The 458,926-nt window shown below is 63.0% G+C and carries 381 protein-coding genes, 47 pseudogenes and 1 riboswitch (2 of these 429 running past the window's edge); of the genes and pseudogenes, 186 read left to right on the top strand and 242 right to left on the bottom strand.

Annotated elements, in window-relative coordinates:
* Positions 1-402 carry the 5' portion of an acyl-CoA dehydrogenase family protein gene (locus tag ACVWW1_RS04185; protein WP_207831013.1) on the bottom strand. It extends 726 nt beyond the left edge of the window, so only the first 402 of its 1,128 coding nucleotides appear in the window; its start codon is at positions 400-402; its stop codon lies beyond the left edge, outside the window.
* Positions 403-437: 35 nt separating this feature from the next.
* Positions 438-980, bottom strand: a complete 543-nt coding sequence (locus tag ACVWW1_RS04180; protein WP_050402025.1) for an OsmC family protein — start codon at positions 978-980, stop codon at positions 438-440.
* A 267-nt stretch (positions 981-1,247) separates the two neighbouring features.
* Between ACVWW1_RS04180 and ACVWW1_RS04175 the strand changes: the two genes are divergently transcribed.
* Complete coding sequence (locus ACVWW1_RS04175) at positions 1,248-1,907, top strand: TetR/AcrR family transcriptional regulator (RefSeq protein WP_456654957.1); 660 nt, start codon at positions 1,248-1,250, stop codon at positions 1,905-1,907.
* Between the two features lie 124 nt (positions 1,908-2,031).
* Here the strand turns inward: ACVWW1_RS04175 and ACVWW1_RS04170 are convergent.
* Together ACVWW1_RS04170 and ACVWW1_RS04165 are read right to left on the bottom strand one after the other, a co-directional pair.
* Positions 2,032-2,762 (bottom strand): annotated as a pseudogene (locus ACVWW1_RS04170) (SDR family oxidoreductase).
* A gap of 102 nt (positions 2,763-2,864) precedes the next feature.
* Positions 2,865-3,755 carry a LysR family transcriptional regulator gene (locus tag ACVWW1_RS04165; RefSeq protein ID WP_456654956.1) on the bottom strand — a complete coding sequence of 297 codons (891 nt, stop codon included), beginning with the start codon at positions 3,753-3,755 and terminating at the stop codon, positions 2,865-2,867.
* Positions 3,756-3,840: 85 nt separating this feature from the next.
* Between ACVWW1_RS04165 and ACVWW1_RS04160 the strand changes: the two genes are divergently transcribed.
* From ACVWW1_RS04160 to ACVWW1_RS04145, 4 genes are all read left to right on the top strand, one after another.
* Positions 3,841-4,302, top strand: a complete 462-nt coding sequence (locus tag ACVWW1_RS04160) for a PACE efflux transporter (RefSeq protein ID WP_176530298.1) — start codon at positions 3,841-3,843, stop codon at positions 4,300-4,302.
* 219 nt (positions 4,303-4,521) lie between these two features.
* On the top strand, positions 4,522-5,748 hold the full coding sequence (locus ACVWW1_RS04155) for an ABC transporter substrate-binding protein (protein ID WP_456654955.1): 1,227 nt from the start codon (positions 4,522-4,524) through the stop codon (positions 5,746-5,748).
* Between the two features lie 120 nt (positions 5,749-5,868).
* The gene (locus ACVWW1_RS04150; protein WP_456654954.1) at positions 5,869-7,533 is read left to right on the top strand and encodes a thiamine pyrophosphate-binding protein; all 1,665 of its coding nucleotides are present in this window, start codon (positions 5,869-5,871) and stop codon (positions 7,531-7,533) included.
* An 11-nt stretch (positions 7,534-7,544) separates the two neighbouring features.
* Positions 7,545-8,315 carry an SDR family NAD(P)-dependent oxidoreductase gene (locus ACVWW1_RS04145; RefSeq protein ID WP_456654953.1) on the top strand — a complete coding sequence of 257 codons (771 nt, stop codon included), beginning with the start codon at positions 7,545-7,547 and terminating at the stop codon, positions 8,313-8,315.
* 35 nt (positions 8,316-8,350) lie between these two features.
* Here ACVWW1_RS04145 and ACVWW1_RS04140 read toward each other — a convergent pair whose 3' ends face one another.
* Together ACVWW1_RS04140 and ACVWW1_RS04135 are read right to left on the bottom strand one after the other, a co-directional pair.
* Entirely contained in the window at positions 8,351-9,196 is an 846-nt protein-coding gene (locus ACVWW1_RS04140) for a c-type cytochrome (RefSeq protein ID WP_456654952.1), read from the bottom strand.
* Between the two features lie 452 nt (positions 9,197-9,648).
* Positions 9,649-10,848, bottom strand: a complete 1,200-nt coding sequence (locus tag ACVWW1_RS04135; RefSeq protein WP_456654951.1) for a TrmJ/YjtD family RNA methyltransferase — start codon at positions 10,846-10,848, stop codon at positions 9,649-9,651.
* Positions 10,849-11,161: 313 nt separating this feature from the next.
* Between ACVWW1_RS04135 and ACVWW1_RS04130 the strand changes: the two genes are divergently transcribed.
* On the top strand, positions 11,162-11,749 hold the full coding sequence (locus tag ACVWW1_RS04130; RefSeq protein WP_456654950.1) for an alpha/beta hydrolase family protein: 588 nt from the start codon (positions 11,162-11,164) through the stop codon (positions 11,747-11,749).
* Between the two features lie 176 nt (positions 11,750-11,925).
* On the opposite strand, the gene ACVWW1_RS04125 is transcribed toward ACVWW1_RS04130, so the two are convergent.
* Positions 11,926-12,126, bottom strand: a complete 201-nt coding sequence (locus ACVWW1_RS04125; protein ID WP_456654949.1) for a hypothetical protein — start codon at positions 12,124-12,126, stop codon at positions 11,926-11,928.
* Between the two features lie 275 nt (positions 12,127-12,401).
* On the opposite strand from ACVWW1_RS04125, the gene ACVWW1_RS04120 reads away from it, so the two are divergent.
* The 3 genes from ACVWW1_RS04120 to ACVWW1_RS04110 all read left to right on the top strand — a co-directional run bounded on the left by ACVWW1_RS04120 (position 12,402) and on the right by ACVWW1_RS04110 (position 14,806).
* Positions 12,402-12,890 (top strand): hypothetical protein, encoded by a 489-nt coding sequence (locus tag ACVWW1_RS04120; protein WP_456654948.1) that lies wholly within the window; start codon positions 12,402-12,404, stop codon positions 12,888-12,890.
* Positions 12,891-13,053: 163 nt separating this feature from the next.
* The gene (locus ACVWW1_RS04115) at positions 13,054-14,268 is read left to right on the top strand and encodes an NADP-dependent isocitrate dehydrogenase (RefSeq protein WP_092115336.1); all 1,215 of its coding nucleotides are present in this window, start codon (positions 13,054-13,056) and stop codon (positions 14,266-14,268) included.
* A gap of 37 nt (positions 14,269-14,305) precedes the next feature.
* Entirely contained in the window at positions 14,306-14,806 is a 501-nt protein-coding gene (locus ACVWW1_RS04110; RefSeq protein WP_456654947.1) for a DUF3455 domain-containing protein, read from the top strand.
* A gap of 2 nt (positions 14,807-14,808) precedes the next feature.
* Here ACVWW1_RS04110 and ACVWW1_RS04105 read toward each other — a convergent pair whose 3' ends face one another.
* Both ACVWW1_RS04105 and alaS read right to left on the bottom strand, forming a co-directional pair.
* Complete coding sequence (locus ACVWW1_RS04105; protein WP_456656616.1) at positions 14,809-16,029, bottom strand: cyclic nucleotide-gated ion channel; 1,221 nt, start codon at positions 16,027-16,029, stop codon at positions 14,809-14,811.
* A 41-nt stretch (positions 16,030-16,070) separates the two neighbouring features.
* The gene (gene alaS / locus ACVWW1_RS04100; RefSeq protein WP_456654946.1) at positions 16,071-18,758 is read right to left on the bottom strand and encodes an alanine--tRNA ligase; all 2,688 of its coding nucleotides are present in this window, start codon (positions 18,756-18,758) and stop codon (positions 16,071-16,073) included.
* 202 nt (positions 18,759-18,960) lie between these two features.
* Positions 18,961-19,049, top strand: a riboswitch (glycine riboswitch).
* A gap of 141 nt (positions 19,050-19,190) precedes the next feature.
* Here alaS and gcvT point away from each other — a divergent pair.
* The 4 genes from gcvT to ACVWW1_RS04080 all read left to right on the top strand — a co-directional run bounded on the left by gcvT (position 19,191) and on the right by ACVWW1_RS04080 (position 24,167).
* A complete protein-coding gene (gene gcvT, locus ACVWW1_RS04095; protein WP_456654945.1) occupies positions 19,191-20,336 on the top strand; it encodes a glycine cleavage system aminomethyltransferase GcvT in 1,146 nt (381 codons plus the stop codon).
* 20 nt (positions 20,337-20,356) lie between these two features.
* Positions 20,357-20,722: a glycine cleavage system protein GcvH gene (gcvH, locus tag ACVWW1_RS04090; RefSeq protein ID WP_146988090.1), complete on the top strand. Its 366-nt coding sequence runs from the start codon at positions 20,357-20,359 to the stop codon at positions 20,720-20,722.
* A gap of 22 nt (positions 20,723-20,744) precedes the next feature.
* Positions 20,745-23,618, top strand: coding sequence for an aminomethyl-transferring glycine dehydrogenase (gene gcvP / locus ACVWW1_RS04085; RefSeq protein WP_456654944.1), 2,874 nt, complete (start codon positions 20,745-20,747; stop codon positions 23,616-23,618).
* 117 nt (positions 23,619-23,735) lie between these two features.
* Positions 23,736-24,167, top strand: a complete 432-nt coding sequence (locus tag ACVWW1_RS04080; protein ID WP_456654943.1) for an acyl-CoA thioesterase — start codon at positions 23,736-23,738, stop codon at positions 24,165-24,167.
* 300 nt (positions 24,168-24,467) lie between these two features.
* On the opposite strand, the gene ACVWW1_RS04075 is transcribed toward ACVWW1_RS04080, so the two are convergent.
* Together ACVWW1_RS04075 and recA are read right to left on the bottom strand one after the other, a co-directional pair.
* Positions 24,468-24,989, bottom strand: a complete 522-nt coding sequence (locus tag ACVWW1_RS04075) for a hypothetical protein (protein ID WP_456654942.1) — start codon at positions 24,987-24,989, stop codon at positions 24,468-24,470.
* Positions 24,990-25,097: 108 nt separating this feature from the next.
* Positions 25,098-26,192, bottom strand: coding sequence for a recombinase RecA (gene recA, locus ACVWW1_RS04070; protein ID WP_176530286.1), 1,095 nt, complete (start codon positions 26,190-26,192; stop codon positions 25,098-25,100).
* Positions 26,193-30,407: 4,215 nt separating this feature from the next.
* On the opposite strand from recA, the gene ACVWW1_RS04065 reads away from it, so the two are divergent.
* Positions 30,408-30,614, top strand: coding sequence for a hypothetical protein (locus tag ACVWW1_RS04065; RefSeq protein ID WP_092115349.1), 207 nt, complete (start codon positions 30,408-30,410; stop codon positions 30,612-30,614).
* Between the two features lie 22 nt (positions 30,615-30,636).
* Here ACVWW1_RS04065 and ACVWW1_RS04060 read toward each other — a convergent pair whose 3' ends face one another.
* From ACVWW1_RS04060 to ACVWW1_RS04050, 3 genes are all read right to left on the bottom strand, one after another.
* On the bottom strand, positions 30,637-30,867 hold the full coding sequence (locus tag ACVWW1_RS04060) for a hypothetical protein (protein ID WP_097676056.1): 231 nt from the start codon (positions 30,865-30,867) through the stop codon (positions 30,637-30,639).
* A 99-nt stretch (positions 30,868-30,966) separates the two neighbouring features.
* Positions 30,967-31,269, bottom strand: a complete 303-nt coding sequence (locus ACVWW1_RS04055; RefSeq protein ID WP_456654941.1) for a hypothetical protein — start codon at positions 31,267-31,269, stop codon at positions 30,967-30,969.
* A 74-nt stretch (positions 31,270-31,343) separates the two neighbouring features.
* Entirely contained in the window at positions 31,344-31,475 is a 132-nt protein-coding gene (locus tag ACVWW1_RS04050; protein WP_171947645.1) for a peptidylprolyl isomerase, read from the bottom strand.
* A 188-nt stretch (positions 31,476-31,663) separates the two neighbouring features.
* Here ACVWW1_RS04050 and ACVWW1_RS04045 point away from each other — a divergent pair, with 188 nt between their 5' ends.
* Positions 31,664-33,139 carry an amidase gene (locus tag ACVWW1_RS04045; protein WP_456654940.1) on the top strand — a complete coding sequence of 492 codons (1,476 nt, stop codon included), beginning with the start codon at positions 31,664-31,666 and terminating at the stop codon, positions 33,137-33,139.
* 45 nt (positions 33,140-33,184) lie between these two features.
* A complete protein-coding gene (locus ACVWW1_RS04040; protein WP_456654939.1) occupies positions 33,185-33,646 on the top strand; it encodes a PaaI family thioesterase in 462 nt (153 codons plus the stop codon).
* 86 nt (positions 33,647-33,732) lie between these two features.
* On the opposite strand, the gene ACVWW1_RS04035 is transcribed toward ACVWW1_RS04040, so the two are convergent.
* The 4 genes from ACVWW1_RS04035 to ACVWW1_RS04020 form a co-directional block, all read right to left on the bottom strand.
* Positions 33,733-34,026 (bottom strand): HdeA/HdeB family chaperone, encoded by a 294-nt coding sequence (locus ACVWW1_RS04035; RefSeq protein ID WP_092125797.1) that lies wholly within the window; start codon positions 34,024-34,026, stop codon positions 33,733-33,735.
* A gap of 181 nt (positions 34,027-34,207) precedes the next feature.
* The gene (locus ACVWW1_RS04030) at positions 34,208-36,232 is read right to left on the bottom strand and encodes a pyrroloquinoline quinone-dependent dehydrogenase (RefSeq protein WP_456654938.1); all 2,025 of its coding nucleotides are present in this window, start codon (positions 36,230-36,232) and stop codon (positions 34,208-34,210) included.
* 72 nt (positions 36,233-36,304) lie between these two features.
* Positions 36,305-37,735, bottom strand: coding sequence for a caspase family protein (locus ACVWW1_RS04025; RefSeq protein ID WP_456654937.1), 1,431 nt, complete (start codon positions 37,733-37,735; stop codon positions 36,305-36,307).
* A 124-nt stretch (positions 37,736-37,859) separates the two neighbouring features.
* Positions 37,860-38,087, bottom strand: coding sequence for a hypothetical protein (locus ACVWW1_RS04020; protein ID WP_456654936.1), 228 nt, complete (start codon positions 38,085-38,087; stop codon positions 37,860-37,862).
* A gap of 181 nt (positions 38,088-38,268) precedes the next feature.
* On the opposite strand from ACVWW1_RS04020, the gene ACVWW1_RS04015 reads away from it, so the two are divergent.
* Both ACVWW1_RS04015 and ACVWW1_RS04010 read left to right on the top strand, forming a co-directional pair.
* The gene (locus ACVWW1_RS04015; RefSeq protein ID WP_456654935.1) at positions 38,269-38,697 is read left to right on the top strand and encodes a hypothetical protein; all 429 of its coding nucleotides are present in this window, start codon (positions 38,269-38,271) and stop codon (positions 38,695-38,697) included.
* 219 nt (positions 38,698-38,916) lie between these two features.
* A complete protein-coding gene (locus tag ACVWW1_RS04010) occupies positions 38,917-40,083 on the top strand; it encodes a GNAT family N-acetyltransferase (protein ID WP_456654934.1) in 1,167 nt (388 codons plus the stop codon).
* A 257-nt stretch (positions 40,084-40,340) separates the two neighbouring features.
* On the opposite strand, the gene ACVWW1_RS04005 is transcribed toward ACVWW1_RS04010, so the two are convergent.
* The 3 genes from ACVWW1_RS04005 to ACVWW1_RS03995 form a co-directional block, all read right to left on the bottom strand.
* Positions 40,341-40,979, bottom strand: a complete 639-nt coding sequence (locus ACVWW1_RS04005) for an NIPSNAP family protein (protein ID WP_456654933.1) — start codon at positions 40,977-40,979, stop codon at positions 40,341-40,343.
* 85 nt (positions 40,980-41,064) lie between these two features.
* Complete coding sequence (locus tag ACVWW1_RS04000) at positions 41,065-41,730, bottom strand: DsbA family oxidoreductase (protein ID WP_456654932.1); 666 nt, start codon at positions 41,728-41,730, stop codon at positions 41,065-41,067.
* Between the two features lie 62 nt (positions 41,731-41,792).
* Positions 41,793-42,617: a helix-turn-helix domain-containing protein gene (locus ACVWW1_RS03995; protein WP_173637522.1), complete on the bottom strand. Its 825-nt coding sequence runs from the start codon at positions 42,615-42,617 to the stop codon at positions 41,793-41,795.
* Positions 42,618-42,711: 94 nt separating this feature from the next.
* On the opposite strand from ACVWW1_RS03995, the gene ACVWW1_RS03990 reads away from it, so the two are divergent.
* Both ACVWW1_RS03990 and ACVWW1_RS03985 read left to right on the top strand, forming a co-directional pair.
* Positions 42,712-42,936, top strand: coding sequence for a hypothetical protein (locus tag ACVWW1_RS03990; RefSeq protein WP_456654931.1), 225 nt, complete (start codon positions 42,712-42,714; stop codon positions 42,934-42,936).
* Between the two features lie 30 nt (positions 42,937-42,966).
* On the top strand, positions 42,967-43,365 hold the full coding sequence (locus tag ACVWW1_RS03985) for a hypothetical protein (protein WP_456654930.1): 399 nt from the start codon (positions 42,967-42,969) through the stop codon (positions 43,363-43,365).
* 116 nt (positions 43,366-43,481) lie between these two features.
* On the opposite strand, the gene ACVWW1_RS03980 is transcribed toward ACVWW1_RS03985, so the two are convergent.
* The gene (locus ACVWW1_RS03980) at positions 43,482-43,943 is read right to left on the bottom strand and encodes a group III truncated hemoglobin (protein ID WP_456654929.1); all 462 of its coding nucleotides are present in this window, start codon (positions 43,941-43,943) and stop codon (positions 43,482-43,484) included.
* Between the two features lie 83 nt (positions 43,944-44,026).
* Between ACVWW1_RS03980 and ACVWW1_RS03975 the strand changes: the two genes are divergently transcribed.
* Positions 44,027-44,461, top strand: coding sequence for an RrF2 family transcriptional regulator (locus ACVWW1_RS03975; protein ID WP_456654928.1), 435 nt, complete (start codon positions 44,027-44,029; stop codon positions 44,459-44,461).
* 28 nt (positions 44,462-44,489) lie between these two features.
* On the opposite strand, the gene ACVWW1_RS03970 is transcribed toward ACVWW1_RS03975, so the two are convergent.
* Entirely contained in the window at positions 44,490-45,257 is a 768-nt protein-coding gene (locus ACVWW1_RS03970; RefSeq protein WP_456654927.1) for an SET domain-containing protein, read from the bottom strand.
* A 195-nt stretch (positions 45,258-45,452) separates the two neighbouring features.
* On the opposite strand from ACVWW1_RS03970, the gene ACVWW1_RS03965 reads away from it, so the two are divergent.
* The gene (locus tag ACVWW1_RS03965) at positions 45,453-46,025 is read left to right on the top strand and encodes a hypothetical protein (protein ID WP_456654926.1); all 573 of its coding nucleotides are present in this window, start codon (positions 45,453-45,455) and stop codon (positions 46,023-46,025) included.
* Between the two features lie 4 nt (positions 46,026-46,029).
* Here ACVWW1_RS03965 and ACVWW1_RS03960 read toward each other — a convergent pair whose 3' ends face one another.
* Complete coding sequence (locus ACVWW1_RS03960; RefSeq protein ID WP_456654925.1) at positions 46,030-46,746, bottom strand: TetR/AcrR family transcriptional regulator; 717 nt, start codon at positions 46,744-46,746, stop codon at positions 46,030-46,032.
* A gap of 113 nt (positions 46,747-46,859) precedes the next feature.
* On the opposite strand from ACVWW1_RS03960, the gene ACVWW1_RS03955 reads away from it, so the two are divergent.
* The 4 genes and pseudogenes from ACVWW1_RS03955 to ACVWW1_RS03940 all read left to right on the top strand — a co-directional run bounded on the left by ACVWW1_RS03955 (position 46,860) and on the right by ACVWW1_RS03940 (position 50,124).
* The gene (locus ACVWW1_RS03955) at positions 46,860-48,263 is read left to right on the top strand and encodes a carotenoid oxygenase family protein (protein ID WP_456654924.1); all 1,404 of its coding nucleotides are present in this window, start codon (positions 46,860-46,862) and stop codon (positions 48,261-48,263) included.
* A gap of 300 nt (positions 48,264-48,563) precedes the next feature.
* Positions 48,564-49,139, top strand: coding sequence for a hypothetical protein (locus ACVWW1_RS03950; RefSeq protein WP_456654923.1), 576 nt, complete (start codon positions 48,564-48,566; stop codon positions 49,137-49,139).
* A gap of 53 nt (positions 49,140-49,192) precedes the next feature.
* The gene (locus ACVWW1_RS03945) at positions 49,193-49,747 is read left to right on the top strand and encodes an inner membrane-spanning protein YciB (RefSeq protein WP_456656615.1); all 555 of its coding nucleotides are present in this window, start codon (positions 49,193-49,195) and stop codon (positions 49,745-49,747) included.
* 79 nt (positions 49,748-49,826) lie between these two features.
* A pseudogene (locus ACVWW1_RS03940) lies at positions 49,827-50,124 on the top strand (hypothetical protein).
* Positions 50,125-50,192: 68 nt separating this feature from the next.
* Here the strand turns inward: ACVWW1_RS03940 and ACVWW1_RS03935 are convergent.
* Both ACVWW1_RS03935 and ACVWW1_RS03930 read right to left on the bottom strand, forming a co-directional pair.
* Positions 50,193-50,867, bottom strand: a complete 675-nt coding sequence (locus ACVWW1_RS03935) for a DUF429 domain-containing protein (protein ID WP_456654922.1) — start codon at positions 50,865-50,867, stop codon at positions 50,193-50,195.
* Positions 50,864-52,520: pseudogene (locus ACVWW1_RS03930) on the bottom strand (fumarate hydratase). The gene ACVWW1_RS03935 and the pseudogene ACVWW1_RS03930 overlap by 4 nt, the downstream one beginning before the upstream one ends.
* 233 nt (positions 52,521-52,753) lie before the next feature.
* Here ACVWW1_RS03930 and ACVWW1_RS03925 point away from each other — a divergent pair.
* Both ACVWW1_RS03925 and ACVWW1_RS03920 read left to right on the top strand, forming a co-directional pair.
* On the top strand, positions 52,754-53,071 hold the full coding sequence (locus ACVWW1_RS03925) for a Kazal-type serine protease inhibitor family protein (RefSeq protein ID WP_176530261.1): 318 nt from the start codon (positions 52,754-52,756) through the stop codon (positions 53,069-53,071).
* Between the two features lie 123 nt (positions 53,072-53,194).
* Positions 53,195-53,638: a hypothetical protein gene (locus ACVWW1_RS03920; protein ID WP_456656614.1), complete on the top strand. Its 444-nt coding sequence runs from the start codon at positions 53,195-53,197 to the stop codon at positions 53,636-53,638.
* Positions 53,639-53,642: 4 nt separating this feature from the next.
* On the opposite strand, the gene ACVWW1_RS03915 is transcribed toward ACVWW1_RS03920, so the two are convergent.
* Together ACVWW1_RS03915 and ACVWW1_RS03910 are read right to left on the bottom strand one after the other, a co-directional pair.
* Entirely contained in the window at positions 53,643-54,083 is a 441-nt protein-coding gene (locus ACVWW1_RS03915; protein ID WP_456654921.1) for an SRPBCC family protein, read from the bottom strand.
* Positions 54,083-54,409 carry an ArsR/SmtB family transcription factor gene (locus ACVWW1_RS03910; RefSeq protein ID WP_456654920.1) on the bottom strand — a complete coding sequence of 109 codons (327 nt, stop codon included), beginning with the start codon at positions 54,407-54,409 and terminating at the stop codon, positions 54,083-54,085. The genes ACVWW1_RS03915 and ACVWW1_RS03910 overlap by 1 nt, the downstream gene beginning before the upstream one ends.
* A 157-nt stretch (positions 54,410-54,566) precedes the next feature.
* Between ACVWW1_RS03910 and ACVWW1_RS03905 the strand changes: the two genes are divergently transcribed.
* Both ACVWW1_RS03905 and ACVWW1_RS03900 read left to right on the top strand, forming a co-directional pair.
* Complete coding sequence (locus tag ACVWW1_RS03905; protein ID WP_456654919.1) at positions 54,567-55,241, top strand: methyltransferase family protein; 675 nt, start codon at positions 54,567-54,569, stop codon at positions 55,239-55,241.
* A 9-nt stretch (positions 55,242-55,250) separates the two neighbouring features.
* Positions 55,251-55,610, top strand: coding sequence for a GFA family protein (locus ACVWW1_RS03900; RefSeq protein ID WP_456654918.1), 360 nt, complete (start codon positions 55,251-55,253; stop codon positions 55,608-55,610).
* Between the two features lie 150 nt (positions 55,611-55,760).
* Here the strand turns inward: ACVWW1_RS03900 and ACVWW1_RS03895 are convergent, their stop codons facing one another.
* Positions 55,761-56,468, bottom strand: coding sequence for a glutathione S-transferase (locus tag ACVWW1_RS03895; RefSeq protein WP_456654917.1), 708 nt, complete (start codon positions 56,466-56,468; stop codon positions 55,761-55,763).
* 153 nt (positions 56,469-56,621) lie between these two features.
* On the opposite strand from ACVWW1_RS03895, the gene ACVWW1_RS03890 reads away from it, so the two are divergent.
* Positions 56,622-57,014, top strand: a complete 393-nt coding sequence (locus ACVWW1_RS03890) for a DUF3606 domain-containing protein (RefSeq protein WP_456656613.1) — start codon at positions 56,622-56,624, stop codon at positions 57,012-57,014.
* A 133-nt stretch (positions 57,015-57,147) separates the two neighbouring features.
* On the opposite strand, the gene ACVWW1_RS03885 is transcribed toward ACVWW1_RS03890, so the two are convergent.
* From ACVWW1_RS03885 to flgB, 9 genes and pseudogenes are all read right to left on the bottom strand, one after another.
* Positions 57,148-57,774 carry a lectin gene (locus ACVWW1_RS03885; RefSeq protein ID WP_456656612.1) on the bottom strand — a complete coding sequence of 209 codons (627 nt, stop codon included), beginning with the start codon at positions 57,772-57,774 and terminating at the stop codon, positions 57,148-57,150.
* A 201-nt stretch (positions 57,775-57,975) separates the two neighbouring features.
* Positions 57,976-58,935 (bottom strand): Tim44 domain-containing protein, encoded by a 960-nt coding sequence (locus tag ACVWW1_RS03880; RefSeq protein ID WP_456654916.1) that lies wholly within the window; start codon positions 58,933-58,935, stop codon positions 57,976-57,978.
* A 248-nt stretch (positions 58,936-59,183) separates the two neighbouring features.
* Positions 59,184-61,764 (bottom strand): annotated as a pseudogene (cckA, locus tag ACVWW1_RS03875) (cell cycle histidine kinase CckA).
* A 142-nt stretch (positions 61,765-61,906) separates the two neighbouring features.
* Positions 61,907-62,980 carry a flagellar biosynthesis protein FlhB gene (gene flhB, locus ACVWW1_RS03870; RefSeq protein ID WP_456654915.1) on the bottom strand — a complete coding sequence of 358 codons (1,074 nt, stop codon included), beginning with the start codon at positions 62,978-62,980 and terminating at the stop codon, positions 61,907-61,909.
* Positions 62,981-62,992: 12 nt separating this feature from the next.
* The gene (fliR, locus tag ACVWW1_RS03865) at positions 62,993-63,763 is read right to left on the bottom strand and encodes a flagellar biosynthetic protein FliR (RefSeq protein WP_092115392.1); all 771 of its coding nucleotides are present in this window, start codon (positions 63,761-63,763) and stop codon (positions 62,993-62,995) included.
* 18 nt (positions 63,764-63,781) lie between these two features.
* On the bottom strand, positions 63,782-64,045 hold the full coding sequence (gene fliQ / locus ACVWW1_RS03860) for a flagellar biosynthesis protein FliQ (protein ID WP_050401183.1): 264 nt from the start codon (positions 64,043-64,045) through the stop codon (positions 63,782-63,784).
* 62 nt (positions 64,046-64,107) lie between these two features.
* The gene (gene fliE / locus ACVWW1_RS03855; protein WP_173637542.1) at positions 64,108-64,419 is read right to left on the bottom strand and encodes a flagellar hook-basal body complex protein FliE; all 312 of its coding nucleotides are present in this window, start codon (positions 64,417-64,419) and stop codon (positions 64,108-64,110) included.
* Between the two features lie 26 nt (positions 64,420-64,445).
* Positions 64,446-64,871 carry a flagellar basal body rod protein FlgC gene (gene flgC / locus ACVWW1_RS03850; protein WP_097675999.1) on the bottom strand — a complete coding sequence of 142 codons (426 nt, stop codon included), beginning with the start codon at positions 64,869-64,871 and terminating at the stop codon, positions 64,446-64,448.
* A 27-nt stretch (positions 64,872-64,898) separates the two neighbouring features.
* On the bottom strand, positions 64,899-65,309 hold the full coding sequence (flgB, locus tag ACVWW1_RS03845) for a flagellar basal body rod protein FlgB (protein WP_456654914.1): 411 nt from the start codon (positions 65,307-65,309) through the stop codon (positions 64,899-64,901).
* Between the two features lie 370 nt (positions 65,310-65,679).
* On the opposite strand from flgB, the pseudogene ACVWW1_RS03840 reads away from it, so the two are divergent.
* The 4 genes and pseudogenes from ACVWW1_RS03840 to ACVWW1_RS03825 all read left to right on the top strand — a co-directional run bounded on the left by ACVWW1_RS03840 (position 65,680) and on the right by ACVWW1_RS03825 (position 69,542).
* Positions 65,680-66,616 (top strand): annotated as a pseudogene (locus ACVWW1_RS03840) (flagellar biosynthetic protein FliO).
* Complete coding sequence (gene fliP / locus ACVWW1_RS03835) at positions 66,613-67,365, top strand: flagellar type III secretion system pore protein FliP (RefSeq protein WP_050631029.1); 753 nt, start codon at positions 66,613-66,615, stop codon at positions 67,363-67,365. Before ACVWW1_RS03840 ends, fliP begins: the two are co-directional and overlap by 4 nt.
* A gap of 87 nt (positions 67,366-67,452) precedes the next feature.
* A complete protein-coding gene (locus ACVWW1_RS03830; protein WP_456654913.1) occupies positions 67,453-68,340 on the top strand; it encodes a hypothetical protein in 888 nt (295 codons plus the stop codon).
* A 53-nt stretch (positions 68,341-68,393) separates the two neighbouring features.
* Positions 68,394-69,542 carry an aminotransferase class V-fold PLP-dependent enzyme gene (locus tag ACVWW1_RS03825; protein WP_456654912.1) on the top strand — a complete coding sequence of 383 codons (1,149 nt, stop codon included), beginning with the start codon at positions 68,394-68,396 and terminating at the stop codon, positions 69,540-69,542.
* Here ACVWW1_RS03825 and ACVWW1_RS03820 read toward each other — a convergent pair.
* From ACVWW1_RS03820 to ACVWW1_RS03800, 5 genes and pseudogenes are all read right to left on the bottom strand, one after another.
* Positions 69,539-70,780 carry a YbfB/YjiJ family MFS transporter gene (locus ACVWW1_RS03820; RefSeq protein WP_456654911.1) on the bottom strand — a complete coding sequence of 414 codons (1,242 nt, stop codon included), beginning with the start codon at positions 70,778-70,780 and terminating at the stop codon, positions 69,539-69,541. The genes ACVWW1_RS03825 and ACVWW1_RS03820 overlap by 4 nt on opposite strands.
* Positions 70,781-70,902: 122 nt before the next feature.
* Positions 70,903-71,154, bottom strand: coding sequence for a tautomerase family protein (locus tag ACVWW1_RS03815; protein WP_176530245.1), 252 nt, complete (start codon positions 71,152-71,154; stop codon positions 70,903-70,905).
* 16 nt (positions 71,155-71,170) lie between these two features.
* Positions 71,171-71,881: an SDR family NAD(P)-dependent oxidoreductase gene (locus ACVWW1_RS03810; protein WP_456654910.1), complete on the bottom strand. Its 711-nt coding sequence runs from the start codon at positions 71,879-71,881 to the stop codon at positions 71,171-71,173.
* Between the two features lie 88 nt (positions 71,882-71,969).
* Positions 71,970-72,931: pseudogene (locus ACVWW1_RS03805) on the bottom strand (LysR family transcriptional regulator).
* A gap of 126 nt (positions 72,932-73,057) precedes the next feature.
* On the bottom strand, positions 73,058-73,294 hold the full coding sequence (locus ACVWW1_RS03800) for a hypothetical protein (protein WP_176530242.1): 237 nt from the start codon (positions 73,292-73,294) through the stop codon (positions 73,058-73,060).
* Positions 73,295-73,564: 270 nt separating this feature from the next.
* On the opposite strand from ACVWW1_RS03800, the gene ACVWW1_RS03795 reads away from it, so the two are divergent.
* A complete protein-coding gene (locus ACVWW1_RS03795; RefSeq protein WP_456654909.1) occupies positions 73,565-74,410 on the top strand; it encodes a glyoxalase superfamily protein in 846 nt (281 codons plus the stop codon).
* A 115-nt stretch (positions 74,411-74,525) separates the two neighbouring features.
* Here ACVWW1_RS03795 and ACVWW1_RS03790 read toward each other — a convergent pair whose 3' ends face one another.
* Entirely contained in the window at positions 74,526-78,344 is a 3,819-nt protein-coding gene (locus ACVWW1_RS03790) for a tetratricopeptide repeat protein (RefSeq protein ID WP_456654908.1), read from the bottom strand.
* Between the two features lie 316 nt (positions 78,345-78,660).
* A complete protein-coding gene (locus tag ACVWW1_RS03785) occupies positions 78,661-79,884 on the bottom strand; it encodes a glycosyltransferase family 87 protein (protein ID WP_456654907.1) in 1,224 nt (407 codons plus the stop codon).
* 531 nt (positions 79,885-80,415) lie between these two features.
* Between ACVWW1_RS03785 and ACVWW1_RS03780 the strand changes: the two genes are divergently transcribed.
* Positions 80,416-81,618 carry a glycosyltransferase family 87 protein gene (locus ACVWW1_RS03780; RefSeq protein WP_456654906.1) on the top strand — a complete coding sequence of 401 codons (1,203 nt, stop codon included), beginning with the start codon at positions 80,416-80,418 and terminating at the stop codon, positions 81,616-81,618.
* Between the two features lie 40 nt (positions 81,619-81,658).
* Here ACVWW1_RS03780 and ACVWW1_RS03775 read toward each other — a convergent pair whose 3' ends face one another.
* Genes ACVWW1_RS03775 through fliL form a run of 4 tightly spaced genes read right to left on the bottom strand, consistent with a single transcriptional unit; the run spans position 81,659 to position 84,647 of the window.
* Positions 81,659-82,471: a MotE family protein gene (locus ACVWW1_RS03775; RefSeq protein WP_456654905.1), complete on the bottom strand. Its 813-nt coding sequence runs from the start codon at positions 82,469-82,471 to the stop codon at positions 81,659-81,661.
* Entirely contained in the window at positions 82,468-82,941 is a 474-nt protein-coding gene (locus ACVWW1_RS03770) for a DUF6468 domain-containing protein (RefSeq protein ID WP_176530236.1), read from the bottom strand. The genes ACVWW1_RS03775 and ACVWW1_RS03770 overlap by 4 nt, the downstream gene beginning before the upstream one ends.
* Entirely contained in the window at positions 82,938-84,140 is a 1,203-nt protein-coding gene (gene fliM / locus ACVWW1_RS03765) for a flagellar motor switch protein FliM (protein ID WP_092115408.1), read from the bottom strand. The genes ACVWW1_RS03770 and fliM overlap by 4 nt, the downstream gene beginning before the upstream one ends.
* Positions 84,141-84,158: 18 nt before the next feature.
* Positions 84,159-84,647 carry a flagellar basal body-associated protein FliL gene (gene fliL, locus ACVWW1_RS03760; RefSeq protein ID WP_176530235.1) on the bottom strand — a complete coding sequence of 163 codons (489 nt, stop codon included), beginning with the start codon at positions 84,645-84,647 and terminating at the stop codon, positions 84,159-84,161.
* Positions 84,648-85,030: 383 nt separating this feature from the next.
* Here fliL and flgF point away from each other — a divergent pair, with 383 nt between their 5' ends.
* From flgF to flgH, 4 genes and pseudogenes are all read left to right on the top strand, one after another.
* The gene (gene flgF, locus ACVWW1_RS03755) at positions 85,031-85,795 is read left to right on the top strand and encodes a flagellar basal-body rod protein FlgF (protein WP_092115410.1); all 765 of its coding nucleotides are present in this window, start codon (positions 85,031-85,033) and stop codon (positions 85,793-85,795) included.
* Positions 85,796-85,811: 16 nt separating this feature from the next.
* Positions 85,812-86,601 (top strand): annotated as a pseudogene (gene flgG, locus ACVWW1_RS03750) (flagellar basal-body rod protein FlgG).
* A 2-nt stretch (positions 86,602-86,603) separates the two neighbouring features.
* Positions 86,604-87,659 (top strand): flagellar basal body P-ring formation chaperone FlgA, encoded by a 1,056-nt coding sequence (gene flgA / locus ACVWW1_RS03745; protein ID WP_456654904.1) that lies wholly within the window; start codon positions 86,604-86,606, stop codon positions 87,657-87,659.
* Positions 87,660-87,664: 5 nt separating this feature from the next.
* Positions 87,665-88,419, top strand: a pseudogene (flgH, locus tag ACVWW1_RS03740) (flagellar basal body L-ring protein FlgH).
* Positions 88,420-88,650: 231 nt separating this feature from the next.
* On the opposite strand, the pseudogene ACVWW1_RS03735 reads toward flgH, so the two are convergent.
* Positions 88,651-89,053: pseudogene (locus ACVWW1_RS03735) on the bottom strand (transposase); the annotation flags it as partial.
* A gap of 21 nt (positions 89,054-89,074) precedes the next feature.
* On the opposite strand from ACVWW1_RS03735, the gene ACVWW1_RS03730 reads away from it, so the two are divergent.
* The gene (locus tag ACVWW1_RS03730; RefSeq protein ID WP_456656698.1) at positions 89,075-89,338 is read left to right on the top strand and encodes a hypothetical protein; all 264 of its coding nucleotides are present in this window, start codon (positions 89,075-89,077) and stop codon (positions 89,336-89,338) included.
* A gap of 792 nt (positions 89,339-90,130) precedes the next feature.
* On the opposite strand, the gene ACVWW1_RS03725 is transcribed toward ACVWW1_RS03730, so the two are convergent.
* Together ACVWW1_RS03725 and ACVWW1_RS03720 are read right to left on the bottom strand one after the other, a co-directional pair.
* The gene (locus ACVWW1_RS03725; RefSeq protein WP_456654903.1) at positions 90,131-90,442 is read right to left on the bottom strand and encodes a hypothetical protein; all 312 of its coding nucleotides are present in this window, start codon (positions 90,440-90,442) and stop codon (positions 90,131-90,133) included.
* A complete protein-coding gene (locus ACVWW1_RS03720) occupies positions 90,399-90,674 on the bottom strand; it encodes a hypothetical protein (protein WP_456654902.1) in 276 nt (91 codons plus the stop codon). The genes ACVWW1_RS03725 and ACVWW1_RS03720 overlap by 44 nt, the downstream gene beginning before the upstream one ends.
* 135 nt (positions 90,675-90,809) lie before the next feature.
* Here ACVWW1_RS03720 and ACVWW1_RS03715 point away from each other — a divergent pair, with 135 nt between their 5' ends.
* The 3 genes from ACVWW1_RS03715 to ACVWW1_RS03705 all read left to right on the top strand — a co-directional run bounded on the left by ACVWW1_RS03715 (position 90,810) and on the right by ACVWW1_RS03705 (position 92,570).
* Positions 90,810-91,685: a tyrosine-type recombinase/integrase gene (locus ACVWW1_RS03715; RefSeq protein WP_456654901.1), complete on the top strand. Its 876-nt coding sequence runs from the start codon at positions 90,810-90,812 to the stop codon at positions 91,683-91,685.
* Between the two features lie 60 nt (positions 91,686-91,745).
* On the top strand, positions 91,746-92,180 hold the full coding sequence (locus ACVWW1_RS03710) for a hypothetical protein (RefSeq protein WP_456654900.1): 435 nt from the start codon (positions 91,746-91,748) through the stop codon (positions 92,178-92,180).
* 96 nt (positions 92,181-92,276) lie between these two features.
* Complete coding sequence (locus ACVWW1_RS03705; protein ID WP_456654899.1) at positions 92,277-92,570, top strand: antibiotic biosynthesis monooxygenase; 294 nt, start codon at positions 92,277-92,279, stop codon at positions 92,568-92,570.
* 21 nt (positions 92,571-92,591) lie between these two features.
* Here the strand turns inward: ACVWW1_RS03705 and ACVWW1_RS03700 are convergent, their stop codons facing one another.
* From ACVWW1_RS03700 to ACVWW1_RS03670, 7 genes are all read right to left on the bottom strand, one after another.
* A complete protein-coding gene (locus ACVWW1_RS03700; protein ID WP_456654898.1) occupies positions 92,592-92,717 on the bottom strand; it encodes a hypothetical protein in 126 nt (41 codons plus the stop codon).
* Between the two features lie 11 nt (positions 92,718-92,728).
* Positions 92,729-93,178 carry a hypothetical protein gene (locus ACVWW1_RS03695; protein WP_456654897.1) on the bottom strand — a complete coding sequence of 150 codons (450 nt, stop codon included), beginning with the start codon at positions 93,176-93,178 and terminating at the stop codon, positions 92,729-92,731.
* 50 nt (positions 93,179-93,228) lie between these two features.
* A complete protein-coding gene (locus ACVWW1_RS03690) occupies positions 93,229-93,729 on the bottom strand; it encodes a GNAT family N-acetyltransferase (protein ID WP_207831125.1) in 501 nt (166 codons plus the stop codon).
* Between the two features lie 40 nt (positions 93,730-93,769).
* Complete coding sequence (locus ACVWW1_RS03685; RefSeq protein WP_456654896.1) at positions 93,770-94,198, bottom strand: DUF1801 domain-containing protein; 429 nt, start codon at positions 94,196-94,198, stop codon at positions 93,770-93,772.
* Positions 94,199-94,253: 55 nt separating this feature from the next.
* On the bottom strand, positions 94,254-94,487 hold the full coding sequence (locus ACVWW1_RS03680; RefSeq protein ID WP_176530227.1) for a hypothetical protein: 234 nt from the start codon (positions 94,485-94,487) through the stop codon (positions 94,254-94,256).
* A 138-nt stretch (positions 94,488-94,625) separates the two neighbouring features.
* The gene (locus tag ACVWW1_RS03675) at positions 94,626-95,057 is read right to left on the bottom strand and encodes an SRPBCC family protein (protein WP_456654895.1); all 432 of its coding nucleotides are present in this window, start codon (positions 95,055-95,057) and stop codon (positions 94,626-94,628) included.
* A complete protein-coding gene (locus tag ACVWW1_RS03670; protein ID WP_050403489.1) occupies positions 95,054-95,377 on the bottom strand; it encodes an ArsR/SmtB family transcription factor in 324 nt (107 codons plus the stop codon). Before ACVWW1_RS03670 ends, ACVWW1_RS03675 begins: the two co-directional genes overlap by 4 nt.
* 539 nt (positions 95,378-95,916) lie before the next feature.
* On the opposite strand from ACVWW1_RS03670, the gene ACVWW1_RS03665 reads away from it, so the two are divergent.
* Positions 95,917-96,669, top strand: a complete 753-nt coding sequence (locus ACVWW1_RS03665) for a carbonic anhydrase (protein ID WP_456654894.1) — start codon at positions 95,917-95,919, stop codon at positions 96,667-96,669.
* Between the two features lie 3 nt (positions 96,670-96,672).
* Here ACVWW1_RS03665 and ACVWW1_RS03660 read toward each other — a convergent pair whose 3' ends face one another.
* Together ACVWW1_RS03660 and ACVWW1_RS03655 are read right to left on the bottom strand one after the other, a co-directional pair.
* Complete coding sequence (locus ACVWW1_RS03660; protein ID WP_456654893.1) at positions 96,673-97,458, bottom strand: 2-keto-4-pentenoate hydratase; 786 nt, start codon at positions 97,456-97,458, stop codon at positions 96,673-96,675.
* Positions 97,459-97,566: 108 nt separating this feature from the next.
* Positions 97,567-98,595, bottom strand: coding sequence for an SDR family oxidoreductase (locus ACVWW1_RS03655; RefSeq protein ID WP_456654892.1), 1,029 nt, complete (start codon positions 98,593-98,595; stop codon positions 97,567-97,569).
* A gap of 98 nt (positions 98,596-98,693) precedes the next feature.
* Between ACVWW1_RS03655 and ACVWW1_RS03650 the strand changes: the two genes are divergently transcribed.
* The gene (locus ACVWW1_RS03650) at positions 98,694-99,122 is read left to right on the top strand and encodes a winged helix-turn-helix transcriptional regulator (protein ID WP_456654891.1); all 429 of its coding nucleotides are present in this window, start codon (positions 98,694-98,696) and stop codon (positions 99,120-99,122) included.
* 30 nt (positions 99,123-99,152) lie between these two features.
* Here the strand turns inward: ACVWW1_RS03650 and ACVWW1_RS03645 are convergent, their stop codons facing one another.
* The 3 genes and pseudogenes from ACVWW1_RS03645 to ACVWW1_RS03635 all read right to left on the bottom strand — a co-directional run bounded on the left by ACVWW1_RS03645 (position 99,153) and on the right by ACVWW1_RS03635 (position 101,397).
* A complete protein-coding gene (locus ACVWW1_RS03645; protein ID WP_456654890.1) occupies positions 99,153-99,959 on the bottom strand; it encodes a phytanoyl-CoA dioxygenase in 807 nt (268 codons plus the stop codon).
* A 237-nt stretch (positions 99,960-100,196) separates the two neighbouring features.
* Positions 100,197-100,563: pseudogene (gene dksA, locus ACVWW1_RS03640) on the bottom strand (RNA polymerase-binding protein DksA).
* Between the two features lie 222 nt (positions 100,564-100,785).
* Positions 100,786-101,397 (bottom strand): NAD(P)-dependent oxidoreductase, encoded by a 612-nt coding sequence (locus ACVWW1_RS03635; protein WP_456654889.1) that lies wholly within the window; start codon positions 101,395-101,397, stop codon positions 100,786-100,788.
* Positions 101,398-101,499: 102 nt separating this feature from the next.
* Between ACVWW1_RS03635 and ACVWW1_RS03630 the strand changes: the two genes are divergently transcribed.
* Positions 101,500-101,886, top strand: a complete 387-nt coding sequence (locus tag ACVWW1_RS03630) for a winged helix-turn-helix transcriptional regulator (RefSeq protein WP_456654888.1) — start codon at positions 101,500-101,502, stop codon at positions 101,884-101,886.
* A 21-nt stretch (positions 101,887-101,907) separates the two neighbouring features.
* Here the strand turns inward: ACVWW1_RS03630 and ACVWW1_RS03625 are convergent, their stop codons facing one another.
* Together ACVWW1_RS03625 and ACVWW1_RS03620 are read right to left on the bottom strand one after the other, a co-directional pair.
* The gene (locus ACVWW1_RS03625; RefSeq protein WP_176530218.1) at positions 101,908-102,321 is read right to left on the bottom strand and encodes a flagellar assembly protein FliX; all 414 of its coding nucleotides are present in this window, start codon (positions 102,319-102,321) and stop codon (positions 101,908-101,910) included.
* 2 nt (positions 102,322-102,323) lie between these two features.
* Positions 102,324-102,584 (bottom strand): hypothetical protein, encoded by a 261-nt coding sequence (locus ACVWW1_RS03620; protein ID WP_456654887.1) that lies wholly within the window; start codon positions 102,582-102,584, stop codon positions 102,324-102,326.
* 3 nt (positions 102,585-102,587) lie between these two features.
* Here ACVWW1_RS03620 and ACVWW1_RS03615 point away from each other — a divergent pair, with 3 nt between their 5' ends.
* The 4 genes from ACVWW1_RS03615 (at position 102,588) to ACVWW1_RS03600 (ending at position 105,138) form a co-directional block, all read left to right on the top strand.
* Positions 102,588-103,712 carry a flagellar basal body P-ring protein FlgI gene (locus tag ACVWW1_RS03615; protein ID WP_176530217.1) on the top strand — a complete coding sequence of 375 codons (1,125 nt, stop codon included), beginning with the start codon at positions 102,588-102,590 and terminating at the stop codon, positions 103,710-103,712.
* Complete coding sequence (flgJ, locus tag ACVWW1_RS03610) at positions 103,712-104,068, top strand: flagellar assembly peptidoglycan hydrolase FlgJ (RefSeq protein WP_176530216.1); 357 nt, start codon at positions 103,712-103,714, stop codon at positions 104,066-104,068. Before ACVWW1_RS03615 ends, flgJ begins: the two co-directional genes overlap by 1 nt.
* 23 nt (positions 104,069-104,091) lie before the next feature.
* Complete coding sequence (locus ACVWW1_RS03605; RefSeq protein ID WP_176530215.1) at positions 104,092-104,589, top strand: hypothetical protein; 498 nt, start codon at positions 104,092-104,094, stop codon at positions 104,587-104,589.
* 162 nt (positions 104,590-104,751) lie between these two features.
* The gene (locus tag ACVWW1_RS03600; RefSeq protein WP_176530214.1) at positions 104,752-105,138 is read left to right on the top strand and encodes a hypothetical protein; all 387 of its coding nucleotides are present in this window, start codon (positions 104,752-104,754) and stop codon (positions 105,136-105,138) included.
* A gap of 18 nt (positions 105,139-105,156) precedes the next feature.
* Here the strand turns inward: ACVWW1_RS03600 and ACVWW1_RS03595 are convergent, their stop codons facing one another.
* The 3 genes from ACVWW1_RS03595 to ACVWW1_RS03585 all read right to left on the bottom strand — a co-directional run bounded on the left by ACVWW1_RS03595 (position 105,157) and on the right by ACVWW1_RS03585 (position 107,289).
* Positions 105,157-105,519 (bottom strand): hypothetical protein, encoded by a 363-nt coding sequence (locus ACVWW1_RS03595; protein ID WP_456654886.1) that lies wholly within the window; start codon positions 105,517-105,519, stop codon positions 105,157-105,159.
* Positions 105,520-105,547: 28 nt separating this feature from the next.
* Positions 105,548-105,913, bottom strand: coding sequence for a flagellar biosynthesis regulator FlaF (gene flaF, locus ACVWW1_RS03590; RefSeq protein ID WP_456654885.1), 366 nt, complete (start codon positions 105,911-105,913; stop codon positions 105,548-105,550).
* A 206-nt stretch (positions 105,914-106,119) separates the two neighbouring features.
* Positions 106,120-107,289, bottom strand: a complete 1,170-nt coding sequence (locus ACVWW1_RS03585) for a flagellin N-terminal helical domain-containing protein (protein WP_207831170.1) — start codon at positions 107,287-107,289, stop codon at positions 106,120-106,122.
* On the opposite strand from ACVWW1_RS03585, the gene ACVWW1_RS03580 reads away from it, so the two are divergent.
* Positions 107,276-107,428 (top strand): hypothetical protein, encoded by a 153-nt coding sequence (locus ACVWW1_RS03580; protein WP_207831171.1) that lies wholly within the window; start codon positions 107,276-107,278, stop codon positions 107,426-107,428. The two genes, ACVWW1_RS03585 and ACVWW1_RS03580, sit on opposite strands and share 14 nt — an antisense overlap.
* Before the next feature lie 230 nt (positions 107,429-107,658).
* The gene (gene flbT / locus ACVWW1_RS03575; RefSeq protein WP_176530212.1) at positions 107,659-108,090 is read left to right on the top strand and encodes a flagellar biosynthesis repressor FlbT; all 432 of its coding nucleotides are present in this window, start codon (positions 107,659-107,661) and stop codon (positions 108,088-108,090) included.
* A gap of 132 nt (positions 108,091-108,222) precedes the next feature.
* Here the strand turns inward: flbT and ACVWW1_RS03570 are convergent, their stop codons facing one another.
* The 5 genes and pseudogenes from ACVWW1_RS03570 to ACVWW1_RS03550 all read right to left on the bottom strand — a co-directional run bounded on the left by ACVWW1_RS03570 (position 108,223) and on the right by ACVWW1_RS03550 (position 116,221).
* Positions 108,223-110,103 (bottom strand): flagellar protein, encoded by a 1,881-nt coding sequence (locus tag ACVWW1_RS03570; RefSeq protein ID WP_456654884.1) that lies wholly within the window; start codon positions 110,101-110,103, stop codon positions 108,223-108,225.
* A 7-nt stretch (positions 110,104-110,110) separates the two neighbouring features.
* Positions 110,111-111,989: pseudogene (gene flgK, locus ACVWW1_RS03565) on the bottom strand (flagellar hook-associated protein FlgK).
* Between the two features lie 46 nt (positions 111,990-112,035).
* Positions 112,036-113,868, bottom strand: a complete 1,833-nt coding sequence (locus tag ACVWW1_RS03560; protein WP_456654883.1) for a flagellar hook-basal body complex protein — start codon at positions 113,866-113,868, stop codon at positions 112,036-112,038.
* A gap of 268 nt (positions 113,869-114,136) precedes the next feature.
* Positions 114,137-114,637 (bottom strand): peptide-methionine (R)-S-oxide reductase MsrB, encoded by a 501-nt coding sequence (gene msrB / locus ACVWW1_RS03555; protein WP_092115436.1) that lies wholly within the window; start codon positions 114,635-114,637, stop codon positions 114,137-114,139.
* Between the two features lie 87 nt (positions 114,638-114,724).
* Positions 114,725-116,221 (bottom strand): NAD(P)/FAD-dependent oxidoreductase, encoded by a 1,497-nt coding sequence (locus tag ACVWW1_RS03550; protein WP_456654882.1) that lies wholly within the window; start codon positions 116,219-116,221, stop codon positions 114,725-114,727.
* 95 nt (positions 116,222-116,316) lie between these two features.
* Here ACVWW1_RS03550 and ACVWW1_RS03545 point away from each other — a divergent pair, with 95 nt between their 5' ends.
* From ACVWW1_RS03545 to ACVWW1_RS03510, 8 genes are all read left to right on the top strand, one after another.
* Positions 116,317-116,859 carry a SixA phosphatase family protein gene (locus tag ACVWW1_RS03545; RefSeq protein WP_456654881.1) on the top strand — a complete coding sequence of 181 codons (543 nt, stop codon included), beginning with the start codon at positions 116,317-116,319 and terminating at the stop codon, positions 116,857-116,859.
* A 157-nt stretch (positions 116,860-117,016) separates the two neighbouring features.
* On the top strand, positions 117,017-117,442 hold the full coding sequence (locus ACVWW1_RS03540; RefSeq protein WP_038385508.1) for a universal stress protein: 426 nt from the start codon (positions 117,017-117,019) through the stop codon (positions 117,440-117,442).
* 301 nt (positions 117,443-117,743) lie between these two features.
* Positions 117,744-118,397 carry an HdeD family acid-resistance protein gene (locus ACVWW1_RS03535; RefSeq protein WP_456654880.1) on the top strand — a complete coding sequence of 218 codons (654 nt, stop codon included), beginning with the start codon at positions 117,744-117,746 and terminating at the stop codon, positions 118,395-118,397.
* Between the two features lie 125 nt (positions 118,398-118,522).
* Positions 118,523-118,978, top strand: a complete 456-nt coding sequence (locus ACVWW1_RS03530; protein ID WP_456654879.1) for an ion channel — start codon at positions 118,523-118,525, stop codon at positions 118,976-118,978.
* A gap of 147 nt (positions 118,979-119,125) precedes the next feature.
* Complete coding sequence (locus ACVWW1_RS03525) at positions 119,126-121,597, top strand: arylsulfatase (RefSeq protein ID WP_456654878.1); 2,472 nt, start codon at positions 119,126-119,128, stop codon at positions 121,595-121,597.
* A gap of 351 nt (positions 121,598-121,948) precedes the next feature.
* Entirely contained in the window at positions 121,949-122,920 is a 972-nt protein-coding gene (locus tag ACVWW1_RS03520) for an MBL fold metallo-hydrolase (RefSeq protein ID WP_456654877.1), read from the top strand.
* A gap of 165 nt (positions 122,921-123,085) precedes the next feature.
* On the top strand, positions 123,086-124,117 hold the full coding sequence (locus ACVWW1_RS03515; protein WP_456654876.1) for an IS110 family RNA-guided transposase: 1,032 nt from the start codon (positions 123,086-123,088) through the stop codon (positions 124,115-124,117).
* Positions 124,118-124,781: 664 nt separating this feature from the next.
* Positions 124,782-125,297, top strand: a complete 516-nt coding sequence (locus ACVWW1_RS03510) for a Cache 3/Cache 2 fusion domain-containing protein (protein WP_456654875.1) — start codon at positions 124,782-124,784, stop codon at positions 125,295-125,297.
* Positions 125,298-125,989: 692 nt separating this feature from the next.
* On the opposite strand, the gene ACVWW1_RS03505 is transcribed toward ACVWW1_RS03510, so the two are convergent.
* The gene (locus ACVWW1_RS03505; protein WP_456654874.1) at positions 125,990-127,042 is read right to left on the bottom strand and encodes an IS110 family RNA-guided transposase; all 1,053 of its coding nucleotides are present in this window, start codon (positions 127,040-127,042) and stop codon (positions 125,990-125,992) included.
* Positions 127,043-127,403: 361 nt separating this feature from the next.
* Here ACVWW1_RS03505 and ACVWW1_RS03500 point away from each other — a divergent pair, with 361 nt between their 5' ends.
* Positions 127,404-128,024, top strand: coding sequence for a GrlR family regulatory protein (locus tag ACVWW1_RS03500; protein ID WP_456654873.1), 621 nt, complete (start codon positions 127,404-127,406; stop codon positions 128,022-128,024).
* A 257-nt stretch (positions 128,025-128,281) separates the two neighbouring features.
* Positions 128,282-129,280 carry a DUF1214 domain-containing protein gene (locus tag ACVWW1_RS03495; RefSeq protein ID WP_456654872.1) on the top strand — a complete coding sequence of 333 codons (999 nt, stop codon included), beginning with the start codon at positions 128,282-128,284 and terminating at the stop codon, positions 129,278-129,280.
* A 259-nt stretch (positions 129,281-129,539) separates the two neighbouring features.
* On the opposite strand, the gene ACVWW1_RS03490 is transcribed toward ACVWW1_RS03495, so the two are convergent.
* The 3 genes from ACVWW1_RS03490 to ACVWW1_RS03480 all read right to left on the bottom strand — a co-directional run bounded on the left by ACVWW1_RS03490 (position 129,540) and on the right by ACVWW1_RS03480 (position 131,168).
* Complete coding sequence (locus ACVWW1_RS03490) at positions 129,540-130,262, bottom strand: LrgB family protein (protein WP_092117789.1); 723 nt, start codon at positions 130,260-130,262, stop codon at positions 129,540-129,542.
* On the bottom strand, positions 130,244-130,714 hold the full coding sequence (locus ACVWW1_RS03485; protein ID WP_456654871.1) for a CidA/LrgA family protein: 471 nt from the start codon (positions 130,712-130,714) through the stop codon (positions 130,244-130,246). Before ACVWW1_RS03485 ends, ACVWW1_RS03490 begins: the two co-directional genes overlap by 19 nt.
* A 265-nt stretch (positions 130,715-130,979) precedes the next feature.
* Positions 130,980-131,168 carry a hypothetical protein gene (locus ACVWW1_RS03480; protein ID WP_456654870.1) on the bottom strand — a complete coding sequence of 63 codons (189 nt, stop codon included), beginning with the start codon at positions 131,166-131,168 and terminating at the stop codon, positions 130,980-130,982.
* Positions 131,169-131,384: 216 nt separating this feature from the next.
* Here ACVWW1_RS03480 and ACVWW1_RS03475 point away from each other — a divergent pair, with 216 nt between their 5' ends.
* From ACVWW1_RS03475 to ACVWW1_RS03465, 3 genes are all read left to right on the top strand, one after another.
* Positions 131,385-131,657, top strand: a complete 273-nt coding sequence (locus ACVWW1_RS03475; RefSeq protein ID WP_456654869.1) for a hypothetical protein — start codon at positions 131,385-131,387, stop codon at positions 131,655-131,657.
* A gap of 196 nt (positions 131,658-131,853) precedes the next feature.
* On the top strand, positions 131,854-132,609 hold the full coding sequence (locus tag ACVWW1_RS03470) for a substrate-binding domain-containing protein (protein WP_456654868.1): 756 nt from the start codon (positions 131,854-131,856) through the stop codon (positions 132,607-132,609).
* A 266-nt stretch (positions 132,610-132,875) separates the two neighbouring features.
* Entirely contained in the window at positions 132,876-135,332 is a 2,457-nt protein-coding gene (locus ACVWW1_RS03465) for an arylsulfatase (protein WP_456656611.1), read from the top strand.
* 559 nt (positions 135,333-135,891) lie between these two features.
* Here the strand turns inward: ACVWW1_RS03465 and ACVWW1_RS03460 are convergent.
* Both ACVWW1_RS03460 and ACVWW1_RS03455 read right to left on the bottom strand, forming a co-directional pair.
* Positions 135,892-138,333: an EAL domain-containing protein gene (locus ACVWW1_RS03460; RefSeq protein ID WP_456654867.1), complete on the bottom strand. Its 2,442-nt coding sequence runs from the start codon at positions 138,331-138,333 to the stop codon at positions 135,892-135,894.
* Positions 138,334-138,712: 379 nt separating this feature from the next.
* The gene (locus tag ACVWW1_RS03455; RefSeq protein WP_456654866.1) at positions 138,713-138,949 is read right to left on the bottom strand and encodes a DUF1127 domain-containing protein; all 237 of its coding nucleotides are present in this window, start codon (positions 138,947-138,949) and stop codon (positions 138,713-138,715) included.
* 181 nt (positions 138,950-139,130) lie between these two features.
* Here ACVWW1_RS03455 and ACVWW1_RS03450 point away from each other — a divergent pair.
* Positions 139,131-140,475: pseudogene (locus tag ACVWW1_RS03450) on the top strand (aminotransferase-like domain-containing protein).
* A gap of 38 nt (positions 140,476-140,513) precedes the next feature.
* Here ACVWW1_RS03450 and ACVWW1_RS03445 read toward each other — a convergent pair.
* Positions 140,514-141,140, bottom strand: coding sequence for a hypothetical protein (locus tag ACVWW1_RS03445; protein WP_456654865.1), 627 nt, complete (start codon positions 141,138-141,140; stop codon positions 140,514-140,516).
* Positions 141,141-141,211: 71 nt separating this feature from the next.
* Here ACVWW1_RS03445 and ACVWW1_RS03440 point away from each other — a divergent pair, with 71 nt between their 5' ends.
* The gene (locus ACVWW1_RS03440) at positions 141,212-141,646 is read left to right on the top strand and encodes a hypothetical protein (protein ID WP_176530199.1); all 435 of its coding nucleotides are present in this window, start codon (positions 141,212-141,214) and stop codon (positions 141,644-141,646) included.
* Between the two features lie 61 nt (positions 141,647-141,707).
* Positions 141,708-143,057 carry an IS701 family transposase gene (locus ACVWW1_RS03435; RefSeq protein ID WP_456654864.1) on the top strand — a complete coding sequence of 450 codons (1,350 nt, stop codon included), beginning with the start codon at positions 141,708-141,710 and terminating at the stop codon, positions 143,055-143,057.
* A gap of 175 nt (positions 143,058-143,232) precedes the next feature.
* Here the strand turns inward: ACVWW1_RS03435 and ACVWW1_RS03430 are convergent, their stop codons facing one another.
* Positions 143,233-144,042: an IclR family transcriptional regulator domain-containing protein gene (locus ACVWW1_RS03430; protein ID WP_456654863.1), complete on the bottom strand. Its 810-nt coding sequence runs from the start codon at positions 144,040-144,042 to the stop codon at positions 143,233-143,235.
* 155 nt (positions 144,043-144,197) lie between these two features.
* On the opposite strand from ACVWW1_RS03430, the gene ACVWW1_RS03425 reads away from it, so the two are divergent.
* Both ACVWW1_RS03425 and ACVWW1_RS03420 read left to right on the top strand, forming a co-directional pair.
* Positions 144,198-145,181 carry a Bug family tripartite tricarboxylate transporter substrate binding protein gene (locus ACVWW1_RS03425; RefSeq protein ID WP_456654862.1) on the top strand — a complete coding sequence of 328 codons (984 nt, stop codon included), beginning with the start codon at positions 144,198-144,200 and terminating at the stop codon, positions 145,179-145,181.
* 17 nt (positions 145,182-145,198) lie between these two features.
* Entirely contained in the window at positions 145,199-146,128 is a 930-nt protein-coding gene (locus ACVWW1_RS03420; protein WP_456654861.1) for an MBL fold metallo-hydrolase, read from the top strand.
* A gap of 204 nt (positions 146,129-146,332) precedes the next feature.
* Here the strand turns inward: ACVWW1_RS03420 and ACVWW1_RS03415 are convergent, their stop codons facing one another.
* Positions 146,333-147,751 carry an MFS transporter gene (locus ACVWW1_RS03415; RefSeq protein WP_456654860.1) on the bottom strand — a complete coding sequence of 473 codons (1,419 nt, stop codon included), beginning with the start codon at positions 147,749-147,751 and terminating at the stop codon, positions 146,333-146,335.
* Between the two features lie 609 nt (positions 147,752-148,360).
* Here ACVWW1_RS03415 and ACVWW1_RS03410 point away from each other — a divergent pair.
* Together ACVWW1_RS03410 and ACVWW1_RS03405 are read left to right on the top strand one after the other, a co-directional pair.
* Entirely contained in the window at positions 148,361-149,437 is a 1,077-nt protein-coding gene (locus ACVWW1_RS03410; protein WP_456654859.1) for a lysylphosphatidylglycerol synthase transmembrane domain-containing protein, read from the top strand.
* Positions 149,438-149,542: 105 nt separating this feature from the next.
* Positions 149,543-151,501, top strand: a complete 1,959-nt coding sequence (locus tag ACVWW1_RS03405) for a hypothetical protein (protein WP_456654858.1) — start codon at positions 149,543-149,545, stop codon at positions 151,499-151,501.
* A gap of 166 nt (positions 151,502-151,667) precedes the next feature.
* On the opposite strand, the gene ACVWW1_RS03400 is transcribed toward ACVWW1_RS03405, so the two are convergent.
* Positions 151,668-152,243: a DUF2147 domain-containing protein gene (locus ACVWW1_RS03400; RefSeq protein WP_176530193.1), complete on the bottom strand. Its 576-nt coding sequence runs from the start codon at positions 152,241-152,243 to the stop codon at positions 151,668-151,670.
* Between the two features lie 127 nt (positions 152,244-152,370).
* Entirely contained in the window at positions 152,371-153,399 is a 1,029-nt protein-coding gene (locus tag ACVWW1_RS03395) for an NAD(P)/FAD-dependent oxidoreductase (protein ID WP_456654857.1), read from the bottom strand.
* Positions 153,400-153,562: 163 nt separating this feature from the next.
* Between ACVWW1_RS03395 and ACVWW1_RS03390 the strand changes: the two genes are divergently transcribed.
* Entirely contained in the window at positions 153,563-154,024 is a 462-nt protein-coding gene (locus ACVWW1_RS03390) for an acyl-CoA thioesterase (RefSeq protein ID WP_028337718.1), read from the top strand.
* Between the two features lie 6 nt (positions 154,025-154,030).
* On the opposite strand, the gene ACVWW1_RS03385 is transcribed toward ACVWW1_RS03390, so the two are convergent.
* Both ACVWW1_RS03385 and ACVWW1_RS03380 read right to left on the bottom strand, forming a co-directional pair.
* On the bottom strand, positions 154,031-154,351 hold the full coding sequence (locus ACVWW1_RS03385) for a 2Fe-2S iron-sulfur cluster-binding protein (RefSeq protein WP_092115454.1): 321 nt from the start codon (positions 154,349-154,351) through the stop codon (positions 154,031-154,033).
* Between the two features lie 160 nt (positions 154,352-154,511).
* Complete coding sequence (locus ACVWW1_RS03380) at positions 154,512-154,889, bottom strand: Hpt domain-containing protein (RefSeq protein WP_456654856.1); 378 nt, start codon at positions 154,887-154,889, stop codon at positions 154,512-154,514.
* Between the two features lie 380 nt (positions 154,890-155,269).
* Between ACVWW1_RS03380 and ACVWW1_RS03375 the strand changes: the two are divergent.
* Together ACVWW1_RS03375 and ACVWW1_RS03370 are read left to right on the top strand one after the other, a co-directional pair.
* Positions 155,270-161,344: pseudogene (locus tag ACVWW1_RS03375) on the top strand (apolipoprotein A-IV repeat region-like domain-containing protein).
* 105 nt (positions 161,345-161,449) lie between these two features.
* The gene (locus ACVWW1_RS03370; protein ID WP_456654855.1) at positions 161,450-161,812 is read left to right on the top strand and encodes a hypothetical protein; all 363 of its coding nucleotides are present in this window, start codon (positions 161,450-161,452) and stop codon (positions 161,810-161,812) included.
* Between the two features lie 39 nt (positions 161,813-161,851).
* Here the strand turns inward: ACVWW1_RS03370 and ACVWW1_RS03365 are convergent.
* From ACVWW1_RS03365 to ACVWW1_RS03355, 3 genes and pseudogenes are all read right to left on the bottom strand, one after another.
* Positions 161,852-162,728, bottom strand: a pseudogene (locus ACVWW1_RS03365) (MlaD family protein).
* 121 nt (positions 162,729-162,849) lie between these two features.
* Positions 162,850-163,620 (bottom strand): ABC transporter ATP-binding protein, encoded by a 771-nt coding sequence (locus ACVWW1_RS03360; protein WP_456654854.1) that lies wholly within the window; start codon positions 163,618-163,620, stop codon positions 162,850-162,852.
* A 2-nt stretch (positions 163,621-163,622) separates the two neighbouring features.
* Positions 163,623-164,756: an MlaE family ABC transporter permease gene (locus ACVWW1_RS03355; protein WP_456654853.1), complete on the bottom strand. Its 1,134-nt coding sequence runs from the start codon at positions 164,754-164,756 to the stop codon at positions 163,623-163,625.
* A 134-nt stretch (positions 164,757-164,890) separates the two neighbouring features.
* Between ACVWW1_RS03355 and dgcA the strand changes: the two genes are divergently transcribed.
* A complete protein-coding gene (gene dgcA, locus ACVWW1_RS03350; protein WP_456654852.1) occupies positions 164,891-165,892 on the top strand; it encodes an N-acetyl-D-Glu racemase DgcA in 1,002 nt (333 codons plus the stop codon).
* On the opposite strand, the gene ACVWW1_RS03345 is transcribed toward dgcA, so the two are convergent.
* Positions 165,862-167,061, bottom strand: a complete 1,200-nt coding sequence (locus ACVWW1_RS03345) for an MFS transporter (protein ID WP_456654851.1) — start codon at positions 167,059-167,061, stop codon at positions 165,862-165,864. The genes dgcA and ACVWW1_RS03345 overlap by 31 nt on opposite strands.
* Before the next feature lie 75 nt (positions 167,062-167,136).
* Here ACVWW1_RS03345 and ACVWW1_RS03340 point away from each other — a divergent pair, with 75 nt between their 5' ends.
* Together ACVWW1_RS03340 and ACVWW1_RS03335 are read left to right on the top strand one after the other, a co-directional pair.
* On the top strand, positions 167,137-168,495 hold the full coding sequence (locus tag ACVWW1_RS03340; protein WP_456654850.1) for a hypothetical protein: 1,359 nt from the start codon (positions 167,137-167,139) through the stop codon (positions 168,493-168,495).
* 200 nt (positions 168,496-168,695) lie between these two features.
* Positions 168,696-170,254 (top strand): annotated as a pseudogene (locus ACVWW1_RS03335) (caspase family protein).
* Between the two features lie 74 nt (positions 170,255-170,328).
* On the opposite strand, the gene ACVWW1_RS03330 reads toward ACVWW1_RS03335, so the two are convergent.
* The 4 genes from ACVWW1_RS03330 to thiD form a co-directional block, all read right to left on the bottom strand.
* Positions 170,329-171,318, bottom strand: coding sequence for a threonine/serine dehydratase (locus tag ACVWW1_RS03330; RefSeq protein ID WP_092115464.1), 990 nt, complete (start codon positions 171,316-171,318; stop codon positions 170,329-170,331).
* Between the two features lie 42 nt (positions 171,319-171,360).
* Positions 171,361-172,446 (bottom strand): glycosyltransferase family 4 protein, encoded by a 1,086-nt coding sequence (locus tag ACVWW1_RS03325; RefSeq protein WP_456654849.1) that lies wholly within the window; start codon positions 172,444-172,446, stop codon positions 171,361-171,363.
* Entirely contained in the window at positions 172,443-173,255 is an 813-nt protein-coding gene (locus ACVWW1_RS03320) for a UDP-2,3-diacylglucosamine diphosphatase (RefSeq protein ID WP_456654848.1), read from the bottom strand. The genes ACVWW1_RS03325 and ACVWW1_RS03320 overlap by 4 nt, the downstream gene beginning before the upstream one ends.
* Positions 173,256-173,559: 304 nt before the next feature.
* Complete coding sequence (gene thiD / locus ACVWW1_RS03315) at positions 173,560-174,357, bottom strand: bifunctional hydroxymethylpyrimidine kinase/phosphomethylpyrimidine kinase (protein ID WP_456654847.1); 798 nt, start codon at positions 174,355-174,357, stop codon at positions 173,560-173,562.
* A gap of 193 nt (positions 174,358-174,550) precedes the next feature.
* Between thiD and ACVWW1_RS03310 the strand changes: the two genes are divergently transcribed.
* Positions 174,551-174,796, top strand: coding sequence for an Lrp/AsnC ligand binding domain-containing protein (locus tag ACVWW1_RS03310; RefSeq protein ID WP_016845986.1), 246 nt, complete (start codon positions 174,551-174,553; stop codon positions 174,794-174,796).
* An 11-nt stretch (positions 174,797-174,807) separates the two neighbouring features.
* Here the strand turns inward: ACVWW1_RS03310 and ACVWW1_RS03305 are convergent, their stop codons facing one another.
* Positions 174,808-175,737 carry a c-type cytochrome gene (locus ACVWW1_RS03305; RefSeq protein WP_456654846.1) on the bottom strand — a complete coding sequence of 310 codons (930 nt, stop codon included), beginning with the start codon at positions 175,735-175,737 and terminating at the stop codon, positions 174,808-174,810.
* 166 nt (positions 175,738-175,903) lie between these two features.
* Between ACVWW1_RS03305 and ACVWW1_RS03300 the strand changes: the two genes are divergently transcribed.
* Positions 175,904-176,326: a CHRD domain-containing protein gene (locus ACVWW1_RS03300; RefSeq protein ID WP_207831232.1), complete on the top strand. Its 423-nt coding sequence runs from the start codon at positions 175,904-175,906 to the stop codon at positions 176,324-176,326.
* Between the two features lie 105 nt (positions 176,327-176,431).
* Here the strand turns inward: ACVWW1_RS03300 and ACVWW1_RS03295 are convergent, their stop codons facing one another.
* From ACVWW1_RS03295 to ACVWW1_RS03265, 7 genes and pseudogenes are all read right to left on the bottom strand, one after another.
* A complete protein-coding gene (locus tag ACVWW1_RS03295) occupies positions 176,432-176,878 on the bottom strand; it encodes a c-type cytochrome (RefSeq protein WP_456654845.1) in 447 nt (148 codons plus the stop codon).
* Between the two features lie 104 nt (positions 176,879-176,982).
* Positions 176,983-179,294: pseudogene (locus tag ACVWW1_RS03290) on the bottom strand (xanthine dehydrogenase family protein molybdopterin-binding subunit).
* 108 nt (positions 179,295-179,402) lie between these two features.
* Positions 179,403-180,338, bottom strand: coding sequence for a DUF1152 domain-containing protein (locus ACVWW1_RS03285; RefSeq protein WP_456654844.1), 936 nt, complete (start codon positions 180,336-180,338; stop codon positions 179,403-179,405).
* A gap of 83 nt (positions 180,339-180,421) precedes the next feature.
* Positions 180,422-181,951: a murein biosynthesis integral membrane protein MurJ gene (gene murJ, locus ACVWW1_RS03280; RefSeq protein ID WP_456654843.1), complete on the bottom strand. Its 1,530-nt coding sequence runs from the start codon at positions 181,949-181,951 to the stop codon at positions 180,422-180,424.
* A gap of 44 nt (positions 181,952-181,995) precedes the next feature.
* A complete protein-coding gene (locus ACVWW1_RS03275; RefSeq protein ID WP_456654842.1) occupies positions 181,996-183,147 on the bottom strand; it encodes a DegT/DnrJ/EryC1/StrS family aminotransferase in 1,152 nt (383 codons plus the stop codon).
* A 29-nt stretch (positions 183,148-183,176) separates the two neighbouring features.
* A complete protein-coding gene (locus ACVWW1_RS03270; protein ID WP_456654841.1) occupies positions 183,177-184,193 on the bottom strand; it encodes a Gfo/Idh/MocA family protein in 1,017 nt (338 codons plus the stop codon).
* 249 nt (positions 184,194-184,442) lie between these two features.
* Positions 184,443-185,855 (bottom strand): mannose-1-phosphate guanylyltransferase/mannose-6-phosphate isomerase, encoded by a 1,413-nt coding sequence (locus ACVWW1_RS03265; protein ID WP_456654840.1) that lies wholly within the window; start codon positions 185,853-185,855, stop codon positions 184,443-184,445.
* A 333-nt stretch (positions 185,856-186,188) separates the two neighbouring features.
* On the opposite strand from ACVWW1_RS03265, the gene ACVWW1_RS03260 reads away from it, so the two are divergent.
* Complete coding sequence (locus tag ACVWW1_RS03260; RefSeq protein ID WP_456654839.1) at positions 186,189-187,154, top strand: lysylphosphatidylglycerol synthase transmembrane domain-containing protein; 966 nt, start codon at positions 186,189-186,191, stop codon at positions 187,152-187,154.
* Between the two features lie 10 nt (positions 187,155-187,164).
* A complete protein-coding gene (locus ACVWW1_RS03255) occupies positions 187,165-188,175 on the top strand; it encodes a glycosyl transferase (RefSeq protein WP_456654838.1) in 1,011 nt (336 codons plus the stop codon).
* 10 nt (positions 188,176-188,185) lie between these two features.
* Here the strand turns inward: ACVWW1_RS03255 and ACVWW1_RS03250 are convergent, their stop codons facing one another.
* The 6 genes and pseudogenes from ACVWW1_RS03250 to rfaD all read right to left on the bottom strand — a co-directional run bounded on the left by ACVWW1_RS03250 (position 188,186) and on the right by rfaD (position 196,146).
* A complete protein-coding gene (locus ACVWW1_RS03250) occupies positions 188,186-189,127 on the bottom strand; it encodes an NAD-dependent epimerase/dehydratase family protein (RefSeq protein WP_456654837.1) in 942 nt (313 codons plus the stop codon).
* Complete coding sequence (locus tag ACVWW1_RS03245; protein WP_456654836.1) at positions 189,124-190,338, bottom strand: glycosyltransferase family 4 protein; 1,215 nt, start codon at positions 190,336-190,338, stop codon at positions 189,124-189,126. Before ACVWW1_RS03245 ends, ACVWW1_RS03250 begins: the two co-directional genes overlap by 4 nt.
* A gap of 48 nt (positions 190,339-190,386) precedes the next feature.
* Positions 190,387-192,301: pseudogene (locus tag ACVWW1_RS03240) on the bottom strand (SDR family NAD(P)-dependent oxidoreductase).
* A gap of 84 nt (positions 192,302-192,385) precedes the next feature.
* Positions 192,386-193,666: an O-antigen ligase family protein gene (locus tag ACVWW1_RS03235; RefSeq protein WP_456654835.1), complete on the bottom strand. Its 1,281-nt coding sequence runs from the start codon at positions 193,664-193,666 to the stop codon at positions 192,386-192,388.
* Positions 193,667-193,674: 8 nt separating this feature from the next.
* A complete protein-coding gene (gene rfaE1, locus ACVWW1_RS03230) occupies positions 193,675-195,147 on the bottom strand; it encodes a D-glycero-beta-D-manno-heptose-7-phosphate kinase (RefSeq protein WP_456654834.1) in 1,473 nt (490 codons plus the stop codon).
* Between the two features lie 18 nt (positions 195,148-195,165).
* Positions 195,166-196,146 carry an ADP-glyceromanno-heptose 6-epimerase gene (rfaD, locus tag ACVWW1_RS03225; protein WP_456654833.1) on the bottom strand — a complete coding sequence of 327 codons (981 nt, stop codon included), beginning with the start codon at positions 196,144-196,146 and terminating at the stop codon, positions 195,166-195,168.
* A 135-nt stretch (positions 196,147-196,281) separates the two neighbouring features.
* On the opposite strand from rfaD, the gene waaF reads away from it, so the two are divergent.
* Positions 196,282-197,346, top strand: coding sequence for a lipopolysaccharide heptosyltransferase II (gene waaF / locus ACVWW1_RS03220; RefSeq protein ID WP_456654832.1), 1,065 nt, complete (start codon positions 196,282-196,284; stop codon positions 197,344-197,346).
* Here the strand turns inward: waaF and ACVWW1_RS03215 are convergent.
* On the bottom strand, positions 197,328-198,368 hold the full coding sequence (locus ACVWW1_RS03215) for a glycosyltransferase family 4 protein (protein WP_456656610.1): 1,041 nt from the start codon (positions 198,366-198,368) through the stop codon (positions 197,328-197,330). The genes waaF and ACVWW1_RS03215 overlap by 19 nt on opposite strands.
* A gap of 137 nt (positions 198,369-198,505) precedes the next feature.
* Here ACVWW1_RS03215 and galE point away from each other — a divergent pair, with 137 nt between their 5' ends.
* From galE to ACVWW1_RS03200, 3 genes are all read left to right on the top strand, one after another.
* Positions 198,506-199,519: a UDP-glucose 4-epimerase GalE gene (gene galE / locus ACVWW1_RS03210; RefSeq protein ID WP_456654831.1), complete on the top strand. Its 1,014-nt coding sequence runs from the start codon at positions 198,506-198,508 to the stop codon at positions 199,517-199,519.
* 108 nt (positions 199,520-199,627) lie between these two features.
* Entirely contained in the window at positions 199,628-201,442 is a 1,815-nt protein-coding gene (locus tag ACVWW1_RS03205; RefSeq protein ID WP_456654830.1) for an ABC transporter ATP-binding protein, read from the top strand.
* Positions 201,443-201,478: 36 nt separating this feature from the next.
* The gene (locus ACVWW1_RS03200; RefSeq protein WP_456654829.1) at positions 201,479-202,180 is read left to right on the top strand and encodes a fumarylacetoacetate hydrolase family protein; all 702 of its coding nucleotides are present in this window, start codon (positions 201,479-201,481) and stop codon (positions 202,178-202,180) included.
* 131 nt (positions 202,181-202,311) lie between these two features.
* Here the strand turns inward: ACVWW1_RS03200 and ACVWW1_RS03195 are convergent, their stop codons facing one another.
* Positions 202,312-202,578, bottom strand: a complete 267-nt coding sequence (locus tag ACVWW1_RS03195; RefSeq protein WP_456654828.1) for a hypothetical protein — start codon at positions 202,576-202,578, stop codon at positions 202,312-202,314.
* A 32-nt stretch (positions 202,579-202,610) separates the two neighbouring features.
* Between ACVWW1_RS03195 and ACVWW1_RS03190 the strand changes: the two genes are divergently transcribed.
* Positions 202,611-202,934, top strand: a complete 324-nt coding sequence (locus ACVWW1_RS03190; protein WP_456654827.1) for a hypothetical protein — start codon at positions 202,611-202,613, stop codon at positions 202,932-202,934.
* A 263-nt stretch (positions 202,935-203,197) separates the two neighbouring features.
* Positions 203,198-203,470, top strand: a complete 273-nt coding sequence (locus ACVWW1_RS03185) for a hypothetical protein (protein WP_456654826.1) — start codon at positions 203,198-203,200, stop codon at positions 203,468-203,470.
* 7 nt (positions 203,471-203,477) lie between these two features.
* Here ACVWW1_RS03185 and ACVWW1_RS03180 read toward each other — a convergent pair whose 3' ends face one another.
* The 3 genes from ACVWW1_RS03180 to ACVWW1_RS03170 all read right to left on the bottom strand — a co-directional run bounded on the left by ACVWW1_RS03180 (position 203,478) and on the right by ACVWW1_RS03170 (position 206,879).
* Positions 203,478-203,855, bottom strand: a complete 378-nt coding sequence (locus tag ACVWW1_RS03180) for an SPW repeat protein (RefSeq protein ID WP_456654825.1) — start codon at positions 203,853-203,855, stop codon at positions 203,478-203,480.
* An 18-nt stretch (positions 203,856-203,873) separates the two neighbouring features.
* The gene (locus ACVWW1_RS03175; protein WP_456654824.1) at positions 203,874-205,214 is read right to left on the bottom strand and encodes an MFS transporter; all 1,341 of its coding nucleotides are present in this window, start codon (positions 205,212-205,214) and stop codon (positions 203,874-203,876) included.
* A 198-nt stretch (positions 205,215-205,412) separates the two neighbouring features.
* A complete protein-coding gene (locus tag ACVWW1_RS03170; protein ID WP_456656609.1) occupies positions 205,413-206,879 on the bottom strand; it encodes an NAD-dependent malic enzyme in 1,467 nt (488 codons plus the stop codon).
* A 680-nt stretch (positions 206,880-207,559) separates the two neighbouring features.
* Here ACVWW1_RS03170 and ACVWW1_RS03165 point away from each other — a divergent pair.
* A complete protein-coding gene (locus ACVWW1_RS03165) occupies positions 207,560-207,715 on the top strand; it encodes a hypothetical protein (RefSeq protein ID WP_173637640.1) in 156 nt (51 codons plus the stop codon).
* An 88-nt stretch (positions 207,716-207,803) separates the two neighbouring features.
* Here ACVWW1_RS03165 and ACVWW1_RS03160 read toward each other — a convergent pair whose 3' ends face one another.
* Complete coding sequence (locus ACVWW1_RS03160; RefSeq protein ID WP_456654823.1) at positions 207,804-208,733, bottom strand: aspartyl/asparaginyl beta-hydroxylase domain-containing protein; 930 nt, start codon at positions 208,731-208,733, stop codon at positions 207,804-207,806.
* A gap of 354 nt (positions 208,734-209,087) precedes the next feature.
* On the opposite strand from ACVWW1_RS03160, the gene ACVWW1_RS03155 reads away from it, so the two are divergent.
* The 3 genes from ACVWW1_RS03155 to ACVWW1_RS03145 all read left to right on the top strand — a co-directional run bounded on the left by ACVWW1_RS03155 (position 209,088) and on the right by ACVWW1_RS03145 (position 213,027).
* On the top strand, positions 209,088-210,290 hold the full coding sequence (locus ACVWW1_RS03155; RefSeq protein ID WP_456654822.1) for an ABC transporter substrate-binding protein: 1,203 nt from the start codon (positions 209,088-209,090) through the stop codon (positions 210,288-210,290).
* A 10-nt stretch (positions 210,291-210,300) separates the two neighbouring features.
* Entirely contained in the window at positions 210,301-212,004 is a 1,704-nt protein-coding gene (locus ACVWW1_RS03150) for an FAD-dependent oxidoreductase (protein ID WP_456654821.1), read from the top strand.
* 228 nt (positions 212,005-212,232) lie between these two features.
* A complete protein-coding gene (locus ACVWW1_RS03145; RefSeq protein ID WP_456654820.1) occupies positions 212,233-213,027 on the top strand; it encodes an IclR family transcriptional regulator in 795 nt (264 codons plus the stop codon).
* 373 nt (positions 213,028-213,400) lie between these two features.
* On the opposite strand, the gene ACVWW1_RS03140 is transcribed toward ACVWW1_RS03145, so the two are convergent.
* The 7 genes and pseudogenes from ACVWW1_RS03140 to ACVWW1_RS03110 form a co-directional block, all read right to left on the bottom strand.
* A complete protein-coding gene (locus ACVWW1_RS03140) occupies positions 213,401-213,553 on the bottom strand; it encodes a hypothetical protein (RefSeq protein WP_212015752.1) in 153 nt (50 codons plus the stop codon).
* A 195-nt stretch (positions 213,554-213,748) separates the two neighbouring features.
* A pseudogene (locus tag ACVWW1_RS03135) lies at positions 213,749-213,893 on the bottom strand (adenosylhomocysteinase); the annotation flags it as partial.
* A 162-nt stretch (positions 213,894-214,055) separates the two neighbouring features.
* Positions 214,056-214,730 (bottom strand): hypothetical protein, encoded by a 675-nt coding sequence (locus ACVWW1_RS03130; protein WP_456654819.1) that lies wholly within the window; start codon positions 214,728-214,730, stop codon positions 214,056-214,058.
* A 436-nt stretch (positions 214,731-215,166) separates the two neighbouring features.
* On the bottom strand, positions 215,167-216,321 hold the full coding sequence (locus ACVWW1_RS03125; protein WP_456654818.1) for a hypothetical protein: 1,155 nt from the start codon (positions 216,319-216,321) through the stop codon (positions 215,167-215,169).
* A gap of 319 nt (positions 216,322-216,640) precedes the next feature.
* Positions 216,641-218,068 (bottom strand): adenosylhomocysteinase, encoded by a 1,428-nt coding sequence (gene ahcY / locus ACVWW1_RS03120; RefSeq protein ID WP_092115494.1) that lies wholly within the window; start codon positions 218,066-218,068, stop codon positions 216,641-216,643.
* Positions 218,069-218,325: 257 nt separating this feature from the next.
* The gene (gene metK, locus ACVWW1_RS03115) at positions 218,326-219,522 is read right to left on the bottom strand and encodes a methionine adenosyltransferase (protein ID WP_092115495.1); all 1,197 of its coding nucleotides are present in this window, start codon (positions 219,520-219,522) and stop codon (positions 218,326-218,328) included.
* Positions 219,523-219,582: 60 nt separating this feature from the next.
* A complete protein-coding gene (locus ACVWW1_RS03110; RefSeq protein ID WP_092115496.1) occupies positions 219,583-220,938 on the bottom strand; it encodes a hypothetical protein in 1,356 nt (451 codons plus the stop codon).
* A gap of 184 nt (positions 220,939-221,122) precedes the next feature.
* Here ACVWW1_RS03110 and ACVWW1_RS03105 point away from each other — a divergent pair, with 184 nt between their 5' ends.
* Positions 221,123-222,850: a caspase family protein gene (locus tag ACVWW1_RS03105; protein WP_456654817.1), complete on the top strand. Its 1,728-nt coding sequence runs from the start codon at positions 221,123-221,125 to the stop codon at positions 222,848-222,850.
* A gap of 113 nt (positions 222,851-222,963) precedes the next feature.
* On the opposite strand, the gene ACVWW1_RS03100 is transcribed toward ACVWW1_RS03105, so the two are convergent.
* The 6 genes from ACVWW1_RS03100 to ACVWW1_RS03075 form a co-directional block, all read right to left on the bottom strand.
* Positions 222,964-224,082 (bottom strand): cobalamin-independent methionine synthase II family protein, encoded by a 1,119-nt coding sequence (locus ACVWW1_RS03100; protein WP_456654816.1) that lies wholly within the window; start codon positions 224,080-224,082, stop codon positions 222,964-222,966.
* 19 nt (positions 224,083-224,101) lie between these two features.
* On the bottom strand, positions 224,102-224,818 hold the full coding sequence (locus ACVWW1_RS03095; protein ID WP_456654815.1) for an ABC transporter ATP-binding protein: 717 nt from the start codon (positions 224,816-224,818) through the stop codon (positions 224,102-224,104).
* A complete protein-coding gene (locus ACVWW1_RS03090) occupies positions 224,811-225,563 on the bottom strand; it encodes an ABC transporter ATP-binding protein (protein WP_207831283.1) in 753 nt (250 codons plus the stop codon). Before ACVWW1_RS03090 ends, ACVWW1_RS03095 begins: the two co-directional genes overlap by 8 nt.
* On the bottom strand, positions 225,560-226,588 hold the full coding sequence (locus tag ACVWW1_RS03085; RefSeq protein WP_456654814.1) for a branched-chain amino acid ABC transporter permease: 1,029 nt from the start codon (positions 226,586-226,588) through the stop codon (positions 225,560-225,562). Before ACVWW1_RS03085 ends, ACVWW1_RS03090 begins: the two co-directional genes overlap by 4 nt.
* A 7-nt stretch (positions 226,589-226,595) precedes the next feature.
* A complete protein-coding gene (locus tag ACVWW1_RS03080) occupies positions 226,596-227,465 on the bottom strand; it encodes a branched-chain amino acid ABC transporter permease (protein ID WP_173637654.1) in 870 nt (289 codons plus the stop codon).
* Positions 227,466-227,603: 138 nt separating this feature from the next.
* Complete coding sequence (locus tag ACVWW1_RS03075; protein WP_456654813.1) at positions 227,604-228,782, bottom strand: ABC transporter substrate-binding protein; 1,179 nt, start codon at positions 228,780-228,782, stop codon at positions 227,604-227,606.
* A gap of 378 nt (positions 228,783-229,160) precedes the next feature.
* On the opposite strand from ACVWW1_RS03075, the pseudogene ACVWW1_RS03070 reads away from it, so the two are divergent.
* Both ACVWW1_RS03070 and ACVWW1_RS03065 read left to right on the top strand, forming a co-directional pair.
* Positions 229,161-229,391 (top strand): annotated as a pseudogene (locus tag ACVWW1_RS03070) (hypothetical protein); the annotation flags it as partial.
* A 197-nt stretch (positions 229,392-229,588) separates the two neighbouring features.
* Entirely contained in the window at positions 229,589-229,813 is a 225-nt protein-coding gene (locus tag ACVWW1_RS03065; RefSeq protein ID WP_456654812.1) for a hypothetical protein, read from the top strand.
* Positions 229,814-229,825: 12 nt separating this feature from the next.
* Here ACVWW1_RS03065 and ACVWW1_RS03060 read toward each other — a convergent pair whose 3' ends face one another.
* Entirely contained in the window at positions 229,826-230,164 is a 339-nt protein-coding gene (locus ACVWW1_RS03060; RefSeq protein WP_456654811.1) for a metallophosphoesterase, read from the bottom strand.
* A gap of 116 nt (positions 230,165-230,280) precedes the next feature.
* Positions 230,281-231,145, bottom strand: a pseudogene (gene purU / locus ACVWW1_RS03055) (formyltetrahydrofolate deformylase).
* A 135-nt stretch (positions 231,146-231,280) separates the two neighbouring features.
* Here purU and ACVWW1_RS03050 point away from each other — a divergent pair.
* A complete protein-coding gene (locus ACVWW1_RS03050; RefSeq protein ID WP_456654810.1) occupies positions 231,281-232,123 on the top strand; it encodes a uroporphyrinogen-III synthase in 843 nt (280 codons plus the stop codon).
* 114 nt (positions 232,124-232,237) lie between these two features.
* On the opposite strand, the gene fcl is transcribed toward ACVWW1_RS03050, so the two are convergent.
* From fcl to ACVWW1_RS03035, 3 genes are all read right to left on the bottom strand, one after another.
* Positions 232,238-233,203 (bottom strand): GDP-L-fucose synthase, encoded by a 966-nt coding sequence (gene fcl, locus ACVWW1_RS03045; RefSeq protein WP_456654809.1) that lies wholly within the window; start codon positions 233,201-233,203, stop codon positions 232,238-232,240.
* Positions 233,175-234,260: a GDP-mannose 4,6-dehydratase gene (gmd, locus tag ACVWW1_RS03040; RefSeq protein WP_456654808.1), complete on the bottom strand. Its 1,086-nt coding sequence runs from the start codon at positions 234,258-234,260 to the stop codon at positions 233,175-233,177. The genes fcl and gmd overlap by 29 nt, the downstream gene beginning before the upstream one ends.
* A gap of 140 nt (positions 234,261-234,400) precedes the next feature.
* Positions 234,401-235,075: a Crp/Fnr family transcriptional regulator gene (locus tag ACVWW1_RS03035; RefSeq protein ID WP_456654807.1), complete on the bottom strand. Its 675-nt coding sequence runs from the start codon at positions 235,073-235,075 to the stop codon at positions 234,401-234,403.
* A 403-nt stretch (positions 235,076-235,478) separates the two neighbouring features.
* Between ACVWW1_RS03035 and ACVWW1_RS03030 the strand changes: the two genes are divergently transcribed.
* From ACVWW1_RS03030 to ACVWW1_RS03005, 6 genes and pseudogenes are all read left to right on the top strand, one after another.
* Positions 235,479-236,300, top strand: a complete 822-nt coding sequence (locus ACVWW1_RS03030) for an ABC transporter ATP-binding protein (protein ID WP_106328397.1) — start codon at positions 235,479-235,481, stop codon at positions 236,298-236,300.
* The gene (locus tag ACVWW1_RS03025; protein ID WP_456654806.1) at positions 236,297-238,225 is read left to right on the top strand and encodes an AMP-binding protein; all 1,929 of its coding nucleotides are present in this window, start codon (positions 236,297-236,299) and stop codon (positions 238,223-238,225) included. The genes ACVWW1_RS03030 and ACVWW1_RS03025 overlap by 4 nt, the downstream gene beginning before the upstream one ends.
* Before the next feature lie 142 nt (positions 238,226-238,367).
* Positions 238,368-239,272: pseudogene (locus ACVWW1_RS03020) on the top strand (branched-chain amino acid ABC transporter permease).
* A gap of 3 nt (positions 239,273-239,275) precedes the next feature.
* Complete coding sequence (locus tag ACVWW1_RS03015; RefSeq protein WP_456654805.1) at positions 239,276-240,349, top strand: branched-chain amino acid ABC transporter permease; 1,074 nt, start codon at positions 239,276-239,278, stop codon at positions 240,347-240,349.
* Between the two features lie 53 nt (positions 240,350-240,402).
* Entirely contained in the window at positions 240,403-241,686 is a 1,284-nt protein-coding gene (locus ACVWW1_RS03010; protein WP_456654804.1) for an ABC transporter substrate-binding protein, read from the top strand.
* Between the two features lie 180 nt (positions 241,687-241,866).
* Entirely contained in the window at positions 241,867-242,706 is an 840-nt protein-coding gene (locus ACVWW1_RS03005; protein ID WP_176530131.1) for an ABC transporter ATP-binding protein, read from the top strand.
* A gap of 64 nt (positions 242,707-242,770) precedes the next feature.
* On the opposite strand, the pseudogene ACVWW1_RS03000 reads toward ACVWW1_RS03005, so the two are convergent.
* Positions 242,771-243,920, bottom strand: a pseudogene (locus ACVWW1_RS03000) (AGE family epimerase/isomerase).
* Between the two features lie 95 nt (positions 243,921-244,015).
* Here ACVWW1_RS03000 and ACVWW1_RS02995 point away from each other — a divergent pair.
* Positions 244,016-245,239 carry a phenylacetate--CoA ligase family protein gene (locus tag ACVWW1_RS02995; protein WP_456654803.1) on the top strand — a complete coding sequence of 408 codons (1,224 nt, stop codon included), beginning with the start codon at positions 244,016-244,018 and terminating at the stop codon, positions 245,237-245,239.
* Between the two features lie 123 nt (positions 245,240-245,362).
* Positions 245,363-245,893, top strand: coding sequence for an HAD-IIIA family hydrolase (locus ACVWW1_RS02990; protein WP_456654802.1), 531 nt, complete (start codon positions 245,363-245,365; stop codon positions 245,891-245,893).
* Positions 245,894-245,925: 32 nt separating this feature from the next.
* On the opposite strand, the gene ACVWW1_RS02985 is transcribed toward ACVWW1_RS02990, so the two are convergent.
* The 5 genes and pseudogenes from ACVWW1_RS02985 to ACVWW1_RS02965 form a co-directional block, all read right to left on the bottom strand.
* A complete protein-coding gene (locus ACVWW1_RS02985; RefSeq protein ID WP_456654801.1) occupies positions 245,926-247,023 on the bottom strand; it encodes a DegT/DnrJ/EryC1/StrS family aminotransferase in 1,098 nt (365 codons plus the stop codon).
* A gap of 10 nt (positions 247,024-247,033) precedes the next feature.
* Positions 247,034-247,501, bottom strand: a complete 468-nt coding sequence (locus tag ACVWW1_RS02980; RefSeq protein WP_456654800.1) for an acyltransferase — start codon at positions 247,499-247,501, stop codon at positions 247,034-247,036.
* Positions 247,498-248,436 (bottom strand): Gfo/Idh/MocA family protein, encoded by a 939-nt coding sequence (locus ACVWW1_RS02975; RefSeq protein WP_456654799.1) that lies wholly within the window; start codon positions 248,434-248,436, stop codon positions 247,498-247,500. Before ACVWW1_RS02975 ends, ACVWW1_RS02980 begins: the two co-directional genes overlap by 4 nt.
* 350 nt (positions 248,437-248,786) lie before the next feature.
* Entirely contained in the window at positions 248,787-249,803 is a 1,017-nt protein-coding gene (locus ACVWW1_RS02970) for an NAD-dependent epimerase (RefSeq protein ID WP_456656608.1), read from the bottom strand.
* 19 nt (positions 249,804-249,822) lie between these two features.
* Positions 249,823-251,107 (bottom strand): annotated as a pseudogene (locus tag ACVWW1_RS02965) (nucleotide sugar dehydrogenase).
* 443 nt (positions 251,108-251,550) lie between these two features.
* On the opposite strand from ACVWW1_RS02965, the pseudogene asnB (ACVWW1_RS02960) reads away from it, so the two are divergent.
* Positions 251,551-253,488: pseudogene (asnB, locus tag ACVWW1_RS02960) on the top strand (asparagine synthase (glutamine-hydrolyzing)).
* Position 253,489: 1 nt separating this feature from the next.
* Here the strand turns inward: asnB (ACVWW1_RS02960) and ACVWW1_RS02955 are convergent.
* The 10 genes from ACVWW1_RS02955 to ACVWW1_RS02910 form a co-directional block, all read right to left on the bottom strand.
* Complete coding sequence (locus ACVWW1_RS02955; RefSeq protein WP_456654798.1) at positions 253,490-254,689, bottom strand: glycosyltransferase; 1,200 nt, start codon at positions 254,687-254,689, stop codon at positions 253,490-253,492.
* Positions 254,690-254,773: 84 nt separating this feature from the next.
* Positions 254,774-255,580: a class I SAM-dependent methyltransferase gene (locus ACVWW1_RS02950; protein ID WP_456654797.1), complete on the bottom strand. Its 807-nt coding sequence runs from the start codon at positions 255,578-255,580 to the stop codon at positions 254,774-254,776.
* 22 nt (positions 255,581-255,602) lie between these two features.
* Positions 255,603-256,874: a glycosyltransferase gene (locus tag ACVWW1_RS02945; RefSeq protein ID WP_456654796.1), complete on the bottom strand. Its 1,272-nt coding sequence runs from the start codon at positions 256,872-256,874 to the stop codon at positions 255,603-255,605.
* A gap of 431 nt (positions 256,875-257,305) precedes the next feature.
* Entirely contained in the window at positions 257,306-259,477 is a 2,172-nt protein-coding gene (locus ACVWW1_RS02940; RefSeq protein ID WP_456654795.1) for a methyltransferase domain-containing protein, read from the bottom strand.
* Between the two features lie 37 nt (positions 259,478-259,514).
* On the bottom strand, positions 259,515-260,399 hold the full coding sequence (locus ACVWW1_RS02935; protein ID WP_456654794.1) for a TylF/MycF/NovP-related O-methyltransferase: 885 nt from the start codon (positions 260,397-260,399) through the stop codon (positions 259,515-259,517).
* A gap of 8 nt (positions 260,400-260,407) precedes the next feature.
* Positions 260,408-260,863, bottom strand: a complete 456-nt coding sequence (locus ACVWW1_RS02930) for a Wzt carbohydrate-binding domain-containing protein (protein WP_456654793.1) — start codon at positions 260,861-260,863, stop codon at positions 260,408-260,410.
* A gap of 7 nt (positions 260,864-260,870) precedes the next feature.
* Positions 260,871-261,752, bottom strand: coding sequence for an ABC transporter ATP-binding protein (locus ACVWW1_RS02925; RefSeq protein WP_456654792.1), 882 nt, complete (start codon positions 261,750-261,752; stop codon positions 260,871-260,873).
* Entirely contained in the window at positions 261,749-262,498 is a 750-nt protein-coding gene (locus ACVWW1_RS02920; protein WP_456654791.1) for an ABC transporter permease, read from the bottom strand. Before ACVWW1_RS02920 ends, ACVWW1_RS02925 begins: the two co-directional genes overlap by 4 nt.
* A gap of 47 nt (positions 262,499-262,545) precedes the next feature.
* Entirely contained in the window at positions 262,546-264,489 is a 1,944-nt protein-coding gene (asnB, locus tag ACVWW1_RS02915; RefSeq protein WP_456654790.1) for an asparagine synthase (glutamine-hydrolyzing), read from the bottom strand.
* Positions 264,489-265,340, bottom strand: coding sequence for a winged helix-turn-helix transcriptional regulator (locus ACVWW1_RS02910; protein ID WP_456654789.1), 852 nt, complete (start codon positions 265,338-265,340; stop codon positions 264,489-264,491). Before ACVWW1_RS02910 ends, asnB (ACVWW1_RS02915) begins: the two co-directional genes overlap by 1 nt.
* 736 nt (positions 265,341-266,076) lie before the next feature.
* Here ACVWW1_RS02910 and ACVWW1_RS02905 point away from each other — a divergent pair.
* The 4 genes from ACVWW1_RS02905 to ACVWW1_RS02890 all read left to right on the top strand — a co-directional run bounded on the left by ACVWW1_RS02905 (position 266,077) and on the right by ACVWW1_RS02890 (position 269,328).
* Positions 266,077-267,261 carry a glycosyltransferase family 4 protein gene (locus ACVWW1_RS02905; protein WP_456654788.1) on the top strand — a complete coding sequence of 395 codons (1,185 nt, stop codon included), beginning with the start codon at positions 266,077-266,079 and terminating at the stop codon, positions 267,259-267,261.
* 522 nt (positions 267,262-267,783) lie between these two features.
* Entirely contained in the window at positions 267,784-267,948 is a 165-nt protein-coding gene (locus tag ACVWW1_RS02900) for a hypothetical protein (protein WP_456654787.1), read from the top strand.
* Between the two features lie 20 nt (positions 267,949-267,968).
* Entirely contained in the window at positions 267,969-268,454 is a 486-nt protein-coding gene (locus ACVWW1_RS02895) for a hypothetical protein (protein ID WP_456654786.1), read from the top strand.
* A gap of 7 nt (positions 268,455-268,461) precedes the next feature.
* A complete protein-coding gene (locus ACVWW1_RS02890) occupies positions 268,462-269,328 on the top strand; it encodes a hypothetical protein (RefSeq protein WP_456654785.1) in 867 nt (288 codons plus the stop codon).
* Positions 269,329-271,204: 1,876 nt separating this feature from the next.
* On the opposite strand, the gene ACVWW1_RS02885 is transcribed toward ACVWW1_RS02890, so the two are convergent.
* From ACVWW1_RS02885 to ACVWW1_RS02850, 8 genes are all read right to left on the bottom strand, one after another.
* Positions 271,205-272,239 (bottom strand): glycosyltransferase family 4 protein, encoded by a 1,035-nt coding sequence (locus ACVWW1_RS02885; protein ID WP_456654784.1) that lies wholly within the window; start codon positions 272,237-272,239, stop codon positions 271,205-271,207.
* A gap of 122 nt (positions 272,240-272,361) precedes the next feature.
* Positions 272,362-273,291, bottom strand: a complete 930-nt coding sequence (locus tag ACVWW1_RS02880) for an NAD-dependent epimerase/dehydratase family protein (RefSeq protein ID WP_456654783.1) — start codon at positions 273,289-273,291, stop codon at positions 272,362-272,364.
* Positions 273,292-273,294: 3 nt separating this feature from the next.
* Positions 273,295-274,146: a class I SAM-dependent methyltransferase gene (locus ACVWW1_RS02875; protein WP_456654782.1), complete on the bottom strand. Its 852-nt coding sequence runs from the start codon at positions 274,144-274,146 to the stop codon at positions 273,295-273,297.
* Positions 274,136-274,276 (bottom strand): hypothetical protein, encoded by a 141-nt coding sequence (locus ACVWW1_RS02870; protein WP_456654781.1) that lies wholly within the window; start codon positions 274,274-274,276, stop codon positions 274,136-274,138. The genes ACVWW1_RS02875 and ACVWW1_RS02870 overlap by 11 nt, the downstream gene beginning before the upstream one ends.
* 49 nt (positions 274,277-274,325) lie before the next feature.
* On the bottom strand, positions 274,326-274,706 hold the full coding sequence (locus ACVWW1_RS02865) for an acyltransferase (protein ID WP_456654780.1): 381 nt from the start codon (positions 274,704-274,706) through the stop codon (positions 274,326-274,328).
* A gap of 231 nt (positions 274,707-274,937) precedes the next feature.
* Entirely contained in the window at positions 274,938-276,035 is a 1,098-nt protein-coding gene (locus ACVWW1_RS02860) for a glycosyltransferase family protein (protein WP_456654779.1), read from the bottom strand.
* Between the two features lie 3 nt (positions 276,036-276,038).
* Entirely contained in the window at positions 276,039-277,877 is a 1,839-nt protein-coding gene (gene asnB / locus ACVWW1_RS02855; protein ID WP_456654778.1) for an asparagine synthase (glutamine-hydrolyzing), read from the bottom strand.
* Positions 277,878-277,879: 2 nt separating this feature from the next.
* Complete coding sequence (locus tag ACVWW1_RS02850) at positions 277,880-279,433, bottom strand: lipopolysaccharide biosynthesis protein (protein WP_456654777.1); 1,554 nt, start codon at positions 279,431-279,433, stop codon at positions 277,880-277,882.
* A gap of 304 nt (positions 279,434-279,737) precedes the next feature.
* On the opposite strand from ACVWW1_RS02850, the gene ACVWW1_RS02845 reads away from it, so the two are divergent.
* The gene (locus ACVWW1_RS02845; protein ID WP_456654776.1) at positions 279,738-280,931 is read left to right on the top strand and encodes a CaiB/BaiF CoA transferase family protein; all 1,194 of its coding nucleotides are present in this window, start codon (positions 279,738-279,740) and stop codon (positions 280,929-280,931) included.
* A gap of 4 nt (positions 280,932-280,935) precedes the next feature.
* Here ACVWW1_RS02845 and ACVWW1_RS02840 read toward each other — a convergent pair whose 3' ends face one another.
* The 5 genes from ACVWW1_RS02840 to ACVWW1_RS02820 form a co-directional block, all read right to left on the bottom strand.
* Positions 280,936-282,447, bottom strand: coding sequence for a tripartite tricarboxylate transporter permease (locus ACVWW1_RS02840; RefSeq protein WP_456654775.1), 1,512 nt, complete (start codon positions 282,445-282,447; stop codon positions 280,936-280,938).
* A gap of 24 nt (positions 282,448-282,471) precedes the next feature.
* Positions 282,472-283,014, bottom strand: a complete 543-nt coding sequence (locus ACVWW1_RS02835) for a tripartite tricarboxylate transporter TctB family protein (protein ID WP_456654774.1) — start codon at positions 283,012-283,014, stop codon at positions 282,472-282,474.
* 76 nt (positions 283,015-283,090) lie between these two features.
* On the bottom strand, positions 283,091-284,191 hold the full coding sequence (gene mtnA / locus ACVWW1_RS02830) for an S-methyl-5-thioribose-1-phosphate isomerase (protein ID WP_456654773.1): 1,101 nt from the start codon (positions 284,189-284,191) through the stop codon (positions 283,091-283,093).
* Positions 284,188-285,063 carry an S-methyl-5'-thioadenosine phosphorylase gene (locus ACVWW1_RS02825; protein WP_456654772.1) on the bottom strand — a complete coding sequence of 292 codons (876 nt, stop codon included), beginning with the start codon at positions 285,061-285,063 and terminating at the stop codon, positions 284,188-284,190. The genes mtnA and ACVWW1_RS02825 overlap by 4 nt, the downstream gene beginning before the upstream one ends.
* Before the next feature lie 249 nt (positions 285,064-285,312).
* A complete protein-coding gene (locus tag ACVWW1_RS02820) occupies positions 285,313-286,287 on the bottom strand; it encodes a Bug family tripartite tricarboxylate transporter substrate binding protein (RefSeq protein ID WP_456656607.1) in 975 nt (324 codons plus the stop codon).
* Positions 286,288-287,035: 748 nt separating this feature from the next.
* Here ACVWW1_RS02820 and ACVWW1_RS02815 point away from each other — a divergent pair.
* Positions 287,036-288,154, top strand: a complete 1,119-nt coding sequence (locus ACVWW1_RS02815) for an IS630 family transposase (protein WP_456656606.1) — start codon at positions 287,036-287,038, stop codon at positions 288,152-288,154.
* Positions 288,155-288,526: 372 nt separating this feature from the next.
* Here ACVWW1_RS02815 and ACVWW1_RS02810 read toward each other — a convergent pair whose 3' ends face one another.
* A complete protein-coding gene (locus tag ACVWW1_RS02810) occupies positions 288,527-288,913 on the bottom strand; it encodes a hypothetical protein (protein WP_456654771.1) in 387 nt (128 codons plus the stop codon).
* Positions 288,914-289,407: 494 nt separating this feature from the next.
* Here ACVWW1_RS02810 and ACVWW1_RS02805 point away from each other — a divergent pair, with 494 nt between their 5' ends.
* The 5 genes and pseudogenes from ACVWW1_RS02805 (at position 289,408) to ACVWW1_RS02785 (ending at position 293,793) form a co-directional block, all read left to right on the top strand.
* Positions 289,408-289,632, top strand: a complete 225-nt coding sequence (locus ACVWW1_RS02805; RefSeq protein ID WP_456654770.1) for a hypothetical protein — start codon at positions 289,408-289,410, stop codon at positions 289,630-289,632.
* A gap of 88 nt (positions 289,633-289,720) precedes the next feature.
* Positions 289,721-290,104, top strand: a complete 384-nt coding sequence (locus ACVWW1_RS02800; RefSeq protein WP_456654769.1) for a hypothetical protein — start codon at positions 289,721-289,723, stop codon at positions 290,102-290,104.
* A gap of 147 nt (positions 290,105-290,251) precedes the next feature.
* Positions 290,252-290,755, top strand: coding sequence for a hypothetical protein (locus tag ACVWW1_RS02795; protein WP_456654768.1), 504 nt, complete (start codon positions 290,252-290,254; stop codon positions 290,753-290,755).
* Positions 290,756-290,824: 69 nt separating this feature from the next.
* On the top strand, positions 290,825-292,168 hold the full coding sequence (locus ACVWW1_RS02790; RefSeq protein ID WP_176528776.1) for an IS1380 family transposase: 1,344 nt from the start codon (positions 290,825-290,827) through the stop codon (positions 292,166-292,168).
* Positions 292,169-292,450: 282 nt separating this feature from the next.
* Positions 292,451-293,793: pseudogene (locus ACVWW1_RS02785) on the top strand (IS1380 family transposase).
* Positions 293,794-293,969: 176 nt separating this feature from the next.
* Here the strand turns inward: ACVWW1_RS02785 and ACVWW1_RS02780 are convergent.
* The 3 genes and pseudogenes from ACVWW1_RS02780 to ACVWW1_RS02770 all read right to left on the bottom strand — a co-directional run bounded on the left by ACVWW1_RS02780 (position 293,970) and on the right by ACVWW1_RS02770 (position 295,734).
* A pseudogene (locus ACVWW1_RS02780) lies at positions 293,970-294,685 on the bottom strand (IS5 family transposase).
* A gap of 689 nt (positions 294,686-295,374) precedes the next feature.
* On the bottom strand, positions 295,375-295,548 hold the full coding sequence (locus ACVWW1_RS02775) for a hypothetical protein (protein ID WP_456654767.1): 174 nt from the start codon (positions 295,546-295,548) through the stop codon (positions 295,375-295,377).
* Between the two features lie 3 nt (positions 295,549-295,551).
* On the bottom strand, positions 295,552-295,734 hold the full coding sequence (locus tag ACVWW1_RS02770; RefSeq protein WP_456654766.1) for a hypothetical protein: 183 nt from the start codon (positions 295,732-295,734) through the stop codon (positions 295,552-295,554).
* 15 nt (positions 295,735-295,749) lie between these two features.
* Here ACVWW1_RS02770 and ACVWW1_RS02765 point away from each other — a divergent pair, with 15 nt between their 5' ends.
* Positions 295,750-295,917 (top strand): hypothetical protein, encoded by a 168-nt coding sequence (locus ACVWW1_RS02765; RefSeq protein ID WP_456654765.1) that lies wholly within the window; start codon positions 295,750-295,752, stop codon positions 295,915-295,917.
* A gap of 110 nt (positions 295,918-296,027) precedes the next feature.
* Here ACVWW1_RS02765 and ACVWW1_RS02760 read toward each other — a convergent pair whose 3' ends face one another.
* Entirely contained in the window at positions 296,028-296,261 is a 234-nt protein-coding gene (locus ACVWW1_RS02760) for a hypothetical protein (RefSeq protein ID WP_456654764.1), read from the bottom strand.
* Between the two features lie 261 nt (positions 296,262-296,522).
* Between ACVWW1_RS02760 and tnpA the strand changes: the two genes are divergently transcribed.
* Together tnpA and tnpB (ACVWW1_RS02750) are read left to right on the top strand one after the other, a co-directional pair.
* Positions 296,523-296,924 (top strand): IS66-like element accessory protein TnpA, encoded by a 402-nt coding sequence (gene tnpA / locus ACVWW1_RS02755; RefSeq protein WP_456654763.1) that lies wholly within the window; start codon positions 296,523-296,525, stop codon positions 296,922-296,924.
* Positions 296,921-297,115, top strand: a complete 195-nt coding sequence (tnpB, locus tag ACVWW1_RS02750; RefSeq protein ID WP_456654762.1) for an IS66 family insertion sequence element accessory protein TnpB — start codon at positions 296,921-296,923, stop codon at positions 297,113-297,115. The genes tnpA and tnpB (ACVWW1_RS02750) overlap by 4 nt, the downstream gene beginning before the upstream one ends.
* Here the strand turns inward: tnpB (ACVWW1_RS02750) and ACVWW1_RS02745 are convergent.
* Positions 297,101-299,191: a recombinase family protein gene (locus ACVWW1_RS02745; protein ID WP_456654761.1), complete on the bottom strand. Its 2,091-nt coding sequence runs from the start codon at positions 299,189-299,191 to the stop codon at positions 297,101-297,103. The genes tnpB (ACVWW1_RS02750) and ACVWW1_RS02745 overlap by 15 nt on opposite strands.
* Between ACVWW1_RS02745 and ACVWW1_RS02740 the strand changes: the two genes are divergently transcribed.
* The 3 genes and pseudogenes from ACVWW1_RS02740 (at position 299,175) to tnpC (ending at position 301,564) form a co-directional block, all read left to right on the top strand.
* Positions 299,175-299,465: a hypothetical protein gene (locus tag ACVWW1_RS02740; RefSeq protein WP_456654760.1), complete on the top strand. Its 291-nt coding sequence runs from the start codon at positions 299,175-299,177 to the stop codon at positions 299,463-299,465. The genes ACVWW1_RS02745 and ACVWW1_RS02740 overlap by 17 nt on opposite strands.
* Before the next feature lie 174 nt (positions 299,466-299,639).
* A complete protein-coding gene (gene tnpB, locus ACVWW1_RS02735) occupies positions 299,640-299,882 on the top strand; it encodes an IS66 family insertion sequence element accessory protein TnpB (RefSeq protein WP_456654759.1) in 243 nt (80 codons plus the stop codon).
* A gap of 100 nt (positions 299,883-299,982) precedes the next feature.
* Positions 299,983-301,564 (top strand): annotated as a pseudogene (gene tnpC, locus ACVWW1_RS02730) (IS66 family transposase).
* Here tnpC and ACVWW1_RS02725 read toward each other — a convergent pair.
* Positions 301,565-302,002 (bottom strand): hypothetical protein, encoded by a 438-nt coding sequence (locus tag ACVWW1_RS02725; protein WP_018268855.1) that lies wholly within the window; start codon positions 302,000-302,002, stop codon positions 301,565-301,567.
* 379 nt (positions 302,003-302,381) lie between these two features.
* Between ACVWW1_RS02725 and ACVWW1_RS02720 the strand changes: the two genes are divergently transcribed.
* A complete protein-coding gene (locus tag ACVWW1_RS02720) occupies positions 302,382-304,346 on the top strand; it encodes an acyltransferase family protein (protein WP_456654758.1) in 1,965 nt (654 codons plus the stop codon).
* Here ACVWW1_RS02720 and ACVWW1_RS02715 read toward each other — a convergent pair.
* Positions 304,343-304,594 carry a hypothetical protein gene (locus ACVWW1_RS02715; RefSeq protein ID WP_456654757.1) on the bottom strand — a complete coding sequence of 84 codons (252 nt, stop codon included), beginning with the start codon at positions 304,592-304,594 and terminating at the stop codon, positions 304,343-304,345. The two genes, ACVWW1_RS02720 and ACVWW1_RS02715, sit on opposite strands and share 4 nt — an antisense overlap.
* A 314-nt stretch (positions 304,595-304,908) precedes the next feature.
* Between ACVWW1_RS02715 and ACVWW1_RS02710 the strand changes: the two are divergent.
* Positions 304,909-305,210, top strand: a pseudogene (locus tag ACVWW1_RS02710) (hypothetical protein); the annotation flags it as partial.
* A 138-nt stretch (positions 305,211-305,348) separates the two neighbouring features.
* Here ACVWW1_RS02710 and ACVWW1_RS02705 read toward each other — a convergent pair.
* Positions 305,349-306,692, bottom strand: a complete 1,344-nt coding sequence (locus tag ACVWW1_RS02705; RefSeq protein ID WP_456654756.1) for an IS1380 family transposase — start codon at positions 306,690-306,692, stop codon at positions 305,349-305,351.
* A 1,005-nt stretch (positions 306,693-307,697) separates the two neighbouring features.
* On the opposite strand from ACVWW1_RS02705, the gene istA reads away from it, so the two are divergent.
* The gene (gene istA / locus ACVWW1_RS02700) at positions 307,698-308,375 is read left to right on the top strand and encodes an IS21 family transposase (protein WP_456654755.1); all 678 of its coding nucleotides are present in this window, start codon (positions 307,698-307,700) and stop codon (positions 308,373-308,375) included.
* 125 nt (positions 308,376-308,500) lie between these two features.
* On the opposite strand, the gene ACVWW1_RS02695 is transcribed toward istA, so the two are convergent.
* On the bottom strand, positions 308,501-308,689 hold the full coding sequence (locus ACVWW1_RS02695; RefSeq protein WP_456654754.1) for a hypothetical protein: 189 nt from the start codon (positions 308,687-308,689) through the stop codon (positions 308,501-308,503).
* 895 nt (positions 308,690-309,584) lie between these two features.
* Between ACVWW1_RS02695 and ACVWW1_RS02690 the strand changes: the two genes are divergently transcribed.
* Together ACVWW1_RS02690 and ACVWW1_RS02685 are read left to right on the top strand one after the other, a co-directional pair.
* A complete protein-coding gene (locus tag ACVWW1_RS02690) occupies positions 309,585-309,860 on the top strand; it encodes a hypothetical protein (RefSeq protein WP_456654753.1) in 276 nt (91 codons plus the stop codon).
* A 1,287-nt stretch (positions 309,861-311,147) separates the two neighbouring features.
* Positions 311,148-311,827 (top strand): annotated as a pseudogene (locus tag ACVWW1_RS02685) (IS66 family transposase); the annotation flags it as partial.
* A gap of 288 nt (positions 311,828-312,115) precedes the next feature.
* Here the strand turns inward: ACVWW1_RS02685 and ACVWW1_RS02680 are convergent.
* The 6 genes and pseudogenes from ACVWW1_RS02680 to ACVWW1_RS02655 all read right to left on the bottom strand — a co-directional run bounded on the left by ACVWW1_RS02680 (position 312,116) and on the right by ACVWW1_RS02655 (position 318,457).
* Positions 312,116-312,550: a hypothetical protein gene (locus ACVWW1_RS02680; protein ID WP_456654752.1), complete on the bottom strand. Its 435-nt coding sequence runs from the start codon at positions 312,548-312,550 to the stop codon at positions 312,116-312,118.
* 269 nt (positions 312,551-312,819) lie between these two features.
* Positions 312,820-313,639, bottom strand: a pseudogene (locus ACVWW1_RS02675) (IS256 family transposase); the annotation flags it as partial.
* Between the two features lie 111 nt (positions 313,640-313,750).
* Positions 313,751-314,548, bottom strand: a complete 798-nt coding sequence (locus tag ACVWW1_RS02670; RefSeq protein WP_456654751.1) for an enoyl-CoA hydratase/isomerase family protein — start codon at positions 314,546-314,548, stop codon at positions 313,751-313,753.
* A gap of 32 nt (positions 314,549-314,580) precedes the next feature.
* Positions 314,581-315,777, bottom strand: coding sequence for a pyridoxal-phosphate-dependent aminotransferase family protein (locus ACVWW1_RS02665; protein WP_456654750.1), 1,197 nt, complete (start codon positions 315,775-315,777; stop codon positions 314,581-314,583).
* A 129-nt stretch (positions 315,778-315,906) separates the two neighbouring features.
* Positions 315,907-317,190 carry an MFS transporter gene (locus ACVWW1_RS02660; RefSeq protein WP_456654749.1) on the bottom strand — a complete coding sequence of 428 codons (1,284 nt, stop codon included), beginning with the start codon at positions 317,188-317,190 and terminating at the stop codon, positions 315,907-315,909.
* Between the two features lie 67 nt (positions 317,191-317,257).
* Complete coding sequence (locus tag ACVWW1_RS02655) at positions 317,258-318,457, bottom strand: pyridoxal-phosphate-dependent aminotransferase family protein (protein WP_456654748.1); 1,200 nt, start codon at positions 318,455-318,457, stop codon at positions 317,258-317,260.
* Between the two features lie 132 nt (positions 318,458-318,589).
* Between ACVWW1_RS02655 and ACVWW1_RS02650 the strand changes: the two genes are divergently transcribed.
* The 5 genes from ACVWW1_RS02650 to ACVWW1_RS02630 all read left to right on the top strand — a co-directional run bounded on the left by ACVWW1_RS02650 (position 318,590) and on the right by ACVWW1_RS02630 (position 324,115).
* On the top strand, positions 318,590-319,342 hold the full coding sequence (locus tag ACVWW1_RS02650) for a GntR family transcriptional regulator (RefSeq protein WP_456654747.1): 753 nt from the start codon (positions 318,590-318,592) through the stop codon (positions 319,340-319,342).
* A 95-nt stretch (positions 319,343-319,437) separates the two neighbouring features.
* On the top strand, positions 319,438-322,416 hold the full coding sequence (locus tag ACVWW1_RS02645; protein WP_456654746.1) for an FAD-binding and (Fe-S)-binding domain-containing protein: 2,979 nt from the start codon (positions 319,438-319,440) through the stop codon (positions 322,414-322,416).
* Positions 322,409-322,837: a GlcG/HbpS family heme-binding protein gene (locus ACVWW1_RS02640; RefSeq protein ID WP_456654745.1), complete on the top strand. Its 429-nt coding sequence runs from the start codon at positions 322,409-322,411 to the stop codon at positions 322,835-322,837. Before ACVWW1_RS02645 ends, ACVWW1_RS02640 begins: the two co-directional genes overlap by 8 nt.
* Before the next feature lie 149 nt (positions 322,838-322,986).
* Positions 322,987-323,268, top strand: coding sequence for a hypothetical protein (locus ACVWW1_RS02635; RefSeq protein ID WP_456654744.1), 282 nt, complete (start codon positions 322,987-322,989; stop codon positions 323,266-323,268).
* 634 nt (positions 323,269-323,902) lie between these two features.
* Positions 323,903-324,115: a hypothetical protein gene (locus ACVWW1_RS02630; protein WP_456654743.1), complete on the top strand. Its 213-nt coding sequence runs from the start codon at positions 323,903-323,905 to the stop codon at positions 324,113-324,115.
* Between the two features lie 654 nt (positions 324,116-324,769).
* Here ACVWW1_RS02630 and ACVWW1_RS02625 read toward each other — a convergent pair.
* Positions 324,770-325,000 carry a hypothetical protein gene (locus tag ACVWW1_RS02625; RefSeq protein WP_456654742.1) on the bottom strand — a complete coding sequence of 77 codons (231 nt, stop codon included), beginning with the start codon at positions 324,998-325,000 and terminating at the stop codon, positions 324,770-324,772.
* A 261-nt stretch (positions 325,001-325,261) separates the two neighbouring features.
* Between ACVWW1_RS02625 and ACVWW1_RS02620 the strand changes: the two genes are divergently transcribed.
* Positions 325,262-325,759: a hypothetical protein gene (locus ACVWW1_RS02620; RefSeq protein ID WP_456654741.1), complete on the top strand. Its 498-nt coding sequence runs from the start codon at positions 325,262-325,264 to the stop codon at positions 325,757-325,759.
* A gap of 710 nt (positions 325,760-326,469) precedes the next feature.
* Here ACVWW1_RS02620 and ACVWW1_RS02615 read toward each other — a convergent pair.
* The gene (locus ACVWW1_RS02615) at positions 326,470-328,278 is read right to left on the bottom strand and encodes an acyltransferase family protein (RefSeq protein WP_456654740.1); all 1,809 of its coding nucleotides are present in this window, start codon (positions 328,276-328,278) and stop codon (positions 326,470-326,472) included.
* Positions 328,279-328,410: 132 nt separating this feature from the next.
* Here ACVWW1_RS02615 and ACVWW1_RS02610 point away from each other — a divergent pair, with 132 nt between their 5' ends.
* From ACVWW1_RS02610 to ACVWW1_RS02585, 6 genes are all read left to right on the top strand, one after another.
* Positions 328,411-328,626 (top strand): hypothetical protein, encoded by a 216-nt coding sequence (locus ACVWW1_RS02610; RefSeq protein WP_456654739.1) that lies wholly within the window; start codon positions 328,411-328,413, stop codon positions 328,624-328,626.
* A gap of 69 nt (positions 328,627-328,695) precedes the next feature.
* Positions 328,696-328,872: a hypothetical protein gene (locus ACVWW1_RS02605; protein WP_456654738.1), complete on the top strand. Its 177-nt coding sequence runs from the start codon at positions 328,696-328,698 to the stop codon at positions 328,870-328,872.
* Positions 328,872-329,177, top strand: a complete 306-nt coding sequence (locus ACVWW1_RS02600; protein ID WP_456654737.1) for a hypothetical protein — start codon at positions 328,872-328,874, stop codon at positions 329,175-329,177. The genes ACVWW1_RS02605 and ACVWW1_RS02600 overlap by 1 nt, the downstream gene beginning before the upstream one ends.
* A 60-nt stretch (positions 329,178-329,237) precedes the next feature.
* Positions 329,238-331,196 (top strand): acyltransferase family protein, encoded by a 1,959-nt coding sequence (locus ACVWW1_RS02595; protein ID WP_456654736.1) that lies wholly within the window; start codon positions 329,238-329,240, stop codon positions 331,194-331,196.
* A 971-nt stretch (positions 331,197-332,167) separates the two neighbouring features.
* Positions 332,168-332,581 (top strand): hypothetical protein, encoded by a 414-nt coding sequence (locus ACVWW1_RS02590; protein ID WP_456654735.1) that lies wholly within the window; start codon positions 332,168-332,170, stop codon positions 332,579-332,581.
* Positions 332,582-333,270: 689 nt separating this feature from the next.
* Positions 333,271-333,459, top strand: coding sequence for a hypothetical protein (locus tag ACVWW1_RS02585; protein WP_456654734.1), 189 nt, complete (start codon positions 333,271-333,273; stop codon positions 333,457-333,459).
* A 230-nt stretch (positions 333,460-333,689) separates the two neighbouring features.
* Here the strand turns inward: ACVWW1_RS02585 and ACVWW1_RS02580 are convergent, their stop codons facing one another.
* Positions 333,690-335,417, bottom strand: a complete 1,728-nt coding sequence (locus tag ACVWW1_RS02580; RefSeq protein ID WP_456654733.1) for a carbohydrate porin — start codon at positions 335,415-335,417, stop codon at positions 333,690-333,692.
* Positions 335,323-335,898, bottom strand: a complete 576-nt coding sequence (locus tag ACVWW1_RS02575; RefSeq protein WP_456654732.1) for a hypothetical protein — start codon at positions 335,896-335,898, stop codon at positions 335,323-335,325. Before ACVWW1_RS02575 ends, ACVWW1_RS02580 begins: the two co-directional genes overlap by 95 nt.
* Positions 335,899-336,267: 369 nt before the next feature.
* On the opposite strand from ACVWW1_RS02575, the pseudogene ACVWW1_RS02570 reads away from it, so the two are divergent.
* A pseudogene (locus tag ACVWW1_RS02570) lies at positions 336,268-337,194 on the top strand (type II toxin-antitoxin system HipA family toxin); the annotation flags it as partial.
* A 367-nt stretch (positions 337,195-337,561) separates the two neighbouring features.
* Here the strand turns inward: ACVWW1_RS02570 and ACVWW1_RS02565 are convergent.
* The 4 genes and pseudogenes from ACVWW1_RS02565 to ACVWW1_RS02550 form a co-directional block, all read right to left on the bottom strand.
* Positions 337,562-337,882 (bottom strand): DUF736 domain-containing protein, encoded by a 321-nt coding sequence (locus ACVWW1_RS02565; protein ID WP_456654731.1) that lies wholly within the window; start codon positions 337,880-337,882, stop codon positions 337,562-337,564.
* Positions 337,883-338,791: 909 nt separating this feature from the next.
* Positions 338,792-339,725 (bottom strand): annotated as a pseudogene (locus tag ACVWW1_RS02560) (DUF2493 domain-containing protein).
* Between the two features lie 338 nt (positions 339,726-340,063).
* Entirely contained in the window at positions 340,064-341,086 is a 1,023-nt protein-coding gene (locus tag ACVWW1_RS02555) for a DUF7146 domain-containing protein (protein WP_456654730.1), read from the bottom strand.
* A gap of 136 nt (positions 341,087-341,222) precedes the next feature.
* Positions 341,223-342,236: an ArdC family protein gene (locus ACVWW1_RS02550; protein WP_456654729.1), complete on the bottom strand. Its 1,014-nt coding sequence runs from the start codon at positions 342,234-342,236 to the stop codon at positions 341,223-341,225.
* Between the two features lie 1,263 nt (positions 342,237-343,499).
* On the opposite strand from ACVWW1_RS02550, the gene ACVWW1_RS02545 reads away from it, so the two are divergent.
* Positions 343,500-344,585 (top strand): hypothetical protein, encoded by a 1,086-nt coding sequence (locus ACVWW1_RS02545; protein WP_456654728.1) that lies wholly within the window; start codon positions 343,500-343,502, stop codon positions 344,583-344,585.
* Positions 344,586-344,627: 42 nt separating this feature from the next.
* On the opposite strand, the pseudogene ACVWW1_RS02540 reads toward ACVWW1_RS02545, so the two are convergent.
* The 3 genes and pseudogenes from ACVWW1_RS02540 to ACVWW1_RS02530 form a co-directional block, all read right to left on the bottom strand.
* Positions 344,628-345,408 (bottom strand): annotated as a pseudogene (locus tag ACVWW1_RS02540) (enoyl-CoA hydratase/isomerase family protein).
* 79 nt (positions 345,409-345,487) lie between these two features.
* Positions 345,488-347,587: a molybdopterin oxidoreductase family protein gene (locus tag ACVWW1_RS02535; protein WP_456654727.1), complete on the bottom strand. Its 2,100-nt coding sequence runs from the start codon at positions 347,585-347,587 to the stop codon at positions 345,488-345,490.
* Positions 347,588-347,710: 123 nt separating this feature from the next.
* The gene (locus tag ACVWW1_RS02530) at positions 347,711-348,781 is read right to left on the bottom strand and encodes an ABC transporter substrate-binding protein (RefSeq protein WP_456654726.1); all 1,071 of its coding nucleotides are present in this window, start codon (positions 348,779-348,781) and stop codon (positions 347,711-347,713) included.
* A 175-nt stretch (positions 348,782-348,956) separates the two neighbouring features.
* On the opposite strand from ACVWW1_RS02530, the gene ACVWW1_RS02525 reads away from it, so the two are divergent.
* Both ACVWW1_RS02525 and ACVWW1_RS02520 read left to right on the top strand, forming a co-directional pair.
* On the top strand, positions 348,957-349,907 hold the full coding sequence (locus ACVWW1_RS02525) for a Bug family tripartite tricarboxylate transporter substrate binding protein (RefSeq protein ID WP_456656605.1): 951 nt from the start codon (positions 348,957-348,959) through the stop codon (positions 349,905-349,907).
* A 39-nt stretch (positions 349,908-349,946) separates the two neighbouring features.
* Positions 349,947-350,657 (top strand): molybdate ABC transporter substrate-binding protein, encoded by a 711-nt coding sequence (locus tag ACVWW1_RS02520; protein ID WP_456654725.1) that lies wholly within the window; start codon positions 349,947-349,949, stop codon positions 350,655-350,657.
* Between the two features lie 10 nt (positions 350,658-350,667).
* Here the strand turns inward: ACVWW1_RS02520 and ACVWW1_RS02515 are convergent, their stop codons facing one another.
* Entirely contained in the window at positions 350,668-351,474 is an 807-nt protein-coding gene (locus ACVWW1_RS02515; RefSeq protein ID WP_456654724.1) for an SDR family NAD(P)-dependent oxidoreductase, read from the bottom strand.
* 74 nt (positions 351,475-351,548) lie between these two features.
* Between ACVWW1_RS02515 and ACVWW1_RS02510 the strand changes: the two genes are divergently transcribed.
* The 5 genes and pseudogenes from ACVWW1_RS02510 to ACVWW1_RS02490 all read left to right on the top strand — a co-directional run bounded on the left by ACVWW1_RS02510 (position 351,549) and on the right by ACVWW1_RS02490 (position 356,508).
* Positions 351,549-352,292 (top strand): GntR family transcriptional regulator, encoded by a 744-nt coding sequence (locus tag ACVWW1_RS02510; protein WP_456654723.1) that lies wholly within the window; start codon positions 351,549-351,551, stop codon positions 352,290-352,292.
* 40 nt (positions 352,293-352,332) lie between these two features.
* Positions 352,333-353,364 (top strand): TRAP transporter substrate-binding protein, encoded by a 1,032-nt coding sequence (locus ACVWW1_RS02505; RefSeq protein ID WP_456654722.1) that lies wholly within the window; start codon positions 352,333-352,335, stop codon positions 353,362-353,364.
* Positions 353,365-353,406: 42 nt separating this feature from the next.
* Positions 353,407-353,856: pseudogene (locus tag ACVWW1_RS02500) on the top strand (TRAP transporter small permease); the annotation flags it as partial.
* Between the two features lie 79 nt (positions 353,857-353,935).
* Entirely contained in the window at positions 353,936-355,231 is a 1,296-nt protein-coding gene (locus ACVWW1_RS02495) for a TRAP transporter large permease (RefSeq protein WP_456654721.1), read from the top strand.
* A 185-nt stretch (positions 355,232-355,416) separates the two neighbouring features.
* Positions 355,417-356,508 carry an amidohydrolase family protein gene (locus tag ACVWW1_RS02490; protein ID WP_456656604.1) on the top strand — a complete coding sequence of 364 codons (1,092 nt, stop codon included), beginning with the start codon at positions 355,417-355,419 and terminating at the stop codon, positions 356,506-356,508.
* Between the two features lie 15 nt (positions 356,509-356,523).
* Here the strand turns inward: ACVWW1_RS02490 and ACVWW1_RS02485 are convergent, their stop codons facing one another.
* The 8 genes from ACVWW1_RS02485 to ACVWW1_RS02450 form a co-directional block, all read right to left on the bottom strand.
* A complete protein-coding gene (locus ACVWW1_RS02485; protein ID WP_456654720.1) occupies positions 356,524-356,793 on the bottom strand; it encodes a hypothetical protein in 270 nt (89 codons plus the stop codon).
* 139 nt (positions 356,794-356,932) lie between these two features.
* On the bottom strand, positions 356,933-357,670 hold the full coding sequence (locus tag ACVWW1_RS02480; RefSeq protein ID WP_456654719.1) for a Crp/Fnr family transcriptional regulator: 738 nt from the start codon (positions 357,668-357,670) through the stop codon (positions 356,933-356,935).
* Positions 357,671-357,965: 295 nt separating this feature from the next.
* Positions 357,966-358,805, bottom strand: a complete 840-nt coding sequence (locus ACVWW1_RS02475) for a phosphodiesterase (protein WP_456654718.1) — start codon at positions 358,803-358,805, stop codon at positions 357,966-357,968.
* 9 nt (positions 358,806-358,814) lie between these two features.
* A complete protein-coding gene (locus ACVWW1_RS02470; RefSeq protein ID WP_456654717.1) occupies positions 358,815-359,873 on the bottom strand; it encodes an ABC transporter ATP-binding protein in 1,059 nt (352 codons plus the stop codon).
* On the bottom strand, positions 359,870-360,655 hold the full coding sequence (locus ACVWW1_RS02465) for an ABC transporter permease (protein ID WP_176530062.1): 786 nt from the start codon (positions 360,653-360,655) through the stop codon (positions 359,870-359,872). Before ACVWW1_RS02465 ends, ACVWW1_RS02470 begins: the two co-directional genes overlap by 4 nt.
* Before the next feature lie 5 nt (positions 360,656-360,660).
* A complete protein-coding gene (locus tag ACVWW1_RS02460; RefSeq protein WP_456654716.1) occupies positions 360,661-361,476 on the bottom strand; it encodes an ABC transporter permease in 816 nt (271 codons plus the stop codon).
* 38 nt (positions 361,477-361,514) lie between these two features.
* Positions 361,515-362,522 (bottom strand): ABC transporter substrate-binding protein, encoded by a 1,008-nt coding sequence (locus tag ACVWW1_RS02455; RefSeq protein WP_456654715.1) that lies wholly within the window; start codon positions 362,520-362,522, stop codon positions 361,515-361,517.
* A gap of 164 nt (positions 362,523-362,686) precedes the next feature.
* Entirely contained in the window at positions 362,687-362,905 is a 219-nt protein-coding gene (locus tag ACVWW1_RS02450; RefSeq protein ID WP_456654714.1) for a hypothetical protein, read from the bottom strand.
* On the opposite strand from ACVWW1_RS02450, the gene ACVWW1_RS02445 reads away from it, so the two are divergent.
* A complete protein-coding gene (locus ACVWW1_RS02445; RefSeq protein ID WP_456654713.1) occupies positions 362,904-363,869 on the top strand; it encodes a zinc-dependent alcohol dehydrogenase in 966 nt (321 codons plus the stop codon). The two genes, ACVWW1_RS02450 and ACVWW1_RS02445, sit on opposite strands and share 2 nt — an antisense overlap.
* 44 nt (positions 363,870-363,913) lie before the next feature.
* Here ACVWW1_RS02445 and ACVWW1_RS02440 read toward each other — a convergent pair whose 3' ends face one another.
* The 8 genes and pseudogenes from ACVWW1_RS02440 to ACVWW1_RS02405 all read right to left on the bottom strand — a co-directional run bounded on the left by ACVWW1_RS02440 (position 363,914) and on the right by ACVWW1_RS02405 (position 372,398).
* Positions 363,914-364,618, bottom strand: coding sequence for an ABC transporter ATP-binding protein (locus ACVWW1_RS02440; RefSeq protein WP_456654712.1), 705 nt, complete (start codon positions 364,616-364,618; stop codon positions 363,914-363,916).
* A 4-nt stretch (positions 364,619-364,622) separates the two neighbouring features.
* Positions 364,623-365,393, bottom strand: coding sequence for an ABC transporter ATP-binding protein (locus tag ACVWW1_RS02435; RefSeq protein WP_207831425.1), 771 nt, complete (start codon positions 365,391-365,393; stop codon positions 364,623-364,625).
* Positions 365,390-366,378 (bottom strand): annotated as a pseudogene (locus ACVWW1_RS02430) (branched-chain amino acid ABC transporter permease). Before ACVWW1_RS02430 ends, ACVWW1_RS02435 begins: the two are co-directional and overlap by 4 nt.
* A 7-nt stretch (positions 366,379-366,385) precedes the next feature.
* Positions 366,386-367,270 (bottom strand): branched-chain amino acid ABC transporter permease, encoded by an 885-nt coding sequence (locus ACVWW1_RS02425; RefSeq protein WP_298363053.1) that lies wholly within the window; start codon positions 367,268-367,270, stop codon positions 366,386-366,388.
* 54 nt (positions 367,271-367,324) lie between these two features.
* Positions 367,325-368,579: pseudogene (locus tag ACVWW1_RS02420) on the bottom strand (ABC transporter substrate-binding protein).
* Positions 368,580-368,647: 68 nt separating this feature from the next.
* Positions 368,648-371,038: a xanthine dehydrogenase family protein molybdopterin-binding subunit gene (locus ACVWW1_RS02415; RefSeq protein ID WP_456654711.1), complete on the bottom strand. Its 2,391-nt coding sequence runs from the start codon at positions 371,036-371,038 to the stop codon at positions 368,648-368,650.
* Positions 371,035-371,520 carry a (2Fe-2S)-binding protein gene (locus tag ACVWW1_RS02410; protein ID WP_456654710.1) on the bottom strand — a complete coding sequence of 162 codons (486 nt, stop codon included), beginning with the start codon at positions 371,518-371,520 and terminating at the stop codon, positions 371,035-371,037. The genes ACVWW1_RS02415 and ACVWW1_RS02410 overlap by 4 nt, the downstream gene beginning before the upstream one ends.
* The gene (locus ACVWW1_RS02405; RefSeq protein ID WP_456656603.1) at positions 371,517-372,398 is read right to left on the bottom strand and encodes an FAD binding domain-containing protein; all 882 of its coding nucleotides are present in this window, start codon (positions 372,396-372,398) and stop codon (positions 371,517-371,519) included. Before ACVWW1_RS02405 ends, ACVWW1_RS02410 begins: the two co-directional genes overlap by 4 nt.
* A 168-nt stretch (positions 372,399-372,566) precedes the next feature.
* On the opposite strand from ACVWW1_RS02405, the gene ACVWW1_RS02400 reads away from it, so the two are divergent.
* Together ACVWW1_RS02400 and ACVWW1_RS02395 are read left to right on the top strand one after the other, a co-directional pair.
* Complete coding sequence (locus ACVWW1_RS02400) at positions 372,567-373,661, top strand: LLM class flavin-dependent oxidoreductase (protein ID WP_456654709.1); 1,095 nt, start codon at positions 372,567-372,569, stop codon at positions 373,659-373,661.
* A gap of 16 nt (positions 373,662-373,677) precedes the next feature.
* The gene (locus ACVWW1_RS02395) at positions 373,678-374,553 is read left to right on the top strand and encodes a polysaccharide deacetylase family protein (RefSeq protein ID WP_207831435.1); all 876 of its coding nucleotides are present in this window, start codon (positions 373,678-373,680) and stop codon (positions 374,551-374,553) included.
* 6 nt (positions 374,554-374,559) lie between these two features.
* On the opposite strand, the gene ACVWW1_RS02390 is transcribed toward ACVWW1_RS02395, so the two are convergent.
* From ACVWW1_RS02390 to ACVWW1_RS02380, 3 genes are read right to left on the bottom strand one after another with little or no spacing between them, the layout of a single operon-like run.
* Complete coding sequence (locus ACVWW1_RS02390; protein ID WP_456654708.1) at positions 374,560-375,246, bottom strand: TetR/AcrR family transcriptional regulator; 687 nt, start codon at positions 375,244-375,246, stop codon at positions 374,560-374,562.
* On the bottom strand, positions 375,243-375,797 hold the full coding sequence (locus ACVWW1_RS02385; protein ID WP_456654707.1) for a flavin reductase family protein: 555 nt from the start codon (positions 375,795-375,797) through the stop codon (positions 375,243-375,245). The genes ACVWW1_RS02390 and ACVWW1_RS02385 overlap by 4 nt, the downstream gene beginning before the upstream one ends.
* A 10-nt stretch (positions 375,798-375,807) precedes the next feature.
* The gene (locus ACVWW1_RS02380; RefSeq protein WP_456654706.1) at positions 375,808-377,034 is read right to left on the bottom strand and encodes an acyl-CoA dehydrogenase family protein; all 1,227 of its coding nucleotides are present in this window, start codon (positions 377,032-377,034) and stop codon (positions 375,808-375,810) included.
* Between the two features lie 849 nt (positions 377,035-377,883).
* On the opposite strand from ACVWW1_RS02380, the gene ACVWW1_RS02375 reads away from it, so the two are divergent.
* Complete coding sequence (locus ACVWW1_RS02375) at positions 377,884-378,069, top strand: hypothetical protein (protein WP_173637755.1); 186 nt, start codon at positions 377,884-377,886, stop codon at positions 378,067-378,069.
* A 95-nt stretch (positions 378,070-378,164) separates the two neighbouring features.
* Here ACVWW1_RS02375 and ACVWW1_RS02370 read toward each other — a convergent pair whose 3' ends face one another.
* On the bottom strand, positions 378,165-378,467 hold the full coding sequence (locus tag ACVWW1_RS02370; protein ID WP_456656602.1) for a hypothetical protein: 303 nt from the start codon (positions 378,465-378,467) through the stop codon (positions 378,165-378,167).
* 197 nt (positions 378,468-378,664) lie between these two features.
* Here ACVWW1_RS02370 and ACVWW1_RS02365 point away from each other — a divergent pair, with 197 nt between their 5' ends.
* On the top strand, positions 378,665-378,925 hold the full coding sequence (locus ACVWW1_RS02365; protein ID WP_176530039.1) for a hypothetical protein: 261 nt from the start codon (positions 378,665-378,667) through the stop codon (positions 378,923-378,925).
* A gap of 29 nt (positions 378,926-378,954) precedes the next feature.
* Here the strand turns inward: ACVWW1_RS02365 and ACVWW1_RS02360 are convergent, their stop codons facing one another.
* Entirely contained in the window at positions 378,955-379,308 is a 354-nt protein-coding gene (locus tag ACVWW1_RS02360) for a phasin (RefSeq protein ID WP_456654705.1), read from the bottom strand.
* A 227-nt stretch (positions 379,309-379,535) separates the two neighbouring features.
* Here ACVWW1_RS02360 and ACVWW1_RS02355 point away from each other — a divergent pair, with 227 nt between their 5' ends.
* Complete coding sequence (locus ACVWW1_RS02355; protein ID WP_050419149.1) at positions 379,536-379,721, top strand: hypothetical protein; 186 nt, start codon at positions 379,536-379,538, stop codon at positions 379,719-379,721.
* A gap of 13 nt (positions 379,722-379,734) precedes the next feature.
* On the opposite strand, the gene ACVWW1_RS02350 is transcribed toward ACVWW1_RS02355, so the two are convergent.
* The 3 genes and pseudogenes from ACVWW1_RS02350 to ACVWW1_RS02340 all read right to left on the bottom strand — a co-directional run bounded on the left by ACVWW1_RS02350 (position 379,735) and on the right by ACVWW1_RS02340 (position 382,406).
* Positions 379,735-379,938, bottom strand: coding sequence for a hypothetical protein (locus tag ACVWW1_RS02350; RefSeq protein ID WP_456654704.1), 204 nt, complete (start codon positions 379,936-379,938; stop codon positions 379,735-379,737).
* A gap of 148 nt (positions 379,939-380,086) precedes the next feature.
* Positions 380,087-381,222: pseudogene (locus ACVWW1_RS02345) on the bottom strand (alpha-hydroxy acid oxidase).
* Positions 381,223-381,385: 163 nt separating this feature from the next.
* Positions 381,386-382,406, bottom strand: a pseudogene (locus ACVWW1_RS02340) (GlxA family transcriptional regulator).
* 63 nt (positions 382,407-382,469) lie between these two features.
* On the opposite strand from ACVWW1_RS02340, the gene ACVWW1_RS02335 reads away from it, so the two are divergent.
* The 4 genes from ACVWW1_RS02335 to ACVWW1_RS02320 are packed head-to-tail and all read left to right on the top strand — an operon-like array spanning position 382,470 to position 385,573.
* Positions 382,470-383,183 (top strand): hypothetical protein, encoded by a 714-nt coding sequence (locus ACVWW1_RS02335; RefSeq protein WP_456654703.1) that lies wholly within the window; start codon positions 382,470-382,472, stop codon positions 383,181-383,183.
* On the top strand, positions 383,183-384,475 hold the full coding sequence (locus ACVWW1_RS02330) for an MFS transporter (RefSeq protein WP_456654702.1): 1,293 nt from the start codon (positions 383,183-383,185) through the stop codon (positions 384,473-384,475). Before ACVWW1_RS02335 ends, ACVWW1_RS02330 begins: the two co-directional genes overlap by 1 nt.
* A 40-nt stretch (positions 384,476-384,515) precedes the next feature.
* Positions 384,516-385,256: a YqcI/YcgG family protein gene (locus tag ACVWW1_RS02325; RefSeq protein WP_224943406.1), complete on the top strand. Its 741-nt coding sequence runs from the start codon at positions 384,516-384,518 to the stop codon at positions 385,254-385,256.
* Complete coding sequence (locus tag ACVWW1_RS02320) at positions 385,253-385,573, top strand: cupin domain-containing protein (protein WP_456654701.1); 321 nt, start codon at positions 385,253-385,255, stop codon at positions 385,571-385,573. The genes ACVWW1_RS02325 and ACVWW1_RS02320 overlap by 4 nt, the downstream gene beginning before the upstream one ends.
* A 23-nt stretch (positions 385,574-385,596) precedes the next feature.
* Here ACVWW1_RS02320 and ACVWW1_RS02315 read toward each other — a convergent pair whose 3' ends face one another.
* From ACVWW1_RS02315 to ACVWW1_RS02250, 14 genes are all read right to left on the bottom strand, one after another.
* Positions 385,597-385,779, bottom strand: a complete 183-nt coding sequence (locus ACVWW1_RS02315; protein WP_456656601.1) for a hypothetical protein — start codon at positions 385,777-385,779, stop codon at positions 385,597-385,599.
* 361 nt (positions 385,780-386,140) lie between these two features.
* A complete protein-coding gene (locus ACVWW1_RS02310) occupies positions 386,141-387,403 on the bottom strand; it encodes a CaiB/BaiF CoA transferase family protein (RefSeq protein WP_456656600.1) in 1,263 nt (420 codons plus the stop codon).
* Between the two features lie 299 nt (positions 387,404-387,702).
* Positions 387,703-388,125 (bottom strand): GFA family protein, encoded by a 423-nt coding sequence (locus tag ACVWW1_RS02305; RefSeq protein WP_456654700.1) that lies wholly within the window; start codon positions 388,123-388,125, stop codon positions 387,703-387,705.
* Between the two features lie 971 nt (positions 388,126-389,096).
* Complete coding sequence (locus tag ACVWW1_RS02300) at positions 389,097-389,309, bottom strand: hypothetical protein (RefSeq protein ID WP_456654699.1); 213 nt, start codon at positions 389,307-389,309, stop codon at positions 389,097-389,099.
* A 296-nt stretch (positions 389,310-389,605) separates the two neighbouring features.
* A complete protein-coding gene (locus tag ACVWW1_RS02295) occupies positions 389,606-389,875 on the bottom strand; it encodes a cold-shock protein (RefSeq protein ID WP_456654698.1) in 270 nt (89 codons plus the stop codon).
* A 69-nt stretch (positions 389,876-389,944) separates the two neighbouring features.
* Positions 389,945-392,884 carry an efflux RND transporter periplasmic adaptor subunit gene (locus ACVWW1_RS02290; RefSeq protein ID WP_456654697.1) on the bottom strand — a complete coding sequence of 980 codons (2,940 nt, stop codon included), beginning with the start codon at positions 392,882-392,884 and terminating at the stop codon, positions 389,945-389,947.
* Between the two features lie 7 nt (positions 392,885-392,891).
* Positions 392,892-393,536, bottom strand: coding sequence for a hypothetical protein (locus ACVWW1_RS02285; RefSeq protein WP_456654696.1), 645 nt, complete (start codon positions 393,534-393,536; stop codon positions 392,892-392,894).
* Positions 393,537-393,544: 8 nt separating this feature from the next.
* A complete protein-coding gene (locus ACVWW1_RS02280; RefSeq protein WP_456654695.1) occupies positions 393,545-394,873 on the bottom strand; it encodes a hypothetical protein in 1,329 nt (442 codons plus the stop codon).
* 182 nt (positions 394,874-395,055) lie between these two features.
* Positions 395,056-396,900 (bottom strand): efflux RND transporter periplasmic adaptor subunit, encoded by a 1,845-nt coding sequence (locus tag ACVWW1_RS02275; RefSeq protein ID WP_456654694.1) that lies wholly within the window; start codon positions 396,898-396,900, stop codon positions 395,056-395,058.
* A gap of 123 nt (positions 396,901-397,023) precedes the next feature.
* Complete coding sequence (locus ACVWW1_RS02270) at positions 397,024-397,824, bottom strand: SapC family protein (protein WP_456654693.1); 801 nt, start codon at positions 397,822-397,824, stop codon at positions 397,024-397,026.
* Positions 397,825-397,854: 30 nt separating this feature from the next.
* Complete coding sequence (locus ACVWW1_RS02265) at positions 397,855-399,747, bottom strand: hypothetical protein (RefSeq protein WP_456654692.1); 1,893 nt, start codon at positions 399,745-399,747, stop codon at positions 397,855-397,857.
* A 107-nt stretch (positions 399,748-399,854) separates the two neighbouring features.
* Positions 399,855-405,362 carry a hypothetical protein gene (locus tag ACVWW1_RS02260; protein ID WP_456654691.1) on the bottom strand — a complete coding sequence of 1,836 codons (5,508 nt, stop codon included), beginning with the start codon at positions 405,360-405,362 and terminating at the stop codon, positions 399,855-399,857.
* On the bottom strand, positions 405,256-406,866 hold the full coding sequence (locus ACVWW1_RS02255) for a hypothetical protein (RefSeq protein WP_456654690.1): 1,611 nt from the start codon (positions 406,864-406,866) through the stop codon (positions 405,256-405,258). Before ACVWW1_RS02255 ends, ACVWW1_RS02260 begins: the two co-directional genes overlap by 107 nt.
* A 5,054-nt stretch (positions 406,867-411,920) precedes the next feature.
* On the bottom strand, positions 411,921-423,350 hold the full coding sequence (locus tag ACVWW1_RS02250; protein ID WP_456654689.1) for a hypothetical protein: 11,430 nt from the start codon (positions 423,348-423,350) through the stop codon (positions 411,921-411,923).
* A 3,993-nt stretch (positions 423,351-427,343) separates the two neighbouring features.
* Between ACVWW1_RS02250 and ACVWW1_RS02245 the strand changes: the two genes are divergently transcribed.
* Complete coding sequence (locus ACVWW1_RS02245; RefSeq protein WP_456656697.1) at positions 427,344-427,574, top strand: hypothetical protein; 231 nt, start codon at positions 427,344-427,346, stop codon at positions 427,572-427,574.
* Between the two features lie 204 nt (positions 427,575-427,778).
* Positions 427,779-428,072, top strand: coding sequence for a hypothetical protein (locus ACVWW1_RS02240; protein ID WP_456656696.1), 294 nt, complete (start codon positions 427,779-427,781; stop codon positions 428,070-428,072).
* Between the two features lie 9 nt (positions 428,073-428,081).
* On the opposite strand, the pseudogene ACVWW1_RS02235 reads toward ACVWW1_RS02240, so the two are convergent.
* A pseudogene (locus tag ACVWW1_RS02235) lies at positions 428,082-428,279 on the bottom strand (LEPR-XLL domain-containing protein); the annotation flags it as partial.
* A 1,415-nt stretch (positions 428,280-429,694) separates the two neighbouring features.
* Between ACVWW1_RS02235 and ACVWW1_RS02230 the strand changes: the two are divergent.
* Positions 429,695-430,458 (top strand): annotated as a pseudogene (locus ACVWW1_RS02230) (IS110 family RNA-guided transposase); the annotation flags it as partial.
* A 509-nt stretch (positions 430,459-430,967) separates the two neighbouring features.
* Here ACVWW1_RS02230 and ACVWW1_RS02225 read toward each other — a convergent pair.
* The 3 genes and pseudogenes from ACVWW1_RS02225 to ACVWW1_RS02215 form a co-directional block, all read right to left on the bottom strand.
* A complete protein-coding gene (locus tag ACVWW1_RS02225) occupies positions 430,968-431,171 on the bottom strand; it encodes a cold-shock protein (protein ID WP_456654688.1) in 204 nt (67 codons plus the stop codon).
* A gap of 990 nt (positions 431,172-432,161) precedes the next feature.
* On the bottom strand, positions 432,162-432,407 hold the full coding sequence (locus ACVWW1_RS02220; protein WP_456654687.1) for a hypothetical protein: 246 nt from the start codon (positions 432,405-432,407) through the stop codon (positions 432,162-432,164).
* Positions 432,408-432,677: 270 nt separating this feature from the next.
* Positions 432,678-433,215 (bottom strand): annotated as a pseudogene (locus tag ACVWW1_RS02215) (HNH endonuclease).
* 236 nt (positions 433,216-433,451) lie between these two features.
* Here ACVWW1_RS02215 and ACVWW1_RS02210 point away from each other — a divergent pair.
* The 3 genes from ACVWW1_RS02210 to ACVWW1_RS02200 all read left to right on the top strand — a co-directional run bounded on the left by ACVWW1_RS02210 (position 433,452) and on the right by ACVWW1_RS02200 (position 437,347).
* Complete coding sequence (locus tag ACVWW1_RS02210; RefSeq protein ID WP_456654686.1) at positions 433,452-433,850, top strand: hypothetical protein; 399 nt, start codon at positions 433,452-433,454, stop codon at positions 433,848-433,850.
* A gap of 179 nt (positions 433,851-434,029) precedes the next feature.
* Positions 434,030-434,257: a hypothetical protein gene (locus ACVWW1_RS02205; RefSeq protein WP_456654685.1), complete on the top strand. Its 228-nt coding sequence runs from the start codon at positions 434,030-434,032 to the stop codon at positions 434,255-434,257.
* 1,686 nt (positions 434,258-435,943) lie between these two features.
* On the top strand, positions 435,944-437,347 hold the full coding sequence (locus ACVWW1_RS02200; RefSeq protein WP_456654684.1) for a TAXI family TRAP transporter solute-binding subunit: 1,404 nt from the start codon (positions 435,944-435,946) through the stop codon (positions 437,345-437,347).
* A 42-nt stretch (positions 437,348-437,389) separates the two neighbouring features.
* Here the strand turns inward: ACVWW1_RS02200 and ACVWW1_RS02195 are convergent, their stop codons facing one another.
* The 3 genes and pseudogenes from ACVWW1_RS02195 to ACVWW1_RS02185 all read right to left on the bottom strand — a co-directional run bounded on the left by ACVWW1_RS02195 (position 437,390) and on the right by ACVWW1_RS02185 (position 438,969).
* The gene (locus tag ACVWW1_RS02195; RefSeq protein ID WP_456656599.1) at positions 437,390-437,572 is read right to left on the bottom strand and encodes an ATP dependent DNA ligase; all 183 of its coding nucleotides are present in this window, start codon (positions 437,570-437,572) and stop codon (positions 437,390-437,392) included.
* Positions 437,569-437,700 (bottom strand): hypothetical protein, encoded by a 132-nt coding sequence (locus tag ACVWW1_RS02190; protein WP_456654683.1) that lies wholly within the window; start codon positions 437,698-437,700, stop codon positions 437,569-437,571. Before ACVWW1_RS02190 ends, ACVWW1_RS02195 begins: the two co-directional genes overlap by 4 nt.
* A 389-nt stretch (positions 437,701-438,089) precedes the next feature.
* Positions 438,090-438,969, bottom strand: a pseudogene (locus ACVWW1_RS02185) (SMP-30/gluconolactonase/LRE family protein).
* Between the two features lie 827 nt (positions 438,970-439,796).
* On the opposite strand from ACVWW1_RS02185, the gene ACVWW1_RS02180 reads away from it, so the two are divergent.
* Genes ACVWW1_RS02180 through ACVWW1_RS02170 form a run of 3 tightly spaced genes read left to right on the top strand, consistent with a single transcriptional unit; the run spans position 439,797 to position 442,651 of the window.
* Positions 439,797-441,485 carry a PQQ-dependent dehydrogenase, methanol/ethanol family gene (locus ACVWW1_RS02180; protein ID WP_456656598.1) on the top strand — a complete coding sequence of 563 codons (1,689 nt, stop codon included), beginning with the start codon at positions 439,797-439,799 and terminating at the stop codon, positions 441,483-441,485.
* A gap of 51 nt (positions 441,486-441,536) precedes the next feature.
* Positions 441,537-441,878, top strand: coding sequence for a c-type cytochrome (locus tag ACVWW1_RS02175; RefSeq protein ID WP_456654682.1), 342 nt, complete (start codon positions 441,537-441,539; stop codon positions 441,876-441,878).
* Entirely contained in the window at positions 441,875-442,651 is a 777-nt protein-coding gene (locus ACVWW1_RS02170; protein WP_456654681.1) for a substrate-binding periplasmic protein, read from the top strand. Before ACVWW1_RS02175 ends, ACVWW1_RS02170 begins: the two co-directional genes overlap by 4 nt.
* 182 nt (positions 442,652-442,833) lie before the next feature.
* On the opposite strand, the pseudogene ACVWW1_RS02165 reads toward ACVWW1_RS02170, so the two are convergent.
* A pseudogene (locus ACVWW1_RS02165) lies at positions 442,834-443,196 on the bottom strand (transposase); the annotation flags it as partial.
* A 70-nt stretch (positions 443,197-443,266) separates the two neighbouring features.
* On the opposite strand from ACVWW1_RS02165, the gene ACVWW1_RS02160 reads away from it, so the two are divergent.
* From ACVWW1_RS02160 to ACVWW1_RS02130, 7 genes and pseudogenes are all read left to right on the top strand, one after another.
* A complete protein-coding gene (locus ACVWW1_RS02160) occupies positions 443,267-443,719 on the top strand; it encodes a hypothetical protein (RefSeq protein WP_456656695.1) in 453 nt (150 codons plus the stop codon).
* 206 nt (positions 443,720-443,925) lie between these two features.
* The gene (locus ACVWW1_RS02155; RefSeq protein ID WP_456654680.1) at positions 443,926-445,251 is read left to right on the top strand and encodes a pilus assembly protein TadG-related protein; all 1,326 of its coding nucleotides are present in this window, start codon (positions 443,926-443,928) and stop codon (positions 445,249-445,251) included.
* Between the two features lie 86 nt (positions 445,252-445,337).
* Complete coding sequence (locus tag ACVWW1_RS02150) at positions 445,338-445,766, top strand: TadE/TadG family type IV pilus assembly protein (protein WP_456654679.1); 429 nt, start codon at positions 445,338-445,340, stop codon at positions 445,764-445,766.
* Positions 445,763-446,005 carry a TadE/TadG family type IV pilus assembly protein gene (locus tag ACVWW1_RS02145; RefSeq protein WP_456654678.1) on the top strand — a complete coding sequence of 81 codons (243 nt, stop codon included), beginning with the start codon at positions 445,763-445,765 and terminating at the stop codon, positions 446,003-446,005. The genes ACVWW1_RS02150 and ACVWW1_RS02145 overlap by 4 nt, the downstream gene beginning before the upstream one ends.
* Positions 446,006-447,335: 1,330 nt before the next feature.
* Positions 447,336-447,974 (top strand): LexA family transcriptional regulator, encoded by a 639-nt coding sequence (locus tag ACVWW1_RS02140; protein WP_342727859.1) that lies wholly within the window; start codon positions 447,336-447,338, stop codon positions 447,972-447,974.
* A gap of 130 nt (positions 447,975-448,104) precedes the next feature.
* Positions 448,105-448,380 carry a hypothetical protein gene (locus tag ACVWW1_RS02135; protein ID WP_456654677.1) on the top strand — a complete coding sequence of 92 codons (276 nt, stop codon included), beginning with the start codon at positions 448,105-448,107 and terminating at the stop codon, positions 448,378-448,380.
* A gap of 164 nt (positions 448,381-448,544) precedes the next feature.
* A pseudogene (locus ACVWW1_RS02130) lies at positions 448,545-449,700 on the top strand (OpgC domain-containing protein).
* 10 nt (positions 449,701-449,710) lie between these two features.
* On the opposite strand, the gene ACVWW1_RS02125 reads toward ACVWW1_RS02130, so the two are convergent.
* The gene (locus ACVWW1_RS02125) at positions 449,711-450,373 is read right to left on the bottom strand and encodes a glycoside hydrolase family 3 N-terminal domain-containing protein (protein ID WP_456656597.1); all 663 of its coding nucleotides are present in this window, start codon (positions 450,371-450,373) and stop codon (positions 449,711-449,713) included.
* Entirely contained in the window at positions 450,349-450,759 is a 411-nt protein-coding gene (locus ACVWW1_RS02120) for a hypothetical protein (RefSeq protein ID WP_456654676.1), read from the bottom strand. Before ACVWW1_RS02120 ends, ACVWW1_RS02125 begins: the two co-directional genes overlap by 25 nt.
* Here ACVWW1_RS02120 and ACVWW1_RS02115 point away from each other — a divergent pair.
* The 3 genes and pseudogenes from ACVWW1_RS02115 to ACVWW1_RS02105 form a co-directional block, all read left to right on the top strand.
* Positions 450,683-450,898 (top strand): annotated as a pseudogene (locus ACVWW1_RS02115) (HAMP domain-containing protein); the annotation flags it as partial. The gene ACVWW1_RS02120 and the pseudogene ACVWW1_RS02115 sit on opposite strands and share 77 nt — an antisense overlap.
* Positions 450,899-451,019: 121 nt before the next feature.
* Positions 451,020-451,127 (top strand): annotated as a pseudogene (locus tag ACVWW1_RS02110) (hypothetical protein); the annotation flags it as partial.
* Positions 451,128-451,148: 21 nt separating this feature from the next.
* Positions 451,149-451,613 carry a sensor histidine kinase gene (locus tag ACVWW1_RS02105; RefSeq protein ID WP_456654675.1) on the top strand — a complete coding sequence of 155 codons (465 nt, stop codon included), beginning with the start codon at positions 451,149-451,151 and terminating at the stop codon, positions 451,611-451,613.
* Positions 451,614-451,619: 6 nt separating this feature from the next.
* Here the strand turns inward: ACVWW1_RS02105 and ACVWW1_RS02100 are convergent, their stop codons facing one another.
* Entirely contained in the window at positions 451,620-451,766 is a 147-nt protein-coding gene (locus ACVWW1_RS02100; RefSeq protein ID WP_456654674.1) for a hypothetical protein, read from the bottom strand.
* Positions 451,767-451,960: 194 nt separating this feature from the next.
* Between ACVWW1_RS02100 and ACVWW1_RS02095 the strand changes: the two genes are divergently transcribed.
* The 7 genes and pseudogenes from ACVWW1_RS02095 to ACVWW1_RS02065 all read left to right on the top strand — a co-directional run.
* Entirely contained in the window at positions 451,961-452,458 is a 498-nt protein-coding gene (locus tag ACVWW1_RS02095) for a hypothetical protein (RefSeq protein ID WP_456654673.1), read from the top strand.
* Entirely contained in the window at positions 452,400-452,993 is a 594-nt protein-coding gene (gene dctP, locus ACVWW1_RS02090; RefSeq protein ID WP_456654672.1) for a TRAP transporter substrate-binding protein DctP, read from the top strand. The genes ACVWW1_RS02095 and dctP overlap by 59 nt, the downstream gene beginning before the upstream one ends.
* Positions 452,994-453,020: 27 nt before the next feature.
* Positions 453,021-453,569 carry a TRAP transporter small permease gene (locus ACVWW1_RS02085; protein ID WP_456654671.1) on the top strand — a complete coding sequence of 183 codons (549 nt, stop codon included), beginning with the start codon at positions 453,021-453,023 and terminating at the stop codon, positions 453,567-453,569.
* Positions 453,566-454,855, top strand: a complete 1,290-nt coding sequence (locus ACVWW1_RS02080) for a TRAP transporter large permease (protein ID WP_456654670.1) — start codon at positions 453,566-453,568, stop codon at positions 454,853-454,855. The genes ACVWW1_RS02085 and ACVWW1_RS02080 overlap by 4 nt, the downstream gene beginning before the upstream one ends.
* 24 nt (positions 454,856-454,879) lie before the next feature.
* Positions 454,880-455,491, top strand: a complete 612-nt coding sequence (locus ACVWW1_RS02075; protein ID WP_456654669.1) for a hypothetical protein — start codon at positions 454,880-454,882, stop codon at positions 455,489-455,491.
* Complete coding sequence (locus ACVWW1_RS02070) at positions 455,427-455,918, top strand: hypothetical protein (RefSeq protein ID WP_456654668.1); 492 nt, start codon at positions 455,427-455,429, stop codon at positions 455,916-455,918. The genes ACVWW1_RS02075 and ACVWW1_RS02070 overlap by 65 nt, the downstream gene beginning before the upstream one ends.
* 80 nt (positions 455,919-455,998) lie before the next feature.
* Positions 455,999-456,835 (top strand): annotated as a pseudogene (locus ACVWW1_RS02065) (CaiB/BaiF CoA transferase family protein); the annotation flags it as partial.
* Positions 456,836-457,151: 316 nt separating this feature from the next.
* Here the strand turns inward: ACVWW1_RS02065 and ACVWW1_RS02060 are convergent.
* The 3 genes in view from ACVWW1_RS02060 to ACVWW1_RS02050 are tightly spaced (at most 3 nt apart) and all read right to left on the bottom strand, a layout consistent with a single transcriptional unit that may run on beyond the window.
* Positions 457,152-458,006: an HpcH/HpaI aldolase/citrate lyase family protein gene (locus ACVWW1_RS02060; protein ID WP_456654667.1), complete on the bottom strand. Its 855-nt coding sequence runs from the start codon at positions 458,004-458,006 to the stop codon at positions 457,152-457,154.
* 3 nt (positions 458,007-458,009) lie between these two features.
* On the bottom strand, positions 458,010-458,465 hold the full coding sequence (locus ACVWW1_RS02055; RefSeq protein ID WP_176530014.1) for a MaoC family dehydratase: 456 nt from the start codon (positions 458,463-458,465) through the stop codon (positions 458,010-458,012).
* A protein-coding gene (locus tag ACVWW1_RS02050) for an enoyl-CoA hydratase/isomerase family protein (protein ID WP_456654666.1) crosses the window boundary here: on the bottom strand, positions 458,466-458,926 show its 3' portion. Its footprint extends 316 nt past the window's final position; the window shows 461 of its 777 coding nt (coding positions 317-777); its start codon lies beyond the right edge, outside the window — the gene reads right to left on this strand; it ends in the stop codon at positions 458,466-458,468.

The following is a 458,926-nucleotide window of genomic DNA, read 5'->3' as shown; positions in this document are numbered from 1 at the left end:
GAAGCTCTTCATCGGGTTGGAGAGCCCGGTGCCGCCGAGCGCACGCCCGCTGGAGAAGCAATTGCCGAAGCGCGCGGCGAGCTTCATGTTGGTGGAATTGGCGACGTACCAGACCAGCGTGTTCTGGCACCACGCCATGAAGGCGGTGGCGCCGCAGACCTCGCCGAGCGCGGCCATCGACTGGATCGCCCAACGCAGGTCGGCAGGCCCCTCCTGCGGCACGTGGCTGCTCCACGCGCCGACCTTGCCGAGCCGGCGCAGGAATTCGCCGGGATAGACCGAGCCGGCATCGATCGCGGATGCGAGCGGTGCCAGCTCCTGACGCGCCAGACGCGCGACCTCGTCCGTAATGGTCGGTGCGGGATCTTGAGCTGCGACCCGCGATAAAGCCAGTGAACCCATGGTTGGTCTCCGCACCTTGAATTGCCGGTCGAGCCTTACGCGCTGACCTCGAGATTGACGGGGCGGGTGAAGGTGTTGGCGACCGGCGACCACTTCTTCACGTGCGCCACCAGCGCGTCGATCTCGTCCTGCGCGACGCCCTCGCATTCCATGTCGACCTTGACGCGGACATCGGTGAAGCCGACCGGCTTCTCGCTGACGTCGCCGGTGCCCCACACCGCGGTGATGTTGAGGTCGCCCTCCAATTCCAATTCGAGCTTGTTGACGATCCAGCCGCGATGCACCGCGTTGGCGTGCAGGCCGACCGCAAGGCAGGAGCCGAGCGCGGCGAGCGAGGCCTCGGACGGATTGGGCGCGGTGTCGTCACCGAGCAGGCCCGGCGGCTCGTCGACGATGTAGGGCGCGAGGTTGCGGATGTAGTTCGCATGACGGAACTTGCCCTCGGCCACCGTCCTGCACTTCAAGGTCTTGATGACCTTCGGGTTGGCCTTGCCGTTGGCAATCAGCTGCTCGAGCCCGCCTCTGTCGATCGGCGCGAGGCAGCCGGTCAGTGCGGTTTTTTGAGCGACAGCGGTCATCAGTTTTCTCCCTGGGAGCGATGGATTGGGTCAGGATACCGAACGGTCTGTTTCCTGCACGAAGCGTGCCAGTCCTCCGCCAAATCAAAAGGCGAAATCCGGCAGACGCTTAGCTGTGCCTGCCTGCGGATTGATCAGGGCGCGACTGCTCAAACGCGGTGCATCTGCCGCGCCGCCGCGATTATTTTGAGCGCAGGACGGCGCACATGCCCGCCCCCGTGAAGATGCGGCTTGATGATTTCGCCGCGCTCCGATTTACTGCCGCGCATGGTCAAATCGCTTGCGAAAAAAAAACCTGCCGCGGCGTTCGCCGCCGGCGACGATGAATCGGCGCGCGGGCGCCTGCTGAATGCGGCGACGCATCTGTTCTGCAAGAACGGCATCAACGCCACCGGCATCGATGCGATCATCGACGAGGCCGGAACCGCCAAGACCACGCTCTACAAGCTGTTCGGCTCGAAGACCAACCTTGTGCATGCCGTGCTGGAGAGCGAAGGCAAGCAGTGGCGCGAATGGTTCATCGGCGCGATCGAGGCCGGCGGCGGCGATCCGCAGACCAAGCTGGCGCGGATCTTCCCTGCCCTGAAGAGCTGGTTCGCCGAGGAACGCTTCTACGGCTGCCCCTTCATCAACGCGGTCGCCGAGCACGACAAGGATGCCAAGCAGTTCCGCAGCATCGCGCTGAAGCACAAGAAGGTGGTGCTGGCGCATATCGAGAAGCTCGCCGGCGAGATGGGCGCGAGCGAACCGGCGGTGCTTGCGCATCAGCTCGCGCTGTTGATCGACGGCGCCATCGTCGCCGCCATGGTGTCGTGCGATCCCGGTGTCGCCGACACCGCCGGCCTCGCCGCCAGCAATCTGTTCGCGCCGGCGAAGCTGAAGAAGACGAAGCGCGCAGGACGCTCGGACGAGTTGCTCGCGGTCTAACGCGGCGCATCACGGCGACCTCCCGCGATCATCGCTGATCCGACGATCAACTGCAGCATTGCTTGAGTCGGCGCTGCGCGCAGCCGATATCAACCCTGGCCTTCGTCGGATTTCCCGTGAGATCCTACAGGTCGAAGTTCGTCGGCAGCATCACGACGTCGCGGATGGTCATGCCGCGCGGCCGGGTCAGCATGAACATCACGACCTCGGCAACCTCGCTCGCCTCCAGCAGGCTGCCCGCTGCCTTGGCCTCCTCAAGCTTCTCCGCCGGCCAGTCCGCGAGCAGCGCGCTGATCACGGGCCCGGGCGAGATCGAGCCGACGCGAATACCGTGCTTGAACACCTGGCGCCGCACCGTCTGCACGAAGCAGTTGATTGCCCATTTCGACGACGCATAGACCGGCTCCCACGGCGTCGGGAAATGCGCGGCGAGCGAGCTCGTCACGATGATGTCGCCGGTCCCGCGCGCGATCATGTGCGGCAGCACATCACGTGCACGTTCTTCATCACGACGTTGACGTTGAGGTTCAGCATCCGGTCGATCGCGTCGGTATCGGCATCGACGAGATCGCCGCCGACATAGATCCCCGCATTGGCGTGCAGGATGTCGAGCTGGCCGGCCCTCTCGAGGATCGCGGGCAACAGCGTCGCGCAGGCCTTCGGATCGAGCAGGTCGATGACCAGCGGGATCACCGCATCGCCGTGCCTGCCGGCGAGCGCTTGCAGCGCGGCCGCGTCACGGTCGACCATCACCACACGCGCGCCCGCGGCCAGCATCGCCTCGCTGCTCGCAAGTCCAATGCCCGACGCCGCCCCGGTCACCGCCGCGACCTTGCCTTCCAATTGCTTCGCCATCGTCTCCACCCTGTCCGGTCAGTGCGGCGCGCATGGCAACACATCGCGGTCGCGATGTCAGCTCCCATGCGACAAACGACGTTGCCTGACGCGCATGTCCCGTCACATGCGGAGCATCGGCGGCCGCGTGGCGAAACGGCGACGCAGCCATTTTGCCGCCGGCCCCGCCGGCCGCTGCTTGTGCCAGACCACTTCGAGCGCAACGGGATGCGCGCCCTCGTCGAATTCCAGCTCGGGAATTGCCAGTTCGTCGGCAACCTGCGAGCTCGCCATGATGTGCGCCGGGATCAGCGCCCAGCCGACGCCCTGCTTGAGTATCTGCAGGATCACCCAGTGGCTCTCGACCCACCACACCTCCGCTGCGACACGAAGCCGGTGCCGCTCGGTTCCTTCGTTGCGCACGGTGACCATGATCTGGCGATGCCGCTTCAGCTCCTCCCAGTCCACCCGGCCATGCGCCAGCGGATGGTTCTTGCCGCACACGAGCTGCAGCGGCACCCAGCCCATGGTCTTGAAGCCGAGCTCGGGCGACAGATGCTCCTGCCGCCACATCACGCCGACATCGGCCTTACCGTCGAGCACGAGGCGGCTGACGTCCTCCATGATCGGAAACAGCAGCTCCACTTCGACATGAGGAAAGCGCTTGGCGAATTCCGCAAACAGCTCCCCGACCGCGCTCTCCGGATAGAGCTCGTCGATCGCCACCACCAACCGCTTCTCGACATGCGCCTCGAAACTGCTCGCGACGCCGATCAGATGCTCACGGCGATCGAGGATCAATCTTGCTTCCGGCAACAGCCGCGCACCGGCTTCGGTCAGCACCGGGTTGCGACCGGCTCGGTCGAACAGCGCGATCCCGAGGTCTGTTTCCAAATTGGCGACGTGCGTGCTGACCGCCGATTGCGCTTTCTTCAGAAGCCGTGCCGCACCGGAGAACGAGCCCTGCTCGGCCGCCGCCACGAAGGATTCGAGCTGGTCCATGGAAACGGCCATCTATCTCTTTTCCAGATACTACATAACTTTATAATCCCATAATATCAGATAGAAACCCGGTCACAACGACAGAAAGGGTTTCAAAATGTCTATGCGTTCCTTCTCCGACCGGGTCAGGCACGCAGTCCTGTTCGAACTGATCGGTATCGCCATCTTCACGCCGGCAGCCGCGTGGCTGTTCAATCAGCCGGTCGCCCATATGGGCGTCATCGGCGTCGTCTCGGCGACGGTGGCAACGATCTGGAACTTGCTGTTCAATCTCGGCTTCGACCACGCGCTGGTCCGCGTCACCGGCCGTGTCATCAAGACGATGCCGATCCGTGTCGCTCACGCGATGCTGTTCGAGGCCGGCTTGATCGTGCTGCTGATCCCGTTCGTCGCCTGGTATCTCGGCATCTCGCTGTGGGCCGCGCTGATGATGGATATCTCCATCGTCGCGTTCTATCTGGTCTACGCGTTCGTATTCAACATCGCTTACGATCGCGTCTTCCCGGTCCGCGAGCTCAGCGCGCACGGTCGCAGGGCAAGCCGGGCCCTGCCGGCCTGATCGGCCCTCAGAACTCGGCGCCTCCGATCATGTGATCTGCGGCGCCGCGCCGGACCCTGACACCGCAGCAATATTCCTAATGGTAGCGACTGCGCACAAGTTCCGCTGCGCAGCGCTCATAGACTGGTTTGATCCGGCTTGAGCGCTGTGGAATGCTTCAGGCCGACGTGCCCGTCAGAGGCTGCCAAAACGGCCAACAAGAAGAAGCGGAGGACTACAATGCCAGGGAACCGTTCACCCCACCTCACCCGCCGTCATCTCATCAAAGGCGCTGCCGCCACGTCGGCCACGCTGCTGCTCGGCAAGCCCGCCATTGCCAAGGGCAAGACCGAGATCGTGATCGGCAACATCGACGCCTATTCGGGACCGGCTGCGGTCTATTCGTCGATCGGCCGCACGCCTGGCGGCTATTTCAAGATGATCAACGAGCAAGGCGGCATCAACGGCCGCATGATCAGGTACATCACCTATGACGACGCCTACAGCCCGGCCAAGACCGTCGAGCAGGCGCGCAAGCTGGTCGAAGGCGACGAGATCGATGTGCTTTTTGCGCCGCTCGGTGCGCCCACCAATGCCGCGATCATGAAATACATGAACCAGAAGAAGGTCCCGCACCTCTTCATCGCCTCGGGCGCCACCAAGTTCGGCGACTACCAGAACTTCCCCTACACGATGGGTTTCCAGCCCTGCTACCAGATCGAGGGCCGGGCCTTCGCGCAACACGTCCTGTCGACACAGAATGATCCCAAGATCGGCATCGTCTACCAGAACGACGATTTCGGACGCGACGTGCTGAAGGGTTTCAAGGACGGGCTTGGCGGCAAGACCTCCGCAATCGTCGCCGAGCTGTCCTATGAGACCGCCGACCCGACCATCGACAGCCAGGTGGTTCGCTGCAAATCCGCCGGTGCCAACGTGTTTATGAGCATGACCACGCCGAAATTCGCCGCGCAAGGCATCAAGAAGATCGCCGAGCTCGGCTGGCAGCCGGCGCATTACATCGGCAACAACGCCTCCTCCGCCGGCTCGACCCTGAAGGCCGCGGGCTTCGACGTGTCCAAGGGGATCATTTCGAGCGCCTATTTGAAAGATCCGGTCGACGCCGCCTGGGACAGCGATCCCGCCATTCAGAAATGGCGCGCCTTCCTCGACAAATACGATCCGGCGGCGGCCAAGAACGACATCTACGCGGTCACCGGCTATCTCACCAGCCAGATCCTGGTTCAGGTGCTCAAGCAATGCGGCGACGACGTCTCGCCCGAAAACATCATCAAACAGGCGGCGAACCTCAGGGACGTCGAATCCGACATGCTGCTGCCGGGCATCAAGATCAACACCTCGCCGACCGACTATTATCCGCTCGAGCAACTGCAACTGACGCGCTTCAGCGGCGAACGCTACGAGCCGATGGGTCCCGTGATCGACGGCGGCATCTCGAAGGCGTGATCGTCCACGGCGTTCCGCGAAAACCAGCGCGGCGCGGACGCGAACCGCCTCGCAGTTGCCATCGGCCCCTCATCGGCCGATGATGCGCGAAACGGATCCGAACCGAACGGGAGGACGTGAATGCGTGGACGCCGTGTGCTGATGGAGTCGTTCGTGTCGCACGGCGTGCGTCACATCTTCGGCAATCCCGGCACGACGGAAACGCCGCTGCTCGACAGCCTGCCGGCATTTCCGCAACTCGAATATATCATGGCGCTGCATGAAGGCGTCGCAGTCAGCGCCGCCAGCTTCTATGCGCAGGCATCCGGACGCGTCACCGTTGCCAACCTGCACGTCGCTCCCGGCCTCGGCAACGGTATCGGTTCGCTCTATGGCGCGCTGAAAGCAAATTCGCCCCTGGTCGTGACGGCGGGTCAGCAGGACACGCGAATGCGGCTCAACAATCCGCTCCTCGGCCACGACCTCGTTGCAATGGCGGCCCCGGTGACGAAGTGGAGCGTTCAGATCGAGCGCGCCGACGAGATCGCACCAATCATGCGACGCGCGTTCAAGGTGGCGACCGATGCGCCACAAGGGCCGGTGTTCGTATCGCTCCCGATCGACGTCTTGGAACAGGAGACCGCGGTCGATGCATCGACGCCGGACAGTTTGTGGCGGTCGACACGCCCCGATCCGGCAGGGATCGAGGCGATGCTTGCGCTGCTTCTCAAGTCACACAATCCGGCCATCATCGCCGGCGACGACGTCGCGAGATCGGGCGGCGAGCAGGCGCTGGTCGCGCTTGCGGAAACGATCGGCGCTACCGTGTGGTTCGAGGGGTTGCGGCATCACGCGTCCTTTCCGACCAATCACCCGAGCTATCGCCAGTCGCTCCCTGGCGACGCCCGGCAGGTACGCAAGGTGCTCGGCGATACCGATCTTGTGCTGCTCATCGGCGGTCCGTTCTTCGAGGACATCTGGTTTGCGCCTGATAACCACATTCCCCACGGCGCGCCCGTGCTCCAGATCGAGGCCTCGGCCGAGCGTCTCGCGCTCAACAACAGGCTCGACGCCGGCATTGTCGGCGACATCACCATCAGCCTCGGCGCATTGACGGACGCGCTGCAAGCAAAGGCGAGCGCGGACTTCAGGCAGGCTGCGCAAAACCGCAACGCTGCGCTGGCCGAACTGCAGGCGAAAGAGAAGGAAGCCTATCGCGCGCGCGTCGAGAAGAGCTGGAACCGTGAGCCGAGCTCCATGCCGCGCGTCACCGCGGAACTTCGTCGCGGCCTGCCTGATGATGTGGTCATCGTCGATGAGAGCATCACGGCGAGCCTGGATCTCGCGCGCGCCTTCGACTATCGCGGCTTCGGCGATTATTTCGGCGGACGTGGCGGCGGCATCGGCCAGGGTCTTGCCGGCGCCATCGGCGTCAAGGTCGCCATGCCGGACCGTCCCGTTGTCGCGATCTCCGGCGACGGCTCGGCGATGTATGCGATCCAGGCGCTGTGGACTGCCGCGCACCACAAGCTTGCGATCGTGTTCGTGGTGCTCGCGAACCGCGAGTACCGCATTCTCAAGCACAATGTGGACGTCTGGCGACAGAACTTCGAAGCCGGCACCCAGCATCCCTATCAGAACATGGATATCACCGGTCCCGCGCTCGACTTCGTGCATCTCGCGGCCGGCATGGGCGTCGAGGCGGTCAGGGTTGAGAAGGCGGACGACATCGCTGGCGCAGTCGCAAAGGCTGCCGCGGCGCAGCGTCCGTACCTCGTCGAGATCGCGATCGAAGGAAAGCGCTAGAGGAGCTTCTGATGGCAGGCATTCTGGACGGCAAGGCTGCGTTGGTGACTGGCGGCGGCTCGGGCATCGGTCGGGCAACAGCGATTGCCATGGCGCGCGAAGGCGCGCGCGTCGCGGTGTCCGACCTGTCAAAGGACGGAATCGAACAGACAGTCGCGCTCATCAACGCCGCAGGCGGCCAGTCGATCGCGATCCAGGGCGACGTCACCGACGAGGCTGACGTCGCCAACATGGTGGCACGCACGGTGTCGGCGTTTGGGCGCATCGATTGCGCGTTCAACAATGCCGGCGTGGCCGGGCGCTCCGTCGGCCCGCCCGGCCAACGCATCCATGAGCTCACGCAGCCTTCGGTGGCGAAGATGTTTTCGATGAATCTGATGGGCGTGTTCCTGTGCCTGAAATACGAGGTCGCGCAGATGCTCAAGCAGGGCGGCGGCGGCGCGATCGTCAACACCGCCTCGATCGCCGGGCTGGTCGGCCTTGCCACGTCGGGCCACTACGTCGCGGCCAAGCATGGTGTCGTCGGCCTGACCAAGTCTGCGGCGATCGAATACGCCCAGGACGGCATCCGCGTGAATTGCGTCAATCCCGGATACATCAAGACGCCGATGACCAAGGAGACGATGGACGAACGTTACGACGAGATCATCGCAAAGGTGCCCGCTCGTCGCCTGGGCGTGCCCGAGGAAATCGCGGAGGCCGTGGTCTGGATGTGCTCGGACAAGGCGTCCTTCATGACAGGCGCATCGCAGGTGGTCGACGGTGGCTACAGCGCCGCCTGAGGTGCGCTTCAGCGGGGCGCGTCGCGGCTTTCAGGCTATTCCTTTGGCGGCACCGTGCGCAAATAGGTGACGATGGCGTCGAGGTCGGCGGCTGACACGGTGGCGTAGTAATGGAAGCCCATCGGCGGATTGAGCTTGCTGCCATCCTTGCTGACGCCCTGAGTGATCGCGCGCTTGATCTCGTCATCGGTCCAGCTGCCAATGCCTTTCGTCTTGCTAGAGCTGATGTTCCGCGAAACCGAGACGCCCCAGGGTCCCGCAAACTTGCCGCCGCCGGCGCCCATGCTGGTCGCAAATTCTCGCCCTTGCTGCCCCATCGGGGTGTGGCACTCCATGCAGTGCGCAATCGTGGCGAGGTAGAATCCCTGCTGCGCCTTGTCACTCAACATCGCTTCGGTGTACGGGCTTTCACCGCCCGGGGGAACAGGATGCCCCTGTGATATTTTGTAGATTGGCTCCGGTACCGCATTCCTGATCGGCTTGATCGTGCGCAGATATGCGATCACGGCTTTGAGATCGCGATCGGTCATGATCTCGTAGAAGCCACTTGGCATGATCATGGCGACCCGCGTGCCGTTGCGTTTAATGCCTTTGCGCAGCAGTTGCTTGAGTTCGGCGTCGGTGTAATTGCCGATGCCGGTTTCCTTGTCTTGCGTGATGTTCGAGGCCGTGACCTTGAACGGTGGCTCATCCCATGACGTGCCGCCCGAAAAGGCCTTATCCCTGATCTCGCCTGACGGTCCCTTCGGGGTATGACAATTGCCGCAGGTCAAGACGCCGTTGACCAGGTAATCACCGCGCTCGACCAATTCCGATTGTGCGCTGACCGGGCTGCTCAATACCGCACCGATAACGAGCGCTAGCGATCCGATACGGATCATGACGACGCCTCCAATCAATTAAATATGGCGATTGAACTCTGATCAATTTCTGGCTTCAAAAACGTAGGTCAGCAAAATGTGCACACCGGTGTTCAACGGCGCGAAGGTCATGTGCAATATTACGTAGCTGGCGCGCAAGAAATGCCGCGCGCGGATCGATGGTACGATCGCCGACCCTCTTTTCACACATCCGATTGCCGGAGGGCTGACCAGACAAAATCTAGCAGATTCCACGCGCTTGAGAAGGCAGCCTGACCACGCAATTGCGCACGGGGGGGCCGGACCCCTAACCGAAGGTGATTGTTGCGCGACGGCGGGGCCACAGCTCTCTTTAACAACACACCCCTGTGGTTATGAGTCCACATTCAGTGTCGTCCTGGCTTTCGCCAGGACGACGTGTGGAGAGGCCCGCGATCGATCTCGACGCCATCAGATTCTCAGCCGGCGAAAGCTCACCGCCCCTGCTGCAAACTCCCCTCCAGCCGCGCCAGCTCGCCGTCGAGGTCGCGCTCGACATCGGCCACCTGCATGTCGACCACCCGATAGTCGCGCGCTTCGAGCCAGGCGCGGCGCTTGGCGCGGTCGGTGCCGATGGCCTCGCTCTCGTTCGGATTGACCAGCTCGATCGCGAGCCGGTGCACGAAGGAGACGAAGTCGGGGATGTGCCGGCCGACCGGGGTCTGGCGCTTGAACTGGCCGGCGAAGCGCCGATCCCGCGTCAGCGCCTGCCACAGGATCCGCTCGGCGTCGGTCGGGTTGCGGCGGAGCAGCCGGGCGAGGCCGCGCACCGTGCTGGAGTTGTCGGCGGCGGCGCCGCCCTGTCCCTGCTCGGCGAGCAGCGCCCGCAGCCGGGTCGCCTGGGCGCCGTCGAGCACGCCGCCCTTGGCCGGGCCCTTGCGGCCCTCGGCGATCGCCATCACGACTCCATGGAGCGTGTGCATGTCCTGCTTGGTTGGATCCATCCGGGTGAAGATGTTGCGCAGGTTCACCAGCATGGTGTCGCGCTTCTCCGCCGGCCGCAGGAACTCGACCTTGTCGAGCTCGGCAACGAGGTTGTCGAAGAACGCCTGCATCTGGTGCTGGGAGGCCGGCTCGGACCGCTCCGGCATCGCGAACGGCAGCGCGCCGGCGGTCGAGAGCTTGAACCATTCGTACCCCATCAGCAGCACCGCCTGCGCCAGGTTGAGCGAGGCGAAGCCCGGATTAACCGGGAAGGTGATGATGCGGTTGGCGAGCGCGACCTCCTCATTGGTCAGGCCGGAGCGCTCCCGCCCGAACAGGATGCCGGCCCCGCCGCCGGAGGCGACGTGGCTGACGATCTCGCCCGCCGCGCCTTCCGGCCCGACCACCGGCTTGGCCTGGTCGTGGGCGCGCGCGGTGGTCGCGAACACCAGCGTGAGATCGGCGATCGCCTGCTCGACGGTGTCGAACAGCTCGACGGAACCGATGATTTGGTCGGCGCCGGCGGCGGCGCGTTGCGCGGCGACATTCGGCCAGCCGTCACGCGGATTGACGATGCGCATCCGGGTCAGCGCGAAGTTGCCCATCGCGCGCGCGGCCATGCCGATGTTCTCGCCAAGCTGCGGCTCAACCAGGATGACGACGGGACCGGCAAGGTCGTGCCCTGCCTTGGTCTTGTCGGTGCCGGACATCTCACTTCACTTTCTGATTCAACGTCTGAAGATTTTGAATCAACTTCCGAAGCGGCTGATTCAAACTCTCATGCAGGGCGGCGCAACGAGCTTGGCACCGGTTTTGCGCGGGACCATTTTCTCCAAGGAGATAACAGGGTTAGCGGCGTTTGCGAATCCTTAATCGGAATCCCAATCGCACGGAGCGAAGACTGCCGCTTGCGCGCTTCGCCTTCGGATAGGCTATCAACCACAACCAAAGCGAAGCTGTAAAGGCACGCTTGAGACGCGCTTGAACGGCGAGGCACTTGGGTCGAAGCACTTGGGGGCGATGATGCGGGGCAGATGGACGCTGGCGATTGTGGGCGTGGTCTTGATCGTGGCGGGGGGCCTGCTCGCCCACCTCACGCAGACCGCAGGCGGCATCCGGATCGAGGATGTCAGGTTCGAGGGCGCCAAGGGCAACACCATGAGCGCCCTGCTCTACATCCCGCCGAACGCGACGCCGCAGATCCCCGCGCCCGGCATCCTCGCCGTGCACGGCTACATCAATTCGCGCGAGACCCAGGACGGCTTCGCCATCGAGTTCGCCCGCCGCGGCTATGTGGTGCTGGCGCTCGATCAGACCGGCCATGGCTACAGCGACCCGCCCTCCTTCGCCAACGGCTTTGGCGGACCTGACGGGCTTGCCTATCTCCGCAGCCTGCCATTCGTCGACAAGGAGAACATCGGGCTGGAGGGCCATTCGATGGGTGGCTGGACCGTGCTGGCGGCCGCCACCGCGATGCCCAACGACTATAAATCGATGGTGCTGGAGGGCTCGTCCACCGGCAAGCCGTTGGCCGCCGAGGGCACCGCGAGCTGGCCGCGAAACACCGCGCTGGTGTTTGCCCAGTACGAGGAGTTCTCCACCCTGATGTGAGGCGTCGACCTCGCCCGCGACGTCACCAAGAGCCCGAAACTCTGGGCGCTGTTCGGCACGCAAGGCACGGTCGAGCCGGGCAAGGTCTATGGCGATCCGGCCAACGGCACCGCCCGGGTGCTGTACACCCCGGCGATGACCCATCCGGCCGAGCACATCTCGCATGAAGCGATCGGCTACAGCCTCGACTGGTTCGCCAAGACGTTGAAGGGCGGCACGCCTCGTCCGGTCGACGACCAGATCTGGTTCCGCAAGGAGATCGGCACCCTGATCGCGCTGATCGGCTTCGTGGCGCTCATGATCGGGACGTTCGACGCGCTGCTGGAGGCGCCGATGTTCTCCTGCCTGCGGCTGCCGGCGGTTGGCGATGGCACCATGCCGGCGCATCAGGCCGCCAGCGGCCGGCGCTGGACCACGGCGTTCATCCTGTCGGCCTTCATCCCCGCCCTGACCTACTACCCGGCCTTTGCACTGGGCGGCACATTCGTCAGCCCGAGCGCGTTCCTGCCGCAGGGCATCACCAACCAGATCCTGGTTTGGGCCATCATCAACGGCCTGATCACGCTGGCGCTGATGTGGTTCGTCCCGAAGCGCGCCAGCTGGGCCGGCCTCGTCGGTCAATCCGTCGTGATCGCGGTGGCCTCGGGTTGCGGTGGGCTACGCTGCGCTCTGGCTCGCCGACCTCGCCTTCAAGATCGACTTCAGATTTTGGATCGTCGCACTCAAATTGATGAGCGCGAAGCGATTTCTCATCTTCCTGATCTATCTGATTCCGTTCACGGCGTTTTTCGTGGTGGCCCTACACGTGCTGCACCGGAATTTCTCGACCATGGGCGCCCCGCGCGGAGCGCTCTATCTGACCAACATCCTGGCGCTGACGCTCGGTTTCATCGTGTTGCTGGTGCTGCAATACGGCACGCTGTGGCTGACCGGAAAGCTGTTCAACCCGATCCCGGACCCCAGCTTCGTGCCGCTCTCGACCATCGTCGCGATTCAGTTCGTACCGCTCCTGGCAATCGTCGCCGTGATCGCGACCTTCACCTGGCGGCGAACCGGATCGAGCCTGCCGGGGGCCCTGATCGCGGGCCTGTTCGTGACCTGGTACATCGTGGCCGGGACCGCCACGCAGGTCCCGTTTTAGAGGGCCGCGCGCGCGCCGCCGTCAGAATGGCGGTTCTCGGCGAAAAGATGGGCTGAAAGTGCATAACCGGTGCGCTTCCGCCCGTCCCCGGGCGGTGCTATAGCGCAGGCGTATTCCACCCCCGCCGTCAAAAGCGCGCCGTTCCCAAGAGGGCCTCCCCGTCATGGCAAAAATCAAGGTATCCAACCCCGTCGTCGAGCTCGATGGCGACGAGATGACCCGGATCATCTGGCAGTACATCAAGGACAAGCTGATCAACCCGTTCCTGGATGTCGAACTGCTCTATTTCGATCTGGGCATGGAATACCGCGATGAGACCAATGACCAGGTGACCATCGACGCCGCCGAAGCCATCAAGAAGGTCGGCGTCGGCGTCAAATGCGCCACCATCACCCCCGACGAGGCCCGGGTGAAGGAGTTCGGCCTGAAGCAGATGTGGAAGTCGCCGAACGGCACCATCCGCAACATCCTCGGCGGCGTGATCTTCCGCGAGCCGATCATCTGCAAGAACGTGCCGCGCCTGGTTCCCGGTTGGACCAAGCCGATCATCATCGGCCGCCACGCCTATGGCGACCAGTACCGTGCCACCGACATCAAGTTCCCCGGCAAGGGCACGCTGTCGCTGAAGTTCGTCGGCGAGGACGGCACCGTGATCGAGCGGGAAGTGTTCAAGGCGCCGGGCGCCGGCGTCGCGATGGAGATGTACAATCTCGACGACTCCATCATCGATTTCGCCCGCGCCTCGCTGAACTACGGCCTGCTGCGCAACTACCCGGTCTACCTCTCGACCAAGAACACCATCCTCAAGGTCTATGACGGCCGCTTCAAGGACATCTTCCAGGACATCTACGACCGCGAGTTCAAGAAGGAATTCGAGGCCAAGGGCCTGACCTACGAGCACCGCCTGATCGACGACATGGTCGCCTCGGCGCTGAAATGGTCCGGCGGCTATGTCTGGGCCTGCAAGAACTATGACGGCGACGTGCAGTCCGACACCGTGGCCCAGGGCTACGGCTCGCTCGGCCTGATGACCTCGGTGCTGCTCACCCCGGACGGCAAGACGGTGGAAGCCGAAGCCGCCCACGGCACCGTGACCCGCCACTACCGCGAGCACCAGAAAGGCAAGGAGACCTCGACCAACTCGATCGCGTCGATCTTTGCCTGGACCCGTGGCCTGGCCCACCGCGCCAAGCTCGACAACAACCCGGAACTGGCGAAGTTCGCCACCACCCTGGAGAAGGTCTGCGTCGCGACCGTCGAAGAAGGCTACATGACCAAGGACCTCGCGCTCCTGGTCGGCGCCGACCAGCGCTGGCTCTCCACCACCGGCTTCCTCGACAAGGTCGCCGAGAATCTCGGAAAGGCGATGGCGGCCTAACGGCTGCCTGTTGCCGAACACAGCAGCGAGCGTGACCATGACCTTTCCCGGCCGGGTGACGCTCGCATCCTTGCTGCTGACCGGATCGGCGGCACTCGCTGCCGATCCGCTGCCCGCCCCCGTTGCGGCGCCCGACGAGACCGCGGTCCTCACCGTCCACGCCGAGGGCGCGCAGGTCTATGAGTGCAAGCTGGTCATCGACGGCAAGCTCGCCTGGTCGTTCCGCGAACCGGTCGCCACCCTGATCGCCGATGGCCGCACCGTCGGCCGGCACTATGCCGGACCGAACTGGGAGCATGTCGACGGCAGCGCCGTGACCGCCCGCACCGCCGGCAGCGCGCCCGGCGCAACGCCAGCGGACATTCCCTGGCTGAAGCTCGAGGTGATCTCCCACCGCGGCAACGGCCTGCTCTCCAGCGTCGCCACGGTGCAGCGGATCAACACCTCGGGCGGCGAACTCAGCGGCGCCTGCGACAAATCAGGCGCACTGAAGAGCGCGGCGTATTCGGCGGATTACGTGTTTCTGCGGAGAGACTAAGCCTAATCGCGAATGCCGCCGTCGGTCTCGTGCGGTACCTGGGCGATCTCGCCGGCGGCAAGGTCGCCACCGGCCGCAAGCGGGTCGGCAAGCCGCGCCTCCGCCGTCTCCCTGACATGGGCGCCGAGCGCCGGGATCCGCTCGGTCAGGGCATGGAAGTCCTGCGCATCGAGCAGCAGCAGCTTGGTCTTCCGCGTCGCCGTCACCGTGCCGGAGCGGCTGGTCCGCCTGAGCAGCGCGATCTCGCCGAAGAACGAGCCGTCGGCAAGCCGCACGCGTTGGCTCGGCAGGTCGATCTCGACCTCGCCGGCGGTGATGAAATACATCGACGACGCCGGATCGCCGCGCCGCACCAGCACCTCGCCGGCCTCGATGGTCTGCGACCGCAGCAGGCGCATGATGTCGGCGATCTCGGCAGCGCCGAGATGTGAGAACAGCGGCACTCGCGCCAGCATGCCCCAGGTCACGACGAAGTCGCGGCGCCGGACCTCGTCGGCGAACGCGGTCGAGACGATCGCGACCGGCAGCGCGATCATCGCAAAGCCGACCACGATCGCAACCACCGTGACCATCCGGCCGAGCACCGTCACCGGGACGACGTCGCCGTAACCGACGGTCCCGAGCGTCACGATCGCCCACCACATCGCCTGCGGCATGGTGCCGAACTTGTCCGGCTGCACCTTGTGCTCGATGGCATAGAGCAGCGAGGCGAACAGCAGCACCGCGCCGGTCAGGATCACGACGCAGCCGAACAGCGTGCGCCGCTCGGCATGCAGCGCCGCCAGCAGCGAGCGCATCGCGGTCGAATAGCGCACCAGCTTGAGGAACGGCAGCATGCCGAACAGCACCAGCGCGGTCTTGTCACCGATCGCGAGCGCGATGGCCGACGGCAGGAAGGCGAGCAGGTCGATCACGCCGAGCGCCGAGCAGGCGTATTCCAGCCGCGCCTGCAGCGGCGTCATGTCGCGCAGCGAGCGGCCGACCACGCTCCAGAGCCGCGCGGCATATTCCAGCGCGAAGGCGGTCACCGCGGTGATCTCGATCGCCGTGAACAGCCACCAGAACTGGGCATCGACCTCCGGCACCGACGCCAGGATCGCCGCCAGCACATCGACGGTGATGATCGCGACGACGAGCCGGACAAATCGCGCGCCGACTGAATATGGCAGGTGGTCCTGCTCGAGCAGCTCGTAGAGACGCCCCCGCAGTCCGGGATCGCTCATCGTGGGCTTGCCTGGAGCCGTCGCCACGATCAGCCTCTCCGTCAGGCGCCGGCCGATGCCTGTTGAGTCATGGCCTGCTCGATCGCCGACAGCGCGGCGTCGGCCTTGGCACCGTCGGGCCCGCCGGCCTGCGCCATGTCGGGCCGGCCACCGCCCCCCTTGCCGCCGAGCACCTCGGAGCCCTTGCGCACCAGCTCGACCGCGTTGAAGCGCGAGGTCAGGTCGGCGGTGACGCCGACCACGATGCCGGCCTTGCCGTCCTCGGTGACGCCGACGATCGCGACCACGCCGGAGCCGATCTGCTTCTTGCCGTCGTCGACGAGGCTCTTCAGGTCCTTGGTCTCGACGCCTTCGACCGCGCGCGCGAGCAGCTTGACGTTGCCGACCTCGCGCACGCCGGAGGCGGCACCATTCGACGACGCTCCGCCGCCCATCGCGAGCTTCTTGCGGGCATCCGACAGGTCGCGCTCGAGCTTCTTGCGCTCCTCCATCAGGACCGCGATGCGCGCCGGCACATCCTCGATCGTGGTGCGCAACTCGGCCGCCGCGGTCTTCGCCAGCGTCATGGTGTCGTTGGCGTGCCTGCGCGCATGATGTCCGGTCAGCGCCTCGATGCGGCGGACGCCGGACGCGACCGCGCTCTCGCTGGTCACCGAAATCAGGCCGATGTCGCCGGTGCGGCGAACATGGGTGCCGCCGCAGAGCTCGACCGACCAGCCAAGCGCGTTCTGGCCGTGCTCGCGGGCGCTCTTGCCCATCGAGACGACGCGAACCTCGTCGCCATACTTCTCGCCGAACAGTGCGCGCGCACCGGCCTCGCGGGCGTCGTCGACACCCATGACGCGGGTCGTCACCTCGTCATTCTCGAGCACGACATCATTGGCGATGTCCTCGACCCGGGCGAGCTCCTCCGGCGTAATCGGCTTCGGATGCACGAAATCGAAGCGCAGGCGATCGGGCGCGACCAGCGAGCCGCGTTGCGCGATGTGATCGCCGAGCACCTGGCGCAGCGCCTCGTGCAGCAGATGCGTCGCCGAGTGGTTGGCGCGGATCGACGAACGCCTGGCGTGGTCGACCTCGAGCTGCAGCGCGGTGCCGACGTTCAGGGTGCCCTGCTCCACCGTGCCGACATGCACGAACAGATCGCCGGCCTTCTTCTGCATATCGGTGACGCGGAATTTGACCCCCTCGCCGGTCAGGATGCCGACATCGCCGACCTGACCACCGGACTCGGCATAGAACGGCGTCTGGTTCAGCACGATCGCGCCGCTCTCGCCGGCCTTGAGGCCGTCGACCTCGGCGCCGTCCTTGACCAGAGCCGTCACCACGCCTTCCGCGCTCTCGGTCTCATAGCCGAGGAATTCGGTTGCGCCGAGCTTCTCGCGCAGCGGGAACCAGATGGTCTCGGTAGCCGCCTCGCCAGAGCCTGCCCAGGAGGCGCGCGCCTTCTCGCGCTGGCGGTTCATCGCATCGGTGAACGATGCCTGGTCGACGCTGATGCCGCGCGACTTCAGCGCGTCCTGCGTCAGGTCCAGCGGGAATCCGTAGGTGTCGTACAGCGTGAACGCGGTGTCGCCGTCGAACATGTCGCCCTTCTTGAGGCCGGCGCTTTTCTCATCGAGGATCGAGAGGCCGCGCACCAGCGTCTTGCGGAAGCGAGTCTCTTCCAGCTGCAGCGTCTCCTCGATCAGCTTCTCCGCGCGCACCAGGTCGGGATAGGCCTGGCCCATCTCGCGGACCAGCGCCCAGACCAGGCGATGCATCAGCGGCTCGCTCGCGCCGAGCAGCTGCGCGTGGCGCATTGCGCGGCGCATGATCCGGCGCAGCACATAGCCGCGGCCCTCGTTCGACGGCAGCACGCCGTCGGCAATCAGGAACGCCGAGGAGCGCAGATGGTCAGCGATCACCCGGTACGACGCCACGTTCTGTGGGTTCGGCCCATGGCCGAGGGCCGATGCGGCCGCATCGATCAGGTGGCGGAACAGATCGGTCTCGAACACGCTCTCGACGCCCTGCAGGATGCAGGCCATGCGCTCCAGCCCCATGCCGGTGTCGATCGAGGGACGCGGCAGCGCCACGCGCTCCTCCTTCGTCACCTGCTCGTATTGCATGAACACCAGGTTCCAGAATTCGAGGAAACGATCACCGTCCTCTTCCGGGCTCCCCGGAGGTCCGCCCCAGATATGCTCGCCGCGATCGATGAAGATTTCGGAGCACGGACCGCACGGGCCGGTATCGCCCATCGCCCAGAAATTGTCCGAGGTCGCGATGCGGATGATGCGATCGTCCGAGAAGCCCGCGATCTTCTTCCAGTAGCCGGCCGCCTCGTCGTCGGTGTGGTAGACGGTGACGAGCAGCTTGTCCTTTTTCAGCCCGAAATCCTTGGTGATCAGATTCCAGGCGAGCTCGATCGCGCGCTCCTTGAAGTAGTCGCCGAACGAGAAGTTGCCGAGCATCTCGAAGAAGGTGAGATGGCGCGCGGTGTAGCCGACATTGTCGAGGTCGTTATGCTTGCCGCCGGCGCGGACGCACTTCTGCGACGTCGTGGCACGATGATAGCCGCGCTTCTCGACGCCGGTGAAGACGTTCTTGAACTGCACCATGCCGGCATTGGTGAACATCAGGGTCGGGTCGTTGCGCGGAACCAGCGGCGACGACGCCACGATCTCGTGGCCGTTCTCCTTGAAGAAGTTCAGAAATGTCGACCTGATGTCGTTGACGCTGCTCATGTTCATCCAATCGGAAAAAGGGGCCGGCCAGCCGCAAAAAGGCGTCATTTTCCGGCCGAACGCTTTTAGACATTGCCAGCTGCGGTGTCCAGAAACTGTGCAGGCGGATCATGGACTTGCCGCGGCAGCACAAAGCCCATTGGATAGCAGCGAGAGCCGCGTTGACAGTCTTGGTGGCGCCGTGTTTTCTACCTACCTGTTATTAGTCACGTCGGGAGAGACCGGCCTTACCGCCGGCGCCGAAGGAGCAACCGCCCCGGAAACTCTCAGGCAAAAGGACCGCGTGACGTCTAACATCTGGAAAGAGGCGCTGGGGTTCTCCCCGATGCGTCCGCCGACGGGATAATACTCTCAGGCACAGCGACAGATGGGGCTTTCTGCAGGTTTCTCAAGGGGAAATAGGTCCCCGGCGGGAACCGCGAGGGCCCCGTGATGCTTGCGCGCGAAACCTCCCCGCTGAAACAGACCCCGCTGCACGCGCTGCATCTGGTGCGCGGAGCCAAGATGGTGCCGTTCGCCGGCTACGACATGCCGGTGCAATACACCGCCGGCGTGCTGAAGGAGCACCTGCACACCCGCAAGGAAGCCGGCCTGTTCGACGTGTCCCACATGGGCCAGCTCGTGCTGAGGGCGAAGTCGGGCAAGGTCGCGGACGCCGCGCTCGCGCTCGAAAAGCTGGTGCCGCAGGACATCGTCGGCATCGCGCCGGGACGGCAGCGCTACGCGCAATTCACCAACGACGACGGCGGCCTGCTCGACGACCTGATGGTCGCGAATTTCGGCGATCACCTATTCCTGGTGGTCAACGCCGCCTGCAAGGCCGAGGACGAGGCGCATCTGCGCGCGCATCTCTCCGAAGCCTGCGAAATCGTGTCGCTGGCCGATCGCGCGCTGATCGCGCTGCAGGGGCCGAAGGCCGAATCGGCGTTGGCGAAACTTTGTGCAGATGTCAGTTCGATGAAATTCATGGACGCCGGTCCGCGCCGCGTCGGCGATATCGACTGCTTCGTCTCACGCTCCGGCTATACCGGCGAGGACGGTTTTGAGATTTCCATGCCCGCAGACAAGGCGGAAGCCTTGGTCACCGCATTGCTGGACAATCCCGATGTACTTCCGATCGGGCTCGGCGCGCGCGACAGCCTGCGGCTCGAGGCCGGGCTCTGCCTCTATGGTCATGACATCGACACCACGACGACGCCGGTCGAAGGCGCGCTGGAGTGGTCGGTGCAGAAGGTCCGCCGCAGCGGCGGCGCCCGAGCCGGCGGTTTTCCGGGTGCCGACAAGATTCTCGCACAGTTCGCCGACGGCGCCGCTCGCCGCCGTGTCGGCCTGAGGCCCGACGGCCGCGCGCCGGTGCGCGAAGGCGCCGGCCTGTTCGCCGATCCGACCTCGACCGAGCCAATCGGCAACGTGACCTCGGGCGGCTTCGGCCCGAGCCTCAATGCGCCGGTTGCGATGGGCTATCTGCCGACATCCCTTTCCGCGCTAGGCACCACGGTTTTCGCCGAAGTGCGCGGCCAACGGCTGCCGCTCAAGGTCGCCGCCACGCCCTTCGTCCCCAATACCTACAAACGCTAAACGCCAAAGGATCGATCCCCATGACGACGCTGTACACGTCCGACCACGAATGGCTCCGCATCGAGGGCGACGTCGCCACGATCGGGATCACCGACTACGCGCAGTCGCAACTCGGCGACGTCGTGTTCGTCGAACTGCCCAAGGTCGGCCGCAGCCTGAAGAAAGCCGAGGCCGCCGCGGTCGTCGAATCCGTCAAGGCCGCCTCCGACGTCTACGCGCCGATCACCGGCGAAGTGATCGAGGTCAACGAGGCGCTCGCCGCCGAGCCCGCGCTGGTCAATTCGGATGCCGGCGGCAAGGCTTGGTTCTTCAAGCTCAGGATTGCAGACAAGGGCGAACTCGGCGGCCTGATGGACGAGGCCGCCTACGCCGCACACACCGCCTGAGGATCAGTTTAAGGATCAAGCCATGAACGCGCCCTTCAAGCCGATCAACGAAGCCGCCACCGATTTCGTCCGCCGCCACATCGGACCGTCACCGCGCGACATCAACGCGATGCTGGAAACGGTCGGCGCCGCGAGCCTGCAGGCGCTGATGAATGAGACGCTGCCGGCATCGATCCTTCAGAAGGCGCCGCTCGATCTGGGCCGGGCGCTGAGCGAGACCGAGGCGCTCGCGCATATGAGCGAGCTCGCCGCGCAGAACCGGACCTTCACCTCGCTGATCGGCCAGGGCTATTCCGGCACCATCCTGCCCGCGGTGATCCAGCGCAACATCCTTGAGAACCCGGCCTGGTACACCGCCTATACGCCGTACCAGCCGGAGATCAGCCAGGGGCGGCTCGAAGCCCTGTTCAATTTCCAGACCATGATCTGTGACCTCACCGGGCTCGACGTCGCCAACGCCTCGCTGCTCGACGAGGCGACCGCGGCCGCCGAAGCGATGGCGCTCGCCGAGCGCCACTCGCAGGTCAAGGCAAAGGTGTTCTTCGTCGACAAGGAGGTGCATCCGCAGACGCTGGCGGTGATGCGCACGCGCGCCGCGCCACTCGGCTGGGCGCTGGTGGTCGGCGATCCCCTGACCGAGCTCGACAAGGCCGACGTGCTCGGCGCGCTGCTGCAATATCCCGGCACGACAGGCGCGGTGCGCGACCTCCGGCCGGCGATCGCATCGCTGCACGCCAAGGGTGCGCTTGCGATCGTGGCCGCGGACCTGCTGTCGCTGGCTTTGCTGACCTCGCCCGGTGAGCTCGGCGCCGACATTGCAATCGGTTCGGCGCAGCGGTTCGGCGTGCCGATGGGTTATGGCGGACCGCACGCTGCCTACATGGCGGTGCGTGACACGCTGAAGCGCTCGCTGCCCGGCCGCATCGTTGGCCTCTCGGTGGATTCGCGCGGTGCACCGGCCTATCGGCTGGCGCTGCAGACCCGCGAGCAGCATATCCGCCGAGAGAAGGCGACCTCCAACATCTGTACTGCGCAGGTGCTGCTCGCCGTGATCGCTTCGATGTATGCGGTGTATCACGGCCCGGAAGGCCTGACGCACATCGCGCGCAGCGTGCATCGCCGCGCCACCGTGCTCGCCGCCGGCCTGCGCAAGCTCGGCTTTGCGCCGACCAGCGAGGCATTCTTCGACACCGTGACGGTCGAGGTCGGCGCGAAGCAGATCGAGATTGTCTCTCGCGCGCAGGCGGAGCGGATCAATCTGCGCATCGGCGCAACCACGCTCGGCATTGCGCTCGACGAGACCACGACGCCGGAGACGGTCGAAGCGGTGTGGCGCGTGTTCGGCGGCAAGCTCACCTTCGCCGAGATCGAGGCGGCCGCGCGCGAGGCGCTGCCGAAGGAGCTGCGGCGCACCAGCGCCTTCCTCATCCACCCGGTGTTCAACACCCACCGCTCGGAGACCGAGCTGCTGCGCTACATGCGCAAGCTCAGCGATCGCGACCTCGCGCTCGACCGTGCGATGATCCCGCTCGGCTCCTGCACGATGAAGCTCAACGCCACCACCGAGATGATCCCGCTGACCTGGCCGGCGTTCGGCAACCTGCATCCGTTCGCGCCTGCGGATCAGGCCAAGGGTTATCACGCGCTGTTCAAGCGGCTGGAGCAGTGGCTGTGCGACATCACCGGCTATGACGCTATCTCGCTGCAGCCGAACTCCGGTGCGCAGGGCGAATATGCCGGGCTGTTGGCGATCCGTGGCTATCACCTCGCGCGCGGCGAGCCGCACCGCAAGGTGTGCCTGATCCCCTCCTCCGCGCACGGCACCAATCCGGCCTCGGCCGCGATGGTCGGCATGGACGTGGTGGTGGTGGCCTGCGACGCCCGCGGCGACGTCGACGTCAACGATCTCCGCGCCAAGGCGGAGAAGCATTCGGCCAATCTCGCCGCTGTGATGATCACCTATCCGTCGACCCACGGCGTGTTCGAGGAGCATATCAGCGAGATCTGCGACATCGTGCATGCGCATGGCGGCCAGGTCTATCTCGACGGCGCCAACATGAACGCGCAGGTCGGGCTGTCGCGGCCCGGCGATTACGGTGCCGATGTCAGCCATCTCAATCTGCACAAGACCTTCTGCATCCCGCATGGTGGCGGCGGCCCCGGCATGGGCCCGATCGGCGTGAAGGCGCATCTTGCGCCCTATCTGCCCGGCCATCCCGCAACCGACGGGGCGACCGCACACGCCATCGGCCCGGTGTCGGCCGCGCCGTTCGGCTCGGCGTCGATCCTGACCATCTCCTATATCTACATCCTGATGATGGGCGGCGAAGGGCTCACGCGCGCCACCGAAATTGCGATCCTCAATGCCAACTACATCGCAGCGCGGCTGCAGCCGCACTTCCCGGTGCTGTATCGCAACGAGCGCGGCCGCGTCGCGCATGAATGCATCGTCGACCCGCGGGCGCTGAAGACGACCAGCGGCGTCACCGTCGACGACATCGCCAAGCGGCTGATCGACTACGGCTTCCACGCGCCGACCATGAGCTTCCCGGTGGCGGGCACGCTGATGATCGAACCGACGGAATCGGAATCGAAGTTCGAGATCGACCGCTTCTGCGACGCGATGATCGCGATCCGGGGCGAGATCGCGGAGATCGAGAAGGGCCGCTGGAAGGTCGAGGCGTCGCCGCTGCGCCACGCACCGCACACCGTCCACGACATCGCCGACGACGCCTGGAACCGGGCCTACGCCCGCGCCGAGGGTTGCTTCCCGGCCGGCGTGTCGCGGTCCGACAAATACTGGAGCCCAGTCGGCCGCGTCGACAATGTCTACGGCGACCGCAATCTGGTGTGCTCGTGCCCGCCGACCGAGGATTACGCGCATGCGGCGGAGTAACGGGCCATGTTGCAGGATGGGTAGAGCGCAGCGAAACCCATCCTACGGTCCGGCAATCATAAGGCCCGACGAGACCGCGGGCGAACGACGGCGAGCAATACCGCCGCAGGAGGAAACATGCGCGAGGAATTCTGGTTTCATTTCCCGTTTCGCGTCCGCTATTCCGAAGTCGACGCGCAGGCCGTGGTGTTCAACGCGCACTACCTGACCTACTTCGATACCGCGATAACAGAATATTTCCGCGCGCTCGGCTACGACTATCTCGGCGAGGTCGCGCGGACCGGCATCGACTTTCACACCGTGAAATCGGTGGTCGAGTACAAGGCGCCGATCCGGTTCGACGAGGACATCGAGGTCTGCGTGCGGGTCGCGAAGATCGGCCGTTCCTCGATCGTGCTCACACTCGCGATCTTCGCCAAGGGCTCCGACGACCTGCGCGCGACCGGCGAGATCATCTGGGTCGCCACAGATCAAAAGACCCACCAATCGGTCGCCGTGACGGAAGACCTGCGTGCGCTGATTGCGAGCCGGGAAACGGTGCTGGCGTAACACGCCGCCTGCCCAGGCGACCTCTCGCATTGTCCGGGTCGATAGAGCGCAAGCCATCGTCGAGCCCGGCGATCGCCGGCTGCGGTCCATGCACAAGCCCCTCGAGCAGCCTGCCGATTTCCATGTCGTTGAAGACGCCGCGCTGGCGAAAGCCGCGGAGGTAGAATAGCGCGTTGGTCCTCATGAATCCCGCCGCGATCAGCTCGAGCAACCGCATCTCGGTCGCGCCAAGTCCCGATCCGCTCCATGGCAGCTCACGAAGCAGATCCAGCAGAGCCGGCCTCAGCAAGGGAAACGCACTCAGGTCGCGGTGCACCATATCGAAACACGTCTGCGGAGTTGTCGCCCGATACGCCTGCCAGCACATGCTTGCGGTCTCGATATCCACAGTCGGATGTTAGCCAGCGGGACCTCGTTCCAACCGCGCCATGCCGGGTCCATCGTTAGCAGGCTGAAGCCGACGAGACGCAATTTCAGCTTCGCTAACATGTCCGGCTGAGCATGAAACTGATCGAGCACCCAGATCAACTGCAGCTGATCGTTTGGGGCAGGGTCAAACCACAATTCGATGATGTCGAACGACTGGCAATAATCGTTGAACGCGAGGTCCTTCCAAGTCGCGCGCTTCGCGGACGGGGAAATCCAATCCGACCAATGATTCCCCGGCTTCTGGCCCGCTCGCACGCTGAAATAGGCCGCCAGCTCTTGTGGCGAAGGCAGCACGCCCCAGGTGAAGCGAAATGAAAGCGGAAGCACCGCGTCGCCCAGACCTGCGCGTTTCAGGTCGAGCCCAGATGGATTACCCAAGATCAGGCGCTTCACCGCTTCAACTCACTGAACACCGGCTACAAAACCAAACGGGCGCCGAAGACGTCGGCAACTCAACGTCCTCAGCGCCCGCTTGTAGCGAAATCGTGCCAGCCTTGAAGCTTATTCCTCAGCGGCCGCCGGCTCTTCCCCGTCGGCATCGCGCTCGGGCGTACCGGCAAGGATCTGCTCGGCGATCAGGCCGGAGTTCTGGCGGATCGCAGCTTCGATCTTGGCGGTGATGTCGGGATTCGCCTTCAGGAACGCCTTGGAGTTCTCGCGGCCCTGGCCGAGCCGCTGGCTGTCATACGAGAACCAGGCGCCGGACTTCTCGACAATGCCGGCCTTGACGCCGAGGTCGAGGATCTCGCCCATCTTGGAGACGCCCTCGCCGTACATGATGTCGAACTCGACCTGCTTGAAGGGCGGTGCCAGCTTGTTCTTCACCACCTTGACGCGGGTGGTGTTGCCGACCACCTCGTCGCGCTCCTTGATCGCGCCGATGCGGCGGATGTCGAGGCGGACCGAGGCATAGAATTTCAGCGCGTTGCCGCCGGTCGTGGTCTCCGGCGAGCCGTACATCACGCCGATCTTCATGCGGATCTGGTTGATGAAGATCACCATGGTGTGGGACTTGTTGATCGAGGCGGTGAGCTTGCGCAGCGCCTGGCTCATCAGGCGCGCCTGCAGGCCTGGCAGCGCGTCGCCCATCTCGCCCTCGAGCTCGGCCTTCGGCACCAGTGCCGCGACCGAATCGATCACCAGCACGTCGACCGCGCCGGAGCGCACCAGCGTGTCGCAAATCTCCAGCGCCTGCTCGCCGGTGTCCGGCTGCGAGATCAGGAGCTCGTCGATGTTGACGCCGAGCTTGCGCGCATAGACCGGATCGAGCGCGTGTTCGGCGTCGATGAAGGCGCAGATGCCGCCCTTCTTCTGGCCTTCCGCCACGGTGTGCAGCGCCAGCGTGGTCTTGCCCGAGGATTCCGGCCCGTAGATCTCGACGACACGTCCCTTCGGCAGACCGCCGACGCCGAGCGCGATATCGAGTCCCAGTGACCCCGACGACACCGTCTCGACATCCATCGAACGGTCGTTCTTGCCGAGCTTCATCACCGAGCCCTTGCCGAACTGGCGCTCGATCTGGGAGAGCGCGGCTGAGAGGGCCTTGGACTTGTCCATGGAGGATCCTTCGACGATACGCAGTGCAGTAGCGGACATTTGGGATGTGCTCCTTATGGCGGGGATTCGCTAGCGGGAAAGATGGGCGATGCGATCAGGCGGAATGCGTTGCTGATAGGAACCCCGTACCACGTTTGTTCTATGTTCGCAATATGTTCTTTCTGGCGTGCGGGTGCTGGCCTGTTTTATCCCCTAGTGGCCTAAGTTGAATTTGGAAGTGGCCTGTTTTGAATTAACCGAGCGGTAACCGAGGCTTGGCCGCTGTTCTCGGTAAGACTACTGAGTCGGCAATCCAATGTTCTGCCGATAGCAATTCTTATTGTCCGATAACTGTTCTTCTCCACAGGGGAGAAGTGTTACCGGAGTTCTCCGTGGGCGAACGGAGTTCCGGTAGGCCGCAGTTGCCCCTAGCCAGGATTTGAGGACGACCCGTTTTGAGTCAAAGAGCGGCGGTACCTGATGTACGACGCTATAGGCGCAGCAAACGTCAGAAACAGTACGGGTAGACCGATTGCCACCCAAGCGAAAACCGCCGGGTTGGTCGTACCGAACAGCCACATAACGCCGATGACCAACTCGATTGCGGCTAGGCCGATCAAACGGCCCTTGATTGATCTGTTCATTTCGCCTGCTTAGGGCCGCCTCAGTTGGCGGCCTCTTCTTGAGATGGCGATCTTGAAACCACTTGAAGTGACGTGCGAAAAGTGCAACGGCCCGGGTAATCCCCGATTCTATCCCCACTTGGCAAATGCGAATGCCAGCGCCAATCCCAAAGAAACCGCCCAGCGAGTGGCACCAGGCATTGCTGCGCAAACCTCACGGGGATCAGTGGCGCGTCGAAGAGGGAGCCGAGCCGATGATATTCCACTCTCTCCAATGGGTCGGATGAACCACAACGGGCCGATTTGAATCGGCATTGACCCATCCGCCGAGAACTCGGCAACAGGGGAATACGAGCGCGTGGAGGCCATCCGAGTCGATTACGGCCAACTCCAAAACGCGGTTGAATGGCGCGGTTTCAATTTGGTGCCAAATCATGAAGAGAGAATAGGCCGCCGTTTGCATCGGCCGTTGACGACAATCAACCGACTCATGCGTGTCCTAATTTCATTTTGCGAGTGTCCTAATTAGGACAGCACCGGCGTGCGGACTGGCCCTGTTTTATCCCCCAGTGGCCTAAGCTGAATCTGGAAGTGGCCTGTTTTGAATTAACCGAGCGGTAACCGAGGCTTAGCCGTTGTTCTCGGTAGGACTACTGAGTCGCGCGGTGGATGTTCTGCACACAGAATCACTTGAAGAGCGTCTCAACATCAAGGCACAGCGGCTCCTGAAGGAGGCTTGGGGGCACTCCACCGGCGTCGAGCGCTCCCGCCTTGTCCGCAAGGCGCGCCTTGCCGAAACCGCCTCACAGTTGAGCGACTGGCTGCGGTCGCCGGCTTCACGAGCGCTGACGTGAGGGGTCGATACCATTTCCATGCGCAAAGCGGCGCAAGCAGGATAGTCAATTTTCGTAGGCGCTGGGCAAGCAAGAGCGATACGGCAATCAAGGCGGTCCTGAATTACTTCTGGCTCCGCAAGTAAAAGGTCATCGCACTCGAAAGTGCAATATCCGGGATTTTGTTCCTACCCTCTCGGACTGGAAGGGCTACGCCGCCTGTAAGAGTTTCAAACGGGCGGCGTAGCTTTGTCTGGGCCGCCTTAGTCCCTGATCTTGCCCTTGCCTTCGCAGGCCGTGCATTTGACCGCGATAGATTCTGTGACCCGGCTGCACCGCCTGCGCAATTGGCTGGACGCCCATTCCATTGCAGTTTGGGCAGATACGCTCTTTGATCTTCGGCTGCATGTTTGAGCCTTTCTGGCCGCCTCATTTGGGCGAATCGAAAGGGGCCGCTCCACGCGCGGCCCCTTGCCGGTTTAGTTTCGAAAATCTGTTCGGGATGAAAATCTAGCCCCGGCAAGTCTTACGTTAGAGTTTTCAACAGACCTTTAGGATTCCGATAAACTACGGTGTTTCGCTATCGGAACCAGGAACCTGACATTAGACGCTCGCGTTAACTGACCGCTTGCCTCTCAACGAAAGGGACAAAGAGGAGGTTGGCATGATGGAGCATCCCAATCTCGATTCGTATGTAGTTCGAGCGCGCATCTGTCTTGGTATTGCGATCATTGGCGCGGTGCTGTTCGCCACGGTGATGCTCACTGGCATACGATAAGGCCGCCTCAGTTGGCGGCGGCCTCTTTCTTTTTTTAATCTCGATCTCAGCTTCGTTTCCGTATGTCCTCGGTTAGGACTTCCAGATCGTCGCTGCTGCGCGTCCTAATTCCAGGTTGCGAGTGCCCAAATTAGGACAGCACCGGCGTGTCGGTACCCGCCTGTTTCCATTCCCAGTGGTCTACTTTGAAATTTCGAGTGGCCTAGTTTGGGTTTAACCGCGTCGCAACCATGCGTTGCCCGTTGTTCTCAACACGACTACCGAGCAGTCCTATTCACGACACCATCCGTTCCAGGTCCACAGAACAGAGGACTACCGGGATCTCTCCGTGGGTGAACCGAGTTCGTAAATCGCGATCTTTGCAATGTTCACTTTGGAACTGAGCACCGGCCATTTGCATATTAGGATTCGTGGAACTCAAACCCAACGGTTAGGACCCGAAGGCGAGGTAGAGGTGTCATGAAGCGACGACGACGCCGGGTAGTTCAGATTATCCCCCTTGAAGAACGTCTCACCCAGGAAGCCAGAGAGCTGCGCCAACGAGCTAGAAGACTTGCCCCGTGTCGAGAGCGGGAAGCATTGCTAAGAAAGGCGCGTCACAATGAGACCACCGCTCATTTGACCGAGTGGCTGATGTCTCCCGGGCCACGCGCTCCAATTTAGGAGCGCGACGGTGTCAGCGAACCGGAATCAATTCGATGGCGTCGAGACCGCCTTTGTCTGCGCTGTGCTGGGGTCGCTCATTCAGAGGCCGCCTCGGCTGGTGTCGGGCCATGCCCCCCATAATCGGCTGGAGTTCAGTTCTCGCGATAGCGCTCATATGCGGCCACTGCACCGCCAAGCACGCTGCCAAGCGTGGCCGCTCTAAACCGGCATGGTTCATCTCGGCGGCGCGCGCGCCGCACCCGTTGCTTGCCCGCAACTAACCTTTCAGAGGTATTAAACTTTTTAATGCGCCATGCAGACATACCCTTGCCAGGATTTTGCAAATCCTTCCTGGGGCTAGAGCCGACGCCGTCCGCATGCATTTTAAGCGGGCGGGCGTTCGTACATTTGAGCGTATGTCGTAAACAGCAAGAAGCCCCGACGGGGGCTAGCGCGTCAGGGCCTCTTTCCGGATGCGATTCTCCCCGGAGCGCAAACTCAGCGCGCGGTCCAGCTGAGAGCGCCGTGAAGTGTACCGGGGAACGTCGGCAATATAGAACGCTCTCCCGGACTACCTCGACTTGACAAGTGTCCTAACTCCCATCTGACCGTGTCCGAATTAGGACAGTACCGGCGTGTCGGTGCTGGCCTGTTTCCATCCCTGTGGCTTTGATTTTCTGCGTGGCCTGGTTTGCCATTTACCCGTCGCAATCGTTCGCGTGACGTCGTCTGCCCCATCGGTGAAGGCCGAGCCGTCCCGACCGATCCCCGTGATAGCCAATTTGGGACATGTGCTGTGGCACAAATTGTATAGGCTCCCAGCTATCAGGATTTTGCACACCTTCCTGGGGCTAGGGCCAGCGCCGTCCGCAAGCATTTCGAGCGGGCGGCGTTGTGCTGTCAGGCATCAGCCGGAGTGAAACCGGGCCGATCCGGGCACGCCGACGGGAGCCGTTGTCGAAGCGTTTGGGCTGCGGCGCGGCGCGATCCGTAGTTCTCCGGGGCAGAACAAAGTTCCGCGAGCAGGCGGCTCGACCTTCGTCTCGACTGCATCGGACAATCAACGAGTTGCCGAAAGATTTGGCGAAGCCGGATCACGATTGGCACAATCTGCATACGACCTTGGTACCCCTCCTGACGCCCAAAAAAACTACGTAGCGTTCAAGGGAAGACTCGGGTTCCGGCAGTGTTCGTAACATTTGACTTGTCCGGCCGACGCACCGATTGCGCATCGCGAGGCAAGGCGATGCCGTCGGCGAACGGATCCACTCCGGGATCCGCAACGACGCCCAAACGGGCGCCCCGCTTCACTCAATCGTTTGACGGGTGTTAGTTGTTGCTACAACCTTTGATTTAAATATCGACGACCGCCATTCATTCGCGGGAACCGTTCCAGATGATTCACAAGGGCGTCGAATTCAGCGTCACGCAGCTCATGCCCGGCGTCTGGAAATGGCGTTTCCAGATCGGCGATCGGGTCTTCACGGGCAAGACCGAAGCAAAGCTCGACCTGTTGGCGATCCGCCGCGTGCAGCTGCGGATCGACCGCGAGCTGAACAATCTCGGGCTCGGCCGGACCCGCGGACACCGCGATCAGGACTGAGACGCAGTCCGTCCGGCAAGCTTCAGTCCGCGCTTGCCAGCCGCCGCATCGTGAACTCGATGTCGCCGCCCGGCAGTTCGCGCCAGCTCTCGACCGCGCTCATATAGGCGGCCTTCGGATAGCGCTTGAGAAAGTCGCGCGCCCGCAGGCGGGCCTGATCGCGCGGCAGGCTGAAGGTCTCGCGCAGATAGCCGTCATCCGGCTTGCGCCGCGCGGCCATCCGGCTGGCAAGATCGCGCGGACGAAACACCATTGCCGCAACTCCGGACCAACTGACGACGCCCCCAATATAGGGGCGGCGCCGGCAAAATCCGAGTCTGCGGGAAGTGGAGGAAGCCGCCCCGAGCGGGCGTTACTGGCTGCGCTGCGCCGAGCCTCCGGGCTGCGTGGAGCTCCCGGTCTTGGTCTTCGGCTTGGCCGGATGGGCCGCCGCCTTCGGCGCATCGCTACGCACCGCGCCCCAGGGATCGGACGATCCCTTGGCATCCGGAATCTTGCTCAACGAGTCCTTGTAGGCCTTGTCGTTGATCGCGTCCCGTTCCTTCTCCTCCTGGGTCTTGGTCTTGACCTCAGGCATCAGATTGACGTTCGGCATTTGCGCATAGGCCGGCGCCGACAGCAGCACCGCAACCGCAACTGCGCTCAAAACTCTCATAAGAACGCTCCTTGCATTTTCGTCAGCGGTATATCACCCCAAGAAAGCCGCCGCCAAGCGCGCCCATCCCTGCCCTAGAGGTGGTCTGACTTGCAGGATTTCGGCGACTGCATCCAGTCGTCCCAGATCGGACCGCATCGCGTGCAGCCGGCGAGCGCAAGCCCGATCGCGATCACGCCGCCCAGCAATACCAACCTGCGGAACATGGACGCCCCCACCACTGACAAGGGGTAATTGGGCGCCAAAACTGGGGCATTTTCAAGCCGGGCACGGTGCTTGCTACGCAGCGCCCGCGCGCCCCCGAGCACAGCGCCGGCGCTGCGTCCGCGCGATGGTTTGACCGGACGGCCCCCCAAACTACACTGCGCAACAAAGCAGAAAAGGAATCGACGACATGACTTTGGCGATGAGCTGGGACGAATGGACGCGGCATGACGGGACGGCGCTCGCCGAGCGCGTCCGGAACGGCGAGCTGACGCCACGGGAGCTGGCGGCGCAGGCTGCCGCCGCCACAGCCAAGGTCGATCCCGCGCTCTCCGGCGTGGTCGAACTGTTCGACGACGTGATCGCCGATCCCGCGCGCGACGGCGCCGATCTCAAGGGCCCGTTCGCCGGGCTGCCCTTCCTGATGAAGGATCTCGGTCCCACGCTGAAGGGCCGGCTGCAGGAAATGGGTTCGCTGATGATGCGCGGCAACCGCGCCGCGGCCGACACCTTCCTGACCACGAAGCTGCGCAAGGCCGGTCTCAATTTGATCGGTCGCACCACCACGCCGGAGTTCGGGGTCTGCAGCTCGGCCGAGAACCCCGCGGTCTATGTCACGCGCAATCCCTGGAACACCGACTACACCACCTGCGGCTCGTCGGCCGGCAGCGCGGCGATGGTTGCCGCCGGCGCTGTCCCGATCGCGCATGCGACCGACGGCGGCGGCTCGATCCGGATTCCCGCCGGCGTCAACGGCAATATCGGGCTGAAAGTGTCGCGCGGCGTGTTCTCGCTCGCACCGCATCTGTCCGATCTCACAGGCCTCGTCTCGATCCAGGGCTGCCAGTCGCGCTCGGTGCGCGACACTGCAGCCTTCGTCGATAGCTGCCGTGGCCCGGCGCCCGGCGAGTTCATGCCGTTCTGGACACCGCCGGAGCCCTATACAGCGATGATCGCGCGCGACCCCGCCCGGCTCAAGATCGCGCTGTCGCACACATGGGGCGACTATCGCGCGACGCCGCACATCGCAGCCGAGCTCGAGCGGGTCGGCCGCTTCCTCGAGGGCCTCGGCCATCAGGTCGATTACGCGCTGCCATCGATCGACTATCGCGAAGCCTTCGCGGCGCAGACCACCTGCTACATCAGCAATTTCGCCGTCGTGATCGGCAACATGCTCGCGGCGCGCGGACTTGAGCGGCCCCCAGCGGACCTGATCGAGCCGATCAACATCCGCATTTGGGAGCATGGCCGCGACTTTAGCTTCGCCGACCGCGCCCGCATGCAGGCTGTCTTCAACACGACGGCGCGCGGCTTCGGCGCTTTCTTCGAGGACTGGGACATCATCCTGACGCCGGTCACCGCGTTGCCGACGCCGAAGATCGGCACCACGGAATATCTCACCATCAGCGACAACCCGTCGGTGCTGGACTGGTTCGGCAACCTCTGGCGCAACTTCGCCTTCACGCCGCTCGCCAACCTCTGCGGCATCCCGGCGATCTCGTTGCCGCTCGCAACCAACGAGCACGGCCTGCCGCTCGGCATTCAGGCGATCGGAAAGCAGGCCGATGACGGGCTGCTGCTGCAGCTCGCCGCCCAGATCGAACGGGCGATCGACGGCAAGTGGAATGACGGCAAGCGGCCTGGCGTGCATGTCACGCGCAACTAGGCAATATACAGCAAGCAAGAACATCAGCGGAGGGAACGGAACGTCATGCAGCAGGCCGGTGAATTCGGGATCGACGACGCCAAGCTGATGCTCGGCGATGTCTTTGCGCCCTGGGTCCAGGACCTCAACCTGTCGGTCGAGCGGTTCGACTTTGCGCCTCCGCCGGACGGCGCCGCTGACTGGCAGCCCGGAGCAATCCTGCGCATGCCGTTTTCCGAACGGCTGTGCCGTACCGGCGGCATCGTCTGCGGCCAGGCGCTGATGGCGTTCGCCGACACCGCGATGGTGCTGGCCAATCTCGCCGCCAACAAGGGCTATCGCCCGATGACGACGGTCGACCAGACCACGCATTTCATGCGCGCGGCGACCGCCTCCGACGTGCTGGCCGACGCGCGTGTGGTCCGACTCGGCCGCACCATGAGCTTCGGCCGCGTCACGCTGCTCTCCGCCACCGACAACAAGCCGGTGGCGATGGTATCGAGCGCGTTCGCGATGCTGCCGGGATAGAGCATGATCCCGAAAAGTGTGAAGCGGTTTTCCCTCGCGACAAACGCGAACGCGTTTGCGCGGGGATCATGCTCAAACCAGAAACGTTACTTGCCGAGCACCGCCTCGGCGGCGTTGACGATGCTGATGGTCGGGTTCTTTCCGCAATAGGTGCCGAACTTCTTGGCGTTCTCGACGAACACCTCGGTGTCGATGATCGCCTCGTCGGAATCGCCCTTGTACCAGCCGTCCATCCAGATCAGCACCATCTTGATGGTGTCGTCGCCGCCTTCAACGAACTGCTTGCAGGTCATGGTCGAGAGATCGAGGACGGTGGCATTGGCCGGCGCGGACGACAGCGCGAGCGCGGCGGCAAGCATGATCGAGGCAGTGATCTTCATCGCAATCTCCTTGGGCAATGATCTGAAATGAACAGGCGCCGGAAACCCAGCGCGTTCGCGACCTCGTAAGCGAAGCGTCGCGGCGAACGCAAGCATGACATCGCGCGCGTTTGTCCGCACGTCGTTTCGGTGCACGGATTGAGAATCGATGTCATGCAGCGGCGCGGCGCGCGCCGCCGAACTACGCCGCCTTGACGCGACGCCTCCTGCGCCAACGCCAGAGCAGTGCGACGAGCACGATCAGCGCCACACCGGCTGCGAGTGCCTTGACAGCAAACCGTCCGCCGGGACGATCGATCAGGCGCGTGAGAAGCGACACGCCCTCGCCTTGGCGCGGCAGGCGAAATGCCACCACGCTGTCGCCGATCGATGTGCCGCCCTCGGAATGGCCGCCGGCGCCGATGACGACATACTGCTCGCCCTTCCAGAGATAGGTCATCGGATTGGCGACGCCGGGCACCGGAAGCCGGCCGAGCCACAACTGCCGGCCCGACTTGACGTCGAACGCGCGCAGATAGGCATCCATCGCGCCGGTGAACACCACTCCGCCCGCGGTGATCGCGACGCCGCTGAGCAACGGCGTGCCGGTATTGAGCGCGATGCCGAGCGGCGCGAGATCCTCGCTGGTGCCGACCGTCGCATGCCAGAGGATCTTGCCGGCCTTGAGATCGACCGCCACCGTCTCGCCCCATGGCGGCTTGTTGCACGGCGACCCAACCCCCGTACTCGCCAGCGCCCGCGACATCGCAAACGGCGCACCCTGCTGCTGGCCGAAATCATGGCCGGGTGGCGGATTGAAGCCCTTGGCCTGGTCGCGTGGAATCAGCGTGATGACATGCGCCGCATGGCTGACATTGGCGAACAGGATCTGGTTGACCGGATCAAACGCCGCACTGCCCCAGTTCACACCGCCGCCGGTCATCGGATAGACGATCGTGCCCTGCGTCGACGGCGGCGTGTAAAGCCCCTCATTGCGGGATTGCGCGAGCAGCTTCTCGCAGGCCGCGCTCCCGACGCCCGGCAGCAGGCCGCCGACATCATCGGCCGTCATCCGCTGCGTCAACAGCGGCGGCACATGGGTCGGGAACGGCTGTGTCGGCGACAGTTTCTCACCCTCGGCGCCGTTCTGCGGCACCGCGCGCTCCTCGACCGGCCACACCGGCTTGCCGGTGTCGCGATCGAGCACGAACACAAAGCCCTGCTTGGTCGGCTGGATCACGACGTCGCGCATGCCGTTGCCAGTGTCGATCCGCGCCAGCGTCGGCTGTGCAGGCAAATCATAGTCCCAGACGTCGTGATGTACGGTCTGGAATGCCCATGCGTGCTCCCCGCTCTCGATGCGCAGCGCGACGACGGAATTGGCGTGCTCGTCATTGCCGGGACGCTTGCCGCCCCAGAAATCGGGGCTGGGCGATGTCGTCGGCAGGAACACCAGGCCCCGCTCCTCGTCCACCGACATCGGCGCCCAGACGTTGCTGTGGCCAGCCTCGACGCCGTCATGCACGAGCGGATCGAAGGTCCAGCGCGGCCGGCCGGTCCGCGCATCGAAGGCGCGCACCGCGCCGACCGGCGCATCGACCCGCCGGTTGTCGCCGATCGCGGATCCGACCACGACCACGCCGCGCCCCGTCACCGGCGCCGACGTGATCTGAAACTCGCCCGGCCACTCCAGCTTCATTCCGGCGTCGATCTTGATCTCGCCATTGTTGCCGAAATCGGCGCAGGGCTTGCCGGTCCTGGCATCGAGCGCGATCAGGCGCGTGTCATTGGTGCCGGTGAAGATGCGTGACTTGCAGGCCGCACCATCAGCGGCACGATCATCGGTCCAGTGCGCGACGCCACGGCAAACAAAGCGGTTGGCCGGCCGCTGCGCCATGCTGATCTTCGGATCGAACCGCCATTTCTGCGCACCGGTGCCGGGATCGAGCGCGATCACCTCGTTGAACGGCGTGCAGAAGATCAGGCTGTCTTCGACGAACAACGGCGTCACTTCGAACTTGGTGCGCTTCATGACCTCGGGCGGACGCGTGTCGAGATCGCCGGTGCGGAATTCCCAGCCGCGCACCAGCGTGCCGACATTGTCCGATGTGATCTGCGTGAGCGGCGAGAAGCGCTGTCCCCCGCGGTCGCCGCCCCAATACTCCCAGGCGAGCGCCGGCTGTACGCACAGCACCAGCGCGGCAAGCAGGCGAAACAGCGACCGCATTGCGTCCTCCCGCGAAATGCGATCATCAAACGCCGCATCTCATGCGGGGAAAGCCTTTACGCGATTGGCGCGTCAGTATCCACCCCTGCGAAAGCCGCCGCCATAACCGCCGCGATAGCCACCGCCGCCGATGCCAATCCCGATTCCGATCGGCGGCCCGACCGGCTCGTAGACCACGGCCGGAGGCGGCCGCCGCACGACCACGACGTCGTCCTCGACCACGACGCGCGGCGGGCGCTTGCCGGCGCGCCGCGGCGGATCGGGATCGGCACGTTTCTTCACGGGCGCTGCGGCTCTCTGCTGCTCCTGCGGCGGCGCGGCGTTGCAGGGACAGGTCGGCGCCGCCAGCGCGACGTTGGTCGCGGGCACACTGAGCGCTAAGGCCGGCGTCAGATCGCGACGGTAGCGCAACCGTTCGATCATCTTGCGCGCGGTCGTTGTCAGATCGCTGTCGGGGTACAGCACGAGGAAGCTGCGATAGGCCGCCGCCGTGTTGGCGAGAATGGCGTTGTTCCAAGCCACCATGCGGCGATGCCGGTCGAGCCAGTCGCGCGCCTGCAGGCCGCGTGGCGTGCCGGCGAAGATCGCGGCGAAGGCTTCATAGGCTTCATCGGTGCCGTCGACCACCATCAGTTCGTTTGCAGCCTCGATCGGCTTGCCCTGCAATTCGCGCTTCCATTCGTCGACGGTGCGCTTGGCCGCGGCCGGCTCCGGCGTGGCCGCGGGCGACGCTGACGTACCTGCCATGAATCGGAAATCGTCGGTGAGCGACGAGGAGTCCCACGGCGTCTGACGGCCGTCGGTCGCCTTGTTCACCGCGAGGCGGACGCGCTTGAAGGTGTCCTCGATCGGAATTCCCGGCTCCTTCGCCGAGGCCAGCAGTGCAGTGGTGTAAGGGCTGTTGGCGCCGCTGCCATCCTCGGCTTCGGCGCCCGGTGACGTCGAGAACGAGACAAAGGTGCCGGGCGCGCCGATCTTGGCATCAACGATGGCCAGCCCATGCCCGGCGGTCTTGCTGAGTTCCGGGAAAGGATTGTTGCGGCAGGCATCGAGCAGCACGATGCGCATCCGGCTCGGCACCGAGGTCAGCGTGTTCAGGATGTCGTTGAGGCGAACCGCCTGGATCGGGATGTCGGCCTCGCGCTTCGGATCGACATCGACCGGCACCAGATAGTTCTCGCCATCGATCTGCAGGCCATGCCCGGCATAGAACACCAGCGCCACGGTGTCGGCGCCCTTCGCAGCGACCTGGCCGGCGAAGTCGCTGATCCTTGCGCGCATCTCGTCCTGCGACAGATCCGATGCCGTGGTCACGGCAAAGCCGGCATCGGTCAGCATCTGTGACATGGCCCTGGCGTCGTTGGCCGGATTGGGCAGCGCGGGCACCGACTTGTAGGCGGACTGCCCGATCACCAGCGCCAGACGGCTTTCCGCCAATGCCGGCACGGCACCGAACAGGATCGCTGCCGGAACGATCAGGCTGAGGACGGAACGGCGAAGCATGGCGGCCTCCGACAATGACATCGGAGATGGGTCGATAGCCGTCAGGTGAAGGTTCATGCCGTGCGGCAATCTGCTGCCGCCGACACCGGTTCTCACGCCGTAATTGTCGCAGGGATGGGCCCGGCTATTTCGGCTTCTTGGCTGGATCGGCGGGCGGCTTGGTGACGCCCCAGGGATCGTATTTCTCCTTGGGCTCGGGGATACGATCGAGTGCGGCCTTATAGGCCTTCTCGTCGATCTGGGGTTTCTTCTCCGTCTTCTTGTCGTCGCCCCCGCCGCCTCGCCGGCCCTGGGCCAGGGTCGGTGTCGCAATCAGCGCCAGAATGACGGCAGCAACCGTGAAGCTTTTCATGTCAGTCTCTCTCCCCCCGCAGCCGTAGAAACATCCGGCAACACCTCTACCCCAAGATAGCTAGTCGCTCGACATTTGTTGATTGACAAAGCGCCGCGCGATGCGAATTCAGCGCCACCAGGGGGGCGCAATATGGGCGGCGGCACATTAAATTAACTCAATGGGACAGGGACAAGTACAAGTGGCGGCGCTGCTGGCCGGCGTCGCCTTGATGTTGAGCGGCTGCGGGCTGGCGGACAGCCACGCGGTATGGCCTGACATGTTGAAGGTCAAGGCCACCGAGCCGGCGCCGCTCGAGACGCCTCCGGACGTCAAGCGGCTGGTGGCCGGCAAGCTGGATTCGGTGTTCACCGCCGGCTCGCAGCCGACCCATGTGCGGGTCTCCGCTCCGCTGCACGACCCCCGCGGCACCGGCTGGACCGCCTGCGTGCGCGCCGAACTGACTTCGGTGATCGGCAAGCCGCTCGGGACGCAGACCTATCGCGTCTTCATCAATGACGGCGCGATCTTCGATCGCCGGCAGGTGGAGGCCGACGACAACTGCGTGACCGAGACTTACGAACCGGTCGAAAGCTCGGTTCAGGAAGCGCAGCGAAGTCTCAAGCCGTAGCATTTGACGCACTGTCCCGGCGTGAGCCCGCACAGCGCGAGCGCCGCGCTCGTGACGGCGGTATGCTGAACGCCCCGTTAATATGACCGCTCAAATTGCCGGATGACCTCAACGGCATTTTCCATTTCTTTCCGCTAGCGTTGTCCGTGATGAACGTAAGGCTAATCAGCTTGCCGACCGGGGAAACATGGGACGTGGCCCGATATTGCTGACCAGGCAATGATCCGCCGAGCATCGCGCACGGATGCCACGGATGATCGCGCGTTGCCGCCGCTGTCGGCTGCCTCGGTCGGCGCATGGCGGGCGCTTGCCGAGCGCGCGATCGAGGCTAATGGCTACTACCAGCCCGACTGGGAATTGGCGGTCGATGCCTCCGCGCGCGGCCGCACCGGCGCATCCCTGCTCAGCGCCACCGGCGATGCCGGGCAATTGATCGGGCTGCTGCCGGTCGTGCCTTTGCGGCGAATCTACCGGATCCCCCTGCCCGCGCTGGTCGGCTCCGAACCCTACGGCACGCTGTGCACACCGCTGCTCGACCGCAATGCCGCCGAGCAGGCCGCCGGCAAGATCCTGCAGCAGGCACGCAATGCGGGTGCGCACGCACTGATCCTGCGCACCATGTCGCTCGAGGGCCCGGTCATGGCGGCGATCCGCGCGGTGCTCGCGCGCGACGGCTTGCAGCCGCGCGTGCTGAGCGCGCTCGCGTATCAGCGCGCGCAACTCGATGCGACGCGCGATGCCGATGAATTGCTGCGCGACGCGCTCGGGCCCAAGAAGCTGAAGGAGTTGCGCCGGCAGCGCCATCGCCTGTCCGACCACGGCGCGGTGCGCTTCGACGTCGCCCGCACACCGCGCGACGTTGCGGCGGCGCTCGAGACTTTCCTTGCGCTCGAAGCCGGCGGCTGGAAGGGCCAGCGCGGCACCGCGCTCAGCCAGCATGCCGGCGACGCAACCTTCATCCGCCGCGCGACCTCGGCGCTGGCCGAGACCGGCCGCTGCGAGATCGTCACGCTGCATGCGGGCGGCACGGCGGTCGCCGGCGGCATCGTGGTGCGCCATCAGGACCGCGCCTTTTTCTTCAAGATCGGCATCGACGAACGCTTTGCGAAGCATTCGCCGGGCGCACAATTGACGCAGGAACTGACGCGCCATCTCTGCGCCGATCCCGCGATCAATTCGGCCGACTCCACCGCGGCGCCCGGCCATCCCATGATCGACCCGATCTGGCGCGGCCGCTTCGCGATCGGCGACGTGCTGCTGCCGCTGCGGCGGCGCGATCCGCTGGTCGCCGCCGTTCATGCCGCGCTGACCCTGAACAATCTCGGCTACGAGGCCGCGCGCAATGCCGTCCGCTTCATCCGCGACCGGCGCGGCAAGCCCGGATAACACAGCCTCTTGCACGAGCCCGCGCGAACCGAGGCGGCCTCCTTCACCGCGGCCCATGGTTTACCTTTTCGTAGCCATGCAGACACATCAAGAAACAATAAGTTCCCGCCGTCAGGTCGGTGTCAGCTGGCCCTTCTAGCTTTGCGGCGCGCTGTTTCTCAGGCAGCGCACGCCCTTGCCTGGAAAGCTTCATCTGATGGAAACATCGGGTGAGGCTTTCTGCCGGCTTTACGCCCCGTGCCCGACCATCCTCTGTGTCACTGCAGCGGCGAATGCGGGGCCGGCAGCATGATGGTCGAGTGCATCTCCTCGAGCAGCTGCGTCCCCTTGCCCAGGAATTCCAGCCAGGCCGGATCCTTCATCGCCCCGCCGCGCGCCGCGGCGCGGGCGTTGAGATCGGGATAGGCCCAGATGTGGCAGACCTCGTTGGGCTGCCCGGAATCGGTATGCCAGAGGCCGACGATTTTGGAATATTTCTCGCGCTCCGGCAGCACGCCCGTGATCAGATCGAGCCATTGCTTGACGCCGCCGAGCGGCTTGGCGCGATAGTTGCGGAATTCGTAGATGTTGCCCTTGGTGGCAGGCGCCACCGGCGGAATGATCGCATTCAGCAGCCGGACCTCCTGGCGCACCAAGAGCGGACGGATCGCCGGAATGTACTCGCCGGTCCAGCGCGAATTCTTCGCAAGCTCGGCACGCAGCCGGGCCCGCTCGTTGAGATCGGCGTAGCTCCACATGTGCATGACCTGATTGAGCGGCCCGATCTCGGTGATCCAGTAGCCTTCCAGCTTGCCGAAATTGTCGGCGCGGATGTCGCGCGAGATCGTGCTCGCCGCCTTCACCATCTCGCCGACGGCTCCCGGACGTACCGTGTAGGTGCGCAGCTCATAGATCATAATGGTCTCCCTGGTTGTTTCCGATGGATCGTGTGGGCAAACGAAAAAGCCCGGCATGAGCCGGGCTTTCGTGAACGATTGCGGACTACTCGGCCGCCTGCGCGTTGATCTCGGCCGAGACCTCGCGGATGGCGCGGGCGAGTTGCTCGGCCGGCTGGGCGCCGGACACCGCGTATTTCTGCGCGAATACGAAGGTCGGCACGCCCGAAATTCCCTTCTCGGAGGCTTCCTGCGCTTGCGCGGACACCAGTGCCACATCCTCATCGGTGGCAAGGCGCTTGCGCACGTCGTCGGCATCGAGCCCGACATCGGCTGCCGCCTGCACCAGCACATTGGTATCGGTGAGATCGCCGCCGTCGCGGAAATACAGCTCCATCAGCCGCTGCTTCATCTCGGCCGCCTTGCCCCTGGCCTCGGCCCAGTGGATCAGGCGATGGGAGTCGATCGTGTTGGGCTGCCGCTTGACGAGCTCGGGATGGTAGGTCAGCCCCTCCTCATTGGCGGCGGCGACCACGCGGCCGGCAATGCCCTTGTAGGCATCGACCGAGCCGAACTTGGCGGTGAGATATTCCTCGCGGCTGATGCCCTCGCGCGGCACCCAATTGTTGAGGAAGAACGGCCGCCAGTGCACTTCGACCGGCACGTCGGGCACCAGCTTGAGCGCATCCTCGATGCGATGCTTGCCGATGTAGCACCAGGGGCAAACGACGTCGGAGACGATATCGAGGCGAAGCGGTTTCAGATCGCTCATGGCAGGGTTCCCGGCGGAATTGGAACCCCAAAAGTAGGCCGAAAGCGCCCCGAGACAAGCCGCTATTTCATACTGGCTGCCATCTGCCGCATCCGCTCGGCGGTCAGCTCGTCGGCCGGGAAGAAGGTCTCCAGCGCCAGTTCCTGCAGCGTGATGTCGACTGGGGTGCCGAACACCATGGTGGTCGAGATGAAGCTCAATATCTCGCCATTGAGGCGGAGCTTGAACGGGAGCGCGACGTTGTTGTCGGGGGTGATCGGGGCGGCCCGCGCCGGGATCGGATAGGACTTCAAGTCCTGGTAGAGCTTGAGCAGCTCCGGATCTGCCGTTGCCTCGCACTGCCGATGCAGCCGCTCCAACAGATGCGCTGCCCATTCCGCCAGGTTCACGGTGCGCGGCGCCAGGCCCTCCGGGTGGAACGCCAGCCGCAGGATGTTGAAGGGCTGGCCGAGCAGCCGCTGCGGCACGCCCTCGAGCAGCGGCGCCACCATCCGGTTGGCGGAGACCAGATTCCAGTGCCGGTCATAGGCCAGCGCCGGATTGGGCTCATGCGCCTTCAGCACCAGATTGATCGCCTCGCGCGCCGATTTCAGCGCGGGATCCTCCAGCGAGCGTTGCGGGAATGCGGGTGCGAAACCCGCGGCGACCAGCAGCACGTTGCGTTCGCGTAGGGGCACGTCGAGGCGCTCCGCCAGTTTGAGGACCATGTCGCGCGACGGCGCCGAACGGCCGGTCTCGACGAAGCTCAAATGCCGCGCCGAGATCTCGGCATCGACGGCAAGGTCGAGCTGGCTGAGATGGCGGCGCTGCCGCCACTCGCGCAGGTGCTCGCCGATCAGGACGGGTTTCGCGGGCTCGGCCCGCGCCATGGATGCGTGTGCGTTCATGGTGCAAAACCTACCATGCGAAATTCGCGCGTTCCATTACGCCTGAGGTAATCGAATTGGCGCGCGGGCCGGCTCATCTTCCACGACACAGGAGATGACCATGCTGATGCTGTCCCTTATCCGCGCCTTTGCCGTCCTGATCCCGTGGCTGGTCCATCCGGCCACCTGGCTGGTCGCGCGCTCGCTCAACATGCCCCAGCCGATCGTGCACGACACCGGCATGTTCGTGTTCGCGCAGGTCTATGCGGTGGAGATGAGGGTCGGCAAGGCGCTCTGCCCGTTCCGCCTGTGGCGTCAGCTGCAGTCCCTGATGCGCTGAAAACCCATCCCAACCCGAGGAGACACTGCCATGATCCATTCGTCCCAACTGCTGCGCCGCGCCCTGCTTGCCGATGCGGTGTTCAGCGGCATATCCGCCATCGCGATGGTGCTCGACACCGGCGCGCTGGCCTCGCTGCTCGGCCTGCCGGACGCGCTGCTGCGCGAGACCGGGCTGTTCCTGATCGCCTATACCGCGCTGGTCGGCTGGCTCGGCGCGCGAACCTCGCTGCCGAAGGGACCCGTGATCCTCGTGGTCGCCGGCAACGCGGCCTGGACGCTTGCCAGCATCGCGCTGCTGCTCTCGGGCGCGGTGTCGCCGAACCTCGTCGGGACCATCGTGATCCTCGCCCAGGCGATCGCCACCGGCGTGTTCGCCGAGCTGCAATACATGGGCTTGCGGAAGAGCGAGGGTGTGGTGGCGGCGTAACGGCTGCTGCCTGCTGTGATTGCGGGCGAAGCGAAGCGATCCATCGAGCCGCATGTGCGGAAGCATGGATTGCTTCGTCGCTTCGCTCCTCGCAATGACGGGGTCGGAGTGCGACCTTACTGCACCGCCCCAGCCTCGCTTCGCCGAAATCTCTCGCCAACACCGAGCATCACGCCCTGCCCGCTGGCGACGCCCATCTCGAGGCTCGAGGCGATGCGCCGCGCGCGCTCGATGAAATGAAGCGCTGCGACCGGCGGGCACAGTTCATGCGCCGTCGCCTCGAACAGTTCGAGCCAGCGGTCGAAATGCGCGGCATCGACCGGCAGCGGCATGTGCTTGACCATCGGCGTGCCGTGATAGCGCCCGGTCATCAGCGCGACCGACGACCAGAACGCGCACATCTGGGCCAGATGCGGCTCCCAATTCGTAATCCTGGCCTCGAACACCGGCCCGATCATCGGGTCCTTGCGGACCTTGGCGTAGAAGGCGTGCACCAGGCGCTCGATCATGGCCTCGGTGATCCCGGTCCGCGCGACAATCTCGGCAGTGATCTGCTCGCGGCGCTCTGCTCCTGTCATGCCTCACATCCTAAATAGGTATTTTAAATGCCTATTTAGATTGCTATAGCGGATCCGCCAAGTGCTGATTTCGAAGGGCTTCCATGCGCCTGACATCATTCACGGATTTTGCGCTGCGCGCGCTGATGCGGCTGGCCGGCGAGCCGGACCGCACATTCGCGACCAGCGAGATCGCGGCCGAGTTTGGCATTTCCCGCAATCACCTCGCCAAGGTGGTACGCGACCTCGCCGAGGCCGGCTTCATCGCGACCCAGCGCGGCGCCGGCGGCGGATTTTCGCTGGCGCGCGCCCCGCAGGCGATCACGCTCGGCGAGGTGGTGCGCGCGCTCGAAGGCGGCAGCGCGCTGGTGGAATGTTTCAGGGATGATGGCGGCGATTGCGTGCTGCTGCCACGCTGCCGCCTGAAGGCGAGGCTCGCGGCGGCCCGCGAGGCCTTCATGCGCGAACTCGACGGAACCACGCTCGCCGAATGCGCCTATCTGCCGCGTCCCGCGCGCCATCAGGCACGCGCGTCATGACGATCGTCAACAGGATCGGTTTCGGAACTCAGGCATGCACCATCCGCGCGGCGCCGCGCTTTGAAGGGACCGCCCGCTTGCCGGCAGCGGCCGTCAGGCTGTGACCGTTGAGGTGCTTGCCGTTCAAGGCCTTGCCATTCAGAGCCTTGCCATTCAGAGCCTTGCCATTCAGAGCCTTGCCGTTCGGGGCCTTGCTATTCAGCGCCGTGCCATTCAGCATCTTGCCGTTGCCGAGCTTGCCGTTGGCTTTGGCAGCTTTCTTCGCGCTGGACTTCCTCTGCCTGGCCCGCATTTCAGCGAGCTTCTCGGCCTCGCGCTTGGCTTTCCGCTCGGCCCTTTCCTTCAGCCGCAGCCGCTCCGCCCTCGCCTCGGCGCGCTTCTTCTTGCGCTTCTTCTCGCAGGCATCGCACTTGCAGCCGATCGGCTTCAGATAGGCTTTGAAATAGTCGGTTCCGTAATCGTAGTTGATCTCGTCGCCCGGCTCGATGTCCTTGATGGCGCGGATGAACACCTTGCGCTTGCGTGGCTTGACGTCAGATTCCGCGTTCGGCCGGCAGGCGTGGTTGATGTAGCGGGCGACGTTCTGGCGGATCGAGCCGTCGATGGTCCATCGATTGGTGAGCTCGAACAGATATTTGTTCTCGATCGCGTCCTCATCCTTCTTCTTCGAGTCGAGCAACGGCCCGAAATAACGGATGATCTTGGTGCCTTTCTTGATCGGCTTGGTGGCGAAAAGGCCAAGGCCAGTACGGGAACGGCCGACGCGATAGGGCTTTTGCGATGATGATGCGGGCATGACGATCGAAGCTAAGGCACGCAAGGTGCACGCGACAGAAGTTGCGAAGCCGCCCTTCTAGGACGATTCCGCGCGCCTGTCAGGTGTTTCCCGCGTGTCTGTTGAACCTTCCCCAGATTGCATAAGTCAGACACAAAGTAACGTCCGGATCGCAGGTTTCCCCCGATGAAATACCTTGCTTTTGCAACAGCTGTGATGGCGCTCGCCAGCGCAAATCCTGGTCAGGCCGGCGCCCAAACGATCAGCAGCAGCTATACGTCGACCGCGCCGAAGGCCTGCCGGATGATCGGCAGGCCCAACGAGGAGGACGGCAGCACCACGAGGGTTTGCCCGGGAAGATCCGGCCTTGTGGTGCTGATCAACGAGGGCGATCTGCGCGAAGTGGTGTCGGTCGGCCGAAACCGCGCGGCGGCAGCCAGGGAACCGGCGGCGCAGGCCTGGTTCGGTCCGTTCAGCTCGACCGGCGACACGGTCGAATGGCGTGCCGCAGGCAGCAAGCCCTTCGCGATCATTCAGCGCTGGCAGATCGCCGACAGCAGCGAGCAGGACAAGCGCGGCGGCCCGGTCTCACGGGCAATGCTCGTCGTGACGCGGCTACCGCCAGGCGAGGTCTGTCACGTCGCCTATGTCGACGTTGCCGCCAATCCCAATGCCAATGAGCTGGCGCGGCAGGCCGCCGACGATTTCGCCCGCGATTTCAAATGCGGCGCGGACACGGTGAAGACGATCGGACAGAGCGGCCGCTCGACGTTGCTTGTGCAGCGCTAGCCATTCAACACTGCTTCGCATTGCCTTTCAGCATCGCCTCGAACAGCATGTCGAGCGTGCTGCCCTGTGGCATCCGGTTGAGCACGTCGGTCAGGCGTCCATCCAGCAGCAGCATCGTGAAGCCATGGACCAGCGACCACGCGCGCACGATCGCCGCGGCCTGATCGAGCGACAGCGCTCTCTCCTGGATCTGCTCGTGACGGCTCTCGCCGATCGAACCGGCGAGCCCGGCGAACGAAATATTGGCCGCCTCATGCAGCGAAGGCCTCGACATATCGAGCCGCTCGGTGCGGAACATCAGCCCGTACATGCCGGGATGCGCCTGCGCATAGGCGACATAGGCCTTGGCGCGCGCCAGCCCCTTCTCGATCGCGGTGGCGCCGCTGGCGCCGGCCGCAATCATCGCCGCGTTGAACTGGCGAAAGCCGATCGCCGCAAGCTCGCTGACGAGGCCGGTGAGATCGCCGAAATGATGCGTGGGCGCGGCGTGCGACACCCCGGCCTCGCGCGCTACCGCTCGCAGTGTCAGCCCCGCGAGCCCGTCACGCTCGAGCACGCGCTCGGCGGCCTTGAGCAGCGCCTCGTGCAGATCGCCATGATGATACGGCGTGTCATTGGCCCGGCCCCGCGGTGCCGGACGATCGGCGGCGGCACGCGCAATCCGCCGCCCCGGAGCCCGTGCCGGGCGAGCCGCCTTGTTTTCTTTGGATAATCTTGCCATGCGGCCCTTATATGTCGCAATTTTTACACTGTAAAGATTTTGCTTGACGATCGATGGCCTCATCCCTACTGATATCTTTACGATGTAAAGATGATCATGCAGGCAGATGCGGAATGCTCGACCAGGTCACCTCCAACACGGCGCGGACCAATCTGGCGCCGATCCCGTTTGAAGCCGATGCGCCATTCCTGAAGGTCACAGGCGAATTGCCGCGCGAGCTGAACGGCACCCTGTACCGCAACGGTCCCAATCCGCAGTTCGAGGCGCCGGGCGCGCACTGGTTCGTCGGTGACGGCATGCTGCACGCCTTCCATCTAGAGAACGGCCGCGCCAGCTACCGCAACCGCTGGGTCCGCACCCCGAAATGGCAGGCCGAGCACGACGCCGGCCGCGCGCTGTTCGGCGGCTTCGGCCGCAAGCTGCCGGACGCCCCTGCCGACATCACGACCGACGGCGGCGTCGCCAACACCAACATCATCTTCCATGGCGGCCGCCTGCTCGCGCTCGAGGAAGGCCATCTGCCGACCGAGATCGAGCCCGGCACGCTCAATCGCCTTGGCTATTGCGACTACAAGGGCGCGATATCGGGCCCCTTCACCGCGCATCCCAAGATCGATCCGGTGACCGGCGAGATGGTGTTCTTCGGCTACAACGCCGCGGGCCCGCTGACGCCGGCGCTGTCGTTCGGCGCGGTGAGCTCGTCCGGCGTGGTGACGCGGTTCGAACGCTTCGAGGCGCCCTATGCCAGCATGGTGCATGACTTCATCGTCACCGAGAACCATGTGCTGTTTCCGATCCTGCCGATCACCGGCAGCATGCAGCGCGCGATGCGCGGACAGGCGCCCTACGCCTGGGAGCCCGAGAAGGGCGCCTATGTCGGTGTGATGAAGCGCAGCGGCGCGTCAAAGGACATCGTCTGGTTCCGCGCCGAGACCTGCTACGTTTTCCATGTCATGAACGCGTGGGAGGATGGCAACCGCATCATCGCCGACGTGATGCAGTTCGAGGAAGCGCCGCTGTTCAACCATCCTGACGGCTCGCAGACCGACCCGAAAAAGAATCGCGCGCGCTATTGCCGCTGGACGTTCGACCTTTCCGGCAATACCGACCGCTTCACGCAGACCTATCTCGACGACCTCACCGGCGAATTCCCCCGCGTCGACGATCGCCGCGCGGGATTTGCGAGCAATCACGGCTGGTACGCCTGCGCCAACCCCGATCTGCCGATGTTCGGTGCGCTGTCGGGCATCGTGCATGTCGACGGCCGCGGCAAGCGCCTCGGCCACTACCTCCTGCCCGCCGGCGACACCATCTCCGAGCCTGTGTTTGTCGAGCGCGGTGCCGACGCCGCGGAAGGCGATGGCTGGCTGCTCGCGGTGGTCTGGCGTGCCCACGAGAACCGCAGCGACCTCGCCGTCTTCAACGCCACCGACGTCGAGGCTGGCCCGACCGCGCTGGTTCATCTCGGCCACCGCGTGCCCGATGGCTTCCACGGCAATTGGGTGGGGGCGGAGTAGCGGCGCGTCACTTCAGGCGTGTGAATACCCAGTCTCTCCACTCGTCATGCCCGGGCTTGTCCCGGGCATCCACGTCTCGGTCACCATTCGCGCAAAAGACGTGGATGGCCGGGACAAGCCCGGGCATGACGACTGCGAGCAACCCCAGCGAGCCATCACCACCGACGCAACAGATCGAAATGACTAGTTTTTTTTGAGACGATAATCTCGATTTTGACAGTGTAAAGATTTCGCTTGACGTCCCCTCTGCCTGCCTCTAGGTTATCTTTACGATGTAAAGATCAGCCTTCGAGGCTCCCAATGACGATCTTCCTGATCCTCGCCCCTTACGGCGCCTACGCCACGCTGATGCTGGTGACCTCGGCCACGGTGAGTTTGCTCGCTGCCGCGCTGATCTGCCTTGCCGTCATCGCGTTCGATATTGCGCGCGGCCGCAGTATCAAGATCCTCGGCGTCGGTTCGGTGATCGTGTTCACCGCAGTCGGCAGCTACCTCACCTTCGTCGATGCGACGCCAAGCACCATCGCGGTGAAGATCGCCGTCGATGCCGGCATCCTGCTGGTGTCGTTCGCATCGATCCTGATCGGCCATCCGTTCACGCGGCAATATGCGCTCGAACAGGTCGATGCCGAGACCGCGAAGCAGCCGGGCTTCATCACAGCCAACTACCTGATCACCGGAGCCTGGACCGCTGCGACGCTGCTGATGATGATCGGCAACATTGCGGTGCTCTATGTGCCGGCCCTGCCGCTGTGGACCGGCCTCTTGATCGCCTTCGCTGCGCGCAACGCCGCGGTGTGCTTCACGCGCTGGTATCCGCAATATCGCGCGGCCAAGGATGGGGCGCCGCCGGCCGGCGCGCTGCCGTCACGCTGAACGCCACATATCAAGATCACAACGATCATCTCGAGGAAACGGAAAGCATGACGATGAAGAGCGTATTTGCCAGGCTCGCGAGCGACTTCCTGTCCACCATCGTATTCCTCGTGGTCTATCTCGCCACCGACAATGTCCTGATCGCTACCGCTGTTGCGATCGTGGGTGCGATTGCGCAAGTGGTGTATGCGCGCGTCAAGGGACAGGCGCTCGGCTACATGACCTGGGCGAGCCTTGGGCTGGTGATCGTGCTCGGCGGCGCGACGCTGCTCACCAACGATCCGCGCTTCGTGCTGGCGAAGCCTGCGATCGGCCACATCGCGATCGGCGCGATCATGCTCAAGCGCGGCTGGATGCTGCGCTATCTGCCGCCGATCGTGACCGAGACCATTCCGGAATACGCCACCCTCGCCGGCTACGCGTGGGCCGTGCTGATGTTCGTCCTCGCCGCCGGCACCATCGCAATCGCAGCGACCGGCGACATGAAGCTGTGGGCGTTCTACGTGTCGGTGGTGCTGGTCGGCGCCAAGATCGCGGCCTTCGCGATCCAGTACGTCGCTTTCCGTTTCCTGGTCGGCAACCGGCTGCGCGCCGCCGCCCGCGCCTGATCGCCGCAGCCGCGAACTAGGCGTGCGCGGCAAGATAGGCTATACCTGCGCACGCTTTTTAACCGGAGGGGAGACATCAATGGCGGTGGACGGAAACTGGAATCTCACGATGACCACGCCGATGGGCGAGCGCAAGGCGACGCTGTCGCTGGCGGAGCTCGGGCGGCACGCTCACCGGTACGCAAGGTGCCGAGGGCAACTCCACCGAAATCTTCGACGGCACCGTGAACGGCGACAGCGTCGCCTGGAAGGTCTCCATCACCAATCCGATGCCGCTGACGCTCGAATTCTCCGGCACGGTCTCCGGCGACGGCATCTCCGGCGAGATGGGCATCGGCCCGATGGGCAGCTTCCCCTTCACCGGCACGCGGGCGTAACCGCTCTGGCTTTTTGTCTTGACGCGTTTTCTTCAAGCGAACCGGTGTCCACTTCGCTCGAAAACGCCTTAGAACCAGATCTGCATCGGCAGATCATGTCCATCCAGCGGCTGCGGTCTCTCGGGAACGCAGCCGCTTGGTTGATGAGCGGCCAAAGCCACCGCGCAGGCATCCAGCACGTCGTCACGCTTCGCGCCGGTGCCGATCCGCGTCTCGGTAAGCCAGCGGTCGATCTCGCGAAAGCCTGATCGCTTCAGCAGCCCGCGGCGGAGCGCATCGCCCTCCTCCGACTTCTTGCGCGGCAATGGCATGCTACCGTTCAGCCGCAGGAACACCAGTTCGGGATGCACCTCGCGGAGGTCGCGTGCGGGGTTCGCGCGCACGAACGCGTCGACCTCCATGATCTTGTTACCGAGATGCCAGAGTTGGCGCGAGACGCGGGTCTGGCCGCGGCGCAGTGCTTCACGGTTCGCAGCGTCGGGATCGCGAAACTCCTGCCACAGCCAGCGCCGTGCCCCGGTGAAGACGCGCGAGGTGTGCGGGCGCAGCTGCTCGCGCGCGAGACGATCACAATCGCGCTCGCCGTCCTCGGTCATGCCGATCGGGATATCGATTCCGGCGCGATCGAACGGACGCGCCAGCGCATCCGCGATATCGCCGTGAAAGGAAATCGTGCGCTGGTCGCCGTCGATGGTGACGGCGACCCAGCCTCTGGAAAATCCGTCGAGGCCGATTGCCCTCAACCCAGATTCAATTCCTTGAAGAAGTCATTGCCCTTGTCATCGATGATGATGAAGGCCGGGAAGTCGACCACCTCGATGCGCCAGATCGCTTCCATGCCGAGCTCGGGATACTCGACCACCTCGACCTTCTTGATGCAGTGCTCGGCGAGATTCGCTGCCGCGCCGCCGATCGAGCCGAGATAGAAGCCGCCGTGCTTCTTGCAGGCCTCGCGCACCGCGACCGCGCGGTTGCCCTTGGCGACCATCACCATCGATCCGCCCGCGGCCTGGAACTGGTCGACGAAGGAATCCATGCGGCCGGCGGTGGTCGGGCCGAACGCGCCGGAGGCGTAGCCATCGGGCGTCTTGGCGGGGCCGGCATAATACACCGGGTGGTTCTTGAAATAGTCCGGCAGCGGCTCGCCCTTCTCCAGCCGCTCGCGCAGCTTGGCGTGGGCGGAGTCGCGCGCCACGATCATGGTGCCGGTCATCGAGACGCGGGTCTTGATCGGATATTGCGACAGCGTCGCGAGGATATCCTTCATCGGCTTGTTGATGGTCGATCTTGACGACCTCGCCGCCGAGCGACTGCTCGACCGCGGGCAGATACTGCGCCGGATTGTGCTCGAGCTCCTCGAGATAGACGCCATCCTTGGTGATCTTGCCGAGCACCTGGCGGTCCGCCGAGCAGGAGACGCCGAGCCCGATCGGCAGGGAGGCGCCGTGGCGCGGCATCCGGATCACGCGCACGTCGTGACAGAAATACTTGCCGCCGAACTGCGCGCCGACGCCGAGCGACTGCGTCATCTTGAGGATTTCCTGCTCCATCTCGAGATCGCGGAATGCGTTGCCGTCGGCCGAGCCGTGGGTCGGCAGCGCGTCGAGATAGCGCGCCGAGGCAAGCTTCACGGTCTTCATGCAGAGCTCGGCCGAGGTGCCGCCGATCACGATCGCCAGGTGATAGGGCGGACAGGCCGCGGTGCCGAGCGTCAGCACCTTCTCCTTCAGGAAGGCGAGCAGGCGGTCCCTGGTCAGCACCGAGGGCGTCGCCTGGAACAGGAAGCTCTTGTTGGCGGAGCCGCCGCCCTTGGCCATGAACATGAACTTGTAGGCGTCGTCGCCCTCGGCGTAGATCTCGCACTGCGCCGGCATGTTGTTGGCGGTGTTCTTCTCCTCATACATCGACAGCGGCGCGACCTGCGAATAGCGCAGGTTGCGCCGCAGATAGGCGTCGCGCGCGCCTTCGGAGAGCGCAGCCTCGTCGTCACCGTCGGTGATGACGTTGCAGCCCTTCTTACCCATGATGATCGCAGTGCCGGTGTCCTGGCACATCGGCAGCACGCCGCCGGCCGCGATATTGGCGTTCTTCAGGAAATCAAATGCGACGAACTTGTCGTTGTCGCTGGCTTCCTTGTCCTCGAGGATCGAACGCAGCTGCTTCAAATGGCCCGGCCGCAGATAGTGGTTGATGTCGCCGAAGGCGGCCTCGGACAGCGCCCGCAGCGCCTCCCGCGACACCACCAGCATGTCCTTGCCCAGCACCTTCTCGACCCGGACGCCCTCGCTCGTCACCTTCTTGTAGGGTGTGGTGTCGGCACCCAGCGGGAACAGCGGGGTGTGCTTGTAGGGCGGAACGGGCTTCTGCTGGTCGGGGAAGGCGGAGGGGGCGTTCATGAGCTGCTCTTTGGGCTTGCAGGTCGGGTTCGAAAGTCCGGTCCGGCCGCGGGGCCGCCGGAATGTAGAGCCGTTCTAAGCCTTTTTCGGACAAAGGAAAGGGAAGCCGGCCGCCTTCCAGCCATGCACGGGACCGGCAATCCGCGTGCTATGTTTCATTCCTCCGTAATCTCTGGTTGCCACAACGCTTCAGCAATCCGCGAAACGGCCAAGGAAGCGATCAGGAGACCATCATGAAGACAGCGCTTTTGATCTGGTTCGCGGCGCTGGCCTTGTTGATCGCGGTCCCGACCGGCGTCGATGCGGCCCGCCTCGGCAAGCCATGCGGCGGCCTTGCCGGCGTTCAATGCAGCCGTGTCGGTCAGTTCTGCCAGTTCAAGCCGGGACAATGTGGCCGCTTCGACCAGACCGGCACCTGCGCATTCCGGCCGACGATCTGCAACAAGATCTTCAAGCCGGTGTGCGGCTGCGACGGCAAGACCTATGGCAATGATTGCGAGCGCCGCGCCGCGGGAGCCTCCAAGGCGCAGGACGGCAAGTGCGCATCCTGACGGATCGGCCGTATTGACGCGCTGCGCGGGAGCCTGCATGTAACTTCGCGTATTTTCATACCGCGGGGGTATTTCGTGACAGCACCGTTGCGCCGACGCTTTGCCTTGAGCATCCGCTCCTTCATGCCGGCCGCGCTGATCGCGCTGGCGACAGCCTTCGCCGCAGCGCCTGCGCATGCCGATCCCTGCGAGGACATTGCCAAGCAGCTCGCCGGCCAGATCGACGGGCTGAAGGTCAACTTCAGCGCCGCCAACATCACCTACCTCACACATCCGGCGGCGAAGGAATTGTCGCTCGGCTGCCGCGGCAAGGACTATTCGATCGAGCTCTTTGCCAAGACCGATCGCAAGCTGAAGCCCGAGTTCTTCAACCTGGTCGGCTCCGCCACCGCGCTGGTCTTCACCGTGCCGAAGGACGACGCCGCCACCGGCACCTCGCGCTGCCTGAAGCGCATGGGCATCCTGCGCGGCAACACCATCACGATGCGCTATCGCCGCCTCAACCTCGAATGCACGCGCAACCGGACCGACGCCTCGATCACGGTCCGGCGCGGAAAGAACGAGTGATCCGTCAGGCTTCCGCGGCGACCCGTCCGATCGCATCGACGATCTTGCCCCAGCCCGGGCTCATCATGTCGAAGGCGTAGCGGTTGCCGGGGAAGACGAAGCCGTCATGCACCATGCGGACCTGCGTGCCGCCCTCGACGGGCGTCAGCGTCCAGATGACGACCGAGTCGAGCTTCGAGCCGAATTCCGGATTGGTGTCGGCGCCCCCCTTCCAGGAATAGCGCAGCAGGCGCGGCGGATCGCAGTCCAGCACCTCGCAATGCACGACACCGTCCCAGTCGCCGATCGGCCGCGTGCGGAAATTGAAGCGGTGTCCGACGCTCGGCTGAAAATCGTTCGGCATCAGCCATTTCATCAGCAAGTCGCTCGTGGTCAGCGTCCGCCAGATCTTGTCGGCGGCATAAGGCAGCACCTTCTCGACCGTGATCGCGTGCGTCTCACCCATCACTCACTCTCCTTCAACAACCGTTCCAGATTTGCGAAGCGCTCGGCCCAGAACGTCTCGTAATGGCCGAGCCAGTCGATCAGCGGGCTGAGCCCCTTCGGCGCGACGCGATAACGGATGTGCCGGCCCTCGCGCCGCTCGGCGACGAGGCCGGCATCGCGCAGCGCGCGCAGATGCTGCGACACCGCCGGCTGCGACACCTTGGAGCCCTGCACCAGCCCGGTCGCGGCGATCTCCCCTTCCCGGATGATCCGCTCGAACACCGCCCGCCGCGTCGGGTCCGCGAGGGTCTTGAGCACATTGGTCAGCTGCATGGCGGCGGTCATGTCAATATATAAGCAATTGCTTATATGACTGTCAATGCAGAGACGATGCAAGGACGCCGAAGGAACAGCTTCGCCTGCTCCGAAAGTTGATGACTGCGGTCGCATGTTTGCCGGAAAAAGGGTGCGATAATCGCGGCTGGAATCACGGAGCCCGCCCATGATCGCAAAGCTCCTCCTGCAGAACACCTTCTTCGTCATTGCCATGGCCGCGCTGCTGTTTGCCTTCTCCGGCACGCTGCACTGGCCCGGCGCATGGGCCTATCTGATCGCCTCGGCGCTGATCGGCCCGGCCTGCGGGCTGTGGCTTGCCAAGGTCGATCCCGGCCTGCTGGCCGAGCGCATGCGGCTCACCGCGCGCGAAGGCCAGCCCGCCGAGGACAAGCGCTTCATGCTCGTGTTCCTGGTCGTTGCCGTAATGTGGTTCGTCGCGATGGGCCTCGATCGCCGCTTTGGCGGCGCCAATGCCGGCGTGCTGCTGATCGTACTCGGCCTTGTGCTGTATCTGATCTCGACCGTGCTCATCCTGTGGGTATTCCGCACCAATTCGTTCGCCGCGCCGGTCGTGAAGGTGCAAACCGAGCGCGACCATCACGTGATCTCGACCGGGCCCTACGCGCTGGTGCGCCATCCGATGTATACGAGCGTGATGCTGTTCTTCATCGGCGTGCCGCTGACGCTCGGCTCCTGGTGGGGCCTTGCCTTCGTGCCGGTGTTCTTCGTGATGTTCGCGATCCGCACCGGGATCGAGGAGCGCACGCTGGTGGCGGGATTGTCAGGCTATGCCGACTATGCGGCACGGGTGCGCTATCGCCTCGTGCCTGGACTGTGGTGAGGGACCATCATGGCAGAGAGCAAGACCTACACCGGCGGCTGCCATTGCGGCCAGGTGCGCTTCGAATGCACCACCGACATGGCGATGGTGACCGCTTGCAACTGCTCGATCTGCACCAAGAAGGGCCTGCACTTCGTGTTCATGCCGCCATCGAGCTTCCAGCTCCGCGCCGGCGCCGAGAACCTGAAGGAATATCTGTTCAACCGCCACGCGATCCGCCACCAGCTCTGCGTCGATTGCGGCGTCGACGTGTTCGCGCGCGGCAAGAAACCGGACGGCACCGACATCGTCGCGCTCAATGTCAGCTGCATCGACGGCATCGATCTGTCGAAGATCAAGATGACGCCGGTGGACGGGCGGAATCGATAGAACTCACCGCCCACATCCGTCATGCCCGGGCTTGACCCGGGCATCTACCATCTGGAGACAAAGACGTAGATGGCCGGGTCATCTAGCGCGAAGACGCGCTTCGCGCCTCTGCCCGGCCATGACGAGAGCAGCAGGACTGCGCACAAGCGATCACAGATCCAGCGCCTTGTAGCGCCGGAAAATCCCCTCCTCGTTGAACGGAATCCGCCGCGCGCTTGCGAGATACGCCTTGATGTTCGGCCGCTCGGCGACGCGATCGCGCAGCGCGATCAGGCGCGGCACCTTCTTCTCGAACGCGGCCATCCGCTTCGGAAACGCGTAGCGCAGGCCTTCCACGATCTGGAACAACGACAGATCGGCGTAGGTCAGCCGGCGTCCGGTGACGAAGCCGCCGCCATTGGCCCGCACAAGATCCTCGAAATAGCCGAGATATTTCGGCACCCGCGATTTCCAGAACTCTTCCGTGCGCTTCTTCGCCGGCGCCTTCTGGTCCTCGTAATACAGCGACGGACCGAGCGGGTGATGGGTGTCGTGGATTTCCAGCACCAGGTCCGCAATCGTCAACTGCAGCTCGTGCACCCAGAGCTTCCCACCTTCCGCCTTCGGCGCGAGGCCATGGCGCGCGCCGAGATAGAGCAGGATGTTGGCGGTCTGCCCGATCACAAGCTGGCCGGCCTTGAGGAACGGCGGCGCAAAGGGCGGCGTACCCTTGTGCGCGTCCATGATCCTCATCATGGCACCGGTGCCGCCCTTGCCGCGCGCGACATCGGTATATTCAGCACCCGCATCCTCGAGCGCGAGGCGGACATATTCGCCGCGGCCCTGGATCATCGGCCAGTAGTAAAGTTGATAGTGCATGCACTTACCTCCACAAACTTCACCGCATCGCTTTGCTTCACGGTGATCGTAGCCGTGCCACGGTCAGATCGTCCACCGCGCACGGGCCGCCTGTCCGAACTGCGCTGAGACTGCTAAGGTTCCAGCGTCGAATCTTCGATGAAGGATCAACTTATGGCGGACGACAAGAAGAAGCGGGGCGCGCAAGATCGCGCTCTGATCGCGTTGAGCGAGTCCTACGAAGTTGCGTACTGGTCCAAGAAGTTCAAGGTCACTCCGGCAAAGCTCAAGGCCGCCGTCAAGAAGGTCGGGCATTCCGCCAAGAAGGTGGAAGCCCATTTCAAGGAGCAGCGGCACATGGCCGCCGACCGCGCGCGGATCGCGATCAGCGAGCCCTACGAGGTCCGCTACTGGTCGAAGAAGTTCAAGGTGACCCCTGCCCGCCTCAAGGCCGCGGTGGCCGAGGTCGGACATTCCTCGAAGAAGGTCGCGGCCCATTTCGCGGCAAAGAAGAAAACCGCGAAGAAGAAAACCGCCAAGAAGGCCGCTAAGCGCAAGAAGAGTTGAGCGCGGTCGCCGGGAGGCACTAGTCTCGCCTCGTCATTGCGAACGAAGCGAAGCAATCCATCGCGCCCCGTGCGCTAAAATATGGATTGCTTCGTCGCTATCGCTCCTCGCAATGACGAGCCAATATATCCCCTCAATTCGCCGCGAAGCAGTACAGCAGACCGTCGCCGCCGGTGCTCTTCAGATCAGCTTGCGAGCAGCCGCCGTCAGGGCCGCGCGAGGGATGCGACGTGTTCCAGGATCTTGACGGCTCGTCATCGCGCAGGCCCCTGCGGTCGAAATGCCCGAGCATGGCGGCGCCTTGTGTGCTGCTTGTCCAGTTCTTGCAGGTGCGGTCCTCGCCCGCCGCAAACGCCGTACCATCTGTCTGCGATCCCGTCAGCACGTCGTGACGGTTCGGCGTGTCACCGGCACCGTTGATGACTTCGCCCTTCTCGGACAGGGCGGTCTGCTTGGAGAGATTGTTGCCGGCGCTGTGCAGATCGGCGACGTCCTTGGCGACCACGACGCCCTTCACATTCTTCCAGGGGCCCTTGCCGATGCGATCGCGCGCATTCACCGCGACCTGGCCGTCGGCCGCCTGGGTCGAGAGATAGGCGCGCCAGGTCTTCGGCGCACCGAAGCCCGCGGCCTGCGCCAGGGTCTGGCAATGATTGTCGGCGCCGGCGAGGCCGCCGAGATTGCCGCCATTGCCGATGCCGTTGCTGGTCACGAAGAAGCTGGTGTCGGCGGTCTGCGCCGCTGCCGGCGGCGCGGCCATGACGACGAACGCAAGACAGGCGGGAACCGCGATTTGCGCAATGTTCTTCATCTCTTCCTCCCGATGGTCGGTTATGGTCCGCTCACATCAACCCGCTGCTCGTCCAGATATTCCGGCGCAGCGACACGCGAATGAAGCGCACAAAACGAAAGCGCCGCGGTTGATGCCGCGGCGCCTTGTATTGTCATGTCAGGCAATCGATCAGTTGGTCTGCTGGATCGCCGAAAGCTCCCAATTGCCGCCGCGCTGGCGCACGAAGGTCCAGACCTCGGTGATCTCCTCCGGCTGCCCGCCGCTGACCTGGCGGCCGGTGCCACGCTCCAGCATGGTGTCGACCAGCGAGTACCGCATCGCGACCGTCGCATATTCGCTGTCGCCTTCACGCCAGGCTTCCGCGAGATCGCCTTGCAAGAGCTTCACGTTGGACGTCTTGTTGGTGACGTTGCGCGCCTTGTTCTCCTCGAGATCCTTCGAGAAGTACGACACCATTTCCGGCGTCGCGAGCGTGTGCAGCTTCGCGATGTCCTCGTTCGACCACGCGGCCTGGATGTCGCCGAGCAACCGCTCGAACGTCTCGTAGTCACCGGGTGTGATCTCGACCGGCGCGTTCGATCCGCCGCCGAGGCCAAAGCCGAAACCCGAACGGGCATTGGCCTGCGGACCAGGGCCGACGTCGGGTCCGCCAGCGTAAGCGGCGGCCGGCGTATTGCGCCGCTGCCACCACGACATCGCGAGCCGGACCACGAGCACGATCAGACCGATCTGCAGCAGCAGGCCGAGCATCGACGACAGGCCGCCGAGGCCCGAGAACAAGCCGCCGCCGAACAGCATGCCGAACAGGCCGGCGCCAAGGAAGCCCGCGGCCAGGCCGCCGAGCAGGCCGCGACCCATTCCGCCGCGGCCGAACAGGCCGCCGGAATTCGCCGCCGCCGGCGAGCCCATGCTCGGGCCACCAGGCTGGCTGAAGGTACGGTTCATCGGCGCAACCGAGCCCGGCGCGGTGCTGGTCGAGGGCGGCGCGGAGAATGTCCGCGAGCCGCGCGAGCCGCCGCCGCCAACGCGGGCGTCGGCCGCCGAAACGGTCATCATCACGGGCAGCGCCAGCGCCATCGCGACGGCGATCGCCCGGACAATTCCACGCGTGCGTTGCGAGAAATTCATGTTGGTTTCCTCAAAGGATTCCCCGGCATGGGGAAACGCCCCTAACATGGGCAGAGCCGGTCAAAAGTGAAGCGGGAAACGGGAACCGCGGCTGCGGCCCTCGGTCGCGGCGATGTGACACTATGGTCCTTGTGGATGCGACAGCGCGTCCTAGCGCGAGATGGGGCTCAGGTTCAACAGCGACCGCACTGCAACATCGCCCGCTGCCCTGCGGGAAGCGAAGGGGTATCGTGGCTCGTCACCCGGGCCTAGTTCGCCGTCATGGTTTCCTTCACCGCGGCAACCAGCTGCGTCAGCGTGAACGGCTTCGGCAGGAACGCGAACTGCTGGTTCTCCGGCAGGCTCTTCTCGAAGGCGTCCTCGGCATAGCCGGAGACGAAGATGATCTTCAGCTCCGCATTGCGGCTGCGCATTTCCTTCAGCAGCGTCGGCCCGTCCATCTCCGGCATCACGACGTCGGAGGACGACGAGATCGACCTTGCCGTTGTTCTCCTCGAACGCCTCCAGCGCCTCGACGCCGTTGGCCGCCTCGATCACGCTGTAGCCGCGCGAACGCAGGCCGCGCGCATTCAGCGAGCGCAGGCCGTCCTCGTCCTCGACCAGCAGGATAGTGCCCTGCCCGGTGAGATCCGGCTTCGGCTTGGCGGCATCCGCGACGGCGGCTTCCTTCGCCGCGCCGTTGCCGGCATGCGCCTCCGGTGCGACCTCCTGCTCCTGGCGATGCCGCGGCAGATAGATCCGGAACGTGGTGCCACCGCCCGGCACGGAATCGACATAGACGAAGCCGCCGGTCTGCTTGACGATGCCGTAGACCGTCGACAGGCCGAGGCCGGTGCCCTTGCCGACTTCCTTGGTCGAGAAGAACGGCTCGAAGATCTTGTCGATGATTTCGTGCGGAATGCCGGTGCCGGTGTCCGAAATCTCGATCTTCACGTAGTCGGCTGCCGGCATGCCTTTGTTGGCGAGCTGGGCGGCTTCCTCGGTCGGCACGTTGGCGGTGCGGATGATCAGCTTGCCGCCGTCGGGCATCGCGTCGCGCGCGTTCACCGCGAGATTGACCACCACCTGCTCGAATTGCGAGACGTCGACCTTGACCGGCCACAGATCGCGGCCATGCACGAGGTCGAGCTTGACCTTCTCGCCGATCAGCCGGCGCAGCAGCATGGTGAGGTCGGAGAGCGCATCGCCGAGATCGAGCACCTGCGGCCGCAGCGTCTGGCGGCGCGAGAATGCAAGCAGCTGCCGCACCAGCGTCGCGGCGCGGGTGGCGTTCTGCTTGATCTGCATGATGTCCTGGAACGACGGGTCGGTCGGCTTGTGCGCGTTCAGCAGGAAGTCGTTCGCCATCATGATGGCCGACAGCACGTTGTTGAAGTCGTGCGCGATGCCACCGGCGAGCTGGCCGACCATCTCCATCTTCTGCGACTGGTTGATCTGGTTTTCCAGCGCGCGCCGCTCGGTGGTCTCGAGTATATAGACGATCGCGGTCTCGGCGTCGCGCTCGTCCTTCTCGACGGTGGTGACGAAGAACTGGGCGGAGCGCTCCTTAGGCCCGTCGAGCATCACCTCGACCGGCGCGATATCGCCCTGGCCTTCGGCAGCTTGGTTGATCGCGGCGATCAGCAGGCCGCGGTCGCGTGGATTGACCGCGCGGAAGATCGACTTGGCCGCGCCGCCGTCGCCGTTCAGCCCCTGCGCCAGCTTGGCATAGCGCGCATTGGCGCCGACCACATTGCCGCCGCGATCGACGGTCGCGATCGCCATCGGCGTATGGTCGAAGAAGCGCATGAAGCGCACCTCGGCGGCACGCTCCGGATCGGAATGCTCGTCGCGGGCGCGGCTGATCACCAGCGTGCGCGAGGCGCCCGCCGCGCCGTCGGCGCCGAAGGCGAGCTTGTGATAGAGCCGCACCGGCACGGTCTTGCCGCCGCGCATCCGCAGGTCGATGTCGAACACCTCGGTCTTGACCTCGCCGGGCACCGCCGCGATCGAGGTCAGCAGCGCCGCGCCGTCGCCCGAGACGATGTCGGTCAGCTTCAGGCCGCCCGAGCCGATCTCGGCCAGATCGTAGTCCAGCCAGTTGGCCAGCGTGGCGTTGATATAGGCGATCTCGCCGGCCGGATTGACCGAGAAGAAGCCGCACGGCGCATGATCGAGATATTCGATCGCGTGCCGCAGCTCCTGGAACACGTCTTCCTGGCGCTCGCGGTCGCGGGTGACGTCGGCAATCGACCACACCGCATATTTCGCGTCGCGCTTGCCCTCGCCGAGCGGACGTACCCTGAGCCGCAGCCAGCGGCCTTGTCCACCACCTTGCCCGGCCTCGTGGCCGGCAACACGGACCTCCTCCTGCTGCCGCTTGCCCTCGCGCGCCGCCTTCAAGAGGCGGAACACCGCCTCGGAGACGTCGGGGTTGCCGATGAAGACGCGTTCGACGGGACGGACGTCCCGCGGACCGGCCGCGCCGGTCAGCGTGAGATAGGCGGCGTTGGAATAGACCACGTGGCCGCGGGAATCGGTGACGACGAGCCCTTCATGGGCGTGGTCGGCGATCCGCCCCATCACCGGGTCGTCGCTCGTGCGGTCGGAGAAGCGGATGATGCCGGCGGCAAGGGCGAACAGGTTGAACAGCCCGACGGTGGCGAGCAGCGCCAGCACAAACAGGATATAGGGCTGCGCCTGGGTCCGGCCGATGGTCATGAGCCAGACGGCCACCGCGACGATGCCGGTGGCGATCAGGAGCACCAGCAGGATGCTGCCGCTCCGCCGCGCTGGCCCGTGAGCCACGAACGGCTCGGTCGCGGGAGGATCGTTGCTATCGGCGGTCATCTGGAGAGACATGGCTCGTCTGCATCACGAAGGCGACCGGCCGGCCACCTCGCCCCTGAGTGCCTGAATCGGACCCGAAAACGCAAGTCCATCAGGCGGCGATTTCGCAAGTTACGCGCATTTCAAGCGGTTTTTCCGCCCCTTATTGGCGCAGGCCGGACAGGCCGCGCCTCAGCCGCATCACGTAGCCGATGATTTCGGCAACCGCATGGTAGTGCTCGACCGGGATTTCCTTGTCGATTTCGACGGTCGCATAGAGCGCCCGGGCCAGCGCCACGTTCTCCACAATGGGAATGTTGTGCTCCTTGGCGATCTCCCGGATCTTGAAGGCGAGGTTGTCGACGCCCTTGGCGACGCAGATCGGCGCCGACATGCTGCGGTCATAGGCCAGCGCCACCGAATAGTGGGTCGGGTTGGTGATGATCACCGAGGCCTTCGGAACCTGGGCCATCATGCGCTTCTTGGCGCGCTGGACCCGCAACTGCTTGATCCTGCCCTTGATGTGCGGGTCGCCCTCCGACTGCTTGAACTCCTCCTTCATCTCCTGCAGCGACATCTTGTGACGCTCGTACCAGGTCCGGTACTGGAAGAAGTAGTCGGCAATCGCCACTACGGCGAGGAGGGCGACCACCGCCGCCAGCAAGTGCACCGTCATGCCGGTGATGGCGGGCAGCAGCTCGGCCGGATCAACCCGCAGGAACGATTCCATCCGCAGCCGATCGGGCCACAGCACCATGACCATCACGACGCCGAGCGCGATCAGCTTGAACAGGCCTTTCAGGAAGTTCGCCACCGCCTGCTTGCCGAACAGCCGCTTGAAGCCGGCCGCCGGTGAGATCTTGGAGAATTTCGGCTTGAGCTGCTCGCCCGACCACACCAGCTGATGCTGGATCATGTTGCCTGCGATCGCCGCCAGCGCCAGCATCAGGAACGGCACGCCGATCGCGGCAACCACGGCGTAGCCAAGCGTCTGGGTCAGTTGCAGCAGGCCAGCACCGTCGGCGCGGATCATCCATGAATTGGCGATCAAATTGCGCAGCGGCATCAAGATGCCACCGCCGATCGAGCCCGAGAAGGTCGACAGCACCAGCGTGGCGCCGGCGATGATAAACCAGGTGTTGACCTCCTGGCTCTTGACGACGTCGCCTTTCTCAAGAGCGTCATCGAGACGTTTTTGCGTAGGGTCTTCTGTTTTGTCTTCGGTATCGTCGGCCATCTCTTCTCCTGGTCAATTCATGGGAGCGAGTTGGCGCATGACGCCGTTGAAGTAGTCGAAATAGGTATTCATCATCGCCGCCAGCACGACGCCGAAGATCAGGAAGCCGACCACGATCGAGAGCGGCACGCCGACGAAGTAGACCTGCATCTGCGGCATCAGCCGCGCCAGCACGCCGAGCCCGATGTTGAAGACGAGGCCGAACACCAGGAACGGCGCCGACAGCTGCAGGCCGATCTTGAAGGCGGCGGAGAACGCGGAGGTCGCAAGCGCGGCGACGTCGCCGGTCGGCATGATCTCGCCCGGAGAGAAGATGCGGTAGCTTTCGCTCAGCGCCGCGATGACGAGATAGTGGCTGTCGGTGGCGAACAGCAGCGTCAGGCCGAGGATGGTGAGGAAGTTGCCGACGATCTGGCCCTGCTGCCCCTGGGTCGGGTCGACCGCGGTGACGAAGCCGAGCCCGAGCTGCTGCGCAATCACGGAGCCCGCGACGTTGAGCGCCGACAGCGTCACCCGCGCGGTCGCGCCGAGCACGATGCCGATGATCAGCTCGTGCACCATCAGGACGCCGAGCGAGGAGATCGACGTCAGGTCGACATGATAGGCGTTGCGATGCAGGGGAAGGATGATCAGCGTCAGCAGCAGCGCGATCGACAGCTTGACCCGTGCCGGGATGTTGCTCTCGCCGAAACCGGGCAGCAGCATCACCATCGCGCCCACGCGCGCGAAGACCAGCACGAAGATTGCGGCCAGCGCCGGAAGCAGGGAGACATCGATGCGCATGACCGCGGCATTAGTGCATCAACCGCCGATGATTCGCGACGAAATCCGCATCATGTGGCTGGAGAGCGCGTCCGCCATGAAGGGCAGCGCCAGCAGCAATGTGACGAAGATCGCGAGAATCTTCGGCACGAAGACCAGCGTCTGTTCCTGGATCTGGGTCAGCGCCTGGAACAACGACACCACGACGCCGACCACGAGGCCGACCACCATCAGGGGCGACGACACCAGCACGATGGTCCAGATCGCATCGCGCGCCACATCGAGAGTTTCAGGGCCGGTCATTGTTGTGTTCTCGCTTTTGCAATCTTGCTTCGCATCGCCCCGGGATGACGTCCTGACGGACGTCAGATCGGCATCTTCATGATGTCTTCATAGGCCTGGATCACGCGGTCGCGCACCGAGACCAGCGTCGACACCGCAACGTCGGTGTCGGCGACCGCCGTCACCACGTCCATCACATTCGCCTTGCCGGAGGCCATCGCCATGGTCTGCGCGTCGGACTTCTTGCCCGCTTCCAGCACGCTGCCGACGGAGTCCTTCAGCAGCGCGCTGAAGGACGGGCCGGCGACGGCCTGCCCGGCCTTCTCGACACCGCCGCGCTCCATCAATTTCGCGAGGCTGGCGTAGGCGTTGGCGGCGACTGTCGGTGTAGCCATGATTTACGTTCCCTGTTCTTGTTGCGTCAGGACTTGAGGATGTCGAGCGTGCGCTGGATCATCCGCCGCGTCGCGCTGATGATGTTGAGGTTCGCCTCGTAGGAGCGCTGGGCGTCGCGCATGTCGGTCATTTCGACCATCGAATTGACGTTCGGATATTTGACGTTGCCGGAGGCGTCCGCCGCCGGATTGCCCGGCTCGTGCTTGATGCGGAATGACGACTGGTCGGGGCGGATCCGGCCGAGCGTCACGACCTGGGCGTCGAGCGAACGATCGAGCGCCGAGGAGAAGGTCGGCACCTTGCGGCGGTAGGGATCGCCGCCTGCGGTCTGCGCCGTCGAATCGGCGTTGGCGATATTTTCCGAGATCACCCGCATCCGCCCCGCCTGCGCGCGCAGGCCTGAGGTCGCGATGCTCATCGAGCGGGTGAAATCGCTTGTTCCATCTGCCATGGGATCCTCCCGCCGCCGTCAGGCGGCCTAGCCCTTGCCAATCGCGGTCTTCAGCAGATGCAGGCTCTTGCTGTAGAGCGAGGTGACGGCCGCGTAGTCCATCTGGTTGGCCGACACTTTCAGCATCTGGTCCTCAAGATTGACTGCGTTGCCGGCCGGGCGGGTCTGGAACCCGCTCTTGCCGCGATCATTGTCGAACGTGTCGGGTGCGCCGGACGCTGCCATGTGGGTGGCGCTGGTCTGCATCATCGGCAGCGACCCCATGCCGCCGCCGACCGTGGTGCCGGCCCGGTCGAACTTCGGCTCGACCAGGTCGCGCGGCCGGAAGTTCGGCGTGTCGGAATTGGAGATGTTCTCGGCGAGCACCCGCTGGCGTTCCTGGTGCCACTGCATCTTGCTGCGCAACGCCGACAGGATCGGCAGATCGTTCATGGACATCGCCGCGGCTCCGTTAACCTCTTGGACGCCCGTTGGGCCTTGCGAGGTAGGCAGAATTTGCCCGGTGTATGGTTAACGGGTGGTTAAAATGTCGGACGGAGCCGTGGAGAACGCCGCAACTGCGGCCGGCGAGCGCATTTTCGCCACGAATGCTGCGTTAACCAGCACAAACCAAGACAGCGTGGGGCGCTGAGAAGTCGTTTTGGGACAAGCGATTCTTGGTTTATTAATAGAACAGTCGGCTGCAAGCCGCTGGGAATTAAGAAATAAGGCGAATCTCGGGCGCGATTCGCTGCGCAAACCGCACCTATCAATCCGCGCTCGTTGATGGCGGAAGCTGAGGAAGGCCACCATGGCCGGGGACTCCAATATGCAGGTCATTACTTTCGTCTTGGCATTCGTTGTCGTGCTGGCGCTGATCGGCGTCACCGCATGGCTCGTCCGCCGCTTCGCCGGAAACCGCCTCGGGGCCAACGCCAACCGCGGACGCATGCCCCGGCTGGCGGTGATCGACGCCGCTGCCGTCGATGGCCGCCGCCGGCTGGTGCTGGTCCGCCGCGACAACATCGAGCATCTGCTGATGATCGGTGGGCCCGACCGACATCGTCGTCGAGCCGAATATCGTCCGGGCGACGCCGGGGCGCGATCAGATGTCGACCCGGCCCGCGGTCGCCGCGGATGCCGCGCCGCCGCGCGTGGCGCCGCTTCCGGATGCCGCCTGGAACGAGAGCGAAGCCGCCCGCTCCGACAATTTCGAACTTCCCGAGCCGGAGCTGCCGCCGCGCCAGGCGCGACCCTCCTTTGCCGACGAGTTGCGCCGACCTCCGCCGCCGATCGCCGAGCGTCGCAACGATCCGCTCGCGGGCTTCACTGCCGAGCGCAACGAACCGCGCCCCGATCCGATGCCGCCGCGGCTGCCGCCGCGCTCCGAACCCGTCATCCCGCGTGCGCCGCGCGCTGCGGAGCCGCCGAAGGCCCCGCCGCGGGCGCCCGAGCGTGCCGTCACGCCGCCGCCACCGCCTCCCCCTGCTCCGCCGCCGGTCGCAACCCAGGCGCCTCCGCCGGTGCCGCCGGCATCGAACGCCGATGCAAATTTGGCCGAGATGGCGCAGCGGCTTGAGGCGGCGCTGCGCCGCCCGACCGGCGCCGGCGAGACCGTCGCGCCGCCGGTTGCGCCCGAGGCGCCGCCGGTTCGCGCGCCGCGTAGCGAGCCGCCTGCCCCGCCCGCTGGCGGACAGAAGAGCGGCTTCGAGAATCTCGAGGACGAGATGGCATCGCTGCTCGGCCGACCGAAGAATCCTTCGTGAGGTTCGGGGCAGTCCCGCGTAGAGTTTTTTTCATCGCTGTCCTGATCGCCGCCGGATCCTTCGCCGATCCGGCGATGGCGCAGGATATCAGCATCAATCTCGGCGGCGGCAATGGCGGCGTGACCGAGCGCGCGATCCAGCTGATCGCGCTGCTCACGGTGCTGTCGATCGCGCCGTCGATCCTCGTCATGATGACGTCGTTCACGCGCATCGTGGTCGTGCTCTCGCTGCTGCGCACCGCGCTCGGCACCGCGACCGCGCCGCCGAACTCGGTGATGATTGCGCTCGCGATGTTCCTCACCGCCTTCGTGATGGGGCCGGTGCTGCAGAAATCCTATGACGACGGCATCAAGCCGCTGGTCGCCAACCAGATCGGCGTCGAGGAAGCGCTGCAGCGCGCCTCGGTCCCCTTGCGCGGCTTCATGCAGAAGAACGTCCGCGAGAAGGATCTGAAGCTGTTCATGGACCTCTCCGGCGAGCCGCCGCCGGCGACGCCGGAGGAGATGTCGCTACGCATCCTGGTGCCGGCCTTCATGATCTCCGAGCTGAAGCGCGCCTTCGAGATCGGCTTCCTCTTGTTCCTGCCGTTCCTGATCATCGACCTCGTGGTCGCCTCGGTCCTGATGTCGATGGGCATGATGATGCTGCCGCCGGTGGTGGTCTCGCTGCCGTTCAAGCTGATCTTCTTCGTGCTGGTCGACGGCTGGGCGCTGGTGGCCGGCAGCCTGGTGCAGAGTTACGGGGGGTAGCCCCGCGAAACATTCATGGCCCGTCAGCTGGATCGCGGCCGTGCCGTTGCACTATCATGCACGGCATCGCATCCAGGGAGCCGCGCCGTGCAGCAGCCATTCGACCGCGCCGCAGAAGACCTCGGCAACGCCATCCATCTCGAGCATGTCAATGTGCAGGTGCCGGACCAGCGCCTCGCCACGCTGTTCTACATCGCCGGAATCGGGCTGACCCGCGATCCCTATCTGATGGTCTCCGACAGCAACATGTGGGTGAATGCCGGCCGCAGCCAGTTTCATCTGCCGAGCGGACGGCCGCAGGTGCTGCGCGGCCACACCGCGATCGTGATCGCCGGACGGCAGGCCCTGCTGCAGCGGCTTGCCGCGGTCGCGCCCAAGCTCGAAGGCACCGCGTTTAGCTATCGCGAGCACAACGATCACGTCGAGGCAATTTGCCCGTGGGGCAACCGGCTGCGCTGCTTTGAACCGGACGCCGAGCGGTTCGGGCGCATCGCGCTCGGCATGCCCTATGTCGAGTTCGACGTGCCGCGCGGCACCGCTGAAGCGATCAGCCGGTTCTATCCCGAAATCATGGGCATCCCCGCCAGCGTCGTGAACGGCGACGGTGTCGTCGCGCGCGCCAAGGTCGGCAAGGATCAGTATCTGCAATTCCGCGAAACCGACCAAGCGCAGGGCGAGTTCGACGGCCATCACGTCCAGATCTACATCACGGACTTCTCCGGCCCCTACAAGCGGCTGCGCGAGCGCAACCTGGTATCCCGCGAGGACAATCAATACCAGTACCGCTTCTGCGACATCGTCGATCCCGCCAATGGCCGGCACCTGTTCACCGTCGAGCATGAGGTGCGCAGTGCCACCCATCCGATGTATCTGCGGCCGCTGATCAACCGCAATCCGGCGCAGAGCAACCGCACCTTCGCCAACGGCTTCGACCAAGCGCCGTGGGCGATGGGGCCGGACCAGTATGACGGATGAGCGCGCGCTCATCCGCATCGCGACATCATCCGCAATCCCAGCCACGAGACGACATGCTTCCCTCCCAGCGCCATCTGTTCGAGATCCCACGCGACGTCTGCTACCTGAACTCGGCGTCCTACAGCCCGCTGCCGCTCAAGACGCTCGACGCCGGTCGCGCCGCGGTCGGACGCAAGGGCCAGCCCTGGACGATCGACGCCGGTTTCGCCGGCCGCCAGCATGAACGCGCCCGCGCCGCGGCGGCGCGCCTGATCAATGCCGATGCGAATGACATCGCACTGATCCCGGCGATCAGCTACGGCATAGCTACGGTGGCGAAGGCGCTGACCATTCCGCGCGGTACCCGCGTCATCGTGCTGGAGAACGATCACTCCTCGCCGGTGCTGGAATGGCACGCCCGCGCCGAGGCGCAGGGTTTTGTCGTCGACACCGTGCGCCAGCCCGCCGACGGCGACTGGACGTCGGCGGTGCTTGCAACGATCGACCGCTCAGGCGCGCCGCCGGTCGGCCTTGCCTCGATCTCGTCAGTGCACTGGTCCGACGGCGGCATCATCGAGGTCGACAAGGTGCAGGCCGCACTGCGGCGGCAGGGCGCCATGTTCGTGATCGACGCGACGCAGAGCGCCGGTGTCGTCGCGCTGGATGTGACACGGCTCGATCCGGACGCCGTGATCTTCCCGACCTACAAATGGCTGATCGGCCCCTACGGCCGCGCCTTCCTCTACGTTGCAAAGCGCCACCAGAACGGCGTGCCGCTGGAGCAGACCTCCGCCGGCCGCCGCAATGTGAACTCCGAGAACCCGGTCTATTTCGGCGACCTCGCCTATCTCGACAATGCCCGGCGTTATGACATGGGCGAGCGCGATCATTTCATCACGCTGGAGATGGCCTCGATCGGCATGGAGATGATGGCGGAATGGGGCGCTGCTGCCGTCAGCGCGCGGCTCGCGATGCTGAACGGGCGGATCGCCGACGGGGTGCGCGATCTCGGGCTCAATCTGCTGGCGCGCGGCCTGCGCGCGCCGCACATCCTGAGCCTCGGCATGGCCGGCGGAATTCCGCAGGAGCTGATCGCGCGGCTCGCCGCCGAGAACATCCATGTCGCGCTGCGGCTCGGCCGGATGCGGATCTCGCCGCACGTCTTCAACGACGTGGCGGATGTCGACCGCCTCATCGCCGTCTTGACGAAAGCGCGCGGCTAGCCGCGCTTTCGTCCCAATGCAACTACGCTGAACAATTCAATCGCCAGCGCGACAGCGACGCCCGCCGCGCCGATCACGAACAGCAGCGCATAATCGCCGCCGCTCTGCGCGAACAGGTAGGACAGGCCGTAGGCGCCCGCCGCCTGGAACAGCGCGAAGGTCGTGGTCGCCTGCGCCCAGGCCGAGCGCTGGCTCGCCGCGGAATGCGGGATCAGCTCGTGGATGCGGCCGATCACCAGCGGCACGATGCCGGGCGTGAAGCCGCCGACGATGAGGCTCGACACGATCAGCGCGGCGGGCGAGTTCGTCACGGCGGGCAGCGCGACCGCGACCGCCTCGATCAGGAACGCAGCGCGCAGCGCCGCAGCGAAGCCGGCGCGATCGGCGAGATGACCCGTGAGCAGCGGGCCGATCACGGCGCCGATGCCGTACAGCACCCAGTAATACGATCCCGCCGCGATCCCCTGCCCGAGGCCACGGGCGACATAATCGACCAGGAACACCATATGCGGCACCAGCGCCAGCGCGTTGAGGCCATATTCCACGCACAGCGCGATCACCAGCGGCGAGCGCACACTATGCGCAGCAACAGGCTGCTCGGCCGCAGCATGCGCGGCAGGCACTTCCGCCGGCCATGCCTTCCAGCTGATCAATGTCAGCACCGCCGACAGCACGCCAAGGCCGTACCAGGCCTGCTTGACGCCCTGCTGCAGCAAAAGCGGCACCAGCGTGCCGGACGCGGCGACCCCCAATCCGACACCGGCGAAGATCACGCCGCCGATCAAACCGCGCTTGCTCGGCGCGGTGTGCGGCAGGATCGCGGTCGCCGCCAGCACCATGATCACGCCGCCGCTGATGCCGGCGAGAAAGCGGAAGCCGAAGAACCAGATGAAGGAGATCGGCACCGCGCAGGCAAAGCAGGTCACGGCCGCCAGCACCATCATGCCGCGCAGCGCCCACACCGAGCCGACACGCGCGCCGAGATCGCGGGCGATCAGCGCGCCGGCGAGATAGCCGGCAAGGTTCGCGGCACCGAGATAGACCGCTTCCGCCGGCGTGAACCACTTTGCCGCTATCAGCGCTGGAATCAGCGGCGTGTAAGCGAAGCGCGCCAGCCCGAGCCCGACCAGCGAGGCGCAAAGTCCCGCGGCGGCGGACAGCCACAGCGGCCCGCCGGCATCACGCTGCGGCTCGGCGTGATGGCGCCGGTGATGATCGACATTGGCTGACATGGACATCGCAGTAGGCCCTCCGGCCGTTCGGGAAAAATGATTAGTTCCGATCGCAGCAATCGCTCGGAGCGATCACAGCTCACCTCTCCCGATCGGGAGAGGCGCCAAGTTCGATGTGGCAAGGGCCGTCAGCGGGAAGATTTCGACGCCGCAGCGGCGGCGCGCTTCTTGCGATATTCCAGCGCGGGCAGTCCGCCCCAGCCCCAATTGTCGGTATCGACTTCCTCGATGATGACGAAGGTCGATTCCATCGGCTTGCCGAGTACGTCGCGGAGCAACTCGCTGGCGCCCTTGATCAGCGCCGCCTTCTGCTCCGGCGTGGTGGACGACGCACCCGGCGTCGTCCCCTCACGCGTGACCTGGATGGTCACAACAGGCATCACACGCTCCCGCTCGTCAGTGACCGGCGCTCTGGCCGCCGTCAACGTGCAGGATCTCGCCGGTGACGAAGCCCGCGCCTTCCAGGAACAGCACGGCGTCGACGATGTCCTTCATCTCGCCCATGCGGCCGACCGGATGCAGCTTGGCGAGGAAGTCGTGGGTCTCGGGGGCGTGCATCGGCGTCTTGATCACGCCGGGCGCCACTGCGTTTACGCGGATGCCCTTGGCGGCATATTCGATCGCAAGCGACTTGGTCGCCGCGCTGAGCCCGCCCTTGGTCAGCGAGGCCAGCACCGAAGGCACGTTGCTGTTGGCATGGTCGACGAGGCCCGTCGTGATCTGCACGATATGCCCCGACCCCTGCTTCACCATCTCCTTCGCCACGCGGCGGGTGATGTAGAAGAAGCCGTTGAGGTTGGTTGCGAGCACCGACGCGTAATCCTGATCGGTGTGGTCGGTGAACGGCTTGGCGACGAAGATGCCGGCATTGTTGACCAGCGTGTCGACGCGGCCAAAGCGCGCCAGCGCCTGCTTGACGATGCGATCGGCTACCTCGGGATCGCCGATATCGCCCGGGACCGCGAGCACATCAGCATCGGTCGACGGCTTTATGCTGCGGGAATTGGCGACGACGCGATAGTTCCGGTTACGATAGCCCTTGACGAGTGCCTCGCCGATCCCCTGCGACGCACCGGTGATGATGGCAACCTTCTGCTCTGCACCCATGATCTCTCTCCATCTATTGCTGAAGCGGCATCAGCACCGCCTCGATGGAGAGTAAGCTAGATACATCCGCATTTCGTGCGAATGCACGCTATTCGGCAGACACTCTTCCGCGGCGCGAACGACTGGCCCGGCTGGCCTCGCGCGACAGCCGCTCGAAATAGCGTTTCAGCCGCGGCGCCGCGAAATCGACGAAGGCGCGCACCTTGGGCACGTCGAAGCGCCCCTGCGGCGCCAACAGATGCACCGGCAACGGCGGAGGCTCGTCGCCGGCGAGCAGGATCTGCAGCCGTCCGTCACGGATTTCCTCGGCGATATGATACGAGAACAACCGGGTGACGCCGTGCCCTTCGCTGGCCGAAGCGACCGCCGCCCGCACCGTGTTGACGACCAGCCGCGGCGCGAACTGGACCGCGCGCGCCACCTTCGACTTCGCGGCCGGCGGGAAGCTCCAGGAGTCGAGCCCGAAATGCGTCATCGCGATGATCTGGTGCTTTGCGAGATCAGCCGGCTCGCCGATCACGGGATGCTGCGCGATATAGCCGGGCGACGCCGCGACTACGCGACGCACCTCGCCGAGCTTGATCGCGATGAAGTTGGAATCGGCGAGATGGGCAATGCGCAGCGCAACGTCGATGCCTTCATCGATCAGGTTGACGGTGCGATCGAGCATCACGAGCCGCACCGTCACCGCCGGATACTCCGTCATGAAGGCGTCGAGCAGCGGCCGCAGCACGTCCTCGCCGACGACGACAGGTGCGGTGATGGTCAGCGCGCCGCGCGGCGCCGACCGCTCGCCGCCGGCCGAGATGTCGGCCTCCTCGAGCTCGCTGAGGATCCGCCGGCACGCCGCCGCGTAACGCTGGCCGGCGTCGCTCAGCTTCAGCGACCGTGTGGTGCGATGAAGCAGTTCGGCGCCGACATGATGTTCGAGGAACGCGATCGCCCGGCTGACCGCCGCCGGCGAGCGCCGCAGCCGACGCCCCGCACCGGCAAGGCTACCCTCGTCGACCGCCGCGACGAAAAGACCTTCATGGCGTCGATGCGGTCCATCGCTCTCCCCGGTTCGCGGCCGCCGCTAAAGCACGATGAGATTGGGTTGAATTCTCATCGCGCTCTAGCTCATTGTTTGAGCATGATCTTTTCGGAAAACCGCTTCGCACTTTTCCGGATCATGCTTTAGCTCTCTACGTCATACTGCTTGCTGAGGTGATCACCGATCTGCACCAGCATCGCGACGCATTCGGGATAGCCGGGCCTTGCCACCGTGGCTTCGTTGGCGCTGGCGCGGAATTCCCAGCTGTCGCCGTCGCGCAGCACGGAGATGTCGATGCCGTCGGGGCAGTCGGCGTGGACTTTCAACTCGGCCCGCGCCATCGCGACGAGTTCAGCTTCGGTCTTGATCGGCTTGCTCATGTGACGACGTCCCTCCGGCTGGCGACATCAGCCATGGTTGCCGATTTGGCAGCTAAATGTCGAGAGGACGCACCCGATCACGGGCTGTTGCAATTGACAAATTGCAGGTCCCCGGCGAACATTGGGCTGGGTCGATACCACCCGCCGCTTGCACCCCGTCCGGGGACGGTGAACGTATCAAGCCAGGTTTCAGGCTTCCTTTGCCCGCACGAACGGGTCAGCAACGCAAGCCCCTGACGCTTTCCGTTCGTCGATGCAAAGGTTGATCCCATGCGCGACTTTCGTGATGCCAAGGCCATGGCGCAGACGCTGCGCGAAGCGCTTGCCGCCAAATCGATCCCCCTCACCCACAGCGACAGCCTGGAGCTGATCGCCAACGTCCTCGGTCTGCGTGACTGGAACACGCTGTCCGCCCGGATTCACTCCGCCGGACCGCCGTGCACGCCGGCACAGGCTGCAGACTCCACCGCAGAATCACCGCCGATCGTCACGCGGCAGGAGACCGCCGTGGATTCAGCCACGCTCGATCGTTATGCCGGGTTCTATCAGCTCAACGACCGCGCCGTGTTCACGGTGACACCTGACGAACATCATCTGGTGATGCAACTGACCGGACAGCGCTCGGTGCGGTTCTTTGCGGAGAGCGAGACCGAATTCTTCGCCAGGATCGTCGACGCGCAGGTCAGCTTCGTTGTCGGACCGGACGGACGTGCCAGCTCGCTGATTCTGCATCAGAACGGCAGCGATATCGCGATGGTGCGCATCGAGGCCGCAACGGCACGGAAGATCGCCGATCAGACGGCGGAGCGCGTCAAGAACCAGTCGGCAAATCCTGGAACCGAGGCTGCGCTTCACCGCCTGATCGATGGGATCGCCTCGGGGACTCCCAACTACAATGAGATGAGCCCGCCGCTGGCGGCGGCGACCCGCAAGCAGATGGCGTGGCTTCAGCCCCTCGCGGACCTCGGCACGATCCAGTCGATCCGCTTTCTCGGTGTCGGCGAGCAAGGCGAAGACGTCTATAGCGTGAGACAGGCGAACGGCGCTGCGCACTGGCGCATCGCGCTCGACGACAAGGGAATCATTTCGACCGCGTGGGTGACTCCCGGCCCGTGAGAGCCGGCGCCGCTCGAGCGTTTTCAAGCGAAGTGGACACCGGTTCGCGTGAAGAAAACGCGTCAAGACAAAAATCTAGAGCTTCGGTTCTGATTCAATCAGAACCGAAAATGCTCTACGGCGTCGCGCCGGCGCGGCGCTCGCCCTTGATGACCGGCAGCGTGCTGACCGGCGCGGCCTTCGGCTTCTCCGGCAGCGATCCGGTCGTGACTGGATCGGGCAGCGGCGCGCGGGCGGTGGCGTCGGGGAAGCGGGTCTTCATCTCGCGGATGAAGCCGTCGAGCGTGTCGACGCTGGCGGCCATCCGCGCGATCTGGGCGAACTCGGCGCTTGAGGTCGCGACCGGCTTGCTGGCCGCGTCGAATGCCTGTCTGTCGGCATCGCCGGACATCAGCGGCGAGTATTTTTCGCGGAACCGGGACAGGCCGATGGTGTCCTCGGCGAGCGCGTAGCCGACCACGGCGCGGATGATGTCGGCCTTCTCGCTCGGGTTGAGCGGCGTGAAATCGCGCCAGCGGTCGCCGTAATAGAGCTCGATCTGCTCGGACGCTTCGCGCCAGTGCCGCGACGCCCAATAGATGTCCGAACGCAGCCGGATCGCCTCGCGGCCGGTGATGTTCGAGATGATGTCGAGCGCGAGGTCGTGCCGGCCGACGTCGCTCTGCGCGCGCGCCTCGAACAGCAGCCGCTGCTGGCGAAGTTCGCCGGAGAGATCCGCAATGCGGGTCGAGCGCAGCGCCCCAATGGCGCGGTCGGGCTTGCGGTTCATCAGATAGACCATCGCAAGGCGTGCGGCGACCTGGGCGCGCGCCGCGCCTTCGAGCCGCTTGTCGACCTGGTACTGCAGGAGGTCGGCGGCCTGATCGAGCAGATCGACGCCGACGAGACGGTCGGCGAGACGGCGGATCATCTCGTCGCCGCGGCGGCCGATCGGCGTCAGCTCGCGATAATCGTAGAAGGTGCCGAGCGCATCGATCGGCGCCATCTCGTCGCCCTTCGGGCCGAGGTAGAGCTGCACGAACAACGCCGAGGCGGCATCCTGCGCCTGGCGCGATTCCGGCGCGTTCGGCTGCAGCCGGGTCGCCGCACGTGTCACCGCGAAGGCATCGGCATAGCGCGCGGTCTCGGCATAGATCTTCGACAGCACGTACAGCGTCTTCAGCTCGATATTGTCGCCGCGCCACAGCATCGACAAGAGCTCGAGCTCCTTCAGCACATCGTCGCGGCCGATCTCGCCGCGCTTCTGCCGCAGCAGCGTCTCGAGCAGCCTGCCTTCGGCGGCCGCCTGCCGGTCGGCCGAACCGGCCGCGAAGCGGTAGGCGTCGAGCGCATCCTTCTCCTGGCCGAGCGCTTCGGCGAGCCGGCCGCGCAGCACCGCAACCGCGGGCTTGAGCGCGTCGGGAACGCCGACCACGTCGAGATCGCTCTTGCGCCGCGCGGCGCCGGCATAGTCCTTGACCTCGAGCGAGGCCTTCATCGAATCCATGGTGACGATGCGCTGCAGATCGGGCGGCAGAGTCGCGACCGCGAATTCGGCGTTCTTGAACTTTTCGCGCGCCTCAGGCCATTTGCCCTCGCGGGCGAAGGCCAGCCCCTTCCACAATTGGGAATCGTAACCGTTTCCGATCACGGGATTGGCGAGATCCTTGAGCCCCTGTGCCGGGTGCCCGATCAGGATGCTGGCAACCGCGTGCACCATCACCACGGACGCCGTCTCGCTGCCGCGCTTGCTCTCGGACAGGATCAGATTGGCGACACCATGGGCTTCCTGGTACATGCCGCGCGCCATGTAGAAATCGGCGAGATCGAGGCGCGCCTGCGGCAGCTGCTCGGCATTGGCCGTCGAAGCCGCCACAATCAACCCGTCGAGCTGCTTGAGGAAATTCTCTGACTGGTTCTTGCGCCACTCGTCCGGATCAAACAGCGGCTTCACCGCCGCGGTCGCGCGCTCGGCGGCGACGTCGGCCGACGACAGCGTCAGGCCGCCGGGCCGGCCCAGCATCACCCTGTCGGCGCCGACCTCCGCCTTGACGTCGTCGGCATTCGGATGAACCACGACGCCGTGAATCGATTCCAGCAGCGAGAGCTCGACAAAGTCCTGCCGCTTGATGATGCCGCGGGTCGGCGGCGGCGCGGTCACGACCCAGAGCGTATCGCCCGCATCGGGATCGAGCAGTCTGTGGAGCTGGCCGGGATTGGCGAGCGGCACGCTGACATTGGCGAGCGAGGGCTCGCTGATGTTGCGCACCACGCTGAGCGGCAGCGGCGGCTTCTGCACCCGGTCGGCGAAGGTCAATGTCCAGCTCACGCCGCGCGAGCGATCGTCGCTCTCGAGTGACGGCATCTGCGGCCGGTTGAGGCGGAAGCGCACCGCCTGCCCCTTCTCCAGCGCGATCCGGCTGACGTCTGATATCAGCGAGCCGGCTTTGACGCGGATCGGATCGACGTCGATCGCCTCCGGCGTGTCGAACACCATCCAGACCGTGTCGGCGCGTCGGAACAGTGCCGCCGGCGTCGCGCCGGGGAATGAGAACGTCACCCGCAGCCCGTCGCTGTCGCGCTGGGCTTCGACCGCGGACGGGGCGCTGGCGCGGGCCTCTGCAGGGGGCGATGGCGCCGCCGCTGGCTTCGGCGCCTCCATGGCCGGCGCGGCTGGCGCAGGCTTTGGCGCGTCGCTCTGTTCCGTCGCAGCGCTGCCCTCGCGCGGCGCGGCCGGTGCAGCGGCCTTCTCGATCTCGGCCGCCGGCGCCGCGGCGATCTTCGGCAGCTCCGAATTGGGCAGCTCGGATCTCGGCTGTTCCGATTTGGCGGGCACGGGCGCCGGTTGTTCGGTCGTGGCCTGTTCGAGCTTGACCGGCTCGGACTGCACCTGTTCGGACTTTGCCTGTTCCGACTTTACCTCTTCCGATTTGGCCGGCTCCGCCTTGGACTGCTCAGATTTGGGTTGCTCGGACTTGATCTCGATCTTGGCCTGCTGCGCGATGCTCTCCGAGGTCACCGGCGCGATCGCAGCGGCACCCCTCGGCTTGCCGCGCGGCGTCGGCAACAACGAGCTCAGCGAGGGCTTCGCCGCCGGCTGCTGGTCGCTCTGCTGGAAGGCGACATCGACAATGTAGTTCTTCTCGTCGCGGAACGAATGCACGTCGACATCGCCAATCAGCGTCACGTCGACCGCCGAGGTATCCGTGTCGGCGCGCGAGCTGATCGACGCGACGTTCGGGGGAGCGGCAACCTTGGCATCGGCCAGGTCGAAGCTCAGGACCGAGTTGAAGGACAGCGTCAGCTTCTGCTCGTTCAGCACCGAGGAGACGCTGACCCCGTCGGGAACCTCGAACACGAAACGGACGAAGGTGGGCTGCACCAGTGCGCGAACCCGGATCGGCGGCTTCTTCTTGGCGGCATCGGCGGCGCGCTGGATGCGCAACAGACGCTCGGCGGCACGGGCGCGCTCCGCCAACTCGCGGATCACTTCCTGCGGCAGCGACGGCGGCGGGCCGGTCCAGCCGTCGGGCAGGAAGTCGACGAAGATGCGCTCGCCGGCGGTCATGGTGTTGATGGTGACGCGGCGCGCCAGCGACAGGCGGATCGCCGAACCGTCGGGATCGCGGCGCGCGGCGCCGACATAATCGGGCACCGCATCGGAGAGTTTCTCGACAGGGATATCGACCGGACGCTTGAAGCGGATCACGATGATCGAGCCGGCGGTCGTGACCTCCGACTCGACATCTTCCTTCAGCTTCAGCACTAGCCGGGCGTAGCCGTTCGCGGCCGAGAATGTCGCCTCGCCCGGCACCGGCGGCGGGTCTTGGGCCCGCACTGTGGCTGGATATGTGAGGGTTGTAAGGGCAAGGCCGGTGGCAAGCAGGCACAGACGCGCAGTCCGCGCCCAGGCGCGGCCTAGCGACCATGTTTCAGCGGCAGCCGTTCGCGCCATCTCGAAACGTCTTCTCAGGACCTCAGCCATACCAGCGCGAAGCGCCCTCGCCCACGCGTCCCGATCTTGGATCGGGCGGCGTTAAGGAGCTGTTAACGTAAACCGAACCCCTTTGATTTCGTTCAGGGCGATGTCGGGTTCGGCGGTCAATAGCGCCCGGTTCCGGGTTTGATCGCCGCAAATTGGGCTGGTCCGTGCGTCCCGGTGCTACCGAGGAGTTCCGTCCGACCGCCATCGCCGGTGAAGGCGTGGATGCCCCCACAAGGCCCGGAACTGGACACTTCCCGCGATGTTACGGAGGTCTGAGTAAGCGTGCTCAAACTCGGACCGCCGAGACCTCTGGCTCGCCATGCGCCGCTTGCCGCGTCTGCGTGCTCTCCCGGACCAGCAACCAGCAGAACAGGATGATGACCGGAGCACCAAACGGCAGCGGCTTCACCACCGACAGTTGATAGAGGACCGGCAGGTAGAAGACCATCGGCGCGAGAAACGTCACGCCAACGACCAATTTCGACCAGGCCGGAAAGCCGACCTTCAACCATTCGCGCACCATCCACGCCAGCGGCAACGCCATGATGAGCATGTCGTAGAACAGGGAGAACGGCGTAATCAGGAGGCAGGCGAGCACGATGATCGAGCGTTCAGCGGCAGCGCTAATGTTCCGACGCAACATCCAGACCATCACACACACCATGCCCAATGCCGCAAGGCCGTGAATGACAAAGGCCGTGCTGACGCCGGCGCCAAGAATGCGCGCCATCGCGAACACGCTCTGCAACAACGAAAACCCGACGTCGCCGTTCTTCAGGGTCTCGCCCGCCGAGTGAGAGACGTCGAGAAAGCTGAACCACGTATCCAGGCCGAACAGCAGCGCGGACAGCACGACGAGCGAAATCGACGAAAGACCTGCCGAGATCAGTGTACGCCAGCGACCCGTGACGATCAGTGCGATCGGCACGGCCAGCGCCAGGTGTGGCTTGATCACCATCAGCCCGAGAATCGCGCCGGCAAGCTTTGGCTTCCGGTCCATGATGCCGAGACCGCACCCAAGGATCGAAGCCGTCAGAAAAGCATTCTGCCCTGCCACGGCATTAAGATAGACCGGCGCATAGGCGCAGATCGCAACCAGGCACCAAGGCGATCGCAGGATACGCCAGATCACCGCGACGAACGACGCCGCCGTCATACTGATGAACACGAACAACGAGACGAAATAGGGCGCGAGCGAGAGCGGCAGGCACAGGATCAGCATCGGCGGCGGATAGAAGAACGCCTCGTAGCCATCTCGCAGGTATGGAGCTTCCGCGAGCAGATGCAATTCGGGCACATAAACCTCGGCGGGATGCCCGGCCAAAACCTGAAGCGAGGCTGCCCAGAACGTCAGGAAGTCCGAGCCGAGCAGAAAATCATTCGCGCCATAGCCGCCATCGCGGTAAAACAGAAAAAGCGACCTCGCAAAGGTCAGCACCAGCACAATTGCGGTGCCACTTGCGTATAACCGGGCGCGCCGCGCGGTCAGCCAGGGCATGTCTTTCAGCATCGGCAATTCCTAAAGCAACCACCTTGAGACATAGCGACTTCAATTCCAAAATGACAAATCGGTTACAACTTAACGCTACCATTTAACGCTACCATAACCTCGGTGCTCCGTGGCGATCGTGTCCATCGGGCACCGCGCAAAAGATCCCGCATCTGTCTTGGGAGATGCGGTGGCGACCGGAGACTTCTCGGCGTCGATACGAATTTGGCTTCGCTGAGGCCCCGTCGAGCCCTACACCACCGAAGTCGGGCGAACATCCGCTTCAGCCAGCCGGCACCTGGCACTGCACCGCCTCCGACCGCGTCTCTGTCGTACTTGGTGACGATGGCCTTGAAGCGGATGGCCTCGGCTTCCGCCATTGTATCGAGAAGATCAACGACCCGATCCACCGGGCACGCGCGGAACTCCTGGCGATTAACCTCAGCCTGCACGGAGGCGGGCCACTTGCTTGCGCCGCGGCCAGTGGCGGTATAAAACGGCTTACATTTCAAATATTTTTTAGCTTCTGGCAGTTTCATGAATGGAATTGGAATGGCGCGCGGTACGGAGCGCAGCGGATACGACCGTGCGTTGGCCATTGCCAGCCTCATCGTGTTGAGTTTCACCCTATACTGCGTGGTGCCGAAAGTTGTTGACGGTACCGGCGCGACCGGGCTCGACTTTTCATGTTTTTGGAGTGCGGGGAAAATGGCTCTCGATGGCCATGCCGCCACCGCCTACGATTGGCCGCAGTTGCGGCAACTGATCCTTCAGATTCATCCTAGCTTGAACCTGGCTCCGTATCCCGTTTACGAGGTGCCTATACCGTTCTTCTACCCGCCGGTGTTTTTCTTTCTGGCGGGACTGCTGGCTTTGCTGCCGTATCCGACCGCGTTCTGGATCTGGAGCTCCGCAAAGCTGCTGTGCTGGGCGCTCGTTGTTTCCGCCATCCGGCCGCGCTTCGCCGCGCTGCTGGTGGCATTCGCCGCGCCGGCCGTCCTATACGATTTCATTGTCGGCCAAAGCTCCCTGCTCGCGGCATCGCTGCTCGGCGTCATCCTGCTGACGCTGGACAGGCGTCCGATCGTCAGCGGCTTCCTGATCGCGCTGTTGATCTTCAAGCCGCAATATGGCGTCCTGCTTCCTCTCGTTCTGATAGCCACTGGACGCTGGGTCGTCGTCATCACGGCCAGTTTGGTGATACCGGTCCTCATGCTGCTCGCCGGGTTTACTTTCGGCTGGGATACCTTTGAGGGATTCCGTGAGGCGGCAGTCGTCGCGACGACGCAGTTCCATCTCACCGGCACACTGGCTTGGTACAAGCTGCAGAGCGTCTACGGTGTGCTTCGGTTTGCCGGCTTTGGCTACGGATCGGCCATGGCATTGCACATCGCTGTCGCTGCGGCAGCCGCGATGTGGGTCGTGATCATATGGCGCCGCAACGTCAGCTTCGCCGTCAAGGCCGCGAGCCTGCTCGTCGCAACCCTGCTTGTCTCTCCTTACTTCGCGATCTACGACACGGCGATACTGGCTCTCGCGCTCATTTTTCTCATGAACGAGCCAATGGCCGAACATGGCTCCCTTCTCTCGAATCGCTCCGAACTGCGGATCGGCTTCGGCGTGCTTGTCCTGGCGGGGTTTACCTACCCGGTCGCACTCGTGCCCGTCGGTCCGTTCATGTGCGCGACCGTCATTGCGATGATCTGGATCAGATGCAGGCAACCCGGTGTTAAGTCGGATCTGGCTTACGGCTGAGGACGCCACTGCCATTTGACGGATTTCCCGATAGCGTCCGTCAATTCGTCTTCGGCGTGAGCATCTTGCCTTCGATCTTGGGAAGATCGTCTGTTGATACGGACTTGTCGCCGCCGGCGCGGCGGGCGAGTTCGACCGTGAGGCGTTCGGCGGCCTCGGGCTGCATCAGGCCGAGGATGTCCGACATCTTGCGCGGCTGGATCTGCGAGGCGATCTGGTAGAGCACGGTCATCTCCAACCGATCGAACACTTTTGCGGCGTCCTTCGGCTTCATGTTCTCGTACATGGTGACGATGCCCTTGAAGCGGGCGGCGTCGGCTTCTGCCTTGGCCGCCGCATCGGCATTCGCCTTGGCGTCATTGGCCTTGGCCTCCTCGACCTTGGCCTCGATGCGCTTCTCGGCGGCCTTCAGCAGGCTTTCGCGGATCTCGACCTCGCGGGCGCGCGTCTCGAGCTCCTGGCGGCGCGACTGCAGCCGCTCCAGGATCGCGCGTTCGGACGCCGACACCGGCGGCGGCGCATCCAGATTGACCACCACGCCGTCGGGCTTGGGCGCCTCCGCGGCCGGTGCGGCCGGTTTGGGTGCCTCGTCCTTCTTCGCGTCCTTGCCCTCGACCGATCCCGTGATGTCGCCGGGATCGGCCTTGATCTTGCTGTCGGCAACCGCCTTGGGAGCGCCGGGGAAGTTGAAATTCTGCTGCGCCCAAGATGGACCGGCCGGGCCGGCCGGCGGCCCGTCTTCGGCAAACACGTAACCGCCATCGAGCACGAGGCCCGCGACCTTCAGCACCATCAGGCCGAAGATCGCGACCAGCACCACGGGCATCACTCTGATGTCACGAAGCAACTTCATGCAGCGAGGCCGCCGGCCCTCCTGCGCTCGGTGAAGGCTTCAGCCGCCGCGGCAACCGCGCGTGCGGCCGAAACCCTGGGCGCCGGCGCCACCGGTGCGGCGGGCGCCGCCGCCTGTGCTGGTGCATGCGCGGGCTCCGGCGGCCGCGCGGCCATCGCGATCTTGGACAGGCGGCGCACCACACCATCACCTTCCGCCAGCTGGTTCTTCAGCTGCGCCGACATCTGCACCGCTGCATCGAGCTGGTTGCCGAGGTTCTCGTTGACGTCGCGCACCGCGTGCTTCAACCCGCCGATCGCCCGCTCGGCGATCTCGGTCGCGGTGATCAATTCGGCGATCGTCGCCTTCAGCGAATGCTCGTCCGCCTTCAGCCGCTGCAGCCGCTTGTTCAGCAGCCAGCAATAGCCGATCGTCAGCATCAGCAGCACGGCCACCAGACTCTCGATTGCTAGTCCAAGCACATGACTCATGGTGCCTCCATCATCTTGGTCCGCTCGTCCGCCTTCTCGAACATTGCGAAGGTGGTTTGGGGTTTACGCAAATTCTTGGTGACGCGGATCGCGACGCGGTCGCCGACGCGGCCCATGCGGCCCTCCGTCAGGGTGACATTGCCGCAACGGACCGAGACCAGCGCGTCGGAACGGATATCCAGCGGCAGCGTGTCGCCGACCTTGAGCTTCATCAGCTCCTTGAGCGGGATATCGGCCTCGTACAGCACCGCATCGACCGCAATCTCGGCCTGCGCCACCTCGGTGGCGAAATGGCCTTCCCAGATCGGATCGCGGCCGAACTTTTCGCCCATGAACATCTGCAACAGCACGTTGCGGATCGGTTCGATGGTGGCGTAGGGCAACAGCAATTCGACATTGCCACCGCGGTCTTCCATGTCGATGCGCAGGCGCACCAGGATCGCGGCATTGGCCGGACGGCTGATCGCGGCAAAGCGCGGGTTGGTCTCGAGCCGGTCGATCGTGAAGGTCACCGGCGACAGCGGCCGGAACGCCTGCTCCGCATCCGACAGCACCACCTCGACCAGCCGCTTCACGAGGTTGGTCTCGATCGTGGTGTAGGGCCGGCCCTCGATCTTCAGCTGGGTCTGGCCGCGGCGGCCGCCGAGCAGAACGTCGATCATCGAATAGATCAGGTTGGAGTCGACCATGGCGAGGCCGAAATTCTCCCACTCCTCCGCCTTGAACACCGAGAGCACCGCCGGCAGCGGGATCGAGTTCATGTAGTCGCCGAAGCGCACCGAGGTGATGCGGTCGAGCGAGACTTCGACGTTGTCGGAGGTGAAATTGCGCAAGCTGGTCGTCATCAACCGCACCAGGCGGTCGAACACGATTTCGAGCATCGGCAGACGCTCGTAGGACACCATCGCGGAATCGATGATGGCGCGGATGCCGGAATGATCGTCGAGGCTGACGTCGCCGACTGTGAAGCCGAGGAGATTGTCGATCTCCTCCTGCGACAGCACGCGCTCGCCATTGGTGTTCTTGCCGCCGAAGTCGCGGCTGCCGTCCTCGACCATGGCGGCCCATTGCAGCGCCATGTTCTCGGTGAGCTCGTTCTTGGCAGCTTCCGCCGCGGCCGCCGCGGGATCCTCGGAATCGAGCGAGGCTTCCCACTGGGCCGCAATGGCGTCCTGGTCCATCTGGTCGTTGCCGGCCATGGCTTTACATCCGCCCCGTCACTGGATCACGACTTCCTTGAACAGCACCGCGTTCACCTGGTTGGGCGCCAGCGCGAGGTTGACGCGCTTGGTCAGCTCTTCCTTGAGACGGAACAGGCCGGCCGAGCCGTTGAGGTCGCTCGGGCGCAGCTCGCGCATATAGGTCTGGAACAGGTCGGTAACGCGGGGCAGCGCCGGCTTGATCGCCTCGACCTGCTTCTCTTCCTTGATCTCGAGCACGAGCTTCAGCTTGAGATATTGCACCCGCTCGCCGGGCGCGCCGACCAGATTGACCAGCATGTCGGGCACGTCGACGAAGCTCGGCGGCTTCGGCGGCGGCGCTTCGGCGTGCTGCTCCTCGCCGTGACCGCGCATGAAGAAGAACCATCCGCCCGCGCCCGCGCCGAGCACGACGAGGAAGCCGACGACGGCAATGATCAGCTTGAGCTTGCCCTTTTTCGGAGCGGCCGCGCCCTCGCCGCCATCCGTCTTTTCCTCATCCGCCATCGTCCGCTCGCTTCAACCCGAAGGATGCGAACGCGATTTGCCCCAGCTTTGGCTTGAAGACGCGATACAAAGGCCGCCGGCGCACACGCGCCCCAATGCCGGCAACACTGGGGTCATAATGGTTAACGGAAGATTAGGATTTAGCTTCCACTAGGAAAAAACTGCCGGGCAAACATGGTCAACAAGACCTTTCTGCCGCCCGGAACGGCGCCCTGCAAAATAACTAACCCATTCAAACATCTGCCTATTTCAAGTTGGCACGGGTTTCGCTGAGAGGACGACGTGACTGGTGGGTTTGGGAGAACCCAATGGTTACCGACGGTCCGGCGTGAAGGTTTGGGAGAACCATTCGCATCGGATCACCTCACAGGGGAGAACCACCGATGCAGAATACGCTTCTGGTCGGACTATCGAAGCAGATGGTGCTGGAACGGCAGATGGATGTCGTTTCCAACAACATCGCGAACATGAACACCAACGGCTACAAGGCCGACCGGTCGCTGTTCCAGGAATATCTGTCCTCGAACGCGCATGAGGACAATTTCGCGTCCTCCGACCGCCGCGTCTCCTTCGTGCAGGACCGCGCGACCTTCCACGATTTCTCGCAGGGCCCGACCGAAGAGACCAAGAACCCGCTCGACGTTGCGATCGACGGTAACGCCTTCCTGGTCGTGCAGACGCCGGGCGGCGAGCGTTACACCCGCGACGGCAACCTTCAGATCAACAATCGCGGCCAGCTCGTCACCGCCTCGGGCTATCAGGTGCTCGGCACCGCCGGCCCGATCACGTTCCAGCAGACCGATCACGACGTCAACATCGCCCCCGACGGCAACGTCAGCGTGCTCGAGGGCACGTCCCGGCTCGACTCGATCCGCGGCAAGCTGCGCCTGGTCTCGTTCGCGCAGGCCCAGCGCCTGCTGAAGGAAGGCTCCAACCTCTATGTGCCGGGCGAAGGCGCGGTGCCGCAGCCGGACACCAAGGCGCAGATCCGCCAGGGCTTCATCGAGAAGTCGAACGTCAATTCGGTCGTCGAGATGAGCCGCATGATCGAGATCACGCGGACCTACACCCAAATCGCCTCGCTGCTCCAGCAGCAGAGCGACCTGCACAAATCGGCGATCGAGAAGCTCGCCGACGTGCCGAACTGATCCGGGGGATTGACAGATGCGCGCACTTTATACCGCGGCGACCGGAATGGCGGCACAGGAACTCAGCGTTCAGGTGATCTCCAACAACATCGCAAACCTGCGTACCACCGGCTACAAGAAGCAGCGCGCCGCGTTCCAGGACCTGATCTACGACCACGTGCGCCGGGTCGGCGCGCAGGCCTCAGACCAGAACACCATCATGCCGATGGGCATCGATCTCGGCGGCGGCGTCAAGACCGTCGGCACGCCGCGGATGATGACCCAGGGCACGCTGTCGCCGACCGGCAACGATCTCGACATCGCGATCCGCGGCGAAGGCTTCTTCAAGATCCTGATGCCGGACGGCACCTTCACCTACACCCGCGACGGCTCGTTCCAGATGGACAATCAGGGCCGCATCGTCAACGCGCAGGGCAATCTGGTGCAGCCGACGATCACGATCCCGCAGAACGCCTCCGGCCTCACCATCAATGCGCAGGGTCAGGTCTCGGTGACGCTGCCGGGCCAGACCGCGTCGACCACGATCGGCCAGATCGGCCTGACCCGCTTCATCAACAAGGCGGGCCTGATGCCGATCGGCGACAATCTGTTCCAGGAAACGCCGGCCCTCCGGCCAGCCGCAGGATGGCATCGCCAACACCGACGGCTACGGCGACATGCAGCAGAGCAATCTCGAACAGGCCAACGTCGAGGTGGTTTCGGAAATCTCCGACCTGATCGCCGCGCAGCGCGCCTATGAGATGAACTCGAAGGTGGTCTCCGCGGCCGACCAGATGATGCAGTCGACCTCCAACCTGTTCCGCTGAGGATGATGTCGATGATCGCCCGCTCACTCCTGATCGCAGCCGCACTGCTCGCGGTGACCGCGCTACCAGCCAGAGCGCAAGTCCGCGGCGAGACCATCGCGGTGCCGACGCTGCGCGCCAGCGTCACGGTCGCGGACGACATCGTGCGGGTCGGCGACCTCATCGACAACGCCGGCAGCGCCGGCAGCATTGCGATCTACCGCGCACCCGACCTCGGCACCACAGGTACGCTGCCGGTCGCGCAGGTGCTGAACGTGCTGCGCACCCACCAGGTGATCGGCGTCGACACCCGCGAGCTGAAGGAGATCACCGTCACGCGGCTCGCGCGCACCATCGACAGCAAGGAGATCGAGCAGCAGCTGGCGCGCGCGCTGGAGGGCCGCCACGGGCTCGGCAAGGCCGGCAACATCGCGCTGACCTTCGACCGCGATCCCGGCGACCTCCGCCTCGAGGCAACCAACACCGGCGCGATGCAGCCCGTCGCCGTGCGCTACGACCCGCGCTCGACGCGTTTCGACGTCACCTTCGAGGTCAGCAACGAAGCCGGCACGGCTCCGTACAAGCTGCGCCTCACCGGCACCGCGATCGAGACCATCGAGGCCGCCGTGCTGACGCGCAATGTCGAACGCGGCGACGTGCTGAAAGTCTCCGACGTGGTAGTCGAGCGCCGTCCGAAAGCCGAAATCGGCAACGACGCGGCGGTGCGCGACAGCGCCGTCGGCATGCAGATGCGCCGCCAGATCCGCGCCGGCCAGGCGCTGCGCACAGCCGACATGGCAAAACCCGATCTCGTCACCCGCGACCAGAACGTCACGCTGGTCTACCGCACCTCCGGTCTCTACCTCACGATCCGCGGCAAGGCGATGGATGGCGGCGCCGAGGGCGATGTCGTCAACGTGATGAACCTGCAGTCCAAGCGCGCCGTCACCGGCGTCGTCACCGGGCGCGGCGAGGTTTCGATCTCGGTCGCGACGCCGCGCGCAGCGCCGGCCGCCGACGCCGCCTCTTCAGATTCCGCTCCCGTCAAGCTGAGTTCAGTCGCACCAAACGCCGAGTAAAGTTCATGTCCCAGTACCGCATCAACCGCCTCATCCTGACCGGTGCGCTGCTCGCGCTCGGAACGATCGCCAGCGGTTGCTCGTCGATCGACCGTCTCTCCCAGATCGGTGAAAAGCCGAAGCTGACGGAGATCGAGAACCCGACGGCGCAGCCCGGCTACAAGCCGGTGCAGATGCCGATGCCGAAGCCCGAGGTCGCCTCCTATAGCCCCAACTCGCTGTGGCGCAGCGGCTCGCGCGCCTCTTCTTCAAGGACCAGCGCGCCGCACGTGTCGGCGACATCCTGACCGTCATGGTGAACATCACCGACAAGGCCGCGATCGCCAACGAAACCCAGCGCAGCCGCACCAATTCCGAAGATTCCGGGGTGACCAATTTCCTCGGCTCGCAGACCATCACGCAGGCCAACAAGATCCTGCCCGGCCGTATCCTGACCGCCGACTCCACGGCCTCGAGCGACGGCAAGGGCTCGGTCAACCGCCAGGAAGCATTGCAGACCAACGTCGCCGCCGTCGTCACCCAGATTCTCCCGAACGGCAATCTTGTGGTCGAAGGCAAGCAGGAGATCCGCGTCAACTACGAAATCCGCGAGCTGATCGTGGCCGGGATCGTGCGTCCGGAAGACATCCAGAGCGACAACACGATCGACTCCTCGAAGATCGCCCAGGCCCGCATCGCCTATGGCGGCCGCGGCCAGATCACCGACGTGCAACAGCCGCGCTACGGCCAGCAGGTTCTCGACGTGCTCTTGCCCTTCTAGCGCCATGGTCCCGAAAAGTGGAAACCGGTTTTCGGAAACGGATCATGCCTGAGTAAGCCTTTTTCGAGCTCCCACATCTCGTCGCGAGCCTGGGCGCGGCGCGATGTACCAACACGGCTCTCGCTAGCTCCCCTGGCGAGGGCCGTGGCGTTTTATACGGAGCTAACGAAAACAATGACTTACGGTGCGTGATGGCGAGAACAGGAGCACAGCGCCTAGAGCATGATGTGTTTATACGGAAACGTACCCTGAATTTTTGAGATAGTTGGCGCACTCCTCCTTGGAGAAGACGTCGAGGAGTTCGCCGACCTTGCGCCAAGTCGCTTCGACATCACGTGGCTGCGCGGCTCGCATCAGGTGTTTGAGCTTGGCGAAGACCTGCTCGATCGGATTGAGGTCGGGGCTATAGGGCGGCAGGAAGAGCAGATGGGCTCCTGTGGCGCGGATGGCGTTGCGCGCCGCCTTGCCCTTGTGACTGCCGAGATTTGTCGAGAATGACGAGTTCACCCTTTGCGAGGGTCGGCGCCAGCACGTGCTCGACATAGAGGGTGAAGAGCTCGCCATTGGTGGGGCCGTCGATGACCCATGGCGCGCTGATCCGGTCGTGGCGCAACACCGAGCCGAGGGTGCCTGTCGCTGCGAAGGGAGAGGCGTAATGACGTTGGAAGAGATGAAGGCGAAGGCTGGTCAAATCCAAAAAGACATAGATGCCATCATTGATGGAATCGACGCCAGCGAGATCAAGGACGCCGTTAACTGGGCCGATCTGAGCTGCACCGACGTTAGCGTCTCCCTCACGGACGGAACGTGGTGCGCCACGGTTGAAGAGGCGTCTCCGGATGCAACAAATCTAGCCGTTTATATTCACAGGGAACTACAGCACTTCGGACACGACGTCTGGGTGCGGTGCGAGTGGTAGATGCTTGAGCGTGGCGATCAAATCAAGGACAACGATAGGAGAATGCCAAGCCGCATTCTTACGGTTATCGGGTTCGAAATCGAGCCCGGCGACCCCTACCGAGTTCGCGTTGTCTGCGAAGACAGATCCTTCAGAAAGCCGAAGACGTTTCGCATCAAGGCGGACCGCATTTTCGATGATGAGAAGCCAAGATCATACGGATTTAGCAAAATGCTAGTCACCAATCCGATGAAGGGAGAGTCCTGAGGTGATCACAATAACCGGAACGATGGTCTCGATGGGCGCCAGGGCCATACACGAAAAGCGCGGCAGGCATGGCCAATATGATGCCCTGCCAGAGCATCTAAAACAGCAGTACCGAGATGAAGCGGCGGCCTGCCTTGAGTACGCGCTTGCTGTGGCGCCAGTCGCGCTTGGTGCCGCCATTCAGACCACGGGAACTAAGTGATGGCAGAACTAGGTAGGCTCCGCACCTTCCGCGCTCGCGGCACACCGGGAAGCGGAGGAAATTTGCGTGTTGGCACACTGCTTACTCAAAAGGAATTCGAGGCCCTGAGGGCTGCGGCAATCTCTCGGCAGGTGACTATTTCTCGGTTCATCCGAGAATGCATCCGCGGCGCGGTGCTGCCCTCATGTCCTATGGTTGGACGCCATAGAAGCAATGCGCGAACTGCCAGACAACCCAGGTCCGCGCTATACTGCCGGCGAGTACTCGCGGCGCACGCATGTAGCCATGGTTGACGATGCGCTGTCTCGTCAGCAGTCCTAAGCCAGGATTGAGATCAAGATGAGCTACGGCTTACCTGCGGGTATGATGACATTTCTGTTCTCGATGATCTGATCTGGATCCCGAACCTTGGCAGTCGGGGATGGATAGCAACCGGGCGCGCAGTCCATGACCTCTCTTCCGCCACCCTGACGCCAAGTTACGACCCTGGAGCCAACGGCGACCGTCGCATCGTAGATCAGCCGCTTCAATGAAGCGTAATCGCCGCCGCCGCCGCCAAATACCAGCACCCGCGTCTGACCGACGCCCTTCGGCCTCAGGATCAACGTGAACTCATCCGCCCGGGCCGACGCCAGCCATAAGTACGTTGGGATCATCGATCTTCACCTCTTTGACGGGAACATCGAAGCGAAGGTAGCGCTCGCCACCTATGAAGTCCGACGAGATGAGCAGGTAATCCGACGCAGCTCCGGCGGAAGGATTGGGGGTTTTGGGCGGCTCCCTCAGATTGGTTTCGCCGAGGTTTGGCTTCACATACTCACGCGCGTCTTGCGCGTTTGCCGCAGTACCAAAGGCCAGCAATGATAGAACAACAATGAGTCTGATCATGAAAATGCCCCCTTAAAGCCGGAAAGCATACAACCTTAGATTATATCCGGCAAGGGCAACAACCAACGTAGAAACCCGGGTGCAAAACGAAAAAAAGCCCGGCCCCAATGAGCCGGGCAGTCTGGGAGGCGTTGGATGGAGAAGGCTTTACGCGCGGTGCGGCAGGCAGCGATCGACGTTTACCCGAAAGCAGCCGCTGCGACGCGGAACAGGCAATTCATCGTTCCGACCCAAGCCATCATCAACCACTCGGCCGAGCTCGACCATTGCTCCTTCATCCGGGTCAAACGCTACAAGGTCAAAAAGAAGAAAAAGACGCCGGTCAACTGGCAGTGGGTAGAAGCGTTCGCCGCAGCCAATAAGCCTCACCATGGCGCACTGGCGATGTTCATGTTCCTGACCGGCGCCCGGATCTCCGAGGCGCTGGCCGTGACATGGAAGGACATCAACCTGCAGAAGCGCACTGTGCTGGTTAAGATGGGCAAGCGGGGTGGTGATGAGCGCACCGCCCACCTGCCCCAGCCACTTTTCGTCGCGCTAGCCAACCTGCTACGGGACCGAAAGCCCTTCCGCTATCGCAGCCGGAACGGCATGGACAAGATTTGGCGCAACGCCTGCAAGCGGGCTGGGCTGCCGGTCCTGATGCCTCACGCAGGCCGCCACGGCTTTGCAACGGCCATGCTGCACGCCGGCTACGACGTGGTGACGGTCGCCGAGCATGGCGGCTGGAATGTCAGCCAGGCACGTTCTGGAGACCTACGGCCACGCCAAGAAGGACAAGACGATCACGGACAAAATTGCCACGCCATTGGTACAGTCCGCGACCGAAATTCAAGAAGTGCCTGCAAAATCGAAACAACTTTAACGCACCATTGCCCCTGGCGAGGGCCGTGGCGTCTTGTGACCGGTCGAATGCACTCGCGCGATCGTTGCGCATCAGTCCGATACCGCTTCGCGCAAGTCGCGCCATCGCCTTGTCGGTTCGTTAACCGTCGGGCGAAGGTTAAGTAGCAGTCGCTCCGCTTGCAACGTAGCTAAACGACAACGCAGGGTTTGCAGTTCGTGACGGTCATGCAAAGAGACGGTCGATACGCGGCGTGGTTCCGGACGCCGCGGGGCGAAGGCACCGGAATAGTCCAGCTCGCAAACGGCAGGATCACAGGCGGCGACGCCATGTTCACCTATGCCGGCTCCTATCAGCTCGATGAGGACCGCTTCACGGCGGTCCTGACGACGCACAGATATGCCGACGGCCCGTTCACCACCGTGTTCGGATGCGACGAGGTCGAGGCGCTGCTGACCGGTACCTTCCGTGGCAATCGCGCGGTGTGCTCGGGCACCGCCAAGCAGGCCCCCGGCGTGCTGTTCGAAGCCACGTTGTTTCTGCAGCAACAGGAGCAGGCGCCCGCCCCCGGCCCAAAAACCACGGCAACGCGCGCGGATCTGACGAGGCTGCCGAAGCTCCCCGACCGGCGCACGGCCGTCGTGACGCGGCGCTTCAGCTGATCGGTCCGCAATCCCGATGGCATCTCCGCCGCTTCAGGCGTACCATCGCGCATGCGCAAAGCGCAGCCCGATCGATGCAGCCGGCAGGAGGAACGCATGTATGCCGCCATCCGTCACGCCAAGGCGAAGACTGGTAGCGCCGAAGAACTCGCGCGCCGGATCAAGGAAGGCGCAATTCCGATCATCAGCGATGTCGAAGGCTTCATGGCCTACTACGTGGTCTATGCCGGCGACGACACGGTCACCGCGATCAGCATCTTCAACAACCATGCCGGCGCCGAGGAAGCCAACCGCCGCGCACTGGCCTGGATCGATGACAATCTCGGTCCCCTGTTGGTCGGGCAAGCCACCGCAATCGCAGGTCCCGTGATCGTGCACACCAAGGCGTGAGCGTCGCTTCCCTGGCAAGGTTCACCCGGCAGCACTTTCCTGCGGCCCGTCTGGCGCGGGCCGCGCGGCGGTCGAGCGGAAGATTAAGGAATTGATCGAGCAGTCGTTCCAGAAGAACGCCGGCAAGGCTGGCCATGCGGTCGACATGTCGGCCTCGGTTAGCTGCGCGTCAGGCGGACACGGCTTCCGGCATCGGCATTCCGCGCAAGATCATGAACGATCTGCCGAGCATCGCCTCGATCTTCATCGCCGCCAGCCACAGCAGCGCACCGGAGGTCAGGTCGATGACGTAATGCCCGCCGATCGGAAGCGTCGAGACGAGGACGAGGAGATTCCCAGATCAGCGTGATGCCGAACAGCCACCGTGTGTCGATCGTCGCGAAAATCGTCATCAAGGCAAGACAGGTGTGGAACGACGGAAAGGTCACGACGCGCTGCAGATCGTTCAACGACAATTCCGGAGACACGCCGTTGCGGAAGTACTCGAACTTCGCGAGATAATAGATTCCCGCGTGCTCGGGCAGCGCATCGAGGATCGCGACGGGATGATCGAAATAGACAAAGGCCCCCTTGGCGGTGAACGATTTATTTCCCGGTATTGCTGACACCGAGACCTGAGTTCCCGTGCGCAGAACGCGGGTTCCCGGCGCGGTCCGGGCTATCCGGGATCGGGCCTGTCGCTCAGGACCACGAAAATCTTGCCGCCGAAGTCGTATCGCGCGACCTCGCGCATGCCGAGCCGCAGATGCGCCTTGAGCGAGCGCGGATTGTCTTCCCTGATGAACAGGATCGCTTCGCGGCCGGGAAACGTTGCTTGAAGCCTGGCGTATAGCGCCTCGAGGATGCCGAGGCCGCGCGCGTCCGGGGAAACGCACACGGGGCCGTACACATACGCATCGGGACTCCCCGGCCAAGCCTTCAGCATGGCCTGCACCGGCGGCGCCTCGCCGAATCCTTTCTCCGACGTCAGGAGCGCGCCGAGCAGCCTGCCCTCATCGCCGGTCGCGATAACGATCGATTGCCCGCTCGCAATGCGCGTCTCAATCACCTCACGCGGCCACTGCCCGAGCAGCATGCCGCCGCGATCGCCGGTGTTGGCCGTCAGCAGCACGGAGATCGCTTTCGCATCCGACGATGTGGCGAGCCTGGTCGTGATCATCACGGATGGACCGGATCGGCAGGCCGCATGCCGGCGCAGCTCATGCCTTCTTCGCGGTTGCGCGAGCGTCGGCCGCCTTCTTCGCCGGCTTCTTCGCAGTTTTGCTGGATTTGGCCTGGTTGAGCTCGATCGCGGCACGGATCAGGGCCTTCAGCGCGCGGTCGTTGATCTTATCGCCCTCGAACAGATCGATCGCGCGCCGCGCATTGCCTTCGAAGCCGGTGTTGAACAGCTTGTCGGGGTCGGGAAGTTGCGCGCCATACATGAAGGTCAGCTTCACCTTGCCCTTGTGGGCGTTGCCGACCGCGATGATGCCGTCGCGCGACCACACCGGGCTGCCCATCCACTTCCATTCCTCGACGATTCCCGAGTCGGCGGCGAGGATGCTCTTGCGCAGGCTGGCGAGCGTCTTGCCGCGCCAGTCGGTGAGATCCGCGATCATCTGGTCGATACGTTCCGATGCCGTCATTGCTGCCTCGTGGTCCCAGCCTGTCCCATGCAATCACATTTGGAATGTCCGGGCATCACGCTTGTGACGCCCGGGTCGATGCCCCACGCTCGCGCCGCGGCGCCAGATAGGGCAACGCGAACAGATACAGGCCGCTCAGCAGCATCAAGATCAGCGGGAACAGCGCCAGCAGGCCGATCCACACGGCTTGCTGCTGCAGGACCATCGCGACGATGTTGATGATGACGGCAACCGTAAAAGCGATCGAGAGCCAGCGGTGAAATTGCCTGATCCAGTTGTTCCAGTTCATGTGACCTCCTGTTGGGTCCGTGCAAATTTGTGTATTGCCGTCATTGCGAGCGAAGCGAAGCAATCCATCGCACCGAGTACGCGGATCAATGGATTGCTTCGTCGCTATCGCTCCTCGCAATGACGAGAGAGAGGACGATCAGACTTCGCGCACCAGCATCTGATCGAGATTCTCAAAGAACTGCTTCCACCCGGCATGGGCGCCGCCATAGGCCTGCTTCTGATGCGGCTGGAAGCCGGACTGCTCGACGCGCAGATGGGTACCCTTCGCTGTCGGCGTCAGCGTGAAGACCACCACGCTCTCGAGATTGTAGGCGGCATCCGCATGCGCGAAATTCCAAGTGTAGGACAGCGTCTTGTGCGGCTCGACGGCAAGCACTTTGCAGTCCAGCATACCGCCCCACTCGCCGCGCAGATTGAAGCTGTGCCCGACCTCGGGCTTGAAGTCGTTCTTCATCAGCCACTCCTCCATCAGATGCGGTTGCGTCAGCGCGCGCCAGAGCTTTTCCGGCGGATGGGGAAATTCACGCTCCACGATTGCGGAGCGCGTTTCAGCGGTGGTCTTGTTCATTGGTCCATCCTTTTGAGAAGATCTTCGAGGTGGTCGAACCGGTTCTGCCAGAAGCCCGCCATCTGGCTGGTCCAGTCGATCAGCGGCGCCAGCGCGCCGAGCTGCGCGCTGTAATGCGTCTGCCTTCCTTCATGGCGGTCGCGCACCAGCCCGGCCTGCTTCAGCACGCCGAGATGTTTTGACACCGCCGGCTGCGAGATCTTTGCCCGCGCGGTCAGCGCGCCGACGGTCTGCTCGCCCTCGCGGCACAGGCGCTCGAAGATCGCCCGGCGCGTCGGGTCTGCGAGGGTTCGAAACAGCACGTCGTGAGCGTCCGGCATCGGATCAATAGCCCGTTGGTTATGGATTAACGTATAACCAGACAGCTATGGATTGGTCAAGCGAGAAGTTGGGGAACGCCGACTAACGATCAAGCTAATACCTTCGGTGTGCTTGGCGCGGAATTGGCGGCGCCGACATACCCATAACTGATTGGCTATCCATCAGCCGCTGATTTGCCCGTTCGGGCAACTCAGCAAAACCTGTCAATCCCGCAATAAGAAAATATTCCGCTTGGCGCCTGACCGAACTCATCGCGGGCATGCGGATGTTTGGCTCACAGACCGTTAAACATGCTTGGTGTCGTCCCTGCGAAAGCAGGGACCCATGACCACCGATCGACATTGTTGAACGAGGCTGGAACGACGGGTCCCTTCACGACATCCGCCGCGGAGGATGGGTCCCTGCTCCCGTGCGCAATTGCGCACTAGGCAGGGTGTGGGCGCGGCGGTCGCAAGCGCTCGAATGCACCTCGTTGCGAAGGCACTGCGCATGACCTACACATATCGCGCGGTGCGGTCCTTGTTCACGGAGAACCTTGATGTGCCAGCTCTGCGAAATCACGCCTCCCAACCGAACCTCCCGGCGTGTCTTCCTCGCTGGCGCGGCGTGCACCGCGGTCAGCCTCGCCCTTGCGCCGGCTGTAACGGCCAAAGAGACAAGACCGCCGCCGAAGCCGCAGAACGTGCTGCCGCCGGACGCCGCGCTCCACCGGCTGGTGAAGGGCAACCTGCGTTATGTCGAAGGCATTTCGCGGCGACATGATTTCAAGCACGAGCGCGAGGCGCTGTCCGGCGGACAGAATCCGTTCGCCGGCATCCTGAGTTGCGCGGACTCCCGCATCGCACCGGAATACGCCTTCGATACCGGTCGCGGCGATCTGTTCGTCTGCCGCGTCGCCGGCAATTTCGCCAGCGACGAGATGATCGCGAGCCTGGAATATGCGCAGTCCGTGCTCGGCGTGCCGCTATTCATGGTGCTCGGTCATGACAGCTGCGGGGCGGTCGACGCCGCGATCAAGTCGCTGAAGGACAACACCACCCTGCCCGGCCATCTGCCCTCGCTGGTCACCGCGATCGCGCCTGCGGTGAAGGCGACCGAGGGCAAGCCGGGCGACCGGCTCGCCAACGCCATCAAGCAAAACGTCATCGACAACGTCGCGAAGCTCAAGACGGCGACGCCGATCCTCAGCGCCGCGGTCGATCAGGGCAAGCTCCGGATCGTCGGCGCGGTCTATCGGCTGACCGACGGCAAGGTCGAGCTGGTCACGGACGCCAGGCGACCGGCGATGTGAAAGTCAGGTGAACGTCGCTTCCACCTTGCCGAGCCCATCGAGCTCCATCACGACCGTGTCGCCCGCCTTCAGCCATATCGTCTTGACCAGGCTGCCGGTCAGCACGATCTGGCCGGCATGCAGGCCACGGCCTTCGGCGGCGAGATGATTGGCGAGCCAGGCGAGCGCGTTGTGGGGATGGCCGAGCACATCGGCGCCGGTGCCGCGCCCCTCCTCCTTGCCGTTGACGAACGCGCGTCCGGCGACCTTGCGCAGATCGGGCACGGTGTTGCGCGGCACGGCCTCGCCGAGCACGCAGCCGGCGGCGAAGAAGTCGTCGGCGATCAGCGTCGGCGCGCCGAGCGTCTCCCATTTGACGTAGCGGTCGTCGACGATCTCGATCGCCGGCTGGTAGGCCTCGATCGCCTCCGCGACCCATTCGGCGGTGAACGGCGCTTCGCTCGGAGCGAGACTGCGCGCCAGCCGCACCGCGATCTCGCATTCGACGCCGACATGGACGAAGTCGGCCGCCGGCAGCCGCACACCGCTGTCATGCACGACCTTCTCGAACACACCACCGCCGCAGGGGTGCGGGATGTTGATGTACTCCTGCATCACGGCGCTGGTGCAGCCGATCTTGTAGCCGACGAGGCTGCCGACCTGTGGCTGCAGCAGATCGTGCAGCGCGTACTGCACGCGATAGCCCTCGGCCTCGTCAAGCGGCACGATGTCTTTGGCGAGCGCCTTGAGCGGCGCGCGGCTGCGGCGCGCGCTGGCAATCGCCTTTGCGGCCGCGAGGACCCGATCCATCTGCGCAGCCTCCCTGATGTTCTCGGCGGCGCGGTGGCGCCTCCGTCTGCTCACTGCAATTCAGCACTCGCCGACGCGTCTGGCAAGCACGCCGGACGGGCGAGGCCGTCAAGCCTTGACCAGGCCGAGCCTGATCAGGCTCTCGGCGGTCGCGACGACCATCTCCTCATTGCCGCGCGGTCGCCAGCCGAGCAGGTTCTGCGCCTTGGCGCTGGTCGAGCGGCGCACCTTGCCGAGCAGCGGCAGGGCGGCGCGGGCCAACGGGTTGCGACGCGCGGCAAGCCGCATCATCCAGTCCGGCGCCTGGAACCGGGGCACGCGCCGCGCTTTGCTGCCGAGTTTCCTGCGCAGCAGCCGGGCCACCTGCAGCACCGACATGGTGTCGCCGGCGACCGCGAGGAACCGCTCCCCCCTGGCTTTCGGCGAGGTCATGGCGCGGAGATGCAGGTCGGCAACGTCGCGCACGTCGACGAGGCCGAAATGGATCCGAGGCACCGCCGGCATCGCGCCGTCGAGCAGCGCCTTGATGATGCCGATCGACTCGGAGAAGTCGGCGCCGAGCGCGGGGCCGAACACCGCGGTCGGATTGACCACGGCAAGCTCGAGGCCGCTGCCCTCGCGCGCGACGAAATCCCAGGCGGCGCGCTCGGCCAGCGTCTTGGATTTCGGATAGGCCTGCACATCGGGGCCATCGAGATTGGACCAGGTGGTCTCATCGAACGGCTCGGCTTGCGGTGGATGGCCATAGCCGATCGCCGCAAACGACGACGTCACGACGACGCGCTTGACGCCGGCGTCGCGCGCCGCGCGCAACACCCGCAGCGTGCCTTCGCGCGCCGGAACGATCAGCTCGTTCTCGTCCTCCGGCACATGCGCGCCGAGCGGCGATGCGACGTGCAGCACGTAGTCGCATCCTTTGACCGCCTCGCGCCAGCCGTCATCGCGCAGCAGGTCGGCGGTGGCGAAGCCGACCTGGTCGGCCGCAAGCGCGCCCCCCTCGCGCAGCATCGCGATCACGTCCTTGCTGCGATCCGGATTGCGCAGCGTGGTTCGCACCGCATGCCCGTCGGCAAGCAGCTGCAGAATGGTATGCACGCCGATGAAACCGGATCCGCCCGTGACCAAAACCGTGCTCATGTCGCGGCCCTCTTCATGGTTCGGCAGGTGGGCACACAATGCACCGCCCACCCTGCACAGGCCGCATCTGGTCACTATCTGAACGTTGGACAAGTAGAATGAAATTCGAGACCGGTATGGAAAACAATACCAGCGAACTATGGGACGGCGGCGAATGCGAGAGCTGCCCGACCGACCCCGGCCTGCTGATCGAGTTCAAGCACGCGATCCACGCGCTCGGCGGCAAATGGAAGCTCGAAATCCTGTTCACGCTGATGAATGGCGGTGTGCGGTTCGGCGCGCTGCGCCGCGCACTCGTGCCGATCACCCAGCATATGTTGGCTGCGCAACTGCGCGAGCTCGAGCGCGATGGGCTGGTGGCACGCAAGGTGCTCGCCGAAAAGCCGTTGCAGGTCGAATACGAGCTGACGGATTCGGCCTGGGGCCTCACGCCGGCCTTCCGCGAATTGCTGGCGTGGTCGAAGACCTACGGCCCGCGCCGTCACGCGGAGGCAAGCGAGACGACACTCGGGGCCGGACTGGCCTGAATGTCGCCTCGCCTTCAGATCGGCACGCGGTCAACCCATGCCGAGCGCGCGCCGGATCGCGATCTCGACCGGCGAGTAGGCACCGTCGTCACGCTCGAGCCGGTACGGCTCGGCGGGACTGAGCGACGGTTGCGCCATGAAGCGCGGCCTCGTTCCCCGATGCTTCTGCGCGGCATGCACCAGGAAGGGATGGCACAGATAGACCGTGCCCACTTCACCTGTCGCCAGCGCGAGCTCGCAATCGGCGCCCATTTGCGCGAGGTTCATGCGCCCGCGTCCGGCCTCACCGGCCGGCGCGAGGTAACGCGCCATCTGAAAATGCGAGCCGACCCTGATCCGGGTCGGCGCATCATCCTCGCCGACATCGGAGAACAGGAACAACATCAGCAGCGCCCGGCCGCGCGAGACGATGTTCGCCCGCCAGGCGGAGAAGTCGCTCCGCTCGTGCGGGTCGCAATCGTCGCCGGGAAAGCTGACGTCGATATGCCAGCCAACATCGCCGGGATCGTCCGGATGCGGAAACCGCACCGGGAAGGTCCCGATGTTGTGGCGCGGAGACCAGCGGCCGGGGCCTGCGATCTGGTCGAACGCCCGATACAGCAGCGGCGAGTTGATCGCCTGCCGGAATGGTTCCTCGCCATAGCCGGGCAGCCGCACCACCGGGCGCGTCCAGGTCGAAGGATCATGCTCGCGGCACGGCAGGTCGCGCCACATGATGGCACGTCCCGCATCGGCGAGTTCGCGGGGAAAGGCGTTGTCGATCCGGACAAAGCCCTGTTCGATGAATTGCTCGATTTGCGCGTCGCTGAGCGCACGCGTGTCGTCTCGATCGGTCATGATTGTCTCTCAAATCATCGCCAGCCGTCGATGCTCCGCGAGGCGCGGAGTTTGGCCGGCTCATTCGGTTCACTGGAATCCCGCGAGCCCGGGCTCGCGGAGACGATCAGCGCTTCCGTGCGGAAACGAGATCAGCCCAGGAGGAAGACCGATGCGATGTTGAGAGTACGTGTCATCATGGCGGCGCGAACGTACGACCGGTGCGCGCCGGAATCAATCTGTAGCGGTCCACCGCCACTATTCGTCGCGATAGACCTTCTCGCGCTTCTCGTGGCGTTCCTGCGCCTCCACCGACAGCGTCGCGATCGGGCGGGCTTCGAGCCGCTTCAGCGAGATCGGGTCACCGGTCTCTTCGCAATAGCCGTAGGTGTTGTCTTCGATGCGCTGGAGCGCCGCGTCGATCTTGGAGATCAGCTTGCGCTGACGATCACGGGCACGAAGTTTCGATCGCGCGGTCGGTTTCCGAGGAAGCTCGGTCCGCGAGGTCGGGGTGATTGACGTTCTCTTCCTGCAACGTCTGCAGCGTGACCTTCGATTCGCGGAGGATCTCATCCTTCCAGGCCAGCAGCTTGGCGCGGAAATAGTCGCGCTGCCGCTCATTCATGAAAGGCTCTTTTTCAGTCGGCCGGTAGTTCTTCAGCTTTTCCAAAGGCAGCCATGTCCCTGTCAGGCGGAGGGAACAGAACCCCTCCGCGCGGCGCCTTATATAGCCACGCCATGTGACAGACAATATCTGCCACCGCGAAAGGCGGGGTGCCCCCAAGGCCTTGCACAGGCAAACTTATCCGTGCTGCCCGGGGGCCGGCTTTTCCCCTCTCCTGGCCCGTCAGTAGCCGACCGTGAAGCGCTGACGGATATGGGCCGGGCGCTCGATTTCGTCGGCGAGTGCAACTGCGAAGTCCTCGAACGAGATCGAGCTCTTCCCGTCCGCAGCCGTCAAAAGCTGGTCGGTCCCGAGCCGGAACTTGCCGGTCCGCTCGCCCGCCACGAACAGCGCCGAGGGCGACAAAAAGGTCCAGTTCAGGTCCTTTTCCTGGCGCAGCAGGTCGAGGAACTCAGCCCCCTTCGAGGCCTCGGCCTTGTACTGGACCGGGAAGTTCGGCGTGGTCACCAGGCGGACGCCCGGGGCCACTTCGAGGCTGCCGGCGCCGCCGACCACGAGATAGCGGCCGACCCCGGACGCCTTGGCAGCCTCGATCAGCTTGGCCGGGTCGCTGACGCTGAAATGGACGGAACTGATCGCGGCATCGTGGCCGGCCCACAGCGCGGCCAGGGCGGCCTGGTCGTTCACATCCCCCTTCACGGCGGTGACGCCAGGCAGGGTTGCGATCTTCTCCGGGTTGCGGGCGATGGCGGTGACGGCGTGGCCGCGGCGGGCGAGTTCCGCGGTGAGGCGCGAGCCGGCCTGGCCGGACGCGCCGGCGATGGCGATCTTCATCAAGGTCTCCGATTGATAGTTTCCAATGGTGACTAGATAGCGAAATGGATGTAGGTGTGAAGAAGGCACTCTCGTCTCACCTGATTACGCCGGAGTAACCCGATGAAAGCCGCCAGCCTGAAGCCGGACGCCTATGCCGCCAATTGCCCGACACGCCAGATCCTCGACCGGGTCGGCGACAAATGGGCGGTGCTGATCCTGCTGCTGCTCCGCAGCGAGCCGATGCGCTTCAACCAGCTCCGCCGCGCCATCGAGGGCATATCGCAGAAGATGCTGTCGCAGGTGTTGAAGAGCCTGGAGCGCGACGGGCTGCTGCGCCGCCGTGCGATCGCAACGGTTCCGGTCACCGTCGAGTATTCGATCACGCCGCTCGGATCGACGCTCGCCGAGGCGGTTGATCCGCTGCGCGACTGGGCCGAGCAGAATCTGAAGGAAGTGCTGGCCGCACAACGCCGCTATGACGCGCAGCGCAAGGCAATGGCGGCCTGAGGCAAATTGATCGAGAGGAGCCTAATATTGCCCGGCCTTGGCGAGCTCGACTTCGACACGCAGCTCGATCTCGCCCAGCACGGCATCGAGGCCGGGATCACCGGAGGATTCCTTCAGGCTCGCCGCGGCATCGCGCAGCCGGTTCACGGTCGAGGAATCGAAATTGCCGGACAGCAGTCCGAGCTTGAGCGCGTCGAGCACGTCGAGCGCGCCCTTGCCGCGGGCCACCGAGCGCTTGCGGCGTTCGGTCGGGTCTTCGACGCCCTGCAGCGCGAGCAGCGCATCGAGGCTCGTGGCGGCCTTCGGCGCGGCGGTGGAGCGGACCTCCTCCTGCGCGGTCGTCGCATCCGGCAGCGAGAACCCGGTCGACGAGGTGCGCCGTGTGGCGCTGGTGGACGTGCCAAGCGTGGTGCCGTTCGGTCCGTAGATGCGCATCGTCATGATCCCGCAGGCCTGAATGCCACGAGCATCGCCGTTTTATGGTTAACGGTGCGTAAACGACCCGGCAATTTCTGCCCGCCGCACGGCAGTTTTGCGCGCCCCGGCGAACCGGAACCGAACGGCAATCCGACAATTTCGATAAATATATCAATACATTGCCCCAACAAAACAAAGTGGCACGCGGCTCGCATGGTTAATGGCGGATCGCCGTCATGGGAGTGTCGCGCGATCCGCGAGTTGAAGTTCGAGGGGAGCATTGGATGCCTGGCATCCGCATCGTAAGCTTATTCGGGTTGGCCTGCGCCGCTCTGCTCGCGCTGGCGGCGTCCGCCATGCCGGCGGCCGCGACGTCGCGGATCAAGGACCTCGCCAACATCGAGGGCGTGCGCCAGAACCAGTTGATCGGCTACGGTCTCGTGGTCGGCCTCAACGGCACCGGCGACACGCTCAACAACATCCCCTTCACCAAGCAGTCGCTGCAGGCGATGCTCGAGCGCATGGGCGTCAACATCCGCGGCGCCACCATCCGCACCGGCAACGTCGCCGCCGTGATGGTCACCGGCAATCTGCCGGCGTTCGGCACCCAGGGCACGCGGATGGACGTCACCGTCTCCGCGCTCGGCGATGCCAAGGATCTGCGCGGCGGCACCCTGCTCGTCACCCCCCTGCTCGGCGCCGACGGCAATGTCTACGCGGTCGCGCAGGGCACGCTGGCGATCTCCGGCTTCAATGCCGAGGGCGAGGCCGCCAAGGTGGTCCGCGGCGTGCCGACGGTCGGCCGCATCGCCAACGGCGCCATCATCGAGCGCGAGATCGAATTCGCGCTCAATCGCCTGCCCAACGTCCGCCTCGCGCTGCGCAACGCCGACTTCACCACCGCCAAGCGGATCGCCGCCGCGGTCAACGACTATCTCGGCGTCAAGACCGCCGAGCCGCTCGATCCCTCCACGGTGCAGCTCTCGATCCCGCCGGAGTTCAAGGGCAACGTCGTCGCCTTCCTGACCGAGATCGAGCAATTGCAGGTCGATCCCGACCTCGCCGCGAGGATCGTGATCGACGAGCGCTCGGGTATCATCGTGATGGGCCGCGACGTTCGCGTCGCCACCGTCGCGGTGGCGCAAGGCAACCTCACCGTCACGATCTCCGAGAGCCCGCAAGTCAGCCAGCCCAATCCGCTGTCGCGCGGCCGCACCGTGGTGACGCCGCGCAGCAACGTGCAGGTCACCGAGGACGGCAAGAAGTTCGCCGTGGTCAAGGACGGCGTCTCGCTACAACAGCTCGTCGACGGCCTCAACGGCCTCGGCATCGGACCGCGCGATCTGATCAGCATCCTGCAGGCGATCAAGGCCGCCGGCGCGATCGAAGCCGACATCGAGGTGATGTGATGGGAAGCCTGATCAACAGCACCACCGGCAGCATGCCGAACAAGGCGTTGATGCCGATGTTCAATGGCCGCCCTGATCCCGTGCTGCAGGACGCGATGAAGAAGGTCACGCCGCAGCAACTCACCAAGGCGAAGGCGACCGCGACCGACTTCGAATCGATGTTCCTCAATACGATGTTCTCGCAGATGACCACCGGCCTGAAGGGTGAAGGCCCCTACGGCGACACGGTCGGCACCGGCGCGTGGCGGTCGATGCTGACCGACGAATATTCGAAGAACTTCGCTAAGGCCGGCGGCGTCGGCATTTCCAACGAAGTGTTCCGCTCGCTGATCCTGCAGCAGGCGAACAAGAGCTAATTCGGTTCTCAAGGAGCAGCGCGATGAATCAGCGTCCACAGCAGCATCGGCCAGCCGCTCCCGCGGCGCGGCCCGCGACGACGACGCCCCCCGATGTCGCACGTCTCGCCAACGAACTGACCGAAGTGATGAGCGCGCTGCTCACCGTCGTCGAGCAGGAGACCGAGTTCGTCCGCGCCGGCAAGATCCGCGAGGCCATGCGGCTCGAGGCGCAGAAGTCGGAGCTGTCGCGCCGCTACATGCTCGCGGTGGAGCACCTCAAATCGATGCAGAAGATGCTGTCGCAGACCGACCCCGAACTGCTCGCAACGCTACGGCGTCATCACGAGACGTTCCGCGCGATGCTGCAGGTCAACCTGACGGTGCTTGCGACCGCACACGCGGTCTCCGAAGGCATCGTGCGCGGCGTCAATGCCGAGGTGCAGCGCCGCAACATCCCGAACACCTATACCGCGAACGGACAGCGCGCCACGCCGGGCCCGCGCAACATGACGCCGATCGCCGTCAGCCGCACGCTCTGACGCACGCACGCCGACAATTTAGCTTAATTCGACGCGGCTCCGGCAGCGCGGCATTCAGCGTGTTCCCTAACAGGCTGTTGAGAGGTTCCCCGTAGAGTTGCGGATCGTGAGGGGTTGGGATTTGACTCAAGCAAACTAGTGCCTGTGCACTACGAGGCTGCCATGAGTACAGATTTCAACATCAAGCCGGTGGGGGCACCGGTTGCAGCGCCGATGATCACTCCCACGAGTGATACGGCGCAGAAGGCGGTGAAGACCGAATTGCCCGCGAGCCAGAGCGTCACCGCTCCGGAGCCGAGCGTGCGCGTCACGATCGACCCCAACGCCGTCAATGCGTCGCTCTCAAATCAGGCGCCGTCGGTCACCGACCAGGTCATCATCGACCGCGACGCGCGCGCCGTGGTCTACCAGGTGGTCGACAATCGCACGAATTTGGTGGTGAGACAGTTTCCGGAAGAAGCCGTATTGCGCCGCCGCGCCTATTTCCACGCGCTCGATCTCAGCAAGGACGCGCCGACGCGGGCGCGCGCAACCGACCGCCGCGCGTAACGCAAGCGGAGTGGCCCCTCACTTCTGTGTGGCGTAGGCCTTGTCGAGATAGGTCGATCCGGTGGCCGGATCGGTGACGACATTGGCGATCAATGCCGTCCCCTGCTGCACCAGCGAAAACTTGGTATCGCCGATCCGGAACGAGCCGTCCTTGATCAGGACGTCCTGATACTTGCTGGTGGCATCGCTCTGATAATGGACCTTGGCGCGGAAGCCATCGATGTTCGACACCGAGATGTTGAACGACTTGTTGTTGGCGTACTTGCCGCTCCAGCTGCCCTCATAGAGCTTCGGATCGACCGCCACATAGGGCGTCTTCGACGGAACCGTCAGGCCGGCGGCCTTGTAGTTCGCGGACAGGATGCTCAACACGTCGGCCATGCCGAGAGCTCCGTTGTGAACCGGCCGATCAGCCGCGGCCCGAAAGGCCGGCGGCGATGTTGCAGTTGATTTCGATCAGCGACTTCAGCTTCGCCGGGTCCGGATTCATCTGGATGTCGATGGTCTGCTTCATCACGAACACGCTGATGTTCGCGATGTTCTGACGCACCTCGAGGGGCTGCGGATTGTCGGCGCCCTCTGCCGCGCTGAGGAAGATCGACCACAGGCGGCGATTGAACAGCAATGCGTGATCGAGCGCCTTGTCGAGCCCATTCCAGTTCGCCTGGACCTCCTGCAGCTGCCGCGCGGCCTTCAACAGCGCCTGCGCTTCGATTTCACGTGGGGAGGCCGTCGTCGTTGACGTACGGGCGTAGGCCTGGGCTGCATTCGACATTAATGACCTCGATGGGATGCGGATTTCTCGGGCCGCGGAGACGCAATTCTAGCGCCCGATATTTATGCATCCGGCGCCTTTAAATATGGTTAGCAGGCGTTACGAAATGCGCCGATCTGACGGCATGGAAAGATACCGTAATATCCCGGAGACAAAGAAAAACGGCGGGGTTTCCCCCGCCGCTCTTGAACCACTTGTCGGCGTGCTTAGCGGAGCAGCTGCAGCACGCTCTGCTGGCTCTGGTTGGCCAGCGCCAATGCCGAGACCGCGATCGACTGGCGGGTCGACAGCGCCTGGCTGTTGGCCGCTTCCTCGTTGGTGTCGGCCAGCGTCAGGTTGGACGAACCGGTCTGCAGCACGTTGATCAGGTTCTTCGAGAAGTCCTGGCGGATCTGCACGATCGACAGGTTCGAACCCAGCGTCGAGGCTTCGCTGCGCAACGAGGAGCTCGCCGAGCCCAGCGCCGTCAGCACCTTGTTCGCCGAGTTGTTGTCGAGGAAGTCGGTGCCCGCGGTCAGCGTGTTCAGGCCGAGGCCGGTGGCATTGAAGGTGACGCCGCTGATGGCGAGCGTGGACTTGCCGGTCTCGTTGAAGGTCAGCTTCAGGTTGTCGCCGTTCAACAGGTTGATACCGTTGAACGAGGCGTCCTGCGCCGTGGTCGTGATCTGCGCGATGGTGTTGTTGTACTGAGTCACCAAAGCGGCGCGCGCCGACTGCGACGCCGGGTCGGCAACCGGCGCCGTGCCGGCTGCGCTGAACGTCGCAGTGCCGCCGCCGGTGTTGGTGAAGGTCACCGCACCGATTGTCGAAGACGCCGCGTCGTTGGTCGTGGTGATGACGAGCTTGTTGGAGCTGTCGAGGCTCGCCGTCAGGTTGCTGGCCGCCAGCGACGTATTCAGCTGCGCCAGCGAGCTGCTGGCCCCGAAGGTGAAGCTAAAGGCGGGCTGACCGGCCGAGGCCGCGATCGCCAGCACGTCGCCGCTCTTGATCGTGGTGCCATCGACGAGGTTGGCTGCTGTGCCGCCGAGCGCCGCGGTGGAGGTGACCTGCGACCTGCTGGTGTAGCCGGTCGGGCTCTGCAGCACCTGATTGGCGATCGATTTCGCGGTATCGACCAGCTTCTGCAGCGAGGTGATGCCGGTGTTGGCAGCCTGCAGCACCTGCACACCGTTGCCGATGCCATCGAGCAGGTTGTTGATGTCGCTGGCGCGGTTGTCGAGCGACTGTGCAGTGAAGAAGTTGGTCGGGTTGTCGAGCGCCGTGTTGACCTTCTTGCCGGTGGCAAGACGGTTCTGCGTGGTGGAGAGCAGATCGGCGGTGGACTGGAGGGAGAGGAGGTTCTGACGAACGGAGGAGGAGAGAATGATACCGGACATTTTCATACCTTTCTGGTGTGAAACTGAGAAAAAAACCGCGCCAATCCTTTCTGACCGGGCGGATGGCCGATCCTGCGGTCAAGCCGCCAAGGAAAAAGAAATCTCCAGCACGGCATTTGAGACAAATGCCGAAGAATAAAATTGTCGCCACTGGGCGAAGTTCGCCGTGAAAACTACTGAGACGATTGCCGATTTCGGCCGCGTGCTGCAACTCGCGCGGCCCCGCTGTTCACCAAGCGTTAACCATCATGGGAAAGGATCGCTGTCGCATCGGCCCCGGGCCGCGACGGCGGCTGCTAGAGCAGTGCCGAACTCAACTTCGTTCCGCTGCAACGATATCGCGCGACTGCCCGGCAAAGGAGAACGGTCATGGCCCTGAAGGTCGAACTCAAACCGAACGAGCGCATCATCGTCGGCAATTGCGTGATCACCAACACCGAGCAGCGTGCCCGGCTTCTGATCGATGGCGACCGCATCCCGATCCTGCGCGAGAAGGACATCCTGACGCCGGAGACCGCGGACACGCCGGCGAAGCTGATCTATCTCGCGGTGCAGCTGATGTATCTGTCGCCGGACCCGATGGCGCACCACCCGACCTATTTCAGCCTGGTGCGCGACATCATCACCGCGATGCCAAGCGCCTGGCCGTTCATCGAGAGCGTCAACAACTTCATCCTCAACGGCGATCTCTATCACGCGTTGAAAGAATCCAAGAAGCTGATCGCGCACGAGGAGAAGCTGCTGGAAACCGCACGCGGTCAGCAGAACGGCAATCAGGACGATACCCGCAAGAGCGCGTAGAGCTTCCTGTTTTGACGCGTTTTCTTCACGCGAACAGGCATCCCTTCGCTTGAAAACGCTCTGGCCCCGCCTAAACGAAAAGGCCTCCGCGAGGGAGGCCCTTTTTGCTTTCCAAACCTGCGCGGCAAGCGATCAGGCGATCGGCAAATATTTCAACAGCGTGGTCTGATACAGCATCGACGTGGTCTGGTACGACGCCTGCAGGCTGGTCTGTAGCGCCAGGATCTTGGTCGCGACCTCGTCCTGATTGACGCCCTCGACCGAGTCGAGCATCGTTTCCGCCATGGCCTTGAGTTGGGTCTGACGATCGGTGGCCGCCTTGGTCGCCGTCTGCGCGCCGGCGAACTCGGCCTGCACGTCCTGGATCTGCTGCTGGCCGTTCTGCGGCGCAAGATTCCCGCTGACGCGCTGCGCGAGCGCCGTCACCTGCGCGCTTGCATTCGGGTTGCTGGCGTTGGTGGTCACCGCCGCATACACCGCGACGTTCTGCAGCAGATAGCGGAAGGCCTGCTCGTTGGCACGCGCGCCATACTGCACGGTGATCGACTGATCGACCTGCGCGACGGCGGTGCCGCGCGCCGATCCCGGGCCGTTGTCGCCGGTGTACCAGTACACGGTGTTATCCGGCGTGCCCGCGACCAGGTTGGTCGCGGTATCGAATGGCGGTCCCCCTACCCGGAGCGGCGCCGGGGTCGCAGTCGTGTTGTTGGCGATGCCGAGCGCGCCGAGTGCGGCCGTGTTGGAGCTCGAGATCGAGAGGCTCGCGCCATCGGCGCCGTGAAGCGTGATCGCACCATTGCTGATGGTCGACGGGTTCTTGGTGCCGCTGATCTGGTCGATCTTCGCCATCAGCGTCTGCACGCTGTCGGTGACGTTGACCTGGTTGCCGGTGGCGCCCGAGGCAACGAAGGTGATCGGGGTGCCGTTGACCGTGATGGTGTCGCCGGCCGCGAAACTCGTCGACAGCGAGTCGGTGCCCGCCGCGCCCGAAAGGGCCGTAGCGCCGCTGATCGGCGCCGGCGGCGTGTTCTGGTTGTTGACGGCGGCGCCCGCGACGGTCGCGACTGGATTGAAGAAGTTGTTGGATGCCGCGACCGCGGAGGCCGCGACCAGCGACGTATCGCTCAGCGTCTTGATGGACGAGGTCAGCGTCGATTGAAGGTTAGCGGTCGTCGCCGTGGTGTCGGCACCGATCAGGAACGAGCCCGCCGGCGGCGGGTTCGTGGTCGTTGCCGTGAGCTCGATCGCATCGGTGGTGCCGTCGGGCAGCGTGAAGTTGAACTTGACTTTGTCGCCATCCTTGGGATTGACGGCGCCGAGATCGACCGAGGTGGACTTCGGCGTGCCGGCCGGCTGCGTCACGGTGGCGCCGGTCAACGACGACTGCACTGACAGCAGCTTTACGCCGAACGGCGAGCCGTCCTCGGCGACGCTGGTCACCGTCGTGGTCGCCGGCGGCGACGAGACGCTCAGGCGTCCCATCAAATTGGTGCCCTGATCGGCCTGCTTGCGTTCGTTGATGAGCTGGGTGAGGCCGGCCTGGGTTGCCGTGCCCTTCAACATGGTGTCGGCCGACACCGTGGCCGGCGTGTCCATCGCACGGCCGGAGAACAGATAGCGGTCGCCCGACTGGCTGTTCAGCATCGCGACCGCATTGGAGAACGCGGCCTGCGCCGTGATCTGGCCCGACGTCTGCCCGCTGTTGTTGAGCGTCAGCGTCGCGGTCGTCGCGGCGTTCTTCACCTGGGTCCCGACGTCGGACAGCCCCTGCAGGGCGAGGTTGGCGACGCCCAGGCGGGTGTTGAGGTTGGTGGCCGTGTCCGAGAACGCGTTGATGCCGCTGATCTGCGCGCGCAGGCTGAGCGCGAAGCCGCGATCGAGCCCCTGCCCTGCATAAGTCGTCGATACCTTGCCGGTCGCAAGCTGCGTCGTCAGGTCATTGAGCTGACTGCGCAGGTTGAGGATCGTGGTGCCGATATAGGAAGTTCTGCCGCTTACGCCGTCGATCGACATGTTACCCTCACGTGAGCTGCAGCAGCGCGTCGTACATCTGCTTGATCGACGACATCACGCGCGCATTGGCGGAATAGGCGTTCTGCAGCGACAGCAGATGCGCCATCTCCTCGTCCATGTTGACGCCGGAGGTCGAGTCCATCTTGCTCTGCAGCGTATTGAGCACGACGTCCTGACCGTCGGCCAGTTGCTTGGCCGCCGTCGCCGATTCGCCCTGCTGGCTGATGAACTGCTTGGCAAAGTTCAACAGCGTGCCGGTGAACGGTGCGCCCGACGTGCCGAGGCCGGTCTTCGGCGAATAGCTGTACGACGCGTTCGACAGCTGGTTCAGAATGAGGTTGGCGCGCGTGGTATCGCCGGCCGGCGTCTGCGGATTGGTCGAGTACACGACCATGCGCGAGGGATCGCCGACCAGGGCGGTGTTGACGCTGATGCGTGCGGCAAGGCCCGTCGACTGCGAGCCGTTCGCCGTGATCGCGCCGGTGTAGAGTCCGCCATTGTCGGTGAACAGCGGAAGCTGCGGGTCGCCCGACGTCAGCGACGAAACGGTTGATGTGACCGAGGCCGCGGTCACGTCGGCCTTGTTGGCGGCGCCGTCGTCGAGCACGCGCAGCGTCGACCCGGACGGATTGGAGAATTGCAGGCCGGTTCCGCCGAGCGCGCCGTTGAGCTGCGACAGCACCGAGCTCATGCCGCCGGAGAAATCCACGCCCAGCACCTCGTCGTTCGGATCGACGGTTGCCGTGTTGCTGAGCGGCAGCACGCTCGGATCGTCGACGCGGACGATCGACAGATTGTGCGTGATGCCGGTGGTGTTGTCCTTGTAGGAGACGTGGATGGTGTTGCCGCTCTGCAGCCCCGAGAGATCGAGGTCGAAGCCGGATTGCGCCCCCGCCGTCGCGGCGGTGCCCGCCGTCGTCTTGTCCGACAGCGCGCTCGACATCGCGGCGGCGAACTGGTCGATCTGCGTCTGCGCCTGCGCCAGCGTGTTGTCGCGCAGCTCGAGATAGGCGGCGATCTTGCCTGATCGGATCGAGTTGGTCGACACCATGTCATAGGTGCCGCCATGCGGGAAATTGATGGTGATGGTGCCGACGGTGCTCTTGGTCGGGTCGGTATTGTACTGCGTGTTGGGCGTCATCGTGCCCTGGGCGTTGAAGCTGAGCGTCGCGGCCTCGGTGCCGACCAGCTGCACGCCGGAATTGGTGAACACGGTCACCTGGTTCTGGCTGTTGGTGACGGTGCGGATGTCCATCAGCTGCGAAAGCTGGGTGACGTAGCGATCGCGCTGATCGAGCAAATGCCGCGGTCGACGCATCGGTCGTGCCGCCGTTGGCCTGCAGCTGCACGTTGAGGCGGGCGATCTGCTGCATCGCATTGTTGGCGGTATTGACGGAGTCGCTGATGCCGGCCTCGGCGTTGGCGCGCAGCGTCTGGATGCCCTGCGAGGTCGCGTTGAGCTGCTGTGCCATGGATTGCGCGGCATTGACGACGCCGATCCGGGCCGACTGCGAATCCGGGCTGGTCGACAAGCCCTGCACCGCGGTCAGGAACTTGTTGTAGGCATCCTCGATCGTGCCGGTGGAGTCGGGATTGCCGTAGACGCCCTGCAGATTGGCGAGGAAGCTCGAGCGGACGTCGGCGTAGGACGCGCCCGACGTCTCGGTCCGAAGCTGGGTCTGCAGGAATTCGTCGAGCTGGCGGTTGACGCCGGTGATGAGAACGCTCGACCCGAACTGGCCGGTGGTGCCGGTATCCTGGTTCAGCGTCTTCCTGACGTAGCCCGGCGTCTCCGCGTTGGCGACGTTCGACGACACGAGCGAGAGCGCGGCCTGCGTGGCGCGCAGGCCCGACATCGCGGTGGAAAGGGCTTGGCTCAAACCCATGATGTGTACTCGCCTTTACTGCTTCACACGCGCATCATCGATGCGATCAGCGCACGACGTTCAGGAGGTCCTGCACCATCGAATTGGTCGTCGTGATCACCTTGGTGTTGGCCGAATAGGCCTGCTGCGTCACGATCAGCTTGGTGAACTCGTCGGCAATATCGGTGTTCGAGCTCTCGAGCGACGAACCGACGATGGTACCGGACTTGCCGAACAACGCCGCGCCGGACTCGTCGGTTGCCTCGAACGCGCCGCCGTCGATGCGCTTGAGGAAGTTGGTGCCGTTGAAGGTCGCCACCGAGATTTCGGCGAGGTCGATATTGCGGCCGTTGGTGTAGTTGCCGACGATGCGGCCGTTGGTCGAGACGCTGACCGACTGCAGCTGGCCGGCCGGGAAGCCGTCCTGCTGGATCTGGTTAACCTGGACGTTGCCGTTGGCGTCCGCGAACTGGGTCACGCCACCGGAGCCGAAATTGATCACGGGGCTGCCGAGCGACACGCCGTTGACGACGGCATTGTTGAGCGCGACCGAGGAGATCGCCGGCGACATCTGGCCGTTCGACGCGAAGGTGAAGTTGATGTTGGCGTTCTGCCAGGAGACCTGCGTGCCGGTTGCATTGGGATTGACCTGATAGAACAGGTTCCAGCTATCGGTATGTCCGGCGCCCAGCGAGGAGCTGTCGGTCTTGGCCCAGCGGAATTGCAGGTTCACCGGCGCACCCGACACGTCGTAGGCCGTGACGGCGCCGCCCGAGACGGATTCGTTCAGGAAGGTCGAGTTGTCGTTGCCGACGACCTGGCCGGTGCCCACGGTGCCTCCGCCGCCGCGGGTCGCAACCGCCGAGCCGGTGAAGCCGAGCGCCGCAAGCGCGGTCGAGTTCGAGCTCGTCACGTTGAGGTCGGCCGACGTGCCGGAATGCAGGGTGATCTGGCCGCCGCTGATCGTCGATGGCGTCGCGGTGCCGGTGATCGAGTCGATCTTGGCGAGCAGCGTCCCGATGCTGTCGGTGACGTTCAGCTGGTTGCCGGTCGCACCCGAAGCCACGAAGGTGATGACGGTGCCGTTCACCGTGATCGTATCGGCCGGCACGACCGGGGGGCCGGCGGAGCCGGCGCTGAAATTGGCATTGATCGAATCGCTGCCGGCCGCGCCCGAAAGCAGGGTCGCGGCGGTGTTGGCCACCGACGGCGTCGCCTTGTTGTTCTGCGCGGTGCCGGTGACCGATGAATCGGTATACGGCGCGGCCGGCGTGCCCAGCACCAGCGGGTTATGTCCGGCGCTGAACGCGCCCGGCCGGATCAGCTCGGAGCCCGGAACCGAGGTGTCGTGCGCCGTGGTCAAGGGATAGGACGCGAGGTTGGCGCGGTAGTCGATCTTGGTGGTCTGCTGCGCCGGCAGGAAGTCGTTCTTGAACCGCAGCACCTGCGGCGAGGAGCCCGACGGGTTGCCGGTGGTCGGGTCGATCGGCACGCCCTCGAGATAATAGCCGGCGCCGTTGACCAGATAGCCGTCCTTGTTGAGCTGGAAATCGCCGCGACGGGTGTAGCGGTCGACGCCGTCGAACACCGGCGAGCCGTCAGTGAAGCTGCCCGGCTTTTGCACCGCGAAGAAGCCGTTGCCGTTGATCGCCATGAAGGTCGCGACCGACGCCGACTGCACGTCGCCCTGCACCGAGTTGGTTGAGCGCGACTGCGCCGTGACGCCGCCGGCGAGCTGCGCGGTCAGCGCGGTCTGCGGGACGAGGTCGAGAAAGGAGGTATCGATGCGCTTGAACGCCGTGGTCTGCGAGTTGGCGATGTTGCCGGAGATGTTCTCGAGCGCGTACGACCCTGCGCGCAAGCCACCGACCGCCGTCGTAAGAGCGCCGAAGATACCCATGACATGTTCTCCAATTCGATTCCCGGCGGCTGGCAATCACAGGAATGGCCGCATCGGCGGAGCATGTCGCAAAGGTCGTGCCACGAAACGAAACGTAACAAAATCATGCGCTTGAAAAAAAAGCCCTGGCCGTTTAACCGGGGCACAATTGCCGGGCAGGCAACAATTGCCGGGACAGAGCGCGGTTCTGACCGCGCTCATTCGTCTTGGTGGACGCGCTTTCTTGACGCGAACCGGTAACCACTTCGCTCGAAAACGCTACGGGCCGTCAGGTCGCCGAGGGTGCGGCCGGGTGAAACACCAGCGCAAAACCGTCCATGCAGTAGCGTAGCCCGGTCGGCTTCGGGCCGTCATCGAAGACATGCCCGAGATGGCCGCCGCAGCGGCGGCAATGCACCTCGGTGCGCAGCATGCCGAAGGTGCGGTCCGACGTGGTGCCGATCGCATTGTCCAGCGGCTTCCAGAAGCTCGGCCAGCCAGTGCCGCTCTCATACTTGGTCTCGGACGAGAACAGCGGCAGGTCGCAGCCGGCGCAGGCGAAAGTGCCCTTGCGGTGCTCCTTGAGCAACGGGCTCGATCCCGGCCGCTCGGTGCCCTCCTGGCGCAGGATCTCATATTGCTGCGGCGTCAGCTGCGCGCGCCACTCGGCGTCGGTCTTCTCGATCTCGAATTTCTCGGCGGCCTGCGCCGGCGAGGCGCGCAGCCAGCGGAAGGCGGCGAGGCCGAACAGGCCGGCGACGGAAGCAAGCAGGATGCGGCGATCGATCATCAATCATCTCCGATGCGGGCGGCCAAAGCTGGCGAAACAAGACTGGCAAACCGGCTCGTCACCAAATACGAACCCCGCCGCCAGACGTTACATCCGCCCGTCCGAGATCCGCTCACTTTCTTGCGAGGGATGGGCAGACGGCGGCTCAGCGTCCTCAACCTGCCGGGGCACGGGCGGCGGCACCGGCCGCACGGACGACGGCGGCGGGCGGCGGGGTGCCGGCCCCCGGGTTCCCGCCTTGAGATTGGCCTCGGCCAGCCGCGCCTCGCGGCGGCGCTCCTTCGCACGTGCACCCTCGCGGTAGCGCGCCAGCACGCCCGCCGCGGATGCGGCGCCCCTCGCCCACAGGCTGATAAAATGACCGGCGACCCGACCGGTGGTGCCGCCGGCCCAGACAAGCTCGAACGGCGAAAACAGCCGCCAGCGGTCGTCGCCCCACAGGATGCTGCGCGCGATCAACTGGCCCGCGAGCGCCGAGGTGTTGAGCCCCTGCCGGCCGAAGCCGCTCGCCACCCACAGGCCCCTGCTCAACTGCCCGATCTGCGGCATGCCATGCACGGTGACGCCGACTGCGCCACCGAACGTGTCGGCGATCGGAACCTTGCCGAGTTGAGGAAACACCGTGGCGATGCGACGTTGCACCGCCGCACCAAGCCGCTTCGGCCGCGCGTCCCAGGTGGTTTCGGGACTGGCCCACAACAGGCGATCGCCATCGACGACACGGAAATGGTCGATGCCGTCGCTGTCGACGACCGAGCCGGAAAAGGCGATCGCCTCCGCCAGCCGTTCCCCGAGCGGTTCGGTCAACGCCGCGTAGCGCCACACCGGCAGCAGCGTATCGGACAAGCGCTTCAGCGGCGCGCCGAGATGGACGTTGCCGGCGAGGACAATGTGGTTGGCGCGCAGTCGCGCCGTCGGCGTCACGATGCGCTTGCGGATGCCCGAGAAATCGATGCTGACGACCGGCGTCTCCTCGAATATCCGCACGCCCGCCCGCATCGCCAGCGCGGCGAGACCGTGCACATATTTGCGGCCGTCGATCTGGAACGCCTTCGGATAATAGATGCCGTGGAAATAGCGCCCGGTCCTGAGCACGCTGCGCACGCGATCGACCTGCCAGCCTTCGACTTCGGTGGCAAATTCCTCACCCAGCGTCTGCAGGCGGCTGATCAGCGCTTCGCCGACATCCACATTGGAGACTTCCAGCGCGCCGTCGCTCGCCCTGATGCCCGGGATCAGCTCCTCGGTGGCAGTGGCGCGAACATAATCGGCGCCCTCTTTCGAGAGCGCCCACAATTCGCGGGCCTCATCGAGGCCGACGCGCTCAATCACATCTGATATCGGCAGGCCGAAACCCGGCATCACGGTGCCGAGATGGTGGCCGGAGGCGTTCCAGCCGATCTGGCGGCCCTCGAGCACGGCGACGCTGGCACCAAGCCGCGCCGCCTCGCGGGCCACGGTCAGGCCGGCCAGCCCCGCCCCGACCACGCAAATGTCGACGTCGAGGTCGAACGCCAGACGGTCGCGGAACGGTGAGGCCGCCTCGTCGGGGCCGCCTGCCGCACTTGTGGAAGTCTCGCTCATGTCGTTTCTTACGAACCGCTGCGGCGCTTGTCACCTTGTCCAGGGCATGAGCCTGTAGAATTTAATTCGACCAGACCGAATCGAGATGGAAGTCCATGCGCCGTTTGCTGCTGCTGCGTCACGCCAAGACCGAAACCGACGCGCCTTCGGGGCAGGACCAGGACCGTCGCCTCGACGAGCGCGGCCACCGCGATGCGGCAGAGATCGGCGGCTGGATCGCCCGCCATCCGCCCCTGCCCGATCTGGCGCTGGTGTCACCGGCGGTCCGCACCACGCAGACCTGGGAGATCGTGCGCGAGGCGCTGAAGGCCGCCGGACGTGCGCCGAAAGTCGAATTCGTGCCGGAACTCTACGGCGCCGATCCGGCGCAATTGCTCACCGCGATCCGGATGGCTTCCGTCACCGACCCGAAGCGGCTGATGCTGATCGGCCATAATCCCGGCATGCACGAGCTCGCGCTGACGCTGACCGGCAGCGGCGACGAGGCCGCCAAGCGCGCGCTCGGCGCCAATCTGCCGACCTCGGGGCTCGCCGTGTTCGACTTCGCGACCGACGATTGGAACGACGTCTCCTTCCGGCGCGGCAAGCTCGTGCTGTTCGTTAGCCCTAAACTGTTGAAGCAGGCCTCGCGCGGCTGACGCAAGCGGACAGCGCCGCTCTGCCATGCTATATTGATCTCGGCGCGACAGGGGGACCGGTTCGCGGCGACACGACAAGCTACTCCAAGAACAAGAAGGCGCGCGTCCCGGCACAGGTACCAAACGGCTCCAGACCAATCGCGGACAGGAGGCGCAGATGTACAAGTCCATTCTCGTGCCGATCGACCTCGCCGATACCGATCTGGCGAAGCCGGCGATCGCAACCGCTGCAACATTATCGCAAACCTGGAACGGAACGGTGCGTCTGCTCAACGTATTGCCGATGACGCCGGTGATGCTCGCCGAATATGTTCCGGCGGATTTCGACAGCCAGCAGCGTGAAACATCGGAAGAAGCGCTCGCGATCGTCGCGCGCGAATCGGGCATCGCGCCCGGGCGCATCTCGGGCGTGGTCCGCCAGGGCGGCATCTATCACGAGATCCTCGAAGAGGCAGCGACCATGAAGGCCGACCTGATCGTGATGACCTCGCACCGCCCGGCGATGCGCACCTATTTCCTCGGCTCAAACGCCGGACACGTGGTGCGCTACGCCAAATGCTCGGTGCTCGTGGTGCGGCACTAAGCGGGATGAGTTATGGGGCCGTCGCAGGCGGCGCTGCCAAAATATCGAAAACAACCCCATGCAAAGTAGCCGGCGGCTGGCGGGGGTCGACCAGGCGACTTGACACGTCGGGCAACTCAGGGATATTCTTCTAATATTCCGAAATTGCGCCCCGCGTCCCCGCGCCATGCACCCGAAAGCGGACGCATTGTGCTCACGTCGAGTTCTCACCTTGACCCCAACTCGGACATCACGCGCTCAACTTCAGAGGACACAATCCGGTTGATTTAGCTCAACACTGATTGCTTTCCGTCTGTCACAGATGGCTATTGCGCAGGATCAGGACCGCTTGGAGCGCTGCGGTCCAACCAACTTGAGCGAGATTGTCATGAGCACGATGCAAATCGGCCGGCCGCCGGGAATGGGCCTTGGGTCAGTCATGGTGCACGCATTGGCGAAGAACTGGTGGGTGCTTCTGTTACGCGGCATCGCCGCGATCATATTCGGTGTGCTCGCGTTCGCCTGGCCAGGCATGACTCTGCTGACGCTTATTATGTTCTACGGTGCATTTACGATGGTTGACGGAGCGCTCGCGATAATTGCCGCTATTACCGGTGGCGCGCCGGCACCACGCTGGTGGCTGGCCATTGTCGGCCTGCTTGGCATTGCAACGGGGCTCCTCGTGTTCATAATGCCGGGTCTTACTGCGCTTGTGCTGCTGTATTTCATCGGCGGCTGGGCGATCGCGACTGGCGTGTTTCAGATTATCGGCGCGATCAGGTTGCGCAAGGAGATCGACGACGAGTGGTACCTGATTTTGGGTGGCGTCGTTTCGGTACTGTTCGGTATCGGTGTCATGATGGCTCCGGGGGCTGGCGCGCTCGCATTGCTTTGGGTCATCGGCACTTACGCCGTTGTTATGGGCGTGATTTTGGTTGCACTGGCGTTTCGGCTCAAGAGGCTTGCTCATTCCTAGATGTTGCCGCCAGCCGTCCCGAGTTCTCATCCGACCCGTTGACGCAATCGGGGCAAATAGTAAGGCCCGCCCTCCCCTTGGCCCTCACCCGACAGGTTTGATTTGTCGAAACAGGCCGACCGTCAATGTTCCTGACAGTTCTCTTCGCTGCTTGTCTGGTGGTGATCACCGTGGCCATTCACGCGGTCGGGTTAGACACGCTGCTCCGGTGCATTATGCGGTCGCACGCCTTGGCCGCATCGGGCTTCCGGCGCGTCACGTTAGCTGTGATTGCGCTGGCTTGCTGGCTGGTTCTGATCCACCTGGCTGAGATTTCGGTCTGGGGTTTGTTCTATTTCTGGCAAGGCTGCCTTCCCGATCTCGGGTCTGCGTTTTATTTTTCCGCAGGCGCCTACACGACCATTGGCAGCGGTCTTGCATTGCCCGAGCCCTGGCGGATGTTCGCGCCGCTTGAGGCCTTGACAGCCGCTCTCATGTTTGGACTCTCGACCGGGCTATTCTTCGCGGTCGTCAGCCGTTGGATCCGCAACTGGACGGACTGGCAAAACGCGCTCACGTCCGACTTGCAGCAGAACAAATAGAACGTACCAAGCTTGCGTAACTTACCTGCGCGCTCCGGCTTCCGCTCCCATCCCTTGCTTGATACAGATCAAGCCCAACCATCCCCATAAGTCTACCGTGAGTGCTTCGCCTGTTCTCCCCGCGTAGGCGACGCCGATGGATGTCCCATGACAATGAAAGCCGCGTGCAGATGCTCGACCCAATGCGGGATCGCAACAATCGCGAAGTCCATTTCTCGTTTGATGGTTGGCGCGCTAGGCACGCTATTCTCCTTGGGGGCATTAGCTCAGCAGCCACAGCCCGTGGGGCCGTACAAGGATTTCAACGGCACCATTAATCTCGATGTTCGTGATTCGAAGGCCGACTGGGGGCCGTTCACGCCGAAGAAGGCACCAGCGGGCGCACCGAACGTCCTGTTCGTCCTCTACGACGACACTGGCCTTGCCGCCTGGTCGCCGTACGGCGGCCGAATCAACATGCCCACACTCGACAAGCTTGCACAGAACGGAATCACTTATACGCAGTGGCACACGGTAGCGCTTTGTTCGCCAACCCGGTCCACGCTGCTGACGGGCCGCAATCACACCTTAAACGGCATGGCCGCCATCACGGAAGCCTCCAATGGCTTTCCAGGCTGGGCGGGTCGCATCCCGCCGCAAGCCGCGACCATCGCGCAGGTCCTTCAGGACAACGGCTACAGCACCTTCTGGTTAGGCAAGAATCATAACGTTCCGGAGCAGGACGTTGCCGAGGGCGGCGACCGCAAGACTTGGCCTCTCGGTCAGGGATTTGAGCGCTATTACGGCTTCATCGGCGGGGAGACTAACCAGTGGTACCCGGACCTCGTTGAGGACAATCACTTCATCGAGCCGCCGGCCTCACCGGAGCACGGCTACCATCTTTCCAAGGATCTCGCCGATCAGGCCATCAAGATGATCCGCAACCAGCAGGCTGCGACTCCCTCGAAGCCGTGGTTCATGTTCTACAATCCAGGCGCCAATCACGCGCCGCACCAGGCCCCGAAGGAGTACATCGCCAAGTACAAAGGCAAGTTCGACGATGGCTACGAGGCGTATCGCACCTGGGTGCTGGCGCGCATGATCGAGAAGGGCGTGGTGCCGAAGGACACCAAGCTGACGCCGATCAACCCGATGCCTGAGTCCCAGGCGAACCCGGCAGATGCCGTTCGCCCGTGGAACACGCTCAACGCGGACGAGAAGAAACTGTTCTCGCACATGGCCGAAGTCTGGGCCGGATTGTCGGAATACACCGATGTGCAGATCGGCCGCGTCGTCGACTACCTGGAGAAGACCGGGCAGCTCGAGAACACGATGGTTCTCTACGCCGCCGACAACGGCACCTCAGGCGAGGGTACGCCGAACGGGTCCGTCAACGAGAACAAGTTCTTCAACGGCTATCCCGATGACCTGGCCGAGAATATGAAACTGTTCGACAAGCTCGGGGGACCGGACACCTATGGCCATTTCCCCACCGGATGGGCAGTGGCATTCTCAACGCCATTTCAAATGTTCAAACGCTACGCGCAGTATTCCGGCGGCACGGCCGATCCGCTCGTCATTTCCTGGCCCAAAGGCATCAAGGCCCGTGGCGAAATTCGGGACCAGTACCACCACTCGGTCGACATCGTGCCGACGATCCTCGACGTTGTCGGCCTCGAGATGCCCAAGGTCTATCGCGGCGTGGAGCAGTTCCCGCTCTCCGGCGTCTCGATGCGCTACACATTCGATGCGGCGCCGCATGCGCCGACGCAGAAAAAGCGGCAGTTCTACTCCATGCTCGGCACTCGCGGGATGTGGGAGGACGGCTGGCTCGCTGCTGCGGTCCACGCCCCGTTCACCGGCAAGGGACACTTCGATCAGGACCAATGGCAGCTCTATCACGTCGACGAGGACCGCTCGGAGTCGACCGACCTGGCGAAGCAGTATCCGGAGAAGCTGGAGGCGCTCAAGAAGGCATGGGACGAGGAAGCCCGAGCCAATCTGGCTCTGCCGATTGATGACCGAACCGCGTCCGAAATCCTGCTGATCGAGCGCCCTTCGTCCGAAGCAATCCGTGACCGTTACGTCTACTACCCTGATACGGCGCCGGTGCCGGAAGGCGTCGCCGTCAACGTGCGCAATCGCTCGTACAAGATCCTCGCCAATGTGGAGATATCAGACGCGGATGCCGGCGGCGTGATCTTCGCCCACGGCTCTCGCTTCGGCGGGCACGCACTGTTCATCAAGGATCACAAGCTCTACTACGTGTACAACTTCCTCGGCATCAAGCCCGAGCAGAAGTTCGTCTCCAAAGAGACACTGAAGCCCGGCAAGTACACGCTCGGAATGGAGTTCACACGCACGGGTGCCGGCCCTCACAAGGAGTCGGTCGGTACAATGAAGCTGTACATCAACGACAAGGCTGTTGCCGAAGGTTCAATGAAGACGCAGGCGGCCAAGTTCACCTTGTCGGGCGACGGCCTCTGCGTCGGCTACGACAGCGGCGACGCCGTCAGCGCGGAATACAAGACGCCCGGGACATTCCATGGCGGGACCATTCAGGCGGTCGGCATCACGGTCGAAAAGGCTTCGTACGAGGCCCTCGAAATGGAAGCGCAGAGAGCGCTGGCTCGCGACTAACCGTAAGATAGCAGCTCACGCGGGCCGCTTGTAGGAGCGGCCCGCGATTACATCGCATGAAGCCCGTGCACGAATAAAATAGATGTCTCCTTCTGGCCCTCTTGAAACATGCCGAACGGCCGTGACGATGTCCGCATCGGAGCCAAGACTGGAAGTGCCGACCCGCCGGTGCGAGGTCTCAGTTTGACGCTTTTCGGAAGTGGAGCGTTGGCTATCGAAAATCCGGCGTTGGGGGTGAAGCAGACGTCGCGATCGCGCGTTCCGACTTCCGAGTTTGACCCGGAGCCGACCCTGTGCAGCGCACATCCACATTGATATGCTATCCATTCAATCAGCGGGGAGTCTCGAACGATGTCCGATATCTCGCGTCGGGACGTGACACTTGGCGCAGCCGGTGCTTATGCCGCGTTTGGACTCGACAAGCCGATCACGTTTGTCGAGGCGGCTCACACTCAACAGTCCGTCGCTCAACCTTTCCGCAAATACAAGGTCGGCGACATTGAAATCTTCTCTCTGATCGATGGCATGCGTGACGTTCCGCTGCGGGAGGGCATGGTCAGGAATGTCAGCGTCGAACAGGTCAGGACCGTGTTGCGTGGTGCCGGTTTTCCCGACAATCAGGCGCCCCTGCGGTTCATCGTCATGGCGCTCAAGCTGCGCGATCAAGTGGTCCTGATCGACTCGGGTACGGGCGGCCATCCGATTTATGGTGAGGGGAACGGCCGGTTATTCGAGAGCATGGCGGCGGCGGGCCTTGACCCCAAGGCAGTCAAGACGATTCTCATCTCCCATCTCCACGGCGACCACATTTATGGCCTCATGAACAATGAGAGCGATGCGCAGGTCTTCCCGGATGCCGACATCGTGGTGCCCGCCGCGGAATTGAAATGGTGGACGCACCCGGGGGTCGAGTCGATCGACCTCGGACCGACGCGCAAAGGCCTCGCCCAGCGAATTCAGGCCACGGTGGCGACTTGGAAAAACGTCAGGACCTTTGAGGGAGAACCAGAACTCCTGCCCGGTGTGCACGCCGTTCAGGCGCCCGGCCATAGCCCGGGAATGGTCGCGCATCTGGTCACCTCCGGCGGCGAACAGTTCCTGATCAGCGCTGACGTGGTCAATCTTGCGCCACACATTTCAACAAATCCCGAGTGGCAGCTCGCTATCGACCAGGATCCGCAAATGGCTGTCGAAACGCGAAGGAAGATCTTCGATCGCGCGGTCGCCGACAAGCTCACTATTTCGGGTACTCACTGGTTGATGCCGAACGTCGGCACGCTGGCCAAGGATGGCAACAGGTACGTATTCGTAGCCGAGGGGTAATATTCCCGCGACACTATCTGGTAATTGGAACACGACTGCTGCTCGTAGCGGAGAACCGATCGGCATCTGAGTCAGCTTTTGATGCTGTGGACGGCTCCTCCACCGGCACAAGAGTGCCAAGGAGTGGGCGCTGTTTGAAGCTCCCACGATTCGGATGAGCAGCCTATGCAGTCAATTTCGACGATCGGTCTGGATATTGCGAAGTCGGTCTTCCAAGTACACGGCGTTGATGCAGCGGGCCAAGTGGTCGTACGCCGTCAGTTGCGGCGTCGCCACGTCCTGGCGTTTTTCCAGAAGCTGCCGCCGTGCCTGGTGGGGATCGAGGCTTGCGCGTCATCCCACCATTGGTCCCGCGAGCTGCAGGAGTTAGGGCATACGGTGCGATTGATGCCGCCGGCCTATGTGAAGCCCTACGTCAAGCGGCAGAAGAACGACGCCACGGACGCGGAAGCGATTTGCAAGGCGGTCACGAGACCCAACATGCGGTTCGTGCCGACCAAGACGGTCGAGCAACAGAGCTGTCTGATGCTTCACCGGGCGCGCCATCTCTTCATCCGCCAACAGACTGCCGTCATCAATTCAATCCGCGCCTATCTTGCCGAGTTCGGGATTGTCGCCCCAGTGGGGCGCAGGGGTGTGGAGCAACTGCTGGAAGTCGTCGCCGACACAGCCGACCACCGGCTCCCCGAGGTGGCCCGTGCATGTCTTGCTGCTCTCGGCAGTCAATTGCGCGCGCTGAAGGCTCAAATCCTGGAGTTCGACCGACGCATCATCGCCTGGCATCGATCAAGCACGACGAGCAAACGGCTGGACGCGATCCCCGGTGTCGGGCCGGCGTTGGCCACAGCATTGGTCGCCAGCATTGCGGATCCCAAGGCTTTCCGATCGGGACGAGACTTCTCGGCCTGGGTTGGGCTCGTGCCGAAGCAGAAGTCGAGCGGAGGCAAGGACAAACTTGGCGGTATCAGCAAACAAGGGGATCGCTATTTACGCAGCCTGTTCACGGCTGGCGCGCTCGCCGTGATCCGCTATGCCAAGATCCATGGCACCGATCACCGGCCCTGGCTCACTCGATTGTTGGCCCGGCGGCCCACAAAGGTCGCGGCCATCGCACTCGCTAACAAACTCGCCAGAATGGCGTGGGCAATGATGGCCAGAAACGAACGTTACAATGAACCCGCCGCTCTCGCGGCGTGACGAGACGACATTACACCGGACATCCGGTGTGACGTAACGGTTGGGAGGGCGAACAGCACTTAATGCAGCGCCGGTCGATCCGGCGATCAGGACAACCCACATGGGCCATGGCATCTTCGAATGCGTGCTTTTGACCGGGACCTGATCCGCGGAGGGCATTATGGCCAGCGGTCATGTGAACCGCGCAAACAGGCCGAACACATGGCCGCTCCGACCAACGCCGCAAAGTGAAGATTCTTCTTGCCAACCCAGAGCCGTCCACACATGGCCCATCGCGACAGTTGGCGCAGTGCAGGGACATGTCCGGAGCTGAGGGTAGACCGGAAGTAGCTGGCCGACTGCAAAGACGACGCGATTGACCCAACTGAGACATCGCGGAGTGATGCGAAAATGCACCGCTAAATTGCCGTGCCCTACCTTGATCCACATCAAGAGCCGTTGCTTGGATATGGCTGAGTGTCTTAATTACAAATTGGGATCGTCTGAATCCCGACTTGAAGCACGCGACTAGGAAAACGATTGGGGACGGCTAGGCAAGTCCTTTCATACGAGGTCATCGCGTGATGCAAACTTCGAACCCATGTTGAGTAATCTCGATCGAGAGCCAATGCCCAGACGGGCGATGCTCCCGAGCAGTACAGCGTTTTCACCGGGAGGAATACACATGAACTTCAAACTTTTTGGTTTCTTAAAAGTCGCATGCCTTATTGGGGCAGCAGCGCTCTTTCCGAACCTCGTCCAGGCCCAGGATGCAAAGGTCAAGACTGCAATGGAGCTGTTGGAGTCAAAGGCGAATAAGCTAGGTCCACCGAAGATCAATGGGACCGATACTGTTGCTGGCAAGCAAGTCCCGGCAATCTATTTTGGTACTACAAAGATGAACAACAATTTCGATTTGGTCGATGAAGTGGTTAAGGAAGCTCAGGGAACGGCCACCATATTTGTGAAGAGCGGCGAGGAGTACGTTCGCGTTGCCACTAACGTTAAAAAGGTCGATGGCACACGAGCGGTCGGAACCATTCTCGACCCCAAAGGCAAAGCGATCGAATCAATTAAAAAGGATGAGCCATTCTACGGAGAGGTGGACATTCTCGGTAAGCCCTACATCACAGGTTACAAGCCGATCCGGGACGCATCGAAGAATGCAATCGGTATCTACTACGTAGGATACATGAAGTAGCCTAGGACACTCTATTTCCCGGAGCATCAGCCGCAGCGGCTGATCTGGAACTTGCCGGGATCGCAATGGGGTTTCGGGGGCAGTTCGTGCAAAGAGAACAACTCATCGGAACCCGATTTGTCTTATGGGCCGTGTCGCCCCCCTGGTGACACGGCTTCCACGCTCAACCATCGCCTGACCCGCGTGAACGACCACGCTGTGTTCGCGAATGTCGCCTGTTGGCCCTTCTCGGAAGTGCCGCGCTGGCTATTGAAGGTCCGGTGCCGGAGGTGAAGCGGACCTCACGGTTGCGCGTTCCGACTTCCGAGTGTGTGACCCAACTGTATGGACCGGCCGTGCGTTGCAAGCTGAATCTTCAGAACAGTGGTTGGTCTTGCGCTTCTGTATCCGGCCCTTGCGTGGAGCAGATCGCTCCTGGCCATCATGGATATCCGCGCGCGTCCGATCTCATTCTCGGATAGGCCCTCGAAGGCCAATTGGGTCACCAGATCACGAACGCGACGGCGAGACCGTTCTCCCATTCTTCAAATCCAACTCGCAGACTTCGGCGGGTATCTCCCATTTCAAATGTTCTCTAGGATTGACTGAAGCCATCCCTTCGGAGCCACCGTCGCTCGCTCGCCCCGATGGGCGAGCGACGGTGGCGGAGAAGGGTGGCGGTCATCCCTTTGGTGAACCAGAGCGAGCTCATGTCATACCGCTGCTGCGCTGAGACGCGTCTCGTATACACGATGTTGTGCCAACACGCTCCATGCGATGCGAGCCAGCTTGTTAGCCAGAGCCGTCGCCAGCACATTATGGTGTAGGCGTTGAGCCGCAGCGGCAAGCCAAGGTCCAAAGCCGTGCTTCATCCAGTTCCTTGGTCGCAGCAGAACGACGCGAGCGGCCTGCATGAAGAGCATGCGAAGGTAGCGATTGCCGCGTTTGGTGATGCGCCCGAGAATCGTTCGATCACCTGTCGATATCTGCTTAGGGACCAAACCGAGCCATGCCGCAAAATCGCGGCCGCGTGTGAAGGCAATGCCATTGCCGATCGCGGCGACGACGGCGCTCGAGATGATCGGACCTATGCCCGGTATTGTCATCAAGTGCCGACAAGACTCCGTGGTCTGGGCAAGCGCTTCGATTTCGCCACTCACGGCCTCGATGCGATCGTCGAGGCGGCGCCAGTCTTGAGCCAGATCTTCTAGGATGCGAACCATCCGCGGTGACAGGACGTCTGTGCGTTGGGAAAGGATGTCTGGCAATGCATGGCGCAACCAGTGGAACTGTTGCCTCACGGTGAGGCCGTGCTCCAGGAGAAAGCAGCGAATCTGATTGATGATCGCGGTCCGCTCGCCCACCAGGCGGTAGCGCACACGGTGCAATGCCTGGAGATCGAGATGCTCGTCCGTTTTCGGCGGCACGCACCGTGTCGTCGGACGTTGCACGGCTTCAGCAACCGCATGCGCATCTCGAAAATCATTCTTGTGGGTCTGCCGGAAAGGCCTGGCGTAGACCGGCGGCACCTGTCTCACGTCGTGGTTGAGGGCAAGCAGTTCGCGGGTCACATAGTGCGTTCCCATGCCTGCCTCTATCCCGATCAGGCATGGCGGCACATTCGCGAGCCGAGACACAATTTTGGTGCGGGCCACCTTCTCACGCAGCACGATCTCTCCTCGGGCGTCGAGGCCAACCATGTGCAGTGTGTTCTTGCCGGGATCGATACCAATGGTGACGACTGCGGTGTCAAACTTGTGTGGCATGGGCGTGTTCCTCCTCCTGATTCCCCCCACAAGTATGCTCGCGGGTTTGGCGGGAGCACGGCCGGTCCATCCCATTCTCGGACATCGTGACATTCTCGCTTGATCTACCACAACAAGCGATATTCCCTTATCGCCTATATCGCCGCGTGGGAGTAACTTCCCTCGACGAACGTGAAGGAAGCGCTAGGCTATGTTGAAGTTCAGCCCAGGCGCGATGAAATCGGTCTTATGGCGTGGCGGAGAGAACAGCCCGCAGGCCAGGATTTCGGCCGGAGCGGAAATGCTGAAGGGACTTTACAAGGTCGAGATGCATACGGTGCACGGTTCCCGCCGTGGCGTCCTCTATTTCTATGACGGCAAGATGATGGGCGGCAGTTCGGCCTTCGCATTCATCGGCACCTTCAAGGAGTCTGCTGGCGGCGAGATATTGGCTGACATGTTGACGTTGCGCCACAACAAGGATCCGAACTTCCAACCCTTATTAAAGACTGACATCGTCACGCTGACGCTCAAGGGTCGGCAGCAGGGCGAGCAATATTATTTTGAAGGTGGCGCGCCGCAATTACCTGGCGTTGCCTTCTACGCGTTGATGACCCCCATCAGCGAGGAGGCCGCACCGCCCATCACGCCAGTCGGACAAGGCGGCATCAGCAACGGCCTCTATTCCATCCACATTCGGATGCTTGATGGTATCGATGGCGGCAATACCGGCGTCATGATGCTGCACGACGGCCGGATTCACGGTGGCGACGCGTTTTTCGATTACATCGGCGCCTACACCAGTGCGAACGGCCGGTGGAAGGGAGAACTCGTCAATCACGAGCACACGCCAAGCGTGGGCGAGCGGCCGCTGTTCGGCGGCTACGAGGTCGGCATCGGCTTTTCTGGCACCTACACCGATGAAGGCGCGATCGCGGAAGCGACTGCGCTTGTCGGCAAGCGCAGCGTTCGCTTCAGCGCGGTACTGAAGAAGTTCGCATAGGCGCGTGCGCCTAATCCCGCCCGCTCACTGGCAGCATCATCTTGAATAGTGCTCCTGGCCTGTCGAATGTCTGGTGTAGGTGGCGCGTTTCGACTTCCGAGTTTGACCCTGAACCGACTAGCGGCGGATTAATAGTTCGCACGCGGACAATGTTGTCTAAGTCTAATTGCTAAGAGACGCGAGCAATAGCCTTTTTGACTTGGCTCAACGGTCAACCGCGCCAAAATGCCAAAGGACAGCCTAAATGGAGAGCCGCTATGAAGCATCTGGCGACGATAGTCGGCACGTTATTGGTCTTGTCCCAGACCTCATTTGCCGCCGAACAGGTCACGGTTGACAATTTCAACCGAGTTGAGACCGATTTCTACTTCAAGCTTCGGGCCGACGCCGGATGCTTGGGCGTGCTGTGCCACGATAGAGGGCCAAAGCCGATCGATAAACAGGATATTGTCAGATTGAACCGTGATACGCCCTATAGTGGTGGTGTGTTTGACTTGAATTCGCCGGTCACAATTGAATTGCCGGAAGCGGGCGCCCGGTTTCGATCGTTGGTGGTCATCAACGAAGACCATTACATCAAACTGGTCTCTTATAAGGCTGGTAAGATCACGCTTACTCGCGACAAGATCGGCACTCGGTATGCTGCGGTCGCCATCCGCACGTTCATGGACCCGAACAGCCCCGCTGATCTGGAAGCCGGAAGGAAACTCCAAGACGCCATCAAGGTTACGCAGGGCGACCGAGGAAAACTCGACCTGCCAGACTGGGACCAAACGCAGCGCAAGGGCCTTCACGATGCATTGCTTGGCCTTATGCGATTTGTGCCCGATAGTCGCCGCGTGTTCGGTGACAGAGGTGACGTTGACGAGGTGCGCCACCTTGCCGGAACTGCCGCAGGCTGGGGTGGCAACCGCGAGCAAGATGCATTGTACATAAGCGTAAACCCAAAGGAGAACGATGGGCAGAAAGCATACACGCTGACCGTGAAGGATGTGCCCGTCGATGGATTCTGGTCGATCACGGTCTACAATTCAAAGGGGCTCTATGAGGCTCCCGAAGACGCAATCTCGGTCAACAACGTAACGGCGCAGAAGGATAAGGACGGGCAGATCACAATTCACTTCGGCGGCGACCCAAAGGCGTCGAACTATCTTCACATCATGCCCGGCTGGAACTACACCGCTCGTCTGTACCGACCGCGCGCCGACATCCTGAACGGAAAATGGAAATTTCCAGAAGCGCAGCTGACCAATTGAATTGACGGAAACGGTTGCTGTTTGTTAGTGGCAAGTCGCCTCCTGGCCCTTCTCGGAAGTGCCGCGCTGGCTATTGAAGGTCCGGTGCCGGGAGTGAAGCGGACGTCGCGATCGCGCGTTCCGACTTCCGAGTTTGGGCCCACAGCAGAAGTCGCCTTTTCAGGCGGTACCTAACATGCAGGAGGCAGTCCTAACTCAAACAACAGAAAAACGACTGTGTCAGATATATTGGCGTCTATCCCGGTCGTTGGTCGACAATTCAGAACAGCCGAAAGATCAATGGAAGCAGGATGGCCGTGAGTACGCCATTTAAGCCCATCCCGAGCCCGGAAAAGGCACCAGCGACCTCGTTGATCTGGAGTGCCCGCGCGGTTCCGATTCCGTGGGAGGCAATGCCCATGGTCAGGCCAACGACACGCGGATCGTCAACACGAGCAAGGCGCGCGATAAGGGGGCCGAGGACAGCTCCGGTAATGCCGGTCATGATCACAAGCACAATCGTAAGCGTTTGCAGACCACCGATCTGCTCGGAAATGCCGACCGCAATTCCGGCCGTGACCGACTTGGGCGCCAAGGAAAGGATGGTCTGCGACCTTGCCCCCATCACCCAGGCAATGCCGACAGCGCTCAGGACCCCAACGGGCAACCCGACACCCAGTCCGACCGCGATCAACCGTGCGGAAGCGCGGATCACGGCCCGCTGACGAAATAGCGGTACGGCCAACAGAACGACCGCAGGCCCCAACATAAAGTGTATCGGATCAGCGCCGCGCAAATACGTCTTGTAAGGGATATGTGTCGCTTCGAGGCCGAGCGAAATGAGGACGATCGCCAGAAGGGTCGGGTTGAGCAACGGGTGATTGCCGCCGAGGCGCGATATGCGAGTTGCTGCCAAGAAAGCGAATACGGTCGCACCCGTTTCCAGGATCGGTTGGTCAGCCAGGCTGACCCAGGTCAAACTTGTCAGATCAAGCGTTGACATCGCGTGCTGCTCCCTCGACGCGTTCGGACCCGGGCTCTCGACTCATTGCAATCGTTCGGCCGAGCCGGTTCACAACAACCATCGTGACAAAAAGAGTAATGGCGGTACCTCCAATCACCGCGGCCAAAATTGGCGTTGCTTTCGGTCTTAAAGACATCCAAATAGGCGATCACGCCGACGCCTGCCGGCACAAACAACATGCCCAGAAACTGAAGCAGTCGGTCTGCAAGGATACCCAGATCATCGGGCAGCCGTCCCCGAACCACGAGTTCGGCATAGAGCAGAATGAGGCCGGTGACAGGCGCGGGAAGCGGCCACAAGCCAGACCTGGCGGCAATTTCACCCACGGAAAGCCACAAGAGTACGCGAGCAATCTGTTCAAGCATGGCAATCGTCTCCAAAATCATTTTGCGCGGAATAATTTGGTGGTCCGTCCATTCGCGGACCACCATGTGCCTTCACGGGCTCATGCCCAGAGCTGCTTCCGTTCGACGGAATCGGAACGGAGCTCTAGATTCCCGTTTGAAGCGTTTCTTCACGCGGGCCGGTATTCGCTTCGTTCGAAAACGCTTTAGTTGCGTGCGGCCATTTCCGACGAAAAATGGTGCCAGGAGTGTTCGGTTCGGTTTTCAGGCGAACCGATCAAGGTCCATACGCAGACCGCCGTGATGACGGATACAGCAAGGCACCACGTGGTCAGTCGCAGGCGATCATTGGTCACGGTAATGCCGTCGCAATCGCGAGCTCAGCTTGGGTGACACCCGACTGCTCCGCTGCCAAGTAGATCGCAGCGATCGCGATGAGCGCCAAAACCACGTATCCGACGGTGATCAAGCCGCCGTGATTGCCGACAGGCAATGTGGATCGAATCGTAGAGTGGGGAATTGCGGGAATTGCAATCTTCATGACAACCCTCCTGCAAATACTTCCATTCAATACGCAAGGCAGTATCGCCGGGCAGGCACAACGGCGCAGTGAAATCGTTCACAAGCGCGCCCGCACCAACAAGATTATTCGCCCTCGGGGATCCGGATGACAGCTGAATTTTTTCGCAGCACCTGCAACGGAGATAGGCAGCCCATTCGGGAAAGTATCTTGATCAGCTCCCACCGTGATCGACCGATGGCGAAATCACACGAGTACAGTACGCCCAATCTGTTCTTGGATAATTTCGCGGCTTTGGAAAAGTCGTTTCGTCCGGCGGGCGATTGTTTCGCCGATACCCAAGCCCCGCGAAACGCGTTCACGACATCGCGAACCGCGGCGCTGAATTTGTTCCTGAGCCGATGTCGCCTGGTGGCCCTTCTCGGAAGTGCCGCGCTGGCTATTGAAGGTCCGGTGCCGGGAGTGAAGCGGACGTCGCGATCGCGCGTTCCGACTTCCGAGTTTGACTGATGCACCCCTCGAAGGCGCCTCAGACCCTATCAATTGCACCGTTTGATCCGCTATTATCGTCCTGTTTGCCGAGGCGGTGGCGGGAGATCTTAGACGAACTGATCAAGACCCGTGGAGGCCGCAAAGCACAGATGCATTTGCGAGTTTGGCGTCATTGACGATCGCGGTTCAGCGTACCGCGATGAGAGGAGGCATCGTGGGCAAGTCTTCGGTCATTTTCGGCCTTGGATCGATCCTTATTCTGTTATCGGTAAGTGGCGCGCAAACTGCTGAACTTCAGATCATCGCGGGCGGCGGCATCGCGGGTGCCTTGGGCGTGATAGCCTCCCAGTTCGAGCGCGCTTCAGGCCACAAGATCGTTATTCGCTACGGCACGACCCCAGAATTAATCAAGATGGCCACGAGCGGCGGTCCGTTCGATCTTGGTGTCGTGCCTCAAGATGTCTGGAAAGACGCTGCCGCGCGGGCACAGGTCGCGCCAGGACCGACGCCCGACGTCGCCCGGGTGGGCATCGGCGTCGCGATCCGCGCGGGTGCGCCTAAACCCGACATTAGCACGCCGGAGGGACTCAAGCAGACGCTGCTCAAGGCGCAGTCTATCGCCTCCATACCGGCGAGCGCCACCGGCACCCAGCTTTCCAGCATATATGAGCGCCTTGGCATCACCGAAGAGATGAAAGCCAAGACCAAGGCGCAGCCAACGCCCGCGCTGATCGTCGAGGCGGTTGCCAACGGCGACGCCCAGCTCGCCGTATTCCTCCTTAACGTGCTGAACGATCCCCGCTTGGATGTGGTTGGCCCATTCCCGGCCGAAGTACAGCGGGAGGTCGTCTACGCGGCAGGTATCGCCGCGAACTGTAAAGAACCAGAAGCCGCCAAGGCGTTTGTGGCTTATTTGATGTCTCAGACGGCCATCGCGGTGATCAAGGCCAAAGGCTTGAGCCCCGGCTGACAGCGACGGTGTTGCCTGTTGGCCCCTTTCGGACCTCATCGCGCGGTCTGCGGATGTCTGCTCACTCGAGTCTAGCGGACTTCAGCGGAAGGCCCGCCAACTTCCGAGTGTGACCCGAAGCGGGCTTCGCCGCGTGGCATTCGATCATCACGCCGGATTGCATACCGCGTCGCAACGATTGGTCCAGGTTGATCTATATCAAAGGTGCTGAGCTCGACGAGAGCAATCTGCGTCTCTTTTCCGCAGATGCGCAGGAGTTTGCCGCCATGGACGTCATTCGCAGTGCGTTTGTCGGCTCCTGTCTTCTCGCCCTCGGTTGGGGCTCGGCTTCAGCTCAACAAGTCACGGATGTACCGGGTTCTCCCAGCGCCACAACCACGATCGACGGAAAGCAGCTGCCGCCGCCCGACCCGAAATTCGGCGGCATCATCAAGGAGAAAGCCTCCGACTCGACACCTTGGTGGGCTCCGCGCGTGGTGCCTCCGAAAGGCGCGCCAAACGTGCTGCTCATCATGACAGATGATCAGGGCTTCGGTGCGCCAAGCACATTCGGCGGCGTCATCCCCACGCCTGCCATGGATCGCATCGCAAAGGCCGGTCTGCGCTACACCAATTTTCATTCCGCCTCCCTGTGCTCGCCGACGCGGGCGGCCCTTATCACGGGGCGCAACCACCACTCCGTTGGCTTCGGAGTGGTTGGCGAAGTTTCGACGGGATTCCCCGGCTACGACTCGATTATCCCGATTGAAAAGGGCACCATCGGTACGACCCTGAAGGCCAACGGATATGCAACGTCGTGGTTCGGCAAGGACCACAACACACCGTCCTACCAATCGAGCCAAGCCGGGCCCTTCAATCAATGGCCGAATGGCATGGGGTTCGACTATTTCTACGGTTTCGTCGGCGGCGACGCCAGCCAGTGGCAACCGAACCTGTTTCGCAACACGACAGCGATCTATCCGTTCGAAGGTAACGCCAAGTGGAATCTGGAAACGGCGATGGCGGACGATGCCATCCAGCATATGAAGCAGCTCAAGGAGATCGCGCCCGACAAACCTTTCTTTGTCTACTACGTGCCGGGCGCCACCCATGCGCCGCATCATCCGACGCCGGAATGGATCAAGAAGATCGGCGATATGCACTTGTTCGACGAGGGTTGGAACAAGGTGCGCGAGACCATCTTCGCCAACCAAAAGCGATTGGGCATCATGCCCGAGAACGCCAAGCTGACCCCGTGGCCAAAAGAATTGCCGCAGTGGGATTCTCTCGGCTTTGAGGAGAAGAAACTCTTCATCAAGCAAGCTGATGTCTATGGTGCTTATCTGGCCTATGCCGATCATGAAATCGGTCGTGTCATTCAAGCCGTTGAAGACCTCGGCGAACTGGACAACACCCTGATCATCTATATCGGCGGCGACAATGGCGCGAGCGCCGAAGGTATGATCAACGGCACGCCGAATGAATTCACTACGTTTAATGGCGTTGCGGTGCCAGTGAAGGACCAGCTTCTCTGGTACGAGTTCTGGGGATCGGACAGGACATTCCCGCACTTTGCGGCCCCGTGGGCGTGGGCGATGGACACTCCGTTCAAGTGGGTAAAGCAGGTGCCGTCGCATTTCGGCGGCACGGCGCAGGGCATGGTGATGTCGTGGCCCGGCCACATCAATGATCTGGGCGGCATCCGGCGCCAATTTCACCACGTCATCGATATCGTGCCGACCGTCCTGGAGGCCACGGGCATTCCGCAACCAGACACGATCAACGGCATCAAGCAGATCCCCATCGAAGGGGTCAGCATGAAGTATACGTGGGACAAGGCGAGTGCCAACGCGCCCAGCCAACACACGACGCAATACTTCGAGATGCTTGGCAATCGGGCGATCTATCTGGACGGTTGGGTGGCCGCCACGACGCCCGCGACGCTCCCTTGGGAATTGAGCAACAAGACGCCGCCGGATGTGATCACCGGCTACAATTGGGAACTCTACAACGTGCAGGAGGATCCGACCCAGTTCAACGATCTGGCCGCCAAGATGCCGGACAAGCTCAAGCAGATGCAGGACCTATTCTACTCCGAGGCGAAGAAATACAACGTGCTGCCGCTCGACAACTCGACGCTTGCGCGCTGGAACGCGCCGCGCCCAAATCTCACGGCGGGACGAACGGTCTTCACCTATTCGGGCGAATTGAGTGGTGTGCCCGCAAGTGCGGCACCGAGCATCCTGGGCAAGTCCTACACCATCACGGCTGAGGTCACGATCCCAGAGGGCGGCGCAGAAGGCATGATCGTCACCGAGGGCGGGCGCTTCGGCGGCTATGGCCTGTTCCTGAGCAAGGGCGAAGCCGGCATTGGCCGCGGCAAGGCGGTGTTCCTCTACAACCTGCTCGACCTCAAGCGCACCATGTGGGAAGGGCCGGAATTAAGCGCAGGCAAGCACATCATCGTCTTCGACTTTAAATGCGATGGTCCAGGGTTAGGCAAGGGCGGGACCGGCGTACTGTCCGTGGACGGAAAGGAAGTGGCCAGGGAAACCATGAAGAATACCATCCCCGTCACCTTCCCGGAGGACGAAACTTTCGATGTCGGCTTGGACACCCGCTCCGGCGTCGCAATGATCGAGTACCGCTACGAACCACCATTCAAGTTCACCGGCAAGATCGACAAGCTCACCTTCAAGCTCGAACCGTTCACACCGGAACAAGAGGCCAAGGCAAAGCCGTAACAGCGCCGATCATTGCTTGTTGCCTCGCACGGCGGGCGAAACGATGAAGAAAGCTCTGACTTTCGCCGCTGTCGCCGAGGCCTCTACCGGGCTGGCATTATTGATCGCCCCTGCGCTGGTCGGGCAGTTGTTGCTGGGTGAACGGCTAACAGGCCTCGCAGTACCTGTTGCGCGCGTTGCAGGCCTTGCCTTGGTCGCTTTGGGGATCGCGTGCTGGCCAGGGCCGCCGCCCGCCGGGATGTTGAGCTATAGCCTGTTAGTCGGATTGTACCTTGGATACCTTGGCTTAGTAGGAGGAGCGACCGGCCTTTTGCTGTGGCCCGCCGTCGCTCTTCACTTGCTCCTTGCCGCGCTCCTAAGTCGGGCGACCAAATGACTGCATCTCGCCCTTCTCGAACCTCCGGCGAGGTCCGCCTTATCGCCGCTGTCAGGGCGAGTGCGGACATCAAGCGTCCCCTCATCCAACTCCGATTGAAGAGTACACGGCTTAGCTAATTCGTCAGTTGCGATCATCGAGGCAAAGCCACGGGCAAAACAATGCTGCCAAAGCGGTGTTCGCCTAAAGGCGATTGCGTTTTTTCTGGATCCGGCACGCCTCGCGCTCGATGCTGGCCGCCACCAGCGGCGCCTTGTCGGCGGTGACGGGCGGGGAAAACACGAAGCCCTGCACCAGATCGCAATCGAGCCCGCCGAGCACGTCCACTTCGGCCGGCAATTCGGCTCCCTCCGCCACGACAGTCATGCCCAGCCCGTGCGATAGGGCGATGATGCCGCCGAGCAGCTTGCGCTTCTCCGGCGCGCTGGAAATGCCGTCCACGAAGGCGCGGTCCACCTTCAGCCAGTGGAACGGCAGGCGCGTGAGATAGCCGAGCGAGGAATAGCCCGAGCCGAAATCGTCCAGCGCCAGCCGGACGCCGAGACCGGAGAGCGCCGTCAGCGTGCGGCTGATCCGCTGCTCGGTATGATCCACGAACAGGCTTTCGGTCAGCTCCAGGCAGAGCAGCTTCGCCGGAAAGCCGGTCTCCGCCAGCACAGCCGCGACGGCCGCATCGAAATCCACGTTCCAGATCTGCGCCGGCGAGACGTTGACCGAGACGGAGCGCGGCGGCAACCCGGCATCGAGCCAGGCGCGGCCCTGTCGGCAGGCCTCGCGCAGCACCCACAGGCCGAGATCGACGATGAGCCCGGAGCTTTCGGCGATCGGGATGAACTCCGCCGGAGAGATTGGTCCGCGCTCGGGATGGGTCCAGCGCAGCAGCGCCTCGAAGCTGGTGACGCGGCCGGTCCTCAGGTCCACTTGCGGCTGGTAATGCGCCTGAAGGGTGCCGGCCTCAACCGCGTGGCGCAGATGCCGGCCGAGATCGAGCCTTTGATCGACTGCCTGGGCATAGACCGGCTCGAACAGTTGCGCCCGGCCGCGCCCGGCCTCCTTGGCCATATAGAGCGCCAGGTCCGCATTGCGCACGGCGGTCTCCGCCGTCGCCCCATGCTCCGGCAGGCGGGCGATGCCGATGGTGGCGCCGACGAAGGCCTCGCCCTCGGCGAGATCGACGGGGACGGACAGCTTGCCGATGAGCCGATCGGCAAGCCCGGTCAGCGCGACGTCGGACATGCCGCGTCCCTCCGCCAGCACGGCGAATTCGTCGCCGCCGAGCCGGGCGATGAAGGCGCGCGGCCCCAGTTCCTGCCGCAGCGCAGCCGCTACCTGGATCAGCAATTTGTCGCCGGCGGCATGGCCGAGGGAATCATTGACCTCCTTGAAGCGATCGAGATCAATGAGCAGCAGCGCGGCGCCCCGGTCTTGCCGGGCGCAGCCTTCGATCAGGGCGGCGAGCTGGCGCGTGAACAGCGCGCGATTGGCGAGCCCGGTCAAAGGGTCGGTATAGGCGAGCTGCTCGAGTTGTCGCTCGGCCTCCTTGCGCTCGGTGACGTCCTGCACGGTGCCGATGATGCCGATGACCTTGTCGTGGGCAACCTCCGCCTTGCAGATGACAGCCAGATCGCGGGCCGTGCCGTCCGCGTGCAGGATGCGCAGGTCGGTGGCCTCGGTCCTTCGGGTGCGGACGACCCTCCTCTGCAGGTCCTTGAAGCGGTCGGCGTCGCCGTCCACGAAATAGGGCCTCATGCTCTCATCGGTCGGCTCGAACGTGTCGGGGCCGAAGCCGAGAAGCTGGTAGAGTTCGGGCGCCCAGGTCGTACGGCCGGTGTCCAGGCGGTAGCTCCAGGTGCCGATCTTGCCGAGCCGATGGGCCTCCTCCAGCGCTCGCGTGCGCTGGTCGAGCAAAGCCTTGGCCGCCCTGAGCTGGGTGATGTCGCTGGACGTGCCGCGATAGCCGAGAAAGGTGCCATCATCGGCGTAGATGGGCTTGCCGCTGGTGCAGATGCTGACGCGCGACCCGTCCTCGCCGATCAGCGTATAGGTGAAGTCGCGAAAAGGGCGATGGGCCTCCATGTCGGCCCGGTGCCGCGCCATGGCCTCCCCGTCCTCGGGCGCATAAGTCAGTTCCCAGCGCGCCTTGCCGCCGGACGCCACGGTCTGGAAGGCCGCATTGCCGGCCAGCGATTTGGGATAGGGCAGCAGCCGGTGGGCCGCGTCGCTCTCCCAGCACCAGTCCGAGGCGGTCGAGACAAAATCGGCCAGCCGTTGCTCGCTCTCCGTCAGGCGCCGCAGCGCGGAAGTCTCCTCGGTGACGTCGCGGACAATGCCCGACACGCGCCGGACCTGACCGCGCGCGTCGAATTCCGGCTCGCCATGCACCACGCAGTCGAGCAGGCGGCCATCGGAACTGCGGAGCCTCGTCCGCACCGCATAGGGCCGCCCCTCCGCCCAGCAGGCCGCGTAATGCGCCTCCAGAACCTTCCGGCTTTCAGGCAGATAGCGCTCGCGCACCGTGGCGATGGGAATGAAGCCGTCGACCGTTTCGAATTCGTAGAAGGCGGCGAGCTCGGGCGATATCCAGAAATCGGTCGCCGCGGCACTCTGCGACTCCCAGTAGCCCATGCGGGCCAATCTGATGGCGCACCGCAGCGATCGCTCCTCATGCCAGCGGCGGCGCGCTTCCCGGGTCGGGGGACCTGCCCTTGCGACAATCTGCGAGCGGCCATCGGTCCCCAACTACAACGCTAGCGTACGCAACTAATACGCTAGCATAGAGCGCCACAACCTTGGAGCGACGGCGGCGACAAACCGGGGTTCTTCTGCATCTTTGGTGTAGTTTCGGTGAATTCTGCAACCGGCACCAACTGTCCGGACGCGACCCAATCTGAACAGTTCTTCGCCACGCTCAAACACTGGTTGGTTAAAGCCGCGCAGCGAGCCATCGCGGCCGTCTGCGATGCGACCGCTCCGATCACGCGAAGCCGTCGCACCACGCTTCTGTTCAGCGGATCCGCACCAGCTCCATATCGAGGTCGCCGGCGACGGCGGGCTCGATCTGGCAGCGCGAGATTCCGATATCGCGCAGGGTCCGGTCATCGAGCTGGCGCAGCGTCTTGATCGCCTCCCGGCGCACCCAATAGGTCGCGAGTGCATCGCCCCACACTCGGAGCAATCGGAGCAATCCGCCCATCATGCTGGGCCGCGCGGGCGATGCGGCCGCTGAGTATATCGTCGTCATTGTCATCTCCTTCGATGCCCAAACGACAAAGCTATGCCGTTGACGCAAATGCCGTTTCGACACCTGCGCCGTCGTAACCTCGGATCGCTTGCGCGCTCCTCGGTGCAATCATGGGCTTGTTCGCTCTTAAATGATCCGGTACATTGCTCGGAGCAAGCAAAACATTGCTCTCGGTGCAATAATGTCGAGGTTCGAATATCTGAAGCTGGCGGATGCGGTCGCCGCCGAGATCGCCAGCGGCGCGCTGAAGGCGGGCGACCGCCTGCCGCCGCAACGCCATTTCGCCTATGACCGCAACATCGCGGTCTCCACTGCGAGCCGGGTCTACACCGAGCTGTTGCGGCGCGGGCTGGTGGTCGGTGAAGTCGGCCGCGGCACCTTCGTGTCCGGCGAAGCGCGCCGCGGCATCGCCGCTCCGACCGAACCACGCGGCGCCCGCATCGATCTCGAATTCAACTATCCGCTGCTGCCGCATCAGGCGACGATGATCGCCAAGAGCCTCGAAGGGCTGGAGCGGCCCGAGGTGCTCGAGGGCGCGCTGCGGCCGGCGACCAGTTTCGGCACGCGGGCGGCGCGCACGATCTCCGCGGAATTCCTCGCGCGCAAGAGCTGGGCGCCAAATCCCGACCAGATCGTGTTCACCGCCAATGGCCGGCAATGCATCGCCTCCGCGCTCGCCGCCGTCGTGCCGCCCGGCGGACGCTGCGGCGTCGAGGCGCTGACCTATCCGTTCGTGAAGGGCATTGCCGCACGGCTCGGCATCGCGCTGGTGCCGCTTGCGATGGACGAGCATGGCGTGCGCCCGGACGCAGTGCAGAAGGCGCACCGCGAGGCGCATCTGTCCGCGCTCTACATCCAGCCCACGATCCAGAACCCGCTCAGCATCACGATGCCGGCCGAGCGCCGCGCCGAGCTGTTGCGCGTGGTGGAGAAGCTCGGCCTCGTCGTCATCGAGGATTGGCGTCTACGGATTCCTCGACGACGAGGTGCCGCTGGCCGCGCTCGCGCCGGACAGCTGCATCGTGCTCGACAGTTTGTCGAAGAAGGTCGCGCCCGGCCTCGCGCTCGGCTTCATCGTCCCGCCGCCGCGGCTGCGCGAAAGCATCATGGCCGCGGTGCGCTCGGGCGGCTGGACGGCATCAGGCTACGCCTTCGCCGCCGGACAGCGGCTGATGGCCGACGGCACCGCCGCCGAACTGTCACGGCTGAAGCGGATCGACGCCGGCCGCCGCCAGCAGATCGCGGCCAAGCACCTGGCCGATTTCGAGATCCAGACCAACCCGAAATCCTATCATCTGTGGCTGACCTTGCCGCCGCACTGGCGCTCGCAGACCCTGGTCGCGGCCGCGGCACGACGCGACATCGCGCTGACGCCGTCGACCACCTTCGCCGCCACGCCGGGACACGCGCCCAATGCGGTGCGGCTTGCGCTCGCCGCGCCGCCGATGGAGCAACTCGACCTCGGCCTGCGGACGTTGGCGGGAATGCTGAGCGCGACCGAGGAGGATTTTGATTCGACGGAATGACATCGCGTCTGCACTGCGACGTACCGGCCTTCTTCCATTCATTGCGCTTGATTGCGAACCGGCTTCGGCAAAAGCCCATCGGGCAATTGATCGAAGCGGTAGCGCCGCGGGCGGTTGCGGGTGACGAAGCCGCCGACCTGCCAGGTGAACAGCGCGGCAAAGCCGACCAGGAACAGCGCGCCCATCCAGTTCGCAGCCAGCAGCGCCATCACCAGCAATCCGGTCATTGCCACCGCAAGGCACGCCAGCAGCGCCAGCGCCGCGGTGTATGTCTTCGGCCCGAGGCCTCCGACGAGCCTGGCCGTGCTGCCCGCCGCCTGCATCCGGCGATGCAGCTCGACGATGAAGTCGCGGTAGAGATGTCCTTGCGGTGCGATGAGCGTCGCGGTCTGCCAGGTGGTCGACAGGATCGCGATCCGCCCGCCCTTGGCATTGTCGATGTCGGCGCGAAACCGCTGCTGCTGCATCGAGACCGGACGGTAGGACAGTTTGACGGCGGAGATGTCGCTGTAATCCCACACGCCCGACCTGCCGGCGATCCGCCACGACAGCCCGTCCCTGGTCAGTTCGAACTGGTGCGCCGAGCCGATCAATGAGGCCTTGTAGGCATAGCGCACCGGCGCGCCCTCGCCTGCCTCCGGCCGGTCCTGCAACGTTGTTGGCAATCCGCCGTTCCACCTGTTCAGACACCTCCGCGCGCTTGCATGGGATGTCACGCCTATCCTACAAGCGAGCCATGCCCGAGACGACCTATTTTCCGCGTTACCTCATCCTCGGCGGCGCGATGATATCCGGCGTGCTGCTGGCGCTTGCCGTGCACATGCTCGGCGCGCGCTACGGGCTCGATCTCGGCGGCCTGTGGCGCTCCGATAGCCACGAGTTCATGCCGGCTGGCGCGGCGATCGCCTGGTGGCTGATCGCGAGCGTCGGGTTTTCGGGCGGCTACTTCACTGCCAATCTGATGCACAGCGCGGTGGCCGGCCAGATCCCGCAGCGGATGCGCCAGTTCCTGATCGTGGTCGGCGTGCTGATGCTGGCCGGCGCCGGCCAGGCCGCGGCGGCGCCGAGCACGGTCTCGACCGTTTCCGCCGTGCTCGCCGGTCTCGCCGCGCTGTGCCTCGGCGCCGTGATGGCGTTTTGCGGCGCCTATTTTGCCCAGCGCAAGAGCTAGCACTACTTTGGCAGATTGTTGGTTTTGCCGCGCTTTATAGGATTCCCGAATCAATTTTTCAATGATTCATGGGTGGTCGGCTCTTGGAGGGCTGACCATGGCAGTATGGGAAGACGAGCTTGAACGCTGGCTGATGCCGTTCTTGAACCGGCTGGGTCATAAGACTCGGCAGCGGATGTGTCCTCTGTATGTTGCGGGACTGATCGGTCCTGGCGATCGCAAGAGTGTTCAGCCGATGGCGGAGCGCCTCGCCACGGGCAACTACGACCAGCTGCACCATTTCATTGCGGACGGTGTCTGGGACGCGACGCCGCTGGAGACGGAGTTGCTTAACCAGGCGGACCGACTTGTCGGCGGTAGCGATGCAGTGCTCGTTATTGATGACACGTCACTGCCGAAGAAGGGCGAACGCTCGGTTGGTGTTGCGGCTCAATACGCGTCGGCTCTTGGCAAAGCGGCAAATTGCCAAACGCTGGTGTCTTTGACGCTTGCGCGCGGTGAAGTGCCAGTGATGGTCGCGTTACGCCTCTTTCTGCCTGATAGTTGGACAAGCGACGTGTCTCGCTTGAAGCGCGCTCGCGTGCCAGTCGAACACCGAACGCCACGATCCAAGCCAGAAATTGCTTTGGCCGAGATCGACCGGGCGATGGCAGCCAACGTGCACTTTGGATGTGTGCTGGCGGATGCTGGATACGGACTTAGCGCACCGTTTCGACAAGGGCTAACGGAGCGCGGGCTGGCCTGGGCGGTCGGCATTCCTCGACACCTGAAGGTGTATCCGGTCGATGTGAAGCTCATTTGGCCGATGACCAAAGTCCGCGGGAAACCACGAAAGCACCACGTGCCCGATATCTTATCGATTGCGGCAGAACAAATGCTGGCCAGTGCCAAATGGAAAGCCGTGAGCTGGCGTAGCGGGACGAAAGGTCGGCTGAAAGCCCGATTTGCTGCTCTCCGTGTCCGCACCGCCGACGGCCCTCCTCAGCGGATTTGGGATAAGGGTCAGCAGCATCTCCCGGGCGACGAAGCTTGGCTCATTGGCGAGCAACGTGCCTCGGGGGAGAAGAAATACTATCTTGCCAATCTCCCTGCCGCGACGGATCTGCGCACACTGGCCGCCACCATCAAAGCAAGATGGATTTGTGAGCAGGCGCATCAGCAATTGAAGGAGGAGCTCGGACTTGATCACTTCGAGGGGCGATCATGGCAGGGTCTTCATCGCCACGCGCTGATGACAATGATCGCCTACGCCTTCCTGCAACATCGTCGCCTCGCACACGCGGGGCGGAAAAAAAAGAATCAACGGACCTCCGCCTCAGCCAACCATGCCCGCCGTACGTCACGCCATCGTCGATCTCATCCTTCGGCCGCCGTCTCAGCGGTGTCCATACTGCCGAAAACAAATCCTTGAAAAACACTGGCGCAAATAGATTCTGCCAAAGTAGTGCTAGGCCGTGAACCCATAAAACTTCCAGCTGGCTGGCTTGCCAGAGTCGGCTATTCCCCGATAGCGACTAAATTCGACAGTGCAGCGAAATGTCGCGAAGGGCCACATCCGGACTCGTGCACCGCAGCACAAGCCGACATCAGCGTCTTCTCCGATTTCGGACTGAACTGACAATTTCCCTCGCCGCGTCCTGAAGCTCGCCGAGATGCCGGGCCGCAAAGGCCTCGATGGAAAAGGCGGTCTTTAGCCAGAGCATGTTGATTGCGCCGAGGACCCGCTGCCCATCGCGCAGGGGAACCGCGATCGAGAACAGACCATCCGCATGCAGGGGACCACCATAGTAACCTCCGGTATGCGTGGGGTCGCGGGTGCCATAGCCGCGCGCGCGAACCTCGGCGAGGATGCTGCTCAAGCGCGCCGGCTCTCGCGCCAACCGATCCTCAGGCTTGCTGGAGCTGCGCAACAGATCGACAATGCGCTGTCGCTCCTTGACGGGACAATACGCGAGATAGGCGCGGCCGACTGCCGAATGCAGCCAGTTAACCGGCAACCCGATGCGCTCCTGCTGCAACAAGATCGGGCTTCGCGCCCGCGTTGTTTCCCGAATTTCCATGTGGTCACCCGCCGGCACCATCAGGTCGGAGGGCCAGGAAACCCGCTCGCACAGTCGCTCCAGGATCGGAGCCGCGGCTTCCGCGATGCGGTCGCGATGTTCTCGACGCGAAGGCGCATGCGAAAGCGTCGCGCCGATGCGGTAGCGGCCGTCGGCAAGCCGTCGCGTGACCAAGCCGGACCGGGCCAGCGTGTGGAGAGGGATACGGAGCAGGCTCGGCTTGGAGATGTTGGTGAAGACATGCAGTTCGTGCAGCGACGAGTCGGGCTGCATTTGCAGGGCCTGCAAAACGAGAAGGCCTCGCTCCAGGCTCTTGATGACTTTCGGACCCGCCATTGCCTGCTCGCTTCGTTTCACAATGTGGAATGTAGCGTTCCACAATGCGGAATGCACGTCGATTCTTCTGGCGAAACGCCACCGTCACGTTCAAAGGTAGGGTGCCTGCAGGTTGCGATTTGGAATCGAGATTTTCATCGTTGATGGAGACTTCCATGAGATCCCGCCTGTTTCACCGCATGACATCATTGTCCCTCGCGACGCTGGCCCTGCTCGCCTCGGGCCTGCAAGCATCCGCGCAAACATCCTTTCCGACCGGCACGGTACGCTTCGTGGCGCCGTTTTCGGCCAGCACGCCGCCCGACATCATCAGCCGCATCGTATCGAAGGAATTGACGGAATCGGAAGGCTGGCGGGTGATTGTCGAGAACCGGCCGGGCGGTATCACCACCATCGCGGCGACCGACGTCCTCACCCAGCCGGCGGACGGCAACAGCCTCTATGCGATGTCGGTGCCGTCGGCTGCGGCGCCGTCGCTGGTGCCGAACATCTCGTTCGATCTCGGCCGGGATTTCGACCCGGTCATCAAGGCGACGGTTTCCTACAACGTTCTGGTGGTGAATCCGTCGGTGCCAGCGAAGACAGTGGCGGAGCTGGTGACGCTGCTGAAAAGCCAGCCCGACAAGCTGACGTTCTCTTCGGGCGGGTTCGGCACGCCCGCGCATCTGATCGGCGAGCAATTCAAGCTGCAGACAGGCACGCGCGCCCAGCACGTTCCCTACGCGCAATTCCCGCAGGCGATCGGCGACCTGCTCAACGGCACCAACGCCTTCATGTTCATCACCATGTTGCCGGTGGTTGATCTGATCAAGACCGGAAAGCTGCGGGCGCTCGCGGTTACCGGTCCGAAGCGTGTGCCGATCCTGCCTGATGTGCCGACTATTGTCGAAGCCGGCTACCCTTCGCTGGTCGTCGAGGACTGGACCGGCTTCGCCGTCAGGCATGGCACTCCGAAGGAAGCAGTTGCGCGGCTCAATGCTGCGATCAACAAGGCGCTGCAGAAACCCTCGGTGCGCGAGGCGCTGGCAAAGATCGGTGCCGAGCCGGCAGGCGGCACGCCTGAGCAATTCGGCCGGCTGGTTGGCGATCAGGTCGCGCACTGGCACGATGTCGTAGCCGGAATGAAGGTCCAGCAATAGTGCCATCGGGTTTTCGCGTGACGCTGCTCGGGACGGGGACGCCGATCCCCCGCCCCGATCGCTTTGGGCCGAGCACGCTAATCGAGGCGGGCGAGCATACGATCCTGATCGATGCCGGCCGCGGCGCCGCTATGCGCTTGTTTCAGCTCGGCGTTCCAATCGGTCGGATCGATGCGCTGCTGCTCACGCATTTTCATTCCGATCACACGGTCGGCATTCCTGACCTCTGGCTGACGGGCTGGCTGAGCTCATATTTCGGCAACCGCCAGCGCCCATTCAACGTGATCGGCCCGCTTGGCACAGCCAAGCTGATGCACCACCTCGAAGCGGCCTACGCGCACGACATCGAGATCCGCGTCGAGGATGAGAAGCTGGCACGCGAGCATGTCGCGATCACGGTGAACGAGTTTGCGGAGGATGGCGTCGTCTATCAGACCGGCGATCTGCGCGTCATAGCCTTCACCGTCGATCATGGCGACGCCATCAAGCCGGCATATGGCTATCGTATCGAATATCGCGGCCGCATGGCCGTCATCTCCGGCGATACGCGCTACAACGCAAACGTGCTCCGAAACGGCGAGGGCGCTGACTTGCTGGTACATGAGGTCGCAATGGCGCCGCCGAAGCTTCTGGGTCAAGCCGACATCCAGCGCATCGTCAATCATCATACCTCGCCACAGGAAGCCGGACGCGTGTTCGCGAAGACGCGGCCTAAACTCGCCGTGTTCACGCATCTGGTCATGCTCGCCAGTGACTCCGTGCCGGCACCGAGCGTTGACGATCTGATCGCGGCAACCCGCGAGACTTATGCCGGACCGCTTGTTGTCGGCGAAGACCTGATGAGCTTCGAGATCGGCGAGACCGTTACGTTCAGAAATCCACCGCACTGGCGAGGAGGCAGATCACCCCGCCAAAGGCGACCAGCCGCCAATCATGCTCCAAGGTGAGACACGTTAGAACGCGATGCATATAGTTCCCCGTTATGGACCTATAAGAACGAGCCCATTCGTGTGGGGAATGGTAACCGCACCGCAGCAAGGTTCCACCCATGGGGAAGAAGCCTCGAGTGTGCGGCCGAAATCGCGCTGAGGGCCGCTACTTGGGTGACCTGCTCACGCAGGCGCCGGTGCAATGTCGCCGCTCGCTGGTTCTCACCGCTGCGTCTGCGATGATGCGCCGATCCAGATCAGCGCCGCGGCCGCAAGCAACACCGTGGCGGAGATCACGAGTGCCGCATGCAGGCCGGCGATGAAGGCCGCGGACCGGCCGACCATCGAGCCGAACAGCGCGACACCCAGCACGCTGCCGGTCTGCCGAGTCGCGTTCAGCACCCCGGCCGCGATCCCGGCATGCTGCGGCTCGGCACTGCCGAGCAGCGCCGATGTCAGCGGCGGCACCAGCAGGCCGAGGCCGCCGCTGATCGCCAGCAGTTGCAGGCAGATCGCGAGATAGCTCGCGGCCGGCCCGATGAACAGCAGTGCCAGGCATCCGACGGCCGAGAGCGCGGCACCGAGCGCGATCGCCGCCGGCGCGCCGATCCGCTCCGCGACATGCGGCGCGATCAGGTTGGCGGGCAGCACGGCGCCGAGCATCGGCACGAACGCCAGGCCGGTTGCAAACGCCGACAGCCCGTTGACTTGCTGGAAGTAGAGGCTGAGCACGAAGATCAGCCCGTAGAACGCAACGTTCACCAGCAGGCCGACCAGCGAGGTCAGGGCAAACATCCTGTTGCCGAACAGCGAGAGCGGCAGCATCGGCTGCGCCGTGCGCGCCTCATGCCAGACGAACAGCACGGAGAAGACGGCCGCCAGAGCGAAGCCTGCGACGACGAACGGGCTATCCCAGCCGAGCGCGCCGCCCTCGATGAGCGCGCCGGCCAGCGTGCCAAGCGCGGCGATCGCCGCAATTTGTCCCGGCAGATCGAGCCGGTGCTGGTGATGGCGCGTGGTTTCGCCGGCAAAGCGCCAGGCGAGCCACAGCCCGGCCAGGCCGATCGGCAGATTGACCAGGAAGATCGCGCGCCAGCCGACCAATGTGATCAGCCCGCCGCCGACGAACGGGCCTGCGGTCAGCGCAAGGCTCGCGCCCGCGGCCCAGACGCCGACCGCGCGTCCGCGCGCCTTCTCGTCCGCATAGGCGTGGCGGAGCAGCGCGAGCGAGTTCGGCACCAGGATGGCCGCGGCCAGCCCCTGCACGCAGCGCGCGGCGATCAGCGTCACGGCGTCAGGCGCGACGGCGCACCCAACCGACGCCGCGGTGAAGATGGCAAAGCCGGCCATGAAAACGCGCTTGGCGCCGATCCGGTCGCCGAGCGCGCCCGCGGTCAGGATGAAGGCGGCAAACGCGATGGTGTAGGCGCTGACAACCCATTGCAGCTCGGCAACGCCGCCGCCAAGCGAGCCGCCGATGGCGTTGAGCGCCGTGTTGACGATGGTGACGTCGAGCTGCACGACGCCGTAACCGAGGCTCATCGCGGCGAGCGTCAACGTCGCCGCAAGCCCGGTCGACGGCCGATGCGACGTCGCGCGCTGGTCCGGCCCGCGCCGGAGGTTCAGGGATGTCTGTTGCATGGTCTTGACCTCACTCTGCGCAACCAATGCGAGAGATAGGTCTTCGTTTCTCAATGATACTTCGCTGCGGATCGAAGTGTGGTATCGCCATGCCGGCCGGGGGGCAACGTCGTTGCGCGGCGTTTTGCCTCAATAGACCTACGGACCGCCCCCCGGGGCGCCTCATTCCGGCCCGAACGGCGGTCCACAGCCGGATCACGCAGATGCGCACATCGACTTCACGCTTTGGTAAACGCCGCAGCCGGCCCGGACGTCCCCCACGCTGATGCATATCGTCTATTCGCTCCGCTTCGAAGGCCCCGCAGTGGCGCTGCGACGACGGCAAAATCGGCCAAAATACCGACGAAATCGCCAGGAACGGCTGAAGGACGACGGAACATGCAGTGGTCCCGTCGCGGACGACGACCTAGCTGCGACTCACATTCCGCAGCGCGAGAACATATGTAGCCAGTATGACAACAACACTGGACGGGAGCCGAAGGTTGGCTTGTCAAGGGCTGCACAACGCATCGGTTTTGCCTTATGGGTCATCGCGTACGGTGCGTTTGCCCGTCACCCGTCGCCGTCCGTGACCGGGTCCCACTGAAATTGTCCCTGCCGGGAGGATGAATGCTTCGGCTGCTGACCACGCTTGGGCGTGGCTTCAAGGAAAAGATCGGCTGGAAACGGCTCGGGGTCGCTGCGAGCGTGCTCATCATCGCGTTCGCGGTCACGACGCTGGTCCACACCCTGAAGGGCGTCGACACCGGTATCATCCTCACCGCGCTGACCGACATCGCGCCGCACCGGATCGCGCTCGCGGCGCTCTGCGTGGTCGGGGCGTTCTGCACGCTGACCTTCTATGACTTCTTCGCGCTGCGTACGATCGGCAAGACCCACGTCCCCTACCGCATCGCAGCGCTGTCGAGTTTCACCAGCTACACGATCGGCCACAATATCGGCGCCACCGTCTTTACCGGCGGCGCGATCCGCTTCCGGATCTATTCCGACTACGGCCTCTCCGCGATCGACGTCGCCAAGATCTGCTTTCTCTCGGGCCTGACCTTCTGGCTCGGCAATCTGTTCGTGCTCGGCTTCGGCATGGCCTGGCACCCCGCGGCGGCATCGGCCATGGACCTGCTGCCGCCGGCGATGAACCGGCTGATCGCGCTCGGCTGCCTTGCCGGCATCGGTGCCTATTTCGTCTGGCTCCTGACCGGCGAGAAGCGCCGCGAGCTCGGCCAGAACGGCTGGAAGGTGGTGCTGCCCTCGGCCAAGCTGACGCTGCTGCAGATCATTATCGGCGTGGTCGATCTCGGCTTCTGCGCGCTCGCGATGTATCTCCTGATGCCGACCGAGCCGCATATCGACTTCGTCTCGCTGGCGGTGGTGTTCATCCTGGCGACGCTGCTCGGCTTTGCGAGCCACGCCCCCGGCTCGATCGGCGTGTTCGACGCTGCGATGCTGGTGGCGCTGCCGGAGTTCAGCAAGGAGCAATTGCTGGCGACGCTGGTCGTGTTCCGTATCCTCTATTTCCTGATCCCGTTCGGGATTTCGATCTCGATCATGGGCATGCGCGAGCTGTGGCTCAACGTGGTGCGGCCCTGGCAGGAACGAAAAAGACTCAGCCAAGCCTGCACGGCTTCGGCGACCGTGCGGCAACCGATCGAAAGCCGGCAGCAGCAGATCAGGCGGCTGAGACGGTAACAGCGAACGTTATCGGCCCCCCTCGCCCCGGTGTTTCGATCCCGGATTTTGGTCTCTGCCGCCGCTTCTCTTATTTTCGCCGTACCACTCGCGTCAAACCGCGCCATGATTGGCTTTTTGGTTCGATTTTCGTTTCGTGTCACGGTCTGTAGCGTGCTGCTCGGCAGCGCGCTCGCGGCGGTATTGGCTTCGGCCGCCGACGCGCAGGATACCCAGCTCTCGATCTCCTGGGAGGTCCGCAACCGCTTCCGGCTGTTCCGCGAGGAACGCGACTTCCGTCTGCATGTCGAAAGCGGGCTCGGCCGCAGCGTGCTGGCCTCGGAACAGGCGCTGGAACTGCAAAGCGACGGCCGCGGCTGGGCGCGCAACACCGTCAACCGGCTCTGCATCGACCTGCAGGGCCGCGTCAGCGAGCCCTGCACCCGCGACAACGTCAAGGAAAGCTATCTGACGCCGATCGATCACCCGATCGTGGTGCGGCTCACGGGTCCGGTTCCGGTCGGCGCGACCTGCGCCTGGTCGTTCGACGACGGCGACGGGCCGCAATCCTCGACATTCGATTGCGCCGAGCCGGTCAATCTGCGCGTCCGCTACGGCCGCACCACGGTCGCGACCGTCGATGTCGCCAGCGGCTCGGACGCCAACCAGCGCGTGACGACCCAGATCGCGGTGCGCGATTTGCTGATCGCCGGCCTCGGCGACAGCATCGCATCCGGCGAGGGCAATCCCGATCGCGCGATTGCCCTCTCCGACGAGGGCTTCTGCTTCCGCTCCTATCTCGGCGGCGCGCAATACTACCGGCCGAGCCGCGCCGGCTTCAAAGGCGGCCGCGCCTGCGAAGCGCCCGACACCCTGACCAACTGGCAGCGCCGGAGCGCGCTGTGGCTCAACTCGGCCTGTCACCGTTCGCTGTACAGCTACCAGACCCGCACCGCTCTTGCGCTTGCCGTGCAATATCCGCACATCGCGGTGACCTATCTGCCGCTGGCCTGCACCGGCGCCACCATCGCCGACGGCCTGCTCGGCTCGCAGCAGGCGCGGGAATGTCTGCCGACGAAAACCGCCAACACCTGCTCGGGCACCGTCAACGGCCAGATCGCGGAGCTGCGCACGGCACTCGCAGCCGCCAAGCGCCGGCAACCGGACCGCACGCTCGATCTCGTGCTGCTGTCGGTCGGCGCCAACGACATCTACTTCTCCGGCCTCGTCGCCAACGTGATCGTCGACACGCCGACCGAACGCGCGCTGTTCAGCCAGGGCGGCTCGATGGCCAGCGTCGACGATGCCCGCTCGGCACTGGCGCGCGACCTGCCGGCCGATTTCGCCAAGCTGCGCGATGCGCTGAAGCCGTTGGTCGGCGGCGACCTCTCGCACGTGGTCTACACGGCCTATGCCAATCCGGCGCTGTCCAATGGCGGCGCGCCCTGCCCCGGCGGCCGCGCCGGCTTCGAGATCCATCCCTCGTTCAACGCCGATCCGAAGCGGCTCGCGGCGGTCTCGGGCTTCGTGCAGAACGAGTTCCTGCCGCAGCTCAAGGCGATCGCGCAGTGCCAGTCCGGCATCATCTGCCGCAATCCGCAGGCCGACCGCATGACCTTCGTCGAGGCGCATCAGGATGCGTTTGCAAGCCACGGCTTCTGCGCACGCGCGTCGACCGATCCGGAGTTCGACCGCGACTGCTTCGCCGCCAACGGCGACAGCTTCGTCTCCGATATCGTCGCCGCGGCCAACCAGCCGCTCAAATGCGGCCGCAGCGCCGGCGAATACCGCGCCTATCTGCCGCGGGCGCGCTGGATCCGCGACGCCAATGACAGCTATTTCGCGGCGATGACCTACCCGCAGGGCCTGCCGTCCTCGATGCAGCCAACCGACATCCACGATGCGACGTGGGGCATCCTGTCGGCGGTGTACGGCGGCGCGGTGCATCCGAGCGCCGAAGGTCATGCGGCGATGGCCGATGCGGCGGTGCCGGCAGCCGCCACCGTGCTTCAGTTGAACACCACGGTGCCCGAGGTGATTTCCGAGCCGGTCGCGCCATTGCCGACGGCACCGTTGCAACGCTGATCGCTGCACGCTCGCGACGCCGCACGCGTGCGGCCGCGAACCAACGTGATCCCAATGAGGGGTCTAGAGCGTTTTCGAGCGAAGTGGACGCCGGTTCGCGTGAAGACAACGCGTCAAAACAAGAATCTAGAGCTTCGGTTCTGATTCAATCAGAACCGAAAATGCTCTAGTGCCGCTTCGTCGCGGGCAAAGGCGCCGGTGGCGGCGGCGGCTTCATCGCTGCGGCTTGCGCCGGCAGATATTTGGCGACGATTGCGGGATCGAGCTGCGCCATCGCCGTGTCCGGCAGCCGGGTCCAGACCTCGTCCTTGCCGAACAGCGAGATGCCGAGATAGCCGCGCATGGTCAGCGTCTGTCCATCGGCGCTCAGCGTCATCTTGGCCTTGTAGACCTTGCCGTTGCGCGGATCGAGCACGTTGCCGCCTTCATAGGCGAGCCCGTTGCGCTTCATGTCGCGGATCAGGGGAATGCCAAGCCACGGCATGTCCTTGCGATCGTCCGTGCATTTCGAGCAGACCGGATTGGGCGGATCGCCGGGCGCTGAGAACATCTTTGCGATCATGCCTTCGAACAGGCCGTTGCGCTCGATCACCAGGAACCAGCCTTCGGGCTTGCCGTCTTCGATCTTCTGCCAGAGTCCGGCCGCCGATAGCTCGGCCGCGGAAGCCGCAAGCGGAGCAGCTAGCGCAAAGGCCGAGGCGATCGCCAAGATCAGCCGAAGTCTGGATAGCGTGTTCCGCATCATCATCACCTGATCAATCGACAAACTCGATTACGAGCAGACTACGGCCATTTCGCGGAGTGTTCCAGTAGCCGCGCCGCACGGGCAATGGCCCATGCCCCTGGCATTGGTCGCTGCTGAAGCAGAATCAGTTCACCCCAAGCTTCTTCTGCAAACTTGATGACGAGGTTGTGTACTGGAACACCAGCCGCTTGTCAGGATACACGTAGCGGTGCGCCTTCTGCGCCATCAACGCGCCCTCGTGGAAGCCGGAGAGAATGAGCTTCAGCTTGCCCGGATAGGTGTTGATGTCGCCGATCGCGAAGATGCCTGAAACGTTGGTCTCGAATGCTGCGGTATCGACCGGGACCAGATTGTTCTCCAGCGCCACGCCCCAATTCGCGACCGGACCGAGCTTCATGGTGAGCCCGAAGAACGGCAGCATCGTATCGCAGGCGATCGTCGACATCGCATTGTCGTTGCCCTTCAGCGCGGCGCCCGAGAGTTGACCGCCGGCGCCTTCGAGCCCGGTGACCTGGCCGATCTTCAGATCCATCTTGCCGTCGGCAACCAGCGAGCGCATCTGCTCGACGCTGTGCGGCGCCGCGCGGAAATCGTCGCGCCGATGCAGCAGCGTGATGCGCTTGGCGATCGGATGCAGATTGAGCGTCCAGTCGAGCGCGGAGTCGCCGCCGCCGACGATCAGGATGTTCTTGTCGCGGAACTGCTCCATCTTGCGCACGGCATAGAACACCGATGTGCCTTCATAGGCCTCGATGCCCGGCACCGGCGGACGCTTCGGCTGGAACGAACCGCCGCCCGCGGAGATCACGACGACCTTGGCCTCGAACTCCTTGCCGGCATCGGTCTTCACGCGGAACAAGGGATCGCCGATCTTCTCGATGCTCTCCACCATCTCGTTGAGGTGGAAGGTCGCGCCGAACGGCTTGATCTGCTCCAGCAGCTGCTCGGTCAGGCCCTGGCCGGTGACAAAGGGAATCCCGGGAATGTCGTAGATCGGCTTCTCCGGATAGAGCTCGGCACACTGCCCGCCGATCTTGTCGAGGATGTCGACCAGATGCACCTTCATGTCGAGCAGTCCCAGTTCGAACACGGCGAACAGTCCGCAGGGACCCGCGCCAATTATCAGCACATCGGTTTTGATCGCTTCGCTCATATCCGCTTCTTTTCAGTTGAGATCGACTGGACGGCTTTCGCCTGCCCAGCCAAGTATGGCCGGATCGGGACATGCATAATAGGGACAGCGGCTGGCGCGGCAACCCCTTGCCGAGCCTGCGCAACTCGGCTGTATGGGCGGGAAACCGACGGAGATCCCCCTCGTGAATGCCCCTGTCCGCGCCGACGATGCACCGCGCCTGGAAGACTTTCCCTATCGCCTGTCCGACAATGTGCGCTTTGCCGATCTCGACCCGAACGGGCACGTCAACAACGCCGTCTATGCGAGCTATTTTGAGACCGGCCGCGTCACGCTGGTGAAGGACCTCAGCATGGGGCTGATGCCGGCCGGGCTTGGCTGGATCATGGTGCGGCTCGACATCCATTTCCGCGCCGAGCTGCACTGGCCGGGACAGATCGAGCTCGGGCTCGGTCTCGTCAAGTTCGGACGGACGTCGACCACTTTCGATCAGGTGGTATTTTCGGAAGGGAGATGCGTGGCGTCGGCGAAGGCGGTCACCGTGATGATCGATGAGGCCACGCGCAGACCGACGCCGCTGCCGGCGGAGGTCAAGCAGAACTTCCGCCGCTGGGTCCGTCGCGGTGTGAACCCGGACGGCGAATAAATCAGGTCAGGCCTGCCGCTCCGGCGTCGACACGACCAGTCCGTCGAGATCGTCGGTCACCTTGATCTGGCAGGACAACCGCGAATTCGGACGCACGTCGAAGCCGAAATCCAGCATGTCCTCTTCCATCGGCGACGGCGCGCCGACCTTCTCGCGCCACGCGTCATCGACATAGACATGGCAGGTCGCACAGGCGCAGGCGCCACCGCATTCGGCTTCAATGCCGGGAATGGCGTTGCGGATCGCACCTTCCATCACCGTCGCGCCGTTCTCGATATCAATGGAGCGTTTCTCTCCGGAATGGTCGATAAAGTGTATTTTGGCCATGATTGCTCGTGCTGCCGGAATGCGCCGGACGATGGTTGGAAAGGTCCCGGCAGTCGTATAACGGGTCGATCCGTACAGCGCTAGCGCGGAGACCGAAAACCTGCCGGCCGGCCGGGACGGCGCCCTACCCGTTGCCGCAAGCCGTGGAAATGCCCGAAGCCTAGGAGCGGCCCAGAATCAGCTCGATCGCCGTGCGCGCCTCGGCAATCGCGGCCCCGAGCGCGGCGAGCGGCTGGGCCGGGTCGGAACCGCCGGTCAGCGCGGTTTCCAGGTTGGCGGCCGCCTCGGCGACGCCGAAGGCGCCAATCGCCCGCGCCGATCCTTTCAGGGTGTGGGCGTGGGTCGGAGCCTCGGGCGGCAGGACAGCCAGCTCGCCAAGGATCCGGGCCGACTGGGTCGAGAACATCGCCAGCACTTCCCGCTCCAGCCCAGGGTCGCCCAGCGTCATCCGTCGAAGGTGATCGACGTCGATCGGCCCGTCGCCCGGCGCGAGCGGCGGCGATTGCGTCCATTCAACCCGTTCGAGATGAAGCGGCATGGCCTGTCCCTGTCGTCTCTGCCGGGCTTCACCGGCGGACCGTTCGCCTAGCCAATCACGAAACTGGTTAACGAATTGTTGTCGGGATGATCGGCAAAACCGCCCGATTCTGGACAATTTCCGGACACAATCGGCCCTCTCCGGCAGGAATTTCGAGTACCCATAAGGCCTTATGGCGCAAAGCTGTTAACGATGATTAAGAAAGTATTAATCGCAAGCATTTCATTCGCATCGCTCTCCCAATAGGATGTTTGCGGATGTAGCGGACAAGCCGCCGAGGGGGCGCTTGCGCTCCGCTTGTTGGGCACCGGCTTCGAGCTTGCGTGGGGACGATCGCAGGCTCGCCGACGCGTAAAATAGTGAGAGGGCTCAGACTGAACATGGCGAACACTCCCAAAAAGGTCAAAGATCCCACCGAAGTCGCGCTTTCTGCCATCCAGGAAGCCCTCAACATCAGCGAGCAAGGCGCGGAGAGCCGCAGCCCCCTCAACGAAGGCGCCCCGCCGTCGAGCCTGCCGCCGTCAGCTCCGGATTTTTCAGCCGCATCGTTCGAGTCCCGCGCGAATACCGATCGTTCGGTGTTCGAGCCGATCGAGGAACCGCGCGCGCCGCGCCGCGCCGCCAATGATGATCGCGAAACCATCGGCCAGATGCTGCAGACGCTGCAGGGAGGGCGCGCCCGTAACGCCTTCACGCTGTTCTTTGTCTGCTCCGGCGCCTGGCTGCTCGGCGGCGTGATCCTCACCATCGCGTTCTGGCCGGCCCTGCAGGCTTCGATGGCCCAGGGCACCGGCGTCTTGGTGCTCGCCGGCCTCGCCGCGCTGTTCGCCGTTCCGGTGCTGCTGTTCTATTATCTCGCCAGCCTCGCCTCGCACGGTCAGCGCATGCAGATGATCGCGCAATCGATGGCGCAGGTCGCAATGCGATTCTCCGAGCCGGAAAACGCCGCCGCCGATTCCATGGTGACGGTCGGCCAGGCGATCCGCCGCGAGGTCGCGGCGATGGGCGACGGCGTCGAACGCGCGATCGCGCGCGCCGGCGAACTCGAGACCCTGGTTGCCAACGAGGTGGCGGCGCTCGAGCGCGCCTATTCCGACAATGAAGTGCGTATCCGCGCGCTGCTGCAGGACATCGCCCACCAGCGCGACAATCTGGTCGGCCAGGCCGAGCAGGTGCGCAGCGCGATCTCCGGCGTGCAGATCGACCTGCGCCACGACATCGCGCTGATCTCGGACGCAATTGCCTCGCGCGTCGACGAGGTCGCCAAGAGCATCACCGGCGCGCTGGAAGAGCGCGGCCAGCACATCACGACCGCGCTGAGCCATGCCGGCGACAACATGATCCTCGCGCTCGGCGAGCGCGGCGGCGACCTGCTCGACCGCCTCGAGGAAGCCAGCGCCGAGACCACGCGCGCGGTGATGGACGCCTCCGAGCGGCTCACCACCAGCCTCAACTTCAAGACCGGCCACGTCCATGACGAGTTCGTCGATCTGGCCGATCGCGTCCACGAAGTGCTGAACGAGCGCATCGACCGCATCACCGGCGAGTTCGAGCAGCGTTCGTCTGCGATCGTCGACGGCATCTCCGACCGCACCGAAGAAGTCCACGACTCCCTGAAGAACTCCGCGGACTCGTTGCTGCTCGAGCTCGAGCTGCGCAGCAACGACCTGGTCAGCAAGATCGACGACGCCGGCGACCGCCTCGCCGGCCAGATCATGACGTCCGGCGACAGGGCGAGCGAGGCGCTCGACGTCACCGTCAATTCGCTGGTCGCCAAGGTGGTGGGCCAGACCGAGACCGCGCACGACTCACTGTCGCTGCAGATGAGCGCGTTCGACGACCTGGTGAAGAACCACGGCAGCGAGCTCGCCGAGAAATTCGCCCGCGACTCCGGCACGCTCGGCGCGCTGATCACCCGCCACATCTCGGAATTCGACCGCACCGTGAAGACGTTTGGCGGCGACATCGTCGAGCGCATGGGCCAGCGGACCCAGGACATCGCCGACAGCCTGAAGAAGACCCCTATGTCGACACCTTCGACCATCGCGTCACCACGAATAGCGGCGAGATCACCGCTTCGCTCGACCAGCGCCTGCTGCAATTCGAGACCACGCTCGGCAGCCGCGTCACCAACCTCGACGCCTCGCTGACCGACAAGCTGTCGTCGTTCGACAGTTCGCTCGCCACCAAGATCGGCTCGTTCGACGGCCGCCTGCAGTCGCTGGATGACGCGATCGACGGTCGCATGCGGACGCTCGAAGTCACCTTCGAGAGCCGCGCCAAGTCGGTCACCGACACCATCGACGTCCATCTCGGCACGCTCGCGACCCAGCTGACCGAAGGCGCCACCCAGGCGATCCACTCGATCGACTCGCGCCTCGGCCTGCTCACCACGACCCTGACCGAGGGCACCGTGCAGGCGATCGCCGCGGTCGACCATCGCATCAACGGCGTCACCGAGACCATCGACGGCCACAGCAACCGCCTGGTCGACACCATCAACGGCCACAGCACCCGCCTCGCCGATACCATCAACGGTCACAACACCCGCCTCGTCGAGACCATCAGTGGCCATAGCTCGAACCTGACCGACACCATCTCGGCGCGCTTCGCCGACATCCAGCAGGGCATCGAGAGCAGTGTCGGCGTCATCGCCGGGGACATCGACACCCGCGTCGCGCAGTTCGAGGACCTTTTGGGCTCGCGCGTCGAGGCCGTCGCCGGCCGTATCGAGAGCAGCGGCCGCCAGGCGAGCGAGGAGCTGATGTCCCGCGCCGAAATGTTGTCGTCGAGCATCAAGTCCCATGTCGAGGACGCCGAGCGCTCGCTGACCAACCTCGTGGTGAACACCAGCGAAACCATCCAGACCGGCGCGCGCACCGCGCAGCAGGCGCTGCTCACCGTGTCCGCGGATGTCGGCAACCAGCTCAAGCAGAGCTCCGCCGAGGTCGAGAGTGTGCTGACCGCGGTCGGCACCAACGCCGCCAACTCGATCCTCACCAGTGCCCGCGACGCCCAGGTCTCGCTGGTCTCCGCATCCGGCGACGTCGCCTCGCAGATCAAGGCGCTGTCGGAGGACGTCGAGCGCACGCTGCAGGCGGCCGGTAGTGCCACCGCAGCCTCGGTGCTGTCGGGTGCCCGCGACGCGCAGACCACGCTGGTCTCGGCCTCGATCGAAGCCGCAAACCAGGTCAAGTCGCTGGCTTCCGATGTCGAGCAATCGCTGTCGATGTCCGGCTCAGCGGCCGCCGAAGCGATCATGACCGGTGCCCGCGAGGCCCAGACCACGCTGATCGCGACGTCGGCCGACGTCACGGGTCAGGTGAAGTCGCTCGCCAGCGACGTCGAGCGCTCGCTGTCGATGGCCGGCTCCGCCACCGCGGAAGCCGTCGTCGCCTCTGCCCGCGAGGCCCAGAGCACGCTGGCCGGCGCGTCGACCGAAGCCACCAACCTGGTCCGCACGCTCGCGGCCGACATGCAGCACTCGCTCTCGACCGCCGGCACCGCGACCGCGGAAGCCGTCGTCGCCTCCGCCCGCGAGGCGCAGAACACGCTGGCCGGCGCGTCGACCGACGCCACCAATCTGGTGCGCACCCTGTCGGCCGACATCGAGCGCTCGCTGTCGATGGCAGGCTCTGCCACCGCGGAAGCCGTCGTCGCCTCCGCCCGCGAGGCGCAGAACACGCTGGCCGGCGCATCCACCGAGGCCACCAATCTGGTCCGTACCCTGTCGGCCGACATCGAGCGCTCGCTGTCGATGGCAGGCTCCGCCACCGCGGAAGCCGTCGTCGCCGCCGCGCGCGAGGCGCAGAGCGCGCTGGCCGGCGCATCCACCGAGGCCACCGATCTGGTCCGTACGCTGGCGGCCGACATGGAGCGCTCGCTCTCGATGGCCGGCTCCGCCACCGCGGAATCGATCACGGCCGGTGCGCGTGAAGCCCAGAGCATGCTGGTCGATGCATCGACCGAGTCTGCGACAAAGGTGACGGCGCTTGCCGCCGATATCCAGCGCGCGCTGTCGATGGCCGGTTCCGGCACCGTCGAGGTGCTGACGGCCGGCGCTCGCGAAGCGCAGAACACCCTCGTCACCGCCTCGACCGAAGCAGCCAACCACGTCAAGTCGCTGGCAGCCGATGTCGAGCGCACCCTGACGTCGGTCGGCACAAACACCGCCCAGACGATCCTCGGCAGCGCCCGCGATGCCCAGAACTCGTTCGTGGCAACGTCCAACGAAGCCGCAACCCAGATCCGCGCGATCTCGGTCGAGATCGAGCGCTCGCTGACCACGACCAGCGCCGAGACCGCGCAGACCATCCTGGGCAGCGCCCGCGAGGCCCAGAGCTCGTTTGCGGCGACTTCCGCCGACGCGGCCGCCCAGATCCGCACGCTCTCGACCGATATCGAGCGCGCGCTGGGTTCGGTCACGGCCAAGACCACCGACAACATCCAGACCTCTGCGCAGAACGCACAGGCCGCGCTGATCAACATGTCCAACGAGGTCACGACCAAGGTCAAGACGACCTCCGCCGACATCGAACGTTCGGTGCTGTCCGCTTCCAGCGCATTCGGCTCGGCGATGACCGGCAAGACCGACGAGATCGTCACCTATGTGCAGCAGCAGACCGAGCGGCTGTCGCAGATGGTCGACGGCCGCCGCGGCTCGCTGGTCGAGGCGCTGACCGCCAAGACCACGCAGTTGTCGAACGACATGGATCGCGCCACCGCGGACGCGCTGAAGGCGATCGAAACCCGCGGCCTCGCCTTCTCGCAGTCGATGGCGGCGCACGGCGGCGATGTCGCGCGCAACATCACCTCGGCCGGCGATCAGGCGACCGGTGCGGTGGCGAAGTCGCTCAAGGAGCTCGAGCAGGCCTCGCGCGCGGCGATCGACCAGTCGCGCCAGGTCTCGATCTCGGCCGTCACGGAAATGCAGGAGACCAGCAAGATCCTGCGCACCGATACGGTGGCGCTGTTCGAGCGGCTGCGCGAGGGCAACATCCTGCTGCAGGAAGTGTTGACCGGCGCCCACGACAACCTCAACTCGCTGGAGCGCGCGCTGGTGACCCGCGTGGCCGACTTCGTGTCCGCCATGAACGACGTCACCTCGCGCAACGGCGTGGCGACCCAGACGCTGGAAGACCAGCTCACGGTGTTCAACAGCAAGACCGGCAAGGCGCTGGAAGATCTCGGCGCGCTGTCGAGCCAGTTCGAGACCCATGGCAAGGCGCTGATCGAGGCGGCTGCCGTGGTCGAACAGGCCAACCGTTCGACGACGGCCTCCGTCAGCGAGCGCAAGTCGGCGCTGGAATCGCTGGTCACGACCATCGACCTGCGCACCACCGATCTCGACCAGCGGCTGTCGCGCTTCACCGGTCTGCTCGATGAATCGCTCGGCGCGGCCGAGGAGCGCGCCCGCGACATCGCGCGCGTGGTGGCGGAGACCGCCGGCGCCGGTTCGGCTGCGATCAGCAGGCAGTTCGAGGCGGTGCGCCAAGCGGCCGAGAACGAGCGCCAGCAGACCGTCGACGCGATGAACGAGCTCTACCAGCAGAGCAACGCCGAGACCGATGCGATGTTCAGGGAATCGACGGAGAAGTTCTCCGCGATGGTCACGGCGATGAAGCAGATGGCAAGCGAGATGCACAGCGAGCTAGAGGCCACCCGCAACGAGCTGCGCCGCGGCGTGCTGGAAATGCCGCAGGAGGCCGCCGAAAACACCGCGCAGATGCGCAAGGTGATCGTCGACCAGATCGAGGCCCTGGCCGAGCTGAACCGCATCGTCGCCCATCACGGCCGCGGGCTCGACGTGGTCTCGTCCAACCGCGCCAGCGTCCGCCACGAGGAGCCGGTGATGGCTGCCGCCGGTGGCCGCAGCGACGTGCGCATGCGGGACGACGCGCGCATGCGCGATAACGGCAACAGCGCCTCGACGCTGCCGCCGCCGGATCTCGGCATGGCGACCTCGCGCCGCACCGAGGCTCCGTCGGTCAGCCCGGCCGGCCCCAACAACGGCGATGGCTGGGCTGTCCGACCTGCTCAACCGCAGCGACGCGCCGCCACCGGCCCCGCAGGGCCGCGACGCCCAGCAGCGCCCGCGTCCGCAGCAGCAGCCGGCCGCCAATCCGCTGGAATCGCTGTCGCTCGACATCGGCCGGCTGATGGACCGCACGCTTGCGGCCGAGATGTGGGATCGCTACCAGCGCGGCGAGAACAAGGCGTTCTCCAAGCGCCTCTACACGCCGGCCGGCCAGAAGGCCTTCGATGAGGTGGCCCGCAAGTACCGCGCCGACCGCGGCTTCAAGCAGACGGTCGACCGCTACATCGCGGAGTTCGAGCGCCTGCTCGACGAAGTCGCCCGCGAAGGCCGCGGTCAGCAGGAGCTGAGCAGCCACCTGACCTCGGAGACCGGACTGGTCTACACCCTGCTCGCGCACGCGGCGGGACGGCTGGGGTAAGCGTTCGAACCATCGCAGTACAAGAAACGGAGGCAGCGATGCCTCCGTTTTGCTTTTGACCGACGCAAGACTAAAATCGCGGGAGAACGAGCTGGGAGGCTTCAGATGTTGCTCGCACGCTGGCGCCGCATCGTCGCGCTGACGATGCTCGGGACAATTGGGGTGCCCGCGGTTGCGACGGCGGACCCGATCCAGCCGTCCAAAATCCGGACCGTCAGGATAAAGGAAGAAAGCCAACCTGCGGCCGGTGCGGGCGTCATTCGAACGACGCCTGTCAGCCCGGCACACGATGCGACCCACGATGCGACCGGCCGCGCATGGCCGGCAGCACAGGGCCTCGTCAATGCGGCATCCGATCCCCACCCTATTCGCAGCTTGAGGATCCGCTCGGAGCAGACGTATCCGGACGACCGCTATCGCCGCTTCGTTCCTGAAGCAGCCGAGCCCTCTCAGGCAGCGCCCCAGTAGGACTGCGACGATCGTCGGGACGAACGGAGAGCGCGTAGCCTATTGCTGCCGACGCCGCGGCCCGGCCGGTGCTGCGGCCGGAGCCGGCGCGGGCTCCGGGTGCGGCGTTGTTGCTGCCGCCGAAGATCACCCGGCTCGGGTTGCGGTCGAAATTGTTCACGGCGCGGCTGATGTCGGACAGCGTGCGGCGGCCGTCGTTGATCAGGAGATTGGACCGCTTGTCGATATTGTCGGCGAGCTCGCGGACCGACTTCACCATCAGATTCAGCTCGCTGCCATTGTTGCCGCCCGCGATCGCATTGAGGCCCAGCATCAGATTGTCGGCCTTGCCCATCACGCCGTCGACCTTGAGCATGACGTTGTCGATCTTCTCGGAATTGCGCGCCAGCGCCTGGGTGAAGACCTCGAGATTCTTCAGCGAATTCTTCACCGACTGCTGATTGTCGGCGACGATGCGGTTGACGTTCTGCAGGGTGGCGCGGATCGCTTCGGTCACGTCCTGCAGCGCATTCGGGTCGGCGGTCAGAACCGGGATGCCGTCCTCATCCAGCGGCACCGGCGGGGCGGCCTCCTCGCCGCCCTTCAGCGAGATCGCGGCGACGCCGGTCAGGCCCTGGAATTCGAGGCCGACCAGAGTGTCCTTGCGCAGCGGTGCGTTGTTCTCGATCATCGCCAGCGCGACCACGCGCCGTGGATTGTCGAGCTTGACCGAGACCACTTCCCCTATCCGGATACCGTTAAAGTTGACATTGCCGCCATTGCGCAGGCCCGACGCCGGCCCCTCGAAGATCACCCGCAGGGGGCTGCGCTGCTTGGTGGTGTGCAGGCTCTGGAACCACAGCACGAAGCCGAACGCCGCGGCGATTACCGCCAGCGTGAATGCCCCGATCAAGACGTAGTTCGCCCGCGTTTCCATCAATTGCTCGCGTTCATCACTCTTGGGCGCTCGCGCAGTCGGCCTGCGTTCGAGCCCATCGAATTCCCTGTTGGCGCATGATCTCGTCCGAAAACCGGTCTTTTCGTTTCGGGATCATGGGCTAGGCCACAATGGCACGGGCGCGCTTGCCGTTGAAATATTGCTGCAACCACGGATGTTGCGATGCCTTCATGTCGGCGATCGAGCCTGCAGCAATGATCTTACCGTTCCCTAAAACGGCGATACGGTCGCACGCGGTGTATAGACTGTCGAGATCGTGGGTTACCATGAAAACGGTCAGCCCCAAAGTGCGCTGCAAGGTGCGCACCAGCTCGTCGAAATCGCCGGCGCCGATCGGATCGAGGCCCGACGTCGGCTCGTCGAGAAACACGAGCTCGGGATCGAGCGCGAGTGCGCGCGCCAGCGCGACGCGCTTGATCATGCCGCCGGACAGTTCCGACGGATAGCGATCGGCGACCTCGGGCTTCAGCCCGACCATCACCAGCTTTGCGACCATGATCTCGTCGAGCAGCCGCTGCGAGACCCGCAGATATTCGCGCACCGGAAACTGGATGTTCTGGCGCACCGTGAGCGAGGAGAACAGCGCGCCCTGCTGGAACAGGATGCCCCAGCGCCGCTCGACCGCGCGGCGCTGCGCCGAGCTCGCGGCATCGAGATCGACGCCGAACACTTCGATGCGGCCGGAGACCTTCGGCACCAGGCCGATGATGGTGCGCGTCAGCACCGATTTGCCGGCGCCCGACGGGCCGACGAAGCCTAAGATCTCGCCGCGCTTGACGTCGAGGTCGAGGCCGTCGAGCACGCGCGTGTTGCCGAATTGAACCGTGATGTCGCGGACCCGGATGATGGCGTCGATGTCCTGCTCTGCCATGATCACATCCCGATCGCGGCGAAGAAGATCGCGAACACGCCGTCCATCACGATCACGAAGAAGATCCCTTTCACCACCGACGCGGTGGTGTGCTGACCGAGCGACTCCGCCGAACCCTGTACCGCCAGCCCCTCGACGCAGGCGACGATGCCGATCACCGCGGCCATCACCGGCGCCTTGACCATGCCGACGATGAAATGGTCGATCGATATGGCATCACGAAGGCGGAGCAGGAAGGCCTCCGGATCGACGCCGCCATAGAGCCAGGCCACCAGGCCGCCGCCATAGAGGGCGGCCATCGCGCCGAGAAAGGCCAGGATCGGAAGGGCCAGCACCAGCGCCAGCATGCGCGGCAGGATCAAGACCTCGATCGGATCGAAGCCCATGGTGCGCAGCGCGTCGATCTCCTCGCGCATCTTCATCGAACCGAGCTCGGCGGTATAGGCCGAGCCGGAGCGGCCCGCGACCATGATTGCGACCAGCAGCACGCCGATCTCGCGCAGCACCAGCACGCCCAGCATGTCGACCACGAAGATGTCGGCGCCGAACCTGCGGAAATGGAAGATGCCCTGCTGCGAGATGATGCAGCCGATCAGGAAGGTGATCAGCACCACGATCGGCACCGCACGCCAGCACACCTGCTCGAGATGATGCACCGTCGAGGTCAGGCGGAAGCTGCGCGGATGGATCAGCACCTTGCCGACGGCGGCCAGCACCGCGCCGAGCATGTCGACGAGGCCGATGATCGTGCCGCCGACCCCGGCCACGGTGCGGCCGATCTGCTCGAGCATGCCCGTGATCGACAGCCGGTCGCTGACGACCCTCGGCGCAGGACCAACGCGGCGCACCTCGTCGACCAAGCTGGAATAATTGGCAGAGAGGCCGGCGATCTCCGCTTCGGCGCTGGCGTCGCTGAGGCTGCGGCGCAGCCGCTCGATCAGCCACGCGCCGAAGGTGTCGAGGCTCGCGACCTGCGACACGTCGATGAAGATGTGGGGACGGCTGCCGCGCAGTTTCTCGGCGTCGGACACGATCCGCTCGAGCGCGGGCGCAAAGCGGGCTGTCCAGTTGCCCGCCGCACACAACGCCAGTCCTTCGCCTTGGGCTATCCGCTCCAGTGTCGGGTCGCCGCTCACCTTTTGCCTACCCCTCAAGCCGGCTGGCCGTTGATCTCCGGCAGCTTGCCGGATCGGCTTGTCGAATCTGTCGCTAACCAGCCATAGTTGGTTGCGCGTCGCAAGCTACGGTTCAGGAAATAGTAGACTTTAAAATGACTTCCACGCCTCCCGGAGCCGTTTCCCTGACAGGACGGATCGAGCGCTGGCCGATCGCCGGAACCTTCACGATCAGCCGTGGCGCCAAGACCGAGGCCGTCGTCGTGGTCGCCGAGGTGAGCCAGGGCGGCCTCACCGGCCGCGGCGAATGCGTGCCCTACCCACGCTATGGCGAAACGCCCGAGGCGACGCTGCAGGCGATCCAGGCGATACAGGAGCCGTTCGCCAATGGCATGGACCGTATCGCCTTGCAGGCCAGCATGCCCGCCGGCGCAGCCCGCAATGCGCTGGATTGCGCGCTGGCGGACCTCGAGGCCAAACGGGCCGGCAGGCGGATATGGAACCTGCTCGGCCGCCCCGCGCCCGAACCGCGCACCACCGCCTATACGATCTCGCTCGGGACACCCGAGGCGATGGCGGAGGCCACCGCGAAGACCGCGCACCGCGCGCTGCTCAAGATCAAGCTCGGCGGCGATGGCGACGCCGCGCGGATCGCCGCCGTGCGCAAGGCGGCGCCGGCATGCGAACTGGTCGTCGATGCCAATGAAGCCTGGACCGAGGACAACCTTGCCGCCAATCTCGCGGCCTGCGCCGATGCCGGCGTCACGCTGATCGAGCAGCCGCTGCCAGCAGGCAAGGACGAGGCGCTGCTGCGCATCAAGCGCCCGGTTGCGGTCTGCGCCGACGAAAGCGTGCATGACCGCGCCTCACTCGAAGGCCTGCGCGGCCGCTATGACGCCGTCAACATCAAGCTCGACAAGACCGGCGGGCTGACCGAAGCGCTCGCGATGGCGGACGCCGCCCGCGCGCTCGGCTTCGAGATCATGGTCGGCTGCATGGTCGCGACCTCGCTTGCGATGGCGCCGGCGATGCTGATCGCGCAAGCCGCGCGCTTCGTCGATCTCGACGGCCCGCTGCTGCTGGCCAAGGATCGCGACAACGGCCTGCGCTACGAGGGCAGCCTGGTCTATCCGCCCGACGCCGCGCTCTGGGGATGATGGGATAGGCGCCTTCGCGCCAGCCACATCACCAACCCGCCCGTCGCCGCCATCGCCGCCATCATGTCGTAGACGCCGAGCCCGAAGCGCGCATAGACCACGCCGCTGACGATCGCCGTGGTGCTGGCGACAATGCCGCCGCAAGCGGTGAGATAGCCCTGCGCGCGCGCCATCACATGAACCGGCACGTGATGCACCATCAGCCCCATGATGCCGACCTGGGTCAGGCCGAAGCTCAGCCCGTGTCCGAGCTGGACCACGGCCAGCACCGCAAGCGGCGGATCCTGCGCGGTGATCGCCCAGCGCGCCGCGGCGCTGGCGGCCGCGATCATCACCAGGACAGCCGACGGCAGCGTGAAGCGCGGCGAGGCCGCAAACAGCACGATCTCGGCGATCACGCCGAGCACCCAGAGAACCGCGATCGTCAGGCCACTGAAACCAGCCTGCTGCCAGGCAATCGATGCGAAGATGTAATAGGCGCCGTGGCTGCCCTGGATCAGCGCCGAGGACACGATGATCGCGAGGAAGGTGGGATTGCGCAGCAGCCTCGGCGCGCCGGCCGCGTGCGCGACGGTGGCCACCGGGCGGCCCAGCGGCCGCAGCGTCAGCCCGACCAGCGCGCCGAGCGCGGTCACGGCCGTGATGATCCAGATCAGATCGACCTCGGCGACATAGCGGAGCAAGAACCCGCTGATCAGCGCGCAGACCGCGAAGGCGGCCGAGCCCCACAGCCGCAACGGTCCGTAGCTCAGGCCAAATTGCCTGACGCCGCGCAGCGCATAGGCGTCGGTGAGCGGCACCATCGGCGTCCACACGCAGCAGGTCAGCGCATAGACCGCGAGCAGCACGAGCGGCTGGTGCTGGGTGCCGATCACGGCAAAGCCCAGTGCGGTCGCGAATCCCGTGGCGATGATCGCACCGCGCAGCATCTGGCGGCGCTCCGCCGCCGCCGTGACCAGCGGCAGGACGGTGAAGCGCGTCACCGGCGGCACCGCCGTGATGATGCCGATCCAGGTGGCATCGATCCCGATCGCCTTCAGCCACACCGTGAAAAACGGCAGGTGGACCCCGGTCATCCCGAACGTCGTGGCATAGAATGCCGCGAGGCTGCGCGCGAATCGCCGCGGCGCAACCTTGGCTGCGATGGGGATTTGTGATTCGGAAGACATCAATTCAATTGCGATTCGCGCGATATCGTGGTGATCGTTAGCGTAACGCGCAGTGATTTGCGCGGAGAGATTGTGATGGCCGAAGAAGCATTCGCCCTGTCGCCGATATCCGCCCACGCGGCCCTGCCGAGCGAGGAGGACTATGCTGCGATCAGCGCGGCCTTCATGGAGACCTCGCGGGGCCGCTGGTTCCTCGGCGAATACGCCAAGCGCAACCGCAATGCCGACACCCGCATGGTGCTCGATGCCGTGGCGCGGATCGAGGACAGCCTCAGCGCGCAGCGGCAAGCCGCCGCAGCGGCCATCAGGGACGAGCAGCTGGCACAGGCGCTAGCCGCCCTGCGCGGCGCGATCGAGGCCACCCAGGCCACCGCCATCGCAGCGCTCGACGGCATCAGCTTCGAGCAGAACCTCGCGCCGGTGCGCAAGGGCGTGCGGGTGATCAGGGAGATCTCCTGGCGGCTGCGCGAGATCGGCAATGACGGCCGGATCTGCGACATCATCGATTCGCAGGCCAGCGCGATCGAGGCCGGTGCGACCCAGGTCTCGATGGACGACGCCAAGGCCGTGCTGGATACCGCTTTCGCGGCGTTGGCCCGCCGGCTTAGCGAATTCGATCCGGACCAGGCGGAAACGCCTGCGGCCGAACCTGATGTGGCCGAAGCACCGGTTGCGGAACCGCCCGCTGCTGCCCCCTCGCCGCCACCGGTGGCCGAAAGCGCTGCCGCCGATAGTGCTGCCCCCGATGCTACACTGGCCGGCACGCCGCCGGCGCCGCCTCAGGAGGCCGTTGCAACGCCGATCACTGGGACTACCACGGCTGCAATGCCGGAGCCGAGCGAAGCATGGCTCAAGGCAGAGGCCGCGCTGGCCGAAGCCGAAGCGGCAGAGCTCGCCCGCGTCACCGAGGCCGCCGCTGACGCCCAGGACGAAGCGGTGCTCGACCTCATCGCGATGGAGATGGGCGCGCCCGATCCGATCGACGAAGAAGCGATCGCCGAGGAAATGCATGCTGCCGAGGAGATGCGGGTCGCCGAGGCGATGGCTGACGAGCCCGAGATGGTTGCACCGGCCATTCAGCCCGAGCCCGCACCGGCGCCCGAGCCGAAAGTCGAGGTCGAGCCGCCACCGATGGCCGCAGCGCCGATTGCTGCAGCACCGGTTGCCGCGGCTCCAGCCGCCGTGCCGCCACCCCTCCCGCCCGCCGTTGAGGCTACAGCTGCTCTCGCAGCAGAAGTCTCACTCGGCTCGACCATCATCGCGAGCGGCCTTCTGAAAAAGCCAAGCGTCGCGGCCAACGATCCGCTCGCACCGATCCGCCGTATGAGCCAGGTCGAGAGAATCGCGTTTCTTCTCGTAGGCGCTGGACATTCGCTTTTCGTCATTGCCGGGCACAGCCGTCCGAAGGACGGCGTCGCTTCCGCTCGCCTATGACCCGGCAATCCATCGACAACGAAGGCTTTTGTTGTGATGGATGCGCGGGTCAAGCCCGCGCATGACGAGCGGTGCGGTCCGAGCATTCATTCTCCATTGCCCACCCGCGCAGCGTGACCCAGCTCACGTACGGCGGGCGTGTCCGCGCCTAGCCTCGCCGCGACCGGTCCCGCACCGGGACCAGCTTTTGGGAGCGCGCGATGGTCCGCCTGACATCCATCATGATATCGGCCGCATTGTTCGGTCTGTTGAGCCTCGGCGTATCAGGCACAGCATCTGCCGAGACCAGCGGCGTCACCGTCGGCAACGCAACGCAGACGCCGGCACAATCGATCGATCAAACGGCTTCGCCGGCGATGCCCACCGCAGCGGCGCCGGCTGCGCTACGCCGCCCCGAGCAGCGCGTCGCGCTCGTGATCGGCAATGCGAACTACGAGAACGCGCCAAAACTCGCCAATCCCGGCAATGACGCACAGTCGATGGCCGAGCTGTTGAACGCGGCCGGCTTCGAGGTGATCTCCGCGACCGACCTCAGGCAGGGCGACATGGTCAAGGTGTTGCAGGATTTCTCCGACAAGGTCGCGGCGCGCGGCCCCGGCACGGTCGCGATGATCTATTACGCCGGCCACGGCGTGCAGCTCGCCGGCGAGAACTATCTGATTCCAGTCGATGCCAAGATCGCAACGCCGTCCGACCTCGACGGCAATGCGGTGCGCATGTCGACGTGATGGGCACGCTCGAGAACGTCCCGAGCCGGATGCGCATCGTGGTGCTCGCCGCCTGCCGCAACAACCCGTTTCCCAACGTCAACGACGCCGGCCGCGGCCTTGCCGTCGTCGATGCACCGAGCGGCTCGATCGTCGGCTATTCGACCGCACCCGGCATGGAAGCGCAGGACGGCAGCAACGGCCACAGCCCTTACACCAACGCCTTCCTGCGCCTGGCGCGCGAGCGCAATCTGCCGATCGAGCAGCTGTTCAAGCGCATTCGCCTCGACGTCAACTCTACGACCGACGGCCGGCAGACGCCCTGGGAAAGCTCGTCGCAGACCTCCGATTTCTCTTTCTTCGGCGACACCGCAGTGGCGTCGGCGCGTGCGCCAGCGAATGGCCCGGTGGTGCAGATGGCGTCGAACCTGCCGAACCGCTCGGTGCGCCAGGCCTATGACTTCGTGCTGTCCGAGGGCCGGGCGGACTATTATGAGGAATTCATCCGGCTCTATCCGCGCGATCCGCTCTGCGACCGCATTCGCTTCCTGCTGACGAACTGGTTGCAGGTCGCGGCCTGGCACAAGGCGGTGCTCGCCAACACGCCGTTCGCCTACAAGACCTTCCACGACAATTTCGGCAACAGCCCCTACGCGCAGTCGGCGTTGAAGCTGCAGGTGCAGCCGAAAGCAATTCCGCTGATGCAGTTCACGCGGCTTTCCAGTCGTCCAGCCTTCCGGCCGATCAATGCCGGCGCACAGGGTGCCGTCGGCAAGATCGTGACCATGCCCGCGCCTGGAGCGAAGCCGGTCGGCATGCCAAGCTCAATCGGCAAGGGCAAGGTCGCGAGCCTTCCTGGCGCCAATGCCGGCAACACCACATCGAACCGGATCATGAAAGATAACAGCGGGCCGCACTTCCGCGCCGAGCGGCAGAGCATGCAAGTCAACCGGACGGGATCGGGTGGTAGCCATACAGCGTTCCACCCAAGTCCGTCCGGCTCACATCTCGGCGGAATGGGCGGCAGCCACCGTGGCGGCTTCAGGCACTGATCAGCCGCGCTCCACAACGAAACTGGGGCAGAGCGAGCACCGCCCTGCCCCCGTTTCGTTTCAAGATGCGGGTCTCAGGCGACGAGCTTCGCAAACAGGTCGGCATCGACATTGCCGCCCGAGAGCACGATGACGACGTTCTTGCCCTTGGCGTCGATCCGTCCCGCGAGCAGCGCCGCGAGCCCGACCGCACCGCCGGGCTCGACCACGAGCTTCAGCTCGCGATAGGCGAAAGCGACGGCGGCACCGACCTCATCGTCGGAGACGCTGACGCCGTTTGCCAGCAGCTTGCTGTTGATGGCGAAGGTGAGCTCGCCCGGCATCATCGCCATCAGCGCATCGCAGATGGTGCGCGCCGCGACCGGATGCGCCTCGCGATGGCCGACCTTGAGCGACAAAGCGTGGTCGTCATAGCCCGCGGGCTCGGCGACGATCACCTGGGCCTGCGGATATTTCGCCTTCACGGCGGTAGCAACGCCCGCGATCAGGCCGCCGCCGGAAGCCGGCGCCACCACGATGTCGGGCACAAGCCCGAGCGCGGCCATGTCCTCGGCGATCTCGCGGCCGGCGGTGCCCTGGCCCGCGATCACGAAGGGATCGTCATAGGGACGCACCAACGTCGCGCCGCGCTTGCTGGCGATGCCATTGGCGATCGCCTCGCGGTCGTCACGATCGCGATCATACAGCACGACCTCGGCGCCATAGGACTTGGTCCGCTCGCGCTTGGTGATCGGCGAGTCCGCAGGCATCACGATGGTCGCCTGCATGTTGAGGATCTTTGCCGCCGCGGCAACGCCTTGGGCGTGGTTGCCCGAGGAGAACGCGACGACGCCCCCGCTCCGCTTGTCCTGCGGTATCGAGGCGAGCTTGTTGAAGGCGCCGCGGAACTTGAACGATCCGGTCCGTTGCAGCATCTCGGGCTTGAGGAAGACCTGGGTGCCGACGCGTTCGTTGAGAACGGGGAAAGTCAGGAGCGGCGTGCGCACCGCGAACGGCGCGACCACCCTTGCGGCGGCATCGATGTCCGCAGCAGCGACGGGTGGATTGAGAGTGATGTCCGTCATCCACGATTTGTATCGCGGCGGCGGGCAGCCCGGCAAGACGCTTTAGCGTGAGTTTGGCTGAGGCGCCGGCAAAGCCGCAAAATGATGCTCTTCGGCGCCGAATTCGAGCGCCTCGCCGTCGGGCGCCGCGGGGCGGACGTTCATGCAGCGGTCGATGAACACCCGGGCCGACGCCTGCCAGGTGTGGAGCGCGGCGAAATCGACGCAGGCCTGCCGCGGGATGCTGAGCGCCTCCAGGCAGGCGTGGCGCAGATCCTCGTCGAGCACGCCGACCGGCGCCGCGCCGATCACGTCGCGGGGACCGGTGACCGGAAAAGCGGCAACCGGCAGGCCGCTGGCCAGCGCTTCAAGCAGCACCAAACCGAACGTATCGGTGCGGCTGGGGAAAACGAACACATCAGCCGCGGCATAGATTTCGGCCAATTCTTCCCCATGGCGGGCGCCGAGGAAGAGGGCTTCCGGATATTTCCGCTCCAGCGCCGCCCGCGCCGGGCCGTCGCCAACCACCACCTTGGTGCCGGGCAGATCGAGATCAAGGAATGCTTCGAGGTTCTTCTCCACCGCCACCCGGCCGACGCTGAGATAGACCGGCTGCGGCAGGCAGAGATCGACATCGCGCGGGTGGAACAGCGCGGTCTCGACGCCGCGCGACCACAGCACCACGTTGCGGAAGCCGCGCTGGCGGAGTTCGGCGGCCAGCGCCGGGGTCGCGGCCATCACCGCCCGGCTCGGCCTGTGGAACCAGCGCAGTGCCCGCCACACCCAGGCTTCCGGGACAGGCGTCCGTGCCGAGACGTATTCGGGGAAGCGGGTGTGGAAGCTCGTCGTGAACGGCAGGCCGCGCCTACGGCAATAGCGGCGGACCGACAGCCCGATCGGGCCTTCCGTCGCGATATGGATGCTGTCGGGCCTGGCCGCCTCGATCAGGCTGGCGACCTTGGCCTGGTACGGCAGCGCCAGCCGGAGATCGCGATAGCTCGGCATCGCGAAGGTGCGGAACTCGTCCGGCGTCAGGAAGCTCACCTCCACGCCGAGCGATTTCGCCGCCTGTGCCATCATGGTCAGCGTGCGGACAACCCCGTTGACCTGGGGATGCCACGCATCGGTCGCGACCAGGATATGCGTCATGCAGCGCGTGCCGTCACTCGCGGAACTGGCGCGATCCGGCGCACCGGGTCGGTCCAGGTGATGATCTCGAAATTGCCGTCCTCATGCTCGGCGAGCGCCGTGCAGCTCTCGACCCAGTCGCCGCAATTCATGTAGCGGATGCCGTGCTCGTCATGAATCGTCGCGTAATGGATGTGGCCGCAGATCACGCCGTCGCAGCCGTGACGCCGCGCCTCGCCGGCCAGCGTCGCCTCGAACGCGCCGATATAGTTCACCGCCTTCTTGACCTTCAGCTTGGCCCATTGCGACAGCGACCAGTACGGCACGCCGAACATCTTGCGGAAGAAGTTGACGAAGCGATTCATCTGGATCGCGAAGTCGTAGGCCTTGTCGCCGAGATGGGCGAGCCAGCGCGCGTTCTGCACCACGAGATCGAAGATGTCGCCGTGGATCACGAGGTAGCGCTTGCCGTCGGCGCCGGTGTGAACGGTGTTCTCCACCACGTCGATGCCGCCGAAATGCGTGCCGTAATATTTGCGCAGGAACTCGTCGTGGTTGCCCGGGACGTAGATCACCTTGGCGCCCTTGCGCGCCTTGCGCAGCATCTTCTGCACGAAATCATTGTGGGTCTGCGGCCAGTACCAGTTCGACTTCAGCGCCCAGCCGTCGACGATATCACCAACGAGGTAGATCGTGTCGGCATCGTGGGAGCGGAGGAAGTCCAGCAGGCGGTCGGCTTGCGAACCGCGGGCTCCGAGATGAACATCGGAGATAAACAAAGTGCGAAAGCGCCGCTCTGGGCTTTCTTCACTCAAGGAGTCACTTCCCATGCCTGTGCACCTAACAGATTCCTGTGACAAGGCGATGACGATCCCCGCGACCCAAGGCCTCACTAACAGTTAACGAGAATCAGCAGCACGCCCCTCCAGTGCGGATAACAGCGGCGTGCGACAATCTGGCGACATGGGTGGACGCAGCTGTGCGGAACAGGCGTTGTGTTGCCTGCATATCGCGGCGGAACAACGCGCAGCGATGAACACGTTGCCCGGATGGAGCGAAGCGCAATCCTGGAAGGTGCTTCCGCCGAGAGCGCGGCCCCGGATTTTGCTGCGCTTCATTCGGGCTATGCGAGCGTCAGTAATATTTGTGGAAGTGGTGCACCGGCCCGTGGCCGCGTCCGACAGCGAAGCGATCGGCGGCGGCGATCGCATCAGAGATCCAGGCCTTGGCGTTGCGCACGGCGGTCTCCATGCCTTCACCCTTCGCCAGTCCGGCGGCGATCGCCGATGACAGCGAGCAGCCGGTGCCGTGCGTGTTCGCGGTCGCAATGCGCGGCGCCGCGAGCGCGATGCTGCGCGCGCCGTCGATCAGATAGTCGATGCTCTCGGCGCCGTGCCCGTGGCCGCCCTTGACCAGCACCGCGCGACATCCCATCGCCAGCAATTGCCGGCCCTGTCGCGCGACGTCCTCCTCGTTTGAAGCGACCGGCTCGTTCAGCAGCGCCGCCGCTTCCGGCAGGTTCGGCGTGATCAGCGAGGCCAGCGGAAACAGCATGGTCTTCAGCGCATCGACCGCCTCAGCCGCCAGCAGCCGATCGCCCGACGTTGCGACCATCACCGGATCGAGCACGACATGGCGCGGCGCCCAGCGCTTCAGCCCGTCGGCAATCGCCACGATCGTCTCAGCCTGCGCCACCATGCCGATCTTCACCGCGCCGACGTCGAGGTCGGAGAACACCGCATCGATCTGGGCCGTGACGAACGCCGCGGGCACCGGATGGATGCCGCTGACCCCCGTGGTGTTCTGCGCCGTCAGCGCCGTGATGGCGGAGGCGCCATAGACCCCGAGCGCGGCGAAGCTCTTGAGGTCGGCCTGGATGCCCGCCCCGCCCGAGGAATCCGAGCCGGCAATGGTGAGCGCGACCGGCGTCATGTTGCGGGACCGGCGGTTGCGACGAATGAGACCATGACGAACAAGATCATGGCCTGTCCTAGCCCGGCCGCCCATTGGCAGCAAGTTCGCCTGACTCTACCGCGAGTTGGCCTTGTTGCCCCCTTGCCTTCACCTCTTGCTTTGGCCGCCCGTTTTTGGCCTATAGTCGGCCAAATCCCCGGAGACGACTTTGATGGTTCCTTTCTTCGTCCAGATCAAATGCAAGCTCGGCCAGTCCTACACCGTCGCCAACGCGCTGGCGGAAGCCGAGATTGCCTCCGAGATCTATTCGACCGCGGGCAATTACGATCTGCTGGTCAAGTTCTACGTCGACCACGACACCGACATCGGCCATTTCATCAACGAGAAGGTTCAGGTGATCCCGGGCATCCAGGACACCCTCACCATCATCACCTTCAAGGCGTTCGGCGCGAAGTAGGACGCCCCCCGCTAGGACTTCTTCTCGGGCTTCACCGGCTTCGGCGGCCCCTCGACCGGCGGCAGCGACTTGATGTATTCGGCGATCGCGTCGCGATCGCTCGGCGAGAGTTGCGAGGTGTTGCGGATCACGCGCACCATCGATCCGCCGGCACTGTCGCCGTCCGGCGTCTGTCCGCTCTCGAGGAAATAGGCGAGGTCCTTCGCGCTCCAGTCGGCGATCCCCCGCGGCGTGATGTTGGGCACCCAGCCTTCGCCTTCCGGATTCGGGCCACCGGCGAAGCGCTGCGAGGTGATGATGCCGCCGAGGAAATTGCGCGGGCTGTGACACTCGGCGCAATGGCCGAAGCTGTTGACGAGATAGGCGCCGCGATACCAATGCGCCGAGCGGCTCGCATCCGCGACGAACGGCTTGCCGTCCATGAACAGGAATTTCCAGACACCGACATTGCGCCTGATGTTGAAGGGAAACGGCACATCGTGGTCGCGCACCTTGCCGGCGATCGGCGGCAAGGTCTTCAGATAGGCAAACAGGTCGCGCACGTCATTGAGCCTGGCGTGCTGATAGGATGTGTAGGGAAACGCCGGAAAATAATGCGTCCCCGAGGGCGACGTGCCCTTCATGACCGCGGTGACGAAATCAGCCTCGCTCCAGCGGCCGATGCCGTCGTTCGGGTCGGGCGAGATGTTCGGCGCATAGAAGGTACCGAACGGCGACGGTATCGCGAGGCCGCCGCCGAGCCTAGTGCGATCTTCCTGCTTCGGCACCGCATGGCAGGAGGAACATCCTCCCACATTGAACGTTGTGAGCCCGTTGGCCAGATTGGGCTGGTAGGCGGGCAGTGCGCTCGCGGCAACGGTCGCGGGGATTGTCAGCCACCAGAACACACCGAAGCCGATCAAGCCGGCCAAAGCGGCCAGGAGGAGAATTCGTCGCAACATTCACCGATCCGCCATTGGTCGCGTCAGTTAATCAGCCAGTATGATGGCAACCGGTCGCACAAGCTCGCATCAAATTTGCCGCACTCACGATCATTTTGGGAATAAATCCAAAGAGCCGCGGTTTGAAGATTTGCAACCATCGTGTGACGTCAAAGGGGAGAGAACCATGCCAAACAAGACCTTGCTCGCTACGCTGACACTCGGCGCCGCAATCGTGCTCGCCGGCCCGGCCTTTGCCGAAAAGCTGCACGCCAAGCTGGACGGCAAGTCCGAAGTGCCTGCGACCACCAGCGCCGGCACCGGCACTGCCGACATCGACTACGACGCAGCCACCAAGAAGCTCAGCTGGAAGCTGACCTATTCCGGCCTGTCGGGTCCGGCCACCGCCGCGCATTTCCACGGCCCCGCCGAAGCCGGCAAGAATTCCGGTGTCGCGGTGGCCATCCCGAACGCGACGTCGAGCCCGGTCGAGGGCAGCGCAACGTTGACCGACGCGCAGGCCGCCGATCTCCTCGCCGGCAAGTACTATGTCAACGTCCACACCGCGGCCAACCCGGGCGGCGAGATCCGCGGCCAGGTCACGAAGTAATCAGTTCACCAAGTAGATCGCACAAAGTCACGTCAACAAGAAACGGCCGGCACAAAAAAGGGCGGATGCTTCACGGCATCCGCCCTTTGATCGACCGAATGGCGATCAGCCCTTCTTGAGGCGATAGGTCTCGTGGCAGCCGCCGCACTGCTTGCCGATCACCGTCAGCTCGGCCTTCAACGTGTCGACATCCTTGATCTTGCCCTTGGCGTCAGCGACGGACTTGGCAAAGCTCGCGATGTGCTGCTCGAAGCCGGTCTTGTCTTCCCAGATCTTCGGCCCAGCGGAGTAATCACCTTCCGTCTTGAGGCCCTTGCTGCTTTCAGGGAACAGCGTCGGCAGCTTCTTGGCGGTGTCCTCGAACTTCGCCAGCGCGGCGTCGACCGTTGCCTGCTCGTAGGGCTTCTCGCCCTTGATGATGGCGCCGAGTGCACCGGCGTTCTTGCCGGTTTCCTTCATCTGGGCCTGGGTCTGCTTGACCTGATTCTGGTCGGCCACCACCGCCCCCGCACTCAACGCAAGCATCGCTGCAACGACGACAATCCGCTTCATCGGCAAAACCCCTCAATCCTGCTCTGTCCCGGGTCCGCAGGTACGCGGCCGGCCTGGTTTGCAAACACCGCAGGCGGAGTCTTCATTCCGCCTGCGACAATTTATCAGAGATTATGGCGGCGCTGCGCCTCGCGGATCGCGATCCAGACCCGCTCCGGCGTGGCCGGCATGTCGATGTGGTCGATCCCGTATTCGCGGTGCAGTCCCTCGACGATCGCGTTGACGACCGCCGGGCACGAGCCGATCGCGCCGGCCTCGCCGGCCCCCTTCACGCCCATCGGATTGGTCGTGCAGGGAACGTTGTGGGTCTCGAACACGAAGGACGGCCCGTCAGCGGCGCGCGGCATCGCATAGTCCATGAAGGTGCCGGTAACGAGCTGCCCGTCGGTCGGGCTGTAGACCGCCTGCTCCATCAGCGCCTGCCCGATGCCCTGCATCGCGCCGCCATGAACCTGGCCCGCGAGCATCAGCGGATTGAGCGTGACGCCGAAATCGTCGACGATGACGTAGCTGACGATCTTGATGATGCCGGTGGCGGGATCGATCTCGACCTCGGCGAGATGCGTGCCGTTCGGATAGGTGCCGTCGGCGCTGGCGAAGGTCGCGCTCGAATTCATCTTCGACGTATCGCCGCCGGGGCGCTTGGCGAGATCGGCAAAGCTGACCGAACGGTCGGTGCCGGCGATGCGGATGCGGCCGTCGGCGATCTCGAGATCGCCGGCGCCGGCTTCCAGCGCCTGGGCCGCAAGCTCCTTCAGCTTGTTGCCGAGCTCGTGCGTCGCCCGTTGCACGCTGACGCCGCCGGACGGGATCGAGGCCGAGCCGCCGGTGCCGAGGCCGGTCGCGATCTTGTCGGTGTCGCCCTGCAGCACATGGACGCGCTCCGGCGGTACGCCGAACTGCTCGGCGACGATCTGCGCATAAGCGGTCTGGTGGCCCTGCCCGCTCGACTGCGTGCCGATCAGGATCGAGATGTCGCCGTTGGGATCGAGCGCCACATTGGCGGTCTCCTCGCCCATGGTGCCGCAGACCTTCGACATAGCTCGCCATGCCGATGCCCCGCACCAGCCCGTCCTTCTTGGCGGCCTTGGCGCGCTTCGGAAACTCCTTCCAGTTGGCAATCTCCATCGCGCGCTTCATATGCGCGGCGAAGTCGCCGGAGTCGTAGACCTTGCCGGTCGCGGTCGTGTAGGGCAGCGACTTCGGTGGGATGAAATTCTTCCGCCGGATGGCGTCCGGCGTCATGCCGAGCTTTCGCGCGGCGGCATCGACCAGCCGCTCGATCACATAGGCGGCCTCCGGGCGGCCGGCGCCGCGATAGGCGTCGACCGGCACCGTGTTGGTGAACACGGTGCGGACGCGGCAGTGGAAGGCCTTGATGTCATAGAGACCCGGCAGCATGCCGGCGCCGCCATGCGGGATATAGGGCGCAAACGTCGAGAGATAGGCACCCATGTCGCCCATCAGGTCGACATCCATGCCGAGGAATTTGCCGTCCTCGGCGAGCGCCATCTTCGCGGTGGTGAGGTTGTCGCGGCCCTGCGCGTCGCCCATGAAATGGTCGGAGCGCTCGGCGGTCCATTTGACGGACTTCTTGAGCTTGCGCGCCGCGACCGAGATCAGGGCATACTCGCGATAGGGAAACAGCTTGGTGCCGAAGCCGCCGCCGACATCCGGGCAGATCACCCGCATGTTTTCCTTCGGCATCTTCAGGATCATGTCGCAGAGGATCTCGCGCAGGCGGTGGCTGCCCTGGCTGCCGATCGTCAGCGTCAGATGATCCTTCTTGGCGTCGTACTCGGCGACCGCGGCGCGGGTCTCCATGAAATTGGTAATGACGCGCGGATTGACGATGGTGATCTCGGCTACCGCATGCGCCTTGGCGAAGGCGGCCTCGGCCGCGCCCTTGTCGCCGATCGAGACGTCGAACAGCAGATTGCCGGGCTTGTCCGGCCACACCTGCGGCGCGCCCTTCTTCACCGCATTCATCAGGCCGGCCACCGCCGGCAACGGCGTCCACTTGACGTCGATGGCCCTCGATCGCGTCGCGGGCATGATCGACGGTATCGGCGACCACAAAGGCGATGGCGTCGCCGACATGGCGCACCTCATCCTTGGCGAGGATCGGATAAGGCGGTGCGGTGAACGGATCGGTTTCGAGATTGAACAGGCACGGCAGGCCGCCGAGCTCGGCGACATCGGCCGCGGTCAGGATCAGCGCCACGCCGGGCATGCCGCCGGCCTTGCCGGCATCGATCGTGTAGGTCGCGTGCGCATGCGGCGAGCGCAGCATCAGCGCGTGCAATGCGGGAGACGGTGCAACGTCGTCGGTATAGCGGCCCTTGCCGCGAATCAGAGCGTCATCCTCCTTGCGTCGCACACTTTGTCCGACGCCGAACTTGATGGGAGCTGCCATCGTCTCTCCAATTGCCTTGGTTGTTTGTATGCATATTGGCGTGGTTGTCAGCGAAGCGCAAACGCCTTTCTCGGGTCGTTTTGCCCCTTGCGGAGCGGGCCGCGGCGACTATAGGGGGATCGGGCTGAGCGACCGGGGCTCGATCGTCTGCCGATACAGCTCGATCGCCCGTCCGGCCTCCTCCATACGCTCCGTTTCCGCGAGCCTGTCGGCATAGCCCATACGGCGAACAAGCTGAGATGTCTCGAAGGTCCAGTACTGCGACATCAGCGGATTGATAAAGAGATCACTGCCGCTGGTGCGATTGGTGGCGTGATAGTTCCCGAACTCGCCCCGCAATGCGCTCGCGATCGAATTGCACACGATGCTCGCATGCGCGGGTTGGCGCTGGTTGGCGTAATCGACCAGATCGAGAAATGCCGCAGCTTCCGCAGTTTTGGACGACAGCGAAAAGGCGCCGAGAAATCCCCCGTCAGTTGTCAATCGCGCAACGTTCTCGAGGAAGGCATGGTGCGAGACGCCATGGAAATGATCGATGCCGAAACCGATCGCAGCAAGAAGCGCCTGCCCATCAGTGGCATTCTGCGCAGCGACGATCGATACCGCATCCTCGATGAGAGTACCGAGTCCGGGCTCGTCGCCGAAAAGAATGCTGTCGGTGCCGCCATCGAACAGCACGACCAGATCGATCTGGTGTTGCTCGACGATCCAGCGATAGGTGGCTGCAAGCGGCCGGACGCCACTCTTCGCAAAGGCGTAGATCGGCACAGCGCGCTCACGCGCCGCAAGCCATTCCGCCAACCACTTCTCGGGAAAGTATGGAATCTCGGCAGACCTCCGATCGACCCGCCACGTGGTCTGATTGATGCGCTCGCCACCGCAAAGCCAGAGATTGGTAAACGAAAAATTCCCGAAGACGACCTGCTTGCCCCGCGACCAAAGGCGCTCGGCGATAGGCACGCCACCGAATACGTCGAAGCCCCCGCCGCAGCCTGCGATAAGGACGTTGGTTGCCTGCTCCAGGCGATCGAGAAATGGGATCATGTGATGCAGCCAATTGCCTCCGGCCGTGCCAGCCCTTGCAGCATTCGGGCATTCTTCCAAGCAATTGACAAGATTAAAGAAATCTATACGCGCCGCAGCGCGAACAGCCAGCCGCGGCCGAACAGTGTGAGAATCAGCAGCGCGTAGACGAAGGCGCCGACCGTGATCAGCAGCAGCAGGATCATCTCATCGCGAAAGATCTGCATCGGCGCGAACCACACATAGGCGAAATGCGAGGTCAGCCACAGCGCGAGCGCGAGCAGCAGGCCGCAAATTGCGAACGTGCCGAACGAGCGGATCAGCGCGCGATCGAACGCGAGATAGCCGCGGCGCACCGCGAACAGCAGCACCAGCAGGAGATTGACCCAGGCGCCGACCGCGGTCGCGAGCGCGAGCCCGACCTGCGCCAGTGAGCCGACCAGCGCGATCTTCAGCGCGACATTGACCGCGACCCCGGTCAGCGCCGCCTTGACCGGCGTTGCGGTATCCTTGCGGGCATAGAAGGTCGCGACCGCGCTGCGAATCATCACGAATGGAATCAGGCCGGCCGCATAGGCCGCGAGCGTGGCGCCCGCGCTTGCGGCGTCGGCCTTCGAGAAGGCGCCGCGGGCGAACATCGCGCGCATGATCGGATCGGCGACGGTCAGGAACGCGGCCACGAACGGCACCGAGAACAGCAGCGTGAAATCGAAGGCGCGGCGCTGCGCGGCCAAGGCGCCAGCGTGATCGTCGGCGGTCAGGCGCCGCGACATCTCCGGCAGCAGCACGGTGCCGATCGCGATCCCGATCACGCCGATCGGCAGTTGATTGAGGCGGTCGGCATAGTAGAGCGCCGACAGCGCGCCGGCGGGCAGGAAGGTCGCGATGATGGTGTCGGCGAACAGCGCGACCTGCGTTCCCATCGAGCCCAGGGTTGCCGGCCCCAGCGCGCGGAAGAAGGCGCGGACGTCCTCGTCGAGCCTGAGGGCCGCGAATCGCGGCAGGCCGCCGTGGCGCCCGAGGTCGCCGGCGAGCAGGAAGAACTGCAGGAAGCCCGAGATCAGAACGCCCCAGGCCGCGGCGTGACCGGCGCTCGGGAAGAACGCCGCGAGCGCCAGCGTCATCATCATGGCGAGGTTGAGGAAGATCGGCGCCGCGGCGGCGCTGGCGAAGCGATGCATCACGTTGAGCATGCCGCCGTAGAGCGTCACCAGCGTGATCAGCAGCAGATAGGGAAAGGTGATCCGCGTCAGCTCGATGGCGAGCTGGCGCTGGGATGCGTCCTCGGTGAAGCCTGGTGCGAGAATGCTCATCGCCTGCGGCATGAACGCCATCGCCACCACCAGCAGGACCACCTGCGAGGCGAACAGCAGCGTGAAGATGCGGTCGGCGAACAGCCGCGCCGACGCCTCGCCGCGCTCGCCATGGACATGGGCATAGGCCGGCACGAAGGCGGCGTTGAAGGCGCCTTCGGCAAAGATCGCGCGGAAATGATTGGGCAGCCGCAGCGCCACGAAGAAGGCGTCGGCGACCGGCCCGGCACCAAGGATCGCCGCGAGCATGATGTCGCGCGCGAACCCGGTGACCCGCGATAGCAAGGTATAGCCGCCGACGGTGAAGATGCGCCCAAGCATGCGCTGCTTCTAGCGCATCATCACCCCACGTCAAAATGACGTATTCAGGCCGACAGCGCGCTGCGCACAGCCGCGATGACGCGGTCCTGTGCCGCCACGTCGAGATAGGCGTGCATCGGCAGGCTGATGACGTCGTCCGAGAGGCTTTCGCTGACCGGCAGGCCGCCGTCGGCGACCGGGAAGTCGCGGTAGGCCGTCTGCTGGTGCATCGACTTCGTGTAGTAGATCGCCGTCGGAATGCCCTGGACCTTCAGCGCCGCGGCAAAGGCATCGCGGTCGGTCCCTTTCGGCAGGCGAATGGTGTATTGCGCCCACACCGAGGTGCAGCCGGAGCCGAGCCTCGGCACGGTCACGATGTTGCCGAGCCCGCGTGCATAGCGCTCCGCCACCTGGTTGCGCGCCACGATCTCGTCGTCAAAAATCTTCAGCTTCTCGAGCAGGATCGCCGCCTGCATGGTGTCGAGCCGTCCGGTGAGGCCGAGGCGGACGTTGTCGTATTTGTCCGAGCCCTGCCCGTGCACACGGATGCTGCGCAGGGTGCCCGCAAGGTCGTCGTCATTGGTGAAGATAGCTCCGCCATCGCCAAAACAGCCGAGCGGCTTTGCCGGGAAGAAGCTCGTCGCGGTCGCGAGCCCGAAGGTACCGAGCTTGCGGCCCTTGTAGCTGGCGCCAAAGCCCTGGGCGGCGTCATCGAGCACGAACAGGCCTTCGGCCTCGGCAACCGCAGCCACCGCATCGTGATCGGCGCACTGGCCGAACAAATCCACCGGAATGACGCCAACCGGTCTGAGGCCGCGTGCCCGCGCGGTGGCGATCCCACGCTTGAGCGAGTTGACGTCGATATTGAAGGTCGCATCGTTGACGTCGACGAAGAGCGGTGTCGCGCCGGTGAGCGCCACCGCTTCGCCGGTCGCGCAGAAGGTGAAAGACGGGCACAGCACGGCGTCGCCCGGCCCGACATTCTTCGCCATCAGCACCATCAGCAGCGCGTCAGTTCCGCTGGCACAGCTCACCACATGCTTGGCTCCGCTGTAGTCCGCCAGCGCCTTCTCAAGCGCGGTCACTTCCGGACCATTGACGAATTGGCAGTGGTTGAGCACACGGGCAACCGCATCATCGACCGATTTGCCGAGCCGCTTGCGCTGTGCGGCAATGTCGATGAAGGGAACGGGCTCTGGACGCATGTGCTGGTTCATGAAGCTCTTCGCGGTGTTTCAGGTGACAATCAGCCGGCGATGCGGCGCGGTCCCTTGCGCATCGTCGATGCGGCGGGCCGGGCCGGCGATTCCAGGCAGCGGATCGCGATCTCGAGGCTCGCCACGCCTTCGTCGCCGGACACCGCCGGCAGCTTGCCGGTACGCACGGCATCGAGGAAGGCGATCAGTTCGGCGCGCAACGGTTCGTCGTGCCCGACCGGCAGATGACGCATCGAATAGCTGCCGTCCGGCTTGAAGCCGAAGCATTCGGTGACCTGGCGGGTGAGCAGGTCGCCCATCACGTACTTGCCGCGGGTCGCGACCGTCACGTTGCGGGCCTTGAACGGCGTCAGCCAGTTGGTGTTGATGTGGGCGAGCACACCGGACGCCGTGCGGAACTGCAGCAGCGCGATGTCCTCGCGTTCGGCGACCGCACTCGAGAGCTGCGGCTGCACCTCGACGATGTCGGACTCGGTGAACCAGCGGATCAGGTCGATGTCGTGCACGGCGAGGTCGATCACGACGCCGACATTGGACATCCGCGGCGGGAACGGGCCAACCCGGGTGATGCCGATCGACAGGATATCCTCGCCCGAGATCGCCTGCTTGATCGCGGCGACCGCCGGATTGAAGCGCTCGACATGGCCGATCATTAGCGTGACGCCGGCCCGCTCGGCGGCTGCGACGATCTCGCGGCCCTCTTCGACCGTGGAGGCAACCGGCTTTTCGACCAGGATGTGGATGTTGCGCGAGATGCAGGCGAGCGCGATCTCGTGATGCAGGTGGGTGGGTGCCGCGATCGTCACCGCATCGATGCCCTCGGCAAGCAGCTGATCGAGGCTTTCGAAGGCGCGGCAACCGACCAGGTCGATGGCGCGTGTGCGGTGTTCCGGCAGCGGATCGACGATGCCGATCAGCACGACGCCGGGCAATCCGGCCAGCACGCGGGCATGGTTGCTGCCCATCACGCCGGCGCCGATCACGCCGACGCGCAATGCGCGGCCGATATCGGCCCTCGCGCCGGCTGCGGACACTTTTGCATTCATATCGTAGACCCCAAGTAGCGTTCTGGCGGTTGTCCCGGCTCCTCAGGGAGCCATCCCGGCTCCGGGAGAATCAGACCAAGGCCCCTCGTCCCGATCTGCGCCTCCGGCGCAAATCACCCCGCTTCGTTGGCAGCCGCTATAGCACGGCGTCACAAATGTGGCGAATGCCAACGGCGAAATCCGGACACGTTTTGATTCAAAGAGTTACATCGTCCCGCGCCCGGCGATTAGTGCGGGAACCGGCTCGCCTCAGCTGCGCCGGTAGTCGTCCTCGATGCGGATGATATCGTCCTCGCCGAAATAGCTGCCGGTCTGCACCTCGATCAGCTCGAGCTGGATTTTGCCGGGATTCTCCAGCCGGTGCACCGCGCCGATCGGGATGTAGATCGACTCGTTCTCGTGCACCGTCTTGATCAGCTCGTTGACGGTGACCTGGGCGGTGCCGCGCACCACGATCCAGTGCTCGGAGCGGTGATGGTGCTTCTGCAACGACAGCCGCCCGCCCGGCTTGACGATGATGCGCTTGACCTGGTGGCGGTCGCCATTGTCGACCGACTGATAGGAGCCCCAAGGGCGATGCACCTTGATGTGGTTCTCAGTCACCCCGGGCGCCGTCAGTTTCAATTTCGCGACAAGCCGCTTCAGCCCGTTGGCGTCCTTCTGGCGTGACACCAGCACGGCGTCCTGGGTCGCGACCACGACGAGGTCGTCGACGCCTTCGAGCGCGACCAGCGCCCGGTCGGTCGAGACGTTGCAATTGCGGGAGTCCTCGAACACCGCCGCGCCGCGCGCCGCGTTGCCGAGGCTGTCCTTGTCGGAGAGCTCCCAGACCTGGCGCCACGAACCGATGTCGGACCAGCCGCACGCCACCGGCACCACCGCGGCAAGAGCGGTCTTCTCCATCACGGCGTAATCGATCGAGATCGCCTTTGCGGCGCCGAACGCCGCTGCATCGAGCTTGACGAAGCCTAGATCGCGCGTCGCCGTGGTGACCGCCTGCTCCACCGCGGCAATGCTGTCGGCATCGACGTTGCGATACTCGTCGAGCAGCACGCCGGCGCGGAACATGAAGTTGCCGCTGTTCCAGAGATAGCCCGCATCGATATAGTCTGCCGCCGTTGCGGCATCCGGCTTCTCGACGAATTTTGCCACCGCGCGCACCTCGCCGGCGACCACCTCACCCGGGCTGATGTAGCCGTATTCGGTCGCGGGCCGTTCCGGCTTGACGCCGAAGGTCACGATGCGGCCGGCTTCGGCAGCCACCAATCCGCCGCGGCACGCGGCGACGAAGGCCGGCGTATCCCGCACCAGGTGGTCGGCGGCGAGCGCCAGCACGATCGCTTCGCTGTCACGGCTCTGCGCGAATGCCGCACCGGCCGCGATCGCGGGCCCGGAGTCGCGGCGCATCGGCTCCAGCAGCACGTCGGCCTCGCGGCCGATCTCGGCCAGCTGCTCCAGCACCATGAAGCGATAGGCCTCGTTGGTGATCACGATCGGCCGCTCGAACAGGCCGGCGTCGGAGACCCGCAGCAGCGTCTCCTGGAAGGTCGAGCGCGCCCCGAACAGCGACAGGAACTGCTTCGGATGCACCTCGCGTGACGCCGGCCAGAGCCGCGTGCCTGCACCACCGCACATGATCAGGGGAATAATTCGTCGATCCATCGATGCCTCAGATCCTGTCGTGCAAGTCCTGTCGTATTCGTCCGCGGACCACACAGCAAATTGGCCGAGGCTGCCGTGGCCGGCAGCCTGTTACCTGGGAAGCACGATCCGAGCCGTATCGCGCGCCCCCCGCGAGCACTGTAAACCACCGGTGAGCGGCTGACCGCCCCCGTTCCAGCCTCTTTAGCCGCCCCGTCGCGCCTGCCGCAATAGGGGTCAGTACGGGTATTGCCAGATCGGCGCGGAAACCATACCAAGGCGGCGAATTTGGGCGCGCGAAAGCGTTTTGCGCTGTTTTTGATACATCCTGAAAACCTGGCAGCGCGAACGGAAATGCGCCGAATCCTGCTTTCGACCGTCAAGATCCTGATCTCGGGTGCGCTGCTCTATTTCTCGCTGCGCAAGGTCAACCTGTATGATCTGGCCTCCCGCATCCAGGTCGAGAGCCTGGGCTGGCTCGGCCTCGCGATCGCGGTCACGTTCCTGCAGATTTTTCTTGGGGTGCTGCGCTGGCGCGAGATCAGCGTGGAGTGCGGCGCACCGCTGGAAACCGCACAGGCGATGCGCTTCAACGTGATCGGCACCTTCTTCAACCAGACCCTGCCGTCCTCGATCGGCGGCGACGCCGTGCGGCTTTGGCTCGTCGCGCGCGCCGGTGCAGGCTGGCGCGCAGCCACCTATTCGATCTTCGTCGATCGCGCGGTCGGACTGATTGCGCTTGCCGTCGTCATCGCGGCCACCCTGCCCTGGAGCTATCGGCTGATCTCCGATACCCACGGCTGGATGGCGTTGCTGCTGCTCGACATCGCCGCGCTTGCGGCCGGATTTGGTTTCCTCGCGATCGGCCTGTTGCCGTGGCCTTGGCTGAAGCAGTGGTGGGCAACGCACCACATTCACGCCTGCGCGGTGATCGCGAACCGGGTGCTGTTCAGCCGTAAGCATGGATTGAGGGTGGCAACCCTCTCGATTGCCATTCACGTGGTGACCGTCGTGATCGGCTGGTGCGTGGTAAAGTCGATCGCGGCCCCGGTCACCTTCGGCCAGATCTTCCAGCTGTTGCCGCCAGTGATGCTGATCACGATGATGCCGATCTCGATCGCGGGCTGGGGCGTGCGCGAGGCCACGATGGCGCTCGCCTTCGGCTATGCCGGATTGATTGCGAACGAGGGCGTCAACATCTCGCTGCTGTTCGGGGCGGTGTCGTTCGTCGTCGGCGTGTTTGGCGGGCTGGTGTGGATCCTGAGCCCGGAAAAGGCCGCCAAGGGCGCCGAGCCAATCGAACTCCCGGGAACGCAATGACTGGACCAGAATGAACGCCTTCGAGATCCTCCTGTCGCTGATTGCTGCGGCTCTGGCCGCCGCGATCTCCGCCGTCCTGATCCGGGCGACCCGGCCGCTGCTGTTGCGCGTGGCACTGGCGAAGCCGAATGTGCGCTCGTCGCACCGCATTCCAACGCCACAGGGCGCCGGAATCGCGGTCACGGCGGCCACGCTGCTCGCGGGCGGGATCGTCATCGTCCTGGCCGGATCGGCGGACCTGACGATTCCATCCATCGTGTTCGCGGCCTGCCTGTTTATCGCGGCGGTCGGCCTTGCCGACGACATCCGTTCCCTGCCCGTCGTCCCGCGGCTGTTGTTGCAGGCGGCCGCCGTCGCCGCCGTGGTGTTTTCGGCACCGGCCGATCTCAGGCTGATTTCAGCCTGCCCGGTCTGGCTTGAACGCGGCCTGCTGCTGATCGCCGGCCTCTGGTTCGTGAACCTCGTCAACTTCATGGACGGGCTCGACCTGATGACCGCGGCCGAGGCCGTGCCCATCACCGTGGCGGTCGCCCTGCTCGGCAGCTTCGGCCATGTCCCCGCTGCGCCCGCGCTGGTCGCGGCGGCCCTGTGCGGAGCGCTGCTCGGCTTCGCGCCGTTCAACCGGCCGGTGGCGAAGATATTCCTCGGCGATGTCGGCAGCCTGCCGATTGGCTTGCTGCTGGGCTGGTGCCTGCTTGCGCTCGCCCTGCATCAGCAGTTCGCCGCTGCGCTGCTGCTGCCGCTGTATTATCTGACGGATGCGACGGTCACGCTGTTTCGCCGCATGGCGCGGCGCGAGCCATTCTGGGCCGCGCACCGCTCGCACTTCTATCAGCGCGCGACCGACAACGGCTTCACGGTGTGGCGCGTCGTCGGCGAGGTCTTTGCGCTCAACGTGGTGCTGGCGCTGCTCGCATTCGCCTCGGTCGCCCTCAACTCCTCCGGCGCGGACATCGCGCTGCTGCTGGCCGGCGCGCTCGCGGTCGCCTGGCAGTTGCGGCGGTTCTCGCGACCGCGCTGATCACATCAAATCAGGAATCGGTCGAACGCAGCGCGCGCCTCAGGCCCTCATCGAGGCTGACCGGCTGCTGCCATCCGGTGCTCGCGACCTTGGAGAGGTCAAGTTCGAGCGAGGCGAACAGGCTGTCATAGGCTTCCTTGCGTCCCACCATCGTGAGCGACGCCCTCAAGAGCGATGCCGGCAGCCAGAACAGGCGCGGCGAGGTTTCTGCCGCGCGGGCAAGGCGCTCGACGAACTCGCGCGTCGAGACCTGCTCGCTATCAGCCACCAGAAATACCTCGTAGTCATTTCCCGGCTGCGACAGCCGGTACGAGATGAAGGACGCCAGGTTTTCCGCCGACACGAACGCGCGGCGATTCTTCACATGGGCGAGCGGAAGCGGCATGCGATTGATCACCGCGCGCTTGAGCAAGGCGAAATTTCCCTTCGCACCGGCGCCGTAGATCAATGGCGGTCTGATCACGGTCACCCTCATACCGCCGCCAGGGGCAATCTGCTTCAAGCCAACTTCGGCGGCCGCCTTGGAATTTCCGTAGACGCCGCGGGGTGTCAGGATATCGTCCTCGCGAAATGGAGAACGTCCGCAATTGCTGCGCCCATGCACCAGGATCGTGCTGACGAAAATGAAATCCCGGACACCCGCAGCGGCTGCGGCACGCGCCAGATGCAGCGTGCCCTCGATATTGACGTTGCGATACAGCTCTATCGCCTGTTCGTCGGACTGCTGGTGAACGCGGGCGGCGAGATGAACGACGGCGTCCACGCCATCGAGCGCGGCGCGCCAATCGGTGGTGGGACTGAGCGAGCCGATCATCACCTGGTTTGCATTTTGCGGCGGCGTCCGAACCGCACGGCGGACCACCCAGCCATTGCGCTCCAATTCGGGCACCACATGGCGACCAACAAAGCCGCTGGCGCCCGTCACCAGAACCGTCCGGCGGCCATCATTCATGTCGTCCGCTCCACATCGCGATTGGATAGCAGTTCCCGGACCAGCGCGGCGTAGCTGGCAAGCGCCCGCTCGGGACTGAAGGTGCGCGCGGTTGCGACCGCGCGTTCGGCCATCGCGGCGTCGCGCGATCGCGACGCCAGCCTGACGGCGTCGGCGAGTTGATCCGGCCTTCCCGGCGTCACCACCCAGCCCAGCCCGTTTTCGCTTACGGTCAGCGCCGCCTCGGCCTCGGGCTCGGAGACGAGGATGACGGGCCGGCCGGCCGCCAGCAGATTATAGAACCGGCTCGGCACCGAAACACCCGCGACGTCCTTGCGATAGGGAATGAGCCAGACGTCCGCACTGGACAGAAGCGCATCGAGTTCGCCGTCCGCGACGCGGTCGACCAGCGTGACGTTGGCAAGTTGCGCCGCGGCCTGCATGTCCTTCAACCGCGCGAAGCCGATGCCCCAGCCCGACAGCAGGAAATGGATATCGCGTTCGTCACGCAACAGCCGCGCTGCCTGGAACACGATGTCCGGATCGTGGGTGAAGCCGAGATTGCCGGACAAACCGACGACGAAGCGGGCGGCAATGGCCTTGCGAAACGGATTGTCGGGGCTGACGGGGCGGTTGGCCGGGGCGAGCGTCGCCCAGTTCGGGATGAACCTGATCTTGTCCTGTGTCATTCCGCCATACCGCAGCAACGGCTTCTCGGCGTCGCGGCCGATGACGATGACGGCGTTCAAGGCGCGGAACATCAGCGCGTTGATCGCGCGCATCGCTCGCGCAACCAGCGAGGACGGCCGCAGCAGCCCGGCCGTCACGAGCACGTCGGGAAACAGATCGTGCAGGATCAGCGCCGACTTCGCGCCCTTCAACCTTGCCGCGGCGGCCACCGCATAGGGAAGCGCGAAGGGAGCGGTCACCGTCAGCGCGACGTCGCCGCGCTGCAGCCGCGACAGCAGCGCAAAGAAGATCCGACCGGTGAACAGCGCCTCGGCCAGCGCGCGCTTGATCAGCGCCGCCTTTCCCGGCAGCCAGTTCCTGATCTCGACAATTGCGGGCCGCCCGGGCGCGGGCGCCCGCGCCGATCCCGGCATCCCGGAAACCACGACCACTTCCGTCTCCTGCGCGATCCGCTCGGCGATCGCCGACATGATCGCGGCGGTCGTGCTGTGGTCCGGCGGATAGTGCTGGCTGACGACCACGACTTTTCGAGAACTAGACATCAATGACTTTCGAAACGGTCCTGCCTTGCCGTCCGCGCGACGGCGCGGTCAGGCGGCATTCGATCCGAACTCGGGCACGGCGTCCTGAAGCACGGCGCGGATGGTCACGCGGTCATCCCTCTCAATCGCATCCTCCAGCGCCGCAAGCCACTTGCGCAACGTCGCCATCGGAGGCTGGTTCGGCTTGGCCGCCATGACGCCGGCGACGCCAATCTCGAGCGTCGGCTCCTGGCTTGCGAACAGGATCTCGTTCAGACGCTCGCCGGGACGGATTCCGCTGAACACGATCTCGACGTCAACGCCGGGCTGCAGGCCCGACAGACGGATCATCCGCTCGGCGAGATCGACGATCTTGACCGGCTGGCCCATGTTCAGCACGTAGACCGAGACGTCGGGCCGCGCCGGCGTCATTGCGTGGGTCGCGGCCGTGATCACGAGATCGCAGGCTTCGCGAATCGTCATGAAGTAGCGAACCATGTCCGGATGGGTCACCGTGATCGGTCCGCCGGCCTCGATCTGGGCCTTGAATTTCGGCACCACGGACCCGTTGGACGCCAACACGTTGCCGAACCGCACCGAGATCAACCGCATGTGCGGCTTGCCCTTGGCCTCGGTCATCAGGTCATGGTCCAGCGCCTGGCAGTACATCTCCGCGAACCGTTTGGTCAGGCCGAGCATCGACACCGGCTCGATCGCCTTGTCGGTCGAGATCATCACCATCGCGCCCGCGCCCGCGGCGCGCGCGGCGTCGGCCACGTTCACCGAGCCGAAGATGTTGGTCTTGACCCCCTCGCTCCAGTCACGCTCCAGGATCGGCACATGCTTGAGCGCGGCGGCATGGAACACGATGTCGGGCTTGAACTCGCTCATCAGGCGCGTGATGCGCTCGCGATCCCTGATGTCGGCGATCCGGCCTTCGATCTCAGGGCCGGCGTCGCGCGCCGACAGTGCCTCGGTGACCGCGTAGAGCGCCGGCTCCGAGTTCTCGACCACCAGCAAGCGCGCCGCGCCGAAGGTCGCGACCCGCTCACAGATTTCCGCGCCGATCGAGCCGCCGCCGCCGGTCACGATGACGGACTTACCCTTCACCAGCGCCTCGAGCCGCGCGTAGTCGATCTTCTGGCTCGGGCGCAGCAGCAGGTCTTCAACCGCGACATTGGTAAGCCGCGGCGCATCGCCGCCCTCCAGCGACGGCAGCCGACTGACGATCAGACCAAGCCGCCTGGCGCGCATCAGCACGCTCTCGGGATGGGCCTCCGGCTCGAACGCCGAGGGCATCATGACCACGCGCTTGATCGGCTTCTGGCGCCTTTCGAAATCGCGAATCACCGTCTCGATATCGTCGACGCCGCCGACCACGGGAATGTTGCGGATCATCTGGCCGCGATCCGCGGGCGACTGCGAGAGCACGCCGACCGGCCAGAGCCGCTTGATGGCGCCGTTCTCGATGCCGCGCAGCACGACCTCGGCGTCGGCGGTGCGTCCGACCAGCAAGGCAGGCGCGGCGCTGTCGGACCGGGCATGAAGCCGCGTGCGCGAATAGCGGAAATAGCGGTAGCCAAGGCGCAAGGCCGCTCAGCGCGAATACGTCAAGGAAAAAGAACAGAATGATCGTGACCCGGCCGAGGAACACCGGACTTTGCGAATTCGCCGCAGTGAAGAAGTAGACGTAGTCGAGTACGACCAGTGCCAGGGTCAGCACCGCGGCGACGCGCAGGATGTTCACCGCGTCCGGCAGCGAGGTGAAGCGCCACTTCGCCGTAGTCAGGTTGGACAAATAGCTGACCACGACGCTGAACAGCACGAACCAGGGCAGAATGCGCAGCAAATGCGGCAGGCGATCGGCAAGGAGGCTGCCCTCGAAACGCAGGTAGAAGCTCGCCAGCAACGCAAACGTCGTCGCGAGCGCGTCATGCACCAGAATCAGGAAATTGCGCAGGGTGAATTGTGAGAGACGCGTCATCTAATGGACGGGTTGCCGGAAACTAGGAGTTCGGGATGAGACATTGGCAGGCTGATAGCGTATCTGCAGAGCCCTTGCCAGCGATCATGAACGGAAGGAAGGTTCAGGTTCCATATCGGTCCGCGACCGCCCCTTCAACGCCATGCCGCCCGCAACGCCGGCGCCCAGTACATACATCCAGCCTTCGTGAAAGTCGAAGATGTGTGAATTAAATAGTGAACTAGAAATATTCTGCACCACGACGAGAAGTCCAATCCAGTTGACAAGGCCGTCGCCGCGGAACAGCAAGAGGTGTAGCAGCCACATGGCATACAGTATTGCAACGCCCAGAATGCCCCACTGCACAGCGACGTTCAACGTTTGATTGTGAGGATTTCCGATCACCTCGCCGGAGGCCTGGGTCACGCCGCCCCTGGCGACGCGCTCGAACAGGCCCCGCGTCGCTCCGGTGCCATGGCCGACGAGCGGCGCCTCGGCAAAGAAGCCGAGCGACTTTCGCCAGAATTCGAGCCGCAAGCCGAGCGACGTCGGCTCGTTGCGCTCCTTGTAGAGCTTGTAGTCGCGCTGGAACGACTCGGCCGTCCAGCGCAATTGCGGCGACGAGTACCACGCCACCACGGACAGCGCGGCGACCGCGCAAATAATCAGGACGATGCTGTGCCAGCGCAAATGGAGCAGCGCAAATACCGCGAACATGATCGGAACGGTCACCAGCGCGGTCCGCGACACCACCACCAGCGCCATGTTGGCGAACAGGCTGAGCGCAATCGCGACTAGCAGCACGGCCGGCAGGATACGCTTTGCCCGCAGCAGCATGACGATCGGATAGGCCAGCGCGACCGCGCACAAGGTGAATTCCTGGCTCTGGTCGATATAGTTCTTGACGAAGACGCCCTGCTCGCTGGGGGCGGGCGCCCTCAGCGCGAGGTGGGGATAGGCAAGCACCAGCCAGGACATCAGCATCAAGAGCGTGCAGGAGACGAGGAAAGCCACTAACACCCAGGTCCCGCGGGTCGAGCGCTGAAAATGATAGAGCAGGACTGGAAGCACCAGGAGCTTTGCGGTCGGCCCGACCGCGTACAACCTCGCTCCCCAGGCGGCGTCCGACCACAGCGTGCCGGCGAGCGCGAGGCAGAACAGCGCGATCGGCGCTACGCAGATCGGCCGCTTCAGCAGCGCCCAGAACGCCCTCAGGTCGACGGTCGGCGCAATCGCGATCAGCAGTACCACGCCGAAGATGCCGACCAGCGAGGTCGACCACGGCAGCGACAGCGCGATCAGCACCGCGACCACATCGGTCGTGGTCTGCCAGCGCGCCGGATCGCGCCAGGCCGGGCACGCCGCGGCGGGTGCCGACGATGCCATGCTCGCGCTCACGCCTTGCCCTCGCGGGCGCGTGCAACCAGCGACGTCGTGCTGTGGCCGGGCAGGACCTCGACCAGCACCACTTCGCCGCCGGCGGCCTCGACGATCTCGTGGCCGACCACCTGCTCGCGGGTATAGTCGCCGCCCTTCACCAGCACGCTCGGCCGCACCTTCGTGATCAGGTTGATCGGCGTGTCCTCCTCGAAGATTGCGACGAGGTCGACGGCTTCCAGCGCCGCCAGCACCTCGGCGCGGGCGCGCTCATTCTGTACCGGACGGCCCTCGCCCTTCAGCCGCTTCACCGAGGCATCGCTGTTCAAGCCGACGATCAGGCGGTCACAGGCGCCGCGCGCGGCGGTCAGCACCTTGACGTGACCAGGATGCAGGATGTCGAAGCAGCCATTGGTGAAGCCGATCCGCAGATCCTGCCGGCGCCAATCCGCAAGGTGCGCATCGATATCGCCGCCGGCCGGGATGATCTTCTCCTCGGCCGCCAGCGAGGCGTGCGGCAGGATCCTTCGCCGCAACTCGGCGGACCTGACGATCGCGGTACCGGTCTTGCCGACCGCAACCGCGGCGGCAGCGCTCGCGATCCGCAGCGCGCCGTCCCAGTCGGCACCAGCAGCCAGCGCCAGCGCCAGCGCCGCAGCGACGGTATCGCCGGCCCCGGAGACATCGCGCACCTTGACCGGCAATGCCGGCACATGGATCGAACCGCCGTCCCGCGTCACCAGCGTCATGCCGCGCTCGCCCTGTGTCACCAGCATCGCCTCGCAATCGGCAAGAACCATCGCATCGGGCGCGGCCTGCGCGATGCTGTCCTGGCTGTCGGCGCGGCTGCGGGTCGCCTCGGCGAATTCCTTCCGGTTCGGCGTCAACACGGTCGCGCCGCGATAGATCGCGAGGTTGGCGCTCTTCGGATCGACGATCACGCGCTTGCCCGCCTGGCGCGCGGCGTCGATCACGTTGCGGATCACGCGCGCGGTCAGCACGCCCTTAGCGTAATCGGACAGCAGCACGATGTCGGCGCGCGCAAGGCGCGGCAGGATCGCATCGATCAGCTGCTGCTCGATCGCGGGCGCGGCCGGCGCGGCCAGCTCCCAATCGGAGCGCAGCATGTGGGTCGAGAATTGTTCGGAGACGAAGCGCACCTTGCGCGTGGTCGGACGCGCGGCGTCGCGCACCAGCACGGTCTCAATCCCCGCCTCTTTCGCCAGCGCTTCGGTCAGCGCCGTTGCGGCGGCATCCTCACCGATCAGGCCGACGAAGATGCAGCGGCCGCCGAGCGCGGCGATATTGCGCGCGACGTTGCCGGCGCCGCCGATGTTGATCTCGCTGCGCCTGACCGCGATCACCGGCGCCGGCGCCTCCGGCGAGATCCGCGACACCTCGCCATAGACGAACTCGTCGAGCATCAAGTCGCCGACGCAGAGCACGGTCTGGCCGGACATTGCACGCGAGATCGCTTCAAAATCGAACATCAGTCACCGTCATCCGCTCTAGCGATAGCGATCCGCGCGATCGAGAAAGCCGTTCACATAGGCCCCGACCGCGTCTTCCAACTGCGTAAAACCGCCATTGTATCCGGCGTGCCCGAGACGATCGACGACGCTCTGGGTGAAATATTGGTAACTGCCGCGAATCTGCTCGGGCATGTCGACATACTGGATGTTCGGCTGCAGGCCGAGCGCGCCGTAGGCCGAGACGATCAGGTCCTTGAAGCTGCGCGCCTTGCCAGTGCCGACATTGAACAGGCCGGAGACCCGCGGCGTTGCGACCAGCCACATCATCACCCGCACGACGTCGTCGACATAGATGAAGTCGCGGCGCTGATCGCCATCGGCGATGCCCTCGCGATGCGACTTGAACAGCTGCACGACGCGGCCCGCTTTGATGTCGTCGAAGCGGCGCGCCAGCACGCTCATCATCGTGCCCTTGTGATATTCATTCGGGCCGAACACGTTGAAGAATTTCAGCCCCGCCCATTGCGGCGGCAGAAGTTCGCCTTTCGCAGCACGCTCGGCGACGGCGAGGTCGAACAGGTTCTTGCTCCAGCCATACAGGTTCATCGGCCGCAGACGCTTCAACGCCTCCACCGAACCGTCATCGTCGAAGCCCTGGTCGCCGTCGCCATAGGTGGCCGCCGACGAGGCATAGATCAGCGGGGTTCCCGTCGCGGTGCACCAGTCGAGCAGCCGCATCGAGAGACGAAAATTGGTCTCGATCACCAGATCGCCGTCGGTCGCGGTGGTCGCCGAGATGGCGCCGAGATGGAGGACGGCATCCAGCCGCCGGCCCTGCAGCCAAGCCATCAACTCGGCCGGCGGCACGAAATCGGCGATCTGGCGCTTGGCCAGGTTCCGCCACTTGCCGTCGTCCCCAAGAATGTCGCAGACCGCCACGTCGCTGCGCCCGGCGTCATTCAACGCGGCCACGACGTTCGATCCGATAAAACCGGCGCCCCCGGTTACCAGAAACATGATGAAATCCCGCCAGATTCCTTTGCAGCCGCCAGCTTTGCCCCACTCCCGCGCCACAGGCAACGATGGCTTTACCTCACTTCGCGAACCGGTTACCGACTTGGCCGCGCCGATCCGGCTTTGGCCTGTTTAGAAATGAATATTGATTCAATATCGGACATCGAAACCCAGGACACCGAGGATACCAGACCGATCCTCGTCGTGCCCTATGTTTGGATCGGCGATTTCGTGCGCGGCCACACCGTGGTCAGGGTGCTCCGCAAGCGCTGGCCCAACCGGCCGGTCGACCTCCTGACCAGCCGGCTTTGCGCCCCTTTGGTGGATTATATGCCCGGGGTCCGTGATGCCGTCGTGTTCGACCTGCCGCGCAGCCGGCTGGCACTGGCCCGGCAGCGGGCGCTGGCGGCCGAATTTCGGAAGCGGGACTACGCCACCGCGCTGGTGCTGCCGCGCACCTGGAAGGCCGCCATTGCGCCGGCCCTGGCGGGCATCCCGGAGCGGGTCGGCTTCTTTGGTGAGGCGCGGTTCGGCCTGATCAACGCCATGCGATGGGGCGAGAAGAAGCAGCCGCGCTTCATCGACAAGAACGCCATCCTGGCGTTGCCCGATGACACCCCTCGGCCGCCCGAATGGCCGGTGCCGCAGCTGCGGGTTCCCACTGACGAGGTCGGCCGATGGCGGCAGGCCAACGGCCTCGGCGCCGATCCGGCGATCGCACTCGGACCCGGCTCGGTCGGGGTCTCGAAACGCTGGACCTATTATCCTGAAGCCGCCCGGCTGTTCGCCGAACACGGCTTCGACGTTTGGGTGGTCGGCGGCCCCGGCGAGAAGGCGCTGGCGCAGGAGATCGCGGCCGTCGGCGGTCCGCGGGTCCGCGATCTCACCGGCACCGATCTGCGCAACGGCGTGCTGGCCATGGCCGCGGCCAGCATCGCTGTGACCAACGACTCCGGGCTGATGCACATCGCAGCCGCGATCGGCACCCCGACCATGGGCATCTTCGGCCCGACCGATCCCTATCTCTGGGCGCCCCTCAACGGCCTCGCCGCCACGGTGCGACAGACCAAAAGCAAGCTGCCGTGCCAGCCGTGCCAGCGCACGGTCTGCACCATGAACGACCATCGCTGCATGCGCGACATCGCCCCCGAAGACATCGTCGGGATCGCCGAGCGCGTGCTGGCTCAGATCAGCGCGCGATAGACCTTAGCGATCGCGTTCGCCTCCGCATCGAGGCTGAACTTATCCACAACTCGTTGGCGCGCCCGCGCCCCCATCGAAGCGGCCGATGCCGGATCGCGCATCAGGGGCTCGAGTGCCGCCACCAGCGCGTCGACATCGCCGGGCGGCGTCAGCACGCCGGTCGTGCCGTCCTCGACCACGAACTCGGCGGCGCCCGCGCGCGCGGCCACCAGCGCCGCGCCTGCCGACATCGCCTCGATCAAGGTCAGGCCAAAACCTTCATTGCGCGAGGTGAAGGCGTAGATCGTCAGCCGCTGGTACCAGCGCACGACATCCTCGATCGGTAGCTCTCCGGTGATGATGATGCGCGATTGCAGGCCGGCGGCCTCGATCTTCCGCTTCAGCTCATTGGCAAAGGCCAGTTGCTCCGGCACCACCGCGCCGACGATGACGGCGGTGAAGTCGGGATAGCGCGGCAGCAGCCTGCACATCGCCTCGACGAACACGTCACTGCCCTTCTGCCCGCGCACGCGCCCGAAGCAGCCGATCGCATAGCGCCCCGGCAATCCGCTTTCCGCGAAGGCGCTCGCGCGATCGGCCGGCGGCGCATAACGCTCGGCGTCGACGCCATGCATCACCACAGTGGCGTCGCGCTTCAGATAGGAGGCCGACAGCGGGCTGGTGGCGATGATCGCATCCATGTTGCGGATCAGCCAGCGCGTCAGCCAGGTGTGATGACGCTGCGCGGCAGACGTGAACAGCAGCTTCAGCGGCCAGCCGAGCGCGCGCAGCAAAAGCCCGGCAATCATCTCGTCATTGCGCCGCGCGTGCCAGATCACAGGCCTGGCGCGCCGCCACAGCCGCATCAGATCGACAAATCCCATCGCGTCGATGCCGTCCGGCCGATGCGAGCCGAGCCAGCCTGCGCGAAACATCTTGGCAAGCTTCGGCGCGACCATGCGGTTGGTCGCGGTGACACCCGAATAGCGTCGGTGCAGATTGGGCACGATGAGCACGAGCTCGCCGGCAGGTGTGTTCTCGATCGGCACGCAAGTCTCCGTTTCGTGCCAGTTCCTATACGCAACATTAAGCATAGTGGCCAGTTCGGCCGCCGCGAAACCCCCTCTTCACCGCACTCCCGCTAGCATCGCCGGTCAAAGATATCGGGAGAGCTCTATCCATGACCGTGCTTGTGACCGGCGGTGCCGGCTATATCGGAAGTCACATGGTTCATGCGCTGGTCGATGCCGGCGAGAGCGTCGTCGTCGTCGACAATCTTTCCACCGGCTTCTCCGCGTTCCTGCCCGAAGGTGTTCCGCTGTTCATCGGTGACGCCGGCGACGAGAACCTCGTCGAGGGCGTGATCGCACAGCACGGCATCGACAGCATCATCCATTTCGCAGGTTCTGTCGTGGTGCCGGACTCGATGCGCGATCCGCTCGGCTACTACCGCAACAACACCATGACGACGCGCAGCCTGCTCAACGCGGCGGTGAAGGGCGGCGTCGGCCGCTTCATCTTCTCCTCGACCGCGGCCGTCTACGGCAATCCGGACCAGGTGCCGGTGCCGGAGATCGCGCCGACACGTCCGCTGTCGCCCTACGGCTCGTCGAAGCTGATGACCGAGATCATGCTGCACGATGTCGCCTCCGCCCATGGCATGAGCTACGTCGTGCTGCGCTACTTCAATGTCGCCGGCGCCGACCCGAAGGGCCGCGCCGGTCTTGCCACCATCGGCGCCACCCATCTGCTCAAGATCGCGGTCGAGGCCGCGACCGGCCAGCGCGCCAAGATCGACGTGTTCGGCACCGACTATCCGACCCCGGACGGCAGCTGCGTGCGCGACTTCATCCATGTCAGCGACCTCGTCGAGGCGCATCGCTCGGCGCTGTCCTATCTGCGCGCCGGCGGGCAATCGGTGACGATGAACTGCGGTTACGGCCGCGGCTATTCCGTGCTCGAGACCATCGAGGCGGTGCGCCGGGTCTCGATGCGCAATTTCGCGGTCGCCTATGCCGCGCGCCGGCCCGGCGACATCGTGACCATGGTGGCCGATACGACCCGGATCCGCTCGCTGCTCGACTGGACCCCGCGCTACGACGATCTCGAGACCATCGCGAGCCACGCGCTGGCCTGGGAGGAGAAGTTGTTCCGGGAGCGCGGGGGCGCCGCGCGACAGGCAGAATCGGCCTAAAACTCAAGCCGTTATCAAGCTGTTATTGTACTTGAAAAAGACCCGCCAAGCGGGCAAGGAGGTCCGCAACCCTGACGGCCGGCGCTGCCCGCCGTCAATGGAACGCGGATGGCTCAGTTTCCAAAGAAAATTACCGACGATCCCTATGGCGCGGCGATCCTGATTCGCCGCCTGGTCACGGAACAGGGGATCACCTACTGGCGGCGCTACCTGACGGCGTTCGCCCTGATGGCCGTTGCGGCCGGCTCGACGGCCGGCGCCACTTACGTCCTCGGTCAGGTGATCAACCAGGCCTATGTCGACAAGAACATCCCCGGCATCGCGATGTTTGCCGGGGTCACGGTGGTGCTGCTGTTCATCAAGGGCGTGGCGACCTACGGCCACATGGTGATGATCCTGTCGAAGATCAGCAACGCCATCCTGGCGCGGAACCAGCGGCAATTGTTCGCCAAGCTGATGAGCGAAAGCATCGGCTTCTTCTCGCAACGGCACTCCTCGGAATTCCTGGCGCGGCTCACCGCCGGCGCCAAGTCGATCACCGACGTGCTCAACATGCTGGTCAATGCGATCGGCCGCGACCTCCTGATGCTGATCAGCATGGTCGCCGTCATGGTCTGGCAGGATCCCCTGATGTCGTTCATCGGGCTCGTGGCGGTGCCGCCGGCGATGCTGGTGCTGCGCAAGCTGGTGAAGCGGATCAAGGGCCTCGCCTACAACCAGTTCACCGGCACCGCCGACATCATGGAGACGATGCAGGAATCGCTGCAGGGCATCCGCACCGTGAAGGCGTTCACGCTGGAAGACACCATGCAGCAGCGGATCGACGAGAACATCGCGATCGTCGAGCGCAATGCCAACAAGATGGCGCATGTCGCCAACCGCTCCAACCCGCTGATGGAGATGCTCGGCGGCTTCGCGGTCGCCGGCTGCCTGATGTATGGCGGCTACAGCGTGGTGGCGCTCGGTTCCACGCCGGGCCAGTTTTTCACGTTCCTGACCGCCTTCCTGATGGCGACCGAGCCGGCCAAGCGCCTGGCGCGGCTCAACATCGATCTCAACAGCCAGCTGGTCGGCGCGCGGATGCTGCTCGAGGTCGTCGACAGCCCCGCGAGCGAGCAGGCCGACGACGACAAGCCGGCGCTCAAACTCTCCGATGCGCGGATCGAACTGCGCGACGTCAGCTTCGCATATCGCCCCGGTGAGCCGGTGCTGAACCGCTTGAGCTTCATGGCCGAGCCCGGCAAGGTCACCGCGCTGGTCGGCCCCTCCGGCGGCGGCAAATCGACGGTGCTCGCCCTGCTGCTGCGCTTCTACGAGACGCGCGAGGGCGACATCCTGATCGACGGACAGTCGATCCTGTCAGTCTCGCGCAAGTCGCTGCGCCGGCAGACCGCCTATGTCGGCCAGGACGTCTATCTGTTCCGCGACACCATCCGCGCCAACATCGCCTTCGGCAAGCCGGGCGCCACCGAGGCCGAGATCGTCGACGCCGCCAAGGCCGCTTGCGCGCACGACTTCATCATGAGCTTCCCGCTCGGCTACGACACGCCGGTCGGCGAGCACGGCACGCAACTGTCCGGCGGACAACGCCAGCGCATCGCGGTCGCCCGCGCGCTGGTCAAGAACGCGCCGGTCATCCTGCTCGACGAGGCCACCGCCGCGCTCGACTCGGAGTCCGAGAAGCAGGTGCAGGAGGCGATCGAGCATCTCTGCCAGGGCCGCACCACGATCGTGATCGCGCACCGCCTGCACACCATCATGCATGCAGACGCGATCCTGGTGGTCGAGGGCGGCGAGATCGTCGAACGCGGGCGGCACGACGAGCTGCTGCGCCGCAGCGGCCGCTACGCCTCGTTCTTCCGCCTGCAGCATCACCACGACCCGTCGCCGCTGGCATTGGCGCCGATCAGCGCCACCGGCTAGACCGATCAAATCCACCCCAAGAGCAGCGAGACCCACATGAACGCCGCCTCCACCGTCATTCCGCTTCCCCCGCAGCCCTCGCTCCCCGTCGTCGGCGAATCCGGCACCTATCCGGTTCGCCGCATCTGGTGCGTCGGCCGCAACTACCTCGAGCATATCAGGGAGATGGGCAATGACGAGCGTGCACCGCCGTTCTTCTTCGGCAAGCATGCCGACATGCTGGTGCCCGACGGTGCGACGATCCCCTATCCGCCGCTGACCAAGGACCTGCATCACGAGGTCGAGCTGGTGGTGGCGATGAAGAGCGGCGGGCTCAACATTCCCGCCGACAAGGCGCTCGAGCATGTCTACGGCTATGCCGTTGGCATCGACCTGACCCGCCGCGACCTGCAGATCGCCTCGCGCAAGAAGGAGCGGCCCTGGGAGATCGGCAAGTCGTTCGACTATTCAGCGCCCTGCTCCGCGATCCAGCCGGCCTCGAAGATCGGCCACCCCTCCAGCGGCAAGATCTGGCTCACCGTCAACGGCAAGGAAGCGCAGAAGGGCGACCTCACCGAATTGATCTGGAACGTGCCTGAGATCATCTGGCAACTCTCGCAGCAGGTGAAGCTCGCCGCCGGCGACATCATCATGACCGGCACGCCCGCCGGCGTGTCGCAGCTGCAGGTGGGCGACAAGCTCGAATGCGGCGTCGACGGTGTCGGCATGCTGAAGGTATCGATCGGCAAGCCGGAATAGACTCCGAATCCGATCCACCAGCAGACCGCGGCCCCGAACCTGGTTCGGGGCCGTTTTCATCTGTGGTGAGCAATGCCGGCGTCTGTCGCCGTAACGAGCGGCCGTCCGCAGGCGCAGCGCAGTCGTCGAGATCAGAATTGCTCGTGGCCGGGATGGTTGGGGTCGCCGAGATATCCGCCGCCTCCGCTGCCACCGGCACTGTCACCGCTGTAACCAGTTCCGAGTGAGGGCGGCGGATCGACCGGCTGGCGATGCGGGCCGCCCGAACCGCCCGGGGGCAGTTTCGCGCCCACATTCTTCGGCGGCGCCATGTGAAGTCCGCCGGCATGCGCAGAGCTCAGCGCGGTAACGCCGAACGCGACAACGGCAGCGAAGGCAAGAAGCGAATTGCGTGTCATGCGACGTCTCCTTGAACTCGGGCCGGGGCACCATGCGCCAGCTCCGACGCCGCACGCTTCGCACGGTTGCACTGGCCTGGCTGTGGTGGGTCACGCCCATTCCACGGCCACTTCCCGGCGACATCGCATCGCCCGGGAAACCCCGGACCAGGGGTCCGGAGCTTTCCGCTGCGCGTGGTCAGCGCATCGTGCCGGGCATGCAGGGCGGCTCGGTGAAGGGCGCGGTTGCGAACGATCCGACGTTCGGCGCGCGCACGCAATCGGTCGTCTTGCTGCTGACCGGTGTCGTCGTTGTCGTCGTCATCGAAGCATGGGCGCGCCGCACCGCAGCATTGTTGCTGGCGGCCGAGGCCTGAGCCGAGAACGCAGCTGCCGCAACCAGAGCAAGCGTCACGAAGGTCAATTTGGTCATCGGGTTTCTCCGCACGTGGATGAAGCCGACCAAGCTCGGCTCCTATGACCCATGACTGAGGACGCCGGGAAATTATTTCATCACGCGTGATCACCGAACCGCGAGCGCCCGATCACATCAGACGGACCGGGGAATACGGGAACGCGAGAGGCACTCCATTTCGTCAAGGCCGCGCACGAACGCGGCGATGACGGTATGGAGATTCTCATGAGCGATCTTCGACGACTTGGCAGACAACTTGGCCTGGCTGCAATTCTGTCCGCGACCATGGCTACCTCTTGCTTCGCACAGGCGACGGTCTGGCAGCCCAGTGCATTTGCTTCAAATGAAACCGCGACGCGGCCATGGTCGGCGCCCGTCGGTCATCGCCAGCCGCGTGCCGCCGATATTCCGGCAGCGGCGTCGGCATCACAGCAGATCATCGATCAGGAGGACGCGATCGTCGACCGCAAGATCAAGGGCATTTGCCGCGGCTGCTAGCTTCTAGCTAATGCTCTCCTGCGTCCTGCGCTGCGGCCGGACCAAGATGCGTCTTTTCGTACTCGAGCCACAGCTCGAGCAGCGCCATGAATGCGACCACCGCACCCGCGGCGATGGCAAAATGCATCGCGCGGGTTTGCGTGAAGCCGAGCAGCCAGGGCGAGGCGATCAGCCAGCATCCGATCAACAGATTGATCCATTCCTCCCAGATCGAGAACGCGACGATCGCCGCCAGTGACATGATCGCAATCGCGGCACCGCTGATCCTCAGATCGATCGCCGCCGTCGGGTTGGCGTGCGCAAACAGCCACGGCGCGGCGAGCAGGAAGATCGCTGCGACGAGGTTATAGAGATCGAGCGCCGATTCTTTTCGCCATTTCGTCATCGATTGCTCCCTTGCTCCTCAAGCCCACTGCTGATGCGCGTCCGGCGCGTTGATGTCTCGGCCGGTGTAGTCGGTCATGAGCGCGGTCGCGACCAGCGTGATGACCGCGCAAACCGCGATATAGGCCGCGATGGCGGTCGCCGAGTGGAACGTGCCGAACAGCCAGGTCGCGATCAGCGGTGCCGGACCGCCGGCGATCACGGAAGCGAGCTGATAGCCGAGCGAGGCGCCACTGTAGCGCAGGCGGCTTGTAAAGCTCTCGGCGATCAGGGCGGCCTGCGGGCCGTACTGCATGTCGTGCGGAATCAGCGACAGGAAGATCGCGAGGAAGACGATCGTTGCCGATCCGGTGTTGAGCATCGCGAAATAGATGAAGCCGAACACGCCGGTCACGGCAGCGCCGATCATGTACATGTTCTTGCGGCCGATCTGATCGGAGATATGCCCGCACAGCGGGATCGAGACGAACGACAGCACCGAGGCCGCGAGCACCGCGGTCAACAGGAAGTCGCGCGAAACGTGCAGCGTTCCAATGCCGTAGGAGAAGACGAAGGCGGTGAAGATGTAGAACGGAGCCTGCTCGGACATGCGCGCGAAGGCCGACAGCACGATCTCCTTCGGATGGTCCCTGATCACCGTCAGTATCGGCGTGCGGTCGAGCTGACGCTCGGCCACCAGCTTGGCGAAGACCGGCGTTTCGAGAATGCCGAGCCGGATGTAGAGGCCGACGCCGACCAGAATGATGCTGAGCGCAAACGGGACGCGCCAGCCCCATGCCAGGAACTGGTCGCCCGACATCTGGCTGAAGGCCAGCACGGCAAGATTGGCGAGGAACAGCCCGCAAGGCACGCCGAATTGCGGCCATGACGCGATCAGGCCGCGGGAGCGATCGTTGCGCGCCCATTCCATTGACATCAGCACCGAGCCGCCCCATTCGCCGCCGACGCCGACACCCTGGATGAAACGCAGCACGGTGAGGATCACGGCGCCCCAGATGCCGATGCTGGAATAGGTCGGCACCAATGCGACCGCTGCCGTCGCCAGTCCCATCAGGAGCAGCGTCGCGATCAGCGTCGACTTGCGGCCGATGCGGTCGCCATAGTGCCCGAAGATCGCGGCGCCGATCGGCCGCGCGACGAAGCCGACCGCGTAGATGGCGAAGGCTTCCAGCGTGCCGACCCAGGGATCGGAATGCGGAAAGAACAGTTTTGCGAAAACCAGCCCGGTGACGGTGCTGTAGAGGAAGAAGTCATACCACTCGATCGCGGTCCCGATCGTGGAGGCGATCACCGCGCGGCGCAGCTGGAGCTGATGCTCGGATGGCGTGAGTTGGGTCGAGTCGAGGCCAAGTGTCGTCATGGGAGCATCTCCCTCGGACAAGCCCCCGGACGGATTTTGACCGTTTGGGTCGTTTGAGTACGAACGACATGGCGGCAGCGAAGGTTCCAACAGAATGGAACGCAGAGCCTAGAACTTTAGTCGGCCGCAACGACGGCCGAGGCCAGCGCCTGCCTGATGGCGGTGCAGAAGGGTCGCCCCGCCGATGCGTCGTGCTGATTAGACCCGATCGCTGCGCCGATACGGCACGTAGCGCGGCGTCCAGACCTTGGCCTGGATACGGGCCTCGACCTGGTCGATCGGAATATCCTTGGCGAGCCCTTCCTTGTGCGCCTGCAGCGCGACCGCCAGCGCCACCGTCAGCGAGACATCGCGCAGCGCGCTGACCGGCGGCAGCAGATTGTGCTTCGGGTTGTTGCGGGCCGGCGAGACGCTGGCCAGCGCCTTGGCGGCGGCCATGAACATCCCGTCGCTGACCCGGCTGGCACCGACCGCGAGCGCACCGACGCCGACGCCTGGGAAGATGTAGGAGTTGTTGGTCTGGTCGACCTTGAAGCGCGCGCCGTCGCGCGTGATCGGCGGGAACGGACTGCCGACGCCGATCAGTGCCCGCCCCTCGGTCCAGGCTTCGATATCGGAAGGCGTCGCTTCCTCGCGCGAGGTCGGGTTCGACAGCGGGAAGATCACCGGCCGCTTGTTGCACTCGGCCATCGCGCGGACGATCGGTTCGGAGAACGCGCCGGCCTGGCCGGAGACGCCGATCAGCACGGTCGGCCTCGCGTTGCGCACGACGTCGAGCAGCGCGATCTTGTCGGGATGGTTGAGCTGCCAGCCCGCGATCGCCTGCTTGCTCTGGACAAACGGCAACTGGAACGGGGCGAGCCCGCTCATGCCTTCGAGCAGCAGTCCGTCGCGGTCGACCATGAAGAAGCGCTTCGCCGCCTCGCTCTCGGACAGGCCGGCATCGATCATCGCCGCGCGGATCAGGCTGGCGATGCCGCAGCCAGCGGAGCCCGCGCCGAACACCGCGACGCGCTGCTCGGTCAGCGGCACGCCGGTGACGTTGATGGCCGAAAGCAAGGCGCCGGTCGCCACCGCCGCGGTGCCCTGAATGTCGTCGTTGAAGGTGAGGAGCCGGTCGCGATAGCGCTCGAGCATGCGCGTCGCGTTGTTCTTGGCAAAATCCTCCCATTGCAGCAGGACGCGCGGCCAGCGCTTCACCACTGCCGAGACGAACGCCTCGATGAAGTCGTCATAGGCCTGACCGCGGACGCGCTCGTTGCGCCAGCCGATATAGAGCGGGTCGGCCAGGCAGTCGGGATTGTCGGTGCCGACGTCGAGCAGGATCGGCAAGGTCGTTGCCGGATGCAGGCCGCCGCAGCCGGTGTAGAGCGAAAGCTTGCCGATCGGGATGCCCATGCCGCCGGCGCCCTGGTCGCCGAGACCGAGAATGCGCTCGCCGTCGGTCACCACGATCGCCTCGACATGATCGAAGCGCGGATGGGCGAAAATGCGGTCGATCCGGTGCTGGTGCGGAATGCTGAGGAACAGCCCGCGCGGCTTGCGAAACAGCCGGCTGAATTTCTGGCAGCCCTCGCCGACCGTCGGCGTGTAGACGATCGGCAACAGCTCTTCCAGATTGCCGACCAGCAGCGCGTAGAACAGCGTCTCGTTGGTGTCCTGCAGTTCGCGCAGAAAGGCATAGCGCTCGATGTCGGGTCTCGTAGCCGCGCAACGCCTCGAGGCGGCGCGACACCTGCTCGTCCAGCGTCAAGATATTGGGCGGCAGCAGGCCATGCAGGTCGAACGCCTCGCGCTCGGCCTCGGAGAACGCCGTGCCCTTGTTCAACTGCGGATCGGCCAACAGCTCGTAGCCGCTCAGCGCGGTGGTGGCGAAAGCTCCTGTAGACTCCGACATGACAAGGTCCCTTGATGCGAAATGCCTGATGCGACCCTATCACGCCCGTGTAACGGATCGGAGCGCGAAGGCACCGCGCCGCGCAAAGTTGAATGGCACCGGCGTCGCGGCTCGCGAGATGGACCTCGTGGAAGAGTGCATCAGCCCGGCGGAGTTTCGGCCAAGCGGCCATCAGTGCTCGTCCGGACTGAGGCAACGCGCTCCCGCTGCGCCTCCGGACAGACATCAACATACCTTGGTATGGCCTCTCTGATTCCTTGTGATGCCCTGTACTTACGCTCGTACAGTTGAGCGATGGCGGGCGATTTCTATACTCGCGGCCACTTCAACGGGCGGGCGCAAATAGTGTTCCGAGATCCGTGATCGGGATCACTGCTCCGGGGCGAAAAGCGCAGCACTATCACGGAAAGCAAGTGCCGACACGAACGCGGGTTCGAGGAACACTCACATGATCGTCAACATTCAGAAGCTGAACGGCCTGTGGCACCTCGTCGTCGGATCGTGCACGATCCGGACGCCGTTCCTGGAGACCCAGGACCGGGAGTGGGTGGTCGCCTATGCCCGGCGCGTCTACCCTGGCGCCAAGGTTTTCGAACGCGACTGATGCGGTCGCGCCCCACGACTCACGCCTCGGACAAAAAGCCCCGGTTCGCTCCGGGGCTTTTGCGTTCAACGCGGCGCGGCCGCTGCCTTCACCGCAGCGCCGACACCACGATCAGGCCGAGGATCAGCGCGGTCACGGAATATTTCAGCGTGTAGTACACGTTTCGGTTCCACTCCTTGACCTTGCGGCTGACGAGATGGATCTCGTAGAGCTTGCCGAACACCCTGTTCAGCGTGCCGACATGCTCGCCGTCGACGTTCTGGGTCGCCGACGCCTTGACGATGTTGTGGCTGACCCAGCGATTGATCCGTGTCATGAAGCCATACTTCATCGGGCGCTCGACGTCGCAGAACAGGATGATGCGGTTGACGTCGGTCTTGTTCTCGGCGCTGTGGATGAAGGTCTCGTCGAACATGAAGGCTTCGCCGTCGCGCCAGACGCATTCGACGCCATCGACCAGGATGCGGCACGCGTTCGAGTTCGGTGTCACCAAGCCAAGGTGATAGCGCAGCGAGCCGGCGAAAGGGTCACGATGCGCCCCGAGCTTGCCGCCGGGCGGCAGCATCGCGAACATCGCGCCGTGCACGTTCGGGATCGAGTTCAACAGCTCCACCGTCTTCGGGCACAGCGTGCGCGCCGACGGCAGGAAGTCGTCGTACCATTTCAGATAGAACCGCTTCCAGCCGCTCTTGAAGAACGAGTAGAAGCCCCAGTCGTTGTTCTTGGCCGCGGCGCGGATGAAGCCCTCGTCGAACAGGCGCGTCGCCTCGTCGCGGATCGTCTCCCAATTGTCGGAGAGCTTCTTGAGCTCGGGAAACTGCTCGACCGGAATCACCGGCGTGTTGGGCACCGCGGAGCCCGCATACATCAGCACATTGTAGGGCGCGAGGTAGGTCGAGTGATCGCCGAGCTGGCGGGCGAACCGCAGGCGGTGCTTGCCGCGGAAGTGAACGTAGAGCGTGGAGGCCACCAGCACGTAGAGAATGACGAGCTGTGGTGCAAAGAGTTGTCTCAACATGGTCCGTCTATGATCACGGCCCGCCGATGCTCTCCATGCACCGCCCCGTAGCAGCCTGGACCCTCGATGGGCGGCTTAGCCCCGGGCGGCGAAGCGCAACGCCGTCCGCGAAATTCCCCTGTTTCATAGTGACTTGGCACTGCTGCTGAACTCTGGCGCGAGCCCGAAGCCCAGTCGCGGTGCCATCCCGGATGAGCCATGTAAGCGTATGCTCACCAAATGTGAAGCACCGCCTCATTCGAGGCAGCTACCGTGTGGCAACATTCCCACACCTATAATTCGTTATTGACAAACTAATTAGATAATTCCTAATCGCGGGTACTCCGCCTGAGAATGCGGACATCCAGAGGAGGAATGATGAGACATTTTTTGGCGGCAGCCATTCTCGCGGCGATGACCACGGCCGCGCACGCCCAGGTTTCCGATGACGTCGTGCGCATCGGGGTGCTGACCGACCTGTCGAGCTGGGGGCGCGACAATTCCGGCCCGGGCTCGGTCGAAGCGGCCAAGATGGCGGTCGAGGAATTCGGTCCCACCGTGCTCGGCAAACCGATCGAGATCATCTCGGCCGACCATCAGATGAAGACCGATGTCGGCGTCCAGATCGTGCGCGGCTGGTTCGACAACGGCAAGGTCGACGCCGTCGTCGACATCCCGAACTCCGGGATTGCGATCGCCGTGCACAACATGGTGCGCGAGCGCAACAAGATCGCGCTGCTGTCCGGACCCGGCGCGAGCTCGCTGACCGACGAGCTGTGCAGCCCCAACACCGTGCACTTCACCTACGACACCTATGCGCTGTCGAAGGTCACCGCCTCGGCGGTGATCGCGGAGGGCGGCAAGTCCTGGTACTTCATCACCGCGGACTACGCCTTCGGCCAGCAGCTCGAGAAGGATGCGACGCGCTTCATCAACGAGATGGGCGGCAAGGTGCTCGGCAGCGTCCGGCATCCGACCAACACGGCCGACTTCTCCTCCTTTGCGCTGCAGGCGCAGAGCTCCAAGGCCGACGTGGTGGCGTTCGCCAATGCAGGCCAGGACACCGACAATTCGATCAAGCAGTCCGGCGAGTTCGGCCTCGTGCAGGGCGGCCAGAAGCTGGTCGGCCTTCTGATGTTCGACACCGACGTGCATGCGATCGGGCTCAACGCCGCGCAAGGCACCTACATGACGACGGCGTCCTACTGGAACATGGATGAGAAGACCCGCGCCTGGTCGAAGAAATTCTACGCCCGCACCAACGTGATGCCGACCATGATCCAGACCGGCGTCTATGGCTCGGTGCTGCACTATTTGAAGGCGATCCAGGCCGCCGGCACCGATGATCCGAAAGCGGTGATGGCCAAGATGCGCGAGCTGCCGATCGAGGACACCTTCGTGCATGGCGGCAAGCTGCGCGAGGACGGCCGCGTCATCCGCGACATGTATCTGGCGAAGGTGAAGAAGCCCTCGGAATCCAAGGAGCCGTGGGACTATCTTGAAATCATCAAGACGGTGAAGGGCGAGGACGCTTTCCGCCCGGTCTCCGAGTCCAAGTGCCCACTGCTCAAGAAATAGGACCGTTCGCGTGGCCAACGAAGAAACGTATGACTGCGACGCGCTGGTCGTCGGCACAGGCTGCGCCGGGCTGTCGGCAGCGGTCACCGCCGGCCATCACGGCCTGAATGTCCTCGTTGTCGAGAAGGAGCCACGGTTCGGCGGCACCACCGCGCGCTCCGGCGGCTGGCTGTGGATTCCTGGCACCTCGCTGGCCAAGGCCTGGGGCATCGAGGAAAGCCCCGAGCAGGCAAAAACCTATCTGCGCCACGAGGCCGGCAACAGCTTCGACGCCGCCCGCGTGGATGCGTTCCTGACCGAAGGGCCGAAGGCGGTCGACTTCTTCACGACCAGCACCGCTGTTCGTTTCGACATGCCGCTGACCTTCCCGGACTATCACGCCGAAGCGCCCGGCGGCGCGCAGGGCGGCCGCTCGATGGTGACGCGGCCGTTCGACGCCCACGAGCTCGGGCCTGCCCTCAAGGATCTCGGCAGCCCCCTGCCCGAGCTCACCGTGTTCGGCATGATGCTCGGCTCCGGCAAGGAGATCGTGCATTTCATGCGCGCGACGCGGTCGCTGACCTCGGCAGCCTATGTCGCCAAGCGGCTGTCGAAGCACGCCGTCGACGTGATGCGCAACGGCCGCGGCATGACCCTGACCAATGGCAATGCGCTGGCCGGACGGCTGGCGAAATCCGCCTTCGACCTCAAAATCCCGCTCTGGCTCAATTCGCCGGTGCGCGAATTGATCGTCGAGAACAGCGTGGTGCGCGGCGCGGTCGTGGTGCGCGAAGGCCGCACCATCCGCGTCAAAGCCAGACGCGGCGTGGTGCTCGCCTGCGGCGGCTTCCCGCATGACGTCCCGCGGCGGCAGAAGATGTTTCCGCACGCGCCGACCGGAAAAGAACACTATTCGCCGGGGCCGACCGGCAACACCGGCGACGGCCTGCGGCTTGCGGAATCCGTCGGCGGCCGCGTCGATGACTCGCTGCCGAATGCCGCAGCCTGGGTGCCGGTCTCGGTCACCACGCGCAAGGACGGCTCGACGGGCGTGATGCCGCATTTCATCGATCGCGCCAAGCCCGGCGTGATCGCTGTCATGCGCGACGGCAAGCGTTTTGCCAATGAAGGCAATTCCTACCACGACTTCGTGCAGGCGATGATCAAGGCCGCGAAGCCCGGCGAGGAGATCGCGGCGTACCTCGTCTGCGATCACGAGACGCTGCGCAAATACGGCCTCGGCTGCGTGCCGCCGCGCCCGATGCCGCTGGGCCATCATCTCAAGACCGGCTATCTGAAACGCGGCGCGACGCTGGCCGAGCTTGCCGCGCAGGCCGGCATCGACGCCAGGGCGCTCGAGGCCACCGTCGCTGCGTTCAACGCAACCGCCGCGGAAGGTCGCGATCCCGCCTTCGGCAAGGGCACGCGCGCCTATAACCGCTACCAGGGCGATGCGCTGCACGGGCCCAATCCCTGCATCGCTCCGATCCAGCACGGGCCGTTCTACGCCATCAAGATGGTGATCGGGGATCTCGGCACCTATGCCGGCATCCGCACCGACGCCAATGCCCGCGCGCTTGATGCCGACGGCCAGCCGATCGAAGGCCTCTATGCCGCCGGCAACGACATGGCGAGCATCATGGGCGGCAACTATCCCGGCGCCGGCATCACGCTCGGCCCCGCGCTGACCTTCGGCTATATCGCAGGCAAGCACATCGCGGGGGTTGCGGCTTAGGGAAGCACGGCATGAACTACGTCCCGTCCCCCTGAGGAGCGCGCTCTTGCGCGCGTCTCGAAGGGTCGACGGCCACTAGCCGGGCCGGTGCATCCTCGAGGCTCGCGAGAGCTCGCACCTCAGGATGACGGACAGAGACGGATTACGACGCGCCACGATTGCTCGTGCCGCTTCACGATCTGCCTCGTTTCCTGCTAAGTGCGAAACGACGAACGCAAACAAGGCCCCATGACGAGAGAAAGCCGCGGCATACAATCGATCGAAGTCGGCGGAGAGTTGCTCCGCGCGCTCGCCCGCAGCGGCGAGCCGATGATGCTGCGCGATCTCGCCCGCGAGGCGGGCATGCCGCCGGCCAAGGCGCATCCCTATCTCGTCAGCTTTTCCCGTATCGGCCTGATCGAGCAGGACGAGACCACCGGCCGTTACGAGATCGGGGCGCTCGCGCTCGAGCTCGGCCTGATTAGCCTGCGACGGCAATCCGCGGTGCGGATCGCGACGCCGAAGATCGCCGCGCTCGCCGACAGCATCAATCACGCGGTGTCGCTGTCGGTGTGGGGCACCCATGGCGCCACCGTGGTGCGGCTCGAGGAGCCGAGCCATCCCGTGCATATCGCCATGCGCGTCGGGTCCGTGGTGGCGCTGCTGGAGACCGCCACCGGCCGCGCCTTCGCCGCCTTCATGCCGCCGAACGCGATCAGGACGGCGCTCGACAGCGGCCTCGATCGGCTCGGCGTCGGCTACAATCCGAAGCGTGCGCCGGCGGACGCGAAAACCACCGAACTGCTCGCCGAGGTCCGCAGCCGCGGCCTTGCACGCGCCATCGGCGATCCTCTGCCCGGCGTCAACGCCTTCGCCGCGCCGGTGTTCGATCACGCCGGCCACGTCGCCCTGGTCATCACCGCGATGGGCCCGGAAGGCACCTTCGACGCCAGCTGGGACAGCGCGATCGCAACCGCGCTGCGCGATTGTGCACACGATATCTCGCGGCAGCTCGGGCACGGCACAGTGCGGAAGCCGGAGTGATGCGGATTCTCTCCTCGTCATTCGCCGGTGCGCAATTGCGCATCTGAGGACTCACGAAGCGAGAACCCGGAATCCAGCGGGCCGCATCACTCGTAAAGGCCGGGATCCATCACCCCAAATACAAATTGTTATGCGATGCTGGGGCGACGAGTCTCATCAACACCGACTGCTGCGGCGTATGGGTCCGGCTTTCGCCGAGACGACGTGCGAGAAACGCCGCGGCCTGTCGACTCAAGGACTGGCGCCTCCGGAAGATCGGATCGCCCACATGCGCGGGTGATGACACTTGCGGCACTATGGATTGCTTCGCGGAGCCTGTCATCGGGCGCGCGTTCGCGCGACCCGTTGGCTCGCAATGACGCCGCGGCAACACTCACGCCCGCAGCGCTTGCAGGCTCTTGAAGGTCAAGCGCTTGGGGTCGCGGACGCCGGCGAGGTAGAGCTTGCGGATGAAGGCGACGACCGCGTCGCGGTCGCAATCGGTCAGCGCGACCACGGCGTCGACCGCAATCTTCTGGGCTTCCATGGGAACAAGTCCTCCGCTGCAGCCTCGAACCCGGAAGCCTAGGCGCTGCCGGTTAATCCGACATTAACCTCTGGCGATTCCCCCACGCCCGCGTATCTCGCGAAACAACGCATGCTGCCGGTTCCACCAGCTCGGCAAAAAGCCCCGGACGATGCCGGGGCTTTTCAGATCATCGACGGTGTCGGCCGCGGCTCCGTAGCGGTAGCGATCCGACCCGTACGGACGTTCCTGCTTGACGCCGATATAGTCGGCCTGGTCCTTGCGCAGCTCGGTCAGCTTGGCTGAGGTGCAGGCGGGCGACCTTCTCGTCGAGCGCCTTCGGGAGCACATAGACCTTCTCCGCCTACTTGCCGTCCTTGGGGCGAACAGCCCGATCTGCGCCAGCGTCGCGTCGAGATCGAGCATGTCGACGCCGGCTGCGCGGCAGCAGCGAATGATATCCTTCGCTGGTTGTGATCGGCTCGTCGACTGATGGCATGTGCTGTCTTTCTCAATGCGACGATCACGCCGACCCACTGCAGTAGACCGGGACGTGCACCGCACCGCCGCCGGTCAGCGCGCCGTTGTAGGTTGGAGATGCAGCATCGCTGACTGCAGCCAGCGAATCCGTGATGCTCGCATTGCAGGTTGGCAGCGTCGCCACCGTATAGGTTTTCAATTGGATCGCGGCAGCGCTGATGACGATCCCGCTGCCCTTTGGGGTCAGACCCAGATTGACGTTGGTGTCGACACCGCCGGCTGCCACTGAAGGAGCTGCACCTGAATCGTTGCCGTTGATGATGATGGTGTTTCCGTTGGAAGACGAGCCGCCGATATCGGCGATGCGAGCCAGCAGCCGCGTGTGCGACAGATTGTAGAAATTGTAGCTGCCCCGGTTCGTGGTCTGGAAGTCCATGCCGACGGTCGCATCCATGCCGGTGGCCGCGATTACCGGAGACGGTGAGCCGCTGCCCGCAATCGCGTTGATGAAGTCGATATAGTTGGTGGTCTGACCTGATGAAGCGGCCGTCGGCTGGAAGCGGACGATCTCGTTTTCGTACTGATCCGTGAATGCCGCGCCGTTCGTCCGGAAGATCATCTTTGTCGAGGCGGCGAGTACGTTGTTATCGGCCCTGATCGTTGCCGCGAGCGCAGGCGTGGTATCGCCACCGCTGATATCGCGCGACAGCCGGGACACGGCACGGTGCAAGCGTCAGGATGCCTGTGAGGTGAGCACAATGGCTCCCCTGCCCCTTGCGGGCAGAGCTATCGCATATGGCTGTAGGCCATGACGACGTGAAAACGTCGGTTAGAGAGACACGCTAATGCCAAACGCCTCCAGGGGCCGTCGCGTCAGCGGCATTTCGGAATAATGGAAAACTACCCGTGAGTTGCCCGACGTGTCAAGGGGCTTGGTCGAACGTCGCCTCCACGGCCACTTTGCACGGGGTTGTTTTCGATATTTTGGCAAAGCGCTTCCCTGGGGGATTCTGCGGGCATCATCCGACAACGATCCATCAGCTATGATCTTAGCGGCCACCCATATGAACCCGCCGATGAGATCAGTGATGATCACCTTCAGCGATTTTCAAGCAGCTTCTGCTTCCGTTGAGTCCTTCGGTCCTTCCCAGCATTCAAGTGAGATCGGCAAGGTGTCGAGCAAATGCGACAGAGACATCAATTGCTGGGGCCACAACGATCTTATCAAGTACTACCGGCCGGCTGTTAGCTAGAGCTTGCAGACATATCGTCTGCCATTCGAATTGGGGTCGCTTCCATCGCTGGTTGAGAAGAAAAGCGCGTTGCCCCAATGCGAATATGCTCCACGGCCGATCTTCTGGATTGTGTCGTGTGCGGAGTGCGGTGGCCCCAACAGCTTTACCGTCTTCGAAGACAGCAAGAGGTGAGCCGATTGGAGTCTCGCTGTCGTCCCCTCGCGGAATAGCGTCAGGCAAGGTGGCGCCCCACATGAAGCCGCCGTTCGCTGCAAATGATGAGATTGGCAACTCGATAGTCCGCTTTGAGATTCGGCGGCCAGCTTCCAACTCGAACGGACTGAACCATGGGAGCATGTCAGAGGGGTGATGTTGATCGACGAACTTTCGGCCATAGAGACTTTGGGTCGGAGTCGCGCGGTCCAGAGAATCTGCCCGCTTTCTGGCAGCGAATAGGTGAAAGGCGATTTTGTTGTCGAAGGTTCCGATAAGGCCTTCGCCATAAGAGCCGAGCAGAGCGGGCCTGACCTGCCATCTGTTTTCCCGAGGTGTGAAATGAAGCGAGGCCGAATGCAGTAGATCGAACTTTGCTGCGGCGTAGTAGTCGAGCATCAGCGTCGGGCTGAACTGATAAAAACCGTGATCTACGCAATTGCTCATTGGCAGGATATGAAGGGCAATACCGCCAGGCTTCAGCATGCGAGTGATATTGGTAAGCGCGTTAGGAACGTGAAAGACATGCTCCAGCGTGCCGCCGTTGAGAACGACGCCGAACCGGCCGACCAGTTCGGACGGAACGACGTCGTGATTGAGGTCAAACTCGTAGTCGGCACCTTCATATTTGCTCAGATCGATGCTCGAAACATCTTTGAGCCCGCCGCAGAATTCGAAGTAGCGTCTCGCATCCATCGGACGGTCGCCTAAAGGCCAAAGCGAAAGCTTCTCGATCGCCTTGAGGAAAGTCTTTTCGGTGAATCCGCAGTCCATCACTCCAAGCGTTGCTACCGGACCTTCTGCCTTGTGAAGCAAAAGCCACTCGCGCAGCAAAACAGCTACGTTCAGCGCTAATCCCATCGATAATGCCTCTCAATCTCTGTCAGCACTCAAAGGCGCCCGCAAACTTAGTCTGACCGATCGAGCGGAACAAGGCTGAACGATCAATCGCACGCTGCGCTTCTGCTCCAAGGGAAAATGTGCACCGCGGCCACTCGGCTCAAGCACTGCTGTCTCTGGAATACTGGATCGCCCACTTTGACGAAAGCGGGTGATGACATCGCGTGAACTATCCCCGGTCGTGATCCTGGCGAATGGAGAGGCTCGTCTGCATCGACGCACAGCAAAAAGCCCCGGACGATGCCGGGGCTTTCAGATCTTCGATCGCAGTGCTCGCTGCTCAGTAGCGGTAGTGATCCGACTTGTACGGACCTTCCTGCTTGACGCCGATGTAGTCGGCCTGGTCCTTGCGCAGTTCGGTCAGCTTGACGCCGATCTTGGCGAGGTGCAGGCGCGCGACCTTCTCGTCGAGCGTCTTCGGCAGCACGTAGACCTTCTTGGCGTACTTGCCGTCCTTGTTGTTGGCGAACAGCTCGATCTGCGCCAGCGTCTGGTTGGTGAACGAGGCCGACATCACGAAGGACGGATGGCCCATCGCATTGCCGAGGTTCACGAGGCGTCCTTCCGACAGCATGATGATGCGGTGCTTGTCGGGGAATTCGATCTCGTCGACCTGCGGCTTGATGTTGGTCCACTTCAGATTGCGCAGCGAAGCGATCTGAATCTCGTTGTCGAAGTGACCGATGTTGCAAACGATGGCGCGATCCTTCATCGCGCGCATGTGCTCGATGGTGATGATGTCCTTGTTGCCGGTGGCGGTGACGAAGATGTCGGCGCGAGGAGCTGCGTCTTCCATCGTCACGACCTCATAGCCTTCCATCGCCGCCTGCAGCGCGCAGATCGGATCGACTTCGGAGACCATGACGCGGCAGCCGGCCTGGCGCAGCGAGGCGGCCGAGCCCTTGCCGACATCGCCGAAGCCCGCGACCATCGCGACCTTGCCCGACAGCATCACGTCGGTGCCGCGGCGGATGCCGTCGACCAGCGACTCGCGGCAGCCATAGAGGTTGTCGAACTTCGACTTGGTGACGCTGTCGTTGACGTTGATCGCCGGGAACAGCAGCGTGCCCTTGTTGGCCATCTCGTACAGGCGATGCACGCCCGTGGTGGTCTCTTCCGAAACGCCCTGGATGTTCTTGGCGATCTCGGCGAAGTAGCCCTTCGGCTTCTCCTTCAGCAGGCGCTTGACCAGCGCGTAGAAGATCTCTTCTTCCTCGGAGGTCGGCTTGTCGAGGAAGGCGGTGTCGCCCTGCTCGGCGCGGTAGCCGGCATGCACCAGCATGGTGGCGTCGCCGCCGTCATCGAGGATCATGTTGGGCGTGCCGCCGCCATGCCAGTCGAACAGTTTTGCGGTGTAGTCCCAATACTCGGTCAGCGTCTCGCCCTTCACGGCGAACACCGGAATGCCGGCGGCGGCGATCGCGGCAGCGGCGTGATCCTGGGTCGAATAGATGTTGCAGGAGACCCAGCGGATGTCGGCGCCGAGCGCAGCCAGCGTCTCGATCAGCACGGCGGTCTGGATCGTCATGTGCAGCGAGCCCGCGATGCGCGCGCCCTTGAGCGGCTGCTTGGGGCCGAACTCCTCGCGGGTGGCCATCAGGCCGGGCATCTCGGTCTCGGCCAGCGATATCTCCTTGCGGCCGAAATCGGCGAGCGCAATGTCCTTGACGATGTAGTCGGTGAAGCCGGGCTTCGTGGGGGCGTTCATGTTGTTTTCCTGGTCGGTGTGTTCAGCGTGTCAGTAACAAAGCGAGCCAACCGCCCTGCGGCGCGGCCTACTCCCTCTCCCCGTTCTTACGGGGAGAGGGTTGGGGTGAGGGGCTCCATCCGCGCACTGAATTCGCGGAGAGTCCCCCTCACCCGCCACTTCGTGGATAGCCGAAGCTTTGCTTCGGCGTTCACATCAAGTACGGCCGCCTAAGGCGGCCTATGCTCTCTCCCCGCAAGCGGGGCGAGGTAAGAGCATTACAGCGCGCGCTTCAGCTGCTCCACGAGATCGGTCTTCTCCCAGGAGAAGCCGCCCTCATTGTCCGGCGTGCGGCCGAAATGGCCGTAGGCCGAGGTGCGCGCGTAGATCGGGCGGTTGAGATCGAGATGGCTGCGGATGCCGCGTGGCGTCAGATCCATCGCCTTGGCTGCCGCCTTCTCGAGCTCGTCCTCCGACACCTTACCGGTGCCGTGGGTGTCGATGTAGATCGACAGCGGACGCGCCACGCCGATCGCGTAGGCGAGCTGCAGGGTGCAGCGGTCGGCGAGACCGGCCGCGACGATGTTCTTGGCAACATAGCGCGCGGCATAGGCGGCCGAGCGGTCGACCTTGGTCGGATCCTTGCCGGAGAACGCACCGCCGCCATGCGGGGCCGCGCCGCCATAGGTGTCGACGATGATCTTGCGGCCGGTCAGGCCGGAGTCGCCGTCGGGTCCGCCGATGAAGAACTTGCCGGTCGGATTGATGTGCCAGATCGTCTTGCCGTTGATCCACTCCTTCGGCAGCGCCTCGCGCACATAGGGCTCGACGATGTCGCGGATCTGGCTGGACGAGAGGTCCTCGACCAGATGCTGGTGCGACACCACGATCTCGCGAACGCCGACCGGCTTGCCGTTCTCGTACTGCACGGTGACCTGGCTCTTGGAGTCCGGACCCAGCACCTTCTCCTTGCCGGAGTGGCGCGCTTCGGAGATCAGCCGCAGGATCTTGTGGGCGTAGAAGATCGGCGCCGGCATCAGGTCCGGCGTCTCGTTGGTGGCGTAACCGAACATGATGCCCTGGTCGCCGGCCCCCTCTTCCTTGACCTCGCCCGGCTGCAGCGCGTCGACGCCCTGCGCGATGTCGGCCGACTGCGGATGCAGCAGGATCTCGATATCGCAGGTCTTCCAGTGGAAGCCGTCCTGCTCGTAGCCGATGTCCTTGATCGCAGAGCGAACCACGCCCTCGATCTGCTCGTTGGTCACCGAAGCCGGGCCGCGGGTTTCGCCGGCGATCACCACCTTGTTGGTGGTCGCGAGCGTTTCGCACGCCGCGCGGATCTGCCACGGGTCGATGCCCGCCTTCGGCCCCTCGCGATAGAACAGATCGACGATCTCATCCGAGATGCGATCGCAAACCTTGTCCGGATGGCCTTCCGAGACCGACTCGCTGGTGAAGAGATAAGACGCGCGCATCAAGCAAACCCCTTGTTTCGTCGAAGTCCGACGTTGGTTGGTGAATATGTCCCCGGAATGTCAGTCTCGTCGCCGCGAGATGACGTAGGATTCGTCGTAAAACCAAAGCCCGTTGTGTTTGCGGAGAACCTCGCGTGTGGCCTCGAGAGCTCGTCCGTTTTCGGTCGTTTCAGTCAACCGCTCATCTTCGATCTGCGCGACATACACTGCTGCGTTCCAGGCGGCGAAGGCGGTCGAGGTTCCGATCGAGCCGGTCACCTCATTAGGCAGCGCTTCCATATCATATCGGAAGATCGAACGGTTATCGGCGTAGGCGTTGAAGTTCAGCTCGCGGCCGGCCGAGCCCAACTCGTATTTCACCGCGCGCAGTATCTCATGACGGCTGACGGCGAAAGGATTTTCTCCGGGCCAGACGGCTTGAATGATTTCAAGTCCGGGATCGCTTCCGTGGGAGTGGATTCCTATCAGCCGTCCGCCGCCGCGCAGCGCGCGGGCGAGCGGCGCGATGATCCGCTTGGCGCGGAAATTCACCGAGGATTTGGCCCGATAGGGCTGCGAGGCGATCACCAGGTCGAAATTGGCCTCGGTGCGGCCGGCGCGAGGAATGATGGAATCGAGCAGGAACCGGTGATCGTCCCGGTACAGCACCAGCGCCACCGGCCGCTCATAGATCGGCATCGCATTGCCGGGGCTGAGATTGGCGCGCCAGTTCTGCTCCAGGAATGGACCGAGTTCCGCGATCTGGGTCTCGAATTCGCCGGAAGACGCGCCGCGGAGGGCCACCTCGTGCCAGATCATGCTGGCGGCCGCCGCGGAGTTCTTGGGCGTCAGCCAGGGCGCCTCGGCGTAATACATGTTGGTAAACACGAAGACGCTCGCCGGGTGCTCGAACAGGCGATCGGGCACCTTGTCGAGGGTGAGGCGGACGTCCTCCAGGCTCAGTTCCTTGCCGGCGACATAGAACGGCATATGTGGGAAGCGGCCATGCATGGCACGCAGGACCCGCGCCAGCACGGTACCGTCGCCCATCCCGGCATCGAACACCCGCAGCGCCGGCGGCCGCGGGTGTATCGCGGCCAGTTCGAGCGCGACCCGGTCGGCGATCACCCGCTTCTCGCTGCAGGTGTGCACGAACAGCAGATAGCGCTGCCGGTTCTCGAAAAAGCGAAAATTACCCCTCGGATCGCGCTTTTCCGGCGGCACCACGAGCCCCCGCGGCGGCGCCACGCCCCCCGGCGTCGAGGTCGCAATGAACGCATTGATGCGGTCGAGCGTATCGATGGTGATGCGCTTGCCCTCGCGCAGCCGGTGCACCAGCTTGCCGTCGTTGACGGCACGGCGGCCGAATGTCGTCTCCGCCATGTCGGAGTGACGGCAGAAATCCGTGATCTGACTGAGGATTTCGTCGTTCTTCATGGTGCCTGGAGTGGGCAGCGCCCAGTGGGACAAAAGTGGGCAGAGATAGTGTACAGCGGGTCTTATCACCATTTTCCCACCAGTTGAACCCCCCTCCACGGCCGATCACCAAACAGTCATGGATAGCCTCCTGGACCGCCTCGCCGCCGCCGACCACCGTGACGGCCCTACCCCCGGATGACCAATGCGCCGACTGCTCCTGATCCCCTGCCTGCTCGCGGCCATCCTGTGGTCGGCGCCCTCCTTCGCCCAGGCGCGCTCCCAGCTCGGCCCGCTCTGCACGACCGACACCACGCCAGCCGACCAGATGATCGACGCCTGCACCAAGATCATCGCGTTGAGGGTGTTTTCCGGCGAGAAGCTCGCGACGATCTATTTCTGGCGCGCGGTGGGCTGGAACAAGAAAGGCAACTATGCGCAAGTGATCGCTGACGCCACCGAGGCGCTGCGCCTGAAGCCGAGCACTGCCGTCTACAATTTGCGCGGCTCGGCCTATTACGACAAAGGCGAGTACGACATCGCGATTGCCGACTTCAACGACGCGCTGCGCATGGGGCCGCCGAGCGGCATCATCTTTCACAACCGCGGCAACGCCTATCGCGGCAAGGGCGACTACGCCAAGGCGATCGCCGACTACGACGCCGCGATCAAGGCCGGTCCGAAGTCGGCTTTCTCCTATCAGAACCGCGGCGCCTCGAAGCAGGCGCTCGGCGATCTCGACGGCGCGCTCGCCGACATCAACGAGGCCGTCAGGATCGACCCGTCGCTGCCGCAGCCGCTGATCAGCCGCGCCGTGATCTGGCGCGCCAAGGGCGACATCGCGCGCGCGATTGCGGATACCTCAGAAGCGATCCGGCTCGCGAAGGCGAAAGCGCCCGTCAACATCATGACGCCGCCCGGCAGCGTGCTGATCTCGGCCTACACCCAGCGCGGCCTCGCCTATGAGGCGAAGGGCGATGCAGCGCACGCCAAGGAGGACTACGCCGCGGTGCTCGAGGGCCAGGCCTCCGACGCCGGCAGCAAGGCCAACCAGGCCACCGCCAAGGTGCGGCTCGCGCTGCTGAAGGAGGCCGACGCGGCGCCGCGCAAGACCGCGGCGGCGCCTGCCGCCGAGAACAGCCCCGCGCCCGCACCGGCGCCCGCGGCAGCAGCTCCGGCCGCACCCGCGGCACGCGTGCAGGCCACGGCAAGCGGCCGGCGCGTCGCGCTGGTGATCGGCAACGGCGCCTATGCGCATGTGAAGGCGCTGCCCAATCCGCCCAACGACGCGCGTGCCATCGCCAGGAGCCTGCGCGACATCGGCTTCACCGTCTCCGAAGGCCTCGATCTCGATCGCGACGCGATGCAGAAGACGATCCATGACTTCCTGCGCGAGGCGGCGCGGTCGCAGATCGCCGTGGTCTACTACGCCGGTCATGGCGTGCAGGTCGACGGCCGCAACTACCTCGTGCCGGTCGATATCGAGTTCAAGCCGGGAGGCCGCATGACCGACGCGATGGTCGACATGGACACCATCATGGCCGGCCTCGACGATCAGATCCGCACCAACATTTTGATCCTCGATGCCTGCCGCAACAATCCGATGGCGCCGCAAGTGGCATCCGCAGGCCCGAGCCGCGGCATCGAGGCCGGCTCCGGCCTTGCCGCGCCGGCTTCGCTCGGATCGGGGTCGACGCTCGGCGCCGGCACGCTGATCGCGTTCGCGACCGCGCCGGGCCAGGTCGCGCTCGACGGCGAAGGCGCCAACAGCCCATTCTCCGCGGCGCTGTCGCGCCATGTCGGCACGCCCGGCCTCGAGGTGCAGCAGATGCTGACGCGGGTCCGCGCCGAGGTCGTCGCCGCGACCAAGGGCAAGCAAGTGCCGTGGTCGAACTCCTCGCTGCTCGGCGAGGTCTATCTGGCGGAGCAGTGAAACGTTGCCCTCTGCCTGTCATTGCGAGCGAAGCGAAGCAATCCATGCCCCCACATAAGTAAAGATGGATTGCTTCGTCGCTATTGCTCCTCGCAGTGACGATAGAGGCGAGGTTATTTCCCCCACACCTCGTTCGCGACCTCGACCGCGAGCCTGAGCTTGGCCCACTGCTCTTCCTCGGAGAGGATGTTACCCTCCTCGGTCGAGGCGAAGCCGCATTGCGGGGACACTGCGAGCTGCTCGATCGGCGCGAACTTCGATGCTTCCTCCAGCCGCCGCTTGATGTCGTCCTTCTTCTCGAGCTCGCCGAACTTCGAGGTGATGACGCCGACCACCACGACCTTGTTGCCCTTGGGCAGGAAGCGCAGCGGCTCGAAGCCGCCGGCACGATCGGAATCATATTCGAGGAAATAGCCGTCGTAATTGGTGCCGGCCAGCATGGTCTCGGCGACCGGCTCGTAGCCACCGGAGGAAATCCAGGTCGAACGGAAATTGCCGCGGCAGACATGCGTCGTGATCACCATGTCGGAAGGACGATCGGCGATCGCGTAGTTGATGACGCGGGCATAGATCTCCTGCAGGCCATCGGGATTGTCGCCGCGGTCGCGCGACTTCTGCAATTCCTCCTGCGAGCACAGATAGGCCCACACCGTGTCGTCGAATTGCAGGTAACGGCAACCGGCGTCGTAGAACGCCTTCACCGCCTTGCGATAGGTCTTGCCGAGGTCCTGGTAGAACTCCTCAAGGTCGGGATAGACCTCCTTCGAGATCAGCTTGCGGCCGCCGCGGAAGTGCAGCACCGCCGGGGACGGGATCGTCATCTTCGGGGTGACATGCGCCTGGTCGGCGTACTTGTTCAGGAACCTGAAGTGATCGAGCATCGGGTGATGATCGGGGAAGTCCAGTTTGCCGATCACCCTGATGGCGTCGTGCCGGGTCTGCACGCCCGCGAACTGGATGCCCATGTCGGGGTGGAACAGCTCGCAGCCGGTGAGGTGGCTGAGGAAATCGAAGTGCCACCAGGAGCGGCGGAACTCGCCGTCGGTCGCAAGCTTCAGGCCGACCGAGGCCTGCTTGTGCACGACCTTCTCGATCTCCATGTCCTCGATCTTGCGCAGGTCGTCGGCCGAGATCTCGCCCTTCTCCAGCCTGGCGCGCGCTTCCTTGATCTTCGGCGGACGCAACAGGCTGCCGACCTCGTCGGCGCGGAACGGTGGCTTGGTTCGTTGCATGGTCAACTCCCTGAGGGCGTCAGTGTTTTTTGGTCCCGGCGACGCCGAGATGGCGCTCGAGGACGGAGGGATCGGCCTTGAGCGCGCTGCTTGCGGCATCGTGCACGATCGTCCCGCGTTCCAATATCACAACGCGGTCGGCGAGCCCGAGAATCTTTTGTGCATTCTGCTCGACGATGATCGAGCAGATGCCTCCGGAGCGCGTGATGGTTCCGATCGCCTTTAACAATTCCTCAACGATGATCGGCGCGAGGCCCTCGGTCGGCTCGTCGAGCAGCAGCACTTTCGGATTTAGCGTCAGCGCGCGGCCGATCGCCAGCATCTGCTGCTCGCCGCCGGACAGCTGGTTGCCGAAATTGCCGCGCCGCTCCTTCAGCCGCGGAAACATCTCGTACACCCGCTCGACCGTCCATGGACCGGGCTGCGCCACCGCGGTCATGTTCTCTTCCACCGTCAGCGAGCGGAAGATGTTGCGCTCCTGTGGCACCCAGCCGATCCCGGCACGGGCGCGCTGGTCGGGCCGCAGTGCCGTGATGTCGTGGCCCGCGAGCGCGACGCCGCCACTGAGGCGCCTGACGATGCCGACGATCGAATTGATCAACGTGGTCTTGCCGGTACCGTTGCGGCCGAGCAGCGCCAGCACCTGGCCCTCGGCAAGCGCCAGCGACATGTCGGGGAGCACCACCGCCTCGCCATATCCGGCGCGCAAGCCCTTGATGGAGAGCAGGTCAGACATCGGCCGCCTCGCCGAGATAGACCGCCCTCACTTGCGGATCGCGCGCGACCTCGTCGGGCGCGCCCTCGGTGAGCAGGCCGCCATTGACCAGCACCGAGATGCGGTCGGCGAAGGAGAACACGAGATCCATGTCGTGCTCGATCAGCAGCACGGTGACGTCGCGCGGCAATGCTGCGACCGCTGCCAGGATATCGTGGCGCTCGCTCTCGGGCACGCCGGCCGCGGGCTCGTCGAGCAGCAGCACCCGCGGCTTCGCGGCGATCGCGACCGCGATCTCGAGCAGGCGCTGCTTGCCGTAGGGCAATGTCGAGGTGAGCTCGGTCATCACATCCAGCAAATGGAAGCGCGACAGGATCTCGGCGATCTCGGCGTTGACGTCGCTTCGCGTCCCCATCCGCCGCCACCAGTCGCCGCCGCGGCCCATTCGCTCGGAGACCGCAAGCCCGATGGTCTCGAGCGGGGTCAGGTCGGGATAGAGCTGGTTGATCTGGAAGGTACGCGACAGCCCGCGGAGCACCCGCTTGTGCACGGAGAGGCCGGTGATGTCGCTGCCCTCGAGCAGGATTTGTCCGCTGTTCGGGGTCAACACGCCGGTCAGCTGGTTGATGACGGTGGTCTTGCCGGCGCCGTTCGGTCCGATTAGCGCATGGCGGGCGCCCTGCATCACCTTCAGCGAGAGGTCGCGGGTGACGCGAAGACCGCCGAAGGATTTGTCGAGGCCACGGGTTTCGAGCGCGATCGTCATGACGGGTCACTCTCCGGCACGGCGGCGGCCTTGCGGCCGGCGAACTGGCCGATGATCAGGTTCGGCACGAACAGCGCCCAGCGGTGGATCCGTGCGCGGCCGACCATCACGATCACAACCAGCACGAGGCCGATCCAGAACAGCCAGTATTGCGGGGTGATGCTCTGAAACACCTCCTGCAGCATCTTGAAAACCACGGCGCCGATCAGGCCGCCATAGAGATAACCGGTGCCACCGATCACGAGCACCAGCATCAGGTCGGCGGAGCGCTCGAAGGAAAACACGTCGAGCGAGGCCAACGCCGTGGCCTGGGTGAACAGCGCGCCGGCGATCCCGGCATAGAAGGCGGCGAGCGTGTAGACCGCGATCAGGCGGCGGTTGACCGGTATGCCGATTGCGGCCGCGCGCAGCGGATTGTTCCTGATTGCGCGCAGCGACAGGCCGAATGGCGAATGCACCACGCGACGGGCGAACAGGAACAGGACGAACAGCACGATCAGCGAGTAGAAGAACCCGGTCTTGCCGAACATGTCGAAGGCAAACAGCCCGAGGATCGGCTGCATCTCGATGCCCTGCAGGCCATCGGTGCCGCCGGTGATATCCGAGAAGCGTTCGGCGAGCGCTTCCAGCAGCAGCGCGATGCCGAGCGTCACCATCAGCCGCGTCAGGTCGACGCCGCGAATGACCAGGAAGCTGGTCAGGAAGCCGAGCACCGCCGCAACGAAACCGGCGGCGACCAGCGCGACGACGGGCTCGTTGATGATGCCGTGCAGCGCGAGCAAGCCGGCCGAATAGGCGCCGACGCCGAAGAATGCGGCGTGGCCGAGCGAGACGATACCGGCATAGCCGAGGATCAGGTCGAGCGACAGCGCGAACAGGCCAAGCCGCACGATGTCGGTCATGATCAGATAGCGCGACGGGAACAGGAACGCGCAGGCGAGCGCCAGCACCCAGAAGGCGACCTCGCTGATCCGCCAGCGCGCGCTGGCCATCGCGTGAGTGGAGACGTCGGACAGCGCGGTCATGACGAGCTCACCGCGCCGCGGTGCGGCCGAACAGGCCGTTCGGGCGCCAAAGCAGGATCACGATCATGACCGTGTAGATCACGAAGGGGCCGACCTTGGGCACGTAATATTTGCCGGCGACGTCGGCGATGCCGAGCAGCAGCGAGGCAAGGAACGGCCCGGTGATCGAGGAAGAGCCGCCGACGGTGACGACGATCAGGAAGTAGATCATGAATTTGAGCGGGAAGTACGGATCGAGCCCGAGGATCTCCGCGCTCAGCGCGCCGCCGAGCCCTGCGAGGCCGCAGCCGAAGGCGAAGGTGAAGGCGAAAACCTGCGGCACGTTGATGCCGAGCCCGATCGCGGCGCGCGGATCGTCGACCGCGGCGCGCAGGCGGCTGCCGAACCGCGTCTTGGCGAGGATCAGCTGCAGCGCGAGCGTGAGCAGGCCGCAGATCACGACGATCATCAGCCGGTAACGTCCGATGCCAACGCCGAACAGATCAATCTGCCCCTCCAGCGCCGCCGGCAATTTGATGAAGACCCGCGACGATCCCATGATGTAGTCGACCGCCGCGACCGACATGAACACCAAGCCGATCGAGAACAGCACCTGATCGAGATGGCTGCGAGCATAGAGATGGCGGTACAGCGTGCGCTCGAGCGCGACGCCGATCACGGCGCTCCCGACAAAGGCGAGCGGCAAGCCAGCGAAGAACGGCCAGCCGGAATTGTTGACCAGCACGGCGCAGATATAGCCGCCGGCCATGGCGAAGGCGCCATGCGCGAGGTTGACGAAGTTCATCAGCCCGAGCGTCACCGCAAGCCCGCAGGCCAGCACAAACAGCAGCATGCCGTAGGCGACGCCGTCGAACAGGTTGGTGAGAATAGAGGCCATGGAGAGATGACGAATCCTGACAGCCACTCATCATTTATTTCCGGGCAATGCGTAGCGTTGAACCCGAAATCTTCTGCAATAATTTCGAGATCCCGGGTTCGCGCTAATGCGCGCCCCGGGATGACGCGCTTTCGCGCGTCACTTCTGGGTCTTGCCGGAATCCTTGACGGCCTCGAAGGTCGCGAACTCGACATTGTAGAGCTCGCCGTCGACCTTCTCGACCTTGCGGATATAGATATTCTGCACGATGTCGCGGGTTTCCGGATCGATCGAGATCGGGCCGCGCGGGCTCTCCCACTTCATGCCCTTCATCGCCTCGATCAGCTTGTCGCCATCGGTCGCGCCGCCCGTTTTCTTCAGCGCCTCGTAGATCAGATGGATGCCGTCATAGCCGCTGACCGCCATGAATCCGGGGCGGTTGCCGTATGCCTTTTTGTAGGTGGCGACGAAATCCTTGTTCATCGCGGACGGATGCGCCGCCGAATAGAGATGCGCCGTCACCGCGCCGAGCGCGGCATCGCCCATGTTGTTGAGCAGGTCGTCGTCCATCACGTCGCCGGGTCCGATCACCTTGATGCCGCTCTTGTCGAGCCCGCGCTCGGCATATTGCTTCATGAAGTTGCCGCCCTGCCCGGCCGGCACGAACACGAACATCGCGTCGGGCTTGGCATCCTTCATGCGCTGCAGGAACGGCGCGAAATCCGGATTGGCGAGCGGCACCTTGACCTCTTCCACGATCTCGCCGCCGCCGGCGGTGAAGTGCTGCTTGAAGAAGGTCAGCGCGTCGTTGCCCGGCGCGTAGTCGGAGGTCAGCGTCGCGACCTTCTTGATGCCGTTCTTGACCGCCCAGTCGCCGATGATGGTGGAGGACTGCGCCAGCGTGAAGCTGGTGCGCACGATATAGGGCGAGCGCTCGGTGATGATCGAGGTGCCGGCGGCCATCACGACTTCCGGGATCTTGGCCTGGGTTGCCAGCGGCGCCGCGGCGAGCGCCGCGGGCGTCACGCCGAAGCCGGCGATGAAATTGACCTTGTCGTTGACGATCAGTTCCTGCGCGAGCCGCTTGGTGTTGTCGGGCACCGCGGCGTCGTCCTTCAGGATGATCTCGATCTTCTTGCCGGCGACGGTGTCGCCCTTCTGCTGCATGTAGAGCTTGATGGCATTATCGATCTGCTTGCCGGTCGAGGCCTGGCCGCCGGTCATCGGCAGGATCAGGCCAATCTTGACGGCGTCGTCCGCCCACGCCGGCACGCTGGCGCACAAACCCGGAAGCACGGCCGAAGCGCCCCACAGCAACATCTTGCGACGATTGAACATCGACGTCCCTCCCCCTTCCATTCTTCTGCGTCGAGCCGAGTGCCCGGCCCTTGCCTTACTTTAACCCAAGCATGTCACAGCCGAGCCGCAACGCGACAAGGCGTTTCCCCGCGCCCTCTGTCAATCGGACGATGGACGTGTATCGCGCGCGCCGCGATTCGGCCCCGGTGCAGAAACAAGTATCAGGATACCAGAATCATTCCCCGAAACTCAACGCCCCCAACAAGAACCGCTCTCGCCTCTCAGGCCTCCGTTGGCTCGATTGATTTGTACGATCGTGCAAATCAATCGCCAATGTCAACAAACAAGCACAATTGCAGCCGAACGGTCGCGCCCAAGATCATCATCCATAAAGACCAGGGCTGTATGCTACCGCCAATGCCGATCCTCAGACGCCACATTCCTGTCCTGATTGCCCTGGTGCTCGCGGCCTGCGCACTCGGGGGATGCAGCACCGTGAACCAAAAGGTCTCGGCCGGTATGGCCGACTACATTCCGGCCTGGGCCGGCGGTCTGCCCGCAGACGCTCCACCCCGGCGGGGCACCCCCGAATACGACAAGTTTATGCAGGAGCGGGAACGCAAGCGCCTGATGCCGGCGGCGGAACGCGGCGACGACGCCAGGCCGGCGCGGCGCCGGCGCAGAACGCTACCCAATGACTGCCTGGCTGGGCGAATCCTCGCTGAGGATGTCGCCGCGGTAGCCGAACTCACCATATGCACGGTGACGTAGTCCGCGCCGATGGACGCGACGCCATAGGGCAGTTCGGCGACGGTCAAGACCTCCGCGAACACGGGATAGCTGGCGTGGTTCGTTCCGCGCAGCGAGGTCGTGGGGACACCGGCAACCGAACCGCTCAGCACCATGTGGCAGTGACCGAAGAAGATGTGCTGGATCTTGCTCCGGTGCTTCGCGACGATCGACCGAAACGCGGCATCGTCGAGCAGGCCGATCCGGTCCACCGGGGTGATATGCGTCGGGAATGGATTGTGATGCATGAACAGGAAGAACGGACCGTCATGCTCCGATAGCTGCCGCTCCAGCTAGGCCTGGCGCGTCCCACAGAAGCTGCCCGCGGCGGTCTGCGGCTCGTAGGTGTCGAGAAGCAGGCAACGGCCGAACGAGGCGTCATGAACGCCCTGCGCGAAGCCGTCCGCGTCGGCGCATTCAGGAAACACGCTGAGAAACGTCTCGCGATGGTCGTGGTTGCCGATACAGAGCCGCACAGGCATCGGAAACCGGCTCAGGCGGTCGCGCAGCAATTGATAGTCCGCGAGGTCGCCGAGATCGGAAAGATCGCCCGAAATCACCATGAGCTCGGCATCGCGATGATCAGCAAGCACCTGATCGAGCGCACGCTCGAAATTCAGCAAGAGGATCACGGCCGAAGATCGTCCTCGCCGGCGCCGTCAGATGGATGTCGCTCATGTGGATGAGTTTCATGCGGCCCCTCGATGCAGCGCGACACCATCGCCGTCAACGCGGCAACCGGGTGAACTCAGTCCACGAACACCACGGTCTTGCGCCCGTTGAGGATGACGCGGTCGGCGAGATGGTAGCGGATCGCCCGCGCCAGCACGCGGCGCTCGATGTCGCGGCCCTTCCGCACGAGATCCTCGGGCGTGTCACGATGGCTGATGCGCTCGACGTCCTGGTCGATGATCGGGCCCTCGTCGAGATCGCTGGTGACGTAATGCGCGGTGGCGCCGATCAGCTTGACGCCGCGCTCATGCGCCTGGTGGTAGGGCTTGGCGCCCTTGAAGCCCGGCAGGAAGGAATGATGGATGTTGATGCAACGGCCCGACAGCCGCGCCGACATCTCGTCCGACAGGATCTGCATGTAGCGGGCGAGCACCACGAGGTCGGTATTGGTGTCCTGGGCGAGCTTCCAGACCGCGTCTTCCTGCTGCCGCTTGGTCTCTTTGGTCACCGGCAGATGATGGAACGGGATATCGCCGAAATCGAGCGAACCGTAGCTCTCGCGCGGATGATTGGAGACGATAGCGGTCGGGATCATCTCGAGCTCGCCGGTGCGCCAGCGATAGAGGATGTCGACCAAGCAGTGATCGGACTTCGACACCAGCAGCAACACCCGGCGGCGGCTGGCGCGATCGCGCATCTGCCATTCCATTGCCGAAGCGTTCGGCAATCGCGGCAAAGCCGGTCTGCAGCGCCGGCAGCCCGACCGCGAGATCGGCCGCGGTGAACACCACGCGCATGAAGAACTTGCCGGTCTCGATGTCGTCGAACTGCTGGGCGTCCAGGATGTTCTGGCCATTATGCGCCAGGAACGTCGAGACCGCGGAGACGATCCCGGGGCGGTCCGGACAGGACAGGGTCAGAACGAATTGATGGTCGGGCATGCCAATTGACCAAAGCTTGAGCAGACAGGTGGAACGGTCGTTTTCGGCCCTCGTCTACACCGCAGGCGGCCTTGCGCCAATCCCGGCGCAGGGGTCAAATCGAACAAATGACGACAATGTTTGTTAGGGACCATCATGGCTGACCGGCTGAACGGCTACCGCATTCTGATCCTCGAGACGCGCGAGGAGGCGCAGTTTTCCCGCCTGCTCGCCGAGCAGGGCGCCGACGTGCTGCAATGCCCGATGTTCACCATCCACGACGCGCCGGACCCGGCGCCGATCGAGGCCTGGATTCGCCGCGCCATCGAGCGGCCGCTCGACGACCTCGTGCTGATGACCGGTGAAGGCCTGCGCCGGGTGATGAAGGTCGTGCGCCGGATCGGGGTCGAGGCGGAGTTCGTCGATAGCCTCGCCAAGACGCGCAAGTTCGCCCGCGGCCCCAAGCCCGGCCGCGGGCTGCGCGAGATCGGACTGGAGCCGCAAATGACGACGGAGAAGCCGACCTCGGAAGGCGTCGCCGAGATGCTGTCGCAGCTTGACCTGAGCGGCCATCGGCTCGGCCTGCAGCTCTATCCGGACAAGGATCACGCCACCCTGATCGGCGCGATCAAGGCGCAGGGCACCGAGGTCGATACGGTGCTGCCTTATGTCTATGACGCGCAAGCCGCCGACGCCAACATCGTGACCGCGATCGAGGAAATGGCGCAAGGCCGCATCGATGCGATCGCGCTGACCAGTTCGGGTCAGGTTCGACGCCTGATCGAGGTGGCGCAGGCGCATCGGTGCGAGGCGCAATTGCGCGAGGGCCTGAAGCAGACCCCGATCGCCTCCGTCGGGCCCGTGGTGTCGGACGAATTGAAGACCTACGGCCTATCCACCGACATCTACCCGGCGAACGATGCGTTCTTCATGAAGCCGCTGATCTCGGCGATGGCGACGGCACTGGCGAAGGCACCGCCGCGCGCGGCGGCGCGCTAACATTCGCCCCCGTCATTGCGAGCGCAGCGAAGCAATCCATTTCGGGACGTGACGAGAAGATGGATTGCGTCGTCGCTTCGCTCCTCGCAATGACGACCCGGAGCGATCCAACGGTTATTCCGCCGCCTGCTTGGTCTCGCTCAGATAGGCCTGGTAGGCGAGCTTGATGCCATCCTCGAGTGAGGTCGTGGCGCGCCAGCCAAGCTTGGCGAGCCGGCTGACGTCGAGCAGCTTGCGCGGCGTGCCGTCCGGGCGCGAGGTGTCGAAGCTGATCTCACCGCTATAGCCGACGGTCGCGGCGACCACGCGGGCGAATTCGGCGATGGTGATGTCCTCGCCGGTGCCGATATTGACCAGCTCCGGCGAGGAATAGGTCTTCATCAGATGGATGCAGGCATCGGCGAGATCGTCGACAAAGAGGAATTCGCGGCGCGGCGTGCCGGTGCCCCACACCACGACATTGCCGGCACCCGAGACCTTGGCCTCGTGAAAGCGGCGGATCAACGCGGCGACGACGTGGCTGTATTCGGGATGATAATTGTCGCCGGGACCGTACAGATTGGTCGGCATCACGCTGATGAAATCGGCGCCGTACTGGCTGCGATAGGCTTCGGCCATCTTGATGCCGGCGATCTTGGCGATGGCATAGGGCTCGTTGGTCGGCTCCAGCGGGCCGCTCAGCATCGAGTCCTCGCGCAGCGGCTGCGGCGCGAGGCGCGGATAGATGCAGGACGAGCCGAAGAACATCAGCTTCTCGCACCCGTTAGCATGGGCCGCCTGGATCACGTTGGTCGAGATCGCCAGATTGTCGTAGAGGAATTCGGCGCGCAGCGTGCTGTTGGCGACGATGCCGCCGACCTTGGCGGCGGCGAGGAACACCGCCTGTGGCCGCTTCGCGGCGAACCAGGCGCTCACCGCGGCCTGGTCACGCAGATCGACCTCGCTGCGCGACACCGTCAGCAGATCGGCCTCTTCGCGTGCCAACCGGCGCATCAGCGCAGCGCCGACCATGCCGCGATGGCCGGCAACGAAAACCGTCCTGCCCTTCAGTTCAAACGCCGCGCTTGCCATTGGCCGCATCCTGCTTGGCCTCGACGAGATCGCTGGCGACCATCTCCTTCACCAGTTGCGCGAACGGCGTCTTCGGCGCCCAGCCGAGCTTGGCGCGCGCCTTGCTGGCGTCGCCGATCAGAAGATCGACCTCGGTCGGACGGAAATAGGTCGGGTCGATCTGAACCAGGGTCTGGCCGGACGCCTTGTCGATGCCGATTTCCTCGACACCCTTGCCGCGCCATTCGATGCTGCGGCCGACCTCGGCGAACGCCAGCTCGACGAATTCGCGGACCGACCGCGTCTCGCCGGTCGCGAGCACGAAGTCGCCCGGCTCGTCCGCCTGCAAGATCCTGTGCATGCCCTCGACATAATCGCGGGCATGGCCCCAGTCGCGCTTGGCATCGAGGTTGCCGAGATAGAGCTTGTTGTCCAGACCGACCTCGATGCGGGCGACGGCGCGTGTGATCTTGCGCGTCACGAAGGTCTCGCCGCGGATCGGGCTCTCATGGTTGAACAGGATGCCGTTGCTGGCGAACATGCCATAGGCCTCCCGGTAGTTCACGGTGATCCAATAGCCGTAGAGCTTGGCGACGCCATAGGGCGAGCGCGGATAGAACGGCGTAGTCTCCTTCTGCGGCACCTCCTGCACAAGTCCGTAGAGCTCCGAGGTCGAGGCCTGATAGAACCGCGTCTCCTTCTCCATGCCGAGAATGCGGATCGCCTCCAGCAGGCGCAGCACGCCGATGGCATCGGCATTGGCGGTATATTCCGGGCTCTCGAAGCTGACCTGGACGTGGCTCTGGGCAGCCAGGTTGTAGATCTCGGTCGGCCGGATCTGCTGCATCAGGCGGATCAGATTGGTCGAATCCGTCATGTCGCCATAGTGCATCAGGAACGGCACGTTGCCGGCATGCGGGTCCTGATAGAGATGGTCGACGCGCGCGGTGTTGAACGAGGACGAGCGCCGCTTGATCCCGTGCACGGTATAGCCGAGACCGAGCAGATATTCGGCAAGATACGCGCCGTCCTGTCCCGTAACGCCGGTGATCAGCGCAACGCGCCGTTTTGAGTCCTGAGCCGCCATGTCATCTCCAGAGAGCGCGAGACCGCGCGATCCCGACGAGGCCGGTCTGTAGCATCCAGCCTCCTCCAAGTCTAATGGCTCAAGCGTTTGGAATCAGGACTTTAAGCCTGCGAAAATGGGCCAAAAGCGCCCGGAACCCGTCACTCCCCGTAGTGGCGCAGCCGGTCGAGGTTGATGATGGTCACCCCGCCATATTCGAGCCGCAACAGCCCCTCGCGCTCGAGTCGCTTCAGGCACTGATTGGCGTTCTGCCGGGAGATGCCGGACAGGGCCCCGATTTCCTCCTGGGTGATCTCCAGGTGCAGGGTGAGGTCGGGATACAGAATCGGATTGAACAGCGAGGCGATCGAGCGCGCCAACCGCGCCGTCGCGTCCAGCGTGCGACCATATTCGAGCAGCGCGATGAACTGGCCGAGCCGCTCGTTGAGCGATCCCACCAGGAATCGGTTGAAGCCGACGCTGTTCTCGAACAGCCAGACGAAGGTCCGGCGGTCCATCATCGCCAGGCGCGTGTCACGCAGCGCGACCACGTCGTAGCGCCGCGCCTCGTTCTTGAGCACGGTCCCTTCGCCAAACCAGGCGCCGGCGGTGAGGCCTGCGAAGCTCGCCGCCTTGCCGCCGCGCGAGACGATGCCCATCCGCGCCAGCCCGGTGACGATGCCGGTCCAGTACTGGAAATTGTCGCCGCGCATGAAGACGAATTCGTTGGCGCGGTAGGACTTCTCGGAAATGCCGGCGCGCGCGATCTCGATCTCTTGCTCGCTCAGTTCGCGCGACCAGGCCGCGATGCGCTTGAGGTAATCAGCAGCAATCATTCTGGCGACGACATCCCACCCCAAAGATACTGACACGATATTGCACCGCAGCAACGCCGTGCTCGAAGCCAGGAACTCGCTTCCTGCATTTGCCAGCGAAAATTCCTGACCAATTGTCGGGCACATGACAATTCAACCTATCGCTTTCTCGTATTCAGAGCCACCTCGCCTAACGCCGCGTGCAGCGCCTTGATGGATCGCTGACCGCGGACGACGCGAGAGATGGGCGTGCAGGCGGGGTGCGGCGTTACCGCGCATGACGCAGGCGATTGGGGCCAGCGATGCTCCCGAACGCCGGCTTCGTTAGTCGGATGGTCTCCCTCCAGCGGCCCATGTAAGATCGAAGTCAGATCGAAGCGAAGATAAAGAGCGCGCCAAAGCGCCCGTATCTGGAGGGAACAGGGTGGCTAACAGTCTCGAGGTGCGCGGAGTCTCATTGCGCTTTGGCGGCGTCCGCGCGCTGACCGAAGTGAGCTTCGGGGTCAACGAGGGCGAGCTGTTCTCCATCATCGGCCCGAACGGCGCCGGCAAGACCTCGATCGTCAACTGCATCTCCGGCCGCTACCGGCCGACCGAAGGCCAGCTGTTCTATCGCGGCCAGGATATCACGGGCCTTACCCCGAACGCGCGGCCCCGCCTCGGCATCGGCCGGACCTTCCAGAATCTCGCGCTGTTCCACCATATGAGCGTGCTCGACAACATCATGGTCGGCCGCCATCACCTGCTGAAGAACAACTTCATCACGGGATCGCTGTACTGGTTGACCGGCGCGCGCCGCGAGGAGCTGGAGCACCGCCGCAAGGTCGAGGAGATCATCGACTTCCTCGATCTGCAGTCGGTGCGCAAGGCGACCGCCGGCACCCTGCCCTACGGCTTGCGCAAGCGCGTCGAGCTCGCCCGCGCGATGGCGCTGGAGCCGCAGCTGATCCTGCTCGACGAGCCGATGGCCGGCATGAACTTCGAAGAGAAGGAGGACATGGCGCGCTACATCGTCGATCTCAACGAAGAGTTCGGCATGACGGTCATGATGATCGAGCACGACATGGGCGTCGTGATGGACATCTCCCACCGTGTCATGGTGCTCGACTTCGGCCGCAAGATCGCCGAGGGCGATCCGGCGGCCGTGCTCGCCGACCCCCATGTCAAGCGCGCCTATCTCGGCGAGGAGGACGAGGTGCTGGTCGATCCTGACGACAAGCCGGCGGTGCGGGAGAGCGCGGCATGATGGACTATGCCGGTCGGGCCGCGCAGGCCGACACCTTTCCCAAGATGCTGCGCCTGAACGCCAGGGAGCACGGAGGCGAGATCGCGCTGCGCGAGAAGGATCTTGGGCTGTGGCGCGAATTCACCTGGAACGACTACCAGACCCGCACCCATGATTTCGCGCTCGGCATGGTCGAGCTCGGCCTCGGCCGCGGCGACGTGATCGGCATCATCGGCGACAACCGGCCGGACTGGGTCGCGGCCGAGATCGCCAGCCACGCGATTGGCGCGATGAGCCTCGGCCTCTACCGCGACGTGCTGGACGAGGAGGCTTCCTATCTCCTGACCTATGGCGAGGCCAAGCTGGCCTTCGCCGAGGACGAGGAGCAGGTCGACAAGCTGCTCGGCCTTGCCGACCGCGTGCCAAATCTCAAGCACATCGTCTATTCCGACCCGCGCGGCATGCGGAAATACGACGATCCGAGGCTGATGGAGGCCGGCAAACTCGTCGCATTGGGCCGCGATCGCGCCGCGCGCGAGCCCGGGCTGTATGACCGGCTGGTCGACGCCACACGCGCCGAGGACGTCGCAATCCTCTGCACGACCTCGGGGACGACAGCCAATCCCAAGCTTGCGATGCTCTCGGCCGGGCGCGTGCTGCGGCACTGCGCGACCTATCTCGCCTTCGATCCGAAGGGGCCGGACGACGAGTATGTCTCGGTGCTGCCGCTGCCCTGGATCATGGAACAGATCTACGCGCTGGGCAAAGCGCTGCTCTCCCGGATGAAGGTCAACTTCGTCGAAGAGCCCGAGACGATGATGAACGACTTCCGCGAGATCGCGCCGACCTTCGTGCTGTTCGCGCCGCGGGTCTGGGAATCGATCGCGGCCGACGTCCGCGCCGGCGTGATGGATGCCTCGCCGTTCAAGCAGCGGCTCTACGAGCTCGGCATGAAGACCGGGCTTGCGGCGCTCGCCGACGGCACGCGCTCTGTCTTCGCCGACCAGCTCTTGTTCCGTGCACTGCGCGACCGGCTCGGCTTCACGCGGCTGCGCTCGGCGGCAACCGGCGGCGCGGCGCTCGGGCCGGATACCTTCAAGTTCTTCCAGGCGATGGGCGTGCCGCTGCGCACGCTGTACGGCCAGACCGAGCTGCTCGGCGCCTACACGCTGCATCCCGAAGGCAAGGTCGATCCCGATACCACCGGCGTTCCGATGGCCGACAACATCGAGATCCGCATCGACAATGCCGACGTCAACGGCGTCGGCGAGATCGTGGTGCGGCACCCCAACATGTTCCACGGCTACTACAAGAACCCCGAAGCATCGGTCGCCGACATCAACGACGGCTGGATGCACTCGGGCGACGCCGGGTACTACAACGACAACCGGCAGCTCGTGGTGATCGACCGCATCAAGGACCTCGCCGAGACTTCGCGCGGCGAGCGCTTCTCGCCGCAATATATCGAGAACAAGCTGAAGTTCTCGCCCTATGTCGCCGAAGCGGTCGTGCTCGGCGCCGGCCGCGACGCGCTGGCCGCGATGATCTGCATCCGCTACTCGATCATCTCGAAATGGGCGGAAAAGAACCGGATCTCATTCACGACCTATACCGACCTGTCCTCGCGGCCCGAGGTCTACGCGCTGTTGAAGAAAGAGGTCGAGACGGTCAACGCCACCCTGCCGCCCGCGCAACGTATCTCGCGCTTCCTGCTGCTGTACAAGGAGCTCGATGCCGACGACGGCGAACTGACGCGGACCCGAAAGGTCCGTCGCGGCGTCATCAACGAGAAATATGCCGATATCATCGACGCGATCTACCGCGGCAAGGCCAACATCCCCGTCGACACCGTGATCCGCTTCCAGGACGGTACGACGCAGCGCGTCCGCACTACGCTCGAGGTCGTCGATCTCAGCCGCGCTGTGATCGCGGAGGCCGCGGAATGACCATTCAAGCCGCTCGATCCGCATATTCGGCCGTCATGCGCGGGCTTGACCCGCGCATCCATCCCCTTCGCAAGGGTCTTCATTCGCGATGGATCGCCCGGTCAAGCCCGCCGATGACGATCTGCAAATTTGGCGACATCGCATGAACATCCAGTTCCTGATCCAGCTGATCGTCAATGGCCTCGTGGGGGGGGGGGGGTCGGCACGCTCTACGGCGTGGTCGCGATGTCGTTCGTGCTGATCTACAAGGCGACGCAGGTCGTGAACTTCGCGCAGGGCGAATTGCTGCTGGTCGGCGCCTGGGTGTGCTGGGCGCTGCTGACGAAGTACCAGGTGCCGTTCTGGGTGGGCATGCCGATCACGCTGGTGTTCATGTTCATCTTCGGCATCGCGATCCAGGTCGTGATCCTGCGGCCGATGATCGGCGAACCGATCATCTCGGTGATCATGGTGACGATCGGGCTCTCGACCGTGTTCCAGGCCGCGCTGAAATGGATCTTCGGCGTCAACCCGCAGCCGTTCCCGCGCGTGTTCCAGAGCCAATCGGTCAGCCTGTTCGGACTGCAGATCCAGACCGTCTATGTCATGAGCCTCGTGGTCTCACTTGCCATGATGGTCGGCATGGCCTGGTTCTTCCGTGCCTCCAAGTACGGCCTCGCGATGCGCGCCACCGCCTTCAACCAGCAGGTCGCACAATCGCTCGGCATCTCCGTGAAGAGCGTGTTCGCGATGGCGTGGGCGATCTCGGCTACCGTTTCGGCAGTCGCCGGCGTCGTGGTCGCCGTGGTCAACGGCGTGTCGTCCGGCCTCTCCGCCTATGGCATCAAGGTGTTTCCGGCGGCGATCCTCGGCGGGCTCGACTCGGTCGGCGGCGCCGTGCTCGGCGGCATCATCATTGGGCTGCTGGAAAACGTCGCCCAGTATGTCGACAGCGAGTATCTGCACTGGGGCAATCTGTACGAGATCGCGCCCTTCTACGTCCTGATCATCATCCTGATGATCAAGCCGTACGGGCTGTTCGGCACCAAAGACATCGAGCGGGTCTGATCAATGGCAACGAGCACCCTCATCCCGTCGGGCGATTTCCGCACCAGCTACGCGGCCGACACCACAATCTTCCCGACCGCGACCAGCCGCAACTTCGCGATTCTGGGCATCGCGCTCGCCTGTTTTGCGCCGATGCTGCTGTCCAACTACCTGCTCTCGATCGCGATCCAGATCGGCATCTTCGCGATCGCGGCGCTCGGCCTCAACGTGCTGGTCGGCTTCACCGGCCAGATCTCGATCGGCCACGCCGCGTTCTTCCTGTTCGGTGCCTTCACCTCGGCCTACATCTCCAACAACGCGCCGATCCCGGTGTTCTTCGCGATCCCGCTCGCCGGCGTGATCACGGCGCTGGTCGGCCTGGTGTTCGGCGTGCCGGCGGCGCGACTCAAGGGGCTCTACCTCGTCATCGCAACGCTCGCCGCGCAGTACATCCTGCTCGACTTCTTCTCGCGCGCCGACTGGTTTTCGGGCGGCTCGGTGCCGGCCAGCGCCAATCCGTTCTCGATCTTCGGCTACACGCTACGCGGCGACCGGCAGTATTTTTACATCGTGCTCGCCTACATGGTGATCAGCTATCTGCTGGTCACCAATTTGATGCGCACCCGCGACGGCCGCGCGCTGGTCGCGATCCGCGATCACTATCTCTCCGCCGAGATCATGGGCATCAACCTGACCAAGTACCGGACGCTGTCGTTCGGACTTGCCGCCTTCTTTGCCGGGATCGCGGGCGCGCTCTACGCGCACTATCAGCTGGTGGTCTCCCAGGAAGGCTTTGGCATCGAACGCTCGGTGCTGTTCCTGGCGATGGTCATCATCGGCGGCACCGGCTCGGTGATGGGCACGCTGATGGGCACGGCCTTCGTGGTGCTGCTGCCGGAATCGATGGAATGGCTGAGCGCCTGGCTGAAGGGCAGCGCCATCGACAAGGCGCTGCAGCTCAACAACAACATCACCTTCCTGCGCGAGATCGCGATCGGCCTGATCATCATCGGCTTCCTGATGTTCGAGCCGGACGGCCTCGCGCATCGCTGGCGGCAGATCAAGGCCTACTGGAAGCTCTATCCGTTCTCGCACTGACGCTTGGAACAACTCAAATTCTGTTCAACGAATAAAAGCAGGAGGAAACAACAATGACGATTAGATCCCTTTTGAGCTCGGTCTCGCTTGCGCTGCTGGTCAGCAGCGCGGCCGCCACCGCGCAGGCGCAGATCGCCATCGGCCATCTGCAGGACCTCTCGGGCGGCACCTCCGATGTCGGAACGCCCTATGGCCAGGGCGTCGTCGACACCTTCGCCTGGGTCAACAAGAACGGCGGCGTCGGCGGCAAGCAGCTCAGCGTCGACAGCAACGACTATGGCTACCAGGTGCCGCGCGCGATCGCCCTGTACAAGAAGTGGTCGGCATCCGACGCCAAGGTCGCGGCGATCATGGGCTGGGGCACGGCGGACACCGAGGCGCTGACCGGTTTCCTCGCCCAGGACAAGATCCCCGACATGTCGGGCTCTTATGCGGCCGCACTGACCGATCCCGAAGGCACCAGCGGCAAGGCCAAGCCCGCGCCGTACAACTTCTTCTACGGTCCGAGCTACTCGGATGCGCTGCGCGCCGAGCTGACCTGGGCGGCCGAGGACTGGAAGGTGAGGGGCAAACCTGGCAAGCCCAAATTCGTCCACATGGGCGCTAACCACCCCTATCCGAATGCGCCGAAGGCGGCCGGTGAGGCGCTCGCCACCGAGCTCGGCTTCGAGGTGCTGCCGCCGCTGGTGTTCGCGCTGACGCCCGGCGACTACTCGGCGCAGTGCCTGAGCCTGAAGAGCTCCGGTGCCAATTACGCCTATCTCGGCAACACCGCAGCTTCCAACATCTCGGTCATGAAGGCCTGCAAGACCGCCGGCGTCGACGTCCAGTTCCTCAGCAACGTGTGGGGCATGGACGAGAATGCCGCCAAGACCGCGGGCGATGCCGCCGACGGCGTGATCTTCCCGCTGCGCACGGCGGTCGGCTGGGGCGGCAACGCGCCCGGCATGAAGACGGTGATGGAAATCTCGAAGATGTCCGATCCGTCGGGCAAGATCTATCGCCCGGTGCACTACATTGCCGCGGTGTGCAGCGCGCTCTACATGAAGGAAGCGCTGGATTGGGCCGCCAAGAACGGCGGCGCCACCGGCGAGAACGTCGCCAAGGGCTTCTACCAGAAGAAGGATTGGGTGCCGGCCGGCATGGACGGCGTCTGCAATCCATCGAACTGGACCGAGAAGGATCATCGCCCGACGACGAAGGTCGACCTCTATCGCGCCAAGGTTTCCGGCGCGACCGATGGCGACATCAACGGCCTCATGACCAAGGGCACGATCAAGCTCGAGAAGGTGAAGACCGTCGAACTGCCGCGCAAGCCGGAATGGTTTGGCTGGTGAGGTCGTGAGGCTGCCACCAGCGCAGCCTCGACAACAATCGTCATCCCCCGCGAAAGCGGGGGATCCAGTCCGCCGCGGCCTCTCGATTGATCGCCGGCGTCTCTGGAATACTGGGTCACCCGCTCTAGTGCGCAGTTGCGCACGAAACGCGGGTGACGACCGTGGAGAGTGATCGAGACCATGAACGAAACCCTCGAAGCCACCCGCCCGGTGCCGACGGCAGTCCCGCCGCCGCCACTGCTCGGCGTCAACAACATCGAGGTCGTCTATGACGACGTCATCCTGGTGCTGCGCGGGCTCAGCCTCGAGGTGCCGAAGGGCGCGATCGTGGCGCTGCTCGGCGCCAACGGCGCCGGCAAGTCGACCACGCTGAAGGCGATCTCCGGCCTGCTCAAGACCGAGGACGGCGAAGTCACCCGCGGCGAGATCCTGTTCGAGGGCCAGCGCATCAACGGTATCGATCCGGACAAGATCGTCCGCCGCGGCATCTTCCAGGTGATGGAAGGCCGTCGCATCGTCGCCGACATGACATCGCTGGAGAATCTGCGGCTCGGCGCGTTCACCCGGCGCGACCGCGAGGTCTCGGCCGATATCGACATGGTGTTCAAATATTTCCCGCGCCTGAAGGAGCGAACCGGCCTCGCCGGCTATCTCTCCGGCGGCGAGCAGCAGATGCTCGCGATCGGCCGCGCGCTGATGGCGCGCCCGAAGATGATCCTGATGGACGAGCCCTCGATGGGGCTGTCGCCGCTGCTGGTCAAGGAAGTGTTCGCGATCATCAAGGAGATCAACCGCGATCTCGGGGTCACGATCCTGCTGGTCGAGCAGAACGCCCGCGCCGCGCTGTCGGTCGCGAGCCATGGCTACATCATGGAACAGGGCAAGGTCGTGCTCGACGGCTCCGCCGACGAGCTGCGCGATAACGAGGACGTCAAGGAATTCTACCTCGGCGGCGCCGGCGACCAGCGCAAGAGCTTCAAGAACCTGAAGAGCTTCAAGCGGCGCAAGCGCTGGCTGTGAGGGTATCGAGCGTTTTCGGGCGGAGTTGCGTGTGCAGAAAACGCATCAGACCAGGAAGGCGGTTCTATCCGAGCACCTGCTCGGCCTCAGTGACCGCACAGAGCACATGGTAGAACGACGACGCCGGGATCATGGCGACCAGCGACGCGCCCTCGCGGTCGAACTGGTCGTACCAGCCGCCGGCCACGGGATGGCTGAGATAGTGCCGCTCCAGCAGCACCAGCGCCGCGCGGGCCTCGTCCGCAGCGCCGGCTTCGCCCGATTCCGCCTGCGCTATCCAGGCCTTCGCCAGCTCGCTCTGCGGCCACAGCCGCCTGCTGTGGCGGCGGATGTTGCCCTCCGTATCACCCTCGTCGATCAGGCAGCCGGTGGCGTCGCGGTAGCGCAGCGCAGAGGCCAACAGCTCGCCGCGCGGGCGCCCCGTGGGGCAACCGGTGATCCGTTCAAATCCCTTCAGCAGCCAGACCCATTCCGCGAGGTGCCCGGGCTCGACGCTGACCGGCGGGATCTTCGACCAGTCCTCCTCGAAATATTCGCCGAGGGTGTGCGTCTGCTTGTCGTAGAGATTGGCCAGGAACAGCGCGAAGAAATCGCCGGCGCGGTTCTGGAACGACAAATCGTGGGTCGCATCGAAACAGGCGATCATCGCCTCGAACAGATGCATTTGCGGGTTCTGCCGGCGCGGCATCGACGGCGGCAGGCCTTCCTGGAAGCCGCCCATGGGGCGAGCGCAGCTGGGTGTCGAAGAACGACAGCAGCGCGTCGATCTCGGCGCGGATCTGGGCGTCCTGGTCGAGGCCATAGGCGGTCGCCAGCGCAAGCAGCACGAAGGCATGGCCGTAAGTGTCGCGCAGCGGGTTATGCACGCCGCCGTCCGGCGTCAGGCTGAAGACGAAGCCAGGCCTGCCATCCGGCGCCTTGGCCTTGGCCAGCAGGTAGTCCAGCCCTTTCAGCGCGATCGCGCGGCCCTCGGGATACCAGCCCATCTGGGCCGCCTTGGCGTAGCAATAGATCTGGCGCGCCTGCACAAGCAGGCGGCGCGGCGCGGCGTTGTCGGCTGTCCCATCCTGATGCAGCCGGTCGACAAAGCCGCCGCCCGTTCCGTCCCAGCCGACCGTCGACCACAGCGGCAAGGCGTGGTCGATGATGCGGTGCTTCAACCTCGCGACGACGTCGGCGGCCCCGTCCGCCGCAACGCTCTCTGCCTCAGCCATCGTGCTCCCTGGAACCGTCCCAATGTCAGCGGTCACCGTCTGATAGCACGGGCGGACCGGCACGCCACCTGTGCAAATCCTCTCAAGGACCTGCCATGACCGACCATTACGATGCCCTTGAAACGCGCGAGCCGGCCGAGCGCGAGGCCGCCCTGTTCGCCCGGCTGCCGGATGTGCTGCGCAGGGCGATGGCGGCGCCCGCCTATGCCAACCTGCTGAGGGGCACCGACCCCGCCTCCATCACCAGCCAGCAGACGCTGGCGGGGCTGCCGGTGTTGCGCAAATCGGAACTCCCAGCCCTGCACAAGGCCGCCCCGCCCTTCGGCGGCTTCGTGGCCGACAAGCCCGGCTCGTTTGCTCGGCTGTTCACCTCGCCCGGACCGATCTTCGAGCCCGAAAGCCGCCAAGCGGACCCCTGGCGCGGCGCGCGGGCGTTGTTTGCGGCGGGCTTTCGCGAGGGGGACGTGGTTCTCAACACCTTCAGCTATCATCTCACCCCCGGCGGCTTCATTTTCGACGCCTCAGCGCGGGCGCTCGGCTGCGCGGTGATCCCGGCTGGCCCAGGGAATACCGAGCAGCAATTCGAGCTGATCGAGGCCTATCGCCCGGTCGGCTATAGCGGCACACCCGATTTCCTGAAGATCCTGCTCGACGCCGCCGCAGCGGGCGGCCGCGACGTGTCCTCGATCAAGCGCGCCCTGGTCTCGGGCGCCGCATTTCCGAAATCGTTGCAGGGGGAGATGAAATCGCGCGGCGTCGAGGCCTATCAGGCTTTCGGCACGGCCGATCTCGGCCTGATCGCATTCGAGACGCCGGCGCGCGAGGGGATGACCGTCAATGAGGATTTGATCCTGGAGATCGTCAAGCCCGGCACCGGCGATCCCGTTGCGCCCGGGGACGTCGGCGAGATCGTGGTGACCTCGCTCGATCCACATCATCCCTGGATCCGCCTCGCGCTCGGCGACCTGACCGCCGCCCTGCCCGGCGCCAGCCCGTGCGGACGCACCAACATGCGTATCAAAGGCTGGATGGGCCGCGCCGACCAGACCACCAAGGTCAAGGGCATGTTCGTGCGCCCCGAGCAGGTGGCCGAAATCGCCAGGCGCCATCCCGAGCTCGGACGGCTGCGCCTCGTCGTCACGCGCGCCGGCGAGGCTGACGCGATGACGCTGAGAGCCGAATGCGCTTCGGCACCGGAGGCCCTGCTGAGCGAGATTGAGGCGACGCTGCGTGCGGTCACCAAGTTAGGCGGTACCGTAGAGCTGGTTGGTAGAGGTTCGCTGCCGAACGACGGCAAGGTGATCGCAGACGAGCGATAGTCTCAGTGACCTGAAATTGGTGCATCCGGCGCCCGGAACAAGATCCAGACCGCATTGTCGCGCGCGACGTTGTGAACTATTGAACCGGCTCGTGCCACGTGGAGACAGGCGGATCATCACCTCATGAGCAGCGCTTCCGGAGATCAGGCGCGAAGGCCAGCCATTTTCTTCGATCGCGACGGCGTTTTGAACAAAGACATCGGTTTCCTGTTCGAATGCCACAGACTGGTTTGGATCGAAGGCGCACGCGAGGCTGTAAAGGCCGTCAACGATATGGGCTACTTTGCGTTTGTCGTGACGAACCAGTCAGGCGTCGCAAGAGGGCTTTACGAAGAAGCCCAGGTCCAGCAGCTTCACGACTGGATGGCGGCTGAGCTGGGCAAGATCGGCGCCCATATCGATGCCTTCGAGTACTGCCCCTTCCATCCGGAAGGCATCGTGGAGCGATATCGACGGGTCAGCTATCGCCGCAAGCCTTCGCCAGGTATGATCAATGACCTGCTGGAGCGTTTTCCGATCGATCTCGAACGCAGCTTCCTAGTCGGCGACCAGCCGAGGGATCTTGAGGCGGCGCGCGCCGCTGGTCTAAAGGGATACTTGTTCTCAGGTCCCAATCTGGAGCTGTTCCTGAAGCCTCTGCTGCAGCGAAGCTGAGCCTCGCGCGCGGCACGGGGCCACGATCGCGATCAGAACTTGCGAACCAGATCGATCACCTCGTCCTGCTGCTGACGAGTGATCTCGGCGAACATCGGCAGCGAGAGAATCCGGCCCTGATCGCGATGTGCGTTGGGGAATTGCTCCGGCCGGTGGTTGAACCGCGCATAGGCCGGCAGCAGTGGCAGCGCGGTGGGGTAGTTAATCGCGGTCTGCACGCCATTGGCGTTCAGATGGGCGGCGAGCGCATCGCGGCGCGGATGCCTGATCGTATAGAGATGATAGACGTGGCTGCGCGCCGGCGCGACCTCGGGCACAACGACCTCCTCGATCTGGTTCAGGCCGGCATCATAGACCTCGGCCGCGGCCTGCCGGGCCTTGGTCCAGGCGGCGAGATGCGGCAGCTTGGCCGAGAGGATCGCCGCCTGCATGCCGTCGAGCCGGCTGTTGATGCCTTCGATGTGGTGCTGGTGCTTCACCAGTCCGCCATGGCGCGCCAGCTTGGCCATCTGCTCCGCGAGCGCCGCATCATTGGTGACGGCCGCCCCGGCATCGCCCATCGCGCCGAGATTCTTGCCGGGGTAGAATGAATAGGTCGCCGCCTCGCCGAAGGTGCCGACCATGCGGCCCTTGTAGCGCGCGAGATGGGCTTGGGCGCAGTCCTCGATCACCCACAGCTTGTGCTTTTGTGCGATCGCCATGATGGCGTCCATGTCGGCGGGCTGACCGTACAGATGCACCGGGATGATGCCGACCGTGCGCGGCGTGATCGCGGCCTCGATCGCAGCCGGATCGATCGTGAACGTCGCATCGTCGGTGTCGCAGAACACGACATTGGCGCCGGAATGAGTGATCATCGCGGCGGTCGAAATCCAAGAATGCGCGGTCGTGATCACCTCGTCACCGGGCTTCACTTTCAGCGCCCGCATGGCGAGGTAAAGCGCATCGGTGCCGTTGGCGCAGGACACGCAGTGGGCGACCTCCGCGGCCGCGGCGAACTCCCGCTCGAAGGCGTCGACGTAGCCGCCACGGATGAAGGCGTTGTCGCGGATGACGCCGGCGATCGCCGCATCAATCTCGCCCTTGATCGACTGGTACTGCAGTTGCAGGTCGGCATACGGCACAGCCATCAATCGTCCCCTATCGGCCCGCCAGCAGCCGGCGCGCCGGATTGCCGGCATAGGTGCCGGATATCGTGATGTCCTTGGTCACCACCGCTCCCGCGCCGATGACGACATCGTCGGTGATCCGGACCGGCATGATCGTTGCGTTGGAGCCGATCGACACCCGGTTGCCGATCACGGTCTCGCGCCAGAGCTCCTTGCGGCCGCGTGCCGGGCCGCCGGTCGAGAACGTGTCATTGACGAACATCACGCCATGACCGACGAAGCAATCCTCGCCGATGGTGACCAGTTCGCAGACGAAGGCATGCGATTGCACGCGGGTGCGCGCTCCGACGACCACGCCTTTCTGGATTTCGGTGAACGGCCCAACGAAGCAATCGTCGCCGAGCTTGCAGCCGTAGAGATTGGAGGGCTCGACGACCTTGACGCGTGCGCCGAACGCGACATCGCGCACGCCGACCTGATGCACTTCCGGCCGGTTCACGAAACGACACCCAGCCGGCTCAAACGCGGGGTAAAGCGCAGCGCAACTTCCTCGCCGGTCTCGACCGACTCATAGAGCGCCGAAATCAGCTCGAGGCTCTTGCGGCCCTCGAGCCCGTCGACCAGCGCGGCGCGCTGGTTCTCCAGGCAGTCGACCACGTGATGGTAGTAGGCCTGATGGCCGAAGCCGTAGACGTTGGGCGGGTTGACCGAGAACTTCTCGACGACATCCTTGTCCGACGGCAGTTCGTCGACAAAGCGCCAGTGCCGGATCTGGTTGACCGCGAAACCCGATATCTCGACGGTGCCCTTCTCGCCCAGGATCGACAGCGAGCCCTCGAGATCGGTCGGACGTGCCGCGGTGGTCGCCTCGATGATCCCGAGCGCGCCGTTGCGGAACTTCAGCGTTGCGACGGCGGTGTCCTCGGTTTCGATCTTGGCCAGCGCCGTCGTCGCGCGCGCATGCACGCTCACGACGTCGCCGAAGAACCACTCCAGCATGTCGACATGGTGGCTGGCTTGATTGGTCAGCACGCCGCCGTCATAGGCCCAGGTGCCGCGCCAATCGTCCTGGTCGTAATAGGCCTGGTCGCGGCACCAGCGCACCCGCACCGTGCCCAGGATGAGCTTGCCGAAGCGGCCGGCATCGAGCGCCTCGCGCGCTTTGACCACCGGCACGTTGAAGCGGTTCTGTTTGACAATGAACATCTTTACGCCGGCCTTATCGCAGGCCCGGATCATGTCGTCCGCGTCCTGCAGCCGCAGCGCCATCGGCTTCTCGACCACGACATGCTTGCCGGCCCTGGCGCAGGCAATCACATGCGCCGGGTGCAGCCCGCTCGGCGTCAGCACGGCAACCGCGTCGATGTCCTTTCGCGCCAGGAACTCGTCCATGTCGTAGTGCGCAGCAACGCCGAACTTCCCCAGCGACCGCATCGGCGCGCGCGCGGATCGGATCGCACACCGCAACCAGGCTCGCCTCTTCGATGTGATTGCCACCCAGGAGATCGGAGTGGCGCTTGGCGATACGCCCGCACCCGAGCAGGCCAAATCTGATCATGCAACAGGCCCTGTCTTGTCTCGTGACCAGCCATCGTGGCCAGCCGAAAAGCCGAGGGAACAAGCGGCCTTGCGAGCCGCACGGTAGCGTTCCATTACCCAGAAAATCCGGGATAAAGCAAGACCATGCGCTGATCAGGCAACGGACGACACGCCGATCCCACCACATTCGTCGCCGGGCGCGGGAGCAGCCCGGTCCATTGCCGACCACGACTGTCGGCTCCGCGTCAAACCTTATGGTACTCCCGGTACCACTTTATGAATCGTGCGACCCCGTCCTCGATGGGGGTCGAAGGCCGAAATCCGATGTCCTGCGTCAGATCCTCGATATCGGCATACGTCGCCGGCACATCGCCGGGCTGCATCGGCAACAGCTCCTTGATTGCTGTCCGACCAAGCTCCTTTTCCAGCAAAGATACGACGCGCAACAGCTCCTCGGGGTTGTTGTTGCCAATATTGTAGATCTTCCAGGGCGCCCTGCTGCTCGAGGGATCGGGCGCGGCCGTGGCGGGCATTGATTTCGGCTGAGGTGGGCGCCCCATCAGGCGGATAATCGCCTCGGCGATATCGTCGACGAAGGTGAAGTCACGGCGCATATCGCCGTTGTTGAACAACTTGATCGGCGTTCCACTCAAAATCGCTTTGGCGAAAATGAACATGGCCATGTCCGGACGGCCCCATGGACCATACACCGTGAAGAACCGCAATCCGGTGGCAGGGATGCCGTATAGATGGCTGTACGAGTGCGCCATCAGCTCATTGGCCTTCTTCGATGCGGCATACAGGCTGATCGGATGGTCGACATTGTCGTGCACCGAAAAGGGCAGTTTTGTATTGCTGCCATAGACCGATGACGACGACGCAAACAGCAGGTGTCCGCACCCGTTGTGGCGACACCCTTCAAGAATATTGATGAAGCCTTCCAGATTCGCATCCACATAGGCGTGCGGATGCTCCAGCGAATAGCGGACGCCAGCCTGAGCGGCAAGATGTACGACCACGGGAAAGCGATGCTCGGCAAAAAGCGACTTGATGCCCGCGCGATCCGTCAAGTCGAGCTTCACGAAGGTGAAGTTCGGATCGCGCTTCAAGATTTCGAGACGCGCTTCTTTCAGTCGCGGATCGTAATAGTCGTTGACGATGTCCAGGCCGACGACCTTGCGGCCGGCCGCCAGGAGGCGCTGGGTAACATGAAAGCCGATGAACCCGGCAGCTCCAGTGACCAGTGGTGTATCGTTCGACATCGCTTTCTCAGCCATTGTTCTATAGCCGCCAGAGCTCGATGCCGGCGGGCGTCACCTTGCGCTCGAGCTTCGCCTTGACGTCCAGGATGAGGCCGGTTCCGCCGTCCAACAGTCGCTGAAAACAGCGGCCAGCCACCCGCAAGATAGCTGTCATGTGCCACGGCCAGGATCACCGCATCCGCCGGGCGCAAGGCATCCAGATCAGTGAGCGTGAGCCCGTATTCGTGCTTCGCATCCTCCGCGTTCGCGAGAGGGTCGTGCACCTGCACGTGGATACCAAACGTCTCGAGCTCGCGAATGATGTCGACCACGCGGGAGTTGCGCGTGTCCGGAACGTTCTCCTTGAAGGTCAGACCGAGGACCGTGACGGTGCCACCCTTCCCCTTGCCGCGGAACAGCATGCGAACACATTCCCGGGCGATGCGCTGACCCATGCCATCATTGATCCGGCGACCGGCGAGGATGACCTCCGGATGGTAGCCCGCTCGCTCGGCACGGAACGTCAGATAGTAGGGGTCGACGCCGATGCAATGGCCACCGACGAGGCCGGGCTGAAACGGCAGAAAATTCCATTTGGTGCCCGCGGCCGCCAAAACGTCGCCGGTGTCGATATTCAGGACCTGGAAGATCAGCGACAGTTCGTTCATGAACGCGATGTTGAGATCGCGCTGCGTGTTCTCGATGACCTTGGCGGCCTCGGCCACCTTGATGGAAGGCGCGCGATGAATGCCAGCCGTCACGACGGACCCGTAAACATCGGCAACGATGTCGAGTGTTTCCGGATCCTGAGCAGAGACGACCTTCATGATGGTCTCGAAACGGTGCAGCTTGTCACCGGGATTGATCCGCTCGGGAGAGTACCCGACCGCGAAGTCCACACCCGGCTTCAAACCCGAGACCTCCGCCAGGATGGGGATACATTCCTCTTCGATCGCGCCGGGATAAACCGTCGATTCGTAGACGATGATGTCGCCCTTCTTGAGTACACCACCGACCGTCCGCGATGCGGCCATCATCGCCCCCAGATCCGGCCGGTGCGCATCGTCAATTGGCGTCGGCACGGTGACGATGAAAAAATCCGAGCTACGGATCGCCGCGGGATCCACGCTGAACGTCAGCGAAGCATGGCGAAGGTCGTCGGCGTCGACTTCACGCGTCCGGTCATCCCCCTTGCTTAGCTCGGCGACACGGCTCACGTCCACGTCAAAACCGACGACGGGAAGACCCTTGCGCGCGAAAGCAACCGCAACGGGAAGCCCGACATAACCCAATCCAATAACTGCAATCTTTCGGGAATTTGACATCAAGAAAGTTCCGGCCCAGGCTCACCATCGACGCCGGTTGTTTAGCCGCCCTACCGCTTGCGTCGCAAGAGCGAAAGTCCTTAAAATTCCAAGGATTTTGCGGCAAAAAGCCTATGCTATTGCCAGCGCGACCCAAACAGAATAGCAAGGTAAGCTGCCCGCTCCCGCCCCTCTTGCGCCTTTTGAGGCACCTGCGACACACCCGCATGCGTCGGACCTTGATTTCTGTCGCCCCCAGTCCTGGTGTCGCCAGCTTTGTTCGATCGGCTCCACTCGAGATCACTTTCTTGGCTATTGGTTCGGGCCTGAGCCGGGCCGTCAACCTTCGATTGCCGCCTATTCCCGTGGTCCAAATGCGATTTGAACTCATGCCGCGGCAACGGCAATTGCCCGGGCTCGGTCGCTGCCCACCGACCTATTTGCAAGCCTTCCTGTAGGGCACGATGTGTGGAATCGCCGGATTTCTCGCGGACCCCAACCGTCGGACATCGATTGACCAGCTAAAATCCATCGCTGACGCCATGGACGTCAGCCTGGAACATCGCGGCCCCGACGATCATGGCGTGTGGGTCGATGCCGAAGCTGGTGTTGCGCTCGTTCACCGCCGCCTGTCGATCGTGGATCTTTCGCCCGCCGGACACCAGCCGATGCACTCGGCCGACGGCCGCTTCGTGATCGTCTACAATGGCGAAGTCTACAGCCACCTTCCGATCCGGGCCGAGATCGAAGCGACCGGTCATCGTTTTCGCGGACACTCGGACACCGAGATCCTGCTCGAATCGTTTGCCCGATACGGAATCCGCGCGACGGCCGACCGCGACTGATCGGAATGTTTGCGATCGCGATCTGGGACAGGCAACTGCGAATCCTGAAGCTCATTCGCGATCGTCTCGGTATCAAGCCGATCTATTGGGCCAAGTTCGGCGGACTGTTCATGTTCGGCTCGGAGCTCAAGGCGCTTCGCCAGCATCCGGGATGGACGCCTCGGATCGAACCGGCCGCGGTCGCCTCGTTCATGCGCCATAACTACATCCCCGCTCCGCACACGATCTATCGGGATGTCCACAAACTCGAGCCGGGAACCATTCTGACACTGGAGTTCGGTCGCGAACCGCAAACCGAGAAATTCTGGGATGCTCGCCAGGTGGCTCTCGACGGGCTGAGCAATCCGCTCACCGGAGACGACGCCTCGCTGATCGAACAGCTCGAGACGCTTCTTGTCGATGCCGTCCGCAAGCGAACGGTGGCGGACGTGCCGCTCGGGGCCTTCCTCTCAGGCGGCGTTGATTCATCGACCGTCGTCGCGTTGATGAAGGCCGCGAATGTCGGACCGGTCAAAACGTTTTCGATCGGCTTTGAGCAAAAGGCCTTCAACGAGGCCCCCCACGCCGCCGCGATCGCCAGGCATCTCGAGACCGACCACACCGAACTCATCGTGACTTCGCAGGAAGCGCTCGAAGTCGTGCCGAAGCTTTCCGAAATCTTCGACGAGCCGTTCGCCGACTCGTCGCAGATTCCGACCTACCTGGTTTCGGCGATGACACGCAAGCACGTCACCGTCGCTCTTTCCGGCGATGGCGGTGACGAACTGTTCTCAGGCTATAACCGCTATCAGCTGACCCGGCGTTCCTGGAGGATGCTTTCGTTGGTGCCGACCTCCCTGCGAAAGGCATTTGCGGCGGGCCTGACTTCGGTCAGCTCGGAGCGATGGAACAACATTTTCGACTACCTTCCAGAGCATAGCTATCCACGGCTGCCCGGCGACAAGATCCATAAATTCGCGAACGTGCTCGGGTTGAACGATGCCGAGGAACTGTACAGGAAGCTGATCAGCCATTGGGACCCGGCTCGTATCGCGCCTGGCGTGGCGGAAGCTCGTGGAGTCTTGTGGGATAGCTCGGTACGAGCCGACTTTCCGAATTTGCTCGATCGAATGCAATTCCTCGACTCGGTGACGTATCTTCCCGACGATATCTTGACGAAGGTCGATCGTGCGAGCATGGCGGTCGCGCTTGAAGCAAGAGTGCCGCTTCTCGATCACCGCGTTGTCGAAATGGCTTGGCGGCTGCCGCACTCCGTCAAGATCCGGCGCGGCGTCAGCAAATGGTTGTTACGTCAGGTTCTGTATCGTCACGTTCCGAGACATCTCATCGAGCGTCCAAAGATGGGCTTCTCAGTTCCACTCGACGAGTGGTTGCGCGGCCCGTTGCGGCAATGGGCGGAAAATCTGCTTTCGGAGAAGCGGTTGCGCGAGACGGATTTCTTCGACGTCGCACTTATTCGCCGGCACTGGACCGAGCACCTGTCGCGCAAGCGCAAATTGGCAGTACGCGCTGTGGGATGTCCTGATGTTTGAAGCCTGGCGTGAACGCTGGGGCTAGATCATTTCGAAAGCCGGATGCTCGGGATCTCGCCCGGACGCTTGCCCTCCAGCAAACCGCGATAAAGATCCTCGTAGCGCGACACACAAGCATCCAGGCTGAAGCTCTCTTGGGCTCGGTCTGCGGCCTTCGTGCCCATCCTGGCGCGCAATGCCCCGTCCGCCGAGAGGCGAAGGATCGCCTCGCTCATCGCCTTGGGATCACGCGGCGGCACAATAAACCCGGTTTCTCCGTCGATATTCACCTCGGGGTTTCCCCCAACGTCCGTCGCGATCACCGGAAGTCCGGCCGCCATGCTCTCGAGGACAGCGTTCGAGAACCCCTCCTCGTGCGAGGACAGAACACTGACGTCCGCCCCACACAGAAGATCGGGCACGTCGCTTCTCGAACCGAGAAAGAGCACGTTATCCGCGATTTTCAGATTCGCCGCTTGTTCGCGTAGCTTCCCGCCGATGCCGTCGTCTCGCCCCACCACCAATAGTCTCCAGCCAGCGGGCAAGCGGGCGGAAGCCATCGAGAAGGCCACGAGCAGGTCCTGATGCCCTTTGTAGGGGATGAGGTTTGCCACAATGACGAAAACAAGGGCGTCCTGATCGATCTTGAGGGACGTACGCATGCTCTGCCGGACCGTCGAAGACTTCTGATAGTTGGCGAAATCGATCCCGTTGTAGATCAGGCCCAGCCGATCTGCCCGGACATTTTCGTCATCGTGCAGTTGGCGCACCACGCTGTTCGAATTTCCGAGAATGGCCGTCATGTAGCGATGCAGCCTAGCCTCGATCGCGGGGCTAAAGCGCATGTTGCGCTGATAGTAGTTGAGGCTTCGCCGACTCATGATCCGAACGGGAACGCGGGCCAGGATCGACGCCGGCGCTCCCAGGATGTAGGCCCCAGGCAAAAAGAAATGAGCGATCGCTGGCCGAAATCGGCGCATGACCCGGGAAAGCCAGAACACCGTCTCAGCGAGACGCGCGAGGCTTCGTATCCGTGATACGCCGCCGGAACGTCGCACGGCCGGACAGGCTATCACCTCGAAGCCGGCCGCCTCCAGACCGTCCGCGAGCTTGCCTCTTTCAGTCAGGCAACAAACTACCGGCTTCCATCGGGCGCGATCCAGCCTCGGGATGATTTGCGTCAAATGGCGTTCGGCTCCCCCGACATCGAGGGAGCCTATCACGTATATGATCGGGCGTGGGCTCATTGCCTAGAAATCGATGACATCCTCGCCGCGACCGCGCGTGTCGTCGCGATCCCATGGCCGCTGGGACGTAGCACCGCCCCGCTATCAATTCCGAACGAACAGGAACTCGGTATTGGCTTCGCCGGTAGCGATCTTCTCGAGCTTGAAGCCTAGCTTCTCCACGAAATCGGTGGCGTCCTTGTCGTAGACGAACTCCATGGGCCAGCCGCCAAGCCAATCGCGGATGTCGGTAAACTTGTTCATGCCGCGCATTTTCTTGTATTCCCGCACCCGCCGTATGAACGCCGGCAAGTTGCGCGGATCCTTGTACATCTCGAAACGCCAGACGTACCAACCGTCCATCAGCCTGCGTTGCAGCCAACCGGAAGCCACATAGCGGCGCTTCACATCAAGCCAGAATTCCGGCGTCGGATCCTTTTGTACGTCAGCCGAGTAGAGTGCGATGTAGAACAGCCCACCCGGCTTCACGCGGCTGGCTGCATTCTGGATCGCATGCCAGACCTCACCGGTGTGATGCAGCACACCCCACGAATAGACCAGATCGTAGAGCGGCAATTTGGCGACGTAAGCATCGTCGAGAACCGACCCCTGCTCCGCGGTCCAATTGGTGGGATTGCCCACTTGCGACTGGACAAATTTGCTCGCCCGGACTGAATCCGCATCATAGTCGAAGCCGTCCACCCGGGCGGCGCCCGCATCCAGCATGGCGACCGAATGCAAACCGCTGCCACAGCCAATGTCGAGAATGGACAGCCCATCGAGACTGGAACGTCCCATAAACTGAAGGATGTGACGCTTCGAAGTCTGAACCTTCTCGGTGTCAAAATTCTTCTGAATGAAGTCGTGCCAGTTCTTTCCGAACTCGAAGCGCTTTTCTTCTATCTGGTCCATGAAATTGTCCTCTGGAATCCGTTTAACCATACACCGCGAGCGTTTCATCGATCGCACGCTGAACCCCGAAGCGCTTAAACGCGAACTCAGGACCATCTTTGGCCGCGGCCTCTCGCCAGTGGCCGTCTCGCAAAAGACGCACGATTTGGCAAGCACTCGATGCCGCGTCCCAGCCCTGGAGAACCCAACCTGACTTGCCGTGATTGACGGCCTCCGGCGCGCCGCCCGCTGGCGTCGTCACTGCGGGTACCCCCAGGAACTGCGCTTCGACCAGAACGTTCGGAAGCCCCTCCGCACGGGACGTCAGAAGCATCAAGTCCATGCTGGCGATAGCGGCCATTGACTCCTTCAGATGCCCGGCGAAAAAGACCGCCCCCGCCAAATCTTCCGCGGCCGCGCGAGCCTCCAAGGTTGCACGCAGAGGTCCATCGCCAACGATCAGAAAACGCGCCTCGGGCAGATCTCGGCGGACGAGCGCGGCTATCTCCAGCCACAGCATGGGACATTTTTCCTCGGTGAAGCGCATCACGGTGCCTACAACCAACGCTCCGGGTTCAATCCCGACGCGCTGTCGGAGTTCGGCACAATCCGCCTTGTACCCCGCCAGTTCGGCCTCATCAAAGGCATAGCCATTGCGAACAACGCCGATCGAGTTCCTGGCCAATCCGAGCCACGCTTCGTAAGCCCTCGCACCGGCCGCGCTGTTGTTGATCATCTTCACCCCCGGCTGACGCGCGAGCCACCGGTAGCCTTCACGCATGTAGGGCTGATGAAAAACGAAATTGATCGGCGGCAGACTGCGTTGCGAGATGATGATCTTTGGAACGCCCGTCAGCACCGCTGCGATGCCCCCCTTGATGTTGACTTCGTCGAGCCACAGATGAGCAATCTCGGGCTGTTGCGCCGCCAATGTCTTGGCATAGAGAGCCACGTCGTCCCGCAGTTCCAGTGGCAGGGTATCAACGACAGCTCCCAACGCCGGATCGAGCTTACTGTCAACTTCAGCGCCGATGACACTGGCTGCAATATCCCTGGACTCCAGCTCCGGCAGGAAGAACCGGCTGACCGGCGTGGATAGGTTGACGCACGCAACGCGGATGTTCGGCTTCCTGCCATCACGAAGCCCTTGCGCCGTGACCACCAGCTGGCGCTCTGCACCACCTGGACCAAGTGTTCCAATCATCATCGTCACGCCGCGCTGCCGTGCAAACGAGTTCCTTGCGCCCGAGATCCCGTGCCGTTTCAACCGGGCACTGAACTGCCTCAGCGCACGATGATGACGTCCATCAGGCATCGCCAGAACGAGCTTGAGAATTAGACGCTCAACACGCTCTGCGATGCTGAGTTTCCGCCGGATTACGCGCCAACAGAGGCCGACAGCGGGCCATATTCGACCAAGCGAATAAATATATATCCTTGAACGTGACGGATGGAGGCCGGCGCAGCCGGTGCCGCTTGATAAATGCAATCGTGCGGTGTGGCAGATTGCGACGGATCGCCTTTACGAATGTCCTTGCTACGAATTTTGGACCTGCTGCAAACATGGAAACGGTCCGCTCCGGCGGCCGCCACGCAGTATTGCCCTTCGTTTGTTCCTCCTTGCCCACGTTCTTTGCCCCCTAGACAAACGGCCTGGCAGGCCTTCGTTCACATCCCGCGATCATGACTCGCCCGATCCTGCCGGACAGGCACGATGGGTTCGCCACCGTCGACCCATTTGCTCGCTCACGATCGATAGATCCAGGACGAGAGTTTGGCCGTAAACCACTGCAGCGCCCAAGATCGTTGCGGTTGATCTGCCTTCTCTGCAACAGGATCGGGCGGCGAACTCGCGGCCTCAACAATCTCGCCATCAACTGCTGAACGGACGGCAATTCCAGCACGAGCGGCGAGCATCCCGTCGGCCATGAGCTTTACGCTGAAGGACGTCTTGACGTGCTCCGGCGCCAATTGCGCAGCTTTTTCTCTCCAGCGCAAATTGCCGAGCAAGTCAACGATCGTATCAGCCATAACCCGCGCCGTTGCATCGGGCTTAAATATCTGCCCCGTCTTGCTATCCAGCACAGCCTCGGGAGCACCTCCGGCAGACGTCGTAGCTACGGGAACCCCAAGCGCCTGGGCTTCGAGAATAACGTTTGGAAAACCCTCGATACGGGACGCCAGAAAGAACAGATCCATCGCTGCGATTGCGGCGGCTGGACGCAGTTCCAGATTGGTGAATATCAATGCGCCGGTCAGCCCAAGCTGTTCGGCGCGAGCGCGAACATCATCGAACCGCGCGCCATTGCCCACCAGCAGGAAGCGCACATTCGGCATCTTCTCGCGTATCATCGCAGCGACATCGAGCCAAAGGAATGGACGCTTCTCCGTCATCATTCTGAAAACGCCACCAACGATCAGCGTCTTCTCATCGATCCCCAGCGTGGCACGGTACTGTCTTCTCAAGACCGCTGTTCTGGCATCATTGTCGAGGTCAATTCCGTTGTGCACGACCTTAATCGCTCCCTCCGGAAGCTCCAGCCACTCGGCATACGCTCGCGCACCGGCTTGGCTGTTATTGAGCATCTGCAGGCTCGGTTGCTTTGCCAGGAACCGATAACAATCACGATGGTATCCGTGATAGTAAGGGAAATGGTAGGATGGCATATTCCGGAAGCAGAGCAATGTTCGGGGAATCTGCAGTACGGTCGCCGCAATGCCCCCCTTGATGCAGACTTCGTCCATCCAGAGATACACTGTCTCAGGATTCACGTCCGCGAGAAGGTCGTAGTAGGCCCTTACGTCAGCGAGCTCGGGTGGCAACACTTCGAACGGATCAGGATTCGCTATCTTGTCGGATCCAGTCGGAGACTTTGCGGCCGAGAAGCCATCGATGATCCTGACGCCCGCCTTCTGCAGCCGGGCTCGAAAAAAATTCTCGCGCTCCGTCGCCGGCGGATGGACCAGCGCCACCGCAACTGAATCCACCCCGCGCGATACGAGCTGTTCGACCAAGGCGACCATCTGCCGTTCAGCGCCCCCCGGGCCCAACGAACCAATGATCATCAATATTCCACTGAGATCCGACAATGACTTTGCCGCCGGCACTTTCGACATCGCCTGAGCAGCAAGAGTCTGAAACGTCGTCAATTGCTTCTCATAATCCGTCGCGCGCCCCTTCTGCCCGATGTACAGAAGTCGGTTCCCTGCCCCAGCCTGACTTGGCTTGTTCAGGCGTATCTTCTGAAGCCAATCCGGCAGCGGATCAACGATAGGCTTTCCGCTCCAGAAGGCATCGTGCGGGACAAAGATGTTGTCGTCGAATCCGACCTGGTGCGTTACCACTTCATCAAAACCAAATCGCGAGAGAAGCGTCTTCAGCGACGTTTGATCGAGTGAGCGTACGTGCTGCCAACGGTGGAATAGCAAATTGCTGACCGGGCAGTACGCCATGTCCAGATCAAGGTCTTCGTTGTTAGGGGTTGTGATGACCAACATCCCGCCGGGGCGCACAAAACGCGCCAGACGGTCGAGCGTGGCATCCAGGACTTCGTCCAGGACGTGCTCGATGACCTCGGACATGATCACGACATCAAAAGTCTCCGTCGAGTCATCTCCCACGACGCCCAGAAATCCGTCGAAATTCTCCAGCGCACGCTGCAGATTTGCCGCCCGCCCTTTCGACGGCTCGTATCCCGCCACGGTAAGGCCCCGCTGGGCCATGAAGCGAAGAAGGTGACCGTCGCCGGCACCGAAATCGAGAATGCGCCCGTGCTTCGGAAGGATGTGATCGATAGCTGTAATGACGCTACGGCCCCCAAGCTTCGCGAAACTGAGTTCGGTTAGCCGGGTCTGCCCCACATTGTCCCAGAACCGATTGACCAGTTCAGGAGTCCACTTCAAGCGTTCCGCAGCCATCTCAGAGCCTCATCATACGAAGTAGCTAAGCTCCATCCTACTGCCTAATCGCGAAGGCCTGTCCGGTTGGCAAGAGCGCGAGGTTCTCGGCCTTCGATTCGAAGAATTCGTCAGCTGCCTGTTTCGCACCCGGGCATGATTTGAACCCGTGGTCGTCGAGCAGGATAATGCCGCCCGCAACCATGCGAGGATAGAAGAACTGCAGCGAGTCGAGCGTAGGCTGGTAGAGATCGACATCGATGTGCACAAAGCGAAACCGGCAGTCGGCCGCCTCGGCAAATCGCGTGGGGATCCAGCCCTTGTAGATCCGATAGTTGTCGAACTCTCGCAGGCTCTGCTTCAACTCATCTTCGGCCGCGGTCAGAGAGCCCTTCCGCCAGTAGGTGCCGTCGACGGAAGTCGGCTCAGACAATCCCTCGAAACTGTCGAAGAGATGAATGGAGATCGGCATTTTCCTGAAGGCCTGGCACAGCAGGTAGGCCGTCGCGCCCTTGTACGTGCCGCATTCGGCGGCATCGCCATCGAGATGGAGCACGAGCTTCAGCAACTCATTCATCGCATATTTGCGATCAAGCGAATGCCAGTTACCTACGTCCATGAACCGCATGTAATAGGCAAGGAATGCCTCATCCTCGAGGAATATCCGGGCAAACTCGGAGAATTTGAACGTCGGATAGATGGCTGTCGTCAGCGCCTCGGCGGAGAGATAGCGCTCGAACTCCGAGGATTGGGGCTCCAGACCACGCTTCAAGATCGTAAGAAGTTGAACAGCCTTGTCCGGCGCAAGGCCCTCGATCTCCGCCGCGAGCCGAGCAGCATCGGAGCTGTAGACCGGGGCCGGAGCCGGTTGCACCGGCGCCGGAGCGGATTGCGCCGGGGCCTCGCTCTCGGTCCGCGCGCGCGTTCCCAGCAACGGCGCCATTATTCGCTTCAACATCCTCCGACAGCTCCGCGTGCCCGAGCGACATCCTCGCGTTCAGACGAGATCACAATCTCACTCTCCAGATTGACCAGGGCCGTCGTGAAGGCCCCCTGCGTACCAATGACCCGGAATTGGATGGCATCCTCGACAAAATCGATCTTTGCTCCATCATGGAGGTGTGCGGCGCCGAGCGTCAAAAAAAAGTCGCCCGCGGCCAACCACATCTTGCAATCGCACGCGATTGTCAGAACGTCGCCGGCGCGGGCCTGCCACGGCACGCCGTGGCTGGTCAGGTTCGTCGCCCCCCATACAACAGTTCCCCTACGGTCCTTGATTGCAAAACCACAGGACAATGCCGCAATGTCCGCGTCGCAGCGTAACCGCATCGATAAGCGATAGCTACCTCCACTGTTGAGGAGCGTCGCACGTCGCCCGTGCTCATCGAATATGTCCCAATCGAGCAAGCGCCCTTCACCCGTCCCATATCGAACCTTCGGCGCGACATCCTCCGTTGGCGGATCGGAAAGCGCCCGCACTCTCGACAGCAACCTGACTGATGGAATTCTCCAGCTCAGGCGGCGGCGCAGCTTCGGGCTCGATCGCCGTCGGGGCCTCCGGCTTGCCAAACAGCAGATTGTGATAGATCACCGATATCGGCCCGGCCTGACCTTCCGCGAAGACGCGCCCGCCTTCCAGAATCAGCGCGCGATCGCAGAAAGTCGTGATCGTGTTGGTGTCGTGGGACACGAGCAATATCGTCGCGTTCTTCTGCTTCAGCCGCTGGATCCAGCCGAAGCATTTCATCTGAAAGCGCGCATCGCCAACCGATAAGGCTTCGTCAACGATCAGGATATCAGGCTCGACGCTGATCGCCGTGGCGAACGTGAGGCGCGCCTGCATCCCGGTGGAATAGGTCTTGAACGGCTGGTCGATAACGTCCCGTAATTCGCTGAAATCGATGATCGAATCCAGCTTGCGCTCGATCTCCGCCTTCGGCATGCCGAGGCACAGGCCGCCCATGAAGATATTCTCGCGTCCGGTGTAGTCCGGGTGAAAGCCAGTTCCGAGCTCGAGGATGGCGGTGATCCGGCCATTGACTTCCAGATCACCCGACGAGCGCTCGAGTGTTCCGGCGATGATCTTGAGCAGCGTCGATTTTCCGGCCCCATTGCGCCCGAGAATTCCGACGATCTCACCACGCTTGAGATCGAGATCGACGGCCTGAAGAGCCACGCGCTCGGTGTGGCGTGGAACGCGGCGAATAACTTCGACGAGCGGGTCGATTGCGTGCGCATAGACGCGGTACGCCTTGCGCAACCCGCGGGCATGGATGGCAATTTCGGTTCCGGTCATAGCGCGTCACCGAAGCCGTGTTTCAAGCGGGAGAACACCGCGTAGCCAATTGCCAAGCAGGAAAACGCACCCAAGGGAAAAACAATCCAGGCCGCCGGATGTTGAAAGCCTCCGAAATAGAGCGCGTCCTGCCAGCACCAAACCTGGTAACTGAACGGATTCAGGTGAAAAACCCAACTCATCCAACTCAGCGTTGCATAGGGATTGAACAGGATGGGCTGCGCGAACAGGTTGACCGCGCAGAAGATCGTCACGATGTCTCGCAAGTCGCGAAAGAAGATTCCGAGGGCCGAGAGCATGAGAGCGACGCCGGTCATCGCAACCAGCTGGATCGCAATCAGGAACGGGATTGTCAGAATCATGAAGGTCAGCGTCCCGCTGATCGCAGCGTAGCCGATCGTGAACAAGAGCGCGATCGAGTATGGAAGCGCGGAAGCGATCGCAGTTTTGACCGGCAGAACCACAACCGGAAAAATGATCTGCTTCACGAGGCTCGCGTGAGCGGTCAATATCGTGGTGGAGCGCGCCAGCAAATCCTGAAACGCCAGCCAGGAGACGATCCCGATCAAGACGTTGACGGCAAAGTCCGGATGCCCGCCGCTGCTGCCTACGCGCGTCGGGAATACATAAGCGAACAGGAGCGAGTACATCAGCATGAGCAGCAGCGGATGGCCGTAAGCCCACAGCGCGCCCAGAAGCTGCCCGGTGTGACGATCACGCAATTCACGCTTCACGAGCTCGGCCACGAGCTCGCGGTGCCCATATACCGAGCCAAGAAGTGACGGCGCCGCTATCACAGGGACACCTCCGGATTAGCTGACAGCCACGCCTGCGCCATCAAGACATTCCACAGCGGATAAGCCCAATTCGCGCCAGCCAGATGCGCCTGCCATCGCTCTCGGATCGGTGCGGGAGTGAACAATTCCTGATCCTTCAATCGTTTCTCAGACAACAATTCTTCCGCCCAGTCCCTGAGCGGCCCTCTCAGCCACTCCGCCAGCGGCACGCCAAACCCCATCTTCGGACGATCAAGCAGCGCACGCGGGACACGGCGATAGAGCACCTCGCGCAACGCCCATTTGGCAACGCCATCCCGGTACTTCAAATGCCTGGGCAGGGTCCAGGAAAATTCCACAACCCGGTGATCCAGCAGCGGAACCCGCGCCTCGAGCCCAACGATCATGCTCGCGCGATCGACCTTCGTCAGGATATCGTCAGGTAGATAGGTCAGCGTGTCGATGAGCATCATCCGGTCGAGAAAATTCGGCACGTCGATCGGGAGACGCTTGTCCCAAAGCACTCCCTTGGTCTCGGAGGCTCCGATCACCAGATCGTCCGGACTGTGCCAATGGCTCAGCATCCCGCGATAGAGTGCGTCGGGATCATCCTCGAGAATGGCCGGGGCGTACCGTTCGACCTTCGAACCAAGACCATTGATCCGCCAGCGGCCTGGCAGCACCTGGCCAATCTGGTCCAGGACACGCGACGGGACCGCACGGAGACCGCGAGCCAGCACACCGCGCAAAGCCCCCGGGGCGGGGCCGGTGACCTTTCGCATGTCGAGCGCGAAGGCGTAGCGGGCGTAGCCCGCAAACAATTCGTCGCCACCATCTCCCGAAAGCACGACCTTAACATGCTGGCGGGTCAGCTCGCACACCAGCGCGGTCGGCAGCTGAGAGGAATCCGCGAACGGTTCGTCGTACCATTGCGGGAGATGCTCGACCATGTCCAAGGCATGCGAGGCATCGGCGTACAATTCAGTGTGGTCGGTCCCGATATGACGCGCTACCTCGCGCGCAAAGGGCGCCTCATCAAACCCCTTCTCCGCAAAACCGATCGAGAATGTATTGATCTTTCGATCCGCGGTTTCTGCCATGAGGGCGGTCACAAGCGAGGAGTCTATTCCTCCCGATAACAGCGAACCGATCGGCACGTCCGCAACCAACCGGCGCCTCACCGCATCGGAGAGCAGAGCATCCAGGCGATTGACCGCTTCATTCTCGTCGATCTTTGATTTGCCGCGCACCGACTTCTCGACGAGGCCCCGGAGATTCCAGAAGCGCTCAATCGAGACTTCGCCGCCAGGCCCGGTCTTGAGCATGGTGCCTGGTTCGAGCTTGAAGGTGTCCTTATAGATCGTGAAAGGCGCCGGTATATAGTTGTGGCGCATGAACGAGGCCATCGCGTTGCGATCCACGACTGGCGCCCAGCCCGGAACAGCGCGCAGCGCCTTCAATTCCGAGCCGAAGGTCAGCACGCCGCCGATCACGCTCCAGTAGAGCGGCTTGATGCCAAGGCGATCGCGCGCAAGAACCAGGTCGCCCGTCTGCTTGTCATATAGCGCGATGGCGAACATGCCTATCAGGCGCGGCACGACATTCTCGATGCCCCATTCTGCGCAAGCCTCGAGGATGACCTCGGTATCCGAGTGGCCTTTGAGCCGACGATTTGTCCGCTCAAGATCGGCAGCGATCTCATTATGGGAGTAAACCTCACCATTGTAGATGATGACGAACCGCCCGCATCCCGACGTCATCGGTTGCGCGCCCGTTGGGGTTAGGTCACGTATCGCCAGACGTCGATGACCGAAGCCCACACCTCGCTCAGTGTCGAGCCATGTGCCTCGCGAATCCGGCCCACGATATGCGAGGCTGTCCGTCATTTCGTTGAGGACACGCTGCGATAGAGGACCCCGGCTGCCTTGCCGAAGTCGCAAGAAACCCGCAATGCCGCACATTAATGCGCCCCTCTCCCCTTGGCGGTAGACACAAATAAATTACTGAGAAAGGCGACACGGCGACTGGGCATTTTGCACATTCGGTACGGGATCGACGGACAGGACACGATGTTCCGATGACGGGGACTGAGCGACGTCCGCGGAAAGGCCGGTATTGCAGCAACAGGCATCACATGCGCCCGCACGATGTACCAAGCATCAATAATGTTCATTGCGGCGCATCCTGACGCTCGGAGAGGTTCAGGCCCAGCAGGCTTGGAGCAAGCACACGGCCCGGTCCGTAAAGGCGCACCGCTTCTTCGAAGGCCTGATTGGGATCGGCCACATCGGTGATCATCACAGCGTCGAATGGAACGGCAACGCGATCGTAGCCAGAAACGACCGGTATCCCGACAAAGCGAGTGCCGCCCGCATTCTGATGGACAATTGCAACGATTCGTGACACCGCAATCAACGGCCGACAGCAAAGCGATTTCCGCCAGATCCGACCTTCCGCAGAGCACGAGATTCTGGAATTGCTGCGCCTTCGCCAATTGCAGGACCTGCGCGCAATCGGCCTTGGCCTGACGAAAGAATGAGAAGGAAGACGACAGATACTCCATCGTCAGGCGCGACTTTTCAGCGAAGCCCTTTGGCGTCAGGTAATAGGCGTAGCGGCGCGCCGGCGCCTGGCTGACCTTGACAAGGCCCTTCTTGATACATCGCTTGAGATAGGCGTTAACGAGGCCAAGCGCGATACCGAGCTCCTCCGCGATGCGGCGCTGCGATTGCGCGCCGTCATCGACGGAATTCAGCAGATTAAGGACGATCCGTTCGTCCTCGCCGCTCGAATCCGGCAACGCGCGGTCCATTGAAACACCCCCTGTCGGCGACAGATAGCGCGTTCACGTTGTGAACGTCAAGTCGAACGTTCACGACGTGAACAATTCAATCCATTGAATTTGCTGCATAATTTTATAGCGCGCCAATTGATGTGCCCGGAGACGAGCGCCTTTCTCAGTCTGAATGCAAATGCTCATAGTGTTCGGCGTACCGATCGCATTCGCTCTGCGCTACAGCCGGCCGCGTTCGAGCGCCGACACATGGCCGCACCGCCACCCGCGGTAGCTGCGTGCAATGAACAATCCAAAGCGGGCTGACGGCAATGTCGGTGAACGACGACGCGCTCTCGCAATCCGGCTCCCGCTTTCCGCCTCGGAATGAGTGGTCACCACATTCGATAAGCGCCGTGTTGGTGGAGCTGGCGCAAATCAAGAGCAACTGCGTCGAGGCTACTACTATCATCCGCGCGGCAGCAGCAGGCGCTCTTATAGACCCAGACGGCACAACCAGCGCGCCCGCCCGAGATTCGTCCCCACCAAATCCGATGATGTCGCACGCGAACCATGCGGCAGGCCGCCGCACTGCTGGTGGCCGTGCATTGTCCCGTGGTATGACTGCGGCCCTTCGTGACGATGGCGACAATGCTGATCGGCCCACCACTCCGGAGTTGCGGACCTGCCGCGGCCTTCGAGACGACACAGATTTCTCACGCGCCCGACTACCAATGACATCCGGGTTTTCCGACAATCCTGCCTCGACTGATCAATGAATCCCCAAGAAACCAAGCTGAAGGGTCGCATCCTCTACATCGCTAATGAGGACTGGGCGTTCCTGCTCAATCGCCTGCCAATGGCGCGGGCAGCGCGTGACGCCGGCCTTGAGGTTCATGTGGCGACCAATGTGGGCAGCGGCGCCGCCTCCATCAAGGCGGAGAACTTTGTACTTCACCGGATTCCCTTCCAACGCGGTCAACGGGCGATGCTCACGGCTGCTGCAGCGCTGAAAGCCATCCGGGAGGTGGAGCGCGCGATCAAGCCAAGCATCGTGCACCATTCCGGCGTGCAATGCTGCGTCTTTGGCTCACTGGCTGCGCTCGACCAGAGATTCCCTGTCGTCAATGCGATCACCGGGCTCGGCTACATCTTCACGTCATCGAGCTTGCAGTCACGTCTGCTGAAGCGGGTCCTGACGCGACTGCTTCCCTGGCTGCTCAACCGAAATCGCAGCTACACGATCGTGCAAAATCCGGATGACCGCGAGGCACTGATGGGGCTCGGTGCCAAGGCCGACCGTATGACGTTGATCCCGGGATCTGGCGTTGATGATCAATCATTGCAGCCGTTACCTGAGCCGGCAGGCCCGATCACGGTCGGATTCGCAGGGCGATTGCTAGTCGACAAGGGCATCCGCACGCTAGTTCGCGCCCATGGCCTGCTGCGCGATCAAGGACACGATATCAATCTCATCATCGCTGGAAATCCCGACCCGGCGAATCCCTCGTCCGTGTCGCACGAAGAAATCGAAGCCTGGACTGCGCGGCCAGGCATCACCTGGCTCGGGCACGTCGACAACATCGCCTCGCTGTGGCGCGCTTCGCATATCGCGGCGTTGCCGTCATATCGTGAGGGACTTCCGGGCGCGCTGATGGAAGCAGCCGCCTGTGGCAGGCCCTTGATCGCCACGGACACCCCCGGCTGCCGCGAGATTGTGCTTGCCGATCAAACCGGCCTCTTGGTTCCTCTCGAGAACCCGATAGCACTGGCAAGCGCAATTCTGCGGCTCGCCGAATCGCCTGAGCTGCGGGCAAGGTTCGGTGCTGCGGCGAGACGCCGTGTGTCGGAGCGATTCTCCGCAAGGATCATCGGTCACACGATCACGCAGCTCTATGGTAACATATTAGCGCGTGGTGAGACACCATTGACTGCTTCGAACGCCCGAACCGATCGGTAACCGCGACCTCGCCGATCGCGGCTCACTGAACAAGTGAACTGACGCAGCTGGCGTCAAAGCAATGTCCCTCACAGGCCATGACCGATGTATCGTGCCTGGGCTTGATACCACCATCAATCTCCGGGCTCCCGCGCCAGCGGCCCACCTATGAATGCGGCAGTTGCCCGAGAAATCTCGTGAACGCCTCCATGGATCTGGCCCACAAAAACTCCGCAAGCGGAGACCTGGCTGGATCTGGGCTCCCTGCCGCTCGTTTCACAATTGGCGACTTGTCAACCTGCTTCCTGGTGTTTACAGGACAACGCAATCGTTAAGCAGCGACCAGAGAGTTCCGCTCATGGAAGTCACTCGGGCTCACCCGAAATCTTGGGCGGCCTCGGTCCCGGGACCAGCCATATCTGTGATGACCGGGAGAGCCCAGGCGAACGAAGCAAGCACGGCGCTGGCGCGGAACCGCAGCGCTGTTCGCTGAACCGGTCCAGTCGCGCGGAGACGGCAACCTAGCTCAAGACACGCTGCATCATGCTCGCCATGCTCGGCATCCGCGCCTTGCGAAAGATGACGAAAGTCATCATGCCAATTGTTTCTTCGTTGAAAGATCAGACGCTTACTCTTGACCCCGAGCAGGTTAAGTTCTCGAATCTTCGAATCCGCAGGCCGCCAGCCACACCCACCGGCCGCGCATGACCTGCAATAGGACTGGCAGCATGAATACGAACGAGATCGCGATAGCGGGCAAGACTTCAACGCGCGTGAGCTTGGGCGTATTGATCAGTCTCCATGTCGTCGCCTGCTGCGTCTCGCTCGCCTACCTCAGCCGCAGCTACGGCAACTTCCACATCTTTTATGATCCCGAACTGCTCAACGGCGCGATCGCAACGATCGCCGCGTTCGCCGCTCTCTCCTCCCTGTTCCTCCTCGTTCCATTCAGCTTTGGCTATTTTCTCAGCTTCTATTTCTACACGATGATCCTTGGATACCTCTGGCTGAATTGCTTCTCCCGCTTCGAGTACAACCACTGGCTCAGCGGAGCCTCTGCCGTCGCATCGATGATAGCATTCATGGTGCCATCGCTCCTCGTGACATCTCCGATCCGACGAACGTTCACGATTGGCGAAGCAACCTTCGACCGCGCGCTGACAATTATCTTGGCAGTTGGCGCGGGCCACGATCCTAATAGCCGCAAGCTATAGCTTCAAGATGGTCTCGCTCGGGGAGATGTACGACTTCCGCGACAAGATCAGCATGCCCTCGCCGCTCGTCTACTGCATTGGAGTCGTTTCGAACGCACTGTTGCCCTTCATCTTTGCTTGCTTTTTGGAGCGGCGGAACTACTGGCGAGCCGGACTGACGCTTGTTCTATTGCTGCTCGTCTACCCAATCACCCTCAACAAGATCGCGTTCTTCACGCCAACGTGGCTTCTTGCCATGGCTGTACTGACGCGCCTGCTCGATTGCCGGACTGCAGTTGTGCTCTCGCTATTCGTGCCACTGTCTATCGGCGTCGTCTTGTACGTCATCCTCGGCATCAGCGACATGCGCTATCTCGATATCATCAATCTTCGGATGATTGCTACGCCTTCAAATGCAATGGATATCTACAACGATTTCTTCTTCAGTCACCCTCTCACGTCCTTCTGCCAGATTACATTTGTCAAAACTCTCGTCTCGTGCCCCTATTCGGTTCAGTTAGGGGTAGTCATGCAGCAGGCCTACCGGCTCGGTAATTTCAACGCCTCGCTTTTCGCCTCCGAAGGGATCGCTTCGGTAGGCCCTCTCCTGGCGCCGATCCCGGTTTTGGCATGCGGACTTGTAGTCGCTCTCGTCAATCGGTTATCCTCGGGCCTTCCTCCCCGCTTCATCCTTGTATCGGGTGCGATCCTTCCCCAGATCCTCTTGAATGTGCCGTTCACGACAACCTTGCTTTCGCACGGCGCCGCCGTTCTTTTCCTGCTATGGTATCTGACGCCCGCTCAGTCTTTGCTCGCAGAGTGCGAACGTCCGTCGCCGCCGAGGGAAGGCTTGAGGAGCGCCTCGCATGACCATCAAGCGTTCAATGTTGGTTAGCGATCGCATTCGCCGCGAGCCAACCCGCATGTAACCCTGACCTACTCCGCATCCTGATCTGCAAACTGGACACGACATGTCGAAGCGATTTCAGCGGAGGCTCGTTCTCGCGACCATCTTTGGAGCGATCTTATACATTCCGCTCGCGCTCTACCTCGATACACTTCCGCCTTGGCGTGACCCGGACCCGGGACTCATCCGCCCGCCATTCAGGCATTTTGGCGGCAACGCCTGGCAATATCTGACGCTTATCCCGGGCACCGTCTCGGACAGCAATGAGGCACCCAGCCGATCTCGACTCGAAGTGACGGAAGACCGTCACGCTCTCGGACCAGCTCATACGACGCACGTGGACATCGCCGAGAAAGGAAACGGACGCTACTCCCATTGGCAATCGTCCTTGATTTTTTCGGCGAGCGACAACACCGACCCGAATACAAACGGGCGCGCCTACCGAGTCATTGATCCAGACGCTAAGGATCCCTTCGTATCGCTCCGAGCTCCTCATCGTCCAAGTCTGTTGAGCCGACTATTCCTGTCCAGGTTCGATCACTGAACCTCTCGGTCCTCCCAACTCGCACGTTTTGCATCTGGAAGAAGATATTCGCGAGCGGTCAGAACCCGGGTGCCCAAGAAGCGGATCAAGGGGCCTTTGACCGGACACCGAAGGCAACACCCAGAGCCAGCAAGATCAATCCCATCGCGAATCGCATTGGCATAGTGGAAAACGACGTCCTGCATGTTCTCAATGTGCAGAACGTACTCGGGATTCAAATAGTCGTCGTTGTCGGATCGGCTCGATTAGTAGCCGTAGATCTGGTCGGCGTTCGCCCAGCCTGCTTTGGTATATTTGGCGGCAATCTCCGCTCGCAAGATGCCGCGCCACACGTCGTACCTGTAAGCCGAAATCCCGTAGTCTGGATACCAGGTAGTCGTGGCCACCGGCGGCAAACTTTACTAGCACATGGCCACCGACACCGAACGCCCACGCTCCGATTCCATTTTTGCGAAGAATTTCGGAAGTGATCACTTCGCGCTGACCACAGAAGCCGCATATCAGCGTGCGCTTCTGAAGAAGGCCTTCGCTCCAAAGTCAGCTGCGCGTCGATCAGTGTCAACTGAGCAAGAGCTGCGGAAAGAAACGCTCAATTGGCGTCAGCGAAAAGTCGCCCGGTTCACAGTTTTAGCTGGTGTAGTGCACTACAAGCGCGATCCGGTTCGCGTAGGCGATATCGTCAGTCTCCGAAGGCCGTCTCATCAGTTCGGCGTCCGGAACCTCGCCGACTGTGCGCCCGCTCACATAGTCGTATCCGGGTACACCAACTTGCCTGCCTCGCGATTGCCTAGGCAGAAGCTGCGACGCAGAGATGGTCAGCAGCAAGATTGCGACGACGGTCCGCAGCAGAGTCGGCCTTCTGAGCCTCGGCAGGATACTCAGCCAGCTCATCCGCGCGACGCTCTTCGTTGAGGGCCTCTGTCAACCTCCATACTGCACTTGCATGGACGCAAGAAAATTGGTGTGCTTCGACAGATTATTTTCAAGCGATGAGAGCGTGAATAGCTCAATTGAGCTATTCACCATGCAGATTTGCCCCGCCAGAAACCTGCAGAAACACTGGTGCAATCTGAAACCCAACAACCACATTCGCTAACCAGACGACGGAGCGCTGGGTGACTCTGCCAGCGCGCCTGGAAGATTGTGGAAGGTTTGCAGGCCGCAGGAATTGCGTCGAGCGCAACTCAAATATCAAGCGATGAAGAACAGACTATCTTGCTGAATTGCCGAGATTCAGCGGCGTGGCGCCTGGCTCGACGATCCCGGTGCTCTCTTAAGGGGTAGCGTGGGATCACGCCTTGCCGCCCCGGACGCTGCCCTTCAACTCGCGGCGGCTTGCCGGATCGCGTCCGAAAAGCTTCGTGCGAACGCGCGGACATTGTCATGCTGGTGCGGGACAATGTTTCGTACCGTCGGAGGGCTATTGATCTCAGAAACCTGCATCAGATGATCCGCCAGCGCGACCGGGTCATCGACACCGAAATAGCGGGCGGCGCCCGAGGTCTGCTCGCGGTGCACGTCGATATCGGACAGGACCATCGGAACGCCGAACGATTTCGCCTCCTCGACGGTCGTGCTCCATCCCTCGAAGCGCGATGGGTTCAGCAGCGCGGTCGAAGTCCGCAGCAGCGCGTAGACATGCGGCAGCGGGATAGTGCCGAGGTGACGGAAGTGCGCTTCCAGGCCTCGTTCTTGGAGCTCGGAATTGACCAGATCATAGTACCCCGGCTCGCGCCGATCTTCGGTGCTGCCGGACGCACAGACAACGACATCAACCCCACGCGCTTTCAGGATCGTCAAAGCATCGACGACCAGTTGATGGTTCTTGTGGCGATAGAACTGGTTGGGCAAATAGAAATAGTTCGCCGGCAGTTGATAAGTCGCGATCACCTCCGACGGGTCCGTATTCAAGAACGCTTGTGGCGGCTGGGTCGCGAAGCGAACGACGTCGACCCGATTTCCGGCACGCGGATAGCAGGCCTTAAAATCGCGCAATGCGCTCTCGCTGCTCAGCATGATGGTCCGTCCGGACGCGATCTGAACCCGAAAACCAATCTCGCGGCGCCAGCGTGCCGTCGCTGGAAACAACTGAGGCAGCGAACGGTGTTGCAGATCCGGAATCCACGCAACCGCGGGGATAGGCAGCCTCCAGCCGAAGAAGCGTGCTGCTTCGACAACAACATCGATCCGCGCGGAGCGAAACGCTGCCGCCGCTCCGCGATCCAGACCAAGCACGAGCGCGGCAGCCAGACCTGGCTGTCCATCGAATGCTTCCGATCGGACGATCTCGACATCGGGTGTTGCGGCAAGCTCGGCGATTTCATTCTCATCGGCGTTCTTCCCGGCAAAGACCACCGGAATGAGTTCGCCGGGCAGGAACCTCGCCAGCGCTGCGAACAGATTGCGCTGATAATTGTAACCGCCGGCCCAAAGCCGCCGCGAAATGTGACTGAACGCGATCCGCAACGGACGCGGCATCACGAAGCCTGCCCCTTGAACCAGGTCACGTAGTCGCAAAGGCCACGGTCAAGCGGAATGCGCCAATCGAACCCTATCCGGCGTAGCCTTGTCTCGTCGGCCAGCAGGCTCACGGGATCGCCGGCCCGGCTTACTCCCGAGTGCCGCACGACGGTGTTGCTGCCCCATTGCCGGATCAGGCCAGTTGCGATGTCGGCGACACTCGTCCCGCGGCCCGACCCGCCATTGATGATCCGGAAGGTCTCCTGCGACGGCGTTTCCGCGACCGCCGCAAGCAGCCTCGCAACATCGCGAACGTCGGTCCAGTCGCGGATCTCGTTGCCCGTCCCGCCAAGGGTGAGCACCGGCTCCCTGGCCGCCAGCCGCGAGCAGATGTCCCAGAGCAGCTGTTTGCGCAGATTGGGTCCATAGACCGAAAACAGCCGCACCACGGTGCAGTGGACGCCAAACGACTGCGCGTAGCTGCGGCACAACTGCTCCATCATGAACTTGTGCTGCCCGTAGGGCGACATCGGAGTTGCGATGGCACTCTCAGCGATAGGGCCGAGGTGGTCGGCGCCATAAACGGCAGCACTCGACGCGGCGATCACTGCGCAATTCGGCGCGGATCCGCGCAGCCATTCGAGCAGCCGCGCGGTGCTCGCGACGGTCCGCGAAAAATCTTCGAACGGCCGTTCGATCGAGACGCCGACGGACGATCCGCCGGCCAGGTGAAATATCCGCGCCGGAAGCCCGTGCGCAGCCGCAAGCGTGTTGAGATTGGCAGCATCGATTTCGCCGTTGACCCAGCTCTGCAGGCCGACCCGCCGGGCTTGCGTTGCGTCGAGCGTCCCGTGTCCGACGCCATGCACCGCATGGTCCGCCCCCGCCAGCTCATGCACGAGATGGCGGCCGATGAACCCGTTCGCGCCTGTGACCCAGACGATCATCGCTCAGGCCTTGTGGCAGATAAAGGAGTAGAGTCGGCCCGGTCGATTGTCGAAACGTTCGGCAATCGACAGCAGCGCGCCAAAGACCTGGCGTGACGCAAGCGCAGTTCGCCACAACGGCGCCACCGGAATCTTTTGCGTCAACTTCATCATGATCGCGGCCTTCAAGGTCTCCAGCGTATAGGGAAACAGGTTGATCGGGCTCCGCAGCGGCGCCAGCGTATCGATCGCGGAAAACCCTGCTTTGGTCAGCGCGCCGGTGTAGCGATCGAGCAGGAAGGCATGTTCGCCTCCGTAAAGGTGGTGCAACGGATGCTGCGCGAGGAACTGCGGAAGATCCGCCTCCTTGCTGATGACATGCTCGCGCGCTGCGATCAGCATGCCACCGGGCCGCAGCACGCGAAACATCTCACAGCACGCCCCCTCGAGATCACGCGTATGGTGCAGAACAGCACGGGCGAAGACGAGATCGAATGTCGCATCGGCGAACCGCAGCCGCTCGGAAAACTCTTCGACCACCTGGATCGGCAGTTGCGTCTGTTGCGCCAGACCTCGGATCGCCGCCGCTCCCACGATCGCGCTGGGATCCGGCTCGAGCGCCGTCACGGCAAAGCCGCTTCGGGCGAGCGCGTAGCTCGCAATGCCGCGCCCGGCCCCGACGTCGAGCGCGGTTCCGGAGCGCCGGGTCAGCAGCGAGGCGACCGCCTGCCACTCAGTGCTCTGGAAATAGCGTTCGGCAGCGCCGGCCAGGGGATCGTCGTAGAATGCGTCGAGCACAAGCTGGCGCTGGTCGGGCTGATTGCGCAGCCAGACCACCGCATCCTCCCAGGTGGTAAACTTGCGCTCACCGTTCATCGGGGCCAAGCTCCCTCACCAGGACCGCCGGATTGCCCGCCACGATCGAATACGCCGCGACATCCTTCGTCACGACCGCGCCGGCCGCGACGATCGCGCCACGCCCGATTGTCACGCCGCGCAACACCATCGCACCCGCACCGATCCAGGCGTCATCGCAAATTCTGACCGGGCCCTCGTCAAGCGAGACATCTTTCGGATGCCCGCGCGTGAAGATCTGCTGGACCTGACGATGCCGTTCCACCGCCCGCAATGGATGCGTGAGATTGTCGAAGACCATTCGCCGAATGCGAGATCAGGACTCGGTTGCCGATCTCGATCGAGGCAGCCGACCAGATCCGGGTTCCCTCTCCGATGTAGCACCACTCGCCGATTTTGATCTCTCCACCATGCGCGAAGGTCATCAACTCCCCGCGGATGACGCTATTATCGCCGATGACAATTCGATCGCTGTCGCCACGCGTGTTGCGAATGCGCGCTGTCCGCATCAATTTCGTATCCGCTCCAAGGCGGCACGTTGCCCGCCTCACGAGTCGCTGCAGATAATAGTCGAGGTTCATCTGCTCAACTCACATCCAGGCGATGGCATATGTCTCACTTGCCCTCTCATCGAGCCGGCTGCGCTGTGTGGGTCGAACAGACTTGATCATGCCCTCCCATCGCCTCGCCCGCAATCCGGACAATTCGGCGAAGCAAGTCCGTCGGTTCCCATTTCAGCTGATGGATCAAGTCACTTGCAGACATCATCTCGGCCCGTTCGCCCGCCCCGCTGGTCCGGCTCTGTGCACCCTCTAGCACGGCTCGATCCGCGCGACGAGATCGTTAAACTGTGCCCATTGCGAGGCCTTGCTGTAGATCTCCTGCACGCGCCTCCTGCCGGATGCGGCGATCCCGGCCCATTGCGGCCAATCCTGCAGGCTGCCTGAAATCGCCTCGACGGCCCTTTCGGGAGTGTCGTAGGTGCGCATCGTGACACCCTCCTGCATCGCCTCCGGATAGTTGCCGGAATCCGACACGAGCAGCGAGCCGCAGCCCATCGCCTCGAAGCAACGCATGTTGCCACGGTCGTTGCCGGCCATGTCGATTGCGCCGTTGAGCACGATCTTCGCTGATCCGAACAGTTCGTAGAGGTCCCTGCCAAACAGCGGCCATCGCGCGATTCGCGCGATGACGTCGGGCCTGCGGTGCTTTTGCAGCGGCAGCAACCGACCGACCGCGCTTTCGGCAAGCCGTGTCAGCCGCGACGCGTCGAGGCAGAACACGATCTTGCGTTCAGCGGCCAGTGCCGCAACCTGTTCGAGCGTTCTGCCCCGCGCGCTGTGATGCCGCGAATATCCACCGACAAACGCCACATCGATCGGCCGTTCGCCATGGCCGTACTGCTCCATGACAGGATCGATCGCGGGGAAGAACAGCTCCGCCCGGCAGCCCTTGCTACGCCAGGCCTCGAGGATCGAGGGGAAGTTTCCAAGCACCGCGCCGTAGGCAGTCAGGTCGGCATTACCGGAAGGCGCCGCGCGCCAGCACAATGTTTTCTTCACGCAGCCGGGAAGCTTGGCGACGAACGCACTCGGATAACGCACCGGATCGAGATTGTAGAACACGTCGGTTCGGTGATGCTCGATCTGCGCGAGCAGAATGGCTTCGAGCGTCGGCGTCCCCTTCATGCCCTGCTCGCGCGCCCACTGGCGCTGCAGCACCTCGTCGTCGCCATTGGTGAAGAAGGCTTCAGGCGCACCGTCGAGCACGGGCTCGAGAAAATGCGCCGCGCCGAAGCGATCGTGCAGGAACACGTCGCGACGTGCCGCGAAGGTTGACGCTTTTGCCGCAAGCTGGTTCAGCCGCGGCAGATAAGACGGATAGAGACCGCTATTCTGGAACAGACGCATTGGTTATACGGACCTTGCCAACATCCATTTCATGTTCAGGTATGGCCAGATCCGGCCGACGGATTCCCAATCCCAGCTCTGCGATGCCGTCAAGTGGCCGACCGTCTTTCGAAGCGGGGCTTCGTCGACGAACTCGGCAAACGCCGGGACATTGCGATTGAGCAGCTCATTGGTCCAGCCCGCCAACGGCCCGTTCAGCCATTCCGGCATCGGCGAGTTGAAGCCGACCTTGCGGCGCGCGGTGCGGATGCTTTCGGGCATCAGGTTCGCCATCGCCTGCCGCGCGACCACCTTGGTCATCCCATCGGCCGACTTGCTCGTTTCCGGCAGCGCCATCGTGTAGGTCACCAGCCGCCAGTCCATGAACGGCATGCGCACCTCGATCCCGTGCGCCATCGAGAGCCGGTCGAAATTGCGCAGAATGGTCGGCAGCGTGGTCGAGTGGAACATGCGATAGAGACGCCGGTTCAGCGCGCCCCACGCGTTCGGCAATTCGTCATCCTCGGCGACCAGCGGCAGCGCGGCAGGAATCGCCGTCGGCCCGCCCCGCAGGAAATAGTGCCCCTGACGCCTGATCATCTGCGCCCGCAGAAAGTCGATGCCGCGTTGCGCGAGTTGCGATCGTGACGTGAGCGCGGCGGCAGCGTTCCGGATCCGGAACGCGGTCGACTGCCCCTCTTGCAGGTAGGCGCCCATCAATTCGTCCGCTCCGTGGCCGTCAAGCGAGACGGTGACGTTAAGGCGCCGGAGTTCGCGATAGATCAGCCACGGCGCGCTCGGCAGGCCGATATAGACGTCGTCGTTGTCGTCAAGGATCCGATCAAGGTCGGTGAGCGCATCGGAGCGCCCGATCTCGAGAAAGCTCGGCGCCACGTCGGCCCACGCGGCCGCCTCCTCCGCCATCGGCCGCTCGTCATTGCTGGCGCCGGGAAAGGTCGCGACAAAGGCGTGTCGCCAGGCCGTGCTGTCGCGCGGTCCCATGCCGGCTTTCTCATGAGCGGCCATCGCACAGATCACCGCAGACGAATCGAAGCCACCGGACAGGCAGGTGCCGATCGGAACGTCGCTGCGCATGCGCAGGGCGACGGAATCCTGAAACAGGTCGCGAAAGCGCGCGACGCGTTCGGATTCAGTATCAGGGATCGCGGGCAGATGATCCACGGTCCGCCACCAGCGGCGCACCTGCACCCGCCCCTGGCGCAACCACATGCAGTGGCCGCCCTGCAGACGACGGAGTTGCGCGAACAGGGTCCGCTCGCTGCCTTCGATCCCGAACGGGTCAAGCAACAGCCGCCGCGCCACGTCGATGTCGAGTGACGTCTCGAGCAGCCGGCTCCGCGCCAGCGCCCGCTGCTCGGATGCGAAAACGAACCGCTCGGACGACAGCGCGTACAGCAGCGGCTTGACGCCGAAGCGATCGCGGGCAAGGAACAGCTCGTCCGTCGTCGTATCGTAGATCGCCAGCGCCCACATGCCGTTGAAGCGCAGCAGCATGTCTTCGCCCCACGCCTGCCAGGCGGCCAGGATCACCTCGGTGTCGGACTGGCTGCGAAAGACCGTGCCCTTCGCCTCGAGTTCGCGGCGCAATTCGAGAAAATTGTAGATCTCGCCGTTATAGACGATCACGTGGCGCCCATCGCCCGACACCATCGGCTGATAACCACCCTCGCCGGGATCGATGATGGCGAGCCGGCGATGGCCGAAGGCGACGTTCCGCTTCGCGTTGAACCAGGTGCCCTCGCCGAACGGACCGCGATGCGCGATCAGGCTGGTGAGCCGCGAGATGTCGGCCGGGTCCACGGGGGCGCCGCGCAGATTGACGATGCCTGCGATACCACACATGTCTAGGCGGCCTTCAACGGCAAGAAGCGAGCAATGATGACGCGGAGATCGCGCCAGCAGACGGCGCGATAGGGACCAAGCTGCGACACGGCGACGGCGGCGACAAAGATCGCCGCCGCCGACACGCCGTAGAGCGACACCACATACCACCATGACGGCGCGTGGTCGAACGACACATGGCCAAGCTGCGCGCGCAGCACCAGCGCAACGGCGATGCCGGTGCCGAGCGGAATCAAGACGAAATGCAGCATCCGTGACCACATGGCCGAGAGCCTGAAGGTTCGTCGCAGCAACAGCACCGTGACGACCATCTGGGCAACCATCCCCACGCAGGAGCTCCAGCCGGCGGCCTGCCAGCCGAAATATGGCAGCGCAATGGCGCTGGTCGCCAGTGTGAAGATGCCGGTGACAAGCGAGATCAACGCGTTGAAACCGGAGCGTCCCTGCGACAGCAGATAGAATGCGAACACGTTGGCGCTCGACCCCAATATCCCACTGATCGCAAGCACCACCAGCACCAGCTGCGCCTCGGCGGCGACCTCGGCGCCGGTCCATCGATACAGCAGCGCCCCCGCAACCGGGATCAGGCCGCCAAGCGCGCTCGCGGCAAGCACGTTGAGAATCCAGGAGGAGCGAAGCAGCAGGTCGACCTTGCGGTCGTCATCTTCCTTCTGCAGCGTGCTGAAGAACGGGAACAAGATCTCGCCGATCTTCAACACGCCGATATAGACCGCCTCCTCCAGCCGCTGCGCGACGCTGTAGAAGCCGACGAATTGCGGCTGCAGCAGCGCCCCGAGCAAATAGCGGTCTGCCTGCCCGGCAAATAGCGCGCCGCTTTGCGCCGCGACCTGCCAGCCGCCAAGCTTCACGAGTGCGCGCAGCGCACTGCGATCGAGCGCGGGCCGTGCCAGCCAGTCGCTGATGGCATGTCGCGACCAGGCGAAGGCCATCACGAGGTTCGTTGTGAAGCCCAATGCCTGACAACCGAGGAAGGTCGAGGCACGCGGCGCGTACGGGATCAACAGCAGCATCGACATCGTCGTCACCACCGTGCCCGTGATGCTGATCGACGCGATCCGCCGATAATCCTGGCGCGCCGTGAACAGCGAGAGGAAGACCGCGAACAGGCACTGGAACAGCCAGCCGACGCCGGCCAACGCAAAGGCCAGCCCGAGGTCGTCGGACGCCGGACCACCCAGGTGAAATCCCAATCGCGCGAGCGGCGGTCCGGCAAGGACGAGCAAGGCCGCGATCAGGCTGCCCCCGGTGACGGCGAGCGCAAGGGCGGTCGCGAAGAAACGCCGCGCCTCGCCGCGATCGGACGGTTCCAGCCGTTGCGCGAGTTCGCGCGCCGTCGAGAGGCCAAGCGCATTGCTGAACATCAGCGCAGGCGCGACGCAGGCAGTCACTAGGCCCGCAACCCCGAAGGTGGCGAGGCCGAGCCGGAAGATCACGAATGGCAGGATCGCAAGGTTGAGCAGAACCGCGACCGCGAACGCCGTCGCATTCCATGCCGAGTTGCCGAGCAGATGGGACGGACCCTTTTTCACCGCCATGCCCGTTTTCCGTCCATCGCCTTGATGCGCCTCAAGTGCCTCTTCCATAAGGGCAAAACTCATTCGGATGGCGACGGGCTAGCAGCCGGCGCAGTGATTGTCGAGGGTTGGTGGATGGCGGGGCCTGCAAGCAGGTGTTGGGAAGCCTGAAAGACCGCCGAGGCGGAGGCCGATCTGAACGGAACCATGCCCGTTTGTTTCCAGCCCGGTTTGTTGTCCGGGTAACAGTTGGAAAGACCTGTCAAATTGTCTATGGCAGATAGGCAGTAGCCCCAGAGCGGCCCGCCAAACAAGAGGTGTCTCAATGCCCTTCTCCCGCGCATCCCAAGCCCTGTCCCGGTTCACCGTGCTGGATTTGACCCGGGTCCGGTCGGGGCCGACATGCGTGCGCCAGCTCGCCGATTGGGGTGCCAACGTCATCAAGATCGACGCGCTGCTGGAAGATGGCGGCGGCGAGCAGCCGGGCGGCCCGCGCGGCGGATCCGACTTCCAGAACCTGCATCGCAACAAGCGCGCCATGACGCTGAACCTGAAGGATCCCAAGGGGCTCGAGGTGTTCAAGCGCCTCTCGGAACAGGCCGACGTCATCGTCGAGAACTTTCGGCCCGACGTGAAGGCCAAGCTCGGCATCGACTATGAGAGCGTGCGCAAGGTCAATCCGCGGATCGTCTACGGCAGCATCTCCGGGTTTGGCCAGGACGGCCCCTATCACAAGCGCCCGGGCTTCGATCAGATCGCGCAGGGCATGGGCGGCCTGATGTCGGTGACCGGCGCGCCCGGCGGCGGCCCGATGCGGGTCGGCATTCCCGTGGCCGACCTCACCGCTGGGCTGTTCTGCGCAATCGGCATCCTCACCGCGCTCTTGGAACGCGACGTGTCCGGCGAAGGCCAATGGGTGCAGACCTCGCTGCTCCAGGCGCAGATCTTTATGCTCGATTTCCAGGCGGCGCGCTGGCTGATGGAAAAGGAAGTCGCCAAGCAGGCCGGCAACAACCATCCGACCTCGATCCCGACCGGCGTGTTCAAGACCACCGATGGCTATATCAACATCGCCACGACAGGCGGGCGGATCTGGGAGCGCTGCGCACAGGCGATCGGCGCACCAGAGCTAGTCACCGACCCCGACTACGCGACCGCACCGGCGCGCTCGAAGAACCGCGACGCGCTGAATGCGCGAATCAACGCGCTGACCGAGACAAAGTCGACCGAGACCTGGGTGCAGGAGCTGAACGCCGCCGGTGTACCGTGCGGGCCGATCTATTCGATCGACCAGATGTTCGAGGATGCCCAGGTCAAGCATCTCGGCATGGCCCAGCACGTCCCCAATGACGAGAACCGGCACATCCAGCTGGTCAGCCAGCCCGTGACGCTGTCGCGGACTCCGAGCAAGATGGCGGCGCGCCCGCCGGAATTCGGCGAGCAAACCGAGGAAGTGCTGGCCGAGTTCGGCTTCGGCCAGGACGAGATCGCCGAGCTGCGGCAGCGCAAGGTCGTCTGACGCCTCACGCCTTTGCCGGCCGCACCAGACGCGCGACGCCGGCAAAAGCCCGATCGATCACCGGCCAGAACAGCAGCACGATCGCCAGGGTCGTGATGGTGCCGACCAGGCCGTTGGACCAGAACACCTTCATGTCGCCGCCGGAACCGATCATCGAGAGACGGAAAGCGTCCTCGGCACGGCTGCCGAGCACCAATGCGAGGGTGAATGGCGCGAGCGGGATTCCGATCTTCTTGAAGACGTAGCCGACGACGCCGAAGCCCAGCATCAGCCAGATATCGAACATCGCATTCTGGATCGCATAGGCGCCGATCGCGCAGGACACCACGATCATCGGGGCTACGGCCGCGAACGGCACGCGCAGGATCGAGGCGAAGATCGGCACGGTGGTCAGCACCAGCACCAGGCCTATGACGTTGCCGAGATACATCGAGGCAATCAGGCCCCAGACGAAATCCTTGTGCTCGACGAACAGCAGCGGCCCGGGGTTGAGGCCCCACACCATCAGGCCGCCGAGCAGGATCGCCGCGGTCCCCGAACCGGGAATGCCGAGCGCGAGCATCGGCAACAAGGCTGCGGTGCCCGAGGCGTGGGCGGCGGTCTCCGGCGCGAACACACCCTCGATACGGCCCTTGCCAAAACTTTCCGGATCCTTGGCGAAACGCTTCGCAAGGTTGTAGCCCATGAAGGAGGCCGCGATCGCACCGCCCGGCGTGATCCCGAGCCAGCAGCCGATCACGGACGAACGCAACAGCGTCACCCAGTATTTCGGTAGATCCTTCCACACCGAGAGCACGACGCGCAGGCTGATACTGGCGGCGTGCCCGCGTAGGGCCAGGCGCTCCTCCATCGTGAGCAGGATTTCGCTGATGCCGAACAGGCCGATGACCGCGACAAGGAAGTTGATGCCGCGCAGCAACTCGGCGGAGCCGAACGTCATGCGCAGCTGCCCGGACACCGTATCCATGCCGACGCCGGCGAGCAGCAGCCCGAGCGACATCGAGATCACGGTCTTGTGCTTGGCCTCGCGGCCGAGGCCGACGAACGAGCAGAAGGTCAGCAGATAGACGGCGAAGAATTCCGGCGGGCCGAACTTCAGTGCGAACGACGAGATCATCGGCGCGAGGAAGGTGATCAGCAGCACCGCGACCAGCGAGCCGATGAAGGACGACGTGAACGCGGCGGTCAGCGCTTCGGCCGCCCTGCCCTGCTGCGCCATCGGATAGCCGTCGAACGTGGTCGCGACCGACCAGGCTTCGCCGGGGATGTTAAACAGAATCGAGGTGATGGCGCCGCCGAACAGCGCGCCCCAATAGATGCAGGACAGCATCACGATGGCGGATGTCGGATCCATCGTGAAGGTCAAAGGCAGCAGGATCGCGACGCCGTTGGGGCCGCCAAGCCCAGGCAGCACGCCGACGAAGATGCCGAGCACGAGGCCGACCATCATCAACAGCAGCGTCTTCCACGTCAGCAGGACGGCAAAGCCGTGCAGCAGGAGACCGAAGGCTTCCATGTTCTCGAAATCCTGTCGGTTAGCTCAGTAGCCGAAGGCCGCTTCGAGCGGCCCCTTCGGCATGATGACGTCGAATGCGATGTCGAAGGTCACGAACATGGCGGCGGTGAAGACGAAGGCGGTGAGCAGCGACTTCCACAGCGCGATCTTGCCGACGAGGCGCATGAAGCCCGCGATCAGGAGGAAGCTTGCGACATAGAGGCCGAGATATTGGGTGGCGAGGCAGAACAGGAATGTCGGCACGAACACCGCCATCACCCGGCGAAACTGGGCGCGGGTGACAAAGGTCTCGGCGGCTTCCCGGCGCGAGACGAAGGCGGCGCCGAGGCCGTAGAGGCTGGCGGCGCCGAGAATCACCGAGAGATAGAACGGAAAGTAGCCCGGCTGCGGCCCGGTCGAGTCCCACGATGCGCCGGTGCGCCAATTATCCCAGCCGAGCACCAATGCGAGCGCGAGCAGCAGCAGCGAGACGATGACATCGACGGCGCCGGTGCCGACGACGGCCGGCGAATTCTCTTCAGGCGCGGTCGGATCGTCGACGACGATCTCAAGTTCGGTATTGGACATGGACTGGACGGTCTGGGTTGCGAGGGCAACGATTGGGATAGCGTGCTGAACCAATCACCGTCAATGCAGCCTTCAGCTAACGCCCGGAACGTTCGGGAAATGCGCTCGCAAGCGCAGCACGATTCGCGCTGAGGACGCCGCGCTCGGTGATCAATCCTGTCACCAGCCTCGCCGGTGTGACGTCGAAGCCGAAATTAGCGACCGAAGAGCCGTCCGGAACCACGCGCACGGTCTCGATCCGTCCGTCCGCCGTGCGCCCGGTGAGGTGCGTCACCTCGGCGGCCGCGCGCTGCTCGATCGGAATCTGCCTGACCCCATCATCGATACTAAAGTCGATGGTCGGCGACGGCAGCGCAACGTAGAACGGCACGTCGTTGTCGTGCGCGGCGAGCGCTTTCAGATAGGTCCCGATCTTGTTGCAGACGTCGCCATTGGCGGCGACGCGGTCGGTCCCGACGATCGCGAGATCAACCATGCGATGCTGCATCAGATGGCCGCCAGTGTTGTCGGGAATCACGGTGTGCGGCACGCCGTGGTGACCGAGTTCCCAGGCGGTGAGCGAAGCGCCCTGATTGCGCGGCCGCGTCTCGTCGACCCACACATGGACCGCAATGCCGCGATCATGCGCCTGGTAGATCGGTGATGTCGCCGTTCCCCAATCGACGGTTGCAAGCCAGCCGGCATTGCAATGCGTCAGCACGTTCACCGGCTCGCCCGGCTTCTTCGTCGCGGCGATTTTTTCGATCAGGTCGAGCCCGTGGCGGCCGATCTCGCGGTTGATCTCGACATCCTCATCGGCGATCTCGCGGGCGCGGGCATAGGCGGCTTCCGCCCGGGCTGAAGCTGCGAGCGGCGCGAGCGCGCGTTGCATCTCATCGATCGCCCATTTCAGATTGATCGCGGTCGGCCGGGTTGCAGCCAGCATCTTGCCTGCACGGTCGAGCGCCGCATCGGAGGAATCGGCACGTATCGCGAGCGCCATGCCATAGGCTGCGGTGGCGCCGATCAGCGGCGCGCCGCGCACCAGCATCGAGCTGATGGCTTCGCCGGCCTCCTCAGCCGTCGTGATTTTTGCAATGATGAACTCATGCGGCAATCGTCGCTGATCGATCGCGCCGACGGACCAGCCGTCGGGCTCGAGCGAGATACTGCGAAAATGCCGTCCATCGACCTTCATCCGCGCAACATCCTTCCAGCCACGGCATCGAGCTTCGCCAACAACTGAGGATCGCGCGCCGCAGGCGCGGTGATCAGCGCGGTGTCCAGCGCGCGGTCCGAACCGATCGGACACGGCTCGTGCGCGCGCGGGAAATCCCGCGCCAGACGCGCGACCAGCGCCTTTGCCTTCTCGGCGTTCGAATTCAGCACGCGGATGATATCCTGCACCGTCACGGCATCATGCGCCGGATGCCAGCAGTCGAAATCGGTGACCATCGCCACGCTGGTGTAGCAGATCTCGGCCTCGCGGGCGAGCTTGGCCTCGGGCATGTTGGTCATGCCGATCACCGAATAGCCCTGCGCCTTGTAGGTCAGGCTTTCGGCGAGCGAGGAGAATTGCGGCCCCTCCATGCACAGATAGGTGCCGCCGCGCGCGAACGCGATGCGCTCGGCCTCGGCTGCGGCGGCGAGATGCTTGACGAGCAGCGGCGACACCGGATGCGCCATCGACACATGCGCGACGCAGCCCTTGCCGAAAAACGAGCTCTCGCGCTTGTACGTGCGGTCGACGAACTGATCGACCAGCACAAACGTCCCGGGCGGCAGCTCTTCCTTGAACGAGCCGCACGCAGACAGCGCGACCAGGTCGGTGACCCCGGCCCGCTTCAGTACGTCGATATTGGCGCGATAGTTGATGTCGGACGGCGACAGCCCGTGTCCCTGGCCGTGTCGCGGCAGGAACACGATCGGCAATCCCGCCATCTCGCCGCGGCGCAGTGGCGCGGACGGTTCGCCCCAAGGGCTCGTGATCGCTTCCTCGCGGACGTTTGCCAGGCCCGGCAGATCGTAGATGCCGGATCCGCCGATGATACCGAGAACGGCTTTGGTCATGATCGCTCCTCACGGTCCCGCAACGACGACGGAGGGGTGACCCAGCCCGATCGGGCTCGCCGGACGTTTGACCATACTGCGGCGCAATAATCGCTGCGCCGCTGCCGCTTGCAAGCCAATTCCGAACGGGCAGTGAATCGATCGGGCCTGTCATTCTGGGGCGCCCGAAGGGCGAACCCGAAATCTCGAGATTCCGGATTCGATGCTCCGCATCGCCCGGCATGACGGCGGACCTCACAACCCCGACCGCTATTTCGCGACGAAGCCCGCCGAGTTCATTAGCGAGGCATTGAGCTTGTCGTCATCCTCGAGGAATTCGACCATGTCCTTGCCGGTGAGAAAGATCGGCTTCAGCGCTTGCTTTTCCATATAGTCCTTGTACTCGGGCGTCTGCGTCACTTTCTGGAACAGGTCGACATAGAACGCCTGCTGCTCCTGCGTGACTTTGCCCGGCAGGAACATCGCGCGCAGCATCAGATACTGCACGTCCAGCCCCTCCTCCTTGCAGGTCGGGATATCGTTCCAGGATTGCGTGTCGGTGACCGTGGTCTTGTAGGAGATGCGCTCCTTGTCGAACACGCAGAGCGCGCGAACCTGTCCGGCGCGCCAGACCTCGAGATTTTCGCTCGGATTGTTGACGTTGGACTCGGTGTGGCCGCCGACCAGCTGGGTCGCGGCCTCGCCGCCGGACTTGTAGGGCAGATAGGAGAATTTTGCGCCGGTCTTCTGCTCCATGAACACGGTCAGCACGTGGTCTTCGCGCTTGGAGCCCGTGCCGCCCATCTTGAACGGCGCGCTCGCGGCCTTGGCGGCCGCGATGAAATCCTTGATGGTCTTGGGGCCCGACGCATTGTCCCACAACACGAATTGGTCGAGCGCGATCACCGACACCGGCGTCAGGTCGCGCCAATTGAAGGGAATCTTGGCCGACAGCGGCAGCATGTAGATCAGCGAATAGGCGATCAGCACCTTGTTGGGATCGCCCTCGCTGGACTTCATGTACATCAGCGCTTCCGCACCCGACGCGCCGCCCTTCAGCGAGACCACCATCGGCTGCTTCATCAGATTGTTCTTCTGGATTGCCGCCTGCATCATGCGCGCCATCTGGTCGGAGGCGCCGCCGGCGCCGGCCGCAACCACAATCTCGACCGGCTTGCTCGGCTCCCAGCTGGCGAACGCCGGCGTGCTCAGCAGCAGGGTGGCGATGGTAGCCGCGGCTTTCACAATCTGTCGCACGTGTTTCTTCCCTATCTATTTGTTCGGCTTGGCAGAACCTGCGAGAGGCGGATAGCGGTCATTGTGCCGAGAATGCAGTTGAGTTCAAGCCGCGAACCTGCCGCATGATCTATGACTTTTGATCATGGGGTCGAGGCTTCGAGTTAACTCCGCGCTCACCAAACAAATTCAATCGCTTAGACTGAAATTCGACCAACCTAAAAATTCGCCGTGTGGGCATTGTGTTGGCAGACGCATCGCGCGGCTCGATGGCTGCGGCCGCCGCGCGGTGCACGTCCGCCATGATAAGCAGCGCGGCCCGGCTTTCGGGTAGCACCACCCTGTCCGCTTCGCTTCGGCAGATGCGCTCAAGGCGTCAATAGCCGTCGAGCTTGGACGCCATGGCTGCGGATCAGATTCCCGCCCGGATTTGCCGTCAAGGTCCGGCAAGCCCAATCTCGGTCAGCAGGCCGGTTTCACACAAGCGGTGAGTGAATCGTGCAGAATCGAAGATCGGTCACTTAACGCGAGCGCCACGGATCTACGGTGGATTCGCTCGGTGGAAAAGCAGAAGGCCGGCGTTGCTCCGCCGGCCCTCCAAGCCCACCGAGATGGCTCCCTGCGCGGGGGCGGCTCCGGCTTGCCCCCGGATCCACCACCCCTAGTGTCCCGAGTCACAAGTTCGCAATCGTAGATTCGCAGTAGGTTCGCGTCGCTGTGCCAAGGCTGGGAGGCAGCAGCAGTGACGGAGGATCTGATGGCGGTCCGGCAACTTGCCTCCCTGACATTGAGTGATGAAGAGCGCGCCGAACTGAAGGCGCTGACGACGCGGCGGAAGACGGCGCAGGCGCTGGCTCTGAGAGCCCGGATCGTGCTGACCTGCGCGGAAGGCGGTCAAAACAAGGAAGTGGCGGCCAAGCTGGGCTTGGGCCGGTCAACGGTAGGCAAGTGGCGGCGGCGCTTTGTGGAGCGGCGCGTGGACGGGCTGCGTGACGAGCCCCGCTCCGGAGCGCCACGTACGGTTGACGATGCCCGCATCGAAGCCCTGATCGTAAGGACGTTGGAGAGTTGCCCCGAGAACGCCACCCATTGGAGTTCCCGCGGCATGGCGAAGGCCAGCGGCCTGTCGGTGTCGACGGTGCAACGCATCTGGCGGGCCTTCGGGCTCCAGCCGCACCGGCTGGAGACGTTCAAGCTCTCGACCGATCCAAACTTCGTGGCCAAAGTGCGCGACGTCGTGGGCCTTTACGTCTCGCCGCCGGAGCACGCCATCGTTCTCTGTGTGGATGAGAAATCCCAAATCCAGGCACTGGACCGCAGTCAGCCGATGCTGCCGATGCGTCCCGGCCAACCGGCCCGAAGAAGCCATGACTACACAAGGCACGGCACCACATCGCTGTTCGCCGCCCTCGACATTGTCAGTGGACGGGTGATCGGCAAGTGCTACGGACGCCACCGTGCTGTCGAGTTCCGCAAGTTCCTCGACGAGATCGAGGCTGCCGTGCCGCGCGACCTCGACGTCCATTTGGTCATGGACAATTACGCCACGCACAAGACGCCATTGATCCGAAGATGGCTCGCCAAGCGGCCCCGGTGGCACGTGCACCTGACCCCGACCAGTTCGTCATGGCTCAACCAGGTCGAGCGCTTCTTCGCACTCCTGACCGACAAGAAGATCAGACGCGGCATCTATCGAAGCGTTGCCGCCCTCCGGGCAGACATCGCTTCCTTCATCGACCGGCACAACGCCGATCCCAAGCCGTTCCGCTGGACTAAGTCCGCCGATGACATCCTGGCATCCATCGAACGCTTCTGCCGGTACAACGCTCCGCCAAATCCAGATTCGATATCGCGAACTTCTGGTCCACCACACTAGTAGCTTGCACTATCGTTGCCAGCCCGGCAACCGCTCGTTGTCGTGTATTGCTGTGGACATCAGCGGAGGGATTGTTGCGAGTGCCCGGAATGTCGACCATTCCTCTGCAAGAATTGCGTCGTCGCCTTGTCCGAGCGATGGCAGAGTTGCCGTCGAATGCATCGTTGGAGGAAGACCCGCTTTCACCCGACGTAATGCGATCGGTCGGAGATGTCAGTGCTTCGCTTAGTGCGACCGGCAATGTGATGTTCATGGGCGAATCTCAAGTCGCGATAAACGGACTCAATAACAGCAAGACTCGCGTCGCCAATTTCCACAAGCTGCGGATGATCCTTCAAAAGGCTCTATCCGAGACCGAGCCAGATATCGATCTTACCAGCACCGCGGCCCACACTCGACCGACTCATTCGGGCAATCCGTGGCATGTGCAGCTCCCACCTTTTCAACAGTTAGCGGTTTACCCCGGCACCATTCGCAAAACCGTCCCTGAATACCTATCTTCCGGGCATGGCAATCGTCCGAAAACTCCTCCAAATCCCGCCGGAGACCGCCCGGAAAGTTGCCGCCAAAATCCGACTGTTCCATGCCGCGCGTGGCGCAATCAAACGGGACGAGATTGCCGCGGATACGAGGCACTTGCTCCTCGAGCATATGCTCAAAGGCGCTCAGCTGCGGCTTGTGGATGTCCTCGAACTGTTCGAGCTGATGCGATGACCAAAGACGCATTCGACCGATGGCGAGAAGCGCCTGGGGAGTCAATCTGACGATCCTGGTCGAGATTTGGCGTCCGGTCTCCCGGCTCTCACCTGAAGATCGACTGAACCGAGACAAGGTCAACGAAACCGTAGCCCGACACAAAGAAGAGCCCGACGCCCTGCGCGGGATGAGGACTGAGATACGCGAAATCAGGAAGGGCCGCTAAGTGCTCGTACTCTCTTCGAGTAGTCGCACGCCCACCGTAAAAATACGGTAGCAGCCGCCTCAAGCTCGCTAAGGGATAAGATCAGCCCTTTCGTGTGCTATATACTTGTTGATTGCCAACCTTCGATGTCCCACCATTGACCGGCTTGAAAGATGATATCGCTCATCTTCGCCGGAAGAACATCGGAGACGGTACTGACCACTTCAGCTTGCGAGTTCGGCTTTGAAGGTCCGGCATCAAAGCGCTCAGAGGGGCTCTCTCGGGACGGCCGATAGCTGCACCGGATCAAGATCAAGAGCCGGACGCATACGGCAATGTCGCGGAGGTTCAAGTGAGTGCCCTGCTCTCCGATTGGGAAAAAGTAGTCCCGGCCCTCATGATGGCTGTTGGCCTCGTGCTGGTGCTGATTGGCTTCGTTGCCAGGAGCCGGCACAAGCTATCCGAGGAAGCAACCGAGGAGGAGCATCAGGTGGCGCCACGGCCGCAGATGGCACCGCTGCCGCGCCTGCTATCCACTGAACGCTCGGACAGACGAAATCCTGCCGACGCCAGTTAGGGCTTGCCAATGTGTAATTGGTAGGCAAAGAGTGCTTTTTATAGCAAGAATCGCATTTTACTATGATTGTATTGGGAACGGGGGGACGATGGCTTCATTTAAGCCGCTGATGCCATTTTTTATGGTTTATGGATTTGGTACTTTGATCACGATCGGGCACTTCTACCGCAAGCACGAAGGGCGCCTGGGTGCGCGGCAGATCGTCTGCGTCTTCGTCTGGCCGCTTTGGTGGTTGCTGGACAACGGCATCGGCAAAACCTTCGACGCTATTGCCGATGCCACTATGGGGACTGAGGGGCGTGCAGCCATTTGGTTTGGAATAGGACTTTTCTCTGCAGGACAATTTCTATTCACCAATTGGGAGACGTGCAGTGGAGTGGCGTGCACTGGCGTTCTGTTGAAGAGCTCCGCGATGATTTTCCCACCAGTTGGAGCAGCCTACCTGACTTGGCTTGTTTCTCAATTTGGATAGAGGGCTAGATAGCGGTCCTATGAATCACCCTGAAGAAATTCGCAAAAAGAAGCTTTCAGAGCGGCTGGTCCAACGCCTCAGGCAGAGCAGTCCGTGGGGCTTTGTTGAGATAATTTGGACCTTCCTCTTTAAGACCTGATCGGCACGTTGATAAAGATCAACAAGTGGCACATTCTCGCGGCGTCGCTCGCTGTTTACGTTCCGATCGGGCTCTATCTCGACACTCTTCCGCCCTCGGAGGATCCGAGCATCCTGCGCGGGCCGTTCGAGTATTATGGTGGCAACGCTTGGCGCTATCAGCTCACAATTCCAAACTCCATAGCCGACACCCCCGAAGCGCCTCGCCAGTCGCAACTTGAACTGACCGAGGACGGACGACTTCTCGGGCCGGCTCACTGCCAGGATATTGAGATTGGAGATGAGGGCCGCGGCCGCTTCGCTTATCGAAAGGACGATTGGACTGTCCTCTACTTCTCTACCAGCGACAATAGCGACCCCAACACGAATGGACGGGTGTATCGCGCAATCGACCCAATGGCGAAAGACCCTTTCGCGTCCCTGAGGATTTCGCCCCGCAAGCCTTGGATTTATTGGCTACTAGCCCGTCTTATTCATCAGCGGCTTGTTGAGAGGCTGGCGAGCGTGGCGTAAGCCGCTGAGATGGCGTAGGATTCGGTTGCTGACACCCACCCTCCGCGCATCCGGGCCGCCACACTCGCCATGACCGACGATACGAGTCTGCCGTTCTCATTTCCAGCCGTTTCCCGCAAGAAGATCACAGCCTCGTTCGACGGCGGCAAGCTGACGTCGGATGGCGGCGTCATGCTTCTGGCCATGGCGGACCGGCGCCTCGGCTTGGCCGCGAAGTTGTCCTGCGTATTCCCCGAGCGGCGCGATCCGGGACGCATCGTGCACAGCCTTGCGGATATGATCCGCGCCCGCATCTTCGCCATCGCGTGTGGCTACGAGGATGGCAATGATCTCGATCGTTTACGCGGCGATCCGGCGTTCAAGCTGGCTTGCGGCCGACTGCCGGACACTGGCCGGGATCTGTGTTCGCAGCCGACCCTATCGCGCCTGGAGAATGCACCACACCTGCGCGAGGTGATCCGGCTGAGCTCTGTGCTGGTTGACCTATGGATGGACAGCTACGCGCGAGCGCCGAGCGCAATCACGCTCGACATCGACGACACGGTCGACGTGGTGCATGGCCGTCAGCAACTCTCGCTGTTCAACGCCCATTATGATGAACACTGCTTCCTGCCGATCCACGTCTACGACACCGAGCACAGCCGGCCTGTTGCGGTCATCCTGCGCCCCGGCAAGACGCCGAGCGGCCGCGAGGTGCGGGCACACCTGCGCCGCCTGGTTCGGCGCATTCGCCGGCGCTGGCCCGATACGCGTATCACCTTCCGCGGCGACAGCCATTACGCCGGCCCCGAGGCGATGACTTTTTGCGAGCAAAACGGCGTCGATTACATCTTCGCGCTAGCCGGCACGAAGCCGCTCGCCAGAAAGGTCGACGAGGTCTGTGATGCATTTCGAACCGAACGTGCGATCGAGAACAAGATCGTGGTTCGCGGCTACACCGAGACCCGCCACGCGGCCGGCTCCTGGCATCGTGAGCGCCGCGTCGTCGCCCGCATCGAGGCAACCCAACAAGGGCTCGACGTCCGCTACGTCGTCACCAGCCTGGATATCGGCTCGGCTGAGTGGATCTATGACAGCCTCTATTGCGCTCGCGGACAGGCCGAGAACCTGATCAAGCTGCACAAGACCCAGCTCGCCTCCGATCGCACCAGTTGCCGCTCGGCGCTCGCCAACCAGGTCCGCCTCGTCTTCCACACCGCCGCCTATTGGCTCATCCTCGCCGTGCGCGATGCCATCCCAAAGCCGCGCGATCTGGCAACGGCCGAGTTCAACACGATCAGGCTCAGGCTTCTCAAGATCGCAGCCCGCGTCATCGAGACCGCCACCCGCGTCCGTCTCGCCTTCGCTGCGGCGTGCCCCGACGCCGACCTGTTCCGCGGCTTGGCAAACGCTCTGGTCCCGCAAGCACCCTGACGCGCGGGGCATGAGCCCCCGGTCACCCCGCTGCCGTCCTCCAACGCGTTCACGAAGTCGGGTCGAAAAGCGGCGAAAAAGCCGAAGCGTTCGCCCGCGCCTTCACCCCGACCGGAAATGTTCCAGCTGCCCCGCCCGGCAATCATGAATAAGACGGGCTAGCCCGTCTTATTCATCAGCGGCTTGTTGAGAGGCTGGCGAGCGTGGCGTAAGCCGCTGAGATGGCGTAGGATTCGGTTGCTGACACCCCACCCTCCGCGCATCCGGGCCGCCACACTCGCCATGACCGACGATACGAGTCTGCCGTTCTCATTTCCAGCCGTTTCCCGCAAGAAGATCACAGCCTCGTTCGACGGCGGCAAGCTGACGTCGGATGGCGGCGTCATGCTTCTGGCCATGGCGGACCGGCGCCTCGGCTTGGCCGCGAAGTTGTCCTGCGTATTCCCCGAGCGGCGCGATCCGGGACGCATCGTGCACAGCCTTGCGGATATGATCCGCGCCCGCATCTTTGCCATCGCGTGTGGCTACGAGGATGGCAATGATCTCGATCGTTTACGCGGCGATCCGGCGTTCAAGCTGGCTTGCGGCCGACTGCCGGACACTGGCCGGGATCTGTGTTCGCAGCCGACCCTATCGCGCCTGGAGAATGCACCACACCTGCGCGAGGTGATCCGGCTGAGCTCTGTGCTGGTTGACCTATGGATGGACAGCTACGCGCGAGCGCCGAGCGCAATCACGCTCGACATCGACGACACGGTCGACGTGGTGCATGGCCGTCAGCAACTCTCGCTGTTCAACGCCCATTATGATGAACACTGCTTCCTGCCGATCCACGTCTACGACACCGAGCACAGCCGGCCTGTTGCGGTCATCCTGCGCCCCGGCAAGACGCCGAGCGGCCGCGAGGTGCGGGCACACCTGCGCCGCCTGGTTCGGCGCATTCGCCGGCGCTGGCCCGATACGCGTATCACCTTCCGCGGCGACAGCCATTACGCCGGCCCCGAGGCGATGACTTTTTGCGAGCAAAACGGCGTCGATTACATCTTCGCGCTAGCCGGCACGAAGCCGCTCGCCAGAAAGGTCGACGAGGTCTGTGATGCATTTCGAACCGAACGTGCGATCGAGAACAAGATCGTGGTTCGCGGCTACACCGAGACCCGCCAGCGGCCGGCTCCTGGCATCGTGAGCGCCGCGTCGTCGCCCGCATCGAGGCAACCCAACAAGGGCTCGACGTCCGCTACGTCGTCACCAGCCTGGATATCGGCTCGGCTGAGTGGATCTATGACAGCCTCTATTGCGCTCGCGGACAGGCCGAGAACCTGATCAAGCTGCACAAGACCCAGCTCGCCTCCGATCGCACCAGTTGCCGCTCGGCGCTCGCCAACCAGGTCCGCCTCGTCTTCCACACCGCCGCCTATTGGCTCATCCTCGCCGTGCGCGATGCCATCCCAAAGCCGCGCGATCTGGCAACGGCCGAGTTCAACACGATCAGGCTCAGGCTTCTCAAGATCGCAGCCCGCGTCATCGAGACCGCCACCCGCGTCCGTCTCGCCTTCGCTGCGGCGTGCCCCGACGCCGACCTGTTCCGCGGCTTGGCAAACGCTCTGGTCCCGCAAGCACCCTGACACGCGGGGCATGAGCCCCCGGTCACCCCGCTGCCGTCCTCCAACGCGTTCACGAAGTCGGGTCGAAAAGCGGCGAAAAAGCCGAAGCGTTCGCGCGCGCCTTCACCCCGACCGGAAATGTTCCCAGCTGCCCCGCCCGGCAATCATGAATAAGACGGGCTAGGTGGTGTGGACACTTACCGCATCCAAAGGACGATGGCTGCGAGAGTGACGACGGCTAGGTAATTTCGGGCGGTCTTTTCGAAGCGGGTTGCGACGCGTCGGAACTGCTTGAGCTTTGAGAAGCAGCATTCGACGAGGTGACGCTGGGCATAGAGGTGCTTGTCCAGCGGGTATTTGAGTGCGCGTGACGGGTTGTTGGGGATGACGGCGAGCGCGCCCTTGGCGGCGATGGCTTGGCGCAAATGATCGGCGTCATAGGCCGTATCGGCCATGACGACCTCGGCAGGTAGTCCCTCGATCAATGCGGCAGCTTGCGGTGCATCGCCCTTCTGGCCTGCGGTCAGCGCGAACCGTACGGGACATCCCAAGCCACGAACGGCCATATGTATCTTGGTGCTCAGGCCACCGCGCGAGCGGCCGATCGCCTGATCTTCAGACCCCCTTTTTTGGCCCCGGCGGCGTGCTGATGCGCCCGGACGATGGTGGAATCGACGATCAAATATTCGAAGTCCGGATCATCGGACATCGCCTCGAAGATCCGCCACCAGACGCCCTTGATGCTCCACCGACTGAAGCGCCGGAACACGCTGTTCCAATCCCCGAACGCCTCCGGGAGATCACGCCAGGGAGAGCCCGTGCGAACAATCCAAAGTACACCTTCCACGAACATCCGATTGTCGCGCCCAGTGGAGCCCTTCTGGTCGGGGCGACCTATGATCAGCGGCGCCATCCGCTCCCAAGCCGCGTCGCTCAATACCAAACGGTCCATCACACCCAAGACTGCCTCCCCAAAAGCAGTCTTGAATCTGATTTGCGCCTAAAAGGGAATCCTTAGAGTCCACACCACCTAGAGCTTCCACGAAGCAACAACGTGCGGCTGTCACTCAAGCCACGGTATGAAGTAAAACCTAAGCGCCGGAACCAGATGCCAACTCGTCGAATCCATCACGATCATCAAGACGTGGAACGCGAACGCCATCGAGATGAGGAAGGCAGCGAGGCCGAATGGCCCCCACGCCCCTTGGGACTTCTGGACATCGGCCCTGATCGGGGGATGATCTTACCGATGCATCGGCCGTCGTCGTCGCCAGCGCATTCCCGGCGTCGTTCTCGTTCTTATATCGCGTGGTGTTATCCGCATGAAGGTCAGTGACGGTCTTTCCAATCGTCCCGAGGATGAGATTTAGGCCACCCGTGAGGAGGCTCATGATCCACTGCGGCATGTCAGTATTCCACCCTCGTTTGCGAGCAATCACGTAAAAGCTCTCAGAGGCGGCCGTACACGGGCCGCCGATCAGAAAGCAAAGCACCTGAATGAGATCTGGATCAGTTAGCGTGCTCGAGCTGAGGGCAAATCCAGCCGAGATGAGTGCCCCGCCAAGATACCGGAGCAGAATGCGCGCACGCTGATGTCCATCCTCATTTCTTGATCGCCGCCTCGATCGTCGCGGTTTTCGCCGTCAGGGAAGGAGCGAACGCTTCGGCGCCTACGATCCACCCCTTGATGTTGGTTTCGTAGACAATGCCAACGACGATGCCGCCGACGAACACGATGCTGTCACCGAGGATGGTCAGGCTAAAGAGGTTCGACATAGGTCAGCTTCCTTTTTTGAGAGCGCCGATCTGGTCCACGGTTTCCTTGACGGCCTGCACCTGGCCGGCAATATTCAGGACGGTTTTGGCGTTGTTGTGGTAGGTGCCGTCGTTCGGAAACATTGATGAGATGGATTCCGGGTTCACTTCGACCGGCTCGCCGTTTGGCGCGGTGAGTTTAATCATTAGGGCTTTCTCCTAATGTTTGAAGGCATCGGCAAAGAGGGAGAAGACAAACCGATAACGCCGAGCGCGGCGACAATCCCGACGATCCACCAAACGACCATGCCGACTGTGATGGCCTTATCCATTGGGCTACTTCCTCTTAAAAATGGCGGCCAGGATCGCCGCGATGAACGCGCCGATTGAGCCAGCGGCCGCGGATGGAGCGCGGAGGGCTTTGCGGGCGGAACGGTTGGCGCTGGAGCAATCGGCTCGGGCGCATGATCCATCAAAGGAGATCGACGGATCGATCGCCATCATCGCGAGCAAGAGACCGGCGCAACCGAGCTGCTGATCGGGTCATAAACGCCGCCGCGAACATACTTGCCGCTGACATATTGATCGGTCCCGGACCAGATGTGCGACAACGGCCGCCCCTTGTTGGCGTAGCCGAGCCCGTTGTACTGCTTGAGCATTGTCAGCGTGCCGCCGATCGACCAGTCCTTGTTCAGTGCAGCGCGCGGCGCGCAATTCACCAAGGCGTCAACCACGGCGTCTTCCCACGACTTGAATGGCCCCCTACCCGCTGGAACATGCGTTGAGACTGCGTTCCATGGGTCGCCTTGAGCAAGCGAGCCGGACCAGTCTGCGAGCTTTCGTCCCAGGTGCCGCCAACGCTTTGCAACGTGAGCGTCATGCGGAGACCACGCGCTGAGGGTTGATCTGGTCGGCTAGGAAGATCTCGCGGAATGGTTTGTCGCGAGGTCACAATGTCAAAGAATAGTCGTAAGGATAGCGATAAGGATAGGCATATGCCTATCCTCGAACACGGCGCCGACACGCTGCAGCGTGTCGAGATCATCACCGGGACGGGCCGACGTCGGCGCTGGTCGACCGATGCGAAGGCGGCGATTGTTGCGGAGAGTTTTGCGCCGGGTGCAAGCGTGTCCGCAGTGGCGCGGCGACACGACATCAGTCCAAGCCTGTTGTTTCTCTGGCGTCGCCAGGCTACGCGGGCGCAGGTCGCGGAGCGCGGGGACAGAGGCATACCACCTGGCTTTGTGCCGGTCGCGATCACCGGCTGTGGGCGCCCGAGTGAGGAGCAGGCGGCGATCGAGATCGAGGTCGGCGCGATTCGCATCCGTGTCAGGGGGACAGTGGACCGGGAGGCACTGTGCGAGGTGCTGGCGGCGGTCGGGACGGTTGGTCGATGATCGGGCTTCGAGCTGGGTTGTCGATCTGGATTGCGACGCAGCCGGTCGATTTCCGCCGCGGCATGGACTCGCTGGCGATGCTGGTGAGCGAGGCCTTTGGAGCCGATCCGTTCGACGGCGGACTTTATGTCTTCCGCTCCAAGCGCCGACAGCTCGTTTCATTGTACGTCCCTTTGTCAGATACCGGGTAGGCGGATCATTCTATCATATTGATAATCAATGTAGTTTCTCGGCCGACGCTCGATCACGCGCTGCACCGCTATACGTACTGTTTCCGAGCTCAGCGCGTCGACAGGAACCAACCATTGCGAGCCCTTGATTGCTTGTGTGGCCGGCAAGATGTCCTTCAGCACCAAGCTCTTTGCTGATCCGACGCAAATTCCAAAGTGTGCCGCAGCCTTCGCAAGGCTGATCATTTTGCCGTCGGACGATGCGGGGTCGTATTCCGGCAAGCCCAGGCGTTCGCGCATTTCCCGCACGCGAACAGTCGTCCAGGTCTCGCCGTCGCCGGTCTTGCAGCGCATCCGATTGAGCGACACGGCGAGCTCTCGATCAGGCCAATGACCAGCGAGTTTACGAAGTGCGTCAACGGCAGTCGGTGCCATGTCGCCCGGATATCGGCCCGTCTTAACGCGAGCAACGCGAACCTCCGTGTGCCGGCCGCCGGTCCAGTGGATGAGCAGAACCGCCTCATTGGTGTTCCTATCGAGATCGCAAACAATCTCTCGGACCACAATGTGAACCAGCCGCTGCTTGGTGCGCGTGTCCGTGGACGGTGCATTCCAAACCCGCGGAAGATCATGCGCAAGTTGCAGAAGCAGGGCGCGGTCGATCTTGGGACTTTCCGCCGATGCGGTGCGCAGCTCCTTTATACGACCTTCAAGCTCGGCAACCCGCTCCAATGCGCCATTCCAGCGCGCCTCGAGTTCGCGGGCAACGTGGCGCTTGGCCGGATCCACAAGCTCGTATCGGCGTGCAGCAAGAGACGCTTCGTAGCGTACGACTTCAAGCTCCCGTTCGACGGCCGTGATGATCTCTTGTCTTGAGCGCTCAACCTGGTCGGACGCCAATATCGCTGCTTCAACAGCCCGATCGGAGACGGCCTCAAGGATTTGCAGCGCGACCGCACGATCGACCCGCACCCCGCCGATGCCGATACATAGGCCAGCGCCGACATGGGCGTCATCGCCGCGGCATTGATAACGATGGGCATTCCCCTTGGCCTGGCCGTAGAACACACGCATCATCCGCCCGCAATGGCCGCACCGCATCAATCCGGTCAGAAGTGCGCGTCCCCCGCGCGCCGATTTTCGCGAGCAGTTCTTCTTCATGTGGGCGTTTTCCAGCAGCAGCCTCTGATTGTCCTCATACTCCTGCCAGCTGACATAGCCGGGATGATTGTCGCGCAGGAGAACATTCCATTCCTCCCGCGGCTTTTTGAACCCGCTGACCTTGCGGGCGCGACCGTCCACGATCCGTGTCTTCTGGGCGATTCGGCCAAACGCATAGGCGCCAGCATAGAGCGGATTGTGCAGGATCTGCATCACCGTGTGATAGGCCGGCGCCTTCCAGCTGAGCTTGTAGATTTGAACGTTTTTTAGAACCACAGGCATTTTGATGTCGGCAGCACGCAGCCAAAGAAAGACCTGCCGGGCGCTACCGAGCTCGCGGAACTTCGTGAAGACGAGTCGAACCAATCCCGCCACATGTTCGTCGGGATCCATTTCGATCTTGCCGAGTTCACTCCAACAAAATCCAGGTGGAAGCATGAAGCGGTACTCGCCGCGCTTGGCCTTAGAGTCCCGAGCGGCGATTCCACGTTGGCGAAGCAGGCTCAGCTCATACTCCGACATCGTTCCCTTCAGTCCGAGAAGCAGGCGGTCGTTGACAAGCCGCGGATCATAGGCGCCGTCGGGATCAATGACCAACGCGCCCGCGAGGGCGCATAGGTCGATCAAGTGATGCCAGTCGCGTCCATTGCGCGCCAGCCGCGACGCCTCAATGCAATAAACGGCACCGACGTTACCCGAACAAACCATCGCCACAAGCCGCTCAAATCCGGGCCGTTGAGTGCTGCCAGAGCCTGAGCGGCCAAGATCATCGTCAATTACCGCCACCGACTTAAATCCGGCGGTTTCCGCGGCCTGCGCCAAGTCATATTGCCGCCGCTGGCTTTCGAGATTCCCCATAACTTGGGACATTGTCGATTGGCGAACATAGACGACGGCGGCGCGGTCGAGGTGATCACGTGTGATCTTGACACTCATGGTCACCTCCCGACATCTGAGCGGGTTCGACGCCAGCCGCTTCCAGCAACAGATCGGCGAGCGCCTCGATCAGACCTTTGGGATTGGCGCCCAGCGGGTTCTGGGGAATCCGAAGACCCAGATCCAGACCCAGCTGCATCGGCTCGCGATATTGGCTTTTTCTCCGCACGTCCTTTCTCCCTCTTCAAATAAGGACGGGATTGTGCGCCCGACGCCTGAGTCGCGCCCAGAAGCTTCAGAACAGCAGCAAATTCGTTCAGCCCCTCAATACTGACCTGCGGCGGTCCTAGCGCCATGCCGGCGCAGTAGCTTTCGTCGAGCATCCAATTGGGAACTTCGCGGCTAAACCCACGCCGCTCCTCTGTGTAGATGCATTTCAGCTCCTTGCCGCGTCGGAACGGTGCCACCTGAAGCGTCCGCCCAAAAAGCGGATGCCACGGATACGCAATTGTCGCGCTTCGAAGACTGTATGCAGAATGTCGAGTGTTGGCTAGATCGCGTGAAGATCCTGACTTGGGATGGAAGCGGCCTTGTCCTTTACTACAAAAGAATCGAGGGGCAGTTCACCTGGCCGCCGATCAAGGAAGGCGTCATGTCGCTATCTCATGCTCAGCTCTCGGTGCTGCTCGATGGCTCGGACTGGAAGCGTGTGCCGATGCGAGTTGTGGATCAGCCGATGCGAGCTGGTTGATCATTATCAAGAGTCGTTCGTCACTCATGCGGAGGTTGTTGTAGAATCGCTCTGCATGAGTGATTTGCCTTCCGATCCAGCATTGCTCCGACAAGCCGTGATGACGCTATCGTCACGGCTTGCGGCGTTGTCGGAGGAATGCAGCACGCTGGCGACCGAGCGTGATGCAGCGATCGCCCAACGCGACGCTGCGATCCAGGAGAACGACAAGCTCCTGATGATCCTGTCCCAGTACAAGCGCACGATCTTCGGTCTGCGCTCCGAGACACTGGATATCGGACAGCTGTCTCTCTTCACCATCAGGGCACAGGCGGTTCGTGCCGCCGCCAACGACGACGTGACCGGAGGCAGGCTGCCTGACGGAGCGGAGGGCCGTGGAAAGCGACCGGCGCGACGCAACCGGGGGAAGCTTCCGGAGCATTTGCCGCGCATCGATGTCGTGATCGATATCGAGAGCCACATCTGCCCTTGCTGCGGCGAGCAGCTGCACAAGATCGGGGAGACCGTCAAGGAAGCCTTCGACGTCATTCCGATGCAGTACCGGGTCAAGCGCATCATGCGTCCACGGTACGGCTGCCGGGGATGCCGCCAGGGTGTTCTGCAGGCACCCGCGCCGGCCCAGGCGATCGACGGTGGAATGGTGACGGAAGCCTTGCTGGCCTACGTCGCGGTGATGAAATACGGCTACCAGCTGCCGCTGTATCGCCAGGAACAGATGTTTGCCGCCCAAGGCATCACGCTCGACCGGCAAACGCTGGCCTCGTGGATGGGCCGCGTCGCCTGGTGGCTGAAGCCGCTTCACGCGCTGTTGCGCCGCGCAGTGATGTCCTACCCGCGGCTGTTTGCCGACGAGACGCCGCTGCCAGTTCTCGATCCCGGCCGTGGCAGAACCAAAGTCTGCCAGTTCTGGGCGATCGCCACCGACGACCGCCCGTGGGGCGGCCCCGCGCCGCCGGCAGTAGTCTACGTGTTCGCCGAGGATCGCAAGGCAATCCGCGCCAGGCAGCTGTTTGGAGACTACGACGGCATCCTGCAGGTCGACGGCTACGCCGGGTACAAGGGGCTTAGAAACGGCGGCCGTCTGGTACAACTGGCGTTCTGCTTCGCGCATGCGCGGCGGAAGTTCTGGGACGTCCACGTCGCGACGAAATCGCCGATTGCCGCGGAAGCGCTGCAGCGGATCGCGATGTTCTACGCCATTGAGGATCGCATTCGCGGTTTGCCGGCGACGCAGCGAGCTGCGGTGCGACAATCCGACACCAGACCGCTGATCGAGGACTTCAAGCCCTGGCTCGAGGCGCGACTGCTGGAAGTCTCGAAGAAATCCGGCCTTGGCAAGGCGATCCGCTACACCCTCAACCATTGGGATGGCCTGACGCGATTCATCGATGATGGGCGCATCGAGATCGACAGCAATACGGTCGAACGCAGCATCAAGCCGATCGGGCTGGGAAAGAAAAACTATCTGTTCGCAGGCAGTGAGGGCGGCGCCGAAACCTGGGCCACTCTCGCATCACTCATCAACTCCGCAAAGACTTCACGACATCGACCCACGGCACTATCTTACTGATGTTCTCGAGCGCATCGTCTCCGGACGTACCAAGATCAATCAGCTGAACACGCTGCTGCCGTGGAATTGGAAAGCCGAGCGCGATGGTTCGGAGCCAAAGCTCGCCGCTTGATCAGTTCGACGGCAAGGCGTCGGGAACTTCCTGCGCATCGCTGGCGTCGTCGTAGATCTCTTCGCGGATCACGCGCAGCGTTACCTCGTGCAGATACACTTGCAGCGCACCCTCCAGCTCGGTGAACTCGGGCAGCAGGACTCGATCAACGAAGCCCCGTGACGCACGGACCATCACCGTGTTACGTCGCTGTCGGCGATATCGAAACGGCCGCAGCCCATATCGGCGGCAAAGCGCCAGAAACAGGTGCCGAGACCACTGGTCGGGAAGTGAGAATTGCTGTTCGATCGGTGGATCGTGGCGAGCAAGTTCCTCGACCCGGGCCCGCACCCGCTGCAGCGCGGCTTCCGCTGCAAGGCGCTCACCAGCAGTTCCGGCACCCACGAACAACGCCTCGATCTTCCGAAGCTTCTCGCGCAGCTGCGACTCGCTGGTCATTCTGATCCCCGTTGCCCGCTCCGAACCGGGATCAACCCATCACCGCGCGCCGGCGGCGTCAATCATCCCGACCGCGCTATCCAGAGCATTCCGCGCAAGTCAAGCCCAGGCACCCGTGATCCTCTCGTGACGCTCACTTGCAACCGACGAGAAGTTCCGAGTCCGCTTGGCTTTCGCCCAGCGCGCCGCGTTCGCCCCCTTCAGGGCTGCGAGGTCAGTCAGTTGATACCTCAAAGAAAAAGGCCGCCGCGTGGCGGCCGGTTGGTGGGCACTTCGAGAAAGCGCCGCGGTGTGGCTAAGTTAACACGCTCTTCACTTGCTCGGATCGGTTGTGCCGAGTAAGTTTCTGCGCTCAAATAAGAACGGGCGGGCACCAATCTTGAAATGCCGCGCTGACATCGATGGCTTGCGGGCCATCGCCGTGCTGTCTGTGTTGGCCTTCCACTACGGTGCAGCTCTGCCGGGCGGCTTTACTGGCGTTGACGTTTTTTTCGTGATCAGCGGATTCCTGATCACGCAGCAGTTGTCCGCAGAAATCGCCAACGGAACCTTTTCGATTCTTAATTTCTACGATCGTCGTATTCGACGCATTGTTCCTGCGCTGGCTGTGGTATTGGCCTTCTCTTTGTGGGCCGGCAAGCTCCTGCTGTTGCCTGGCGACTACAAATCAATGGCCGGAAGCGCAGCCTATGCGGCGTTTGGTGCCTCAAACTTCTTCTTCCTGTCCAACACAGGATATTTCGACCAAGTTTCCGAGCTTATGCCGCTCCTCCATACGTGGTCGCTCGGCGTAGAGGAGCAATTCTATCTGGTGTGGCCTCTTCTGCTTGCGTCGTTCGCACCGACACGCAGGAGCTGCGCAACACCACTCACTATTGGATGCGCAATCGCCATCGGGTTCATCGCAAGCCTCTATTGGCTCGATATAGACCCCAAAGGCGCTTTTTACCTGGTCTTACCGCGCGCTTGGGAACTTGCACTCGGCGCGTTGCTTGTCTTCCTGCCGCCTCTCTCACAGCGCCTCAGTGCCGTGGCCATAGCAACTGGCGTTGCATTGATCGCTGCAGGCTTTGTGCTGGCCCGCGCCAGCGCGTTCCCTGGCAGTGCGGCCCTTTACCCGTGTGTTGGAGCCGCACTCGTGATCTGGCCGCGCCGAGATGAACCGAAGCTTAGCTACTGGCTCGGGAAGCTGCGGCCGATCGGCCTCATCTCGTACAGTTTGTATCTGTGGCATTGGCCGGTGTGGGTGTTGTTCCGTCACTACATCAACAACGCAGAACCGAGCCCGTTTGAAGCGATCGCGCTCGCCGGCATCTCGACCGTTCTCGCTGTGCTGTCCTTCCGCTTCATCGAAAAACCTTTCCGCAAGCCACGCTGGCGCCCGACTGAGACCGTGCGCGCCGGTGCATTCGCTTGCCTTCTGCTTTTTTGCTCTGGCATGTACGTGCACAGTTCGGACGGACTGCCGCAGCGCATCTCGCCTGCCGTCTACCCCATGCGCAGCTTAGACGTCATGTGGGGATGGGACTGCCCCAAGTACGAACAGCTACCGCAATTAACGGGCCAATACTGCTCCTTCGGCCACGACTGGGCGACTGCAAAGACGAAAGCTCTGCTGTGGGGCGACAGTCACGCCGGGCATCTTGCGCCGGTAGTGCAGGCCGCGGCTCAACCCAACGAAGGACTTCTGCTGTACACGAACTGCCCCGCCGCCTTTGGTGGCCGTGTTCAGCGCCTGGACTTCGAAGGATTCCCGAATTTTGCAGAATATTGTACGGACCAACGCAAGCGCGCCATTCAACTGTTGCACGATGATCCATCTATCAACCTTGTGATCCTAGCTTCTTCTTGGAGCCCGATGCCACATCAACTCATCGGCAACGCTAATCTGAGCCCTGAAAAGAGGTTATCACTGGTCGCCTCAGGGATTGAGGACTTGATTGATGAGACCTCAATTCCAGGCCGTCGCTTTCTCCTTGTCGGCAGCGTCCCGCAACTCAACAAGGATCCCGTACCATGCGCCGTGAACTCGTTGTCTGGTCTCTTGCGCAGGCCGTGCGAACTCGATGCAACTACTGTCGCCTTTATGAAAACGCACACGGTTGAAACCGACAGGTTGCTTGAGGGCATCGCCAGAAAGCACGCGAATGTGTTGGCGATAATCCCTAGAGAAACGATGTGCGATTCAGTTGGCTGCAATACTTATATCAACGATGAATTTCTATATCGCGATACAAGTCATATCAGGCGCAATCTGAAGGCAGAGACCCTGCATAATCTCGCCGAACTCATCGGGCTTCCTGCTGCGCTGAACAATCAGATTAGCTCCGCAGTGCCAGACTAGATATGCCGACCGCCGCCGTGATCGCCGCCCCATCGTCCGGTTTCGCCGTTGCGGCTCACAGGACGGCCGCCGCGCGTCCAGGACAATGGCGTGGCTTCGAGCAGCTCGACGCCGTTGAACGGCTTGGCGACGTAGGCAAGCAGAATGGCGAGCGACCACTTTGTCAGCGTCGCGACCGCAGCGCGGTTGGTCTTGGTGCTAGCGAGCTCAAAGTAGACGGCGGCGGGATCACGTCGAGCTTGCGCCAAGGTCAGCGATCGATCGTCAACCGACGACAGCTGGCTATCCCATGCGTGTCAATCGGCGTTGGACTGGGGCTCTGACTCACTTTTGATGCAGTTTGGGGGACGTCCGGCGCTTTGATTGGGGGAGAATCAGCGCCATGCGGCAAGCACTCCACCGCTCCAGTCTGGTGCCGCGTCGGTTTGTTGTAAAGAGTGCGTACTACGAGGGTAATAAGGCCATTGTTGTGGTCCGGGCGACACGCAGCGTTGTTTTGATCGTTCCAACCCCCAAGATCTGGACGATTTGCCGTGTCCGCGGACTCCCGCTTTATGGCGGCATGGGCTCAAAATCTCGGGAATACATGTTCGGCGCGACGGTCAGGCATCTGGCCGAGCGTGCTGCCAATGCTCGACGGGATGCCGACATATTGGCCTGCCAGGCATGGAACGCCCGCATGCTCGCCTTCCAGGGGCCGGCCCAGGCGGCGTTCGGCGACGCGCTCAACGCCGGCTACCGATACCTCGAGGTGAAGTGCCTCGGCTGCGAGACCCACCGACCCACCAGACCGTCACGCTCGACGTTGTGCGGCGCCCGAAGTCGACGCCGGTTCACGAGCTAGCCCGTCTTATTCATGATTGCCGGGCGGGGCAGCTGGAACATTTCCGGTCGGGGTGAAGGCGCGCGCGAACGCTTCGGCTTTTTCGCCGCTTTTCGACCCGACTTCGTGAACGCGTTGGAGGACGGCAGCGGGGTGACCGGGGGCTCATGCCCCGCGCGTCAGGGTGCTTGCGGGACCAGAGCGTTTGCCAAGCCGCGGAACAGGTCGGCGTCGGGGCACGCCGCAGCGAAGGCAAGACGGACGCGGGTGGCGGTCTCGATGACGCGGGCTGCGATCTTGAGAAGCCTGAGCCTGATCGTGTTGAACTCGGCCGTTGCCAGATCGCGCGGCTTTGGGATGGCATCGCGCACGGCGAGGATGAGCCAATAGGCGGCGGTGTGGAAGACGAGGCGGACCTGGTTGGCGAGCGCCGAGCGGCAACTGGTGCGATCGGAGGCGAGCTGGGTCTTGTGCAGCTTGATCAGGTTCTCGGCCTGTCCGCGAGCGCAATAGAGGCTGTCATAGATCCACTCAGCCGAGCCGATATCCAGGCTGGTGACGACGTAGCGGACGTCGAGCCCTTGTTGGGTTGCCTCGATGCGGGCGACGACGCGGCGCTCACGATGCCAGGAGCCGGCCGCGTGGCGGGTCTCGGTGTAGCCGCGAACCACGATCTTGTTCTCGATCGCACGTTCGGTTCGAAATGCATCACAGACCTCGTCGACCTTTCTGGCGAGCGGCTTCGTGCCGGCTAGCGCGAAGATGTAATCGACGCCGTTTTGCTCGCAAAAAGTCATCGCCTCGGGGCCGGCGTAATGGCTGTCGCCGCGGAAGGTGATACGCGTATCGGGCCAGCGCCGGCGAATGCGCCGAACCAGGCGGCGCAGGTGTGCCCGCACCTCGCGGCCGCTCGGCGTCTTGCCGGGGCGCAGGATGACCGCAACAGGCCGGCTGTGCTCGGTGTCGTAGACGTGGATCGGCAGGAAGCAGTGTTCATCATAATGGGCGTTGAACAGCGAGAGTTGCTGACGGCCATGCACCACGTCGACCGTGTCGTCGATGTCGAGCGTGATTGCGCTCGGCGCTCGCGCGTAGCTGTCCATCCATAGGTCAACCAGCACAGAGCTCAGCCGGATCACCTCGCGCAGGTGTGGTGCATTCTCCAGGCGCGATAGGGTCGGCTGCGAACACAGATCCCGGCCAGTGTCCGGCAGTCGGCCGCAAGCCAGCTTGAACGCCGGATCGCCGCGTAAACGATCGAGATCATTGCCATCCTCGTAGCCACACGCGATGGCGAAGATGCGGGCGCGGATCATATCCGCAAGGCTGTGCACGATGCGTCCCGGATCGCGCCGCTCGGGGAATACGCAGGACAACTTCGCGGCCAAGCCGAGGCGCCGGTCCGCCATGGCCAGAAGCATGACGCCGCCATCCGACGTCAGCTTGCCGCCGTCGAACGAGGCTGTGATCTTCTTGTGGGAAACGGCTGGAAATGAGAACGGCAGACTCGTATCGTCGGTCATGGCGAGTGTGGCGGCCCGGATGCGCGGAGGGTGGGTGTCAGCAACCGAATCCTACGCCATCTCAGCGGCTTACGCCACGCTCGCCAGCCTCTCAACAAGCCGCTGATGAATAAGACGGGCTAGAGCGATACATGCGGTGCAAGCAGTGTTCGCGGGCACAAGGCTATCCGTTCAAGCGCAGCCGCCTGGTAGCGCTTCGGACAAGTAAGATTTCCGCCATGAACCCGCCGTCAACGTGGTGGCCGGAAGAGCGGTGACCGTCGCGGCATGGCGAAATTAGTTGGGTCCGAAAACCATATAGAGCAGCATTGTGCCAACCACGGCTGTCCAGCCGATCGAAGCGGCAACGGCCCACACCTGTATCGGCATTGGACGCTTCCTTTGCAATTCGATGAAGCAAAACGAAGAGGCCGCTGGCGCTGGTCAGCGACCTCTTGGACCCGATCTCAAATGAACGTCTTGGAAATAAAATCGCCGCCGAAGGTCCATCGTTGTTAGACAACGAATTCGCAGCGCAGTGTCGCAGTGAAGCCTAAACACGTTCCATGCTCTGCGGAACTATCGTAACGTGGCGAGGACGACACACTTTCTTCCTTCGAGATTCTCAACAGCCATCATCACTGCGGGTGCTATCGCTCCGGCACGACGTTTGATAGCGAAAATCCACTCGCCGCAGATTTGCGCTAACAGGAGCGCGATGGGTTTGCACGATGAAATTGAAGGGGTGACCGCCCCTACTCCGACCCCGAGACGCCCGCAGGGTCATGGAGCATGCGCGGGCGTTCGAGCCCATCCAGGATGGCAGGATCTACATCGAGAAGATTAACCGCCCGATGATCGACGAGGACAAGGCGACGCCGGCTGAATATTGTGTCGCGCGTCATGGAAAACTGCCCCCTCAGCGTCACGAGGAATTGCCCCCTCCTCGGATAGCTGAGGAGAGAGTGAATGAAGCGGGAACGAATCACTGAAGGCTCGCCGTGGAATGATCCACGGGGGCAGGTGATGAAGACGCCGGATGACGTGGCGGAAATGATGCGCCTGAGAGCGTGCGGGTGGGGCGTGAAGCGGATTGCGCGGCAGCTGGGCTGCAGCCATCACACGGTGAAGGACTACGTGGCGGCGGGCGGGGTGAAGCCGTTCAAGTCGCCTGAGCGGCCGAAGCGTCTCGACGGCCTTGAGGGCTGGCTGCGCGAGAGGCTCATTCGGCATCGCGGCAATGCCGACGTGGTGCGCCAGGACCTGTTGGCCGAGAAAGGCGTGGCCGTCAGCCGACGGACACTGCAACGCGCCGTGCAGCCCTATCGCCAGGCGCTGAAGGCGGAGGCGCTGGCGACGACGCGGTTTGAGACGCCGCCGGGCCGGCAACTGCAGATCGACTTCGGGGAGCGTCTGGTCGAGATCGGAGGGGCGAAAGTCAAGGCATTCGTGTTCGTGGCAACGCTTGGACACTCGCGACGGCTCCATGCGCGTGCGTTCCGGGCCGAGAGGCAGGAGCATTGGTTCGCCGGGCTCGAGAGCACGTTCACGACCTTCAGCGGTGTGCCGGAGGAAGTGCTGATGGACAATCCACGCGCGCTTGTCGTGCGCCACGACGCGGTGAGCCGGTCGGTTCAGTTCAACGACAAGCTGATAGCCTTCGCAAAATATTGGGGCTCCCCCCATCAATCCAAAGCACGATAACCGCTGACCAATCTCGACTGACGCGGGACTGGCCGTGCGGCCTCAGCAATCGCCCCCTGGGCCTCCAAGGGATTGCTGGGGCCGCTTCGTTTGGATTCGCCAAACGGGCCCGGGATACCTATTTTTCAGGCATGCCGATTACCCGAAAGCCGCTCGAAATTCCGCCGGGGGTTGCCCGCCAGTTTGCCGCCGACATGCAGGCGTATCCCGCCGAGCAGGACGACATCCGGCGTGATCGGATCGCGGTCGGCACCAGACACATGCTCCTTGAAACATATGCCGGCCGGCGCAAAGTTGCGGCTAAGCGAGGTCAAGGAACTATTCGAGCGAATGCGATGACCAAAGACGCATTCGACCGATGGTGGGAATGGGAGAGCAAGCCGATACGGAACCGCAGGAGATCAATGTCGCGATTTGGCGTCCCGTGTCCCGGCTCTCACCCGAAGATCGACAGGACCGAGATAAGGTCAACGAAGCCGTAGCCCGACACAAAGAAGAGCCCGACGCCGGTTGCGCGGGATGAGGTCTGAGATACGCCGAAGCAGGAACGGCCGCCAAGCGCTCATCGGCAGAAAGTTACCATCTGAAAAAGATAAGAAGCCCTACGAGGATCAAAAACGGCGAGACACTGAATAGCAGCGAGGTCCAAAAATAGAGCTCTCTTCGGGTAGTCGCACGCCCACTCATACGCTTACTCCCTAACAGATTTGGCTTACTACTGATGCTCGCCGAACAATAACGAATAACAACACCGTAAAAATACGGTAGCAGCCGCCTCAGGCTCGCTAAGGGATAAGACCAGCCCTTTTCGCGTGCTATACTCTAAAGGCCTTTTTACCGCTATATTAGTTGGCTGCCGACCTTCGACGCCCAACTATTGACCGGCCTGCACGATGATATCGCTCATCCTCGCCGCAAGTTCAATTTTGCTCCTCGCGCTGTGCATTTGGACAGCATACCGGTTGGGTTTTCGCGACGGCCGAGAGCATGGCTTGTCGGAGGCCTATCAACTCTACGGAGGTATCCGACGGGCATACGACAAAGCACGGCCTCTGGAAGAGCCGGACCGATGTGCCATATGTCATCCATCAGGTGACGATCTACTCAACACTGTTTGCTTTTTGCCGGAAGCGGCCTCTTCTATATGCTCCCGCAGGCCTCCGATCACCACATTCGCGGCACCTTTCGTCTCTGGCAGGGAACGTGTTCATGGCAATATCTACCCGAGCTATCGTTATTGCGGCCGTCGTTCTTAATATGATCTCGATCGGATTATCCGAGGTGCAGCGAAGGCAATTGGGCCAGACGGGAATTGAAGCCACACTGGAATTGCGTCGGATTGAGCAGCAGCGGCTAGCCCAACAGACCCTTGAGCTGGACCGAACCTACAAACTGATTGCTGAGATCAACAATCGTATAAGCGCGGTTGAAGTTCAAATGCTCGCTCTTCAGGCGAAGACGCAAGTCTTAAATGTCGCCAAGTAGCTACCAACTGCATGTCAGACTACGGGAGACCGGTCCTGACCTCTTCAGGAAGGCCTGCGAGTTCGGCTTTGAAGGTCTGGCATCAAAGTGCTCAGAGGGGCCCTTTCGCGACGGCCGATACCTGCACTGGATCAAGATCAAGAACCGGACGCATACGGCAATGTCGCGGAGGTTCAAGTGAGTGCCCTGCTCCGATTGGCAAAAAGTAGTCCCGGCCCTCATGATCGCTGTTGGCCTCGTGCTGGTGCTGATTGGCTTCGTTGCCAGGAGCCGGCACAAGCGATCCGGGGAAATCACCGAGGAAAGAATCGCGTTTTATTATTTATCGTTGCATTGGGAACGGGGGAAACGATGGCTTCATTTAAGCCGCTGATGCCGTTTTTCTTGATTTACGCGCTAGGCATACTGGTCACGGCTGGGCACTTCTATCGCAAGCACGAAGGCAGTCTAGGTGCACGGCAGGTCGCTTGTGTCTTCTTTTGGCCGGCTTAGTGGTTGCTTGAGCACGGTGTCCGGGACAGCATTGACGCTATTTCGGACGTGACCGTCGGGACCGACGGAGGCTCGCTCCTTTCCGTGGGAGTTGGGCTTTTTGCAGCCGGTCAATTTCTATTTTTGAATTGGGAAACATGCAGCAGCGGAGTAGCATGCACTGGCGTGCTGTTGAAAGGCACCGCCATGATCTTCCCGCCAGTTGGAGCGGCCTGCCTGACTTGGCTTGTTTCTCAGTTTGGATAGGGACTAGATAGCGGTCCGATGAATCACCCTGAAGAAATTCGCAAAAGGAACCTTTCAGAGCGACTGATCCAACGCCTGAAGCAAAGCCGTCTGTGGGCCTTTTTTGAGATAATTTGGACCTTCCTCTTTAAGACCTGATTGGCACGTTGATGAAGATCAACAAGTGACACGCGCTCGCAGCGGCGCTCGCTGTCTACGTTCCGATCGGGCTCTATCTGGACACTCTCCCTCCCTCGGAGGATCCAAGCATCCTGCGCGGGCCGGTCGTGTATTACGCTTGGCGCTATCAGCTCACCATTCCGAACTCCATAGCCGACACTCTCGAAGCGCGTCGACAATCACAGCTTGAACTCTTGAACTGACCGAGGACGGGCAAGCTCTCGGGCCGGTCCACTGCCAGGATATTGAGATTGGAGACGAGGGCCACGGCCGCTTCGCTTATCGAAAGGACGATTGGGCCGTCCTCTACTTCTCTACCAGCGACAATAGCGACCCCAACACGAACGGACGGGTGTATCGCGCAATCGACCCAATGGCGAAAGACCCTTTCGCGTCCATCAGGATTCCACCCCGCAAGCCTTGGATTTATTGGCTGCTAGAAAGAGCCCGGCTCGTTGCTGGGTCTATGTAAAAGACGACCGCCCCTTCGGCGGCTCAGATCCGCCAGCGGCAATGTTCTATCACTCGCGCGATCGAAGGGGCGAGCATCCGCAGGCGCATCTGACCAACTATAGCGGCATCCTGCAGGCCGACGCCTTCGGCGGATACACCAAACTCTACGAGCCCGAGCGAAGTCCTGGGTCTATCAGGGAAGCGGACCTGTTGGGTCCATGCCCGGCGCCCGTTCTTCGCCATGGCGGATCTTGAAGAGAATGCGCGGCGCAAAGCGGCCGGAAAGAAGGAGATCGTCATCTCGCCCGTCGCCGTGGAGATCGTGCGCCGCATCGACGCTCTGTTCGAGATCGAGCGCTCTATCAATGGCCAAAACGCCGACCAACGAAAGATTGTTCGCCAGGCGCAGAGCGCGCCGCTCGTTGCCGATCTGGAAGCCTATATGCGCGAGCAGTGCACCAAGCTCTCCCGCGGTCACGATCTGGCCAAGGCCATGAACTACATGTTCAAGCGCTGGGTCCGACCGCGGATGGCGCCGAGCCGCCGCCATGTATAGCCCCATCGTCCCTGCCAAGATGAACGACGTCGACCCGCAGGCACGACAAACATGGTTGGCCATTTCCGCAATCATTGCGGGCCAATTATGTCGATCGGCTGTCCTCTGCGCGGCCAGGTTAATAAATGAACGGAGCAAGCCGCCCCAGCGACGTTTTAGAAATCCTACGCGCCCAAGTTAAAGCCCGCTCCAACTTGCTCCGGAGCGGGCCCTCGCGCAGCGGCCCAGTAGCGGGCGGAACTGGGGCGCCCACGGCCAGTCTCCTGAACGCGGATTACAGGGGCTGTGCATTTCCATGAGTAGCGCTATTAATGTGCAACTAGCGCGTGAGGAGATTACCTCAAAGCACCTATCGCTTGGAACGTCTGGCCCTTTGCGTGTCTGGAGCGGGTTGCGGCACCGGGGCGGCGCTTTCAGCCCTCGCCGATTCCAGCGAGTTAACCCGCCCGCTGAGCGCGGCCAATTGGTCAGAGATTAGCTTTTGCTCGCCGTGTTGTGCGGCGGTCTTCTGCTGCACATCGCCGATCTGAGCGGCCTGCCTTTGCTGCTCAGCCTGAATGCCTTGCACCGCTTGTTGCAGGGAAGACAAGGTCTGCTTGATCTGTTGAATGGCGGGGTCCGGAGGTGGCGCCGCCGCGGCGTGCTCCTGTGAGGTGGTAATCTTCGTTGCGTTGCTGTAGCTCACCCAAAGGCCACCGCCAGCGACGACGAGTGCGAAGACAGCCACGAACAACGGGAGTGCCGATCGCGGTCGTGCGTCGGCGGGCGTTGAAGTTTCGGTCATGCAGATTTCCCCGATAGCGGACGACGGTGTTAACTGTCGAAGCGCGGGTTAGTTCCGGGGATTGTCAGAACTTTTGTGTAAGGGGTTTCTGTGAAGGGTGAATTTGTCTCCCGGCATCAAGAACAAGGCATCAGCGGCATGGTGGACGAGTTTGCTTGGCCGCACCGAGCGGTCAAGTGCCGAAGCCGCGGAGCGGCGCGCCGCAGGCGCGGGACTTGACGGCGAAGGGGCGTGCCGAGCCATCATGACCGTTGCCGTGATGCCGTTCGTCATCGCGTCGTTCCCGAAAAGCGCTCGCCGAACCGGATGGCAAACTGGCCCATCGCGGAGGTCCATTCGACCGGGCGTCGCCAGCGCAGGCCGGCATTCTTGATTGCGAGATAGAGCAGTTTCAACGCCGCGTCATCGTTTGGAAAGCTGCCGCGCGTTTTGATGATCTTGCGCAGCGAGCGATGCAGCGCCTCCACAGCGTTGGTGGTGTAGATCATCTTGCGGATGCCCGGTGCGAAGGCGAAGAATGGCACGACGTAATCCCAGGCCCTCCGCCAGGCCGCTCCGATCGCTGGATAGCGCTTGCCCCACTCGGCCTCGAACTCCTCGAGGCGGACAAGCGCAATATCGGCGTTCTCGGCCCGGTAGATCGCCTTGATCGCTCGCCTTGCGGTCCTTCCAGGACACGAAGGCCAGGCTGTTCCTGATCAGGTGCACGATGCAGGTCTGCACAATCGTCTGCGGGAAAACCGACATGATGGCCTCTGGAAGGCCCTTGAGGCCGTCGACCACGGCAATCAAGATGTCGTTGACGCCACGCAACTTGAGCTCGTTGACGACCTTGAGCCAGTACTTGGCCCCTTCGGTCTGCTCGATCCAGAGCCCGAGCACATCCTTCTCGCCGTCCGCATTGAGCTCCAGGGCCACATAGACGGCCTTGTTCTTCACCAGGCCCTCATCGCGGATTTTGACGCGCAGCGCGTCAAAGAAAGCTACCGGATAGACCGCTTCCAGCGGCCGGCTTTGCCACTCTCGCACCTCATCGAGGACGGCATCGGTGACCCGGCTGATGAGATCGGGTGAGACCGCCGCTTTATACGCTGAGTTGCTCTTGCGATAAACCGTAAGAGGACTAGACAGCGATAATCGTATTGATTTTGCACGCAAATTTCTATTTTGCGCGCAGCACTCGATGCCCTTGGGCAGGCACTATTTGCCCTTCCAGTCGGGCGTGCGCTTGTTGAGGAAAGCGTCCATGCCCTCGCGGAAATCCTCGCTCATATAGGCGCGCAGGATCAGGTCTTCGCCTTCGTCGCGCGACAGCGTGCGGCGGATGCGACGCACCGCCTCCTTTGTCACCTCTAACGTGATCGGTGCATGGCCGGCGACAAGTTGCGCGGTCTCGGTGGCGCGGCGCTGCAGCGTTTCCACGTCGGGGACGACTTCGTTCAACAGCCCGAGCGCCAATGCTTCGGGCGCCTCGACCAGGCGCCCCTTGAAGATCAGATCCTTTGTCCGCGCCGGACCGATCAGCGAGACCAACCGCGAGATGTTGGACATGGAGAGGCAGTTGCCGAGCGTGCGCGCGATCGGGAAGCCGATCCGTGTCGCCTCGGTGCCGATGCGGATGTCGCAGCATGCGGCGATACCGGCGCCGCCGCCGGTGCAAGCGCCGGCGATCGCCGCGATGACAGGCACGCGGCACTGTTCCAGCGTTCCCAGCACGCGGTCGATCCGCGCCTCGTAGTCCAGCGCATCCTGGGCGGTCTTGAACGCCCGGAACTGCGAGATGTCAGTGCCCGAGGCGAATGCCTTCTCGCCGGCACCGGTGAGGATCAGCGCCTTGATGGAGTGATCCTGATTGATGTTCTCGCAGATCGAGGCCATCTGCTCGTACATCGCAAACGTCAGCGCGTTGCGGGCCTGCGGCCTGTTAAACGTGATGCGCGCGATCCCGTCCGCGACGGAGTAGATCAGGTCTTCGGTCGATGCGACAGGCGCGTTCATGTCTCGCTCTTTCTGTTCTTTGCGATAAGATTTCAGGCGACAGCCTTCGACGCCTGCGATGGGTCACGTCCCTTGAGGACCTCCATCGCCGCCAGCACACCGCCACTGCGATGCGGCACCTTGGCCAGATCGAGACCCATCTCGACGCCGGACAGCGTGCCCATCAGCATCAGGTCGTTGAAGTGGCCGATATGCCCGATCCGGAACACCTTGCCCTTGACCTTGTTGAGGCCGGTGCCGAGCGACATGTCGAAATTCTCGAGCACGACCTTGCGGAATTGATCGGCGTCATGGCCATCGGGCACGCGCACCGCGGTCAGCGCCGGCGAATGCGCGCCCTGTTCCTGGCACTGCGTCTCCAGCCCCCAGACCTTGATGGCGGCACGCGTCGCTTCGCTGTGACGCTTGTGGCGGGCGAAGACGTTGTCCAGCCCCTCCTCCTCCAGCATCTTCACGGCCTCGCGCAGGCCGAACAGCAGATTGGTCGCTGGCGTATACGGCCAGGTGCCGGCCTTGTTGATGTTGATGACCTCCTGCCAATCCCAATAGGAACGCATCCCCGGATTGGCCTTGGCCACGGCAAGCGCCTTCTCCGACACGGCGTTGAAGCCGAGGCCGGGCGGCAGCATCAGCCCCTTCTGGGAGCCGGCGATCGAGACGTCGATGCCCCATGCATCGTGTTCATATTCCAACGAGCCGAGGCCGGAGATAGTGTCGACCATCAGGAGCGCCGGATGCTTCAAGGTGTCGAGGATCTTGCGGACGTCGCGCGGATAGGTGACGCAGGCGGTCGAGGTCTCGTTATGGACCACGCAGACGGCCTTGATCTTGTGCGCCTTGTCGGCAGCAAACCGAGCCTCGATCTGCTCGAGGTCGGCGCCATGGCGCCAGTCGCCCGGAATGAAATCGACGTCGAGCTTGAACTTGTCCGCGATGCCGTGCCAAAGCACCGCGAACTGCCCGGTCTCGCACATCAAGACCTTGTCGCCCGGCTGCAGCGTGTTGACGATCGCGGCCTCCCAGGCGCCGGTGCCGGACGACGGATAGATGATCACGGGCTGCTTGGTGCGGAACACACGCTGCATTGCAGAAAGCACGGCAAAGCCGATCTCGGCGAATTCGGCACCGCGATGGTCCATGGTCGGCATGTCCATCGCCCGCAGCACCCGGTCCGGCACGTTGGTCGGTCCCGGAATCTGCAAAAAATGCCTTCCAGTGTGCACGGTCATGAGCGTCTTTCCCGGTCTTGTCTTGGTCGTGGTGAGCCGCTCGCATATCACTATTCGCCGGGTTTGTCCTAGGCCCGGCGGGGGGCCGTCATGCATATCTGACGGCGCTCCGCCGAGGCCGGCAGCCGCTCATTCGGCTGCCACGACCTTCCCCTGCACCGCCAGTTCGCTCGCTTCCTCGAACGGCCGCTCCGGATGCATCAGGAACGCCGAGAAACCGCCAAGCAGCAGCAGCCCCATCGACATCAGGAACGGCAGGTACCAGTTTCCGGTGGCGTCGATGACGAAACCGGCGACCAGCGGCGAGACGATCGCCGCGAACGCCGAGCCGCTGTTCATGATGCCTGCGGCGGTGCCGGAATATTTCGCCGCGATGTCCATCGGGATCGACCACATCGGGCCGATCACCAGCTCGGCGCAGAAGAAGCCGGCCGACAGGCAGAGCGCGACCACTGTGATGTCGTGAACGAACAGGATCGGCATCAGCGAGAGCAACGCGCCGGCGAATCCCACGATCGTCACGCTGAGCCGCGCCATCCGCACATTGCCGGTGCGTTCGAGGATGCGATCAGAGATGACGCCGCCGATGCTGTCACCGACCACGCCGGCAAAGAACACGCCGGATGCGAACAGCGCCGAGTTCTTCAGATCGAGGCTATAGTTGTTCTTGAAGAACAGCGGCAGCCAGTTGAGGTAGAGCCACAGGCACCAGCCGTAGCAGAAATACGTCAGCGTCACCGGCCACATCCGCTGCAACAGCGGCCCCCACGGCACCTTCGGCCGCTCGCCCTGCGGGCGCGGCGGCAACGTCGCAAGCTCGGCCTCCGTGATGGAGCTGTGGTCCCTAGGCTCGTTGCGGAAGTACCAGACCCACGCAACACCCCAGATCAGACTGACGACGCCGAGCACGACGAATGCGCCGCGCCATGTCAGCCAGAGGATCAGGAGCGCGACCACCGGCGGGGTCACAGCGTTGCCGAGCCGCGCAAACGCGTGTGTCAGGCCTTGCGCGAAGCCGCGGCGGTTCGCAGGCGTCCAGTATTGCATGGCGCGGGTCGCGGTCGGGAACGTCGCCCCTTCGCCGAAGCCCAGCGCGAAGCGCGCGATGAACAGCGCCGCGAGACCATGGACGAAGCCGGTCATGATGGTCGCCGCAGCCCAGATCATGCCGCACCAGAACAAGGTCTGGCGTGGCCCGAAGCGATCGCCGACCCAACCGCCGATCACCTGGAACAGCAGATACGGATAGGCGAAGGCCGAGAATACCAGGCCGAGCTCGGTGTTGGACAGACCAAGCTCCTTCTGGATCTCGCTGGCTGCGGTGCCGATATTGACGCGGTCGACATAGGTGATGAAATACATCACGCAGAGCATGGCCAACACGACATGGGTGGCCTTGAACCGAAGCCTCATATCCCTCCCCTTCCCTGATCCGCGATTTTTCTGAGCCGTTGGCGTGCGGGATGCCGTCGGTCGGCGCTTAAGTGCTGACCACCTTCAGATGCGACGCGTTGCGTTGATCGCGCTCCTCGAGCAGCCGCATCGCCGCCTCGACCCCGCCCGAGCGGTGCGGCACGCCGGCAACCGACAGCCCCATCTCGACGCCCGTGAGCGCGCCGAGCAGCGTCAGCTCATTGCACTCGCCGAGATGACCGATCCGGAACACCTTGCCTGCGACCTTCGACAGGCCGGCACCGAGCGACATGTTGAAATTGTCGAGCACGGCCTTGCGGAACTGATCGGCATCATGGCCAGGCGGCATCATCACCGCGGTCAGCACCGGCGAAAATTCCGACGGCTCCTGACAGAGATTCTCGAGCCCCCATTGATTGACGGCGGCACGCGTGGCGGCGGCGAGGCGCCGATGGCGGGCGAACACGTTGTCGAGCCCCTCTTCCAGCAGCATCGCAATCGCCTCGCGCAGCCCGTAGAGCAGGTTCGTCGCCGGCGTATAGGGGAAGAAGCCCTTGGCGTTCGGCTTCAGCATCTCCTCCCAATCGAAATAGGAGCGCGGCACCTTGTTGGTGCGGGACGCGGCGCGGGCCTTCTCCGAAATGGCGTTGAAGCCGAGGCCGGGCGGCAGCATGAAGCCCTTCTGCGAGCAGCTGACGCTGACATCGACCTTCCACTCGTCGTGCCGGTAATCGACCGAGCCGAGCGAGGAAATGGTGTCGACCATCAAGAGCGCCGGATGCGCGGTGCGGTCGATGCCGGCACGGATGTCGGCGATCCGGCTGGTCGCGCCGGTCGAGGTCTCGTTGTGGACGACCATCACCGCCTTGATGCTGTGCGCGCTGTCCTCGGCAAGCCTTGCCTCGATCAACGCTGGGTCGGCGCCGCGCCGCCAGTCGCCGGCAATGAAGTCGACCTCGATGCCGAAACGGCCGGCCAGCTGCCGCCACAGCGTGGCGAAGTGGCCGGTCTCGACCATCAGGACCTTGTCGCCGGGCGACAGCGTGTTGACGATCGCGGCTTCCCAGGCGCCGGTGCCCGACGACGGAAAGATCACCACCGGGCCTGCGGTCTGGAAGATCTTGCCGCTTCCCTCGAGCACGGTGCGGCCAAGCTCGGCAAACTCGGCGCTCCGATGGTCGATGACCGGCATGTCCATCGCGCGAAGAATGCGATCCGGCACAGGGCTCGGCCCTGGAATCTGCAGAAAATGGCGTCCTTGATGCATGAGAACCTCCCAATCGCCGGATTTCGGCTCCTTGGCCAACCATTTTGCATTCATTTTTTGTATTTTCAATCCAATTTTGGTATTCGATTGTGGAGATCGACGCGACCGCGCCGGCAAATTATTGTTCAGAATATGAAATCTGCGATTCCCGAGACCGGGGTTCCGATCACCGAGCCCGCCGCCGGCAACGGCAGCGACCGCCAGGAAGTCTCGCTTCACGGTGAGATCCTGCTGCGGCTCCGCGACCATGTGGTGGAAGGCAACATTCCCGAGGGCGGGCGCGTTCCGGAACGCCAGCTGTGCGAAATGCTGGGGATCTCCAGGACGCCGCTGCGCGAGGCGCTCAAGGTGCTGGCCGCCGAAGGCCTGATCGAACTCTTGCCCAATCGGGGCGCGCGGGTGCGCCAGCTCAGCCAGGGCGACCTCGAAGAACTGTTCGACGTCATGGCCGGGCTGGAGAGCCTCGCCGGGCGACTGGCTTGCGAGAGCATCACGGACGAGGAAATCGCCGCGATCGAGCGGCTGCACTACGAGATGTACGGCCACTATCTGCACCGCGACATGCACGGCTATTTCCAGACCAACCAGAAGATCCACGAGAGCATCGTCGCGGCTGCGCGCAACGACACGCTGAAGACCACCTACGCCAACTTCGCAGGCCGGATCCGCCGCGTGCGCTACTCCGCCAATTTCGCCCGCAAGCGGCAGCGCTGGGCCGAGGCGATGCGCGAGCACGAGGCGATCCTCGATGCGCTGCGCCGCCGCGCCGCAAGCGAGCTCAGCGATATCCTGTTCGCCCATCTGCGCAACAAGCGGAGCGCCGCGATCGAGCACCTCGCCGAGGGCGAGGGCACCGCCCAAGAGGCGAGGCCTCAAGGCAGCTAGTTGCTCATTTTGAATTCATAATGTAATTCTCGGCTCAATCGAATGAATAATTCCCGGGCAATATGAGTTGCGCCGCGGATCACATCGGATCTGGGATGAAGAACGCCTCATCGCTCGAACAGCGCCTGCGGTCCGACCTGACCGGCGACGTGTTTTTCGATGCCTTCAACCGCGGCCGCTACGCGACCGACGCCTCGTTCTACCAGATCATGCCGGCCGGCGTGGTGGTGCCCCGCACCATCGACGAGGCGCTGCGAACGCTTGCGATCGTCCGCGACGCCGGACGGATCGTGACCCCGCGCGGCGGCGGCACCTCGCAATGCGGCCAGACCGTCAATGACGGCATCGTGGTCGACCTCTCCAAGCACCTGAACCGCATCCTCTCGCTCGACGTCGAGAACCGCATCTGCGTGGTCGAGCCCGGCATCGTGCTCGACGACCTCAACCGCCAACTGAAGAAACGCGGGCTGTGGTTTCCGGTCGATGTCTCCACAGCGTCGCGCGCCACCATCGGCGGCATGGCCGGCAACAATTCCTGCGGCGGCCGCTCGCTCCGCTACGGCACCATGCGCGACAACACGCTGTCGATGGATGCAGCGCTCGCCGACGGCACGCTGCTGCATTTCGGCGAGGTGCCGCGCGACCTGACGCGGATCCATGCGTCCGACAGCGGATCGAAGCTGTTCCGCGACATGCTTGATCTCGGCGAGCGCGAGGCGGCCGAGATCGCGGACAAATTCCCCAAGGTGCAGCGCCGCGTCGGCGGCTATAACCTCGATGCGCTGGTGCCGCGCAACGCGCCGAACAACATGGCGCATCTGTTGGTCGGCTCGGAAGGCACGCTCGCCTTCACGACGCAGGTCGAGCTCAAGCTGTGGCCCGTGATCCGCAACAAGGCGCTCGGCGTCTGCCATTTCGGCAGCTTCTACGAGGCGATGGATGCGGCCCAGCACTTGGTCAAGCTGCGGCCGATCGCAGTCGAGCTGGTCGATCGCACCATGATCGCGCTCGGCCGCGAGATCGCGATGTTCCAGCCGATCATTTCCGCGGCAGTGCGCGGCGACCCGGACGCGATCCTTGTGGTCGAGTTCTCCGAGGAAGATCAGGCCGACAACCTCGCCCGCCTCAGGCAGCTCGGCGAGCTGATGGGCGACCTCGGCTTCGGCTGGGACAAGCCGCAGCGCAAATGGGGCGGCGTGGTCGAGATCGTCGAGCCCGCGCTGCAATCCGGCATCGCCGATTTCCGCGCCGCCGGGCTCAACGTCATGATGTCGATGAGGCAGGAGGGCAAGCCGGTCTCGTTCGTCGAGGATTGCGCGGTCCCGCTGCCGCATCTTGCCGACTACACCGAACGGCTCAATGCCGTCTTCGCCAAACACGGCACCCGCGGCACGATGTATGCGCATGCCTCCGAAGGCTGCCTGCATGTGCGGCCGGTGCTCAATCTCAAGCTCGAGAAGGACGTCAAGGCAATGCGCGCCATTGCCGAGGAAGCCTTCGCGTTGGTGCGCGAGTACAAGGGCTCGCATTCCGGTGAGCACGGCGATGGCCTGGTGCGCTCGGAATTCCACGAGACGATGTTCGGCGCGCGCATCGTGGCCGATTTCCGCGAGGTCAAGCAGCGCTTCGATCCGGACAATACGCTCAACCCGGGCAAGATCGTCAATCCGCCTGCCATGGACGATCGTTCGCTGTTTCGTTTTTCGCAGGGCTATCGCGTCGGCGAATTGAAGACGGCGCTGGACTGGTCGGCCTATCCCGGCGCCGGCGGCGGCTTTCAGGGCGCGGTCGAGATGTGCAACAACAACGGCGCCTGCCGCAAGCTCGAGGGCGGCGTGATGTGCCCGTCCTATCGGGCGACGCGCAACGAGAAGGACGTCACCCGCGGCCGCGCCAATACGTTGCGGTTGGCGATCTCGGGCCAGTTGGGTGCGGACGCGCTCGCCTCCGACGAGATGATGGACACGCTGAAACTCTGCGTCTCCTGCAAGGCGTGCCGCCATGAATGCCCGACCGGCGTCGACATGGCCAAGATGAAGATCGAGGTGCTGGCGGCCCGCGCCGCGTCGCACGGTCTCTCGCTGCGCGACCGGCTGGTCGGCTATCTGCCGCGCTACGTCGATCTCGCCTCGCGCTTTGCTCCGATCGCGAACTGGCGCAACCGCAGCCCGCTGCTGCGCGCGCTGTTCGAGACACTCGCCGGCATCAGCGCGAAGCGCGCACTGCCGGCGTTTCGCCGCGACACCTTCCGGCCTGTCGCCGAGGTGCTGGGTCCGGCTGATGGCCGCGAAGTGGTGCTGTTCGCCGACACGTTCAACCGCGGCTATGAGCGGGAGAATCTCGATGCCGCGGTCGAGGTTCTGGTCGCCGGCGGCTATCGCGTGCACCTGCCCAAGCCGTCGGACGGCGGCCGTCCGCCGTGCTGCGGGCGAACGTTCCTGTCGGCGGGCCTGGTGGAGCAGGCCCGTGCCGAGCTCGACCGGCTGGTTGCGACCTACGCGCCGTTCGCGGCGCGCGGCGTGCCGATCGTTGGGCTCGAGCCGAGCTGCCTTCTGACCCTGCGTGACGAGCTGCTGTCGCTGCGTTCGGATGACGCCGCGAAGACCCTCAGCGCGCACGCTTTGCTGTTCGAGGAATTCCTGGTGCGCGAGGCCGAGGCTGGGCGCCTCGCTCTGCCGCTTGGCGCAGTCGCTAGCAAGGCCGTCGTGCACGGTCATTGCCACCAAAAGTCTTTCGGCGCGTTCAAGCCGGTGGAGAAAGTGCTGCGCCTGGTGCCGGGCCTCGACGTCAAGACCATCGAGTCGAGCTGCTGCGGCATGGCCGGCGCGTTCGGCTATGGCGCGGACACCTATCAGGCCTCGATCGAGATGGCCGAGCTGTCGCTGCTGCCGGCAGTCCGCAGCGCGGATCAGGATACGCTGATCGTGGCCGACGGCACCTCCTGCCGGCACCAGATCAAGGACGGCAGCGGACGCACGCCGCTGCATGTCGCCAGCGTATTGGCGATGAGCCTGAAACGTGCGAAATCGAATTCCGACACATTGTTACCGACAAAGGAAGAGGCCCATGGCTGAACTCACTCTCGAAATTGCCCGCAAGATTCTGGATGCCGCGCTGGCCAAGGGCGTCGAGAAGAAGCTGAAGCCGCTGGTCGTCACCATCCTCGACGCACGCGGCGCGGTGAAGGTGACGGCCGCGCAGGACGGCACCAGCCTGATGCGGGCCGAGATCGCCCACGGCAAGGCCTATGGCGCGCTGGCGCTGGGCATGGGATCGCGGGCGCTGTTTCAGCGCGCACAGGAGCAGGCCTATTTCGTCGATTCCGTGAATACGCTGGCGCAGGGCCGGCTGGTGCCGGTCCCGGGCGGTGTGCTGATCATGGACGGAGGCAACCTGCTCGGCGCCGTCGGCGTCAGCGGCGACACGTCAGATAATGACGAGATCTGCGCCGTGGCCGGCATCGAGGCGGCAGGCCTGAAGGCCAACGCGGGGTAATAGCACTGGCGAGGCGATTGAATCGCCCAGGATGTACAAGTTGACAAATTTGCGGCTGGTTCCGATAGTTGGGATGGAGTTGAGCCATGCCTAAGACACATCCAAAATCGTCCGCTACCGAGGATGTGTCCGTCCCCGGGGACGGGGTGATGATGATACTTGAGCAGAAGCCTGCCGCTTTGAAGAGCCTCGCTCTTCCTGCTGGCGCTCAGGTCGCGATCGTTTCGAAAAGTGCGACGGCGCTGCAGAAGGTCCGTGAGAGCAACAAGCAACTGGCGGGTCAAGCCTTCCGGTTTTACTCCGGTGCAGCCAGGAAAGCCGCGGCCATCCACAAGGAAGCATTTGCGCCCGATGCCCGCGCTCTCGCCGTCCTCGAGGGCGTTCGCGTTGCGCAGGAGGATCTTCGGCGAAGCGAAAAACGGACCCGCTGACCGGGCCAGGCCGGTCCTCCGGAAAATGCTCCAGATTGATATAGTGTGAATGCTGATCGAAATTTGCCCCCTCGATCACCTGCGCGTGTGGGCTAAAGTCTTGATTATGCAAACGACAGAATAGTGATCCTGGCGCCGATCGGCGTCGGACCCCCGCGCCGATACACACCCTGATGGGAGCGGGACATTTCTGAGGCTGACCGCCGCCGGACAAGCGATATGACGCGTGGGCCTTGCGACCCAAACCGCGCCAGGATTCCGCGTTTGGGATTTCGCAAAGCTAATGCAGTGTCCGCCGTCGTTGCTGCCGCGATACGTGCTCAACCAGTTCCGCGTTTAAGCAGTTTAGGATATGCTCTAACTGCTCGTTGACGAGCATGAGCACCCTGAGAGCGCTACGTACATCGCCGCCACAGGCGGCGACGATCTCATCTAGCTCCCGGTCATACTCACCCAGATAGTCGTTGGTCGTTGGGTGCGGCATACGAACAACATCCAAGCAGAAAATGTTGTGTCGAAACAACGAGCGCTGCGCTTTTCCTCGATATTCACAGGCAGTGGCCAAATTGCTGATTGCATTTCGACGAGCCTCGCTTTGCTCTGAAACGATATTTCCAGGTATTTTGGGGGCTGCATGGTCGAAGCGTATTTCAATGTCAGGCGCGATCTGCTCGTTGTGAGGAAGGGGTTTCCCGTGCCGGGTATTGGCGTCGAAGGGAAATGGCGCAAGAGCAAGAAAAGGGTCATCAGGTTAAGCGAGGAGATCAGGCAGGCAGTCCAGAGCCAAGGCTATTACATACGCAGGCTCAGCGATCTCAAGAGGGATGGCAGACTTGCTGGCCTCTAAGACCGGCGCGCTTTCTCCTCTGCCGCTTGTGCGAGTTTTCTCCACTCCTCGGCTGCCTGCAACCAGGCTTCTTTCGCGCTCGCAGTCGTGGCCTCGGCCGCTTCGCCTTCACATTCAGCGGCTTTCTGACAGTAATGTTCAGCGTCCTGCGTAGGCATGCGCTTGGGAGACCACCTTGGCGGAAAGAGGTGGTGAGGTTAGCGCCACGGCATGCCGCCGCGCAGCCGTATGACTACGGTGCTGTCGCTCCGGTGAAGGCTCAATCCGCTGTCGTGCCAAAACCCGGTAAGCGAGCAGGCTGGAAACGCCACACCTTGTGCGATCCTTCGACTGCGCAATTAACGGCCGGAGCGCGAACGCACAGTAACCTGTAACCAAAGATAGCGAAGGTATGGCTCTATCCTCGCTGCACCCTGCGGAGCACCGGCTTCCTAGGGGACATCTCCCTTCCTAGTCGGTCCGACACTGTACGGCCGGTTCAAAAAGAACTCGCGATTGCCGAGCGCAGCCTCGGCGTATTGATCAATAGCAACCTGGATCGCCTGAACATGGTGATAGACCAGCCTTCACGAGCGGAGAGTTGTCGGACTTCGTTTAGTGCCCTAATGAACGGCGGCGGATTGTCCCAATCATCGAACCACTGCGGACGCTCCGTCACCATTTCCGGCCTCCCAGAACTTTGCCTTTCGGCTTCGGCAGTGTAGCTTTCATCCGATCTCGGTCAGCACAGAGAGTGTCGATCTTGTCGAGCATCCGTTGCAGCAGCATCTCGGCCGAGCTGGTCGGGATACCCGCTCTCTGGAGCTGAAGGATTTCTTTGCGCTGGCGGCTAACTTGCACGCGCATGCGCTCGATCTCCGAACGGACGAATTCGAGTGAGGGCATAGTTTGCTCTGGATTGACGACGAGCTGGCACAAGAACAAAGAGCGAACAGAGAGTCAAGGCTGCAAATTTGAAGTCTGCCAACCTGAGGCGTATTCGAATGAATTCCGGGATGTCCCCCTTTTTAAAGCAATGCCCACACGCGGTCCCGCACCAAGGGCGTTGCTCGCCTTGTGACCATACCTGGCGTTAGCTTCAAATCTCAGGCCATAGATGCTTAAATCCTCTAGAAGCGGCGGTTGGAGCTTCGGGGATTTGGCGGAATGGGCATATTCAACACACAGGGGAACCTTGTTCCGATCCATGCAGACAACGCTAAGACGAGGGATTGGCTTATTTTATTGGAAGCGGCGACTATCGTTGGTCACCAGCGGGAAAGGCTCAGAGTTGCGCTTACTACGCAGCAGCGCAAGCTCGTCAAGAGGCGAAGGCTGTTAGGCAAGACGGAGTACTATCTCGTCATCGATGGCTATGATCCGCGAATCCACGCGCTCTATTTCTGCCCCCAGCTTTATAGGAACGAGGGTGGCACGCTCGTTCCTCTAACTGGAGCGGAGATTGGGCAGTTAATGGCGCAAGCCCTTGAGGGAGGAGCAGTTGAAAAATCGCCTTGGTATGAGCCGGCAGATGGCCTACCAAACGAGCCGATTATAAAAGCGACGCCCGAAATGGAATTTGACAGCCTGGTTATAGATAATGCGGTCGCGCAAACAAAGCCTACGCTACGGCCTGTGTCTCTCGCCGAGAGAGAGCGCGAATAAAAACTAAAACTGCACTAACTGTGGTGATAGCGAGCTATCAGTTGCCTTAAGTCGATTTGGCCGGCACGATGGCGTACGCCAAGAGCATAGGCACCTTCTTAGTCGGTCCAAGTGCGGTCCCCACACCGCTCGCATTCAAACGTATGAATGACAACTCCACTTTCAGATTCCATGATCGTTCTGACTAGGGTGAGCTTCTTTCCGCAAAAGCGGCAGTCATGATGTGATCGATCCGCGACCGTGGCGATCTTCTCAGCTCGAAATAGATCCACAGCAGCCGCGCCATCAGTTTTGGAAGTGGTAACTGCTCGTGCATTCGCGATACTGGCATGCATTGTATTCGCAATTGTCCAGCTGGGCTCGATCAGCGCCCGGCTGCCATGTAAGCCATCGCATGAAAGCCCGTCATTCGCGACGTTGCTCGACGAAGGCAAGGAGTAACACGCTTGAAGATTACGGCGATTCACGGTCGCGCGGTGTGGCGTAATCCACACTGTGGACAACAATGCGGTGTCCTCGGAATGCGCCCTTACAGACAGGTGCGATTGAGCGCCGAGCACCGTGCCCGCTGTCGTCGAGTCCGCGCGCAAAGGTTGCGAAACAATGCCGTCGTTCCGTGCGATTTAGGCGCAGGTTCGGTGATCTGGCCAAAGCTATTGAACGAAGTCGTTGCCAGCCTATTCGCCTATCCGCGTCGGATCATATAAGTGTCACTCGATGCCAAGTTGCGGAGCGATCTGTTGGATTAGGAACTCAGAGCCAGCCTTTGTAAGATGGATGATGTCTCTAGCCGTGATAGATCCGTTGACAGAGGCCAAACATTCGTCGCCACGGCACAAGGCCTTTCTTGCAGACACGTACTGGACACCCAACTCGTCGGCTATGACACTCATGGTCCTGTCGCCTGCGTCACTATCGACATACTGAGAGGTCAACTCGGGAATGATTTTTCCGTTGCGCCTAAAGTAGTTCACCGCGGCATTAGGGAGGCCACCGCGCCAAACGGGGGTCGGTCCTAGAATTATGATGCGAGGAACGCCGGCTTCGCGAAGGGCGTCTATGGTTGGCTTAGTGGTTCCAATCCGATCGTCAACGTCCCAGGTGGCGTGAAGCACAACGACGTCAGGCTTGACCTCGGAAATGCGACGCACGATCTCCGCGTTCTTTTCCAGGCAGTAGTGGTTGGCAGAATGCGCCGGAACTAGCAACGGATGGCATGAGCTTACGGTAAGCTGCGCTATTCCGAACTCGTGGTCTTGTTGCAGCTTTCTAAACCCAGGAATTAGCGCTGAGGCCGTAGAGTCTCCCCAAATTGCGATTAGCGGCCGCTTTCTCTCAGAACAGTTCCGAAAATTGCCGTCCTCTCCGTCGAGCAGCATGCACTCGTGTACACGCCATGCACCCACGCCATCAGCTGCGCTAAGCATCGCTTGGAGTTCGGCAGGCAAATCTGGTGGCTTCACGAGGGCCGCATATAGGCCGAATGCTCCGGCCGCCGCCATAGCGGCGCCGATCGGCAACACTCGGGATCGGCGACGTAGAGGCCGCTCAACCGCAAAATAAGTCAGCACCGAAAGAGCGGAAGCCAACACAACGCCGATAAACCCGAGAGTGTCGTTGAGTGGCCGAAAAAGGTAAACTTGCAGAAATACGAGGACGGGCCAGTGCCACAGATACAAGGAATAGCTGATCAGTCCGACACCGACGAACGGGCGAAGCGAAAGGACGCGATTTACGGCCGATCCGTGGGACGCCATCAACAGCGACGCACCGGCGACGGGTACTCCCGCAGCCCAGCCGGGGAACGTCATCTTGTCAGTAAATAAAAAGAACGAGGCTTCAATAGCGACAAGCCCTACAATCGCTATTGCCTCTTTTGCGGCCCTCGGCTGTTCGGGGATGAACGTTAGCAGTGCCCCCGCCATCAGCTCCCAAGCGCGCGTAAACGGCAGAAAGAACGCTGCTGCAGGTTGATCGGCGACCAGCGCCAGATTTAGGACGAACGACACAGCAAGGCCGATCGCCGCCGCTAGAGGTATTCTTCGTCGTGGCAAAGCCCACAAAATCACAGGCCACACAAGATAGAACTGTTCCTCAATGCCAAGAGACCAGAGGTGCAGAAGCGGCTTTAGGTGTGCGTCGACGTCAAAATAGTTGACTTCGGACAGCAACATCAGATTGGCCGCGAATAGCGCGCTCGCAACTGCGTTCTTTCCGAGTGAATGCAACTCGTTTGGCAGGAGAAGGCGCAGGCCTAAGAATACAGTCGCGGCCAAAACGACGATTAACGCCGGAAAGATCCGCCGTATTCGCCTTTCGTAGAACGCCGCGATGCTGAACGTCTTGTCGTGCAGCTCCGACGTCACAATGCCGGTAATGAGGTATCCGGAGATGACAAAGAAGATGTCGACGCCGACGAACCCGCCGGGCAGCGCACCGGGAAATGCGTGAAACAAGATCACGGCTGAAACCGCAACGGCTCTCAAGCCGTCAATGTCGGGGCGATAGGCCGCTTTCATAGGCTCCCTATAACACGCCCGTAGGATGATCGCGCAAGCCCGCGGAACTTCGGCAACGGATCAAAAACATCCACTAACCGCTCGGCGGTAGCCCTTTCCGAGAACGGAAGTCCTCTCGGGAACGGGTGCCATGTGAAGCTCGTCAGCAACATCAACGGATATCGCCGCCGACATGGTCGGCGCATCGCGATTGAACAGGCCGTGTTCCGGAGCGCCGTTGGCGGGCTCCTGCTGATCTGGCCGCACCTTTCCGAAACGTTCCCGTCCGGAACTTACGTCGTCGGCGGCATCCTTCTGTCCGTCGCGAACGGCGTTGCGATCTATCTCAAGAAGCCAGGGGCTCAATGATGGCGGTTACGCGAAAGCATGTCGGGCTGTCTGCCACCGGCGCCCGTTAAGCTCACGAAAGCGCCGCCTGTGCCGTATCTCGACACGCAATGCCGTTTCCCTTGGCGCGGCGTTGCCGGCTGCAAGGACAAGGACGCGCACGCGATGCTCGAGCTGACGACTTCCTACGCGATCAAACTGCAAGCCCGGCTCGCCGGGGTGCCGGCCTGGTACGGCAGCGTTCGTCGCAACTATGGGGCTCGGTGATGACGCCAGCACAGCGCAGCGAAATGGAAGAAGTAGTCAAGATGGCCGCGAAGGTCGCCGCGAAAGAGGCCGTTTCTGAAACGTTTCTTATGCTCGGGATGGACGTCTCCAATCCGATCTCAGTTCAAGGCCAATTCGCGTTCCTGCGAAACCTCCACTACGCGGCCCGGCATCTGCGCAACGTCGTCATTGCCGGCGTGGTCGGCGCGGTGGTGAGCGGGGCCGTGTGGGCGTGTTGGACTGGCTTCAAGGTGAGTGCGGCGTCGCCAGTGGCGACGATCTCAGGGCAGGGAACTCAAAAATAGATCGGGGTTCGACCAACTGAGCACTAGCGGAGCGTGCGAACTACCGTTAGCGCTCTAGGAATGTTTCGGAATATTACGACGTATCGCGCGGACATTGATGGGCTGCGCGCTTTTGCTGTCGCTACGGTGGTGTTTTACCACGCCTTTCCGGCCGCCATGCCGGGGGGCTTTGTCGGCGTGGATGTGTTTTTCGTTATTTCTGGATTTCTCATATCGTCAATTTTGATTAGCGATATGACCGAACATCGGTTTTCGTTCATCGGCTTCTACGGCCGGCGCGCCCGCCGGATATTCCCTGCCCTAGCCGCGTGCCTGGTCGTAACGTTGGCCTATGGGTCTGTCGCGCTTACTCCCTCGGAATTGGCACAACTCGGCAAGCATGTCTTTTTCGGCGCCGGCTTCCTCTCCAATATCGCTCTTTGGTTAGAGGCTGGCTATTTCGATACCGCCGCGATCTACAAGCCGCTTTTGCATCTCTGGTCGCTCGGGATCGAAGAGCAGTTCTATATTCTTTGGCCCATGCTGCTGTGGGGCGCCTTCCGCATCAAGGCGAACATCGCGCGGCTATTCGCGGTCCTGTTCGTTATCTCGTTTGCGGTCAACATCGTGCTGTCCACCATCAACCTCTCGGATGATTTCTATCTGCCGATCTCTCGGTTTTGGGAGCTGATGGCGGGCGGCGGCCTGGCGCTGTTTGGCCGAAGCGCTCAGACCCTGCGCGCTCGATTCATTGGGTCGTTTGCAGGTGCGGCCGCGCTGTTGTGCTCCGTGGTTCTTTTTACGCCTGGACTGCGCTTTCCTGGATGGTATGCGTTGTTGCCCGTCGCCGGCGCGACCGCGCTGATCTTTGCCGGGCCCAATGCGCCCTTAAATCGAACTGTTCTTTCCAGCCGTGCCTTTGTGGCCGTAGGGCTCATCAGTTACCCGCTCTATCTTTGGCATTGGCCGCTAATCTCCTATGCCTACATTGTCCGCCTGGGAAAACCGCCGACGCCGTTGATGGGGCTCGCGATCGTGGTCGCGAGCGTTGTTCTTGCGTGGCTGACGTACCGGTTTGTTGAATGCCCTGTGCGCTTCGGAGCAGTACGCCGGCGCAACACCGTGCTGCCCGCTACTGTTCTGGCGCTGGTGGGGATCTGCGGCGCGGTCGTCTGGGCCGGGAAGGGCTTCCCGGAACGCTTCGCGCGCTTGCCCGGTGTCGATATCCAGAAGATCGGCGCCGCGCGGCTCGATGCTGATTTTAAGCCAACCGCTGGCATGGCGTTAACGGAACACGACTGGACGTTGATTGCGCGTCTAGGAAGCGGGGAGCGAAAGGTGGCATTCGGCGGCGATAGTCTGCTGTTTCATTTTGGACCGCGTGCGCAACAGCTCTCTGATGACGGGCGGCTGGCGGCAACTGCTTTTTTCGTCACTGGACCGCGCTGCCCGCCGGTGCCTGGTGTGATCCAAGAGGACAAGTTTTCCGGATGTGGCGATCTGACGGGCAAACTGCTTGATCTGGTGCGCAGGGAAAAGGTCGCTTCCGTCGTGCTCGGCGCGGCGTGGTCAGGCTATAGCGCCCAAGGAATGTATATCGAGCGCGATGGAAAGCGGCTCCCACTGACAACGCCCGAGGGACAGGACGCCTTTTACGCGAGTCTTGAGCGGTTCGTGAGTCTGTTGAGGTCCGAGGGAGCTGTCGTTTATTTGGTTCTCGGGTTGCCGTCCGGCGCGCTCTTCGACCCTCGAAACATGGTTGCGCGTAGCATCGGCGGATTCCGGGTTTCGCCGAGCGTTGACGCTATGGTTAGTGTGTCTGAATTGCGGGTGGTGCTGGCGGACACTGACGCGCGACTAAATGCGATCGGGGCGCGCACCGGGGCCGTGACGCTCGATCCGTTCCCAGATATCTGCGGTACGGGCTCGGAGTGCTCGCCGCTATTCGGCGCCGGGGAGCCCAAATTTTCGGATCAGTCTCATCTGCGGCCGGCGTTCGTGCGCGAGAATTTGCATTTCCTCGACCGTCTTTTGGAATGACCGTTCACCGCAGCATCACCCAGGCCTCGATCGCCAAGAAGTGCAACATCCAATTTCAGAATAAGCCGCCACCCGGGCCGACCTAGACGCGCGCATGAACGCCATGCCGTCCTTGGTCCTTGATCGCCATTGCCATACTGCTTTCTTTTGCGGGACCGGCTATCGCAGAGTGCGGAGAACGAGGAGGCCCTGGTTATCGTGGTCCAAATGGCAAATGCGTCGGCTGGGCTGAGATGGGCCGCGTGTGTGGCACGCCACCGGCGACACGATGCAGGCCTGAGGCTGTTGCTCCGAGTTCAGCTGACGCTGCCAGTCACGGTGAGCTGCGCCAGCCGCAGAAGAAGCAGTAGTTTTCTGTGACTGCGGGCGTGTCATCAAGCGATCAGGGGCGGAACATTAGAGATGGCCGTGAACCTTTCCACCGGACTCCTGGCCGCAACCGTGTTGATGACTAGCGACACCGCTATGGCTGCGGATTGATCGTCGTCAATTTCCTCTGCCGCCGATGGCTTACTCTCTGATCTAGCACAATATTGAAACTGCGCCCTTCAAACGCGTTTTGGAATTGGCCGTAATCGACTCGGACGGCCTCCACGCGCTCATATTCCCCTGTCGCCGAGTTCTAGGCGGATGGTCAAGGCCAATTCAAACCGACCCGTGCTGGTTCATCCGACCCATTGGAGAGAGTGGAATATCGGCCTGACGCCCCCTTCGACCACTGACGCCGTGGCACGGTCACGCCCCACCGCATAGGACCAATCGCTCCGCCTCGCTGGGGTTTTTCGTATGAGTTGTCTCGGCCACTAAGCAACGAAAACACGCAGGTGCGCGCCCTATATCTCTCTGATGCACCTCCCCCTCCGCCCCACCGTCATAGCCGGCGCCATTGACCAAGTCGTTGTAGGCGAGTGCGGGCTGCCCGATAGCCCTAGCGACTTCCTGCCCCTGCAGATTGGCGCGATTCATGGGGGATGGGATCCAAGTCTCGCGAGTACATGTTCGGGTCGACGGTCAGGCATCTGGCCGAGCGTGCTGCCGAGGCTCGCCGTGATGCCGATGGGCTCGCTTGCCAGGCGTGGAACGCCCGCATGCTCGCCTTCCAGGGACCAGCGCAGCCGTCCCCCGCGCTCGGTGACGCCCTCAACGCCGGCTATCGCTATCTTGAGGTGAAGTGCCTTGGCTGCGAGACGCATCAGACCGTCGCGCTCGACGTTGTGCGGCGCCCGAAGTGGACGCCGGTTCACGAACTCGAGCGGTCCATGCGATGCAAGGAATACTCGCACCAGCAAGGTCATCCCTTCAAGCGCAGCCACCTGGTGGCGCTTCGGACAAGTAAGATTTCCGCCATGAACCCGCCGTCGACCTGGTGGCCGGGAGAGCGGTGACCATCGCGGCATGGCGAAATTAGTTGGGTCCGAAAATCATATAGAGTAGCATTGTGCCAACCACGGCCGTCCAGCCGATCGAAGCGGCAACGGCCCACACCTGTATCGGCATTGGACGCTTCCTTTGCAATTCGATGAAGCAAAACGAAGAGGCCGCTGGCGCTGGACAGCGACCTCTTGGACCCGATCTCAAATGAACGTCTTGGAAATAAAACCGCCGCCGAAGGTCCATCGTTGTTAAACAACGAATTCGCAGCGCAGTGAAGCCTAAACACGTTCCATGCTCTGCGGAACTATCGTAACGTGTCGAGGACGACACACTTTCTTCCTTCGAGATTCTCAACAGCGAGCACGCGCGGGCGTTTGAGCCGATCCAGGATGGCGGTATCACATCATTAACGCGGATTGTTTTTGCCTCCACTTTTTCCCTAACCCATACTTCTGCGGACCTACGGTATATGAGCCAAGAGCAGTTTCGGACAGTCGAAGGGAGATTCAAGGTCTATTTTTCGTGCCGCGGCTGCGGCACTATTTATTCTGCCTCGCAGGAGCGAAGCTCCACTCCTGCCTCAGGCCTCTTTAGCTGCCTAACTTGCGGCAAGCCCGTCCATCATTGGTCGGGGATCTATGATTACACCGACTGGAAGCGCGTCTTTAAGGCATAAGCAAAACGGCCCAGCATCCGGATCATGCTGGGGCCGAGTTCGATCGCCCAACCGCTGTCCGCCGAGAAGCAGCGGTCGTCGTTGCTAGGGCTGAAAAAATACGAAGTGAAAATTACCTGCCCTGTTGCTTCTATCATCCCAAACAACGTCCGGTTCGGGAAAACCGGCCGCCGGCTGCGCCTGTACTTATTTGCAGGCCGCTTCGGAAGGTAAGGAAGTTTGAGCAAATTTAGGCCGACCTCTTTTCGCACTAAAATCAATCGACCTGCCGGCGCAGATCGGATCCACGTCGGACGGAAATGGATCAGGGCAACAGGTGGCGGCGCAGCGCCTCAGCCACGCAATGTGCGATTGATGTCGCTCCACGACGGCATCGATCAGCTCTGGCGGAATAAGCACGGCGCCACTCGACAACACAGGCGCTTCTTTGCATCCGTCTGCCTCTAGAAGTGCCAAATGTAGCGGGTGGCGAAGAGATTCACCGGCCCACGATCCGTGTTGTAGGCGGGGTTTTCGATAAACTGATAGTCGAAGGTGAGATTTGAAGATTCAGACAGTGTGCAACTGTAATAGGTTTCGAAGATGTGCTCTGTGCTTGGGTACGACAACTGGCCATCACCGAGCAAGGTTCCCTGGCCTCCGGCATTCAAGAATGCCTGGTGGACTTTTGAAATGCCGTTGACAGCCCCTGCAACCCCGATCGTGTCATAGGGCCTGCCCCACAGGTTGCCCGAGATCGAAAAGCCCGCCAACACGGTGCGGTCAACGTCCGATGTATCAAAAGGCTCGTATCGGCCATTCATCCAACCAACCTGCGCAAGGAAGCCCAGATCCGGTGTGATCTGCTGCTCAAGGTTGATGACGAAGCCTGGCTTGGTTTGATACTGGCGTACTGCATCGAGCACAGGAGGCATGCCGTTCGCCGCGCCCCAGGCGATCGCATCGGAGTAAGCGGCCATGTTGCCTCGATTGATATAGGCCAGGAACTTGAGCTTGCCTGGCTGCCCCCACAGTTCATGCCTTTCCTCGACTTCGCCGACGAGGTTGAACTGGCTAAATGTCGGATCGAGACTGTACCCCAGGAAACCCAGCCCGCCTTGCGGTGTCTTCGACAGGTCGAATGCGCCCACTCGGACCGCAAAGCGGTCCACGTACCATTCAGCAGGGGCGGCACCGTAGGTGGGTGTCCACGCATCGCCTCCAAAATCGTAAGGGAGAGCGATCAGAAATGACCAGTTGAGGAATCCAGATTTGAGCGGAAGATATTTGTTCGTGTCGAAGATCTCAGGAGCCGAAAACCTGCCGACCGTCAGCACCACGCGGTCTGAGCTCTGTGTTCCCGCGAAGTTCATAAAGCCTTCCGGCACGCTCTCGCTGACACCTCCGAGATTGATCGTCTGCCGCAGGAAGAAGTGTTGCACTCTGGCGTAGGGTTGCGCGAGGCCGAGCTTGAATGCACCGACGCTTGGATAGCCGGCAACACCGAGCGTGTTACCAACGCCAAAGCCCTGATCGATCTCTGGATTGAACCAGAGCTCGGCGCTCTGCCACAGCTTGAGGCCCAAATACAGCCCGGCCTCCGTGGTCTCGCGGCCCTGCCCGCCACCGGAAAGGCTTCGCGGCCCCTCGTAAGGTGACCGAAACGCCGGGTAGCCTTGCCAGATTCCGGTGAACTCGCCATGAATATTGATGCGGTCCGGATCAATACCTGCAAATGACTTCGGCGCATTCTTCTCCGCGACTGTCTTGGCCTCGCCGAACTGGAAGTTCAGGCCCAGGCGCACCATTTGCTCGGAAAGATTGGAGTTAAACTGCTGGCCCGTGGACGGGAAAGTTGTGCTGCTATTGCCATAACTTGTGTAGAGATATTCGACCCGTGCAGTCCAATTCGGGATGAGTGGGGCTTCAACCCCGACGCCCGCCGCCCAACCTAGCCGCGATGCAAAGTGGGAGTCGGTTGCCAGTTGAGTGAGCGAGAACTGCTCCGTCGTCCACGCAAGTCCACCGGTCGCGTAAAACAGCCAGTTCCCGGGCGCATAGCCGATCCGGCCGCGCACAGTGCCGGAAGCATAGATGTTATTGGTATAGAATGCCTGGCTGTTTGTTGCGAGGGCGCCGCCACCGATCGAGAGGCCAGTACCGGGGTACGGGAATGCCGAGGCACTGGCCATCGGCCTCGACGCCGATAACGATCCGATTCTGCAGCATGTAGTTGTAGCCGGCTTGCAAACCCAAGAGCCAACTTCCCGACTGATTAAAGGCGTTGACCGAATTTTCGAGACCGACCGAACCGGAGTCGATGATTGCTCCCGGTGCCCCGGGGGCACCGGCGGACCAGTCCGAATTGCCCCACGCATAAGCCATATGGCCGCCGACGTAGAAACCGGTCCAATCATATGCGGAAGCTTGCGCAGGATGCGTTACCGCAGGCGCCTTCACAACAAGGTCCGCCGCGATAGCGCTTCCCGTGAACATGACAGCTGCCGCCACCACACAGAACGTCTGCCGCCAGCTTGCCAGCGCGCCACTCTCAGTGGCGTCGCCGACCCCATCCTTCGTTTCAATCGCCGCTATCCTGGGTGGTTCTCGAACTGGATCCGCAATGTGCTCATTCCCTACCGCGCTCAAGACAGTCTGCGCTGAAGTCGTCATGATTTCCCCTCCGTCTTATGGTCTCTGACTTGAAGTCCCCTTTGAACCTTGCCGCCAAGGCACAACCTCTCCATCGAGCGGAACGTGCCTTCCGCTCGTTGGGCAAAGATTCGTTTTCGATTGAGGGTTGAGGATGCCGCCTTCCTTCGAGCTTCGCCGGCTCCATCCAACGCAGGTCCAGCTCTTGAAGATCGTTACGCCGTCAGGGCGCTTCTCCAACACTGTCAATGAGGGTCATGGCTGAGTTCTCGCCAGATAGCGCTGTTTGCCCGCGACACCCTTCCTCTCGAAGTACGGCAACAGAGAGGGCAGTATCCACGGGATGAAGTTGCTGATCCGTGACAGAAGACCGTCTCCATAAGGCGCGTAGTGCTCGGCGTAGCCGACGAAACACGGCTTGGCGCGCTCCGCTTCCGCTGGGCCGGCGACGAGGTTTTCCAGAAACCAATTCGCGCCGGCGTTCCTGCCCTGATCGAACTTGGCCGGTTGCTCCAAATCACCGAGCGGATTCTCCGGGATGAGGAAACGGATGAGGACCTCCAACTCATCTTTGCCCCCGGCACCTCCCTCGGCGGCGCACGTCCGAAGGCGTCGGTCATCGACCAGCATGGTCACCTCTCCATCGCCAAATTCCCAAAGGAGACCGACGACTATAGCATGGAGACTTGGGAAGAGATCGCTCTTCGGCTGGCCGGCAAGGCAGGTATCGCCATTCCTCAGCACGAGCTGATCGACATCGCCGGCAAGCCGGTCATGTTATCGCGACGCTTCGACCGCAATGGTGCGATCCGCCTCCCATTCCTGTCGGCGATGGCGATGATGGGCGCCAAGGACGGCGAGCAGGGCAGCTATCCGGAGATCGTCGATGCCCTCGCCCAACACGGCGCTCAGGCAAGAACAGACGCCCATGCCCTCTATCGGCGTGTCGCCTTCAACGTGCTGATTTCCAATGTCGACGACCACCTCCGCAATCACGGCTTCCTGTGGCTTGGAAAGGCGGGTTGGTCTCTCTCGCCTGCATATGATCTCAATCCCGTTCCAATTGATCTCAAGGCCCGGGTGCTGACGACGAACATCGATCTCGACGAGGGCACCTGTTCACTCGACCTGCTGGAAGCGGCGTCCGGATATTTCGCGCTCACGTTGCTGCAGGCTCGCACGATTATCAAAGAAGTCGCGACCGTGACGGCGACCTGGCGCGACACGGCCAGGGCGGTCGGCGCCCGCTCGGCCGAGATCAACCGCATGGCCAGTGCTTTCGAGCACGACGATCTCAAACGAGCGCTGACGCTATAAAGGAGGACAACCCTCCACTGCTTTTGAGCCCGCCAGTGAGTCCATTTACCTTGCACCACCGCCGATCTGGAAGTCTCAGGGATCGGAGATCCCAGGAATTCAGAAAGTGCTGCAGCCGCCCGCCACGGCCTACGGTGCGTGGTCGATCTCGGACGCATTGCTGACACGGACCGGCGCGGAACACCTTCATCTTCGAGAACCGCGCGGACAGGCACATGAAATCAATGGCCCTGTTCAGATGCTTCGTCGCTCGTGCCTCGAGCCCTAGTTCAATGCCTTGATCGCGGCTTGGCCGGCGATGGCTTGCCTGCTGATGCGAAGAGCCCCGCCCGGCGGACCGGACGGGGCTCTTTTTAGTGGTCGAACCTCAGTCGCCGTTCTTGCGCAGCCGCGACCAGATGAGGGTGAAGCCGTCACCTTCCTCGTCTTCGAACAGGTTCGCGTAGATCGGCGCGTTGAGCGAGGGATCGTCGAGCTTGAGCGAGAGGTAGTCGCGGCCCTCCTCGGAGCGCTTCGACCAGGCGGCACCGATCTCTGCGCGGCCGACGAAGATGCGATGGCTCGGGGCATTGTCGTTGGATCGGTTGGTCTCGGCTACGATCCTGACGCCCCTGGTCTGGAGGCTCAGGGTGACGATCTCGCCCTGCAACTCGCGGCCGACTTTCTTGAAATAACCGATGTTAGCCATGTCACTTCTCCTTGATGTTTCGAGGCGCGACCATCGCGGCCTCGATGGCGATCTACAGGCCAAAGACGATCGACGACGCACCCGCCTGCGGGCCGGAGCGCAGCGGAGGACGCCAGTGGGGAGACTTTCTTGCCTCGCGAGGAATGGGCGTTAGCCCAGGGGAAGAAAGTCGCCCCGCGGCGTTGCGTTGAGGCGATCGAGGCGCAGCCGCTCTTGGGCCAGATCAAGCCATCAAGAGGCCAGGTGGTCCGTCATCGAACGGCATCCTTCGGAGAAGTGTTGGCCAACCTCGGCTGTACTGCACAAGATATCGCTGCGTTCAGGTGAAGAAACGGAAACAGACGCGAAGGAATAGGCGTAATTGATCGCCTAGCGCATTTGCGATGAGATGCCCGTGTGCTGCGTTGGTCGTGCGAGCAAGGTGAGAGAGGTCAGGGATCAAGCGCTCGGCCTTGGCCAAGTTACCCGGCGGTCTATCCCGCGGCCCGATCAACGCCTCGATTGCGAGCAATTTCGATCGACGGGCAGGCTCATCCCCACGGCGCATTGGCAGAGACAGCCGACTAAGGTTCGCCCGATACGGCCCCGATCGATCTTGCGGGCCCGGCAAGGGTGGTCATCTGAAATTCAAGCCGTGGTGCCGATTGCTATAGCTCCAAAACGCACCTGTTGCCGGGAAGGCAAGGCGGGCGCGAAGCGCATCGCCTTCAACTGAAATAGCGTGTCAGACGGAGCGCAGCGAAGTGAACCCGCGGACGTCGAGACCGGTCAAGAGGGTACCCGGGACAGAGGCAGTGATAGCGACGCCGGCATCGCAGATGACGGCGGGCCCTGGCCCGAGTACCCCCGGCGAGACGTTCACTATTCAGAGCGCCGGCTTTTGATGAAGAGGTGCGCATGAAGCGGCGCTTACGCGCCGCCGAATTTCCAGACGGGAATGCCGAACTTCCGGGCCTTGTCGGCAAGGTTATCTTGTATTCCGGAGCCAGGAAAGTGCATGACCCCGATTGGCAGTAGTGCGAGCATCGCGTCGATTGCGTTTGAACGGAGCCGCCTTGGCATGCTTGGTCCAGTCGGGCTTGAATGCGATCTGAGCCACCTTGCGGTCGGTGGCCCATTTTGCGGCGATCAGTTCGGCGCCTTTCGGAGATCCGCCGTGCAACAAGACCATGTCCGGGTACTTGGCATGGACCTTGTCGAGCCGATCCCAGATCAGGTGGTAATCGTTGAAATCGACGCCTCCGGTAAACGCGATCCTGGATCCCGACGGCAACATCGTCTCGGTTTCTGCCCGCTGCTTGGCAGCCAGGAAGTCGCGGCTATCGATCATCGCTGACGTGAGCGTACGATGATTGACCAGCGACCCGGCACGGGGACGCCAGGGCGAGCCGGTGTGAAGTTCGAATTGATCCGTGGCCAGTTCACGGAAAAGCTCCATGGCATTGCGGCGCTCTATGAGTGTGACGCCTTCGGCCGTAAGCCGCTCGAGTTCAACCGATCGCACCTCCGATCCATTCTGCTCTCGCTGGCTCCTCTGTTGCGCTTGCTCATTGTCGTCGAGCTCTCGCTCGATGCGGCCCGTGGCACGGTGGAATAGATTGACGGTCGACCAGAGCAGGTTCTCCAGGTCGGGTTCGAGCCGGGTGTCGCCCAAGGTCGCGACCAAGGCGTCAAACATGTCGGCAATGGCGCCCGCGATTGCGTTGCCGTCGGGAAGCGGTCTGGGATCGAGCTCGTCCTCGAAAGGACGGTGGCCGTAGAGCTGAAGCTCGCGGAGCAGGTGATCCGTTGGTGATGAGGCATGCTGCGGTTCGAACTCGGTATCGTCACGGTCGGTCGTCATGGTGAGGCTCCTTTTGCTGGATCGGCCGCGCCCATCGCGGTCTTCGTGGCGATCAGAAGACGGCAGGCGGAGCGGACCAGAACCCAAAGGCGCAAGCCGACGGGCCGAAGCGGAGCGGAGGATGGCGAAGGCCGGCTATTTTGCTTCGCGATGCAAAGGCCCGCAGGGCCGGCGGAAAATAGCCGGGCGCAGCCATTGTAGGCCCGGTCCACCTGCCGTCCGATCGCCCTCTAGAAGGCCGTGGCGCGGCCCCGTCTGGCACAGGTGACCTCGCATCGGCCAACCGCGACGATCCGTGATCGAGAGATCGCCGCTATCCCGAATCGATCGCGGCTCATTCATGGCAGGAACCGGACGATGTCCCGAGGAGCGAGCTGTTCACGTAGCGCCGCTCGGAATAATTCGGCGTCCAACTTGCAGAGGTCAGCGTTGAAGTCCTCGAACTTGGGCGACAGAGTGCAGGCCTCGATGCCGGCAGCCTCAGCGCGGCTCGTCAAGGTTATCGCTGCCGCCATTCCAGCCGCGTCCGCATCGCGCGCGATGTAGAGCCTGCGCAGCGACGCAGGGAGCAGTAGAGCTGCGAGGTGGTTGGCCGAAAGGGCTGCTACCATCGGCATGCTCCGCAACACGTAACGAAGCGACAGCATGGTCTCGATGCCCTCGCCTGCCACCAGCACGTCGTCAACTGACCCGAAACGCACTGCGTTACCGAGGAGATCGCCCATTGCACGCCGCGGTGTTTCGACCGGCGCCTTCCCATATCCCGACGGATGAAGCCAGGTCCGGTGTACGCCGGTAAACTTCCCCTTGAGATCGGTCACGCGAGCGATCATTGCCGGCCAGAACAGGGGCGGCGAGTCTACGTTGGGCCGGTAGTAGCAAAGCGCGTGGAAGCGTAGCGCGCCGTCATCGTGGATGGAATTAATGCCGCGTTGCCGCAGATAGATTTGGGCGACAGTCCGACCGATCGGCTGTGACATGGCAAAGAGCCGACGTGCGGCCTCTACAGATCCGCCTTGCCGCAGCAGACGGCCGGCAACCACCGGTCGTGGATCGGGTCGTGGCATGTTCAGGAATCGCCGCGCCTCCTCGACGACGTCGCGGAAATCGACCAGCCCACAGCTGGTCTTGATAATGTCGAGAAGATCGCCATGCTCTCCGGTTGCAGCATCCGTCCATTTGCCGGCGGGCCTCTTGGGCGATTGGTTCAACCGGACGAACAGCGAGCGGCCGGGTGCATTTCTGCAGTCCCCGACGACCCAATACCGACCCTGCCGACCGCCGTTGGAGAGATAGTGTCGACACACCGCCTCGGCCTCACGCGCGAGGCGACGTGCCAGTTCGGACGCATCGGGCCGCATCAGGCCGCCTCCTCGTTGCCCGTCCGAGCAACCGGACCGTTACATGAGGGTGAAAGCACTATCGTTTGGACAGCCATTGTCATTTGAGGTCTCCATGACGGGCGCCCGAAGGACCTCTCCCTCGGCCTCCAACCCGTCATGGCGCCACGCGCCGCCCTCTTTCTCTCGAGCGCCTCACCAAATTCCGATCATGTTTCCTGTCGGCCCTGACAGAGTTGGCCGGTACGGCTAGGGACTGCTTTGGAAGAAACCCGAGCAAAAAGTCGGCGGCTTTGCTCGCCTTCGATGCCGCACGCAGAATTGCGCGGTTATCCTCCCGCAGGATCTCGAGCCATGAGCTGATATAGTCGGCGTGGCGCACGGTCGGCACGATGCCGAGTGACGTGCAGCAGAATGCAGCGCAGAGTTCCGCAACCAATTCCTCGAATGCGTATCTCTTCGTACCATAGCAGCCACCAAGATCGCGGTTGAGGCGCGAGGGATGACCGCTCGCGTGGCCAAGCTCGTGAAGCGCGGTGCGGTGCCAATTGATCGGCTCGAAATAGGCCGCGGGCGGCGGCACCTGGACATAGTCGTCAGACGGCGCATAGAATGCGCGGTTGCCGCCGATACGGAAATCGATACCGGTCGCCTTGATCAAGGCCTCAACCGTCGGTTCAATCATGTCGGGTCGCTGCGGTGGCGCAGCGGTCGCCATTCCTGCGGGGAGTGCACCATCGCATTGGTCGACATTGAAGACGGTAAAGCGCTTCAAGAATGGAACAGCTTGCGCCTCCTCACCAGTCTCGTACGCGCGCAGCTTTTCGTCACGCGGCACGAAATGATCAGCGTGAACGATGGTCGTGCCACGTTCGCCCTTGAGGATGTGACTTCCGATCGCGAGCGCCTGACGGTAGGTGAGCCAGCGCTGACTTGAGAACCCGCGCTCGCGGGCCGTACTCCAGAGTATCAGGACGTTCACGCCACTGTACTGACGATTCGTCGTGGCGTTTCTCGGCATAACCGCGACTGCTTTTTCTGTATCATTCTCCCATGGCTGAACCCAGGGTACGTGGCCAGCCTCCAGCTCGGCTATGATCTTATCGGTAATTTCGTCATACAGGCTCAACCGGTCTTGCTTAGCGCGCGTCCGGGAAGGGTGTTTGGACATTGCGGGTCTCCGCGACGGGCGCCGCGAGCCTCTCTCGCAACTTCCAACCCGTCACGGCCTCCCACGGCCGCACTCTTACTCTCCATGCCTGTCCCTCCACCCGCGTATGCGTGGGCCACGGTCTCCGACTGACCGCGCCGATCGCGTCAGGGATGGACGCCCAAAGGGGGAAAATCCGGCGAAGCCGGAGTTTCAGCGCAGCCGACAGCCCGGCCCGCTAGGGCGACGCTCACCTGGGCTGGTGCAATTGCTTTATCAACGCCGCGCTCACGGGGCCGCCTTGCCGGCTGCGCTTCGCAATTCCGACAAAGGAGAGGGCTATTGTAGTCCAGACGTGAGATGAGCGACACACTTGTCGGAATGGCAACTGACAATTCGCAAGAATCACATGCCTCTCGCCGAGCGGCGTTTTCCGTGATGGGCGCCAGACTTCTTGCCGACGAACTGCCGTTCAGCTCAGCTCCGCGGAACTTTCGCAGCCGCTTGCGAGCCTGAACAGCACGTTTTGCGAACCGTCGATCGCTGCGCCATCGGCACCGCATGCCTGCTCAATCGACGCCCAGCACTTATTTGCGCGCTGGGCCCGCCGACTACCGCACCAGCTTCTGACGCCACTATACCTCACGGCTCCCTCGTGCTTCGAGAGTGTGCACGAGGGGACCAGAGGGTATGAGCGCATGTCAGCAAGGACCACAAAGGATCACGCCGTTCCATTAGCTTCAGCGCGTAGACCGTTGTCGCATTGACGTGCGAGCTGACGTCCGTGGCACCCCGCGCCGCCCTTCCCGCCCGCTATCCACCGATCGGCACTTGGCCTGCACTCATGCCTGCCGACATGGCCGCTGCTTATCTGGGTTTCGCAGACACGCGCGAACTCGCGCGCGCTGTCGGCCGCAGCGAAGCACCGCCACCAATCGCCTATCGCGGAACTGGACGGGCTCGACAGCCAGTCTGGTCGAAAGCCAGCATCGATCACTTCAGCATCCAACACGCAGCAGCACCAAATGGATCCAACAATGAAGACTTGGCCTCTCTCGTATGAATACGCCCGATGCTGCGCCGAGGGCTCCTCGCTATTTTCGGTCGAAGCCATTGAAGGATGGTCGATCGGGTTACTTCTTCGAGCCGCCGACGTGGGCCCGTAAGCAGGGCTGCCCCGTACATGCTGAAGCGTTGGGACGAGACTTCGCGTCGGCGGTCGAGCGAGCTGAAAGCGCTCTGCTGCCCGCTTTTGACAGCTGGCGCTCTGGAGGACTGACTGACATGCTTCCGGTCACCCCTGCGATCGGCACTTTTGACTGGCTCGTCGGCGTTTTCCGGGCGCACCAGCGATGGCGAGACATCGATCACAAGACACAGCGCTTATACGGCCAGGGTCTGCAACTCTTCGCCAATCACGAACTAAAAGACGGCAGTCGCGTCGGCTCCAAACAGATCGCTGATTTCACCAAAGCATTCGTTGACGCGGTCTACGTGAAGCTTCTCGTCGTGCAATACAAGGATAAGGACGGTAACACGGCCAAGCGCGAACGTCGACGCTTCGCAAATGCAGCTATGACTGCTTGCAGGCGCGCCTGGTTTGTTGGTCAGCGCGCGCAAGAAACAATGGTACCATTGGTCAATCCATTTTCGCGGATGGGCCTAAAATCCCGTGCGCCTGGGCAGCCCATGCGGGAGACACCCACGGCAAGCTGGGACGAACTGGCCGCGTTCAGGCGAACTGCGAAACGGCTCGGATATCACTCAATTGGAACTGCCGCGCTATTGGCGTGGGAGTGGCTGCAGCGCGAGGAGCATGTATTCGGCGCTTTCGAAATCGCGCACTATCGGCCGAAAGAGCGGTCAAACAGCGTACGGATTGTGCATCCAAAGAATAACGAGGAAGCCTGGTGGCCTCTGTTCGACGACAAGGGCGCCCCCCTCTTCCCCGAGTTGATGGCAGAACTTGATGCGATCAAAGGCTCTGTCGTTTCAGGATTGGTGTTCCGCCGTGATCATGCCCACCGCAAGTCGCTCGCGTTGATCCCGTGGATGACCGAGCGCAAGGACCTTCGCTATCTTCGCCATGTGGTCAAAAAGATAGTCATCGCAGCTGGTCTTCGGCACGAGCTCTCATTTACATCGTTTCGCCACGGCGGGTTCACGGAAGGTGCCGATAGCGATCTCACGGACGCTGAACTACGCACCGCCGGCCGCCATCGTTCGAGACAACAACTCCCAACCTATGCCAAACGCACGCGGAAGCAGTTGATCGCGGCCGCAAAGAAGCGCCGAGAAGAACGAGAGAGAACGGCCCTTTCATCAGACTCCGCCCTCCCTTCTCATGGTCCCCTCGTTCCAGGCAATTGACGCGATTTTCGCGTCAAGGAGAGCTTGCGATCGGTCTACCGCCTAGCGCCCGGTCCACGTCGGCTTGCGCTTCTCGCCGAAGGCCTTGAGGCCTTCCTTGGCGTCCTCGGTCATCGCAAGCAGCGCGATCTGGCTCTCGGTGTAGGCGATACTTTCGTCGAACGACATCGACGCAATCGCGCGCATGGCGTATTTGCCGCGACGGATCGCGGTCGGTGACTTGTCGACGATGCGGCCGATCAGCCAGTCGACCTTGGCATCGAGCTCGGCTGCCGGAACGACGTAGTTGAGCAGACCCGCGGCCTGTGCGGTCTTGGCATCGAACGGGCTCGCCGGTCAGCGCCCATTCGTTGATGAGGCGTGCGGGGGCGATCGATTGCAGCAGGCTGAGCACCTGCATCGGAAACACGCCGACCTTCACCTCCGGCAGCCCGAAGATCACCTGATCGCCGGCGACCGCCATGTCGGTCATGCACAGCAGGCCCATGCCGCCGGCCATGCAGACGCCGCCGACCCGCGCGATCGCGGGCTTGGTCGCGTTCTGCGACAGCCGCAACAAATCGGCGTAGTCGACATTGGGACGCGAGAAATCCATCGAGAACGCCGCGCCGCTGTTCTGCAGATCGGCGCCGGCGCAGAACGCCTTGTCGCCCGCGCCCGTCAGCACGATGACGCGCACATCCTTGTCGTCATGCGCCTCGCGATAGCCCCTGGCGATGCCCGCGATCACACCGGCATTGAGCGCGTTGCGCTTGTCCGGGCGGTTGATGGTGATCCAGAACGCCTGCCCGCGCTTCTCGAGAAGAACGCTGTTGTCGGTCATGTTTCCTGCCTGTTTTCTTGCCTGTGTGCCATTGCCAGCCGACATTTGCGGCAGGATCGGCGCCGACTGCAAGCAGGATTTAAGCGGCAGCGGACGCCTTCCTGATCCAGACCTTGTTGTCGTGAAACGCGGCGCCACCAAGCGGTGCGACGGCCTCCGCCCCGGTCAGCATGTTGATGCCGCACCCGCCGATATGGGACTTGTTCGGATGGATCGACTCGGCGATCAGCACGCCGCGGCGAACGCCATCAAACAGTCTTGCGGTCAGCGTGGTCTCGCCACGCGTGTTGCCGAGCGTCACGGCCTCCCCATCGGCGATCGACAGCGCGGCCGCATCGTCGGGGTGGATCATCACGGTCGGCGCGCCCTCGCGGGCCTGCGACGACGGCGTTTCGTTGAAGCTGGTGTTGAGAAAGCTGCGCGACGGCGACGTCGCGAGCCGGAACGGATGCTGCGCGTCCGCCTCCTCGATGATGGTCCAGTGGTCGGGCAGCGAGGGCATCTTGTCCCAGGCGCCCATCAGCCCGCCTGCCCCGACCGGCACCTTGCCCCAATCGACCTTGAAGTGGAACTTCTTGTCGGCATGGGCGAAGCCGTCGAGATAATGCGAGGTGCGGAAATCCGGCTGCAGATCGCGCCAGATATCGGCTTCCAGCGTCTCGATATCGCCGTGCCCGCTTTTCTTCAAAGTTGCGTCTATCAGCTGGCGCGGCGTCATGTCGAAACCGGGATGCACGGCATTGAGCCTGCGGCCAAGCTCCTGCAGCACCTCGTGATTGGAGCGGCACTCGCCGGGCGGATCGATCAGCTTCGGGCCGACCGAGATGTGCTGGTGACCGCCACCATAATAAAGGTCGTCGTGCTCCATGAACATCGTCGCCGGCAGCACGATGTCGGCCATCTGCGCCGTCTCGGTCATGAACTGCTCATGCACCGCGACGAACAGATCCTCGCGGGCAAATCCCTGCCGCACCAGCGCCTGCTCGGGCGCCACCGTCATCGGATTGGTGTTCTGGATCAGCATCGCCTTGACCGGCCCGCCGCCGCGCAACGCCTCGGCATCGCCGGTCAGGATGCGGCCGATCTTCGACTGATCGAGCACCCGGGTCGAGGGATCGATCGCGTCGTGGCCTTCGATGATCGACTCATCGAAGCGCCAGATGCCCGCATTGTTGAAGAACGCGCCGCCGCCCTCATGTTGCCAGGCACCGGTGACCGCGGGAATGCACAGCGCGGCATGCATCTGCGCGGCGCCGTTGCGGCTGCGGGTAAACCCGTAGCCAAGGCGGAAGAACGAGCGCTTGGTGGTCCCGACCAGCCGCGCGAACGCCTCGATCTCCTCGACCGGCACGCCCGAGATCGCTGACGCCCATTCCGGCGTGCGCGTCTTCAGATGCGCTTCCAGCTCGTCCGGGCAATCGGTATAGCGCGCGAGATAGTCGCGATCGGCAAGTCCCTCGCGGAACAGCACGTGCATCACGGCGCAGGCGAAGGCGCCATCGGTTCCCGGCCGCAGCAGAATCTTGATGTCGGCCTGCTTCATGGTCTCGTTGTTGTAAACGTCGACCGCCGCAATCTTGGCGCCGCGCTCCTTCCGCGCGCGCGCTGCATGCGTCATCACGTTGACCTGGGTGTTCACCGGATTGGTGCCCCAGATCACGACGAGGTCGGAGACGCCCATCTCGCGCGGATCGACGCCGGCGATCTTGCCGGTTCCGGCAGCGAAGCCGATGCGCGCGATGGTCGAGCAGATCGTGCCGTAGAAGCGCGAATACTTCTTCACATGCGACAGGCGGTTGAGGCCGTCGCGCATCACGAGCCCCATGGTGCCGGCGTAGTAATAGGGCCAGACCGACTCGGCGCCGAACTCCCGCTCGGCAGCGTCGAATCGCGCCGCGATCTCGTCCAGCGCCTCGTCCCACGAAATCCGCGCGAACTGACCGGAACCCTTCGGGCCGGTCCGGCGCAGCGGATGCATCAGCCGTTCAGCGTGGTGGATCCGCTCGGCATAACGCGCGACCTTGGCGCAGACCACGCCGGCCGTATAGGTCTGCTGTTTCGAGCCGCGCACCCTGCCAATCGAGCGTCCCTCGATCACCTCGACGTCGAGCGCGCATGCCGAGGGGCAGTCGTGCGGACAGGTGGAATGGCGGATATCGACCTTGGCATGCTGGTTCATGCCAAATTGGTAACATCAAATATCCGCTCCGCCGAGGGGCATTATTGCCCCGGTCCGGGCGAAAACCGCGCATAAGGCATGCGGCAAACGCCCAGATGCTCAGCTATCGGCCGGCTCCGTCCGTCAAACGCGGAAGATACGGGTGTAGTGCGACTTGATCGATTCCCCCTCCCTCTCCACCGCCACCGGGTCGTCCTTCATCGTCTTGATGTCCTTCAACGGCTTGCGCCCGGCCTTCTCCTTGGCCAGCGCATGGACGGACCTGAGGCCGCCGATCTCGACGTTGAGCTGCTGCCCCTCACGCCCGAGCGCGAACGATTGAAACAGCCTTGCCGCATTGGGATGCGGACAGTCCTTGAAGATCCCATTGGGACCGACAATGATCGGTGACCCTTCGGTGGCGTAGACCGGCTCGACCGGGCGGCCCATCTCCTTCAGCTGAAAGATGTTGTACTCGTTGCCGTCGGCCATGACCGCGCGCTCGCCGAGGTCGAGCTTCTTCGGTGGATCGGTCGAGGACTGCACCTGCATGATGTTCTGCTTTGCGAGCTGCTCGAAGAAGCTCCAGCCGAGGTCGCGCTGCAACTGATAGGTCGCAGTCATGATGGTGCCGCTATAGCCGGGATGCGCCTTCACGATCTTGCCCTTCCATTTCGGATCGAGCAGATCGGCGAAGCTCTTCGGCGCATCCTCGGCCTTCACGAGATTGGTGTTGTAGGCAATGATCGAAAGCCAGACCCGGAAGCTTGCGAATTGCCCATCGGCATCGCGATGCTCGTCCGGATAGTATTTCGCGACCTCCTCCGGCACGTAGGGCGCCAGAATGCCGTCGCGCTTCCACACGATGAAATGCGCGGCGTCGGAGGAATTGACGACGTCGACCGCGTGAATGTTGCTGGCGTATTCCTGGCCCACCCGCTGGAACACGCGCTCCGCGCCGGTACGTTCGACACGCACGGTAATCCCAGCATATTTCGCCTCGAATGCCTTCGCCAGCTTCTCCGCGACCGGCAAATCGGTCGAGGTGTAATAGACGACCTGCCCCTCTTTCTTCGCCGCCTCGATCAAGGTCGACGTAACCGGTTCCGCAGCTGGCGCGGCGGCCATCACGCGTGTCGAAAGGGCGGTCCCTGTCAGCACGGCGAAGGTGCCCTTCAGCAAATCGCGGCGCGATAATCCAGGATGTTTCCTCATTTGATTCCCCGCACGCGATGGCGAAGTTAGAGTACACCGCCCTCCCGCTCTTATTCCGATGCGCGAAGACGATGTCTGTCGTCGACAGATGCTTCAGGTTGCAGCTAGACTTCTGGCCAAGAAAGAAGACTAAAGTTGGGGGAGACGATCAATGGCGGACTTTCGGTACGCCGTGATGTGTGTCGCGGCATTGCTGACCGTGTCGATGTCGGGCTCACATGCGGACGCCGAGGACTACCCGGCGCGGCCGGTCAGGATCGTCGTTCCGTTTGGTCCCGGCGGTCCGGCCGACGTCGTTGCGCGCCAGATCGGCAGCATCTTGCAGGAAAACCTCGGCCAGCCCTTCGTGGTGGAGAACCGCACCGGCGCCGGCGGCGTGATCGGCACGCTCGAGGTCGCGAAGGCGCCGGCCGATGGTTACACCCTTCTGATGATGTCGAACACCCAGACCGCCAATGAATCGCTGGTGCCTCAGCGCAAATATGAGTTGATGCGCGACCTGACGCCGATCGCATCCCTGAACACTTCGGATCTGGTGATCGTGGTCCACCCCGCCGTGCCGGCCAAGACGCTGCAGGAGTTCATCGCGCTTGCAAAGGCAGAGCCCGGAAAGCTGAACTACGCCTCGTCGGGTCAGGGGACGCCGTATCACATGGCGGGCGAGTTGTTCAAAGCCATGGCCGGGGTCAACATCGTGCATGTGCCCTACCGCAACAGTGGTGAGGCCCGCAGCGGCGTCATCGGCGGCCAGGTCCAGATGATGATCGATGCCGTTCCGGCGATGGTACCGAATGTTGCCGAAAACCAGGTCCGCGCGCTCGCAACAACCGGCAAGTCCCGTTCCGCGGTGCTATCAAACGTTCCGACCGTGACCGAGGCGGGCGTTTCCGGCTATGAGGCGACGATCTGGCTCGGCTTGATGGCCCCAGCAGGCACGCCGAAGCCGATCATCGAGAAACTCAACACGGCCGTGAATGCCGCGGTCAGGCGGCCGGAGGTCGAGAAGTTTTGGGCCGAGCAGGGCGCGGTGCCGATGACCATGACGCCGGAGGCCTTCGACAAATTTCTGCGCGCCGATATCGTGAAGTGGGCAGACGTCGTCAAAAGACTGGACAAGACCGAATAGGCACGTAGCGGCCAAACCGTGGTGACGGAACAGGTGCAAATGAAGACGTTGAACATCCTGAGCGGCGGCGCAGCGCAGGGACTGGTCCGCAGCCTGGAGCCGGCGTTTGAAGCCGAAACCGGCCTCGGCATTGCCGGTGATTTTGGCGCAGTCGGCGCCGTGGCCGACAGACTGCGTGCCGGCGTTCCAACCGACATCGTCATCCTGACCGCCGCGCTGATCGCGAAGCTTGCCGACGAGGGGCTGGTTCTGCGCAGCTCGATCGCCGACATCGGCCGCGTCGAAACGGCGCTTGCGGTCCGCGCAGGGGATCCGCCGGCGTGCGCTGCTGACGCGGCCAGCCTGCGCGCTGTGCTGCTCGATGCGGACGCGATCTTCGTGCCCGATACCAAGGCGTCAACCGCCGGAATTCATGTCGCGAAGGTGCTGTCGCAACTCGACATCGCTGGCGTCGTCGCCGACCGGCTGAGAATCTATCCGAACGGCGCGACGGCGATGCGGCATCTGGCCGGGTCCAGTGACCGGCGGCCGATCGGTTGCACGCAATCCACCGAGATCATCAGCACGCAGGGCGTCGTGCTATCGGGCACCTTGCCGCCGGGATGCGGGCTCGCGACCATGTATACGGCTGCCGTTGCGACGCAGGCCTCGGCTGCATCGCAGGCGCAGCGTTTGATCGCAATTCTGACGTCATCAGATACGTCGGAGCTACGCGGCCAGGCTGGCTTTGTCTCCAGCCTGACGTCCTAGATGCGACAACCTAACGCGCCAGTTGCGTAAGACCCGTCGGCGGTCCATCGACCGCCGTCCAGCCGCCGTCGACGAACAGCGTGCTGCCGCTGACATAGCTCGCCGCATCAGATGCAAGGTAAGCCACGGCGGTGGCGACCTCGTCAGCGCTGCTCCAGCGATTGAACACGGTGTGGCCGGCATAGAGATTGTAGATATCGGGCCGCTGCTTGAACGGGCCGGTCAATGCGGTCTCCGCGATACTCGGCGCGATGGCGTTGACGCGGACGCCGGACCGCCCGACCTCGGACGCGAAGCCTTTCACCAGAAGACCGATCGCCGCCTTGGTCGAACCATAGACTGCAAGACCCGGCTCGATCGTCACAGCGCGCACCGAGGAGCAGGCAATCAGGCTGCCGCCCTGTTGTTTGACCATGATGCGGCCGAACGCCTGGAAGAACCACACCGTGCCCTTGATGTTGAGGTTGATGACGCGATCGAGGTCCTCGTCGGTGTAGTCGAGGATGGTCTTGCGAATATTCAGCCCCGGCGTGGTGACCGCGATGTCGACGCGCTGAAATTCCGCAAGCGCCTTCGCTGCCAGCGCCTCGACGTCCGCCCGGTCGGCAGCATCGCAGCCTGCGGCCGTTGCCGATCCGCCCTGCTCCCGGATCGCTGCGGCGGTCGCATCCGCGCCCTCCAGCGTGCGATCGGCACACAGCACGCGTGCGCCGAGCGACGCCAGTGCTTCGGCCGAGGATTTGCCGATACCGGAGGCTGCGCCCAGCACCACGGCGGTCTTGCCGGTGAGATCAAATAGCTTGCGGTAGTCGGTCATGTGACCTCCCGGGATGCCAGCGATGCTTGTTTGCGTTCGCTTCATATACTAATATATCAATTTTTGGAGCAACAATGCCCACCAGCTCGCCGAAAAAGTTGGAGCTCCGCAACCTCGCCGGCCACCGGCGGACCGGTCGTCCGCGGACCGCAACTGCGGCGGCGCGGATCTATGCCGAGCTGCGCGCTGAACTGGTCTCATTGCAGCGCAGGCCCGGCGATCCGATCATCGAGGCCGAGATCGCGCGCGGATATGGCGTCAGCCGGACCCCGGTGCGGGAAGCCATCCTGCGCCTGTCGGACGAGGGCCTGGTCGAGATCTTCCCGCAATCGGGCATCTTCGTATCGCGTATCCCGCTCGCCGCGCTTCCGGAGGCGATTATCGTCCGCAGGTCGCTGGAGGAAACCACGACCCGCATGGCAACCGAGCGCGCCAGCGCCAGCCAGATCCTCAGCCTGCACGCGATCCTCGAACGTCAACGCGAGGCCGAGATGGCCGCCGATCGCGAAGCATTCCATCAGGCCGACGAAGCCTTTCACGCCGCCATCGCCGACATTGCCGGACATCCCGGCATCTGGAAGCTGATCCTGCAGGTCAAGGTTCACGTGGACCGCTTCCGGTGGCTCACCCTGCCGCAGCGTGGGCGAATGGCCGAGGTCATCGCCGAGCACGAGGCCGTGATGGCCGCGATCGAGGCGCGCGACCCGGCATCCGCCGGAGCGGCGATGGCCAGACACCTCGAACGGCTTCTGGCCGACATCTCGGCGACCCAGCACCACAATCCGGAGTTCTTCGACGAGCAAAGCCAGCCGGCATGACCGCGGCCGAACTCCGGCCAGGCAATTTGGGAGGAATGACATGAACCGTACAGATCGATCGCAGCACCGCGGTACCGGGCTCAACCGTCGTGACGTCATCAAGATCGGCGCCGGCCTTGGCGCGGTGGTTGCGACCTCGGTGCAAACAGCCCTCGCCCAGTCGAAAGCCCTCTTCAAGGCGTCGGATGTACAGCCGCCGGGCTACCCGACCGTCGTCGCGACGGAAAACCTCGGCAAGAAGCTGGCGGCGGCGACCAACGGGCGTCTGTCACTGCAGATGTTCCCCTCGATGCAGCTCGGCGGCGAGAAGGAAACCATCGAGCAGACCCAGATCGGTGCGATCCAGATGCTGCGCGTCAGCGCCGGCTCGATCGGCCCGATCGTCGATGACATCAACGTCGTCAACATGCCCTTCCTGTTCAAGAACATGGCGCATGCCGAGCGGATGATGGATGGCCCGATCGGTCAGGAGCTGCTGGACAAGATCACGGCAAGCCCGAATGCCGGACTGGTCGCACTGTGCTGGATGAATTCCGGCGCACGCAGTCTCTACAACACCAAGCACGCGATCAAGACCATCGCCGACATCAAGGGCCTCAAGTTTCGCGTCATCGGCAATCCGATCTTCATCGACATGATGAACGCGCTCGGCGGCAACGGTGTCGCGATGGGCTACGATCAGGTGTTCAGCGCGCTGCAGACCGGCGTCATCGACGGCGCCGAGAACAATCCCCCGAGCTACGTCTTCAGCAATCATTACACCGCAGCGAAACACTTTTCGCTCACCGAGCACCTGATCGTTCCCGAGCTGCTGGTGTTCTCGAAACGCGCCTGGTCCGCGCTGGCAGCCGATGACCAGACGCTGATCAGGAAGCTCGCCCGTGAGGCGCAGATGGAAGAGCGCGGGCTCTGGAACACCTTCGAGCAGCAGGCGATGGAAAGGGCGAAGGCTGCCGGGTGCGAGATCATCGAGATTGCCGACAAGGCGCCGTTCCAGAACGCGGTCAAGCCGGTATGGGACAAATATGGCCCGAAATACCAGGACATGATCGGGCGCATCCAGTCCGCCTGACGCCACGCCATACGGGAAATCGTCCTCTTGCAGGAAACGGACATGGCCGGATCATATCGCCGCGCGATGGACTATTTGTATCTCGCCTGCGTCATCACGGGCTCTGTCGCGCTGATCCTGATTTCAGCCGTTATCCCCTGGGCAGTGTTCACGCGCTATGTCCTGAACAGCGCCGCATCCTGGCCCGAACCTCTCGCGGTGCTGCTCACCATCGTCGTGACGTTCATCGGTGCGGCCGCCGGATATCGGCTCAATCTGCATATGAACGTCGCGTATTTTGCCAACAAGCTGCCTGATCCGCTTCGCAACCTGACCGACCTTTTGGTCCAGCTGCTGATGGGCCTGATCGCACTGTTCATGGTCATCTGGGGCGCTCGGCTCGTCGAGGTGACCTGGTACAACACGATCGCCGACTTCCCATCGCTTTCAGTCGGTGTCACCTATCTTCCGATTCCGATCGGCGGCGCCTGCCTGCTCTTGTTCATCATCGAGCGGATTTTCCTGGGTGCGCCACCCGATCCGATCGCACTGCACCGCGACCTTTCCCGCCGACTGATCGCGAGAGGCCATCATGGATATCCTCATTCTGCTCGCGACCATGCTGCTCTGTTTCCTGATCGGCATGCCGATCGCCTACTCGCTGGCGATGGCGGCCATCGTCGGCGCCTTGTGGATCGGCATTCCCCTGGAAGCGGTGATGCTGAAGATTTCCGACGGTGTCAGCAAGGTCGCGATGCTGACGATCCCGTTCTTCGTGCTGGCCGGCGCGATCATGGCGGAGGGCGGCATGGCCCGCCGCCTGGTCGCGTTTGCCGACGTGCTGGTTGGACTAACCCGGCTGCGCGGCGGCCTTTCAATCGTCAACGTGCTTGCGACGACATTCCTGAGCGGCATTTCCGGATCGGCGGTCGCCGATACATCCGCTATCGGCTCGGTGATGATCCCGCAGATGGAAAAGAACGGCTATCCGCGCGTGTTCGCGACAAATCTCACCATCACCTCGTCGGTCCAGGCCCTTCTGGTGCCGCCGAGCCACAACGCGGTGCTCTACTCGCTTGCGACGGGCGGAACGATTTCGATCAGCGCTCTCTTCATGGCCGGTGTGTTCCCCGGGCTGCTGCTCGGCTTCTCGCTGATCATCCTGTGCCTGGCGGTCGCCTACCGCGAAAAGCATCCGCACGGCCAGACCGTGCCGGCCAAGGACGCGATCCGGATCGCCATCGATGCCTCCTGGGGTCTCATCACCCTCGTTATCATCCTTGGCGGCATTCTCGGCGGCATCTTCACCGCAATCGAAGCCGGCGCCGTCGCCTGCATCTGGGCTTTCTTCGTCACAATGTTCATCTATCGCGACTATCGCTGGCGCGACCTGCCGGTGCTGCTCCATCGCACGCTGCGCACTGTCGCGATGGTGATGACGCTGATCGCGTGCGCCTCCAGCGTCGGCTACATCATGGCCCTGACGCAGATGCCGGCCAAGATGACCGCCTTCTTCCTGTCGATCTCCGACAACAAGTACGTCATCCTGCTCCTGATCAACGTGATGCTGCTGGTACTCGGCACGCTTGTCGACATGGCACCCTCGATCCTGATCGCTACGCCGATCCTGTTGCCTGTCATGAAGAACTTCGGCGTCGATCCAGTTCATTTCGGCATGATCATGCTGCTCAATCTCGGCATCGGCCTGTGCCACCCACCGGTCGGAGCAATCCTTTTTGTCGGCTGCGCGGTCGGCAAGGTCACGATCGAGCAGGTCATGCGCAAGATCTGGCCGTTCTACGCGGTGATGTTCTTTGTCCTGATGTGCGTGACCTATCTGCCGGAGATCTCGCTATGGCTGCCGCGGCAACTCCAGGTGCTGCACTGAGGGCAAGCGGCGACTTGCAGAACTGCGGCCGTCACCGGAACCGATCGACATCATCGCCCGGGCCGGGATCAAACCGGTCTGAGCAGATCAACATTGCGCGACACGCACAGCGTGTGGTCTTGCGATCGTTCGCCGGCACCCCTAGGCTCCCCGTCCATAACAAAAAGACCAGGGAGGCGATCGTCATGACCACAAGGCGGGATTTCCTGAAAGCGGGAGCAGCGGCGGCGGGCATCGTGTTCTGCGGCTGCGGGCTCGTCCACAATGCGAATGCGCAGCAATCACGCCAGAAATTGCCGGTCACCGTCGACGGCAAGCGCATCAGGACGATCGACATTCACTCGCATTGCCACTTCCGCGAGGCCGGCGCGCTGCTCGGCGCCGACGCCGGAAAACTGCAACTGCCGCCGGTCAACGGAGCCTCGGAAGCCTTCATCGAGATCGACAAGCGTCTGGCGGCGATGGACGCGCAGGCCGTCGATATGGAGGTGCTTTCGATCAACCCGTTCTGGTACGACCGCGATCGCGAGCTTGCCGGGAAGATCGTGAAGATCCAGAATGAAAAGCTCGCCGAACTCTGCGCCTCGAAGCCCGAGCGGTTCGCAGCCTTCGCCTCGCTGACGCTGCAGGCGCCGGACCTTGCGGTGCAGGAACTGGAGGCGGCGGTCAAGAAGCAGGGCCTGAAGGGCGCGGCGATCGGCGGTGTTGTCGACGGCGTCGAATTCTCCGATTCCAGGTTTCATCCCGTGTGGGCCAAAGCCGAGGAGCTCGGCGTCCCCCTCTTCATCCATCCGCAGGGCGTGCCCGAACTCGGCAGGCGGCTCACCGGCAATGGCTGGCTCGGCAACACGATCGGCAATCCGCTCGAGACCACGATCGCACTCTCCCATTTGATCTTCGAAGGCACGCTCGACCGCTTCCCGGGATTGAGGATCATCGCCGCGCATGGCGGCGGCTATCTCCCCTCCTATGCCGATCGCTCGGACCATCCCTGCCTGGTCGGACCCAAGGGATGCAATCCGGAGATCAAGCTCCAGAAGGCGCCGACCGAATATCTCAAGCAGATCTATTTCGACTCGCTGGTCTTCACGCCCGAAGCGATCCGGCATCTCGCCGCCCAGGTCGGCGCCGGCCAGATTGTGCTGGGAAGCGACTATCCCTATCCATGGCAACTGGCACCGGTCGACCACATCTTCGCCTGCTCATCGCTGAGCGACGACGACAAGGCCAACATTCTCGGCCGGACTGCAGCGAAGCTGCTCGGCGTTGCCGCGTGACGACGGTGCCAACGATCAGTTGGCCTTCACCATCTGTGTCTCATTGTGCGGTAGAGCCGTGGGCGTCGGCTGCGCAACCTTGGTCAATGGATCGACGTCGCCGACGTCGGTTCCCGCGAACTCCGCTTGCGCCGCGTCCGATATCCATTTGACCGCCGCGGGATGGCTGACCAGCATCCCGATCAGTGCAACGATCACGAGCGCCGGTAAGGCGATCAGCTTGATACTGAAGCTCCCGTAGTTGCTTTCGGGGTCCTGCTGCCGGTTGTCGAAAGAGCCCTGCATGGATTCCTCCACAGTGCGAGTATGCTCCACCGAAGCGTCACTTACCGCAGAGCACACATGGCCGATGTGAATGGTTTCACAGGCTTTGTCCGGTTCACCGTTTCGTGAAGTGCGGGACTAACCGCGCAGACGGCAGCGACTACTCGCCGTCATCGGCCCCGGCGTCGACCAGCGCCTGAAGCGATTCGGGCTTCAGCACGACGATCGCACCATGTTCGAGCCTGACCCAACCGCGTGTCGCCCACGCGCGGAGCTGCTTGTTGATGCTCTCGCGGGTCATCCCGACCATCTCGCTGATCTCCTGCTGGGTGATCGAGATGGTGCGCCCCTGCGGCTTGTGCTTGTCGCTCAGGCGCAGCAGCGCGCTCGCCAGACGGCCCGGCAAGTCCTGCAGGATCACCTGCTCGACCTGGTCGCTGGTCCAGCGCAACCTCGCGCACAGCAACTCGATGAACTTCATCGCAAGCGTCGGCTGGCTACGCACGAACGGAATGAACTCGCGCCGGTCGATGACGAACAGCTCGCAATTGGTGTTGGCGGTGGCGTCGGCCGTCCGCGACAAGCCGTCGAGCAGCGCGATCTCTCCGAATATCTCCCCTGCCTCGATCAGGTTCAGGATCGCGTTGCGACCGTCCGGCGACGAGATGCTGATCTTCACCGTGCCCGAGATCACCGCGATCAGGCTGGTGCCCGGATCGCCCTTGGAGAAAATCGTGGTCCCGCGCTTCAGCGTGATGTGCCTGGCGTAGCGGCAGAGCTGATCGAATGCCTCGGGCTCGAGATCGGCAAAGTAAGGATGCTTGCGCAGCACCGACAGCTTGTTGTTCGAAAACAACGGCGCGCCGGCAGTTCGTTCTATGGGCAGCGCACCGGTCATTGTGATCCAGACTGATTGTGTTGCGTTCAATCGGCGCGCCAGCAGCGCGACACACTGACAAGCCATCGATCAATGAAAGCGGAAAGGACTATAGCCCCACCGCCGGCCTACAGCAACAAAAGGTCCAGGCCGGTGAGATCGGGCTGGAAGGCATCGAAAGTACAATTTGGAATAAATATGTGCCTAGTTGCAACGCTCAATTGTAGGCAACGGCCGCCCTTGGTCTTGAAAACCCGCCCGTCACTGGCAATCCCGCCTGGCGAAACCCGTTCGTGTGCGGGTCGACGCCACCTACTCACAGCAGCTTGCCGTCCGGCCCAAAGAACGGATGCGGCCCGTCGAATTGGCCGATGGGGATCTGGTGCGTGACCAGCTGTCCAAAGTCCGGGCCGGGAAACCATGTGTGCAAATGAAATGCGGGCGGTTCCACCTTGAACGATGGTTCGCGCAGCTGTCCGAGGTCCAGGTCGACCGCATGGTTCGGAGCGGGGCATATTGTCACGGCAATCCCGGCGAAAGTGGTCAGCATCGCACGATGGACGTGCCCGCACCCGATCAACCGCACACGCGGGTGACGCCTGACGATGTCCGCCAATGCGTCGGCATTGAAGAGGTCTTGCCGGTCCATATGCCAGATGCCGCCCTTGAATGGCGGGTGGTGCAGGAAAAGCAGCACCGGCCGGTCGACTGCCGTCGCCAGCGCCGCGTCCAGCCATTGCAGCGTGGATGCTTCAAGCATGCCGTGCGGCTTGCCGGCAACGCTTGAATCCAGCAGCAGGAGATCGAGACCATTCACTTCGATCTTCTGGTCGAGCGGACCTCTTGCGTGAACATAGGGCGCGGCCGGAAACGCTTCGCGCATCCACTGGCGCGAGTCGTGATTGCCGGGAATGCCGGCAAACGGCAGGCGCAGCGGCGCCAGCAATCGCTTGAGATAGTCGTATTCCTCGACCGACGGCGTATCGACAAGGTCGCCCGAGATGACGACGAAATCGGGCGCCGGCTCGAACGCTCCGAGCGCCGCCACACAGCGCTCAAGCGCCTTCGCGGTATCGACCCGGCCATAGGCCAGCGCTCCCGGCGGCTTGATGTGGAGGTCGGATATCTGTGCGATGAGAACCGGTTTCGGCGGCATCGATCAATCTCAGGGTTCGGACGGGAGTAGACGAACGACGTCGGCCGCGATCGAAAGCCCGATTCGATCGCCGACCTTGGCCTGGATTGTGTTGGGCGCGTCGACATTGAGCGGCTTGCTCGATGCACCACTCACGACGAGCCGCTGCCGGTCGCCGATGAAGCTGACGGAATAGACAACTCCCGAGAGTGCCGCGGCCCCGGCGTCCGTCACGCGAATGGTTTCGGGACGGATCATGACGGTCGCGTTCGCAGCTGTCGCGCCACCCTCGCTCGGCAATCGCCCGCCGGGCAGGATCAGTACGCCGTTCTCGATCGGAGCTTCAACTATATTCGCTGCTCCGATGAACTCCGCCACGAAGCGATCCTTCGGTGCGAAGTAGACCTCGCGCGGCGTGCCGATCTGGGCGATCGCACCTTTCCGCATCACCACGATGCGGTCGCCCAATTCCATGGCTTCGGACTGATCATGGGTGACATAGATCGTCGTGATACCAAGTGCTCGCAACAGCCGGTTGAGCTCACCTCGCAGCCGGTCCCGCAAGGCGGCATCAAGCGCGGTCAAGGGCTCGTCGAGCAGCAATATGCCCGGCCGGATCGCGACGGCACGCGCCAGCGCCACACGCTGGCGCTGGCCGCCCGAAAGCTGGTCGATGCGGCGGTTCTCCAACCCCGTGATGTTCGTGAGAGCCACCAGCTCGGCGACGCGGGCGGCACGCTCGCCCCTGGCAACACCCCGGATCTTCAGGCCGTAGGCGATATTGTCCGCGACCGTCATGTTGGGGAACAGGGCGTAGGACTGAAACACCATGCCGACATTGCGCTGCTCGATCGGGACCGAGGTCATATCCTTGCCGTCGAACAGCACCTTGCCGCCCGCATCTGGCAACTCGAGGCCCGCGATGATGCGCAGCATCGTGGTCTTGCCGCAGCCGGATGGGCCGAGCAGCACCAGCGTCTCACCGCGCGCGATGTCGAGGGTTGCGGGATCAAGCGCGCGCGTCCCATCGGCAAAGGTCTTGCCGCACGCCTCGATTCGCACTGCTGCACCATGCCCCGCCGTACTCATCGCTTGTGATCCCTGTCGGCCAGCAGCTGCATCGCGACCAGCAGCGGAATGATCATCACGAAGAAGATCAGCGTGTAGGCCGAGGCCACTTCGAGCCGCATCGAGGCATAGCTGTCGGCGAGTCCGATCGGCAGCGTCTTTGTTAGCGGCGTATGCAGCATCCAGGTCAGGTTGAACTCGCCGAGCGACAGCGTGACCACCATCAGTGCGCCGGCCAGAATTCCCGGCAGCGCGTTCGGCACGATGACATCGCAAAAGCGCCGCCATGGCGATGCCCCCAGCGAGGCGGCGCCCTCATCGAGCGTCTTGATGTCCACGGTCGCAAACACCGCCATGACCGACCGCACCATGAACGGCATGGTGAAGATCACGTGACCGACCAGGATGAAGAGCCAGGAACGGCGGAAGCCTCCGAAGCTTCCATAGGCGAGCAGCAGCGCAAGCGCGATCGCAAGCCCGGGGATCGCCAAGGGCAGCGTGATGATCTCCTCGACGATGCGGGCAAGGCGGCCTCCCCGCGCGTGCAGCGCGTACGCCGCGGGGACGCCGGCGAGCAGCGTGACGGCGAGTGTAGCGAAGGCGATCACGAATGAGAGCAGAATGGTGCCGGCATAGAGCTCCCAGACCTGGGCGACCCATTGCAGGGTCACGCCGGACTGAATGCCCCGGAAATAATTCACGGTGACGCCGGCGGAGATCGAAAGCCCTGCGGGCACCACCAGGAACGCTGCAACGAGCAGCGTGAAGATGAACTGGCCGGTGAAGATCAGGCGATCGCGCATGCTTTTCACCCGGCCGCTGCGACCGCGCTTCCGCTGAACGTGCGGGCCAGCGCAAGGATGAGCCAGGTGATCAGGCCGAGCCCCACCGACAGCGCCGCCGAGGTCGCGAAATTCGCGGCCAGCGTGAACTCGGTGTAGATCAGCATCGGCAGCACGTCGATATTCGTCGCCAACGTGAAAGCGGTGCCGAAGGCGCCCATCGCGGTCGCAAATGCGATCGCGCCGGACGCGACGAAAGCGGGCGCCAGTGCGGGCAGCACAACGTCACGCTGGACCGCCCATGGGCTTGCGCCAAGCGAACGCGCGGCCTCCTCCAGACCGACGTCGAGCTTCTGCACGGCCGCCATGATGGTGAGGATCACGCGCGGGATCGAGAAGTAGAGATAGCCAAGGAAGAGCCCGTAGATCGAATAGGCGAAAACGAACTTCTCACCGAAGATCCGGTTCGAGAGATCGCCGATCAGCCCTTGCCGCCCCGCCAGCAGAATGATCATGAAGCCGACCACCACCCCGGGAAACGCCAACGGAAACGTCAGCATCGCAATCAGCACGGCCCGCCCGGGAAAGCGGTGCCGCTGCAGGAACATTCCGGCAATCGTCGCCACGATCAGCGTGACGACCGTGGTTGCCGCCGCCAGCAGCACGGTATTGATCAGCGTCGCGCGATATCGGCCTTCGCTCAGGATGGCGAGATATCCGGCAAGCCCATGCGGCCCTTCGGCGCCTGCGACCACCAGCCGTGCCATCGGTAACAGGAAGAACGCCGTCGTCACCAGCACAAGCGGCAGCAGGCAGAGCCAAACGAAGGATTTTTGCGACATCGGAAGATGGGTGCCCCAGCGAGGGACACCATATTGCCTCAGCGGACCTCGGCGAGATAGCGGTCGACGAAGGCTTTTTGCATGTTTTCCATCTCGCCCCAGTCGACGCTCTTGGCGCGGGCATAGTCGCTGTCGGGGAGGAATTTGCCCTTCACGGAGGCCGGCAGCTCGATCGGGCGGGCCGGACGCAGATAGGCATTGGTCCAGATCGCCTGGCCCTTGTCGGACAGCAGATAGTCCATCACCTTCTTGGCCTTTTCCTTGTCGGGCGCGTTCTTCACGAGGCCAACGACATAGGGGAACACCACCGACCCTTCACAGGGAAGCACAAACTCGAAGTTGCCCTTCTCCGAATATTTCGCGCGGTAGGCGTTGAAGTCATAGTCGAACAGGATCGGCATCTCGCCCGAGACGACGCGAGCATATGACGTCTGCTTGGGCACGATCGGATCGTTCTTGCGCAATTCCTTGAAGAAGCTGATCGCCGGATCGAAATTGGTGGGCGAGCCGCCCAGCGCGAGATTGACGGCGACCGCGCCGACATAACCGACCGCCGCGGACGATGGGTCGAGATAGCCGACCATGCCCTTGTAGTCAGGTTTCAGGAGGTCCTTCCAGCAGGCCGGCACCGGCTTGCCGCCAAGCGCATCCTTGTTCACGAACAGGCCGAGCGTGCCGGAGTGGATCGTGGTCCAGTAGCCGTCCGGATCCTTGAGGCCGGCTGGGACCTGATCCCAATGCGCGGGCTTGTAGGGCTCGAGCGCGTCCTGGGCCTTGGCCTTCATGCCGAAGGTCACGCCGAAATAGCCGATATCACCGACCGGGTTGCTCTTCTCGGCCAGGATCTGGGCCAGCGCCTGGCCGGAATTCTTGTTGTCATGCGGGATATCGTAGTTGAGGTCCGCCTTGATCGCCTTCAGCATCGACGCCCAATCGGCCCATTCGGGCGGACAGTTATAGCAGATCACGTCGGCCGCCCTGGCGGATTGCCACGGCGCGAGCAGTGTCAGCGCCAGCAACGCAAGGACAAGGCGGACGGTCTTCATGGCAGGCTCCGGTCTGGGAGAGGATGCGATGCGGATTTCAACATCAATGGAGCGACCAAGTATAGACCGCGCATGAAGGTTTTGCGACGCGCTTGCTGCCGTGCAGCAAATGCAACAGGCCGGATGCCAATGACCGGAGGCTCGCGGCAAACCGTCGTTTCGCGCTAGGCTGCAAGCCGAAAGAGGAAGCGCCCATGTACCAGCCGCCCGGCGTCAAGACATCGTCCGACCTTCCCGTCCCCGACCTGATGAAAGCCTGGGTCCTTGGTGACCCCGACCAGCTCCTGCTTCGCGAGAAGCCGACGCCGATCCCATCGCGTGCCGAAGTGCTGGTGCGCATCGACGCGGTTGCGATTTGCGCCACCGATCTCGAAATCATCCATGCCCGGGTCGCCGGCAAGCATTCAAGGCGGCGCGCCCTTCAACAAGAACTTTACGCCGGGTCACGAATACATGGGCACGGTTGCCGCGCTTGGCCCTGATGTCGACGAGTTCAGGATCGGTGAGCGGGTCAGCGTCGAGATCCACGCCGGCTGCGGCCAATGCAAACGCTGCCGCCAGGGCATGTACACATCATGCCTCAACTATGGAAAGCCGGAGAAGGGTCACCGCGCCAACGGCTTTACGACCGACGGCGGATTCGCCGAATACGCGGTCAACCACATCAATACGCTGGCGCGCGTCCCGGATACCATGAGTGACGCGGAAGCGACGCTCGTGGTGACTGCCGGGACATCGATGTATGGCCTGACGGAATTGGGGGGATTGGTGGCCGGCGAGAGCGTCGTGGTGATCGGCCCAGGGCCGATCGGACTTCTCGCAGTTGCTGTGGCCAAGGCGCTTGGTGCAAGCCCGGTCATCCTGACCGGGACGCGCAACAAGCGGCTGACGATCGGCCAGGAACTGGGGGCCGACCGCGTCATCAACATCAACGACGAAGACGTCGTTGATGTCGTGAAGCAACTAACAGGGGGGATCGGCGCGGACTATGTCGTCGAATGTGCCGGCACCGAAGCGACACTCAACCAGGCCATTCACATGACCAATCGGGGCGGCAAGATCTGTCTGGCCGCGTTCCCGCACGAGGCCGCGACGCTGGACGTTGCGCACCTCGTTCGAAACAACATCTATGCCTATGGCATCCGGGGCGAAGGCCGCAGCGCCACACACCGCGCGATGGAATTGATGGCAGCGAAGCGGTTCGACGCGACCAAGATCCACACGCACACGTTTCCGCTGGCCGACCTGCCGACGGCGCTGAGATATGCGCGGGACCGCGTTGATGACGCGATCAAGGTCGTCGTCACCAATCGGAAAGCCGACGCGATCGCGCGCGCTGCGGAGTAGAGTTCATACGTGCCGGTGGCACGCGCGCTGATCCGAGACCCTGCTCACACCGAGCAGTAGCGCTCCTTGATCTCGTCGTCGGCGAGCAGCGCCTGCGCCGACGCCTGGTGCACCACCGCCCCCTGGTCCAGCACATAGGCACGATCGGCGATGCCAAGTGCCAGCTCGACGTTCTGCTCGACCAGCAGAACCGTCGTTCCCTGCGCCTTCATGCTGCTGAACAGCTCGAACATCTCGTCGACCAGGACCGGCATGATGCCCTCCGACGGCTCGTCCAGCATGATCAGGTCGGGCTTTGCGATCATCGCCCGCGCGATCGCCAGCATCTGCTGCTCGCCGCCGGACATCGTGACCGCCTCTTGATCCATGCGCTCGGCCAGTCGGGGGAAGATCGCAGCGATCTCGTCGATCAGTTCCGCTTCCCGCCTCTTCTCCTTCGAGGCAACCAGCCCGAGCCGCAAATTCTCCCGCACGGTCAGTCCCTGCACGATCCGGCGCTCTTCTGGAACGTAAGCCAGTCCCAACGCGAAGCGCACATGCGCCGGCTGACGCAGCAGCTCTTCACTCTTGAAGGTGACCGAGCCGCGCGCCCGTCCCATCAACCCCATGATCGATTTCAACGTTGTCGTTTTGCCGGCCCCATTGCGACCGATCAGGCAGACGATTTCGCCCTTGCTCACCTCGAGACTGACGTCCTGTAACGCGTGACTTGCGCCATACCAGGCATTGAGCTTGCTGATCTGCAGCATCCCGTCAGTGCTCCCGCTGGCCGAGATAGACCCGCTTCACTGCCTCGTTCTGCCTGACCTCCTGCGGCGTTCCCTCGGCGAGCAATTCTCCGTGGTGCAGCACGAGGATGCGATCGCTGATCCCCAGCACCAGCTTCATCTTGTGCTCGACGAGGATGACCGTACGCTCCTTGGCGAGTTTCACGATCAGATCCATCATGGTCCGGGTTTCTTCCGGGCTCATGCCGGCCGTCGGCTCGTCCAGCAGCAGCAAGCGGGGCTGGCTGGCAAGCGCCATGCCGATCTCCAGTGCCCGCTGCTCACCATGGGCCAGCGTCTTGGCCGCACGTTCCCGGGATTCCCACAACCCGACGAGCGCCAGCAGATCGTCCGCCCGCTCGACAAGCTCTGTCAGTCGCGCACGAGGACGCCAGATATCGTATCGCGACACCAGCGCCTGCAGGCCGACGCGGATGTTCTCTCGTGTCGTAAGCTGCGGAAACACGCTGGTGATCTGAAAGGATTTCGCGATCCCCATATGCGCAAAGCGGTGTTGCGGCAGACCGGTCACATCCTTGCCCTCGAACTCAACACTGCCTTTCGTCGGCCGAAAGGCGCCGCACAGCAGGTTGAAGTAGGTGCTCTTTCCAGCCCCGTTCGGACCAATAATGGAGGTGATCGCTCCTCTGGAAAACTCGGCCGAGATATTGTTGAGGGCGACAAACTTCCCGAACGTCTTGCCGACGCCCCTGGTGCGCAGAATGATTTCTCTGGCGTGGCCTTCTGCGGCGCTCATCGTCTGCCCCGCGCGATCAGCGTGCCCCAGATGCCCGCGGGGAAGAACAACACGCACGCAATGAAGATGGCGCCAACGATCAGTTGCCAGTGAACGGTCCACACCGAGACCACATTCTCCAGGACCAGGAAGACCGCAGCACCAATCATCGGCCCGAAGAACGTCCCCATACCGCCCAGGAGAGCGATCATCACGACCAGGCCCGAGGTCTCGTAATGCAGGATTTCGATCGGAACGATCGACAGGTGCAGGGCCTGCAAAGCACCCGCAAGGCCGCAGAAACCGCCGGACAGGACGAAGGTCAGCAATCGCGTCAGGGTCACGTCGTAGCCGGACGCGCGTGCACGCATCTCGTTCTCGCGCACCGCTTCAATCACGGCACCAAAGGGCGACGCCAGAATGCGTGACATCACAAAGAATGCGGCGATCACAAAAGCCGCGATGACGTAGTAGCGAACCATCGGATTGATGAAGTCGATCCGCAGGCCGAACAGGTCGATGTTGCGGACGTTGATGCGCCGCGAAGGCCGTTCTCGCCACCGGTCAAGTCAACCGCCTGGTAGAAAAGGTAGTAGACACACTGCGACAGCGCCATCGTGACCATGGCGAAGTAGATGCCGCGTGTCCTGATCGCGAGCACGCCGATCAACAGCGCCATCAACAATCCGCCGGCGACCCCGGCCGCGATCGCTGCATACCATGGCCAGCCGAAATGCACGATGGCGATGCCACAGAGGTAGGCACCGGTCCCGAACAGCGCCGCGTGACCAAACGACAGCAGACCCAGATATCCAAACACGAGGTTGAAGCCGAGGGCGTACAACCCATAGATCAGGATATTCACGGCGAGGGCCGTGAACGGCATCACCAGCGGGAAAACCAGGATGACCACCGCGACAATGCTGGCGCGATGCCGCGTCGCGAACTCGTACCAACCGCCCGTCGCGGCACCGGGCTGTTTGATCGATTGAGTGGTTTCGGTCATGCCGGGCTCAGCTCATCAATCCGGCGCGGCCGAAGAAGCCCTGGGGACGAACGATCAGAACGACCGCCATCAAGGCAAAGATCGAAACCTTGGCCATCTCGGGTGCGAACAGCGAGGTCATGCTGACCACCACACCGACCAGCAGGCCTGCCAGTACGGCGCCACCGATCGACCCCATCCCACCAACGACCGTTACCACGAATGCCTCGGCGAGAATCGTGCCGCCCATCTCCGGAATGACACCCTGAAGCGGCGCGGCCAGCAGGCCGGCAAAGCCCGCAATCGCGGTACCGATCCCGAACACGATCAACCAGACCTTGGAAACGTCGACCCCAAGAACACGGACGATCTGCGGATCGCGCGCCCCGGCGCGGATAATCAGCCCGAAGCTGGTCTTCTCCAGAAACAGCCAGAGCGCCAGCAGCACGACGGCCGTCGCGCCTATCACGAACAGGCGGTAGAGCGGGAAATAGCCGACGCCAATGTCGACAGCCCCCTGCAGAACTTCGGGCGTGTCGAAAGGATAGCCGGTCTTGCCAAAGGCAATGCGCACGCATTCGACCATCACGTAGCTGAGCCCGAAGGTCAGCAGCAGCGGATAGTCGATGCCGCGACCGTAAAGCGGCCGGATCAGCACGCGCTCGACGGCAAGGCCGAACAGTCCGATTGCGATCGGCACCGCCACGAGGCAGATCCAGAAATTGCCCCCGATCGAGATCAGATAGAGCCCGACATAGGCGCCGACCATGTAGAACGCGCCATGGGCGAAGTTGACGACCGTCAACATCCCGAAGATCAGCGAGAGGCCGATCGCAAACAGCACATAGATGGCGCCGAGCGCCAACCCGGCAAACAGTTGCAGCGCAATCAGGTCAAAGCTCAGGCCCGCCATTTGTTCCCCTCAGCACGACGCGCACCGCCCCGTGGCGCGCGCCGTCGCACGAGCTCAGCTCTTGTGGCCGAGCGCTTCGCAGGTACGTAGGTTCTTCTCGTTGGGCTCTTCGGTCGACAGAACCTCGAACACGTCGGACTCGTTCCTCATGTCCTTGGACTTCGACTTGATCACGAGCACCGATTGTACCGACTGGTGGTCGCATTTGCGATAATATTGCGGGCCCTTGTAGTCGTCGTACTTCAGAGCTTCCAATGCAGCGACGACCTTGTCGGTCTCGACGCTGCCGGCGCCCCTGACCGCCTCGAGCACGGTCCGAACACCTCCATAGCCGAGCGCACCGTAGTCGGTGGGCAGCTTGCCGTCGTACATCTTGCGGAAGGCATCGTTGAACGCCTTGGTCGAGGCGAACTTGTCCTCGATACCCCAGTAGAAGGAGCAACCGCCGACGACGCCTTCGAATGCCTGGGGGCCAGCCGCGACACGGCTGGCATGCGAGAGCAGCGGCGCGATGATCTGGATCGATTTCTTGATGCCAAAGTCGGTCGCCTGCTTCAGCGCGATCTGCTGGTCCCGGCCGAAATTGCTGATGCACAGAATATCGGGCTTGAGCGCCTGGAGACGCGGCAACAGCGTGGAAGAAGTCAGTCGTTCCCAGCGGATGGCGGATGTCGCCGAGGTTCTCGACGTTGAACTCCTTGCCGACCTCGAGGAAACCGCGAACCATCTCGTGACCGTAGGCGTAATCCGCCGTGAGAAACGCAACCTTCTTGCCGAATTTGGCGAAGGCATAGCGGCCGACCGCACCTGACGTCATGTGCGGGTTCAGCGCTTCGTGGAACGTGTACTTGCTGAAGTCGGCTGCCTCGTTGATGGCGTCGGACTGGCTGATCGAGTTGAAGATGACGCCGCGCTCTTTGGTGACGTTGTTGATCGCAAGCTGAACCGCCGCGGACAGACTGCCGACGACGAAATTCACCTTCTCTTTCTCGACCAGCTCCAATGTCCGCGTTGCCGCTTCACCGGGATTGAGCTTGTCGTCGCGCACGACAAGCTCGGCCTTGCGGCCGTTGAGACCGCCAGCATCATTGAACTGGGCGACAGCGAGCTGACCCGCCCGCACCTGGTCCTGGGCCTCGGCGCCATACGGACCGGTCAAGGGAACAGGGAAGCCGATCTTGATGGGTGCTTCCTCGGCCTGGAGCAGATTGATGCGAAAAGGCGAGACGGCGAGAGCGGCGCCGGCGCTTGCCGTCGTCAGCAGACGACGCCGCGATATCGATCCAGCTTTGGTGACCTTGTTCGTCATGACTATTCCTCCCCAAGAACTATCTGTGTTTTGTTTATCGTATTGTCTTTGCCTGGAACGTCTCCACCTCAGATTCGTCCCAAGGCCGTCAGGATAACCTGAGGCTTGAGCGGAATCTCGGTAATTGTTGCGCCGAACGGCCGCAGCGCGTCGTTGACCGCGTTGGCAACCGCAGCCGCCGCGCCGGCTGTCCCTGCCTCACCTGCCCCTTTGGCTCCGAGCTCAGATTCCTGCGTCGGAGACACCACGTGGCCAATCTCGATATCGGGCATCTCGCCGGACATCGGGACCAGGTAGTCCGCCATATTCGCGTTGGTCAGCTGACCACGCTCGTCATAGATGCATTTCTCGAACAGCGCCGCGCCGAGCCCCTGCACGACCCCGCCCCGGATCTGCTCGTCGACCAGTTGCGGGTTGATGATGGTGCCGCAGTCTTCGACAACCCAATGCTTCAGCAACGTCACGAACCCGGTCTCGGTATCGACCTCGAGCCAAGAAGCCTGAACCCCGTTGGTGAATGCGAAGGGATATTGGCGCGGCACGAAATGTCGGGTCGCCATCAACTCAGGCTGGATGCCCGGCGGGAGGGTATCCGGCCGAAAATAGACGATCCGCGCCAATTCGCTCAGCTCGATCCGTGACGCACCGTCGTCGGCACTGACGATGCTGTTGTTGACGATATCGAGCCCGCCGGGCGTCGATTGCAGGATGGCCGCGGCGATATCAAGGATATTCTGGCGCAGGGCCTTGGCGGCCTGCAACGCGGCTTCGCCGCCGATGCCGGCACCGCGCGAGGCCCAGGTGCCGCCACCATAGGGCGTGTTGTCGGTGTCGCCCAGGATCACGCGGACCCGTTCCATCGAAACGCCCAGCACGCTGCCCACGATCTGGGCAGTCAGCGATTCCGAGCCCTGCCCCTGCTCCGTGATGCTGGTCTGGCAGATCACCGACCCCTGCGCGTCGAGCCGAACCGCAACACCATCCTGCGACGAGATTTTCGCGCCGCCGACACCGTAAAAGGCAGCACTGGGATTGGTGACCTCGATGAAGCTGGCGATTCCGATACCGCGGTGAATATTTCTGGCCCGCAACGTCGCTTGCTCAGCACGCAATGCATCGTAATCCATCATCTGCAGCAGCTTGGCCAGCGATGCATGATGCGAAAGCTGCTCGAATTTCATGCCGGAGGGTGATGCACAGGGGTAGGCATCGTCGGCGATCAAGTTGCGCCGGCGGATCTCGACGGGGTCCATGCCGATCTTCGCTGCGGCAAGGTCGACCAGACCCTCGGTGACCGAACAGGCAATCGGGTGTCCGACCGCCCGGTACTGACACATCACGTTCTTGTTCTGGAAGACGACCCGCGCTCGCGCCCGATAGTTCGGGGTGACGTATGGCCCCCCAACCAGATTGACCACCTGATTGGCCTCGATGGCGCTGGTGCGCGGATACATCGAATAGGGACCGATCCCCGTCAGGTCGTCGATCTCGAAGGCCGTGATGGTGCCGTCCGGCTTAACGCCGATCCGGCCCCTGCACCGATGATCGCGAGCGTGAATGTCCGTGTTGAAGCTCTCCACACGGTCAGCCACGAATTTGATCGGCCGCCGTAGCAGCTTGGACAGCGCATAGGTCGCCATTTCGTCGGCGTAGATGTGGACCTTGATGCCGAACGAGCCGCCAACATCCTTGCAGACCACCCGGACCTGCGCTTCCCTTAGTCCGAGATGCAAGGCCGCAATGTTCTGCACCATGTGGGGCGCCTGTGTGCCCTGATAGATCGTCAGCCGCGCCTCGGCAGCATTCCAGTCGGCAACCACCGCCCGCGGTTCAAGCGTCACGCCGGTGTGGCGCCCGAATACAAAGTCGGCCTCGACCACCTCAGAATCCGACAATGCTTGGTCGACATCGCCGGCGTTGAGGGTCCGTTCAAAGGCGAGATTGTCACCGAGCGAGGCGTGAATGACAGGCGTTGCCGGATCGAGCGCAGTGCGCATGTCGGTGACCGCCTCGAGTTCCTCGTAGTCGACGGCAATTTGCTCCATTGCATCTTCAGCCACTGCACGGCTGGTTGCGACAATCGCCGCGACTGCCTCACCCTGCCAGCAGGCCCGATCGATCGCGATCGCATGCTGTGGCGCCGACTTCAATCCCTTCAGATGCGAGAGCACGCCGACCCATGGCGTGATGACAGCCTCAAGCTCCCGACCCGTGACGATGGAAATGACGCCGGACATACGTCGTGCCGCGTCGGCATCGATCGCCACAATTCTGGCGTGGGCATAGGGCGACCGTAAAAAAACCACGTGCGCCATCCGCGGCAATTCCAGGTCGCTGACATATTGTCCACGCCCTTGCAGCAACCTGTCGAGGTTCGGCCGCGGCACCGTCCTTCCGATATAGGAGTTCGGGCGGTCGAGCACCGAAAGTGTCTCCGCCGGCGCACGGGTCACCGTCATGCCGATCGCTCCGCGCGCATCCTGGCTGTCGCCTCCACCGCGTCCACAATGGCTTGATAGCCTGTACAGCGGCAATAATTGCCGGAAAGATGCTCGCGGATCGCTTGACGATCAGGCACGGGCAAATGCTTCAGCAGGTCCTGCGCCGTCATCAGCATCCCGGGCGTGCAATAGCCGCACTGCAATGCATTGCGTTCGCGAAAGGCCGCCTGAAGATCGGCGATTTCGCCGCTGTCCGACAGCCCCTCGATTGTCTCGACTGACGCCCCCTGCGCCTGGACCGCCAGCATCAGACAAGAGCGAACGATCTCGCCATCGAGCCGGATCGTGCAGGCACCACAAACGCCGTGCTCGCAACCGACATGGGTTCCGGTCAGCTTCAGATTTTCCCGGAGGAAATCAGCCAGATTGAGACGCGGCAATACAAGCGCATCAATGGGCTCGCCGTTGACCAGAAGCGAAACCGATACTGGAGTGCTCACCTGGCTACCCCCGCTTCCAGTTCGGGCCGCGCCAGCAATGCGGCCACGCAGCGCCGGAGCAAGACCGTAGCAAGATGTCGCCGCATCGGCGCGGTCGCCTGCTGATCCTCCTGTGGATCGAGTTCATTGGCCAGTGCTGTCGCGGCCTCTGCAAGCAAGGCAGGCGTCACGGATGCATTGACCAACCTGCCTGCGGCCGCCGCTAGCAGCGGCCGGTCGCCAACCGCAAAAAAGCCGAGCCGAAGATCCGTGAACCTGCCGGCTGCAACAGCAGCCCGCGCAGCAAGACCAACGACGGCGTAGTCACCATGCCGACGGGCATATTCCTGAAAGAAGAATGTCGAGCCTTGGTCCGCGACTGGCACCTCGATCGCCACAAGCAATTCGTCCGGTGATAGCGCCGTTTCGTAGATTCCCTTGAAAAACTCAGACGCGGCGATCCGGCGCTCGCCCGTCGGGCCGCGAACAACGATCGTGGCGTCAAGCGCCATAACACAGGCCGGCAGCTCCGATGCCGGATCGGCATGCGCAAGGCTACCGCCTATCGTTCCGCGATTGCGAATTGCGGGGTGAGCGACGTAGCCAACGGCGTCCCGCAGCAGCGGCGCATGCAGCGCGACGTCTGTCGATCTGAGCAGGTCGACATGTCGGGTCAGCGCACCAATAACCAGCAGGTCTCGCCTCACCGCGATGCCGCGCAACTCGGCGAGGCCGCCGATATCGACTAGGATGTCCGGGGATAAGAGCCGCAGATTCATCGCCGGCATCAGGCTCTGGCCACCCGACAGAACCTTCGCCTTGTCGCCATGCGCGGCAAGCAACTCCAGCGCATTCACGACGCTGGTTGCGCGGGCGTAGGCGAAAGCCGCAGCTTTCATGTGGGCGTGGCCTCCCGGCCCAATTTTGGTTTGCCCGATTAGAGGGCCGCCCTCCTCAAAGGTCAAGTTTGTTTATCGAGTGATTATTTGCGCAGCGGGGCTTGTCTTGGCCCTGGGAAGGCCGCAGGTTCCTTGCCAACTAAAGTTCAACGCAATGGGAGGCGGATGATGAAGCTCGGATTCTTTACGATGCCGATCCATCCTCTCGACAAGGATTGGCGGCAATCGCTCCGGGAGGATCGGGAAGCCTTCCTGCTCGCGGACGAGCTCGGGTTCACGGAGGCGTATGTCGGCGAGCACGTCACCGACAGAGCCGAGAACATAACCTCCAGCATTGCGTTCATTGCCTGGCTCGCGGCCGCAACCAGGCAGATCAAGCTTGGAACCGGCACCATCAACATGCCGAACACTCATCCGGCAGCGGTCGCCGCATCCGTCGCCATGCTCGATCACATGCTCGATGGCCGCTTCATACTCGGAATAAGCCCCGGCGGATTGCTGTCCGACGCGGAGGTGTTCGGCAATCTCGATGCCGACCGCAATGCCATGTTCCTGGAGGCGATCAATCAGGTTCTCGATATCTGGGCAGGCAAGCCGCCCTATGATCTGCGGGGCAGATACTGGAATGTCTCGGTCCAGCAGACCTTGATCGAGGACATTGGCCAGGGATTGATTGCCCGTCCATTGCAAACCCCTCACCCGCCGATTGTGGTGACAGCGGTCGCGCCGTTCTCAAAAGGCGTCACGGAAGCCGCGGCGCGCGGCTGGGATCCGATCTCGGCGAACTTCCTGATGCCTGCCTGGGTGAAGAGCCATTGGCCCAAATACGTCGAGGGTTGCGAGCGTGTGAACCGGGTCGCCGCCCCCGCCAATTGGCGCGTTGCCAAGAGCGTGTTCGTTGCAAAGGACGCAGCAACCGCGAAGGCCTATGCCACGTCGCCCGATAGCCCCTACGTGTACTATTATCACCAGTTGTTCACGAAGCTGAAGCGCGGCGGCCGGCTCGAACTGTTCAAGACACGACGTGACCAACCTGACGCGGAGGTCACGCTGGAATCGATCTGCGAAAAGCTGATCATCTACGGCACGCCTGAAAGCGTAGCCGACCAACTGCTGGCATTCCAGGAAGAAATCGGCACCTTCGGAACCTTGCTCTATGCCGGCAAGGACTGGAAGGATCGCGAGCTTGGTCGTCAATCGATGATCCTGATGGCCGAGAAGGTCTTGCCACAGATCAACGCCGCCGCCGGATCATCCGTGTGACCTAAGGAGTTTCGACGTGGCTTTCACCGATCGCATTCCGTACCAGGCTCAGATCGATCGACCGAAACTGGCATTGCCTGATGGCAAGAAGCTTGCTGTCTGGGTCATCCTCAATGTCGAGGAATGGCGCATCGAAAATGCGATGCCACGCACCGTGCTGAGCCCACCGATGGGCCAGCCGCTGCTGCCTGACGTGCCGAACTGGTCGTGGCATGAATACGGTATGCGCGCCGGCTTCTGGCGGCAATTCAAAGCCCTCACCGACCGAAAGATACCGGTGACGCTGGCTACGAATGCCAACGTCTGCAACAGCTATCCGCGCGTGGCGTCGGCGGCGCGCGAGGCGGGCTTCGAATTCATGGGGCATGGGTTCGTGCAGGGCCCAATGCACAAGGTCGAGAACCAGGCGGATGCGATCAAGCGTGCCGTCGACACGATCGCCGCATTTGCTGGCAAGCCGCCGCGATCGTGGGAAAGCCCCGGCCTGACCGAGACCGAAGAAACACTCGATCTCCTGCGCCTCAACGGGATCGAATATGTGGCCGATTGGGTGATCGACGATCTTCCTCAGGACATCGCGACACCGCACGGAACTGTGACGACGATTCCCTATTCCGTCGAGACCAACGACATTGTCATTCACGCACTACAGCACCTGCCCTCGGAACAGTTCCTGACGCGCTGTACCGACCAGTTCGATCGGTTGTATCTCGAAGGCGCAGAGAACGCGCGGATCATGGCAATCTCGGTGCATCCTTACATCACGGGGGTACCACATCGAATCAAATACCTGGAGGCCCTGCTCGATTACGTGATAGGCCATGACGGCGTCGCGCTCATGACGGCGAGCGAGATTGGAGATTGGTATCGGGACCAGATGGCGGCAAGGTAATCCGGCTCAGCCGACGACCTTGATCGGCGCCCGCCGACGATCGGTTGCACCCTCCGCCACCCTCTCAAATCCCGCCAGAAAAAGATCCAGCGCATCACTGATCATCTGCGCCTTGTCCTCGAGGACGGGCGCTTCGTAGATGTATTTGCGTACACCGTAATAGAAGATGCCGCCGTGAAACACCCAGGCCAGTTCCAGTTCGGCAGCGCTTGGCCTGCTCTGCGTGGCGAGGCCGGCGTCCTGGCGACATTCCCTGACAATGCGTGTCAGGATCTTGTCCTTGACCATGCCAACATACCAACGATTGATATCGAGGCCCTTCAGTCCAGAGTAGAGATAGATCCGCAGCCATTTTCGGTTGAAGATTGCATCCGTATAGACTTCGTAAAATTCCTGAAGCCGCACGCGGAGTGGACGCGACCGGTCGGAGAGCAACTTTTCCCAGCCGATTTCAAGCGGCTCGAGATAGACCTTGCGGTAGACTTCCTTGATGAGATCGTCCTTGCTCGGAAAGTAGCGATAAAGCAACGGCTGCGTCACACCGAGCCTGCGAGCGAGGGCGCGCGTGCCGCCGCCAAATCCTTCCTCCGCGAAAAGCTCTGTCGCCTTGCTAACGAATTCACTGCGACGATCGTCGGCCGACAGCCGCCTCTGCTTGGCACGAGTTCGCTTGACGGGCGCCTTTCGATTCATGATGCGTTGCCGTCATCGTCGGCCAGAAACCGGCCAAAACCTCCGTGCGCGAACAGCAGCGGATTGTTCCGGTTATAGGCGTAGGCCTCCACCGCCCCAAGGAAAATGACGTGATCGCCGCCGTAGTAGCGGTTGGCAGCCCGGCATTGAAAATTTGCGACCACGTTGGCAAGCACGGGGGCGTTCCCAAGGCCTGGTGACCAACTCACGCCGGCGAATTTGTCACCCGATGATCTGGCAAACTTTATAGCCAGCGTCTGCTGCGACGCGTCAAGAACGTTGACCGTGAAATGGCTGGCATTCTGGAAGATCGGCAATCCCTGCGAAAACATCCCCAGGCTCCACAACACGAGTGGTGGGTTGAGCGACACCGACGCAAAGGAATTGCAAGTGATTCCGTACGGACGTCCTTCCGTCGACATCGCGGTGACGATCGTCACACCGGTCGCAAACATACCGAGGGCATTGCGGAAGTCGCGGGGATCGATCGTCGAGCTGTCGCTTGCGAGTTCACTGGCCGGATCCGGCGGGGGTTTGGGTGAGTCAGACATCCGGCCAGCCTCAAAGCGTCAGGTTTTCAGACGGCAGCCCGAGAGCCACCCGTCCGTAATTGGTACCTGCCGCGTCGAAATTGAAGGCGAAATGTGAGTTCACCGCATGTGCATCGCGGAACTGGCGCTGCAACGCTCCCGAAATGAACAGGCTGCGCGCCCCGCTCGCTGCAAATAGAAGTGACACTGCTTCGGTGCACAGATTGACCGCGAATGCGCCATCGCGCCGAAGCCTCGTCTTCCCCGCGGTGCTCGGGATCTCGCCACGCCGGACCTCCGCAAGTACCTCAATGCAATTCGTACGCATGATCAGCCGCGCGGCATCTATTTTCGCAGATGCCTCGGCAATCTTGATCTGTGTACTCTGCAGGTCGCCGATCTTGGCTCGGTTATATGTTGAAGCACGGTGTCGCGCGATCTCGACGTAATCGTCAAGGCAAGCCTGGGCATTCCCCAGACCGACACCAGACAGCACGTAGGGAAACAACGAGAAAACCGGAAGCATGTAGAGCGCATTCGGATTGACAACACTGCCAGGCGTTGCGCCACCCGCAAGATCGCTGACGGCAACCGTCATATGCTCGGGAACGAATGCATCAGTTACCCGCACGTCGTTCGACCCTGTACCGCGCAGACCAGCCGCATTCCAGGTGTCGTCGATGCTGTAGTCTCGTCTGTTCAACAGGAAGAGCCGATACTCGACGCCATCGGCCTCGTCATCCGAGGCAACCACGCTCGCGAGCATGTTCCACCCGCACGCTTCCACCCCGGACGAGAACGGCCAGTGACCACTCAACACATATCCGGCACTTGTTTTCCTGGCACGGCCTGCAGGGAAAACAAAGGAAGACGCGATCAGCGTATCTGGATTTTCGCCCCACACCGCGCTCTGCGCTTCAGGCGCGAACATACCCAGCATCCAGTGGTGACTTGCAAGGTTGGCAAAATTCCAGGACACCGAGGCATCTCCCTGCCCCAGCGCATCGGCGCAATCGACCAATGCGACATAGTCGAGCTCACTGCCCCCGACGCGCTTGGGCTGCAGGATCCGGAAAAGGCCGCTATCATGCAGATCGCGCTCGGTCTCCGGTGGCAGCCGGCGCAGCTCTTCGGTCCGCGACGCCCGTTCACGCAAAGCCGGAACAAGCGCCCTGGCTCGTGCGACCATGGTCGAATAACGACCCATATCCGGGCCTGGCGGCGCCTTCGCGTCGAACCCGCGGCCAACCTCAACCATGGTCTCTTCCTTCGTTCGATCTCCTAAATATTCACGCAGTGCGATCAAGCCATACCGCGCAGTTTATCGATCGATCACCAGAGATCAAGACGCACAAGCCTGCGTCTCGCGAATTCAATGTTCAAGACCCACGACTGCCGCAAGGCGCCCATTTGCGGGCACGCCTCCAGCGAGACTTCGTCCGCACGCGCCAAGCCATTCTAGCATCCTCTCGCCCAAGATTCGACGCGTAGCCCAAACTCCAACTAACGACTGCGGCCTGCTAGGGAGCTGGCTACGGCTCAGAAACGCGAAAACGCCCGGTGGCTTCGGCCACCGGGCACTCCACGTCGTCGAATTGTCGGCAATGACCCGACCACCTCACGGGATCTAGACGAGCTCCTTCCGCCAATACAGCGTGTGCTGCCATGCCCAGGGCGAGGCAGGTTCCAGGCGACGGGCTGGCGTGTGGCGTCGTGACGTTGCGGCCGCCGTCCGATTGGTGAAACGGCAAACAAAAAGCCCGCCGCAGATTGCTCCGCGCGGGCTCAACGATTTCTGATTATCGGATAATGCCCCTGAGTTGCCTGACGCGTCAAACGTTTTTGCGAGCTGAATGCGATTGGTAAAATATGATGCGTCGGCTTCGACGGCGGGAAACCCCTTTGACCGAAACTGAGCCCATGATCCGGAATCGCAACACGAGCCGGCGCCGATCGGCCGTATGCTTTGCGATGATGTTAGCGTGCCGCTGAGTTGCCCGACGCGTCAGGCGGACGAGCGGCTCACAACATTTGGATCGACATCAGGACAGTTTTGGCTCGCGTCGGTCGACCCGCGCCGCAGTGAGATTGCAAGGAGGAAGCGCCGATGTATTTCGTTGCTGCCGTGCTCGCGGTCCTGTCCGGCCTGTTCTATGCAGCGGGCCATCATGAGATCGGCTCGATCGGTGCCACCATGTGCCAGTATGGCGGTATCTTCTGCGACAGCCCGGTGCTGGTTCTCGTCGGTGCCGGGTTCGCCGCGGCGTGGGGCATGCTCGTCAGCGTGCGCTGATCAGCTGCGATATTGCCGACAATGATTTTGTCGCCGCTGCCGGACCGGTCAATTTCTACACTTTGGTCGGGTGCAATCTCAACGACGTCCCGCATCTATTGCGGCGTGCTCGGATTTGCCGGCTGAGCGGGCTCTGGACCGGGTGGATCAGGCTCAATCGGTGTCTTGGGCTCGGTCGGCATTACCTTTGCGCCCGCCGCACGTGCCGCCTCGCCGGTCGTTGAATAGTTGGCGGAAGCGGCCGCCTGCACCTTCGGCTTGCTCCACGGACCGTGGTCGACCATCAGCATGCCCAGCACGCCGATGATCGCAACCAGGACCGCGATCAACAGCGGCGTTCCGCCGTGCCGATTTCGATGCTTGATCGAACGACCGTCCGATATGCCATGCGCCTGCATTGTCATCATCGTCTCCTCCACGGAAACAAGCCGCAACCGGCGCGTAAGTTTCCGGTTCCGCGATGTGAAAGCGAGGCATGTTGGTGGAACCAATCCCCAGCTGCTGAATTTCCCCGATATGCGGCCGTCGGCACGCGCACGCGCGGATAGCCGGGGTAACGGCCACCCTACCTTTGGTGAAAATCGCGGCACGGCACATGAGCTCTGAAACACCCGAGTCTCCGCTTCAGCCCACACTCGGTGAGCGGGCGATCGACACCGCTACGGACGTCTCGCGTACCATCACGGAGGTGTCGGACGGACTTCGAGCGGCGGCCGATCGCCTCAGCGACGCGATCGCAACCTCACGCCGGCCGGGCGGCGTCCTCGCCACCGTGAGCGCGGTCACGCGCGAAGCGCCGCTCGCAAGCCTGTTCGTCGCGTTTCTGCTCGGCGTTGCTGCAGCGCGCCGGCGCTAGGCGTCGAGGCGCTGCCAAGGCCGCCTGCCTTAGAACTTGCCCTTGGCGGCGTCCTTGGTTACGGACATCACGCTTCCGCTGATCTGCCGCATATGTTCGCCGGCATTGGTGAATTGGCTGCGCAGAAATTCCGACTGGATCCGCATCGCCTCCTGCAGATCAGTCGCGTGCACGAGCTTGCGCGCGTGCTCGAACGCCGCCTTCATGTTCTGCTCGGTGAACGACAGCGCCTGTTTTGAAATCTCGGTACCCGTGCCCGGCATCGCTGTCATCGACTTGCTCGCGGCATCAAAGAACAGGCTGAAGGCCTGTTCGGCCTGGTCGATGGTCTTTTCCGCCAGATCGCGCAACTCGGCGGGAACTTCAAGCTTCGGCTCAATCATGATCGCGCCCCCTGAAAAAAGCGTCTGGCAAGGTTAGCATAGATTGTGAAGGCGTCAGAGCCGTATCGCCAAACTATGAGTGGCCCACTCATCCTTGCAGCCGAGGAAAATTTACCTAGCGGCGACCGGCCTGCTCGCAGGCCGATTCCAATCATGTCAGCACTGTGGCATAGTGATTCGGCCTCGTCGTTGGTCGCGTTCGCGTCTCTTGTGGGGAATGAGATCCGATGCTGCGCGCCGTTCGTCCAACACCGACCTGCACCCGCTTCAAGACCAGCATAGAGATGCCGTGCATGAAGTGCGGCACGCAAATGCGGCTCGCCTTGATCGAGCCGCGCGACCAAGTCTACGACGTGCTGACCTATCAGTGCGCGCCGTGCAATTCCGGCGAAAGCTTCCTGAACGCGCGCTAGGCTATCGGCCCGTTCAGTCGTTCAGCACCGCGGCCCCCGCCTCCGTCAGCTCGGGCTGGTTGTCAGACAGTTCAACCAGACCGAGTTCGATGAGGACGCCCAGATCCTCGTCGCTGACCGGCGACAGTTTGAGCCGGCCGGCCTGGATATCACGGAGGGTCCAGCGCAAGGCGATCGCGCGCTCAAGTGAAAATTCAGCGAATGGATTGTTTGCCATTCGCTTCGACTAGTGCGGCATTTGGATCAGACTTTGTCTTTGCCGCGGCGGCTTCATGGACACCACAGATTGACGGCGAGCCGGCGCGATCGAGGTGCCCGGCGCCCCGATCGCGTCATCACTCCATATGTCTTCGCAGCGGCGCGGCTCAGTAGCGGTAGGGATCTATATCGAGCAGCGGGAATGCGCTGAACACGCTCGGCATATTGGTCGGCGTCGCCGCATGCAGATAGGACTTGTCCAGTTCGGCGAAGCTGGTGACGCCGAGCAGACCGAGGCAGCGGATCACCTCGTCCTCCAGCAATTCCAGCATCCGGACAATGCCTGCCTCGCCGGCCGCGGCGAGCGCCCAGCATTGCAGACGGCCGATCCCGACGATGTCGGCCCCCGAGACGATGGCCTTCACGATGTCGGTGCCACGGCAGATCGAGCCATCGACCATGATCTTGGCGCGGCCTGCGACGGCCTGAACGATCTCGGGCAGGACATGCATCGACCCACGGCCGTGGTCGAGCTGGCGTCCGCCGTGATTTGAGACATAGATCCAGTCGACGCCGTGATCGAGGGCGATCTTGGCGTCTTCCGCGGTGGCGATTCCCTTGAGGATGAGCGGAATCTTGAACTTGTCCTTGATCAACTTCACCGTCCGCCATTCCAGCCCCTTCTGGAAATCGCCGCCGGTGGCGCGGATGCGGCTTTCGCGGACATAGCGCTTGGCGATGTCGCGCTCACGCCGGCTGTAATGGGCGGTGTCCACGGTGAGGCAGAACGCAGCGTAGCTGTTGTCGATGCTGCGGCTGACCACATCCTCGACAAACGCATCGTCGCCGCGCACATAGAGCTGGAAGATGCGCAAGGCGTCAGGCGCCGCCTTGGCGGTATTCTCCAGCCCCGGCTCCGACACCGAACTCAGCATATGCGCCGCGCCGAACGTTCCCGCTCCGCGCGCGACGGCTGCACCGCTGCCTCCGGATCGAAGATCTCGAGCGCGCCGACCGGCGCGATCATCACCGGAAGCCGGAGCTTGCGGCCGAAGACCTCGACGGATGGATCCACATTGATGACGTTGCGCAGCACGCGCGGCCGGAACGCGATCTCGTCGAGCGCCATTCTGTTGCGGCGCATCGTGGTCTCGGTTTCCGAGGCGCCGACGATGTAGTCCCAGGCGTTCTGGTTCAGCCTGGCGCGGGCCTTTTGCGCGAATTCGTGCAGGTTCTGGAATTCCTCGCCGCTGGCGCCGAGTTCGACATTGCGCGCCTGCTGAATGGGGGTCCCGTCATTCATGGTCGTTTCTTCTCCCGATTTGGCCGGCACATTAGCCGCAGACAAACCGGAAAAGCTACCATCTTCACCGACGAATCCGGCCAGCGAAGGCCAGCTATTCGCTTGTGAGATGGATCGGGTTTCGACACCAAGCGTCCACTTCCGAATTGAGCCGTCCGACGTGCTAGCTGCCCGAGAACCGGTTTCGGTACTCGGTCGGCGACACGCCGAGGTGGCGCAGGAAGGCCCGCCGCATTCGTTCGTCGTCGCCAAATCCCGCGCGCTTGGCAACCTCGACCACGCCGCCGATCTGGCGGCTTTCGAGCAGCAAGCGCGCGGTCTCAACGCGCAGCGCCTCGACACCGCTAGCAGGCGTCATGCCGGTGCGGCTGACATAGGTCCGGGCAAAGGTGCGCGGCGTCATCCCGGCCTTTTCCGCGAGGGTCTCGACCTTGAGGTCGCTCGTGATGTTCTCGATGATCCAGGCATGCAGCGCGCTGAAGCGTCCCTCGACGTCCGAGGCCTGGGCCGCAAGGACGGTCGAGAACTGACTCTGACCGCCCGGCCGCTTCAGAAACACCACAAGTCTGCGCGCGACATCGAGTGCGATGGTGTGGCCGAAATCCTCCTCGATCATCGCGAGCGCCAGATCGATGCCGGCACTGACACCCGCCGACGACCAGACATGTCCGTCCTTGACGGAAAATCGCGTTGGGCTCGACGCGGATGTCGGGAAAGCTGTCCTGCAAACGCGGACAATAGCGCCAGTGCGTTGCAGCACGCTTGCCGTTCAGAATCCCGGTCCAGGCCAACGCAAATGCGCCGAGACAGACTGATGCGATACGGCGCGCCTTCGGCAGCGCCTCCGCAATCCAGTTCATCAACTCGGCGTCGTTGCGGATCTTCCAGATGCCGGGCCCGCCGGGGATCACCAGCGTGTCGACCTCGGCTGGCGCAACACTGGCGATCGGTGCCGTGTCGATCTTCATGCCGACATCGGTCGGCACCAAGCCGCCTGAAGTCGACAGGTAGGATAGCGAATAGTCCGGCCCGGGCAGTTCGATCGCCTCCAGTTCCGCGAACACCTGAGCCGGCCCGGAGATGTCAAGCAAGGTCACGCCCGGAAAGGCAACGATCGCAATCCGCCGCGTCGCTTTCTTGTCGCGCGGCTCGGGCCGGGGCGGCTTGGCAGTTTTCGAGGGCATATTGTCCTTTAAGCCATTCGAGGCTGCCCTGTATAGCTTGCAATGGAATTCTGGAGTTCTGCCATGTCGCGAGATCTGGGCGGCGGATACGAGGCGATCAAATCGCCTTGGGCGGATTACGCGATCTACAGTCTACCCGATGCCTCCCGGATCGAAGCCTGCGACCGCCAGCCGCTGATGGACGCCATGAACGGCATCATTGCCGTCAACTGGCAGGCCACCGAGCCGCACTGGACGGCAACCTCCTCGCCCTTCGACCAGAAGTACAGCCTGATCCTCGTCTATGACGGCTCCGGCCTCGTGGCCTTCTCGGTCTACCGCGTCCTGCAGATGTCGGCCGGACTTGGAATCTATCGTAGCGGGACAGAAGTACTCCCGGCGCATCAGGGCCGCGGCCTCTACGGCTTCTTTACGGCGGAAGTTCTGAAGTGCTCGGGCGCCGCCGCGAGGGCCGATGGCAACGTGCTCTACGGCTGGCGGACACGCAATCCGATCGTGTGGGCAGCGAACGCTAAAATTTGCGAGAAAGTTTCTCCATCGTTGCTGGATGATGCGCAGGACCCGGCGTTGCAGGCGGCCTGTGTCGAGATGTGCACCTCACTCTATCCGGGCAAGCCGCTCGAACTGCCCGACATGATCATGCGTGGCGCTTACGGCCACATTAAACACCATCGGCAGGCGTATCGTGGCACCGCGTCACTGGTCGATGCTGCGATGTCGCGGAAGATTCCGAATTCAGCGGATGCCCTGTTCTCGGTGGGTTACGCGAGGGTGTGATGTCAATGCTCGGACAACAAGCCGTTTACGCCCAGACGTCGCGTTTCACTGACCGCGCCTATCTCGCCTGGACGGCAGTGGCTATCGCCTACGCCATTGCCTTCCTGCAGCGGGTGTCACCGCAATCGGTAAGCCTCAGTTTCATGCACGACTTCGGCACCGATGCGGCTGGTGTTGCGATGCTCGCCTCGAGCTATTTCTGGGGCTACACCTTGATGCAGATTCCGGCCGGCCTGCTGGTCGATCGTTACGGCGTCAAGCGCGTCGTCCTCCTCAGCATGATCGCCTCGTCGCTCGGCAGTGCAGCGTTCGCGCTGGCGCCGAACCTGCTCGACGTTTTTGCTGCGCGCCTGATTGTCGCCTGCGGCGATGCGCTGGTCTTCACGGCACTCCTCAAGCTCGTGGCGCAAAGCTTCGCTGACGAGCGGTTCGGCATGATGTCGGGCATCTCGCAGGTCTCCGGCTATGTCGGAGGCGTGATCGCGACCACGCCGCTCGCAGCTGCCGTCTCGGGGTTCGGCTGGCGGGCCTGCTTCCTGTTCATCGCCTGCATTGGTCTGGCCAACCTCGCCTTCGCCAAGCTCGCGCTCAAGCCTGATCCGGCATCGCATAGCAACAAGACGCTGAAGGGCGTCGTGATCGCTGCGCGGAAATCGCTGGCCCATATCGCGAACTGGGGTTGTGCAATGACGTTCGCGTCGCACTTCGCGGTTGTGACGACGCTGTCGGGCGTCTGGGGCATTCCGATGGTCGCCCACTTTTTCCATATCTCTCCGACGGCTGCCGGCACGCCGCTGCTCGCCTTCATGATCGGCAATGCGCTCGGCTCGATCTTCCTCGGTCACGCCGCCGATCGTGCCGCGGCGGCGCTCGACCGCGCATTGATCGGCATTTGCGTATTGCGCATGCTTCTGATCGCGATGCTGCTGCCGCAGGTCGCCCGGACATTTGGTCTCGCCTACGTCACCGTCGTGTTCACGGCCTTGGGGCTCGTCGCCGGCGGCACCGTCCCGCTGGTGCTGAAATGCGTGAAGAAGCTCTACACCTCCGACCTGATCGGTGTCGGCGCTTCTGTGAACACCACTGCTGCCGGGATATTCGCCGGCGTCTCGCAGCCGATCATCGGCTTTGCGATGCTTGCCGCCAGCAACGCCTCCGGAACCGACGCCGTGCACAACACGGCCGCGATCGGTGACGGCGGCTACAGCGCCTTGATCGTCATTCTGCTTCTCATGTCGCTGCCTGGCATTGCCGGGCCGCTATTGATGAGAAGCAAGTTGATAGCCCGTTAGTGTCGTTATGAGTGTAGGGGGTGTTATGGAGCGCTTGTTCTTGAGAAAAGGCGAAGTCGCATCAAGCTTTCCGGTCAGCAGCTGGCAGAGCGTGATGTTCTCCGAGTTTGAAGCGCAGATGAGCAGCGAGGCAAGGCCGTTCCCTTGCGTGTTCGGGGTGACCGGACATCGCCAGGATCAGCTCCGCTATCTTTTCCTCGATCCGTATGACGTCGCAGTGCTCGGCGAGCAGCTCGCACAATATGTCTCAGAGGCGCGCTCGTTCGGCCCCAACACCTCCTTGATCGTGTTCACGCGTCCCCGCCCCGTGCAGACGCTCGATGCCTACTATCGCAAGATGTGGCTCACGCTCGACCAGCTCGCACGCCTGGACAAGAACCCGTGGCCGACCGAGATTCCGGAACAAATCGACCACCCGATGTGGGAGTTCTCGTTTGCGGGTGAGCCGATCTTCGTCGTGTGCACGACGCCGGCCCATGTGATGCGCCAGAGCCGCCGGTCCAGCGCCTTCATGCTCACGTTCCAGCCGCGCTGGGTGTTCGACAAGATCCTCGGGACGGAAAAGGCCGCGACTGCCGCGTTCGCCGAGGTGCGCAAGCGCCTGATCCCGTACGACAGCGCGAGCCCCTCTCCGCTTCTTGGCCGCTACGGCGCGACCGATGGCCGCGAATATCTGCAGTACTTCCTGCACGACGACAACAATGCGAGCGGAGGCTGCCCCTTTGCCAAGCTCGCGCAGAACAAGACGCCAGCCATCGCGAACAAGGAACAGGCAGCATGACCCAGATCATCGCGGGCACGAAGACCGAATTTGCCATCGATCCGGAGATCCTGAACCTGCTCCCGGCCCAGGGGTCCGTCGAGCTGCAGCATGATGCGGCCGGCAAGGTGCATCACTTCCATACCCATCCGGTCGATGAAATCCTGATGATCATCAGCGGCCAGTTGAACTTCATCTGGGACGGCGGTGAGCGGGTCGTCGGCGCCGGCGACACCATCCTGCTGCCTGCCGGCACCCGGCATCAATCCGAAGCGCTCGAGGGTGGTGCAATCTACGTGATCGCGACACAGCCGCCCGCCAGGCCAATGAACAACTGACATCCAGGAAAAACGCGAACCCCTCAGGACAGTGAGGGATCGCGCGGCGGCTCAACCGCCAAACGTTCGACCAGCTCGATGATCTCGGAACGCTGGTCGGGCGCAAGTCGAAGGAAAGCCTTCAACAGTCGCAGGCTTTCCAGTGTTTCGCTCGATGGAGCTCCGAGCTTGTTCTGCAGCTCTGCAACGTATGTGGGATTTTTCATCTCGCACCTTAAGTGAGGATTACGAATGGCATACCCAGGTAAACGTGAAGGCTTGGCCCAGAAGGTCGACACCGCAGCGCAAGAGGCAGAACGCCTTGGCCTGACCACGGCAACCCTCATACTCCGGATGGCCCGTCTCGAGATTGATCGGGCGGAGCCCGAGGAAGTTGAAAGTATGCCAAGGAACAACTTGCGCAGCAAGCCGAACTGAGGTCCCGGACGGGCCTGTCCCGGGTCGAAGGCGGCCGGCACGCGGCGGGGACCCGTGACGTCTGAACGACATCTTGCGAGGCGAGAGGCCTCCTTCTCGCCTCAGGTCAGGTGGTTAGCGTGTATCTGATCTTTGGTTCACACCAAACGGCTAGCCGGTGTTGCCTGGCTTGCCGAACGCGCCTGCCTCGGCCAAAGCGGCGATGCGCCGGTCGTCGTAGCCAAGCGTCTTGCTCAACACATCCCGGGTGTGCTGACCGAGCAGCGGAGCCGCAACGGGATCGACCGTCGGCGTCAGGCTCATATTGACCGGCGACTCGATGTTCGGAACCGAGCCCGCGGTCGGATGCGCGATTTTGCTCAGGCGATGACGATCGCGCACCTCGGGTGCGTTGAAGCCTTCCTCGACCGTGCGCAGATAGCCAACCGGAATATTGGCCTTCTTCATCTTTGCCATCCAGTGCTCGAGCGTGTCGCTTGCAAACACGCTGGCGATGATGGCGCGCAGCTTCTCCTTGTTGGCAGTCCGCGCCTTGCGGTGAGCAAACTCGGGGTCGGTGACGAGATCCGGGCGCTCGAGTACGTCGGTCACGAGCCGGCGATAGAGCCGGTCGTTGGCGCAGGCCATGTAGAGCGGCCCATCGGACGCCCGGTAGACGCCGACGGTCGGCGAACCGTTCGGAGAGTTGCCGAAGCGGCCGGGGTTGTTGCCGTTGATGAGATAGGCCATGCCGTAGAAGCCCGTCATCGACACTGCGGTGTCGATCAACGCGACCTCGACCTGCTGCCCGCGACCGAGCCGATCCCGCGCAATCAAGGCGAGCAGGATGGCGTTGCAGGCCGACATGCCGGTTGCCATGTCCACGATCGGTGGCCCGGTGCGCACCGGTTCGCCATCCGGAAAGCCGTTGAGCGACATGAAGCCGCTTTCGGCCTGGGTGATCGGGTCGAAGCCCGGGCGCAGCGCGAAATCACCCTTGCGGCCGTAGGCGGAGATCGAGCAATAGATCAGCCGCGGATTGGTCGGCGACACCGACGCATAGTCGAGACCGAATTTCTTCATCACGCCGCCGGAGAAATTCTCCACCACGACGTCTGCCTTGGCAATCAACGCGCGCGCGACTTCAAGCGCCGCAGGATTGTTGAAATCGAGCGCAATGCCGCGCTTGTTGCGGTTGAGGCTCAGATACGCCGCGCTCTCCCCACCGATCTCGGCATGCTCGTAGGCGCGCGTGTCGTCCCCGCCGTCCGGATTCTCGATCTTGATGACCTCGGCCCCGAAATCGGCCAGCGTTTGCGTGCAGGCCGGGCCGGCGACAACCCGGGTGAAGTCGACCACCAGCAGGCCATCGAGCGCCGTCGGAACTCCCTCCCCGCGCGGCGCGCGCCCTGGCAATTCTGGTTTGGTCATGATCTGACGCTTCCTCTGTTATTTTGTCAGGCGAAATACCACGGCCCTTGCCAGGACCGGCACTGCCAGCCTTTTAGCGGAAGCCCGTCACCAAAACCAAACCCGGATTTTGCAGGGCGGGACCTTCGCCTGACATGGCTGTCACTGGCAACGGGGTCCCGCGTGCCGGCAGCGCCGACACGGTCGAACGATTCGAATGTTCAAGGACATGCGCCGGATACTGGGTCCGTCAGCGCGTCCGGCGAGCGGAAGACATCGGCGGGTAGCGACGCTCCGTCGCCACCCGCTCGAGAACCATCGCGCTATTCGGCGATCATTTCGCCGGAGCCGCCGAACTCGGCCGGAAAGTCCTTCAGCTTCGGCAGGCCATCGCGTATCGGCAGCACCGCCTCGGAATAGTTGACGTGAACGGCGGGGCTGAACTTCAGCGTTGGGATCGTTGCCGTGAACACGTCGACCAGACCAAGCGTCGGGTGGTTCGTCATCAGGTGACCGCCGCACTTGGTGCAGTATTTGCGCTGGCTCATCGCGGTCTTCTCGAACGTTCCAAGATGACCGGCGCCCTTGGTGACTTCGACCGCCTCGGGCTTCCAGAGGCTGAACGCATTCACTGGGCCGCCGGACCAGGAACGGCATGAACGGCAGTGGCAGTAGCCCATCGCCTCAGGCTCCCCAGTGACCTTGACTTCGACGGCGCCGCAAAAGCAGGTTCCAGTGTGATTCATCGCTCGGTTCTCCCTTGGGTGAATTGATCGGAGGGTGAATTGATCAGACTCCGCGCCGGCATCGACCCACGTTACTCGTGATGTTCGCGATGCAGGATAAGATCAAGGCGGGCGTAGCCGCTGCGAACTCCCTTGTGGACGTACCAGACCATTCTCTGCACAAGAGGCATTCAGGCGCACTCGAGTACAGACAGGTCGTCGACGCAAAGAGAAGTTACATGAGAGTCCGCAGCGCTGTCGACCTTCTTCGGCATAGCATGGCCGAACATGATGCCCATCACACTTCGGAGATCAGCTCAGAAGTGTGAAGCCAGGCACAGTCTTTGCGATGTGATGGCTAGTTGCTGTGCCGGGCGGCGACCGAAACACGAGCACATCACCTCCAATGAACAGCGGCAATTCATCACCGGAGCGCGCAGCAGAGTGGCAAACTAAACATCAGCACCAACCGACCTAGGGATGTCCTCTTCGAGGTGTCCCGCGCCTACTCTACCGTGATGCGAAGCGGCACGGTTCGAGAGAGGCGGCCCTGCAACTGCGGGCACACCAGCGGGCATGCGTTGGGTTAAAGCTATACTGCGCCAGCCAATGTGCGGATTCGCTTTCCCGGGGGATAAGCCCGTCAGGCGAGCTCCTCGGCCCGTTTCGCCTCTGCGTCCTACAGCCGGATCTGCAGTATCGGGAATCGTCGCTTCAAGTCCCTGGCGCCGGCTTCCGCGCCTTCCCTGGTCATGAATTTCCGTCTTCACCTGGCCATCGACAATCGATGCGTAGCCATTGTCCGGCAGCCCATTCGACCGATTCATCGGCAAGTCCCCGGTCAAGATGCAGTCGGATCCGAGTTACGGTGAGTCTGCTTGCCAGGGCAAGGGCCCGAGTTCTCCGCGAGACGAGGCATGCCCATTGAGTACCCAGCGTTCCGCGTCTAGCTCCCTGCAACTGCCCAGAAAGAGTTCTGACGATCTCGCCTGCTACCCATCGCTCCCGCGGGCCTTGAGCCACATGGCAGCCAGCCCAATCAGAGCCGTCAGCACACCACTCCACCAGATTGACCGTGGCCTGGCGGCACTGATCGAGCTGAGGTACAGAAACGCCCCCAGCGCGACGCCATAGTGCTTCTGAAAATCGCCGCTTCTGCGCGCGATTTCGACAAGGTCCGAAGACCTGACCTGCTGATCTGCCATCACGACCACCCCACCGTCTCCAGTCTAGACATCATGGTAGATGTGAGTTCGGTGTCCCGTCGAGCTAAATTTCGCCTTTTCAGAATAATGTGTGATCGCAACTCACCTGGTCACTGCGCGAGCCGGGGCATTCCGATCACCAGCCTTCACTGCCCTGGTCTGGGACTGACTTCGCCCAGCAAGCGAGACGCGAAATGGCTTTGGTCGTCAGACTTGATGTTTCGTTGAAAACCACTTCGATCCGCGTCGGGCTAGCTAAAATGGCCTTACGGCATCGCCGATGTCCGCGCGCCTGATCAACTTTCCCGAGGTAAACGCGGCAACCGCACGAATCGTGTTGAAATCTCGGAATTGCGTACCCCCGCAAGCACTTTGACGCTCACGGCTTGCAGCTTCCCCGACCGCTGATCTGGAGCCAGATTGTAGCACACGCGCGCGCCGGCTTCGGGCAGCACACCCGGCGGAAACGACTTCAAATGAAAGAAAATGTCTTTGTCGCCGGCGTCCGGCCGGATGAAGCCAAATGCCCGGTCGTTGTGATACGTCTTGATCGTGCCCTCCAGCATGTTCCAATCCCTCCAGTTGACCTGTGTGAGCTCGAGCGACAACGTACGACGCTCTTGTCCTTTCTGGCTCTAACCAACCCCAGGGAGGCGGACCCGACATTTGAGACCGGCCGGGATTGCGTAATTCGGGTTGCGCAGTTCGAGCCGCACTCCGATAGTTCCGCTCGCGGCATCGAACACCTGATCAACGACGGTGACGGTTGCAGTGTATCTCCCGCCGACCGGCTCTTCCGGAAAGACCTCCGCCGATGCGCCAACCCGGATCTTACCAAATTGACTGAGCGGCACATAAACCTCAACGTTCAGAGGATCGATTTGTGAGACCGTCATGATGTGAGACTGGTCGAACACATATTCACCGGGCCCCAAGGTTCGTTCCACCACCACGCCGTTGATCGGACTACGAATCGTGCGCTGCTTGAGGACTTCCGTGGCGCGGGTCAATTCCAGCTTCGACATGGCAAGGTTCGCGCGCGCTTCATCGAGTTCCTGCTCGGCGACGCGTGCACCGGTTTCGGCTTCATCGGCGACCGCAACCGTGACGGACTCAGTTTTGCGCAACTGTCTCGCCCGATCGTCCTTGCGACGCTGAAACTCCAGCTTGGCCATACTCGAACGAACCGTCGCATCGTTCTCGGAACGGATCTTGGCGAGCGACTCCGCGGCCCGCTCCACTCCAGACTCGAGGCGCGCAAGCACATCTCCCGCCTTGACCACGTCACCACGATCGACGAGCACCTCACTCAACAGGCCTGGTACCGAAGTCCCGAGCTTGAGAATCATTTTCGGCTGGATCAGGCAATCGAATTGACCTTCGACCTTCTGGTCCTGCGCGCTCGCATCAACACAACTTAGAATAGTTGGCGCGAGAACGATTAACACACTGCAACCGAACATTGCGGCCACCCGGGGGGTCTTGTGACCCGCAGCTTCGCATTTGCGCACCGTCGAAGTGAAGCGTCCCCACGCCGTTTGCGGCCTGTGGCCGAGCCTGGATGCAGTGGTTATCTTCATTCGCCTCTCCCCCGAGAAGGCCAGCACACGGTCGAGCCGCCGATCAAGCTGCAGATTCTGGACCCGCACATAGCCGTGGCGACGTTCGGCTTGAAACTGCGCGAAGCTACGCAACCCCTGATATATGCTCACCGGCACGTCAAAGCTCGCGACAAGCTTGCGAATGAAACGAGAGGCCATCGCGGCATGGATCACGAAGATGTCGTCATCGAGCGAAATAATGGCCTCGCAACTGCCAGGGTCGCCCTGACGGGCGCAACGGCCGAACAACTGGCGATCGACGCGGCGCGAGTCATGATACTCGGTCAGGATGACATGAAGGCCTCCGCGATCGGCGACGCCCTCCCCGAGACGGATGTCCGTGCCGCGCCCGGCCATGTTGGTGGCAACGGTGACGCGAGCGGGCTGTCCGGCCCGCGCAACGACCTCGGCTTCAATCTGATCCTGCTTTGCATTCAGAAGCGCATGTTCGATACCACGCCGCCTCAACACGGCGCTGATCTCCTCCGAAGCGCCAACAGAGCGCGTACCAATCAGGACCGGCCGCCCATCCATCACAGCAACACGCGCAACCGTATCGGCGATGACCTTCAGCTTCTCGGCTTGGCTTGCGCAAATCCGCGGGGGCGCAGCGGTCCGCTGCGATGGACGGTTCAACGGAATTCGGACCACATCGAGCCCATAAACGGATTTGATCTCCCGAGAGACCTCTTGCGCGGTACCAGACATTCCCGCCAGCTTGATGTAGCGCCGAAATAGCCGCTGGTAGGTAATGCGGGCCATGGTCTCGCGACGATCGGTCAGCTCACAGCTCTCCTTGACCTCGATTAGCTGATGTAGACCACGCTCCCAGGAGCGGTCCGGCATTGCGCGTCCGGTCGATTCATCGACGATCTGAATCTTGCTGTCGACCACGACATAGTGCTGGTCGCGCCTGAACAGATGGATGGCCGTCAGCGCCTGCGTCATAAGCTCTTCACGGGCACGCGGCGAAGTCCAAACACCACGCATATCCTCAGCCAGGCGGGCGAGCCTCCGCCGCCCTTCAGCGGTCAACAAGACAGATCGCTCTGCCTGATCGACCTCGTAATGCTCTCCGGCCATCAGCTCAGAGGCGAAAGCAAGTGCCTGCTCGCATTGCAGTCTCTCCTCGCCAGTTCCAACCGACGAAGACAGGATCAGAGGCGTGCGCGCTTCATCAATGAAAATGCTGTCCGCTTCATCAACGATGCCGAAGTGGAGCCCGCGCAAGACAAGGTCATCGTCCCGCTCCTGATTGCCGCGAAGTCTCTCGAGCGAAAGATGCAATCTACTCCCACGGCGCGATAGAGCGACCCGATCGCGCAAATAGTCGAATGCAAGTTCCTTGTTGGTGCAATAGGTCACCGACTTTGCATAGGCCTGACGACGCTCGGCTTTGGACATGCGCTGCACTACGACGCCTGTGCTGAGCCCCAAAAACTGATAGAGCGGGGCCAACTCGATCGCATCGCGGTTGGCGAGATAGTCGTTGACCGTGATCAGATGCACCGGATATCCGGCGAGCGCGACAGTTGCCGCTGGCAACGTCGCGGCAATCGTCTTGCCTTCGCCCGTCGCCATCTCGACCAGCTTGCCTTGCAGCAATCCCCAGCCCGCCATCAGCTGAACGTCATAGTGCCGCTGACCGATCGTACGCGTCGCCGCCTCCCGCACTAAGGCAAACGAACGCCCGACCAGCTCAGGCACGAAGCCCTGCCGACGCAAAGCCGCACGCATGGCGCTCGCTTCTTGCTGCAAATCGCTGTCGCTTGCGACAGCCAAAGCGCGTTCGTGCCCGGCCGCATACTCGACGATTGCATGCAATGCGCGTGCCGGGTCGCGAATCCGGTTGAACGTCGGCTTGATCAGACCGTTAACAAGGCCTTGCGCGATCCGGTCGTGCAGCGCGGGTTCATACTCCGCGCGCTCGGGATAAGGGCGGCTCCGCGCGAGATCGCGGCGATCCAACTGCATATCTGGCCTAGACATGGAAGTTCGTCAACAAAAGCAGCCTGACGCTGCGATACCACTGCACCGACAGCGGCTCCATGCGATGATCGAACCGCACAAAGACGTGTTGACCAAAGTGGTCCACCGCCTCAAGCCCATCAAGCGCGATGTCGAACTGGAAAGTCCGCTGCAAGGTCTTCGGACCCTTGGTATCACGCGGATCGACGGCGATATCTCCTCCGCCCTCGACGCCCAACGCGGCAGACGGGAGATATTCACCTGCTGCGGGAACCGCCCGTAGTACGTGCCCTTCCAAATTCAGACGTGGCCGATCGACCGGCCGGACTTCGATATGATCGGTAGTAAGGCGTACTCGATCGACCGCCTCCTGCGGTACCACGACCCGCGCCAATGGCGCCGTCTTCCCGACGACATAGCCGAGCAGTTCTCCCCGCCGGTAAAAGCGGCCGGGCATGTCCACCATTTGCGGCACGATGAACACTCCATCACTGCGCGCACGAGTGACGAGCTCGGCGGCACGCTCGCGAACAAGGGCAAGGTTTGCCCGCTCAACAGTAAGCCTCTCGTGCACGACCTGCGCTTTGCCGCGGTCGGTGACAAACTGGGCAGCATATTCGGCCTCCAGCTCAGCAACCTTTGCTTCGCTCCTGCGCAACTGCGCAATCAGTGTCGGATCATCACTTTGGATGAGCGGGTCTCCGCGAACAACCTCGGTCCCGGGCGCAACCAAAAATTCACGAACGAAGCCGTTCGCGCTCGCCCGGACCATCGCCTCGTCCGGCAACCACAACACGCCTTCAGCATGCGAATGGTAAGGCATGGGAACCGCGAACAGGACAATCGCGATGCCCGCAACCAGGCTCCCGGTAATGGCCAGGGAACGCGCGCGATGCTTGCGCAACCGAGGACTCTCCAGTAGGTGTCGCATCGCCTTGACGATCGGAAAGATCGCCATGGCTGCCACTGCCCAGATCGCGAGAAGAACACCAATAAAGAAGAATTGCCCTGCAATGAACACCAGGCAATCATGATTGTCACCGTGATCCGGTACAGTGTGGACGCGAGGCCATAGAAGGCAAACCATACGCGCTCCGTGCGCGATCCCTCGGGCCTTTCCGCTTCCGAAACGCAGAGCACATAGCGCTCGATCAGATATCCCCAATAGCGTGCCGATCGCGCTGCCAGGTTCGGCATCTCGATGAGATCGACCAGGATATAGTAGGCATCGTATCGCAGAAGCGGATTGCCGTTGAACAAAAGGGTGGAGACGCTCGCGATCAGCATCACGTTGAAGAGGACGGCGCGCACCAGCCCCGGTTCGATCAGAAGCCAGAGATAAAAGGAAATCGCTGCAACGAACAGCTCAACTCCCATGCCAGCGGCACCGACAAGCGCGCGCCGATATTTGGATCTGAATACCGTCGCCGCCGATGCATCGCAGTACGGAACGGGCAACAGGACGAGGAGAATAATACCGAGATCATGGACTTCGCCGCCACCGGCCTTTGTCGCGGAAGCGTGCCCGAATTCATGAAGCGCCTTGATCAATGGAAACACGAGGTAGAGGACCAGAAGGTTTTCGCCGGCCAATACCCGATCGCTGAAGTTGTGGGTCAGCTCGGGCCAATGCGGCCATATCAGAACGAACGCCGGCAGCACCACCGCAAGCCATACCAACGCGCCCCAGCCGCTCCAGATCAGGCGCAACAGCCCGCTGCAGCGATTGAGCAGACGATCGGGATCGAACAGGGGGATCCGAATGGCCATCGGGTTGGCGTAGGAACGGAAATGCCGTGCCCTCTCCTCGCGCTCGCCGCGGGCAAACGCCTCGGCCACATCGGGCGTGACGTCGCTTTCCAATAAGTCGGCAGAATGCAATTGGCCTAGCAGCTGGATGAGTTCGTCCTGGCTTGGTGCCTCATCACCAAGGTGCTGGTTGGCCAATTCCCACAATTGCTCGACCGTGTGATTTCCGTCCATCAGCGAGATCACGAGACGCGCCGATGGGTGTAAAGCGGTGCACACGAGACGAAGCCGGATCCTGTAGCAGGTACCAAACCTCGCCGCGGTAAAGGTGCCGATGCAACCGCGCATGCGCACGCAGCTTCGGTTTTCGCGTTGCGACGCGGTACCACCAGCTGCTGAGCAATGGCGCGTTCATTCGAGTCCCGCTATCAAAACAGCCACTTCCAGATGGTGAGGCGCACCCAGTCGACCAGATAGTGCGTCCAGATCCAGATCAACTTCCGCTCGCCTACCTCGACCTTTCCGACGCCCTCCATACCGGGCCGAACCCGCTCGGAGGCGTTACGCATTCGCGCTTCGACCCGGAAAAAGTTGCGACCGTCCTGGGCCGTCGACACCGGAGTGATCTGTTCGACGGAGAACTCCATCTGCCGATGCGGAACGCCGGAAAGCGTAAGCTCTCCTTGCTGTTGGAGCTTCAGATAGGAGATGTCGCGCTCCTCCACCTGCAAGATGACGCGATAACTATCGAGCGGCGCGACCGTGAACAGCGATTTCCCAAGCTCCACGGGCGTCCCCAGCAGCTGTTGCAGATCGCCGGCAACGACGATGCCGTCGAACGGAGCGACGAGCGTGGCACGCGACAGCTTGTCCTTGGTCAGAGCCAGCATCGCGTCGACTTGTTCGATCTGCGCCTGAAGTATCGTCATCGTCGAGCGCTCTTGCGCCGCAAGTGCCTGCCGATATTTGCGTTCGAGCTGCTCACGTTCCGACGATAACCGCGCTTGATCGAGCTTGAGCTCCCGATCATCGAGTTTGCAGAGCACTTGCCCGGTCTTCACAGTGTCGCCAGCCCGAACGAAGCTCTCCGCAATGAAGCCGTCGAATGGTGCCGCCGCGATCCGTTGCACGGCCCCCTCAATGACAGTTTTTGCCGCGACGCGATATGTCCCGTTGACCACGCTGAAGAACAGAATGAACCCGAGCGATAGCAGTGCAATCAGCTTTGCTCCGGGATGACGTGGTCCAAACAGGACTTCCGCACCATGGCGCAATGCGGAGCTGACATATTGCAACAGGTTGCGTTCATTTTCGCGCTTTAGCGCCAGGATCGGCCCAAGCAGCCCACCGACGGTCTTGCAAAGCTCGATCGTCGCGCCGTCGAATGGCTCGCCCTTCGTCCGTTCCAGGGTAAGGACGCCAGTCGCATGTCCTCCATCGACGAGCGGAACAGAACAAATCGCAATGTCGCGATATTCGCGGGCAAGTTCATCATGGGCGAACGCGGCGCGCTCCACGTCGTCGCGTGGCGGAAACACCAGAGCGACATCGAGATCAAGCACCTCGTCCATTGCATTGCCGATCCGCCGCCCGAGGTCCATCTTGGGATCGAACGTCGCTGTATGCGAGATCACCTTTACTTCGGTACTGCCGGACTTCTCGAGACCTATGCTGACCCGGTCGCACGCCAGCCGTCCGGCAAGTTCGTTCGCAACCGCTAGCGCAGATGCCGAGAAATAGCGCTCCTGCATGGCGGTCGCCACGATATCCATGGCGATCCCCATTCGCGTCAACCGCGCGTCGCGCTCCTCCAGCGCCCCTTTGCGGAACTGATCGATGAGCCAGGCGCTCGCCCAGTGCAGGAGCCGCAGAGCCCGCTGCAGTGCCACCTCGGGTCCCGGCCCGATATCGAGCACCACGACCCCATGAAGGGTCCCCGATACTTCGATAGGGTAACCAATGAAGGCGCCACGCCCTTCCGTCGACACGACGATTCCGCGCCGCTCAGTCAGCGCCCGTTCGGCAGCCGGACTGAGATGTTGCATATCGAGGCCAGGATGCGGCCACACCGCAGCGGGAACGTAGGCGCCATCCTTGTCTGGGCCGAGCAGGAGCAATCCACCGCCGGCCCGCTCGACCTGCATGCACAAGATGGTTAGCCAACTCACACAAAATTCAGCGCTGTCCTTTGCTGCAGAAAATTTCGCCCAAGCCGCCGATTCCGCGCGGGACGCGTCCTCGGCAAAGGAATAGATCGGCGACGCGGTTGTCATTGCGGTTTAGGGCTCCGTCGAGCTAGCCGCCCGATGCCGCCAGTACGGCGGCATCGCAGCGTGCACCTGAAAGCGCTCTACCGTGGCACAGAGACCGGGCCAACGGCATAGCTCGATCCAACGCTAGGCGGATGCCCTTGCCCCGTTCAGCCGATCATCGGCCGTCGCGTCACCGCCGGACGAAGCTTCTCCCGTTCCTCCCTTGATGACGGAAAGACGTGATGGCAGCGCCTGGAAATTTCGCATCGACTGAAGATGGAGATAGAGCAGCTCCAGCGCGTCGGACTTGGCAAGCTCAGCGAGCGTTTCGCCCGAGAGAGCCCTGAGCTTCTCCCGGTTCACGGCCATAAAGCCGGCCAATGACAGTTTCTCGCCGGCCGTCGTCTCGACTTGTGCCTGCATGGGTTCAAGCAGATCGAGCTCGCGAACCTTCTTGCAGAAGGCCACCGTGCGATTGAACTGTGCCTGATATTCCTGAAGGAAGGTCAGGACATTCTGGACGTATTGGGTGGGCTTGTTGTCGTCATCGAACAGCGCTTGTCCTCGAGCCTCTCGATTGAACCCCGAATACGCCTCGTCGACGCAAAGAACCAACCGCTCTCCGTCCGCACTGGTCGAGAACACAAATGGATAGCGGCGGATGAAAGCGGGGACGTATTTGGCGTCCCATTTGGCATCGCTCGATAGAAACAGGTTCTCGCCTTCCCGCACACCCAGAATCACGGCGGGCATGATGCTCTCTTTGGTGCCTGCAAACACGATCGCGTACTCCGAGGCAGCCTGCGGAAACTCGACCGCCATCAAAGGTACTGAATTTGTCTTGCCGCTAAACTCGTAGTTCCTCTTTGTCTCGATCGCGCAGCCGCGGTGCCGAGCCGCGGTCAGCGGAACGACGGTTTCATAAATCAACAGTTGGGTGGTCATAACTCTACTCCTCCGCCTTTACTGATGGCCTCAGCCGGCCCCTGAAATATTCACTGAAATTGGCCGTACGCGCATACCCGCGTTTGGATTCCACTGGGTTTTGTCTTGTCCCAGGTGGTTCAGGAAATCGTCGAGCCATTCCTGCGAACCGTTCGAGGGCCCAGAGGCGAGATGCTCGACGGCATCGAGGTCGTTACCCCAGTTTATGCTGGCTGTTTCCTTTGCCTTATCGGTGGTCCGCGATGAGTGATGGACCGACGCTGACGAGTCCGCCTCCGTCGCTGTGCTTGCTGCCTGACCGCCCGCCAGGTTTGCGGACAGCGACACGAAATATCCGCCAAGATCCGCAGCTTCGGTATGGCGCGTCTCGGTGCCGGGCTTGAGAACGATGTTTGAGGGCAAGATGGTGCCCGCAGGCACATCGATGCTTGCGAACGCTGCCACGGGTCCGGCCACCGTCGCTGTGGCCGGCTGGACGAACGTCGCTTCCACAGGCAGCGCGATCACAGGGTGAGTGGTGGACTGCTGAGCGATGATCCCGCTCTGCAGCAGAGCAGTTGGAGCCTGAGGCCCTTCACCTTGGGCAGGTTCTGGCAGGCGGCGCTCGCCGACCTGTAGCGTGTTGCCTGCAACATCGTCGCCGGTGTCTTCGGCAAATCCCATGGCGTTGCCCATCTCGTGGACGAGCGTAGTGAGCAAGTCCATCCGCCCGGCCGCCGGGCTCAAGGACGAGGCCCTGAACACGCCATTGGCGACCTGGCTCGCGAATTCGCTGTTGTCGCCCGGCGTCGGGTCGACGAACCAGCCCCATCCGGCCGCATCGCCGTCGAGCACGATGGTGTCGCCGGTCGTGGAGCCGAGCAACTGACCCGGAAGGTCGGCGATCAGCACCGTGACTTGATCGAGCACCGAAAGCCGCGGATCTGTCGGCCCCAGGAAATCGATCCACACCTGCTTCGCGGCAGCGACGATGGCGGCCAGTTGATCGGCGGAGACCGTGGCGACATCCGTCGACGGAGGCGCCGCGAGCATCGCCGACTGCGGCGTGCCACCGCCAGCATAGGCAATGTCGTCACCCCGGATCAGCACGTTGTCGAACGAGGCGTTGCCGTTGCGCGCGTAGAGCCCGACACTGCCATCGTGCACCAGGCCGTTGTAGTTGAAGCTGAGGACGCTCTTGCCGTTGAGCACCACGTTGACATTGTTGGTGACGGTCTCGCTCAGCGCGACGAGCAGGCTGTAGTCGGTGCCGGCGGTAATGGTCGCAGCCGCGACCGCATCGACATACCAGATGCCGTTGCTGCGGTGTCCGAGCACGACCTGGTTCGTGCCGGCAATGATGCCGGCATAGAGGAAGTCGTTCGACGACGTGTAATCGAAGATCAATCCGGCGGACGTGCCAGCCTTACCGGCGTTGACCGTCGCCGAATATTCCACATACGACAGTGGCGCCACGGCAAGCTGCCGTGTCGTGAGCGCGACGTCGTTTGCCGGCGGTACAGCAAAATAGCGCCCGCTCGTACCGCTCGTCGTGGTCCAGGTTCCGTTCTGCGGTACGAAGTTGTTCGCAATACCGTCCGAGAAGTCCTCGAGGACCGAGTAAGTCGGAGTGAACGGAAGCTTCTGCACCGAGTAGGACGTGACGTTGGTCAGCGAGCTGTTGGTGCCGAGGCCCAGCGCTCCCGTATTGAGCGGCTTCGTGAACGTATAGGAGAGCGAGTAGCCATTGAAGCTGATCGTTGCGGTCTCGAAATTCGAGGCCAGCATGAAAGCGGTCTGCTTGTTGGTGCCGAGGCCCTTGACGGTCAGGGTGGCAACATCGGTCCATCCCGACGCTGTCCGCTGACCAATCTTGATCTGGTTATTGAGGACGTCGACACCGGCGTATTTGAAGTTGTCCGGCGCCTGGTAATCGAAGATCAAGTAGCTGTTCTGGTTCGCGCCGCCATAGCCGACCTTCGCCGTGACGGATACTTCGTAATAGGTCGGCAGCCAGGCATCGAGATCGAACAGACTGACATTGTCTCCGCTCACCGTGCTCGGGCTGTTCGAAGATAGGCTGCGCTGGCGACGCTCCAGGTGCCAGCGGCCGCGAACATGCCGGTTGGCGAGCTGTTGCCGGTGAAGTTTGCGCTGCGCAACACGTCGCGCTGTGTACCCGGTATGTTGCCTGCCTGCGGATCGGTCGGTGCGCCGGTCTGGCCATGCCACGCGGTATCTTGCTGCAGCACGAGACCGAGCTCGCCGGCAGGTTCGCCGTTGCGGCCGGGGTTCGGGTCGTTCTTTGTCGGCAGCGGCGGTGTCGCGCCGCCATTCAGATCCGAGAAACGGGTCGGGTCGACGCCATCGCTCAAGGATTCCGCATACAGGAAGTTCTGCAGGCCGGGCTGCAATGTTCGGCTCACAGTGGCCATGCCGAACTCGGAGAACGGAACCAGATAGGAGTTGTATTCACCGACCCAGTCGATCAGGCGGTCACCGCCGGTATTGGCGATCAGAACGTCCTTGCCGGCGCCGCCATAGGCACGGTCCTCATAGGTCGGCTGCGTGACCGGTACGTTATTGAGCCCGCCATTCACCGTCTGGTCGTCGACCGCATTGAGCAGGTCGTTGCCCCAGCCGCCGTACAGATGGTCGTTGCCGGTTCCGCCGACCAGCCAGTCGTTGCCGTTGTCGCCGAAAATGGCGTCGCTGCCGTCATTGTAGGCCGCACCGTAGGCCACGGTCTGGCCGCCGTTCTGCTGCGACGTTCCGCCCGGCACGTACACGCCCGAATTCTGGTTGAAATTCAGGAAGAACTGCACGCCGGTTGGCGTGGCGCCCGCAGCCCATTTCGAGGCTGTGCCATCCGCGTTGAGCAGGATCTCGCGCAGCGGATCGTTTTCGTCATAGAGCGCGAACTCACCGGTGCGCCCCGCGATCTTCGGATGCGTGAACTTGCCGTCCGGGTCGGTGGGGTTGAAGGCCAGCACGTTGCCCGGATTGAACGGATGGTAGTAATCAATTTCGTAAAGCCCGATCGGGGTGCCGTCCGACCCATATTTCGGCGCGTAGGAGAGCGGCAGCGCTTCGGCGCCGGATATCGCGTCGTCGCCCGAGCCGCCATGCATCTCGTCGTTGCCGAGGCCGCCGAACATGATGTCGTCGTAGTGCATCGTGGTCTTGCCGTCGGAGTTGGGCTCGTTCGGCTTGGCGCCTGCGTACGAGAACTCGTCGCCCGCCGGCTGCGTTCCCTTCCAGTTCGGATCGGCGCTGAACGGCGTAATGTCGACCGTATATTTCAACACGCCGCTGACATTGATGGTGTCGGTTTGCATGTTGCCGGGCGTGTAGATGTATTCGTTCAGCGCGTTGCCGTTGCTGTATTTGGGATCGCCGTCGGTCGGCAGCAGCGGCGTCACGCCATAGAGCGGTTCACCGAGGCTGACGTTGTAATTTGCAGCCGACGAGGTCGCGCTGAGGCTGTTGCGGCTCACGAAGATCCGGCCATCGTCGCCGAGCATGCCATCGTCGCCGGTGCCGCCCGACATCCAGTCGTTGCCGTAGCCACCGATCATGGTGTCGTTCTGGCCCTCGCCGTACAGCCAGTCGTTGCCGACCTGGCCATAGATGACGTCGTCGCCGCTCTCGCCATGGATCTCGTCGGCCGCGCCGATGTCACCGATGGCCCTCGACGAATCCTTCGGGTCGGCGCCGTTGAAGTCGGGCCCGCCTGGCGAGTAGTCGAGCAGCCTGTCCGCCCGGACGACGATCTTGACCGTATCGTCGTACGCCACGACGCCACCGCCGGTCGTAACCTTTGACAATGTGATCGGCGTATCGTGGGGGCCGCCGTCATAGTTGAAGCGCAGGAAGCCGTTGTAGCTTTGCACGACGGTCGGGATGCCGGTCGTCGTCAGGTAAGCGTTCACTGTGAGATTGGCAACAACCGCCGATCCAACCGGGGGCGCGACGATACCGTTGACGCCAACCAGCCGGATGATGTCGCCATTGTCACCGAGGATGTTGTCGGCGTCATTGGCGTGGCCGTTCGGATTTGTCGTGATGTTGATGCCGTTATTGCTGGTGTCGACCGTTGCGTCTCCGGCCGCATTGAGAGCGATCGCGTTGCCGGAACCACCGAAGATCAGGTCGGAGCCGTCCGGCCGCAGGGTCGGCGAGTTGAGGCTGAACATGTCGGAGTTGCCGCCGACCAGATCATCCTGGTTCTGATTGCCGAACAGGATATCGTTGCCCGCATTACCCTCGATGTAGTCCTGGCCGTCGGACGCACCGTCAAATGACGGGCGCAAATTCAGGGCGTTATTGACGTCGCGGAACGGATTGCCGGCGATGTTGGTGCCGAGGCCGACGCCGATGACACCGACCCGCCCGCCTTTCGTGTCGGTCGGATCGACCGCCATGATGCCGTTGCCCAGATCCTTGATCAGATGCGCGACATAGTCGATCGAGCCGTCGCCCTGGATCACGTCGCTGCCGGCCTCGCCGAACAGCATGTCGTCGTTGGGACCGCCGGCGATGTAGTCGTTGCCGAAGCTGTTGGCCACGCTCACCGAATTCGGTCCGCCCGGCACGGTGTCGTACATCTTGATCTGGTAGTCGCCCCAGTTGGCGTGGCCACGCGGATCGGCCTGTGGCAAGCCATTGGCGTAGTCCAGACTGGCCGCCAGCGTATCGGTAGCTGAGCCGGTGCTGTAGATCTGCGTGCCGCTCAGCGTCTCGAAGCGGAGGTTGGCATAGTTGCCAAGCAGCCCCGCCCCGGCAGTTCTACCGACAAGACCACGCGTCAGCGTCACGTCGTCGCCAAACACCAGATCGCGACCCGTGCCACCGTCAAGCGCATCATTGCCTGGACCGCCGATCAGGATGTCGTCGCCGCCATTGCCGTAGACCGTATTGTTGCCGCCGACCTGCCGCGACTGGCTGCTGATGACCCGCGGCAGGAGCGTCGTCTCGATGCGTTGAGGCACCAAGGTCAACGGCTTTGTGGTGTCGCGAGCGCCGTCGGTCGCCTGCGTGATGTCGCCGAACGCGCCGAAGATCACGTCGTTGTTATCACCATAGACATCCGAGCTCGTCACGCCGACGCCCGGCGCCTCGCCGTAGATCAGGTTGTTGCCGCCAGGCGTCAACGGGTCGAGGTCCGGGGCGCCGGAATTGCCGGCGGCCTGCGCGACCGTCAGGACGCGCGTGATGACGTCGACGTTGAAGCCGCTGTCGCCGTAGATGTGGTCCTGGCCCCGCTCGCCGAGGATCGTGTCGTTGCCCGAACCGCCGGCGAGGTGGTCGCCGGCCTGGCTGCCGATGATGGTGTCGTCGCCGGCGCCGCCATAGGCGGTGATGCCGACGGTCGGCAACTGTCCGTCCGGAATGCCGGCGAACAGGTTGTGCGCGTCGATGACGTCGTTGCCGTTGAACGTATACTGGTTAGCCAACGGGAACACGAAGAAGTCGGCGCTCTGCCCGAGCCGGTTGCGCTCGACGATCGTGCTGGTCAGGTTCACCCTGGCGTCGCTGCTGGAGGCCGCGTTCCCATGCAGGAACGCCAGGAAGCCCGGCTGCAAGTCGATCAGCTCGAGCGTGTCGTGCTTCGCCAACGCACCCCAACCGATCGCAGCCGTGACCTTCACCTCGCTGGCGACGCTGGTCGTCAGCGTCAGCGTCTTGCCGTCGACGCTGATGCTCTGGATCGTCAGTATGCCGTTATTGTGAGCGGTCAGCGCCACCGTGATCTGCTCGCCCGGCAGGAAGCCGTCGAGCAGCCAGCTGCCACCGGCGCGGCTTAGCGTATTGCCACTGAACGTGAGGCCGGAGATCTGCTTGCTGTCGGCACGGCCGCTGATCGCCGCCGTGTCCGTCTCGGCAGTCACGACGTTCTTGGCGGTCAGGGTCAGGATCTTCGCCGTGACACCCGCCACTTCGTAATTGCCGTCGTTCTTCGCCGTACCGGTGATCGAGATCGTCTGCCCGATCACAAAATTGTCGGTGATCCAGCTCCCGGTATCGGTGCGGGTGATCGTGTCGCCGGCCTGGCTGGCCGCAAACGTGACCGGATACTCCGAGCCGACCTTGGCGACGGTGCCGATATCGATCGTGATGCGCGCACTCTCGCTGCCGCCGACCGGTGTCGGGATCACGCTGTTTGCAGCGTTCAGCGTCAGCGTCTTGCCGTCCAGGCTGACCCCGGTGATCGTGAAGTTGCTGTTGTTGTAAGTCGACTGCGACACCGCGATGGTCTCGCCGACAGCGAAACCGTCGGTGATGAAGCTGCCGCCATCCAGCCGGGTGATCGTGTCGCCCGAGCCGCTGCGTGCGAAGCTGATCTGGCCATAGGTCGCGCCGAGCGTGATCAGCCCTTCAGTGACGAAGCCGGGGTCGAACGGGCTGTTGTTGGGCAGCCTGATCGATGCGGTGTTCCATTCCTTGACCGTGTGGGTTGCCGTGCCGGTGCCCGCAAACGCCGGCGTCAATCCGGCCAGCGTCAGCGTCAGCGCGTTCAGCGTCTTCACTTCGCCGACGGCAACGCCGTCGATCGTCACGAGTCCGTCGACCTTGTAGCCGTCGGTGACCCAACTACCGCCGGCGCGCGTGATGGTACCGAAGGTGCCGTCGGCGGTGTCGAACGTGCCAAGCGTCACGCTCAAGCTGTCGATCGGATTCGTCGCGCCCGGTCCTGGCGTCGCCATTGTGAACGCCTGGTTGTCCATGTGCGGCATCGGCTTGCCGCTGAACTTGCCGAGCGAGGAGGCCTGGTACGACTTGCCGGCGTACCACACGCCGTCCTGCGTCGTATCGCCATAGACGACGAGCGGCGAGCCGATGTTGACGGTCATCGGAACGGCCGCCTGCCGCGGCAGGATGGCGGTCTGCCCGGCCTGCCCCGAGCCGGCCAGCAACAACGTGTCGTTGGTGGTCTTGGTGGTGGCGAAGCCGGTGACCAGGAAGTCGCCGGTCAGCTCGACCGTCATCGGCTCAGAGCCGACGGTCGGAACCACCGTGTTCGCTGCGGTCAGGATCAGCGTCTTGCCGTCGGTGCTGACCCCCGCGATCGTGAAGCTGCCGTTGTTGGTCAGGCTGCCATTGGTGCTCGTGGTGCCGGACAGCACCATCGTCTGGCCGGCTGCGAAGCCGTCCGTCGACCAGTTGCCGCCGTCGTTGCGGGTGATCGTATCGCCTGCCGTGCTGCGCGCGAAGGTGACGTTCGGGAAGCTGAACTCGGCGGTGACGGTGACCTGCTGGCCGACTGCGAAGCCGCTGTCGCTGTCCCAGGCCTTGCCGTCGCCGCGGACGATGCGATCGAGAGTCCCGGCCGGGTCGGTGTTGACCGGCGCGCTGACGGTCATGCTGCCGTTGACGAAGTCGCTGCTGCCGTTGACGGTGATGTTGTCGCCGCCGACGCGCACCATTGCAACGGTCTGGATCGCGGGCAGCTTAGTCAGATCGCCGCCGCTGAGGTCCAGCGTCGCACCGTTGTTCTCGAACCCGGTGACCATCCAGGCGCCCGGTTGACCGCCGATCGCGACCGGCTGGCCGATCACGAAACCGCTGTCGGCGGGCCCAGCTCTTGCCGTCCTTGCGGGTGATCGAACTCGTCGTGACGGTGAATGGGCCTGCCGCCGCGCTGGAGACCAGATAGCGTCCGGTGACCGCCAGGGTGCCCGTGACATTCGTCGTCGACGTCAGCGAAATCCCGCTGAGCAGCAGCACGCTGCCATAGCCCGGGCCGTAGCCGCCGCCATTGCCGTTATCGAAGCCGGCGATCGTCGCCGTGCCGATATTGACGGGCTTGCCGTTTCCACCCGGCAGATACACCGAAACCGTCTGCCCGGCGGCGAAGCCGAGCGAGGCCCACGGCAAGCCGTCTTCGCGAGAAATCCGGACGAAGCCATTGGCGGTCGACACGTCGAAACTGCCGGTCGTCTGGGCCCCGATCTGCTGGCCGCTGTTGACTTGCAGATAGTCGGTCACCGAGATCGTGCCGCTGAGCTTGATGCCGGTCGTGGTGGACGCACCGGCGACCTGCTGCAAGGTCAGCACGCTGTTCGCGCCGTGCGTCACGCTGCCGATGCCGACCACCGTATACGCGCCGGTCGTGCCGGCGTCGACGCTGAGCATGACCTCCTGGCCGATGGCGAACCCTGCCGTGACCCATGACTGCAGGTCTTCGCGCGACAGCGTGTAGACGCCGGCCTGGCCTGCGACGGGCGCGATATCGAACGCGGGCACATTGGCATTGACCTGCAACGGCGCATTACCGCCGCCATGAATGGTCGTGATGCCGCCATGCTCGGCGGTGATCCCGATGGTGCCGTCCGCGTTGTAGTCCGGCCCGGGGATCAGCGTGCTCTGCACGTTGAGATTGTCGTTGCCGCTGCCGAGGAAAATGTTCAGCACCTCGATCGTCGAATGACTGCCATCGGTGGTGAACTGTCCGGTCTGCGGGTTGACGCTGATGGTTCCGTAGCTGATGCCGAGCGGATAGATCAGCGGTTCGCCGAAGGTCGGCCCATTGCCGGCCAGCCGGGTGAAATCGAGCACGCCGGTGCCCATTCCGAAGCCGTTGAGCGCGGTCGAGGTCAGCGTGCCGCTGCTGCCGGCCAGCGAGCCGTCATTGTAGATGTTCAGCGTGTCGATCGCCTGCGACTCGGGCGGCTGGGGCGGGATGTTGAACAGCGGCCCGTTCGCCTCGCCCGGCAGCAGCACCGCCGGCACCAGCGACACGTTCTCGGCGGTGGTGCCGCCCTCGACCGACAGCGGCCCCTGGATGCCGTCGAGCAGATGCGCCATCTTCGGGAACGCGCGCAGGTTCTGGTGTCCCGGCTGGATATCGAAATAGGGGTCGCCGATCAGCGGCACCGTGACCATCTGGTACCAGACCGGAAGACCGGGGTAATTGACCGGATCGGGCGTATCGGGATAGTTCAGATCCGGCTTCGCCTTCGGCGGCGCGAAGGTCACGACCGCCGCCTCCTGCGTGACCGTGACGTTCGCTGCCGTCACCACGGTGCCCTCGCCGCCGAGCGGACGGCCGCTATAGGGCACCACACCGCCGGGCGGCCGCCGGATGGTCGGTCAGCACCATGACGTCGAGCTTCTTCGCGGTCGTGCCGGTGATCAGGTCGATCTTTTCGATCAGATCGGTACCGCCGATCCCCTGGATATCGACGATCTGGCCCTCGAGGAATCCGTTGTCGAGCCAGCTGGTGCCGTCCTTGCGCGTGAGCGTGTCGAGCATCTTGTTGATGCTGGCTGCCGTGTAGGTGCCGGCGACAGGTGTGACCACCGCCGTCAATGTCAGTGTCTTGTCGGTCACGCCGCCAGCGGCGATCGTGAAGAACGCCGGCGTCGAAGGCGCGGCAGTGCTGCCGAGCTGGGCGTTGTTCGAATTCAGGATTTCGATGATCTCGCCCGGCGCGAAGTTGTCATTCACGAAGCTGCCGACGTCGCTGCGGGTAATGGTGTTGCCCGATATCGTGATATCGCCGGTGAACATCAGGAACGGCATGCTGCCGACTGCGTAGGCGACGTTGGTCGCTCCGGACGCGTAGGTGCCCGCGTCCTGCAGCGAGTCGATCGTGGCGACGTTGTAGGTGCCGGTGGTCGGCGCGCTCGTCAGCGTGATCGAATTTGCGGTGACGGCGTTGTCGGCGCTGCTGATCTGATAGTCCGTGGTGACCAGGCTGGTGCCGAGGATGCGGATCTCCTGCCCGGGCAGGAAGCCGTCGTCGATGAAATTCAACAGTTCCGATCCTGTGCCCAGGGTGATCGTGTTGCCGGTGATCACGATGTTGCCGGTGAACAGCTTGGTCGGCTGCTTGCCGCCGATCTTGGTCAGCGTGATCGTGGCATCGTTCTCGTTGATGTCGGTCTGCCCGTCGGTCACGATCGCGATGCTGACCGGTGCCCCCGGCGCGCCCGTCAACCGCATCTTGTAGCTGTCGCCCGTCGCGGTCGGCGGATTCGACGCCGTCTGCGCGGTCACCAGCGTGCTGCCGCCGCTCTCGAGCAGGAATACGCCCGGCGTCTCATCGTCGAGAATGCGCGCATAGATCGACTGCGTGCTGTCCAGCCCGTTGTTGATCGAGGCGCTGTTGTATTCGCTGTCGGTCGTGTTAGGCACGCCGTTGATGGCAAACGTCTTGGTGAAGTTGCCTGCCGTGACCGTGTTCGCAACCGTCAGCGTCAGGGTCTTGGAGTCGAGGCTCGCGATCGTATAAGTGGTGTCGTTGGCGCCCGTGCCGGTGATCGTGATCTGCTCGCCCTTGGCGAATCCGTCGAACAGCCAGCTGCCGCCCGCATCGGTGCGCGTGATGGTGTCGCCCGTGGCGCTCTGCGCAAAGGTGACGGGCAGCGTCTTCTGGGCATAGATCGATTGGATGATCTGGGTGTCGCTCGGGTTCTCCGGAGCCTGGTCGTTGATGGCGTTGATCGACACCAGCACCGGCTTGTTCCAGTTCGTCGAGTCGAAGACGATGTGATAGGCGCCCGGCTGGTCCGAGAACGCCTGCAAGTCTTGGACGAAGCGCGGATCGGATGAGCTCAGGGTGGCCCGGCCGTCCTGCGCGTTGACGGTCACGGTCACGCTGCCGACCGGAGCCTTGGTCAGCTCGATCGCATAGAGATCGCCGACCGCGGTCGTCGCATCGCCCTCCAGCGCGATCGAATTGTTGTCGACGACCTTGCCCGCATATTGCGGCAGGCCGCCGGAGCTGAACGGATCGAGCTGCGTCACCTTGACCGCCGGCAGGTTGACGTCGTGGATGTTGACCTCGACGTTGCTGACCAGCGCATGGTTGTATGACGGGTCGTCGCTCAGCACCGTGTGGCTGATCGCCACCGTGCGGTCGCCCTCGGGCGTACCGTCGTTCGGCGTCCACACGTGAACGATCTGCTCCTGGTTCCAGTTGGAGCTGTCGAATTCCAGCACGAGCGACCGCGCCGGGACGTGCACCAGGGTGCCGTCAATCATGACGTCGCGGTCGTACGCCGCCGGCGCCACCAAAACGCCCGGACCGACCTGGCTGGTCGCGAGCCACACGCTCTCGCCGCTGCCTTGATTGTCGATGATGTCGCCCGCGCCCAGGTAACCGTTGTTGCCATGCGCCTCCTGCTCGGCCATCGCTGCCGAGACGGTGACGTAGACATGCGTTCCGGCCACCGGCACGTGACCCAGGCGAATGCCGTAGATGTCGTCGGTCTGGCCTTCGGTCACTTCGGTGGTGCCCGGGCTCTGGTCGCCGGTGACATTCTGGTCGATGATGACCTGGCCCTGTTCCGGCCGCGCCACGCTGAGGCTGATGCCGTCGGCCACCAGCCCGTTATAGGTCAGATCGGCCGAGGTGACGCGGTTGTTGATCATGCTGCTGGTGCCGTCGATGTCGCGCGACACGACATCGCCCGCCACATCGCCGGCCACGTTGATCGTGTCGTTGCCGAGCCCGCCGACGACACGCACCGCCATGCCGGGCGCCGTGCTCAGCACGTCGATCGTGTCGTCGCCTTCGAGCGTGTTGACCTCGAGCACCTGGATGTTCTGGTAGGTAACGGTCAGACCGGCGCCGAAGATACCCTTGTCCGTCACGACGATATGGTCGGCGAACTCGGTGCCGAGGATGACCAGCTTGTTGAAGCCGCTGCCGCCGTCGACCGAGACCGGCGCGTTGATGTTGTACTGGACCTGGTTGTCGCCGCCGCCGGTACGGATGTCGGTTTCGGCGGCAGTGGAGAAGCCCTTGGTCAGCAGCGGCTTGGCGATCATCTGCACGGGGTCGACCCAGACGATGTCGTGGGTGATCGGGTCGGTCTCGGCAAGCGCGAACGCGCGCACCGTGAACAGATCGTTGCCCTCGTCGCCTTCGAGCCGCAGCGGCGCCTGGTTGCTGTAGACCGTGAACGTGTCGTTGCCGGTGCCGCCTTCGGCCACCAACGGCGATGTTGCACCGGCACTGAGCCAGCCGCGCGTCGTCGCCACCGTGCCGTAGATGCTTTGCGGCGTCAGCGAATTGGCGAGTTGTGGGAACCCGTCGAGCCCTGCCGTTCCGGTCAATGGCGGCGGCATGGCGGCACCGACCACCGAGCCGCCATAGGTATCGCCGATCGGCTGCGGGGTCTGCGGCTGGCTGCCGTCGCGCTGCAATCCGTAGATCTGTCCGATCTGGAAGGTGTCGTCGCCGGCGCCGCCGTCCAGCGTCGTGGCTGCCGCGTTGTCGTCGACCGCGAAGTAGTCGTTGCCGCCGAGTCCATAGACCGCCAGGCGGCCGTTGATCGCGCTGTCGTAGTTGACGCGCTGCACCGATTGCGAGCGCACGGCAGAATTGGCGTTCGGATCGGAGGCCTGCGCCTGATCCAGCGTGCTTGTCAGCAGGCTCGGATCAAAGTCCAGCACTGCGACGAACGCCGTGTCGTCCTTGTAGAGGGACGGCAGAGCCGGGCTTTCCTGGGCGATGCCGGTCGTGCGCCGCAGCAGGAAGACATCGTCGGTCCCGACATACCCCGGATTAACCTTGCCGTAGACCGCCAGATTGTCGACGCCGTCGGTCGGATCGCCGCTGTCGAGCACGTTGATGACGTAGTTGCGCAGGTCGCCGTTGGCGTCGCCGCCGTGCGAGCCGGTCGTATTGATGACATAGGTGTCGCTGCCGCCCTGCCCGTCGAAGGTCAGCGTGTCGCCGCTCGCGACGCCGCCGGCCGTCTCCTGGGTGATCTTCATCGACTGCAGCTGATTGACCACGAAGAAGTCCTCTCCGTCGTCCTTCTCGATCTTCACGTCATCCTGCAGCGTCTGCTTCTGCAGCACGTTCTTGGCACTCAACGTCATCAGTGCACCGGTCAGCGCGGTGATGACGTAGGTGTGGCTGTTGTTGCCCGTGCTGTCGATCAGCGAGCCGACGATCGAAATGACGTCGCCGACCGCAAAGCCGTCGTCGCTCCAGTTCTTGCCGTCCGACCGGGCGATCGTGTCGCCGCTGCTGTTCGGCGTGAACGTGAGGTTGTTCGCGGCGGATGCAGCCACCGTGATCGCCGGCGGAGCGAACTGGCCGGCCGGGGTCGGCATGTTGCTGCCGTAGACGCGCGTCATGCCGCTCGAATATTTGACCGACAGCACCGCGGCGGTGCCAAAGCCCTGCCCTGGACCGTCATGGATGATCTGGCTCTGGGTTCCCGGCATCTGCGATGCGGCGTCGCCACTCTGCCCGCCCAGGAAGGTCTGGTCGAAATAAATCTGGTCGCTGTCGGTGTTGCCGAAGACGCGCGTCAGATTGGCGGCCGGCGTGCCGTCGGCGGCGAACGTCACCGCACCATGGGCGATCACGCCCCGCAGGTGCATGACGGTGCCGTCGCCGGGGTCGGTGGCATCGAATTCCGCGATGCCGCTCGAGATCTCGCCGGTGCGGAAGAAGTCGCCGTAGATGTCGATGTTCTTCGCCGCGAGGATCTGCGAGTTCGCGTCGGTCGTGACGTCGTCGGCGATCCGCAGCAGAATCGAGCCGTTCGGGGTGTTGATCAAACCATGGCCGATCGACTCGAGCGCGTTTTCGAGGAACAGCACCGAGCCCGACCCGAGCAGGTTGAGATCCTCGCCCTGTGCCGGCGTCTCCCGCACGGTGAAGCGCAGATCGACCCCGCCCGTGCTGGCGGTGCCGTCGCCGAGACCGAGGCCCAGCGCCTGCAGCAACACGACATTGGCGCTGAGCGCCGGATTGAGCGGCGTCGCGTCGCGCAGCGCCGGATCGACGATGTTGCTTTCGGTCAGGTAGATGGCGCCGGTCGCGCGCGCGCCGATCGTGCCGCCCGCGACATAGGCCTGCGAATCGATCTCGAGATCGTTGCCGCCGTTCTTGTTGCCGATGTCTCCGCCGTCGGCGAACAGGTCGATCGTGTTGCCGACCACACTGGCGGTGTCGCCGCCGATGCCGCCTGCGCGCGCATCGAGAATTGAGCCGCTCTGGGTCGCCAGCGACACATCGCCCTTGGTCTCGACGAGGCCGACCTCGAGATCGCTGACCAGTTCAACGCCGCCGAGAAGCGACTTTGCTTCCGCTCCCCGCACCACGTCGGTGATGAAGATTCCCTGCGTATTGCTGCCGGAGTCCGTGTCAAAGGCGGTCAGCACGCCGAGCGGCGCACCGTGCAATTCGTTGACGTTGATCTCGAGGAAATTGTCGATCGTGCCGATGCCGCCCTGGCCCGACTTGTCCTGAGCGGGATCGCCGGTGATCTCGTTGTCGCCGGCGATCAGCGTGATGTTGACGCCGCCGACATCGGCATCGGCGCCGAGCCCGTCGTTGACCGCGTCGATGATCCGTGCCGGCGACTTCAGGGTCACGTAATTGCCGGTCGGCAGCAGCGGATCGAGATCCGGCAGCGACGCATCCTTGCCGGTGGACAGGATGCGGCCGACGCGGAGGTCGCCGGTCTTTTCGGCCTCGGTGATCGAGGCGTTGGTCAGGATGTCGATGTGATGCTGGTCGCCGCCGGCCGGTACCGGCACCGGATCGTAAGGCCCGCCGGTCAGGTCGGTGATCGCTTCGACATAGATCAGCTTCGGGCTGCCCCGCGGTCGGCTCCGCCGCCGTGACGATGATGTTGTGGCCCGAGGAGATGCCCGGCCGGTAGAGATGGCCATCCTGGGTCAGCGCCTTGACGACGTAGATGCTGTCGATATGCGTCGCGTTCGCCTTGGCAAGTGCGAACATGCCGACATCGAGCGAACCGCCGTCGGTGGTGTCCGGCGTGTTGAAGAACGTGAAGTGATCTTCGGCATTCGAGAGCGGCGGCGGAATGTGGCCCGCATAGACGACGTCGATGCCGTCGATCTTGCCGCCTCCGTTGCCGACGTCCACGCCGCTGACATCGGTCTCCTTGACGCTGCCCCACAGCTTCAGGTTGGCGTCGCCGGTGGTGTTGACGGCGTCGATGATCACGCTGGTGTTGTTGTCGCGGAAGCGCGCCTTGACGTCGAGATACGCCGAATCGTCGAGCGCATTGCCGTTCGCAGCATTGCCGGCTACGACGGTGAAGCGCTGCGCCGGGGTCAGTGACTGCGTATCGGTCAGCGGGCCGGCCGCGCTGATCTTGAGCGCGGTGTGCGGATCATTGATTCTGGCAAGCTGGATGTGCTGCAGGTCGGATGCGATGACGTAGTAGTAGTCGCCGCTGGTCAGGCCGTTCAGCGCCTTCGCGCCGCCTACCGTGTTGTATTGCACCAGCTCGCCGGTGAAGAACTGGTTGAGGCCGAGATAGATCGAGCCGTCGGCGCTGCTGACGCGCGCCGACAGGAAATCGGTCGCCGCCGGCACGTTCGCACTGTCGACCATATCGACGTTGATGCGATGGTTCGCGGCAACCGGCGTCTGGCCGAACAGATCGCCCGGATTCTGCCCGATGTTGCCGTCCGGCGTCTCGAGATCGAGGATGTTGGTGCGGATCAGTTGCCCGAGATGATCGGTGGTGTTCGGGTGGCTCGGATCATTGTCCGCGTCGGTACGGCTGGCGGTCGAGCGGATGTCGCCGTGCAGGCTGATGATGCGGGTCGTCCCGATCGGGTTCTCGATCTGGCCGTCGAGCACGATGGCAGGCGCTGCGGCGCTCAAACTCTCGACATCGACGAGCGTCGGCTTCACCGTCCGCTTGATGTTGAAGCTCAGCCCAAGCGAGCTGGTGTTTTGGATATCGACCACCGGCTCAACCGTCGTGTTGACGACGCTGATGCCGCCGACCTGCAGCGTATACTGCGAGAGGTTCAGCAGCCGCACGTGGTCGAAGGTGTCGACGAATGTCCAGAGGCCGGTGCCTGCGCTATCTTTGATGGAACCGGCCAGCGCGCCCGTCGTATCCTTGCCGGTGCTGAAGAACACCTGCCCCGGATCCTTATTGACGATATTGCCGACGATGATCTTCTTGTCGGCGTCGTCGATCGTGACGGGCACGTTCACATCACGGGTGACCGTGACGCCGCCGGCGCCGTTGTCGGTGACCGTCAGTTCCGGCGAGCGGCCGGACAAGATCACCACGTCGGAGCTGAAATCGATCAAGTCGTTGTCGATGGACGGCCGGTCACCGTTGTCGCCCGGGCCGCCATGTGCGCTGTCGCCGCCGGTCGCGAGCGACCGCTTGCTGCTGTCATGCGGCGCGGTAATCTTGATGTCGGTGCCATTGGCGGTGGTGACCCGGAACGCCAGGTGATCGGTATAGCCGCCATCTCCCGGAAGCAGCGGGTCGCTGGGGTCGCGCGGCCCGGCCGTGACGATCGCTCCGGTCACGCCGGGCTGGCTGCCCTTCGCGCCGAAGATCTGCGAGTCGAAGCGCGTGTTGTTGACGGAATCGCCGTGCACGTCGCCGAACAGCCCGGTGGCGCGCCCGAACGCATTGGCCTCGGTGTAAATGTGATCGTAGTTGGCGATGAAGTCGACGCCTTCATAGCCGGTCACGGCGGCTGCTGTGTCCAACGACACCTTGTTCGCCATGACGGCATTGATGTTGGAGTTGCCGGAGCCGATGGCCACGAAACCGGCGCCATAACCTTCGCTGTGCGCGACGGAGTTGACTCTCGACACGGTCGCCGCCACCCGGACGGCGCGCGCGGACAGCGATGCCGCATTGGCAACGTCGACCGTCGTGTGGCTGGGACTGATCGAGTTGTCGGGGTTGACGTGCCCGATCGTGTTGTTGGCGTTGGCATGCCCGTCACCGCCGAGGCCGATGCCGCTGGCATAGGCGTTGGTCGACTGGCCGCTGCCGGTGTTGGGATCTCCGATCTTGGTGTCGGCGGCCACATTGATCGTATTGCCCGCGAGGACGTCGGCGTTCGCCTTGACGGTCGCGCTTGTCGTGTAATCGATGGTCGAATTCGCCGTGGCATTGGCCACGCCGACGAAGCCGCCGGTGATCGATCGCGTCGCGGCAGTCGCCTGCGACAGCGAATTCGCCGTGAGCGTGAAGTTGCCGCCGGCCACGATGTGCGTCCCCGTGTCGACGTAGGCGATCGTGGTGGGAGCCTGGTCGTTCTCGCTCTTGGAGTCGCCGACGCCCACAAAGCCACCGGTGTCGTTCTTGGCGCTGGCCGTCGAGTTGGTCGTCGAGCTGCCGATGATCGAAATATCGCCGCCCACGGTGGCAATTCCGGCCGAGACATACGCGGTGACGGTGGGATTCTCCGTCAGCGTTCCGTGGTTCGTGTTAATGCCGACGAAGCCGCCGCCGGATCCGTTGCCGACCGCCGAGGAAATGCCGTCACCGGAGGGCGGCGAAACAACGTTCAACGGCACGCCGCCCGGACCGAGCAGCTGCTGCTGGCCGTCCACGCCGGGCCCGCCGGTGATGTCGATGCGCAGTTCCTGCAATCCCGAGGACGCACTGAGGTCGATGCCTTCGGGCCCGATCTTGTGGTTGGCCGACGCTCCCGGCGACACCGTCAGTCCGATCGCGCTGCCGCCGGGCGTCAACGCCAGCTGGAACGAGGTCGTGCTGTTGCCCGGATTGATGACGTAATAGGTCTGGCCGCTGTTCAGCCCGCCGATCGGCAGGTCGCCGGCCTTGACCAGGGTATGCGTCACGCTGGCGCCTGTCAGATTGGACAGGGTGATCGGCGTGGCGTTGTCGATGCGCGCGGCCGTATCGTGTTCGACCGTGACGGTATCCTTCACCGTCAGGGTCAGCGACGTCGTCCCGACCCCGCCCGCCGCGATCGTGAAATTCCTGTTGTTGCCGCTGGTGTCGGTGACCGAAATGGTCTCGCCGGCGAAGAACCCGTCATTGATCCAGCTGCCGCCATCGGTCCGATCGATCGTATCGTTGCCATTATCGTTTTGGGCGTCGTGGCGGGTAAAGTTGACGGCCACCACCTCGGTCGACAACAGCTGCAGCGTGCCGGCGCCGGTGTTGACGTTGGCCACCACATAATCCTTGCCGGCGGACAAGCCGCCGATGGCGTCGCCCTGCGAACTGATGGTCTTGACATCAGGGCCTTCCGGGATCAGCGATCCGCTCACCGTCAGCACGAGCGTGGAGGCACTGACACCGTTCGCGGCGATCGTGTACGTTCCGTTGTTGTTGCCGAGCCCCGACACCGTGATCTGCTGACCCGGCTTGTAGCCGGCCGACAGCCAGCTGCCGCCATCGGTGCGCGTGATCGTGTCGGGCACCGGATTGCCCTTGGAGTCCTTCACGATGTTGATCGTCTTGGCCTCCGGACCCTCCGCCGTCACGGAGCCGGCCGATGCCGTCAGCACGATCGTCGACGCCGTCACCCCATGGTCGGCGATGGTGTAGGTATTGTCGTTGCTGCCCGCGCCGGAGATGTGGATCTGCTGCCCCGCCGCGAAGCCCGCGTCGAGCCAGCTGCTGCCGTCCGTGCGGGTGATGGTGGCGAGGCCCAAGCCGATCGTCTTGGTCTCGGCCGGCTGCGAGATCACCGAGATCGATTTCGCCACGAGCGGCGCAGCGACCGGGCTCGCGAAGGTTTCGGAGGTGATGCTGACCGTGTCGGGCTTTGCGAAAATCTTCGTTTCGGGACCTTCCACAACAACCGGAAGGTTTGACGTCAACACCAACGTATCGCCGCCGGCGAAACCGGCATCGATCGTGTAGGTGCCGTTGTTGTCGCCGTTGCCGCTGATGACGATCTGCTGCCCGACGGCATAGCCGAGGGTCGACCAGTCCAGCCCATCGGCGCGCTTGATGGTGTCGTTGGTCCCGTTGTTGCCGAAGGTGACGCTGACCGCGTCGGTCTGCGCGAAGGCACCGTTGGTCGTCAGCAGCAATGTCGCGCCGCCCGTATAGCCCGCGTCGATCGTGTAGGTGCCGTTATTGAGACCCGCCCCGCCGAGATGAATCTGCTGCCCGGCGGCATAGCCGAGATTCAGCCAATTCGCGCCATCTGCGCGTGTGATCGTGTCGTGGGTGCCGCTGTTGCCCAGGCTGAGCTGGGCGGTGTTGGCGTGGGCGAAGGAGCCATTCGATGTCAGTGTCAGGGTGGAGGTGCCGACACCGCCGGCGGCGATGGTGTAGGCCCCGTCGTCGTTGCCGCTTCCGGCGACCGTGATGACCTGGCCAGGCTGATAGCCGCCGGTCTGCCAGTTGCCACCGTCGTTGCGCCGGATCGTGTCATTCGTGCCGTTGTTGCTGAACGTGAAACTCGCGATGACCGTGTGCGCGAACGAGCCGTTGCTGGTCAGCTGCAATGTCGAATTGGTGACGCCGTTGTCGGCGATCGTAAAGGTGCCGTTGTTGTTGCCGGCGCCGGTGATGGTGATCTGCTCGCCGGGGATGAAGCCGAAATCGACCCAATTCTTGCCGTCGGTGCGCGTGATCGTGTCGTGCGTCCCGTTGTTGCCGAACGTGACGGCAAGCGTCGCACTCTGGTTGAACGTGACGTTGAGCGTGGTCGAGTTGTCGAAAATCACACCCGTCGTGATCGACGAACTGTTGTCATAGGTAACGACCTGGCCGTTGCTGAACGGGTTCTGTGGCGATCCGTTGTCGTTGAGGAATTTGATCGTGCTGGTGGCGTTGTCGACCTGCTTGCTGCTGAACGTCTCGGCCGGCGGTGCTTCGTAGGTGACCGCTTCCTGATTCGTGAAGTTGTTGGCGACATTGATCGTGTTGCCGCCGGTGATCAGCGTCGGATCGAACGTCGTCAGGTAGTTTTGCGGATTGAGGGCGCGGTCCTGCGTCGTCTCGAGCTTGATGCGGAAGCCGTCGAGCACGCGCACGTAATAGGTAGTGCCGGCCGTGAGGCCGCCGATGACCGGCGAGCCGGCGCCCGGCTCGTAAACCACGGCGTCGCCGCTCTGGAAATTGTGCGGCGTTTGGAACGTGATCGTGTCGGTATCCGCGTTGACAGCGGCCCCGTCGAAAATCGAACCCAGCGCCAGGTCGTCGACGCCGATGCTGATGACGTTGTATGAACGGATGACGATGGACGGCTTGCCGGTGTTGTTGTCGATCGTGGTCGGATCGGTGTAGGAGGTCTCCAAGCTGCCGGTGCCCGTTCCGGTCGCCGTGGCGCCGATCAGCGTGTGACCTTCATTGTCGTAGGTGACGACGTCGCCGGTGGTCAGGCCGTTGCCCGCCACATGCAGCGTGTCGTTGGCCGAGTTGATCGATGTGATCGTGTAGGTCGGCACATTGACGCTCGGCGGCGCTGCGGTCGCCTTCACGTTGATCTGGTTTGTGCCAAGCGTGCCCGCGTGCACGGTCCCGGCGGAGATGTAGGCCAGCACGTCCGGATTGATCGTGGTGTCGCCGCTCGATGCGCCGACGCCGATCAGGCCGCCCGTGACGCCCTTGGTGACGGCATCACCCTCGGGGTTCTCCGTTGCGGTCACATTGATGTTGCCGGTCGTGCTGATCAGACCGCTGGTGGAGATGTATCCGTGCACGGTCGGCGTCATGGTGACCGTGGCCTTGTTGTCCGTGCCGGCGATGAGGCCGCCGCCGACCGCCTGCGAGTATGCGCTCGCGGTGTCGGTGTCGAGAGCCTCTATGGTCAGGTTGACCGCACCGGGGCCGCCCGTATCGTTGCGGACCTCGCCATCCAGATGCGCTGTGGTCGAACCCTGAGTTTTGGCCTCCGAAATGCTCGCGCCGACACCGACCAGCCCGCCGCCGATGCCGTGCGACGTCGCAGCGGCGCGATTGTTGCCGATCGCCCTGACCTGCACGCTCCCCGAGGCATTCACCCGGCCCTTGATCGCCGACTCGATCACCGGGCTCATGATGGCCGTCGTCGAGGCACCGGCCACCGCAACCACAGCGCCCGCCGACGACGCGCCATCCGCGTTGGCGCCAAAACCGCCATGCGGATCGACGCCTTGGTTCGTGGACGCGGTGACTGAGATGTTGTTGGCCGCCGTCGTACCGTTGCCGATGCTGGCGGTCACGTGCGGCTCGACGTCCGCCTCGGCGATCGAGGCGCCGACCGCGAGACCGCCGGCAGCCACGCCCACGATGTTCGTGTCGAGCTTTTCGACCGCGGCGGCATCGATGGTGACGTCGCCGGTCGTCTTGATGTTCGCACCGTCGCCGATCTCGGCATCGACCGACGGCGACATGGTGTCCTCGGCGAAATTGACGCTGAACGCGCCGATGCCGGCCGAGACAGCGACCGTCTTGGTTTCCGCCGTGTCCGTCGAACTCGACGTCAGTTTCAACGAATGGACCGTCTTCCCGGCCGACTGACCGATCTGAGCGTTGTTGGCGACGATCGCATTGGCCCCGCCGGTGATGTTGAGGTTGGTGAAGGAAACGCCCGCGGCCACGCCACCGGCGGCGACCTCACCCGTGAGCTGCTGTATGTTACGCGTATCGCTGGCATTGACCGTCACGTCACCCGCCTGAGTGACGTTGCCGAGGCTCGCCTGGGTCAAGCTGTTGTCGTTGATCACGACGACCGCGGCACCGATCCCGACGAAGCCCGCCGAGCCGTCGATGGCGGTCAGGTTCAGCCCTTCATTGAGGAAGGCGTTGACATCGATGTTGCCGCCCGCGCTGAGATTGCCGTTGGCGAACGCGGCGACATTGTCCGCGACCGACAGCAAGGCGACCGACGCGCCGGCGCCGACGATGCCGGCCGCGATCTGGCCGGCGTTCACGGTGAAGCTGTCTACTTCGTTCGCGGTGATGCCGATCGCACCGCCGGCCGTCAGGTTCGCGCCGCCCTCCACCACCGCCGTCGTTCCCAACGGCACCGCGGCGGGGTTCTGATTCTTCGGCTGCGGGGCAGCGTCTTCCTCGCCCGCGATCGCACTCCCCGTGGGCACGCTGCTGCCCAGGTCGGCCATCGCCTTCTGTGTGCCCGCATGGACGCGGTTCGTATTGGTGTTCGGGTTGCCTGTCGCATCCGACGAGAAATTGCCGAACCCGCCGCCCTTGCCGCTGCTCCCGGTGGCGAGCCCGGTCCCGCCGTCGACCTGGCCGGTCGCGTAGGTATCCGCGGAGCTGCCGCCGCCATCCAGCGCACTCTTTGTCTGAGTGCCGGTATTGTCGGTCGTGGTCTTCTCAATCTGCGTGCCAATCGACCAGACGCTCACCGTCCCGCCGACTCCGACCGCACCGAACGCGCCGCTGGCGTCGAACCCGGTGAAATTCTTAAGACTGAGGGCATCGACATGGATGTCGCCTCTGGCGTGGACATCCGCGCCGGGCTCGACGTCCGCCCTGACATTCGCATTCAGCGTGCCGACGTCGATGGCGCCGGAAATTCCCGCGAATCCGGCAGCGATGCCGATGACGTAGGTTTGTACCGACACAGCATCGGCAGCGTTGACGTAGACGTTCTGGCCCAGATGCGCATCCGCCTGATCGCCATTGATGACGGCATTCTGACCGATGATCGCATCGGTGTCCGTATTCATCAACGTGATGCCGACGGCGCCGGACACGCCGACGAAGCCGCCGCCGCCTGCAGCCACGATGTGCAGGACATTTTCGCTCGACTCGGCCTGAACAATGACCCCGCTCTCCGTTGCCTTGTCGAAGCTTCCCGACGTGATGCCGCCGGTGAGCACGCCACCTCTTCCATCGCCGCCAAACGCATCCACGTGCGCGTCATTACCGATGAAGGCTTGCGTATCCTTGTCGAACACCATCACGCCGACCGCTGCGCCGATACCGGCCGATCCGCCGACACCAAGCGCCCCGGACAGAATGAAGACCTGGCTGTCGTCGACGGCCGAAACGAGGACATCGCCGTTGGCGGTGACATGTGCGCCATCATTGATGAACGCCTTGGTGATGTCGTTGATGACCATCACGCCGACATTGGCGCCGACGCCGACCCCACCGCCGCCGATCGCGATACCGACCAGGACCGTATCTTCCGCCGCGGTCGCCTCGACGACGACATCGTTGAGTGCGTTGACGATAGCCGACTTGCCGATGAAGGCTTCCGTGGAGGAGGGCGATGGGTTCGATGCCGGATCACCGACGATATTGACGCCGACATTCGGCGCCACGCCCACGCCGCCGACGCCGACCCCGACGCCGATCGCGAGGTGATAGAAATCGTCGCCGGCGCCGACCAGCACGGATTGGGCCCTGGGTCCGACCACCGGAGCCGGCGTGTCGGTGTTGATGGTCGCGTTGTCGCCGATATAGGCCTTGGTGGTGGCGTGAACGACGTCGACGCCGGCGGAAACGCCGACGCCGACGGAGCCGGCCGCAAACGAGATGGTGAAGGTTCGGATCGCGTCCGTGTTGGTTGCCGCGACGGCGAGACCATGGAAGCCCGGCGCGAGGTGGACCGGTGCAGACCGTCGGCCGCTCAGCGACGGATCCTCGGTCTTCATCTGCGTCTTGCTATTGTTGTTGTTCAGATCCATGTCGCCGAGTTGCGGCGTATTGACCTGCCCTTGCGATTTCAGTTGCGCCCTGTCGCTCGGATTGTTGCTGGTCGCGTCGTTGAAGGTGGAAGCGTCACCCGATTTGACGCCCGCCGACCCGCCCTGCGGGTCGAAGGTCGACGCGTTGGTGTCGAATTGGGGATCGAACCTGCCGGTATTGACCGACAGACCGGTGCCAAATCCGTCGGCAGTGACGTTGGCACCCGCGCCGATGAAAGCTTCGGTGTCCTTGGTGAAGACGTCGACGCCGACGCCGGCGGCGACGCCGACCGACCCGGCCGCGAGCACGCCGACGACCTCATTGATGTCCGAGGCATCGTTGGCCGCAACCGAGATGCTGCCGGTCGCATGTACGTCACCAGCTCCGAAGCCGGATGGGTTGGCCGGATCATCGCCAATGAAGGCGCGGGTATGCAGATCGAACACGTGGACGCCCGCGTCGGCAGCGACTCCCACGTCACCCACGCCGATGCCAGCGGCGACCGAAATCAGGCTTTCGCTCGATTCCGCGTCGACGGTGATGTTCCCGTCGATGGTCGCGGTCACGCCCGAGTCGATATAGGCATAGGTGTGCTTGGTCATGTCGCCGACATCGGCGCCAACACCGGCCGCAACGCCGCCCGAAATGCCCAGCGAACCGGCCACTGACACGATCGAGGTCGGATCGCTCGCGCTGATCTGCAGGTTGCCGCCGCTGCCGACGCTGGTGGTGACGGTCGCGCCCGGGCCGACATAGGCCTTGGTCGTCTCGTCGAGCACGTTGATCGCCGCCGAGCCGGCGACCCCGGCATCGCCGCCAACCGCGATACCGGCCGCGATCGTGATGATGTCCTCGCCTGCCGAGGCCGTAATATCGACATCGCCGCCGGCATTCACCTTGGCGGACTGGCCGACATAGGCCAGCACGGTGTCCGAATGCACCAAAGTGGTGTTCGCCACGCCGATGCCGGCATCACCGCCGGCGCCGACAGATCCTGCGATCATGGTCGTCGTGAAGCTGCTGGAGGCGTCGACCGTCACGCCAGCGCCGGCATCGACGTGGGCGCCGCCGTCGATATAGGCTTCGGTGTCTCCATGAATGTCTGCGATCGCCACCGAGGCAGTCACGCCGACATCGTCGCCCACCCCGAGCGTCCCCGCGACCGACAGCATCGTCTCCGTCGAGGTCGCCGTCACGCTGACGGCGCCGCCGGCCTGCACCATGGCCTGGCTGCCGATATAGGCGAAGGTATGCTTGGTCAGGATCTCGACATCGAGACCAATGCCGATACCGGTCGAGCCGGTCGTGATACCAAGCGCGCCGGCGACGCTGCGAATCTCGGTCTCGTTGATCGCCTTGACCGTGATGGTCTGGCCGGCGCTCGGGCTGTAGAGGCCGCCCTTATTGATATGGCTTGAGGAGCCGATATGCGCGTCGACGTCGATATCAAGGACGTTGACGATGAACGAGCCGCTGACCGCGGCGTCGCCGCCGCTGGCCGAGCCCGCCACGGCCACCGAGGTCAAGGTCAGATCGGCGCCGCTCGGGGCGTGCGGAATGGCGATGGGCGTCGGGTTGAGGGTGCTTTCGGCATCCACCGTTAGGGCGCCGGCTTCATCGGCATCGCCGGCGATGAACGCCTTGGTCGTGACGTCGTGCATGACCGCGACATTGATGGTCGCACCGAAGCCGCTGCCGCCCTCGGAGAACGCAGCGGCCGCAGCCACGGTCTGAAGATCGAAGTTGGCCTTGGCGGTGACGTCGGTATTGGCGCTCGATTCCAGATGCGACGCGGCGGCCGTCGAGGCTTCGGTTTCGAACTCGTGGATGACGTTGATGCCGACCGACCCGGCGACCGAGGCGGTGCCGTTGTCGCCAGTCGCGGCCGCTGCCGCGCCCCAAACGATGAAATCGTCGGTCTTGCCGGTCGGAATGATCGCCTCGATGGTGATGCCATTGCCGGAGACCGTGGAGGCACCGGTGACCTGGGCCTTGTTGGTCGCATTCACCACGTTGAGGCCGACGGCCGCGCCGACATTGGTGCTGTTGTTCATCGCGAGCGACGCACCGACGGCCTTGGCGCCGGCATCGTCCTCCGCCTGCGCCGACAGCTTGAGCGCGCCATGCGCGGTGATATTGGCGCCATGGGTGATCTTGGCCGTGTTGTCCGACGTGAGCACATTGACGGAGACCGACGCGGCCACGCCGACGCCGCTCGAATCACTGCCCCGCCCTCACCCGAGCTCGAGCTCTTGCCGCTGCTCGATTCGCTGGTCGCAGTGCTGCCACCCGATGCCGTGCTGAGGGAGGTCGTGTTGCTTCCGGCGTTGCCGGCGTTGCCGCTCAGCTGCTTGTTGGCCTGCTCGTCGGAGGTCTTGGACGAATTGCTGGTATTGTTGTCGTCCGATTTGTCCTTGGACGCACCGCTGACGGTGGCGATCGCCTCCGCCACGCTCGACACCGCTGCGGACGACTGCAGGGTGAAGCCGCCGAGCGTCGTGGAGATGCCGCGTGCCACCTCGGCGCTGTTCTCGACGTCGACGACGGCGACCGAGACCGAGGCGCCCACGCCGACGCTCTTGCCTGCCGCCTTGGCGTCGGTCTCGGTCAGATCGTCCGCGGTAACGGCCGAGGTGATAGAAACATCGCCGGTGCCCGAAATCCCGGTGCCGTTGTCGGTGCCGACATAGGCGCTGACGGTGTCGTCGATCACGGCAACGGCGGCGCTGATGCCGACCGCCACGCCCGAAGACGACTCAGCACCGTTCTCGCCGTGCGTGTACGATGCGTCACCCGAGCTCGCCGAGACCGTCAATGCGCCGATCGTGCCGCTGATCGTGGTGCCGTCGGTGATCGCAGCCTTGACCAGGTTATGGTTGCTGTCGGGGCCGATGACATTGACCGCTATGGAAGCGCCGACGCCGACATTCTTGCCGCTGGCGTCGCCGTCCGACGGCCTGGCAATTGCGATATTCGCCTCATCGCTGGCCGCCACGACCGAGACATCCCCACCACCGGTGATCGTCAGCGTCGCGGCGCCGCCGCGGCCCAGCACCGCTTCGGTGTCGTTGTTGACGACATTGATGGCCACCGAACCAGCGACTCCGATATCGCCATCACCGGCGCCGGACGCCGCGTCGGCCCGGCTCGAATGCGTCGCGTCGTGCAGGACCTGGTTGTCGTTGCCGGTCCCGGTCAGGGCGATCGCCGTGCCCGCAATCGCGTCGTCGCGCGACGCCGCCAGCTGATAATGCCCTTCGCCGAGATCGATGACGTAGTAGGTCTGGGTTTTCTGCGTCAGCCCGCCGACCGCCGCGCCAAGCGCTGCGTCGTAGGTGACCTGATCGCCGGTGCGCAACTCGCTGTAGTCGCCCGCGTTGAACAGCGTGACCGTGCCTTGCGGGTTGAACTTGATCGGGCTGAGCAGGTTCGGCGCAGTGGCTCCCCCAGGGAGGTCGACATATTTGAAGAAATCGTGCTCGGAGCCGCTTCCGGTGGATGTGAGCTTGATGTAGTTGCCGTTGCCGGCCTCGGCGTCCGACTGCCCGTTGCCGTTGCCCGTGCCGTCGCCATACAGCCGGATCGTGCCGTCCTCGGCGACGTTGACGTAGTAGCTGCCGCCGAAGCTCAGACCCTGGATCGATGAGCCCTTCGGCGTGTACAGCACCTCGTCGCCGTTCTTCAGGCCGGCATCGAGGCCGACGAAGATCGAATCCTCCTTGAACACACTGTCAGTGACGCCGTCCTGCGTGACGACGGCCGGCGCGAGCGCCGGCGCCGCGATTTCGCGGTCCGCCATGACGGCGCCGGCACTGATGCCGCCGCCGCTGACCACGGCGCCGCTGCCGATATAGCCGAGATTGGTGATGTTGCTGACATTGATCGGCACCGCCACGCCGATGCCAGTGCCACCTTTTGCGGTGGCGGCGCCATTGGCGATTGCGTGGCTGTCGATATTGGCGCTCGACAGCGTCGACACGAGGCCGGTCGCCGTGACGTGGCGCCCGCTCGGAATCGACGCGATCGATGTTCCGTTCTCGATATTGATCGCGACTGCGCCGGCGACGCTGACGGAACCGCCCGACGTCGACGCGGATGGCCGCTTGTCGCTCTGGGTCTTGTTCGGATCGGTGCCCTCGGTGGTCGTGTCGCGGGACGGCGTCGGCGCGACCGAGACGAACTCCTGGCTGCCGTTGGGCGAACCGATCAGGTTGATGGCATTCTTATCGTTCTTCGCGTCATCGGCCGAATGGTAGAACTTGTAATTGCCGCCGCCGACGTCTCGTACATAATAATTCTGGTTGTTGAGCAGCCCCTCGCCGGAAGTGGCATCGAGAATATGGAACTTCACCTCGTCGCCGGTGTTGAGGCCCGATCCGAGCTGGATCGTATCGGCGTTCGTATCGACGTTGGCCGCGGTAAAGCCGAACGTCTGCCCGCCGCTCGCCTTCTCATTGTTGGCAAAGCTCTTTTGCGCATTTGTCTTGCCGTCGACGCTGCTGTTGTCGCTATCCTCGCCCTTCGAAGCATTGTCGTCTTCGCCGCCCTTCGAGCTGGCCCTGGAGATGCTTTCGCTGAGTGAAATCGCGCTCGACATGAACGCGGCGATGCCGCTCGAGGCGATGTCGCGGTTGGTGGTCGACAGCGAGGTGTCGTTGATGATCGACAGCGAGATCGAGATGCCGACCCCGGTCTTGCTGAACTTGGTGTCGCCGGTGGCGATCGTCTGCACCGTATCAGTCAGCTTCGAGGATGCGCTGAAGCCATCGACTCCGACCGTGAGCAGCGAGCCGCTGCCAAGAGTCGCATGCGTGTCGTTGTCGGCGACCGAAATCGCGATGATCGGCGTCACCGCCGTCTGGCCCTGACCGCCGCCGGTTGCCTCGGTGTCCATCTTGTGGACCGAGTCGGCAAGCAGGCTCAGCCCCTTCGCGCCGCTGACGCCGGCATTGTTGCCAAGGAACGCCGCGGTCTCGTCCTGGCCGTATCCGACCCCGACCGAGAGCCCTATGCCGAACTTCGTCTCGTCGCCGCCGCCCTCTCCTCCCGGCAACGCCTTGGTCGTGATCGTGATGTTCGAATCGGCTTCGATCAGGACATCCGGGCTGCCGAGCAGGGTCAGCGACGAACCGGTGTCGATATAGGCTTTGTTGGTGGTCAGGATCACGTTGACGGCCAACGAGCCGGCCACACCGACCTTGGTTGGATCGCCGGCGCCCGAGGTCGCTTCGGCATCGAAGCTGCTTGCAGTCGACGGCTTGACCTCGATGCTGAGCGCGTTCGCAGCGATCGTCGTGGTCCCGCCGACAAACGCGAGATTGTCGCGGGTGGCGGTGTCGATGGCAACGGCGACGCCGACCCCGGTGTTTCCGGTTCCCGTGTTGGAGCCGTCGGCGGTGACCGAAATAATGTCGGTCGGGTCGACCAACACCGTGACCGCGCCGGTGCCGACATGGCCGATCGACGCATTGTTGATGAACGCCGACGTCGCCCCGAGATCGACGCCGACCGACACGGCGCCGGCGACGGTAATGTTGCTCTCGGTGCCCGCCGCCCCGGTGGACGTATTGTCGGCGGTCGTCGCCTTGTTGGTCGACAGCACGTTCTCGCTGGGATTGTCGGGACTCGCTCCGTCATGTTGCGACGAGCCGTCCGTGGAGGACGTCGACGCCGTGCTGAACTCGCGGTCCGAAGCCGCGCTGACGGTGACGGAACTGCTGTCGACGGATGCCCCGTCGACGGAGGCCGTGGTGTCGCCGTACAGGACCGAGACCGCGACCGCGGCGCCGGCCGTCACACCCGTCGCGTCGGCCTTGGTGTCGCCGATGACCTTGCTGCTCGCCGTGACTGTCGCGGCACCGGAAGCACTGAGCTGGGCCGAATCGAAGACGGCGGCCACGGCCTTGCTCTCGAACACCGTCACGGCCACCGCGCCGTCCAGCTTGGAGTTGCTGTTGTCGCCCCCGGAGTCGGGACCGACGACTTCGGTCTTCAACGTGCTGATGTCCGAGGTGGCGTGAGCGTCGATCTTGCCGGCCGAGGTGATCTGCGAACCACCGTGGATTAGCACCTCGGGGTCGGCGCTGCCGACGGTGACCGCGAAGTTGACCGAACTGTTGTTCTTGGCCGTGCCGATGATGCCGCCGCCGGCGTCGTCGACCAGCGCATTGATGCTGACATCGCCGCTGCCCTGGGTCTTGACCGTCGAGCCGTCGCCGATATCGATCATTGACGCTGCTGAAGCTCAGGACCAGCGAAACATTCGACAGGTTGCTAACGCCCATATTGGCGTCGAGAATCGACTGATCGTTGAGACTGAACTGACCGATACCGCTGGCATCGTCCGCGCCACCCGTACTGATATTGAAATTGGAGCGCGCCTCCAGCGTGATGTTGCCGCCCTTGGCGAGGAAACTGGCCCCGTCTAGGGTAATTCCGGCATTACCAATAGCCACGGCCGCCTGCGAGAAACCTGGGATAAAACCGGCACCGGGAAGCGCTCCGGTCAGGCCGATCTGGTCGGACTTGAGAGTGAGATCACCGGCAACGGTGAGACTATTCGTGGCTGTGATTTCCGAATTGCTGGTCACCGACAGCCCGAACTGCAGACTGGCGTCCTTGTCCAGCTTGACGTGGTCCTGGACAGCCCGCTGGTCGCCGCCATCGAAAGTAATGTCGAGCAGGTTTTTGTTCCCGCTGATGCCGGTCAGGCCGGCGTCGAGGGTCGAGAACGTATCGGTTTCAATATGAACCGTGTCGCTAATAACGTCGCCGAGGATGGAGCCGCGTTCGATCGTAATTTGACCGCCAGTGAGAAGCTGGGCGTTCGTAGCCGCCTGAGTCCCAGCCGCGTCGGTGAACATCTGAACGTGCGTCGCGTCAACCGCCTTCACCCAAAATTGGGTGGCAGCGGATGCGCCGTATGACAAATCCGCCGAGAGCAGCAGCCGCGGCTCAATTGCCTCTAGCGTAAAGCTTTGGCGTTTTGGCTTGGCGGTGGAGCGCGCTGCGCCGCCTGTGCGGCGCCTCTTACTGACGCGGACCGGGAAAATTTCACGCACGACTTTGTCGAGGAGCGATTCGAACGCGGAGCGCTTAAAGGCTTCCCTGTTCCAGCGCCAATGAATACCCATTGGAATGCTCCATTTGAAAATGGACCTGACGGCGCAGAAAAAACACTCACGCAACGGCACCCCGGGCGGCTACGCGCCGGGGTGAAACAAATTAGCGACTGACCGAGTCGAGGAGAGCGCCTCTGATTATGAGGCTGTCCGATTTGGCGCGGGGCCGGTGTCGAGATGAAAACCAAACATCCGAAACGTTGAGAAAAAGATTCATCGCAGCGTCCTCTACGAACAACGAGCCGCGGCTTCAAATTGACTAAAAGTAGCGAAGCATAGATTGGATTTAGCAACACGAGGCAACAAAACTATGACACGTCGCCTTCGTATTCACAAGCACCGTCGTGCTCATCGAATTTCTTCGTCGCAACGTGAGGCAGTTCACAATTCATGCTGCCGAGAAAGAAACACAGCGAGGGAGCGGGCCCATTGGCAATGGGGCGCCGCGACCGAAAGTGGCATGTCGGAAGCCACTGATCGCTCAATTGATTTTCCTGCACTTATTGATTGCGGCGCACAGTGTCTCGTTATCGAACAGCGACAACGGTGTGCGGGAAGTCTTCTCCGTTCGATCACGTGACCTCGAAGAATGCGCACAGCATGACTGTGACGCATCCTGCGGCAGACCGAACGGTGCCTTCGGCGAGCAAAACGATCAGGACCAGCGGAGACAACTACGGCTGCATTCCACACACCCGCGACTTCGACGTGACCGACAATAGCCGCCGACAAGCATCGAATGCGACGCGACAAGCTCTACAGCCGTGGCACCCTAAGGGCCCAGCTTGAATCTGCATAACCTTTGCAGAAACCAATCCTAGGGAAGCTAAGTCGACTTAGCTTCCCTATGCGCAGGTTCTCCCCGGTGTGTTCGTCGACAGTCCTCCGATCGGCTCTTGAGTCTTGCTGATGCAAGTGCGCGAATACGGTCTAGATAATTGTGTTTCCGTACCGAAGAACACGGGCTGGGGATCCAGCCGTCAGCAAAAATCGAGGAGCAAAGGATGTCCCGAAATAGATCATCGCCCCGCACGAAGCACAGGGCTGATGTCCTTGCCGCGCTTCAAAGCCTCACTGCGAAGGGCGAAGTAGTTGCTAGGGAAGTTAACGGCCAGACTCGGTATTTCGCCACGGAGTATGCGCCGCTTCCTCCACGCCCTCTCGAGAGAGACGCCAATCCGACTAGACCAAGGCAAAAGTAGCTATGCCAACGGCGTCAGTACCATGCGGTAGTGCACCTCACGTCAGTCCCAGCTGCGGACGATCCAGCCGGCCATGCGCTTGATTGTCATCGTTTGCAATATTGCCCTTAAGCCGGGGGATCGGCGTCCAAATTTAGAAACGATGACGTAATTGCGTCGGCGCCCGCGGCTCGAAAGGCCCGCTATCTTCAAGCCTTCCCGCAATCTCGCGAATCGGAGGGGGCTATGAAGCAATATGTTGGGCTGGATGTCTCGCAAAAAGAAACGTCAGTATGTGTGGTCGACGAAGTGGGTCAGGTCTTGTTCGAGGGAAAGGCCAAGTCCGCCCTGGGGCGCTCACGGCACTGCTTCGCAAGCGGGCGCCACAGGCGGAGCGCATCGGATTTGAGACGGGGCGATGGCGGGTTGGCTATGGCATGAACTTCGTAGGGTTGATCTTCCGGTGGTCTGCATCGACGCGCGGCATGCCCACGCGGCTTTGTCCGTACGCATGAACAAGAGCGATCAGAATGATGCTCGAGGTCTGGCCGAACTGGTGCGGGTTGGCTGGTATCGAGAAGTCAAAGTCAAGAGCGAGGAAAGTCAGAAGATCCGCGCGATACTCGTCGCGAGATCTCGGCTCGTGGCCATTCGTCGAGATATCGAGAATTCAGGTCCGCAGTTTAATCAAAGAATACGGCTTGCTCTTCCCACGCGCGATCGGACCGCAGTTTCGCAATCAGGTCTGCGAGCTATTGGGCGAAGATCCTCAACTCCTCAGCGTGATCGCGCCGCTTCTGTCGATCCATGAGCAGATCTGCAAGCAGCAAAGCAAGCTCGACGACGAAGTTCGCCAGTTGGCGAAGTCGGATGAGACGACGCGCCGCCTGATGACGGTTCCTGGTGTCGGCGTGGTGACCGCCTTGACCTTCCGCCATACGATCGACGACCCATCGCGCTTCCGATCGGCATCAAGCGTCGGCGCCTATCTGGGTCTTACGCCTCGACGCACCCCACTTGATGCGACCTTGCCGGAGATCTGCGCCAAGTTCGGTTCCGGCGTCGCGCTGATGGTGCTCGACCTCACCGACACGCCGCCGGGGCCCGGCTTGAACCGCGAGAGCCGAGGGGAAATCGACCGTCGCCGCCTCGCCGCTGCTGGCCCGCAAACCCAGGGCATCAAGTGCGCCGATCTCATCAGCGACGCCTCGACCATCGTGAAGCACGATCCTGGCTTCGCGCGACAGAATCTGTCGGAGAAGCGCGCCACGCTCGAGATCCTGACGAAGGCCCCGGCTCCGCTACTCGGGGCAGCGCCGATACCGTCATCCAAGTCAGGGGCGGTCACGGCCACGGCCATGGATGGGGGGCCATCACGGCGGGCGCGGGCATCACTACGGCTGGGGCCGCGGCCACCATTATGGTTGGGCGCACCATCGCCACTAAGCGGCGCGCGTGCGATAGCTTTAAAATAAAGGCCCGCCGGGCGTGAACCGGCGGGGGTTGACTTCGAACCTCGTTAGCCGACTCTCAGATTCTCGGCAGACGTCTTGCCCCGATTCTCCCTCTCTTCGTAGCTTACCTTTGCGCCCTCGTTGAGACTGCTCAGACCGGCCTTTTCGACCGCCGAAATGTGCACGAATACGTCTTTGCCGCCGTTGTCGGGCTGGATGAATCCAAATCCCTTGACTGGATTGAACCACTTCACAGTACCTGTCGCCACGCCGCTCTCTCCCTTGAAGCCATGAGAGGCACCCTAAGTCGGTAGCGCAGCCGGCTGCAAGAAAAACCGGCCGAGCATGGACCGGCGGCCTAGGTTGCTCGCCGAAAAACGATGTCGATTCTAGTGAGGCCGTTAACAAACCAGCAAGCGGGTCGGTACAGGCGCCGGGCCGCGGACTGAATGACCGCCGATCACAAACGGAGCGACCCCGGCGTGTGGGTAGCGGGGCCGGGGTCGCCATTCTGGACTCCCAGCCTGGGGTTTGGGGGACCTGATAAGCCGGGAGCAAACAAAACTACGCCCGATACCGCCACACGTTCCTGTGCCCTTCGGTGCCACTAGCCGGTCCATAGGGATTACTTCGTGCGGAGCGCGCGAGCCGGTGCTGTCCGAATTAGGGGCACCCGCGACGGGAACTAGGACACCTTCGGGTTGTTTAATTGTCGCGGCGATCCCTTTGTCGCCGGGAGGGCCAGTTCGATGCGGCTGTATTCTGATCGGATCGATAGTGTGGAGATTGCCTTCGCCAGCACTGTGGCGGTGTCGTTCATCGCGCTTCTTGCAAGCATTGCGTGGCTTCTGTTCGGGTGACCTTCTGATGGGGAGGTCCCTATTTCATGCGAGCGTCACCCTCACCGGACTGCGGCACAGTCCATGCAGCTCTGAGAGCGCTGGGGATTTCAGTGTCCCGGTTCAGGAAGAAAACGCCGCCGGGCGTGTATTTTTGAGACCGGCGGCGTCTTTTCTTGTGACGATTTGACCAGGCGCAGTCGTTGCCACCGATCCAGAGCGGCAATAGTCAAACGCAATAATGAGAACGACCCCGGCGGCTAATCCAGATGGATGTGCGATCCGGCTGATCTTCGGGAACAAGTGGCAATTCCAGAAGTTAGTTCGCCAGTTCGTTATGGAGTCGGACACTTTAACGGCCTCAGCGCTCTCCCCGGAGTGCTGGGGCCGTTGTTTTTTGCGCGTGAGCAATCCTGACGATCAAAAAATATGAAACCTGGGCATGGGTTCTGACGTTTGCTCGCGCTTGGGAATTTTCAGGGCCCAGCAGTTGTTGCCCTCAATCAAAGCGATCACGGAAGCCGATTTCATCTCCGGCTCGACGGCGACGAAGTCCGTCACATGCTGAGTTGCCAAGCGCAATACGAGCAACGCGTCCTCCGTTTTTTCCGGAAGTTGGCTTGCCAGCATCACGGCTTGACGGCGATGCCACGCCTTGATCTTCATGCCGTCCCCCTGCGTTAGGCTCAATGTGGTGCACGGCCGAGAGGGACGGCCGCGGCGCCGGGGTTGGACGCCTCTCGATCTGATCCCTGATCGATCTCGCGTGTTCGCCGACGATCTGAGCAACCTTGTGCATCCCGTCTATCGCAGTTTCGGCGTCAGGCTGCGCGAGAAGGACGGCGAGCAGGTCGCCTTCGGAGAGCGATGCTCTGACTCCACTGAGCTAAGGGGAAATGTTGAACCGGCGGCGATCGCAGCCGCCGCCGCCATGGCTCAGCGCTCGAGCTCGGAATCCCAGTAGAGGAAATCGAACCAAGTCTCGTGCATGAAGTTCGGCGGGAACAGCCGCTGAGTAGCCAACAGATCGTGCAGCGACGGCTCGAACGGCGCCCGCAACGGCTTCACGCGAAAGCGGTCCTTCCGCGTGTTGCAGGGACTGCACGCGGCCACGATGTTCGTCCAGGAGGTCTGGGCCGCCATCAGCGCGAGGCACGACGTGGTCGAAGGTGAGCTCCCCGCGCAGGTGCTGCTCGCCGCAGTATTGGCAGCGGAAGCGGTCGCGGAGGAAGACATCGAACCGCGTGAAGGCGACTCGAGCCGCTGGCCGCACATACTCGCGCAGCGCGATTACCGACGGCAGCCGCATCACGGTCGACGGGCTGCGGACGACCTGGTCGTATTCAGCGACAACGGCGTGAGATCCCTTCACCAACGTCTTCACCGCATCCTCCCAACTAAACAGGGAGAGCGGGAAATACGACAGCGGCTGGAAATTCGCGTTGAGCACCAGCGCGGGGCAGTTCTGGAACATCGTCGCCTCCTCGCGTTGATGGTGGTCCTGCGGCGGATCGAGCACCGTCGTCTGACCGTTATGAGCGGCCGGCCTTCCTATCTGGCTCCAGGACCGTCGTCGTGGACGCACCGCATGGTCGGGCGCTCGCTCCGGTTTCAGCAACCTCGCGGTCGCATGGTCTCAACCGGTGGCTTACCTCCCCGCTCAGGCGATGCGCCCGCGATGACGGTAGGTTTGGCCGCCCTGCTCCCGGCGTGACCGAGTTCGACCTAGCCGAAGAGCGTAGCGCCAGGGTGCGACGGGAAGGTACTGGCCGGGTAGGGAGCACCCTTGATCTTCGGGTTGGCTCCGGGCGTGTCCCGGCCCGCAACGCCGGCTACCGCTACCTCGAAGTGAAGTGCCTCGGCTGCGAGACGCATCAGACCGTGGCGCTCGACATCGTGCGACGCCCGAAGTGGACGCCAATCCACGAGCTCGAGCGGTACATGCGGTGCAAGCAGTGCCCTCGACTGAACGGCTATCTGTTCAAGCGCAGCCATCTTGTGGCGCTGCGGACGACCAAGATTTCCACCATGAACCCGCCTTCGACATGGTGGCTAGGAGAGCGACAGGTGAACCGCCGCGCACCCACCTTGCAAGCTATCGAATCCTGAACGATGCTAGCTGTGCCAATCCCGATTCGACGCGGGTCTGGCGCTTGGCCCCAGCAACTCGGCCTCCGCAGGCCCCCCAGGTTGCCGGGGCCATCCTACTTTTCGGCACATGCGGGTCCGATGTGCCGAACGGATGTCCGTTTACAGCTATCGCTTCGAACGAAAGGGGAGAGAATGAAATGACGATCAGCATGCTTGACCAAATGCTTTTCACCCTTAGTTGCGGACACGAAGTGGTGATTGGTCGGCTGGAGCAAGCCAAGACTTGGAAATGCGAGAAGTGCGGCCGATCGATGGACTTGGGTGTAGAGCCGCGGAAGAGTGCCTTGGCAAAGGATCTGGACACAGCTCGTCAAGTCGATCTGCAAGCCGTCGAGCGCGGCCAGCACATTACCCGGTTGGACTGAATGAAATCTGTTAGCGACCGTCCCTACTCCGACCCCGAAAAGGCCGCCCGCAGGATCACGGTGCATGCGCGGGCGTTTGAGCCGGTCCAGAATGCCAGGATTCTACATCATCAACGCGGATTGTTTTTGCCTCGGCTTTTTCCCTAACGCATACTTCTGCGGATCTACGGTATCATGAGCTAAGAGCAGTTTCAGACAGTCGAAGGGAGATTGATATCAAGGTCTATTTTTCGTGCCGCAGCTGCGGCACTATTCATTCTGTGTCGCAGGAGCGAAGCTCCACTCCTGCCTCAGGCCTCTTCAGATGCTTAACTTGCGGCAAGCCCGTCCATCATTGGTCGGGTATCTACGATTACACCGACTGGAAGCGCGTCGGACATGGCGGAGATGGAAAAGAGTCAGCGAAGCCCGAGCTAGGCAAGGACCTTAAGGCATAAGGAAAACGGCCCCAGCTGACCGTGGAAGTTGGGGCCAGTGTGCTGGGCGTTGCAGTGCCGGTAGCGTTACCGCACCGAACAGGGCGACCAATGCCACTGCATCTACTTCGTTCCTAATCAAAAAGGTCCCAGCATCCGGATCATGCTGGGGCCGAGTTGGATCGCCTAACCGCTGTCCGCCGAGAAGCAGCGGTCGTCGGTGCTAGGGCTGAAAAATACGAAATGAAAATTACCTGCCCTGTTGCTCGGATCATCCCAAACGACGTCCGGTTCCGGAAATAACCCGTGTGAATCTCGACGGGACAAATTTGTCTTGACGGATTTTCCCAAGAGAGTTTGATTTACGCCTCGGCTCTCTCCAGGCCGAGAACCCCTACCGCGCAAGGCGAGGCCCCGTAGAAACCCCATAGCGGGGCCTTCGCTGCGGATTCGTAATCCGGCCCCGGATACTTATCTTCCGGTCATGCCGATTACCCGAAAGCCGCTAGAAATCCCGCCAGAGGTTGCCCGCCAGTTTGCGGGCAAGATGCGCCCGAGCACAGTCCCCTTAAGCGGGATGAGATCGCGGCGGATATCGTTGGGGCGGCGGCTATGCCACGACCACGTCCTACACGGCGCCCGTTTCCTATGGCTATCGGTACCGCCGGGTCGTTCGACCAGCCTATGCCTATTACCGCGGCGCATATCCGATCGTGCGGCACCGCTTGCATCATCACCACTGGTGAAGCGTTCCCAACGCGACCTCAAGCCGCGCCGGTACGGCGCGGCTCTCGCTCGTCCGAAGCGCAATCGTCCAGACTATTACCATCCGTCCGCAAAGAAGTCGTACCGATCGAGCGCCAGCCGTCGATCGGCCGAACGTCTCACCGGCTTCGTCCACCGTCTCGCCTGCCGGCCTTCCGCGTGGATGCGGGACCGCTCGCGGCTCGCCAGCGCCGACACGCGACCCACATGCCTCGGGCACGGACGCAACGGACAGCGCTGTAGCGGCGTCTCACGCTCACCTCGCGCAACCGGTCAACCGTCCTGACTCACGGCATGCCGGGCGCTCGATCACCAAAATGCGTTCAACCAGGCGTCGCAGAATCCGCGCCAGCGCGCCGAGACCGAATGAAGGTTGGCCACAGGGAGTCTCCCCCTCGTGAACTCATCTCGCGACGGAACATTCCGCTCAGCCATCAGTTCGCCCAAGTTCGCGGCGGCGCACTTGTAACTCCTAAGCAAGCGTTTGTTCATGTAGGTTGTGCTGATGTCACCGTCCGATCCAGTCAGGAGTGCTCACGATCGACGCCAACGAAGGCTATTGATCGTGCTGGCTTTCGGATTTGTTGTTTTTGGCGCCGCTGCGGCCGCCCTTTTCTACGTCTTACAGCCCGAAACCCTCCGGATCGCTGTCGGACCCGCAGGCAGCGACGACCATCAGGTGGTCCAAACGATGGCCGAGGCTTTCGAGGAGGAAAGCAGGACGGTCAAGCTCTCCCCGATCACGACCGAAGGAGCAGCCGAATCCCTGGTCCTGCTGGGCGCCGGCAAAACCGACCTGGCAATTGGTCGCGGCGATCTTGGCATGCCGGCCGACGCGCAGACACTGGCCGTCCTTCGCAAGAACTACGTCATCCTGTGGTCACCCTCCGGGCGACCGGGCAAGGAGTCCAAGAAAAAGCCCACTGGAAAGATCAGAGAGATCGCCGATCTGGCCGGTCATAAGGTCGGCATCATCGGAAGGTCCGGAGCCAACGTCGCACTCTTGCGGACCATTCTGGAGGGCTCCGGCGTGCAGCCCGAGAAGGTTGCCACGGCTCAATTCGGGACCGAAGAGATCCAAAAACTTGCTCAAGACGCCACCATCGATGCGTATCTCGCCGTCGGTCCGCTCGACAGTAAGATCACCGCCGCCGCGATCGCGGCGACTTCCCGATCCCGCGGAGCTCCGAAGTTTCTTCCGGTGGAAACATCCGAGGCCATCGCTTTGAAGCACCCCCGCTACGAAGCCGAGGAAATTCCAGCTAGCATCTTCAGCGCGAGACCGGCCTGGCCTGAGGACAAGGTCGATACCATCAGCGTCAACCATCTCATCCTGGCCAGAAAAGAACTATCGGAAGCCAAAGCGGCGGCCTTCTATCGGCAGCTTTTCGCTGTGCGCGACACGATCGCGCAACGTGTCGCCGGCGCCGCACACATCACGAAGCCCGAGACGGAGAAGGAGGCGGAGCCCTCCGTGCACAGGGGGGCCGCAGCGGTCATCAACGGGACAGAGCGGACCTTTCTGGACAAGTACAGCGACTACTTCTGGTTCGCCTTGCTGCTTCTTTCCGGGATCGGTTCGGCCGCCGCCTGGCTGCGTCGCTATCTGAACCGGGACGAACGGGACGACGACACGAGCCACCGCAACCGCATTCTCGCCGTGGTCTCTGAGGTTCGCAATGCCCGGTCCGAACAGGACCTATTGACATCGCAACGCGAAGTCGACGCGATCATCGGCGAAATCCTGAAGAGCTACGATGATGGAGCGATCGAACAAGAGGATCTGACCGCATTCGATCTGGTCCTTGAACTGTTCAATCATGCTGTCGCCGAAAGGCGAGCGACGTTACAGAGCGATCCCACCGATCAAGCAAAGTCTCCGGGTCCAAGCCTTGCGTCTCGCCGGTAGGGCATGCGGCACATGAGAGCGTATTTAGCTGGACGCGGCTGCTCAAAGGTCCTCGCGGAGCCCCTTGATGAAGGGATGGCGCACCTTCCCTTCGGCCGACTTGGCGCGGTACTCGATCTCGGCCAACAGCTTCGGCTCCACCCAGATACCTTTGTGGCGATCCGCATTATAAAAAAAGGCCCGGCATCGCGGGGCCTTTGTCTTGTCGAGGCGGAGGAGCCCTATCGCCGTACGCCCGCGCCGTAAAGCTCGCGCTCGCGGCCGATGTCCTCCGGCGACAACGGCGGGCTTGCGGCATCGAAGTCGGTCCAGCCGGACTTCTGCCAGGCCGCGCTGCGCTCCTGCAGGTTCACCGCTCTCTCGTTAAGCAGCCGATCGAGCCGCGCGCGGTCCCAATGCTGGGAAGCTTCGGGTCAAAAGCGCCGTTTTGGCTCTTGCTCATGGATTTCCAGTCTACCCCGATGATCGGACGTATTCGGTGTCGGCAGCCACTTCGCCGATGGGCCAGACCGGACATAGTCAGTAAAGCGGCATAGAAGAGAACAGCCACCATACTGGGTATTTTGTGCTCTAGTTGCGGCGTCAAGCCAGAGGCGACAAAAATCATCCAGTCTCGTATTCCTAATTCGCGGTCATAGCAGTTAATGCCTCTCGAACATGCCTGGGATCTGGACGGCGCAAGACCTAAGAGCCGCCACCTGGGCGGCTCTCTTTCTAAGATTGATCGGGTTATCGCTGAGCCTCACGGCTTCATAGAACCCTGCACACTGGTGTAGACGGCATAGAGCGACGTCGAGCCGCAGATGTAAAGCCGGTTTCGTTGCTGACCGCCGAAGCACAGATTGGCGACAGTTTCGGGTATGTGGATCTTGCCGAGCAGTTCGCCGGCGGGAGTATAGCAACGCACGCCGTCCTCATTCGGATCGCCCCAACCCACTGAGCACCAAACACGCCCATCGGTGTCAGTGCGTACCCCGTCGGTAATGCTGGGCTTGGGCATGTCCGCAAAGACCTTGCTGTTCGAAGCCTTCCCCGGCAGCGACATCAAGGTCAAACGCGCGGATATGCGATGGGTTGTTCGGCCCGTCCGTGAAGCCGGTATCGATCACATACAGCTTCTTCTCGTCGGGCGAGAGTGCAATGCCGTTGGGCTCCACGAAGTCATCGACGATGACCTTGACGTCCCCGGACTTGGGATCAACACGATAGACGTTGTGCTTTTCTTGCTCGGGCTCGGCCTTGATGCCCTCATAATAGCCACCGATGCCGTAGACGGGATCGGTGAACCAGATCGCGCCATCGGACGTGACAACCGCGTCGTTCGGCGAGTTCAGCCTCTTGCCGTTATATTTATCGGCGATAATCGTGATCGATCCGTCCAGTTCGGTTCGTGTGACCCGTCGGCCGCTATGCTCGCAGGTGATCAGGCGTCCTTCCCGATCAATGGTGTTGCCATTCGAGTTCATCGAAGGCTGGCGATAGACGCTGACGTGACCATCGTCCTCGCAGAAGCGCATGATGCGGTTGTTGGGAATGTCGCTGAACAACACGTAACGCCCGGCCGCGAAGTAGACCGGGCCCTCCGCCCAGCGGAACCCGGTTGCGACGCGCTCAACCGCCATAGTGCCGGCGAAGGCTGGAAAATCGGGGGGCCCGAATGATGGTGGCCCCTTCTTGGCGGATTCCAGATGGGAGTCCGGATAGCGGCCGCCGGGCAGCGGCCCCAAGGGCAACGGCTCGCTCGCCGTTGTTGGAGCGCCCGTTTGGCCCAACGGCATCACGGTCGCCGCAGACGCCGCTTTGAGGCTCACCGCCGTGGCGGCCAGCGCCGCAGCACCTTTGACGATGTTGCGGCGGTTGAGGATTTGCTTGTGAGGAGAGGTCATTCCACTTGCCATAATTTCCTCCCATTTTTGTTAGGAGAAAACTATACCACAATCCGGCATAAACGGGCGGTTCGGCCACAGAAGGCCGAGCGACATCACCAATGCGTTGATCTTCCGCGCTTCATCGCAGTCTTGCATGCACCACAGCCTCGCCGTTGACCACGAACCGCTTCGCGATCCGAACTGCAGCGCTTATTGAGCTGCACATCCGACTCACCTCGTCGGGGTGGGCGCGCATCGTTCCGGCACCCAGGCGATGGCGATGTGTCGGCTCACATGGGTGTTGGGACAGTGTGGCTGCCAAAATACGTCGCTTGCGCTTGTACCACTTTGAGCATTGAATTCATCGTGATGCTACGGCGCTGCTGAACGCAATCCACTCGGCCGCAGCGATCACCGTCTGGTGTCTAAACCCCTCGCCGAGGTCAGGAGTCGAGCTGTACGGATGAGGCAGCTTGCCGCAGCAGACGCCATGTTGGATGTAGTTCCCGCGATACAATAAGGGAGGGAAAACAATGACAGTCAGTACAAGGCACCTTACCTGTGTTGCCGCACTGGCCGCGATGGCTGTTGCACCACTGGCTTGGGCCATCGCGCCGTCAGAGATCAATCCCGCTCGCATCGAGGCGGCCGAGCAGAACCCAAGCGATTGGCTGACCTATCACGGCGGCTACAAATCGTATCACTACAGCGGACTTGATCAGATCAACGCGAACAACGTGAAGAACCTCGAAGTCGCGTGGATCCATATGCCCGGCCGCTCAACCCGCGGCCTGCAGACGATGCCGCTCGTCGCTGACGGCGTGCTGTATTATTCGGGCTCCTACAGTCGCGTCTACGCACTCGACGGTGCGACCGGCAAGATGATCTGGTCGTACTTCCCGCAGCTCGACGAGGAGCTCGTGTCGATGCAGACGCACTCGCCATACAATCGCGGCGTCGCGCTTGGCGATGGAAAGGTTTTCGTCGGCACCGTCGACGGGCATTTGATTGGGCTCGACATGAAAACCGGCAAGGAGGTGTGGAACACGCACCTCGTCGATTCCAAGAAGCTCACTGTCGGCTTCACGGGCGCGCCGCTGGTGGTGAGGGACACCGTCATCATCGGCAGCCAGGGCGGCGAGTGGACCTCGCGCGGTCCGCTTTTCGGCGTCGATATCAAGACGGGCAAGAAGAAATGGGAATTCCTCACGGTCGCCGGCACCGAGGAAGCCAAGGCGACCTGGGGCAACGAATCCTGGCGTACCGGCGGCGGTGGCGCATGGATGCCGGGCACCTACGATCCTGAAACCAACACCATCTGGTGGGGAACGGCGAACCCGGCACCGCTTTACGACTGGTCGGGCGCGGACTGGCAGAAAAGCGGGCCACGGCCAGGCACCAACCTCTACACGACATCAGTCATCGCGCTTGATCCCGATACCGGCAAACTGAAGTTCTACCACCAGGAGCTGCCACACGACGCATGGGACTTCGACTCGGCGGTCGGGGAGTTCCTGATGATCGACCGCGACGGCCGCAAGCTCGTCGTGCATCCGAACAAGGGCGGATTCGTCTTCGTCTACGATCGCGCCGATGCGAAGGTGCAGAACGTCTGGCGGATCGCGAAGAACATCAACTTCGTCAAGGATATCGACCCGAAGACCGGCGAGCTGATCGGTCGGCGCGATCTGTCACTTGGCAAAGCAAGCGAGCCACTCTGTCCGGCGATCGCCGGCGGCGTGAGCTGGAACGCAGGCGCCTACAGCCCGAAGACCGGCCTGTGGTACAAGATCGCGCAGGAATGGTGCATGGATGTGGACGTAGTGAAGACCACGCCAATCACCGAGCCGATGGCGCAGCTCAATATCGGAGCGAATTTCAAGCTCGTTCCGCCGCCGGACGGACCGGCGCGTGGACATCTTGATGCTCGTGATCCCGTGACCGGCGCCAAGAAATGGGAGGTCAATTTCGACGAGCCGCCGCTTGCGAGTGTGCTCGCAACAGCCGGCAATCTAGTGTTCGTACCGGACTCGCGCGGTGTGTTGCGCGCCTACAATGCGGAGACCGGACAGGAGCTGTGGTCGCATTACAATGGCGTCGGCCACAATGGCGGCATCATCAGCTACAGCGCCGGCGGTAAACAATACATCGCGGTACCGGCCGGATGGGGCGGCATGGTGGCGGACGAATTCCCAGCTCTTTTCGGCGAACCTTATACGAGCATGCCGAAGGATGCCGGTGCGCTCGTTGTCTTTACGCTGAAGCAATAATTAATGGTGGGAAGAGGCAGGGTGTGGTCGCACTCTGCCTCTGCAGTCCAGATGCCGATGTTGAAGTCGATTACTCTCATCGCTGGCATTGCGCTGTCATTGTCGCGCGACCTCTACGCACAGCAGAGCCAGGCTCCCAATCAGGATCAATCGGCGAAGGAGAGCGACATCGAGGGCGGGACGATGTTCGCCACCTCGTGTGGCTTCTGTCACGAAAACGGCGGCCGCGCCGCCGGCAAAGGGCCGAAGCTCGCGGGCACGACACGCAGCGACGAGTTTATCGTGGAGCGGATCAAGAAGGGGAAGCCCGGCGCGATGCCTGCCTTTGGAGGCGCTTTTTCAGAGAGCCAGATCATGGCAATATTGGCCTATATCCGGAGCATCGAGGAGTGAAGCCCGAGATGCGACGTGTCACTCTGGTGATCTTGCTGATGCTGTTCGGCGGGACTGCTGCTTCAGCGCGCTCGCTGGAGGCAATTCGTGAGCGCGGTGCCCTGACGCTTTGCGCGCACCCAAACGCGCTACCGTTTGCCAGCAGGCGCGATGCCAATCCTGGATTTCAGGTCGAAATCGCCAAGGCGTTGGCAAACCAGCTCGGGGTCTCGCTGGAACAACGGTGGGTCGTCACTAGCTTTCAGTACCGCCGCGCCGACTGCGACATCGTCCTTGATGCGATAGCGGATCGGGCGGCGTTGGCGGAGGTGGGGTTGCGCATGTCGCGACCCTACCAGCGCAGCGGTGTCGCGTTGGCGGTCGGTGCAAACTCCAGCGCAGCGTCACTCGCAGATTTGAGGCCAGGCCAGCGTGTCGGGGTACAGGTCGGCTCGATCGCCTCCATGACACTCAGCAAGCGAGGCGTCCAAACCTCACCGTTTGTCTTCGAGGACGAAATCATGGACGCGCTTGCTAAGAACGAGATCGACGCCGCGGCGGTTACGCCCGCTGCAGTTGGTTGGTTCAACCAAGTTCATCCTGATGCGCACGTGCGTCGTATTCCTGCTTTCGAGGACGATCCCGACCTGAACTGGAATGTCGCTGTTGGGATGGTCAGCCCAGACGAGCAGCTCAGGAAGGGACTCGACGCAGCCCTTGAAGCATTGCTTGCCAACGGCACCCTCGCGCGGATCTACGCGCATTACAACGTCGAATTGCAGTCGCCAAAATGAGCGAGCTCCCGGGGCAAGAACTGGCGGAGCAACGGACAAAGCGACGTGCACATGAAGACGTTGAGCACGTCATGGATATGATGCTCAACCGCCTTGAATTCAGTGGCAAGCGCGCGGGGAAGGTTGGATGTCATTCGGCCTGCAATATTGACCCCCGTCAAATTTGCAAACGATTGACACGCACATACCCTGCGCAGCGCGAGGCCATTGTCTTTGCAGAAGTCCGCGATCGTCTTGTGATCAGGTGCGAGCCGACCCAGCAGCCACATGACCTCGACATTGCGTCCGGCCTCTCGTTCGAGCCGCCGGCTCGACTGAACCCGGTTCAGATAGCCGTAAATGTAAAGCTTGAGGAGAACCGAGGTGGTACGATGGCCGACCAGTCGCCGCTGGCTCCACCCCCTCAAATCTCATCTCAGCCAAATCGAGCGCATCGACAAACACGTCGATCACGCGAAAGGGTTACTCTCGTCAATGAAATCATCGAGGCACTCGGGCAATAGCGTCCACTGCACACGATCCGCCTGCTTAACGAAGCGCCTCATCAGCTTCCCCCGCAGAATCACGAGGGAATCATAGCAAAGCAGCGGCGTTTTCACACAGCCAGGGTCAAACTTGGAAGTTGGAGGGCGCAACCGTGATGTCCGCTTCACCCCCGACACCGAATTTTCGATAGCTAACGCAGCACTTCCGAAAAGGACCCAACAGCAGACTTCGCCGCCCTTGTTGGCCAAAGCTGCGCCTCCGAAGCGCTCCATCAGAAAATCGAAAACGGTTCACCTCCCGATCAATTTAACGCTTGTTCACCTTTACCCAGTATTTTTCGACATGGTCGAAACACGAGCCTTTTGGCGACATCCAATCATAAATGCCGGAAAGATACAGTTCGGCGGCGTCGCGATTGATTGCACGGTTCAGAACCTGTCGCCCCGGGGGGCTACACTGGTGGTGACAAGTCCGGCGGGTATCCCGCAAAAATTTGTTCTGATTATCTGCGCCTACGACGTGACGTTGCGGTGCCGAACTGTGTGGAAACAGAATTTTCGTATTGGCGTCGCGTTCGATTAAACTCAATCGATGATTGCAACGCTCGGCGACCCGGATCGGCTACCATGGGTCGAACACGGCGGATATGTGACAAATGTCACACTCACCGCATTCAGTTAATGAAACCCCTATCGTCGCGTCCAAAATCACTCCCTCGCGTTGAGCTGCCTTTAATCGACCTGCGGCAACATGCCCCTGGAGAAAGTTGCAAACGCATAGGGCGAACCATGACCGCGAAGGAAATCTGGAGCCGCTTCGGTGCCGTTTCATTTCCTCGATGGAAAGCTGACGCTGCCTCACACTTGAAGCAGATCGATCTGTTTCGCTGTTTTGCACGCGACCAATCGGGCAGCTACGTGATCATCTCGGCGCTTCTGATGCCTGTCTTGGCTGGCACGGCCGGTCTCGGCACCGAGGTCGGATGGTGGTACTATAAGCATAAGAATATGCAAAGCGCCGCGGACTCAGGCGCGGTGAGCGCGGCAACAGCCCTAGTTGCGGGCGGCGACCTGACCTCCGAAGCCAATGCCATCACGGCAGGCTATGGATACCCGAATGCGGTGAACAACGTCACCGTTACAGTCAACCAGCCGCCGAAGACGGGCAACTATACCTCGAACCTCCAGGCAATCGAAGTCGTCGTGAGCCAGCCGCAACAGCGGCTGTTGTCCTCGTTGTTCGGCTCGGATCCGGTCATGATCACCGCGCGCGCGGTCGCCCTGCCGAATTTCGGGACAGGCTGTGTACTCGCGCTCAATTCGAGCGCCAGCCCGGCTGTCAACGTGAGCGGCAGCAACCAGCTCAATCTGGTCAAGTGCAACCTCTACAGCAACTCCAGCGCGAGCCCGTCGCTCAACGTTTCCGGCAGCGCCTCCGTCTCGGCCAATCAGATCGGGGTGGTGGGCGATGTTTCCGGTGCAAGCAATATCACAGCGACCAATGGGATTCGAACGCACATGGCGGCGGTTGCCGATCCCTATGCTAACGTAACTCCTCCCTCGGAGCCGAGCTGCACGAACGCCAAGATTACGGTCAACGCGAATGGGAAGACGAACTCCCTCAATCCAGGCTGCTACAGCGGCAGCATCACCGTAAATGCTGGAGCGACCTTAAATCTAAGTCCCGGCATATATTACCTGGACGGCGCAAACTTGAGCGTGGCTGGAAATGCCACCATCACCGGTAGCGGCGTGACCCTCGTCTTTACTGGTTCGGGCAGCAGCTGGGGCACAGCCTCCATCGGCAGCAACGCGATCATCGATTTGACGGCGCCGACCACCGGCGCCACCAAGGGAATCGTCATGTATGGCGACCGCAATATGCCCGCGGGGACTGCCTTCAATCTCACGGGCGGGGGCACCCAGAACTTTGGCGGGGCCATCTACCTGCCAAAGGCGAACCTCAGCTTCAGTGGCGGTAACGGCACGAGCACCTCATGCACAAAGATCATTGCGGATACCCTGACATTCAGCGGCACGTCGAACCTGCAAGTCAATTGTTCCGCGCTCGGCACGGCTACGATTGGCGCGCAAACCGCGCAACTCATCGAATGAGATTGGCGTCAATGCGAGCACAAAAACCATTATCCCAGAGCCGAGTTCGACCGTTTGGCACCCTACGCGGGCTCGTCCGCACCGCTGTGCGCGATACGGGTGGCGTAGCTGCTATCGAGTTCGGAATCATGATCCCGCTATTTTCGCTCATGGTGGTCTCGGTGACTGACATTGGGCTCGCCGTCTACCGCAAGATGCAAGTAGAGAATGCTGCGCAGGCGGGGGCGCAATACGCCATTGCGCGCGGCTTCAACACCAGCGGAATTTCCAACGCAGTGACGAGTGCCACGAACTCCACGGCCATCACCGCTTCGCCTTCGCCCGTTCAGTTTTGCGGCTGTCCAACGAGTACGGGTATCAGCACCGTTAGCTGCGGTACTGTCTGCACAGGCGGCGCCCAGGCCGGAACATATGCGACGGTTTCAGCGCAGGCAACGTATTATACGATGATCAATTACCAGATCGTCGCCGCCACCTACACCTACAATGCGCAGTCCACTGCGAGGCTGCAATGAAACTCGCAGCGATCTGGCGCGATAACCGGGCGACCACGGCGCTTGAATTCGCTCTGACCGCTCCAGTGTTTCTTCTGTTTATATTTGGAATTATCGAGTTCGGGCTACTGCTTTTGGACCCAGCTCGGCCTGCAACATGGCACCGAATTGGCAGCGCGTTGCGCCACCGTCAATTCTACGCTGTGTCCCGGGAGCAGCGCCATTACCAGCTATGCCGCCCAGCAGGCATTCGGCCTTAATCTCCCATCACAGACATTCACCTACTCCACGCCAGCTTGCGGCAATCAGGTAACCGCGAGTTACACGTTTCAGTTTCCGCAGGTGCTCAATCTCCCGTCCCAAACCTTGACGGCGCAGGCATGTTTTCCGAGTTGAATACCTCGACCATCCCCTCGTCGAGCGGCTTCGATGATGTGAGGGCGAAGCCGACATGACTGACCGTATCTTGGTGTGTGCCGCGATGCAGCGGCTGGCGTATGGCCACACCGGGACCTCTGGCACATTGGAGCCACGCCGCGATTCGGGGCAATGATCCCGTACAATCTGTCGCGACGCTTTACGCCAGATCGCTCTGGATTTTAAGGTGAGGCCGTCCGATGACCAAGTGGCGCGTCTCAACGGATGCATACCCGAGGGTTGTTAAGCCCGTTCCAGACCGCTCGTCAGCGACCAGATCAATCGACAATTTTCTGGGTGGATCCTTCCTCCACTGGTAACGCGCGCCGTCGGGGGGCACCATAGGGCTTGACATATTGCCGTGGGATCATCGCCACCTTACGCCCCAGCGATCGTAGTCCCCCGCGCCCAAAAGGGGCGATGCCCCGCAAGCCTCCAGCGCAGCAGGCGCGGGCGACAGACAACCGAAGAACGCCAGAACCTGGCCGCGCTTCACCTTTTGCCGCGAGACCGCTGCTCCGTTCGATCAACGCCATGCAACTCCAACGCGCTTTTTGACGTATTCAGATCATTGCGAACCATCGTTTCCACGGGCGGCTCCTTCGTTTGTTACCAACGACCTCATCCTGCCACGCAGAGTGCCGGAAGGGGACATCCCCCAACGCGAGAGCCCACCGCATCCGCCGGCTCAGGACCACATTCGGAATCGAGCGAGATCGCGGTCGTGATCAACTGCCCGTTGCTTGAGGCAAATTCGGAACGGGGAACCAGCCGGCGCAGCACCCGGTCGTCAGACGACTGATCCGGCATACCAGCACCGGATGCGCTGACAATTGCCTGTGCAGAAGATCCAGCGAAAATTCGACAGCCGGATTGATTTAGTGAAGATGTTACGTATCGCGCCTGCCGCAGGTGGTCAAAGGCCTGTCAACCTTCCTAATGCCTCACCATCGGTTGCACGCCGGCTTCGGTGAGGAAGAATCAGCGCGAGCGCAGCAAGAACCGTCGGCTAGGTTGCGGCCCCCGGGTGGAAATTTTCACAGCATTTCACAACGTCTTGGCAGTTCTGCCGACTGCCCGCCACTCAGCTTTCAGCGCCGCGAACAAGAAGTCAAGCTTGATTTCTGATAATCGTAATGGGTATAGTGTGTCCAGCTTTGGAGAGGACGAACCATGCTGGACGCGGCACTTATCGAACGAGCACTGGAAAAGACGGGAAAGAGCAAGGGCGGGCTTGCCCGCGCAATGGGCGTTCGGGCCGGGGCGGTGTCCGAAATCCTGTCGGGAATCCGCTTGATCAAAGCATCGGAGATCGCCCCGATTATGGAATACCTGGAGCTGAACTCGGTACCGATCGTGGGCCGGGTCGGCGCCGGCGCCTCGATCCAGCCGGAGCTAGAGCAGGTCCCGCCGGAGGGTCTCGGCGAGATCGAACTCCCGTTCCCGATGACGGAGGAAACCGTCGCTTTCGAGGTTTCGGGCGATTCGATGTTGCCGAAATACGAGAACGGCGATGTCATCGTGGTGTATCGCGAGCAGCGCTATCCGCTGTCGAGCTTCTACGGAGAGGAAGCTGCGGTCCGGCTGAAGAGCGGCGAGCGCTATCTGAAGACGATCGAGCGGGGCAGCTCGTCAGGTACGGTCAACCTCAAGAGCTTCAATGCTAAGCCGATCAACGGCGTCAAGCTCGAGTGGATCGGCGAGATCTGCGTCACCCTGCCCCGCGGCCAGATCGAAAGGCTGCGCGGCAAGACGGCGGCGAAGGGCCGCAAATCCGCCCGGGCGCAGGGCGGACGGTCGTCCGAGAAATAGCCGCCCGGGCTGCAGAGGCCGACCTGACCGATTCGGATGCCTTCGGGCCGAATCGGTCGGTGCGCCCCGCCTGAGTTCCGATTATCGGAAATCACAGCTAACGAAAGTCAACGCATCGAACCGCCAGGCAATGCAGTATTTTGTTGTGATGATCGACTATGGCCGCCGTGGCCGCGAGGCGATCGTCGATTCCGAAATGACGCGGCGTGAGGTCATCTCACGGGTCGCGTCAGGGGAATACACCAACATCAGCTTCATCCACGAGGTTGCCGAGTGCTCGGTCGAGGATATTACGGACGATATCCTCGCGGAGGCTGCCCTGCCGGAGGTCGCCCCGACCGGCACAAACCTGCAAGCCAATACACTGGATCACGCCCGCGACCTGCGCAAACACGAGCCGGTCTAACTGCGCTCTCGCGGCGATTGCGAAAACGTGATCTTTCTTGAACCGGCCACTTGGCCGGACCCCGAAACAGACTAGATAGGGTTCACGCAGAGTCTATTCGGACCGGGCGTGGGTTCCCACTAGATTAGCGATCGTTTTCCCGGGCCGGCAGATTTCAGCTTCAGATGACTTCGACAACAAACGCCGAGATCGCGAGAGCCGATGGCGATCTCAGGATCGCGTTGCTGCTTGGCATCGCAAACTGGTTTCTGTTCCTGGATCACGTTCCGCACAACGTCGTCAGCGCGCTGACCATGCGCAATTTCGGCTTTAGCGGCGCGACCGACCTTTTTGTGTTCGTCGGCGGCTATGCAGTGACGCTCTTCTACGCCCGGATGGCGCTGGAGCGCGGATTCGTGGTGGCCGCGACCCGTATCTTCAAGCGCGTATGGCAGCTCTATGCTGCCTACATCGTCCTGTTCGTGATCTATGTCGAGTTGATCAGCTATGTCGCCACGCGGTACCGCGGCGCCCGAGATCATCAGCGAGTTCAACATCACCGGATTCATCGACCACCCGATCCGGACGCTGATCTACGGCTTGTTCCTGCAGGCCAAGCCGCTCAATCTCGACGTGCTGCAACTCACTATCGCCCTGATGGCCTTCCAGCCGTTCGTCGTATTCGGACTGCTCTACGTGCCGAACGCAACGCTTCTCGCGTCCGTGACGCTTTACGCTACCGCCCGCGTGTTCGACTGGAACCTGACTTCATATCCGTACGGAGATTGGTACCTTAATCCGTTCTGCTGGCAATTGCTGTTCGTGATGGGTGGCTGGCTCGCGCTCATCGGCACGCGCTATGCACCCGCGATCCGCGCAATGCAGGCCGTTACCGCGCTGCGCGCCACGGCGTTGCTGTACTTGCTGTTCGCGCTGACGATCGTCTCCAGTAGCGATATCCCGGCACTCGCCCAAATGATGCCCAGCGGACTGAACGACATGCTGCTGCAGAACGACCGGGAGGATGTAGCACCTCACCGCATCCTGCATTTCCTGACCCTGTCATTCCTGTTCACCTGGTTGGTGCCGCGCGACTTGGGGTATCTGCGATCTTACGCCCTGCAGCCGATCATCAAATGCGGCGAGGAATGGCTGGCCGTGTTCTGTGCAGGCGTGTTCCTCTCCTTCGCAGCGCACCTGATTTTGATCACCGGCCCTTACTCACTGACAAGGCAGGTCGCGGTCAGCCTCGCTGGTCTCGCGGCAATGACGGCTGTCGCCTACTACGTCTCGTGGTCGAAGCGCCAGGACAACAAATCGGCGGTCGGCGCTCATTCCTGAATCCATCGATCTAGTCGACCAGCAGCGCGCGCCTCAGCCGTGTCTCGCTGTCGTGCAGCATGATGGTATCGAGGCCCCCTCGCGCAGCTGCATCCGTCGCGCAAGCGAACAGGCGGTAGAACTGCAACCCGTCATAGGCGACCAGCAACAGATCGACGCCCGCGTTCAACGCCTCCACGACCGCGGTGCAGACATCGTGCTGATAGATCGCGCCCATCACCAGATCGTCCGTCATGACGACCCCCTGGTAGTTCCAGCCCTTCCGGATCAGCCCGTCGACCACGGCCTTTGAATGCGACGCCGGCCGTCCCGGGTCGAGCGCATTCACCGCCACGTGCCCGACCATCAGGCGCGCGCCGGTCGACGACAGCACATCGCGGAACGGGCGCCAATCCGTCGCCTCCAGTTCGCCGGTCGGCGTATCGAGATCGGCGTTGAAATGATGCGTGTCGGCGCGCACGCGGCCCAATCCCGGAAAGTGCTTCACAGTGGCCGTAACGCCTGCGGACTCGAGGCCATGGATGTAGGCGCCCGCGATCACGCTCACCTTGGCCGGATCATCGGAGATCGCGCGCTCATTGATCAGCGTATTGAAATCGAGCCGGTTGTGCTTCGCCGCCGGGCGCAGGTCGAGCACCGGGGCAAAATTCAGCTTGATGCCAAGCGATGCCAGCTCGCGTCGATGGATGCGCCCGAACTCCTCGGCTTTCGCTTTTTGCTCTTCCGGCGCCAGCTCGGCCAGGGAGCCAGTGCGGGCAGTCTCGTGAGCGGCAGTGCCAGATGCGAAACGATGCCGCCATCCTGATCCGTGGCCACCACCAACGGCGGCAACCCGGCGGCTCGCCGCCTGGCCTGCAGTGTGGCGATTTCCGCCTTCAAGGCGCCAGCCGTCCTGCCGGCGACGTTGCGCCGGGTGACATAGATGCCCGCAACGAACCCCTTCTCCACAAGCGGTGCGACCTCGTCGAACGACCGATAGCCGATGATGAAATGCTGCCCCAGCGACCGCGCGAGGACCGGCTCAGTTTGCCGAACGCGGTGCTTCCGCACCTCGAACACGCCATGCGAGCATCGCGGCGACGTTGCGATCGGGCTGATGTTCTCCCGTACGGTCACGCGCCCGATGCGCGAGCTCGTCGATCGCGCCGTGCGGATCGGCCGCGGCGACCGCAATGCGTTTCAACCGCTGCAGCATTATGGCAGCCGCGAGCTCGCCCAGCTCTCCGACAGCTTCCTCGACACGGCCCAGCAGCTGTCGCGCCGCTCCGATTACACCGCCACCTTCTCGGCACACCTGACGCACGAATTCGAAATCGCCGCTGGCATCGATCCGGGGCGCGGCCGAGCTGCTGCAGGATTCGCATCAAAGCAAATCGGATACGCTGACCCGATCCGAGCAACAGAGCTTCATCTCGAACATCCTTGGCGACGTCGCGCGGCTCGATGCGATGAGCCAGCGGCTGCGCGAGCTGGCGCGCGCAGAGAGCGCTCCGCAGAACGAGCAGACCCCGCTTTCTGGCGTCATCGCGAACCTGAAGAGCCGCTTTGCGCAGCGGACAATCGTGGCCAGTGGCCACCTCGACCGCTCGATCGGGATGTCCGGCGAGAAGGCGCTGATCGTACTGGCGCATCTGGCCGACAACGCCTTCCGTCACAATGCCAGGTCGGTGCAGCTCGAAGCGATTGCCGAAGCCTCGACCCTCAGGGTGACGGTGAGCAACGATGGTGACCCGATCTCCCACGCCAACAGCGACAAGATCTTCGATGCTTTCTTCACCACCCGCCGCGATAGCGGCGGTACCGGCATGGGCCTCGCCATCGCGCAAGCCGTCATGGTGAGCCATGGCGGTACGATCCGTCTCCTGCCCGCCAGTCAGGGCGTCGCTTTCGCGCTGGAGTTTCCCGCGGTCTAACCGGCTTCAGACCCGCTCGATGATGATCGTGGCCGCCATGCCGCCGGCGGCGGCGCTGAGCCGTCGAGCACGCCGGAGGAATTTCCCGCGTGGCGGACAAAATTGATTGAGATCTGGTTGCCTCTCAGCGTCAGCTTCCAGCCAGTTGGCCATCGCGCGCTTACGGCTTGAAATCAAGCGCATCGACGTCCTCGCATGATCCCTTCCGCCCTCGCAATCGCGCCGGCGCATGGTGGCCCGCGCTCTCCGGTTGTCCGATCAGGCATACTCAGCCGAGCCATGCTTGACGGGCAAATTCGTTTGTGCGCAGCTGCTCAAAACAATAAGGCTACTCAGGGGCAGGAGATATGGGCGGGCTTCGGCGCATATTGGCCGGTTACGGCTTCCTCATCGCATCGATCAATCTGGCGGCAGCGGCGGAGCCGATCAAGCTGCGGGTGGCCGACTCTTTTCCGAAAGGGCATTACCTCGTCCGCCTCGTGCTCGAGCCCTGGATGGCCGAGGTGCAGAAGCGCACCAACAACGCGGTGACGTTCGAACACTATCCGGCGCAGCAGCTCGGCAAGGCTGCCGACATGTTGAAGCTGACGCAAGCCGGCGTCGCCGATATCGGCTATGTCGCGCCCGCTTACGTCTCCGACAAGATGCCGGTCTCCGAAGTCGCGATGCTCCCTGGCGCGTTCGAGCATTCCTGCCAGGGCACGCTCGCCTACTGGAAGACCGCGCGAAGCGGAGTGATCGCGCAGCAGGATTATACCGCAAACCGGCATCCGTCTGCTGCTCGCGGTGAGCCTGCCGCAGTACCGCATCTTCACAGTCAAGCAACCGGTGAAGGAGACCGGTGACGTTACCGGCCTCAAGCTGCGGTCGACAGGCGGCGCGCAGGACCTCACTTTGCGCGCCATCGGAGCCGTGCCCGTGCGCATGGCAGCGCCGGATGCCTATGAATCCCTGCAGCGCGGCACCATGGATGGGCTGCTGTTCCCGCTGGAGAGCGTGGTCGCGTATGGCGCCGACAAGCTGGTGAAATACTCGACCGACGGCGTCGGCTTCGCCAGCTTCATCGTCGCCTATTCGATCAGCGACACCGTCTGGAAGAAGCTTCCGCCGGATGTGCAGAAGACGATGGTCGACGTCGCCGAGGAGATCATTCCGTCAGCATGCCAGCAGGTCCAGAAATCCGATGATGAGACCAAGAAGTCGCTTGAGGCCGCCGGGGTGCGGTTCGAAACCCTGCGGCCGGACGTGAGTGCCAAGTTCAAGGATTTGATGAAGGGCGTCGCCAAGACCTGGGCCGACGGCCTTGATGGGCGCGGCAAACACGGCAACGACGCGCTGAAGGAGTTCGATGCGGCGGTTGCAGCTATTCCCGCCAAGTGATCGAGCAAAGCCACTGGGAGAGCAATTTTGTTTGACGGAGTATTGAGGGCGCTCGCGGCGATCGAGAAGATCGCCTCCACGATCGCCGCCGTGTTCATGTTCGCGATCATGATCATCGTGTTCGGCGATGTCATCATGCGCTACGCGTTCAACAAGCCGTTTTCCTGGGCCTACGACCTGATCTCGATCTATCTGATGGCCGGCATCTTCTTCCTGGTGCTGTCCGAGGCCTATGCCAGCCACGCTCATGTCAGTGTGGATATCCTCCAGCAGAAGTTTTCGCCGGCGATGATCCGCGTTTCGGAAATCGTGACGTGCGTCGTCGGCATCGCGGTGTTCTCGCTGATCGCCCATCTCGGCTTCCTGCGCGCCGTCGACAGCTTTAGGTCCGCCGACGTGATGGCCGGCGCAATCCCATGGCCGATGTGGCCGTCCATCGGACTGGTGCCGCTCGGCGCCGGCCTGATCACGATTCGCCTGACGTTGCACCTCATTGGACACCTCATCTCGCTCGCTACCGGACGCAGCCTCATTGCTCTGCCGGCCTCCCATGCTGCGGGAGAAACCTTCGAATGACACTCGTTCTGACGATGCTCGTGCTGTTCGCACTGCTCGCGATCGGCACGCCGGTTGGTTTCGCAATGGCGGGTTCCGGTGCTCTGGGGCTGTACATGATCGGCGGCATGCCGATCCTGTCGGGCATTCTGCAAACAGCACCGCTCTCGGCGGTCACCTCCTACGAGCTGATTACCATCCCGATGTTCCTGCTGATGGCGGAATTCGTCCTCGTCAGTGGCATTGCCGACGATCTGTTCAAGGCGACCGCGGCCTGGGTCGGACGCATTCCCGGCGGCCTCGGCATGGCGACGGCGCTGGCTGGTGCCGGCTTCGGCGCGATCTGCGGCACCAGCACCGCATCCGCAGCCACGCTGTCGGCAACGAGCTTGCCGGCGATGTTGAAGCAGGGCTACGAGCCGAAGATGGCGGCCGGCGTGGTCGCGATATCCGGCACGCTCGCCATGCTGATCCCGCCATCGGTCGCGCTCGTGATCTACGGCTTGCTGGCCGAGGTAAACATCGGCGCGCTGCTGATCGGCGGCGTCATCCCCGGCATTCTCGTGACTTTCACGATCATGGCCACGGTCTGGTTCCTGGCCTGGCAGGATCCATCGCGCGCGCCAGCGGCGCCGTCGGTCTCGCTCGCGGAAAAGTTTCGGATGCTTCGCGTGGTCGGTCCGATGCTATTACTGTTCGGCATGGTCACCGGCGTCATCTATACGGGTGTCGCCACGCCCACCGAGGCGTCCGCGCTCGGTGCCTTCGGAGCGTTCGTGCTCGCCCTGTGGAAGGGCAAGATCAACCGCAAGACGCTGCGCAGCGCGTTAATTCGCTCGGCACACGGCACCTGCATGATCGCCATGATCCTGTTCGGCGCATCGATCTTCGGTTACTTCTTCACGCTGACGCAGGTGACGCAGAACCTGGTGAGCTGGGTCGGCAGCCTGGCGGTGCCGCCGTGGCTGATCCTGACCATCATCCTGTTCGGCTACATCGTGCTCGGCTCATTCATGGATCAGATCGCGATCCTGGTGCTGACCGTTCCGATCGTGCTGCCGCTGATCAAGTCACTCGGCTACGATCCGCTGTGGTTCGGCGTGATCAAGATCGTCACCGCCGAGGTCGGCATGATCACACCACCGGTGGGCCTCAACTGCTTCGTGGTGGCGCGGTACTCGGGGCGCCCGGTGGGAGAGGTCTTTCATGGCGTGTTCCCGCATTTCGTCGCGCATTTGATTGCAATTGCGATCCTGGTCATCTGGCCCATGATCATTCTATGGCTGCCGATGAAGATGGGTTACTGACCAACAATAAGGGAGAAAAACATAATGTCCGTTAGGGTAGCGAGACCGCTCGTGCTGGCTGCAGTGTCGTTGATGGCTGCAACGAGTTCCGGCGACGCGCAGGAGAAAATCACGCTGCGACTCGTCGACAGCCTGCCGAACGGCCATGTGATTCATGAGCTCGTCGGCAAGCCATTTTCCGAACTCGTCACCAAACTGACCAACGGCCAGGTCACGTTCCAGCATTTTCCCGCGGAGCAGCTCGGCAAGGCCAAGGACATGGCCCAGCTGACGGCCGTCGGCGTCGCCGACGTCTCCTACATCGTGCCGTCCTATTCGTCCGACAAGTTTCCGCTGACGGCGGTCGCAGAACTGCCCGGCATCTTCGACAGCGAATGCCGGGGCTCGCTTGCCTTCTACAAGATCTCGCACAACGGCGGCATCCTGGAGACCAAGGAGTTCGCGCCGAACCAGCTTCGGCCGCTGGTAACGCTGGCGCTGCCGGCCTACCAGGTCCAGCTTGCGACCAGCCGCGATGTGAAGGACCGCAAAGGACCTCGAAGGTCTGAAGATCCGCACCACCGGCGGCGCGATGGACCTGATGATGCGCTCGATCGGCGGCGTTCCGGTGCGGATGGCCGCACCCGAGATCTATGAATCGCTGACCCGCGGCACGCTCGACGGGCTGATCTTCTCCTACCAGAGCTCGGCGTCCTACGACTTCGGCAAGATCCTCAAATCGGGCACCGAGGGGCTGAACTTCGGCACCGCGATCTTCACCTATTCGATCGGCGAGCTGAAATTCAAGTCGCTGCCCGAGAATGTGCGCAAGGCGCTGGTCGAGGCCGGCGAGCAGACCACGCGCGAGGCCTGCAAGCGGTTCGAGGACGGCGAGAAGGCCGCGGCCGACAAGATCAAGTCGCAGGGCATGAAGGTCATCAACTTCAGCGCTGACGACAAGAAGGTGTTCGACACCGCCTTCAGGTCGGTGGCCCAGGATTGGGTGAAGGACGTCGACAAGCGCGGCAAGCCGGGCACCGACGTCTTCAAGGCCTTCACCGAAGCACTGGCCGCTACACATTGAGCCAGGCCCCGACGAGAGAAAAACCATCCGCGCCGGCGGGTCCGCTCGCTGGCGTCAGGATCATCGACCTCACCAGCGTGATGATAGGACCCTACGCGACCATGATCCTCGGCGACTACGGCGCCGACGTGATCAAGGTCGAGAGCCCCGATGGCGATGTGATGCGCCACGCCGCCCCGATGCGCCATCCTGCGATGGGCGCGATGTACCTCCAGGGCAACCGCAACAAGCGCTCGATCGTGCTCGACCTGAAGAAGGCCGGCGGCCGCGCGGCGCTGCTGCGGCTTGCCACCGATGCCGACGTGTTCGTCCACAACGTTCGTCCTGCGGCAATGGCGCGGCTGAAGCTCGGCGCCGACGATCTCCTCGCCGCCAATCCGCGGCTGGTCTACGCCAGCCTGCACGGCTTCGGCGAGACCGGGCCCTATGCCGGCCGGCCCGCGTATGACGACCTGATCCAGGGGCTGACCGCCCTGCCCGCGCTGACCGGCAGGATCACCGGTGAGCCACGGTACTCTCCGGCGACCATGGCTGACCGCATCGTCGGCCTCAATGCCGTCCACGCCATCCTGGCCGCGCTGTTCCACCGCGAGCGCACGGGCGAAGGCCAGGCGATCGAAATCCCAATGTTCGAGACCATGGCGCAGTTCGTGCTCGGCGATCACATGGCCGGCCGCAGCTTCGCGCCACCGATTGGCCCATCAGGCTACTCCCGGCTGCTGTCGCCCGACCGCCGTCCGTATCAAACCAGCGACGGCTACATCTGCGCGCTGGTCTATTCCGACAAGCAATGGAACGCGTTCTTCGCCAAGATCGGCCTCACCAATGAGGCCGACCGCGACCCGCGGCTGAACAGCATCTCTGCGCGAACCCGGAACTACGATTTCGTCTACGACTGGTTCTCGCAGATGATGAAGACCCGCAGCACCGCCGAATGGATGCGCTTCTTCGAAGAGGCCCGACGTTCCGCATGCGCCGCTGCACGACCTCGACAGCCTGATCGACGATCCGCATCTGGAGGCCGTCGGGCTGATCCAATCACTGGAGCATCCGACCGAAGGCACGCTGCGGTTGGCCGGCCCTGCTGCCACCTGGAGCAAGACGCCGCCATCGATCCGGACCTATCCGCCGAACCTCGGCGAGCATGGCCGGGAGATCCTCCGCGAGGCTGGACTTGCGGATGCGGAGATTGCGGCCCTCCTCAAGGAGGGCGCGCTGATCGACCCCGACTGACTATTTCCTGCGCGACGCCAGGATCTTCTCGGCGGCGCGCAGGTGCGGCTTGTCCAGCATCTTGCCGTCCATCTTGGCGACCCCGGACGGATTGTTGGCAAACGCAGCGATCACCCGCTCCGACCACGCAACCTCCTGGTCGGTCGGCATGAAGGCCGCGTTGACGACATCGACATGCTTGGGATGGATCACGGCCTTGGCCAGGAAGCCGTCCTGCCGCGCCGCGATCGCCTCCGCCTTCAGCGCATCGAGATCGTTGATGTCGGTGGCGATGGTATCGATCGCGACCACGCCGGCCGCGGCCGCGCCGATCAGACAGAGATCGCGGGCGAGGATGAAGGGCGAGTGATAGCGGCCGTCGGTGCGGTTGCGCGTTGCGCCCAGCGAGGCCGCAAGGTCCTCCGCACCCCACATCATGCCCCAAAGCCGCGGGCTCATGTTCTCGAAGTCGAGGATTTTCAGCACCGCGCGCGCCGTCTCGGTCGCCACTGTGACGATCCGTGTGGTGCCCTGCGCGATACCCGAGGCGGCCTCGAATGCATCGAGATAGAGCGCGAGCTTGTTGACATCGGCAGCGCCGGCGCATTTCGGCAGCACGATGCCATCGGGCTTCCCGGGCATCACCGCCGCGAGGTCGCCAAGCGTCAGATCGGTGTCGAGCGCATTGACGCGGATATAGAGCTTCTGGTCCGGATTGCGCGCATCGAGCATCTCGCGCGTGATGCCACGCGCAACAACCTTCTGCTCCGGTGCGATGGAATCCTCGAGATCGAGAATCAATGCGTCGGCCGCGGTCTTCTTCGCACTCTCATATTTCCGGGTGCTGTCGCCGGGAACGAACAGGAACGATCGCATCGCCTATGCCTTCGGCTTGCAGTGCATCAGGCCGGTGCGGCGGCAGCTTGCCACCACCTCGCCCCGCTGGTTGGTCATGGTGTGCTCGAATTCGACGATGCCCTGGGTCGGCCGCGACTTGCTGGCGCGCTTGCCGATGATCCTGGTGTGCGCCTTCAGCGTGTCGCCATGGAACACGGGCTTGGGAAACTTGACGTCGGTCATGCCGAGATTGCCGACCGTGGTTCCCAGCGTCGTGTCGTACACGCTCATACCGATCATGATGCCGAGCGTATAGAGGCTGTTGAATAGCCGCTGGCCGAACTCGGTCTTCTCGGCGAAATGCGCATCGAGGTGCAGTGGCTGCGGATTCATGGTCAGGAGGCTGAACATCGTGTTGTCCATCTCCGTCACGGTCCGGCTGAATTCGTGATGGAACTCCTGCCCGACCTCGAACTCCTCGAAATACAATCCGGCCATTTACCGCCCCTTGTAGTTGGGCGTTCGCTTCTCAACGAACGCATTCAGCCCTTCCTGGCAGTCTTCTGTCGAGGCGACCACCACAAAGCTTTCCGCGGTGTTCTCCACCGAGCGACGGAAATCGGCATCGACCGCACGCATGAAGGCATCGCGGCCGATCTTCATCACGATGGGCGATTTCGACGCAAGCTTGCGTGCGATCTCATGGACCCGAGCCAGCGCGGTGCCCTTCGGCACCACCTCGCTGAGCAATCCCATGCGGAAGGCAGTCGCCGCGTCGAAGGGCTCGCCGAGGAATAGCGGGCCGAACGCCTGGTGCTTGCCGACCAGCCGCGGCAGCTGCACGAAGTGGATCGCCGGGATCAGGCCGACATCGATCTCTGGATAGCCGAAGGTCGAGCCGTCGCCCGCAACAATCATGTCGCAGGAAATCGCGATCGTCATGCCGCCAGCCCGGACCG

The organism is Bradyrhizobium sp. JR3.5, from assembly GCF_054057015.1.
This window is presented reverse-complemented; position numbering and strand designations above follow the sequence as displayed.

What these genes read in the sequence shown, in the direction of transcription:
- ACVWW1_RS03625 (WP_176530218.1), bottom strand. Translation starts at nt 102,321, where the DNA reads ATGCGCATCTACGGACCGAACGGCACCACGCTTGGCACGTCCACCAGC.
- ACVWW1_RS02060 (WP_456654667.1), bottom strand. Translation starts at nt 458,006, where the DNA reads ATGCGATCGTTCCTGTTCGTTCCCGGCGACAGCACCCGGAAATATGAG.
- ACVWW1_RS02945 (WP_456654796.1), bottom strand. Translation starts at nt 256,874, where the DNA reads ATGCCTGATGGACGTCATCATCGTGCGCTGAGGCAGTTCAGTGCCCGG.
- gmd (WP_456654808.1), bottom strand. Translation starts at nt 234,260, where the DNA reads ATGGCGGCTCAGGACTCAAAACGGCGCGTTGCGCTGATCACCGGCGTT.
- ACVWW1_RS03430 (WP_456654863.1), bottom strand. Translation starts at nt 144,042, where the DNA reads ATGGCGGGTCCGAAAGTCATCAAGAGCCTGGAGCGAGGCCTTCTCGTT.
- ACVWW1_RS02140 (WP_342727859.1), top strand. Translation starts at nt 447,336, where the DNA reads ATGCTGGACGCGGCACTTATCGAACGAGCACTGGAAAAGACGGGAAAG.
- ACVWW1_RS03505 (WP_456654874.1), bottom strand. Translation starts at nt 127,042, where the DNA reads ATGCCACACAAGTTTGACACCGCAGTCGTCACCATTGGTATCGATCCC.
- ACVWW1_RS03255 (WP_456654838.1), top strand. Translation starts at nt 187,165, where the DNA reads ATGAACGCCTTCGAGATCCTCCTGTCGCTGATTGCTGCGGCTCTGGCC.
- flaF (WP_456654885.1), bottom strand. Translation starts at nt 105,913, where the DNA reads ATGTCGAATGCAGCCCAGGCCTACGCCCGTACGTCAACGACGACGGCC.
- msrB (WP_092115436.1), bottom strand. Translation starts at nt 114,637, where the DNA reads ATGATCGATCGCCGCATCCTGCTTGCTTCCGTCGCCGGCCTGTTCGGC.
- ACVWW1_RS03990 (WP_456654931.1), top strand. Translation starts at nt 42,712, where the DNA reads ATGACCATGCTGATGCTGTCCCTTATCCGCGCCTTTGCCGTCCTGATC.
- ACVWW1_RS02290 (WP_456654697.1), bottom strand. Translation starts at nt 392,884, where the DNA reads ATGCAGTTGGATCGCCGCGATCTCGCGCGGAGCCGCCCTTATCCCGAG.
- ACVWW1_RS03245 (WP_456654836.1), bottom strand. Translation starts at nt 190,338, where the DNA reads ATGTCTAGTTCTCGAAAAGTCGTGGTCGTCAGCCAGCACTATCCGCCG.
- ACVWW1_RS03975 (WP_456654928.1), top strand. Translation starts at nt 44,027, where the DNA reads ATGCGCCTGACATCATTCACGGATTTTGCGCTGCGCGCGCTGATGCGG.
- ACVWW1_RS02970 (WP_456656608.1), bottom strand. Translation starts at nt 249,803, where the DNA reads ATGTCGAACGATACACCACTGGTCACTGGAGCTGCCGGGTTCATCGGC.
- ACVWW1_RS02775 (WP_456654767.1), bottom strand. Translation starts at nt 295,548, where the DNA reads ATGTCGAACCTCTTTAGCCTGACCATCCTCGGTGACAGCATCGTGTTC.
- ACVWW1_RS02490 (WP_456656604.1), top strand. Translation starts at nt 355,417, where the DNA reads ATGACCACAAGGCGGGATTTCCTGAAAGCGGGAGCAGCGGCGGCGGGC.
- ACVWW1_RS02645 (WP_456654746.1), top strand. Translation starts at nt 319,438, where the DNA reads ATGAAGAACGCCTCATCGCTCGAACAGCGCCTGCGGTCCGACCTGACC.
- ACVWW1_RS03770 (WP_176530236.1), bottom strand. Translation starts at nt 82,941, where the DNA reads ATGAGTCATGTGCTTGGACTAGCAATCGAGAGTCTGGTGGCCGTGCTG.
- ACVWW1_RS02635 (WP_456654744.1), top strand. Translation starts at nt 322,987, where the DNA reads ATGATGATACTTGAGCAGAAGCCTGCCGCTTTGAAGAGCCTCGCTCTT.
- ACVWW1_RS02950 (WP_456654797.1), bottom strand. Translation starts at nt 255,580, where the DNA reads ATGGACCAGATAGAAGAAAAGCGCTTCGAGTTCGGAAAGAACTGGCAC.
- ACVWW1_RS03670 (WP_050403489.1), bottom strand. Translation starts at nt 95,377, where the DNA reads ATGCCGGACGCTCACGACGTGCTGTTTCGAACCCTCGCAGACCCGACG.
- ACVWW1_RS02505 (WP_456654722.1), top strand. Translation starts at nt 352,333, where the DNA reads ATGAACCGTACAGATCGATCGCAGCACCGCGGTACCGGGCTCAACCGT.
- ACVWW1_RS02360 (WP_456654705.1), bottom strand. Translation starts at nt 379,308, where the DNA reads ATGATTGAGCCGAAGCTTGAAGTTCCCGCCGAGTTGCGCGATCTGGCG.
- ACVWW1_RS04065 (WP_092115349.1), top strand. Translation starts at nt 30,408, where the DNA reads ATGATTCACAAGGGCGTCGAATTCAGCGTCACGCAGCTCATGCCCGGC.
- ACVWW1_RS03260 (WP_456654839.1), top strand. Translation starts at nt 186,189, where the DNA reads ATGCGCCGAATCCTGCTTTCGACCGTCAAGATCCTGATCTCGGGTGCG.
- ACVWW1_RS03900 (WP_456654918.1), top strand. Translation starts at nt 55,251, where the DNA reads ATGGCAGAGAGCAAGACCTACACCGGCGGCTGCCATTGCGGCCAGGTG.
- ACVWW1_RS04135 (WP_456654951.1), bottom strand. Translation starts at nt 10,848, where the DNA reads ATGTCCGGCACCGACAAGACCAAGGCAGGGCACGACCTTGCCGGTCCC.
- ACVWW1_RS03680 (WP_176530227.1), bottom strand. Translation starts at nt 94,487, where the DNA reads ATGAACTGGAACAACTGGATCAGGCAATTTCACCGCTGGCTCTCGATC.
- ACVWW1_RS03360 (WP_456654854.1), bottom strand. Translation starts at nt 163,620, where the DNA reads ATGGCAGAGCAGGACATCGACGCCATCATCCGGGTCCGCGACATCACG.
- ACVWW1_RS02440 (WP_456654712.1), bottom strand. Translation starts at nt 364,618, where the DNA reads ATGCTGCAGATCAGCAAGCTCAATGCCTGGTATGGCGCAAGTCACGCG.
- ACVWW1_RS02220 (WP_456654687.1), bottom strand. Translation starts at nt 432,407, where the DNA reads ATGAAGATCAAGGCGTGGCATCGCCGTCAAGCCGTGATGCTGGCAAGC.
- ACVWW1_RS02135 (WP_456654677.1), top strand. Translation starts at nt 448,105, where the DNA reads ATGCAGTATTTTGTTGTGATGATCGACTATGGCCGCCGTGGCCGCGAG.
- ACVWW1_RS03925 (WP_176530261.1), top strand. Translation starts at nt 52,754, where the DNA reads ATGAAGACAGCGCTTTTGATCTGGTTCGCGGCGCTGGCCTTGTTGATC.
- ACVWW1_RS02905 (WP_456654788.1), top strand. Translation starts at nt 266,077, where the DNA reads ATGAATCCCCAAGAAACCAAGCTGAAGGGTCGCATCCTCTACATCGCT.
- ACVWW1_RS03400 (WP_176530193.1), bottom strand. Translation starts at nt 152,243, where the DNA reads ATGCGGAACACGCTATCCAGACTTCGGCTGATCTTGGCGATCGCCTCG.
- ACVWW1_RS03005 (WP_176530131.1), top strand. Translation starts at nt 241,867, where the DNA reads ATGAACGAAACCCTCGAAGCCACCCGCCCGGTGCCGACGGCAGTCCCG.
- ACVWW1_RS02975 (WP_456654799.1), bottom strand. Translation starts at nt 248,436, where the DNA reads ATGCGGTCGCTGGGGAAGTTCGGCGTTGCTGCGCACTACGACATGGAC.
- ACVWW1_RS02100 (WP_456654674.1), bottom strand. Translation starts at nt 451,766, where the DNA reads ATGGCCAACTGGCTGGAAGCTGACGCTGAGAGGCAACCAGATCTCAAT.
- ACVWW1_RS03145 (WP_456654820.1), top strand. Translation starts at nt 212,233, where the DNA reads ATGACGAGAGAAAGCCGCGGCATACAATCGATCGAAGTCGGCGGAGAG.
- ACVWW1_RS03100 (WP_456654816.1), bottom strand. Translation starts at nt 224,082, where the DNA reads ATGCAACGAACCAAGCCACCGTTCCGCGCCGACGAGGTCGGCAGCCTG.
- ACVWW1_RS03385 (WP_092115454.1), bottom strand. Translation starts at nt 154,351, where the DNA reads ATGGCCAAAATACACTTTATCGACCATTCCGGAGAGAAACGCTCCATT.
- ACVWW1_RS02600 (WP_456654737.1), top strand. Translation starts at nt 328,872, where the DNA reads ATGACGCCAGCACAGCGCAGCGAAATGGAAGAAGTAGTCAAGATGGCC.
- ACVWW1_RS03585 (WP_207831170.1), bottom strand. Translation starts at nt 107,289, where the DNA reads ATGTCCGGTATCATTCTCTCCTCCTCCGTTCGTCAGAACCTCCTCTCC.
- ACVWW1_RS03895 (WP_456654917.1), bottom strand. Translation starts at nt 56,468, where the DNA reads ATGCACTATCAACTTTACTACTGGCCGATGATCCAGGGCCGCGGCGAA.
- ACVWW1_RS02380 (WP_456654706.1), bottom strand. Translation starts at nt 377,034, where the DNA reads ATGGTTGAGGTTGGCCGCGGGTTCGACGCGAAGGCGCCGCCAGGCCCG.
- ACVWW1_RS03520 (WP_456654877.1), top strand. Translation starts at nt 121,949, where the DNA reads ATGTCCGATATCTCGCGTCGGGACGTGACACTTGGCGCAGCCGGTGCT.
- ACVWW1_RS03600 (WP_176530214.1), top strand. Translation starts at nt 104,752, where the DNA reads ATGAGTACAGATTTCAACATCAAGCCGGTGGGGGCACCGGTTGCAGCG.
- galE (WP_456654831.1), top strand. Translation starts at nt 198,506, where the DNA reads ATGACCGTGCTTGTGACCGGCGGTGCCGGCTATATCGGAAGTCACATG.
- ACVWW1_RS03510 (WP_456654875.1), top strand. Translation starts at nt 124,782, where the DNA reads ATGAACTTCAAACTTTTTGGTTTCTTAAAAGTCGCATGCCTTATTGGG.
- ACVWW1_RS03025 (WP_456654806.1), top strand. Translation starts at nt 236,297, where the DNA reads ATGATGGACTATGCCGGTCGGGCCGCGCAGGCCGACACCTTTCCCAAG.
- ACVWW1_RS02365 (WP_176530039.1), top strand. Translation starts at nt 378,665, where the DNA reads ATGAGCTCTGAAACACCCGAGTCTCCGCTTCAGCCCACACTCGGTGAG.
- ACVWW1_RS03175 (WP_456654824.1), bottom strand. Translation starts at nt 205,214, where the DNA reads ATGACGACACTTGGCCTCGACTCGACCCAACTCACGCCATCCGAGCAT.
- ACVWW1_RS02745 (WP_456654761.1), bottom strand. Translation starts at nt 299,191, where the DNA reads ATGAGTGTCAAGATCACACGTGATCACCTCGACCGCGCCGCCGTCGTC.
- ACVWW1_RS04045 (WP_456654940.1), top strand. Translation starts at nt 31,664, where the DNA reads ATGACTTTGGCGATGAGCTGGGACGAATGGACGCGGCATGACGGGACG.
- ACVWW1_RS03180 (WP_456654825.1), bottom strand. Translation starts at nt 203,855, where the DNA reads ATGACGAAATGGCGAAAAGAATCGGCGCTCGATCTCTATAACCTCGTC.
- ACVWW1_RS02335 (WP_456654703.1), top strand. Translation starts at nt 382,470, where the DNA reads ATGTCGCGAGATCTGGGCGGCGGATACGAGGCGATCAAATCGCCTTGG.
- ACVWW1_RS02860 (WP_456654779.1), bottom strand. Translation starts at nt 276,035, where the DNA reads ATGCGTCTGTTCCAGAATAGCGGTCTCTATCCGTCTTATCTGCCGCGG.
- ACVWW1_RS03945 (WP_456656615.1), top strand. Translation starts at nt 49,193, where the DNA reads ATGAAGAGCGTATTTGCCAGGCTCGCGAGCGACTTCCTGTCCACCATC.
- ACVWW1_RS03050 (WP_456654810.1), top strand. Translation starts at nt 231,281, where the DNA reads ATGGCTGACCGGCTGAACGGCTACCGCATTCTGATCCTCGAGACGCGC.
- ACVWW1_RS03665 (WP_456654894.1), top strand. Translation starts at nt 95,917, where the DNA reads ATGTGCCAGCTCTGCGAAATCACGCCTCCCAACCGAACCTCCCGGCGT.
- ACVWW1_RS03325 (WP_456654849.1), bottom strand. Translation starts at nt 172,446, where the DNA reads ATGACGCATATCCTGGTCGCGACCGATGCGTGGCATCCCCAGGTCAAC.
- ACVWW1_RS02330 (WP_456654702.1), top strand. Translation starts at nt 383,183, where the DNA reads ATGTCAATGCTCGGACAACAAGCCGTTTACGCCCAGACGTCGCGTTTC.
- ACVWW1_RS02585 (WP_456654734.1), top strand. Translation starts at nt 333,271, where the DNA reads ATGCTGGGGCCGAGTTCGATCGCCCAACCGCTGTCCGCCGAGAAGCAG.
- ahcY (WP_092115494.1), bottom strand. Translation starts at nt 218,068, where the DNA reads ATGAACGCCCCCACGAAGCCCGGCTTCACCGACTACATCGTCAAGGAC.
- ACVWW1_RS02815 (WP_456656606.1), top strand. Translation starts at nt 287,036, where the DNA reads ATGGCGGTCCGGCAACTTGCCTCCCTGACATTGAGTGATGAAGAGCGC.
- ACVWW1_RS03730 (WP_456656698.1), top strand. Translation starts at nt 89,075, where the DNA reads ATGACGTTGGAAGAGATGAAGGCGAAGGCTGGTCAAATCCAAAAAGAC.
- ACVWW1_RS02765 (WP_456654765.1), top strand. Translation starts at nt 295,750, where the DNA reads ATGTTTGAAGGCATCGGCAAAGAGGGAGAAGACAAACCGATAACGCCG.
- flgF (WP_092115410.1), top strand. Translation starts at nt 85,031, where the DNA reads ATGCAGAATACGCTTCTGGTCGGACTATCGAAGCAGATGGTGCTGGAA.
- ACVWW1_RS02925 (WP_456654792.1), bottom strand. Translation starts at nt 261,752, where the DNA reads ATGACCGGAACCGAAATTGCCATCCATGCCCGCGGGTTGCGCAAGGCG.
- ACVWW1_RS03915 (WP_456654921.1), bottom strand. Translation starts at nt 54,083, where the DNA reads ATGGGTGAGACGCACGCGATCACGGTCGAGAAGGTGCTGCCTTATGCC.
- ACVWW1_RS03300 (WP_207831232.1), top strand. Translation starts at nt 175,904, where the DNA reads ATGCCAAACAAGACCTTGCTCGCTACGCTGACACTCGGCGCCGCAATC.
- ACVWW1_RS03780 (WP_456654906.1), top strand. Translation starts at nt 80,416, where the DNA reads ATGGCGCGCGGTACGGAGCGCAGCGGATACGACCGTGCGTTGGCCATT.
- ACVWW1_RS03515 (WP_456654876.1), top strand. Translation starts at nt 123,086, where the DNA reads ATGCAGTCAATTTCGACGATCGGTCTGGATATTGCGAAGTCGGTCTTC.
- ACVWW1_RS02155 (WP_456654680.1), top strand. Translation starts at nt 443,926, where the DNA reads ATGACCGCGAAGGAAATCTGGAGCCGCTTCGGTGCCGTTTCATTTCCT.
- ACVWW1_RS02470 (WP_456654717.1), bottom strand. Translation starts at nt 359,873, where the DNA reads ATGAGTACGGCGGGGCATGGTGCAGCAGTGCGAATCGAGGCGTGCGGC.
- gcvP (WP_456654944.1), top strand. Translation starts at nt 20,745, where the DNA reads ATGAACGCGCCCTTCAAGCCGATCAACGAAGCCGCCACCGATTTCGTC.
- ACVWW1_RS03320 (WP_456654848.1), bottom strand. Translation starts at nt 173,255, where the DNA reads ATGGGAAGTGACTCCTTGAGTGAAGAAAGCCCAGAGCGGCGCTTTCGC.
- ACVWW1_RS02850 (WP_456654777.1), bottom strand. Translation starts at nt 279,433, where the DNA reads ATGGCGGTGAAAAAGGGTCCGTCCCATCTGCTCGGCAACTCGGCATGG.
- ACVWW1_RS02400 (WP_456654709.1), top strand. Translation starts at nt 372,567, where the DNA reads ATGAAGCTCGGATTCTTTACGATGCCGATCCATCCTCTCGACAAGGAT.
- ACVWW1_RS03955 (WP_456654924.1), top strand. Translation starts at nt 46,860, where the DNA reads ATGCTCGACCAGGTCACCTCCAACACGGCGCGGACCAATCTGGCGCCG.
- istA (WP_456654755.1), top strand. Translation starts at nt 307,698, where the DNA reads ATGAAGACGCCGGATGACGTGGCGGAAATGATGCGCCTGAGAGCGTGC.
- ACVWW1_RS04165 (WP_456654956.1), bottom strand. Translation starts at nt 3,755, where the DNA reads ATGGCCGTTTCCATGGACCAGCTCGAATCCTTCGTGGCGGCGGCCGAG.
- ACVWW1_RS03095 (WP_456654815.1), bottom strand. Translation starts at nt 224,818, where the DNA reads ATGTCTGACCTGCTCTCCATCAAGGGCTTGCGCGCCGGATATGGCGAG.
- ACVWW1_RS03710 (WP_456654900.1), top strand. Translation starts at nt 91,746, where the DNA reads ATGCAAAGAGACGGTCGATACGCGGCGTGGTTCCGGACGCCGCGGGGC.
- ACVWW1_RS03270 (WP_456654841.1), bottom strand. Translation starts at nt 184,193, where the DNA reads ATGAATGCAAAAGTGTCCGCAGCCGGCGCGAGGGCCGATATCGGCCGC.
- ACVWW1_RS03650 (WP_456654891.1), top strand. Translation starts at nt 98,694, where the DNA reads ATGAAATTCGAGACCGGTATGGAAAACAATACCAGCGAACTATGGGAC.
- ACVWW1_RS03660 (WP_456654893.1), bottom strand. Translation starts at nt 97,458, where the DNA reads ATGGATCGGGTCCTCGCGGCCGCAAAGGCGATTGCCAGCGCGCGCCGC.
- ACVWW1_RS02495 (WP_456654721.1), top strand. Translation starts at nt 353,936, where the DNA reads ATGGATATCCTCATTCTGCTCGCGACCATGCTGCTCTGTTTCCTGATC.
- ACVWW1_RS02660 (WP_456654749.1), bottom strand. Translation starts at nt 317,190, where the DNA reads ATGAGGCTTCGGTTCAAGGCCACCCATGTCGTGTTGGCCATGCTCTGC.
- ACVWW1_RS03340 (WP_456654850.1), top strand. Translation starts at nt 167,137, where the DNA reads ATGGCCGAAGAAGCATTCGCCCTGTCGCCGATATCCGCCCACGCGGCC.
- ACVWW1_RS02145 (WP_456654678.1), top strand. Translation starts at nt 445,763, where the DNA reads ATGAAACTCGCAGCGATCTGGCGCGATAACCGGGCGACCACGGCGCTT.
- ACVWW1_RS03190 (WP_456654827.1), top strand. Translation starts at nt 202,611, where the DNA reads ATGCGCCAGCTCCGACGCCGCACGCTTCGCACGGTTGCACTGGCCTGG.
- ACVWW1_RS03630 (WP_456654888.1), top strand. Translation starts at nt 101,500, where the DNA reads ATGAAAGCCGCCAGCCTGAAGCCGGACGCCTATGCCGCCAATTGCCCG.
- ACVWW1_RS03775 (WP_456654905.1), bottom strand. Translation starts at nt 82,471, where the DNA reads ATGAAGTTGCTTCGTGACATCAGAGTGATGCCCGTGGTGCTGGTCGCG.
- ACVWW1_RS02840 (WP_456654775.1), bottom strand. Translation starts at nt 282,447, where the DNA reads ATGGAAGCCTTCGGTCTCCTGCTGCACGGCTTTGCCGTCCTGCTGACG.
- ACVWW1_RS02625 (WP_456654742.1), bottom strand. Translation starts at nt 325,000, where the DNA reads ATGCCCTCACTCGAATTCGTCCGTTCGGAGATCGAGCGCATGCGCGTG.
- ACVWW1_RS03235 (WP_456654835.1), bottom strand. Translation starts at nt 193,666, where the DNA reads ATGGCATCGTCGGCACCCGCCGCGGCGTGCCCGGCCTGGCGCGATCCG.
- ACVWW1_RS02665 (WP_456654750.1), bottom strand. Translation starts at nt 315,777, where the DNA reads ATGACCGTGCACACTGGAAGGCATTTTTTGCAGATTCCGGGACCGACC.
- ACVWW1_RS02175 (WP_456654682.1), top strand. Translation starts at nt 441,537, where the DNA reads ATGCCGATGTTGAAGTCGATTACTCTCATCGCTGGCATTGCGCTGTCA.
- ACVWW1_RS03485 (WP_456654871.1), bottom strand. Translation starts at nt 130,714, where the DNA reads ATGGTGGTCCGCGAATGGACGGACCACCAAATTATTCCGCGCAAAATG.
- ACVWW1_RS02415 (WP_456654711.1), bottom strand. Translation starts at nt 371,038, where the DNA reads ATGACGGTGACCCGTGCGCCGGCGGAGACACTTTCGGTGCTCGACCGC.
- ACVWW1_RS04180 (WP_050402025.1), bottom strand. Translation starts at nt 980, where the DNA reads ATGACCGCTGTCGCTCAAAAAACCGCACTGACCGGCTGCCTCGCGCCG.
- ACVWW1_RS04150 (WP_456654954.1), top strand. Translation starts at nt 5,869, where the DNA reads ATGCGTGGACGCCGTGTGCTGATGGAGTCGTTCGTGTCGCACGGCGTG.
- ACVWW1_RS03580 (WP_207831171.1), top strand. Translation starts at nt 107,276, where the DNA reads ATGATACCGGACATTTTCATACCTTTCTGGTGTGAAACTGAGAAAAAA.
- ACVWW1_RS03015 (WP_456654805.1), top strand. Translation starts at nt 239,276, where the DNA reads ATGGCAACGAGCACCCTCATCCCGTCGGGCGATTTCCGCACCAGCTAC.
- ACVWW1_RS02485 (WP_456654720.1), bottom strand. Translation starts at nt 356,793, where the DNA reads ATGCAGGGCTCTTTCGACAACCGGCAGCAGGACCCCGAAAGCAACTAC.
- ACVWW1_RS02630 (WP_456654743.1), top strand. Translation starts at nt 323,903, where the DNA reads ATGGTCGAAGCGTATTTCAATGTCAGGCGCGATCTGCTCGTTGTGAGG.
- ACVWW1_RS03460 (WP_456654867.1), bottom strand. Translation starts at nt 138,333, where the DNA reads ATGGGCTACTGGGAGTCGCAGAGTGCCGCGGCGACCGATTTCTGGATA.
- ACVWW1_RS02985 (WP_456654801.1), bottom strand. Translation starts at nt 247,023, where the DNA reads ATGGCTGTGCCGTATGCCGACCTGCAACTGCAGTACCAGTCGATCAAG.
- ACVWW1_RS02320 (WP_456654701.1), top strand. Translation starts at nt 385,253, where the DNA reads ATGACCCAGATCATCGCGGGCACGAAGACCGAATTTGCCATCGATCCG.
- ACVWW1_RS04035 (WP_092125797.1), bottom strand. Translation starts at nt 34,026, where the DNA reads ATGAAGATCACTGCCTCGATCATGCTTGCCGCCGCGCTCGCGCTGTCG.
- ACVWW1_RS02315 (WP_456656601.1), bottom strand. Translation starts at nt 385,779, where the DNA reads ATGAAAAATCCCACATACGTTGCAGAGCTGCAGAACAAGCTCGGAGCT.
- ACVWW1_RS03160 (WP_456654823.1), bottom strand. Translation starts at nt 208,733, where the DNA reads ATGTTGAGACAACTCTTTGCACCACAGCTCGTCATTCTCTACGTGCTG.
- ACVWW1_RS04175 (WP_456654957.1), top strand. Translation starts at nt 1,248, where the DNA reads ATGGTCAAATCGCTTGCGAAAAAAAAACCTGCCGCGGCGTTCGCCGCC.
- ACVWW1_RS04105 (WP_456656616.1), bottom strand. Translation starts at nt 16,029, where the DNA reads ATGAGCGATCCCGGACTGCGGGGGCGTCTCTACGAGCTGCTCGAGCAG.
- ACVWW1_RS03250 (WP_456654837.1), bottom strand. Translation starts at nt 189,127, where the DNA reads ATGAATGATGGCCGCCGGACGGTTCTGGTGACGGGCGCCAGCGGCTTT.
- ACVWW1_RS03980 (WP_456654929.1), bottom strand. Translation starts at nt 43,943, where the DNA reads ATGACAGGAGCAGAGCGCCGCGAGCAGATCACTGCCGAGATTGTCGCG.
- ACVWW1_RS03635 (WP_456654889.1), bottom strand. Translation starts at nt 101,397, where the DNA reads ATGAAGATCGCCATCGCCGGCGCGTCCGGCCAGGCCGGCTCGCGCCTC.
- ACVWW1_RS02870 (WP_456654781.1), bottom strand. Translation starts at nt 274,276, where the DNA reads ATGGTGTTGCGCGGCGTGACAATCGGGCGTGGCGCGATCGTCGCGGCC.
- ACVWW1_RS03285 (WP_456654844.1), bottom strand. Translation starts at nt 180,338, where the DNA reads ATGATCCCATTTCTCGATCGCCTGGAGCAGGCAACCAACGTCCTTATC.
- ACVWW1_RS02300 (WP_456654699.1), bottom strand. Translation starts at nt 389,309, where the DNA reads ATGGCAGATCAGCAGGTCAGGTCTTCGGACCTTGTCGAAATCGCGCGC.
- fliE (WP_173637542.1), bottom strand. Translation starts at nt 64,419, where the DNA reads ATGGCTACACCGACAGTCGCCGCCAACGCCTACGCCAGCCTCGCGAAA.
- tnpA (WP_456654763.1), top strand. Translation starts at nt 296,523, where the DNA reads ATGCCTATCCTCGAACACGGCGCCGACACGCTGCAGCGTGTCGAGATC.
- ACVWW1_RS02530 (WP_456654726.1), bottom strand. Translation starts at nt 348,781, where the DNA reads ATGAGGAAACATCCTGGATTATCGCGCCGCGATTTGCTGAAGGGCACC.
- ACVWW1_RS02580 (WP_456654733.1), bottom strand. Translation starts at nt 335,417, where the DNA reads ATGGCCAGTGCCTCGGCATTCCCGTACCCCGGTACTGGCCTCTCGATC.
- ACVWW1_RS03825 (WP_456654912.1), top strand. Translation starts at nt 68,394, where the DNA reads ATGCTTCCCTCCCAGCGCCATCTGTTCGAGATCCCACGCGACGTCTGC.
- ACVWW1_RS03435 (WP_456654864.1), top strand. Translation starts at nt 141,708, where the DNA reads ATGATTCATGGGTGGTCGGCTCTTGGAGGGCTGACCATGGCAGTATGG.
- fliR (WP_092115392.1), bottom strand. Translation starts at nt 63,763, where the DNA reads ATGCGCATCGATGTCTCCCTGCTTCCGGCGCTGGCCGCAATCTTCGTG.
- ACVWW1_RS03310 (WP_016845986.1), top strand. Translation starts at nt 174,551, where the DNA reads ATGGTTCCTTTCTTCGTCCAGATCAAATGCAAGCTCGGCCAGTCCTAC.
- ACVWW1_RS02900 (WP_456654787.1), top strand. Translation starts at nt 267,784, where the DNA reads ATGCTCGCCATGCTCGGCATCCGCGCCTTGCGAAAGATGACGAAAGTC.
- ACVWW1_RS03885 (WP_456656612.1), bottom strand. Translation starts at nt 57,774, where the DNA reads ATGGCCGCGCCGCCGGCAGCGGCGCAGACCGCCGACACCAGCTTCTTC.
- ACVWW1_RS03725 (WP_456654903.1), bottom strand. Translation starts at nt 90,442, where the DNA reads ATGATCCCAACGTACTTATGGCTGGCGTCGGCCCGGGCGGATGAGTTC.
- ACVWW1_RS03550 (WP_456654882.1), bottom strand. Translation starts at nt 116,221, where the DNA reads ATGAGCGAGACTTCCACAAGTGCGGCAGGCGGCCCCGACGAGGCGGCC.
- ACVWW1_RS02095 (WP_456654673.1), top strand. Translation starts at nt 451,961, where the DNA reads ATGGGCGGGCTTCGGCGCATATTGGCCGGTTACGGCTTCCTCATCGCA.
- ACVWW1_RS02880 (WP_456654783.1), bottom strand. Translation starts at nt 273,291, where the DNA reads ATGATCGTCTGGGTCACAGGCGCGAACGGGTTCATCGGCCGCCATCTC.
- ACVWW1_RS02865 (WP_456654780.1), bottom strand. Translation starts at nt 274,706, where the DNA reads ATGAACCTCGACTATTATCTGCAGCGACTCGTGAGGCGGGCAACGTGC.
- ACVWW1_RS03905 (WP_456654919.1), top strand. Translation starts at nt 54,567, where the DNA reads ATGATCGCAAAGCTCCTCCTGCAGAACACCTTCTTCGTCATTGCCATG.
- ACVWW1_RS02545 (WP_456654728.1), top strand. Translation starts at nt 343,500, where the DNA reads ATGCTTCCGGTCACCCCTGCGATCGGCACTTTTGACTGGCTCGTCGGC.
- ACVWW1_RS04080 (WP_456654943.1), top strand. Translation starts at nt 23,736, where the DNA reads ATGCGCGAGGAATTCTGGTTTCATTTCCCGTTTCGCGTCCGCTATTCC.
- ACVWW1_RS03715 (WP_456654901.1), top strand. Translation starts at nt 90,810, where the DNA reads ATGGAGAAGGCTTTACGCGCGGTGCGGCAGGCAGCGATCGACGTTTAC.
- ACVWW1_RS02595 (WP_456654736.1), top strand. Translation starts at nt 329,238, where the DNA reads ATGTTTCGGAATATTACGACGTATCGCGCGGACATTGATGGGCTGCGC.
- ACVWW1_RS03345 (WP_456654851.1), bottom strand. Translation starts at nt 167,061, where the DNA reads ATGTCTTCCGAATCACAAATCCCCATCGCAGCCAAGGTTGCGCCGCGG.
- ACVWW1_RS02510 (WP_456654723.1), top strand. Translation starts at nt 351,549, where the DNA reads ATGCCCACCAGCTCGCCGAAAAAGTTGGAGCTCCGCAACCTCGCCGGC.
- ACVWW1_RS02940 (WP_456654795.1), bottom strand. Translation starts at nt 259,477, where the DNA reads ATGGCTGCGGAACGCTTGAAGTGGACTCCTGAACTGGTCAATCGGTTC.
- ACVWW1_RS04010 (WP_456654934.1), top strand. Translation starts at nt 38,917, where the DNA reads ATGATCCGCCGAGCATCGCGCACGGATGCCACGGATGATCGCGCGTTG.
- ACVWW1_RS03655 (WP_456654892.1), bottom strand. Translation starts at nt 98,595, where the DNA reads ATGAGCACGGTTTTGGTCACGGGCGGATCCGGTTTCATCGGCGTGCAT.
- ACVWW1_RS02555 (WP_456654730.1), bottom strand. Translation starts at nt 341,086, where the DNA reads ATGCGGCCCGATGCGTCCGAACTGGCACGTCGCCTCGCGCGTGAGGCC.
- alaS (WP_456654946.1), bottom strand. Translation starts at nt 18,758, where the DNA reads ATGAGCAGCGTCAACGACATCAGGTCGACATTTCTGAACTTCTTCAAG.
- ACVWW1_RS03960 (WP_456654925.1), bottom strand. Translation starts at nt 46,746, where the DNA reads ATGGCAAGATTATCCAAAGAAAACAAGGCGGCTCGCCCGGCACGGGCT.
- ACVWW1_RS04110 (WP_456654947.1), top strand. Translation starts at nt 14,306, where the DNA reads ATGACCTTTCCCGGCCGGGTGACGCTCGCATCCTTGCTGCTGACCGGA.
- ACVWW1_RS03800 (WP_176530242.1), bottom strand. Translation starts at nt 73,294, where the DNA reads ATGAGCAAGCCGATCAAGACCGAAGCTGAACTCGTCGCGATGGCGCGG.
- gcvH (WP_146988090.1), top strand. Translation starts at nt 20,357, where the DNA reads ATGACGACGCTGTACACGTCCGACCACGAATGGCTCCGCATCGAGGGC.
- ACVWW1_RS02105 (WP_456654675.1), top strand. Translation starts at nt 451,149, where the DNA reads ATGAGCCAGCGGCTGCGCGAGCTGGCGCGCGCAGAGAGCGCTCCGCAG.
- ACVWW1_RS02295 (WP_456654698.1), bottom strand. Translation starts at nt 389,875, where the DNA reads ATGCTGGAGGGCACGATCAAGACGTATCACAACGACCGGGCATTTGGC.
- ACVWW1_RS03265 (WP_456654840.1), bottom strand. Translation starts at nt 185,855, where the DNA reads ATGGATCGACGAATTATTCCCCTGATCATGTGCGGTGGTGCAGGCACG.
- ACVWW1_RS02845 (WP_456654776.1), top strand. Translation starts at nt 279,738, where the DNA reads ATGCCCTTCTCCCGCGCATCCCAAGCCCTGTCCCGGTTCACCGTGCTG.
- ACVWW1_RS03560 (WP_456654883.1), bottom strand. Translation starts at nt 113,868, where the DNA reads ATGGGTATCTTCGGCGCTCTTACGACGGCGGTCGGTGGCTTGCGCGCA.
- ACVWW1_RS02575 (WP_456654732.1), bottom strand. Translation starts at nt 335,898, where the DNA reads ATGACGACTTCAGCGCAGACTGTCTTGAGCGCGGTAGGGAATGAGCAC.
- ACVWW1_RS02455 (WP_456654715.1), bottom strand. Translation starts at nt 362,522, where the DNA reads ATGAAGACCGTCCGCCTTGTCCTTGCGTTGCTGGCGCTGACACTGCTC.
- asnB (WP_456654778.1), bottom strand. Translation starts at nt 277,877, where the DNA reads ATGTGTGGTATCGCAGGCATCGTCAATCTGCGCGGCGCCCCCGTGGAC.
- ACVWW1_RS02205 (WP_456654685.1), top strand. Translation starts at nt 434,030, where the DNA reads ATGACGATCAGCATGCTTGACCAAATGCTTTTCACCCTTAGTTGCGGA.
- ACVWW1_RS03205 (WP_456654830.1), top strand. Translation starts at nt 199,628, where the DNA reads ATGGCTCAGTTTCCAAAGAAAATTACCGACGATCCCTATGGCGCGGCG.
- ACVWW1_RS03080 (WP_173637654.1), bottom strand. Translation starts at nt 227,465, where the DNA reads ATGGCCTCTATTCTCACCAACCTGTTCGACGGCGTCGCCTACGGCATG.
- ACVWW1_RS02350 (WP_456654704.1), bottom strand. Translation starts at nt 379,938, where the DNA reads ATGGCAAACAATCCATTCGCTGAATTTTCACTTGAGCGCGCGATCGCC.
- ACVWW1_RS03155 (WP_456654822.1), top strand. Translation starts at nt 209,088, where the DNA reads ATGATGAGACATTTTTTGGCGGCAGCCATTCTCGCGGCGATGACCACG.
- ACVWW1_RS02935 (WP_456654794.1), bottom strand. Translation starts at nt 260,399, where the DNA reads ATGGCGCCGTTGCTGGGAACGCGCGCGCGGACCGAGAGCGAGGCCCCG.
- ACVWW1_RS03305 (WP_456654846.1), bottom strand. Translation starts at nt 175,737, where the DNA reads ATGTTGCGACGAATTCTCCTCCTGGCCGCTTTGGCCGGCTTGATCGGC.
- ACVWW1_RS02895 (WP_456654786.1), top strand. Translation starts at nt 267,969, where the DNA reads ATGAATACGAACGAGATCGCGATAGCGGGCAAGACTTCAACGCGCGTG.
- murJ (WP_456654843.1), bottom strand. Translation starts at nt 181,951, where the DNA reads ATGCTTGGGCGCATCTTCACCGTCGGCGGCTATACCTTGCTATCGCGG.
- ACVWW1_RS03010 (WP_456654804.1), top strand. Translation starts at nt 240,403, where the DNA reads ATGACGATTAGATCCCTTTTGAGCTCGGTCTCGCTTGCGCTGCTGGTC.
- ACVWW1_RS03165 (WP_173637640.1), top strand. Translation starts at nt 207,560, where the DNA reads ATGATCGTCAACATTCAGAAGCTGAACGGCCTGTGGCACCTCGTCGTC.
- ACVWW1_RS02180 (WP_456656598.1), top strand. Translation starts at nt 439,797, where the DNA reads ATGGCTGTTGCACCACTGGCTTGGGCCATCGCGCCGTCAGAGATCAAT.
- ACVWW1_RS02910 (WP_456654789.1), bottom strand. Translation starts at nt 265,340, where the DNA reads ATGGACCGCGCGTTGCCGGATTCGAGCGGCGAGGACGAACGGATCGTC.
- ACVWW1_RS02465 (WP_176530062.1), bottom strand. Translation starts at nt 360,655, where the DNA reads ATGCGCGATCGCCTGATCTTCACCGGCCAGTTCATCTTCACGCTGCTC.
- ACVWW1_RS02055 (WP_176530014.1), bottom strand. Translation starts at nt 458,465, where the DNA reads ATGGCCGGATTGTATTTCGAGGAGTTCGAGGTCGGGCAGGAGTTCCAT.
- ACVWW1_RS03125 (WP_456654818.1), bottom strand. Translation starts at nt 216,321, where the DNA reads ATGGGATTAGCGCTGAACGTAGCTGTTTTGCTGCGCGAGTGGCTTTTG.
- ACVWW1_RS03540 (WP_038385508.1), top strand. Translation starts at nt 117,017, where the DNA reads ATGTACAAGTCCATTCTCGTGCCGATCGACCTCGCCGATACCGATCTG.
- fliQ (WP_050401183.1), bottom strand. Translation starts at nt 64,045, where the DNA reads ATGACCGGCCCTGAAACTCTCGATGTGGCGCGCGATGCGATCTGGACC.
- ACVWW1_RS02890 (WP_456654785.1), top strand. Translation starts at nt 268,462, where the DNA reads ATGGTCTCGCTCGGGGAGATGTACGACTTCCGCGACAAGATCAGCATG.
- dgcA (WP_456654852.1), top strand. Translation starts at nt 164,891, where the DNA reads ATGACTTCCACGCCTCCCGGAGCCGTTTCCCTGACAGGACGGATCGAG.
- ACVWW1_RS02370 (WP_456656602.1), bottom strand. Translation starts at nt 378,467, where the DNA reads ATGCAGGCGCATGGCATATCGGACGGTCGTTCGATCAAGCATCGAAAT.
- ACVWW1_RS02725 (WP_018268855.1), bottom strand. Translation starts at nt 302,002, where the DNA reads ATGACCAGCGAGTCGCAGCTGCGCGAGAAGCTTCGGAAGATCGAGGCG.
- ACVWW1_RS04025 (WP_456654937.1), bottom strand. Translation starts at nt 37,735, where the DNA reads ATGCTTCGCCGTTCCGTCCTCAGCCTGATCGTTCCGGCAGCGATCCTG.
- ACVWW1_RS02955 (WP_456654798.1), bottom strand. Translation starts at nt 254,689, where the DNA reads ATGAGCCCACGCCCGATCATATACGTGATAGGCTCCCTCGATGTCGGG.
- ACVWW1_RS04040 (WP_456654939.1), top strand. Translation starts at nt 33,185, where the DNA reads ATGCAGCAGGCCGGTGAATTCGGGATCGACGACGCCAAGCTGATGCTC.
- ACVWW1_RS03645 (WP_456654890.1), bottom strand. Translation starts at nt 99,959, where the DNA reads ATGACCGATCGAGACGACACGCGTGCGCTCAGCGACGCGCAAATCGAG.
- flgA (WP_456654904.1), top strand. Translation starts at nt 86,604, where the DNA reads ATGATGTCGATGATCGCCCGCTCACTCCTGATCGCAGCCGCACTGCTC.
- ACVWW1_RS02990 (WP_456654802.1), top strand. Translation starts at nt 245,363, where the DNA reads ATGAGCAGCGCTTCCGGAGATCAGGCGCGAAGGCCAGCCATTTTCTTC.
- ACVWW1_RS02475 (WP_456654718.1), bottom strand. Translation starts at nt 358,805, where the DNA reads ATGCCGCCGAAACCGGTTCTCATCGCACAGATATCCGACCTCCACATC.
- asnB (WP_456654790.1), bottom strand. Translation starts at nt 264,489, where the DNA reads ATGTGCGGCATTGCGGGTTTCTTGCGACTTCGGCAAGGCAGCCGGGGT.
- ACVWW1_RS03275 (WP_456654842.1), bottom strand. Translation starts at nt 183,147, where the DNA reads ATGAACCAGCACATGCGTCCAGAGCCCGTTCCCTTCATCGACATTGCC.
- ACVWW1_RS04160 (WP_176530298.1), top strand. Translation starts at nt 3,841, where the DNA reads ATGTCTATGCGTTCCTTCTCCGACCGGGTCAGGCACGCAGTCCTGTTC.
- ACVWW1_RS02620 (WP_456654741.1), top strand. Translation starts at nt 325,262, where the DNA reads ATGGGCATATTCAACACACAGGGGAACCTTGTTCCGATCCATGCAGAC.
- ACVWW1_RS02650 (WP_456654747.1), top strand. Translation starts at nt 318,590, where the DNA reads ATGAAATCTGCGATTCCCGAGACCGGGGTTCCGATCACCGAGCCCGCC.
- ACVWW1_RS04030 (WP_456654938.1), bottom strand. Translation starts at nt 36,232, where the DNA reads ATGCGGTCGCTGTTTCGCCTGCTTGCCGCGCTGGTGCTGTGCGTACAG.
- metK (WP_092115495.1), bottom strand. Translation starts at nt 219,522, where the DNA reads ATGCGCGCGTCTTATCTCTTCACCAGCGAGTCGGTCTCGGAAGGCCAT.
- ACVWW1_RS03465 (WP_456656611.1), top strand. Translation starts at nt 132,876, where the DNA reads ATGGACGTCATTCGCAGTGCGTTTGTCGGCTCCTGTCTTCTCGCCCTC.
- ACVWW1_RS02590 (WP_456654735.1), top strand. Translation starts at nt 332,168, where the DNA reads ATGGGATCCAAGTCTCGCGAGTACATGTTCGGGTCGACGGTCAGGCAT.
- ACVWW1_RS02550 (WP_456654729.1), bottom strand. Translation starts at nt 342,236, where the DNA reads ATGTCCAAACACCCTTCCCGGACGCGCGCTAAGCAAGACCGGTTGAGC.
- ACVWW1_RS03705 (WP_456654899.1), top strand. Translation starts at nt 92,277, where the DNA reads ATGTATGCCGCCATCCGTCACGCCAAGGCGAAGACTGGTAGCGCCGAA.
- ACVWW1_RS03295 (WP_456654845.1), bottom strand. Translation starts at nt 176,878, where the DNA reads ATGAAGCGGATTGTCGTCGTTGCAGCGATGCTTGCGTTGAGTGCGGGG.
- ACVWW1_RS02305 (WP_456654700.1), bottom strand. Translation starts at nt 388,125, where the DNA reads ATGAATCACACTGGAACCTGCTTTTGCGGCGCCGTCGAAGTCAAGGTC.
- ACVWW1_RS03455 (WP_456654866.1), bottom strand. Translation starts at nt 138,949, where the DNA reads ATGACGACGATATACTCAGCGGCCGCATCGCCCGCGCGGCCCAGCATG.
- ACVWW1_RS02615 (WP_456654740.1), bottom strand. Translation starts at nt 328,278, where the DNA reads ATGAAAGCGGCCTATCGCCCCGACATTGACGGCTTGAGAGCCGTTGCG.
- ACVWW1_RS04005 (WP_456654933.1), bottom strand. Translation starts at nt 40,979, where the DNA reads ATGATCTATGAGCTGCGCACCTACACGGTACGTCCGGGAGCCGTCGGC.
- ACVWW1_RS04140 (WP_456654952.1), bottom strand. Translation starts at nt 9,196, where the DNA reads ATGATCCGTATCGGATCGCTAGCGCTCGTTATCGGTGCGGTATTGAGC.
- ACVWW1_RS03410 (WP_456654859.1), top strand. Translation starts at nt 148,361, where the DNA reads ATGCTTCGGCTGCTGACCACGCTTGGGCGTGGCTTCAAGGAAAAGATC.
- ACVWW1_RS04130 (WP_456654950.1), top strand. Translation starts at nt 11,162, where the DNA reads ATGCGGGGCAGATGGACGCTGGCGATTGTGGGCGTGGTCTTGATCGTG.
- ACVWW1_RS03965 (WP_456654926.1), top strand. Translation starts at nt 45,453, where the DNA reads ATGGCGCTCGCCAGCGCAAATCCTGGTCAGGCCGGCGCCCAAACGATC.
- flgC (WP_097675999.1), bottom strand. Translation starts at nt 64,871, where the DNA reads ATGGCAGATGGAACAAGCGATTTCACCCGCTCGATGAGCATCGCGACC.
- ACVWW1_RS02520 (WP_456654725.1), top strand. Translation starts at nt 349,947, where the DNA reads ATGAAGACGTTGAACATCCTGAGCGGCGGCGCAGCGCAGGGACTGGTC.
- ACVWW1_RS03690 (WP_207831125.1), bottom strand. Translation starts at nt 93,729, where the DNA reads ATGATCACGACCAGGCTCGCCACATCGTCGGATGCGAAAGCGATCTCC.
- ACVWW1_RS03675 (WP_456654895.1), bottom strand. Translation starts at nt 95,057, where the DNA reads ATGAACAAGACCACCGCTGAAACGCGCTCCGCAATCGTGGAGCGTGAA.
- tnpB (WP_456654762.1), top strand. Translation starts at nt 296,921, where the DNA reads ATGATCGGGCTTCGAGCTGGGTTGTCGATCTGGATTGCGACGCAGCCG.
- ACVWW1_RS02480 (WP_456654719.1), bottom strand. Translation starts at nt 357,670, where the DNA reads ATGACCGGTGCGCTGCCCATAGAACGAACTGCCGGCGCGCCGTTGTTT.
- ACVWW1_RS03185 (WP_456654826.1), top strand. Translation starts at nt 203,198, where the DNA reads ATGAGCGATCTTCGACGACTTGGCAGACAACTTGGCCTGGCTGCAATT.
- mtnA (WP_456654773.1), bottom strand. Translation starts at nt 284,191, where the DNA reads ATGAAGGTCGATGGACGGCATTTTCGCAGTATCTCGCTCGAGCCCGAC.
- flgB (WP_456654914.1), bottom strand. Translation starts at nt 65,309, where the DNA reads ATGTCCATGAACGATCTGCCGATCCTGTCGGCGTTGCGCAGCAAGATG.
- ACVWW1_RS03700 (WP_456654898.1), bottom strand. Translation starts at nt 92,717, where the DNA reads ATGTCGACCGCATGGCCAGCCTTGCCGGCGTTCTTCTGGAACGACTGC.
- ACVWW1_RS03500 (WP_456654873.1), top strand. Translation starts at nt 127,404, where the DNA reads ATGATGGGCGGCAGTTCGGCCTTCGCATTCATCGGCACCTTCAAGGAG.
- flgJ (WP_176530216.1), top strand. Translation starts at nt 103,712, where the DNA reads ATGGGAAGCCTGATCAACAGCACCACCGGCAGCATGCCGAACAAGGCG.
- ACVWW1_RS03595 (WP_456654886.1), bottom strand. Translation starts at nt 105,519, where the DNA reads ATGGCCGACGTGTTGAGCATCCTGTCCGCGAACTACAAGGCCGCCGGC.
- ACVWW1_RS04125 (WP_456654949.1), bottom strand. Translation starts at nt 12,126, where the DNA reads ATGGTGCCATCGCCAACCGCCGGCAGCCGCAGGCAGGAGAACATCGGC.
- ACVWW1_RS02075 (WP_456654669.1), top strand. Translation starts at nt 454,880, where the DNA reads ATGTCCGTTAGGGTAGCGAGACCGCTCGTGCTGGCTGCAGTGTCGTTG.
- ACVWW1_RS04055 (WP_456654941.1), bottom strand. Translation starts at nt 31,269, where the DNA reads ATGAGAGTTTTGAGCGCAGTTGCGGTTGCGGTGCTGCTGTCGGCGCCG.
- ACVWW1_RS02670 (WP_456654751.1), bottom strand. Translation starts at nt 314,548, where the DNA reads ATGAACGCGCCTGTCGCATCGACCGAAGACCTGATCTACTCCGTCGCG.
- ACVWW1_RS03615 (WP_176530217.1), top strand. Translation starts at nt 102,588, where the DNA reads ATGCCTGGCATCCGCATCGTAAGCTTATTCGGGTTGGCCTGCGCCGCT.
- ACVWW1_RS04000 (WP_456654932.1), bottom strand. Translation starts at nt 41,730, where the DNA reads ATGAGCGATCTGAAACCGCTTCGCCTCGATATCGTCTCCGACGTCGTT.
- ACVWW1_RS02390 (WP_456654708.1), bottom strand. Translation starts at nt 375,246, where the DNA reads ATGAATCGAAAGGCGCCCGTCAAGCGAACTCGTGCCAAGCAGAGGCGG.
- ACVWW1_RS03880 (WP_456654916.1), bottom strand. Translation starts at nt 58,935, where the DNA reads ATGAATTTCTCGCAACGCACGCGTGGAATTGTCCGGGCGATCGCCGTC.
- ACVWW1_RS03605 (WP_176530215.1), top strand. Translation starts at nt 104,092, where the DNA reads ATGAATCAGCGTCCACAGCAGCATCGGCCAGCCGCTCCCGCGGCGCGG.
- ACVWW1_RS02640 (WP_456654745.1), top strand. Translation starts at nt 322,409, where the DNA reads ATGGCTGAACTCACTCTCGAAATTGCCCGCAAGATTCTGGATGCCGCG.
- flhB (WP_456654915.1), bottom strand. Translation starts at nt 62,980, where the DNA reads ATGGCCGACGATACCGAAGACAAAACAGAAGACCCTACGCAAAAACGT.
- ACVWW1_RS02565 (WP_456654731.1), bottom strand. Translation starts at nt 337,882, where the DNA reads ATGGCTAACATCGGTTATTTCAAGAAAGTCGGCCGCGAGTTGCAGGGC.
- ACVWW1_RS02875 (WP_456654782.1), bottom strand. Translation starts at nt 274,146, where the DNA reads ATGAACGGTGAGCGCAAGTTTACCACCTGGGAGGATGCGGTGGTCTGG.
- ACVWW1_RS02770 (WP_456654766.1), bottom strand. Translation starts at nt 295,734, where the DNA reads ATGATTAAACTCACCGCGCCAAACGGCGAGCCGGTCGAAGTGAACCCG.
- fliL (WP_176530235.1), bottom strand. Translation starts at nt 84,647, where the DNA reads ATGGCGGATGAGGAAAAGACGGATGGCGGCGAGGGCGCGGCCGCTCCG.
- fliM (WP_092115408.1), bottom strand. Translation starts at nt 84,140, where the DNA reads ATGGCCGGCAACGACCAGATGGACCAGGACGCCATTGCGGCCCAGTGG.
- ACVWW1_RS03535 (WP_456654880.1), top strand. Translation starts at nt 117,744, where the DNA reads ATGGCTATTGCGCAGGATCAGGACCGCTTGGAGCGCTGCGGTCCAACC.
- ACVWW1_RS03525 (WP_456654878.1), top strand. Translation starts at nt 119,126, where the DNA reads ATGACAATGAAAGCCGCGTGCAGATGCTCGACCCAATGCGGGATCGCA.
- ACVWW1_RS03720 (WP_456654902.1), bottom strand. Translation starts at nt 90,674, where the DNA reads ATGATCAGACTCATTGTTGTTCTATCATTGCTGGCCTTTGGTACTGCG.
- ACVWW1_RS02070 (WP_456654668.1), top strand. Translation starts at nt 455,427, where the DNA reads ATGGACCTGATGATGCGCTCGATCGGCGGCGTTCCGGTGCGGATGGCC.
- ACVWW1_RS03795 (WP_456654909.1), top strand. Translation starts at nt 73,565, where the DNA reads ATGCGCGACTTTCGTGATGCCAAGGCCATGGCGCAGACGCTGCGCGAA.
- ACVWW1_RS02690 (WP_456654753.1), top strand. Translation starts at nt 309,585, where the DNA reads ATGGCAATATCTACCCGAGCTATCGTTATTGCGGCCGTCGTTCTTAAT.
- ACVWW1_RS03910 (WP_456654920.1), bottom strand. Translation starts at nt 54,409, where the DNA reads ATGACCGCCGCCATGCAGCTGACCAATGTGCTCAAGACCCTCGCGGAC.
- ACVWW1_RS03035 (WP_456654807.1), bottom strand. Translation starts at nt 235,075, where the DNA reads ATGATTGCTGCTGATTACCTCAAGCGCATCGCGGCCTGGTCGCGCGAA.
- ACVWW1_RS03105 (WP_456654817.1), top strand. Translation starts at nt 221,123, where the DNA reads ATGCGCCGACTGCTCCTGATCCCCTGCCTGCTCGCGGCCATCCTGTGG.
- ACVWW1_RS02270 (WP_456654693.1), bottom strand. Translation starts at nt 397,824, where the DNA reads ATGACCACCCAACTGTTGATTTATGAAACCGTCGTTCCGCTGACCGCG.
- ACVWW1_RS02080 (WP_456654670.1), top strand. Translation starts at nt 453,566, where the DNA reads ATGACACTCGTTCTGACGATGCTCGTGCTGTTCGCACTGCTCGCGATC.
- thiD (WP_456654847.1), bottom strand. Translation starts at nt 174,357, where the DNA reads ATGACGCCGGTCGCGCTCACCATTGCCGGCTCGGATTCCTCGGGCGGG.
- ACVWW1_RS03495 (WP_456654872.1), top strand. Translation starts at nt 128,282, where the DNA reads ATGAAGCATCTGGCGACGATAGTCGGCACGTTATTGGTCTTGTCCCAG.
- ACVWW1_RS03490 (WP_092117789.1), bottom strand. Translation starts at nt 130,262, where the DNA reads ATGTCAACGCTTGATCTGACAAGTTTGACCTGGGTCAGCCTGGCTGAC.
- ACVWW1_RS03920 (WP_456656614.1), top strand. Translation starts at nt 53,195, where the DNA reads ATGCCGGCCGCGCTGATCGCGCTGGCGACAGCCTTCGCCGCAGCGCCT.
- ACVWW1_RS02385 (WP_456654707.1), bottom strand. Translation starts at nt 375,797, where the DNA reads ATGTCTGACTCACCCAAACCCCCGCCGGATCCGGCCAGTGAACTCGCA.
- ACVWW1_RS02450 (WP_456654714.1), bottom strand. Translation starts at nt 362,905, where the DNA reads ATGGATGATTTCGAGATCGGTGGCGCAAATCGCAACCGCGTCGATGCG.
- ACVWW1_RS02460 (WP_456654716.1), bottom strand. Translation starts at nt 361,476, where the DNA reads ATGTCGCAAAAATCCTTCGTTTGGCTCTGCCTGCTGCCGCTTGTGCTG.
- ACVWW1_RS04020 (WP_456654936.1), bottom strand. Translation starts at nt 38,087, where the DNA reads ATGAAAAGCTTCACGGTTGCTGCCGTCATTCTGGCGCTGATTGCGACA.
- gcvT (WP_456654945.1), top strand. Translation starts at nt 19,191, where the DNA reads ATGCTTGCGCGCGAAACCTCCCCGCTGAAACAGACCCCGCTGCACGCG.
- ACVWW1_RS02375 (WP_173637755.1), top strand. Translation starts at nt 377,884, where the DNA reads ATGTATTTCGTTGCTGCCGTGCTCGCGGTCCTGTCCGGCCTGTTCTAT.
- fcl (WP_456654809.1), bottom strand. Translation starts at nt 233,203, where the DNA reads ATGCGGCCAATGGCAAGCGCGGCGTTTGAACTGAAGGGCAGGACGGTT.
- ACVWW1_RS02435 (WP_207831425.1), bottom strand. Translation starts at nt 365,393, where the DNA reads ATGAGCGCCGCAGAAGGCCACGCCAGAGAAATCATTCTGCGCACCAGG.
- recA (WP_176530286.1), bottom strand. Translation starts at nt 26,192, where the DNA reads ATGTCCGCTACTGCACTGCGTATCGTCGAAGGATCCTCCATGGACAAG.
- ACVWW1_RS02405 (WP_456656603.1), bottom strand. Translation starts at nt 372,398, where the DNA reads ATGAAAGCTGCGGCTTTCGCCTACGCCCGCGCAACCAGCGTCGTGAAT.
- ACVWW1_RS04050 (WP_171947645.1), bottom strand. Translation starts at nt 31,475, where the DNA reads ATGTTCCGCAGGTTGGTATTGCTGGGCGGCGTGATCGCGATCGGGCTT.
- ACVWW1_RS03415 (WP_456654860.1), bottom strand. Translation starts at nt 147,751, where the DNA reads ATGCAACAGACATCCCTGAACCTCCGGCGCGGGCCGGACCAGCGCGCG.
- ACVWW1_RS04115 (WP_092115336.1), top strand. Translation starts at nt 13,054, where the DNA reads ATGGCAAAAATCAAGGTATCCAACCCCGTCGTCGAGCTCGATGGCGAC.
- ACVWW1_RS03330 (WP_092115464.1), bottom strand. Translation starts at nt 171,318, where the DNA reads ATGACGGACATCACTCTCAATCCACCCGTCGCTGCTGCGGACATCGAT.
- ACVWW1_RS03075 (WP_456654813.1), bottom strand. Translation starts at nt 228,782, where the DNA reads ATGTTCAATCGTCGCAAGATGTTGCTGTGGGGCGCTTCGGCCGTGCTT.
- ACVWW1_RS03790 (WP_456654908.1), bottom strand. Translation starts at nt 78,344, where the DNA reads ATGGCGCGAACGGCTGCCGCTGAAACATGGTCGCTAGGCCGCGCCTGG.
- ACVWW1_RS03685 (WP_456654896.1), bottom strand. Translation starts at nt 94,198, where the DNA reads ATGACGGCATCGGAACGTATCGACCAGATGATCGCGGATCTCACCGAC.
- ACVWW1_RS03195 (WP_456654828.1), bottom strand. Translation starts at nt 202,578, where the DNA reads ATGACACGCAATTCGCTTCTTGCCTTCGCTGCCGTTGTCGCGTTCGGC.
- ACVWW1_RS03985 (WP_456654930.1), top strand. Translation starts at nt 42,967, where the DNA reads ATGATCCATTCGTCCCAACTGCTGCGCCGCGCCCTGCTTGCCGATGCG.
- ACVWW1_RS03140 (WP_212015752.1), bottom strand. Translation starts at nt 213,553, where the DNA reads ATGGAAGCCCAGAAGATTGCGGTCGACGCCGTGGTCGCGCTGACCGAT.
- ACVWW1_RS03475 (WP_456654869.1), top strand. Translation starts at nt 131,385, where the DNA reads ATGGCGAAATCACACGAGTACAGTACGCCCAATCTGTTCTTGGATAAT.
- ACVWW1_RS02835 (WP_456654774.1), bottom strand. Translation starts at nt 283,014, where the DNA reads ATGTCCAATACCGAACTTGAGATCGTCGTCGACGATCCGACCGCGCCT.
- ACVWW1_RS03995 (WP_173637522.1), bottom strand. Translation starts at nt 42,617, where the DNA reads ATGAACGCACACGCATCCATGGCGCGGGCCGAGCCCGCGAAACCCGTC.
- ACVWW1_RS03785 (WP_456654907.1), bottom strand. Translation starts at nt 79,884, where the DNA reads ATGCTGAAAGACATGCCCTGGCTGACCGCGCGGCGCGCCCGGTTATAC.
- ACVWW1_RS03815 (WP_176530245.1), bottom strand. Translation starts at nt 71,154, where the DNA reads ATGCCTGTTGTGACCATCCAGGTCACGCGTGAGGGGACGACGCCGGGT.
- ACVWW1_RS03970 (WP_456654927.1), bottom strand. Translation starts at nt 45,257, where the DNA reads ATGCCCGCATCATCATCGCAAAAGCCCTATCGCGTCGGCCGTTCCCGT.
- ACVWW1_RS04155 (WP_456654955.1), top strand. Translation starts at nt 4,522, where the DNA reads ATGCCAGGGAACCGTTCACCCCACCTCACCCGCCGTCATCTCATCAAA.
- ACVWW1_RS03530 (WP_456654879.1), top strand. Translation starts at nt 118,523, where the DNA reads ATGTTCCTGACAGTTCTCTTCGCTGCTTGTCTGGTGGTGATCACCGTG.
- ACVWW1_RS03620 (WP_456654887.1), bottom strand. Translation starts at nt 102,584, where the DNA reads ATGCTCCCCTCGAACTTCAACTCGCGGATCGCGCGACACTCCCATGAC.
- ACVWW1_RS02535 (WP_456654727.1), bottom strand. Translation starts at nt 347,587, where the DNA reads ATGAACCAGCATGCCAAGGTCGATATCCGCCATTCCACCTGTCCGCAC.
- ACVWW1_RS02445 (WP_456654713.1), top strand. Translation starts at nt 362,904, where the DNA reads ATGCCCGGGTCGCCGGCAAGCATTCAAGGCGGCGCGCCCTTCAACAAG.
- ACVWW1_RS02525 (WP_456656605.1), top strand. Translation starts at nt 348,957, where the DNA reads ATGTGTGTCGCGGCATTGCTGACCGTGTCGATGTCGGGCTCACATGCG.
- ACVWW1_RS03820 (WP_456654911.1), bottom strand. Translation starts at nt 70,780, where the DNA reads ATGTCCATGTCAGCCAATGTCGATCATCACCGGCGCCATCACGCCGAG.
- ACVWW1_RS04145 (WP_456654953.1), top strand. Translation starts at nt 7,545, where the DNA reads ATGGCAGGCATTCTGGACGGCAAGGCTGCGTTGGTGACTGGCGGCGGC.
- ACVWW1_RS03810 (WP_456654910.1), bottom strand. Translation starts at nt 71,881, where the DNA reads ATGGGTGCAGAGCAGAAGGTTGCCATCATCACCGGTGCGTCGCAGGGG.
- ACVWW1_RS04060 (WP_097676056.1), bottom strand. Translation starts at nt 30,867, where the DNA reads ATGGTGTTTCGTCCGCGCGATCTTGCCAGCCGGATGGCCGCGCGGCGC.
- waaF (WP_456654832.1), top strand. Translation starts at nt 196,282, where the DNA reads ATGAATATTGATTCAATATCGGACATCGAAACCCAGGACACCGAGGAT.
- ACVWW1_RS03950 (WP_456654923.1), top strand. Translation starts at nt 48,564, where the DNA reads ATGACGATCTTCCTGATCCTCGCCCCTTACGGCGCCTACGCCACGCTG.
- ACVWW1_RS03890 (WP_456656613.1), top strand. Translation starts at nt 56,622, where the DNA reads ATGGCGGACGACAAGAAGAAGCGGGGCGCGCAAGATCGCGCTCTGATC.
- ACVWW1_RS03440 (WP_176530199.1), top strand. Translation starts at nt 141,212, where the DNA reads ATGCCCGAGACGACCTATTTTCCGCGTTACCTCATCCTCGGCGGCGCG.
- ACVWW1_RS02790 (WP_176528776.1), top strand. Translation starts at nt 290,825, where the DNA reads ATGACCGACGATACGAGTCTGCCGTTCTCATTTCCAGCCGTTTCCCGC.
- ACVWW1_RS03480 (WP_456654870.1), bottom strand. Translation starts at nt 131,168, where the DNA reads ATGAAGATTGCAATTCCCGCAATTCCCCACTCTACGATTCGATCCACA.
- ACVWW1_RS02680 (WP_456654752.1), bottom strand. Translation starts at nt 312,550, where the DNA reads ATGACCGAAACTTCAACGCCCGCCGACGCACGACCGCGATCGGCACTC.
- ACVWW1_RS03090 (WP_207831283.1), bottom strand. Translation starts at nt 225,563, where the DNA reads ATGACGATCGCGCTCGAAACCCGTGGCCTCGACAAATCCTTCGGCGGT.
- ACVWW1_RS02200 (WP_456654684.1), top strand. Translation starts at nt 435,944, where the DNA reads ATGTCACCGTCCGATCCAGTCAGGAGTGCTCACGATCGACGCCAACGA.
- ACVWW1_RS03405 (WP_456654858.1), top strand. Translation starts at nt 149,543, where the DNA reads ATGATTGGCTTTTTGGTTCGATTTTCGTTTCGTGTCACGGTCTGTAGC.
- ACVWW1_RS03395 (WP_456654857.1), bottom strand. Translation starts at nt 153,399, where the DNA reads ATGAGCGAAGCGATCAAAACCGATGTGCTGATAATTGGCGCGGGTCCC.
- ACVWW1_RS03085 (WP_456654814.1), bottom strand. Translation starts at nt 226,588, where the DNA reads ATGACCGCGCTGTCCGACGTCTCCACTCACGCGATGGCCAGCGCGCGC.
- ACVWW1_RS03380 (WP_456654856.1), bottom strand. Translation starts at nt 154,889, where the DNA reads ATGCCGCTTCATCTCGAACGGGTTGAATGGACGCAATCGCCGCCGCTC.
- ACVWW1_RS03545 (WP_456654881.1), top strand. Translation starts at nt 116,317, where the DNA reads ATGCGCCGTTTGCTGCTGCTGCGTCACGCCAAGACCGAAACCGACGCG.
- rfaE1 (WP_456654834.1), bottom strand. Translation starts at nt 195,147, where the DNA reads ATGTTCGATTTTGAAGCGATCTCGCGTGCAATGTCCGGCCAGACCGTG.
- ACVWW1_RS02705 (WP_456654756.1), bottom strand. Translation starts at nt 306,692, where the DNA reads ATGACCGACGATACGAGTCTGCCGTTCTCATTTCCAGCCGTTTCCCAC.
- ACVWW1_RS03200 (WP_456654829.1), top strand. Translation starts at nt 201,479, where the DNA reads ATGAACGCCGCCTCCACCGTCATTCCGCTTCCCCCGCAGCCCTCGCTC.
- ACVWW1_RS02655 (WP_456654748.1), bottom strand. Translation starts at nt 318,457, where the DNA reads ATGCATCAAGGACGCCATTTTCTGCAGATTCCAGGGCCGAGCCCTGTG.
- ACVWW1_RS03370 (WP_456654855.1), top strand. Translation starts at nt 161,450, where the DNA reads ATGTTGCTCGCACGCTGGCGCCGCATCGTCGCGCTGACGATGCTCGGG.
- ACVWW1_RS02515 (WP_456654724.1), bottom strand. Translation starts at nt 351,474, where the DNA reads ATGACCGACTACCGCAAGCTATTTGATCTCACCGGCAAGACCGCCGTG.
- ACVWW1_RS02355 (WP_050419149.1), top strand. Translation starts at nt 379,536, where the DNA reads ATGCTGCGCGCCGTTCGTCCAACACCGACCTGCACCCGCTTCAAGACC.
- ACVWW1_RS02425 (WP_298363053.1), bottom strand. Translation starts at nt 367,270, where the DNA reads ATGGCGGGCCTGAGCTTTGACCTGATTGCGCTGCAACTGTTTGCCGGG.
- rfaD (WP_456654833.1), bottom strand. Translation starts at nt 196,146, where the DNA reads ATGTTTCTGGTAACCGGGGGCGCCGGTTTTATCGGATCGAACGTCGTG.
- ACVWW1_RS03570 (WP_456654884.1), bottom strand. Translation starts at nt 110,103, where the DNA reads ATGTCGATCGACGGCGTAAGCGGCAGAACTTCCTATATCGGCACCACG.
- flbT (WP_176530212.1), top strand. Translation starts at nt 107,659, where the DNA reads ATGGCCCTGAAGGTCGAACTCAAACCGAACGAGCGCATCATCGTCGGC.
- ACVWW1_RS03110 (WP_092115496.1), bottom strand. Translation starts at nt 220,938, where the DNA reads ATGAAGAACGACGAAATCCTCAGTCAGATCACGGATTTCTGCCGTCAC.
- ACVWW1_RS02825 (WP_456654772.1), bottom strand. Translation starts at nt 285,063, where the DNA reads ATGACCAAAGCCGTTCTCGGTATCATCGGCGGATCCGGCATCTACGAT.
- ACVWW1_RS03425 (WP_456654862.1), top strand. Translation starts at nt 144,198, where the DNA reads ATGAGATCCCGCCTGTTTCACCGCATGACATCATTGTCCCTCGCGACG.
- ACVWW1_RS02800 (WP_456654769.1), top strand. Translation starts at nt 289,721, where the DNA reads ATGGCTTCATTTAAGCCGCTGATGCCATTTTTTATGGTTTATGGATTT.
- ACVWW1_RS02275 (WP_456654694.1), bottom strand. Translation starts at nt 396,900, where the DNA reads ATGACAACCGCGTCGCCGATCTATTCCTTTGCCGAGGACGCGTCCCGC.
- ACVWW1_RS02995 (WP_456654803.1), top strand. Translation starts at nt 244,016, where the DNA reads ATGACCGACCATTACGATGCCCTTGAAACGCGCGAGCCGGCCGAGCGC.